Origin of the sequence: Weizmannia sp. FSL W8-0676, from assembly GCF_038593015.1 — a bacterium.
GTDB classification, from domain to species: domain Bacteria; phylum Bacillota; class Bacilli; order Bacillales; family Bacillaceae_C; genus Weizmannia; species Weizmannia coagulans.
The window spans coordinates 1,954,550-2,415,922 of the sequence record NZ_CP151954.1; the positions used below are offsets into that span (position 1 = coordinate 1,954,550).

A 461,373-nucleotide genomic window follows, 5' to 3' on the forward strand; every position below is an offset into this window, starting at 1 on the left:
ACCCTTCATATGTTATTTCCTCGTAATGTTCGGCGTTTTGGCTGCCGTTTGCTTTCTCGATGGCGCGTTTAATATTGTCATTCGGCATATTGGCGGCCTTTGCCTTTTCAATGACCAGGCGGAGGCTTGAATTTGCTTCCGGGTCAGGCCCGTTTTTCGCCGCTACATAAATTTCCTTTGCCAGTTTTTGAAAGATTTTTCCGCGCTTTGCATCCTGCGCATTTTTTCTGCCCTGAATATTTTTCCATTTGGAATGGCCGGACATGGCCATCACTCCTTTCTGACAGCGCTGATACAGTCCCCTATTACTATACCATACTCGCCCGAAAGGAGGATGAAAATCGTTATGCCGGCGGGGAGCGCCCCTGGTGTTCCGTTATGCTTGCAAACGCCTTTTTACTTCTTTTTGAAACCGGGCGCGTTCCCCGAACTGCCCAATTGAAAGCAGGGAAAGATGCGGCCAGTACTGCTCTTTTTCTTTTTTGCCGCTTCCAGCAAAACGGTTCCACTCCCTTAAAACATCCGTCGGGTAAAGAAGCGCCTCCAGAAAAGTTTCCCGGTCCGGCGCGCCGTCCAGCATTCCCCAGTTTTCAAGGGCGGCAAGCGACCATGAAGCAGCGGGCAAAACCCGGTTGCAAAACTGGAGATCATCAGTCCAGGCCGGGGCAAGGCGGGCAAGGTCAAAATCAATCAAATACAGTTTCCCGTTTTTCGCACGCAAAAAATTATGGTGGGCAACATCGCCGTGCGTGATGCAGTACGGCGGGCGGTGAAGCCAATGCTGTTTTTTTTCGAGCCGGTTTAACGCCTCGCCTGCCCATCTTTCGTACGCGGTGAAATACGTTTCCGGCAAATATCGGACAATCTGTTCTTTGTTTTCAAGAAATGCACGGTACCGCGCCTGCCATTTTCTCAGCTGAAAAAAGCGTGGAAATTCCATTTTTACGGCTTGCGGAAAATGTGCAGTCTTTTCGTGATACTGTTTTAACAGGCGGAAAGCGGCGCGGATGTCTTCTTCCGTCCCGAAGGTGAAACCGGCCGGGTCTTCTTCAATGTATGCCATAAAGCCAAAAGTTTTGCCTTGAAAGGGGCTGCCGCTTTCATCTTCCAGAAAACGGCAAGTTTGAGTGAAACCGCTTTTCTGCAGTTCCGATGTAAGCAGCATTTGCCGTTTAAGGCGCGCATCGGAACCATATTGCTTCATCATCACTTTTTTTGTCTTTGTCCCGACAAGCCACACCCGGTCGCGCAACCTGCGCCAGTGAACAATGGGTTCCTGCAGCCTGTTTTCCGCATAAAGAAGGAGACGTTTGGTTTCGTCTCCTTCTTGTCTTCCGCCGCCCATTATTTTTCTTCTTCGCCGGAAGGATCCCGGGTTTCCTGCGGCTGGTCCGTTTTTTCGCCCCGGTCATAGCCGAACGGGGCCTGCATCCCGTACGGTTCCTGCACGCCGTATGGCGGTTGCGGCATGCCGCCAAATGGTTCCTGCATGCCGTACGGTTGCGCCGCCATCCCGTACGATTCCTGCATGCCGGCGTACGGTTGCTTTTGGCACCCGCATGGCTGCGGCTGGTGCGGCGGATACGGGGCGTACTGCGGCATGGTTTGCGGCGGCATGTACTGCGGCATATAAGCGGGGCTTTCTGAAGCAGCGCCGTATAAAGGAGCCTGCTGCGCTCCCCATTGCGGCACGGCGGCAGGATGTTGCGCAGAAACCCCTGCCTGCATACCGGGGCCATACGGGTAAGGAGAAGATGAAGAAGATTCTTCTTCCCATTCGTAACCCGGCATCACTTGCTGCCCCTCCTGCCACGCCGGCTGCTGCTGCGGCATAAACCCTGCCGGCGCGGCCATCGCCGGTATTTGCGTGAACCCTGTCGGCGCGGCCATCGCCGGCATTTGCGGATAGGCCATTGGGTACGGCATCGGATATGGGACTTGCGGATATGGCATGCTGTAAGGAGGCGGGAAAAATCCGGCGTGCATGTCCCCTCCCCCGCAGCCGCAATCGTATACCGGCATCACGGGCGGACACGGATTATACGGTACATACATTTCCGGGCACTCTTCCTTTACCGGCATGGTGTAGTGCACGCTTTCCGACGATTCGCTTTCATGGTGCTTCGGCGGCGGTGCAGCTGTATGGGTTTCGATTTCAGCCATATTGGTCACATAGTAATTATGGATGTCAATTTCCGGAATGACCGGTTGTGGCATCACCGGCTTATAAATCGTTTCTTTTTTTTCAACCACTTTTTCTTTCACCTGTGTTTCTTTCGGTGCTGACGCTTTTGGCACCTCTTTTGGTACCGGCATTTCTTTTGCGACGGGCATCTTGGCCTCGGGCATTTGCTCGTACGGATGGGTCACGAGCGGCATTTCTTTTGCACCCGCGTGGCCCGTGTAACCTGCATGGCCTGTATGTGTCTCTTTTTTTACCATGCCGCCCGTTGTCGGGACTTTAATTTTCATGCCGGGCATAATCATTTCCGGATTGGATAATTGCGCATTCAATTTTTTCAATTCGTCAAAATCGGCGCCGTATTTTTTGGCGATTTTCCAGAGCGTATCGCCTTTTTGCACGATATGGATTTTCACACATTTCCCCTCCTCAAGGCTTAAGTCCATACATTCTATGTGGTGCCGGGCAAAATGCGATTGATTTTACATAAAAACTTATGAACGTCCCGCGTCCTTTATGCCCTTTAAAGAGTTGATTCTTTCATCCCGGCGCCTTCGTATGATAAAATCCGAATGAGGCCGAATGAATGGGGGGAAACACTGTTGGCAGAAAAGAGAAAAATTCTTGGGGATGAAAGGCGGCATTTGATCCTCGAATGGCTGCAGAATAGCCGGGAGCCGATTACGGGCGGGGAACTGGCAAAAAGGACAAATGTGAGCCGGCAGATTATAGTAAATGATATTACGCTCCTGAAAGCGAAAAACGAACCGATCCTGGCAACGAGCCAGGGATATTTGTACATACACCCCGCCGGTGCGGAAAACAAAGTGGAGAAAACGCTTGTTTGCATGCATAGTCGCGAACAGGTCGCACATGAGCTGAATTTGCTCGTGGACCACGGGGTGACCGTAAAAGATGTCAAGGTGGAGCATCCGGTATACGGCGATCTGACCGCCTCGATCATGGTCTCCACCCGCGCAGAAGTGGCCCGGTTTATCCGCCGCATTGAAGAAACAAATGCCAGCTACTTATCCGAATTAACAGGCGGCATCCACCTGCATACGGTGGAAGCCGCAAGCGGGCGGCAGGTTGAAGAAGCGGAACAGGCGCTGAAAGAAGCTGGCATTTTATTTGCAGAAAATGAAAAAGAGCTGCCCTAAACATAAAGGACAGCTCTTTTTCATCACCCATCCGGCCTAAAAACCTGGGTTTAAAGCTTGTTTTGCAAAAAATAATAAGCCCGGGTTCCAGCCGGGCTTATCCTAACATTCTTGAAGAAGCGATCATCATTTATCCGCCATATACCTATAATAGGTCCCGAGTTCTTTCACGGTGCAGCCGAGCGCGTGGATTTCCTCAAGCGAAAAGCGGACAAGCTTTTCTTCTAAGGAGTGGTTCAGGTCAATCATAAAAAAGTAGTTTCCAAGCCCCGTCTTTAACGGCCGCGATTCAAGCTTGCTCAAGTTAATCTTTCGCCAGGCAAAGGCAGACAACACCTGGTGCAGCGATCCGGCCTTGTCCGTCGGCAGTGTGACCATGATCGTCGATTTCAGGAAATCAGGCGTTTTTTCGATATGAAGCTCCTCATTTGAAAGGGCAATGAATCTCGTATGGTTAAACGGATAATCATGGATGGCACGCCTGACGATTTCAAGGCCGTACAATTCCGCCGCCATTTCATTGGCGACCGCCCCCCATTTCAGTTCCGGGTGTTCGCTCACATATTTCGCAGCAGCGGCCGTAGAGCCCATTGGTTCCACTTCCGCACGCCGGAATTCCCGGCGCAGAAACTGGTGGCACTGCGCAAGCGCATGGGAATGGGAAATGATTTTTTCCGTTTCTCGCCAGGCGCCGGCATTTGCAGGATGAACCATAAAATGCTGCTCGATCGGCACAATGATTTCCGCACGGATTGGCGGCAGTTCTTCATGATACAAGTAATCGACCGTTAAATTTACCGAACCTTCCAGGGCGTTTTCAAGCGGAACAACCGCCATATCCACCTTTTTTGCTTTAACGGCTTCCAGACATTCCGGAATCGTCCGGTACGCAACCCGGCTGGCCTCCGGGAACACTGACTGGACAGCGATATCGGTAAACGTCGCTTCCGGCCCGAAAAAAGCTGCTTTCATTTCCTCTCCCCCGCCGGCCGGAGTTCTAGGCTCCGGACCCTAATATTTCTACTTTATTGACAAACTCAAATGCCTGCAGTTCTTCCAGCAGATCATTTAAACTCCTGTTGATCCCGGACACATTCAGCGAGACAGTGACATTTGCCCGCCCCTGTATCGGAATCGTCTGGTGAATCGTTAAAATATTGCATGAATAAGACGCAATAATCCTTAAAATTTCGGATAATGTCCCGGACCGGTCTTCCAAATAAAAAAACAAGGTCACAATTTTTTCTTTTACAACTGAATGGAACGGAAAAACGGTATCGCGGTATTTATAAAAAGCGCTGCGGCTTAAGCCCGCTTTTTTCGCCGCGTCCCCGACTGATACCGCTTGTCCCCTTTCCAGCAGTTCTTTCGCCTGAAGTGTTTTGATCATCGCTTCCGGCAAAACATCCTCACGCACCAAGATAAACTTATGCTCTGCTTTCTTTTCCAAAATGCCCTTTCCTCCACTCGGAGCCGGGATTCCCCGGCCCAGCACGGTTAATCTACAAATTCAAACTCAAAATCCAAGAGGCGGACGGTATCGCCGTTTTTCGCGCCGCGTGCACGGAGCGCGTCATCAATGCCCATTCCGCGCAGCTGGCGGGCAAATCTCCGGACAGACTCGTCATGGCTGAAATTCGTCATTTTAAACAGCTTCTCAACTTTTTCCCCGTGGATGACGAAGCTGCCGTCCGGATCGCGTGTAATGGTAAAATCAGCCTTTTCTTTTTCATGCTTGTACAATACACGGGACGGTTCCGCATCCGGTTCTTCGCCGGCGTGAAGCGGGAAGGTAGGTGTTTCATCGAGCAAATCGGCAATCGCAAACAAAACATCCCTTAATCCCTTGCGCGTCACCGCGGAAATCGGGAAGACGCGTGCGGCATCATCGCCCAGCTTCTCTTTAAATGCCGCCAGATTTTCTTCCGCGCCCGGAAGGTCCATTTTATTGGCAATAATGAGCTGCGGGCGCTCAGAAAGGCGTTCATGATAAGCTTTCAGTTCTTTGTTGATCGTCAAATAATCTTCATACGGGTCGCGCCCTTCCACCGCCGCCATGTCAATGACGTGGACGATCACCCGCGTCCGTTCGATATGGCGCAAAAACTGGTGGCCGAGCCCGACGCCTTCGTGCGCGCCTTCAATCAGCCCCGGCAGATCGGCCATGACAAAACTTCTGCCGTCCTCCGTCTCGACTACACCGAGATTCGGCACAAGCGTCGTAAAATGGTATTCCGCAATTTTCGGGCGTGCCGAAGAGACAACGGAAAGCAAGGTTGATTTCCCGACGCTCGGAAAACCGACAAGGCCGACATCGGCTAGCAGTTTCAGTTCAAGGACAATATAACGTTCCTGGCCCGGTTCGCCGTTCTCGGCAATTTCCGGTGCGGGATTGGCCGGTGTCGCAAAGCGGATATTGCCCCTGCCGCCGCGCCCGCCTTTGGCAATCACTGCCCGTTCCCCGTGGCGCGTTAAATCGGCAATCGTTTGCTTTGTATCGTCATCGATGACGACCGTACCCGGCGGCACCTTGACAATCATGTCTTCCGCCCCGCGGCCGTGTTTTCCTTTGCTCATGCCGTTTTCGCCGTGGTCCGCTTTAAAATGGCGCTTGTAACGGAAGTCCATGAGCGTCCGCAACCCTTCATCGACTTCAAAAATAACATCGCCGCCGCGGCCGCCGTCTCCTCCGGCAGGGCCGCCCATCGGCACATATTTCTCGCGGCGGAATGCGACCATCCCGTTGCCGCCGTCCCCGCCTTTCACATAAATTTTCACCTGGTCCACAAACATAAAAGATAAAACCACCTTTGCAATTGCTGTATCGTTAGGCTTTCGGAAAGATTATTTCAACCGGGAAAGCGGATGCCGGGTATGCGTGGATCACGTTCATCCCCGGGCAATCGTTTTCCAGAAACCCGGCGAGCAGTCCGCGCTTTTTTATTGTTCCGCTAAACTCGAAAAAGAAACGGGCACCGGATGGCAAAGTGCTGACCGATAAATATAACCGGTTGTCCCCATTTGGATCGGCTGCATCCTCAACAGCCGCGAGAAAATGATTCATCCAGCCGGTCAGCTCCCCGTCATCCGGGAGCGCATTCCGGTCTACATCCAATATTTCATATGCAATCTGCACCGTGTGCCCTTCCCAGTTATATGTAAGCAAAAGTTCGGCAAATTCCGACCGATGCAAATTTGATAATTTTGACTCCTGCTGCGCTTCCCGGATAATGTCTTCCACAATATTTTTGACTTTTTCCATCTTGTTCAAGCTGGCGTATCCTTTGATCAGCTGCACCTTGTTCAGCCAGTCATGCCTGGCGTGGCGAAGCACGTCAACCGTCGTCCATTCCCGCATTTTCATAGCTCCCGTTCTCCGAAATAGGTTATGTTTAAGTATAGCAAAAATTGCCCCAGGTTGCACGGGGCGCGAATGGATAGCGCACTCGCCAGGCGGGTGCGGCAGCGCGGTTTTTGTACGTTTTTCGGTACAGACGCGGCGTTTGTGCTGCCGGAAAATGCAAAAGCCCCGGGCCGCGAATATCGCAGCCCGGGGCTTTATGGGTCAGGCTTCTTGTGCCACCGGATATACGCTCACTTTTTTCTTGTCGCGGCCGAGGCGTTCAAAACGCACAACGCCGTCAACTTTCGCAAACAAAGTGTCGTCGCCCCCGCGACCGACGTTTTCGCCCGGAAAGACTTTCGTCCCGCGCTGGCGGTAAAGGATCGAGCCGCCTGTTACGAACTGCCCGTCCGCACGTTTTGCGCCGAGGCGTTTTGCGATCGAGTCACGGCCGTTTTTCGTGGAGCCGACCCCTTTTTTGGAAGCGAAAAACTGAAGATCTAATTTCAACATGATGCTCACCTCCTATTCAAAGGTTATATGGATAAATTCGCCGTATTCCCGTTCTATCGTCTCGAGGGATACAACCATGCCTTCAAGCAGAATCTGCACTTTTGCCGCCTGTTCTTCCGGCAGCTGCGCAGGGATTTTGCATTCCAAAAGGCCGCTTTCGGACTGGCGGATTTCAGGTTCAACCCCCGCCACTTCCATAATGGCGTTCACCGTCCCGAAAGAAACAGCGGAAGCGCCGGCACAGACAATGTCCTGGCCGTATCCGGCAAATTCGGCATGGCCGCTCATTTCAAAAGACGAGATGTTCCCATTCTTTTTGCGTTTGATGCGGACCCGGATCATGCCGCGTGCACCTTACGCATTGATTTTTTCAATGACCACTTTTGTGTACGGCTGACGGTGGCCTTGTTTTTTATGGTAATTTTTCTTCGCTTTATATTTGAACACAACGATTTTTTTCGCACGGCCGTGTTTTTCCACTTTACCCGTAACCGTAGCGCCTTCAACAACAGGGCTGCCAACTTTTACCGATTCGCCGCCGACAAAAAGAACGCGGTCAAATGTAACAGATTCGCCTTCTGCTGCATCCAATTTTTCAATGTATACAGCCTGGCCTTCTTCTACTTTGATTTGTTTCCCGCCGGTTTCAATAATTGCGTACATCACTGCACCTCCTTAAGACTCAGACTCGCCAAAGACAGGCGTTTTACGAAGCGTAAAAACTTGGAAAGCCTGTTCCTGAGCGGTTGTAGCACAGGGCGCTACAAACATAACATACTGATGGTAACACACACTTTTTCCTTTGTCAATTGGGATCTTTGCCTTTTGCGGCAAGCGCGGACAGGGGCCCGAACTGCCGGATGGCATAAAACGGATGCGCATCGCGGGAGATGTGAAAAAACAGTCTCATGCCGAGCAGGTTTTCCAGCCGCTTTAAGTGTACCCCCGTTTCCCCGCAAAAACAATCTTTCACATCTTGCGTGCATTCAATCAAAACGGCTTCGTAATCCGCGTGCGGCGCTTCCCACAGCTCGCGTTCGAGGCGGAAAGCAAGCGTCTCGGGGCTTTCGATTTTGCCGCTGCCCCCGCAGACCGGGCAAACGGAAAGCAGTGCCTCGGGGAGCGATTTGCGCGTTTTCTTGCGCGTCATTTGCAAAATGCCGAGCTCCGTAAAACCGGTGATACGGGTTTGCTTCACGTCGTTTTCCAGCTCTTTTTCTAGCGCCGCTCTCACTTGCGCGCGCTGTTCATCGCGCTGCATATCGATAAAATCAACGAGAATGATGCCGCCGTAATCGCGCAGTTTCAGCTGGCGGCCGATTTCTTTCGCCGCAAGCAGATTCGTTTTCAGCACCGTCTCGGCCTGGTCCGTTGTGCCCGTATATTTTCCGGTATTCACATCGATGATGGTGAGCGCTTCTGCTTCGTCGATGACAAGATAGGCGCCGTTTTCAAGCCAGACCACTCTTTTCAACGCATCCTCAAGCGCCCGGTCGATACGGTAGCGGGTAAAAATATTCTGTTTTCCGCTATAGAGCTCAAACGCCCAGTCCAGTTCCGGCCGGCCCGCAAGCAATGCTTTCAGGCGGGCAAGCGCCTCCGCATCGTCCGCAATCACCATGCCGCTTTTTAAACGGGCAAGTTCGCGGAAAATTTCCGCTTCCACCGTGCTTTTTTCGTGCAGAACAGCCGGCGCTTTCAGTTGTGCCGCCTTTTCGAGCAGGCTTTTGTACCGAAGCCTGAGGCATTTTAGTTCATCGCGCCACCCGTCCCCGCCGGCATGGATGGCCGCGGTCCGGACAATAATCCCTTCCTGCGGTTCAAGCGCTTTGCGGGCCCTGGCCCGCCACTTGTTCCGGTCCGCATCATCCGCTTTTTTGGAAACAGCCGTGTACTTTCCTTCCGGCAGATACACAATCTGTTCCCCCGAAAGCTCAATGATGCCGGTCAAAAGCGGCCCTTTTTGCCCTGTTTCATCTTTTTTCACCTGGACCATGACCGTCTGCCCGGGCGAAAGATAAGCGGAAATCGCGGCATTTGGATTTTTGCCGTGCACAAAAGCGGGAAGCCGGCTGATATGCAAGTAACCGTGCCGGATGCCGCCGATATCAATAAACGCGGCATTGATGCCGGGTTTGACGTCCGCCACCTTGCCGAGATAAATATTCCCGACTTTTGCCGCGCCGCCCGGCTGCCGGATGCGGATGGCGGATACTTCGCCGTTTTCCATGACCGCATACCGTTTTTCCCTTGTTTTCACATTGATGATGATTGACCTGTCCAAAAATTCCACCACACTGTCTTCGCTTTCAGCCGCTTCTATTGCGGTTTCCATCAATAATTATACAGAATATCGCTTACTTTCGCATTGGTTTGCTTCTCGGAAAAAAAGGCGTGAAGGAGTTCATTTTCATCGAGTTTCCCGACTTCCACCCCGTTTTTAAGGACAATGAGCGGATGTTTGCGCCCGCGTTTAAAGCTTTCAAGCACTTCATACAAGTATGCGCCCGCATCCACTTCGATCGTTTCCAGATGGCGGAGCGGTTCCCTTTTTCCGTAATACCGTTCAAGCAGGAAACGGATAAAAACAAAGTAAAGCTGTTTCCATTCTTTCCAAAGTGCGGCATATAAATAAACGACGATCGCCCAGACGTTCAAATTTGCCGGCGCATTCAACAGGGCGGCCGCATGAAAAAGGAACAGCGCGATAAACGAACAACAAATCGTCATCCGGAATGCGCGCAAAAAAGGATAGACCGTGGAAAACGCCATATTCAGCAGTTTCCCGCCGTCAAGCGGCCAAATCGGGAGCAAATTAAAAAAAAGAATGGCCCGGTTCCACTCCCCGATTTGCGTATACATCTGCCCGGGCAAGATATCGAAACGGAACAACACGTGCGCGAAAACAGCGATCCAAATATGCTGGAGGGGGCCTGCAAGTGTCACGATCAGTTCTTCTTTCAGCGGGCGGTTTCCGTGTTCCTCCGTTTCAGCGACGCCGCCGAACGGCAAAATGGCAATTCTTTTAACCCGCCATGAAAAATATTGCGCCGCAACCGCGTGCCCCATTTCGTGGATGAAAATGATCGCAAACAGCAGGATGAGATCCTGGAAACGGGCGGTAACAGCAGCAATGGCGGCCACGGCCCAGAAAAGGGGATGGATTTTGATTTTTTTCAGAAGCCAAAACCGCTCATTCAAATTTAATCACCTGGATCGGGTCGATAAAACCGCCGTCTTTTTTAAGCGCAAAATAAAATTCCCCTTTTTCCCCGCTGCTTCGCGCCGTGCCGACCTTTTCGCCCGTCTTGAGGCTGTCATACTGGCCCACATCAATTTTGCTGAGGTTTGCGTACCATGTTTCCGTTGAATCGGCATGCTGGATAATGACGGTATTGCCCAGTTTCGGCTTTTTCCCGGCAAAAATGACCGTCCCGCCGCTCATCGCTTTTACGCTTGCGCCCGGCTTTGTTTCAATCGTAACCCCTCTTCCATCGGCTGAAAAACTGGTCAGAACTTTTCCCGATACCGGCATCGCATATTGCGAATCTTCATTGGAAGCAGCGGTTTCCGTTTTTGACGATTTTTCCGGAAAGAGCGCGACCGGCTTGCCAAACTTTTTTTCATACCAGGCGGCTGCTTTTGCAAATTGAAATTCGGACGCCATTACCTGTTTGACGGCGGCTTTCGGCTTGTCAAATTCCGGACGTTCCGATTTAAACAGAATTGCCACAGCGAGGACAAGGCAGGCAGAAGCCAGAATTTTAAATAGCACCGTTTCTTTTTTAAAAAGCGGATGCGGCGTTTTGCCCGGCGGTTCATATACATGTGTGCCTTCATCCTTAATCAGGCTCGCATAGACCGTTTCTTTGCCGTTATAAGCCTGTTTCATCGTTTTTCTCCGCTTCGCCATTTGCCTCCGGATTTCATCGGCGCGGTTTCCCAATCGATTCACCCCTTCTGTACAGGCATTCGTTTATTACCAATGTATGACCTGTCCAAAGCGGTTAGAACCGGGAACAAAACAAGCCGCCCTGATCGTTTGGAAAAACGTTCAGAAACGGCTCTGCCATTAAGAAGATTTCGAACTAAATAATTTTTTAAAGCGCGCAAACATGCCGGGTTTCTGGTCTTCAAGCGGCATTAAAGGCACCGTTTCCCCCAAAATCCGGCGGGCAATATTCCGGTAGGCAAGGGAGGCGCGGTTCGTCGGATTTAGCGCAATCGGTTCGCCCTGGTTCGAGGCGCGGATCACTTCTTCATCATCGGCTACAATCCCGATCAAATCGATCGATAAATGGTTTGTCACTTCATCGATGTCCAGCATGTCCCCGCTTTTCATCATATGGCTCCGGATCCGGTTGATGATCAGTTTCGGTGGCTCGATATGTTCTTCCTTTTCCAAAAGCCCGATGATCCGGTCGGCATCCCTTACCGCCGAGATTTCCGGTGTTGTCACAACAATCGCCTGGTCAGCACCCGCCACTGCATTTTTATATCCCTGCTCAATGCCGGCCGGGCAGTCAATCAGAATATAATCGTAATCCTGTTTTAACCCGTGGATCAATTGTTTCATTTGTTCCGGCGTGACGGCGGATTTGTCGCTTGTCTGGGCAGCCGGCAGCAAAAAGAGCTTGTCATCGAAACGCTTGTCCTTTACGATTGCCTGGTGGATTTTACAGCGGCCTTCTACGACATCGACCAGATCGTAGATAATCCGGTTTTCAAGCCCCAGCAGGACATCAAGATTACGGAGCCCGATGTCTGTATCGACAAGGCAGACTTTCTTTCCGAGAAGCGCGAGCGCTGTCCCGAGGTTTGCCGATGTCGTCGTTTTGCCGACGCCGCCTTTTCCGGATGTGATGACAATCGCTTCACCCATATGAGAACCCTCCTTTTAATCTTGTCATATTCGGCCGCAAATATTTCAAAACTTGCAATTTATCAATGATAATATGGTCCGATTCATCTATGTAAGCACATTCCATCTCATGCCGGCCCTCTTCCCCGTAATCATCAGGGGCCCGGTTCAGGCAATCGGCAATCCGGATTTGGGATGGAACCATATTGGAAGCGACAACAACGGCGTCCCTTCTCCCGCTGTAGCCGGCATGCGCAATGCCGCGGAGGTTTCCCATGATAAAAATATTGCCGTTTGCAATCACGGTACCACCCGGATTGACATTGCCGATAAGCAAAAGATCGCCTTCCGCCTTTAACACCTGCCCGGACCGGACGATGGTGGTGACAGGCACAATTTCATTTTCCGCTTTTTCGCGCGCAGCCGCTTCTTTTGTGATGACATTGCTGATGATTTCATCGACAACAAGGTTGCGCCGGGAACGCACAAGGCTTTTGATCTCCTCTTCCTGACCGGGCGTCAAATAACGGTTGCCAAGCTGAATTTTGACGGCAAGAATCGGGCTGTTCTCTTCCTCATCGGCAGCCTGGGCCAGTAATTTTTGCTCTAACTCCGCCTTTAAAGCTTGAAAGGAGCATTGGTCGTTTAAATGCAGCACAATTCCGTCTTTCGTGCCTTTTATGGTTACATTTTGCGTTTTTTTCATTTCAAACTGCTCACCTCAACGGCTGATAAATGAAACGGCATCCATCCGAAATGGCTTTCAGACGGCGTTTTTCGGCCCGGCACACGGGATTTCAAGCCTCCGTGCGTGCGGTTCCTGCCGGTTTTTCGGCCCGCAAACCCCTTTGCTTTTTCCACTCCCCCTTGTCCGGATCATTCGACAAAAAGGCAGGAAATCCTTCTTTCCCATTTTAACAGATTTTCTCCCCGCCGGTTATTCCTTTTCTTCTTCCCTTGCGCGCCGCTTTAAAAAATTTCCCATCGGATACCATGCCAAAATAAAAAAAGCGGCGTTTAAGATCAAAGTCGGCCAAAGCCTGAGCAAGAGAAAATCGTCAAATCCCATCACCTGCGGATTAATTAAAGCATTGATGCCATAGACCAAAAATTCGACAATCGCCATGTTTAAGACTGCCACAAGCGTGCCGGTAAAAATATTGGATTGGAGGATCCTGTCCATTTTTTCTGTCAGGTAAACCGCAAGCGGATAGAAAAACAGATAAATGCCCAAAATGCCCGTGTAAAAAGCATCAAACAGCATGCCGAATACAAAGGCATAAATGATGGAGAGCCTTTTGCGGTAATGCATCCCCATTAAAATCAGCATCACGAGCAGAAAATGGGGAACGATGGTAAATTTTCCGCCAAAAGAACGGGCCGCAAAAAATTGGGCAAATAAACTTTCAGCAATATAGCACAGGCTTAAAATCAGAGGGAGCACGATACGTTTCATCACTGCTCTCCCCCTGCGCTGCCTAGGTTCACTGCTTTCCGGTTGATGACGAGCACTTCGCGGACATCATAAAAATTGGCTGCCGGCTTCACATAAGCGGTTTGCGTCAGCCCGTTTTCATCCGGGGTCACTTTTTCAATGTCACCAATCAGAAGCCCGCTCGGAAACATGCCGCTTAAACCGGATGTCACGACATGATCGCCTTTTTTGACTTTGATATTAAAATCAAGCTGTTTCAAAAGCAGCATTTTTGCTTTTTTGTCGTATCCTTCGATTAAACCGTAAGCGTCTTTTTTGGCATTTTGCACTTTGGCGGATACGCGGTTCGTTTCATCGGGCGAGCTCAAAAGTTCGACGGTTGAATAAAATTTGTCGACCTGCGTGACTTTTCCGAGGAAACCGCCTGAAGTGACGACAGCCATATTTTTGGCAACGCCGTTGACTTCGCCTTTATCAATCACCACTTGCTCGTACCAATTATCCGGATTCCGTGCAATAACCTGGGCCTGAATGGACTCTGAATCTCCGAGACTGTTTTTTTCCTTTATAATAGATCTCAAATTTTCATTTTCTTTTTTCAGTTCGTGATTTTGCGCTTCCAGGCTTGTCAGCTGTTCCAAATGGGATTTCAGCTTTTTGTTTTCGGTATATGTATTTTTTAAGTCCTCGATATTGTCAAAAAAACCGGCAAGGGCATTGGCAGGTTTGGCAATGACGGACTGGCCGAGCCCGACGATATCGCGCACAAACTGTTCCGGTTTTGAAATCCGGTCGCGTTCCCTGATGGAAAACCCGATCATGGCGACAAGCAGGATAACACTGATTAAAAGGACGATCAATCGTTTATTCAAAAAAAACTGTGGCATAAAATCCACTCCCATAACACTTTGTTCCGGCCATTCCCGGATTGAAAACCATTCTCCCGCCAGGAAAGCCGGCAGGAGAATGAGTTAACAGGACACTGGCATTCTTCTTATTTAGAATCTTTTGCTTTGTTTTTAAACAGTTCAATATTTTCGAGCGCGCCGCCTGTTCCGATTGCTACGCAGTCGAGCGGGTTTTCGGCAATGAGCACCGGCATTTCGGTTTCTTTGCTGATGACATGGTCGAGGTTGCGCAACAGGGCACCCCCACCTGTCAGGACGATGCCGCGGTCCATAATATCAGCTGCCAGTTCAGGCGGTGTCTGTTCAAGCGTGTATTTGACCGCATCGACAATGGCATACACCGTGTCGTGCAGCGCATCGGCCACCTCATCCGCGGAAATCGTGATCGTCTTCGGCAAACCGGTCAGCAAATCCCGGCCCCTGATATCCATCGGTTCGATCCCCTCCGGCTCGCCTGCTGAACCAATTTCCATTTTAATTTGTTCTGCGGTCCGGTCCCCGATTAAAAGATTATAATTTTTGCGGATATAACTGATGATCGCTTCATCCATTTCATCCCCGGCCACCCGGATCGACTGGCTTGTCACAATCCCGCCCAGCGAAATAATCGCCACTTCCGTTGTGCCGCCGCCGATATCGACAACCATGCTTCCGGTCGGCTCCCAGACAGGCAGCCCGGCGCCGATCGCTGCTGCAAAAGGCTCTTCAATCGTAAAAGCATCCCTTGCCCCGGCCTGGCGGGTTGCATCAATCACCGCGCGCTCTTCCACCGCCGTGATGCCGGACGGAACGCAGACCATGACATACGGATTTTTTGAAAAAAAGCCTTTTTTATTTGTGGCCTGCTGAATATAATACTTCATCATCGCAGCCGTCGTTTCATAATCCGCAATCACGCCGTCTTTCATCGGCCGCGTCGCCACGATGTTTCCCGGCGTCCTGCCGATCATTTTTTTCGCGGCATCCCCGACTGCGACAATTTGTTTCGTATCCGTCTGGATAGCCACAACGGAAGGTTCCCGCACGACAATTCCTTTCCCTTTTATAAAAACCAATGTATTGGCTGTCCCAAGATCAATCCCCAGGTCTTTACTTCCGAACATGGATGTATCTCCCTTTCTTCACGATAAATTTTCATCACCAGTTGGTGCCATACTTTTGCTTATTTATGGATGCCGCTTTGAAAATGCATCCGGATTCTGGCTTTCCGGCGCAGTGCCGACCGTAAAAATCATACGATTTATTATATCGTAACCATAAAAAAATTCAAAGCCTTACAAATACCCTTTTTCTCTCAGGCTCACAAATTTTTTCTCACCGATGATCAAATGGTCAAGAATCTCAATCCCCATTATTTTACCACATTCGGCAAGCCGTTTGGTAACTTCGATATCTTCTTTGGAAGGAGAAGGGTCCCCGGATGGATGGTTATGGAAACAAATAATGGAAGCAGCTGAACGCCTGAGCGCTTCTTTGAACACTTCGCGGGGATGGACGATCGAGGCATTTAAACTTCCGATGAAAATCGTCTGCCGGTGGATCACCTGGTTTTTAATATTTAAATACAGGCAGACAAAATGCTCTTGGGACAAAAAGCGCATATCATTCATGACATAATTGGCCCCGTCCTGCGGCGTGCGGATCACATAACGCGTATCGTGCTGCAAATTGGCGATCCTTCTGCCGAGTTCAATGGCGGCCAGAATCTGGACCGCTTTTGCTGTGCCGATGCCTTTGATGGCTGTCATTTCCTCAAGGGAAGCATCTTTTAAAAACCGCAAGCCTTCAAAATGGCCGATCAGCCTGTTGGCAAGCTCGAGCACCGATTCATCTTTCGTGCCGGTACGGAGTAAAATGGCAAGCAGTTCCTGATTGGAGAGGCTCTCCGCTCCTGTGCGGATCAGCCGTTCACGCGGGCGGTCTTCTGCAGGAAAATCTTTGATCAGCATTTTTTCCAAATGAATTCCTCCTTTTCTAAAGCAGGAGGCGGGGGAATCAAACCAATGGGCTTTTGTATGAGAGATACAATTGTATCGTACCAAAAAACGGGCCGTGTAACAACTGCAAATTCAACCTTTTCAGACAAAAAATCGTGCCATGCGGGCATTCGTGGCACCGCAGCTTTTCAGCCGGAAGCCCGCATTTGGTTTCAATGCCCGCTGTAAACCTTTACGTAGTCCAGCAGGTTTTGTTCGGCATCCGTTAAATCCTGCCGGTTGCCGCTTTTTTGATAAGCCGCGAGCGATTCATACGCGGCCGTTTCGTATTTTTTCAGCCGGCCGAGCGTTTCCTGCCTGACTTTTGCCAGCTTTTTGACGTTGCCGGCTGCTGTTCCGACTGTCTTCATGCCGTCCGGTGAAACCTCTCCGTTCTGGACAGCGGCGGCCGTTTCTTTTGCCAGTTTTTGAAAAAGCGGAACCGTTTCCCGGGCAAAAATTTGCTCATCCTTTGTCGTCGTTTGGACCTTTTTGCTGGAAAAACTGATTTCTTTTGCATACAGTTCGACGCCTTTGTCTTTCCAGGCACTTTCCATTTTTTTGGCCGTGCCAGGGCTGTCGGCCACACCTGCAAAAATATAGCGCTGCCCGTCCATCGAAAGCTGCATCGACGGGACCTTTTTTGAGGCGAGTTCGCGCGACACTTTAGAGGCGGCGCCTTCCGTGCTGAACACCCCTGCCTGGATGATGCCGATGCTTAGCGCCGGAAGCCTGGCCTCTTGCTGTGCTGCGCCCGTTGCAGCGCCTTCAGCCTGCTGATTCGGGAGTTTTGTTTGATGATCTCCGTACGCAATAAATTTTAATACAACAAACCCGAGCAGCGCCCCAAACACAACTGCGGACACGACAGAAAACAAAATCGCCGGCGCGGCCCTATTCGCCGCCGTTTTTTTCGGGAAGATGCTTTTCTTTTTGGGCGCGGGTGTATAATGGATCGGCCGGAATTCTTCAATCTGATCCGCATCGAGTTCGGGCAGCACCCATTCAAATGATTCCTCTTCTTTTGCGCTGTCTTCCTGTGCGGCAGCCGTTTCCTCGGCCGCTTTCCAGTCATGGACTTTTACGCTGTCTTCCGGCTGCTCCTTTTTTCCGCCCACTTTGACTGTAATTTTCGCCTTTTTTTTCGCCTTGTCCAATGCTTTCACCTCTCCTGCCCGATTTGCTTCATGCTACCATAACCGGCAAAAAAAAGAACAAGACTTTTGTCGCCTTGTCCAAAAACCATTCGCCGATTTCCGGCATTTTATGCAAATTTTATCCGAGCCCGGAGAAACGCAAATACATCCCGATAAGGCTGTTTCCGAAAAAATAGGCGGTAAGCGCACCGATGGCGATAAACGGCCCAAACGGCACCGGTTTTCGTTTTTTAAATTTGCCGGCAGCCATCAAACCGACGCCGTAAAGCGCGCCAAAGAGGCAGGCCAGAAAAAAGGCCAGAAAAGTTTTCTCTATGCCGAGCACAAGCCCGATCACAAAAAACAATTTAATGTCCCCGCCGCCCATCGCGCCTTTTGTGAAAAAGGCAATGAGATAGAGGAGGCAAAAGCCGAAAACCGCCCCGAGCCAGGCGGACCACCACGGCGATGCCGGGTGAAAAAGCCGGACGGCGGCAATGGCGGCTGCAAAAGGAAACAGCACTTTATCAGGAATAAGCATATACGCCAAATCGGAAACGGTAATGATGACAAGCAGCGAAATGAACAAAATGGCAAGCAAAAATTCAAGGCTCCAGCCGAACCGGTAAAAAGAATAGGCAAACAAACCCCCGGTCAGCGCCTCAAATACCGGATAAACCGGGGAGATCGGCGCGCGGCAGCTTCTGCATCTGCCCCGTAAAGCAAGAAAAGACAATACCGGTATATTTTCATACCAGCTTAACGAGTGCCCACACTTTGGGCAATGCGACCCGGGACGGATAATCGATTCATGATTCGGCACGCGCAGCCCGATGACATTATAAAACGAGCCGAACACCATTCCCAGTACCGCAAAATAAGCAGTCCATAATCCATGCATGTTTGATCCCTCTGATCTTTCAGCATAAGGTATTTTCTTGGTTCGCTACCGGCAAGCAACGAGCGATATTAAGCATATGTAATGGCAAGGATGAACATGCCGAAAACTTATTGCTCCTTTATTGCGACCGGGTCACTTTTATGTCCCGCTGCCGGCACGTCGATTTCCGGCAAATAGTCCGAATACCGGCTTAACGCCGGGTAATAAAAAGTGGAAACCGTGACGGTGTACTGCAATCCACTCGATCCAGGCGCTCCTTCCCCCGGACTGAAATTGAGGCTTTCGATCACTGTAATGCGCGGCAAGTTTTCAATCGTCTGTAAAAATGTTTTCATGCTCTTGTAGCTGTCTGACTCCACTTTTAAAGTATACGACAGTTTTTTGACACCGGCAGGCAGCACGTCTGTTTTTTGCTGTGTGCCGGATGAGGCGCCGCTCGTTGTGCTTTGTGTAGCCTCCTCGCTCCCGGACGTACCGGCGGAGTCCTGCTGGGCGTCTGTTTCCGTAATCCGGCTGCCGGAAAGGGCCTCTGCCATCCTGAACTGAAGCAGCACTTGTTCCGCAAGCGGTTTTGCCGGGATTTTCCGCATCAGGCTGACGACATTGCCAAGCTGCAGTTCCGGGCTTTGCTGTTTTTTTGACTGCAGGCTGGATAGCACCTGCTGTTCCGATTTCAACGCGGCTTTTTGCCCGGCCAGCCCGGACTTGGCCGGCGCCAGCACAAACCAGTACAAACCGGCTGCACCGGCAAGGCAAACGGCAAAGAGGGCAAGAATGATAAAAAGCTGCTTCCGGTTTAAACGGAGGTTCATTGCTGTTCCTCCCTTTTGCCGGCGGCATTGAGCGCGGCTTGATTGAGCTGGATCGTATATGTCGCTTCATAAACCGTTACGCCCTCCGCTTCCCCGGTTGCCGCATTGTCCGGGCCGGCCGTTCCCCCCGCCGCCGGGGAAGAAGTTGAACCGCCCCCCTTTGTTTCACCGGCCGTTTTGGATGCAGCAGATGAGGAAGAGGAACCGGTTTTAGACGTTCCCGAAGACGATCCGCCGGCCGTTTTGGACGCATCTGATCCGGAAGATGTGCTGCTTGCCGTTTTGGAAGTGCCGGATGTTGTGCCCGTTCCTGCAGCTGAGCCGGTTGCAGCGCCGGATGTGCCGCTTGACGAAGCACCGGCCGTTTCCGTATTCATTTTGATGCTGTTTAAGACGGCGCCGCTGAAATACGGGCTGTCATTCAGCCGTTTTAAAAAGTAAACCGCTTCATCAGGAGAATCAAACTGGACGGTCACATTCGCGCCTGTGCTGCCGCAGGAAAAGTCCGTGATATAGCCGTATTGCGGCAAAAGTTTGGTAAGCTTGTCCAATACCGGCACCGTCTTGACCGGCGTATCGCTTGCCCATTTAACGGCGGACGAAAGCTTTTTGAAATCCTGTATGTCCGCATTGCTTTTTTGCGCTGCCTGTTCAGCGGCCTGGAGCGCTTCCGTCTGTTTGATTTGCTGATTGACAGCAGCAAGGTCCTGTTTTGTCTGATGGAGCGCAATAAAGAAGACGATGAGAAAGATGGCGGATGCACCGGCCAGTATCCCGGCCCAAAAGAGCAATGCGATATTTTTCGGTTCTTTTTTCGGCAGCAGGTTAATCTCAACGAGCATTTATTTCACCTCTTTCAGTGCAAGGCCCAAAACAGGCGCAAAGCGGGCGGGAAACGGCTGCCCGGTTGCGGAAGATACTTTTTCCGTTACAATCATCGTGACCGGAAGGCCAAACTGCTCCGCAAGATTCTCCGCAACCCCAGGCAAATACGGATAATCGCCGTTCAGCAAAATTTGATTGACTGCATCCTGCCCTTTCCGGATCGAAAACTGGTAATAATTCATGATTCTGTCCAGCTCTTTATAAATATTTTCCGTCTGGTAGCGGAGCAGCGGGTCGCCCTCCGGCCAGCGGTACTTTTTTTCGCCAAAAGCACTGGTCTCCGTCTCCCATTTGGAAAGCGGAATATCGACTTCAATCTCCCTGGCAAGCAGCGGGAAATGCCGGTGGAAAATGGTTGCAGTGGCCATGGACAAATCAAACTGGAGTAGGAGCAGGTGGTCCATCGCATTCAACGTATTCAAATGATAAAAAGACCGGTAGGCGCATAACGGGGAAATATCGGCAGCAACCGGGCTCAGGCGGATGCCGTTAAAAAAATCGGCATAATCTTCGACGACATCCCGGGGCGCAGCAAATAACAACACCTGCTTTTCTTGATTCGATGCACCAAGGAGCGCAAAGTCAAATACAGGATCGTCAAACGGCAAATGAATGGTGGAACCGAGCTCAAGGGTAATATAACCTTCCATTTCATCCATGGCAATCTCATCCGGAACAGCAATTTGGCGCACGACGACAAAATTGTCGGGCACAGCAAAACGAACTGGGTGTTTTCCCTTCAGCCCCCAATCACCAAGACATTCTTCAGCGATCATCGCAAGCGTCTCGGCATCGATGATTTTCCCGCCGCGGACTACCCCTTCCGGCAAATACCGCTCGCCCATTTTCGCAACAACAGGCGGGTCAGCCTGCCTCAATTCGAGAAAACGAATGACATGGTCTTTGATAATGAAATTTCCGGTTTTTTTCGATGATGGAAAAAATGAGCGTGGCATCATGATGGCTCCTTAAATCTTTGTAAATTTATAACCTAAGGCTTCTCCAATTAATTAAAAGAAACCTTAGGTTATAATATTTAAAAAATCGCGCATGTTAAATCATTTGTTTACTGTAGTGTCATATTTGGTTGATTTATCGTTTATTCCACCAATGGTTGCATTTTTAAATGTTACTGTTACCCCATCATCTTCACCAGTACCATTTAATTTATAAACCATTTTTCCACCATCTTCATCTACTGTTACAGAGTAGTCACCATTAAGATTCACTTCATCATCCAAATACTTATTTATCATTTCTTTAGTAATTTTTTTATCCGTGGGAACACTGTTCGAAGATACATAGAGTTTCGCAGCATTGATTACTTGGACAGCATCCGATTTAATGGCACTGATTTTTGAATGCTTGATGATGGTGTTAATCGCCGGGATCGCAATCGCGGCAATAATGGCCAGGATCACAATAACCGCCAACAGTTCAATCAACGTAAAGCCCTTTTGATTTTTCAATAACTTCCTTTTCTTGTTTAACATCGTTTCTCCTCCTCATATCCTAGATCTTTTCACCTATATTATACATGGTTGTGTTGCATAATCCTACCTTTTTTGGCCAATTTATTGAACATTATTATAAATTTCGAACATCGGGATCATGATGGCGGCAATGATCGTGCCGACAACGGCTGCGAGGACAACGATCATAAACGGCTCAATCAGCGCTTTGATCTGGTCGGTGGCGGCTTCGACTTCGGCTTCGTAAAAGTCAGCGACTTTGCCAAGCATGGCGTCCAGCGCACCGGTTTCCTCGCCAATCGCAATCATCTGCGTGACAAGCGGCGGAAAGACCCAGTGGCGCCGCATCGGTTCTGTCATCGACTGCCCTTTTTCCAGCGCATCGCGGGCCTGGCGGAGCACTTTTGTCATCACTTCGTTTTCGACGATTGCCTCCACAATCGACAATGCCTGTAAAATCGGCACGGAACTGGAAAACAGCGAGCTCAATGTCCGCGTCATCCGGGCAATGATCGATTTTTGGACGAGCTTGCCGAAAATCGGGAATTTGAGCAACGCATAGTCCAAATAAAATTTGCTCGTTTTGTTTTTGCGCAAAACGACCAGCAGCACGTACACCCCGATCAAAATCAGCACGACAAGCCACCAATAATGCTGCATAAACCTGCTTGCTGACAAGACAAGGCGTGTGACCGCGGGCAGGCTGGCGTTATAGTTTTTGAGCATTGAAACAAAGGTCGGGACGATTTTTACGAGCATAAAAATGACGACAACAATCGCCATCACCCCAACAAAAGCCGGATACGTCAGCGCCGACCTTACCTTTTGCCTTGTGCGGTGCTGTTTTTCGTAGTAGGTTGCGAGCCTTTCCAATGTGCCGTCAAGGTTGCCGCCCGCTTCACCGGCGTAAACCATGTTAATGAACATCGGGGAGAACACTTTTTTATGTTTCGCGGCTGCCTGGGAAAGCGGAATCCCGCCGCGCAAATCTTCTTCGACAGCCAAAAGCGTTTTCTTTAATGTCTTGCTGCTCGTCTGGCTGGCAAGTATGCTTGTGGAATCGACGACGGTTACGCCGGCTTTCAGCAGTGTTGAAAACTGGCGGAGGAAAATGACAAAATCCTGCAGTTTCACCCTGCCGCCGAGGCTGATTTCCATCGTCATCAGCGTTTCCGGCAGCTCGTTGATTTGGAGCACACGAACGCCCTGCCCGCGCAGCTTTACCAGCGCCTCCCGTTTCGATTCGGCCGTGACGACGCCGTTTTTCTTCCCGGCTTTTGTCCTTCCCTCGTACTTAAATCGTGGCATTTTGGACAATCTCCTGTAAATAAGGTTCTGCCGCTTCTTTGGAAATCGCGCCCACTGCAAGCAATTCCTTCACATCGGTTTCAAGCGTGTGCATCCCGAATGCGCGGCTCGTCTGCAGGACATTCACGATCTGGTGAACTTTTTCATTGCGGATCAGATTGGCAATGGCCGCGTTGTTGACGAGCACTTCCGTGGCAGCCCTCCGCCCTTTGTTGTCGGCTGTCGGAAAGAGGCGCTGCGAAATAATCCCAACTAAAACATTTGCCAGCTGGATGCGGATTTGCGCCTGCTGGGACGGCGGAAAAACGTCAATGATCCGGTCAATCGTCGACGGCGCGCCCGATGTGTGCAGCGTGCCGAGGACAAGATGCCCGGTTTCCGCCGCTGTAATCGCTGTATGGATCGTTTCGAGATCGCGCATTTCCCCTACCAAAATAACGTCCGGGTCCTGCCTGAGTGCCGCGCGCAGGCCGTTCGCAAAGTTTTGCGTGTCAAACCCGACTTCGCGCTGGTCAATGATGCATTTTTGGTGTTTATGTAAATACTCAATCGGGTCTTCAAGCGTAATGATATGTTTGTGCAGCGTTTTGTTCATATGGTCGATCATGGCGGCAAGCGTCGTCGATTTCCCGCTTCCGGTCGGCCCTGTCACCAGCACTAAGCCATGCGGTTTTTCCGTGAACGCATACAATACAGGCGGCAGATGCAGTTCTTCAACTGTCGGGATCGCAGTCGGGACGACACGGATCGCCAGCGACACGCAGTTGCGCTGCCGGTACACATTGATCCGGAAACGGGATACGCCCGGGATGCCGTAAGAAAAATCAAGCTCCCCGCGTTCCTGGAAAACCGGCCACATGGTATCGGAAATGATCGCTTTCGCCATTCCTTCCGTCATTTGCGGCGTCATTACTTCTTTTCCGTAACGTTTCAGCTGGCCGTTTAAACGCAGTATCGGCGGCACGCCAACGGATAAGTGAAGATCCGATGCTTTCAGTTCAAATGCTGAGCGAAGCAAGTATTCAATTTTTTCCTTCATTCCTTTCACCTACTCCGGTAGGGCGACGCGCAACACTTCTTCGGTCGTTGTCAGCCCCTGCTTTACCTTTAGTAATCCGTCGTCGAGCAGAAAAATCGTTTTATTTTGGATTGCATACTCCCTTAATTTGGACAAAGGTTCCCCGTTCATAATCCCGCGCCGGATGTTTTCATTGATCATCAACAGTTCCTGGATCGCCATCCGCCCTTTGTATCCGGTCATGTTGCAGTTTCCGCATCCGCGGCCGCGGATAATTTTTTCAATTTTGATGCCGCGTTTTTTAAAAATTTCTATTTCCCGTTTTGTCGGCACCTGTTCTTCTGCGCAGTCGCGGCACACTTTGCGCACGAGCCGCTGCGATACGACACCGCTGAGTGAGGTGGCAACGAGAAACGGCTCAACGCCCATGTCTATTAATCTTGTAATTGTGCCGAGCGCATCATTGGTATGCAGCGTACTTAAGACGAGATGGCCGGTGAGGGAAGCGCGGATGGCAATTTCAGCCGTTTCCTTGTCACGGATTTCCCCGACCATGATAATATTCGGGTCCTGCCGCAAAATCGCCCGCAGCCCTTTGCTAAACGTCATGCCGACCGCCGGATTGACCTGAATTTGGTTGACGCCTTCAATCTGGTACTCCACCGGGTCTTCCACCGTAATGATATTCACCTGTTCATCATTGAGATGGTTTAGGGCCGCATATAAAGTCGATGACTTCCCGGAACCGGTCGGCCCGGTTATTAAAATGATGCCGTTCGGGCGGTGGATCAGCTGCGTAAAACGCTTGAGATTTAGCTTGTTAAAATCGAGCTGGTGGATATCATGGATGGCTGTTGACAGATCCAAAATCCGGAGCACAATTTTTTCCCCGAATACGGTCGGTAGCGTTGATACCCGGATATCAACCGGATGGAAATCGACGTCAATTTTAATGCGTCCGTCCTGCGGGATGCGGTGTTCGGTAATATCGAGATTTGCCATAATTTTAATACGCGCCACAAGCACGCTTTGCATCGATTTCGGCAGCACCCGTTCCGTCCGCAAAATCCCGTCAACACGGTAACGGACGATAAACTTTGTTTCCTGCGGGTCCAGATGGATATCGCTCGCCCGCATTTGGACGGCATTTTGCAAAATCTGGTTGACGAGCTGGACGACAGGCGAATCTTCTTCCCCCGGACCGGTTTCAGCCGCCTCTTCCTTTTCAGCAATGCCGTCCAGCAATTCTTCCATATTGTCATCGAAGTCGTAATACTTATGGATCGCCCGCAAAATATCGTCTTTCGAGGCAATCGCCGGTTCAATGCGGAAGCCGGTCGATAGCCGCAAGTCATCGATCGCATTAAAATCCATCGGGTCCGCCATTGCGACAAACAGTTTATCCCCGTCTTTTTTGAGCGGAATAAGAAGATTTCGTTTCGCCATTTCTTTCGGCACAAGGTTCATGATGCTCTGGTCAAAAGGATAGCGGAAAAGGCTGATGTGCGGGATGCCGAGCTGGAATTCGAGCGCTTCAATGAGCTGCTGCTCGGTAATCAGCCCGCGCTGAAGAAGCACATCGCCCAGTTTTTGGCCCGCCGCTTTTTCCTTCAGCACCTGTTCCAGCTGTTCTTCTGTAATCAACCCTGCATCCACCAATAAATCGCCAAGCCTTTTTCGCACTTGTTTCATCTGAATTCCCCCGCTTTATCTGTTATGTCCCGGGCCTTTCTTATGTCAGCTTTTGCTATCCGCCCCGTTATCCTTGCCGTCATGCGTACCGGTGCTGTCTTTGCTGTCATTTGAAGTTCCAGCTTTTGTGCTGCTGCTTTTTCCGTTCTTTTTTGAAGCTTCCGCATCGGCATTTTTTCCGCTGCTTTTCGCAGCCTCCGCGCCGGCACTTTTTCCGCTGCTTTCTGAATTGCCGCCGCTTGTTGGCGTGTCCGTTTCATTACCGGAACCGTTATCTGTTTCCGATGAGCCATCCGTGTTTTCCGTTTGCGCCGGATTGCCTTTTGCAACGATTTGTGCCACCGGCGGATAAAAATCTTCCGCCAACAGCACGGATTTCAGCAGGCCGTGATTCCGGCTGTAAATATTGCGGAACACCCTGGCATAATAACCTGCTTTTCCAGCTTTCACGACAACAGATTGATCCGTTTTTAAAGCGGCTTGAAATTGCACGGTTGTTTCGGGATGAATCGTTTTTTTATCTTTCAGCACCATTTTATAGTTTTCGAGAAAAGGCCGGCCTGCCACAGAAACGGAAAAAACGCCGTTATGAACCGTAAATTTCAGCTGATAAGCGGTTGGGTTCGGGTTGACAAAAGAGAAATCCAGCTTTCCTTTCACCACTTTTGCTTCTTTTCCAAGCGCTGCATAATACGGCAGTTCGTTCCCCGTATTGCGTTCAATGATTTCAAAATTGGTCGGCAGCACCGCCCCGTATACTGCGGTTGCGATTATGCTGAGTGCTTCATTTGAAAAAGAAGCGCCTGTTTTTTCCGCTGTTTTTAATAAGGAAAACATCCCGTGCGCAGGAATGTTGACTTCCGGAAACTGCTTTGCCCAATTTTCGAGCTCCGTTGCTTCCGCAATCGAAACATTTGATACGGAACCTTTTGATACTGTCGTTTCTTTTTCGCTCCCGTCCAGGGCATAACCGGACAAATCAAAGGAAAGATTGGTGGTCTCAAGCCTGGCAGCGGCATGGCATATGGCCTTGTCCAGTCGGGAAATATCCACGTCATCCGGGCTGACGTCTGGAAAAGACTTTGAGACCAGGTTCCGAAGCCCGTTATCGTCAAGCGTAACAACAAGTGACGAGGCCTGCCCGTTTTTTACCCGGAGCATGCTTTCTGTTACGGAAAAATGCAGCAGTCCAGCCGGAAGCTTCACCGTTTTTGACAAATAGACAATTTCTGCCGAATTGGATGCCTTCCATTTCTGCACGGCAGCCGATAATTTTTGCCGTGCCTGCTCTTCAGTCAGCCCGGACAGCTCTATTCCCCCGGCTGCAGTGCCCTGCGCATATTTTTCTTTATGGCCGAATCCGTTCTCAATGGCCAAAGCCCCAAAATGTGAGAAACTGAATATAAAAGCTGTGCTGATCAATAAGATTGTAAACACTTTTAAAAACCGCTTGTTTCCCACACTTCAACGCCGCCTTTCATTCATCAACATGCATGGACAATTCAACAAGAACACCCGGCCCGGCCTCCTGCGCCCGCTTAATGTCTTCTTCAGACAAAACCGTTCCGGCCGTGATAACCCGTTCCCCGTTTCCCGCGTAAATGTCTTTTGACGCTTTCTTTCCTTTTAAAAGTTCCACCTGTTTAGCCCGGAGCGCCTCCATTCCCGCTTCGCCCGGTTGTTCAAGATCCTCTTTCTCTTCTTTTTTCAGCAGTTCTTCAGGATCGTCAAGAAAATGGCCGGGTGCTTCCTCTTCCACAACGACAATATCTTTTCCGTACGTCATGACAAAGTCAGCAGAAAGGATCGTTTCCGACTCGCCTGTTTGCAAAACAATGCCTAAAATTTTGCCTGTATTTTCATCCGCGTAAAATTCTTTTACTTCGCCAACCAGTTCTCCTTTCCGGGTCATTACTTTCGCGCCGACAATGCGGATTTTTTTGTTGACGAGCTGGTCTGCGATCGGAATTTCATTTAAATCAATAACAGCCCTGTCGCTTTCCACGGTGACCGCATACTCGCCGATGCCGACCACTTTTTTGAATGGAATCGCTTTTACGCTTACTTGCCAGTCTTCGTGCTCGATCGTTAAAAAATCGACGGATCCTTTGTCCGGGTTAATGACAAAAGATTTTACTTTTCCGATTTCAGCGCCTTCAGAAATGCTGATGATCGGCTGGCCCAAAATTTGCGTGCTTTTTTTCATCTACCTCACACCTGTTTCTTCATGGATTATTGACCGTATTTTGTCCTTAAAAAATCGATTTCTTCGCGGATGACCGGGTATTCTGCATAGGTTTCCGCCAAGTCTTTCAGCAGGACTTGCAGCTTGCCAAATTGTTGTTCAGCTATGTAATGGTCGATCAGAAGGCTTGCAAAAGTGAAATAATCTTCCGGTGCAAGCTGCGGGTGCAAATGGGCTTTCACAAGCTGTTCGTACGCATCGGCCGGCTGCGTAAGGCGGTAAAGATTCAGTTGTTCAAGCAGCACCCCAAGCAATTGCTTTTGAATAGGCGTTGTCCCGTTTGGCACGGATGCTGCTGTTTCCGATGCTTCCTCAACGGCAGGGTTTCCTGCCGGTTCTGCTTCGTTTGCGGCAACGGCTCCGCCCGTACCTGCGCCGCTTTCGTCTTGTAATTTCCGTCCCTCGCCTGTTTCCGAATAGAGTTTTTCGGGTTCTGCCGCCTGGCCGGTTTCCCGGGCAGGCATCACGTGGATTTCTTCTAGTTCGTCTCTGTCCTCACCTTTCGCACCGCCAACTGTTTCATTTTCCGCATGCAGTTTTTCAAGTTGCCCGGCATCATGGAAAGGAATCACATCAATTTCTTCCCCCTTAGACCCGCCGGCTGCTTTATCCTCTGCATCCAGATTCAAATTTACGACTTGTTCAGTTGGGTTAGTTTCTTGGACAGGCGCCAAACTGATTTCTTCCGGTTCGTCTCTGTCTTCACCTTTCGCACCGCCAACTGTTTCATTTTCCGCGTGCAGCTTTTCGGCTTGCCCGGCATGATCGGTTTCGCGGAAAGGAATCATATCGATTTTTTCCAGTTCACCTGTGCTTCCCCGTCTCGATTTGCCGGCTGCTTCACCGTCCACATCCAGATCCAACTTTTCAGCTTGTTCGGTTGGATCCGTTTCTTGGATAGGCACCAAACTAATTTCTTCCAGCTCGTCTATGCCTTTACCTTTTGCACCGCCTACTGTTTCATTTTCCGCGTGCAGCTTTTCGGCTTGCCCGGCATGATTGGTTTCGCGGAAAGGTATCACATCGATTTCTTCCAGCTCATCTACGGCAGGTATGCCTGTCCCGGAAGGTTCAGCAGGTGCTTCTGCTTCCTTTTCAAAAGAAAGGAGCGGGATCTCTTCTTGTTCAACATATGGAACATTTTCAGAACCGGATGGCGTTCCCGTCCCGGTTCCTACAACAGCTTCGGAATTCTGGTCATCCGCCTCTTTTGCGGCTGCCACGTCTAGAGGGTTGGTGTCCGGGCTCTCCGCTTCCGCAACCCATTCTTCAACTCCATACATTTCAGGCAATTGATCAACCGCATGTTCTTCATTTGTTTCTTCAAGCATTTCCATGCGGTTTTCAAGAAACGCAATTTCTTCTTCCCCGGAGCGTTCTGCCGCCTGTTCGTTTTCCGGAAGAGCGGTTCCCGTTTCGTTTCCGGCCGCATCCTCCAGTTCTTCCCATTCCGGTTCATCCTTTTCTTCTGGCAGGGTACTTTCTGTTTCGGGTCTCGGGCCGTTTTTCCCCGGCAAAATCTCTTTCGTTTCAGGAGCCGGAGCACTTTTTTCAGCCGGGAGAACCGCGTCATTTGCGGCAGGCCAGTCCAGTGCTGCCGGCCGGTTTTCCCGCATCACCGCCAGCTCTTCTTGCTCATCCCATACTGGAAATTCGTCTGCATCGTTATCCTTTCCAGCGAACAAAAATGCCAGTTTTTTTTCGAACAGATAAGCCACACAAAGCACGAGCAAAAAAACAATCAAACAGCTCTCCCATAGCGGAACCACATTGCCCGCCAAAATGCCGAAAAGCGCCAGCAAAAAAGCGGTGCCGGCCAGCACAACCACGCCTTTTTTGGAAAAGCCGAAAGAAAAAAAGACAAAAAAGGCAATTATGCATAAAAATCCAATCACGGCAAACGCCGCAGTGAGAAGATCCATCATCCCACCTCTGTTTCTGTCAGAGTACAATATTTCCAGAAAAACCAATTATCGAAAATCAACTAAGACTATTTTATTATAAATCACGGTGGATGGGAAGATTGTACTGCATCTTTTTAACTGTATCTTATTGGACCGATGTATTGATTTCTTTCAAAGTTACTTTATTCACGGTCGGGATCCCTTTCGGCGGGTTTAAAATCATATCTTTTTTAAAATTAACGGTGAGTCTGGACTTTGCAGGATCCGCAGGCTGGGGATTTTGAAATTCCAATTCATCATAAATTGGATTATGAATCGTTCTGCCCCTTGATGCACTTAAGCTAATGGTGTTTCCGTAAATCCCGCCGTTAATTTTCAAGTTTGATCCGATTCCGTATATAAATAAGTTACTATTTGAATAGAGATAAGCATCAATCACTTTTGGGTTGTCCTTATACAAATTATTGTTGGCCAGCTGAATATTTCCATCACAGAGTAAAATAAGCGTGCCGTTACTGTTCGAGAAATTCTCGACGTCTGCGTTTCCACGTACATAAATGCTGCCGTTCGTATTGACATCCCCCTTGCTCGTAAGGGAACCGTTGACATACATCACCCCGTTTAAATTTAATGCTGAAACGTCGCTTAAAGTAGCATTTCCGGCAATATAAATATACTTATCCGCCCCTGTCGACAGCACTCCGTTTAAATCGGCATAACCGCCTACGTAAATTTTGCCTTTTACTGTTAAATTCCCTTTGACAGTCAAAACATCTTTTACATAAAGATCCCCATTTACAGTCAGGCTTTTGTTTTCCCCAACGATTAAATCATCGCCAACGTACAAGTTTCCTTTTATCGGTTGACTGCCAACCTGGCTGGCTGTTACATCATAACCAAAAGCGTTCCCATACTTGTCAGTATTATAGGAATAATTGGAATTTATTTTTATATTTTCCGGCCATCCCAGCGCCTTGGCTGTAATCATATCGCCTACATTTATTTTATCAACCGTTAACTGACGATTTTTCACAACCGGGGCAACAGAAAAGTAGCGGCTGAAGCTTTCAGGTCCAAATGGCTTCCATGAATAAAAGTTGTATACCGGCTGCTTACCGGCCTCATAATATCTTCCCTTCACTGTTAACGTCCCATTGATCGCTGGAAAGTAAGTTCGTATATATTTCGTGTACCCATCAACATATTTCCCGTAGTTTGAAACATACAGATCCCCCCCGATATTCACATCCCCAATAATATAAGGAGACCCGTACAAATACATATTCGACGGTGTCACGGCTGTATATTGAAAAACATCCGAGACAGTGGAAAGCGTCATTACCTTCGTTAACGTTTTTCCGGACTTTCCGACCGGAACGGAAATGGTGACTTTGCCCAAAACAATGCCGTCTGGCGCTGTCCCGTCTTTCAATGTTTTATATTCGATGCTGCATTTTCCGTTTTTCTGTTGCTGTATGTTGGTTATTGCTGCCTGAAGCATGCTGATCAGCTGGCTTGGCATGACAGTCCCGGTTGCAATAACACTGTTGATGCTGTCAACTTGTTTCTCAATTAAAGCAGTCGCTTCATCAGCCACCATTTCCGCGTTTAATTTATCCTGGGTGCCCGTTTCAGATACTTTTACTGTTTTAAAAGTGCTGACGGATGCGGATACGAGCGAAACGGTGATGATCGCCGCGACTGCGAAAATGAGAAGCACTGTCACAAGCGTATATCCCTTCTCTTCTTTTAAAACATGCATCATTGATCCCCCTCTTCGCCCAGTTTATAAGCGGCATAGATCTTTTTCTCGAAATGATTTTGCGTGTCTTTCATTACAAAATGGCATATCAGGCTGCCGTTCTCGACCGTAAAAGTTGTCCCGTCAAGTGAAATTTCATCGCTGTTTACAATGGTGCCTCCTACCGACAAATTCCCGTCTGATACAGCGATTGTCTTGTCTGTTGAACTTTTCTGGTAGGTACCGTCACCCGCAACATCTATATTGATAGCCACTGCTTTGAAACGGGTAAAAGTCCCGTCATCACTTTCGTCATCAGGTTCAATGTCGTCCACATTTTCCATTGCACTGTTCATGTATTGCAAAATAGCCGTTTGTTCTTTGACAAAATTTTTACGTGCCATGTCGCTTTTGGATTGGGTGATCACCGTATTTAAAACGGCATAAATGACCCCGATGATCATAAATGAAATGGTAACAGCCGCCAGTAATTCTACTAAAGTGAGCCCTTTTTCATCCCGGCATTTCATCTTTTCACATACCCTTTCACTTCAACCGGTTTTAGATGATTTCCACTGTCGACTTTCACTTTGACCAGCAGGAGGCGATCAGAAAGAGAAGAATCCGCCGGAAGGGAAACGGACACATATGCCTTATAACCGGAAATTTCCGCAGCGCTGTCCAGCCCTAAAACCGATTGAATATCAGCCTGTTGTGTGGTGTTCGCCATCTGCTGCACTTCATTAAAGTTTTTTTTCTGGTAAGCTCTTAATATCCCGGTTGCAATTTGCAATGCAGACAGCGAGTCATCCGCTTTTTTTGTCACGCCCGCATTATTGGCCAAGATGGCGCCCACTGTAAGCATCACAATCGCTAAAATCGTAATCGAAGCCAGCACTTCGACAAGTGTAAATCCCCGGCTGTTTTTAAAAAGGGTTTTTTTCATAACAACCTCCGTAAGCATTTTGTCATGAGCCTTCTTACCTATAAAACTTATTTTATCAAAAAGCGCCGGAAAAGTAATTCAACAAAAGAACAAATAAACAAAAAGGGCAGAACTTTTTCAGCCCTGCCCGTTCCTTTCTGATTGGCCCAAAATGTATTTCCGGACTTTTGAAATAAAGTATAAGGACCCTGTAATCACTAAAACATCTTCTGAGCCTTTCATTTCTTTTATTTTGGTGCGTACGGTTTCTTTCCAATCCTTAGAAAATGATTTATTTTGATGACGGCTTATCTTATACAACACCTCTGCCGGAATGGCTCTTGGAAAATCAAAAGTTGTGAAAATGATTTCGTCTGTTTTTTGGTCGAGTTTTGGAATCATGTGATCCAAGTCTTTGTCGCCAAGTGCGGAAAAAATCATGCGGATTTTTTTTCCGCGCAGATGGGTGTCCATCGTTTCGATCAGGCTATCAATGCCTTCCGGGTTGTGGGCGCCGTCAATGATAACGGGCGGGTCATCCAGCAGTTTTTCAAAACGGCCGATCCATTTGCTTTCGAGAAGGCCTTTTTCCAGCGCATGCTGCGGGATGCGGAAATGGTGGAAATGCTGTAACAGTTCCGCCCCCATAACAGCAAGGGCGGCATTGTAAATCTGATGGCGCCCCATCATCGTGATCGATAAACGGTCATAGGCGCCGTACGGGGAAGCAAAACGGAACTGTTCACCGGTTAGATCCCCGCCGATCTCCGCGAAAGAAAATTCCTTCCCGGCACGGAAAAGCGGCGCCTTTTCTTTTGCCGCTTTTTCTTCAATTACCGCCAGCGCATCAGGTAGCATGGCTGTTGTTGCAACCGGCACCCCGTGTTTGATAATGCCCGCTTTTTCAGAGGCGATTTCTGCAATCGTATGGCCAAGCACATTCATATGGTCATGGCCGATATTGGTAATCAGGCTGGCAAGCGGTGTGATGACGTTTGTGGAATCAAGCCTGCCGCCAAGGCCGACTTCATAGATAACAATATCCACCGGCCGGATCCCGGCAAAATACAAAAGTGACATCGCTGTAATGACTTCAAACTCTGTCGGTGCGCCGAATGCTGTGTGCTCCAGTTCTTCTGCAAGCGGGCGGATCTCGTTTGTAAGCCGGACAAGGTCTGCATCCGTCACCGGCGTTCCGTTTACGCTGATCCTTTCGTTAAACTGCTCAATATATGGGGAAGTAAAGGTGCCAACCAGTAATCCTGCCTGCTCTAAAATATTGCGCAAAAAGGTGACGGTCGACCCTTTTCCGTTCGTCCCGGCCACGTGGACCGTCCGAATTTTTTGTTCCGGGTGGTGCAATTTTTCCATCAGCCACTGCATCCGTTCAAGCCCCGGTTTCATCCCGAATTTCGAGCGGGACCGGATCCAGCCGACCGCTTCTTCATAGGTTTCAAACATTTGCCTTTCCTCCCGTATGCAAGGAAGACGAATCCGTAAAGAATTCGCCTTCCGCCCTTGTGTTACTGGTTTTCAAGTTCTCTGATGCGCGTTTCGACGGCGCTTCGTTTTTCGAGATAGTCTTTTTCTTTTGCCCGTTCTTCGGCAACGACTTTTTCCGGCGCTTTTTTCAGGAACCCTTCATTGGACAGTTTTTTCTGGACGCGTTCAACTTCTTTATTCCATTTTTCCAACTCTTTCCTGAGCCGGGCCAGTTCTTCTTCAAAATTGATCAGCCCTTCAAGCGGCAGGAACAGCTCCACACCGGAAACGACCGCAGTCATGGCTTTGTCCGGCGCCTCAAGGTCAAGCCCCATTTTCAATTCATCCGGGTTACAGAAACGGGTAATGTACGCTTCGTTTCGTTTTAAAGCCGCTAAGACCGTCTCGTCTTTCGCTTTCAAATGCAGTTTGATTTTTTTGCTTAACGGCGTGTTCACTTCGGCGCGGATATTGCGGACAGAACGGATGATGTCGACAAGCAGTTTCATTTCTTCGCTGGCCGCGGCATCCGTAAGGCTTTCGTCCGCTTCCGGCCACGCGGCTGTTGTGATCGATTCCCCCTGATGCGGCAGGTTTTGCCAAATTTCCTCGGTAATAAACGGCATGAACGGGTGCAAAAGCCGCATCGTATTGTCGAGCACATACGCGAGGACCGAGCGCGCCGTTTTCTTCGCTGCTTCATCTTCGCTGTAAAGCGGCAGTTTTGCCATTTCAATGTACCAGTCGCAGAAATCGTCCCAGATAAAATTGTAAAGCATGCGCCCGGCTTCGCCGAATTCGTATTTGTCGGCCAGTTTTGTAACGGTTTCGATCGTTTCGTTCAAACGCGTTAAAATCCATTTGTCAGCGACTGATTTTTCACCGGAAAGGTCAATTTCTTCGTATTTCAGCCCGTTCATGTTCATAAGCGCAAAACGGGAGGCGTTCCAAATTTTATTGGCGAAATTCCAGACCGCTTCGACTTTTTCGTAACTGAAACGCAAATCCTGGCCGGGCGCGCTGCCGGTGGTAAGGAAATAGCGGAGCGAGTCCGCGCCGTATTTGTCGATTACTTCCATCGGGTCGACGCCGTTGCCGAGCGATTTGCTCATTTTCCGCCCCTGCTCGTCGCGGACAAGGCCATGGATCAGGACATCTTTGAACGGGCGTTTGCCGGTAAACTCAAGCCCCTGGAAAATCATCCGCGATACCCAGAAGAAAATGATATCATAGCCGGTCACAAGCGTATCGGTCGGATAATAACGCTTGTAGTCTTCCGCTTCTTCATCAGGCCAGCCCATTGTCGAAAACGGCCAGAGCGCCGAGCTGAACCACGTATCGAGCACGTCCGGATCCTGTTCCCAGTTTTCGATGTCACGGGGCGGCTCGGTATCAACATATACTTCGCCGGTTTCTTTATGGTACCAGGCCGGAATCCGGTGCCCCCACCAGAGCTGGCGCGAAATGCACCAATCGCGGATATTTTCCATCCAGTGCAAGTAGGTTTTTTCAAAGCGTTCCGGCACAAAATGGACTTTTCCTTCCGACGCCTGCAGTTTTACCGCGGCATCAGCGAGCGGCTGCATTTTCACAAACCATTGCGTGGACAAATACGGTTCGACAACCGCGCCGCTCCGTTCGGAATGGCCGACCGAATGGAGATGGTCTTCCACTTTGACAAGAACGCCGAGTGCTTTCAAGTCCTTCACGATCTGTTTGCGGCATTCAAACCGGTCCATGCCTTTGTATTTTCCGGCATTTTCATTCATTGTGCCGTCCTCGTTCATCACAAGGATGCGTTCGAGATTGTGGCGGTTCCCGACTTCGAAGTCGTTCGGGTCATGGGCCGGTGTAATTTTTACGGCACCGGAACCAAATGCCATATCAACATACTCGTCTGCGATAATCGGAATTTCGCGGCCGACGATTGGCAATACAATCGTTTTCCCGATTAAATGTTTGTAGCGTTCATCATCCGGGTGGACAGCGACCGCCGTATCACCCAGCATCGTTTCCGGGCGCGTTGTCGCGATTTCAATCGTGCCGGAACCGTCGCTTAACGGGTATGCCAGATGGTAAAATGCGCCCTGCACCTCTTTGTAGACTACTTCAATATCGGAAAGCGCCGTTTTCGTTTCCGGGTCCCAGTTGATGATGTACTCGCCGCGGTAAATCAAGCCTTTTTTATAAAGCGAAACAAATACTTCTTTTACAGCTTTTGACAGCCCTTCATCGAGCGTAAAACGTTCGCGCGAATAATCGAGCCCGAGGCCGAGTTTCGCCCATTGTTTGCGGATAAAGTGAGCGTATTCCGCTTTCCACTTCCATGCTTCTTCCGTAAACTTCTCGCGGCCGAGGTCATAACGGGATTTGCCTTCTTCACGCAGTTTGGCTTCCACTTTTGCCTGCGTTGCAATCCCGGCGTGGTCCATCCCCGGCAGCCAGAGCACATCATAGCCCTGCATCCGTTTCATCCGGGTTAAAATATCCTGCAAAGCCGTATCCCAGGCATGGCCGAGATGGAGCTTGCCGGTTACGTTCGGCGGTGGAATCACAATCGTGTACGGCTTCTTTTCCGGATCGCCTTTTGCTTCGAAAAATTTGCCGTTCACCCACCATTCATAGCGCCCTTTTTCAACAGCCTGCGGATCATATTTGGTCGGCATGCTGATGTCCTGCTGTTCCATTTGTATCATTCCTTTCTGCGTTTTTTGCGGATAAACACAAAAACTCCCTTCGCCATAAAAGGACGAAAGGAGTCTGTTCGCGGTACCACCTTTTTTCACGGGCAAACGGATGCCCGGCACTCTCGGGTCATTAACGGCACTTCGCCGGCTTTTGCTATTTTCGGGTTCACAAAAGCTACTCCCGGGCGACCTTCCAGCCTGTTTCGCATAGGAAATCTTTCAGCAGCTGATTCCCCTCTCTGCATGGAAACAAAATCTGTACTCTTCCCGTTCATTGTATTTTGATTTTTGAAATTGGCTATAGTTTATGGTATCGGTTTTTTTGAAAATCGTCAATAGCATTGCCCATTTTTAGAAAAAATATGCAACGGATTCACTTATCCGCCCGCTTTTCATACATTATCTATGAGAGATAGGTGGATGATGATGAAGAAAAAAATTGACAAACAGGCCGTCCGTACTTGGGGGCGGAATGCAAAAAAAGTGTGCAAGCAGCTGATTCTTCCGTTCTCCGTCTTTCAGGCCATCCGCACGATTATTTTTCCGACCACGTTTGACGTCCTGCTGCTTGCCATATTTATTCTCATTTATCTCGGGTTCCAGTATGAATGGTTTTAATGGCCGTCCCTGCTTTTCATGACGCGGGGGCGGTCCCTTGTGACAACTGCATGACGACATACTCGGTATTTTTCATCCGCCAGTACTTTTCCTGCAGTTTCGCGACTGCTCTCGCTTCATGGCGTTTCCCTTCATTTGCAAAGTATTCCTCCACGGTTTGGATGATCGGTGCGGGATAAGCGAGATAGCTGAAAAATAAGCTTTTTTCATCTTCCTTAAGCGGAAAATAGCTGAAGTAGGTCTTCACCCAGTCCACGCAGTCGTCAAACCGGCTCGGATAGGAGTCGAGCGCCCGCGACAAGAAGGGAAGCAGGTCATAAAAAGGCGCAGCGGTTTTTGCCAGTTCGAAATTGGTGAAGTATCCGAGCCCGCGTTCATCGTACAGGAAATGCTCCGTTGAAATTTTTCCGTGGATGGTCACCGTTCTCGCTTTCTCCATCTCTTTCGATTGTTCATACCAGTTTTCCAGCTGCTGGATCGAGAATTTGAGCGCCTGGTTCGTTTCATTGTAAAAGGTGCAGTACAACAGGGCAAACGGGGACATATAGACCTGCTCTTCACACCGTTCAAGGAACTCTTCTAAAAAATCCTGCTGCCCGTACCAGCGGGAAAGGGTTTCTTCATAGTATTCCCGCCGTTTTTCTATTGAGACCTCCGTATCTTTGACGGACAAGCTGTGCAGGCGCGCGAGTTCCCTGAACATTTTTTGATGTTTCTCGCCGCGTGCTTCTTTTTCTTCGTTTGGCAGCCAGGGCATTAAATAGTACAATGCCCCGTTATACAGCACCCCGTAACGGCCGTCCAACGCGGGATAGACCGGGACAATACGGTTATACCCCCGCTGGTACAGGGACTGGACATGCCGGATAAATCCCATCCCGTTTTGCGGTGCAATTTTTTTTAAAGCAAAAATACCCTGGCCGGTATAAATTTTATACACTTTTCCGTACCGCCCGACATATTCAGTGTTCAGGCCGTAATGCTTCATAATCCGATTGATGTCCTGCTGCGAAAGGTCAGCCACCCGTTTCACCTTCTTAGAGCGTTACTCCTCAAAAATAGGCGCTTGCTCATTTTCATTCCCCGCTGGCGCCGCATTCGCCGCGGCTTGGACGCAGGCGCCTTCCGGGTTAGGAAGACTTTCATTTTGCTTGATGCCTGAACATAGACCGCTTTAGGCTAAGGAAGACGCTAAGTTTTGCCTGCTTCCTTCACACAGGCGCACGCCGGGTTAGGGAAGGCCCCGCTTTTGCACGCTTCCTTCACGGAAACACACTCTGAGTAAGGAATACGCATATTTTGCACGCTTCCTTTACGCGGTCAATTCTATGTTAACGCAGGCTCTGAATGCCAATGCATCTTCACCTGGACGCCCGTGCCTGTGAATGCCCGGGCTCAGTGATTTTTTTCGGCGCGCGCGTTGGCGGGAACGTACAGCACTTGCCCCTCATACACATCCTGGTTCACTTCCAAATGGTTCATCCTTAAAATCTGCTGGACATGGATATTGTATTTTTCAGCAAGCTGGTCGAGCGTCTCCCCGCTTTGGACGATGCAAACCTTTAACTTGGCAGGCTTTTCTTCATCTCTCCGGGCAAAAAAGTCGGCAAGTGAAATGGATTCGTATTTTTGCTTCTTTTTCTTCTTGGCAGCCGAATCCTTTTCTTCCGGCTCTTCCTCTGTTTTTCCTTCGCTTTCAGGCGACTCTTCCACCATCGTTTCGCCGCCGGCTTCAGAAGAGGATTCGTATTTTTCAGGCGATTCTTGCTTGAGATAAGCAGAAGATTCATCTTCCATTGCTTTGCTCTCAATCCGGAAAACAGGTTCAGTCTTCCTGGAATCGTCCGGCTCAAGAGATTCTTCATTCAGCGCCGTTTTGCTCTCCGTCCGGGACACGGATGCGGTTTCTCCGGACAATTCCTGATCAGGATGCCATTCGTCCCGTACCGGATCTGCCTGCCATTCATTCCGCACTGATTCGCTTTCTGCTATTGATGCCGGTTCGTTTTTGCTGGAAAACTCCGGTTCCGCATGCCATTCATCCCGCGCCACTCCGCTTTCCGCCAACGATGCAGACTCATTTTTATCAGGTAACTCCGGGCCGGCCTGCCATTCGTCCTGCGCCGGTTCACTTTCCGCCAACGATGCCGACTCGTTTTTTCCAGGAAAGTCCGCTTCGAAATGCCATTCATTCTGCACTGGTTCACTTTCCGCCAACGATGCCGATTCGTTTTTTCCGGAAAACCCCGGCTCCGCGTGCCACTCATCCCGCGCCACTCCGCTCTCCGCCAACGATGCCGATTCATTTTTACCAGGTAACTCAGGATCTGCCTGCCATTCGTCCTGCACCACTCCGCTTTCCGCCAACGATGCCGACTCGTTTTTACCAGGAAAGTCCGCTTCGAAATGCCATTCATTCTGCACTGGTTCACTTTCCGCCAACGAGGCAGATTCGTTTTTTCCGGAAAACCCCGGCTCCGCATGCCATTCATCCCGTACCGGCGCGGCTGTTTCTGCCTGCCATGAAGCACTTTCCGGCCTTTTTCCGCCTGTTTCCGGCAAGAGGCTCTCCTCCTCCTCTTCTGGCAGTTCGACCGGTTCCAATACATTCAGTTCGTTTGTGAACGGTTCCGGCTGAGCAACCGATTCTTCCGGCACCACACGCGATTCAATTGTAAAAGGCGTATACAATTCCGGGTCAGCGTGAGATTCATCCTCTTCTGCCTTTTCCTCATCTGCACGAAAAGGCACTTCTTCAAAGCTTTCCGCTTCTTCCATAAAATGGCGGGGCAGTTCGGCGCTCTCTTCTTCTTGTTCCGCCAAGCCCCATTCGGAATGGCTGAAAGGCGCCTGATATGCTGCGTCCGGCTCATCCAAATATGTTTCCCTGCCGTTTAAATCCGGGTATGGCGCTGTTTCTGCTTCGTCTTCTTCCTCATCCCCGTCTTGCAATATTCCCTCAATCGCAATATCCGCATTGATTTTTAAACAATCGGTTCCGTGAAACTGATAGTCAAAACCTTCTATATTGACGTCCAGCTCCTCAATATCCGCAATTCTTGTCTTTGGAATGGTAACGTCTACTGGGAAAGATTGGTAAAATTCAAATATGCCGTCTTCTTCCCGGTACTCGACCGCCTGCACATACTTCCTGAACAGCACATCTTCCCCTTCTTCTTCCCCGCAACCAATGTACTCCCCGGATAAATAGAGATTGCCTTTGATCACGACATACTGCTCCAATTCCTGTATGGTGATATGAGGATCCAATGATATCGATAAAAGTTCTTCAACTTCCTGTCCTTTTTTAAACCAAATCAATTCTTCTAATGAAAATCGTATGGACGATTGATTTTGCGGCAAAGCGGGTTCCTCCCTTCAATTCCTCCAAATCCCAATGAATATGTCATTTACACTGTATGAAGCAATCGGGGTTTTTATGATCGCAAAAAAAACCGCAGCATCCGCAAATCACTTGAATGGCTTTTCTGCTACAATATTGGATGCGGTGAAAGATCGGTAAAAACTGGCCATCCGTTTTCAAAGTTACCCATTCAAAAACCGCAGGGCACCCAGCATGCTTTCCCTTATTGCCGTTTCTCTCACCCGCAGCGGACAAAACGCAAAAAACCGGCTCATCCGTTTTCGGACTTGCCGGTTCATAGCCGCAGGATTTACCCGCGGATTGCCTTAAATGTTTTTTCTGCTGCTTCGACGGTACGGTCAATATCGTCATCCGTATGCGCGGCAGACAGGAAGATGCCTTCGAATTGGGACGGCGGGAGGAAAATGCCGTTTTCTGCCATGCCACGGTAGTAGCGGGCAAACAGATCCAAATCCGAAGTTCTTGCTGATGCAAAATTATTGACTTCTTCATTGGTGAAAAAGATGCCAATCATCGATCCCGCCCGGTTAATGGTATGCGGGATGTCGTATTTCACCGCTGCCTCATGAAAGCCCTGTTCGAGGCGGTCTGCTTTTCGCCTGAACGCTGCATACGTTTCAGGTGTTAACTGCCGCAATGTTTCATATCCCGCCGTCATCGCAAGCGGGTTGCCGGACAAAGTCCCTGCCTGGTAAACAGGCCCGGTCGGTGCAATTTTTTCCATAATGTCGGCCCGTCCGCCAAATGCGCCGACAGGAAGGCCGCCGCCGATTACTTTGCCGAGGCAGGTCAAATCAGGCGTTACATCAAAATAGCCTTGTGCACAGTGATAGTCGACACGGAAACCGGTCATCACTTCATCAAAGATCAGGAGGGCGCCGTATGCTGATGTGACATCGCGCAACCCTTGCAAAAAGCCGGGCTTCGGCGGAACAACGCCCATATTGCCGGCAACCGGTTCGACGATGATGCAGGCAATATCCTCCCCGTACTGCTCGAATGCCGAACGAACGGCTTCCAGATCATTGTACGGGACGGCAATCGTGTTTTGCGCGATCCCGAGCGGCACGCCGGGGCTGTCCGGCAAACCCAGTGTAGCAACGCCCGACCCTGCTTTGATCAGGAGCGAATCGCCATGTCCATGGTAGCTGCCTTCGAATTTTAAAATTTTATTCCGGCCTGTATAACCTCTTGCCAGGCGCAAAGCACTCATCGTGGCTTCCGTACCGGATGAGACCATGCGGACAATTTCAATCGACGGCACGCGTTCTTTCACGAGTGACGCCAGTTTATTTTCCATGATCGTCGGCGTGCCGAAACTCGTCCCTTTTTCAGCCGTTTTTTTCAGGGCATCCACGACTTTGGGATTGGCATGGCCAAGGATGAGCGGCCCCCATGACAGCACGTAATCAATATATTCATTTCCGTCAATATCATAAATTTTTGCGCCTTTGCCGTGGTCCATAAAAATCGGGTTCATGCCGACCGCTTTAAAGGCACGGACAGGGCTGTTCACCCCGCCCGGCATTAATGTGACCGCTTCTTTGTATGCTTCGATTGAGTTTTCATATGAGCGCATCTTTCAACCTCCCGTTTATTCCGCAAGCCAGCGGGCAATATCGAGTGAAAAATAGGTAATGATGAGATCGCAGCCGGCGCGTTTCATGCTTGTGATCATTTCAAGAACAATCGCTTTTTCATCAATCCAGCCGTTTTGTGCAGCGCCTTTTACCATGGAATACTCTCCGCTCACATTATACCCGACAACTGGAAGGCGGAATTCATTCCGCACATCACGGACGATATCAAGATAAGAAAGCGTCGGTTTTACGATCAGAAAATCCGCCCCTTCTTCCACATCCGACTGCGCTTCACGCAATGCTTCGAGCCGGTTGGCCGGATCCATCTGGTAGGTTTTCCGGTCCCCGAAAGCAGGGGTGCTGTCAGCGGCTTCGCGGAACGGGCCGTAAAAAGCGGATGCGTATTTGACCGCATAACTCATGATCGGCACATCTTCAAAGCCTGCTTCATCAAGCCCTTTGCGAATCGCTGTGACAAATCCGTCCATCATATTCGAAGGCGCAATGATATCAGCGCCTGCTTTTGCCTGGCTGACCGCCGTTTTCGCAAGCAGGTCAAGGCTCGGGTCGTTTAAAATTTTCCCGTCTTCCACAACGCCGCAATGGCCGTGATCGGTATATTCGCACAGGCAGGTATCAGCGATGACAATGATATTCGGGTAATTTTTTTTGATGAAACGGATGGCTTCCTGGACGATGCCGTGGTCGTGGTACGCTTCCGTTCCGGTTGCATCCTTATGGTTCGGTACGCCGAATAAAATGACGGATTTGATGCCGAGGGAAACAACTTCATCCATGATTTCATGGAGGCGGTCCAGCGACCAGTGGTACACACCCGGCATCGAAGCAATTTCATTTTTAACATTTTCGCCTTCAACAGCAAAAATCGGATAAATCAAGTCGTTCACTGTTACATTCGTTTCGCGCACCAAAGCCCGCATATTGGCGCTTTGGCGGAGCCTGCGGTGGCGGGCAAACTGCAAATCTTTCATTTTATTTCCTCCTAAACTGGTAGAATGCCGCAATGCATTGCATATGCACGACGGGCCGGCTTGTTGGCGATGATTGCGGCGGCGGGCAAATCCCGCTTTTTCTATTTTTTCTTTGCGGTCAAGCGTCGCCCGGCTGTCCCCCGGGCAAACCATGCACGGCAACCGTCTGTCAGGCCGGCCGCTTCAATCCCGGGTTCGTGCCGGTTTCTTGCTATTTTTCTTCTAAACGGACAAAATCGCATAATGCCCCAAGCATGGCCCCGACGGTGTATTCATCCGGGCAAACCGCTGCACGGCTTCCGGCTTTTTCCACTGCCTGCCTGGTTGAAGGGCCGATTACTGCGATCCGGGTTGAAAGCCCCGCGATATCTATGCCGTTTTCCTCAAGCGCGCCTTTAAAATGGCGGAAGGCGGACGGGCTTAAAAACAGGGCAAAATCGATTGTTTCCCGCCCGAGCAAGCGGGCAAGCTTTTCTTTTGCCCCTTCTGGCATATACGTTTCATAGACAATCCATTCCTCTGCTATTATACCGCTTTTTCTTAGAAAATCCGCAATTTCTGTCCCGGCCAGGTTTCCTTTCGGGAGAAGGACGCGGCCTGCACGGTGCCCGCTCCGCATAAATTCCCGGGCAAAATCTTTTGCCGTAAACTTCCCGGGCGCAAAGGAAACCTTTAAACCGGACTGTTCCATACAGGCAGCCGTCTTTTTCCCCACGGCTGCCCAGTTTATGTTCAAATGCTCACATGCTATACCCGCACGGCTGCATGCTTCCAAAAAATAACGGACCCCGTTTTTGCTTGTAAACACAACCCAGTCGTATGCCGGCAGTTTTCGCAAAAATACAGGTGCGGACGGGTCGGCATATGCACGGAAGGCAACCATCGGGACGACAAAAGGGGTGCCGCCGAGCGCTTCAATTTGTGCTGCGAGCTTTTCGCCGTCTTTTCCGCCTCTTGTGACCAGAATGTTTTTTCCGCTTAAAGGCCCGTTTGCCGTCATGACTGCCCGAGCTCCGCTTTCACTTGTTCAATCAGCGCCTTTGCCCCCTGCCGGCTTAAAATTTCTGCCGCCTTTTCTCCGGCTGTTACCGGGTTGTGGGAGACAACCGTTTCTTTGTAAACCGTTTTGCCATCAGGGGAGGCGACAAGGGCCGTGAGGGAAATGCCTTCTGCCGTTTTCTTTGCAAGGCCGGCAATCGGTACCTGGCAACCGCCTTCCATTTTATCAAGGAAGACGCGCTCCGCCCTTACTGTTTCCGCCGTTTCTGCGCTCTCAAGCTCCCGGAGCGCATCGAGCAGTTCCCCGTCATCAGCGCGGCATTCGACAGCCAGCGCGCCCTGTCCGATTGCAGGCAGGCAAATATCCGGGTCAAAAAATTCGGTGACGGTGTCCGCACTCCAGCCCATCCGTTTTAAACCGGCTGCCGCGAGGACGATCGCATCGTAATCCCCGTTTTTTAATTTTTCCAGCCTTGTATCAATATTGCCGCGAACAGACTTAATCCGGATATCGCTTCTTACGGCAAGCAGCTGGGCGCCGCGGCGGAGGCTGCTTGTCCCGACAACCGCCCCTTCCTTAAGGCCGGAAAAAGGGGTGCCATTTTTGGAAATCAATGCGTCCCGCACATCTTCGCGCTCCGGAATGCAGCCGATCACAAGCCCGTCCGGAAGCACAGCCGGCACATCTTTCATGCTATGTACAGCCATGTCAATTTCATGATGCAGCATGGCATCTTCAATTTCTTTGACAAACAGGCCTTTCCCGCCGACTTTGGACAGGGTGACATCGAGCACTTTATCGCCCTTTGTGGTGATTTCCTTGATTTCAAAACGAAAAGGCAGCCCGAGCTGTTCAAGCTTCGCCACCACCCATTTCGTCTGCGTCAGGGCAAGTTTGCTCCGCCTCGACCCTACGACAATTGTTCTCATCCGGCAATCCTCCTAATAATACAAATGAAAATCCGATAATCCCGTAATTAGAAAAAAGTTAATCAAAATGATCAAAAAAGCGGCCGTATTCCAGTAAGCCAGTGTTTTTCCGAACATGCGGCGGCGTTCGCCGGCATACAGGAGAAAACTGTATACAAGCAGCACGGCAAACGAACCGACAATTTTCGGATCGAACCAGTGAATGGCCGGAAGCCGCAAGTATGCCCATTCCAACCCGAGAATCAGCCCGAGCAAAAGGACCGGGACCGCAATGGCATTCATCCATTTCGAAAGCCGCTCCAGTTTTGCCAGATCATTCAGGCGCCAGATTCTGTGGCTCCATTTCTTTTCCTTCAGCCACTTATATTGTAATAAATACAGAATGGAAAAGACAAAGGACAGGGAAAACAGCACGTAAGCGATCAGCGTCATCGTAATATGCATGAGCAAAAGTTCCGATACCCTTCTCCCTGCTCCTTGTGAGACCTTCCCCGGCGCAAAAGCGTGGACCGTCATGATGAAAAAGCCGATGACGTTTGTAAAAAACACGGTAAAGTCAACGCGCAGCAGGCGGTTCAGGGCCAGAGACAGCGTCAGCAATGCCCATGCATAAAAATAAAGCCCCTCAGACAATGTCAAGACAGGGAACCGTCTGGTGTGGGCCATATACAAGATAAATATCAAAGTCTGCAATGCCCAGACAACGGAAAGAAAACGGAAGGCAGCCTTGTTGGCCTTCCGGTTCCGGTGGAGAAAGTCAAGAAAATAAAGCAAAATACTGGCGGCATAAAGCAAAATCATGCCTTCATGCAGCCTGTCCGTCCATACGGCATACATTGCCGGGCTCTCCAGTTAACCCGAATAGGACGGGCGGACTGCATGCCGCGCCATTTCGGCTGCCGGCTCCGCTTGCCCCGTCTCTGTTTCTAAATTGAAAATTTGGCGGAACAGTTCCAGATTCCGGGCTGCATCCGGCGAACCCGCCATTTCTTTTGCCTGCAGAATCGGATCTTTCAGCATCTGGTTGATGATGCTTTTTGTATGTTTGCTGATGACTTTCCGTTCGCGTTCTGTTAAGTCCGGCAGCTTCCGTTCAATGCTTTTCATCGTTTCCGCCTGGATCGCGAGCGCTTTTTCCCGGAGCGCCGTGATCACCGGCACCACTCCGAGTGTATGGACCCATTCATTGAATGCGCAAACGGCATCGGAAATCATGTCCGCAATCTGCCGGGCGGCTTTTTCCCGTTCTTTCAGATTGGATTCCACGATGCCTTCCAGGTCGTCAATATCATACAGGAAAACGGATTCAAGGGACGCGGCTTCCGGATCAATATTGCGCGGCACGGCAATATCCACAAGCAGCAGCGGGCGCCCGTTCCGTTTCTTTTCAATGGGTTTCAGCATATCTGCTGTAAGGACGTACTCTTTTGCCGAAGTGGAGGTGATCGCGATATCCGCATCCAAAAGCGCGGTTTCCAAAGATGACAGCCCGAGTGCCTCGCCATGGAAGCGTGCGGCAAGGCGCCCGGCTTTTTCCGGCGTCCGGTTGATGACGGTAATCCGGGTGGCGCCGCTGCCGTGAATGTTTTCCACAGCCAGTTCGCCCATCTTGCCGGCGCCGATGATGGCCACTTTTTTATCAGCCATGCCGCCGAAAATTTTCTTCGCAAGCTCCACAGCCGCATAACTGACCGAAACGGCATTGGAAGCAATTTCCGTTTCTGTATGGGCTTTTTTTGCCAGTGTAACCGCATCTTTGAACAGGCGGTTAAAAATGGTGCCGGTTGAACCGGATGCTTGGGCCAGCAGAAAACTGTCTCTCACCTGCCCGAGAATTTGCGTTTCGCCAAGCACCATCGAGTCAAGCCCGCAAATCACTTTAAACAAATGCGCAATGGCTTCGTTGTCTTCGTAAATAAGCAGATAGGGGGCAAATGCTTCCTTATCTATCCCGAACCATTCCGACAAAAAATCTTTAATATAATAACGCCCGGTATGCGCCTGGTCGGCGACCGCATAAATTTCCGTACGGTTGCATGTAGACACGATGACATTTTCCAAAATGCTCTTTTTCTTTTGCAGCGCCGCCATCGCATCCGCAAGGTCCGCCTCATCAAATGACAGCTGTTCGCGGATTTCAACCGGCGCAGATTTATAGTTTAAACCGACAGTAAGTATTCTCATTGTTGCCCTCCGGCACCCCCATTTTATCTTGCCAAATGCATAGGATTGAATGTTGATCTATGTTAAGATGAATAAAAGAAAAAAGCTCGTTTTTCCTATTTGGCATAATAACCATTCCTACCTGTAAAATAGCAGAAACAGGCGATGGTTTCAAGCAACTAGATTGAAGGAAAGAAGTGTGTCCCATTGAAAAGCCGCAAAATTTTTTCCGCGATTATCCTGATCGGGTTCGGCCTGTATTTTTATTTGCAGCGTTTTGACCTTACCGGCATGAAGGATTACTTTACATGGCCGACGCTGTTGATCATTGTCGGGCTCGCTTTTTTAGGCGAAGGCTACTGGGGCCGGGACGAGGAATCGATTTTGCCGGGGGTCATTCTCGTCGGGTTCGGCCTCCACTTCCACCTTGCCGGCAAAATCGCAATTTGGCCGGACAATATCGGGGTCTTTGTTCTCATCATTGCCATCGGTTTTTTGCTCCGTTCGCAAAAAACCGGGGATGGCACGTTTTACGGCCTGCTGTTTCTCGTGCTGTCCATCCTGCTCCTGTTTTCCGATAAAGCGATGGAGTGGTTCGGCCTTGTCGAGAACAATGTTTCTTCCCTGATCAATTTCTGGCCGGCCGTGCTTGTCGTTATCGGCGTCTACCTGCTGTTTGCGAAAAGAAGGGGGCGGAAATAACCCGCCCGTAAAAGCCGGGCATTCAAACAGCCCGTGCGCCCGAAAAAAACGGCCAGGCGATTCCCACCGGCAAATTCCGGGGACGGGCCGCTACAAGCCCGGCTGAATAAATACTATTTCGGATGCGGGCCCGAAGCCTGCAGAAAAGCCCGGCGCCCACATGCTGGCCCCGGGCTTTTATTCACTTGATTCTTTCCATCAGGGAAGCCCACACTTTGTCCTTCCCCTCTCCTGTTTCAGATGAAAATAAAATGATTTCGTCTTCTTTTTCCAGATTCAGCGTTTCTTTTGCCGTTTTCAAATGGGATGCCCATTTGCCTTTCGGGATTTTATCGGCTTTTGTGGCCACGACGATACACGGGATTTTGTAGTACTTTAAAAAATTGTACATCAGGCAGTCGTCGTTTGTCGGCGGATGCCGGACATCCACAATGAGCACGACCGTCTTCAGCTGTTTTCTTGATGTCATGTACGCCTCAATCATCTGGCCCCATTTTTCCCGTTCTTTTTTCGACACCTTCGCAAACCCGTAGCCGGGAACGTCGACAAAGTACAATTTGTTTTCGATTTTGTAAAAGTTCAGCGTCTGGGTTTTCCCCGGCTTGGAAGAGGTCCGGGCAAGGGCTTTGCGGTTGATCATTTTATTAATAAAGGAAGACTTTCCCACATTTGACCGGCCGGCAAGCGCAATTTCCGGCAAATGCCCTTCTGGATATTGCTCCTGCCGCACCGCGCTGATGACCAGTTCTGCCTCCGTTACTTTCATTTCTCCTCACCTGCAATGGCAATTTCAATGACTTCATCCATATGCGTGACCGGGTAAAAATGGAGATCCCCGCGCACGCTTTCCGGAATGTCATCCAAATCTCTCTCATTTTCTTTCGGAATAATAATTTTTTTCAGCCCCGCTCTATGTGCGCCGAGCGATTTTTCCTTCAATCCGCCGATCGGGAGTACTCTGCCGCGCAGGGTGATTTCGCCTGTCATCCCGACTTCCTTATGCACGGCATGCTTCGTCAGTGCGGAAATCAGGGCGGTTGCAATCGTGATCCCGGCAGAAGGGCCGTCCTTCGGCACAGCGCCTTCCGGAACGTGGATATGAATATCATACTTTTCATGGAAATCCGGCGCAAGCCCGAGTGTTTCCGCTTTGGAGCGGACAAAACTGAAGGCGGTCTGGGCGGACTCTTTCATCACATCCCCAAGTTTTCCGGTCAGGACCAGCTTTCCTTTCCCCGGTGAAAGCGACACTTCGATCTGAAGTGTATCGCCGCCGACGGTCGTGTAGGCAAGCCCGGTCGCCACGCCAACCTGGTCTTCCATTTCGGCCTGCCCGTAATGGAAAAGCGGCTTTCCCAGAAAGTCAACGATATTTTTTGCTGAGACCGTGACCCGTTTTCTTTTCCCGGATACAATGACTTTCGCCGTTTTCCTGCAAACTTCGGCCAATCTCCGTTCCAGTCCGCGCACGCCTGCTTCGCGCGTATAGCGGCGCACGATCAGGCGGAGAGCCTCCGCATCCACCCTCAGCTGATTGCGGGCAAGCCCGTTTTCTTTTATTTGCTTAGGGAGCAGATGGGACTTGGCAATTTCAATTTTTTCCAATTCCGTATAGCCGGAGATCGAAATGATTTCCATCCGGTCGCGCAAAGGGCCGGGAACTGCAGACAGATCGTTGGCCGTTGCAATGAACATCACTTTCGACAAATCATACGGCTCTTCAATAAAATGGTCGCTGAACGCATGGTTCTGTTCCGGATCAAGCACCTCAAGCATCGCTGCTGAGGGGTCGCCGCGAAAGTCGCTGGCCATTTTATCGATTTCATCGAGCAAAAAAACCGGATTTATCGTGCCGGCTTTTTTCATGCCCTGGATGATCCGCCCCGGCATTGCGCCGACATATGTTCTGCGGTGGCCGCGGATTTCCGATTCGTCCCTCACGCCGCCGAGCGAAACGCGGACAAATTTTCTGCCCAAAGATTTTGCAATTGACCGTGCCAGGCTCGTTTTCCCGACACCCGGAGGCCCGGCAAGGCAAAGGATCGGCCCCTTGATCGACCGGGTCAGCTGCTGCACCGCCAGGTATTCAAGGACGCGCTCCTTCACTTTTTCAAGGCCGTAGTGGTCTTCGTTCAAAATCTTTTCCGCTTTTGCGACGTTGAGGTCATCTTCTGTAGCGTTCGACCACGGGAGCGTGATCAGCCAGTCCAAATAATTGCGGATCACCGCGCTTTCAGACGAAGCGGCCGGAATTTTTTCATACCGGTCCAATTCTTTGAACGCGGTATTGGCCACATGCTCGGGCATGCCGGCATTCAGAATTTTTTCGCGCAGCTCATGCACTTCCGCCGTTTTGCCTTCTTTATCCCCGAGTTCTTTCTGGATGGCTTTCATTTGTTCCCGCAAATAATATTCTTTTTGCGTCCGCTCCATCGACTTTTTCACTTGCTGGCTGATTTCTTTTTCAAGCTGCAAAATTTCCTGTTCATTTTTGATCAGCCCGATCAGCTTTCGAATTCTTTCTTTTATGTCAATCGTTTCGAGAATGTCCTGCTTTTGCGGAAGGCGGAGCGGCAAATGGGATGCGATAATATCGGCCGCCTTGCCCCCGTCTTCCATATCGGAGACCGCTTGGAAGGTTTCACCCGAAATTTTTTTCGACTGGCTGATGTACTGATTGAAAAATTCGAGCATCGTGCGCATCAACGCTTCCGTTTCTGCATCCGGCAGAAACCGCTCATCAAATGTTTCGACTTCGACGGAATAGAAGGTGCCTTCATCTTCAAAAGATACAATTTTTGCGCGCCGCACGCCTTCCACGAGCACGCGGATGGTCCCGTTCTGCAGTTTCATCATCTGGTTCACTTTTGTGAGCGTTCCGGTTTGGTATAAATCTTCCTGTTTTGGTTCTTCGATGGAAACGTCTTTTTGTGTCGTCATGAAAACTTCGCTGCCATGCATCATGGCGTTTTCAAGGGCCTGTACAGAGTAGTCCCGGCCGACGTCCAAGTGCAAAACCATCGATGGATACACAAGAATCCCCCGTAAAGGAAGCAAAGGAACTGTGTATGCGGATTGTGTTGTCATCTCAGCACCCCTATCTCGATACGTCTTTAGGGCTATCCATTAACCCCCTATGAGCGCATTGTCATTAAAATGTTTCTTTAATGCGATATCCAGGACTTCTTCAAGCTGCCGGACCGGAACGATCGCAATGCCGGTGATTTCCTTGAATGAGGCCTGCATGTTTTCGGCAGGAATGATCACCGTTTTGGCGCCTGCCTGTTTTGCTGCTTTTATTTTGGCATACACGCCGCCGACCGGTTTGACCTTGCCGTGCAGGCTGATTTCCCCTGTCATGGCTGCTGTCTGGTCAACAGGAATTTTATAAATGGCGGAATAAATGCCGCATGCCATCGCAATCCCGGCGGAAGGGCCGTCAACCGGAATCCCGCCCGGAAAATTGACATGGAGGTCATACTGGTCAGCGGGCACACCCATCGTCCGTAAAACGGTAATGACGTTTTCGGCGGAACCTCTCGCCATGCTTTTTCTGCGGACCGATTTCCCTTCGCCGCCGATGCTCTCTTCGTCCACAATCCCGGTAATGTTGACGCTGCCCTTTTCTTTTGCCGGAATGGCCGCCACTTCAATTTCAAGAAGTATCCCTGTGTTCGGCCCGGTTACGGCAAGCCCGTTGACAAGGCCGGCCGCCGGCTGTTCAGGGGCCCTTTTCTCATAGCGCGGCGACAACTGGCTGGCTGTTGCCACCCATTCCAGGTCCTGCTCCCGGATAAAATCCTGTCCTTCCTGGATCGCAAGTCCTGCAGCAATTTGCACCATATTGACCGCTTCCCTGCCGTTTTGGGTATATTGCGCCAAAATGTCCAGGCCGTTTTCGCTGATTGCCATATGGATTTTATCAGCTGCCTTTTTTGCAACCTGTTTAATTTCGCTGCGGTCAAGTTCGCGAAAAAACACTTCCATGCAGCGCGAACGGATGGCCGGCGGAATTTCGTTCGGCGTTCTGGTCGTTGCGCCGATCAGCCGGAAATCCGCAGGCAGCCCGTTTTGGAAAATATCATGGATATGATGCGGAATTTCCCGGTTTTCAGGATTGTAATACGCACTTTCCAAAAAAACTTTCCTGTCTTCCAGTACTTTCAATAATTTATTCATTTGAACCGGGTGCAATTCCCCGATTTCATCAATAAACAGGACGCCGCCGTGGGCAGAGGTGACCGCACCCTGCTTCGGCTGCGGGATGCCGGCCTGACCCATGGCGCCCGCCCCCTGGTAGATCGGGTCGTGAACGGAACCGATTAAAGGATCGGCAATGCCCCTCTCATCAAAGCGGGCTGTTGTGGCATCCAGTTCAACAAAAACAGCGTCGTGTTGAAAAGGGGATTTCGGATTTTTTTTGGCTTCCTCAAGCACAAGCCGGGCCGCTGCCGTTTTGCCGACACCGGGCGGCCCGTAAATGATACAGTGTTGCGGGTTCGGGCCGCAAAGCGCCGCCCGCAGCGCTTTAATGCCGTCTTCCTGGCCCACAATATCCGCGAACGCTACCGGGCGGACGCGTTCCGAAAGCGGCACAGATAAAGAAATTTCCCGCAGTTTCCGCAACTGTTCCATTTCTTTTTTCGATTCCCTGTCTATCGTCATTTTTTGTGTTTTTTGGCTTTTTAACAAGTTCCAAAAGTAAAGCCCGATTATGACCCCGAAAAATAACTGGATCAATAAGGCAATCCCCGTCCAATTCATCCTATTCCCTCCAAGCATTTCAGTTGCAGCCTGATCATGCCGCTTCCTTATTTACCTAGTATCTCCGGCTGCCGGAGGGAATAAACGGGGATTTCTGAAAACCGGGAACGGGTAAGTGGAAGAAAAAAGGGCAAGCGCACCGCTCGCCCTTTGCTTCTTTATTCTGCTTCGCTTTTCATTTTGCCGGCGCTGTGCCAATACCGAGAATTTAACCCTGCTGCCGGAGGCCGGTTCCTGCTCAAAAAGAATGTTCACGCCGGATTGCCGGCGGGCAGCCCGGCTCCGTTTTATTTATGCCGATTTTGTCTGGTCGCTGCCTTCAATGACTGTGCCGTCTTTCAGCACAAGCCGCGGGAATTCTTTGTCCAGGACGGATTCTTTTGTGACAATACATTTTTTAATATCTTCCCGGGACGGCAAGTCGAACATCACATCGAGCATAATGCCTTCAATAATGGAACGCAGGCCGCGTGCACCCGTTTTTCTTTCGATCGCTTTTTTCGCGATTTCCTTCAGTGCATCCTGTTCGAATTCCAATTCTACATGGTCGAGTTCCAACATTTTTTTATACTGCTTGACCAGCGCATTTTTCGGTTCGGTCAAAATTTTAATCAATGCCTCTTCGTCCAATTGTTCCAAAGTGGCAATGACCGGAAGGCGGCCGATGAATTCCGGAATCAGCCCGAAAGAAAGCAAATCTTCCGGCAGTACCTGCTTCAGGAGCGATTTTTCATCGAGTTCGTCATTTTTTAAATCGGTGCCGAAACCGATCACTTTTTTGCCGAGGCGGCGTTTAATGATCTGGTCGATGCCGTCAAACGCACCGCCGCAAATAAACAGAATATTGGTTGTGTCAATCTGGATAAATTCCTGGTGCGGATGTTTGCGCCCTCCTTGAGGGGGAACGCTCGCAACCGTGCCTTCCAAAATTTTCAGGAGCGCCTGCTGCACGCCTTCTCCGGAAACATCACGCGTAATCGAAGGGTTTTCCGATTTACGGGCAATTTTATCAATCTCATCAATATAGATGATGCCTTTTTCCGCTTTTTCCACATCATAATCAGCCGCCTGGATCAGCTTTAACAAAATATTTTCGACGTCTTCTCCAACATAGCCGGCTTCCGTCAGCGATGTGGCATCGGCAATCGCAAACGGCACATTCAAAATGCGTGCCAGCGTTTGCGCAAGCAACGTTTTCCCGCTCCCCGTCGGCCCGATTAAGCAAATATTGCTTTTTGCCAGCTCTACTTCATCAATTTTGCTGTTGGAATTAATCCGTTTATAATGGTTATATACGGCAACCGCAAGCGATTTTTTCGCCTGTTCCTGGCCGATTACATATTCCGAAAGAATTTCACGGATTTCATGCGGTTTCGGAATATCTTTGAATTCCACTTCTTCTTCCGTGCCAAATTCCTCTTCAACAATTTCCGTGCACAATTCAATGCATTCATCACATATATACACACCCGGACCAGCGACCAATTTTCGCACCTGGTCCTGCGATTTTCCGCAGAAAGAACATTTTAACTGCTGTTTTTCATCGCTGAATTTGAACATTCCATTCACCCCTTATATTGTACTTCTTCCACTCCATTGGCAGTTCCTGAAATAACAGGGACCCTTCATGACTCCCGCTTACCATTATACAAACCCCTTTTGCTGTGATTTGTATATGGATTGTATCACAAAACTATGGTGGCAGGAAATAAACTGCTTATATCATTCTCCATGCATATGTAAAATTCCTGTCTACTCCAGATTTTCCCAAAAACCAGACAAATATTCTTCTCCATCCTGAAAAATTGCACCGCTAAGTTTCTGGTGCGCTTCTCTTACAGTATAGGCTTTTATGTATTTTTTTTGGCACAGCCCGCAGGTTAGAAAACAAGACACGAGCCAGTGCCGTGCCTTGTATTTCTATTTATATTATGCAACAGTTTTGCTGTTTTGCACAAGAAAATCGATCGCTTTGCGCGCTTTCAGATCGGCTTTGATGCCATCCGTAGAACCGAGCACCCGCCTGATATCTTCAACGGGCATGCCGTACATTTCGGACATGCGTTTCAGTTCTTCATCCACTTCTTCATCGGATACTTCAAGCTTTTCCGCATTGGCAATTGCTTCAAGCGTCAGATTAAAGCGGACGCGTTTTTCCGCATCTTCTTTCATCTGATTGCGGAGCGCTTCTTCATTCTGGCCGGAGAACTGATAGTAAAGTTCAAGGTTCAGCCCCTGGGCACTCAGGTTTTGTTCGAATTCTTGCAGCATGCGGTTCAATTCCGTATTGATCATCGCTTCCGGAATGTCCATTTCCGCATTTTCCGCTGCTTTTTCGACCACTGCATCTTCAACCGCGTGTTTTGCCGCATGTTCTTTCGATTCTTTTAAGTCTTTTTTGATTTTTTCTTTTAATGCATCCAGCGTTTCCACTTCGTCATCCGCATCCTGCGCGAATTCATCGTCCAGTTCAGGCAGGTGTTTCGCTTTGATTTCATGGACTTTTACCTTGAAAACAGCTTTTTTGCCTGCAAGTTCACTAGCATGGTATTCTTCCGGGAAAGTGACTTCGATTTCTTTTTCATCGCCGGTTTTTACGCCTACTAATTGTTCTTCAAAACCCGGGATGAAGTTGCCCGACCCAAGTTCAAGCGAATAGTTTTCCGCAGATCCGCCTTCGAACGCTTCGCCGTCAACGAATCCTTCGAAGTCGATGACAACCGTGTCGCCCATTTCCGCTTCGCCGTCTTCCTTGATCACGAGTTCGGCAAGGCGTTCCTGCAGTTTCTTCAATTCTTCTTCCACGTCTTCGTCCGTTACTTCTGTATCCGGTTTTTCGACTTCAAGGCCTTTGTATTCGCCAAGTTTTACTTCCGGTTTCACGGTAACAGTCGCTTTAAAGATTAACGGTTTGCCTTTTTCCATTTGTTCGACATCAATATTCGGCGTATCGACCGGTTCAATGCCGGTTTCTTCGATCGCTTTTTCGTATTCGCCAGGCACGATCATATCCAGTGCATCCTGGTAAAGAGATTCCACACCGAAACGTTTTTCAAATAAAGGACGCGGGATTTTCCCCTTCCGGAAACCCGGGACATTGATTTGTTTTACTACTTTTTTGAAGGCTTTATCCAGACTTTTATCAACCGTTTCAGCATCTACTTCAACTGTCAGGATCCCCTGGTTTCCTTCAGTTTTTTCCCATTTTGCTGACATACCTTTCCCTCCAACAATCTATAAATAATAATGTAATAATAGGAAATAGACCGGGTCTGTTTCCTGATTCCCTTGTCTATTGCTTTTTTCAAATACGGATTGAAAAAAGACAGTTTACAACCATTTAATTATAACACAGCTTTTTTGTCTTTCAATGATGAGCCTACAGATTCGGCAAAGAAATTTCCTCAAGGCTTTCGAGATAGCGGACGGCCTCAAGCAGCGCATCCAGCTCCACCGAATAGTACATCGCGATTTTATCCAAATACGCTTCCTGCCCGAAAAGCTTCAAGCCCATGCTGTAATAGGCAGCCGCCCACAGCGAGGGATCTTCCGGCTCCGGTTCAAACGGATACAGCAGGAAAAAGTGCCGGTCCAAAACCGTTTTAACCTGGGCAAAAAGTGTCGGATTTTTTTGTTCGAGATCCCTTGACAGCCGCGTAATCAAAAGATTGTACAGCTGCGTTTCAAAAATCGGCAAAAGATGCGCGGGATTTACGGCGCCAGCCTTGCCGAGTTTTTGCACTTCGAATTCATCCGTGATCCCCTGTTCTTTTAAAACATTCAGCAAAAGGGTCTGGATAAACGGATGTTCGTCCGGATCCCGGATATACGCCCGGATTTCATCGAGATACGGGCGTATATTTTCATGCACCAGATGCGAAACCCGCAAGATTTGTTCTTCCTGGTTCCCGGTTTCAAAAAGTTTGCGGCCTGTCTGCCCGGGCTCCTGTTCCGGTTTTGGCATCTGCATCCGCTTTTCACTGAAAGCGAGCAGTTTTTCATAATGGTCCAGCTTGTCCGGCGGGGCTTCTTTTTCTTCCAGCAGGGCATGCAGGGTGCTGATGATTTCTTCATGTTCACCGAGCTGCACAAGAATCATGAGAAACAGATCGAGAATTTCGAAGTAATCGCCGGTTCCTTCACGAAGCATTTGCCTGCCCTGTTCTTTCGCTCTTTCATAATCGCCGGCTTCATAGAGCGCAATCATGTAGGCGGTCCCGATCTCCCCATCGTCATGGTCAAGCCGGCGTGCCTGGCGAAGCAGCGCGGCAGCTTCTTTATATTCTTTTTGGCTGATGGATTCGAGTCCCCGCTCCAAGAGGCGTTCTTTCAGACGGGGGAACGGCACCACATTGCTTTTTCCGTTTTTCATTGTCCATTCCGCCTTTTTTTAGATCGTCACTAGTGTAGCATGAACCGGTTTTTTTGCAAAGGGATTATACTGCCGAGGGGCTTTCCATTATGAAAAAAGCCAAACACAGAAAGCCATAAAGCTTCCGTGTCCGGCTTGCTTATTTCTTATCCGGCCTGATATCGTGAATGTCCTCTTCCTCAGCCATTTCCGTGCCGTAAGCAAGGCGCTGGTTTTGCCTTTTTGCCGTTTTTTCGCCGCTTGGGGCATCATGTTGCAAAAACCTGTGCACGAATACTTCCGCAGCCGAAATCAGGCAGGCGGCAATGATGCTGCCCCATGCAATTTGCAAATAATTGTCAAGCACCACGTTCCCGAAAATCCAGACACTGGCATAAACAAGCAAAAAGTCGACAACTGTTGCTTTCCAGTTCCCGATGCGCGGCAAAAGCAGCACATCCCCGACAACATAAGACACAATTGTTACAAGCAGGCTGAACGATAAAATATCTGTGATCGTCGCATCGAAAAAGAGGTCAAGCGCAACCGCAAAAGCGACGATGCACGTGATAAATTTTGCCAGTAAAACCATTGCATTCCGCATTCCAATTCCTCCCTTAAACAGGCAGTTTTACTTATAGTTTGTCCAAATGAAAAAGGATTGAAACATATTGTGATGATTTAAAAGAAGAAAAAAGGGGTAAAGCTATAACAAGTCTACACATGAAGGAGGGATTCGATGAAAAGGTCAACGATGAATCTGATTTCAGGCACTTTGCTTTCCGCCGGGGGAGCCGTGCTGGCCATGGCCGCTTGCAATAAACGGCAAAAAGATTCGGCTGAAACTTGGGAAGACACGGATATGAGAAACAGCAAAAAAATCGACCGGATGGAAAGTGTGGATGCAGACAAAGTGCCGGAAGAAAAAGGACTTACACAGCTGGACTCCACATACCGTTCCGAATGGATCGCAAACGGATTTCCGCAAACCCATAAAGAAATGAAAGAACTGGAAAAAGAAGGGCAAAAATCATAACTGCTCTTTCCGCCATTTTACACAAAAGGCCGGGCAACAAGGGAAAATCCCTGCTGCCCGGCCTTTTTGCGGTTATACGCTACGTCCCAGGAGGGATTCGATCAAAGTAGGAAAATTGCAGGGATAAAAAAGGGATACTGCCACAGTGTTCTAATCTGCGTTAGCATCCCTTAGCTGTCCAAAACCCTTTCATATCAAGGGTTTATCTTCAAAATGCGCTACGTCCCAGGAGGGATTCGAACCCCCGACCTGCGGCTTAGAAGGCCGATGCTCTATCCTGCTGAGCTACTGGGACACTTTAAAATGGTTTTTTGTCAAATATTTTCCATTTCAATCAAAAATCACTTGAAAACAAACCTTATAAGGTTTGTTACGAACATATTTCATTTTAATCAGCAGGTGGGCAAATGTCAATCATGAATTTGAAAAAAACACGATTTTTTCCTGCAACGGGCGGGTGCAGCAGCAGGCAGCGGTTTCCGCAACCGGATTGGCCCGGCTTCGTACCCGCCTTGCTCTGCAGCCGGAGTTCCCGGCGTCATAACGAGAATTCCTGGCGTAAATCCTCAAGTTCGCGGTGCTTGTCCGTATAAAATGAAACACGGATCGTATTTCCGTTTTTCTCCACAATCGCATACGTCCGTTCCGTCCTGCCCCTTGGCATCAAAAGGCTGCCGGGATTCAGGAAAAGAGTATTTTCAATCAGCTCGGCACCGAGAATATGGGAGTGCCCGAAAAAAACAAAATCCGCCCCCACTTCTTTTGCTTTATAAGACAAATTCAACAGGGTCATTTTTACATTATAATGGTGGCCGTGGGTGACAAATATTTTGCTGTCCCCAATTTCTTTCGTGATATCAAGCGGAAATTTCCGCTCATAATCGCAATTGCCGCGCACGGTTAAAAAGTCCCGGATGGCCTCCTCATCCGCACGCAACTCTGAATCGCCGCAATGGATCATCGCGTCCATTTCCCCGCCGTACCGCCGTTTAAGCTCGATCAGCTCTTCCGTAAGTCCGTGGCTGTCACTTGCAATCAGCAGTTTCATTTTTTGCCTTCCTCCCCTAAAATCGAATACAGTGCATCCGAAAGTTTCGCCAGTGCATGGGCACGGTGGCTGATTTTATTTTTTTCTTCGGCAGAAAGCTGGGCAAGCGTTTTTCCGGACGAAAGCATAAAAATAGGATCGTACCCGAATCCGTTCTCTCCGATCCTTTCCCGCGTGATCCTTCCCTGAAGCGTTCCGGAAACCGTAAATGTTTCTTTTCCGGGGCGCGCAACCGCAAGTGCACAATAGAAAGAAGCTGTACGTTTTTCATTCGGTACCCCTTCAAGCTCGGAAAGCACCTTATCGATGTTTGCCTCATCATTTTTCTCTTTCCCTGCGTAGCGTGCAGAAAAAACCCCCGGCCTGCCGCCAAGCGCATCGATCATAAGCCCCGAATCATCGGCAATCGCCATCATGCCGTATGCATTGGCCGCCGCTTCCGCTTTTAAAATCGCATTTTCTTCAAACGTTTTCCCCGTTTCCTCTACGTCCGGTGCGCCTTCCATATCCAAAAGCGTTTTAACCTCGAGCCCGAACCGGGAAAATAAAGCTGCAAATTCTTTTGCTTTGCCTTTGTTTTTTGTTGCAATTAAAACAGCCGCCAATTTTCTCCCCCTTTACCGGAAATGTAGTATGTATGCACGATACAAATAAGAGGTAGTCTGGCTACCCCTTTTGTCTCATATTCTATAGTATAACAAAAAAACGATGCTAAAAACTACCCGTGTTGACTTTTTCCGGCCTTGTCACCGGTTCTGAAACCGATTTTCCGTCTTCCGTAACAACCTTTGTACTGCCGTCCACTTCGACTGCAACGCTTTTAATCCCTTTTTGCTCTGTCAGCGTCAGGACGAGCGGATCCAGCACTTCGTTTGAGATCATCTTTTTATCGAGGCTCCCTAAAATTTCTTTATTAAAATCAAGCGTCACTTTCCCGTTTGCAATTTCCGGCTGTTTCTTCAGTTTGACATCGTCCATGAATCCGGACACGAGATGGGAACCCGGGGAAGGACCTTTGACCAGTTCTTCAACCGCTGCTGCCACATCGTCCTTGCTGCTGTTCGCAACACGCTTTGTTACCGGCACATAATAGCTTTGTCCACCTGTTTCCGCCAAATAATAAACGGTGACCGGATGGGTATTTGTAATATCGGCAACATACTTTGTATCTGTATTGATGCCTGCTTCCCTTGTCAAACCGCCCGGGCTTACCGGTGTCCCTGCAACCGGCATCGCCTTCAGTTTTTTGCCGTTCATTTTAAGCGAGACTTTTTGAATGGAGTCGAACTGGGTCAGCGTCCATGTGACCGATTCCAATATTTTTTGTTCATCGTGCGCTTGATAGTCTTTAAAATCCCCCGAAAAATCGACCGTCGCCAAACCGTCTTTCACATCTACCGACAACTGCGTATTCGCAGGAAGCACCGCGCGGAAGCCGTTCGGCAGCAAATTGGAAACCGGGCCGTCCTGCACGAGGTATTCCAGTGCCTGTTTTGCAATGCTTTTGCTTTCAGGCAAGGCGATCGTTTGCGGAACGACATAACCATTTTTGTCAATCAAATACAGTTCTGTCAGCACCTGCCCTTTCTTTGCTGTTGCGGTTTGTTTGGTCCCATCTTTTACAGAAACACTTTGATGCGGATCGATTTTTTCCGGCTGCTTCTCAGGCAGCAGGCTGCAACCCGAGATCCAGATGCCGCATGCCGCAAGCGCCAGGGCAAACTTGCCGACTGCCTTTATCTTTTTTGCCATCCCTTTCCCCTCCCGAAGACTGTTTGTACTACTATGTATACTGGCTTTCCGCAAATTTAGACCGGACATGCAAAAATTTCCGGGGCAGAATAAAAACGGCACGCTTTTCCATAATAAAAATACAGCTGAACAGGAGAGATTGATTTGGACCAGACACTGGGCGTCCATGAAACGCTTGATATGCACGAAATATTAATGTTTAAAAACATCTGTTTAACAAAATCCGCAACCATGTCGGCCATTGCACAAGACCCGGCTTTAAAAGAACTGCTCGGGCAGGATGCCAAGCATGCAAAGCAGGATATCGAACAACTTATGTCGCTTTTGGGGAGGGAAGAAAAATGAACGGCTTTCTCCAAAACATCGTCGGGATGGGGGACATGTCGGACAGCGTTATCGCATCTGACTTGCTCATTTCCACAAAGTCCGGTGTGAAGATGCTCGCGTTTGCGGTAACTGAGGCAGCAACAGCGAAAGCCAGAGCCGCTCTTTCGGCACAGCTTCTGTCGGCCATTGACATGCATGACAAGATCATGGACTTTATGGTTGAAAAGGATTACTACTACCCTTATCATATGCAGGACCAGTTGCATGCCGACATGCAGGCGGCCCGGACCGCCTTAAAAATCCCCCTTCCCGATTAAACGGCGCACCCATTGCTTTACAGGCTATTTAAAGCGCCAGCCGAACCCTTCTCCCGCTTTACACATTTGAAGAGGACAGGCACAAAAAACCCGGCCTGCTTTTAAAAAAAGCGGCGCCGGGTCTTTTTTACGGCTTAAGGACCACTTTTATGCAATTGTCCGTTCTTGTATCAAACACTTCGTATCCTTTTTCCGCCTGGTCAAGCGGCAATACATGCGTCACGATGTCGCTGATCGTGACTTTTTCCTGTGCCACAAGGTCATACAGAAACGGCATATAATGAATGACCGGCGCCTGCCCCGTGCGAAGGCTGATATTGCGCTGGAAAATATCGCCGAGCGGAAATGCGTTATAACGGCCACCGTACACGCCTGTCACCTGGATGGTACCGCCTTTTCTCACCGCCTGTGACGCGATGACAAGTGCACTCATCGCCCCGCCCTGGAGTTTCAGCCCGGATGCCAAATATTCCATCGGCGTCATTTTCCCGTCCATGCCAACCGCATCAATGACAACATCCGCGCCACCTTTTGTGAGTTCTTTCAAATATTCGCCGGTATTGTCGTGCTGTTCAAAATTGACGGTTTCCACTTTGTTATACGTCTTGGCGTGCTGCAGCCGGTAATCCAGATAATCAACGGCAATGACACGTTTCGCCCCTTTCAGCCACGCGAATTTTTGCGCAAGCAGGCCGACCGGTCCGCAGCCGAGCACGACAACCGTGTCGCCGTCTTTCACACCCGCATTGTCCACCGACCAGAACGCAGTGGAAGCGGCATCTGAAAGCAACACGAGTTCTTCATCTTTGACTTCGCTGTTTTCCGGAATTTTAAATGGTGTAAAGTTCGCATATGGGACGCGCAAATATTCCGCCTGCCCCCCCCCGGATAGCCGCCTGTCAGATGGGAGTATCCAAAATAGCCGCCCATTTCCCCGTTGGCATTCGCATTGTCACACTGGCTTTCCAGATCGTGTGTGCAATACCAGCATTCCCCGCAGGCGGCAGTGAACGGGATAATCACCCTGTCCCCTTTTTTTACCTTTGTGACATCGGGGCCGGTTTCTTCGACAATCCCGAGCGGCTCATGCCCGATCATATAGTCTTCCGGAAAATTTGGAATCATGCCATGGATGAGATGCAAATCGGAGCCGCAAATGGCCGATGACGTAATTTTTACAATGATATCGTCTTTTTTCTCAATTTTGGGATCCGGCACGTCTTTTACTCTGACATCTTTGATCCCCTGGAAAGTGACTGCTTTCATGTTTGCCTCCTATTCGTCCGCATCAATCTGAGCCATCATGCCCATGCGCGACGTATTGCCGGGAAACAGGTTCAGTTTGCCGATCATCAGCGCCATATCAGCGGATTTCATATCCAGTCTGTATTGGTCATCTACGTTGTACGGGTGGAGCCAGCCTTTTTGCATCATGAAATTTGAAACTTCTTCATGAAGGGAAAGCCCCTCGGCAAGCTGTTTCCGGAAGGCGGCCCTCACCGCAGGCGTTCTCGATTCCGTAATGGCTGCCGCTGCATTCCGGATCCCGGTTTTAATGCTCATCAAAAATTCAAGCGCAACTGTTGAATCCGCCATTTCCACATGCCTTCCGCGTTTTCGATTTCCAAGTAATCATGGATCATTGCAGCATCCCTCCCGGATTCAGCTGGTATAAAGCTTTCATTTCTTGAACGGCTGCTTCTGCCTGCTGCACGTCTTTTTCCATCAATGCCTTTAAATCCTGGTCGAATACCAGGCCGGACATCATTTTCGATTTTAATAAACAAATGGTTTTGAAATTGAGCATTTCATGGAGCTCCCTTGTTTCGTGGTAAGCCAAACCATTGTTTTCCATATATCCACCTCCGTTTTTCAAAAGCTATTGTGCCTATTCGCGGCCGTTTCTATGCGGACTTGGGCTAAGGCAAAACAAAAAACCATCCAATCAGGAGAGCGTCTCCCCCAATTGAATGGTTTCCACACAAGTAATATCCTGTTCAAGCCAGTCTGATGCAAGCGCGGCAAATATTTTGCTCGAGCCGGTGGTGTAAAAGCGGTGCTTCTGCCGCGTGTCTTCCATATTAAAAAGGTCGTGGAAGTAAAGAAGCGTGCTTACTTCGCGCGCGGTTTCCTCCCCGGAACTGATGACCGAAACGCCCGCGCCCATCACGTTTTTGATAATCGGCCCGAGGAGCGGATAATGGGTACACCCGAGAATGACTGTGTCAATGCCGCAATTTTGGATCGGATACAAGGTTTCGGCGACAATTTTTTTGGCAATCGGGCTGTTGTACTGGCCGCTTTCCACAAGCGGGACAAATTTCGGGCAGGCAAGCGCTGTAATCCTGACTTTTTTATTGATGCTTTTTAACGCCCGTTCATACGCCTGGCTTTTAATCGTGCCGACCGTGCCGAGCACGCCGATCCGGAAATTTTTTGTATGTTTTAAAGCGGCCCGCGCGCCGGGATAAATGACGCCGAGAACCGGAATCTTCAGCTCTTCCCTGACTTCGTCCAAAATCACTGCCGTAGCCGTATTGCAGGCGATGACCAGCATTTTAATTTGTTTGTCCATCAGAAAACGGATCATCTGCCAGGTGAATTTTTTGACTTCTTCCACCGGCCGCGGTCCGTACGGGCATCGTGCTGTGTCGCCCACATAATAAATGGTCTCATTCGGAAGCTGGCGCATCATTTCCTTTGCCACGGTCAGGCCGCCAACCCCCGAATCAATCACGCCTATTGGTGCATTCAAACTTCTCGCCTCATTCTGTCTTCATTTCCTGATGCAACTGCAGCAAGTTGCTTTTTAATTTGACCAGCTCATCCGGTGAAAAATGGCTCAGCACACCCTGCAGGTAAGCTTGCCGTTTCCGGATCACTTCGCCGATTAATACCCGCCCTTTTTCCAGTAAATGAATGCGGACAACCCGCCGGTCATGCGGATCTTTTACGCGCCTGACGAGTTCATTTTTTTCCATCCGGTCAATCAGGTCCGTCGTTGTGCTGAAAGCCAGATACATCCGGTTCGACAGTTCCCCGATCGTCATGTCGCCTTCTTCAAAAAGCCATTGAAGCGCCAGAAACTGCGGCGGCGTGATTTTATAATCGCTTAATAATTCACGGCCCTTTTGCTTGACAATGCCGGATATGTAACGCAAATCTTTTTCAATCTGTGCCACAACTTCCGGATCATGTATGTATGGTTGCTGTTCCATGTCCAAAGCGGCCCCTCTCTCAAAAATACGGTGATGACTGTTTTACTATAAGCTATTTTGACCCTTTTCACCCGAAATTTCAAGAAAGAGTTTCACATAGGCTTTCGTTCCATTGCTTTCCAAGTAAAGCTGCGGAAGGAAAAGCGGCCCGGTGCACGGTTGTGAAAACACTGTCCGGGCAAAATTTGCATATTGAATAAGCTTCCGGCCTTCCATTTTTTGTAAAAGAAAACGGCACGCTGCGGTTCCAAGCCAATGGCGCTTGATGGAACGTGCACCGGGTGCGGATACAGGGGAATTTTTCACCCGGCATTTCCTTTATGGGCGAAAAAACATGCGGCAGGCATTCGGCCGGGTAGCCGTCACTCGGTTACGAGATTCGTGATAACGGCACGGCCGCGGTAAATTTTCACCACTGCTGCAGCGCGCCCTTTTGTTGCCGCCTGCTCGATTTCTTTTCCGGCATGCTGGGGCACAAAAAATTTGTCAAGATGATAATCAATATACACTTTTTGATCGCCGTCTTCCCAAGCTTTCCCTTTTAAATATATTCCGCCCCGCGGCTTTTCGGCGGATACGGTTTTCACATGGCAGATGCCTGCCTCATCTTTTTTAAGCAGGGCATACACGGTCAGCTCCCCGCCTTTATGGCGCGCAAAATACTCGATGGCACTGCGGTCCAGGCGGCTTTCCGGCACCGTTTCCGCTTCAAGATTCACCTGTATATAATCGCCCCTGAAGGCATCCGTCGGGTCCACCGGCTCCATTCGCAATTTGACCGGTTCCCCGACAGCAACCGTATATAACGGCGGAACAATCATCCCGAGTAAAATGGCAATCGGAACAAATGCAGCAAGCCCTCTTTTCACCAGATCATGCATGGCCGTTTCCCCCTTCTTTCCGCTGCTTTTCAAAATAAAAGCCAAAACCGATAAAAATCAGGCCGCCAATGATGAAAACAATGGATTTTGGCAAAAAGCCGTAGGAAAAGTCAAGGTAAAAACGCAGCACAAAAATGCAGAGAATGAAGATATTGGTAAGGCTGCCGGTTTTGATAAAATACAGGACAAGCAAAAAGTACACAACGGAAAATGCTAAATTGAAATGGCTGCCAAAAACCGTGCCTTCCCAAACAGACGAAAAAGTAAGCAGGATGCCCGTCAAGCCGTGAAGCAAATGGCCTTCCAGCCGCATCACTTCTTTGTACGCTTCCTGAACCGGCAATCGCAGCATAACGAAGCCGGCAACAAAGAGAAGCAGGAGGGCAGCCAAATGTCCGTATGCGGGGAAAAACGCATTGAGTTTAAACAGAAATACGGACAGCACAGCAATCGAAAGCGCGTTTACGAAAAACAGCAGCAGCCGGGAAGCAACCATTTTTTCATTTATCCAGTAAAGGAATGCTGCCAAAAGTGCGGTGATGAGAACAGCGAAGTACCCGATGCCGGTATTTTCAGCATCCAAATACAAAAGGAAAAGCACTGTGGCAAAAATGAAGAGCCATTTGTCTTTCAGCACATAGGCCATCGGCAGCGACCCGATCCCCCACCATAAAAATGCCTGGCCGAATGGGCCGCCAAGGTTAAAAATTTGCCCGGTGAGAAAAATGCCTGCCCCGAAAAACAGGACACCGAGAAAGTACAAGCCGCGCGCTGTTTTCGGATGGCTGTTCTCCAATTTAATAGCCGCTCCGTTCACGCCTGCAATCGCAGCAAGGATGATGAGAAATTTGACTGTTTTGCCGAGATAGATCCAATTGCTGGCAATAAAGCTAAAAATGCCGGCCCCGAGCAAAAGGGCCCCGACCGTGACAAGAATGCGGACAAGGCTCACCCCGCGGGAAACCTCATACTGTGCGAGCATCTCGTCCTTTTGCGTACGCGTAATGGTCCCCTTTTCTTCAAAAAAAGCAAGCTCGCTTTTCATCCATGTATAATTTTTCCTGCCAATCTTTCTTTTCATTTTGACTCCCCCTCATTTTGAAAAAAGCGCATACAGGACAAGCAAGACATGGATGATAAATAAAAATAGAATGCACAGTGACGCTTTGTATGACTTTCCTTTCCTTGAGGGCAGCCAGATAAGCAACATCACGGCAGGCAGAATGGAAAAACCAGCCCATTTATTTATAAATCCGTCCGGCCGTAAATGTCCGTTAAAATGGATCGGAATGATCGCTGGCGCAAATGCAAGCCCGGTCAGGGATACAAGAATGGCAACCAGTATCAAAATAAACAAAAATGCCGGATCCGTCACTTTGAGAAAAAGCCGCATCAACACACATCCTTTCATGCGATTGTACTGTATTTTGGCGGATGTTTTCATGTGGGAAAAGCCGGAAACAAAATGCCGGCAAAGCATCGTCCACCTGTATGTTAAATTGCGATGTTTGCGGATAAATCTATTAATCTCTCCTGAAAATATGCGCCGGCTGGCTTTCATCCTTCTGCTGGTGCCGCATTCATTCGGCATGGGCGTCTGTATGCAAATTTGGGTGCAGCAGCGTTTGATTTAAAGCCAAATCGTCCAACGTCTTTGGAGAAAACTTCACACTGCCTCATGAGGGCTTAGGAAAAAATTTTAATGCCGTCTTTTGAGATAACAACGCCGTTTGTTTTCGTAAGCCTCGTGATTTTTTATACGGTATCCGGCGTCTGGACGCCCCGCCTTTTACTAACATGATCGATTGTCGGCCGGAGTTTCATTTAAAGGCACCATTGAAAACGATTCCGCTTCGTGCGCTTGTGGCTATTTTACTAAAACCGCCGGCAAATTTCCAGCTTCATTTAAAAATATGAAAAAGCTGTAAAAATCGGAGTCAAAAAGAGTAAACGCTTTATCCGCAGATCCTTCCGTTTCTCTCCCCCTCTTTAAACCACAAAATCGACTGCAACATTGCAGCCGATTTTGTTTCAAAGCTTTAATTCCCCCATGCGGAGTAATTCAACAACAGCTTGCGAGCGCCCCTTGACTCCCAATTTCTGCATGGCGTTGGAAATATGATTTCGAACTGTTTTTTCGCTGATAAACAATTCGCTTGCGATTTCTTTTGTTGTCTTGTCTTGTACTAACAGCTCGAATACTTCTTTTTCTCTTTTTGTCAGCAGCGGTTTATGTGTGAAATCGTTGTCCTTCAACTATGATAACCCTCCTTGCCTTCGCCAGCTCTAAACCGCGGGGATGGGTATTTTGGTTGTCACAATATCTTATGTTTTAGCGCAGCCGGGAGTGACTTGGCGAGGCAAGGAACAGCACAAATCAGCAAAAAAGGGCGGATACCGGAAATCCTTTCTGTGCAAAAGAAGAATGAAGCATTATCCGGCATTGTAAACTGGCAGTTATGGATTCTGTTTATGGCCTGTACGAAGACGGCAAAGCAGGGAAGCAATTGTTGTAAAAAATACCACGTATTGCCGCTCTTTTCTCCGCTCGAATTAATCCCCAACGCACGCACTTAAGTTTATATTATACGGCGGGATGGACTCTTTCGTTCAGTTGCCGGATGAGACATAAGCTTGCGGGTCGGCGAATCTCGCTTTTTCTTCCGCCGTCCACGGTTTTCCTTTTCCGGTTGCGGCCGAAATTTGCACCATTGTCCCGCGCCCGGTAAAACAGATTTCATCCGCTTCATTTTTCGCCATGTAGTGCAAGTCAACGGACGAATTGCCGATTTTCGAGACTTTTACATAAATGCGGAGCTTGTCATTGAAAAAAACCTGCTGCAAAAAATCACACTGCAAATCCGCCACGACCGGGATGGATCCGGTGCCTCTTTTTGCCCAGTCGCCCATAAACCCGAGCTGCTGGAGAAATTCAATCCGCGCTTGTTCAAAATAAATAAACGGAACGGTATTGTTCATATGGCCGAACATATCGGTTTCGGAAAAACGGACCGTCACCGGGAGATAAAACGAAAATCCTTCTTCCCAGGCGTCCCAGTCATCAATATAAGAGATATGTTTTTTCAATGGAATGCCTCCTTTTAATGAGTGAACAGCCATTCATTTTTTGTTTGAAAAAGAGCGCCACATCGTACTGTTTCCGCTTTGATGTGGCACTTTCGGCATTAGTCAACCGTATGGTCACTGCCAAAGAATTTTTTAAACATATAAATGGTTGTTTCACGGTTTAACGCTGCGATGGATGTTGTCAGCGGGATACCTTTCGGGCAGGCTTGCACACAGTTTTGCGAGTTGCCACAATTGGCAAGGCCGCCGTCAACCATGATCGCTTCAAGCCGTTCATCACGGTTCATATGGCCGGTCGGGTGCGCATTAAATAACCGTACTTGCGAAAGCGGGGCCGGCCCGATAAAGTTTGAACGGCTGTTGACATTCGGGCAGGCTTCCAAACATACGCCGCACGTCATGCATTTTGCCAGTTCATAAGCCCACTGCCTTTTTTTCTCCGGCATGCGCGGCCCTTCCCCTAAGTCGTAAGTGCCGTCAATCGGAATCCAGGCTTTCACTTTTTTCAGCGAGTCGAACATGCGGCTGCGGTCAATTTGCAAATCTCTTACAACCGGGAAGGTCCGCATCGGGGCAAGGCGGATCGGCTGCTCCAGTTTGTCCACAAGCGCTGAACAAGCCTGGCGCGGTTTGCCGTTAATCACCATGGAACAGGCGCCGCAAACTTCTTCCAAACAGTTCATTTCCCAAACAACAGGTGTTGTTTTTTCCCCTTTGGCATTGACCGGATTCCGGCGGATTTCCATCAGGGCCGAAATGACATTCATATTCGGCCGGTACGGAACTTCAAACGTTTCGTCGTATGGTTCTGATTCCGGATTATCCTGGCGTTGTATGATAAATGTAACGGTTTTTTGTTCACCCATCCTTATTCTCCTCTTTCCTTATGAAATCACCCGGGCAAAAGCCGGAAAAAATCCGCTTTCGCCCGATCCGAATCAGTGCTTCTTCGTGTAGTCGCGCACGCGCGGCTTGATCAGCGATACATCCACATCTTCATAGCTGAAAACCGGCTCATTGTTCACAGGGTCATAATTTGCCATCGTCGTTTTCAGCCATTCTTCGTCGTTGCGGTCCGGAAAATCAGGTTTATAGTGGGCGCCGCGGCTTTCATTACGGTTCAGGGCGCCGATCGTAATGACGCGCGCCAGCTGCAGCATGTTATACAGCTGCCGTGTAAACGAAGCCGCCTGGTTGCTCCATTTCGATGTATCTACAACATTAATATTTTTCCATCTTTCCATTAATTCCTGAATCTTTTCGTCCGTTTTCTTCAGACGGTCATTGTAACGGACAACCGTCACATTGTCTGTCATCCATTCGCCCAGTTCCTTATGCAACACATAGGCATTTTCGGTTCCGTCAAGCGACAATATATCGTTCCATTTTTTCTCCTGTTCCTGGACAGCACGTTCAAAGACGGTTGACGGCAGTGCATCCGCGCTCTTTTCAAGCCCGTCGATGTAGTTGACAGCTTCAGGCCCGGCTACCATCCCGCCATAGATGGCAGAAAGCAGGGAGTTTGCCCCTAAGCGGTTCGCGCCGTGCATCGAGTAGTCGCATTCGCCTGCTGCGAACAGCCCCGGAATGCTCGTATGCTGCTTATAGTCCACCCATAATCCGCCCATGGAATAGTGGACGGCCGGGAATACTTTCATCGGCACTTTATGCGGGTCATCGCCGACAAATTTTTCATAGATTTCAATAATCCCGCCCAGTTTAACGTCCAGTTCATGCGGATCTTTGTGCGACAAATCGAGATAGACCATGTTCTCGCCGTTAATGCCGAGTTTCAAGTCCACGCAGACATGGAAAATTTCACGGGTTGCAATATCGCGCGGCACGAGGTTCCCGTATGCCGGATATTTTTCTTCCAGGAAATACCACGGTTTGCCGTCTTTGTATGTCCAGATGCGCCCGCCTTCCCCGCGTGCGGATTCACTCATCAGCCGCAGTTTGTCATCACCCGGGATGGCAGTCGGGTGGATCTGGATAAATTCGCCGTTCGCATACGTTGCGCCCTGCTGGTATACAATAGAAGCCGCCGAGCCGGTATTGATCATCGAGTTGGTCGACTTCCCGAAAATAATGCCAAGGCCGCCTGATGCCATAATGACAGCATCCGCAGGAAAAGCTTTGATTTCCATTGTGGTCAGGTTTTGCGAAACAATGCCGCGGCAGATGCCTTCATCGTCTTTGATAATGCCGAGAAATTCCCAGCCTTCGTATTTCGTGACAAGCCCGTCCACTTCATGGCGCCTTACCTGTTCATCCAATGCGTATAAAAGCTGCTGGCCGGTTGTCGCGCCTGCAAATGCTGTGCGGTGGTGCTGGGTGCCGCCGAAACGCCTGAAGTCCAAAAGCCCTTCCGGCGTGCGGTTGAACATGACACCCATCCGGTCAAACAAGTGGATAATCCCCGGCGCCGCTTCGCACATCGCTTTTACCGGCGGCTGGTTGGCAAGGAAGTCGCCCCCGTATACCGTATCGTCAAAGTGGATCCATGGCGAATCCCCTTCCCCTTTTGTATTGACAGCGCCGTTAATGCCGCCCTGTGCGCAAACAGAGTGCGACCTTTTTACCGGCACTAAAGAAAACAGATCAACCTGCCGGCCTGCTTCTGCAATTTTTACAGTCGCCATCAAACCGGCAAGCCCTCCGCCGACAACAATGATTTTGCCATTAGCCAACTTGATTCACTCCCTTTTCATACTTGATGCCTCTTACAAACCAGTAAACTGCTATTTTTCGAATCTTTTCATTATGCAAATGCTAATAAAGCCCTGACGCCGACAACGGAAAGCAGCACAAAGACCACGATCATCACATATGTGGAAATTTGCTGTGACCGGCGTGACTGTGTAATGCCCCAGCTGACCAGGAACGACCAGAGACCGTTGGCAAAGTGGAAAATGGCAGCCACTGTCCCAATTATGTACCAGGCGAGCATCCAACGATTTGCTAAAAGATTTGCCATCAGATCAAAATTCAATTCCTTGCCAAGCGCCATTTGAATGCGTGTTTCATAGATGTGAAATACGAGAAAGATCAGGACCAGCACACCGCTGATTCTTTGCAATAGGTACATCCAGTTCCGGAAGTAGCCCATCGTGCCGACATTGCTCGATGCCGTAAACGAAATGTATAAGCCGTAAATTGCATGGAACAGAAGCGGCAGATAAATGAATACTACTTCCACAAAAAGCAGGAACGGCAGGTTTTCCATAAAACCGGCTGCTTTATTGAAGGCAGCAGCACCGTTTACCGCATAGTGGTTTACGGTCAAGTGGATGACTAAAAATAAGCCGATGGGTACAACACCCAGCAAAGAATGCAGTTTGCGGTTATAAAACTCTCGATTTCCAGCCACATTGTATCCCCCTTTGTAGTGTGAATTTATGCAAAGAAGACAAATTTTGCATAGCTTCCTCCCGCATAAATATTTTATAACAATTATGTGACAGTTTTATTGTACTCCCGACAAATGGGCACGTCAAGGAAACGCATTCATGAATTTGCGCTGAAAATGCCGTTTATTTGTCATATTTGTCAGTCTTTCTTCCATTTTTTTAAAATTTTTTCAGTATAGCTCTTTTGCCATATGCTTTTGCATAAAAAAGGAATTTTTATCCAAGGCTTGTCTTTTTTCATCGGATTTTACCGCAACCGGTACCACTTCCCCGTATAACGCGGAAACCGGCGGAAAAAGTTCCCTTTATTTTTGTGTATACTTAAAAAATGCTTTTAAGTCCGGTTTTATTTTGTATATAATATAGCATATAGAAAGAGGGGAATTGCGTGAAATCTTCTGGTGGAAATGAACAAACCGTTGCGGAACAGCTGATGGTGCCCGCATTCGGATATGAGCTGTTGCGCAATATATTAATTCCGGATATACTCGGCAAGGAAACGCCGGATATTCTGTACTGGGCGGGAAAACATTTGGCAAGAAAATTCCAGTTGCTTACCTATGAAGAAATGGTTTCTTTTTTCAAAGAGGCCGGCTGGGGAACGTTGTCAATCAAAAAAGAAGAGAAATATCATATTGAATTTGAGTTGTCCGGGCCGATGATTGAACGGCAGCTGGATATGGGCGCAGGCGCAGAACCGACATTCAAGCTTGAAGCCGGGTTTTTGGCCGAGCAGTACCAGATGCAGAAAAAACTGATCACGGAAGCTGTGGAAGAAGTTGCGAAAAAGGCAAAAAAAATCCGGATCACCGTGCAGTGGGATGCGAAAGACCCGGCCGAGGAATAAATATGAAAAAGCAGGGGGCTCCCCTGCTTTTTCATATTTTCATATATTTTGTTCCACTGCATCCAGTTCAAATGCTTCATGCAGGCACCGGGCGGCCCGAACCATTTCTTTTGCATCGACAACGGTGGATACTTTGATCTCGGACGTGCTGATCATTTTAATCGCAATGCCGTGGTCGGCCAGAACCTGGAACATTTTTGCCGCAACGCCTGGGTTGGAAACCATGCCCGAGCCGATGATGGACACTTTTGCGAGGCCGGTTTCCGTTTCAAAATGGTCGATGCTGAGGGCTTCTTTCCCGGCTTCCAAAAGATCGGCCGTTTCTTTTAGATCTTTATCTTTTATCGAAAATGATAAATATGTTTTATGGTCCGCCGTCCGGTTCTGGATGATGATATCGACATCAATATGGTGTTCCGCCAGTGTCGTGAATATATCCGGCAAATTCCGGAAGCCGTTTTCCAGCCCGAAAATGGTTACCCTTGTAATGCCGTCTTCAAATGCAACGCCGCGGACAATTAAATTTTTTTCCACCGAAACTTCCTCCTCTATTAACGTGCCTTCCTCCCTTTCAAGGCTCGAACAAACGATCAGCGGCACAGCCGCATTTTTGGCAAACTCCACCGCCCTTGCATGCAGGACGCCCGCCCCGAGGCTCGCCAGTTCAAGCATCTCATCGTAGGATACAGCCTTAAGCTTCCGGGCAGTCGGAATATAGCGCGGGTCGGACGTAAACACGCCGGTTACATCCGTGTAGATCAGGCAGCGGTCGGCATGAAGCGCTGCTGCAAGCGCCACCGCCGTTGTATCCGAGCCGCCCCTGCCGAGCGTCGCAATTTCGCCTTCCGGGGTAATGCCCTGAAACCCAGCAACAACGACAATTTGCCCGGCTGCCAGACGGGATTTGATTTTTTCAGTCCGGATTTCCGTGATCCGGGCGTTTCCGTGCACGGGTTCCGTTATAATGCCGGCCTGCCAACCGGTATAAGAAACGGCATCGTAGCCGCGATCGATCAGTGCCATGGCGACAAGCGAAATCGTCACCTGTTCGCCGGTTGAAAGCAGCATATCCATTTCGCGTTTTGCAGGATACGCCGAAAGTTCATTTGCAAGCCCGACAAGCTGGTCCGTTGTTTTGCCCATCGCGGAGACAACGACAACAACATCATGGCCTTTTTCCTTTTCTTCAATAATCCGGTCGACCGTATTCCGGATCCTTTCCACATTTCCAACCGAAGTTCCCCCGAATTTCTGAACAATGATTCCCAATAACTCCGCCACCTTCTGCAGTTTATAAGTAAGATGAGGCTGTCAGATTGAAAGCAAAGCAACTTGGCGCCCATTTAAAAAAAGCAATGAGAACGGATATCTCATCGCTTTTGCATACGCGGGTACGCAGTTATTCCTGTGAGATAGCGCTCCAAGACATTCCATCCTGACAGTTCCGGACTTCTTCAGTACAGAACCAGCAAAAACGGCATTGAGGCCATTTCCACTTCGGCAAAACTTCCTTTCAGGAACGATCCCGGAAGCCCAATCTTCTCCCGTTCCTTACTCTTAAGTTTTGCGCCTCTATCATGTAACGGCTTTGCCGGACGCCGGGATAGCCGCTCCCGAAAGTCTGAAACAAAGCCTGCCATATGAAATTATCATGATTATACCATATACGGAAAAACCCTGCCAGGTTATTCTTGTAATTTTTTGATTAATGTTTCGGATACCGGGCGCGGGATGCCCGCTTCCACAAATTCTTCCAACTTCGCTTGCTTCATTTTCTTTAAGGAACCAAAGTGGCGGAGCAGTTGTTTTTTCCGTTTCGGTCCGATGCCCGGAATATCGTCAAGCGCCGATTGAAATGCGGATTTTCCGCGCAATTCCCTGTGGAACGTAATCGCAAACCGGTGCACTTCATCCTGGATGCGCTGGAGCAGGTAAAATTCCTGGCTGTTCCGCCCGAGCGGCACGACTTCCAGCGGGTTGCCGAACAAAAGCTGCGATGTATTGTGCTTCTCATCCTTTGCCAGGCCGCCGAGCGGAATCTCAAGCCCGAGCTCATTTTCGAGCACATCCCTTGCCGCGTCAATTTGCCCTTTTCCACCGTCAATGATGATGAGGTCCGGAAGCGGCAAGTTTTCCCTCAGGGCACGGATGTAACGGCGGCGGATCACTTCGCGCATCGATTCATAATCATCCGGCCCTTCCACCGTTTTGATTTTATATTTGCGGTATTCTTTTTTTGCCGGCTTGCCGTCCACAAACACGACCATCGCCGAAACCGGGTTTGTCCCCTGGATATTCGAATTATCGAACGCTTCAATCCGGTGCGGCGTATAGATGCCGAGCTTTTCGCCTAGATTTTCAACGGCTTTGATCGTCCGTTCCTCGTTCCGTTCAATCAACGCAAATTTTTCTTTCAAAGCAATCTTTGCGTTTTTCTCGGCCATTAACACAAGTTCCCGTTTCTGGCCTTTTTTTGGCTGGAGCACTTTGATTTCCAGCAGTTGTTCTGCCAGTTCCCGGTCTGCTTTTTCCGTAATCAGCACTTCTTTCGGCTTAATATGCTCCGGTTTGGCGTAAAACTGCCCCAAATAGCTCAAAAATTCCTCCTCCGGCTCATCGTAAGACGGAAAAAGCGAGACATCCCGTTCAATCAGCTTTCCTTGGCGCATGAAAAACACCTGGACACACATCCAGCCTTTATCCACTGCGTAGCCGAAAATGTCGCGGTCCGTAAAATCCGTCATGGTAATTTTCTGTTTTTCCATCGTCATTTCAATATTGGCGATCTGGTCGCGGTATTCTTTTGCCCGCTCAAATTCAAGTTTTTCAGCAGCCTCATGCATTTTTTCTTCCAGTTCTTTTTTGATTTCCGTGTAGCCCCCGTTCAAAAAGCGAGTAATTTGGTCGGTGATCTCTTTGTATGTTTCTTCTTTCACCTCATTGACACACGGCGCAAGGCACTGGCCCAAATGGTAATAAAGGCAGACGCGGTCCGGCATATTGGTGCATTTCCGCAAAGGATACAACCGGTCCAGCAGCTTTTTTGTTTCATTGGCCGCCTGCACGTTCGGATACGGGCCAAAATATTTTCCCTTATCTTTCTTCACTTTCCGGGTGGTGATCAGACGCGGGTGGCGTTCATGGGTCAGCTTAATATACGGGTATGTTTTATCATCTTTTAGCATGATGTTGTATTTCGGGTCATGCTTTTTGATTAAGTTGATTTCAAGAATAAGGGCTTCAATATTGGAAGAAGTGACAATATACTCAAAGTCTTCGATCTCGCTGACAAGCCGCTGCGTTTTTGCGTCATGCGAACCGGAAAAGTAAGAGCGGACACGGTTTTTTAAAATTTTGGCCTTCCCGACATAAATGATGGTCCCCTGTCTGTCTTTCATTAAGTAGCAGCCGGGCTGGGCGGGCAGGAGGGCAAGTTTATTGCGGATCGTTTCGTTCAATTTTTCTTCACCTCAAAATCCTGCGTTCTGTAAAAAACCCGGACCACAGCCGGTCCGGATTTTAAAATGCATTTGCTCACGGCTTGAAGCCGCGCGTTTATTGTATTATAAATGTTTGTTCACTAATTCTTGCAAAGCTTCTTTCGGCTGGTAACCGATCACTTTGTCGACCGGTTTGCCGTCTTTCATGAGAACAAGGGTCGGAATGCTCATGATGCCGAATTTGCTGGCCGTTTCCTGGTTCTCGTCAACGTCCACTTTGACAATTTTCACCTTGTCGCCCATTTCAGCATCGATTTCTTCAAGTACCGGTGCAATCATTTTGCACGGGCCGCACCATGTTGCCCAAAAATCCGTTAATACCAAACCTTGGCTGACTTCCTGATCGAAAGTCGCGTCGGTAGCATGTGTAATTGCCATATTGAAAGAACCCTCCTAAATCAAACTATTACTGCTTGGGATTAGTATATCATCCTTTATCATATGTTGCGAACAATTTGTCCGGTCCAGGTAAGCAGTAATGATTTTATTATTTTATACCCTTTTTCCGCGAATATCCAACAGAAAACAGGCCCGGAACGATTTTTTTCGTCCGGGCCCGGGATTTACGCCGATGTGACTTTCAGTTTTTTGATTTCTTCCGTGAGAAGCGGGACCACTTCAAACAGGTCGCCGACGATGCCGTAGTCCGCTACGTTGAAGATGTTTGCTTCCGGATCTTTGTTAATGGCCACAATGACTTTTGAGTTGGACATGCCGGCCAAATGCTGGATGGCGCCGGAAATGCCGCATGCGATATACAAATCCGGTGTCACCACTTTGCCCGTCTGCCCGATTTGCAGGGAATAATCGCAGTATCCGGCGTCACATGCGCCGCGCGAAGCCCCAACCGCGCCGCCGAGCACATCGGCAAGCTCTTTCAGCGGTTTGAAGCCGTCCGCACTTTTCACGCCGCGGCCGCCTGAAACGATGACTTTCGCTTCCGAAAGGTCAACCCCTTCACTTACTTTCCGGACTACTTCTTTGATGACCGTGCGCAAATCTTTAATTTCCGCCTGGACGGTTTCGATATCCCCTGTCCGCGATTCATCTTTTTCAAGCGGGCTGATGTTGTTCGGCCGGATGGTCGCAAAGATGATCCCGTCTGTTACGATCTTTTTCTCAAACGCTTTGCCGGAGTAAATCGGGCGGGTAAAGACGACATGTTCTCCGGCTGATTCCACTGCGGTCGCATCCGAAATCAGGCCGGCATCCAATTTAGCCGCTACTTTCGGGGCCAGGTCTTTACCAAGCGCCGTATGGCCGATTAAGATGCCGTCCGGCTTTTCAGATTCGACAACCGCAAGCAATGCTTGGGAAAAACCGTCTGAAGAATAGCTTTTCAGCTTCTCGTCTTCCACCACGGCAACACGGTCAGCACCGTATTGAATCATGTCTTTCCCCAAATCTTTCACAGCGTCCCCGATCAAAACGCCGACTACTTCCCCGCCTTCCGCTACCGTTTTTCCGGCGGCAATGGTTTCATATGATACATTGCGGAGCGACCCGTCACGGACTTCGCCCACTACTAATACTTTTCGACTCATGCTGATCCCCTCCATTTCCGGTTTCTTCGCTTAAATCACTTTTGCTTCGGCATGCAATAATTGGACAAGTTCTTTTACCTGGTCGGCGATTTCGCCTTCAAGCACTTTTCCTGCTTCTTTTTTCGGCGGCAGGTAAACCTCGATGGTTTTGGTTTTCGGCTCCACGTCTTCTTCTTCAAGGTCAAGATCATCCAGTTCCAGTTCTTCAAGCGGTTTTTTCTTCGCTTTCATGATCCCCGGTAGCGAAGGATAACGCGGCTCATTTAAGCCCTGCTGCGCTGTGACGAGCAGCGGAAGGTCCGTTTCAATGATTTCGGAATCCCCTTCGACATCTCTTGTGACCGTCGCTTTGCCGCCGTCAATTTCCAGATTGGTAATTGTCGTTACATACGGGATGCCGAGCAACTCCGCCACCCGCGGGCCGACCTGTCCGGAAGCGTTGTCAATGGCGACATTCCCGCCGATAATGAGGTCTGGTTCCTGCTCTTTCAAATAAGCGGCAAGCACTTTTGACGTTGTGACCTGGTCGCTTGCTTCCACATCGTCTTCAATATTAATGAGGACTGCTTTATCCACACCCATCGCAAGCGCCGTCCGCAATTGCTTTTCGGCATCTTCATTGCCGACTGTGACCACTGTGACTTCGCCGCCCTGGGCATCCCGCACCTGGATGGCCTCTTCAACGGCGTATTCATCGTACGGGTTGATGATATATTCCGCCCCGTCATCCTGGATGCGGCCGTTTGCAATTGCAATCTTTTCTTCTGTGTCAAAGGTCCGTTTTAATAATACGAAGATATTCATGCCGTTCCCTCCCTGAATCGTTAAAAAATAAAATCATTTAAGCGCATACAAAATAAAAATGTTATGCCCCTGTAAAACGCGGTTCCCTTTTTTCAATAAAAGCTTTGATACCTTCCTCTGCATCTTTTGAGCCGAACAGCTCAAGAAAACGTGCGGATTCCTGCTCCAAGCCTTTTTCGTAATCATTTGTTTTTGCATAATTGACGAGTTCAATAGAGGCTTTCAGGGCCAGCGGGCTTTTCTTTGCAATTTTTTCAGCCAGCGCCTTTGCTTTCGGGAGCAGTTCCTCTTCCTTATAAGCATGGTTTGCAAGCCCCTGCTGCACGGCCTCCGTTCCGGTCAGCGGTTCGCTTGTCCACAGCATTTCAAACGCTTTGCCGCGCCCGATATACTTTGGCAGCCGCTGCGTTCCGGCAAAACCCGGCACAAGCCCGAGGCTCAGTTCCGGAAGGCCGAGCTTCGCATTTTCTGTGACAAGCCGGATATGGCATGCCATCGCAAGTTCGAGCCCGCCGCCAAGTGCCGCGCCGTGGATTGCGGCGATGACCGGTTTCGGGAACGCTTCCACTTTTTCGAACAATTCCTGGCCGGAAACCGCTATCGCATCGGAGCCGCCGGATTCCCTTAATTGGACAAATTCTTTAATATCCGCTCCCGCCGAGAAAAATCTTCCTTTCCCGTAAAGGAGCACGACCCGGGTTTCAGGATCGTTTTCAAGCTGGCCAAACGCTTGCGCAAGTTCTTTTAAAAGGGCCTGCGCAAGCGCGTTGGCGGGCGGCCTGTTCATTTCAATGCAGGCAACCGCATTTTTCCGTTTGATCGTAATAAATTCCATCCCGTCTCCAACCCCCTTGTGAAAGCTGCGGCAATTAAACCGCCGTTTTTTTGCCGCAGCCGTTAATGATCAATTGATGGACGGGAGCAGCCAGTGAAACGAGGTCGTATTTTTCTTTATTCATCACCCATGTCGTCACCGTTTCATCGACTGTCCCGAAAATCATCTGTCGGACGAGCCGGACGTCAAGCCCGGAATCGAATTCGCCTTTTTCCATGCCTTCGCGGATGATTTGGTCAAAGAGCGTCAAATATTCTTTCAGCACGCTGTTGATTTTAAGCCGCAGGTCTAAATTTGTCTGCCGCAGTTCCAACTGGGTCACGACCGCCAAATGGTGGTCGGCGGCAAGGACTTTGAAGTGGTTTTCGATCATCTTGAGCAACTTTTCGGAAGGGGAAAGGTCCCCTGCAATATATTCGGAAACCTTTTCGATAAACAGCTGCATTTTTTCTTCAAACAAAGAAATCAGGATATCTTCTTTGTTTTTAAAATACAAATAAATTGTGCCGTCCGCTACGCCCGCCTGTTTTGCAATTTTTGAAACCTGTGCCTGATGATAGCCGTGTTGTGCGATAACCACCACTGCTGCATCAATAATTTGTTTGTACTTTGGCCTGTTTTTCCTCACGGGCTATCACCTTTCAATCTCATGATCTGTCAATTTGGCCGACCGGTTTGATGGTGGCCGGAAAATGAATGACCATTCATTCATATTTTCATATTATACAGGAATGCAGCATTTGTCAAGTCCTGTTTATAAAAAATTTTCCTTAACCGATCTTCTCTCCTTCATTTTCCATCTTTTCTTTTTCTTCTGCAACCAATGAGCGCCGCAAAATTTTCCCGACGGCCGTTTTCGGCAGTTCATCCCGGAATTCGTAAATGCGCGGGACTTTATAGGCCGCCAGATATTGGCGCGCAAACCGGTCCAGTTCTTCTTCCGTTACTGCCATATTCTCTTTCAGCACAATATAGGCTTTGACAGTTTCCCCGCGGTACGGGTGCGGTACGCCGGCCACCACGGCTTCCTGGACGGCAGGGTGCTCATACAGCACTTCTTCTACTTCGCGCGGATAAATATTATAGCCGCCTGCAATGATGATGTCTTTTTTCCGGTCGACAATATAAAAATAACCTTCTTCGTCCATATAAGCCAGGTCCCCCGTAAACAGCCACCCGTCTTTCAGCACTTCCTGCGTTTCTTCCGGGCGGTTCCAGTAGCCTTTCATCACTTGCGGCCCTTTTACCGCCAGTTCGCCGACTTCACCGGGCGGCAACGGCCTGCCGTCTTCGAGCGACCGGATTTCGCAGTCCGTATCCGGCCATGGCACGCCGATGCTACCTTTGACGCGTTTTCCCCATACAAAATTGGCATGGGTGACGGGAGACGATTCACTGAGGCCATACCCTTCCACAAGCTTGCCGCCGGTTGCCTCTTCAAATTTCTGCTGGACTTCTACCGGCAGCGGGGCAGAACCGCTGATGCATGCTTCAATCGATGACAAATCATATTCCTTGATTTTCGGGTGGTTTAAAAGCCCGATATAAATGGTTGGCGCACCCGGAAACAGGGTCGGCCGCTGTTTTTCGATCGTCTTCAGCAGCGACTCCGCATCAAAGCGCGGAATTAAAATCATTTTAAAGCCCTGCATGACAGAAAGAATCAGCACGGTCGTCATGCCATACACGTGGAAAAACGGAAGCATGCCGAGCACCACTTCTTCTCCTTTTTTGGTCCTGTACATCCAGGCATCGCACATCGTCGCGTTTGCAATCAAATTCAGATGCGTCAGCATAACCCCTTTTGGCACGCCGGTTGTGCCGCCGGTGTACTGGAGAATCGCAAGGTCCTCTTCGATATCGAACGGCGTGTCAAGCGGTTCCGGAATTTCTTCCTTCATGATGTTCTTTAGCAAGTGATGGTGCCCGCCGTGCTGAACCCGTACTGTGACGCCCGTTTGCTTTTTCTGCATAAACGGGTAGATGACGTTTTTGGGAAAAGGCAAATAATCGCTGATAGCGGTTACAATAATATGTTCGAGATCGGTTTTCTCAAACACTTTTGCCACTGCCGGATACAGGAAATCAACCGTCAGGATGGCCTTCGCGCCGGAGTCTTTCAGCTGGTATTCCAGTTCCCTTTCCGTATACAGCGGATTCGCCATGACGGCTATCCCGCCCGTGTAAAGGATGCCGTAAAACCCGATGACGGCCTGCGGGGAATTCGGGAGCAGCACGGCAACCCTGTCGCCTTTTTCCACTCCGAGTTTTTTTAAATACCCGGCAAATTTGAGCGCAGCTTCGTACACTTCACGGTATGTCATTTCTTTCCCCATAAAATGGAGCGCTTTTTTGTCAGGATACTGCTCAGCTGCTTCGGTTAAAAATGCACAAACCGGTTTTCGCGGATACGTAAGAGAACCGGGTATTTCCGGCGGATATTGGGACAGCCATGGCCTGTCTGTCATTTGCATCAACTCCATTTTTGCATTTTTTATTGACTTATTTTATTATAACGAAAATTGAAACCGCTGACAATTGTTTGCAGCCGAAACAGGAGAAGGATGCGCTCCTTCTCCTTGTTACGGGCTAATCTGCAACAAACAAATAAATGACGCCAAACAATGCAAAAACAGCACAGCAAACAAGCAAAACTTTTGCCAGCGTTTCGAAAAACAAAAGGCCCTCCCCCTCGCCCTTGAAGATTACTTGAATTCTACAATCGTGACGCCGCTGCCGCCTTCGCCCGGTTCCCCAAGGCGGATGCGTTTTACGGCGCGGTGATGTTTCAAAAATTCCTGTACCCCGTTCCGGAGCGCCCCTGTTCCTTTCCCGTGGATGATCGAAACGCGCGGATACCCGGCTAAAAGCGCATCATCAATATATTTTTCAACTTTTAAGAGCGCATCTTCATAACGCTCCCCGCGCAAGTCGAGTTCCAGGCTGACATGGGAATCGCGCCCCCTGACCGTTGCCAGGTGCTTCTCCGGCTGTTTTTGTTGCGGCGGCCGGATATATTCCATGTCGGATTCTTTTACTTTCATTTTCAAAATGCCCATTTGCACGAGCCACTCGCCGCCTGCCGTTTGTTCAAGCAGCGTGCCTTTCTGGTTGAAACTGAGCACTTTGACTTCGTCGCCCGGCTGGTAGACATGCTGTTTCTTTGCCTTTGCCGCCGGTTTGCGGTCCAGTTTCGGCGCCAGTTCCTCCAACTGTTTTCTTGCATCAATCAGTTCATGTTCTTTCACATTGGCTTTGGATTCAAGCTGCATTTTCCGCAAATCGCGGATAATCTCTTCCGCTTTTTCCTTTGCCTCTTCCACCACTTTTGCTGCTTTTTTCTCCGCTTTTCCATACAGCTCATCGCGGCGGGCATAAAACTGTCTCATTTGTTTTTGCAAATCATGGTGTAGCCTCTCGGCATCCTCCAACAGTTTCTGCGCTTCCTGCCGTTCTTTTTCCGCCTCGCGCCTCGCCGATTCGAGCGCGGCAATCATATTTTCGACCTCGTTCGTGTCCGCGCCGATTAATGATTGGGCGTGTGCAATGACGGACGGGGAGAGCCCGAGGCGCCTTGAGATTTCAAATGCATTGCTCCGGCCGGGAACGCCGATTAAAAGCCGGTATGTCGGGCTTAATGTTTCCACATCAAACTCGACGCTTGCATTGACGACACCTTCGCGGTTGTAGGCGTATGCCTTCAGTTCCGGGTAGTGGGTGGTGGCGACAACGCGGGCCCCCCTTTTGTACACTTCGTCCAAAATTGAAATCGCAAGGGCAGCCCCTTCCTGCGGGTCGGTGCCGGCGCCGAGCTCATCAAACAGGACGAGCGACTGATCGTCGACCCGTTTCAGGATTTCAACGATATTTGTCATATGGGAGGAGAAGGTGCTAAGGCTTTGCTCAATCGACTGTTCATCACCGATATCGGCAAATACTTCTTTAAAAACAGCCATTTCCGAACCGTCCAAGGCGGGAATTTGCAGCCCGGCCTGCGCCATGAGCGTGCACAGCCCGATTGTCTTCAGCGTAATCGTTTTTCCGCCTGTATTCGGGCCGGTTATTACAATTGTCGTATAATCCTGCCCGAGCGTAATATCATTCGGCACCACTTTATCAGCCGGAAGCAGCGGATGGCGCGCTTTGAACATACGGATGGCGCCGTGGTTGTTGATCACCGGTTTCGAACCTTTAATGGACCGGCCGTATAAAGCTTTGGCAAACATAAAGTCAAAATCGGCGAGAATTTCGACGATAGTGTTAAGCTCCCCGCCGGCTGCTGCCACTGCGGCGGACAATTCGTTTAAAATCCTTTCAATCTCCTGCTGTTCTTTTAAATGCCATTCACGCAGCTGGTTATTCAAGTCCACGACCGATTGCGGCTCAATGAACAAAGTCTGCCCGGAAGAAGACTGGTCATGGACGATTCCCCCGTAATTTGCCCGGTATTCCTGTTTTACCGGGATGACATAGCGATCATTCCGGATCGTAATAATCGCATCCGACAGCATTTTCGCCGCATTTTTGCCGCGAATATAGCCTTCCAGTTTTTCACGGATGCGCCGTTCCGTGCCGCGCAGCCCGTGGCGGATTTGGCGCAGCGTTTCGCTTGCCGAGTCCAGGATCTCCCCGTTTTCATCCACCGCATTCCGGATGTCATGTTCAAGCGGAGTAAGGACCGCAATTCTGTCCGCCATGCTTGTTAAGGTTAAGATCGGCAGCGCTGTTTCTTCTTCCGCGATTCCTTCAATAAACCGTTTCATCGTCCGGCTGACATGGATGGTGCTCGCAATCTGCACCAATTCCTGCGGGTTCAGCCTGCCGCCGATCGCCGCTCTTTTCAGGTGGCGGCGGATGTCATAAATGCCTGAAAGCGGCACATGCCCTTTTAAACGCAGTACTTGTGCCGCTTCATCCGTCTCTTCCTGCATCCGGACCACTTCTTCGTAGGAAGAGGAGGGGAAAAGGGCTTCAATTTTTTCGGCCCCAAGCGGTGAAGAAGCGTGCGCAAGCAGCAGATTTTTAATTTTATCAAACTCGAGTGTTTTGATGATTTTATGTTGCATCTATTCGTCCTCCATGCATTCCGGATTCCAGCGTTCCGGAAAACTGCCCTCTTTTCATTGCAGAACGGGAATGGGTCAGTGCTGATGTTTCTGTTTTAAAAAATCAAGGAGTTGTTCTTTCGTATACGTATTGACCACATTTTTCCTTTCAATCCAGCCTTTTCTCGCGGTCCCGACACCGAAAGCGATATTGCCCAGTTCCGCGGTTGCGTGTGCATCGGTGTTAATCGCGATTTTCACACCGGCCGCCTGCGCTTCTCGTGCACGGGCCGCGGACAGGTCCAATCGGGCGGGATCGCCGCTTAATTCAAGGATCGTGCCGGTTTCTTTTGCCCATTGGAAGAGCAGGTCCAAATCAACATCGTACCCCTGCCTTTTGCCGATTAATCTTCCGGTCGGATGGGCAATCATGTCCACATGCGGGTTGAATAAAGCGCTGTGCAGCCGTTTCATGATCTGCGCGCGGCTGTTCCCAAAACCCGAATGGATGGAAGCAATGACGAAATCTAGGCCTGACAGCACATCATCATCAAAATCCAAAGTCCCATCCGGCAAAATGTCCATCTCAATGCCGGATAAAATCAGGATATCCGGATATTTCTCATTTAACCGGCGGATTTCATTCATTTGCCTGATCAAACGTTCACGTGAAAGCCCGCCGGCCACTTTTAAATATTTGGAATGGTCCGTGATCGCGATATATTCGTACCCTCTTTTTCTGCATGCATTGACCATGTCTTCAAGCGAATCTTTCCCGTCCGACCAGACAGTGTGCATGTGCAGGTCGCCCTTTATATCATCAAACTGGACAAAAGGCGTCCCCTTATAGGTTTCCACTTCGCTGCCGTCAGCGCGGATTTCCGGGGGGATGTAAGGCAGCCCATAATGATGATAGAACGAAGCCTCGCTCGGAAAACGGAGCAATTCGCCCGTCTTCAGGATTTTGACGCCGGATTGTGTCAGCCGCTCGCCATGAAGGCCGGCAATCTGCTGCATTTTTTCCAGATGCGCATCCGGCCCTGTTGAAAGAATAAGCGTCAACGCATACAGGTCGGGCTTTGCGATCCGGAAATTGATCCGTAAGCCGGCTTCCCCTTTTAATTTAGCCGTCACTTTTAAACTCCGGATCGAAACAGCTTCCACGACTTCGTTCATTTGAAGAATGTCCTCCGCAACCGATTTTGGATCGAATGTGGAGATGACATAATCGAGCTCTTCTATTCTTTCTTCAAACCGGCGGATGCTGCCAGCGCGCGAATAGGTTTCTATTTTCCTGTTTCCGGACAGCGTTTCTTCGATCAGCAGAAGAACCGGCAGCAGTCGGCCGATGGTATAGGCCGGTTTCCCTGAAAGCTGGTCAAGCGCGTGCAAAATATTGGACTGCGTCGTTTTTCCAAACCCTTTTAACCCTTCAACTTTTCCTTCTTCACAAGCCTTTCGTAAAGAATCCGCATCTGTAATGCCGAGCTCCCTGTAAAGCCTTGATATTTTTCTGGCACCGAGGCCCTGTATCTCCATGAGCGGAACCAGCCCTTTTGGGACTTCGTCTTTTAATTGTTCAAGCAGGGTGGACCGCCCTGTTTCCACGAACTCTTCGATGACGGAAGCGGTTGTTTTTCCGATATTCGGGATATCCGTAAAACGGCTGATTTCCGACAAGTCGCGCCCGTCCGCTTCCAATGCGGATGCAGCCCTGCGGTAAGCCGCGATTTTAAAATGGTTTTCCCCTTTCAATTCCAAGTACACCGCAATTTGTTCCAGCAGCCGGATGACACTGCGTTTATTCGTCCGCATTCGCCTGCCCCCTTTTTTTAACTTATTAAGTGAAGGATCGGGTTTTTACCGTTTACCCGCCACGGTGATTAAAAAGCGCCCTTCCAATGGCCGCGCCTTTTTCCTGGAAGCATGGGGAGTGCTTGGATCCGAGCCCGGCATCCCGGCCCCGTCCATAAAGAAACACTCCCCCGCCGCGAGAAGTGCTGTTTTGAAAAACCCGTTTCCAACCCGTTTTGCAAATGGTAAACGTGACGGCCGGGTTTCTATTTCACCCACCAAGACGCCACAAGAGCTGAAATATAAGGTGTATTTTTAATCATGCCTTCTGCGACTGCGGATCCCTTGAGCGCGGACTGGATCTCATCCACCGGCAGCAAAGATCCGATATATAAAACGATAAAAAGGATCAGGTACAGCTCGGCAAACCCGAGGATGCCGCCCGCCCATCCATTGACTTGTTTGAGGACCGGGAGCTGGGCCAAAAAAGTAAGGGATGACCCGACAATATTCAGAATAATCCTGACAGCAAAGAAAAGGATGGCAAACGCAATAATCCGGTAAAAGGCCGTTTCCATATTGCCTTCGTGCATCAGAAGGGCAAATGAGCTGTCGCTGTTAAAAGAAGGATACGGAATCATCAGCTTCAATTTTTCCGCCAGGTCATCATACAATATGTACGCAACTGCGGAGGCAATTACAAACCCTGTAATATGGACAGCCTGCAATATAAATCCTTTCCGCTTCCCGTTCAGGAATCCAAGCACAAGCAAAATGATGATGGCCATATTAACCATTTTCATCTTCATCCTTTTTCAGCAATTGTAAATAGTGCTGTTCAAGCAGCTCATACTGCTCTTTCAGCTTTATATAATCATGGACAGCATTTACGGCTGTCAGCACAGCCACTTTGCCGGTATCTAATGAAGGATTCTTCGCGCTGATTTCCCGCATTCTTTCATCAACCATCGAGGCAACCAGGCGAATATGGCTTGCCGGATCCGTTCCGATTATGGTATATTGCTGTCCGTATATGCCAACTGTAATTCGGGTTTTTTCCAATGTTGCCTGCCTCCCCATTTGTAAGAATCCTATTCTCTATCATAGCATGGCGGAAAAGCCTTTGTCTAACAATGTCGAACAAATTCACGGAGATCCTGAAACTGCCGGAGGAATCAAAATGCAAAACACTGTCATTGTCGTTTCTGCTTCAACCATGCAAAAAATGAAACAATCTTACCAGAACAGCCTGACGGGGAAAGTTCCGCCCGGCGCCGTTTTTGCCGCAAAAATACCGGGCTGCTCCATTACCGGCTATAAGTCCGGAAAAGTTTTATTTCAAGGGCCGACCGCAGAAACGGAAGCGTCAAAATGGGGACAGCCGCCGGAAAAGAAGCCGGATGCCGCCCGGCGCGCAAAATCTTCCGGCAACCCGCAGCCTCCTAATATCGGGCAGCTTTCCGTCATTGGGTCAGATGAAGTCGGGACAGGCGACTTTTTCGGGCCGATTACGGTTGTCAGCTGTTACGTCGAAAAGGGGCAGCTCCCGCTTTTAAAAGAACTGGGCGTAAAAGATTCAAAAGGATTAACAGACAGCCAGATTGCCGGAATAGCGAAAGAGCTTCTCACCTTTATTCCGTACAGCCTGCTCATTTTGCCGAACGAAAAATACAACCGGCTCCAACAATCGGGCATGTCGCAAGGAAAAATGAAAGCATTGCTCCATAACCGGGCTTTGTACAATACCGCCCAAAAAATTGCGCCGGCAAAACCGGATGCAATTTTAATTGATCAGTTCGCGGAAGCATCCACGTATTACCGGTATTTGCAAAACGAAAAAATCGTCATGCGCGACGGCGTCTATTTCAGCACAAAAGGGGAAAGCGTCCATCTTGCGGTTGCAGCCGCTTCCATTCTCGCACGCTATGCTTTTGTCCGGGAGTTAGAAAAATTAAGCAAAAAAGCCGGCTTTGTTTTGCCAAAGGGCGCCGGCGCACAGGTGGACCAGGCTGCCGCGCGGCTCATCAAGGAAAAAGGCATGGCCGCGCTGCCGCATTTTGTCAAACTGCATTTCGCCAATACGGAAAAAGCAAAGCGGATCGCGGGCGTGAAATAAAGGATGGTGGGAAAAGCCATGGGGTGACGATAGGCGATAAATTTTGAAGGAAAGGCGAACGAGGAGGGACGTTAAGCGAAGAAAACGGATGCATTTTTCTGCGTAACTTAGCGTAGGCGGGGGCTATGGGAAGGAAGACCCTCAATTTTCCGTGCTTTCTTCACATAGACGCGTTCTATGTGAAGAAAGACCCTCGTTTTTGCTTGCTTCCTTCACGTAGACGACCTCTACGTGAAGAAAGACCTTCGTTTTTCCGCGCTTCCTTAACGTAGACGCCCTCTATGTTAAGAAAGACCTTCGTTTTTCCAAGCTTCCTTAACTTAGATGGGCTCTATGTTAAGAAAGGCCTTCGTTTTTCCGTGCTTCCTTCACATAGACGGGCTCTACGTGAAGAAAGGCCCTCGTTTTTGCTTACTTCCTTAACGTAGACGACCTCTATGTGAAGGAGGGTCTTCAGTTTTCCGCGCTTCCTTAACGTAGACACGTTCTATGGGAAGGCACGCTGATTTTTTCTTAATATTTGTCCGTGCCCGCTTCTAACTGGCACTAGTGGAAGAATAAAAATGAGCAAGCGCATATTTTCAGGATAGGTGCTCCTCAAGTTATCGGGACTATTTACGGGAATTTTTTAGTAGAGAGAGGAATCGAAATTCAGAAAACTGTAAAATTAAAATACACCTGATCATTTGCTCAAGTTGTTAGAAAAACCCTTGAAACTTGTAAAAAATGAATTATAATAGAGTTGTAGTTTGAATTTTTAGAAAGGATGTGAACTATGCTTTATAAAGCCCGCAAAGAATCAACAGAGTTGCTTACTTTAAGATTCTTAAACAGACGGATAGAACTTGAAGAAAAAGACAGGCAATACTATCTGAACCTTGAGAAAGGCTTTGAAGGGGAACGCCAATTTGACAAGTATACGGAAAAGCTGAAATGTGATTGCCTCGTGTTAAATGATTTACGTCTCTCGGTAACCAATACAACATTTCAAATTGATGCATTGGTTATCACCGACGAAACGGCCTTCTTATTTGAAGTGAAAAATCATGAAGGAGATTTTTATTTAGATAGAGATAGAATTTATTATCGAAAAAACAAATCCGAAGTCAGCAATCCCCTTATTCAATTGCAACGGTGTGAATCCCTTTTCCGTCAACTAATTCATTCACTCGGATTAAGCCTTTCCGTTACGGCCTTCGTTGTATTTATTCATCCAGAATTCACATTGTATCAAGCCCCTTTAAATTTACCCATTCTGTTTCCAACCCAACTCAACCGGTTCTTTAAAGAATTAAATACACTCCCGTCAAAGTTGAGTGGCAAACACAAAAAACTTGCGGATAAATTGCTGTCGTTGCATATGGAAAAAACGCCCTATACAAAACTACCGACATATAAATTTGAACAGTTGCGAAAAGGTATCATATGCACGGCATGCGGGGCATTTGCATGTAACGCTGAGGGAAGGCATATTGTATGCAGGAATTGCGGCCAAGAGGAAGACATTTATTCCGCTATATTTCGAACCATCCAAGAGTTTCGGCTTTTGTTTCCGGAACAAAAGATGACGACAGCCATGATGAAAGAATGGTGTAAAATTATCGAGTCTAACAGCAGCATTCGAAAGGTGCTGGAAGATCATTTTAAAACCGTGGGAAAAGGACGTTGGGCTTATTATTGTTGACACCTTTGATTACAGGAATAGGGATGCATGCATAATTTTAAAGAACAATGGTTAAAAAAAGAGCCCGTTGGTTTATGGTGGATCTTAATGTAATAGACATGGCCTATATTAAGAAAGACCTTCGTTTTGGCTTGCTTCCTTAACGTAGAAACGCTCTATGTTAAGGAAGCGCTTTGTTTTTCCGTGCTTTCTTAACTTAGACGGGCTCTATGTTAAGAAAGACCTTCGTTTTTCCAAGCTTCCTCAACTTAGACGGGCTCTATGTTAAGAAAGGCCTTCATTTTTCTACGCTTCCTTAACTTAGACGCGCTCTATGTGAAGAAAGGCCTTCATTTTTCTACGCTTCCTTAACTTAGACGCGCTCTATGTTAAGAAAAACCTTCGTTTTTCCAAGCTTCCTCAACTTAGACGCGCTCTATGTGAAGAAAGGCCTTCATTTTTCTACGCTTCCTTAACTTAGACGCGCTCTATGTTAAGAAAAACCTTCGTTTTTCCAAGCTTCCTCAACTTAGACGCGCTCTATGTTAAGAAAGACCTTCGTTTTTCCGTGTTTCCTTAACGTAGACGGGCTCTATGTTAAGAAAGGCCTTCATTTTTCTACGCTTCCTTAACTTAGACGCGCTCTATGTTAAGAAAGACCTTCGTTTTTCCGTGTTTCCTTAACGTAGACGGGCTCTATGTTAAGAAAGGCCTTCATTTTTCCACGCTTCCTCAACTTAGACGGGCTCTATGTTAAGAAAGGCCTTCGTTTTTCCGTACTTCCTTAACGTAGACGCCCTCTATGTTAAGAAAGATCTTCATTTTTGCGCGCTTTCTTAACATAGACGGGCTCTACTATGTGAAGAAAGACCCTCAATTTTCCGCGCTTCCTTCACATAGACAGCGCTTTGATTTTTGCACTAAAAAAGAAGAGGCCTTTAAGCCTCTTCTTTTTTCTTGGGATTAGCCCCGTAGTACTGCGCCTGCTTTTTCTTTTACCGCATCCAGCACTTTTTCATGCCGGGCGACGACTTCTTCATCCGTTAATGTACGTTCCGGATCGAAGTAAGTAAGCGAGAAGGCAATTGATTTTTTGCCGGGTTCCATATGCCCGCCTTCATATAAATCAAAAATCGAAACGGATTTCAAAAGGGTTCCGCCGGCCTCCCGGATGATTGCCTGCAGCCGGGCTGCTTCCACATCGCGGTCGACAACAAGCGCAATATCGCGGGTGATGGCCGGGAAGCGCGGGATCGGCCGGTATTGGACCGGTTCGGCCGGGTAATCGTACACCGGCTCCAGTTTCAGTTCGAACACGTATGTTTCTTTGATATCGAGTTCTTTTTGCACGTTCGGATGCACCTGGCCGACAAAACCAATCGCTTCCCCGTCCAGCAAAATTTCGGCTGTCCTTCCCGGATGCAGCCCGTTAAATGCGGCCGCGCGGTAGGAAACAGCGCCTGAGACCCCGAGTTTTTCAAACAGGCCTTCCAAAATCCCTTTTGCCACAAAGAAATCAACTGCTTTCTTTTCTCCTTGCCACAAGTTGGCAACCCAAAGCCCGGTGATGGCGCCGGCGAGGTGTTCCTGCTCTTCCGGCTGTGCCCCGTCCGCCTTTTTTAAAAAGACATTGCCGACTTCATACAATGCAACCGACTCGTTTTTACGCGCGACATTATACGCGACAGATTCCAAAAGATGCGGCAAAAGGCTTAAGCGCAGCACACTGCGTTCTTCGCTCATTGGCATGGCGACGCGGACCGGTTCGCGTTTTTCAAGCGCATACTGGTGTGCTTTTTCTTCGCTTGTTAAAGAATACGTGGTTGCCTGGTACAGCCCCGCTCCTTCAAGGAAACGTTTCGTGGCGCGGCGTTTTTGCTGGATGGCGTTCAAGCCGCCCCGCGTTCCCCTGCCCGCCGGCAATGTCTTTGGCAGCAGGTCATAGCCGTACAGGCGCGCCACTTCTTCAATCAGATCTTCCTCAATCGTAATATCGCCGCGGCGGGTCGGCACAATAACGGTAAAACGGCCGTCTTCCCATGATGCTTCAAACCGGAGGCGTTTGAAAATACGGAGCACTTCTTCCGCTGAAATTTGCGTTCCAAGCACACGGTTAATTTTTTCCAGCGTAATGGTGACAACAGCCGGCTCAATATGCAAATGGTTTTCGGCAACCGTCCCGGCGAGCACTTCCCCGCCCGCATATTTGCTGATCAGCATGGCGGCCCGTTCTGATGCAGGCAGGACGCGGTTCGGATCAACCCCTTTTTCATAGCGGCTGCTTGCCTCGCTGCGCAGGCTGTGGTCTTTTGAAGCCGCGCGGATCGTTCCGGCATCAAAATAGGCGGATTCCAAAAGCACGTTTGCCGTCGTTTCGGTTACTTCTGAATTGGCGCCGCCCATGACACCGGCCATTGCGACAGGTTCAGTGCCGCTCGTAATGACAAGATGGACGTCTTTTAACGTGCGCTCCTGGCCATCGAGCGTCACCATCTTTTCCCCTTCATGCGCCATGCGGACGACAATTTCTTTGGAACCGAGCTTGTCATAGTCAAACGCATGCAGCGGCTGGCCGTATTCGAGCAAAATATAGTTCGTAATGTCGACCACATTGTTGTGCGGGCGGATTCCTTCTGCCATGAGCCGTGCCTGCATCCAGAGCGGGGACGGGCCGATTTTCACATTGCGGATGACTTTTAATGTGTAAAGCGGCGCCGCTTCTTTTGCATCGACGCGGACCGAAATGGCATCAGCAGCTTTATCGGCTGCTTCCTGCACTTTTGTTTCCGGCAATTTCACATCTTTCCCGAGTATCGCCGCCACTTCGTAAGCAACACCGAGCATGCTCATGCAGTCCGCCCGGTTCGGGGTGAGGCCCAGTTCGATAATGGTGTCATCCAATCCTAAAAGCGGCAGCACATCCTGCCCCGCTTCCACATCATCCGGGAACACATAAATGCCGTTTGCGTACTCTTTTTGGACGAGCTTGCTTTCAACACCGAGTTCCTGCAGCGAGCAGATCATCCCGTTCGACTCCTCGCCGCGCAGTTTCGAACGTTTGATTTTCACATGCCCCGGCAGCCAGGCGCCCGGTTTGGCAACAGCAACTTTCTGCCCTTTATCGACGTTTGGCGCGCCGCAAATAATCTGGACAGGCTCGCCTTCCCCGATATCGACCAGGCATTTGTTTAATTTATCGGCGTTCGGATGCTTTTCTTTTTCCAATACATGCCCGACAACGACATTTTTAATGCCTTCCCCCTTAAATGCCACGCTTTCGACTTCAATGCCGGTCCGCGTAATTTTTTCAGCCAATTCTTCCGGCGAAATGCCGTCCAAATCCACATATTCTTGCAGCCATTTATATGAAACAAACATGTTTGACCCTCCTTATTCTTGTACGGAAAACTGCCGTAAAAAACGAATGTCATTTGTATAAAAGTGGCGGATGTCATCAACGCCGTATTTCAGCATCGCAATCCGCTCCGGCCCCATGCCGAATGCAAAACCGGTATATTTTTCCGGATCAAAGCCGGACATCCGTAATACGCGCGGGTGGACCATGCCGGCGCCCAAAATTTCAATCCAGCCGGTGCCTTTGCATACATGGCAACCGTGCCCGCCGCACATCTTGCATGAAATATCCATTTCAACACTCGGTTCGGTGAACGGGAAAAAGCTCGGGCGCAGCCGGATTTCGCGGTCTTCGCCGAATAATTTTTTCGCAAATACTTCCAACGTCCCTTTTAAATCGGCCATCGTGATGTTTTCGTCAACAACCAGCCCTTCAATTTGCATAAACTGGTGGGAATGTGTCGCATCATCATTGTCGCGGCGGTACACTTTCCCCGGGCAGATGATTTTGACCGGCCCTTTGCCGTGATGCTTTTCCATTGTCCGCGCCTGGTTCGGTGAAGTATGGGTCCTAAGCAGCATTTCATCGGTTATGTAAAAGGTATCCTGCATATCGCGTGCCGGGTGCCCTTTCGGCAGGTTCAGCGCTTCAAAATTGTAGTAATCGGTTTCCACTTCCGGCCCCTCGGCAATGGTATAGCCCATCCCGATAAACAAGTCTTCGATTTCCTCAATGACTTTTGTAAGCGGATGGTGGCTGCCTGCTTTTACCGGGCGGCCCGGCAGCGTGACATCAATTTTTTCGGATGCCAGTTGCCTCTCGACGGCTTCTGCTTCCAATGCCGCCTGTTTCTTTTCAATACCTGCTTGAATGGCGGCACGCACTTCATTGGCGAGCGCGCCCATTTTCGGCCGTTCTTCCGCTGGCAGCTTCCCCATGCCGCGCAAAACTTCCGTAATCGGGCCTTTTTTGCCGAGATAGGCGACACGGATCCCGTTCAGCGTTTTTAAATCAGCAGCCGCTTCAATTTTGGCAAGCGCTTCGGTTTGCAGTGCTTTCAACGTTTCTTCCATTTTTTGTACCTCCTTTAGGTTTTGGGCGTTAAAAAAGCCCCGCCCTGGAAAAGGGACGAGGCTAATGGTTCGCGGTACCACCCTAGTTAACATAACTAAATTATGTTCGCTTCATTTCAATAACGGCTTTTAACCGTCCCGCCTTTACATTGCAAGCAATGGTCCAAGCGGCAACTCGAGGGGTGAACTTCGCTTCATTTCCCCATAAAAATGCTTCCAGTCTGCGGCATTTTCTCCCTGCATGGCGAAGATCAAACTACTTTTCCCTGTCATGGTTTTTATCATTTTTCAGTTATTTTTTATTATAGCGGGAAATGCCCGCAATTTCAAACGGAAAGTGACAATAGGCATGGGCCCGGCCGTTTTGGCACGGAATATTTCCCGTTTTCCGCAATAAATGGACGCTTTGGCCACGCGGTTGTCCCTGTTTATCCTGGCCAAACAACGCAGCCGCCCTCATGAAAAATCGTCTGCCTCGATTGCCTTTTGGCGCCTATCCTGAAAAATGGTGCCGGCTGTTTTTCATCTTCTTCTGGTGCCGCGTTCACCGCATGGATAAGGCCTGCTTTTCTGCCTCAAACACGGGGCAGCAAAGGTGGCATCCATTATTTCCGCCAAAGGTTACGCCCGCATTGCAAAGTCATACATTAAAATGCCGGCTGCCACCGCAACATTCAGCGACTCACTTTTGCCGAAAATCGGGATGGACAGGTTTTGTTCCGTTTGCGCAAGCAAGCCGGGGTGTACGCCGCTTCCTTCATTGCCGACAAGGATCGCAAAGGCATCGCCTGGATTTACATCGCGAAAAGTTACGCCGTTTTCAAGCGCTGTTCCGTAAACCGGCACTGCCGCTTCGTTCAGTTTTTCAATCCACATGTTTAAATCGCCTTTTAAAAGCCCGACGTGGAGATGGCTTCCTTGTGCCGCACGCAACACTTTCGGGCTGTACGGATCCGCCGTGCCGTTGCCGAAAATAACGGCATCAAACCCGGCTGCGTCCGCCGTCCGGATCATCGTGCCGGTATTGCCAGGATCCTGCACGGCATCAATTAAAAGATAACGCCTGCCGATGATTTTGGACGGCTGTTTTTTCATCCGGCACACGGCAAAAATGCCTTGCGTCGTTTCTGTATCGGCAAGTGTTTTGCTGATTTCATGCGTGACAGTTATCACCGGCACCCCTTCCGTATTCCAGCGGTTTGGCAGGTCTACGCCTTCTTCAACGATGATTTCTGCCACCACTTCCTCTTTCAGCGCTTCTTCGACAAGATGGAACCCTTCCAGCAAATAAGTAAATGTTTTTTCGCGTTCTTTTTTCGCGGCGAGTTTTTTCCAATGCTTTACTTGCGGATTTTGCAAGGATTGTATGTATTTCAACGTGTTTGCTCCCTTTTCGTTAAGTTTTCCTTGGAATAGTATACATAAAAATAGTGGCCATGTGAAATGCTAGCAGTGAAACGATCAAAGGAGCTGAACCGAAATGGATTTGGACTTGCGGAAAGCAGTCATTCACAATGTAAAAGATGACACGCAGGATCAGTTAAAAGATACGATTGTCGATGCCATTCAAAGGGGCGAAGAAAAAATGCTCCCGGGGCTCGGCGTCCTCTTTGAAATCATTTGGAACCATGCGGATACACAGGAACAAAAAATGATGCTGGAAACGCTCGAGCAGGGGCTGGGACAGATGTAACAAGGGAGCGGAAAGAGCCGCTCCTTTTATATGTGCACCGGCTTTTCCAACCCGTTTACAGTTGCAATGAAGGATGCTAGATTCCTTTTATGCCGGCCGTAACCGATCGGCACTTTGTTTAACTGAATGGAAGACAAAACGACAAAAAATCCGATAATAGAAGCGCTTATTTCCTTGTTGTACGTTTTTACCTCTAGATTGCCGATCTCCTGCAGATGGATCCTTTTTCTGATCCAAAAATAAAGAAAGAAAAGATGAAAAAGCACACAAGCCGCTATACTGTACAGCGCCGTCCAGACATAAACATCATCAATATGCTTGTCTTTTGCTAACATCATAAATGCAACAAATGCGTCAAACGCAGCCTTGTACATAAAAATAACGGCGGCAATACTTGAGAACCTCCAGCTGAAAGGACGGCTCGGAATAGATAAAAGGATTGAAAGTACATGCACGATAAACAACAGGATTTCAAGGCGAAATACCCGTTGCCAAAAAGGAGACAAGTTTTCCCATCCGATATTTCCGCCATTTACAAATTTGTATGCGACTCCGATCATCACCAAAGAATAAACAAACAATGCGCATAAAAATTTCCGCAGATCGGAAAATGTCAGCAACCGGCTTCTCGCATCAGCATTTAAAATGAGCAAAAATTTTTCTTCGGTTAATTTTTTCACTACATCCCCCCGTGCTCTATTTATGGGCTGGCTGAACGAATCAAATTTGGTCAGATACAAGCCAAATTTGATTCGTTCAGCAAGCCCTACTTGTAGAAACAAAAAGCCCCCGGGTTGGGTGCATGTACATTAACCTCTTAACATATTCATAATATGGTTAATTTCTGTGTCATGCTTGCCGGATTTCCCGCTAAGAAACTCAATATCGCCCTTAATGCCTTTGATTTCATTTGAAACAACTGTAAAAATGCTTTTATGTTCTTCCAGTTTATCGTTTGTGAATTTAAAATTGCTTCGCAGTTCCAAAGCAAGGTTGTCTACTTTCGTTTCAATGCGTTCCTGCCCTGCTTTTAAGCTGGAAACATCACTCTTCAAACTGGAAACATCGCTCTTTAAACCGGACACATCACTTTTCAAACTGGAAACATCGCTCTTTAAACCGGACACATCACTTTTTAAATCTCTCAATTCATGAAGAATTTGCTGCAAAACCTCATCCATCATTTTACCTCCTTCCTTTTTCAAATAGTATATCACAAAGATTGCTTTTCCTACTATCTATCATTTCTGTTTGTTATCAATTTTTTCTCGACAATTCGTATACAATTGTATACAGAAAGGAGCACGTGTATGAGATCATCAATTGACCCCGGAGGGAAATTTGAAGGCCCTTTTTGTCCTTCATCAACCCAATGAAGGACAGTTCACTGTTGCAACCTTATTTTTTTGTCCTTCATCAATTCAATGAGGGACAGTTCGAGAATACTGGTTGCCCGTTTTGTCTTTCATCAATCTGATGAAGAACCTTTCACGATCCCCGCTGTTTTTTTGCAATTGCGTGCAGCATAGCTGGCGCATGCAAAACCCGTGGCGAAACCGCACACGGGCTTTTGAACAACAGATTTATTGCACGCTAGAACTATATCCCCCGGGACTTTGCTGCTTTCTCCCAGCTATAGTAAACCCCTAAACTCACCACACCTAAAACGAGCGGCAACCACCACGGATAAGAAAAGGACGGGCCGATTTTTGGCATGAATTTATCCAGCAACATAACGCCGCCCAGAAAAACAAAGATTACGGCATATATTTTCAAAAAAGTTAGGATTTGCACCTTTTTTGTCTTTTCCTTAAACAAACTCTTTCTCAAGATACGAAAGATATACCAAATGGCAAAGATCACGTATAGCCCGGCAATGAAAAAGTTCAGGGCCGCGGGTACAGGATAAAACGGCAGCAAAGGTCTGGAAAAGAACCGTTCAACAACAAAAGCAGTAATGCCATTAATGACCAAATCAATCCCCAAAAGCAAGATCATTATCCTGATTGTAAAAGAAACCATATTGCGTTTGTTTTCTTTCGGCAGCTGCCTGATGATTTCGTCGGCAAATGCTTTCGGGTCACCGCCGAACATTTGCGCAGCTGTCTTGTTTTCTTTTTGGCCTTCGAGCAGATGGTCAAGCAGTTCCATCAGCACTTCTTCTGTTTGCTGCTCGGACAAAACGGTTTGCAGGCGAAGGTAGTCAAGCAGATCGTTGTAAAATTTTTTGTTCTCAGGTGCCAGTTTCTGCCGTTTACGGTTGTTTTCCTCAATCAACTGTTTTACACTAAGCATCCTCACTTCTTCCTTTCAATAAAAGTTGAACAGGGGCTGCGATTTGCTGCCACTCTGTTGTAATCTCATCTAACGCGGATTTTCCTTTCTCCGTTAATTCATAATACTTGCGGCTTGGCCCGGAATCGGATGGTCGCATCTCTCCATGGATCCAGCCGTTCTTTTGCAGGCGCAACAGAACCGGGTAAAGCGTCCCCTCGCTAATTTCCTGGAGGCCTATTTGCTGAAGTTTTTTTGAAAGAATGTAGCCATAAACCGGTTCTTTTTCAATCACAGCCAGCACACAGCCGTCTAAAATGCCTTTCAGTAACTGGCTTCGAATGGACATCCCTCCACCCCCATTTCAACTACTTTGTTATGCAAGTTAGTTTATCAAAAAACGAACTACTTTGCAATGCAAAATAGCAAAAAACAATAAAAAAATCCAGCGGCAGGCAAACCGCTGGAGAAATGTTATGATTGCTTTTTTCGCTTGGAAAAATAATGAAGGAAAAAGGACAGAATCATATAAGCCAAAATTAAAAATACCACATAATTTGCCCAAAAGTTTTCAAGGTTTAACACATTCAGTGTGCTCAGCCCTTTCTGGATGCCCATTACAATGAGCACCGTCACCGCAAACATGAAAAATAATTGCACATATCGTTTCATAGCCGTCCCTCCCAAATAAAGATAATCACTATGATGATCTTAAAAAATGGTCCGGGCGAAAACTGTGATCTGGATCATAGCAAAGCCGGCTGTTTATGGCATTTATGTGAAAAGACGTGTTTTGGGATTAGCACGGATGTTTTAAAAGATGGCGCCTGTTCCATGGTATAATCAATTGGGAAGAACCCCTCATTTATGGCAGAGGTTTTTAGGAAACCCTCTCTAAAAAACTAAGAAAACAGCATCCTTTTTCGGTGCTGTTTTGCGTGAAAGGACGATTATCAATGAAAAAAGAAAAAGCAGTCGTTGTTTTCAGCGGCGGCCAGGACAGCACCACCTGCCTTTTCTGGGCAAAGCAAAAGTTTCAGGAAGTGGAAGCCGTTACGTTCGATTACGGGCAGCGCCATCGTCTTGAAATAGCATGTGCAAAAAATATAGCGGAAGAGCTCGGGGTAAAACAGCATATTCTTGATATGCAACTGTTGAACCAGCTCGCCCCGAACGCGCTGACGAGGGAAGACATGACCGTGAAAGCAGGGGCTGACGGGGAGCTTCCGAATACGTTTGTGCCCGGGCGGAATTTGCTGTTTCTCTCTTTTGCCGGGGTGCTTGCCAGCCAGATCGGCGCAAGGCATATCGTAACCGGTGTGTGCGAAACGGACTTCAGCGGTTACCCGGACTGCCGCGATATCTTCGTCAAATCTTTAAACGTCACTTTGAACCTTTCAATGGACCAGCAGTTTGTCATTCATACGCCGCTGATGTGGCGCAACAAAGCAGAAACATGGGCGCTCGCGGATGAACTCGGGGCATTTGATTTTGTCCGTGAAAAGACGCTGACCTGCTATAATGGTATCATCGCTGACGGCTGCGGGGAATGTCCGGCGTGCAAATTGCGAAAAAGAGGGCTGGAACAATACCTGGCCATCCGGAACGGGCAGCCTGAATGACAGTTTCTTTGGAATTGTGGTAAAATAACGAAAAAAGGAGGCGGGGGAATGGCTGAAATCAAAACCGTATCGATCATTGGGCTCGGCGCGCTCGGGATTTTATTCGGGCATCATTTATCGAAAAAAATACCGGCGGAAAACTTGCGGATCATCGCCGACCAAAAGCGCATTGAACGGTATGAGCGGGAAGGCGTTTACTGTAACGGCGAAAAATGCCGCTTTCACTATGCCACACCAGAAGAAACAGTGGAGCCAGCGGATTTGGTGCTATTTACGGTCAAATTCAACGGACTGGATGAGGCAGTTGAAGCAGTTAAACAGCATGTGGGGCCGGATACAGTGATTTTGTCTGCCCTGAATGGGATCTCAAGTGAAGAAATCATTGGCCGTACATATGGAATGGACAAAATGTTATACTGTGTCGCCCAGGGGATGGATGCCGTCAAAACCGGAAACCGGCTGACATATGCGCATATGGGCATGCTTTGCTTCGGGGAAAAAGAGCCGGGCATATTTTCGGACAAAATGAAAAAAGTGGCCCGTTTCTTTGAGCAAACGGATTTGCCATACAAAGCCGATACCCAAATGATGAAAAGGCTTTGGGGCAAGTTCATGCTCAATGTCGGCGTCAACCAGACCGTCGCCGTTTACAAAAGCAATTACGGCGAAATCCAAAAAGACGGCCCTGCGCGCGAGATGATGATTGCCGCCATGCGGGAAGTAATGGCATTGTCCGAAAAAGAAGGGTTTCCGCTTACGGAAGAAGATCTCCGTTACTGGCTGAAAGTGGTCGGAAACCTGAGCCCTGCCGGCAAGCCGTCAATGGCGCAGGATGTGGAGGCAAAACGGTACAGCGAAGTCGGCCTGTTTTCCGGAACCGTCATCAAACTCGGCAAAAAATATGGCGTTCAAGTTCCGGTTAACGAGGAACTGAACCGGCGCATCCGGGAAATCGAAAGCACTTACGCCCCAGTGCATTGAAGCAGAATACCAAAAAAGGGAGCTTTCCGGAAAGCTCCCTTTTTGGTATGGGATACGCTTGCCTGTTGTTTGCAGTGAAGGCCAGGAAAACGGTCTGATGGCAGAACAAAACGTAAATATCTTCGATTGATGTTTCCCTCTCCAGTCCAGAATCCACCTTTTTCTTCGTTAATGCTTGTTGTTCTCATGTATTCCAATCCAGCAAAGCCAATAGGTAATCTTTTATGCAGATACGCGCTGTATAAAGAAAGATTTTCGTTTTGATTATCATGAAGAAGAATGGTCAATACTGTAATCGGGAAATGTCAGATTGGCCTTCGATTGCTTTTGCTGTCACCAGAAATCAGGAAACCACCAGCCGGCTTAGGGCACAGCAACATAGCAAGCGGAAATTTTGACTTTCTGGTGCGGTTTACTTATCATTATCTAACATAAAATATAAATGGAAGCAGGTCGATAAAATGACAAAAGTTGGAATTTTGCTTGGTTCTTTGCGGAAAGCATCTTTTTCAAGAAAACTTGCGGAAAATGTAGCTAACCTTTTTCCTGAAGGATATGAAACAGAATTTATCGAGATTGGAAATCTCCCTTTATACAATCAGGATTTTGATGACCATAACCAGGTTCCGGCCGAGTATACGGCATTCCGGAATACAGTAAAATGGCTCGATGCGGTGCTGTTTGTCACACCGGAATATAACCGTTCCGTCCCGGCTGTCTTAAAAAATGCCCTCGATGTTGGTTCCCGCCCGTACGGCCAAAGTGTATGGAATGGAAAACCGGCGGCAATCATCAGCCAATCCCCTGGAAACTTGAGCGGGTTTGGCGCCAATCATCATCTGCGCCAGTCGCTTGTTTGTTTGAACATGCCGATCCTCCAGCAGCCTGAAGCTTATATCAGCAATGTGGCTGCACTGTTTGATGAAAGCGGCAAGATTGTAAATGAAGGCACAGTCCAGTTCCTGCAATCTTTTACAGATGCATTTGTTGATTTGATTAAAAAGTACAAAGGCTGATGTTCCATATCGGAAGCTGAAAAACAGCGGGATGCCCTTTCGCCAAAGGGGGCCCGCTGTTTTTCGCCCCTGTGCCATTCCTTGATCGTTTAAAAGCAGTTGAAAATCGGGAGAAATGTCTTTTCCGGCCAGGAACAGCGGGCCTTCACAGAGATTAGTTCACAACGCAGGAGCTGGCCGGCAAGCTGGATACCGAATTGAATCAATTTAAAGTCAGCTAATGATAAACAGACAGTATGATCACATGAAAGTGGCCACACTGCCTGTTTTGATGAGTGGGAATAAACCAAATCCGGCCAAACTCAGGACCTTAACGTATGCAAGTCCGGAAGCGGCGCTTTTAGAATCATGCTTCATGCATTCTGACAATGATTTTCCCGCGTACGTGGCGGCCTTTTAAGGTTTTCAAACCGGCCGGCAGTTCCTCACGTGGGAGCACTTGATTGACCATCGGGTTATATGTCAATTCATAACTGTGGCTGTAAATTTCCACTAAGTTTCCGAACGGATCTTCACAGTAGACCATCCGGTAAGGCTTTTTCCCCGGGTAATATTCGCGGACCGGCATCCGTTGTTTGCCCCCGTGCGCCTTTATTTTTTCCACGAGCCCTTCTACATCTGGGTCCTGGACGGCATAATGGAAAATGCCCGTTTTCCAGTACTCAAAATGATTGTCAGGTGTTTCATTGTTTTTGAACTCAAACATGATTTGCGGCCCTGCGCCCATTTTGCTGAGTGATTCTTTTTCGGTCATTCCTGGCGTATCGCCTGTAATGCCGACATCTAAGGCAAATGCCATGTCAGGGTTTACTTTATGGGCTGCTGTTTTCGCACCGCGCAGGTGTGTTTGGTCTAATTTTGCCATCGTTTTCCCCTCCAGCATCACATTCATGCGATTTATTATAACGGAAATTTTCAGAAGTATATATGGATCCGCCTGTTTCACAAGCCCCGCCATTTCCGGATTTTAGCTGCCGTGCCGTTTAGAAATTGCTGTGGTCCATCCACTCTAACGCGGCCAATCCTGTGGACCCAAATCCGCCTTCCCCTCTTTCGGATTCTGCTAACTGTTCCGTAACGGTGACGGTGACAGACATTACGGGCGCGATAATCATTTGGGCGATTCGCATCCCTTTTTCAACTGTGAACGGTTGCTTTCCAAAGTTGATTAAAATGACTTTAATTTCTCCTCTGTACCCTTCATCAATCGTACCCGGGCTGTTTAAAACTGTGACCCTGTGGTTTAAAGCGAGCCCGCTTCTCGGCCTGACCTGCGCCTCTGTTCTGCGCGGCAGCTCGATTGCAATGCCGGTACGGATCAGTTCCGCTTCCCCCGGCGCAATGGTTTTTTCTTCGATGGAATATAAATCAAGCCCTGCATCTCCGGGATTGGCTCTTTGCGGCAGTTGTGCGTCAGGATGCAATAATTTTACTTTTAAGACATCATCCATTGAAATAACTCCTTTGCGTATAGTTCTTCCATGATTATATCAAACTAAAACAGGTTTTTACTTTTTTCCGGGGAATCCGGAAATTTTTTACCAGAAGGGGGACTATGCTTGGGTGAAATGACGAAAAAGATGCCAAAAATTCCGGCTGAGCCTGAAATGACCATCGCATCTGACCAAAAAGAATTTCAGCCGGGCGAATCGGTGGACGAACATGCCAATTTGGAAGCTGCAAACGAAACCTTGAACCAGGAAGAAATCAGACAGCAAACGGAAAATTTATGATGCTTTTTCTTTTAAAAAAACAGAGCCCCCGGCATGCCGGAAGCTCTGTTTTTTTGATTATAATGCTGCTTTTGCTTTGTTTGCCAGTTCGGCAAATGCTTGTGCATCGTTCACAGCGAGGTCGGCAAGCATTTTGCGGTTCACTTCAATGCCGGCCTGTTTCAAACCGTGCATCAAACGGCTGTAGGAAAGGCCGTTGATTCTTGCCGCAGCGTTAATACGGGTAATCCACAGTTTGCGGAAATCGCGTTTTTTCTGGCGACGGTCGCGATACGCATACATGTAGGATTTCATTACTTGCTGATTGGCAACTTTAAATAATGTATGTTTTGAACCATAATAACCTTTGGCTAATTTCAGAACTTTTTTGCGTCGTCTGCGGGTAACTGTACCGCCTTTTACACGTGGCATAATCTTTTCCTCCTAATTGAAAGCTTTGTTTTCTTACAGATTGTCGAGCATTTGGCGGATGCGTTTCATGTCGCTTTCGGATACAAGCGTTGATTTACGCAGCTGGCGTTTTTGTTTTGTCACTTTATTTGCGAACAAATGGCTTCTGTAAGCGTGGGAACGTTTCAGGCTGCCGGAGCCGGTTTTCTTAAAACGCTTGGCAGAGCCGCGGTGAGTTTTCATTTTTGGCATGATTAGTCCTCCTTAAGTTGGCGTTACTTCTTCTCTGTTTTTGGTGTAAGCACTAAGAACATGCTCCGTCCGTCCATTTTCGGTTTGGATTCGACCGTGGCGACTTCGGCACATGCTTCTGCAAACCGGTCGAGGACACGCTGCCCGATTTCTTTATGGGTAATGGCGCGGCCTTTAAAGCGGATCGAGGCTTTTACCTTATCGCCTTTTTCCAAAAACTTAATGGCATTGCGGAGTTTTGTATTAAAGTCATGTTCTTCGATGGTCGGGCTCAAACGAACCTCTTTTACGTTAATGATTTTTTGTTTTTTTCGTGCTTCCCTGTCTTTTTTCTGCATCTCGAAACGGTATTTTCCGTAATCCATGATGCGGGCAACAGGCGGTTTTGCGTTTGGCGCAACAAGTACAAGATCAAGGTTGGCACGTGCCGCAATCTCCAATGCTTCGTTCCGGGATTTAACCCCCATCTGTTCACCGTTTTGGCCGATTAAACGGACTTCGCGGGCACGAATGCCTTCGTTCACCATCATGTCTTTGCTAATAATGAGCCACCTCCAAGATAATTTCAAACAAACGTGTGAATATATCGCTTGCGAAAAAGCCCTGAACGTACTGCACACGAAAAAAAGCGCAGGGAACACACCCGCGCTTATAGTCATAATCATCAATAGATACCTGGCAACTGCACAATTGCGTCAACAGGTGAGAAGCGGGCTGCTCCTTCTTTTCACAAACTTATATTCAATTCCACTCAATTATTGTATCACTTTACCGTATCCATGTCAATTTGCAAGAATCCCGGAAAATCTGTCTAACTTTCTTTTTTGGCTCAACATGCGTTATTTTATCAAAACGGCAGAGAAATCGCAAGTGTTTTTTTGGTCTCCTCTCTGAAGTGCTTAATGAAAATGCTTGTCTTTGTTGAAACAAAAGCTTCTAAAAATAAAGCTTTTACATCAAGCCTGAGCATCTATTTACATGCTTTTTTCGGTAGGCAAGAGAGCGGCATTTTATATAAAATGAACGGAAATTGGATCAAATGTAAATCAATTTTTCATTTTCCCCTCCTAACCATGTCACCGGTTTCAATCCAATTTTCTGAATGATGGTTGTACCTTCCATTTATCTCCTTTTTTATCTGCATAATTTCACATACGTATGGTCAATCTCCACAACTTTTGGCAGTTTTCTCATTCTTCCACTTCCCATATAAAACAGTGCCAGGACAAACAACCCTATTCCAAAAAAGCTCATGGTAAGCTGGACAGAAGTAATCTTGGCCATCACGCCGCCGATCAATGATCCTGCAGGCATGGCAAGCGATAGCAAACTCACATTGATGGTATTGACCCGCCCTAACATTTGTTCATCAGGCAATTGCTGAAAAATGGCAGAAAACAAAACATTGATGGCGCCAATGGATAATTCGGAAACAAACATGAGCGTATAAACATACCGTATCGAAACATTGCTCAATAAAATCATGAAAAGCCAGGACAACCCGGAAAGCAAAAAGCCTGCAGCCAATATTTTGCCAAACGGAAATATCCGGCTGATTCTATCCGCGCCTGCCGCTCCCGCCAAAGCCCCATAAACACTATCCCCGATATTGGTGAACAGCCTGCCAAAAAACAGCGCATGAAAATGACGATTCCGAAACAAGTCCATTGGGCCTCACCCCCCTATGCAAACAACTTTTTACTCCATTCTACTACAAAAAGCACCCTGCAAACCTGCAGGGTGCGTGATTTCTTGTCTGTTTTACCGTTTTATTTCTTCTTTTATCTTGCTGAGGAAGGTGTCGACCGGCACCGTTTCCGTTTGTTTCTCGCCGTACTTGCGGACATTGACCGTGTTGTCGGCAGCTTCCTGGTCGCCGACAACGAGTGCGTACGGGATTTTTTGCACTTGGGCTTCACGGATCCGGTAACCCAGTTTTTCATCGCGGTCGTCCAGTTCAACGCGGACTCCTTCAGACTTAAGCGTTTCTTGGACTTTCCGCGCATAGTCATAATGGGCATCCGGCGATACCGGAATCACTTGTACCTGGACCGGTGCCAGCCATGTCGGGAACGCCCCTTTGTATTCCTCGATCAAATAAGCGACAAACCGTTCCATTGTCGAAACAACGCCGCGGTGGATGACAACCGGGCGGTGCGGCTTGCCGTCTTCCCCGACATACGTCAGGTCAAACCGTTCCGGGAGCAAGAAGTCAAGCTGCACGGTTGACAATGTTTCGTCTTTGCCAAGCGCCGTGCGGACCTGGACGTCGAGCTTCGGGCCGTAAAATGCGGCTTCGCCTTCCGCTTCGTAATAGTCAAAACCAAAATCATCCATCGTTTCTTTCAGCATCGCCTGTGCCTTGTTCCACATTTCATCATCATCATAATACTTGTCCGTATTTTCCGGGTCACGGTATGACAAGCGGAACGAGTAGTCGGTAATGTTGAAATCTTTATAGACCTCAAGAATCAGTTCAACCACGCGCTTGAATTCTTCCTTAATCTGGTCCGGGCGCACGAAAATATGGGCATCATTCAGTGTCATGCCGCGCACCCGTTGCAGGCCGGAGAGTGCACCTGACATTTCATAACGGTGCATGAGCCCGAGTTCGGCAATCCGGATCGGCAATTCGCGGTAGCTGTGGATCGTATTTTTATACACCATCATATGGTGCGGGCAGTTCATCGGGCGCAACACGAGTTCTTCATTGTCCATTTTCATGACCGGGAACATATCTTCCTGGTAATGGTCCCAGTGGCCGCTCGTTTTATACAGGTCCACGCTGCCAAGCACCGGCGTATAGACGTGGTCATAGCCGAGTTTGACTTCCTTGTCGACAATATACCGTTCAATGATGCGGCGGATCGTTGCGCCTTTTGGCAGCCAGAGCGGCAGGCCTTGTCCGACTTTTTGCGAGTTCGTGAAAAGTTCGAGTTCTTTCCCAATTTTCCTGTGGTCGCGTTCTTTTGCTTCTTCCAGGAATTTCAAATGGGCCTCGAGATCCTCTTTCTTGAAGAAAGCCGTCCCGTATATGCGCTGCATCATTTTGTTGTTGCTGTCGCCGCGCCAGTATGCACCGGCAATGCTTAATAATTTGAATTCCTTGATTTTTCCGGTTGACGGCACATGGACGCCGCGGCACAGGTCAACAAATTCGCCCTGTTCATAAACCGTGACCGTTTCGTCCGGAATCGCATCAATCAGTTCAAGCTTGTATTCATCATTCGCAAATATGTTTCTGGCTTCGTCACGGGATACGACTTTGCGGACAATTTCAAGGTTTTCCGCAGCAATTTTTTTCATTTCCTTTTCAATTTTCGGCAAGTCTTCCGGCGTGATCGACGCGTCAAGATCCATATCGTAATAAAATCCGTTTTCAATTGCAGGGCCGACGCCAAACTTGACATTGCCATACAGGCGGCGGACAGCCTGTGCCATTAAATGTGCCGTGCTGTGGCGCAGAATGCCAAGCGCATCTTCATGCTCAGGGGTGACGATTTCAATTGCGCCGTCTTCTTCAATCGGTGTGCGCAAATCGAGCAGTTTGCCGTTCAGTTTGCCGGCGAGCGCCTTTTTTCGGAGGCCCGGGCTGATCGATTGGGCAATCTCTTCCGTTGTTGTCCCAAATGGAAATTCCTTTAAAGCGCCATCTGGAAATGTGATTTTTACGATCTCTGCCATATGTCCCACTCCTTTAAAAATGATGTCAACGCGGGTGGCCGCAAGAACAAAGCAAAAAAATAAAACCCGTCCCCGGCAAGGGACGAGTTTTGTACACGCGGTTCCACCCTCATTTCCGCACGTCTCCACGTACGGCTTGAGTTTGATAACGGAAATATCCGCCAGCCGCTACTTATTTTGTTCACGGCTGAAGTTCGGAGGCGGTAAGCATCCTGCCCGTGCCGGAAAGCTTGCAGCCTGGGGCTTTCCTCTCTGAAAGGCGGTAACAGAATCCTGTTGTCCTCGTCATCACATTGAATTTTTCATTTCCAATTGATTATGTAAGTAATTATAGAAGTTTGCAATGAAAAAATCAAGGGATAGCCGATGGATTTTGTTGCCGTGCTGCATTGCCCCGCTTCAAGGCCCCCTTTTTATCATTCGCTGGCGGCGAGCTGATCGTGCATAAAGTGCATCCGGCTTTTCACGGCCACCCGTTCTTCAAAAATATTGCATATCGTACGGATCAAAGCATGGTCCGGGGTATCCGTATAAATTTCAATGCGGGCAGGCGCAATCGATAAAAGCGGAGCAATCGTGACAGAGTCAATATAGACAGGGTGGTTGGACAGAAGCCTGCGGTCAATCAGCCCATCCAGTTCTTCCCTCGTCATTTCCCGGAATTGGCCGTTGTAAAATTTCACCTGTTCCCCGAGGCAGAGCTTTATTTTTTCTCTTTTTGGTTCTTTTTGCTTCAAGTAATCCCTCAAGCTTTGCACAAAAATCTGGTATTCCTGTTCCATTTTGTATTCGTCAATCGCAATACCGATGTATCGGTCAAGGCAGTCAAAATAGCCTTTTAAGCGGAACGTCAGCACGGAAGCGAGCGGCAATGTGCGCGATTCGCCAACCAGCGGTGCGACCGCCCCTTCGATGGCGGCACGTTCTTCAATCCCGCCCGCCAGATCCGTCAGCTCCGGCCGCTCTCCTTTCAGCATGCCGGCCACGATTTCGAGTATCCGGTTTTGCTCTTCTTTCGCCCGAAAAAAATAGGCTTGTTGCAATTGATTGCAAATCCACTCGTTTCTTTTTTTCTTCATGATAAAATCTGCAACGGCCGCCTGCAGTTCCTTTTTACTGCCGGCCGCTTCCACCACATAATGTATTTTCCCATGTAGCACTGCTTCCCGGATTTTCACAGCGCGCCCTTTTTCCTTTGCAAAATATGCTTTTATCCATAATGCATCATCCTTGTCCCTGATCAGGAATTCCAATCCAAGCCCCCCCTGTACGGTAAAACATGCTCGTTTGCTTTACCTTATGTATATGAAGGGGCACCGGCAAATAGAAGGCGGCAAAGCGTTACGAAATGAAAAAGGCGGGCCCCCTTCATATAAGGGTCAGGCCCGCTGGTTCGGCCCCTCCATCCGGACAGGGACGCTTAAATATTTAATGCGCTCAAGGATGCGCGCGGCTTTCAATTCTTCCTTTTCCCCGCGCTGGGTATAAGTGAAATGGTATTCTAAATCCTCATAGCTGAAATTGGATGTAAAAAAAGTGGGAAGGTCTTCCTGCATCCTGTATTGGAGAATCGGGCCGAGCACTTCATCCCGCGTCCAGCTCGAGTTCGTTTCCGCGCCGATATCATCCAGCATCAATACGGGCACTTGTTTCACCATATCCAGCTTTTCCCCGGTGGAGTGGTCGCCGATGGAATCCTTCATTTCGCGGAAAAACTCGGGCACATACACAATTAAAGAAGAGACCTGTTTCCGGTCCGCCAGCTCGTTCGCAATCGCACCAAGCAAATACGATTTCCCGACGCCGAAATTGCCGAATAAATATAACCCCTTCATTTTTTTGCCCGGCTCGTATTCACGGACAAAGCGATGCGCAAAATCGTATGCATCCAGGCGCCCCGTTTGTTCAAGGAAAAAATCGCCAAAGGATGCCGCCAGTATTTTTTTCGGCATGTGCATGCTTTGGATCAGCCTGCGCGTTTTATTGCGCTCATCCTCCAATATTTTCTTCTGGCACCTTTTATAGTGGATCTCAATATTGCCATGTTCAATAACAAGTTCCGGCACATACCCTTTCATCATATTCACGCATTCGCCAAGGCTTTTGCACCGGCTGCAATTTTTTTCCTGTGAAATGAATTCGTACAGTTTCATCCAGCTTTTTTCAATCATCGATCTTGTGACTTCGCCGCGGTGTGCATCCAAAAAAGCGCGGACGTCGGGATGCGTGATGATTTCCTGCTTCATTTCTTCATAACGCTTGCGGAAACCGGGATTGGATGAAAGCCTTTTGAGCGTCTCGTTTATGTTTTCCACCGCCTTCACCCTTTCTTGTATTGTTCACGTATTTTTTCAAGCCTTTTCCTTTTCTCTTCCAATGACTCCCCATCGGCTTGGACTGCGGCCGCAGCGGTTTTTTGGTCTTCTTTTTTAAACCAGTCCGGCAGCTTCTCAACACGGACCGGCTTTCTCCGTCCGGTGCCGTTTTTCTCTTTATTGTTCAGCCATTGTTTGTACTGGCGATCTTCTTTTTTGGCAAACGCCATCGCTTCCTTAGCGGTTTTCAGTTTTTTGCGCGCCCAGTGGGAGGCCACTTTTTCCAAATAATTTTTCGACAGTTTCATATCGGTTTTAAATAAAACATATTGGATCAATACATTTACAACCCCGAGGGGAAGCTGCTGGGCAAACATGACTTCTTCAATGGCGGCAAGATCTGCTTTCGCCGGTTCGCTGCCGCCTGAAAAATCGATGAGCATTTGCCGTGGAGAGGTCGTTTCCAGGTAGCGGAGGAATTTCTCCTCATCGTTTTCCGGCTCTTTTTGTTCTTTCGCATCCGTTTCTGGCTGGAAGCGGTCAACAAGGCGCGGCAGTTCATCATGATGCTCAATCTGGAACCAGCTGCGCGCGATTTTCCGCAAATCCTCCACCCGGATTTCCAAGTCCGCCGTCAATGCCTGGAGTAAAATTTTCTTCATGTCTAGTTCATTTAAACCGTATAAAAATGAAAGCTTGACAATCGCTTCCCTTACTTCCGGCGTGATGGCGCGCAGCGGAATCAGGTCGTCACGCAAGTTTGCATATAAAAGGTCAAAATTGAAATGGGTGTTTTCGATTTTAATGACCGGGGCGGCGTTTTTTTCGATATAGCGGCGGTTTTCCTCCAGCCGGCTGAGTTGCTGCGCTTCTGCGTCATTCAGCACTTCGGGGCCGATTTTTGCGGCATACACATCCTGGAATGAGCGGGTGATGTCCCGGTACTCGCCCGGTTCTACGGCACGGTCGGAAAAGAAGTTTTTCAACCGCAGGAAATGTGTCCTGCCGAGCTGCCGGTACAGGAAAACATTTAACAAACCGTCGTTAAAAAACTGTTCCGGGGACAGGGGCGGCTGCAGTTCGTATATAAACATGCGGATGTCGTCCGTTTGTTTCATATATGTTTTCAAAAGCCCGATGCCTTCAAGTTTCAGCCGGGCTTCGTAAATTTCGGACAGATTCATGGACAAAAAGCTCATCAGATGGTAATGGTTCCAGTCTTCAGACCAGAGCCGGCCGACTTCCACTTCATTCCACAGTGTCATATACAGGCTGTAACATTGCGGCCCGATTAACGGCTGGTACAGGAGCGAAATGACCTTTTGATCATAATCCTGGAGCAGGCCGTTCGACGATGCGCGGTAACGGTCAACCGGCTGTATTTCATTCCATATCTGTTTCATAAAAGGCACTCCGTTTAAGCATTCTTGTTGAGCAGTTCTTTCAGTTCATCGAGAAAAACATTCAAATCTTTAAACTGGCGGTAAACGGAAGCAAAGCGGACATAGGCCACTTCATCCACTTTTGACAGCCTGTCCATGACCATTTCCCCGATCAGGGTGGAACTGACTTCTGTATATCCTTGCCTGCGGATTTCTTTTTCGATCTCCATGGAGATTTTTTCAAGCTGGTCCAGCGACACAGGCCGTTTTTCACACGCTTTAATCAGCCCGCGCAAAATTTTCTCACGGTTAAATTCTTCGCGGTTGCCGTCTTTTTTCACGACAATGAGCGGGGTTTCTTCCACTTTTTCAAACGTGGTGAAGCGGTAAGAGCAGTCTTCGCATTCACGCCTTCTGCGGATGGAACGGCCTTCGTCCACCGGCCTTGAATCGATCACACGCGTATTGTTGCTATGGCAAGACGGACATTTCATATGAACCCCCCGTTCTGATACATTCTTATTACCATCATATATAAAAGAAGGCGAATAGACAACAGATTGCCATTAGAAAAACGGGATGAAAAATCACCCCGCACGTTTTTGGAAAGCTTCTGTACCTGTTGCGGCACCGAATGCCGGCCTCGGGCTTCCTTCCGCCGCCATAAAGGATCCCTGACGTTTTATGAACCGCCATTTTTTACTTCCGGCCGTAGTGGATCCACAGCCTGTTTTCCTTTTCTTCCATTTTAATTCCCCGAAAGCCGGCGGCAAGTTTTTCTTTTTGCGCGCTGAAGTCATTCATCGGGATTGGGGTGACCTCCCGGCAGGCTGGCGGAACCGGTTCGTACAGATCTTTCACGAATACATAGCGCGTAAGGCCGCCATATTTTTCGGTCAGGGCTGCAATTTGCATGCCCTGTGCAAATTTATCTTTCAAACTGGGCATGTTAAAGGGCGCGACCGTACAGCAAATATAGCGGAAGGAATGGTCTTCCTTCCCGAGTTCTTCCATAATCACACCGGCGAGTATTTTTTGCAGACGATTGCCGCGATACGCCGGCAGCACAACGGAAATTTCCTGATAGATGACTTTTGCCAATTCACTGCCGGATAATCCGATATCAATCCCGAGGTGTTCTTCATCAACAGGCGGAACAAGCAGCGCCCGGAAAGCGATTAAATCATTCATCTATTGGCCAACAGCGTTTAGGCTCCCTGTTCCAGCCGTTTTCAACAATTACCCGATAAAGGAAACGGAGCAGGCTGGTTCTGCTCCGTTCGTGTCAGGCAATATTGATTTTTCCGGTCTCTTCCATTTTTTCTGCGACGAGCTGCGCCAGTTGTACGACACGGCAAGAATAGCCCCATTCATTATCGTACCAGGCCAGTACCTTGACTTTGCGCCCTTCCATGACCATCGTGGACAAGCCGTCGACAATGGCCGAATACGGATTTGTCGTATAATCGGAAGAAACGAGCGGCACTTCTGTATAGTCCAAAATGCCTTTCAGCGAACCTTTCGCCGCCGCCTTAAATGCATCGTTCACTTCGTCTGCCGTCACTTCTTTTTTCAAATCGACGACAAGGTCCACCAGTGATACATCAGGGGTCGGAACGCGCAGCGCCATGCCGTGCAGTTTCCCTTTCAGCTGCGGGAGGACAAGGCCTAACGCTTTTGCCGCCCCGGTTGTCGTCGGAATGATCGATTCGGCACAGGCCCGGGCACGCCTTAAATCTTTATGCGGATTGTCGGTATTGTTCTGGTCATTCGTATAAGAATGGACCGTTGTCATTAGGCCGTTTACAATCCCGAATTGTTCATCAAGCACTTTCGCGACCGGCGCCAGGCAGTTTGTGGTGCAGGAAGCGTTCGAGATAATATGATGCCGTTCGATATCTAAAACGTTTTCATTTACCCCTAAAACAATGGTGGCATCCTCATTCTTTCCGGGTGCTGTCAGCAGCACTTTTTTCGCGCCTGCCTGGAGATGGAGCGCGGCTTTTTCCCTCGCATTAAATTTTCCCGTTGCTTCAATCACCACATCGATATCCATTTTCCCCCATGGCAGCCGGGCCGGATCACGCTCCGCCAAAAGCCGGATGCGTTTGCCGTTTACAATGAGTGCTTCCTCTCCCTCTTCCGCTTCCACTTCCCCCGGAAATACGCCGTGGATGGTGTCATATTTAATCAAATGTGCCAGTGTTTCCGCCGGATAGCAGGCATTCACCGCCACAATATTTAAAGTGTCATCCATCATGGCTTTTCTGAAAACCATCCTGCCGATGCGGCCGAGGCCATTAATCGCAATTTTTGTTTCCACAGTGCAGACAACTCCTTCGAATAATAAATGACATACTTTTAATCCATTATTCATCAATTAGTATATCATATTTTAAAAGTTATGTAGCGTTATTTCCCTATTTTTGTATAAAAAAAACCATGATGTACCCCATCATGGAACGAGCTGCCAATCTGACACGATTTTTTCAAGCTGCTGCTTTGTTTCCTCCGGGCTGCCATTGTTGTCGATCACCGCATCCGCCAATGCCTTTTTTTCGCTCAGCGGCATCTGCGCCCGGATCCGCATCTGCGCTTCTTTTTCTGAAAGGCCGTTGCGGGCCATTAATCTCTTTAATTGCGTTTCTTCATCCACGTAAACGAGGATGGTGCGTTCAACCATATAGGTGAGCCGGCTTTCAAACAGGAGCGGGATATCCAGAAAGACGGTTTTTTCCCCATTTTCAATTGCCCGGTCCTTTTCCCGCGTCATCCAGGCGCGGACTGCAGGGTGGACAATACTGTTCAGTTTCATCCGGAGTGCTTCATCCGCAAAAATGAGTGCCCCGAGTTTTTTACGGTCAATCGTGAGATCTTCCAGCAAAATCCCTTCGCCGAACGCTTCAATGATTTGTTCATATGCCGGTTCGCCGGGTTCGACAACTTTTCTTGCGGCAATATCCGCATCGACAATCGTAAACCCTTTTGCTTTCAGCATCTTGGACACCGTGCTTTTGCCGCTTGCAATCCCGCCTGTTAAGCCGATAATCTTTGCCATATTCCCACCTGCCTTGTTAAAACTTGCATATACCGATCAAAATGAGGAGAACACCTGGTATAAAGGAAATTTTCCGGATCCATTGCAGCCGGGAAAACAGCATGCCGAGCCGGATGCCGGAAGAGACAAGCAAAAAGCTCATGCCGGCAACAAGGAAACTGAGCAGAAACGGGGAATAGCCCATGATGCCCGCACCGATCCCGGCGCCAAATGCATCGAGCGAGAGCGCAATCCCGAGCATGACCGCTTCGATTCCGGTAATGGCCCCGGAACGGTCAAAATCCGCGCTCATCGGTTTTTTCAAAATATGGATGACGACGCCCAAAAAGCGGATTTCAAAGTTGAGCACGACTTTTTCCCCGGGTTCTTCTTCTTTTTCGTCGTTTGACCGGAAAAACTGGATCATCACCCATCCCCCGATCAAAATTAAAATCACGCCGCCAATCCGGTTTGCCGTTTCCGGGCGAATCCAGTGGAGCAGGCTCTTCCCGAACAGCACGGAAAGAAATAAAGAGGCCCCCGAACAAACGGCGATGATGAGAAGGGACTTAAGCGGAATCTTCATCTTCCGCAGCCCGTATGTAAAACCGGTGCTGAAATTATCCATGCTGACCGCCAATGCCAATAGCAAAATCGAAAGCCGGAAACCCACGGCCATCGCCCCTTCCGTTTTGCATCGCTGCTATCAGTGTATGGAGGGGGCCTGACCAATGTTCATCCCGTTATCTGCGTTTCTTTTGGCAGTTCGGGCAGTAATGGGTGCCGCGGCCTGCTGTAACCATCTTTTCAATCGGGGTGCCACATTTCCGGCACGGCTCCCCTTTCCGGCCGTAAACATACAGTTCGAGCTGGAACATGCCCATCTGCCCTTGTGAATTTACATAGGAACGGACCGTGCTGCCGCCTTTTTCAACGGCTTCCTGCAGCGTTTGGATGATCTCGCTGTGTAAAAGATGCACGTCTTTTTTTGTCAGCGACTTTGCTTTCCGCTCCGGAAAGATGCGGGCGCGGAACAAGGCTTCGTCCACATAAATATTCCCTAGCCCGGAAATGACCGTCTGATCGAGCAAACAGGATTTGACATTGCGTTCCGTTTTCTTTAATTTGCCGTATAAATATTTTTCCGTAAACGCATCGGATAACGGCTCGGGGCCGAGTTTCGAAAGCGGGAGCGAGGACAGTTCCTCCCCCTTTAAAAACAGATGCATCGTCCCGAATTTGCGGACATCTTTGTACCTTAGTTCCTTCCCGGATTGAAAATGAAAAATCATATGCGTATGCTTTTCAACCGGCTCATTTTGGCCATAAACCCGGTACCGCCCTTCCATGCGCAAATGGGAGACAAGTGCATAATGGTCCGTGTAAAAAATGAGAAATTTGCCGCGCCGCCCGAGCGAACGGATCGTTTCACCGGCCAGGGCATCGACAAACGCCTCTGTGTTAAGCGGCTTTTTGACCATTTTCGGCAAAAGCACCGTTACGCTTTCAATCGTTTCGCCGGCAACGAGCTGTGCCAGCGTTCTTCGTATCGTTTCCACTTCCGGTAATTCCGGCATTGCTTTTTCCTCTTTTCTTTCTTTGTTGCCTGCAGCTATTTTGCATCAAACCAGGTCGGCCCGTATGCGGAATCCACTTTCAGGGGAACAGCGAGATCTACGGCATGCTCCATCACTTCCGGCACAATTTCTTTCAGCACTTCAATTTCTTCTTCCGGCGCTTCAAAAATCAGCTCGTCATGGACCTGCAGCAATAGCCGCGCCCGCAGCTTTTCTTTTTTCAGCCTTTTTGCCATATCGATCATCGCTTTTTTAATTATATCGGCTGCGCTTCCCTGGATCGGGGTATTCATGGCCGTCCTTTCAGCAAAACTGCGCAAGTTGAAATTCCGGCTTGAAATTTCCGGCAAGTAACGCCGCCGCTTTAAAAGGGTGGAGACATAGCCTTTTTGCTTGGCTTCCCTGACAGTTTCATCCATATATTCCTTGACGCGCGGGTAGGATGCAAAATACCGCTTGATAAATTCGCCGGCTTCCTTGCGGGTAATGCCGAGATTTTGCGAAAGCCCGTAGTCGCTGATGCCGTATACGATCCCGAAGTTGACCGCTTTTGCCTGGCGCCGCATCTCAGGCGTTACTTCTTCCGCTTTTACATGGAAAACTTCCATCGCCGTTTTTGTGTGGATATCCATGCCTTCGCGGAACGCTTCAATCAGCTTTTCATCGCCGGAAATATGGGCGAGCACCCGCAACTCTACCTGCGAGTAATCCGACGAAAAAATGAGCCAGCCTTCTTCCGACGGGACAAACGCCTGGCGGATTTTCCGGCCTTCTTCCATTCGGATCGGGATATTTTGCAAATTCGGATCCGTCGAGCTGAGGCGGCCGGTTTGCGTCAAAGCCTGGTTAAAACGCGTATGGACTTTGCCATCCCGGTGGACCACTTTTAAAAGCCCCTCAATATAGGTGGACTGCAATTTCCCAAGCTGCCGGTAATGAAGGATTTCCCTGACGATTTCGTGGGCAGGTTCCAATTTTTCCAGCACATCGGCAGACGTGGAGTATCCCGTTTTTGTTTTTTTAATGACCGGCAGCCCCATTTTTTCAAAAAGAATGGTGCCAAGCTGCTTCGGCGAATTGATATTGAATTCAGTGCCGGCCATACTGTAAATCCGCTGCTCAATCTCATGGAGCCGGAGTTTAAATTCTTCACCCATTTCTTTTAAACGGTCCGTATCGACTTTCACGCCGATGTATTCCATATCCGCCAGAATAAGGGACAGCGGGAGCTCGAGTTGTTCAAACAGTTCAAGCTGGCCGTTGTCTTTGAGCGCTTTTGTGCAAGGTTCGCAAAGGGCATCAATCGCTTCCGCTTTCCGGGAAATATGCTCGGCATACCGTTTTTCCCCGGGCAGCTTCCGTTTCGCGCCTTTTCCGTAGACGGCCTCATCGGTTTCCACATTCCCATAATCATGCGTTTTTGCCACCGAAGCAAAATCTTCGACCGTATCGGAAGGATTCAAAAGATAAGAAACGAGCAGCAGGTCAAATCTGGTCCCGCGCAGTTCCATGCCGTACCGCCTCAAAGCGACAATCGAACGTTTTGCATCATAGACGTGCTTGATTTTGCTTTCATCTTCCACCCATTTTTTGAACGCTTCGGAAGCAAGTGCGTCTTCCGCCCGGAGGAAAAAGAGCCCTTTTTCGTTTTTTAAACCGAACCCGATGATCTCGCCCGTATGGTAATTTTCATCGAGGATCTCCACATAAAAAGAAGAGACATCCGCAAACAAGTTGTCCGTAATGTCTTCGGCGATTGAAAAAGAAATAGCTTCCAGTGCCGGTTTTTCTTCCGTCCGGGCGCCCCCGCCCATTTTTTCAAGCATCGATTTAAAGCCCAATTCCTGGTACAAATGCCGCAATTTTTCCGGGTCGGCGTGCCTGTATGCCGCCTGTTCAATGGAAATCGAAAGTGGAATGTCGCGGTGGATGGTGGCGAGTTCTTTGCTCATCAGCGCCTGTTCTTTGTGCGCCTCCAATTTTTCCTGCAGTTTTTTTCCAGATACTTCCCCGATATGGCTAAGCAGCTCTTCCACCGTCGGGAACTGTTTTAACAGCTTAATGGCTGTTTTTTCCCCGATCCCCGGCACGCCGGGAATGTTATCGGATGAATCACCCATCAGCCCTTTCATGTCGATGATCTGGTGCGGCTTTAACCCGTATTTTTCCTCGACATGCGCCGGCGTGTAGGCTTCCATATCGGTGATCCCTTTACGTGTAATCATGACCGTTGTTTTCGGCGAGACTAGTTGCGTCATATCTTTGTCGCCGGAAATGACTTTAACAGTAAACCCTTCTTCTTCCGCTTTTTTCGACAGGGTGCCGATAATGTCATCCGCTTCGTAATTTTCCAGTTCATACCGTTCAATCCCGTGGGCATCGAGCAGTTCCCGGATCAGCGGGAACTGCTCGGACAGTTCCGGCGGGGTTTTTTGGCGCGTTCCTTTGTATTCGCTGTATGTTTCGTGGCGGAAGGTCGTTTTGCCGGCATCAAACGCCACCAAAATATGCGTCGGCTTTTCTTCTTCCAATATTTTGGTAAGCATCATCGTAAAGCCGTACACCGCATTTGTATGTATGCCTTTGTCATTGTTTAAAAGCGGCAAAGCAAAAAACGCTCTGTAGGCAATGCTGTTTCCATCAATTAAAATCAATTTTTTCAAAACCAAAACCTCCCGGAAAAATGGAGAATATCCGTTCATATTCCTTTCCCCATTTTACCATGATTCGGCGCAAAGGAAAAATCGCGGCGCTTTTTAAAAAAAGAAACGAAATATTGCCGCTCTGTTGCCGCCGGAAAAGGCGCGATCATCGCTTTTTCCGGCAGGTTTTAAAGGAGCAGGCACGAAAAAAAGCCCCAAACCCTTCGTGCGGATTTGGAGCAGAATTTTTCTGTTTATACGAGTGCATCCATGACTTTCCGGACGGAAGCGGCGGATTTGTCAAGCGCTGCTTTTTCTTCCGGTGTCAAATCGAGTTCGATGATTTTTTCAAGGCCGTTGCCGCCCAAAATGACCGGAATGCCGAGATAAATGCCGTTATAGCCGTATTCGCCTTCGAGATAAGCAACGGCGGGCAGGATGCGGCGCTGGTCTTTGGCAATGGCTTCTACCATTTCCGTTAATGCCGATGCCGGCGCATAATAAGCACTGCCGTTGCCAAGCAGGTTCACGATTTCCCCGCCGCCTTTTCTTGTCCGTTCCACAATTTTATCAAGGCGCTCTTTTGGAATCAATGTTTCAAGCGGAATGCCGCCTGCGTAAGAATAGCGGACGAGCGGCACCATCTCATCGCCATGGCCGCCGAGCACAAAACCGGTAACGTCTTTGACGGAGACGTCCAGTTCCTCTGCGACGAAAGCGCGGAATCTTGCCGTGTCGAGGACACCCGACTGGCCGATTACACGGTTTTTCGGAAAACCGGATGTTTGAAAAACGGTGTAAGTCATCGCATCAACCGGATTCGTCAGTACAATCAGCACGGCATTTGGCGAGTATTTTACAATTTCCTTTGTCACGTTTTCCATGATCCTTTGGTTTGTCTGGACGAGGTCATCCCGGCTCATCCCCGGTTTGCGCGCAACGCCCGCGGTGATGACGACGATATCGGAATCCTTTGTGCCTGCATAATCCGACGTGCCGGTGATCCTGGCATCAAACCCCTGTACCGGGGATGCTTCAAACATGTCCAAGGCTTTCCCCTTTACCGGATTTTCCAATTGCGGGATGTCAACGAGCACCACATCCCCCAGTTCTTTTTGGGCAATCAGAAATGCTGTTGTCGCCCCTGTAAAACCGCCGCCAATAACCGATATTTTTTTCCTTTTCAGCATGACGAGCCCCCTTTGTTTAAATGTCAGCCGGCTGTAAAAAGGCAGCCGGCTTGCCGTAAATCATTTGTCCGTTATTCCGCCATGTTTTTGATCAGTTCATCGCCGAATTCAGAGCATTTGACTTCCCTCGCGCCATCCATCAGGCGGGCAAAGTCGTATGTGACAACTTTGGAAGCGATCGTTTTTTCCATCGAACCGGTAATCAATTTTGCCGCTTCATTCCAGCCCAGATGTTCGAGCATCAAAACACCCGACAAAATAACAGATGAAGGGTTCACTTTATCCAAGCCGGCATATTTCGGCGCCGTTCCGTGCGTCGCTTCGAAAATGGCATGGCCGGTTTCGTAGTTGATGTTCGCGCCAGGGGCAATCCCGATGCCGCCGACTTGTGCGGCGAGCGCATCCGAAATGTAGTCGCCGTTTAAGTTCATCGTTGCCACGACGTCAAATTCGCGCGGGCGGGTCAAAATTTGCTGCAGGAAAATATCGGCAATCGCATCTTTGATGATGATCTTGCCGTTTGCTTCTGCTTCCTTCTGCGCCTGGTTGGCAGCATCCGCGCCTTTTTCTTCTTTAATGCGGTCGTATTCGGACCAGGTGAAGACTTTATCGCCGAATTCCCTTTCCGCCAGTTCGTAACCCCAGTTTTTAAACGCGCCTTCCGTAAATTTCATGATATTGCCTTTATGTACGAGCGTAACGGATTTGCGTCCTTCTTTGATCGCATAGTTAATTGCGGCGCGCACCAGCCGTTCCGTGCCTTCCTTCGATACCGGTTTGATGCCGATGCCGGAAGTTTCCGGGAAGCGGATCTTTTTTACGCCCATTTCATTTTGCAAAAACGAAATGACTTTTTTCACTTCCGGCGAACCTTCTTTATATTCAATGCCGGCATAAATGTCTTCCGTGTTTTCGCGGAAAATGACCATATCGGTATCCTGCGGGCGTTTGACCGGGGAAGGGACGCCATCAAAATAACGGACAGGGCGCAGGCAGACGAATAAGTCGAGTTCCTGGCGCAGCGCAACATTCAGCGAACGGATCCCGCCGCCGACCGGAGTGGTTAATGGCCCTTTAATGGCAATGAAATATTCGCGGATCGTGTCAAGCGTTTCCTGCGGCAGCCATTCCCCTGTTTTATTGAATGCTTTTTCCCCTGCATAGACTTCTTTCCAGACAATTTTCTTTTCGCCTTTATAGGCCTTTTCAACAGCCGCATCCAATACGCGCTGTGCAGCCGCCCAAATATCAGGGCCTGTGCCGTCCCCTTCGATAAATGGAATAATCGGGTGATTCGGTGTGTTTAATACGCCGTTTTCTACGGTGATCTTTTCTCCTTGTGCCATTTCAAAATCTCCTCCAGTCCCAATATCAGTTTATACTTGTGGTGTACACGGAATGAACCGGCCCCGTAAAATGGCCACAGGCCGGTCCTTCTCCAAAAAGCGCACGCTTGCCCGTCCCCGAAAGATTGAAAGGCACGGGCGGGCGTTTTAAAAAATCGCGAAAAATTTCAGCCGGGATTCCCCGCCTAGGTTTGCGTTACCGGTCTTCGAGCGGAACGTACTGGCGCATGCCTGGGCCGATATATTCCGCGCGCGGGCGGATAATCCGGTTGTTGGCGTATTGTTCCAGAATATGGGCAATCCATCCGGAAATGCGGCTGACGGCAAAAATCGGCGTGAACAGGTCATGGTCGATGCCAAGGCAATGGTAGACAGATGCGGAATAAAAGTCCACATTGGCAGGAATGCCTTTTTCGCTCGTGACAATTTGCTCAATTTTTACCGACATATCATAATATTTACGCTGTCCGGTCAGCTCTGTCAATTTTTCCGACATTTTTTTCAGGTGTTTTGCGCGCGGATCGCCTTTTCTGTAAACGCGGTGGCCAAAACCCATGATTTTTTCTTTTTTCATGAATTTTTCATGCAGGTAATCTTCCACTTTATCGACCGAACCGATTTCCGTGAGCATTTTCATGACCTGCTCATTTGCGCCCCCGTGGAGCGGGCCTTTCAATGCGCCGATTGCAGCGGTAACGCCGGAATAGATGTCGGAAAGCGTCGCAACACAAACGCGTGCAGTAAAAGTGGATGCGTTCAGTTCATGGTCCGCATGCAGCACAAGCGCTTTATTAAAGGCCTCCACTTCAATCGGTTCCGGTTCCTTTCCTTTTAACATGTACAGGAAGTTTGCGGCAAAACCGAGATCTCTGCGCGGCGCGACAGGTTCCAGGCCTTTCCTGACTCTTGCGAAAGCGGCAACAATTGCCGGTATTTTTGCCTGCAGCCGGATGGCTTTGCGCAAGTTTGCTTCCCGGTCCATTGCATCTGCTTCATCATCGTACAGCGCAAGTGCGGAAACAGCGGTGCGGAGCGCGGCCATCGGGTGCGCTTTCCCGATCGGGTAGGTTTTAAAGCTATCCAAAATTTCATTCGGCAAATCCATATGATCCGCCAGTTCCTGCTTAAATGTTTCCAGTTCGGATTTTGTCGGCAGTTTTAAATGCCACAACAGGTAGATGACTTCTTCAAAACTGGCTTTTTCCGCTAAATCATCAATGCCGTAGCCGACATATGTAAGCGTGTCATCGATGATTGAGCTGATTGAAGTTTCACTTGCAACGACCCCTTCCAGACCTCTTGTTGCTGTCATGCTTATCTCTCCTTCTCCTTAAGGTTGTTTCCCCCATCTCAAACGTAAATAAGTTGATTTCGGGGCATATATTCTTCTGCGGAATAAATAACGGTTGCCGGCCGGCAATATGCAAGCGATCACATACTCTATTATAATATAATAATTATATTTGTCTATTTTTTGACGTACATGTGCCCGCTTACATAAATCATTATAAACAATTTTCAAACACATTGGTACAGAAAAAAGCCAAATTTCTTCTTTCAGTATAGCGCTTTCGCAGCCGTGCTGGCAATCATTTTGATTTTAGCATGCGCCTTTCTGTGGCCAACAGGAGAAAAACCGTTGAAAAGTCTTTTTTTCAACGGTTTTTATATGACCTGCAAATTTCTCCCGGCTAAAAACTGTTTGTCACCCATTCGACAATTTTCATGGCCATCCAGGCAATGCCGGCGCCGATCAGCGGCCCGACCGCAACCCCTTTAAACAAAGAAACGGCGAGAATGGTGCCAAGCACGAGCGCCGTCGTAATTTGCGGGTCGCTCGCAAGCAGGGTGATGCCGTTTTTGGCCAGAAGCGCGACAATGATGCCGGATGCAAGGGCAATCCATGCATACGGCGATTTGAGTGATTCATACAAATCTTTAAAGCCGATCTGCCCGGTTGCAATCGGCACAAGGACGGCAATCGTAATAATGGTGACGCCCCAGTTGATCCCTTTCGACTGGACGGTTGAAAAAATTTTTGCATCCAGCCCTGCCACTTTCAAGACAAGTAGCACAATAACTGAAATGATTAACGATTGGTTTTTTGCCGCAAATCCTATCGCTAAAAGCAGCAGCAAAAACAAATACGGCTGGTACATATATATCCCTTCTTTCATGCTGAAAATCTTATGGCGCCGGGTATTTTTTCTGAATTTTTGGCAAAGATGGAAATAGAAAATCTATCAAAAAAAAACGGCTTTTTCTTTGTTTTACACGCCCCGCCGTGTAAAATAATAACATATTAACGAATACAGGAGGGTCAAACTTGAATTCCGTTTACATACACCGCGCGCTGCGGGGCCTTTTTGTTGCACTTTGTATCCTGGTTGGCTTTTTTGCAGTCTATCTGGCTGTAAAATACGCCTACCCGTTTATTATTGCGCTGTTGATCGCGCTTATGATCAACCCGCTCGTCAATTTTCTGAACAAAAAGGTGAGGCTTCCGCGGGCGCTTGCTGTTTTGATATCCCTGATTTTGATCATTGGCGTCTTTGTCGGCATCATTACGCTGCTTGTTGCCGAGATCGTAACGGGGGCGAATTACCTTGCTGACGTTTTGCCGGAGCATGTCCAGACGCTTGTCAATTATTTGGAATCGCTTGTCACCGCACAAGTTTTGCCGCTGTACGACAAGCTGGCGGGCCTCTTTAAAAATCTCGATGCGGGCCAGCAGGAAACGATCGTGCAAAACATCCAGGCAGCCGGGCAAAAGATCGCTTCTTCAGCAGGCGATTTCCTGTCCGGGCTGTTTAAAAAACTGCCGGGGCTTGTTTCCTGGATTCCAAATGCGGCAACCGTGCTGATTTTTGCCCTGCTTGCAACATTTTTCATCAGCAAAGACTGGAACCATTTGACAGGCAAAGGAAAGCTGTTGCTGCCGAAAAAAGCAAGAAAAAGCGGGATCACCGTGTTTGCCGACCTGCGCAATGCGCTGTTCGGTTTTATCCGCGCTGAATTGACATTGATTTCCATGACACTTGTCATTGTGCTGATCGGGCTTTTGATTTTGCGTGTGAATTACGCGATTACGATCGCCCTTGTTTGCGGTATTGTCGATATTCTTCCGTATTTGGGAACGGGCGTTGTGTTTGTCCCGTGGATCATTTACGAATTCATTACCGGCAGCCTGCCGCTTGCGATCGGGCTAACCGTCCTTTACATTGTCGTGATCGTGCAAAGGCAGATTATGGAGCCAAAAATTTTATCGTCCAGCATCGGAATGAATCCGCTCGCGACGCTGATTGCCCTGTTTATCGGATTTAAAACAGTCGGGTTTCTCGGCCTGATTCTCGGGCCGATTACGCTCGTGTTGCTGACCGCATTGATCCGTGCCCATGTGTTCCATGACATTTGGAACTATATTATGGGCAAAAAAGCAATATAAAAAGCGCAGAGGCCGGATGCCTCTGCGCTTTTTTTAGTTTACTTAGGGCTTGCTGAACGAAGCCGATTCTGAGTTTGTCTGCAAGCTTGTCTCAACATATAGAAGAATTCTTTTGCGAAAATGGGTGGCTTTATCTTCTCCATACGTTAAATCGGCTTTCGAGTGCAAGCTTTTCACTGGATTTGTTGTAAAACCCTAGCATTTAGATGGTTGCCAAAGCTGTCAGCAACCTTGCCAAATCTAGGAATTTTGCTTATTCAGCAAACCCTACTTACAATACAGTCGCATGGCCGTTGTAAACCGAGCCGGTTGCCGCATCTACCGTAACTTCCTGCCCGTCTTCAAAAATGGAAACGGCTTTTTCAACGCCAACAATGACCGGAATGCCGACATTGATGCCAACAACTGCAGCATGGCTTGTCAAGCCGCCTTCTTCCGTAATCAGCGCGGCGCATTTTTCAATGGCCGGCATGATTTCTTTGTCGGTCGTTCTCGTGACGAGCACACAACCTTCTGTTGCCTTTGCGTTTGCTTCTTCAGGGCTTTCAGCAACGATGACCGGGCCGAATGCCGATTTTCTGCCGATTCCCTGGCCTTTTGCCAATATATCACCGATCAGGTGCACTTTCATCAGGTTGGTGGTGCCTTTCCCACCAACCGGGACGCCTGCTGTAATGATCACAAGGTCGCCGTGATGGACGATTTCGGATTTCAACGCTTCCTCCACTGCAATTTCAAGCATTTCATCCGTATTGTTTGCCTTTGTGCCCAATTGTGGGTATACGCCGGACACAACAGTTAAGCCGCGTTGTACTTTCGGATCGCTCGTGACAGCAATGATTGGAGCCGCCGGGCGGTATTTGGAGATCATGCGTGCCGTATAGCCGCTTTCAGTCGGCGCAATAATGGCATTCACATCAAGATTTAAAGCCGTATGGGCAACGGACTGGCAGATAGCGTCTGTCATATTATGGTCTGTGCTCTTGCTGCGCTTGTTCAGAATATCGCGGTGGTTAATTGCTTTTTCCACATGAACCGCAATATTGTACATCGTCTTAACCGCTTCAGCAGGATATTTCCCGGCTGCCGTTTCGCCGGAAAGCATGATCGCATCCGTGCCGTCAAAAATGGCGTTGGCCACGTCGCTTGCTTCCGCGCGGGTCGGGCGCGGGTTGCGTTGCATCGAATCAAGCATTTGCGTTGCGGTAATCACCGGTTTGCCGAGCGTATTACATTTTCTGATCAGTTCTTTTTGCACGAGCGGCACCGCTTCGGTCGGAATTTCAACGCCGAGGTCGCCGCGGGCAACCATTAAGCCGTCTGATACCGCAAGGATTTCATCGATATTGTCGACGCCTTCCTGGTTTTCAATTTTAGGGAAAATTTTCACATGCAAAGCATCGTGTTCTTCAAGGAGCTGGCGGATTTCCAAAACGTCGGACGGCCGGCGTACAAACGAAGCCGCAATGAAGTCAATGCCTTGTTCAAGCCCGAACAGGATATCGCTCACGTCTTTTTCGGTGATGCCCGGAAGGTTCACGGAAACACCCGGGACGTTAACACCTTTTTTGTTTTTCAAAACGCCGCGGTTCAGCACTTTTGTAGAGATTTCACCGGCGTTTTTATCGATGCCCGTCACTTCCAGTTCAATCAAACCGTCATCAAGTAAAATTTTAGAGCCAACGTGCACATCATCAATCAGCCCTTCATATGTGACCGAAAATTTTTCCGGTGTCCCGAGCACTTCTGTCATTGAAATGACCGGTGTCATGCCTTCAACGAGCTCGAATCCGCCGTCTTTCATATCATGGGTGCGGATTTCCGGGCCCTTTGTATCGAGCAGAAGCCCGATCGTTTTGTTTTGGTTTTTTGCAGCTTCACGGATATTTTTAATCCGGGCAAGATGTTCCTCATGGCTGCCGTGCGAGAAGTTCAGGCGGCAAACATCCATCCCGTTTGCCATTAATCTTTCAAGCATTTCCACACTTTCACTGGCAGGCCCGATTGTACATACAATTTTGGTTTTTTTCATTTTATTTCCTCCTAAGAAACGTTAGATCGACAATTCTTTCGACAGCTTGTACATGTTTTTATTAACGGCGTGCGGTTTTCCGAGAATCTCAAGGATATCGTGGTCAACCAGCTGGTTATTTTGAATGCCGACAGCGCGGCCCCCTTTTCCTTCAAGCAGCAGTTCAACAGCCCTTGCGCCGAGGCGGCTTGCAAGCACGCGGTCAAATGCCGTCGGAGAACCGCCGCGCTGGATATGGCCGAGAACAGAAACGCGGGTATCGCCGATCACACCGGTTTTTTTCAATTGTTCAGCAAACTCGTTGCCGCTCATCACGCCTTCCGCGACAATGATGATGCTGTGGCGTTTGCCGCGTTTTCTCCCCTGTTCAAGACGCTCCACGACATCTTTTAAGTCAAATTTTTCTTCCGGAATAATAATCGATTCGGCTCCGCCGGCCAAGCCGGACCAGAGCGCGATATCCCCGGCATTTCTGCCCATGACTTCAATAATAAAGGTGCGTTCGTGGGAAGAAGCGGTGTCGCGAATTTTATCAATCGCATCAAGCACTGTGTTCAATGCCGTATCAAAACCGATTGTAAAATCCGTCCCCGGGATGTCGTTATCGATTGTCCCTGGCACACCAATGCAGTTAAAGCCCTGTTCCGTCAACTTTTTGGCCCCTTGGTAGGAACCGTCGCCGCCGATCACAACGAGCGCTTCAATGCCATGGTCTTTCAGCTGCCTGATCGCTTTTTGCTGCCCTTCCGGCGTTTTGAATTCTTCGCTTCTTGCCGACTGCAAAACCGTGCCGCCCCGCTGGAGAATATCGCCAACAGATCCTGCTTCGAGCTTTTGGATGTTTCCTTGAATCAATCCGTTATAACCTTGGCGAATGCCGTAAACTTCCAGGCCGTGATAAATCCCTTTACGGGCAATCGCGCGGACCGCCGCATTCATCCCCGGTGCATCGCCGCCGCTTGTCAATACTCCAATTCGCTTCATATGCTTCACCTCTGTATATGTAATTCTCATGGCAGGCCGGTATTTCAATCAAGCAAAGTAACTATAGTATCGCCAAGTCTGCCTTCGAATATATTTAAAATACCACTTTAAAAGCATGTTCACAATCAATCATGAAAAAGTAAAAATTTTAAAAATGTGCGTTTTTGAACAAACTGTGTCGGAATAGTATGAATACGCTACCAATTCCCCAGCCTTCCCGCTTGCCAGCAAAGGGCGTTCTTTTTTCTTTTCCTGGTTTCCATGCCGGTAAACCAGGATCTGTTTTTACGTTCCAACCACTTAGAAGAAAGGGACTAGCTGGAAAAACAGAACGCCAAAAATTTTGGGTTGTATACATTGCACCGTGTAAAAAGCGAGGCAACCGGCACAAAGTCAGCCGGTTGCCTGTCATCCTTGCGGCTACTGGCGGGCAAACTGTTCGAGCGTTGAAAACACGCCGATTTTACGGTATTTTTCGTACCTTTTTTCCACCAGTTCTTCAGGGGCATATGCCCGCAGCTCCTTTAATGATGCGGCAAGCACGGGGCGGATCAGCTCTGCCTGCGCTTTTGGATCTTTATGTGCGCCGCCTTTTACTTCCGGAATCAGATCATCGATAATGCCCAGTTCTTTCAGCTCGGGCGCGGTCATCTTCATGGTGGCGACAGCCCGTTTTGCCTGCGATGCATCTTTCCATAAAAGCGCCGCGGCGGACTCCGGTGAAATCACTGAGAACCATGCATTTTCGAGGACATGGATATGGTCGCCGACGCCAATGCCGAGCGCCCCGCCGCTGGCCCCTTCGCCGATAATCAGGCAGATGATCGGAACGGACAGCCCGGACATTTCAAACAAATTGCGCGCGATCGATTCAGCGATGCCCCTTTCTTCCGCTGCTTTTCCCGGATACGCACCTTTTGTGTCGATGAAGCTGATAATCGGGCGTTTAAATTTTTCTGCCTGCTTCATCAGCCGTAATGCTTTCCGGTAGCCTTCCGGGTGTGGCATGCCGAAATTGCGGCGGATGTTTTCTTTTGTATCTTTGCCCCGCTGCTGGCCAATCACGGTGACAGGAAGACCCTCAAATTTTGCGATCCCGCCGACAACCGCCCCGTCGTCGCCATATACACGGTCGCCGTGAAGCTCGAGAAAATCGGTAAAAAGATATTGAATATAGTCCAATGATGTCGGCCGTTCGGGAAAACGCGCAATTTTGATTCTGTCCCATGGATCCATGTTTTCGTAAATTTCCTCTTCCAGCCGGGAAAGCCTTGCTTCCAGTTTTTTAATCTCGCTTGACAAATCGACATCCGACTGTTTTGTAAATTCCTTTAACTCGGCAATTTTGCGTTTCAGCTCAATGACCGGCTTTTCAAATTCAAGTTCATTCACCATTGTAATTCACCTGCGTTTGTTGGTTGATGGATGTCCAGAATGCCTGCCAATGTTTTTTTCAGGTCATGGCGTTTCACAACCGCATCGAGCTGGCCGTGTTGAAGAATAAATTCTGCAGTCTGGAAATCTTCAGGAAGTTCTTCTCGGATCGTCTGTTCAATAATACGGCGACCGGCAAAACCGATCAACGCGCCGGGTTCCGCAAGATTGATATCCCCGAGCGAAGCAAAGCTTGCAGTCACGCCGCCTGTTGTCGGATAGGTCATCACGGTTACCGTTAACCCGCCGTGGCGGCTGAACCTTTGAAGCGCCGCGCTCGTTTTTGCCATCTGCATTAAAGAATATATCCCTTCCTGCATGCGGGCGCCCCCTGAAGCAGTGAAAATGATAAACGGCACATGGAGCCTGTCTGCTTCTTCGATGGCGCGCGTAATTTTTTCGCCGACAACCGAGCCCATGCTGCCCATCCGGAATTGCGCATCCATGACAGCAAGCACGACCGGCCTTTCCTGAATGTCGCCTTTACCTGTCAGTACCGCTTCATTCAGGTTTGTTTTGTTGCGGTCTTTTTCCAGTTTTTCAAGGTAACCCGGAAACGCAAGCGGGTTTTTGGAAACAAGGCCGCGGTCGAACTCTTCAAACGTCCCTTCATCCAGCAGGCTTTCCACCCTTTCATAAGCGGTCATTTGATAATGGTAGCCGCAATGGAGGCAGACTTTTAAATTTTTCTGCAGTTCTTTTGTATACATGATTTTGCCGCACTTCGGGCATTTTGACATGATCCCTTCAGGAACTTCCTGCCTTGTATGGTCTGAAGGGATAGTCGCATATTTTCGCTTTTTCGGTTTAGAAAAAAAATCTTTCAGCAAATCTTACCCCTCCTGTATCTGGCACCGGAAACACCGGGCAAGCCGGCGGTTTTTCTGCCGAAGTACCGGCAAAAAAGGCGGCTTTTTTCTTCCGGCAACTGATGCTTATTTGCCAATTTCGGAAAGCTGCTTCGTTTTTTCGCGGATTTCTTCCGGGTCCACCTGAATGCGGGCGACACCGGTTTCCATCGCCGCTTTCGCAACAGCTGCCGCAACCGCCGGCGCAACACGCGGATCAAACGGGCGCGGAATGACATAATCCGCATTCAGTTCATGTTCATCAATTAAACCGGCGATCGCGTGGACGGCGGCTTGTTTCATCTTTTCATTAATATGCGTGGCGCGCACATCCAATGCCCCCCTGAAAATGCCCGGGAAGGCGAGGACATTGTTGACCTGGTTTGGAAAATCGGAGCGGCCTGTGCCAATGACTTTCGCGCCGGCCGCTTTGGCATCTACCGGCATGATTTCCGGATTCGGATTGGCCATTGCAAAAATAATCGGATCTTTTTTCATTGACTGCACCATTTCTTTTGTCAGCGCCCCTTCCACGGAAACGCCGATAAAAACATCCGCTTCTTTGATCACATCCGCCAGGCTGCCTGCTGCTTTGTCACGGTTTGTATATTTGGCCACTTCGGATTTCACCTTGTTCATTCCGAACGGGCGCCCTTCATAAATTGCCCCTTTGGAGTCGCACATGATAATATCGCGGACGCCAAAGTTGTAAAGCAGTTTGATGATCGCGATGCCGGCAGCACCCGCGCCGCTTGCCACCACTTTAATTTCAGACATTTCTTTGCCAACGAGTTTTAAAGCGTTCACGAGCCCTGCAGCCGTTACAATCGCCGTCCCGTGCTGGTCATCGTGAAAAACAGGAATATTCATTTCCTTCTTCAGCTTTTCTTCAATGACAAAGCAGTTCGGCGCAGCGATGTCCTCCAGATTCACGCCGCCAAAAACCGGTTCCAGCCGTTTCACTGTCTCCACGATTTCATCAATATCTGTCGTATCAAGGCAAATGGGAAAGGCATCGACGCCGGCAAAGCTTTTGAACAATATTGCTTTGCCTTCCATGACCGGGAGTGCGGCTTCAGGGCCGATATTTCCAAGCCCGAGAACGGCGGTGCCGTCCGTTACGACTGCGACCATATTGCCTTTCATCGTATATTCATAGACCGTTTCCGGTTTGTCGTAGATCATTTTGCAAGGCTCAGCCACGCCGGGCGAATAGGCCAGGCTCAGATCCTTTGCATTTTTGACGGTGACTTTTGACTTGGATTCCAATTTCCCTTTGTGTTCGCGGTGCATATGTAACGCTTCTTCCCGCAATGACATGAACCTCACTCCCCCGTTTTCACCGCACGATATGCGATTTCTTATTCACAAGCCTATTAAACAATATAACATATTTAATCAATTCCGCAGCTGCGATCTCGCATTCTTTTTTTGTGAAGCCTATTAAACAATATAACATATTTAATCTGGAGAGAAAAACTTATTTCAATATGACATTCCCTTCACCAAGCAGTTCCGTGAGCTTTTCGAGGCACGCTTCCTCCGCCCGGACCCGGTTTTTTTCCGGAAGCCGGATCGTTTTCCGTTCCTCTTCATAATGAAGAATGACCGGCGAGTCCCCCGGAAAAGCGTCAAGCACCTGCTTCACTTGAACAAGCAGCATGCGGTCCTTTCCAGCCGGAATCTTTAAATATAACGTGGCGCCGGCAGGCATGAACGGGTCGGCATCTTTTAGCCCCCGGGCAATCACCTGCTTTTTGCCGTTCCTGTTTTCGACATTTCCTTCCACGACCACAATCAACCCTTTTTGGCATAACGGGCTGTATTTTTTAAAGATATCCGGAAAGACGACACATTCTATTTCATCCGTTTCGTCACTCATGTGCAAAAATGCCATCAGGCTGCCTTGTTTTGTGCGGATCGTTCTTGTGTCCGTAATGCAGGCACCAAACCGGATTTTCCTCATGCCCGAATGCAGCTTGCTTACCGCAAGCACGCCTGTCTTGTCCCAAAAAGGCCGGTACTGCCCGGCCGGATGCCCGGATAGATAGAGCCCCAAATATTGCTTTTCAAATGCGAGCTTATCCATCAGTGAAATCGGCTCGGTTTCCACATAATTCGGTTCAATGCTGAACGCTTCATCCTCAAAGAACAGATCCGCCTGCCCGTCATCCGGCTGCATAATGTCCGCATGTTCAAGGGCGACATCGATGCTGGCAAGCAAGACAGCCCTGTCTTTTCCGAATTCATCCATCGCGCCTGAAAATGCAAACGCCTCTAAAATTTTCCGGTTCAGCCCTTTCACCCGCAGGACAAGATCAAACAAGCTTTTAAACGGGCGCCGTTTTCTTTCTTTAAGCAGTTCTTTGATGGAGGCGTATCCGATCCCTTTTATCGCGGCAAGGCTGTAGCGGATGGCGCCGTTTTCCACGGTAAACGGATAATGGCTGTGCTGCACGGAAGGCGGCAAGACCCGGATCCCCATCTGCTGCGCTTCGCGAATATACTGGGCAATTTTATCCTCGTTGCCGATCACGCTCGTCAAAAGGCTCGCCATAAAATAGAGCGGGTAATGGGTTTTTAAATAAGCAAGCCGGCAAGCGAGCATGCTATAGGCGACGGCATGGCTGCGGTTAAAACCGTAATTGGCGAAACGGACGATAAAATCATAAATAGTATTCGCCGTTTTTTTCTCATATCCTTTTTTTTGCGCGCCATTTATAAAATGCAGCCGCTGTTCGTCCAGGATTTCCCTTTTCTTTTTGCTGACGGCCCGGCGGAGCAAATCCGCCTCCCCGAGCGAAAAGCCCGCCATCTTTGAAGCGATCTGCATAATTTGTTCCTGGTAGACAATCACGCCGTATGTTTTTTCCAAAATCGGCTGAAGATCGGGATGCGGATATTCGACCGGTTTCACCCCGTGTTTCCGCTCAATATAGGCCGGGATATTTTCCATCGGCCCGGGCCGGTACAGCGCATTGACCGCGACAATGTCTTCAAATTCGGTCGGTTTAAGCCGCTCGAGCACTTTCCGCATGCCGTCCGACTCGAACTGGAAGATCCCAGTCGTATTGCCCGTACTAAAAAGGCGAAATGTCTCCGGATCATCAAGCGGCACATCCTGGAGGCGGATTTTTCTCCCCGTCCCCTTTTCGATCCCCGCGAGGATATGCTCAAGAATGGTTAAATTCCGCAAACCGAGGAAGTCCATTTTCAAAAGCCCGATTTCTTCGAGATGGTTCATCGGATACTGGGTTAAAAAAATGCCGTCATGCCCTTCCTGCACCGGGATGATGCCCGTAAGCGGTTCACCGCTGATAATGACGCCGGCAGCATGGGTGGAAACATGGCGCGGCAATCCTTCCAAAAGCCGGGCCGTTTCAAAAAGCTTGCGGCGCTGGTCCGACTGGCCGATCCACTCCCGGAAGGCGCTTGATGCTTCATATGCTTTTTTAAGCGTCATGCCAGGCTGTGACGGGATGAAGCGCGACAGCTGTTCAAGTTCTTTTGCGCTGAGGCCGAATATCCGGGCAACATCCCGGGCTGCGGCTTTCGCGGCAAATGTGCCGAATGTGATGATCTGCGCGACATGCTGCCGGCCGTATTTTTCCGCGACATAGCGGATCATCTCGTCCCGCCTGTGATCCGGAAAATCGCTGTCAATATCCGGCATGGAAACGCGCTCCGGGTTCAAAAACCGTTCAAACAAAAGCCCGTATTGCACCGGGTCGACATCGGTAATATAAAGCGCGTATGCGACAAGGGAGCCGGCAGCGGAACCGCGCCCCGGCCCGGTAAGAATCCCGTGTTCCCTGGCATATTTCATAAAATCCCAGACAATGAGGAAATAGTCGCTGAACTGCATTTCCCGGATGATTTTCAGCTCATACTCCAGCCGGCCTGTATACCGTTCGCCCGGATTCGGCACGCGTTCGCTAAGGCCTTTGCGGCACACTTCTTCCAGGAAGGCATCCGCCGTCTGCCCGCCCGGAACAGGAAACGCCGGCAGCAGCCGCTGTCCCGTTTTGATTTCCAAAGAGCAGGCATCTGCGATTTTTTCCGTATTGGCCAAAGCTTCCGGGAAATCGGCAAAAAGCTGTTCCATTTCCTGCTGCGGCTTAAAGTCGTACATCCCGCTTTCCGGGCCCGGCCGGTTTTCATCCGTAAGTTTCACCCCGGCTTTGATCGCGCGCAACACTTCATGGGCAAAAGCATCTTCCTTCTTTAAGTACTTCACATTTGCGGCAACGACTTCCGGGATGCCCAGTTTTTCCGACAGCGCATGCATATCGGGAAGCACTTTCTTAGCTTGCGCTGTCCCGTTGTTTTCAAGTGCAAGATAAAAGCTCGGCCCGAAAATTTCCTGGTATAAAACCGCAACCTCTTCTGCGCGCGGTCCATCGTCCCGCAACAGCGCCTGCTCGATTTCCCCTTCAAGCCCCGGCGTAAAGGCGATCAGGCCATCGCTGTAGGCGCGCAGCCATTTTGTGAAAATGCCGGGTTCGGGCCTCGTCTGGATGGCACTTGAGATTTTCATCAAATGCCGGTAGCCGGTTTCGTTTTTGGCAAGCAACACAACCGGATAGGCTTTGCCGGGTTCAAATTGGCTCATCACATCCGCTGTCATGCCGATAACGGGTTTGATGCCGTTTTCGCGGCAAGCCTTGTAAAAAGGGAAGGCCCCGTACATCACATTGCGGTCCGTGATCGCAAGGGTGTCATAATGAAGCGCTTTTGCGTACGCCGCCCATTCAGGGATGGAGATCGTACTTTCCAGCAGGCTGTAGGCCGTTTGGACCTGTAAATGGACAAAACGCATGTTAAACTGCCTCCTATTCGTACCTGTACATGATTCTTATTATACATGTTTTCACGCGAGCAAAAAAGAAGATACGTTCGATTTCATACGGGCATGCATTGTCCCATATATTGTTTAGTAATGAAGAAAAGATGGGGATGGTTCGGTTGAGCGAAGGATTTTTTCCCGCATTTTTCAACAGCTATTTTATCGCATTCGGTGTAATGTTCGGCGGCGCCTTGATCGGGGGACTCGCTTCGTTCATTACCGGCGAGCCGCTTTTGACGGAAATTTCGAAGATTGCGCGCGACCTCCGCATCTGGGCGATCATTGCCGCCATCGGGGGGACGTTCGATACCGTTTACAGCTTTGAAAAAGGATTTTTGGAAAGCGAGACGATGGTATTGTTCAAGCAGCTGCTTTTAATTCTGTCGGCCATGGGCGGTGCCAAAACGGCCGCGCTTATTATTTCATGGATTACCCAGGAGAATGTGCTATGAGAATCCCGCCGCTTTACCGGAAACCGGGCTGGCAGCGGTTCATGGCCGGATTTATCGTGGGCGGTTGCATCAGCTGGCTTATTTTTCTGTATATGTTCGGTGTCATGCAGGAAAGGCAGGCGCAAATGATTGAACGCCAGGAAAAAACGATCCAGGATTTGCAACAGGAAAAGGCAATCTGGCAGGAAGACTATAAAAAGCTCAATCAAAAAAATGAAAAGCTCCTGACCATCCAGCGTATTGACGTGAAAATCAGCAACTATGAAAAATATGATATCCACGATTCACAAAGCATTTTTGAAGCAGAAGAGGATATTAAACATGACTTAAGCCCGCTGATCGCAAAAAATTTAAAAACCGCTTATTTGAACAAAGACTTGATTATCCGCATGCTCGAAAACAAAGTCATTAAAATCAACCACCGCCGCTATACCTTCGAAGTGCGAGACATTTTGTTTTACTCCGTTGTCCGCGTCCACCTGAATTTAAAGCTGGCAGACTGAAAGAAGGCAAATCCGCTTTCCCGCGGTTCTGCCTTCTTTTTTTTACCCTTCCTTGCAGAGCGCGATCAATTCCTTTTTTACCGCCTCTGTCGTTTCCCACGAATGCGCGGTGGCCCCGGCAGCAAGCGGATGCCCGCCGCCGCCGTATTTGCGGGCCAGCTCATTGATGGCAGGGCCTTTTGAACGGAAACGGAGGCGGATTTGGCCTTCTTCTTCGATAAAGAAGCACCAGGCTTTAAGCCCTTTAATATCGCCGAGCGTGGTGACAAGCTGGGAGGCTTCCCGCACCGTTACGCCGAATTTTTCAATCAGTTCTTTTTTCAGCACGACGATCGCCGCCCCGTGCTCAAGAATGTCCAGGTTCTGGTATATATACCCTTGGAGCCTCACGACTTCCGGTTCAACCTCGTACATCTTGTTAAAGAGCGCCGTCCGGTCGAAATTGTAATGGATCAGTTCACCGGCATAGTCAAATGTTTTTTCCGTCGTGCTCGGATACAAAAACCGGCCTGTATCCCCGACAATGCCGGCAAACAGCAGCCTTGCCGCATCATCTGTCATCCTGAGCCCCTCTTCTTTCCCGGATAAGTAAAACTCATAGATCATTTCGCTGACAGAGGACGCGTCTTCATCAACCCATTGAATATCCCCATAAGCATCATGGTTCGGGTGGTGGTCGATTTTGATCAGCCTTTCCCCGAGATGGAAGCGCTGGTCGCTGATCCGTTCGCGGTTGGCGGTATCACAAACGATGACAAGCGCCCCGCGGTACGTTTCATCCGGAATCCGGTCCATCCTGTTCAAATAGGCGAGGGCCGGTTCATCGTCGCCCGCGATGTAAATGTTTTTATCCGGAAAAGACGCCTTCAGTATTTCCGCAAGTCCCCCCTGCGATCCGTAAGCATCCGGATCCGGCCGGACATGGCGGTGGATGATGATCGTGTCAAAAAGCCTGATCGTCTGTAAAATTTTTGCTTTCATCTTACTCCCCGTTTCTCTGGCAAGATTTTTTTCATTTTGTAAAATAGAAGGAAATACGGACAACTCGATTTGGAGTTGCACGATGCCGATCCTTGCCGTTTTGATTCTCGCATCTATTAGCGCGTAACTAAAAAACGTCCGCAGCCTTTTGGTGATGCAAAAAAAGGTGTTTTCCGCCAAAGCCAATATGGCGCTCGGTTCATTTATTTTTTTGTTCGGCGTGAATGAATTGTTTCTGTTCCACACTGCCGCCACTTATATCATCGCAGCCGTTTTTATCGCGCTCGGGCTTTTCAATATCGCAGGCGGTTTCAAAAGGCTGCGGTTTTACCAGCCCGAAATGCAGAAAGAAAGGGACGAATCCCGGCGTGCACCGTAAAAGGCGTGGCACGTACCGTTATCTTTCAATCAGCTGGCACATCAGCAGGGCTTTGCCGACAAGGTTGCCCTGATTGAAGACTTCCACATCGATTTTGGCAGATTTCCGGCCGGAGTCGAGAATTTTCGGTACAATCCGGATCATGCTTTCGAGCTGGACCGGTTTGATAAAATAGACCGTTAAGCTTTCGATGATCATATCGCCTTTTTTTCTGGAGCGCAAAAAGCGGTTGGCCGTTTCGTGCACAAGTGTCGTGAATACACCGTATGAAATCGTCCCTAAGGGGTTGGTCATTTGCGGCGTCACTTCAAACTGGAAATCATCCGGATCCTCCGTTTTGGCCGATGAAGCATCGAGCTGGGTCGTGACGATATTGTCGATCGTTTCCCCGACTTGCGGCTGGCGCTGTGTCATTTGCAGCTCCTTTAAGACGTCCTGGCGGCTGACAATCCCCCTCAGCCGGTTAAAATCATCGGTCACCGGCAAGATTTCGATCCCTTCCCAGACCATCATATGGGCAGCGGATGTGACGCTTGTTTTTTCGCTGACCGTAATCGGATTTTTCGTCATCACTTTCTCGATATTTGAGTCCGTATCGGTTTCCATCACGTCTTTCGAGGTAACGATGCCCGCCACCTTTAAATTGCGGTCGACAACAGGAAAGCGCGAGTGGCCTGTTTCCCGTTTTTTGCGGTACCAGTCCCGGACCATGTCCGTTGTATTCAAATAAGCCGTTTTTTCGATCGGTGTTAAAATATCTTCCACGAGAATAATTTCTTTTTTAATCAGCTGGTCATAGACAGCACGGTTAATCATCGTCGCAACGGTAAACGTGTCATAGCTCGTCGAGATGACCGGCAGCGATTTCTCATCCGCAATTTTTTTTACATAGTCTTTTGTATCAAATCCGCCGGTAATCAAAACGGCAGCCCCTGACCTTAACGCCAATTCATGCGCATCCGTGCGGTTTCCGACAATGAGCAGGCTCCCAGGATCCGTATACTTCGACATCGCCTCGAGTTCCATGGCGCCGATCACAAATTTTGTAAGCGTTTTATACAGGCCGGATTTTCCGCCCAGCACTTGGCCGTCGATAATATTGACGACTTCCAAAAATGTCAGCTTTTCGATATTTTCTTTTTTCTTCTGCTCAATCCGGATGGTGCCGACCCGTTCAATCGTGCTGACATACCCTTTTATTTCAGCATCTTTAATGGCGCGGTAAGCGGTCCCTTCACTGACATTCAGCGCCTTTGCAATCTGGCGGACTGATATTTTTTCCCCGACCGGCAGCTCATTGATATATTGTAAAATCTGTTCGTGTTTTGTCGCCATTTTTTCACCTTCTTTCCGTTTTTGTACGCTTTCAAGAAATATGTATGGAGCAATCTGTATATTTCTATTATAGATGGAAAAAGGGGAAAAGGGCAATCAGGCCCCTTTAAATAATGGAAAAGGGGAAGTGCGGCCGGCACTTTTTCAGCACATGCCGGCTGCAAGCGAACCCCTGTATTTGCCAATCCTGGGCCTCTGTTACAATTCGATCGCATCTCCGGCTTTCATGACTTTGCCGTTTACGCCGTCGAGCAAATCGATAAATTTCTGCGGATCCTGCTGAATGAGCGGGAACGTATTGTAATGGATCGGCACGACCGTTTTCGCCTGCAGAAATGTTGCCGCCACTGCTGCGTCTTCCGGCCCCATCGTGAAGTTGTCGCCGATCGGCAGAAATGCAAGATCAATCGGGTGGCGTTCGCCGATTAATTTCATATCCGAGAACAGCCCGGTATCGCCAGCGTGGTAGATTGTTTTCCCTTCCGCCATCAGCAAAACCCCCGTCGGCATCCCGAGGTAAACGATTTCTTTCTTTTCATCATCCACAACCGCCGAGCCGTGGAACGCCTGGGTAAGCTTTACTTTTCCGAAATCGAACTGGTACGAGCCGCCGATATGGAGCGGATGCGTATTCAGCCCTTTCCAGGCAAAGTAATTTGCAATTTCATTATTGGCAATAATAAGCGCATTCTTTTTGCGGGCAAGCGCCTCTGTATCCCCGATATGATCGCCGTGCCCATGTGTGAGAATAATCACATCCGGGCTTTCTTCCTCCACTTTCAGGTCTGTCTGGCTGTTGCCGGTAATAAACGGATCAAAGAGTATCGTTTTGCCGCCCGTTTCCACTTTTACAATTGAATGGCCGTGAAAAGAAACTTTCATCAGCTGATCACTCCTTTTAAAATTTGTACGGCTTCAGTGGCCACTTTCATTATATTATTTCTTTGCCCCGTAATCCTGCCTGATGCTCTACATGTAGCATCTTAACCTATTTTTTGCTATGCTAGTAACGTCTGATAAGGAGATGAATGGGATGAATAAGCGTTTGGCAAGTGTGGCGGCGTGGCTGAAAGCGGAAAAGACCGATGCTGCTTTTATTACGTCGCCTGACAACGTCTTTTATTTGAGCGGTTACCGCAGCGACCCGCACGAAAGGCTGCTCGGCATTTGCGTATTTCAGGAAAAAGAGCCGTTTCTCGTCTGCCCGGCAATGGAGGCGTATGATGCGAAAAAAGCCGGCTGGGAATATGACATTCTCGGTATCCGGGATACGGATAACCCGTGGGATTTGGTGGCTGGAGAAATACGCGGGCGAATCGGGAATGTCGATACATTTGCGGTTGAAAAAGAACATTTGAACGTGGAACGGTTCGAAGCGCTGAAAGAACGGTTTGGCGGCGCCCGCTTTACCGCTGCTGAAGAAAAATTGCGCACGATGCGCCTCATCAAAGATGAGCAGGAACAGAAGATTTTAAGGGAAGCGGCCGCTTTTGCCGATCTGGCCGTTGAAACGGGCATCCGCGAAATTCAAGAAGGAAAAACCGAACTTGAAATCGTGGCTGCCATTGAATTTGCAATGAAAGAAAAAGGGATTTCGGAAATGAGCTTCGCCACCACCGTCCTCTCAGGTGCGAAGGCGGCTTCCCCGCACGGCGCGCCCGGCCTTGACAAAATCGAAAAAGGGAATTTTGTCCTGTTTGACCTGGGCGTTGTGCACCAAGGCTACTGTTCCGATATTACAAGGACGGTCGCATTCGGGGGGCTCAGCGAAGAAAAAACCCGGATTTACGAAACGGTATTAAAAGCGGAAGAAGCAGCCGTGGCGGCAGCAAAACCGGGGGTAAAGGCAAAAGAGCTCGACTTGATTGCACGCCGCATCATTGAAGACGCGGGATACGGCGAATATTTTACACACCGGCTCGGCCACGGGCTCGGCATCAGCATCCACGAATATCCTTCTGTCACCCATACGAATGAGCTGGTGCTTGAAGAAGGGATGGTCTTCACGATCGAACCGGGAATATACGTGCCGGGAGTTGCCGGCGTCCGGATTGAAGATGACGTCTGCATTACAAAAACGGGTGCCGAAGTGCTGACAAAGTACCCGAAAGCCTTGCAGTATGTTTAAAAAAAGAAGTACAAGCAGCTTTCATGCTGCTTGTGCTTCTTTTTCTGTTCCGGCAATTCTTGCAGCCGGCTTTTGAAAACTTATTTTAAAAGCTTTTTCACATCGGTATAGGAGAGCCCGAGCGAATCGGCCACCGCTTGATACGTTACATGCCCGTTCAGCGTATTGACTCCTTTTAACAGCGCCTCATTTTCCAAAACTGCTTTCTCATACCCCTTATTGGCAATTTCCGCCGCGTACGGCACCGTCACATTGGTGAGGGCAATCGTCGATGTGCGGGCAACCGCGCCCGGAATATTGGCGACTGCATAATGGACGACATCATGTTTGATATAAACCGGATCATCATGGGTCGTGGCACGGTCTGTCGTTTCAAAACTGCCACCTTGGTCAATTGCAATATCCACCACAACAGAGCCCGGCTGCATCGCTTTGATCATCTCTTCCGTCACCAGTTTTGGCGCTTTTGCACCCGGGATCAGAACGGATCCGATCACAAGGTCCGCATCACTCACCGCTTCCGCAATATTGTACGGATTCGAGATCAGGGTTGTAATTTTGCTGCCGAAAATGTCATCAAGCTGGCGCAGGCGGTCCGGATTCAATTCGACAACCGTTACATCCGCCCCAAGGCCGATCGCGACTTTTGCCGCATTCGTTCCGGCAACCCCGCCGCCGATAATTGTAATCCTGCCTCTTTTGACGCCCGGCACGCCGGAAAGCAGGATCCCTTTTCCACCGTTATTTTTTTCAAGAAACTGTGCGCCAATCTGCGGCGCCATTCTGCCCGCCACTTCGCTCATCGGCGTCAAAAGCGGCAGCGAACGGTTGGCAAGCTGCACGGTTTCATAAGCAATGCCGGTCACTTTCTTTTTCAGCAGTTCTTCCGTAAGCCCGGGTGCTGCGGCAAGATGCAAATATGTAAATAAAATCATGCCTTCACGGAAATAGCGGTACTCGCTTTCGATCGGCTCTTTCACTTTCATGACCATTTCAAAAGACCACGCATCTTCAGCAGTCTCTACGATCCGGGCACCGGCTTTGGCATATTCTTCGTCACTGAACCCCGATGCAAGGCCCGCATTCTTTTCAATAAAAACTTCATGCCCCGCTTTGGACAAGGTCACCACGCCGGCCGGGGTCATGGCCACACGGCTTTCATTGTTTTTAATTTCTTTTGGCACGCCAATTCGCATAGAAAGTTCCTCCTCTTGTTCGTGTTTTGCCATCCGTTTTCTTATTATTGTAAGAAAACATATCAAACGGTTGAAAACTTTCCCAAACATCTTTAGTGTAGCAAAAAATTCCCTCTTTTTCCTATATTTTTTTGCAAATTTCTTATCCGCGGCAAGGAACGGGATACCGTTTTCATTTTTGCCTGCTTCCGCCCGTTTTGATTGAAAAATGGATCACCGGGTTTTTTCATTTTTCACACACAAACCGGAAAAATTCTAGTAAAATAGACATGAAAGGCAGGCAGTTTATAAAGGAGATGAGTAAGATGGGCACACAATACCGGAATATTTTAGTAGCGGTAGATGGCTCCAAAGAAGCCGATTGGGCTTTTACAAAAGCGGTTGAAATCGCCAAACGGAACAAGGCGGAATTATCGGTTGTCCATGTCGTCGATAACCGGGCGCTCGCCACTTTGACGCCGATTGATTCGACATTGTATGAGCAGAACGAAAAATTCGGGGATGAGCTGTTAAGCAATTACAAAGACCGCGCCGCGGAAAAAGGGATCAAAGTCCAGACGATCATCCAGCTCGGCTCTCCGAAACTTCAAATCACAAAAAATGTCGCGCCAAAAGTGCATGCGGATTTAATTGTGTGCGGCGCAACCGGTTTAAATGCAGTGGAAAGGCTCCTAATCGGAAGCGTTTCCGAGCATATTGTCCGCACTTCCCCCTGCGATGTGCTCGTTGTGAGAACGCCTAAGGAAGAAGAAGGCAAAGCGGAAAATTAAGCAAAAACCAGCCTTTTACGGGCTGGTTTTTTAACGGCCGCTTTTTTCTGTTAAAAACCGGTATTGATAATATTTCTCTGCAATTTCACAAACTTTTTTAGAAAAATAGTAGTTTGTAGCAGCCCCGATGGCCATCCCGGCCCAGCTGTTTTCTCCCCGCTTTTTCGGCCGGAGCAGCGCCAGAAAAGCGAGCTTACCGGCATGCCCGATGGCCCCCGGCCACAAATAGCGGTGGAATAACTTTTCATTCCCTGCATAGAAGCCGGTTCCGCGCGCTTCCAGCTCATCCATCAATTCTTCCCAGAGCGCATATTTCACCATGTCCGGGGCAGCGGCCATCAGCACGATTTTCAGCGCCGCCACGAGTCCGCCGGGCGATTTTGTTTCAAATCCGTAAGCTGCACCGGTGAGCTGGACCGCCCGGAGATTCACAGCCAGCAGGAAAAACGGGTCCGCCGCGGCAAAAACGGCTTTCCCGGTTCCGCTCAATGCCCCTTCGAAGAGTGAGAGACGGCGGTATTTTGCCTGCTGCCGTGCCGCAATAAACCCTGCCTGGTCGATGGTAAGTTTCCTCATATCGGGAATCGTTGCGACAGAACTGTCAAAGAGACGCCCCGCAGCAAGTATTTTTTCGATCTCATGCCCGTAAGGCAGATTTTCATCGGCAAATGAACAGATTTGAAACAAAACGGCATCTATTTTTTCATGGATATTTTCCAGCGCCTTATCCGGAAAATTGGCAAAGAGCGCATCCAGTTTTTGCTTGCGCCCGCCCCCTTCTTTTCCGGCCGCTAACAGCTTCTCCGCCCAGTCGTTGATTTCATCCAGGACTATTTTTTCCCTGTCTGTCCATTCCGCCATTTTCGATCCGCTCCCAAACTCTGTTTTACAGCCATTATAACATAAATTCCATGCACGGCTGTCCGTTTATGTTATGCCAAAGCGCTTCCTGAAACGATTTATTCGGGCACGGGCAGCAGAGAAAGCAAGCTGCCGGCGCCGGCCGGCTTCCGCGGTCATGAAGACAGCCGGACAACATCGCGTGCGATCATCAGCTCTTCATTAGTAGGGATAACGAGCACTTTTACAGGGGAATGCGGATAATTGATAAACGCTTCGGTCCCACGGATCTGGTTCAGGGTCGGATCCCAGTAAATGCCCATAAATTCCAGTCCCGTTAAAATTCTTGCGCGGATGGCATCGCTGTTTTCCCCGATGCCGGCTGTAAAAATAATCGCATCCACGCCGGCCATTTTTGCCGCATACGACCCGATGTATTTATGGATGCGGCTTGCAAAAATGTCAAGCGCCAGTTCAGCCCGCTTGTTCCGCTCGAGTTCTGCCGCCACCTGGATATCGCGCAAATCGCTGGAAACGCCCGAAATGCCAAGAAGCCCGGATTCTTTGTTTAACACTTCGAGCACTTCTTCCGCGGTTTTGCCTGTCTTCTCCATAATAAACGGAATCAGCGCAGGATCGATATTGCCGGAACGCGTGCCCATCGTCACACCGGCCAATGGCGTAAAGCCCATGGACGTATCGATTGACCGGCCGCCCTGGATCGCCGCAATGCTTGCCCCGTTGCCCAAATGGCATGAAATCAGGCGCAGCTGTTCAAGCGGCCTGCCGAGCAGCTCAGCGGCGCGCATCGCTACATATTTATGGGAAGTGCCGTGAAACCCGTATTTGCGGATCCGATATTTTTCGTAGTATTCATAGGGTAGGCTGTATAGGAAAGCACTTTCCGGCATCGTTTGGTGGAAAGCGGTATCAAACACGGCCACTTGAACCACATCCGGCAGCACGGCACGGAACGCCCGGATCCCCGTTGCGTTCGCCCGGTTATGAAGCGGCGCGAGTTCCGCCAAATCTTCAATTTGCGCGAGCACCTGGTCATTGACGACAGCAGAATCATTGAATATTTCGCCGCCGTGCACAACCCGGTGGCCCACGCCTTCTATTTCATCCAAAGACCGGATAATACCGGTTTCCGTTAATTTTTTTAATAAAAACTGCACGGCAACTTCATGGTTCGGAATATCGGTAATTTCCTTCACCCTATCCCCGTTTACCGTAATGGAAAATAAGGCATCGTTTAACCCGATCCGTTCAATCAGGCCTTTCGTTATAACGCTTTCATTCGGCATATCAAATAATTGAAATTTTAAGGAGGAGCTTCCCGCATTAATTGCCATAATTTTTGCCATTACTCGTCTTCCCTTCGCAAAATCAAATGAACCCTTTTATTTTTTTAAAATAGTGATCTCATTTTCTCATTTTGCCATTCTATCCGGTTTTTTTCAACCGGTTTTTGGTTTCGTCTCCCGGGAACATATAAAATGATACCATAAAAACACAAACAAATGGGGGCCGGAACGCAATTTCCTGCTTTCCGGCCCCCATTTTTCCCAATTCGTCAAATTTTGCCGCTTTGGATATTTTCTTTGCACCAGGCGTCCACTTTTGCCATCAGCTGCCTTAGCGCCCCCTCGTTGGACAGGGACGGGAGCGACGCCAGCAGCACTTGTTCCGGCGCCTTCACGCCTTCCGCTTTCTTGCGGATGACAAAAATGCTTTTGGCAGCCTGTTCGCTTTTGAAGATGGTCATCGGCAATTGCAAAATCGCCTGGATATCCGCCTCTTCTTTTAAAAACCGGCGAAGTTTCGGGGCTTCTTTTGTTTCAAATAATCCGTTTGGGATGAGAAAAAATAAAAATCCGCCCGGGCGCGCCGCTCTCAGGCTCTGCTCGATAAACAAATGATGGGCGTACGAATGCCCTTCATCTGCCTTCAGCTTGTAATCTGCGGCGCCCGCATCATTCGGGTAGTATCCGACCGGCAAATCGCAAACAACGATATCGACAGGGTCAATGAACAATTGGGACAGGGCATCCTGCGTAAACAGTTCGATTTCATGGTGCAGAAGGTTCGCCCCCGTGTATGCGAGCCGGATCAAAACATCATCGATATCCACGCCGTAAGCAGTAATGTTTTTCCCGCTGAGCTGGTTCAAAATGGTCACAAGCAAATTGCCGGTGCCCACCGCAGGGTCCAAAATGGAAAATGTGCCCATATTTTCTGTAAACTTGCCGATAAAATAGCTCATCAGCAGTCCGATCGAATCCGGCGTCATTTGGTGGTTTGCCTGGACGTTTGCTTTCATCCCCTTCAGGATGGCGAGCTGGTAGGCTTTCCGGATTTGCTCGCGGGTAAAGTCCCCGAGGCGGACCGTTCCGTATAGGTTTTCAAGGCGTTTTTCATCGCGCGCATCAATCCCATTTTGGCGGATGCTTCCGCTGAATAAGTTTTCCCCGGTCATCGCCACGGCTTCCAAATACGGGACAGAGAGGCGATTTTCCAAGATTTGCGCGGATTCGTTAAAAACGGTAAAAAGGGTTTCAACAGGAGAGGCTCTCATTCATTCTCCTCCTTCATATTCTTCTTCCATATAAAATCCCCGATGGAGATCGGGGATTTTATCGCAGTATAGCAAGCGCTCTTCGCGTTTCCCGGCGCTATTCAATGCCTGTTTTACGATGCATCTTTTGCGGCTTGCAAGGCTTTTTCGTAGTCAGGATGGTTGGTGCCTTCGCTTACATATTCCACATATGTAACCGTATCATTGGAATCCACGACAAATACGGCGCGGGCAAGCAGGCGAAGTTCTTTCATCACAACCCCGTAAGCTTTGCCGAATGACAGGTCGCGGTGGTCGGACAACACTTTTACATGGTCGAGCCCGGATGCCGCACACCATCTTTTTTGAGCAAAAGGCAGGTCACAGGAGAAAGTATAAACGTTGACTTCTTTCCCGAGTTTTGCTGCTTCTTCGTTAAAACGGCGCGTCTGTGCATCGCAAACACCGGTATCAATCGACGGGACAACGCTGAAGATGCGGACGCCGCCTTTTGTATCCGAAAGTGTCACCTCATTCAAGTCATTATCCAGAACCGTAAAGTCCGGTGCCTTATCGCCAACTTTTACTTGTGTCCCTTCCAATGTGACTGGATTCCCTTTAAATGTAACCGAAGCCATGAAATACCCTCCTTATTTTTGCCGGGGCTTACAATCCCCGTATTTCAGCTGTGCTCATACCTTATCATACTGGACAACGAAAAAAATTTCCAATTTAAAACCCGCGAATCATGCGGGTTTTTAAAAATCAAGATCCTGTTTTTGCTGGTTGGCCGGCTGTTGCCCGCCATTTTGGCCGTTTTGTTTCAGCATGCTCTGGATTTTTTCGACAACGCCCGGTGCGACGTCCATAATTTTTTCAATCAGATGCGTGTTTTGGTCCAGATGCAGCATTTTCACGCCTTGTGCGCCAACAACCAAAAAGGCAATGGGCATAATCGAGACGCCGCCGCCGCTGCCGCCCCCGAAAGGCAGCTCTGCCGGGCGGGATTCGCCGCTGCCGCCGGATCCGGATGGCCCGTTAAATTGGCTGCCGCCTGCCGCAAACCCGAAACCGACTTTGGATACGGTTAAAATGACGCTTCCATCCGGCGTTTCCACCGGATCCCCGATAATCGTATTTACGTCAATCATTTCTTTTAAATTTTCCATTGCGGCCGTCATCAGGCCTTCAATCGGATGTGAACCCATTGTTGTTTCCTCCTGTCATTTGTTTCTGCCGGGATTTAAGCATGCCGGCCGTTTTCCGGCTCAGAAACCGGTGTAAGCGCGATTTCCGCTTTTCCTCCCCGCCAGTATTTCAGCATTTTAAATGCGGCTATTATAGCTTTCCCGATCTGGATTTTCACCATACATTTTAACTGTGTTTCGGAAATCGGGTACTGGAAAAAGGGCGTAACGGAAAGGACAGGATCCGTTTTTACACGCAGATGTGTGGTAATGAGGCTTAAGATCCCCCCTTTCACCGCCCAGATGCTCCCGGCGACAATTCCCGTCCACGCGGCATCATGCAGCCCGATTGCTGTATGCCATTCGAATTTTCTTAACTGGACATTGCGGATGAACTTGCCTGCAATCGCCTTTAAACCGATGACGCGCTCCGCAATTTTTTTCACATCTTCAATCCGCTGTTCGAGGACATCCGGCGTAATGTTCCTTTCCTGCTCTGCATGTTTTGTCTCTTTTTCATATACGACACCGGGTTTTTTCCGGTCCACTTTCACTGCCGGGATTTTCACGGTATAGCAGATGATGCCCCACACTCTGATTTGGATAAAAATTTTATCATCATCTAAGCGGTGCCCGTATTCAATAAGGACGGACAGGGAAGAGAACCATACAATCGCAGTGATTGCGGCAAGTGCGAAAAACGCGGATAGCCACCATATCATTTCCATCATCAGCCTTTTTTGCAACCATTATCGCCAACAGGGCAAAAAAAATAAACCTGCCCTTAAGCAGGTTCATAATAAGGATAGACCGGTTCATGGGACCGTTCATGAATGACGGCCGTATCGGCAAACAAATCGTGCACCCCTTGTTTTTTCGGCGTAAATGCAACGACAATATAGATGACCGCAATCTTGACACAAACATAACGGACGATCCATTCCCGGAATAAAACGGTGCTCCATTTCAGCGGCCCGGGATGGTTCAGCGGTACAACCCTGAGGCCAAACACCATTTTCCCAAGCGTCTGGCCGAAAAACTTCGTCATTAGAACGAAATAACCGTAAAATACAAGGGCTGATGCGATCGTAATCGGCGAGTAAATTTTTTCGTCTGTAAGGGACAGTCCGGAAAGCCGGAAAATGGGATGGATGACCAGCCACTTTACACTTGCCACAACAAGCAGATCAAGCAAATAGGCCCAAAACCGCATCCAGAACCCGGCATAACGGGCTCCTGATAAACTCCCGGATATTTGTTCCGGCGCTTTTGTCAATGTTTCAGGAATATGGTTTTCGTTTGAATTCATGATGCTCCCCCCTATTCAGCCCCGGAATACAAGTACATCGGGCGTGGTGCGTTCGATTGCGTCAACAAATGCGCAAGCCCTGTCATTTCTGCTTCTTTGCCGAGCATTTTTTGCACTGAAGCAGAAAACAGCGAATCGAGCCCGCCGCTTGTTTCATATTCCACAACCTGCGCTTTCCCGAGATGAAGGTCTTTTTTCATTGCCGAAATGGTGTCATCCAGGTAGCCGTATTTATCAATCAGATGCAAATTGAGTGCCTGCCTGCCATCATAGACACGCCCGTCCGCAATTTTGCGCACCTCTTCTTTCGGAATGTGGCGCCCTTTGGAAATCACATTGACGAAACCGTTATACGAATTGTTGACCATTTTCTGCATCATTTCTTTTTCGCTTTTCGTCATGTCCCGGTAAGGGCTCATAATGTCTTTATACTGCCCGCTTTTAATCACCGGAAAATCGATGCCGTATTTTTTGGCAAGTTTCCCGTAGTTCACGCTTTCCATAATAACTCCGAGCGACCCGGTCAAGGTTTCCGGGCTTGCAAATATTTTATCGGCCGGCGTTGAAATGTAATATGCACCGGATGCGCAAGTCGGCCCCATGGACACATAAATTTTCTTCTTCGTATCTTTTTTTATTTCCATCAGGCGGTGATGGATTTCCGCCGACTCGGCCACCCCACCGCCCGGCGAATTTATATGTAAAATGATGCCTTTTACATCGCGGTCTTTTTTCGCCTCATCCAGTTCTTCCAAAAAACTTTGATGGTTATATTCACCGGTATCCAGCAGGGATGGTGACGCGCCGGTATCCTGAATCGTCCCGTTCACATTCAAAACGACGATTTTCTTTGATTCATTCCCATCCTGCAATACATTTTCGGAAACATCCCCTTCCCCCGCTTCCACCGTCTCTTTAAAGATTTTGGAAAAGTTGGTTGATGCCGCCATGCTCGCCAGATTCACAATAATGGAAACGACGAACAGCCCGCCTGCCAAAGCAAGCGCTCCCCATCTTTTTTTGTTCATGCCAACATTTCATCCTTCCATTTCTTTGTTTTTCTTTTATTCTACTTGAAGATCCGGGACTTTAAAACAAAAAGCCGGACATTTTCTCAAAAAAATGTCCGGCTTTTTGTTTCTTATCTATTCCATTCCTGCTGCCTGAGCTCGACACGGCGGATTTTGCCGGAGGCCGTTTTTGGCAATTCCTTGATAAATTCAATCGCACGCGGGTATTTGTACGGCGCGGTCAGTTGTTTTACGTGGTTTTGCAGTTCTTTTACAAGCCCTGGCAAATTCTCGCTGATGCCATCTTTTAAAACGACAAAAGCTTTCACAATGCTGCCGCGGATTTCGTGCGGGCTTGCGACAACGGCACATTCTTTCACATACGGATGCTTGACAAGGGCATCTTCGACTTCAAACGGCCCGATCGTATAGCCGGAAGAAATAATGATATCATCCCGCCTGCCTTCAAACCAGAAATAACCGTCCTCGTCTTTTCTTGCCCTGTCCCCTGTTATGAAGTAATCGCCGCGGTATTGCTTGGCCGTGCGCTCCGGCTCTTTATAATAGCCTTTAAAAAGCGCAGGCGTGTCTCTATGGACGGCAATATCGCCAGTTTCGCCCGGTTTGCACGGCTTCCCGTCATCATTTACGATTTCGACTTCATTCCCGGGGAACGGTTTGCCCATTGAACCCGGGCGCAACGGGGTATCAAGGGAATAACCGACGAGCAGCGTGCTTTCCGTCTGTCCGTAACCGTCACGGATCGTGATGCCGAAATGGTTTTGGAAAACATCCATGACTTCGCGGTTCAGCGGTTCTCCGGCTGAGACCGCGCTCCTTAAGCTTTTCAGATGATACTGGGACAAATCATCGACTTTTGCCATTAAACGGTATTCAGTCGGTGTGCAGCAGAGCACATTGATTTCATATTCATCCAAAAGGGACAAATATTTTTCAGGGTCAAAACGGCCGTTGTAAACAAACCCGATTGCGCCTGAACCGAGCACGGAAAGGAACGGACTCCACACCCATTTTTGCCATCCCGGTGCGGCCGTCGCCCAAACGCGGTCGCCTTCCTGAATGCCAAGCCAGTTCGGGGCAGCCGTGCGCAAATGGGCGTATCCCCAGCTGTGCGTATGGATAACACCTTTCGGATTGCCGGTTGTCCCGGAAGTGTAAGACAAAATTACAATATCATCTTTTGACGTTTTGGCGATTTCCAGTTCACAAGGCGCTGCTTTTTTCTTTTCATCCAGAAACGCCCATCCCGGTTCCGGTGCTCCAATTACGAATTTTTTCAAATTTTCAATGCCGCGGACATCTTTAAACTGTGCGGTGCATGAATAATGGGCGACAACGCCTTTTACATCCCCTGCTTCGATCCGGTAGTCGAGATCTTTTGTCCGCAGCATTTCCGAGGCCGGTAAAAGGACGATGCCGCATTTCATTGCAGCGAGATACACTTCGTATGCTTCTACGATGCGCGGAACCATGACAAGTATGATATCGCCCTTTTTCAGCCCGCTTTTCAAAAAGACATGGCCGGTCCGGTTTGCATTTTCAATTAATTCTTTATATGTGACTTCTCTGTGCATGCCTTCTTTGTCTTCCCAAATCAGCGCAACTTTGTGCGGATCCCGGGCATATTTCTCAATTTCTTCGGCTATATTGTATGTTTGTGGCGCAATCAGGTCACTACGACGCAAGCGAATCGCCTCCAGAATTTTTTAGTACCTCATTATTATACCTGATATTAAAAAAATATGATACAGATTTACGCCAAAAACAAGAAGAAGCGGACCCGCTTCAGGCCCGCTTCTTTATCCATTCTTCATTCAGTTATCGGGAAGTACCGCCTAATTGTTGTTCAGCCATCGAAACAAGGCGTTTCGTGATTTCGCCGCCGACAGACCCGTTTGCGCGGGAAGTCGTATCAGCACCAAGGTTTACGCCAAATTCCTGAGCGATTTCGTATTTCATTTGGTCCAGCGCTTGTTCAGCACCGCTTACAAGCAATTGGTTGCTGTTGTTGCTTTGTGCCATGTGTCTCACCTCCTTGTGAGTATAGATTGCGCATAAACACATGGCATCATGTTGTAAGTTTATTGGCGGTGCTGCCAGTTACTGGATTTTATAACAGCCCGGAAAAGTCTTCTTCCTGCGCCGTTTCATTTGGTGTAATAAAGACGTCCTCCGTATTTTGCACCGCTTCTTCAATCAATGGTTCCAGTTCGAGGCGGCTTTCGTAAAGACGCGCAAGCTCGAGTTTCGGCCGCGTTTTCGGCGAAGGCGGCGTGAAAATCGTGCAGCAGTCTTCATACGGAAGGCTTGAGATGTCGTAAGTGCCGATTTTTTGGGCAATATCAATAATGTCCAGCTTATCCATTGAAACAAGCGGCCGCAACACCGGTGTCGTTGTTACGTCATTGATTGCAACCATGCTGTCGAGCGTCTGGCTGGCAACCTGGCCGAGGCTTTCGCCGGTTACAATCGCAAGCCCGTTATGGATTTTACGGAGCCGGTCGGTAATCTCGAGCATCACCCTTCTTTGCACGGTCATCGAATAGCCTTCTGGAACCCCTTTATGGATCGTCTCCTGGATTTTTGTAAAGGGGACAACATGTACTTTCATGGAGCCGCTGTAGGCGGAAATTTTTTGCGCAAGGTCAAGCGCTTTTTGCTTAGCACGCGGGCTTGTAAACGGCGGGCTGTGAAAATGGACCGCTTCCACTTTCACGCCGCGTTTCATCGCGAGGTATCCCGCAACCGGGCTGTCGATACCGCCCGAAAGCATGAGCATCGCTTTGCCGGACGCACCGACCGGAAGCCCGCCGGATCCTTTTATCACTTCAGTGGACAAATAAACGCCGTTTTTCCGGACATCCACAAGCAGCTCGATATCCGGCTGTTTTACATTGACTTGAATGCCGTCCAGCTGCTTTAAAATATAGCCGCCGACGAGATGGTTCAAATCATTCGAATCGTATTCAAATGTTTTATCGCCGCGGCGGGCTGACACTTTGAAGGTTTTGCCTTTCGCAAAGTTTTGCCGGACGAGTTCGAGCCCCGCCTGCTCGATGTCTTCGAGCTGTTTCCGGGTGCGGACGGCCGGGCTGAATGACTGGATCCCGAAGATTGATTTTAAAATATCGATGACTTGCCCGCCGTCTGCGCCATGCAAGAGCACGTACATGCGGTCGTACAGCGCCTGGACTTCAATGCCGCCAAAAGGCCTGAGCGCTTTTTTGACATTGTCTTTTAAATGCCGGATAAAAAACTGGCGGTTATGCCCTTTTGTCGAAAGTTCCCCATAACGGATTAAAATGCGGTCATAGTTCATTGATTTCTCCCCAACACTTGTTGTAAATTTGTGATTGTTTGCCTTAATATGCGGATAAAACGTTCCGCTTCCTCCATTGTATTTTCATAAGAAAGGCTCACGCGCACCGCCCATTCGGCTTCGTCTTCGGAAACCCCCATGGCAAGAAGCGTGCGGCTCAGTTCCCGCGTTTTTGAAGAGCAGGCGCTTGTTGTGGAAATATAAGTGCCTTCCTCTTCAAGCGCATGCACGAGCACTTCGCCGCGGATGCCGCGGACGGAAAAATTCAGGATGTGCGGCGCTGAAACAGCCGGATTGGTATGGACTGTCACAGCAGGCATCTCCTGAAGTTTTTCGATCAGGGCATCCCGGATACGGGCCGTTCTTTCTGCCGCCCCGGCTTCAAATTTTTCATGGACCAGGCGGAGCGCTTTTCCGGCTGCAACGATTCCGCCTGTATTTTCGGTGCCGCTGCGCAAGCCCCTCTCCTGGTGCCCGCCGGTTAAAAGCGGTGACAGGCGGAGATTTGCCCGTTTATATAATATCCCGGTTCCCTTTAAGCCATGGCATTTATGCGCGGAAACCGTACAAAGATCGATGCCGGCATCATGCAGGGAAAGCGGAACTTTTCCGCAACCCTGGACATCGTCTGTATGAAACAGGATTTTCGGGTAAGTTTTGAGAAGCTGCCCGATTTCTTCCACCGGCTGCACTGTTCCTACTTCGTTATTCACATGCATCACGGAAACAAGAATCGTTTCATCCGTGATGGCCTGTTTTAAATCGTCCAGTTTGATTCTTCCGCTCCTGTCAACCGGCAAATACGTGACGCGAAAGCCCCATTCTTCCAGCTGCCGGCATGTTTCAAAAACAGATGCATGTTCAACAGCCGTCGTAATGATATGGCGCCCCCTTGAACGGTACTCGAGGGCTGTCCCTTTAATCGCCAGATTATTGCCTTCCGTGCCGCCGGATGTGAAAAAAATTTCGTTCTCGTCTGCGCCGAGAAGGCTCGCAATTTGCCGTCTTGCCTGCGTGAGAAGTTTCTCTGTACGCGCGCCGAGGCTGTGCAGGGAAGAGGGATTTGCAAAATAGTTTTCCGATGTTTTCACAAAAGCATCCAGCACTTCCGGATAAGGCCTCGTTGTGGCACTGTTGTCAAAGTAAATCATTTGAACACCCTCTGTTGGCATAAAATTGGATCCAGACCTGCATCATTGCCTAATATACCATGCCGGATAACGAGCTTACAACCGATATACTCCCGTTATGCGCCGCCCATCCCGGTCTCCGCGCCGCTTCTTTCGCGGCACTGGTCTTTCATCTCCAGGATGGGGCGGCAATGGCCCTGCACGTTCGCCCATGCGCGTTAACTTGTTCGGTCGAGGAGATCCTGCCCGAATTGTCGAAAGGATGCACGTTCGCCCATGTGCGTTAACTTGTTCAGACAGAAAATGAGTTGCTTAAGGCTCAAAGGTCTTCACCCGTACCTGTTTACCAGGTTAAAGAACCAGGCGCCAAAAAACGAGTGCATCTGTTTGGCATCAGCCGCATGAAAGGCCTGCCTGCCGGCTGAAAGGCGCAGAAAAAAGCAAACGAAAAAAAACGGGGAGCGCTCCGTATTTTTTCCGTTTGCTTCAAAGTAATTCTTCAGTTTCCAGCATTTTTTCAATTTTTTTCAATGCGCCGGGCTCCACCGCTTCCACTGTCGTTGCGGCTTCTTCAAGCGCCTTCTCATAATCATAGCGCCGGAAAGCCACTTCTGCACGCTCTAGCCCGTCCGCCACTTTCTTATATTTAGCGCGGTAACGGTTGCCGTATTGAATCACTTTTTCAGCAAGCTGCACATTTTCCATTAAAGCTTTCGTGCTTTTTTCAAAGTTTCCGACTGCCTGTTCCGCCTCCAGCAGATGGCGGTTGACCTTTTCCATGTTTAGCGGCGTGGCATGGAGGCTTTCGGCAGTGTCACGAATCGCATTCCAGGCTGCTTCGTACAGGGTGCGGTACGAGTCCGGCAACCCGGGAATATTGCTTCTTTCGACAAGGCGGCGCATATCCTGGATTGTCCGCTTCAAGCCCATGATCTTCGCGCGTGCTTCCATTTCTTCTTTCCGCAGGTTCTGCAAAAATTCGTTAAACGTCTTCTGGTCATCCCGCAGTTTTTCAATCTGCCCTTCCATTTCTTTGAGCTGTTCGCTTAACACGGAATAAATCGTTTCGTTTTCGGGAATTTTTACTTCAAGGACCGCCAAACGCGCGGCCAGTTTCTCCAATTGTTTATCGAGCTCAGCTGGAACGGCCATGCTTTCCTCATGCAGCTGGTATGTCTTTTGCACGGATTCTGTTTCTGTTTTGAGGCGCTTGTTTTCTTCCCGTACTTCATCCAGGATATCCTTCACTTCACGGAAATGCTTGAGCACATAGTTTTTCGCGTACGCTTCTTTTTCTAAAATATCGTAAATCGTTTCTATTCTTTCCTTGATTTCCCGGATGCCTTCCTCGACATCCGCTGTGTCAGCCTGTTCAAGTTGTTTCCGGTAAGCCGAAAGCTTCTCTGTAAGTTCCTTCATTTCTTCATCAAACTGCAGGTGATCGAGCGCAAAACCTTGTGCAGCCATTTCTTTGTAGCCCTCTTTCAATTCTCTAAACTGCATCGGCAAAAGCGATTCCGTTTCCGCCAGCAAATCCGGAATTTTCCTGGCATCCTCCTGCAACGTTTCTGTTTCTGCTTTCAGTTCATCGGCTAATTTCTTTGCCTCCAAGTAGTTACCGGCTTCCGTCAGTTCATGGTAACGGACAAATTTCTCCGCCAGGCCGTCCACTCTCAAGTCAAGGCTTTTAATGCCTTTTCCGTATGTATGGCGCCGTGTCAGAAGCTGTTTCTTCAAGTCTTTGAAGATTTTCCCGAGTTCTTCCACTTCTTTCCGGGATTCTTTCTCGGCATCCATCAGTTCATTGACGCCGTCCAGTATATCTTTTATTTTTTGTTCCGCATTTTGAAGAATCGCCTCTGCTCCCGCCTGTACTTCTTTCGCCTTTTTGAAACGGTATTTGTCAGTGTGCTCCTCGATTTCAAAGAGCTTATCTTCCACTGCCGGCAGTTCCTCGTTTAAAAGGTCCTCCCAGTCTTTGCGCCAGCCTTCAAATAAACTTTCCGCCTCCCCGCCCATATTGAGCCGTTTGACTTTTCCCAGCTCTTCAGTGACAGGCCGGTTCATGATTTCAATTTTCCATGCTTCAAGCTTGTCAATCTCTTTGTAAAACTGCCTCCTGATAAAAAAACCGCAAGTCAATAAAACGAGCAACAAAAGAATAGCGCCAATGATGCCATACATCATAAACTTGAAAGCCTCCCGTTCGTCCACAAATCAAACCTTAATATCCGCTCATTATGTATGTATGTATGAATACCGGAGCAATCCTTCCCGATATCCATAGGCATGTATGTTTATTTTTATTCTATGATACCATGTAATGACAATATTTGACTATGAAATTCGAGATTTTCCGATTCATTTTGGGGAAGGTTTTTTCCGCACCCAAAATAAAAAAAGCCGGCGCTTATTTTTTGCACGGCGGCGGGCTTTTTCGGAAAGCTGCCGGCATTTAAAAACAACCGGTCCGGGCCGGCACATTAAAAAGCGGTTTCAAGCAGCAGCGGTTCCGGCTGCGCCCCCGCGTTTTGCCGGATGCTGTCCAGCCATTCGGCAACCGATTTGCCGTATTTTTCGGCAAAATACGGTTCTTCCGGCTGCATGCCCCATACTTCCCGAATGTACTGGCTGTTTAAATACGGCATCGACAGCATGCTTTTCAGCTGGATCATGAGAAAGTTCAGTTTGCCCGCCTGGATTCCGGGCCCACACCAGGCCTTGGCAAGTTTTTTCAATAAATAACGCTCTTTCATGAAATAAGTGGACAAAATTTCGCGGACAATTTGCGAATCAACGGTGACTTCCCGCCATACAAATCTGGACAGCAGGTGGTTTTCGCTTTGAAAGTGCAGGATGCGGAAGGCCGCCCGTTTTAATCCTTCTTCCGAAAGATTTTGCACTTCTTCTTCAAGGCAGGCAATATACGGTTCAAAAAAGCGGATAAAGCACGCCTCCAGCAACCCCTGCTTGCCGTTAAAGTAATAGGAAATATTGGCCGAATTGACTTTTGCGGAAGCCGCAATCGCCCTGATCGTCGTTCCTTTATAGCCCTTCGTATGAAATAAAGCAATCGCCGTATTGAATATTTTTTCTTTTGTTTCGCTGCTGTTTCCGTCCATTTGTTCCACCCTTTCCTCTTTTTTGCTTGCCGGGCTTCCCCTTTTGTGTTAAAAATATTCTATTCCGTACTATTCCATATGCCGGGCCGGGGTTCCTTTAAAAACTTTCCGACAAAATCCCGCCCCGTTTTTAAAAAATTTGCTGATGTAAGGATGATGGCAATGTTTCATGCAGAAAATGCCCAGGGTACGAAGAAAGAAAAGTATGATCTTGTCGTAAAACAGCTGATCGCGCTCACAGAAGGCGAACCGGACAAAATTGCCAATTTAAGCAATGCTACAGCGCTGTTAAACCAGTTTCTTGACCGGGTGAACTGGGTTGGGTTTTATTTCGCATCCGGGGATGAACTCGTCCTCGGGCCGTTCCAGGGTTTGCCGGCCTGTGTGCGGCTTCCGTATGGGAAAGGGGTGTGCGGGACAGCCTGGAAAGAAAAACGGGTGCTCCGGGTCGCCGATGTCCAGCAGTTTTCAGGCCATATTGCCTGTGACGCCGCTTCCCAGTCTGAAATTGTCGTACCGCTTATGAAAAACGGGGAAGTGGTCGGCGTTTTGGATATCGACAGCCCGGAAAAAAATCGTTTTGATGCAGAAGATGAGGCAGGGCTGGCAGCTTTTGCCGCTGCGCTGGAAAAAGTGCTGTAAGGCTGGTTTCGCAGGCTGAAAAATCAGGGCGGCAAAAGATACTGGCTGGCAAAGCCCCATGCCCAAACCCAAAATCCGCAGGCCGGACGAACTTGGCACAGGCAGCCGGGGTTTGTGGCCTGAAGCAGATATTACAACAATAACGAAATGCATAAAAAATGCCCCCCTTGCCGGATCCGGCAAGGGGGGTTTTAAAGGCGGCTGACAAAAGAAATCAGCTGCAGTGCGCCCTAATTGGACTTCATTTCCATATCGCTGATGACAACCTGGTTTTTCCCGAGGCTTTTCGCATGGTACAATCCGGCGTCCGCCCTGTTAAAGAGGGACTCCGCCGTTTCATTCATCTCTTTATTCCAGTACGACACCCCGCAGGAAATGGTAACCGGAGGATTTGTATTTTTCCGAACAGCCGCAAGCACCCTTTTGGCGACCTGCACCCCTGTTTGAAGCGGCACGCCGGGAAGATAAATCGCCATTTCCTCTCCGCCCCATCTTGCTCCGATATCGGTTGAACGAATGTTTTCTTTGATCAGCTTTGCAACCTGGATCAAAATTTCATCCCCGGTTTGATGGCCGTATGTATCATTGACTTTTTTAAAGTCATCAATATCGAGCAAAATCAGCGTGCCCTGCTCATCTTCACCAATAGAAGTTTCCATCCGGCTGTTCAAGTAATTTTTGGCAAACAGCTGGGTGAGATGATCGGTAATCACCATTTTTTCAAGCCGCTCGCGAAGCATGGAGTTGGTTAAGGCCATGCCCGACTGATAAATAAGCGACTGAAAAAGTTTGAACCTGTCGAAAGAAAAATGGTAAGGCGCTTCATGAAGAACAAGGCAAAACCCCTTTAAATCATCTTCCTGGATAATCGGGACAGCCATCAGCGAAGAAAAACGATAGTTCCTGCCGGGAAAGCGCCGGTTTAAATTGCTGATAAACAGGGATTCTTTCTTTTCGGCAAACGAACGGTTTGCAAATTCAAGATAACGGGCGCCTTCCTTTTCTTCAAAAATGGGGCTGCTGCCTTCAAGTAGGTCCATTTTCCCATTCTCCATCATCACGAACCCGATTGCCTGGGTATCAAATGAACTGGAGATCTGTTTCATTAAAAAATCGACGGTTTCTTTTAAATTCGCGCTTTTATTTAACTGGCGGGAAACCGAATTGATCAGGCGGAGTTCTTCAATGGACTGCATCGACTGCTGGTACAGCTTGGCATTTTCAAGCGCACTTCCCGCCGTATTGGCCAGCAGGCTGATAAATTCCAAATCGCTGCGATTAAATTCATAGTTGGTAAAAGTGATGACCTGCAGCACGCCATACACGCCCTGCTTTCCCCTTAGCGGCGCATAAAGCATCGTTTCGTTTGTCCGCCATACCGTGGCAAGGTGGACCTGGCCGTTTACATATGATTCGAGCGCCATTTCGTCGACCGCATCATATTGCAGCGACTTGATCGGCAAATCAAGATTGTGGTGGTAATCGTCCGACAGCATTAAGGTGTAGTCAAAAACCGGGTACAGCCTTTTCAGCGTGTAAATGATTTCTGCAAGGATCGTATCCGTATCCATGGAAGAATGGAATTTTCCGGTCACTTGGAATAATTCGATGTAACGCTTTCTGTCGGCTTCGACAACAGACAACTCATACTTCAGCTGCAGGAAGTTCCGGCTTTCCCTGACAAACGCCTGCAAATCCTCGTCAGACAGCTCCCCGAACAGCTCGTTTGGAATGGAAAGAAGCAGGCAGCCGTCCTCCATATTTTTTTCCGGAATAAAAAAGGCAATGTTAAACTGTTTTAAATAAGGATCCTTTTTCAGTTTCCCATTTGTGACAACCTGGGAGACTGTTTTTAAAGCTTTGATTTTTACGGAGGGCACGACGAGTTCGACGTCATGCCGGAAAGGATTATAAAAGCTGCATATTTTGTAGAACTTCGTGTTTTCGCTGTCCGGCTTATAATATACGATATGATCGGCGCTGAGCACATCCGCCACGACCGCCACCCAGTCATCCAGGCTGCTTGCTGCCTCAAGATTCATTAAATCCAGTAAACGGGACTTATAATATAGGATTAAATGATTTTCTTTCTTTTTTTCCATTTCCTAATCACCCTGACCCTGTTTCCGTATAAAAGCGAAAAACGCATAAAAAGCGCGAGCCTTAAAAATGAAGAATATTAAAACAAAAAACTGCACGGGAGACGTAAAAATGTTAAAAACCGGTCAAATTAATACCATTATAATGCAAAAGAACTATAAATGTACAGTCTGCCTAACCGATATACTGTATATATTGTGTCTTAAGTCCTGTTATGAAGCCGCGCGAACGGAATGTGAAAATTTTTTGTCGCAACACAGCCCAATTTGCATTTGTTGTTGACTTTTTTTCTCTGAAAACATATAATCAACGTTGTGTAAAATAATGCAGCCTTATTGGACGGCTTTGTGTTTGTATTTTGTTCCTTGCCTGAATGCAAGGTGTATCGTGTAACCCTCTGCTGCTGGGGCGATGGTACATGAAAACAAAATACGCATGAAGAAGTGTCCATGATATCTGTTTTTATTTTACAACAAAATAAAAACAAAGGAGGAGTCTTTCATGGCTCGTTATACAGGTCCAAGCTGGAAATTGTCCCGCCGTCTCGGGATTTCTTTAAGCGGTACCGGAAAAGAATTGGAGAAGCGCCCTTATGCACCCGGGCAGCACGGCCCGAATCAGCGCAGAAAATTGTCTGAATACGGCTTGCAATTGCAGGAAAAACAAAAGCTTCGCCATATGTACGGCTTAAATGAACGCCAATTCCACAACACTTTCCTGAAAGCTGGCAAAATGCAAGGGAAACACGGTGAAAATTTCATGGTTCTTTTGGAATCACGCCTTGATAACCTTGTTTACCGTCTCGGTTTGGCTCGCACACGCCGCCAAGCACGCCAGCTCGTAAACCACGGGCATATTCTCGTTGACGGCAAACGCGTCGATATCCCGTCTTACCGTGTAGAACCGGGGCAAACGATCGGCGTGCGCGAAAAATCCCGCAACTTGGATGTCATCAAAGAAGCGATCGAAACGACAACTTTTGTGCCGGATTACCTTTCTTTTGATGCAGACAAGCTTGAAGGGACTTACAGCCGCCTCCCTGAACGCTCGGAACTGCCGGCTGAAATTAACGAATCGTTAATCGTTGAGTTCTATTCCAGGTAATGTGTAAAACCCCGAAACCGCTCTGGTTCCGGGGTTTTTTTATATTCTGAGACACAAATTTATAAACAGGTGAAAAATTAGCCAACAGAAAGATATGGCCCTCAGACTTCCAAGCCCTCCCCTCTTAATCGAGGATCATAAAAAACCACTGCATCACATTTTCTCAGATGGCATTCCCGGTTTGGGTCTATGATGATGCTTCGGGAAAACTGGGAGATCCAGCACTTGGCAGTGAATTAGCCAATTTTATGATTTCGCTTTCAGACAAATCACCATAGATCCAAATCAGTTTTTCCTGGTCAAAATAATAAAACAAGGATTGCGTTTTCGATCGAGTATTTACAAAAGCCTCATCGCCCTTAAACGGAATGGTTTTCGTTCCTTCAGGCATGGAAAAGGAAAATTGGGGATACAGTGCAATCATGACTGTTCTTTTCCCGTCTGTGATGTTCCATATCGATTTTCCATCAAAATCTGAGGTGATTACAGCATATTTTTGCATAGGAAGCGTTAAACCTTTAACATGATCTTCCAAACGATCAATAGGGGCATCTGTCACGTTTTTTATTCCCCACTTACCGTCATGAAAGGACAGGGCAAACAGATTCAATCTTGAATCTTTAAGTTTTGGTACTTTGGTTGCTACGACCGCTTCGCTTCCCAAATGGGTTTCCCATAATATATTCTTCTTAGAAGGAACAACATCTTTTTCATCTGAAAACTTCCATTTAACCACATGGGTAACGGTATCGAGCGGTGTTTGCTGTTCGTCTTTTGATGCCTCAGTCATCATCATTTGGTCAAGACTAAGGGACGCCGCTTGGCTATTCTCCTTGGCCTTGGTGTGGTTTGGCTGTATTTCATGCTTCACCTGGTTACCGGAATGACTTGCTGAACAACCGTTTAATAGAATGGGAAGCATCACAAAAATTGTACAAGCGTGTCTAAAAATCGGCCGTGTCATGGTCGTTGCCCCTCATCTATAAATGTTTTGTGTGTGCAACGACTGCTTTCACTTTCGGAATATACACGGTGAGCTGAACGTTTTTTGATTGCACACAACTATTGCTTAGATAGTAATACGTGCCATACCATTTATCACGTTTTGTTCCATAATCATTCCATCCTTCATATTTAGGACGGACAGTTATTTTCACTGAATCAGATTTAGACCATGATACTGTCCGGTCGGCATTATATCCCACTTCAGCACTTACAGGTTTCCAACCACCACCTAATTTTCCACTTGCTGTTGAGCTTTTGGAATGTGTACCAGTAAATGTTGATGTTATAGTCACATTGTCTTTTGTTCTATTAAGGTAATGAGTTCCCTCCACTATCTTATAAAATGCATATCCTTGTTTTGTTGCGGAATAAGCCCAGCCACCCATACATGCACGTCTTTCGGAAATGTCAACAGCTTTTTTTAAATAGGTTGATGGAACATCGGGTTCATCCTCCCAATCCTGCACCTCTTGATATTCATCCCATTGGTTTTTTGAAACCGCTATGGGATCGCCATTTTTAATATCATAAACTGCTGAAACTTCTGATTCAGAGTCATCTGCCAATGCTTTAGACGTACCTCCATAACCAACTATTGTCATTACAAATGCAATGAATGAAAAAATACAGATTTTAATTTTTCTATTCATTAGCTTATTCCCCCTTTTTTGTTTTAATATTTTAAATAAATTATATAGATAAAGTTCGCCAAAAATCCACTAAATTCATTCGACAAATTCCGATACGGTCAAACTATTGAAAAATAATCTTCGGACTGGGAGTGGCCCCGTCTCAAGTATCAAGGGATGAAAGAAATGAATACTATGGCGCTACGATTGAACGTATACGTGATGTAATGGAAGCAATGAACATGTTTTCGATTACAAAAATTGAACCGAAAGAAGTCCAATATGCATAATTGGGTTGGTCCAAACTGGAAAGTCCTTAACCGTGCGGGAAAATAAAAAAAGAGGAGTCCGTGCCATTGGTTTTCACCGTTGTGGCACAATTTACTGATAGCTTGCCCATGCCGGGTTAGGCACGGCGCGGCCGGGATAGAAATACAAATCAACAAAATGAAATAGAAAAGGCCGCCCGGGGCACGGTTGCTTTGCGGAGCGGCCTTTTTCTTACCTCTTCCTTTTGCGTCGCCACAGCATGAAAAGCGAAGCGGTCAGGGCAGCGGTGAGAAGCGGTTCTTTTTTCAATTTATTATCTTTTGTATACAGTGCATCCTTTACAATCAGGTTCACATTTTGCGGGCGTTCGGCAAGGCGCCGCATATAATAGCCGAACCAGTCATTTCCGAACGGCATGTACGTCGTGAAATGGTATTTTTTCGCCAGTTCATACTGCATCTCCTGGCGAAATCCGTACAGCATCTGAAACTCAAACCGGCTGTGTGGGATTTGGTTTTCTTCAATAAATGCTTCCAGTTCGCGAATGATGTGGTGGTCATGGGTGGCAATGGACGTATATGCCTCGCCGAGCAGCCGTTTTTTTACAAGCTTTACATAGTTCCGGTCAATTTCCGCTTTTGACTGAAAAGCGGCTGTCTCGCTTTCTTTGTAAGCGCCCTTTACAATCCTGAGCCGGACATCCTTCAGTTCATCCATAACCGCTTCGGCGTTGCGCAAATACGCCTGGATGACTGTCCCGACATTTTGGTACGTTTCAAGCAGGGTTTTCAACACCTCTATTGTAGCATGAAAATGGGTATAATCTTCCATGTCAATATTGATGAAAATCCCGTATTCCGCTGCACGCGCCAAAATGTCTTCCATATTTTGCAGGCAAAACGTGCGGTCAATATCCAGCCCGAGCTGGGTCAGTTTCACCGAGATATGGCAGTCCATGTTCTCCTCATGGATCCTGTCCAGCATTTGCAGGATACGCTGTTTCGCCGATGCCGCTTCCGATTTTTCCGATACGAATTCGCCCAGATTGTCAACGGTGCAGCTGATTCCGCGGGCATTCATTTCCCGGATGGTCCGGGTGACGGAATCAATATCCGTCCCCGCAACAAATTTTTCAGCACCGAACCGAAAACCCCATTTTTGCGCACTTTTATTTAAAAACCTGCTGTTTGAAAGGCCGATGAAAAAATCCCTCGTCAAATTTGCCATATCGCCTTCCCTCCCGTTAAAACATTTCCGATACAGACTTTGCTTCCATAAACAGCTTCAAATAATCCGGGCCGCCCGCTTTCGAATCGGTACCGGACATTTTAAAACCGCCGAACGGCTGGTAACCGACAACGGCCGCCGTGCATCCCCGGTTAAAATACAGGTTGCCGACATGGAATTCGTACCGGGCGCGTTCCAAATGCTCCCTGTTTTTCGAAATGACGGCGCCTGTCAGACCGTATTCCGTATTATTGGCAATTTCAAGCAGTTCGTCAAAATCTTTTCCTTTCGCAAAAGCGACAACCGGCCCGAAAATTTCTTCCTGCATGATCCGTGCCTTTGGATTTACATCTTTAAAAATCGCCGGGTAAACGAAAAATCCTTTTTCGCCATCCGTTTCCCCGCCAAAGACGAGTTTGCCCTCTTCTTTGCCGATTTCTATATAACTTTTAATCTTGTTAAACTGCTTTTCGTTAATGACAGCACCCATGTACACATTTTCTTCGGACGGGTCGCCGACGGTTACGTTTTTCGCAAGGGCGATCGCCTTTTCGAGCACTTCTTCATATACGTCTTCATGCACGACTGCCCGCGAGCAGGCTGAACATTTCTGGCCGGAAAAACCGAATGCCGACTGGACAATCGCATCTGCGGCGAGATCGAGATCCGCTTCTTTATCGACAATAATCGTATCTTTGCCGCCCATTTCAGCAACGACCCGTTTTAAAAAGTGCTGGTCCTTCTGCACTTTCGCAGCCCGTTCATAAATGCGCAGGCCCGTTGCTTTGGAACCCGTAAAGTTAATCCAATGGGCAGACGGATGATCCACCAGGTAATCGCCGATTTCTGCCGGATCGCCCGGCACAAACTGGAGCACGCCTTTCGGAACCCCCGCTTCTTCCAAAATTTCAACGAGTTTGTATGCAATAACAGGCGTGCTTTCCGAAGGCTTCAGCAGAACCGGGTTCCCGGCAACAAGCGGGGCAACCGTCGTGCCGCAAACAATGGCGAAAGCAAAATTCCACGGCGGAATGGTCACCCCCGGCCCCATCGGCTGATAAAAATAAGTGTTGTGCTCATTTTCACGCTGTTCCATTTCCTGCCCCTTTGCAAGCTCAAGCATCTGGCGGCCGTAGTATTCCAAAAAGTCGATTCCTTCCGCCGTATCCCCGTCCGCCTGGCTCCACGGCTTGCCGGCATCAAACACAAGCCACGCCGACAGCTCATGTTTGCGGCGGCGCGCAATCGCAGCGGCTTTGAACAGCACATTCGCTCGCGCTTCGGGTGCCATTTTCCGCCAGCTGCGAAATGCCTCATTGGCGCCTTCGAAAGCTTTGTCAACCAGTTCTTTCGATGCTTTCGAAACTTTCCCGACAACCTGTTCTTTATTCGCAGGATTGACGGATACGAGCTTATCCTCTGTAAAAATCCGTTCTCCGTTTATTACAAGCGGGTACTCCTTCCCGAGTTCCGCACGCACTTTTTCAAGTGCCGCTTGAAACGCCTGTACGTTTTCAGGCTGGTTAAAATCCGTTAATGGTTCATGTTTAAAAGGCAAGACCAATGAAAAAACCTCCTTCATCCTCGTTCTGGCTTAATACCATGCAAGAATCATGCCAACTTCTGGAACATCCCTGTTTCCCTATATCCGCAAAAAAATAAACCGTTTTCTATGTACAATATATTTACACAATTGTAAATCGAATGTACAATACCTTTACACGACAAAGGGGAGGAAGACGGAAATGGCAAATGAACTGTCTTATTTGCAGGCGGTATTATCGGCGGAAAATGATGCGATTACGATCGTAAACGAAAAAAAGGAAGTCATTTATTGGAATGATGCCGCCGTCCGGACCTACAATATTCCAAAAGAAATGATCTTAACCAAAAAAATTACCGATTTTTTTCGCGATGATGATTTAATGGTGCTCAAAGTGCTGCGGACAAAAGCCCGTATTACCGACCAATATCATCGGCCCCGCCCCGACAAGCATGTCGTCGTCAATGCGCGGCCCATTTTTGACAACCGCGGCAGGCTGATCGGCGCGGTATCCGTGGAACGCGATATCACCCAGATTGTTAGGCTGAACGACAATCTCGTCTCCACTTCCATAGAACTGAATGAACTGCGCCAAAAAATGTACACAAGCTATGAAGAAACGCCTTTTTCCAAATTAAAGGGGAAAAGCCGCGCGCTCCGGGATACGATCCAAATTGCGGCGAAAGCGGCGAAAACGGATGCCGTCACGCTTATTCTCGGCGAGTCCGGCACCGGGAAAGAAATATGCGCGCGCGCTATCCATGAAGCAAGCGCGCGGAAAAACGGCCCTTTTATTCCGGTGAACTGCGGCTCGATCCCTTCCGCCCTGTTTGAAAGCGAATTATTCGGCTACGAACCTGGCACGTTTACGGGTGCGGAGAAAAAAGGAAAAGCGGGAAAAATTGAAGAAGCGGACGGGGGTACGCTGTTTTTGGACGAAATCGGCGAACTGCCGCTAGATATGCAGGTGAAGCTGCTGCGCGTGCTGCAGGAAAAAGTGATTTACCGCATTGGCGACGCTTCGGGCAGGAAAATCAATGTCCGTTTTATTGCCGCCACCAACCAAGACATTGAAAAAATGATGAAAGAAAAGACATTCAGGTCGGACCTTTATTACCGGTTAAATGTTATTCAAATTACGATGCCGCCATTAAGGGTGCGCACAGACGATATTCCTGTCCTCGCCCGCTACTTTCTGAAACAATTTGCCGTCCAGTACAAGATGCCTGAACCGGAACTCGCCCCTGATGCCCTTTCTTTCCTGCAAGCGTATCATTGGCCAGGGAATGTCCGGGAGCTCCGGAATTTAATGGAACGGATGGTGATCCTATCAGAAAAGCCGTTTATTGACCGCGCCTCCCTTCTCCGCTTTTTCCAGGGAAATGAAACCCAACCGTCCGGAAGTGCCATCCCGGAAAGCGGCACTTTGCCTGTGGAAAAAGAAAATATGGAAAAACAGCTCATTGAAAAAGCATTGCGCAAAGCAGGCGGGAACAAATCCGCCGCAGCAAAAGAACTTGGCATTTCAAGGGTCACCCTGTATCAGAAGCTGAAAAAATTTGGAATTGGGAGCTGACTTCCCCCGCCGGGAAAAACGAAGAAGGGCAAGCCGCGATCGGAGCAATAAAAAAGGGATGCACATTTCAGGCATCTTCATTGTGCATCCCTTAATATCCTCAATGTTTAATTAAAAAGTATTTTTTCTTCCCTCTTCTAATAACGGTAAATTCGCCGCCGATTTTGTCCTTTTCCTGCAACACAAACCCGAGATCCGTTACGCGGTCACCGTTTACGTAAATGGCGCCGTTTTGGATATCTTCGCGTGCCTGGCGTTTTGACGGGGAGATTTTGGCGGCAACGAGCAACTCCACAAGCTGCTTTTGTTCTTCGCTTTCAAGCTGGAATGACGGAACATCTTTAAATCCCTGCTTCATTTCTTCAGCCGACAGTTTCTTCACATTGCCGCTGAACAATGCTTCTGTAATATTCAAAGCCTGCTGCAATGCTTCCTCCCCATGGATCAGTTTTGTCATTTCCGCGGCCAGCGTTTTTTGGGCTTTGCGGAGATGCGGTTCGGTTTCAACCGATTTTTCCAGCTCTTCGATTTCTTCTTTTGGCAAGAAGGTGAAGTACTTCAAGTATTTTACGACATCGAGGTCAGCCGTGTTGACCCAGAACTGGTAAAACTCATATGGCGATGTTTTCTCGGCATCGAGCCAGACTGCGCCGCTTTCTGTTTTCCCGAATTTTGTGCCGTCCGCTTTTGTGACAAGCGGAATGGTAAGCCCGAAAGCTTTTTCTCCTTCCGGTTCGAGCTTGCGGATCAGCTCAAGGCCGCTTGTAATATTGCCCCACTGGTCGCTTCCGCCGATTTGCAGGCGGCAGTTGTATTGTTTATACAAGTTAAAGTAATCGACGGCCTGGAGGATTGTATATGTAAATTCCGTAAACGAAATACCGGTTTCAAGCCGTGATGCGATCGTGTCTTTTGCAAGCATGTAGTTGATGCCGATATGCTTTCCGTAATCACGCAGGAAAGTAACGAGATCCATCGAGCCGTGCCAGTCATAGTTATTGACCATGATAGCGCCTGACTCGCCGTCAAAATCAAAAAAGCGTTCCAGCTGTTTTTTCAATGCTTCGCCGTTTTGCTTGACCTTTTCAACTGTTAACAGCTTTCTTTCTTCCTTCTTGCCGCTCGGGTCGCCGATCATGCCGGTTGCCCCGCCGAGCACGACAATCGGCCGGTGTCCCGCTTGCTGGAAACGGCGCAGCGTCAGGTACGGGAGCAGATGCCCGATATGCATGCTGTCGCCTGTCGGGTCAATCCCGCAATACAGGGTCACTTTCCGGTTTTGAAGCAACTCCGCGAGCCCTTCTTCGTCTGTCTGCTGGTAAACAATTCCCCGCCATTTTAAATCTTCGAGTAAATCCATTTCAAACCACTCCTTTTGTGCCATTTCAAATGCCGGCAGCATTCAGGTTCCAGCGCCCGGCTTATATCCGGCGATAATGGGCAGGAACCTGTTGCTGCCTTCTTTTTCCTGTAAAACAGAAAAACGCCCCTCCGCCAAAACGAAGGGACGATTGTATCGCGTTACCACCCAACTTGAGAATTGCTTCTCCACTCATTTGGATAACGGCTGGGGGCCGTCTGCCGTATCCGGCAAAAGCTCCGGGGTGTAATTCGCCGCCTGCCTGTACCGGTTCGCACCATCCACCGGCTCTCTTGTATGCAACAACAGGAAGCTACTTGATCCTTTCGACGCTTCATTCATCAAATTGTAAGTTATTTTTACCATATACATTTTGAAATGTCAACCTTGCCAAGCAGGCTGCACCAGCGCTTTCTTCAAATTCGGTAATGCCCATTTTAACCTTTCCTCATCCGGCAAAGGCCCTGTTCCGTCCCGAAGCACGCCTTCCAGCGTGTCTTCCCGTTTTCTTCCAACCCAAACCGTGCCTTTCCGATCGTATACACCCGGCAATCACCGGGCATGGGCGGCAACACCGGCAATCCGTTCCGGGCAGGTGTAAATATTCATCGACCCGCCGCGGATAAAGCCGATCGTGGTAATGCCGAGTTCTTCAGCGGATTCCAGGGCGAGTGTGGTGGGTGCCGATTTCGATAAAATCACCTCGCAGCCGATTTTCGCTGTCTTCAATAAAATTTCCGAGGAAATGCGCCCGCTGAATGCAAGGATTTTCCCTTTTGTGGAAACCTGATTTTTCAAACAATATCCGTAAATTTTATCAAGCGCGTTATGGCGGCCGATATCCATCCGGCTGACAAGGATCCCGCCGGCATCGCACAGTGCAGCATTATGGACGCCCCCTGTTTTTTTAAACACTTCGGCATTCTCCTGCAATGCTTCCATCAGCCGGAAACAATCATCAACTGTAATCCGGACGTGCACACCGTCCATTTTTTTCGCCGCCAGAGCATCATTGACAAAAACAAACGCCTGCCTGCTCATTCCACAGCAGGAGGTGATATAACGTTTATTTTGCAGCTGTTCGTAATAAGGATTAAGATGATCGGTCCGGACATGGACGAATCCTCCTTTTTCATCCGTCCAGATGTCGCGGATATCTTCATAGCGCCGGACAACCCTTTCCGACACAAGATAACCGACCGCCATGTCCTCGATATATTCAGGTGTGCACACCATCGTCACCCATTCCTGCCCATTCACTTTTAATGTCACCGGGAATTCCGTTGCGACTGTATCCAGCGCCCGTTCGAGCCGCCCGTTCTTGAAACGGAGAATTTCCCTCTGCGTGTCCACATTTTTCATGGGTTCAACAGCCCCCTATCTATAATGTTTTATTTTAAAGGAATCAGATTAAAAACAAAAGCCGCCCGCTCAAATAGGCAAAACATTCTGATGGTTTGTTCATTTTTGCATCAGATGCTAGAATAAAAAAGAGAATGGTAGTTTTATTTTTGCAAAGGTTTGGTATAAGTAACAGAGTTGCCGGTTTTTTGTATTCTTTTCTGAAGGCCTGCCTTCATTGTTTGCAAAAGGAGGAAAAGAAATGGAAACCAAATCGATCCACATCACGATTGATGGCCGGGATTATGAAGCCCGCCCCGGTGAGAAAATCATCGATGTGATCAACCGGAATGATATTTTTCATCCACAAATTTGCTATTACCCGGAAGTAGATCCAATCCAAACTTGCGACACTTGTATTGCGGAAGTAAACGGGGAATTGATGCGCACCTGTTCGACGGCGGCGGAGGACGGCATGGTGGTCCACCTCAGCGATGACCGGTCGGAAGCGGCCCGGCATGAAGCGATGGACAGGATTCTCGCCAACCACCTTTTATACTGTACGGTGTGCGACAATAACAACGGCAACTGCATCGTCCACAATACAACGGAAAAAATGGGCATCGAACACCAGAAATATCCGTTTACACCAAAAACGGACGCAAGCGGGGTCGACTATTCGCACCCGTTTTACCGGTACGACCCGAACCAGTGCATCGCATGCGGGAGATGCGTGGAAGCCTGTCAAAATCTGCAGGTGAACGAAACGCTTTCCATTGACTGGGAAGCAGAACGCCCGCGCGTCATTTGGGATAACGGCGTTCCGATCAACGAATCGTCATGCGTTTCCTGCGGGCATTGCGTCACCGTCTGTCCTTGCAATGCATTGATGGAAAAATCAATGCTCGGCGAGGCAGGCTATTTAACCGGGCTTGAAGAAGACCTGCTTGACCCGATGATTGATCTTGTGAAAAAAGTCGAACCGGGTTACGGCAGCATTTTTGCCATATCCGAAATCGAAGCTTCGATGCGCGAACAGCGCACGAAAAAAACGAAAACCGTTTGCACCTTCTGCGGTGTCGGCTGCACATTTGAAGTATGGACAAAGGGCCGGAAAATTTTAAAAATCGAACCGAAGCATGAAGGACCGGTAAACGCCATCTCCACTTGCATCAAAGGCAAATTCGGCTGGGATTTTGTGAATTCCGATAAGCGGCTGACAAAACCGCTTGTCCGTAAAGACGGAAAATTTGTAGAAACGTCATGGGATGAAGCGCTCAGCGTGGTGGCAAGCCGGCTGAAAGAAATCCATTCCCAATACGGAAAAGATTCCGTCGGTTTTATTTCTTCTTCAAAAGTTACCAATGAAGAAAACTATTTGATGCAAAAGCTGGCGCGCCAGGTGTTTGAAACCAACAATGTCGACAACTGTTCGCGCTATTGCCAGTCGCCGGCAACGGACGGCCTGCTCAGAACCGTCGGCATGGGCGGCGACAGCGGCACGATTAAAGATATTGCGTCAGCCGGCCTTGTCATGATTGTCGGCGCGAACCCGGCGGAAGCCCACCCGGTCCTTGCGACCCGCATCAAACGGGCCCATAAACTGCACGGCCAGAAACTGATTGTTGCCGATATGCGCAAAAACGAAATGGCAGAGCGCGCCGATCTTTTTATCCATCCGAACCAGGGCACAGACCAGGTATGGCTGATGGCGGTGACAAAATATATCATCGACCAGGGCTGGCATGACCAAAAATTCATCGAGGAAAAAGTGAACTTTTTCGATGAATTTAAAGAAACGCTTGAAAAATACACGCTCGACTACGCTGAAAAGATGACCGGTATCCCGAAGGAAACGCTGATCCAAATCGCCGAAATGATCCATCAGGCAGACGGAACATGTATCCTCTGGGGCATGGGCGTCACGCAAAATACAGGTGGTTCCGATACGTCCGCTGCTATTTCCAATCTGCTTCTTGCAACCGGAAACTATACACGTCCGGGTACAGGCGCTTATCCACTGCGCGGGCATAACAACGTGCAAGGCGCATGCGATATGGGCACGCTGCCGGGATGGCTGCCGGGCTACCAGCATGTGGAGGATGATGCGGCACGCGAAAAATTTGAAAAAGCGTACGGCGTCAAAATCAGCAACAAACCGGGACTGAACAATATTGAAATGCTGCATGCGATTGCAGCCGGGCAGTTAAAAGCCATGTATATCATCGGCGAAGACATGGCGCTTGTCGACTCCGACGCCAACCATGTTAGCGAGGAACTTTCCAATCTTGACTTTCTTGTCGTCCAGGATGTCTTTTTCTCAAGGACGGCCCAATATGCGGATGTTGTTTTGCCTGCAGCCCCGTCGCTTGAAAAAGAAGGCACCTTTACAAACACGGAACGCCGTGTGCAACGGATGTACCAGGCACTCCCGGCTTTGGGCGAATCCAAACCGGACTGGTGGATTATCCAGGAAGTGGCAAAACGGCTCGGCGCAGACTGGCATTACAGCCACCCGGGCGAAATATTTGCCGAAATGGCCAGCCTGGCTCCGCTGTTTGCACAGGCGGACTACGACAAATTGGAAGGCTGGAACAGTTTCCTTTGGGGAAGCCTTGATGGCGCCAATACCCCGCTTCTTTACAAGGACGGCTTCCCGTTCCCGGACGGCAAAGCGCGGTTTGCCCTGACAGACTGGGTAAAACCGGCTGAATTTCCGGAACAATACGATTTGCATATTAATAACGGCCGGATGCTGGAACAGTTCCACGAAGGCAACCTGACCAATAAATCGGAAGGCATCGAATCAAAAGTTCCAGGCGTATTTGTTGAAGTGTCACCGGAGCTTGCAAAAGAACGCAATCTCGACACCGGAGACCTTGTCCGCGTCACTTCCCCGTTCGGATCGCTGAAACTGCATGTGCTGGTTACAGACCGCGTGCAGGGCAATGAGCTGTACTTGCCGATGCACTCGACAGAAAAGGAATCGGCGATCAACTTCTTAACCGGGCCGATTTACGATAAACGGCAAAGCACACCGGCGTTTAAACAAACGAAAGTGAAGATGGAACTGATCCAAAAAGGCGGGAAGCCGCCGCTGCCAAAAACAAACCACCGCGATAAGAAACGCAATCCTACACGCGGCGTGGAAGTCGAACGGAAATGGCAGCGCGAAGGCTATCAACCATTAACAGACGTACGCTAAGGGAGGGAAAAAAGGATGGCCGCTCCAATCACAGAGATTGTAAAACAGCAGCCGGCGGAAGAAGAAATCACCCGGCAAAAGCTCGAGGAATTGGAAAAACTGGTTGCCGATCATAAAGATGCGTTTGAAAATTTGATCCGCCTGATCGATGATTTCAATGATACCGGTGCACTGGAAGCCGCAAATGCAATGATTCTCGCAAAAAACGATATTTTAAAAATCGTCCTCGAGCAATTGTCCCGGGAACAGGTCGTCAACCTGATCAACATGCTGCTCGGCACGGCCGGCGTCTTTATGAAAGCCGACCACGACCTTATTATCCACTTGATGAACGGTGTATCATCAGGCTTTGATGAAGGCAAGCAATTCATTGGCTCGGAGGAAAAAGTGACATTGTTCGGGCTGCTGAAATCGTTGAGCGACCCGGACGTCAACCGGGCAGTCGGTTTCGCCATTTCCTTTTTGAAAGGCATGGGAAAAGCGCTCCAGGAACCGGTGCCGAAAAAAGAAGACGTGGATCATGAAACATTGGCAAATATTTAACGCCATTCAAAAAGGAAGCACGGAAATGCGTGCTTCCTTTTTCATTGAAAATATTTTTGATAAAGCGAACGGGCCTCTCTCTTATCTTTCGTCCCGTGAATGAGCATCCTCCCGTCCGGAAATAAAACCGTCCGGTGGCCTTCAAGCGCAGTGATCATTAAGTAGCCGTTATATTGCACGGCAGCACCGCCCGCTTTCATCTCCCGCGCCATGTTTTCAAGCTCGAACGTGCCCGGATGGCGGATTTGGACTGTATCCCGCCCGCACAATACATCGGCGGATGATTGGGATTGAAGGGCCGGATAGACCGGATGCCCTCCGCATGACGGGCAGTCCTTATTTTTCATTTTTCCTGCTTTGATAAAATGGTGTTCGCCCTGCCAAATATCAAACACGGCAACAGATGGTCGCGGCTTTTCCCCGGAAAGCAGCTTTAAAGCCTCTGTTGTCTCATAAGCCGCGGTCATTTGCACAGCCGGCGCGATAATGCCCGCTGTATCGCACGTCGCGTGGTAAGCGGGGAGATGGCCAATCAGGCAGCGGAGGCAAGGCGTTTCGTCGGGAATAATGGGAAACGAAACACCGCAGCTGCCAACGCAGGAGCCGTAAATCCACGGAATCCGGTATTTTTGCGCCAGGTCATTCACATAAAAGCGCGTCTCAAAATTATCGGTCCCGTCAATGATCACATCAACGCCTTCTTCCAAAACAGAAAGAAATTTCGAGTCAAATGCATCGATCACATGCGCCTCGATCCGGATGGTGCTGTTGATGGCTTCAAGCCGTTTTTTTGCGGCGATGGCTTTTGGCAAATGGGTGCGCGCATCTTCCTCACAATACAAATTTTGCCGCTGCAAATTCGATTCATCGACATAGTCACGATCCACAATCGTGATTTTTCCGGCGCCCGCCCGCGCCAAGCTTTCCGCAACAGCGGAGCCGAGCGCGCCGGCGCCAATGATCAGCACATGGCCTTTTGAAATGTTTTGCTGCCCGTTTTCAGCGATCGGGGCAAACAGCATTTGCCGGGAATACCGTTCCATGCTCATTCCTCCTGCCTGATATAATGCCCGCTTTTTCCGCCTGTTTTTTCGATCAGATAGGTCGGCCCGATGACCATGCCTTTGTCCAGTGCCTTGCACATATCATAAACGGCCAGCGCGCATACGGACGCCGCTGTCAAAGCTTCCATTTCCACGCCCGTTTGCCCTTTCGTTTTGGCCATCGCTTCGATATCAAGGCTGTACCCGTCTTCCCGTTCGTGCCAGCTGAACGAAATGTCAACGCCTGTTAAAGGCAAGGGGTGGCACATCGGAATGACATCCGCCGTTTTTTTTGCGCCCATAATGCCGGCTACCTGTGCGACGGCAAGCACGTCCCCTTTTTTGATTTTAAAGTTTGTAATCTGTTCATAGACTTCCTTTGACACGATCACACTGCTTTTTGCGCGCGCCGTCCTGGCGGTTTCCGGTTTTGCCGTTACATCGACCATTTTGGCGCGGCCCTGTTCGTTCATATGCGTCAAGTTTCCCATCTTTCAACCTCCGCTGACCGGCGGGATGAGGGCAACGGTATCGCCGCTATGGACCATTTCCTCATCGCGGGCAAATTCTTCGTTCACGGCCACCATAACTGCATCCTGCTGCAAAATCCCTTTTTCCGCAAGCGCCTGGCGCAGTTCGGCGACCGTCATTTTTTCGCAGTTGATGTCCATTTCAGAACGGCCGGCCTGTTCTTTTAAATGGGCAAATAACAATACTTTAATCATCGTTCAAACGCCTCCGGTGCCCCTGATTCATAGAAAACCGTTTCCTTTTGGTTGCCGACCCACATTTCGCCGTTTTCCCAATGTTCTTTTTTCCAGATCGGCACCATTTCTTTGATTCTTTCAATCGCGTACCGGTTTGCCCGGTAAGCCTCATCCCGGTGCGGGGCGGAAACCGCAATGGCAACCGCAATGTCGGAGATGCCGAGGCGCCCGGTCCGGTGCACGATCGCCGTTTTGGCTTCCGGGAACTGCTGCCGGATTTCCGTACCGATTTGTTCCAGCTTTTTCCGGGCCATCGGTTCGTATGCTTCATATTCCAGATACAATGTTTTCTTTCCTTTTGTCATTTCCCGGACAGTGCCGATAAAAGTGACAATGGCGCCTGCATTCCGGTCGGCAACAGCCTGGATCAGTTTGGAAACATCCACCGGTTCTTTTACAATTTCAAACATCTTTTCACCCCTTTAAAAACGCTTCAACCCATTCGACGCAGCTTTTCCGGTCAGAGAGTTTCATGCAGCCGGATAATGCCGGATTCAGGCTGAAGGCGGCCCGCACATTCGGCAGGCTGAGCAAATCCCTGTCTTGTTCATCACGCAGGCAGACCACTTTCGGATAAGGCGCGTATTTGTAGCCTTCTATCAGCAGCAAATCAAGCGGCAATGCCTCGTACCAGCCGATTAGCTGCTCCAGTGAGAGCCCTTGATCGGCACGAACGGCGAGGACAAACAAGCCGTCCCCTTCCACCCCGGCTGCCCGGGCACCCGCTTCAAAGTGCCGCGTGGAATCTTTGCCGGGAGCGAGCAACGGCTTCCCGCCATGGCCGTGGTGTTTCAGTGTTCCGACCCGGTATCCGTTATCCGCCAAAGCCCGTGTCCAAAGTTCGGCAAGGGCGGTTTTACCGCTGTCTTTGCGGCCTGCGATCTGTAATATTTTCATCCCAAAGAGGCGCCCCTTCCCCGTCTTCCAGCATCAGCACATCCACCATGGTCCCTTTTGTAAAACCGCGGGACCCGCCCGGCAGCACAATCAACGCATCCGCTTCTATTAAAGAGGAAACAATATTCGATTTGTCCCTTCTTACCGGAAGCGCGTGCAGCAGGCCTTCCTGATAAGAAAGTTTGGCGCGGACAAAACGGGTGAACGGGTTTGGCTTCGGGAAATCCTCCCCAAGTACAGCCTGCGTTTTTTTCAAATAAACATTTCGTTCGCCAAGCATCGTTTTTAAGTACGGGCGGACGAACAGTTCAAAACCGACGTAGCAGGCGGACGGATTGCCGGAGAGGCCGAAAAGGATTTTCCCGTCCAATTCGGCCGCCGATGTCACGCTCCCCGGGCGCATCGCCACTTTATTGAATAAAAGCGTTGCCCCCAGCTTTTCGTAGACTTTCGGAATATAGTCAAAATCGCCGACCGAAACGCCGCCCGTTGTCATGACGATATCCGCTTCCTTAACCGCCTGCCTAACCGCTTCATATATCCTTCACAAGCCGGTAAAAAACCGGTTCGCCCCCGGCGCGGATGATTTGCCCCCAGAGCATATAGGCATTGCTGTTGCGGATTTTCCCTTTTTCGAGCGGCTCGCCGGCTTCGAGCAGCTCCGTCCCCGTTGCAATAACGGCGGCTTTCGGTTTTTTTGTGACCGGCACTTCTGTATATCCGAAAGTTGCAAGCGCCGCCATTACGCCCGGATTAACGAGCGTGCCTTTCGGGACAAGCACTTCGCCTTTTTTCATATCTTCGCCAATGCCGACAATGTTCTCACCGGGCCGGACTTTCCGTTTAATCTGCACAAATGTTTTCCCGTTCTGCACCACTTCTTTTGTGAGCTCCACCATGATCACGGCATCCGCCCCGTCCGGGATGGCGGCGCCGGTCATGATTTTCACGGCCTGATTCGGCTTTATCCCTTCATCCCATGTAAAACCTGCCCCGATTGTGGCGACAACTTCAAGGAGAACGGGGTGGTCCGCGCCCGCTTCAAGTGTGGATCCGGAAAAAATCGCATACCCGTCATACGGCGACCGTTTAAACCACGGCACGTCATGGGTTGCAGCCAAATCATCGGAAAGCACCCGGTTAAAACTGCTCTGAATCGGCACAAGCTCCTTTTCGCCTGCAAGCGGATGGGCCATCACTTTGCGGATGGCCTCCGCCACTTTGATTGGTTTTCTCATCAACATCACCGGCTTCTTTTTGTTGTAAAATATAATCTTCTTTTGTATTGATATTGGCAAACGCCTTTTCCTGCGCAAAATCGATAAATTTCAGGCGGCAGCGTTCAAAAAGCGCCCGCATGCTGAGGCGGCCTGTTTCAAGCTGCTCCCTTACTTTTTCTTTCACCCTGTTGTGAAAAACGGCAACGAGCGGCTGGATTCTCCCCTCTGCCCGGGCCACGATGGCGTCATATGCCGGATCGCGTTCTTGAAGCAGCCGGGCAACCATTCTTTTTCCGATCCACGGCGTATCGCACGGCAACACAGCGTACCACTGGGCGTCCACTGCGAGCATCGCCGAATAAATGCCGGCGAGCGGGCCTTTTCCGCGGTAGCGGGGAAGATCGAAAATCACCTCAATCGGCCGGTTGCGCGGGATTTTTTCCGCAAGCCCGGGCCGCGCTACCACAATGATCGCCCCAGTTCCGGCGAGCGCATCCACGCTACGTGCGACCATCTCTATGCCGCCGATTTTCGCAAGCGATTTTTCGCCGCCGAACCGGCTCGACTTCCCGCCTGCCAGAACAATTCCGGCTGTATTCATTGCCGGCTGAGCTCCCAGACAATATGCTTTAATTCCGGCAAAATGAGTTTTTTCATGGCAAGGGACACGGCGTTGCTGGAGCCCGGCATTGAAAATACGGCTTTTTTCCCGATTGTGCCGGCAAGCGCTTTGCTGAGCATCGAGGCGCTTCCGATTTCTTCATAACTTAAATAGCGGAACAGCTCGCCAAAACCGGGCATTTCTTTATCGAGGAGCGGCCGGACCGATTCCACTGTAACATCCCTTTTCGTAAAGCCGGTGCCGCCGTTCAGCAAAATGGCATTGGTGGTTTCTTTCGTCTGTAAAACCGCCTGCCTGATTTCGTCCGCTTCATCTTTAACGATGCTGTATTCCGCAGCTTCCATCCCTTCCTGTTTTAACAAATCTATCATCAGCCTGCCGCTTTTGTCTGTTTCTTCCGTCCGGGTATCGGAAACGGTGATCACTTTGCACAGCACCGGAAGATCGGCCTGTTGTTTATGTTCTTTCGTGCTCAATCCTTTACCCTCCAATATACGACATTTCGATCCGTTTTCCTCTAAAAGTCGGGTTTTTTCCCCGTTCTTGTGAGTAGCGGTCCGCCCGGTTCTGCCATATGCCTGCAATGCGGGCAGCCAGCACTTCATCGCTTGCCCCTTCCCTTATGGCGCCAAGCAGGTCCGTGCCTTGTGCGGCAAACAGGCAGGTGTATATTTTCCCGTCTGCCGACAGCCGCAAGCGCGTGCAGTCGCCGCAAAAAGGCTGGGATACGGATGAAATGAACCCGACTTCTGTATCCGTCCCTTTGTAACGGTACCGTTTGGCAACTTCCCCGTAATAATTTTCTTTCAACGGTTCAAGCGGCATTTCTTTTGAAATCATGTTGAGAATTTCTTTGCTGGTCACGACTTCATCCAGCTTCCATTCGTTCAGGGAGCCGACATCCATAAATTCGATAAAACGGAGGGAAATCCCTTTTTCCTTGAAATAGGCGGCCATCGGTACAATTTGCGAATCGTTCATCCCTTTTTTGACCACCATATTCACTTTAACTTTGATGCCCTGGCGGATGGCTTCCTCCATCCCTTCCAAAATTCTTGCCGGTTTTGCCCCGACGCCGTTGATGGCCGGAAAGATTTCCGGATCGAGGGCATCCAGGCTGACATTGATGCGCGAAAGGCCGGCCTTTTTTAACGGTGCGGCATATCGTTTCAACAGAAAGCCGTTCGTTGTCACCGATAAATCTTCAAGGCCGCTGATTTGATGGAGCATGGCCACAAGCTGATCGATGTCTTTCCGCAGCAAAGGCTCCCCGCCCGTCAGCCGGATTTTCCGGACGCCAAGGGATACAAAAAGTCTCGCAAGGCGCGTGATTTCTTCAAATGTCATGAGTTCGGACCGGTTCATAAAACAATATTTCTGGCCGTTATCGGCAGGCATGCAGTACGTGCAACGGAAATTGCAGCGGTCCGTTACCGAAATCCGCAAATCCAAAAGCGGCCGGTTCAGCTTATCGGTCAGCATGTTCTCCATCATCTCCGTTTTAAATTCTGTTTCTCTGTTAAAAATGCATTTGCCAAATGTTTGCAGGCGCCCGGCTGCCATTCTTAACCGCCAAAGTTCCCATGCCCGTCGTAAGGCGCACGCACTGGCCACGGTTTGTCATGCCGCGGGAACCCGGGCATCCTGCCGGGCGGCCCACCGCTTTCTTCGGTCCCCGGTTCTGCTTCCACGGTTCCGGGCATCTTGCCGGGCGCACACCGCTTTCTTTGTCCACGGTTGCCATGTTTGCCTGAAGCATGCCGCTTCTTTGAGAGGAATCCGGGCATTTTACCGGACGGCACGCCTTTTTCTTTGGTCCCCGGCTTTCATGTTCTGGTTCCGCACTTCCGGGCATCTTGCCGGGCGGCGTGTTTCAGCACTTCGTTTTTCGGGCCCGCCTGCAATACTTTCCCGTTTCTGTACAAAATGACATTGTCGCAAAGCAGATCGGCTTCTGCCATATTGTGGGTAACCAGTAAAACGGCCCCGTGAAAATGATCGTGAAGAAACGATAAAAATTCTTCCATCACAAGTTCCTTCGTGTCCGGGTCCAATGCGGAAAAAGGTTCATCCAAAAGCAGGCAGGAGGGCTCCGTGATGAGCGTCCTTGCAAGCGCCACACGCTGCTTTTGCCCGCCGGACAGTTCAGCAGGGTAGCGGTTTTCAAAACCTTCCATTTTGATTTTTTTTAGAAAAGCAGCCGTCTTCTCTTCTATTTCCTTTTTTGGCCGCCCCTTTAAACCAAATGCAAGATTTTGTTTTACCGTTAAATGCGGAAAAAGGGCGTAATGTTGGAACATATAGCCCGTATGGCGGTGCCGCGTCTTGATATCCATATGCTTTTCCTTATCAAATAATATCCGGCCGTTTAGTTCAATCTTTCCTTCATCGGGCTTGTCGATCCCCGCAATGCACTCCAGCGTCAGGCTTTTGCCGCTTCCGGACGGCCCTAAAATGCCGGTGACGCCGGGGCCTGCTTCAAATGCGGCATCCAGCTCAAATTCCGGAAATGTTTTTTTTATGTTTATGCGGAGCATGCCTGCTGCCACCCCTTCCCATCTTTTTTTCCATCCGCTTCATGCCGTATAAGACAGCCAGCGATAAAAACGTCATGATCGCAACGAGGAGCCCTGCCGTCCGTTCATCCCCGTTCATCAGGCAATTGTAAATGGCAATGGACATCGTTTCCGTTTTTCCCGGAATGCTGCCGGCCACCATTAACGTTGCCCCGAAGTCGCCGAGGGCGCGTGCAAATGCAAGCATGACGCCGCTTGTGAGCCCCCGCCATGATAAAGGGATCATGACAGAAAAAAAGATATTCCATTCCGTCCGCCCCAAAAGGCGTGCGGCATGAAGGAGCGATTCATCAATACTGGCAAAAGCCGTGCGCGCCGACTGGATGAAAAATGGAAGGGATACGCACATTGCCGCAATGACCGCTCCTGTTTGCGTAAATACAATCGTCACTCCGAATTGTTGTTCAAGAAACCGGCCGAACACACTTTGCCTTCCGAGGATCACGAGCAGATAATAGCCGAGCACGGTCGGCGGCAGCACAATCGGAAGCGTCAGCAAAGCGTCTGCCACATCCGTCGCTTTTCCCTCCGACCGGCTTAAAAGATAGGCTGCCAACAGTCCGGGGATAAGGGAAAAAACAGTTGAAAGCAATGCCACTTTAAATGACAGATAGATGGGAAATAAATCGACCTGCCCCACTTGCTACTGCCCCGCAGACACTGCATAGCCGTATTTTTTCATCGTATTTTGCGCTTCCCTGCCGGCTAAATAATGTACAAATTTCTTCGCAATTTCCTGATTTTTCGAGCTTTTCACAACCGCTGCCGTCTGTTTCAGCGGATTGTACAGGCTGCTTGAAATGCTGGCAATAGCCAGCTTTTCACCTTGCGCAAGAGAAAGAGAAACGATGCCGGCTTCTGTATTTCCCGATTTTACGTATGTGAGGGTATCTGAAATATTTTTGGCGTAAACCAATTTTGATTTCACTTCATCCCAAATCCCCGCTTTTTGAAGCGCTTGTTTTGCCGCCAATCCGTATGGCGCTGTTTCCGGGTTGGCAATGGCAATTTTTTTCACCTCAGGGCGGGTTAAATCTTTAAGGCTGCGGATGGAAAGATGGCTGCCCTGTTTGGCGGCAATCCCGATTTTCCCGTATGCGTAGACGGTTTTTGTGCCAGGAACGAGCATGTTTTTATCCGCCAGCTGGTTGACGTAATCCGCGTTCGCCGCCGCAAACACATCATACGGCGCGCCGTTTTCAATTTGCTGCTCTAGCTCGCCGGATGCGGCAAAAACAAGTTTCACCTTGATGCCGGTCTGTTTTTCAAACTGTTTGCTGATTTGCCGGAAAGATTTTGTCAAATCTGAAGCTGCCGCCACATTGATTTCTGTTTGTTTCGATTGCTTCTTGGCTGAGCCGGATGCACTCCCTTGTGCGGAACAGCCCGCAAGCAGGAAAAGGCAAAGCAACGTCATACCGAACCTTTTCATATTGAACACCAACCTTACACTTTTATAAAAGGATATGTTTTTATGATAACGGAATATTTTTTCTTTCTCAATTTTTTCACTTACCCGGGGATTTTTCCACTGTTCTGTATCAATGAAACCTTTAGACGAAAAAACCGGGCAGCATTAAGGCTGTCCGGTTTCGTACTCAATCTTCCATTGTCGAAAGGTCCCCGGCCGGCAGATCCAGTTCCCAGGCTTTCAGAACGCGGCGCATGATTTTCCCGCTCCGGGTTTTCGGCAGTTTTTCGCAAAACTCGATTTCCCGTGGCGCGGCATGGGCGGCCAACCCTTTTTTCACAAATTGGCGGATTTCTTCCTTCATCTCATCTGACGGTTCGTATCCATCCCTTAAAGCGATAAAGGCTTTAATAATTTCGCCGCGGACCGGATCCGGCTTGCCGATGACGCCGGCTTCCGCAACGGCCGGATGTTCGATCAGTTTGCTTTCCACTTCAAACGGCCCGACCCGCTCGCCGGACGTCATGATGACATCGTCCACGCGGCCCTGGAACCAGAAATAGCCGTCCTCGTCCATATAAGCCGAGTCACCGGAAACGTACCAGCCGTTCGGGAAAAAGTAAGATTCATATTTTTGCGGGTTGTTCCAGATGGCACGCATCATGGAAGGCCAGCCTTTTTTAATGGCGAGATTGCCCATCCGGTTCGGCGGAAGCGGATTTCCCTGGTCATCAACAATGGCCGCTTCAATGCCAGGGAGCGGTTTCCCCATCGATCCCGGTTTGATATCCATGCAAGGATAGTTGCAGATCAGCTGTGCGCCGGTTTCCGTCATCCACCATGTATCATGGATGCGGAGCCCGAATACTTCATTGCCCCAGCGGATCACTTCCGGATTCAGCGGTTCACCGACACTTAAAATATGGCGCAATGTCGAGAGGTCATATTGGTTAATGATTTCATTGCCGGCCCCCATCAGCATCCGGAACGAAGTCGGGGCGCTGTACCAAACGGTGACGCCGAACCGTTCAATCGTTCTGTACCACGCTGCCGGGCTGAAGCGGCCGCCGACAACGACGTTTGTTGCGCCGTTTAACCATGGCGCAAACATGCCGTAAGAAGTTCCCGTTACCCATCCCGGGTCTGCCGTGCACCAGTAAATATCATCTTCTTTTAAATCAAGCACCCATTTTCCCGTCTGGTAATGCTGGATCATGGCATTATGGACATGGAGGACGCCTTTTGGCTTTCCGGTTGAACCGGACGTATAGTGGAGGATCAGCCCGTCTTCCCGGTCAACCCATTCGATTTCCAGTTTATCGGAAGCTTCGTTAAAATATTTCAGGTAGTCTTTGTACTTTCCTTCTTCTTTGACATTTTCCCCGACAACAAAGATGGTTTCCAATGCCGGAAGCTGGCCGGCCGGGACACGCCCGACAAGGTCAGGGGTTGTCACAAGCACTTTCGCTTCACTGTCTTCAAGGCGGTCTTTTACAGCCCCTTCCATAAACGCTTCAAACAGCGGGCCGACAATGGCGCCGAGCTTGATGGCGCCAAGCATGGCAAAATACAGTTCCGGAGAGCGCGGCATAAAGATGAAAACACGGTCACCTTTTTGGACGCCCGCTTTTTCTTTTAAAACATTTGCCGCCTTGTTTGTCAGCCTTTTCATTTCATAGTAAGTATATTTCTCGTTGCGTGAATCACTTAAGTACATGAGCGCTACTTTATTTTTGCGGGAGCTTTCCGCATGTTTGTCAATGGCTTCATACGCCAGGTTGACACGCCCTGTTTCATACCATGAAAAATTTTTCTCGGCGTCTTTCCAGCTGAACGTTTTGCGGGTTTCTTCATAGTTTTTCAGATTGAAATCCCCTTGTACGGTTGGTAACGCTTCCAGTTTCATGTAAGGTCCCCCTTTGTTTAGATTCACACATTTATTATATATGAAAACTGTTTTATTCACAATTTAAAACTTCTTTCCGCAAATGCCACCATTGTGAACAATTCTGGAATTTCCCTTTTTCCATATTGTTTTTGTTCTGTAAACATGAGATGATGAAATTGTGAAATGAACGGTCATTCATCATACTGTTTTTTCTTTGATTTGTTCAAGGGATGGTGGAAAAATGGAACATAAGAAAACATATTATGCTATCGAATTGCCTACAAAAGCAGGGCCGCTTGTGATTGAAGGGCCGGTTCCCGGGAAAAGGCTTGCGGAAATGGCATTCCATGAAGACTTAAAAGCTTTCCGCCCCGCGCCGAAACAGCATGCTGCCCTGATTGAAATTGCCGACCTGCCGGAGGGAAGGATCATTCTGGCACGCAGCGGCAATACAGTCGTCGGCTATGTCACGTTTCTTTTCCCGGACCCGCTCGAACGCTGGTCAGAGGGTCATATGGATAATCTTCTCGAACTTGGCGCGATCGAAGTCATTCCGAAATACCGGGGATGCGCTGTCGGCAAGCATTTGCTGAAAGTCTCCATGATGGACGACGCGATGGAAGATTACATTATTATTACAACCGAATATTACTGGCACTGGGATATGAAAGGGACCGGCCTGAACGTGTGGGAATACCGGAAGATGATGGAAAAAATGATGGCAGCAGGTGGCTTGAAATGGTTCGCAACGGATGATCCCGAAATTTGTTCACATCCGGCAAACTGCCTAATGGTGCGGATCGGAAAAAGAGTCGATCAGGAATCGATTGAAAAATTTGACCGGATCCGCTTTAAAAACCGGTATATGTACTAAAACTTCGGCAAAAAGGGGATGGGTAAAGATGATTGTGGAAGAAATCATGCAAAAAGACGTCAAGACGCTGTCACCCCGGCATACCGTACAAGATGCGCTAAAATTGATGCAGAAGGAGCAGATCCGCCATATCCCGCTACTCGACCAAAACGGCAAACTGTGCGGGGTCGTCACTGAACGTGACATCAAGGAAGTGGCGCCCAATCCGTTTTTCCCAGGCGAGCAGCTGGAAAAACTTTCGCTGCCGCTTGAAAAAATTATGAAAACGGACCTTTTGACAGGGCATCCGCTCGACTTTATCGAAGACATTGCCGCGCTCATGAATGACAACCGGATCGGCTGCCTGCCGATTCTTGAAAACGGGCAGCTGGCCGGGATTGTGACAGGGACCGATCTGCTTCAGACTTTTGTCGATCTGACCGGCGCAGGGCATCCGAGTTCGCAGATTGAAATCCGCGCCCGCAACCGGACCGGCATCCTGCGCGATATTACCGAAATCATATACGAACATCATCTGAATATTTTAAGTGTGCTGATTTACCCCGACCGTAAAAATGAGGAAAACCGTGTGCTCGTGTTCCGGGTCAGCACGATGAATCCGGTGTCCCTCATTACGCATTTGAAGGAGGCCGGCTATGAAGTACTCTGGCCGAATATGCCGGGGATGCCGCGATGAAAGATGCTGTTTTCGTCTATTCCGCCGATTTGCTGGCTTACCGTTTCCGCGATGACCACCCGTTTAATCAGATGCGGCTCCAATTGGTAAAAGAGCTGCTAGAAACGATCGGGGCTTTAAGCGGGGAGGATATCGTCAAACCGCGGAAAGCTGCTGATGAAGAACTGTTGCTTATCCATGACCCGTCTTATGTGGAAGCCGTAAAACTGGCCGGCCATGGAAAACTTGATCCGGTCAAAGCTGAAAATTACGGGCTCGGGACAGAAGACACCCCTGTTTTTCCGAATATGCACGAAGCAAGCGCTTTAATCGCCGGCGGCACATTGCAGGCAGCCGAAGAAGTGATGTCGGGGAGGGCGCGGCATGCTTTGCACCTTGGCGGTGGGCTGCATCACGGATTCCGCGGCAAAGCTTCCGGATTTTGCATCTATAACGATACGGCGATTGCAATCAAATATTTGCGCAAACAATACGGCGCGCGCGTTCTTTATGTGGACACGGATGCCCACCACGGCGACGGCGTGCAGTGGGCTTTTTACGATGATGAAAATGTTTGTACGTTTTCCATCCATGAAACAGGCCGTTACCTTTTCCCCGGCACCGGTAATGTCAACGAATGGGGAACGGGAAAAGGATATGGCTATTCTTTCAATATTCCTTTGGATGCGTTTACAGAAGACGGATCATGGCTGGAATGTTATTCAAAAGCATTGGAAGAAATCGCCGCATATTTCAAGCCGGATGTACTGGTCACGCAAAACGGGGCGGATGCCCATTATTATGACCCGCTCACCCATTTGTCCGCGACGATGAACATTTACCGCGAAATTCCGAAACTGGCCCACAAAATTGCGCACGAATATTGCGAAGGCCGGTGGATTGCAACCGGCGGGGGCGGCTATGACATTTGGCGGGTCGTGCCGCGGGCCTGGTCACTCATTTGGCTGGAAATGGCGGAAAAGGCAGGCGGAGGCGGAGAGATCCCTGCTGCATGGCTCGAAAAATGGCAAAAAATCTCCCCCTACCCCCTGCCTGAAAGATGGGACGACCCGGAAGGTTTATACCGCCCGATCCCGCGCAAACCGGAAATTGAAGAAAAAAACCGGCTTGTGCTGAACCGGTTGCTGCAATTCATTAAACAAACAAAATAAAAAGCCGGCCCTGCCAGACCATTCTGGCAGCACCGGCCTTAATTTTATTCGTTTCAATGGTGCGCAGCGTTTTACGCCCATGCTGCTTTTTTATTTTGTCGAATTCCGGTACTCCACGCGGTGCGGCAGGATGACCTGGTTTTCCGTTACGGTTTCTTTGTTCATGTATTTCGTCAAAAGCCGCATGGAAACAGCACCGATATCATACAACGGCTGGACAACGGAAGTCAGCTGCGGGCGCACCATTTCAGCGAGACGCGTATTATCGGAAGAAACGACTTCCAGCTGTTCCGGAATGTTGACGCCGGCATCAAGGGCGCCGTGGATGACGCCGAGTGCCATTTCATCGTTTCCGACAAACACGGCCGTAGGGGTCTTGTCCAATTCCTGAAGCCGTTGCCATGCTTCTATGCCGGATTCATATGTATAGTCCCCTTCCAGCACATAATCCTCATTGAATTCGATGCCTGCGTTACGGAGCGCTTCTTTGTATCCTTCCAGGCGCAATTCGCGGTTGACCGCATCATGCAGCGGCCCGATTACCAATGCAATCTCCTTATGGCCTTTTTTGGCAAATTCGCTGATCACTTCAATGGTCGCTTTTTTATAATCGATATTAACGGACGGAATTTTCCCCGTAGGTTCAATCGACCCGGCGAGTACGATCGGGACTGAAGATTTTTCAAATTCCTCAATATGCTCTTCCGTAATATTCCCGCTCATAAACACAATGCCGTCCACCTGTTTACCGAGCATCGTGTTCAAAAGGCGCAGTTCCTTTTCCTTATTTTGGTCGGAATTGCTTAAAATAATATTGTATTTGTACATCGTCGCGATATCTTCAATCCCGCGGGCAAGTTCCGCATACAGCATATTCGACACATCCGGGATAATGACGCCCACGGTTGTCGTCTTTTTGCTGGCGAGTCCGCGCGCAACCGCATTCGGGCGGTAGCCGAGCCGGTCGATCACTTCGAGCACTTTCTTCCTTGTTGTCGGTTTCACATTCGGGTTTCCGTTAACGACCCGCGAGACCGTTGCCATGGAAACGTTGGCTTCACGGGCAACATCATAAATCGTAATATTCATCTTTCAATCACTCTCCAATATACAAGTCCTGTTCATAGTTTTCACCAATCAGCCTGTCTTAAACAAAGAAATGTAAGGCTTTTTCCTCTGGTGTATCGTACAAAAAAATGCCCAAACACGATCGCGTTCGACATTTTTATCGGTTCATTAGACTTCTCATTATACCATATATGATAAGCCAGGCAAAAACTTCCTGCAAGGTTTGACACAAAATTGCCACATTCTTCACAAACGAATTTAGCCAACCATCCGGATTCAACGTTTTATAACAGAATGTAGCCAACTGAAAAAGCGCCACAAAGAAAAACCTTCTGCAAGGCAGAAGGCTGGATGCTGATCCTTATATTTTCGCCGGCAAGGCGGATTGGATTTCCTGATAAAACGCATCGAACTGTTTCAAATCCATTTGCTGTGCGGCGTCCGAAAGCGCGACTGCCGGATCCGGGTGCACTTCCGCCATCACACCGTCCGCGCCGATCGCAAGCGCCGCTTTGGCAGCCGGAAGGAGCAAATCCCTTCTCCCTGTCGAATGGGTCACATCCACAAATACCGGCAAATGCGTTTCCTGTTTTAAAATCGGAACCGCCGTGATATCGAGCGTATTGCGGGTCGCCCGTTCGTACGTCCGGATGCCCCGTTCGCAAAGAATAATCTGTCCGTTTCCTCTTGACATAATGTATTCAGCGGCATTGATAAATTCTTCAATCGTTGCCGCGAGCCCGCGTTTTAAGAGAATTGGCTTCTGGATGGAACCTGCCGCTTTCAACAGCTCGAAATTCTGCATATTGCGCGCGCCGATTTGGATTACATCGAGGTAATCGGCCGCTTTTTCGAGATCAGCAGGTGTCACGATTTCACTGATCACAGCGAGATCATATTCATCGGCAATCTGCTTTAAAATTTTCAGGCCTTCAAGCCCAAGCCCCTGAAAATCATACGGAGAGGTGCGCGGTTTGTAGGCGCCGCCGCGAAGCAGTTTCAGCCCCTTCGCTTTTACGGATGCCGCAACAGCCGCAACCTGGTCGTACGATTCAACCGAACACGGGCCGAATACAAAATGCGGGTTGCCGTCGCCCACTTTTTCGCCTTTAATGTCAACAATTGTATTTTCCGGCTGTTTCTTCCGCGAAACAAGCAATGCTTTCCGGTGGTCATCTTCCTGCAGTTCAAGGGCCGCTTTAAAAATCTCTTTAAATAAATGTTCAATGGTAGACGTTTCAAACGGGCCATCGTGATGTTCTTTAATGGCATTCAGCATTTCGCGTTCCCGGATCGGGTCATAGCGGCTTACGCCCTGGGCTTCTTTCAGTTTCCCGATTTCCTGGACGAGCTCACCCCGCTTGTTGATCAACTCCAGCAGCTTTAAGTTTACTTCTTCAACTTCTTTCCGCAATTGTTCAAGCTCTCTGTTCCCCACGTACCTCTCATCCTCTCTGCCAATATCCTTATCTCATTTTGTTGCCGGTGCCTGTTGCCATAAAAGTTTACAAGTGATTGCACTTATTATAATCGATTCATTTTAAAAAGTCACGGAAAAATTCTTTACTGGATAAACGCTTTTATGTACTAAAGCAACAACCGTCCTGTTATTGTTTTATATGTTTTTTTCGGAAAAAGGTTCCCGCTCGGCCTGAAAAAAAGCGCACAAAAAGGGGCAGGCTCTTAGCCCGTATCATTCGTCTTGTTCTGTTTTGCCGCCTGAAAAGCGCAAAAAAAAAGCGGCAGACATGCCGCTTTTTTTTGCGCCGTTACTCGCCGGCCGATGAGGAACTGCCTGAATTTGAACTTTGCTGGTTCACATCTCCCATATCCGTTTCGGCTTTATCTTTTGCCTGCTGCGCGGTCTGGACGGCGCTGTCTTTCAGCTGGCTGCCTTTCTGCACGGCAAAATCGCGTACTTGTTTTGTTTTTTCAGCAGCCTGCGAAGCCAGCTGGGTGCCTTTTTCGGTCGCAAATTCACGCCAGCCGTCTGTTTTTCCTTTGATGGTTTCCACCTGGCCGCTTAAGTCTTCCCGAAGTTCTTTCCCTGATTTCGGCGCCAGCATAAGCGCTACCGCAGCACCGACAACACCGCCGACAATTGCACCAGTCAAAAAATCTTTCGTAGACATTTGTTCTTCAGACATGTAAATTCCTCCTTCAGTTTATGAATTTCTTACCCGTTGGAGCAGCCTTTCATCATTGCGGGCCGGTTCTTCAAGAAGGTGTTTCGGGACAGGGTTTTGGGCATGGACAGGATGGGTTTCATTCGTGCCTGCACCTTTTTTGCCCGACCATCTATCTTTTATTTCCTTCAGCGCAGCGCCCCATTGCACGGCCTGTGCAATTTTGTCCTGCCTTTTGCTGACGGCCGAAGCAATCGATGTTGTGACTTTACGTAGCGTCTGGCTCAGTTGCTGGGCGGAAACACCGATATCTTCCACGGCATAGACGACACTGTTCAGCCTTTCCGATTTATGCTCGATGTCTTCAACCAGCACATTCGTTTTTTCCAGTAATTTTGTAGATTCCTCTGTAATGCCGTGCATCTGCCCTTCAAGGCCCTTTACCGTATCCGACAAGTTGTCCAATGTTTTGCTTAATGATTTCAATGTCCTCGTCAGGGCGATGACCAGAATGAGGAATGCAACAGCAATTAGCGCCACGCTCAAATACAGGATGATTTTCATCTTTCGTTACCACCTCCATGTACAATAAAATTACCCCAAATCGCCTTCCTTAAACAATTGGGGGTTGAAATCTTTGCGGGTACCACCCTTATTTTCGCATAACGGCCGCCTTATGCCAACAAAAATGGAAACATTTTCTGCTTGACAAATCTCATAACAAAAAGAGGCATTGCCCGCCTGTTTTTCGGACAATGCCTCTGCCTTACCGGCTTACATGCTTTTGCAGCAATGTTTCGTATGCCTTTTGGTACTTTTGGATATCCCCGGCACCCATAAAGAGGATGACACTGTTTTCAATGCCAAGAAGCGGGGACATGTCCTCTTCCTTGATAATTTGCGATCCGCCGACTTTTTCCTGCAGATCGTAAATAGAAAGCTTTCCGTGATGTTCACGCGCCGAGCCAAAAATATCGCACAGAAAAACCCGGTCTGCAAGGTTTAAACTTTCCGCAAACTCTGTAAGAAATGCCTGCGTGCGGCTGAAAGTATGCGGCTGGAATACGGCGACAAGCTCTCTTTCCGGATATTTTTTCCGCGCGGCATCAATGGTTGCCTTAATCTCGGTCGGGTGGTGGGCATAGTCATCAATGATGATTTGCGTGCCGATTTCTTTTTCCGTAAAGCGGCGTTTGACCCCGTGAAATGTTTTTAAATGCGTTTCAACCGCTTCTTTTTCGATGCCTTCGTATTGGCAGAGGGCGATGACCCCGAGCGCATTCAGCACATTGTGGTTCCCGAAGGAGGGAATTTCGAACGTTCCGTAAAAACTATTGCGGACCACCACATCGAATTTCGTTCCTTGCGGCTCCGTCACAATATTTCTTGCCTGAAAATCGTTGCCTTCTTCAAAGCCATAAAAAACAACCGGCACTTTTGCCTGAATTTTTTGCAGCTGCTCGTCATCCCCGTAAGCGATGATGCCTTTTTTGACTTGCAGCGCCATTTCTTGAAAAGCGGAAAAGACATCGTCAATGTTCGCATAGTAATCCGGATGGTCGAAGTCAATATTGGTCATAATCGCATAATCCGGATGGTAGGAAAGAAAGTGGCGCCGGTATTCACATGCCTCAAATACAAAATATTCCGCTCCCGGAACCCCTTTTCCCGTTCCGTCCCCGATCAAATAGGAAGTGGGCTTGATCTCATGCATGACATGGGCAAGCAGCCCGGTAGTCGATGTTTTGCCGTGCGCGCCTGTTACAGCAACGCTCGTAAAATTTTTCAGAAACTCACCGAGAAATTTATGGTAACGGATCACAGGAATGCCGCGTTTCATCGCTTCATCAATTTCTTCGTGCGTATCGGGAAAAGCATTGCCGGCAATCACCGTCAGGCCGGGGTGGATGTTTTCCCGGTTGAAAGGCAGGATCTTAATGCCGGCATCTTCTAATGCCTGCTGGGTAAAAAAGCGCTTTTCCACGTCAGACCCCTGCACTTCGTATCCGATGTCATGCAGGATCTGTGCCAGTGCGCTCATGCCCGATCCTTTAATCCCTACGAAATGGTATACAGTCATAATAGAACCTCCAACAATGTCTATATGTATGCAGTATATGATAAAAACCCGCCATGTGCGATAAGGCATGTTTCCACAGCAGCTGTACAGGCTTTATACGGCCGCCTTCATGCCCATCATAAAAAAATCATACTCCATCATTATATCATTTCCAGGCAGCCGTGAACATGAAAAAGCGGAATTTTGCCCGCAGCCCGCCGGAAGCCGGAAAGGGCAGCTCACATCCGCATTCTTCATGCCCTTTTTCCACTATCCTTGCCAAAACAGCTGCCGGCTATAAGGAAAAACCATCACTCTCTGCTTTCTGCTTCCTGCATTTGCATCAATTCGCTTTTCGTGATTAAAACATCCCGCGGCTTGCTTCCTTTCGCCCCGGAAATAATCCCCTGCTGCTCCATCATATCAATCAGGCGGGCAGCCCGGTTATAGCCGATCCGGAAATTGCGCTGCAAAAGTGACGTGGACGCCCCGCCCTGGTGAATGACAAATTCGCAGGCGTCGGGAAAAAGCTCGTCTTCTTCTTCGCCCGGTTCCGTTTGTCTCAGCAATTCTTCAGGCTGGAACAAATATTCAGGCGTTGCAGCTTCCCTTACATATGACACAACATCGTCGATTTCACGGTCGCTCACAAAAGTGCCCTGCAGCCGGACCGGTTTGGAAGTACCGTTTTCCAAAAACAGCATGTCCCCTTTTCCAAGCAGCTTTTCCGCCCCGCTCATATCGATAATGGTGCGCGAATCGACCTGTGAAGAGACGGAAAAAGCAATGCGCGTCGGGATATTGGCCTTGATTAAGCCGGTAATGACGTCCACGCTTGGCCGCTGTGTCGCCAGAATCAGGTGAATCCCGCAGGCGCGCGCTTTTTGCGCAATCCGGCAGATGGCATCTTCCACATCCCCCGGCGAGGTCATCATTAAATCAGCGAGCTCATCGATGACAATGACAATATACGGCAGCTTTTCGGAAAACCTGCGGGTACGGGCGGCCATTTCATTATAACGGTGAATATCGCGTACACTTTCATGGGCAAACAATTCATAACGCCTTTCCATTTCTTCAACCGCCCACTTTAATGCCGCTGTTGCCATTTTGACATCTGTAATGACCTGGCTGACGAGATGCGGAATCTGATTATATGGCGCAAGCTCCACCATTTTCGGGTCGATCAGGAGCAGTTTCAAATCCTGCGGCGCCGCTTTATACAGAAGCGAAACAAGCACCGAATTGATACAGACGCTTTTTCCCGATCCGGTGGCGCCTGCAATCAGCCCGTGCGGCATTTTTTGCAGGTCGGTTACAACCGGTTTTCCGGAAATATCCAGGCCCATCGCAACCGTCAACGGGGATTTGCTGTTTTGAAATACGGGATCGCCGATAATCTCACGCAAACGGACAGGGCGGCTTTTCAAGTTCGGGATTTCAATGCCGACCGTATGCTTGCCCGGAATCGGCGCTTCGATCCTGATATCTTTCGCAGCGAGGCTTAATTTTAAGTCGTCGTTCAGATTGGTGATTTTATTGACTTTTACGCCTGGTTCAGGCTGGACTTCAAACCGGGTAACGGAAGGCCCCTGGCTTGCATTTACCACTTTCGCGCGGACATTGAAATTTTCAAGTGCCTCATCCAGCGTATAGCTTTGTTCTTGGATCCACCCCTCATCCCGGGTCTGCTTTACCGGCGGCTCCAGCAACGAGAGCGGCGGGAAAGAAAACGGTTTTTCACGACTGTTTTCGGCCGGGTTTTCCTGTTCCGGCCGGGGAACCGGGGCCTCTTTTTTTTCTGTGATCTTCCGGCGATCCTGTTTCAGCATCAGCACGTTAAACGGCAGATGCTTTCTCGGGCGTCCTTCCGTTTTTGTTGCTTCGCCGGATGACGGAGAAATGCCCGCCGTTTCCGTATGCCGCTGTTCCGGTTCATTTCCTGCATTTTTTTCGGCTTTTTCCAAAGCATATATCGAAGAGACTTTTTCCGGTTCATTTGCAAGGTCCGCCATGCTTGCCTTCGGAGAAACAGCCGCGGCTTTCCCTGTTTCCGGTCTGTTTGCCGGATCGGCTTCGGGTTCCACTTTTCCAGGATCACTTGCCAGGCTGGCTTTCCCTGTTTCCGGTTCATCCGCCAGGCTTATGCCAGTTTTCTCCAATCCGTCTGCTGCTCCAGATTCCGGCGTTCCTATGCTATATTGTTCTGGCTCCATATTCTCCAAAGCGGACGCCGGGGTCTCTTCCGCTTTCCCTTTTGCCGGTTCACTTGCCGGATAGGATGCCATTGTTTCTTTTTCTGCTTCATCTGCCGGGTTTGCACCGGATTCTTCAGAAGAAATGGCCGCCGCATCCTCTTTTGGCAGCGCACTTGCCGGGCCGGATTCCGACGTTTTCACTTTCGGCTGTTTCGATTCATTAGACGGAATTGTGCCGGATACTTCTAGCCTGTATGCCGTTTCGGATTCCGGCGTTCCTGCGGCTTCATCTGCCGCACCTGGCGAATCTTCGCCGTGCCCTGTTTCCGTTTGGACAGATTCGCCCTTTTCCGCCTGATCCGCTGTTGTGCGCCCGGCTTGATCTGCCGGTAAATCAGTTTGTTCCTCTTCGAACCATTGATCCGCCATTTGGATGCCGTGTTCCGGTTCTGCCGGGTTCCCTTCGCCGTCCGTGCCCGGATTTTCTGCAAAATCAAGCGATTGCTGCAGTTTTGCAATATCGAATAGATGGATATCCTTTTTATAATGATCTTCCAGCTCGTATTCCAACACTGTTGTTTCTTCTTGCGAAGGCAAATCATTTGCCGGCCGTTTGAATCCAAAGACCGGGGAAGGAATGTCCGTCGGCCGGAAAGGATGGCCTTTTTGCACCTTTTCTCCCCGTTCTGGCCGTGGATCCGGACGATGTTTTTTTGCCCGCGGCTGCTGCTTTTCCGGTTTTTCAGTCGTCTTCCGGCGTTCCCCTTCCTGATCCGGAATCACAGGAAAACGAAACTGTTTTTTCGGATAATGATAAGCCACACGGGTATCTATATTCTCTGGGCGTGCCTGGTAAAGCCCGGCCGGATCCCGGGCCTCTTCGTGCACGTTTTCATCTTTGAAGTATTTTGCCATTTTTTTAATCCAGCTCAAATTCATCACTCTTTCCTATGCTCATGCGTCCGAAGAGCCTTTCAAAAATTCCTCTCACCTTCCATTATACAAAGGAAACACATGTTTTTCGAGGGATTTTTTAACACAGGCACGCCAGCATAAAAAAATCGGGGTTAGGCACATTATGAGTGATACTATCTTTTTGAAGGAGGGAATGGATTGAAGATCGCAAAAGCATTGCTCGGCATCGGGCTTGCATCCGGGCTGTTAATGGGATGCGGAAACAATAACGGCACCGGCGACAATAACGGCACCCGCAACAATGCACGGCCTGTACGATATAACGACACAGCCGACAATCATGATGTGCGTTACAATAATGTCCGTTACAATACAGGAAGAACAAACGGCAATAACGGCGCTGATTTGACGAATAATACACGGGGTACACAGGGGATCAACAACGCCAATTTGACGAACAATAATGGCAACGGCAACAACAATAATAACAACAACAATGTCCGTGTGGCCAACCGTATTGCGCGCAGCATTGAGGATTTAAAAGAGGTGGCACAAGCGCACGTCATCGCCACGAATGACAATGCTTATGTGGCTGTCTTGCTGGAAAGGAACCAAAACAACGACAAACTTGACAAAAAACTGAAAAACAAAATTTCAAAAGTTGTCAAGCAAACCGATCCATCAATCAATAATGTGTACATTTCCGAAAACCCGGATTTCTTTGACCAGATGAGTGATTACGTCAACGACATCCGGAACGGCCGCCCGATTTCAGGATTTTTTAACCAGTTTAACGATACCATCCAGCGTGTCTTTCCGAATGGATCAAGATAAGTAAAAAAGGGCTGCATCACGCGTGATGCGCCCTTTTTTGCCATCCCGGCTTTATTTTGGCAGCGGAAATTCGCTTCCGACTTCGTACTGCCCGTCGAGCACTAAGATGCCCTTTTTCTGCGGCGCATTCGGGAGCCCGAGTTCACGCGCCGAGCAGATCATGCCGCTTGAAGCCACACCGCGCAGGACAGCATCTTTAATGATCATCCCGTTCGGCATCACAGCGCCTGTTTTTGCAACCACTACTTTTTGCCCGGCTTCCACATTCGGCGCGCCGCAGACAATTTGCAATGTCTCAGTGCCGGTGTCAACCTGGCAAATGCTTAAATGGTCGGAATCCGGGTGCTTTTCCTTTTCTTTTACATACCCGACAACGAATTTCGGGGAAAGATCGGCGTCAAGTTTTTCATTGAACCCATTTTCGGCGAGAATTCCGTTCAGCTTGTCGAGCAAAGCTTCCGTCAGTTTCACGGGGCCGCTTCCTTCAAACCCCCCGTACCGGGATGCTTCGAAAATATTGAACCCGACTGTTTCTTTTGTCTTTTCATCATAAATGCGGGCGACAGTGCCCCTCTTTTCATAAGCGGCATGCTCCGCCTCTTTGATCATGACAATCAATGTATCGCCGATGCCTTCGCGGTTGTAAAAAACATTCATAAACGTACTCCTTTCAAGATTTCCGGTTTTTGCCCAAAATAAAGACCGGCTCCAGTTCGCCGTCCTGATATAAAAATGAGAGGGCTGTAATCGGCACATGGCCGTTTGCAAAAAAATTCATCGCCATTTGCGCGATTATATCATAACCTGTTTCATTGCGGATGTCACCTATAATGAAAACATCCTGATGGGGAACGGCGAGGACCATCTCCCCTTCCGTTTTTACAGACATTTCCTGCAAAAACTTTTCATTTAAAATCCGGCTCGCATCATAGCCGTCATTCGTATTTAAAAAATAAAAATCATTCCCGGCGACAGTGTCTTTTTTCAATTTTGTGGAAAGCGACCGCAAATTAAACCGCGCCGTTTCCCGGACATGTTCCGGGCTCCATCCTTCCCGCTCCAGCATTTGAAAATCGATCAGCCTGTACGTATTCCCGAGGTCGAGCGCGTAATAAATGCGCGTCTCCGCCGTGTGCGCATCCGTTAAAAAAGGGATGCCTCCCGGGGCTTCTGCCGGAAAAGAAGTAGACCGGATCACAGGAAAAATACTTTTTTCCCGGCCATGCAGTGAATGGTTTTTCCCCATCACGCCGAGCGCTTCTTCCGCATAATAGACAACTTCTTCAATCGCTTCTTCTTTTTGGGAGACCCATTTGGCGGCAATCTCCGGCAGGGAAATATTGAGTCCCTGATGCGTGTCTTCATTTTCGACCCGGAGTATATCTTTTTCACGGTCATAGGAAAAAATGCGGCCTTTTTTCTCCAGCCTTTTTTCCAGTTCCCGCCTTAATTGTTTCGTATCCATTTTCCGGCTGGCACCTCCTTTATCGCCGGCTACGGAAAAATCCCCCATCCGCAAAGAGGGGGAAATCCGGCCTGCTTTTTGTCTTTCCTGAAAATATGCGCGTGCATTCGGGTGATGCCACGTTCCATGCGGCATGGGCATCGATGATTCAGGCAAGGCTTTCGATGAATTTTTCGACTTCTTCTTTTGTTTTCCGGTCTTTGCTGACGAAACGGCCGATTTCTTTGCCGTCCCGGAATGCGACAAAACTCGGGATGCCATATACATCGAGATCCGCGCATAAATCCAAAAATTTGTCGCGGTCAACATGGACAAAAGTATAATCGCTGTATGCTTCTTCAATTTCCGGCATAAACGGGTCTAAAAAGCGGCAGTCCGGGCACCAGTCCGCTGAGAACAAAAAAATGTGCGCCCCGTTTTCTTTCAAGTTTTTAAAATCTTCCATTGATTGCAATTCCTGCATGGTTAACCCTCCAGTTTCTGTTTCTGCTTTTTATTATACCGTAACGGCAGAGCTGTTTCATTTTTCATCACCCGGCTTTCCCGGTATAATGAAAGTTGATCAGTTTGTGGGAAATGGATTTTTTACATAAGGGGTAGACTTCATGACCATTTTAATTGTAGATGACCATAAAGTAAATTTATTTGTCATAGAAAAAATTTTAAAAAATGCCGGATATGATCAATATGTATCTTTCACTTCGGCTAAAGCATTATTCGCTTATTTGCATCTGGGTGAGGAACATGCTCCAAAACCACCTGCCGACTGCATTCTGATGGATATTATGATGCCCGAAATTGACGGGATTGAAGCGTGCCGGATGCTGCAGCAGTCGCCGCGTTTCCGTGATATTCCCGTCATTTTCCTGACCGCGCTTGATGATGCCCGGAAACTGGCGGAAGCGTTAAACGCCGGGGGGATCGATTATATTACAAAGCCGATCAACAAAGTCGAGCTGATCGCCCGCCTTAAAGTGGCACTGCGCCTGAAAGAGGAGAAAGACTGGCATACGGAACAGGAGAAACATTTAAAAGACGAGCTCGATCTTGCAATGCAGGTTCAGCGCACGCTTTTGAGCAAACCGATCAAAGAAAACTGCCTTTCCATTACATCTTCTTACAAACCGGCACATCAATTGGCCGGTGATCTTTATTACTGGTATAAAATAGATGACCACCGATACAGCCTCATGCTACTCGATGTGATGGGGCACGGCATTTCGGCCTCGCTCGTCTGCATGTTTATTTCTTCCAAATTAAGGGATTTAATGCAAAGCAAGGCAGACACCGAAACGGTGATGCAGAAATTAAACGAACTGATGCTTTACCTGAATAAAGGCGGCGGTATGCAGCATTATTTTACTGCGATCTACCTTGTGCTCGACTGTGCCGGCAAAACGATCGAATATGTGAATGCCGGCCATCCGCCCGCTTTCGCCCTCGTGGATGAAAAGGAAGTCGTGCCGCTTTCGGAAGGCGGATGTGCTGTCGGCTTCTTCCCGCAATTGGAAGTGGAAAAGCAGGTGCTCCGTTACCATGAAAGCCTGCAGCTCCTTTTATTTACAGACGGCGTAATGGAAGCACTCGATTCGGACAGCCGCGACGGCCTGAACATCCTGCAACAGCTCGCCTCGTCCGCCTGGCCTCCGGAAAAGGCCGCTTCCCCCTTGGATGCTATCCTTGCCAAAGAACAGCAAGAACAACAGCCGGATGATATGTGTGTTGTGCTCGTTCAGGCAAATTGAGTGCTGGTCCCATTGGCCGGATGTGTTGTGCCCGTTCAGGCTCCTTGCGCAGATGCCGTAAAAAAACGACCGGTTCCATTCAGCACGCACTGTTTTGCTTAAAAACGGAAAATCAGGCTTTTTCTGTGCGATGCAGCTTTCCGCGCGCTTATATCACTTGCAATGGATCCGGCTATTTGCCGGATCCATTGCAATGAAAAACGGCGGGGTCATATTGCCCCGCCGTTTTTTGCAAATGGATTATGCTTTTTTTCGGTAAATTTTTTCATCTCTGTCAAAAACCTCATACTTTCCTTCCGTATCAATCGTCAGCACGGTTTCTTTATGGCCGAGCCCGAGAAACCCCCGGTTCGTTAAGCTTTCATCAAATAATCGCAAAACTTTTTTTTGAAGGTTTTGGTCAAAATAGATCATCACGTTCCGGCAAATAATGGCATGGAACTCATTAAACGAACCGTCCGTGACAAGATTGTGCTGGGCAAAGACGATATTGTCCGCAAGGCTCTTGTTGAAATAGGCATGCTGGGCATCCGCCGTATAATAATAGGAAAATTCCCGTTTCCCACCTGCCTGGAAATAATTTTTTGTATATATCTGCATTTTATGAAGCGAAAAGGCGCCGCTTTCCGCCTGGCGCAGCACCCGTTCATTCATGTCGGTTGCATAAATTCTCGTTTTTTCGCGCAGCCCCTCTTCGTCCAAAAGAATGGCCATCGAGTAGGCTTCTTCACCAGAGGAGCAGCCTGCATGCCAGATCCGGATTTCCGGGTACTGCCTTAATTCCGGGACGACTTTTTCACGGAAGGCGGCAAAAAAGTCCGGATCCCGGAACATTTCTGTCACTTGAATGGACAAATCGTTTAGCAACACTTCAAGGAATTCGGGTTCATGGATCACCCTTTCGATCAGCGCACTGATGCTCGGGAGATTTTCGAGCCGCATCCGGTGCGTAACCCGCCTTTCAATGGAAGAACGGGCATACTGGCGGAAATCATAGCCTGATATCCGGTAAATGGCAAATAGCAGCATATCCATTTCAAGCTTCCTGATGTCATCATCTGTTAGTTGGTTTTTTTTCACGCTTTTTGCACTCCATCATCCTAAAGTTTGGGCTTATTGAATTGTAGAAGGAAGCATCCATTCCGGACAGGCGGCTAAGAAAGCAACGAAATTTTTCGGGCTTCCTTCACTAAAAAAGCATTCCTGCGGGAAGAAACCACGCTAAATTGCGGCCTCCCTTTACATAGAACAATCCTCGTGAGGAATCCCTTTATCCCCTACTTACAGCATGCTTTTTCACGGGCTTCCTTCCCTCAGCCTGCCAATTACTCTTGCGGCAGCCATACCCGCATGACAGATAGCAGCTGGTCCATCTTCAGCGGCTTGCTGATATAATCTGTTGCGCCGGCATCCAGACATTTTTGCCGGTCGCCTTTCATCGCTTTTGCCGTCAGAGCGATAATGGGCAAATCCGCAAATGCATCGTTCTCCCGGATTCTTTGCATCGTTTCGTAACCGTCCATGCCCGGCATCATAATATCCATGAGGACGATGTCGACCTCTTTGTGAAGGTCCAGCATATCCAGGCATTCGAAGCCGTTTTGCGACACAAGCACTTTCATGCCTTCTTTCGACAGCGCCTTTTTCAGTGCATAAATGTTCCGGTTGTCATCATCACAAATCAGCACCGTTTTATTCCGGAACGCCTGATCGGCTGATGCTTCTTCGCCCGGCTGCTGATCTTCTTCATGCAGCAATGCCGGCGCTGCTTCGCTTTCCGGCGCGGGCACTTCTTCCGTGGCGGTCATCCCGTTCGGCAGGCTTGGAATATACAAAATGAATGTGCTCCCTTTTCCGACGGTGCTGTCGAGACGGATCGTGCCGCCGAGCAAGCGGGCAAACTCGCGGCAAATGGACAAACCGAGTCCCGTACCGCCGTATTTGCGGCCGGTCGCACCGTCCCCTTGCTGGAAAGCTTCGAAAATGAGATCCTGTTTCTTTTCCGGAATCCCGATCCCCGTGTCTTGCACAGCCACTTCCAGCCAAAAATCGGCGCCTTCCGTTTTCACGTATTTTCCGGCTGTTTCTGCGCTCACTTTGCGCATCCGGAACGTCACCGAACCATTTTCCGTAAATTTGACGGCATTTGAAAGCAGGTTTTTCACGATCTGTTGGAAACGCCGTTGGTCGGTATAAATCAAATTCGGCACATTATCATCGACATCAATCTTCAGTTCAAGTCCTTTTTGCTCTGCCAAATAAGCAAACTGGTTGCCGACATACACTGGCAATTCACGGGTGTTCGTCTCTTCAATGACAATTTCCATCTTGCCGGCTTCTACTTTGGACAAGTCAAGTATATCGTTAATTAAATTGAGCAAGTCACTGCCGGATGAATGGATCACACGGGCGAATTCTCTTTGTTCTTCGGTCAGATTGCCCTCTTCCGATTCATCCGCCAGCATTTCGGAAAGAAGGAGAATGCTGTTGAGCGGCGTCCGCAGTTCATGCGACATATTCGCAAGAAATTCAGATTTATACTGCGAGCTCTGGATAAGCTGCTCTGCTTTTTCTTCCAGCTGCTGCTTTGTTTTTTCCAGTTCATGCGCTCTTTTTTCCGCTTCTTTCGTCCGTTCCTCAAGCTGTTCATTGATCATGCGCAATTCTTCAGACTGCGACTGCAATTCCTCCGATTGGGCCTGCAGCTCTTCCGATTGTGATTGCAATTCCTCCGATTGGGCCTGCAGCTCCTCCGTCATCATTTGCGATTCTTTCAGGAGCCGCTCGACCTCCATTCTGCTCAGGACACTGTTGATTGCAATCCCGAGTGTATGGTTGATTTGCTTGATGAGCTCAAGCCGCGCCGGCGTGAACTCTTCCAGGCTTGCCAGTTCCAAAACCGCCAGCACTTCTTCTTCATAAATGACAGGCGCAATCAGAATGCTATGCGGTTTCGCTTCACCCAAACCGGTCGAAATCAGCGAATAGTTTTCGGGAACATCGGTAATGATCCGGCTCTTTTTTTCCAACGCGCACTGGCCGGCCAGCCCTTCCCCGTATGAAAATGTTTCGCGGCCCGGATTCCCGCGGTCTTCCGCATAAGCGGCAATTTTGACAAACTCGGCTTTTGTTTTTTCTCCTCTTTTCAAGTAAAAGGCACCCATCGAGGCTGCCATAACAGGTACGGCTTTTTGAATAAACCGTTCCGCCAGCGTATTGATATGGGTGATATTCTGGTACATCGTCGCCATTTCGGCAAGCGTCGTCTGCATCCAGTTTCTTTCCGATATTTGCTCAATATAATTTTTTTCTTTCTGGCTTGCCTGTTCAAGCGATGCGGCCATCCGGTTAAAAGCCGCGCCGATTTCCCCGATTTCATCCTCTGTCTTCACATCCACCCGCGGCAGTGACGTAAGGTCATCGTAATTGATGTGCGTCATTACTTTGGAGATGTTGTTTAAGCTTTTCGCCGTTCCCGATACAATCCAATAAGCAATCAACAGCATAACGGCAATCATCAGCCCGGAAGAAACGACAATCATCTGCAGCAAAGTTTTTTCCAGCTGGCTGGCATTTTTCATTGCTTTAGACATCAAGTTTTCCTGGAAATTTTTAAAATCGGTAATGTATGCCGTTAAATGGCTCCGCTTCGTTTGATAGTCGGAAATCACCCCGGACGGCACCGTTTTATTGTGCCGTGCATCATTGATAATCGTTTCTTCCGTTTCCGTATAGGAAGCAAATTCATTTTGGAGCTTTGCCAAAATATTCTTTGCCTGGCTATGGTTTAATATATTGTCTAGCTGGTTCAGCCTTGATTCGATTTTTGCACGGTTATCCGTAATATTTTGAATAGCGGTTTCCGTGCCGCTTGCTTTTTCATCATTGATAATGGCCAAAAGTTCCCGGTCGGACTGCGAAAACAGCAGCTGGATCTCCGTTGCCATTTTTACTTTCACATAGCGGTCCTGCACGATTTCAGACATGTTTTTTTTCATATGATTCATGGAAACGAGCATGACCACAGCCGTAACAAGCATAAAAGCGAGGATCACGCCGAACCCTGCATATTGTTTTTTCTTAAAGCCCATGCTTTCTTCCCCCTGTTTTTCCATTTGCCGGATATATCCACTCTTTTTAAGGCAAGTGATAAAGCCATTGAAGCTTATACTCTATTCCCGTTTTTCAACATATTATACCATCAATTTGTGACAAATTTGTTACATTCCGTAGCAGGATTCAAGTTTTTTACAAGGCCACAGGAGGAGAAGATCATGTTTTTCCGCATTTACCATCAAGCCACCCCGTTTTTATTTTTCCTGAAATCAAAAAAAGCCTTGCCACCGCAGGACTACGTATCCCTTGGTGACAGGCTCCTCCAATAAAACAATCGAGTTGAAGAATTTATTCGAAACGAAATTTATGAATCGCTAGCAAGCCAAATTCCAAATGACCCCTATTAAAAAAATTCAATAGAGGTAGCGTCTATAAGGAAAGTTTTCGGATTACCTGGTGCAAATCCGGAAGCATCCTGATACAAAACGGATAACAATCCGATCATTCCTGTTTTATAGATCGGCGTCCGCGATTCCATCACAACAGGATTTTCTTTAAAAATCCAAGTACCTTTTTAAATCGCGATAGAAATTTTCACGCGATCCGATCATAATAATGACCACTAACTCACCGTTTTCGTCTTCTTCCACTGTATAACAAATCCTGTATTCAATCCTTAGATGACGAATATTTACACAAAAGTAGCCTTCCAAGTCCCCCAGTTTTGGATCTCCGACGCTCGGATCTTCTCTGATCGTATCAATGACAATTTCAATTTTCTCGAATAAAACCCGATCTGTCTTCCTGATCTTTTTGAGATTTTTTTCTACGACTTTTGATAACCGGAATGGCAGTAGGCTACTCATCTGCTTCGTCTTCCCCTGTTGCATCTAAGTAGTCGCTTAAACTCCCTTCGACTGACGGACGTTCCATTGCTTCCTGCTTCATCCGTTCCAAAGCATGAGGAATTTCACTTTTCATGACTCTGAATTGTTCAAGCAGCTCTTCCCCACTCAATCCTTTTGCTATTAAATCCTGCAAAATATCCTCCGAAAAATCCACCACTTCATCGCCGGCTGGACGGATCACAATTTCTTTTCCGTTATATTCGACAAACGCTTCATCAGAAAAATTTAAAGCGTCGTAAAAATCTTTGGGGATGGTGATTTGACGCTGTTTCGATATTTTTACGCGCCGTTTGGGTTTCCAATTTAACGCACTCATGTTTTTTCTCCCCTTCTCTATAGTTTTTACCATAAGTTATGTCCCCTTTTGATAAAAAACACATTTTCTTTAAAGCTTTATTTTCTTTTTCCTTTATTATAAATTTATTCTATCCGTGATAAAGAAAAAGGAACAGTATATTTACACATGTCCAGTGTTTCATCCAAATACGGAACAGGAAGGTTTAACTAGTCCATTTGCCAATCACCTTGCCTGTTGTTACTTATACGAAGAAAGAAGAAATACTAAACTGAATATTTGGAACATTAAACGGTGCTATTTTGGAAATTTAACAGAGGCCAACAGAAGAAACCGTGAAAATGTATTTTTTGCAGAAAAGAGCCACCTTAAAACTCCGATTTCGAATTTTTAAAGCAGCTTTTTCTTTGCTTTGGAGAATGGGGATAAAAGATAAGTTGCTGGATTTTCGGGCCTGTTGAATGTTTTACTTATTTTTCAACTCTTTTCTGATACAGAAACTGTCCCAAAAGCATCTTTGTAATATGCGTGAACATGTCGCCGCGTGTGACGAGTTCATTGGTGAAGACACCGATTGCGCCTTCTTTTTTGCGGACGTTTTCTTTTTTTGCATAGTTTTCCATTACAGGTCCGAGTTCTTCGCCTGCCCGCAAACGAACCGCGATTTCTTCCGGAAGCGGAATCCTTGCTCCGCCGGCGATGAAGGGTTCTTCTCCTTCCACGGCAAGTGCACCCCAGTTGCAGAGAAACAAGCCATGCGGGGTTTCCACCACGCCACCTTCAAGACCAATACCAATATCCGCATTTTTTGCTGCCAGGACCGCCCTCGAGCGGTTAATGGCCCCTTGCAGCGTTTCTTCGTCGGAAAAAGGCTGTTCTTTTACGCCGGATGGCACACCTGCAGCCACAAATTCCATTTTCTGCCCGTCAAGCACTTCAAAGGCTTTCCGGACAGCCGACACTTTTGCCGGATTGGTCGAACCAATTGCAATCATCAAATTCTTTCACCTCTTTATTTCAGGCATTTTTGCAGCAGGAAAATCGGATATTTCTTTATTATTTGCTGCGGATCGCATCAACGGTTGAACGGTCACAGGCCTGTACCAATTTCACGATCAAGGCCTTGGCTGCTGCATAGTCATCGACATGAAGGATTGCGGCATGCGTATGGATATAGCGGGCGCAAACCCCAATCACGGCACTCGGAATCCCTTCATTAGTAGTATGAACGCGGCCGGCATCTGTCCCGCCATTCGGAGCTACGAAATACTGGTAGCGGATATCATTGCTCTCGGCTGTGTCGAGAACAAACTCGCGCATGCCTTTATGTGTCACCATCGTCCGGTCGTAAATCCGCAGCAATGCGCCTTTTCCAAGCTGCCCGAATTGTTCTTTATCGCCAGACGCATCATTGGCGGGACTAGCATCCAGGGCAAAGAAAATATCCGGCTTAATCATATTGGCTGCTGTCTGTGCACCGCGCGTCCCGACTTCCTCCATAACTGTAGCGCCCGAATAAAGCGTGTTCGGAAGTTTTACACCCTGCAGTTCTTTTAACAATTCGATGGAGAGGCCGCATCCGTAGCGGTTATCCCAAGCTTTAGCAAGAATTTTCTTTTGATTGGTCATTGGGGTGAACGGGCAAACCGGCAAGATGGGCTGGCCCGGGCGAATCCCGATTTTTTCAGCATCTTCACGGTCATCAGCGCCGATATCAATCAGCATATTTTTAATGTCCATTGGTTTGGATTTCTGATTTTCATCCAATAAATGTGGCGGAATTGAACCAACAACACCGATGACAGGACCGTTATCCGTATAAATTTGTACGCGTTGGGCCAGCAGCACCTGGCTCCACCAGCCCCCTAGTGTTTGAAAGCGGATCATGCCATTTTCAGTGATGGATGTAACCATAAATCCAACTTCATCCATATGTCCTGCCACCATCACGGTTGGCCCGTCTTCCTGATCACGTCTTACGCCAAAGACGCTGCCGAGATGATCTTGTATGATTTCATCCGAATATTTTTGCAACTCCTGCTTCATAAACTGGCGGACGGCCGACTCATTACCCGGTGCGCCTGGCAGTTCAGTCAGCGTTTTAAATAAATCGAGCGTTTCTTGTTCCATGCTTTTTACTCCTCGTTTCTGTATTTTTTTATCATAGCGTATGTACAAGGTTTATTTTACATAATGGGTGGTTTTCTTGCCAGATTTTCACTTCATTTTGTACTTTTGTAAGTGAATTCATTTTCGGTTACCGCCTTGAAAGTATATAATGAGGGGGAGCACCGATTTATTCTGATTAATTGCAGAGGAAAGGATAGGAGAAAGATGAATTGGAAAACTTTTATCGCCGGTATCGCTGTGGGTGCAGCCGCCGGGTATGCCGTCAATGAAACATTGCACCGTACCGTTAGCGTATCCGCCGAAACCGTTCTTGCAAAAGTTAAGAAAGCGTTTAAAGAAAACGGTCCGATTGACGGTTCCTGGATTCAAATGACAGAGGAAGATTATGAAAAGTACCCGTTTAAAACGAGGGTCTATAAGGGCGGGGTTTCGCTTACAAAAGACGGAGAGAAGAAGCAGTACGAGTTTATTGCCGACGCCAAAACCGGTACCGTCCTCGATGTCTATCCGATTTAACAGAAAAGCAGATCCGTTTTAAACCGGCTTGTGCCGGATGGCTGGAAAAGCAGAATCCTTTAAGGCTGGCTTTTCTTGCCAGCTCTACAGGATTTTGCTGAATGTAACCGGCCCTGTTTCGGAGATCCCGGCTTAGGGCTGGCTTTTCTTGCCGGCTCTATGCGGGATAAGCTATTGCTATTTTTAAACGGCACCGTTCGGAATATTTTATTGGAAAGCAGACGCGACCTATGTGAAGGAAGATCCTCAATTTTTCGCGCTTCCTTAACGTAGACAGGCTCTAGGTGAAAAAAGGCTTTCGTTTTTGCGCGCTTCCTTCACGTAGACGCCCTCTAGGTGAAGGAAGAACCTCATTTTTGCGTGCTTCCTTCACGTAGACGCGCCCTATGTTAAGGAAGACCTTCTTTTTTCCGCACTTTCTTAACGTAGACGCCCTCTAGGTGAAGGAAGACCTTCAATTTTCCGTGCTTCCTTAACGTAGACGGGCTCTAGGTTAAGAAAGAACCTCTCTTTTCCGTGCTTCCTTAACGTAGACGGGCTCTATGTAAAGAAAGGCCGTCTTTTTTTCGCGCTTTCTTAACGTAGCGCACTCTAGGTTAAGAAAGAACCTCATTTTTGCGTGCTTCCTTAACGTAGACGTGCCCTATGTGAAGGAAGGCCGTCTTTTTTTCGCGTTTCCTTAACGTAGACAGGCTCTAGATTAAGAAAGCGCCTTGTTTTTGCTTGCTTTCTTAATGTAGACAGGCTCTAGGTGAAGAAAGGCCATCTTTTTTCCGTGCTTCCTTAACGTAGACGCACTCCATGTAAATCCCGCGCTTCCTCACATTTTTAAGCCGGCCCTTTGCTGGATGGTTGTTCATTTAACAGGACAAGATGCATTTCGATGTGAAATTTAAAACGGCGCGTTCTCGTTACCGGGTCGGTTTAGCAGGAAGCCGCAGGGGGTTATGGCCATGCAAAAAAATATGTGCATAGATCGTTTTCCATACGCGGCAGTAAAAAACGGCGGACCTTTTGTTCACCGTTTTTTGCTGCTTTATACGGGCGTTTTTTCACGCTCCACTTTTTCTGCCATATTCCCGTCCGTATCCCACTTCAACGCCCGGTAGACAGCGTCGTGGTAAAATACAAACCAGGCATTGTCTCGGATCGCCTCTTCAATCCATTTCTGTTTTTGAAAAATGGAGGTCATAGGGTAATCATCATAAGCCATCACCCAAAGCGGGTTGCGGTGCGCATGCGTCGGCAAAAGATCTGCCATATGGATCCATTTTTCGCCGCCGGACTCCGCCATGACAATCGCATGCCCGTCACTGTGCCCGCCTGTATGTACCATCCGGACTTTGCCTTCAATAGTAACTTCTTCTTTAAACGTTTGTACCTGATGCTGGATCGCTTCCCAGTTTTCCTTCCAATACGTGCTTTTTGAACGGATATTCGGGTGGCGCATTTCGTCCCATTCCGTTTCAGATACATAGATGGCCGCATTTGGAAATGAAGGGACATATCCCTTTGTATCATCCGGCATGGTCAGGCCGCATGCATGGTCAAAATGCAAGTGCGTCATCAGGACAATGTCGATATTCTCACGTGCCAGCCCGAATGCGCTTAATGCGCGGTCAATCTGCGACTCCTCTGTGACGCCGTAATTCCGCTTCTGCTTGTCTGTCAGTTTTCCGTTCCCAATGCCGGACTCAATGAGGATGTTTTTCCCGTTCAGCTGAAAAAATATCGGGTCTGTCCGAAGTTCGATCTGGTTTTTTTCATTGTATGGATATTTCCGCGACCAAAGCGGTTTCGGGACAACGCCGAACATTGCCCCGCCGTCCAGATGCGTGACGCCGCCATCGAGCCAGTAAAGCGTCATTTCACCGACTGTTAAATGTTCCATTCTTCTCACTCCTGTAACCGATTTCAATTAATAGTATTCGCCACCATTTCCCATTTTCCTGCCTGTGTCGCGTTGCAAAAAAGGCAATCCTGCCTGTCCGCTTTGCCCTGTGGTTTTTCCCCGCCAGTTCCGTAATGCAAAAAACTGAAAATGCTGTTGCGTTTTCCCCAGCCTGTTCCGCATTGCAAAAAATTGAAAATGCCGTTCCCATTTTCTCCAGCCTGTGCCGCGTTGCAAAAACTGAAAATGCCGTCCCGTTTTCCCCAGTCTGTACCGCGTTGCAAAAAATTGAAAATGCCGTTCCCGTTTTTCCATGTCCGGTGCCGATACAAAAAAAAGCGCCCCGCACTGCCATTATCCTTGCAGTGCGCCAGACGCGTTGCGGTATTTTGCCTCACAGCGGTAAATGCGCTGCCCTTGTGCAGAAAACTTTTCTTCATATTCCGTCATGACATTGCCGGAAAAATCACTGCGATGCAAATCAAGACTGATATTTTTTAACAGCAGGCCATATTCAGAAAAACTTTGCAGCGAGTATTCGAACAGGCCCTGGTTGTCGGTTTTTAAATGAATTTCCCCGCCGTCCGCCAAAATGTCTTCATACAGCTGCAAAAAAGTGCGGTATGTGAGCCGCCGTTTTTCATGGCGTTTTTTCGGCCACGGGTCGGAAAAATTCAAATAAATCCGTTCGACATCGCCTTTTGCAAAAAATTCCCGCAACCGTGCACCGTCTGCATTCAACAGTTTTACATTCGGGCTGTTCTTTTCAATCAGCTTATCGAGCGCAGACACGATCACGCTCGGCTGTTTTTCGATCCCGAGAAAATTGATTTTGGGATGCTGTTCCGCCATTTCGGAAATGAACCGGCCTTTCCCTGTTCCGATTTCAATATGGAGCGGGTTGCCGTTTCCAAACAGCGCCTGCCAATGGCCGCGCCATTTTTCCGGGTCCGGTACGACGAATTGCGGGTACTTCTTTAATTTTTCTTCCGCCCACGGCTTATTCCGTAATCTCATAAAAACACCCCAACTTATATTTTTTGGCAAAAGCCAGGCCTGCCTGCATAAAAAAAGAGGCAGGTTAAACAATAGAGTATGTATGGAGGCACCGGCGCAAGACCTTCATGCACATGTCAACAGCTGCTTATCTCAAGTGAAGGATGTGTTCCACTTGGCACTCAGCCATCGCGACCAGTTAACCTTATTGATGGATATTTTGTACGATCATCAAACAGAATGCTGCGGATCTGTTTCAGAATGTGAACAATTGGAAAGGCTGGTCAAATCATTGCTCGTCAATCCGGCTGTCGCAAATGATATGAAACAAACGCTGACAGATGTTTACAGCTACAGCCAGGCGGGAAAATATGCACAGCATTTGGACGACCATATTGAAGCCCACCAAAACAAGCTTGAGGAATGGGTTGACCAGCTGAACACCTATTTTTAAAGAATGAGGAGCGGCAAAAAGAAGAGAAACCATCACCCGGTTTCTCTTCTTTTTCATTCGAAACCGGAAACACAAGGCACTCTTTTTTTGAAAGCAATAAGCCCGCAGCCAGCGTTCTCTAAAGCCCCTGTAAAAGCAGTCCCGGGCAAACGCGGATGAGCCTTCTCTTATTTTTTCACGCCGCCATGCACACTCTGCAAAAAATCAAGCCAGTGCTGCATTTCTTCGTACCGGCCTTTTTCTTTATGCCAGCAAATCATCACGATCGCCTGGTAAATGGTATGCCATTTCATCCGGAGCGAAAGACTCGCGGTCATTTCCGTGCCGTATTGGCGCAGCCACCTTCCCCAATTTTCGGGCGGAATGTAGGCGTACAGAAGCATGCCGATGTCCATTGCCGGATCGCCGATCAGCGGGCCGTCCCAATCGATCAGAAACAATTCATTTTCGTTTGATAAAAGCCAGTTGTTATGATTGATGTCGCCGTGGCAGACGACATAATCCTCATATGCAACGTTCTGCTGCTCCCGTTCCAGAAATTCAAAGGCATCCAAAACACCCGGTGCATCGGGCCATTCCCCTTTTGCGCCGGATTTGAGATCATGCAGCATGTTTTCAGGCTCCATCGATTCCAGCCCGAGCCTTTGCAGCATCGTTAAAAGCGGTTTTGAGTCGTGAATTTTTTTCAGCATCCTGGCAACACGCTCTTCTTCCATTTCGTAAGGCTTTAGTTCCCTGCCCTCCACCCACTGCTGGGCAGTGATGGTGTCGCCGTTTTCAAGCCTTTTCGTCCAGACAAGCTTCGGGACAATGCCTTCAGCGGATAACACGGCCAGAAACGGCGATGAATTCCGTTTTAAAAAGAGGGATTGTTCCTGGTATTTGGCATAGAAGGCTTCTCCTGTCGCCCCCCCTGCCGGCATGATCTCCCAGCCTTTTCCTAATATATCTTCCAACATGTTCACCTTCAAATTCAGTAAGTCAACCTCACACCGATGAAAAAACAGCGATATAAAATGGACGAAACTTTGCGTCCCTGTTATAAAGCCGGGAAAAGCAGGATTTGTAAAAAAGTAAAAAATGCCATTTCTTTTTACACAAAATATTGGCGCGGATTTTTCATGTTTGTTGAAAAATCCTCAGCTGCCGGTTTTTCAACGCGGCAAACGGAGACAAAAACAAAAAAAGACAGCTATTGGCAAGTATCATTCACAATAGCCACCTTTCAGTAAATTTTATCGCTTTTTGACTTTTTTCGTCAAGCGCAATTTTGGTTTGGCACGGGCCCGGGTTTCCCGAAAGTGTTGAAATGCCGGTAAGGCGGCTTTTTGTATGCCAAAAATTTTCCAATGCTGCAGAACAAATTTTTACAAGAGACAACCCGCTTTATTCCCCGCCCCCGCCACGGGCAGCCCCGCTGTTTCCGGAACTTGTATTTGTAGCCAGGCATTCGTTAAGCAGCACTTGCGCCGCCTTCAGCTGCATATATTTAAACGGCGAGCGCAAATTCCGCTGATGCCGGAACCATTCGGCATGCGGGCGTTTGTCAAGAATATGGAGGCCGTCCGGCGCATCCGGCCATTGGATAAACCCGTTCCGGCAAATGAGCGCCCTTTCGACCGGAAACGTGATATCATGCCGTTTCAGGATGCTGCGCACGATTTTTTCCGTCCGCGCGAGGGCAATGGCCGGATTTAAAATCTTTTCTTCGTTCCTGGCTGTCCGCTTCTTCCAGAAACGGCCGTTCGACCCGAAAAAGACGGCATCTTTTTCTTTTTCCACAAAGGCAATACACCACACTGCCATTGGCGAAATCAAAAGATGTTCCATTTCCAAGACGGCTTTTTTGAAGGAAAGAACCGGCCGGTACATCAATAAAAATGTATCCGGAAATCTTTGCAAAAAGTATTTTAAATCCGGGTCAAAATAAAGGACAGCCGGGATTTCGGACTGTTGCAGCAAAGTGGAACTGGCCCATTTCAGCTGGAAACGGAACAGCTGGTCGAGAAATAATTTTTTTAACTGGTCTTCCGTCTCCGGCAAAAAGGCAAGCTGTGGGGTAAAATCCAATTCCCCGGGAGGCGAGGGGGAAACCGGCGCGGCTTGCTCCTCTATTTCAGCCGTATCTTTTCTTTTTAACCAGTGTTTCATGCGGGAAAGGACCTGGCGCGATTCTTCCGGCGCAGGCGCTTCCTCTTCTTCCTCCAGCCCGTTTTCCCAGTTTTCCCGGAATTTTTCCCACTGTTGTTTTTTCAGCCGGATAAACTGGTTGGTGTAACGGATTAAGTCTGTTTCATAACGTGATACAAAGTCTTGCATTTTTAATAACTGTCCCATTTTCCTTTTCCCTTACTTCAAATTCTGTGCATCAGCCAGCCTGAAAGACTGCACGATTTCGTATTTTGGCGTTTTATGGAGATTCGTCCGGTAGAGCACGATCCGGTCTGCCGAAAAAGGCACCGTTTCCGGCAAATACCTGTCCAGCATGCCGGCAGCAAAAGGCCTGTCGCCGCCCCATTTCCGCGCCAGCGTAATATGCGGGTGAAACGGTCTTCGATCAAGTGAAAATCCTGCTTCAAGGCAACAGCCGGCCACCATTCTTTCGAGATCAAAAAGCGGCTGCGATTCCTGTATGCCTGCCCAGAGCACGCGCGGTTCGTCTTTTTTTCCAAAAGTGCCGAAGTGGTCGAACACAAGCGTCAGCATGCGAAATGTGCCGATTTTATCTGCAATCAGCCGGTTCGCTTTCTCCAATTGCGCCTCTTCTGCCGCTCCCAAAAAAGCAAGGGTAATATGGGCATCATCGCGGTGCACCCATCGCTGGAACGGCAGGCTGCTTTTCATGCCGGCAGTTGCCTGCTGCAATTTTTGTTTGAGCGCTTCCGGCAGCATGACGGCATAAAAATAATGGTTTGCCATCGCTTTTTTCGCCCCTGTCCATCATGGTTTTGTGTTTATTTTAACAAAAACCGCCCTGCTGGTATACTGTACAAAACTTGGTTTCTGCCATTTTCCATGTTTTTATTTTTCAAAATCGGGTATATAAATATGTTAAGGGGGGAGCTGGAGTGAAGATTGGCGACCATGTCATGTACAAAGGAGAGAATTGTGAAATCGTATTTATTTACAAAAGCGGGTATTGTGAACTGAAAAAGCCGTTTCTTCATCAGATTGTGCTTGCCCGCATGTCGGAGCTTGAACCGGCAGGAGAAGAAGAGGCCAGGCTCCAAAAATAGCAGGGGCTTCCTTTAACCGTTTCTCCGGCTAAAGGAATGCCCCTTCTTTTAGTTTGGCGCCCCCGGAACCGCTTGAGCCGAAAGGGCATGAATCTCCCTATCAAAAGCATGCTGCAGTTTTAACGTTACCGTGCCCGGTGTGCCGCCTGCAACGGGTTTACCGTCAATGTCCACAACCGGCATCACTTCGGATGTCGTGCTTGTAATCAGGACTTCATCCGCCGTGCACAAATCCTCTACCGTAAATGGCTCTTCCTGGAAAGGAATGCCTTCTTTCCCGCAAATGCCAAAGACCACTTGTCTTGTAATTCCGTTTAAAATGAGGTTCGTTGCCGGGTGTGTCAATAGCACGCCGTCTTTCACAATAAATACATTCGACGATGAACCTTCTGTCACTGTTTCGCCGCGGTGCTGGATTGCCTCATAAGCGCCATTTTCCGCAGCTTTTTGTTTGGCGAGCACATTGCCGAGCAGGTTCAGGCTTTTGATGTCGCAGCGCAGCCAGCGGATGTCTTCCGCAAGCACCGCTTTTACGCCTTTTCTCATTTTTTCCAGCGGCCGTTCCATTTCACTCGTGTATGCAACAAACGTCGTTTCGCTTGTTTCCGGAAAATGGTGTTTCCGTTTTGCGACGCCGCGCGTAAATTGCAAATAGACAATCCCTGTATGGAGCTGGTTTGCCGCAACCAGTGCTTCCAATTGCGCCGTCAGCTGCTCCATTGTATACGGAATGTGGAGCGAAAGTTTTTCCGCGCTTGAATAGAGCCGTTTTAAATGCATTTCGCTTGTAAACAGCCTGCCCCCGTATACGCGGACCACTTCGTAAATGCCATCCCCGAACTGATAACCGCGGTCTTCAATATCAACACTTGCTTCTCCCCTGTCGACCAGGGTGCCGTTTAAAACCAGTTTCTCCATGATGCAACCCCTTTGCCTTTCTTCATTTTATTGCGGCTTTCCCGACCATTTCTGTGCTTGCTTGCATCCCGCCGGCATTGACGCTCACAGCTGAAGTCACGCGTGCTTCCCGGCCAGTTCATAAATGGACTGTGCATAAATCGCCGTTGCTTTGAGCAAATCTTCCACATACATGTACTCATCTTTTTGGTGCATGACATCTTCGCGTCCCGGGAAAAGCGCCCCAAATGCCACACCTTTTTTAAGGGTGCGTGCATATGTACCACCGCCGATTGCCAATAGCTTCGCTTCCTCTCCGGTCTGCTCCTCGTACACTTTCGCAAGCGTCGTAATCAGCGGGTCATTTTTGTCAACATAATGCGGTTTCTGATCGGAAAAATGATCGAAACGCAAGCCGTCTTCTTTTAATTTCGACACAATTTTTGTTTTTCCTGCTTCAAGATCGAAAGTAACGGGATAACGCATATTTAATCCTATGCGGCCACCTTTTTCCTGATGATAGGACATGATCCCGATATTGATCGTCAATTCCCCGGAAACTTCATCTTTGTACCCGATGCCGAAATATTCACCGCGTGAACGGCCGAAGAACTGGTTGAGCGTTTTGATGAATTTTGCCCCGGCACGGTCAAGCGCCACACTGTTTAAAAATTTTGCCAGATAAAGCCCCGCGCTTTTTCCGTTTTCCGGTTCCGCGCCATGGGCCGAAACGCCTTCCAGCTTTAAAATCAAAACGCCGCCGTCCACGAAATCCTGCCCGGCAAGCCCGGTTTCCTTCTGATAATCCTGGAATTTTTGCAAAAGTTCCGTCTGCTCGCCGTGCGCGACAAGGCGTGCCTCCGCATAGTCCGGCACCATATTGTAGCGGCGCCCCGATTCAAAAGAAAGCAGTTCCGCCTGCTGCGGGTCTTCCGTTTTTTCCGGATCCTGGATAATGTCAAAATCGGCAATCCCTTTTTCCGCATAAATGATCGGGAAGTCGGCATCCGGCGAAAACCCGATGGCCGGCATTTCCTCGTTTGCAAAATAGGCGTCCATGCATCTCCAGTTGCTTTCTTCATCTGTCCCGACAATGAGGCGCACCCTTTTTTCAAGTGGCACCCCGAGTTCTTTTACAATTTTCATGCCGTAATAAGCCGCCATTGTCGGGCCTTTGTCGTCGCTTGAGCCGCGCGCATAAATTTTCCCGTCTTTGACTGTGCCGCTGTACGGGTCAACTGTCCAGCCGTCCCCCTCCGGCACTACATCGACATGCCCGAGGATCCCGAGAATGTCTTCTCCTTCCCCCATTTCAAGGTGGCCGGCGAGATTTTGCACATTTTTCGTTTTGAACCCGTCTTTTTCACCGAGATCGAGCATATATTGGAGCGCCTCCCTGACGCCTTGCCCGAGTGGTGCTTCTTCCGTTGCATTCGCTTCATCGAGAACGCTCCTGATCTGCAAAATCCCTTTCAGATCGCGGATCAAATCCTCTTTCCTTTTTAATACTTCTTCCATCCAGTGGATATCGGCCATTTTTGTCGCTCCTTTATGTTGTCATTCGTTCTTTATTTTACTTCTTTTTCCATTGATTACAAAATGAATTGATATCTTTGTATGTGTCAAGTTTTTCTCGACAAGGTTTAAATATCGGGTATTCCAAGACACTCTTTTTGTACACTTTCGGCTACCGTGCTTTACTTGCTCGGTGTAATTTTCGGAAAAGATGTAATATTTCCGTATAAAGATGGATAACGGGGATGTTGAGGCGCGCGAAATTCACTCGCTTTCCGCGGGCGGCCGGCGAGCCTCCTCGCTCGTACCTCGCTGCGGGGTCTCTCCTGGCTCGCTTTTCCCGCAGGAGTCTCGTAAATTTCGCGCGCCTCAACGATCAGTCCCCACTGAGCCAAGCTTAAAACGAAAGCTCTAATATTTTGCTTAAATGTCCCATTGCCGATGAACTGCTTGAATGCAGGGCAACTGATCCGTGCTTTACGCCCACTGACGGGCGTACAGGCTGCTTGAGTAGTTGAGACATCCTGATTAATTGTTTCAAGTTCCGTTGCTTTCTCTCGCTTCTTGAACGGTGTTTCAGATAGACTTCTCTCAATGTCCCATTGAGTATGCCTTGTTTGATTTTCACCATGGCTTCTGCGCCAAGTTCACTCCAATGCATGCCCCTTTTTTTCATCCTGAAGGAGATATGCCTTTGATTCGATTCCATCGCTCCTAGGCCTCTCGCACCTTCCGGCACGTTTTTCACCCTGTCTCTCCAGTCAAAAATGCGGTCCCAGTTTTTCAAGATATACGAACGGAATTCCTTGATTTTCTTGAGAGCCTTTTTATCCGTCAAGGTGCTTTCGTGCGTATCCAAATATAACGTGAATTGGTCCAGGTCATGCGTTCTAATCGCTTTTCTAATTTGCTCTTTGATCTCGCTCTTTCCGCCCCCGAATGTCCTTACGATGGCTTGTGCAACGTGGTAGGTATCCAGCTGGTTGAGCACCGGAAATTCCGACTGTGAGAATGCTGTTTGAAACCGTTCAGCTGTATACCCTGCACCTCCATCGCTGTTTGTAATGACATGCGCTTTTTCAAGAGAGTAGGTGTTGGCAGCTTTGGCTTGCACTTCATCCCAAAATGTCTGGATGGCTTCCGTTGTCATGATGACTGTGGGCTGACGCAGGGAGACCCTTTTACCATTGGTTTGCCATCCCTCATAGAGAATGGCGTGGTGGACTTCCATACTCTGTTTCTTTTTTAGTCCCCGAACGAATACACCATCTGCTTCAGAAAACAGGTAGTCTACCTTCTTCCCCTCAGGCAGGGAAACAGCTATTTCTAGCTCTTCTACAAGTGCCTTATCGGCTTCCGCCTGAGTTTTCCCTACGTGTTTTACCATGTTCCCTACAGTTGTGTGACTAAGACTCACTGCTGTCCACTCTTTTAAAATATCAGCTACTTCCCGATAGGTGTTCTCACTTGCCAACTCTGCCACCTTTAATTCCACTAACGGGCTGTATCGTTGGTGTGGTACCAGCCCTAACCATTCATCCAGAGGATAATGGGAATTTCCTCTCTTGTCATGCATTAATGAGCGTTTAAAGGTCACACTTCCAAATAGAAACTGAATGTTTCTGTTATCACTCCGGCAGTACTCCCAGCCATCCTCCAGCTTTTTCTGCTTAATTGTTTTATCTAACGTCTCAAATATTTCCCCAACCCATTGCGTAAAGGCATTCTGAATCAGAATTTTAACTTGTTCTTCAAATTCAATAAGACTTTTTGTATCCTTTAATAATCTAGCAATTATTGATATAATATCCATAGGAAGACCTCTTTCTAAATGTATTCGCCCACAAGCGTACATTTAAATGATAGAGCGTCTTCCCATTTTTTTCCACTCATCTGCCCTTCGAGTAAAATTTTACACATACGATATCTTTTGCGGGCGGGGGATGAAAGACAAAACTTTGGCCGGCAAACGGCATTTTGTCCTTCATAACCGCGATGAAAGACAGAACGTGGTGCCTGGACTGCCGAAACGTCCTTCATTGGCGTGGTAAAATCAAAATACCAGCCAATCCGACCTGTCCGATTGGAACGGGCGCCCAATTAGACAAAATTGCCAGTCACTACACACCAATTGTTCCATTAGCACGCCTAATCAGAAAAGCAAACAGCAAAATGTCTTTCATCGGGCTGGCAAAGGCCATACCTTTAGCGGGATTACAGCAACCCAGGGAAAAGGGTGGTAAAAAGAAAACGCTATCATTAGTGGTTATAAACTTAGCAGGCACAACATATGGTGTAAACAAGAGCTGATATATTTGTCAATTCAGGCAAAAAGATGTACAATATAATTGACTGACATCTTAGAAAAAATTTTAGAAAAAGGAGTTGTCCGAACGGCACGCATATTCCTGTAAGCTAAACACATGTTGTAAAGCTGTTTGTCGTCTTTGTCTTTGGAAAAAAGATGAGGGAGTGGTATTTTGAAACCATCAACAGACCGTATGCTTACTCGTATTAAGTCGATTTATGTGTTTATTAAAGAGAAAGGGACTGTGACAACCCAGGAACTGGTAGATGAGTTCGGCATCACTCCTCGCACCATTCAAAGAGATTTGAATGTGCTGGCATACAACGACTTGGTCAAAAGCACACACAGGGGGATTTGGACAACAACCAGCAAAAAAGTTAAGATGTCATCTTAGAGAAAGAAACAAATTGTTTTTTTGGAAAGCGGCAGCGGAGACATGCAGTGCCGCTTTTGGCATGTTTAAGAGCCTTTTATCCCCGCCATTTTCTTTTACCACAACGCCATCTCACAAGTTAAATGCGCCTCACCCTTATATCCGTTTTGCCTTCCCTGCACCAACTTTTTACCCTAATATGAAATCCTGCCTCCATCTATTAAACCCTGACACCGGGCACCTATCCGCTAAAGTGGGATTCAGCTTTTACTCCCGCTTGAAAACCCGCCTCCACGCATTGAACCCTGACACCGGAAACCTATCCGCTAAAGAGGGGGCAGCTTTTTACGCCCGTTTGTAGCCCACGGCTAAACGGTTGAACAACCGAAAACGCCAGGAAGTCCAGCTTTTTACCGCAGCTTGCAATCCCGCTGTCACGATAAAACAGCCAGATACACAACTTTATCCCGCGTCTTGCCCGTAAGCCAGCTTCCTGCCGCACACACCCCGTTTCCTTACCGCATATGCAACCTGGCCTTCACGCGTTGAATCCTTACGCCGAACAGCTTGTCCGCAAGTTTCGATTTCAGGCCAAGGTAGGCATAAACAACCGCACCGGCCGCGGCGCAAATCGTGACAATCAGCAATGCCTGCCACCTTGAAGAAGGCGAAAGCACAAGCGTGAGCCCTTTATATACGGCACCGGTCACCGCCAGCATGACGGCATTAAAAATCAGAATCAAGATCGTGCGCCGGATCACTGTCCGATACGGATAGGCTGCGAAAAGTTTGATCACAATAAAGTTGATCAGAATCGACGCTGTATAACCGATTGCCGTGGCGTAGACTGCGCCGAGGATCCCAAACATTTTGATCAGCGGGATATTCAGGCTTAATTTTAACAAAAGCCCGACGAGCAAGCTTAAAATCGTCCAGCGCTGCTCATTGATCCCCTGCATGATCGCCGCCGTCACGGAATAAAGCGAGAACAAAATAGCAACCGGCGCATAATGCATCAGCACGCTGACCGAGACGGCGTTATCCGTATTATAAAAAATCGCAAAAATAGGCTTGGCCAAAAGCGACATCCCAAGCGCAGCCGGCACCGTAATAAAAAGCAGCACCTGCAATGTCTGGTCAACAGATCGGACGAGCATATCGCGCTCCCTTTTTGCGAAAGCTTCCGTAATCATCGGAACAAGCGTCATGGAAAAGGCGGTCGCAAGGGAGACCGGAATGATGACAAGCTTGTGCGACTGGAAATTCAACATCCCGAGCTGCGTCTGCCACATTTTCCCGAGCCCGACCGCTTCCATACCGCGCTTCACTGTCAGCTGGTCAACCATTTGGTAAAGCGAATTGGCGATCCCGACAAATACAAACGGCAAAGCAGAAAGGATGATTTCTTTATACAGCGTGGGGATCGAAACATGCATTGTGCCTTTGTCCTGTTCAAGCAGCCGGTCAAGATGCGGTTTTCGTTTGAACCAGTACCAAATGAGCACAAACAGGCTCGCCATCCCGCCGACAAAAGCCGCAAATGTTGCCGCGCTGATGGCGGACACGATGCTGCCGTGAAGGATATGCAAAATCACGTAAGCACCGATCAGCATAAATAAAATCCGGACAACCTGCTCCACAACCTGGGAAACAGCAGAAGGCCCCATTGACTGGTGCCCCTGGAAAAAACCACGAATCAGGCTCATCACCGGAATAATGATCAGCGCAAAACTGACCGCCCGGATCACCACCGTCACATCGGCTTTTGAGAAAACCTGCGCTTCCTGCTTGCCGGCCATCGCCAAATCCGTAAAATACGGGGCAAAAACATACATCACAAGAAAGCCGGCAATACCGGTCACAATCATTAAATACATGCTCGACCTGAACAGCTTCCGGCTGACCGCATATTCTTCCAGCGCATTGTATTTTGCCACATATTTTGCGACAGCAAGCGGGACGCCTGCCGTGGAAATGCTGATAAAAATATTGTAAGGGACATATCCGAACTGATAGAGTGCCTCCGGTCCCGATCCGCCGATGATCGCATCAAACGGAATCACATAGAATACCCCGAGAATTTTCGAGATGATCGTCCCAAATGTTAAAATAAACGTGCCGCGCAATAATTTTGAAGACATAAAATCCCTTCCCGCCCGAAATGATCTTCCGGCCGCCCCTGATGCGGACGGGCCTTTTTTCACACACTATAATGTAGTGTACCGCGAACATACCCGCTTGACAATTTTTTTATGAAGAATTTTTTTCGCGGACAGGCGGCGGGATGGATGGCAGTTGGGGCTGCAGCTGCCATGGATCATATTTTACAATCGTCTGGACGAAAAAAATCCGGGCTGGGCAACCCCGCTTTATTTATGGTATAAAATCATCGCCGAAAAACAGTAAATCTGGTCGTCGTCCTCCGGCTCCACCATGGCGGCAATATTATATTTGACATCAATGAGCTGGTCTTCGCTGATTTTTTCCAAAAACGTATTCATGCTCTCCTCAAGGTCTTTCTCATGTTCACAATCAAAAAGTTTAACCTGTACCATTGTGGCCCCTCCCTGTTTTATTTATTTCTATTATCTCCAATTTCAGAACATTTTAATCAGGCGCTTCGATTTTTAAAATCCACTTGGCATAAGTATAAAATACCGGGAAAAGGAAGCAATAGGCAACCAGTGAATGGAGAATGTCCCACCCTTCCAAGTAATGAAATACCCCGAACCGAACGGAAATGGATTCCATCAATAATGTGAATCCAATCCAAACAAGCAAATAAAACAGCACGATGCGCACAGAGCGAAGCCGCGCCCGGAATAAACTCTGTACCGTAATAAACAAATAGCCGTACAAAGTAAAAACCGGAATATAAATAATAAAGTCGAATAGTTCGATATCTTTGGAATCAAATGTATTGTATAAGTTTTAAAGGATACATCCCGCTAAGCACTTCATCCGCAAAGCAGGCCATTGCTGTAAAAAACAGCCCGGTCGCAAGCCCTGCTTTCCATGAAACGGCTTTTGGAAGAAGATACAGTGCCAGCATCAAACCTGCCAAAGCAACAAGGGTAAAGATTTCATTCTCGTCAAATTTTTTCGGAAGCATGCCGGCGCACCTCCTTTTTCCTGTCCAACCATCTATAGAGCGCATCGCCCACGTGTACCACCGCAAGATCAGTGAAGAAGAAAGCAAGGGCATACCGCCATGACCATTCGTAGGTATACAGAATTTGTAAAAAATCGAGGATGGCGACATAACCCGTAAAAACAAGGAAAAAACATACAGCGGCCAGGGTTTTCCGGCCGGACGTCCGTGATATGTGAAATACGTGCAAATACAGCAAAAACAAAAGGGGCACCTGAAACAGAACAAGCAACCTGGAAATATAGAACATCGGTGTATGGTGATCATGAACAAAGTGCAGGTTCATTTCCAATATCCTTAAAAAATTGATTGTCCAGTAATATAACCATAAGTAAAGCAGCAATGATTTCATTTTTTCTGCCTGAAACAGCGCGCGGGATAAATATGCCAGTCCCGCCCCTGCCAAAAGTGAAAATAAAAGAACCATCTTTTTTCCCCTTTTTTGTGGTTGATAGTCCTAGTTTGCTATTTCACAAACAAATTATGAATTTCACGCATAAAAAATGGGGCTTACGGCCATTTCACCGTAAAGCCCCGTTTTCCGGAAATCCATTAGTTTGCCACAATGTTGACAAGTTTGCCCGGCACGGCAATGATCTTGCGAATCGTTTTTCCTTCCGTAAACTCTTTGATTTTTTCATCCGCAAGCGCGAGTTTTTCCATGTCATCGCGGCTCATGTTGCGGTCGATCTTCACTTTGTTACGGACTTTGCCGTTCACCTGGAGGACAATTTCCACTTCATTGTCGACGAGTTTTGAAGCATCAAAAGAAGGCCATGCTTCATATGTGATCGTGCCGCTGTGGCCGAGTTTTTCCCACAGTTCTTCGGCAATATGCGGGCAAAACGGCGACAGCAGCTTGACGAAGCCTTCCACATACGTTTTCGGTATGACTTCCGCTTTATAGGCATCGTTGATAAACACCATTAATTGCGAAATGGCCGTGTTAAAATGAAGGGCATCGATATCTTCCGTCACTTTTTTGACCGTCAGATGATACGTTTTTTCAAGTGCCGGATTGGCCTTGTCCTGGATTTTTTCTGACAGGCTGCCGTCTTCATTCACAAACAGGCGCCAGATCCTGTCAAGGAAGCGGCGGGAACCGTCAAGGCCGTTTGTCGACCATGGAATCGAAGCATCCAAAGGGCCCATGAACATTTCGTACAGCCTGAGCGTATCTGCCCCATGCGACTCAAGAATGTCATCCGGATTGACGACATTGCCGCGCGATTTGCTCATCTTTTCATGGTTCTCGCCAAGGATCATGCCCTGGTTGAACAATCTTTGGAATGGCTCTTTCGTCGGCACAACGCCGATATCGTACAAAAATTTATGCCAGAAGCGGGCATACAGCAAGTGAAGCACCGCATGCTCAGCCCCGCCGATGTAAAGGTCAACCGGCAGCCATTTTTTCAGTTTTTCCGGATCGGCAATCGCTTTGCGGTTTTTCGGATCGATGAAACGGAGGAAGTACCAGCAGCTTCCTGCCCATTGCGGCATCGTGTTTGTTTCGCGCCGGCCTTTTTTCCCTGTTTCCGGATCCACAACATTGACCCATTCTTCAGCATTTGCAAGCGGTGATTCGCCTGTTCCGCTCGGTTTGATTTCCCTCATTTTCGGAAGTATGAGCGGCAGCTCTTCTTCCGGCACGGCAGTTATGGTCCCGTCTTCCCAGTGGATGACCGGGATCGGCTCGCCCCAGTAACGCTGGCGGCTGAACAGCCAGTCACGCAGGCGGTATGTCACTTTTTTCTGCCCAATCCCTTTTTCTTCAAGCCATTCGATCATGCGTTTAATGGCTGCCTGCTTGCCCAGCCCGTTTAAAAACCCGGAATGGACGTGTTCGCCGTCGCCGGTATAGGCTTCTTTTTCAACATTGCCGCCTGCGACGACTTCTTTTATCGGCAAATTGAATTTGCGGGCAAATTCATAGTCGCGTTCGTCATGGGCCGGCACCGCCATGATTGCGCCTGTCCCGTAGCTCATTAATACATAATCGGCAATCCAGATTGGCATTTTTTCGCCGTTGGCAGGGTTCACGGCATACGCCCCTGTAAATACGCCGGTTTTTTCTTTCGCAAGGTCGGTCCGTTCGAGGTCGCTTTTTGACTGCACCTGGGCAATGTAAGCCTGGACCGCTTCGGCCTGCTCTTTCGTTTTAATTTTATTCACAAGCGGGTGTTCCGGCGCAAGCACGGCGTAGGTCGCCCCGAACAGCGTATCCGGGCGGGTCGTGAAGACGGTGAACGTTTCATTTGTGCCTTCAACCTGGAATGTCACTTCCGCCCCTTCCGAACGGCCGATCCAGTTGCGCTGCATATCCTTAATGCTTTCCGGCCAGTCCAGTTCCTCGAGGTCTTCAAGAAGGCGGTCCGCGTAGGCGGTAATTTTCAGCATCCACTGGCGCATCGGTTTGCGGATGACCGGATGCCCGCCGCGTTCGCTCTTGCCGTCAATGACTTCTTCGTTTGCAAGCACGGTTCCGAGCGCAGGGCACCAGTTGACCGGCACTTCATCAATATAAGCAAGCCCGTTTTTCCACAGCTGCAGAAAAATCCACTGCGTCCATTTATAATATTCCGGATCAGATGTGTTGATTTCCCTGTCCCAATCATAGGAAAACCCGAGCGCTTTGATCTGGCGGCGGAATGTATGGATATTTTGAATCGTGAAAACAGACGGATCATTGCCGGTATCAATCGCATACTGCTCAGCCGGAAGCCCGAATGCATCCCAGCCCATCGGATGGAGCACATTATACCCTTGCATCCGTTTCGCCCGCGAGATGATGTCGGTCGCCGTATATCCTTCCGGGTGCCCGACATGGAGGCCCGCCCCCGACGGGTACGGAAACATATCCAGGCAGTAAAATTTTGGTTTATTTTCGTCTTCACCGGCACGGAACGTTTGATGTTCTTCCCAGTAATGCTGCCATTTCTTTTCGATTTTCCGGTGGTCAAAACTCATGACAGACTCCTCCTTTTTTATGTATCGACATTGACAACAAAGCAACACAAAAAACCTCCCATCCCACGAAAAAGGGACGAGAGGGTTCTCCCGCGGTACCACCCAAATTAGTGCAAGCACTCACTTTAAGTCCTTAACGCGGAATACGGCAAATACTAAAACGGGTTCATATTTGCAACTCAAAGGCGAGTTCACGGGGTTCTCTGATTGGCTTGCACCTCCCGCCAATTCTCTTGTTTCAGTGCCGCCGTTACTGCTCCTTGTCAACGTTCTTCTATCGTTTATTCAATTTATAACCTATTTTACAGAAATTCATTCCCGGTTTCAACATTATTTTCCTGCCACCTCAGAATGCGGTTTTTTTGCGAGCGGGCGGTCATACAACAAGGCCAGTAAAAGGGAAACGGCGAGAAAGAAAATGAGCAATCCGAACAATGCCTTCATGCCGAATGCATCTGCGACAAACCCGCCTACAACAGGGCCAATCATTCTGCCGCATGTTGCGACACTGTTAATGATGCCCTGGTAAAACCCTTCCCGCCCTTTCGGCGAAAGCGTATTGGCAACTGCGGGAACAGCCGGCCAGACAAGCATTTCCCCGACCGTTAAAATGCCCATTGCCACTGCAAAACCGGGAAAATGCCCGGCAAAAGCAACGACAGCGAATGACAGCATAAAAATGGCCGTCCCAGCAACAATTTGCTGTTTGACTTCCGGCAAGAACCGCTTTAAAAACGGCAAAAGGAGCGGCTGGCCGAGCACGATGATCGCGCCGTTCAATGTCCAAAGAAAGCTGTACTTGTTCAGCGATATATGAAGCGTCTGCGTATAAGTGGAAATCGTAGCCGTCCATTGCGTGTACGCCGTCCATGCCAGGAAATAAGCAAAGCATAATATGATGAGGGATGCCACTTGCGCCCTTCCTGCACTTTTGGCAGAAACAGCGGCTGCTCCCGCATACCCAGCATGTTTTTCGGCAATATTCCGGTAGCCGAAGATGGCAATCGCCATAAAAACGAGAAAAAGTGCAAGATTCGCTGCAAAAATAAGGTCAATGGAATAAGAGGCAATCACACCTCCCAGCGCGGCACCGAGTGCAACCCCGATGTTGTTGGCGACATAGATGGCATTGAACGCTTTTCTCCCTCCGCCTTTCCAAGCCGCGCCCGCCATTGCAAGGATCGCCGGGCCGATCATGCCGGAACCGAGCCCGATTGCGCCGAGGAAAAATACATAATCCGGCCAAGCGTGGTTCCATGTCAAGCCGGCAAGCGCAACGGCGGAAATCAGGCCGCCAAGCAGCACGGAACGATAACCCCCGATTTTATCATGCAAATAGCCGCCCAAAAGACTGCCGATGACGCTTGTAAAATGATTCAGCATGAGCACGAGCCCGGCGATAAACAGCGATTTGCCGAGATGATCGTGAATATAGATTGAATTTAACGGCCACAAAAAAGAAGCGCCAGTCATATTGACAGCCATGCCAATGACGAGCAGCCACACAGTTTTTGGCAAAAAGAATGCCCCCCTGCTAATGAATCGGTCAAAGGAAATTGTAGGGGTTTTTCCCGGCAGTTACAAGCATTCTTGCAAAATATAAATATTATGGCAATTCCCGCCCTCTGTTTGCGCCGCCATTTGCATGGAAAGCGGGATAAGGCCCGTGCCTTATCCCGCTTTCATGAATCCGGCCGGCTTTACTTGCTGTTTTTCCCAAGTTGCCGTGCCGAAACCGTTCCCATATTCCCGTTGTTCACGCCAGATTTTTCGCAGGAGTATCTTGCCTGGCTTTTCTGTTTTGCTTATCGGCAATTTTGCTCCCGCAAGCTTCGTTTTTGCCGGCAATTACATGGTCGGTTCATGTTCCTGCAAAATCATCTCGTTTTGCAGCTGCTGAATCACAAGGCGCATACGGTGGAGGCGCTCGCGCTGCTGGGAATTGGCACTGATCGCCAGTTTGCAAAGCTCGTTATAAGCGTCTTCCAGCTCTGTTAACGGCTCCGAAAAATCATAATAGCCGTAGTTTTCCTGGCGGTTGCCTTCCGCAAATTGCTCACGTGCCGATTGAACGGCTTGCTCGCAGCGGTTGATACAATTTTCGACTGCTTCCCGTGTGGCCATCACGATTCCCCCTTTATGCTTTGAAGCGTACAAGCTTCATTTGTATGATGCCCCGTGCAGAAAAATTGTTTCCCCTGCGCATTGGGAGTTTCTTCCGGACAGCAATTCCGAATCCGCCCACCTTTGCACCTGCATCCGTTCATGGTAAAATGCAAAAGAGCGCGCTGCAGAAAGACGGTTTATTACCATTTTGGCGCGCGAGCCTGCATGTCTGAAGAATAAGAACGATTTTGCCGTGTTCATTCCGGCATTCCTGTTAGAATGGAAATTTGATGTAAAACATGATTTTTAACGTGTCACTTATGCCTTTTTACGGTAAAAAAGAAACAGGCGTTCAACTTCCGCCTGTAGACCAATCAAAAAATGGAGATGTTGCAAAGATGAATATGCTTCCTGTTCTTCCATTTGCCCATTCACTGTTGGAAAAAGCCGTGAAAGAAGGCAGTTTTGCCATTGATGCCACGGCCGGGAACGGGCATGATACCGTTTTTCTCGCCAAACGGGTTGGAAAAAGCGGAAAAGTGTTTGCTTTTGATATCCAGCCGGAAGCGGTAAAACGGACAAAGGAACGCCTGGAGAAAGAAGGCCTCGTTACGCGCGCCGAACTTTTCTGCACCGGCCATGAACATGCCGGCGAGTGCATCCCGGCATCGCTGCACGGCAAAATCAGCGGAGCGGTGTTCAATCTTGGCTACTTGCCGGGCAGCGACAAAACGGTCATTACCCGGCCGGAGTCAACAATTGCCGCACTCGGGCAGATTTTCCCCATGCTTGAAACCGGCGGGATCATCGCAGTTGTGGTTTACCACGGGCATGAAGGCGGCGCATATGAACGTGACCGGCTCCTCGATTATGTAAAACAGCTCGACCAGAAAAAGGCGCATGTGCTCCGGTATGAATTCCCTAACCAGGCAAACCATCCGCCTTTTCTCATTGCCGCCCAAAAACGGTAACAAAGCGGACGGGTACGAATCCCTTTTTTCAATCGCGTATAAACACGGCCGGCTCCTGGTTAGCAAAAAGCCCGGACGGAAAAAATGCATGTGCTCCGGTATGAATTCTGTAACCAGGCAAACCATCCGCCCTTTCCCGTTTCCATCCGCCGGCTTATTTTACAATTGTTTTTGCCAGGCTGGCCGGGATCATGTTTTTGATGGCGCGGTACATTTTTCCGTTAACATAAAAGAATAAACTGATCGAGCCGGCAAATTTGATCATTTTCCGCGACAATTTCTGAACGCTCCGCTGCTTCCTCACCTTTTCATCTGACAAATAAACAGCCAAAAGCCCCCGGTTAATCAGCTTATGGAATTTTTCATTCGGAAGCCGGGCCGTATGTTTATCCGCCTCCTGCAAGAAATGCTTCAGCCGCTTAAACAGCTCTTCTTCTCCCGGGTAATAAAAACAAAAATTCAAATCCCCGCCTTTTTTGTCTTCGTCCTGGTCGATAAAATAATCCAGCAAAATATGCAGCCCCTGAATATAAGGAAAATACCCGTCACGGATAATTTTCGCATATTCAGGGCGGAAATCATCCCGGAGCGCATAGGAAACAAGGCAGAAAATCCCGAGGGTCGAGCCGGAACAGGCGGAAAATTCATACCATTCCATATCCGGAAAATCCGCCTTGTAGTGCAAAAACCATTCCTTTAGCCGCGGCACCCGTTCCTCTACGCGCACATGTTTATGTACCTGCAGATCCGAATAATAACGGCAAAGTTCCAGCAAATAAGGCTGAATGGCTTTATATTGGGGGATGCGGCTCAACACAACCTGGCATGTCCGCACGAGTTCATGCAAATAACCGCCGTCATCCTGGTCCTGCCTGTGCCGGTAATAATTTTTCAACGGTGCGCCGACCGTAAGCGCATCAGACATGGACTCGTGCAGCGCCCGGAAATCAACCGGGTCAAGCGATGTGCTGCGGTCGCATAAATTATCAAGATAGTCGCTGATCGTCTGGTATGCGACAATAAACCGGAAAGCCGCTGTCCGCTCTTCCATTGCCAAAAGGCCGAGAATCGACCCGCCTTCGCAGTGGAACGTTTTATGCTGAATGCTGGCGAGCGCCTGTGTCTTTAATTCATCATTGGGAATCCGGCGTGCCTTTTCCCGCCAGTAATGGAGTTCATGGTGGACAGCCGGCATCACCCGGCGGTAAACTTGCGCCATTAATGAGATCGGATAGGATGGGATTGTCACAAGCGTCACCTCATTCTAATATATAGCCTAACGCGCGGAGCCGGTTTTCCACAAAATTTTTCGCATAAAGGAAAACATCTTCCCTCTCCGGTTCATTGAAAATTTCATGGTAGCATTTCGGCCATTCTTTGTATAATTTTTCGGACACGGAAGTTTGGTTAAACCAATTCACGACAGCTCCCTTGTCCACAATTTTATCACTTCCGGCCTGCATGACAAGAAACGGGACGTCCGGCAGCCGCACGGTATCCATGTGTGCCTGCCGCATGGCTGCGAGCAGCTCGCGGTACCAGCGGACAGACACTTTTGTCAGCATCAATGAATCGTTGACCGCCTGCATTTGAATATCCTTATTCCGTGTTGCCATTTGCACGGTCAGCGGGCTGTTAAAGCGGAGGCCCGGGGCAATCCGGTTTAACCCGATTGAAAGCAGGCCGAGCAGCTTTGAAGGATACTGGACAAGCCCGAGGCACGGCGAGGAAAGCATAACCCCCGCAATTTTCAGATGTTCCTTCTCAAGCAGCCGGATGACCGCCAGCCCGCCCATGCTGTGGCCGAGGAGAAAAATCGGGAGGTCGAACTGGTATGCTGCCGTCACCCACTCTTTTATCTCTGTTGTATATTCATCAAAGGAATCAATATGCCCCCTTTTTGCTCTCGACGTCATCCCATGGCCGGGAAGATCGCCCATCACGACATGATAGCCGCTTGATCTCCACATCTCAATCAGCCAGCTGTAGCGGCGGTGATGTTCCATCGCGCCATGGACCATGACGATGACTGCTTTTGGGTTTTCATCTGCTTCCCATTTCCACATGTTCCTGCCTCCTTCAAAACCTGCGAAACCATCCTGCTTTTATTTTACCCATAATCCTTCTGTTCTGAAAAACATATGCCATTTTTAACTCGATTTATTCACAATTTGTTCCCAATTCTTTAAGATAAAAGAAAAGATCAAAAATAGGAGGGTACGAAATGATCTATGCTTACAATGGAAAAACCCCTTTGATTGCGCCGACTGCTTATATCGCAGACAATGTGGCCATTACGGGGGACGTTGAAATCGGCGGCCAGTCCGGCATCTGGTTCGGGACCGTCATCCGCGGCGATGTCGCACCGGTAAAAATCGGGCAAAAAGTGAATGTCCAGGATAACTGCGTCCTGCACGAAAGCCCGCAAACGCCGCTCATACTGGAAGATGAAGTGACGGTCGGCCACCAGGTGATTTTACATAGCTGCCATGTCCGGACAAAAGCTTTGATCGGCATGGGTTCAATCATCCTTGACGGCGCCGAAATCGGGGAAGGCGCTTTTATTGGCGCCGGCAGCCTTGTCACGCCCGGGAAAAAGATCCCGCCGCATACGCTTGCATTCGGCCGCCCGGCAAAAGTGATCCGCGCGCTTACCGAAAAAGATATCCAGGATATGCGCCGCATCGTCCGTGAATATGCTGAAAAAGCGCAGTACTATAAAAATGCCGCCGGGCGCTGACAAAGGTTAACGGCGGGCACCGGCAGCCGCATTGTTTTAAGCCGCAAATAGGCGAAAAAAGCATGATAAAAATAGGGCCATACTGCTAACCGGGTTTAAAAACCGCCGCGATGCAAAGCTTGCGGGCATGTGCGAAAAAAAGCGTTATACGATAAAGGGCCTGCCCCCGTTTCCGATTGATTACGGAAGCGGGGCCAGACCCCCCTTTTTTCTGTTACAACGAAGCGCCGGCAAGCCGCCCTTGTGTTCCTTTTTGAAAATCGTACTTGTCTTCCATATACACGGCATGCCACAGCATGAAAATCAGCACGGTCCAGATTTTCCGGCTGTAATCCAGCTTGCCTGCACAATGGTCTTCCAGCAGTTTTAATACATATTGTTTGTTGATGATGTCGTCCGTCGGGCTCGTTTTGATGATCTCTACCGCCCAATCATGCATTTCATCTTTCAGCCAGTGGCGGATCGGAACCGGGAACCCGAGTTTTTTCCGGTTCAGCACATGGTCCGGCACGATGCCTTCCACTGCTTTTCGCAAAATATACTTCGTTGTGTTATGGGACGTTTTTAAGCCCGCCGGAATTTGTGAAGCGACCCGGAACACTTCTTTATCCAAAAACGGCACACGCAGTTCAAGCGAATGGGCCATCGTCATCCGGTCCGCCTTCAGCAAAATATCGCCGCGCATCCACGTATGGATATCGATATATTGCATCCGGTCAACCGGGTCGTAGCCTTTCGTTTCATCGTACAGCGGCTTTGTGATATCGCGGTAGTCAAGGCTGTTGTTATAAGTCAACAGCAAGTCGCGTTTTTCTTCTTCCGTGTACATTTTCGCATTGCCGATATAACGGTCTTCCATTGGCGTGACACCGCGTTCGATAAAGCTCTTTCCTTTTACCCCTTCCGGCAGCACTTTCGCCAAAGCCTTCAAAATTGATTTTCCGGCAGCCGGAATTTTATCAAAAACTTCAAGCGACTGCGGTTCACGGTAAATATTATAGCCGCCGAACAATTCATCCGCGCCTTCGCCGGATAGGACAACGGTCACATGCTTTCTTGCTTCGCGCGCCACAAAATAAAGGGGAACACAAGCAGGATCTGCGAGCGGATCGTCCATATGCCAAATAATTTTTGGCAGTTCTTTCATATATTCCTCCGGCGTGATCACATAGCTGATATTTTCAACACCGAGTTTTTCCGCCGTTTCTTTGGCAACATCAATCTCGCTGTAGCCATCGCGTTCGAATCCGACGGAGAATGTTTTAATGCCCGGGTGGAACTGTTTTGCAATCGATGCCGTAATCGAGGAATCGATCCCGCCCGACAGGAACGCGCCAACCGGTACATCGCTGCGCATATGTACCTTTACGGAATCGATAAGCACATCGCGCACTTCTTTTACAAATTCGTCCTCGCTCTTATGGACCGGGTGGAAGGAAGCTTTCCAGAACTGTTTGATTTCCATCGGTTTGCCGATTTTTTTCATAAAATAATGGCCCGGTTCGAGTTTTCGGATGCCACTCGTCATGCTGAAAGGTTCCGGCACAAATTGATAGGTTAAATAGTATTGGACAGCATCATAATTGAGTTCCGGTTTTTCCATGGCAAGCAAAATGCTTTTCTTTTCGGAACCGAAATACATTTTATCGCCGTCTTCATAATAGAAAAACGGTTTAATGCCGAACGGGTCGCGCGCGCCGCACAGCGTTTGTTCCTGCTTATCCCAGATCGCAAATCCGAACATCCCGCGCAGGCGCCCGATTGCTTTTTCGCCGTAACGGCTGTACATGGCAAGGATGACTTCCGTATCCGAATTCGTTTCGAATGCCATCCCTTCTTTTAATAATTCTTCACGCAATTCAACATAATTATAAATTTCGCCATTAAAAATGATCCAGTACCGTTCGTTTTCGTATGTTAAAGGCTGGTGCCCCGCCTCGATGTCGATAATGCTCAGGCGCCTGAAACCGAACTGGATATGTTCGTCTTCATAAAAGCCTTCATCATCCGGGCCACGGTGCTCGATCATATGGTTCATCTGTTTAAACCGTTGCCTGTCTTCGTCTGATAATGTAACGGGTTGGTCATGGACGCAGCCAATAAATCCGCACATGTAAAAAGTCACCTACTTTAATCATTTCGATATACTTCTATTGTAAATTTATTTCTTGAAAAAACAAATCGATTTCCGCCAAAATTTGACGGCCAAAATCTGCACATGTAATATAGTTTAGCATGTTTTCCGGCAGTTTGCAGGGATTTTGTTAAAAAAGGTACATGTATCTCCCGCATGGAAAAAGAGCGGCCTATCAACAGGCACGCTCTTTTTCCCATTATTTTCCGATATGATTGCGGGCGAATTCATTCAACGCCCCGGCTTTGTCCGTTTTTTCCCAAGGCACATCCAAATCATCGCGGCCGAAATGCCCGTACGCAGCGGTCTGTCTGTAAATCGGGCGGCGCAAGTCGAGCATTTTGATAATGCCGGCCGGGCGCAGGTCAAAATGGGCTTCAACCGCCTCGATCAGCACTTCTTCCGGAACTTTTCCAGTCCCAAACGTATCGATGGAAATGGAAACGGGCTTCGCCACCCCGATCGCATACGCAAGCTGTACCTCACATTTTTCCGCAAGGCCGGCCGCAACAATATTTTTCGCAACATAGCGGGCGGCATAAGCAGCGGAACGGTCCACTTTCGTCGGGTCTTTCCCGGAAAATGCGCCGCCGCCGTGGCGTGCATATCCGCCGTACGTGTCGACAATGATTTTGCGGCCGGTCAGCCCGGCATCCCCTTGAGGGCCGCCGATAACAAAGCGGCCGGTCGGATTAATCAAATACTTTGTATCCGCATCGAGTAAGTCTGCCGGCACAACCGGTTCAATGACGTATTTTTTCATATCCCCCTGAATTTGCCCGGAACTGATGTCAGGATTATGCTGCGTTGAAATGACAATTGTATCAATCCGGGCAGGCTGGTTGTTCTCATCATATTCAACTGTCACCTGTGTCTTCGCATCCGGGCGCAAATACGGGATCACTTCATGTTTGCGGAGTTCAGCAAGACGGCGGGCAAGCTTGTGGGCAAGCGAAATGGGAAGCGGCATCAGCTCTTCTGTCTCATTGCAGGCAAACCCGAACATCAGGCCCTGGTCGCCGGCTCCGATTGCCTCAATCTCTTCATCGCTCATCCCGCCTTCGCGGGCTTCCAAAGCCTGGTTAACGCCGCGCGCAATATCCTCGGACTGTTCGTCAATCGATGTCAAAACAGCGCAGGTTTCCGCATCAAACCCGTATTTCGCGCGCGTATAGCCAATCTCTTTAATGGTCTTGCGCACCACTTTCGGAATATCCACATATGTATTGGTGGAAATTTCCCCCGTGACGAGCACGAGCCCTGTCGTGACGGAAGTTTCGCAGGCAACGCGGGCATTCGGGTCTTTTTCTAAAATGGCATCCAAAATGGCATCGGAAATCTGGTCGCAAATTTTGTCCGGATGGCCTTCCGTCACCGATTCCGATGTGAACAAATGCCGTCCTTTTAACATCCGCTTTTCCTCCTTATATTGTTACATATTGAAAACGGTACTCATACCCTAAACTCGATTCATTTTAAGTACAAAGCCAAAAATAAAAACCTTTCCCATTCATATGAGTGGAAAGGTTTTGACTTCAATCAATCGCGCCTTTCACTCTTATCGTTCAAGGAAACATTCCTTGCTGCAGGTTAGCACCTTTGCCTGGAAGTCAAGCGGCAGCTGCGTTGCGAGCGCATTGCCTGTTCCAGAGGCGGGTTGCTGGGTTTCATCGGGCCCGTCCCTCCACCAGCTCGGGATAAGAGTATCCGTTCAAAGTAAAATCATACGCAATTTAGCAGGCGCTGTCAATGCTTTTTTCACCATTTGCCCTTTTGCCCCCTGCATTTTTCCCGGGAAAAAGTATGTAATAAACGGATGAATATGTTATACTGATATCGTTTAAAGCGAAATAAGTTATTCAAAGGGGCGGTTTATGAAAATGGATCTGATTGGCGCTTCTGACGATTTAAAGTTTTTGTTGTCGGGGGAAAATGTGCGCATGCAGCTTTCCGTGCCGCAATTAATGGAAAAAATTATTGAACGGAAAGAAGCTGTGCTGACAACGGAAGGGGCCATTTCTGCTACAACAGGAAAATACACAGGAAGGTCGCCGAAAGATAAATTTATTGTCGTCGACTCCGAATCAAAAGACCGTGTCGACTGGGGCAAAATCAACCAGCCGGTATCTCCCGGCGTGTTCAACAGGCTCTATGAAAAAATGATCCGGCATTTAAAAGGGAAAGACGAAATTTTTGTGTTTAAAGGTTTTGCGGGTGCCGATCCAAAAAGCCGCCTTCCGATCCAGACCGTGAATGAGTTCGCCTGGCATAATTTATTCGCGCATCAATTGTTTATCCGGCCGGATGCGGAGGAACTCAATCAACACGATGCGCAATTTACCATTCTTTCCGCGCCGCTGTTTAAAGCAGACCCGGCGCTTGACGGCACGAATTCCGAAGCGTTCATCATGATTTCACTTGAACGCCGGATGATTCTGATCGGCGGAACGGAATATGCAGGCGAAATGAAAAAAAGCATTTTTTCCATCATGAATTATTTGCTGCCGCAAAAAGGCATCCTTCCCATGCACTGCTCCGCCAATACCGGGAAAAACGGCGATACGGCCCTGTTTTTCGGCTTGTCCGGGACCGGGAAAACGACACTTTCCGCCGATCCGGAGCGCGCGCTTATAGGGGACGATGAGCACGGCTGGTCCGACAGCGGCGTCTTCAATATTGAAGGCGGATGCTATGCAAAGTGCATCGGGCTTACAGAAGAAAAAGAACCGCAAATTTACCGGGCAATCCGGTTTGGGACCGTACTTGAAAATGTAGTCGTAGATCCGGTGTCCCGTAGGCCGCAATATGGCAACAATGCACTGACGGAAAATACAAGGGCTGCTTACCCGATTGAAAACATCGGCAATATTGCCCGTTCCGGCATGGCCGGCCATCCGTCAACCATTATATTTCTGACGGCTGATGCGTCCGGTGTCCTGCCACCGATCAGCAGGCTGACAAAAGAGCAGGCCATGTACCATTTCTTGAGCGGTTACACTTCCAAACTGGCCGGCACCGAACGCGGCGTCACGCGCCCGGAAGCTGTGTTCTCCACTTGCTTCGGCGCGCCGTTTTTGCCGCTTGAGCCCGCCGTTTATGCGGAAATGCTCGGAGAGAAAATTGGCAGGCACAACGTCCAGGTATTTCTGGTCAATACCGGCTGGACAGGCGGCCCGTACGGAACCGGTTCCCGCATGAAATTAAGCTATACGAGGGCCATGGTCCGGGCTGCGATAAACGGCAAACTGAAAAATGTGGAAACGCGGCAGGATGATATTTTCGGGCTGCACATCCCGGCCCGTATTGAAGGGGTGCCGGAGAAAGTCCTTTATCCGCAAGATACATGGGCGGACAAGCAGGCTTACCGTGAAAAAGCGTTCGAACTTGCAACCCGGTTCAAAGAAAATTTCCGGCAATTTTCATCAGTGCCGGATGATATTGAAAAACTCGGCGGCCCGCTTATTTAAGCATAAGCGGGAGCCCGGCTAAAACCAGGTACTTGCCTGGACGGCGCTGATTCCTTCCTGCAGTGCCCATTGGTGGTGGGTGCCGGCCATTTTTTCCGCAGCCTCGTGAAGGTTGAGCCATTCCAGGTTATGGCTACCTTTGCGGGGCTGTTCCCATTTTCCCAAATAAAACAGACCTTCATCCATGGACCGCGCGCCTGTTTCCTGTGCCGCTTTGCCTAAAAAGCCCGCAATTTCAAGATCCGCGCCGACTGTCCGCATCAGGCAGGCAAGTTCAGACTCCCCGCGGCTGATTTCCCCGCCCGGCAGCCTGTAGCCACTGCCCGACGGCACCACCCCGACTTTTTCTTTTTTCGCATCAAAAATGACGGCATATGCGCCGCAAGCTTTTTTGTAGCCCGTTTCCATCTTTGGCATTCCTCCTTTTTTAAGCAAATGCAAAGACCGGCCCCTTTTCCCTCAAGTATCCATTATGGCGGATGCTTGGGCCGGCCCTTTTTAAATCGCTTCGGCCTGTTCCTTTTTCCAGTTTCAGAAGCCGGCCTTTTCTCTTACGATTAGTATTTTCAATCCTGCCCATTTCATCCCGAAAAACCAGGCTGGCGGCACCTTGCAAGGCGTGTGTTGCGTCTGCCAATATTCCGCCGCCGGATCCGTTTTTTCTCCGCGCTACTCGCAAGCTGATCCAGTTCCGTTCACCAGGCATGGCCCTTTGGCCGGATCCCGGCGTTCTCCGGTAAAATCAGCCGGGCATTGCACTTGTAAAATTCCCTTCCGCCCGTCCTGATAAACCAAACAGGCGCCGCGGATCATGGTGCGGCGCCTGTTTAATTCGGCGTGTTCAAAGAAACCAGTTCATAATGAACGATCGTTGTATTGTTTTCCCATTCCAGTTTGCGGATGACAGCGCTCCCGCTCGGCCCGTGTTCCTTCTTTTTCCGGATTTCAACTGGCGTATCAAGCGGATACACGCAGTAACCCGGTTGCTTCAGCAAAAAGAGGTTTTGCTCAATACGCTCTTCTTTCCCGTTCGTCACGAGCATCGTATCGAGTTCCATCGGCATTCCCATTCGGCTCACCTCCGTCGTTGCTTCTATTGTATCATGTGCGGAATGCCTTTTCATCCAAACGCTGGCATCATGGACAACCCGCCGGTTTACAGGCGGCGGGAAATGGTGGCCAAGCTCCGGGAAATACCATGTTTCAACCGGTTTTCCAAGCTGTTTGAGCCCGCGTTCGAGACGAATGGCGTGTTCCACGGACACATTTTGATCCTGCTCCCCGTGGATGACGAGAACGGGGCAACCAATTTGCCCGAGCTTATACAGCGGCGTCCGCACCCGGTACCGTTCTGGATATTTTTCCGGCGTGCCCCCGATCACGCGCTTCATCATTTTTCGCAAATCGACCCGTTCCGCATAACAAAGCGCAACATCCGAAACGCCGCCCCACGTGACAAGAGACGCGGCCGGCCGGGCTTGCGCGGTGCCGAGTGCCATGATGCCGCCGCGGGAAAATCCGAAAACGTGGACACGCCCGCTTACCCGCTCATGCTCCATCAATACGTCAAAGCCAAAATAGGCATCATGCATATCATCTCCGCCAAAGTCTTCATCGCCTTCCCCGCCCCGGTTGCCGCGGTAAAAAGGCGCGAAAACGATAAACCCTTCCGACGCAAACTCGCCGATCCTTGCAGGCCGCACCATGCCGACGCTTTTGATGCCGCCGCGCAAATATAAAAACCCGTCATAAATGCGCCCGTCATCCGGCTCTGCCAGCAACCCTTTCACTTTTAGGCCGTCCGACCAGTATGTCACCAGATACATGCGCACATGCGGATTCGGGGACGGAAAAAGCTGCTTTTCGATCACGGTCTTCAAATTGCATCACCTTTTCAGTGTTTCGTTTAATTGATCCGCTGCAAAGATTGCCTCTTTATCATGTACAATATCGCCGGGTTTATTGCCCTCTCCAAGAATGTAACCGTCAAAACGCATGCCTAAAAAGCCGAAAATATATGCAAACTGCTGGATCAGCGGCAGCCCCTTGACACGCGGCATATCCCCGCCGGCTGCAATCACATAAATTTTTTTCTCCGACATTCTTTTTTTAAAGTCCGGAAACTGCGGATCCCGCAATGTTTGTGACCAGCGATCGATGAAGTTTTTCATCAGCCCCGACATCCCGTACCAGTAAATCGGCGTTGCAAAGATAATCGTATCGCACATTAAAATATGCTGGATGAGAATGCTATAATCATCCTCCACTTTTGAAAACCCTGAATCCGTGTGGCGTTTGTCTTCGACCGGAAGAATACGCGCATCTTTTAAATAAAAGCGCTCCACATGCATGCCTTCCACTGCGCGTTCCGCGAGCAGCTCTGTATTGCCGCGCGGGCGCGAACTTCCGTAAATCACTGCAATCGTCATGGCTGTAACCTCTTTTATCCATTTACTTTTTACTTTCTATGCCAGTATGTCGGCCACAGCCGGCGCCTGTCAAGCAATTCGGATTCCGGCGGTTTTCCAAAAAACTTTTAAAACCCGTGCGCTTTCAGTTAAAATAAAGGTATTGGAAAAAATTTTTAAAAAACACTGAACTGTAAAAATTATTTTGAAGCAGCAGGTTCATAAAGGAGATTGACTTTCGATGACCTATTATTTAGGCGTAGATATCGGTACAACATCAACAAAATCTGTTTTATTCGGCGAAAAAGGAAAAGTCATCAGCATGCACCATGCAGGCTATCCGCTTTACAGCCCGTCCCCCCAGGTCGCCGAGCAGCATCCGGATGAAATTTTCCGCGCCGTCATTGACTCGATGAAAACAGCGATCGCCAAAAGCGGCGTTGATCCTTCCGAAATAAAACTCGTTTCGTTCAGTTCCGCAATGCACAGCCTGATTGCAGTGGACAAAGGCGGCAAACCGCTAACCAACTGCATCACCTGGGCTGACGCGCGCGCGGCAAAATGGGCGAAAAAAATAAAGGATGAATGGCACGGCCAGGACATTTACAGGCGGACCGGCACCCCTATCCATCCGATGTCCCCCCTTTCCAAAATGACATGGCTCCGCCACGATGTACCGGAGCTGTTCAAAAAAACGTTCAAGTTTATCGGCATTAAAGAGTATATTTTTTATCGCTTTTTCGGGCAGTATATCGTCGATTATTCGCTTGCCTCTGCGACCGGCCTTTTTAATCTCCACGGCCTGGACTGGGACAAAGAGGCGCTGGATGTGGCCGGCATTACGGCAGAACAGCTGTCAAAACCTGTGCCGACAACCTTTTACCTCACCGGGCTTGCGCCGGAATATGCGGCCGAAACCGGCATTCCGCAAGACACGCCGTTTGTTGCCGGCGCAAGTGACGGGGTGCTTTCGAATCTCGGCGTGAATGCGATCGACCCCGGTGTTGTCGCGATCACGATCGGGACAAGCGGCGCGATCCGGACCGTTACGGATAAACCTGTGACCGATCCAAAGGGAAGGATTTTCTGCTATGCGTTAACGGAAAACCACTGGGTCGTCGGCGGGCCGGTCAATAACGGCGGCATGACGTTCCGGTGGGTGCGCGATGAACTGGCCGCAGCCGAAGTCGAGACGGCAAAACGGCTCGGCATTGATCCGTTGAAGTACTGACGAAAATTGCCGCCCGTGTTGCCCCGGGATCGGACGGGCTCATCTTTCATCCGTACCTGGCCGGCGAGCGCGCGCCGATTTGGAACGCGGATGCAAGGGGATCGTTTTTCGGCCTCGGCCTGCACCATAAACGCGAGCATATGGTCCGCGCCGTGCTGGAAGGCGTGATTTATAATCTCTATACGGTTATGCTGGCGCTTCAGGAAATGATCGGCATCCCGAAAAAAATCCAGGCGACCGGCGGCTTTGCCCGCTCCGATTTGTGGCGGCAAATGCTCGCTGATATTTTCAACCAGGAAGTCGTCGTGCCGGAAAGTTTTGAAAGCTCCTGCCTCGGGGCGATCGTCCTTGGCATGTATGCGCTCGGCGAAATAGATGATTTCTCGGCCGTCTCAGACTGGATCGGCGCCACGCACACCCATCGCCCGATTCCGGAAAATACTGCGGTATACGAAGAGATCCTCCCGATTTACATCCGGATCTCCCGCCTGCTTGAAGGGGAATACACCAACATTGCCGCATTTCAGCGGAAATGGGTGAAATAACAATGGCGTGAAGGGCAAAAACAACGGACACGCATGGATTTGACGGGAGACAATGGAGCTGTGCCATTTGCTTTTGGGCCGATTTGAAATCGCGGCGCTTTTCGCAAAACCAGGTCGTCCGCTTTGCGCATGGAACAATTTAGAAGATACAGACAGGGATGGATGGAACACGGCCATTCCGCTTTAAAATTTGCGAAGGACCGGCGTTTCAACTGGCCATGGACACGCGGCAAGCGACGGTATCCTGCTCATAAAAAAGGCTGCCCCTTTAGCTGTTTAAAGGGTGCAGCCTTTTTGAATATTGCCCCCGATCGCGGACAGAAATGTGCTTTCCCGGCCCCAGCCAGGAACAGGTTCAAACGCAACATCCCGATCCGGCTGGTCTCCGGCACCGTTCTCGTTTTATCTTTTCTCCCCCAACCCGGCAAAATAGATTTTTAATTGATTAGGCGTTCACACAATCAACTCACGCGGCATAGGCTGTAAAAAAGTCCAATGAGGAGGTTGCATGATGAAAAAGTGGCTCAAATCCGGATTCACGCTTCTGCTTGCCGTATTGCTTGCATTCAGTTTAAGCGCGTGCGGGAGTAAAGGTTCAAAGAAAAAAGCATTGCAAAAAGTGCGGGTTGCCGAAGTGACGCGTTCCGTCTTTTACACCCCGCTTTATGTCGCGCTTGCGAAAGGCTATTTCAAAGAGGAAGGGCTTGATATTAAGCTGGCGACCACATGGGGCGGGGACAAAACGATGACTGCCCTGCTTTCAGGGGGAACCGATATTGCGCTCGTCGGATCGGAAACGTCCATCTACGTATACAAACAAAAAGGGGCAGACCCGGTTATCAATTTTGCGCAGCTGACGGCGACAGACGGAACATTTCTCGTCTCGCGAAAAAAAATCGGCCATTTTTCGTGGGATATGTTGAAAGGCACCACTTTTCTCGGCCAAAGGAAAGGCGGAATGCCGCAGATGGTCGGCGAATATGTCCTGAAAAAGCACGGCATTGACCCGCACAAAGACACGAAGCTGATCCAAAACATCGATTTTGCCAATGTCGCCAATGCTTATGCATCCGGCACAGGGGATTTTGTCCAGCTGTTTGAACCGACCGCATCCACAATGGAAAAAGAAGGAAAGGGTTATATTGTGGCTTCTTTCGGCAAAGAATCTGGCAAAGTGCCGTACACCACCTTCATGGCAAAGCAAAGCTATTTGAAAGAACATGAAAAAACAGCGGTGAAATTTGTCCGCGCCCTGCTGAAGGCCGGAAAATGGGTGCAAAAAACCGATGCGGAAACGGTCGCAAAAACAGTCCAGCCTTATTTTAAAGACACGAATACCGATATGCTCGCCTCCTCTATTGAACGGTACCGCAGCCAGGGCTCGTTTAGCAGCGATATGATTTTAACCAAAAGCGGCTGGAACACGCTCCAGGACATCATGAAAGAAGCCGGCGAACTCGACCATACTGTGCCGTACGACAAACTGGTCAACGCATCCATTGTGAAAAAAGCAAAATAACGGAAAGGGGGTGCGCCCCTTCAGGCGGGCAGCACATATGCGTTTTTTGACCGTTCAAAACGTCAATCACACCTATTTTACGGCTAAACAGGCCACAAAGGCGCTTGAAAACATTTCGTTTCAAATGGAGGAAGGGGAGTTTGTCTCGATTTTGGGCCCGAGTGGCTGCGGAAAAACAACACTGCTTTCGATTCTTGCAGGGCTTCTGCAACCGACTGCGGGGATTGTGCAGATTGACGGCAAATTGCCAGGTTCCCAGCAATCTTCCATCGGCTATATGCTTCAGCAGGACTATTTGTTTCCGTGGAAAACAATTGAAGAAAACATCATGATCGGGCTGAAATTGGAGAAACAGCTGAATCCGGCGTCAAGAAAACATGCACTCGGGCTTTTGCAAACGATCGGCCTTGCCGGCACCGAAAACCAATACCCGCGCCAACTTTCGGGGGGAATGCGGCAGCGGGCGGCACTTGTGCGGACGCTCGCGGTCGATCCGAAAATCCTGCTGCTGGATGAACCGTTTTCCGCCCTTGATTTTCAGACGAAATTAAAACTGGAGGACCTGGTATTTGACACGCTGAAGCAATTTCATAAAACAGCAGTGCTTGTCACGCACGATATCGGCGAAGCCATTGCGATGAGCGACCGGATCCTGCTGTTGGCGTCAAAACCTGGCAGGCTCCATAAAATTTTTGATGTGCCAGAAGAGCTGCGCCGCCTCCGCCCGTTTGAAGCGCGGAGCCGGCAAACCTATTCCGAACTTTTCAACGACATATGGAAGGAGCTGGAGTCCCTTGAAAACAGCTGAAAATACAGCGCTCCTGCATGAAGATTACCTTGCCGCGATACGCAAAGAAAAACGCCGGGTCCGCTTTTTCCAGCTTTTCATTTTAATTGTCTTTTTCTGCCTTTGGGAAGTGGCGAGCCGCCTGCATTGGATTGACCCGTTGATTTTCAGCTCCCCGTCCAAAGTGTGGGCGTTATTGGTGGCAAAGTTAGAAGACGGCTCGCTTTACGTCCATTTGGGAATCACCGTTTTTGAAACCGTCATGGGCTTTATCCTCGGGACTGTGCTCGGCGCGGCACTTGCCGCCGTTCTTTGGTGGTCGCCGTTTTTATCGAAGATTCTTGACCCGTATCTCGTCGTCCTTAACGCCATGCCGAAAGTAGCGCTCGGTCCGATTTTAATTGTCAGCATGGGCCCGGGATTCTCTTCTATTGTTGCCATGGGCGTCATTATCTCCGTCATTGTGACAACCATCGTCATTTATACGGCGTTCCGGGATGTGGACCCGAATTACACGAAAGTGCTGCACTCGTTCGGCGCCTCCCGTTTACAGGTGTTCCGGGAAGCCATTTTCCCGGCATCGATTCCTGTGATCATTTCCACGCTGAAAGTCAATGTCGGGCTTGCATGGGTCGGGGTCATTGTCGGCGAGTATCTCGTATCTTCAAAAGGGCTCGGCTACATGATCATCTATGGTTTCCAGGTGTTTAATTTTACGCTCGTCATGCTTTCGATGATCCTGATTGCCATTGTGGCAACCATGATGTACCAGCTTGTCGGCTGGCTGGAGAAAAAGCTGGCAAAAGACAGATGAGGGTTCCCCCATTCTTATTTTTCAAGATGCCTGAGCGCTGTTTCGACAACCCCGTCTTTCATGAGAAAACTGAATGACGGGGACTGCAATTTTTCAACAAGATTCCCTTCCACAACAACAGGCCCATCCGTTTCCAAATAGTCGTGTTTGGGTTCAAGCCGGCCGATGCCCGCGTAAAAAACTGCCTTCACAAACGGCCCGCGCGCCTGATCACAGACGCAATACTCCCCGATATATTGAAGGTTTTCCGGAATACCGCCCGTTTCTTCATACAGCTCGCGTCGAGCCGCTTCCCGGACCGTCTCGCCCGCTTCCCTTTTTCCGCCGGGAAACTCAAGCCCCCGCTTCGGATGCCTTGTCAAAAGCCAGTTTCCGCGGTAGCGTGCGAGCACGAGCACATGCTGCGGCTCTATGGAAAAAGCATTTTTTTCAAAAATAAGTGTAACTGGGTTGCCGTTCAAATCTGTAAACCGGTACACATCAAATCCCTCCTGTTCTTCATTATACGCAAGCGGGTGCAAAAATTGGCGAAATTTTTATTGAAACCTCTTGCATTTTTCGAGGTACATCGCGTGAAAATAATCATAAAATGTTTAAAAAGGCCCCATTGCGGATAGTGAATAAGAAATAAATAAAGGAGGAGACGGCATGAGGCTAGTCGATGAATTGTTTGAGCTGTACCGGGACCGGCTGACGGGGGATGAAGAAGACTTGGACGCCATTTCTGCAGCGGTCGTCGAAAATTACAACCGGAAAGACCTGCTTGGGATTGTGCGCGAAATGAGCACAGCCGAACTGGAACATTTTATCGGATTATACATACTGGAGACACTGAAAGATAAATTTTCCGATTACGCAGGCTTTGACGCTTACCCGACAACAAAATATTTGCAGTAATAAAGGCTGTTCCGCTTTGGCGGGACAGCCTTTATGGCGGGGGCCGGCCAGTTTCGCACCCCGCTTTTAATTACCGCTTTCCAAGAAAGGCGTTCAGCATCCAAATGTTTTTATCAAGCGTTTCCTGGATGTTGGTAAGCATGTCGGCGGTTGCGTCATCGCCAATTCTGTTGGCGAGCCCGATCGCTTCCTCTAGTTCTTTCGCGATCATCGCAAAGTCGTTGGCAGTCGCCTGCACCATTTCCTCTGTGCTCTCATTGCCGCTTGCTTCCTGTACCGAGGACAATTCAAGGCTTCCTTTCAATGTCGCCACCGGATTGCCGTTTAAAGCGAGAAGACGTTCAGCCAGTTCATCGAGATAGTCATTTGCAAGATTGTACAATTCTTCAAATTTGGCGTGAAGGCTTAAAAAGTTCGGCCCTTTCACATACCAATGGTAGTTGTGCAATTTGGTATAAAGTACTGTCCAATTGGCAACCTGCTTATTTAAGATTTCCTTTAATTGTTCGTTTTCTGCCATGTTTGATCAACCTCCTGCTTTGTTTGTACCCTTTTTCCGGGCCTTCAAACATCCAATCATATGTTGCACATCTTTTTTGAAAACATGCTAAAATAAACGAAGAAAGGGGCAGATCGATGCTGAAGTTCATTTTTATTAAATTGATCCGTTTTTATCAACTTGCGATTTCCCCGCTGTTCCCGCCAAGCTGCCGGTTTCAGCCGACCTGCTCGAATTACGGGCTTGAAGCGGTAAAACGGTTCGGCGCACTCCGCGGCGGCTACCTGGCAATCAGAAGAATCTTAAAATGCCACCCATTCCACGCCGGCGGGTACGATCCCGTTCCGGACCAGTGGCCGGTGAAAAAACATTGAACACCATTCGGTTGCTATTCCGCCGTACCGGTGAAAAAACAACCCCTCCCCCGTATACGTTTCCCATTTCCGGAAAACGCTACAGGTGGAGGTGTTTTTTATGGAAGAGAAAAAAGAGCAGCAAAAAAGAGCGGCGATTTCGGCGCTGATCCCGACGAACAGGCCATAAACGGCGATTACGGTATGCTTGAAACCGAAGAAGAAGACAAAAAAGATTAAGGGGCAGCATTTGCTGTCCCTTAAAAATTTTTCTTGCCATATGAAGCGGAGTTTAGTAATATATTTTTTGTGAGTAAATCGTAATCATTACGAATTAAAAAAAGAAAGGAATCGTCCGCTTTGAAAAAACTTTTTCCCGTACTGCTCGCTTTTACCATGCTGTTTGTTACGGCATGTGCAAACAAACAGGAAAGCAAGCAGGATCATAAAATTTCGGTTTATACTACCGTCTATCCACTCGAATATGTTACACAGCAAATCGGCGGGAAGTATGTGTCGGTTAAAACAATTTATCCGCCAGGCACGGATGAACATACATACGAACCGTCACAGAAAGATATCCTGAAGCTCGCCGATTCCGACTTTTTCTTTTACATCGGGCTCGGGCTTGAAGGTTTTGCGAACAAGGCAAAACAAGTGCTTGAAGGCCAAAATGTGAAAATGATGGCGCTCGGGGACCGGCTTCCTGTTCCGGATAAAACAAGTGCGAAAGCCGATCCGCATGTCTGGCTCGATCCCATTTACGTCAAGCAAATGGCCGGCATGATTACAGCACAACTTTCGAAAAAAATGCCGGAACAAAAAACGTATTTCAAGAAAAATTATGACCAGCTGGCAAAGAAACTGGACCGGGTCAATGCGGCATACAAACAGGCGGTATTAAAGTCAGACAACAAAGAAGTTGTCGTTTCCCACGCAGCATACGGCTACTGGGTAAAACGGTACGGCATCAAACAAATTCCGATCGCCGGGCTTTCCACTTCGGATGAACCGTCGCAAAAACAGCTGGAGAACATTATCCAAAAAGTAAAACAGGACCATATTTCCTACATCGTGTTTGAAAAAAATGTGCCTTCCAAAATTGCGAAAGTGGTCCAACAGGAAACGAATACAAAAGCGGTTTACATCCACCATCTTGGCGTCCGAACGAACGAAGAAATCAAAGCGCATAAAGATTACTTTACTTTGATGGACGACAATTTAAAAGGATTGGAAAAAGCTTTGCAGTAATGGTTTGCCGCACGCTGCAGAAACTAAAAGCGTACGGCATGTTTTAAGGGGGTGTCCCGCATGGCAAAAGATGTGTTATGCGAAGTCAGGAACTGTGTGTTCTGGGAGGAGGGCAATCTTTGTTCTGCCGAGGAAATTTACATCGTGAGCCATACAGGAACCCAGGCTGAAAACCAGCAGGAAACCGATTGTAAAACGTTTGAATCGATGTTTTCATGAAACCTGGCATGAAGGGCCATTTCACTGATAAGACACTTGAATGAAAAAACCTCGAGCTTCCAGCCGTGTGGGCTGATTTCATTTTCAAAATCGATGTTTTATGAAAAAAACCAAGCGTTCACCTGTAAAGGCCAATTTCACTTATCAGTCATTTGAATCGAATGTCTTCATGAAAAGGTCTCGAACGTCCAGCCGTAAAGGCACTTATAAGACATTCGAATCGATGTTTTCACGAAAAAACTGCCGTCTTGTGCGGCAGTTTTTTCATATCGTTTCGGTATATGTCCGGATTTTTTCCACATAGGCGCGGTCGATCTCAAACCCGGTTCCCGGTCTGTCCGGCAGGCGGATTTGTCCGTTTTCCACCGTGATTTCCGGCTCAATAATATCTTTTTCCCAGAACCGGCTGGATGAAGAAATATCGCCCGGAATCGTAAAGCCCGGCAAAGAGGCGAGCGCGAGGTTAAAGGCGCGCGATACGCCAAATTCGATCATGCCGCCGCACCAGACCGGAATGCCACGGGATGCACAAAGGTCATGGAGCCGGATCGCCGGATAGAGCCCGCCGACCCGCCCAATTTTAATATTGAGCGCCCGGAAGCTGCCGAGCCGGAGCGCGCTTTCCGCATCATGATATGTTACGATGCTTTCATCCAGACAAACCGGCGTCTCCAGCTGCTTTTGCAATGCCGCGTGCTCCACAATATCATCGGCGGCAAGCGGCTGTTCAATCATCAGGAGCCCGTACCGGTCGAGCCTTTTTAAACGCGGCGCATCCGCCAGCGTGTACGTGGAGTTCGCATCCGCCATCAGCGTGAGATCAGGAAATGCATCCCGGATTTCGCGGACAAACGCTTCATCATGGCCGGGCTTGATTTTGACTTTCACCCTTTTATAGCCCTCATCAACAAACGCCCCGATTTGCCGGAGCGCATCCGCTGTATCATGGCTGCCGACCGCAACGCCGGCATCCACGCGGTCCCGTGCGCCCCCGATTAACCGCCAAAGCGGCTTTTGCTTCTTTTTCGCATACAAATCCCAGATAGCCGTTTCGATTGCCGCCTTTGCCATATGATTGCGCCGGACAGACCGGAACCGGCCGCTCACTTCTTTTGGGTGTGCAACCGGCTTTTCCCGAAGAAGCGGGACGAGCACATCTTTCAGCATGTGAAAGCATGTCTGCACCGTCTCTTCTGTGTACCACGGAGTTGAAAATGCAACAGCTTCCCCGAAACCGGCCACCCCTTCCTTATCTAATACTTCAAGCAGGATTGCTTCCCGCTCCGTTACTTTTTCGAGCGCATTTTCAAACGGGGACTTAAGCGGCATTTTGATCACAGAAAGCGATACTTTTTCAATCCCGATCATGACGGCAGCAGCTCCAGCAGCTTCCTGCGCACCAGCTTATTCGATGCATTCCGAGGCAGCGCGGGAACGGCATACACTTTTTTCGGAATTTTAAATTTTGCGAGCCGCGTTTCGCAAAAAGCCTGCAGCTCCCTCTCCCGGACTGCCCTTTTTGTGACAATAAACGCAGCCGGCACCTGGCCCCACTTTTCGTCCTCCACGCCGATGACCCCGGCTTCAAGAATATCCGGATGGGCAAGGAGCACCTCCTCAATTTCAGCCGGATAGATATTTTCGCCGCCGGAGATGATCAGATCGGAGCGCCTGTCCAGTACGTATAAAAAGCCTTCATCATCCAGATAACCGATATCGCCGGTGAAAAACCAGCCTTCCCGGAAACTTTTCCGGTTCGCATCCGGGCGGTTCAGATAACCGATTGTCACGTTCGGCCCTTTTACCGCAATTTCCCCGTGTTCAAACGGCCCGCACACTTTGCCATCGGAAACAATCCGAATTTGCGCCGGGAATAACGGTTTCCCCGCCGACCCGATTTTTCGCAGACTGTCTTCCGGGGCAAGCGTCACGGTTTGCGAGGCCGTTTCGGTCATGCCGTATGACTGAAAAACCGGGATATTCTTTTCGGCACACGCTTCAAGCAGCGGGCGCGGCGCCGGCCCCCCGCCGAGCAGGAGGCAGCGGAAGTTCGGATGAAGGCTGTCGTGTCCGAGTTCACGAAGCAAACGCTGCAGCATGTTGGCCACAACCGACATCGTTGTAATGCGGCCGGACTTCAGCAGTTTGGCCGTCTCTTTTTCATCAAATTTTTCCATTAAATAAACCGTCATGCCATAAAAAACAGAACGCATCAGGATCGAAAAACCGCTGATATGAAAAAGCGGCACTGCGCACAGCCACGTATCGTCTTCCCGCACGCCGAGATTGAGCGCAGAACCGGCGGCGCTCCACCAGTGGTTGCCGTATGTTTGCAGGACGCCTTTTGGTTTGCCAGTTGTGCCGGATGTGTACATGATCGAGCAGACATCCCCGAGTGCAAACTCCGCACGTTCTTCGTAGCCCGCAGCCGGCAAATCGCCAAGTGCTTCGCTTTGAATCACGGTTGCTGTTTCGTTTAACACTTCTGTTTTTTCTCGGAACGCTTTTTCTGTAATCAGCCATTTCGCGCCGCTGTCGGTGAGCTGGTACTGCATTTCCGCCGTCGTTAAACGGTGGTTGAGAAAAAGGGTGCGGACACGGAGCTGCTGCAGCGCATGGAGAATGGCTACCGTTTCCGCGCGACTGTTTAAAAGGACCGCTGCCGTATCTTCCGCCTGCATGCCGCAGCCGGACAGCTTCTGCGCCATTTCTTTCGCCTTCTCGTACAGCCCGGCAAACGTCAGACTTTCGCCTTGACTGACGAGCGCAATCCGGTTCGGCGTTAAATATGCGCGCTGTTTTAAAAAATTGGGTAGCATAACATCACCTGATAAAAATCTATTTTGAACATGCCACTTTTGCTTTTTCAACAGGACAGTTTATCCCTGTCCAATGCAAGATCGTCTTTTAAAAGCGCCTTAAAGGATATTACAGGCTTTGTCACTTGTAAAATTGTCCTTTTGAACCTCTTTAAAGGACAATTTGTGCTTTGTTTCTCTCTGAAATGTCCTTTTGAATCCCTGTAAAGGACAGTTTACGCTTCGTTTCTACCTGAATTGTCCTTTTGAACCCTTCTAAAGGACATTTTGCTTTTTGTCTCTCCCTGAATTGTCCTTTTGGAACACGCTAAAAGACAGTTTGACCTTTGTCAGTTGCCGAAATGTCCTTTTGAATCCCTGTAAAAGACAATTTGCTCTTCGGCTTTCCCTGAATTGTCCTTTTGAACCTCTCTAAAGGACAATTTGCACTTTGTCATTAGTCAAAACGTCTTTTTGAACCACGCTAAGGAACATCTCAGCCACTTGCAGAATTGCCTTTTTGAATCATGGACCACATAGCAAAAATTTCCCCGTGAAAAAATTCAGGCTGCCTCAGTTGAGACAGCCCATTTTCCAATCACGGGAAACGCGGGAATTGGCCGAAGTCCGGTTTGCGTTTTTCCTTGAATGCATCGCGGCCTTCTTTTGCTTCGTCCGTTGTGTAATACAAAAGGGTTGCATCGCCCGCAAATTGCTGGAGGCCGGCAAGCCCGTCCGTATCAGCATTAAACGCGGCTTTCAGGAAACGGATCGCCATTGGGCTTTTCTCAAGGATTTCCTCCGCCCATTTGATCGTTTCTTCTTCCAATTTTTCGTACGGCACGACTGCGTTGACAAGCCCCATTTCCAACGCTTCCTGCGCGTTGTACTGGCGGCACAAATACCAGATTTCGCGCGCTTTTTTATGGCCGACGATCCTTGCAAGGTAACCTGCGCCGTAACCGCCGTCGAAGCTGCCAACTTTCGGTCCGGTCTGGCCGAAAATGGCATTGTCGGCCGCAATCGTCAAATCACAAACCACATGCAGCACATGCCCGCCGCCGATCGCATAACCTGCTACCATGGCAATGACCGGTTTCGGAATCACACGGATCAAACGCTGCAAATCAAGCACGTTCAGGCGCGGAATATTGTCGCTGCCCACATAGCCGCCATTGCCGCGCACTTTTTGGTCGCCGCCGGAACAAAAGGCCTTTTCCCCCATACCGGTTAAAATAATGACCCCGATATTGGCGTCATCGCGCGCCCGGGAAAACGCATCATACATCTCGGTTACCGTTTCCGGCCGGAAAGCATTGCGCACATGGGGACGGTTAATCGTAATCTTGGCAATGCCGTTATAGGATTCGTATAAAATATCTTCATACTCATGCTCAGTTTTCCATTCAACTGCCATGATGATTCCTCCTTTTTTATGTACATTTTACGACAATTTATCAACAATTTTTTAAAAATCCCTTTACCATTGTACCAAACTTTTTCGGATCTTCCACATGAATTGCATGGCCGGCATGCGAAAAAATGATTTTTTTGGCATGCGGGAGCCGCTCCTCCATCTCTCCGGCAATGCGGCAAAACTTGGCATCCCATTCGCCAGCTGCAAGTAAGACGGGGAAATGAAGTTCAGAAAGTCTTTCCCACCATGATGGCTGCGCGCCTGTCCCCATGCCGCGCAGGCTGTTCGCCAAACCAGCCGGGTCATTTTCGAGGCGCTGTTTGCGGATTTTTCTCTGCACCTCAGCCGGCAGCTGTTTCTGTGATGCAAACAGCGGTAGATTTTCCCAATGGCTGACAAATGCTTCCATGCCTCCGGTCAAAATCCGTTCCGCCAGCTGTTCATCCCGTTCTCGCCGCGCCAGCCGTTCCGCTTCCGTTTTCAAACCGGGAGACGCGCTTTCCAGTACAAGTTTGTCCACCATTTGCGGGTACTGGACGGCAAACGTAAGCGCCAGCCTCCCGCCCATCGAATAGCCGAGAACAGACGCCCGCCGGATGCCAAGCGCCAGAAGCACCGCACGCAAATCAGCGGCGGCTTTTGTAATGTCATAGCGGCCGGGATCATCTGGTATTTCGGTTTTGCCGTGGCCGATGATATCCACCACAATGCAGCGGAATTCGTCCCGAAGTATGGAAACCGTATCATTCCAGGTATTCCCATTTCCTGTAAAACCGTGAAGCAGCAGCAACGGTTCCTTGTCACCAGCCGTTTCTACATGGTATTCTAATCCGTTAATTCTCATTGTTGCTCACCTTGAAAATACCGTTCCATTTCCCGGGAAACCTGTAACCAGATTTTCCGGTGGCTTTCGACATTTTTCGCCCGGTTTGTCCGGACTTCAATCACCTGCAGCCCGCCTTTATAAGCAAAAAGCGCCGCCCGAAATTGATCCCAGTTTTGAGGCTGGACGTAGCTCCCGCCATACATTTTAACCGCATATTCAAATGCGAGGTCCGTCGGCGTGCCGAACAGCTGCTCAAATTTTTCCGGCTCATCCGCCTGGGGTAGGAAAGAAAAAATGCCCCCGCCGTTATTGTTGATCAAAATCACACAAAGATTGAGCTTGTGCATCTTCGTCATCAACAGGCCGTTTAAATCATGGAAAAAGGACAAGTCGCCGATCAGCAAAAAGGCTTTGCCGCATCCCGCGCTCACGCCGGCCGCACTAGACACAACGCCGTCAATGCCGTTCGCGCCACGGTTTGCCAGAATCCGGATCTTTTTATCTGTTGCCTGGAAAAATGTGTCGACATCCCGGATTGGCATGCTGTTGCCGACAAAAAGCGTGCTGCCATCCGGCAAAGCAGCAGCAAGTTCGGTTACCGTTTTTCCTTCATCAAAGGTTTCTTCCGCCTCCAGCGAAGCTGTAACAATCTGCCGCGCCTGCTGATTCAATTTTCGCCACATGGCAAACCATTCCGAAAACGGGTTCATCACAATTGCATTTGATAATTTTTTACAAAACTCAATTTCATCCGAATAAACAACCGTTGTTCCCCGCTTCACGGGATCTCTCCAGCCGTTTCCGCCATCAACAATATAATGGGCGGCTGTTTTCACTTTTTTCAGCAGAAGGGTCAGCGGTTTGGAAACCGGCATGGCGCCGAAACGAATCACAACATCCGGTGCAAGGCGGCCGGACCATTTCGGATCTTTCAGCAAGGAATCATAATTTTCAATGATCCTTTCTTTCCCGTGCCGGCCGCTCCGCAGTTGTGACAACGAATCTGCCAGCACCGGGTAACCCGTTTTTTCGCTGAGCGCCACAACCGCCTCCGCAAAGCCAGGAATATCCATCGGCCCACAAATGATCAGGCCCCGGTCCTTTTCCCGGATCTCTTTTGCCGCGATTTCAACCGTTTCTTCTGAAAGCTGCAGGGTGCCGGAAAAATTTTCAATTGCCGCTACCGGTACTTCGCCGGCAAAAGGAGACGGCTTAAGAACCGGAACAAGCGGCTCGCGCAACGGAAAATTAAGATGCACGGGGCCCGCCGGCTGCTGAAGAGACGTTACTACTGCCCTGGCCGCCGTCTGCCGGACAAATTGAAGCACTTCTTCCCCTGCTTCCGGAAGCGGCATTTCCTCAAACCACTTGACATGGGTGCCGTACAGACGGATCTGGTCAATGGCCTGCGGGGCACCGACATTGCGTAGTTCATGCGGCCGGTCTGCCGTCAGCACAATGAGCGGCACGCGTGAAATATTGGCTTCCGCAACCGCCGGATAATAGTTGGCGGCAGCCGTGCCAGACGTGCATAAAAGCACAACCGGTTTGCGTTTTTCTTTTGCAAGCCCGAGCGCAAAAAAAGCGGCTGACCGTTCATCAATATCCATGTAAATTTGAAAATCCGGGTGTTCTGCTAACAACATCGCAATCGGCGTCGACCTTGACCCGGGGCTTACCACCGCATAGCGGATCCCCATCGCGGACAATTGCCGGATAAAAGCTGCCAAATAAGTTGTCATGATCTCCTGGTGTTCCACTCTATTTGCCTCCTAAAGCGCGCAGCATCGGGGTAAATTTGACGCTTGTTTCTTTATATTCTTCTTCAGGTTCCGATTCCTTAACGACACCGCATCCGGCATAAAGGGATGCATGGTCCCCCTTTAACAGCCCGGAGCGGATGCCGACGCAAAATTCGCCGCTTCCCCTGTAATCCACCCAGCCGATCGGCGCGCCGTATAAACCGCGGTCCATTTTTTCAAGAAGCCGGATCGCTTCCATGGCCGGCTGCCGCGGAATACCGCCAAGTGCCGGCGTCGGATGGAGCGCCTTGACCAACTGAAAAAGGGTGGTGTTCTTGTCTTTCACTGTCCCGGTAACCGGGGTGTACAGATGCTGGATATCGCGCATCCGCATTAAAACAGGCGCACCCGGCACATTCAGCCCGTTGCAAAAAGGTTCAAGCACCTGCCGAATCATGGATACGACAAAACCATGCTCGCTTAAATTTTTCTGATCCGAAAGCAGCGCTTTTCCAAGTTCCAAATCCTCCGCCTCATTGCGGCCGCGTTTGATCGAACCGGCAAGACACGTCGATAAAATATGCCGGCCCGTTTTTTTCACCAGCCTTTCCGGCGAAGCCCCGATAAAACTTTCACTGCCTTCTTCCAGTACAAATAAGTAGCTGTCATTTTGCTGGGCGGAAAGCGCCGCAAGCACCGCATCCGGGCTCGTCACGCCGTCAAAAGCAAGCTCCAGTTTTCTTGCCAGGACAACTTTGTCCATTCTCCCTTCCCGGATGAACTGCACGGCTGTTGCGACACTTTTTTTCCATTCGTCCGCACCCATTTCCTGTACAGCTTTTAAAGGCGGAAGTGCAGGGAAAGCTGTACTGCCGTTTAAAAGGCTTCGTGCAGTTTTCTCCGCTTCCTGCACGCTCTCTGTTCCGCCGCATCCGTTTACCGTAAGAAAGACGGCATCTTTTTTAAACGTGAAAAGAATCTGCGGCACGCGGAAAATGCCTTGGCCAAATGTTTTCCACTCCTGCTTGGCAACCGTCCCGTCAAACGCAAAACCGCCGAAAAGCACAGGCCCTGTTCCGGTTTCCGCGGTTTCCGGATAAACTTCGCCCGCCCCCTTCAAATTTCGCCATTCGTCTTCCATTTGGGCAAAACCGTCAGAGGCTGTGACCGTACAGGACCAGACGCGGCCAAAACCGACAAATACAGTTTCGCGATTCTTATCCTGCCAAAAAAACCGGCTGCCGTAAAAACGTGCGGCACCCGCTGTAAAAAGGCGGAGCGGATCCGGTGCAGTGCGGCATTTTATAATCCTGCTTGCCAGTTTTAATGCCGGCGCCGTTTTTTCTTTCATTAATATATCCTCATTAGCCAAAAGATCTCCTCCAAACCTCTCTTGCTTTTTGCCGGGCCATCTATCACAGTTTTCGTATGAAAACTTAACATTTTTATGAACATACCTCATCTATTATATAAAATTTGCCGGTTAAATTCAGCAAAACGGCTTAAAATAAGATTGTCAACCAAATACATTGACACATGGGCCTGATTTCCCTAAACTTTAAATGTACTAATTTCGCCATATTTCTATAAACCCGTGGTGCTAGTTGAGCGTTAGAACTCAACTAGCCCTAGTGTGACCAGCGAATAGGCTAACAATATGCCGTCGAGCGCTACTTCAAATCCGATCATGGAATTCGCTCGAATCTCTGTGATCCGGTATTGGTCAACCAGAACCGAGAACACCGTCTCGATCACTTTGCGTTTTTGTTGGATCCATTTCTCCCATGCCTCGGACGAGCAATGTTTCTGGTTTTTTCGAGACGGAGTCCAAAGCGCCATTTGGTATTCTTCGTACAGCCTTTTTTGCAACTCACGGCTAATGAATCCTTTGTCCCCGAAGTTATAGGGATGAGGAATTTGAGTCATCACGCTTTCAGCGGCGATACGATCATGGCAGGATGCTTCCGTCACCACATAGCCCATGGGCAACCCTTGATCGGTCACTTGAAGGTGCAGCTTCAACCCATAGTACCATTGCTTTTTTGAAGCGCAATACCCGATGTCTGCGATCTCTTGAAACCGTTTGACGCGATGCATTCTCGCAGCATGGCACAACTCTAACGGCAAGCTATCGACGACGGCATAGGCATGATGTTGGCCGCGTTTCGCCAGCTTATGGCGGATCCATTTGATGGCGAAGCGCAGCGCTCGACAACGGCGGTTGTACCGGGAACGTTCGAGAAACGAGCCGTTTGTGAACAAATTTCCAGTGACAAAGCGATGCCATGCCCGTTCGGATGTAAAACCGAGCAACTTTCCTAAAATATGAATCGCGATGACCACGGCGTCTTCCTGTTTGACCAAATGGCGGTTGCGGCGCTGCAGGTACATCTGAATCGATGACAGTTGGGCAGAGACAAAAAAGAAAATGGCGGCATATTGCTTTTGAATCTTGGTCCGATCTGTAGTAAAATGAAAGTGCTCTTGCATGGGGATTCTCCTTTCGAATGGTAGGTTGCACTTTCATTCTACAGGAGATCCGCCAGGCAAGGGCTATTTTTATGCTTGATCAAGTTTATCTAGCACCACGGGTTTCTATAAGAATAGCATAAAAGGAGAGTAAGAAGATGAATGCGCAATCTTCTCCAGCAATCGGCCCTGACAAAGGCTGGCGGATCTGGTGGCAATTGACACGGCCCCATACCTTAACGGCCGGTTTTGTTCCTGTCATCCTCGGGACAGTACTGGCTTTAGGCATTGCCCGCCTCAATCTGCTGCTGTTTGCTGCGATGCTGGTTGCAACCCTGTTGATTCAGGCAGCAACCAATATGTTTAATGAATATTACGATTACAAACGCGGCCTTGATACCGAGCACTCCGTCGGGATCGGCGGGGCAATCGTCAGAAACGGCATCAAACCGAAAACGGTGCTCCACCTCGCCTTTGCTTTTTTCGGCGCAGCCATGCTGATCGGCGTTTATATTTGCTCGCAAAGTTCCTGGTGGATTGCTGTAATCGGCTCTGTCTGCATGCTTGTTGCGTATCTTTATACTGCAGGGCCTTTTCCAATTTCATCGACGCCGCTCGGCGAACTGATTTCCGGCTTTTTTATGGGTGTAATCATTATATTAATATCGTTTTTTATCCAAACAAAAACGATCACATGGCCGATTGTATTTGTTTCGATTCCGATTATGATTTTAATCGGCGCTATTATGCTGTCGAACAATATCCGCGATCTGGACGGCGATAAAGCAAATGGCAGAAAAACGATTGCCATTCTGCTCGGCCGGAAAGGGTCCATCCTGCTTCTGGCCGTGATGTTTGCCCTTTCCTACCTCTGGATGGCTGGCCTCGTTTTGTTCGGTGTTGTAACCCCGTGGGTACTGCTCGTTTTTGTCAGCACACCGAAGCCGGTCCGGGCCATTAAAGGCTTTATTGGAAAAAGTGAACCGTTGCAAATGCTGCCTGCCATGAAAGCAACCGCACAGACAAACACGATTTTTGGTTTGCTATTATCCATCAGTTTTTTAATTGATCATTTTATTTGAAAAAACGGCGGAGTGTTGCACCCCGCCGTTTTTTTGCGCTTTTCCCGCACCGGGGCCCGGAGCCTCTGGCGAGATGCAAAGAGGTTTGCAGAAGTGAAAAAACACGCAAAAAAAGCTGCTCCGGCAGTTTTCGGAACAGCTTCGTGACCAGTATGACCCGTACGGGATTCGAACCCGTGTTACCGCCGTGAAAGGGCGGTGTCTTAACCGCTTGACCAACGGGCCAGAAATGGCGGAGAAGGAGGGATTTGAACCCTCGCGCCGCTAATCGCGACCTACACCCTTAGCAGGGGCGCCTCTTCAGCCACTTGAGTACTTCTCCATATGGCTCCGCAGGTAGGATTCGAACCTACGACCGATCGGTTAACAGCCGATTGCTCTACCACTGAGCTACTGCGGAATAGATGGGCCTAAATGGACTTGAACCATCGACCTCACGCTTATCAGGCGTGCGCTCTAACCAGCTGAGCTATAGGCCCAAAGTGGAGCGGGTGATGGGAATCGAACCCACGACAACAGCTTGGAAGGCTGTGGTTTTACCACTAAACTACACCCGCATCAAAGGGCGGATGATGGGAATCGAACCCATGAATGCCGGAGCCACAATCCGGTGCGTTAACCACTTCGCCACAACCGCCATATATTTTTCATTGAAAACCAATGGTGGCTCGGGACGGAATCGAACCGCCGACACAAGGATTTTCAGTCCTTTGCTCTACCGACTGAGCTACCGAGCCAAAACAAGCGGTCCCGACGGGAATCGAACCCGCGATCTCCTGCGTGACAGGCAGGCGTGATAACCGCTACACCACGGGACCAATTGCGGGGGCAGGATTTGAACCTGCGACCTTCGGGTTATGAGCCCGACGAGCTACCAGACTGCTCCACCCCGCGATGATAAATAATGAAATGGCGGAGGAAGAGGGATTCGAACCCCCGCGCGGTGTAACCCGCCTGTCGGTTTTCAAGACCGATCCCTTCAGCCAGACTTGGGTATTCCTCCGTATGATAAGCGAAAAATAAAAAATGGTGGACCTTGTAGGACTCGAACCTACGACCGGACGGTTATGAGCCGTCTGCTCTAACCAGCTGAGCTAAAGGTCCGATATACGAAATATAGCGGCGGAGGGGATCGAACCCCCGACCTCACGGGTATGAACCGTACGCTCTAGCCAGCTGAGCTACGCCGCCGTTATTTGCCCTGTTTGGTGGAGCCTAGCGGGATCGAACCGCTGACCTCCTGCGTGCAAAGCAGGCGCTCTCCCAGCTGAGCTAAGGCCCCACTATGATCATCTTCATGGTCGGGAAGACAGGATTTGAACCTGCGACCCCATGGTCCCTAACCATGTGCTCTGCCAAGCTGAGCTACTTCCCGAAAGAGGAATAAGCGCGCCCAAGAGGAGTCGAACCCCTAACCTTTTGATCCGTAGTCAAACGCTCTATCCAATTGAGCTATGGGCGCATTTGTCATGGTACTGATGCCGAGGACCGGAGTCGAACCGGTACGGTAGTCACCTACCGCAGGATTTTAAGTCCTGTGCGTCTGCCAATTCCGCCACCCCGGCGGGTTAAATGAAGCGGAAGACGGGATTCGAACCCGCGACCCCCACCTTGGCAAGGTGATGTTCTACCACTGAACTACTTCCGCATATCGTGCTAAACAGTGCGGGTGAAGGGAGTCGAACCCCCACGCCTTGCGGCGCCAGATCCTAAGTCTGGTGCGTCTGCCAATTCCGCCACACCCGCGGATAAGATAAATGGTGAGCCATGCAGGATTCGAACCTGCGACCCTCTGATTAAAAGTCAGATGCTCTACCAACTGAGCTAATGGCTCATATTCCGATAACGACATTACTTGTCACAAAGAAAATTATACTATATTGGGTTAAATATGTACATATCTATTTTCTTTCAGGATTCCCGCAAGTATGGTGCCGGTCACAAGGCAGTATCCCCGGCCTCCCGATAGAAAGCCGGTTGCCCCTGAACCGGGATGGCATAAAAATGGAGGATGACGGGATCGAACCGCCGACCCTCTGCTTGTAAGGCAGACGCTCTCCCAGCTGAGCTAATCCTCCGTATTATGGCCCGGCAACGTCCTACTCTCGCAGGGGGAAACCCCCAACTACCATCGGCGCTGGAAAGCTTAACTTCCGAGTTCGGGATGTGTTCGGGTGTGTCCTTTCCGCCATCATCACCGGACCTGTATTTTATTTGGGATGTGTTCCCTGAAAACCGGATGGGAGAAAAAACTGTAAACGGAGAATGCGTTTCTGCTTCTAACTTTGAGAATTGTCCAGCTCCAGCGCCTATCGGCTAGCGTATTTCTGCGCTTTCTCCCTACGATAAGCGGGCATCGACTCGCCTTTAGGGCTCGTCGTGTTTCCTTTATCTCAGTCGAAAGCTCCGAAATCCGTACGCCGATGGGCAAGGCGCTTCCGCTTTTCTATTGTCCAGCTTCGGTGCCTAGCCCCTCGAGGTCGAATAACCTGCCCGCCACGGAGCCAAAAGACGGCTCCATGCCGGTCAGAACATTCGCTTGTCGGGGCTAAACAAGGCACCTCCGCTTTTCTATTGTCCAGTTCCGGGCGCTATCGGCTAGTGAACTTCCCGTCCCCCTTTCCTACGATAAGCGGGCATCGACTCGCCTTTTAAGGCTCGTCGTGTTTCCTTTATCTCAGGCGGGGGCCTTGAAGTTCATACGCCGATGAGCGAGCGCCCTTCACTTTTCTATTTGGTTAAGTCCTCGATCGATTAGTATCCGTCAGCTGCACGCGTCGCCGCGCTTCCACCCCGGACCTATCAACCTGATCATCTTTCAGGGATCTTACCAGTTAAACTGTAGGAAATCTCATCTTGAGGGGGGCTTCATGCTTAGATGCTTTCAGCACTTATCCCTTCCGCACATAGCTACCCAGCGATGCCTTTGGCAAGACAACTGGTACACCAGCGGTGCGTCCATCCCGGTCCTCTCGTACTAAGGACAGCTCCTCTCAAATTTCCTGCGCCCGCGACGGATAGGGACCGAACTGTCTCACGACGTTCTGAACCCAGCTCGCGTACCGCTTTAATGGGCGAACAGCCCAACCCTTGGGACCGACTACAGCCCCAGGATGCGATGAGCCGACATCGAGGTGCCAAACCTCCCCGTCGATGTGGACTCTTGGGGGAGATCAGCCTGTTATCCCCAGGGTAGCTTTTATCCGTTGAGCGATGGCCCTTCCATGCGGAACCACCGGATCACTAAGCCCGACTTTCGTCCCTGCCCGACTTGTAAGTCTCGCAGTCAAGCTCCCTTATGCCTTTACACTCTGCGAATGATTTCCAACCATTCTGAGGGAACCTTTGGGCGCCTCCGTTACCTTTTAGGAGGCGACCGCCCCAGTCAAACTGCCTGCCTGACACTGTCTCCCACCCCGGTAAGGGGTGCGGGTTAGAATTTCAATACAGCCAGGGTAGTATCCCACCGATGCCTCCGCCGAAGCTGGCGCTCCGGTTTCCAAGGCTCCTACCTATCCTGTACAAGCTGTACCAAAATTCAATATCAGGCTGCAGTAAAGCTCCATGGGGTCTTTCCGTCCTGTCGCGGGTAACCTGCATCTTCACAGGTACTATAATTTCACCGAGTCTCTCGTTGAGACAGTGCCCAGATCGTTACACCTTTCGTGCGGGTCAGAACTTACCTGACAAGGAATTTCGCTACCTTAGGACCGTTATAGTTACGGCCGCCGTTTACTGGGGCTTCAGTTCAGAGCTTCGCCTTGCGGCTAACCCCTCTCCTTAACCTTCCAGCACCGGGCAGGTGTCAGCCCCTATACTTCGCCTTGCGGCTTCGCAGAGACCTGTGTTTTTGCTAAACAGTCGCCTGGGCCTATTCACTGCGGCTTCCCGGGGCATACACCCCAAAAAGCACCCCTTCTCCCGAAGTTACGGGGTCATTTTGCCGAGTTCCTTAACGAGAGTTCTCTCGCTCACCTTAGGATTCTCTCCTCGCCTACCTGTGTCGGTTTGCGGTACGGGCGCCTTTCACCTCACTAGAGGCTTTTCTTGGCAGTGTGGAATCAGGAACTTCGGTACTTTAATTTCCCTCGCCATCACAGCTCCGCCTTGGCGCGAAGGATTTGCCTCCGCACCGGCCTAACTGCTTGGACGCGATCAACCAGTGTCGCGCTTGCCCTATCCTCCTGCGTCCCCCCATCGTTCAAACGGTGAAGAGGCGGTACAGGAATATCAACCTGTTGTCCATCGCCTACGCCTTTCGGCCTCGGCTTAGGCCCCGACTAACCCTGAGCGGACGAGCCTTCCTCAGGAAACCTTAGGCATTCGGTGGAAGGGATTCTCACCCTTCTTTCGCTACTCATACCGGCATTCTCACTTCTAAGCGCTCCACCGGTCCTTCCGGTCCGGCTTCAACGCCCTTAGAACGCTCTCCTACCACGGACACCAAACGGTGTCCATCCGCAGCTTCGGTGATACGTTTAGCCCCGGTACATTTTCGGCGCAGCGTCACTCGACCAGTGAGCTATTACGCACTCTTTGAATGATGGCTGCTTCTAAGCCAACATCCTGGTTGTCTAAGCAACGCCACATCCTTTTCCACTTAACGTATACTTTGGGACCTTAGCTGGCGGTCTGGGCTGTTTCCCTTTCGACCATGGATCTTATCACTCACAGTCTGACTCCCAAGCATAAGTTTTTGGCATTCGGAGTTTGTCTGAATTCGGTAACCCGATGAGGGCCCCTCGTCCAAACAGTGCTCTACCTCCAAAACTCTCCGCTTGAGGCTAGCCCTAAAGCTATTTCGGAGAGAACCAGCTATCTCCAAGTTCGATTGGAATTTCTCCGCTACCCACACCTCATCCCCGCACTTTTCAACGTGCGTGGGTTCGGGCCTCCAGCAAGTGTTACCTTGCCTTCACCCTGGACATGGGTAGATCACCTGGTTTCGGGTCTGCGGCCTCATACTCTTTCGCCCTGTTCAGACTCGCTTTCGCTGCGGCTCCGCTTCTTCAGCTTAACCTTGCATGAGACCGTAACTCGCCGGTTCATTCTACAAAAGGCACGCCATCACCCGTTAACGGGCTCTGACTACTTGTAGGCACACGGTTTCAGGATCTCTTTCACTCCCCTCCCGGGGTGCTTTTCACCTTTCCCTCACGGTACTGGTTCACTATCGGTCACTAGGGAGTATTTAGCCTTGGGAGATGGTCCTCCCGGATTCCGGCGGGATTCCTCGTGTCCCGCCGTACTCAGGATCCACTCGGGAGAGAACGAAGTTTCAGTTACAGGGCTTTTACCTTCTCCGGCAGGCCTTTCCAGGCCGCTTCACTTACCCCGTTCTTTTGTAACTCCCATATGAGTGTCCTACAACCCCGGAAGGCAAGCCTTCCGGTTTGGGCTGTTTCCTGTTCGCTCGCCGCTACTTGGGAAATCGCAATTGCTTTCTCTTCCTCCGGGTACTGAGATGTTTCAGTTCCCCGGGTGTGCCCTTCCTGCCCTATGGATTCAGGCAGGAATCCTGTCCGATTAAAGACAGGGGGTTTCCCCATTCGGAAATCTCCGGATCAAAGCTTACGTACAGCTCCCCGGAGCATATCGGTGTTTGTACCGTCCTTCATCGGCTCCTAGTGCCAAGGCATCCGCCGTGCGCCCTTTCTAACTTAACCATAAAAGGTTTAAATCCAAAAATAAGCGATTCTCGGTTTACTTGGTTTATTTCTCCTATCCGGTTTTCAAAGAACACATACTGAAGGATTGGACCTTCAAAACTGAACAAAACGAAAACGCCAAACTTAATTTCGGAAAACCGAAGGTTTTCCTTTTATGTCTAGCTCCGGGCGCTATCGGCTAGCGTATTTCTACGTCTTCTCCCTACGATAAGCGGGCATCGATTCGCCTTTAAGGCTCATCGTGTTTCCTTTATCTCAGTCGAAGACTTCGAAATCCGTACGCCGATGAACGAGCGCCCTACGCTTTTCCCCTTAGAAAGGAGGTGATCCAGCCGCACCTTCCGATACGGCTACCTTGTTACGACTTCACCCCAATCATCTGTCCCACCTTCGGCGGCTGGCTCCGTAAAGGTTACCTCACCGACTTCGGGTGTTACAAACTCTCGTGGTGTGACGGGCGGTGTGTACAAGGCCCGGGAACGTATTCACCGCGGCATGCTGATCCGCGATTACTAGCGATTCCGGCTTCATGCAGGCGGGTTGCAGCCTGCAATCCGAACTGGGAATGGTTTTCTGGGATTGGCTTAACCTCGCGGTCTCGCAGCCCTTTGTACCATCCATTGTAGCACGTGTGTAGCCCAGGTCATAAGGGGCATGATGATTTGACGTCATCCCCACCTTCCTCCGGTTTGTCACCGGCAGTCACCTTAGAGTGCCCAACTCAATGCTGGCAACTAAGGTCAAGGGTTGCGCTCGTTGCGGGACTTAACCCAACATCTCACGACACGAGCTGACGACAACCATGCACCACCTGTCACTCTGTCCCCCGAAGGGGAAGGCCCTGTCTCCAGGGAGGTCAGAGGATGTCAAGACCTGGTAAGGTTCTTCGCGTTGCTTCGAATTAAACCACATGCTCCACCGCTTGTGCGGGCCCCCGTCAATTCCTTTGAGTTTCAGCCTTGCGGCCGTACTCCCCAGGCGGAGTGCTTAATGCGTTAGCTGCAGCACTAAAGGGCGGAAACCCTCTAACACTTAGCACTCATCGTTTACGGCGTGGACTACCAGGGTATCTAATCCTGTTTGCTCCCCACGCTTTCGCGCCTCAGCGTCAGTTACAGACCAGAGAGCCGCCTTCGCCACTGGTGTTCCTCCACATCTCTACGCATTTCACCGCTACACGTGGAATTCCACTCTCCTCTTCTGCACTCAAGCCTCCCAGTTTCCAATGACCGCTTGCGGTTGAGCCGCAAGATTTCACATCAGACTTAAGAAGCCGCCTGCGCGCGCTTTACGCCCAATAATTCCGGACAACGCTTGCCACCTACGTATTACCGCGGCTGCTGGCACGTAGTTAGCCGTGGCTTTCTGGCCGGGTACCGTCAAGGCGCCGCCCTGTTCGAACGGCACTTGTTCTTCCCCGGCAACAGAGTTTTACGACCCGAAGGCCTTCTTCACTCACGCGGCGTTGCTCCGTCAGACTTTCGTCCATTGCGGAAGATTCCCTACTGCTGCCTCCCGTAGGAGTTTGGGCCGTGTCTCAGTCCCAATGTGGCCGATCACCCTCTCAGGTCGGCTACGCATCGTTGCCTTGGTGGGCCGTTACCCCGCCAACTAGCTAATGCGCCGCGGGCCCATCTGTAAGTGGCAGCCGAAGCCGCCTTTCCTTTTTCCTCCATGCGGAGGAAAAAACTATCCGGTATTAGCCCCGGTTTCCCGGCGTTATCCCGATCTTACAGGCAGGTTGCCCACGTGTTACTCACCCGTCCGCCGCTAACCTTTTAAAAGCAAGCTTTTAAAAGGTCCGCACGACTTGCATGTATTAGGCACGCCGCCAGCGTTCGTCCTGAGCCAGGATCAAACTCTCAGTAAAGATGTTTGATAAAAGCTCAAAAAGAATTTGACGTTTCGTTTTGTCCAGTTTTCAAGGAACAATCTGTGTCGCATCTTTATGATTGCGACTTTTCTATTATATCAAATGCCAGACAGCTTGTCAACGTTATGTTGTTTGCTCGCTATCGGACGAGTATTAATATATCATGCCGTGAGCATTTGTGCAATAGTTTTTTTGAAATTCGCGGGCAAATTTTAAACCCGGCGCCTCCATTTCCTTTCTGTATAAAACAGGACAAACATACCATGCGGCTTTATCGATTTAGTTTTACCAATAACGGCCCTTTTCTTTTCCTGTGCGGAAAATCAACATACCCCAGGCAAGGACCACTAACAAGTTGTAAGCCTTAAGCCAGCGGGGGACAGGGCTAAGGATCATATTGGCAATGAAACCTGCCGCACTCAAAATTAAAAGGATCGCTAAAAAAATTTGGTTTTTCTTGCTCATTCTCCATCCTTTCCTCTCCGAAAGAGACTTGCAACCCCCGATTAAGACGCGGAACTTCTTTTTTTCGTTCTTGTTGCGCTGCTCCCTTTTTTCCATTCGCCTTCTTGATTGAATGCCAGAAATTCACCAGCATCCATTGGGAATAATCGTTTGCCGGCCAAATCCCGGGGTGCACAAGTAAATCCCCAAAACAGCCTTTAGCTGCTGCAAGTGTATCAGTTGTAGGCCAAGTACCCGGCACGGTATACTATTTTTATATACAAAACTTTCTTGCGTTTTTGTGTTCTTCGCTTTATCACGGGGTGCACGAAGCGTTTCAACGCTCGCAAGTGTGGCGAAGTCTTAAGCGTTCCGGGGCTAACGGGCCGGTTCGCTTTTTTCATTCAGCCTGACAGCGCGGCGGTTTTCAGCATGATCCCGGGCCAAAAAATAGGCAATGCTCAGCAAAATGATGATCCCGCCAATTGCCTGGAACCAGGATATTTTTTCACCAAAAAGCAAATATGCCAAAATGGCTGCGCCTACCGGTTCAAATAAGATCGCGACAGAAACAACCGATGCACTGATCCATTTGATAACCCAGCTAAAAACAGAGTGCCCGGCAAGCGTTGGCAAAACGGCCAATAGGAGAAAACAGATCCAGTTGCGGGCGGAATACGGGTAAAAAGCTTCTCCTGCAAAAAGCACATAGAAAAACAGCACCACCGTTGATGCGAGGTAGACGATAAATGTGTATGGAACTACATCTGCCCTTTTCCGCACGTACTGGCCGATCATCATATAAGCTGTCACAAAAAGGCAGGAGACGAGCGCCAAAACATCGCCGTATAGCGCTTTTCCGCTGATGAAAAAATCGCCCCAGCTGATCAGGATGCTCCCGAAAATGGAAAATGCAGCACAAACAATCGCCTTAAGAGAGAGCGGTTCCCGGAAAATAAAATAGCTGCCGGCAAATGCAAAAACCGGCTACAATGTCACAAGTATAGTCGAACTTGCAACCGATGTCAAATCCAGCGATTCAAACCCAGCTCTGAAGAGTAAATTCATCAATTTTTAGATGTTTTATGATAAAATGACTTATCCACATTTAGAAAATTTTTCCATCTATTTTTTCTGCTTTCAAAGTCAAAAAGAGCCGAATTTGCAAATTTCTTTTTTAAAATTGTGGATAACTTCAAAAAAACCTTTTTTTACATCACATCCTTTGCTATAATATAACCATTAAGTAAACCTTACTTGTATTGGCTTACTTAAATGGGTGAAATCCTCGTCTGTTAAAATGCGTGTCCGAAACGATTCCAACAGATTTGAGGATTTTTCTTTTGCCGTTTTTTTGAGTGCTTTTAAGATTGACGAACCTTTTTCAAACAGCTGTCTAATAATATCTGTTATTTGAACTAATAAATAATGATTTTTCATGGCTGTGTAGTTTTGGCTATTGGCATGTTCTATATTGTAACGATTATTTTTTTGTTCGTTAAATCCTTGATTTTCAATCTTCCAGCGGCTTCTTCCTGCAGCGATGAGTCGTTCCACGTTCTTTTTCGTGATTTTAATATCCGTTATAAATACATACTCTTTCGATTTCCCATCCTCTGTTTTCATTGTGGCCTCCATCAGATTGACCGTTCTGTCTTTGTAGGCAATATCATTCACCCAAACTAATGAATTCTGATCCTTACTTTGTTCCAGCTCTTTTATTGCCTTAAACTCCGTCGAGATACTTTTAATTCTCCCTTCCTTAAATCTGCATATATATTTCCATTTGTGCGCCCTGCACAGATTAAATACCGTTTCACATGCATAGAGACTATCTCCCAAGATACAAATCGGTAGTCTTTTAAATATTTTTTTTATTTTCTTTGCCAGCCTGTCGAAGGCTTTTAATTCACAATCTTGCTTAGAAACATTTTCTGATTCATTTTCGATAAATTCGGAGGCAATACTGAAGACCATATCCCCCACGACAAGCTTGGCTTCAAGTACATGGTGCATATAAAGTACGTTCGTTTCTCCTGTTTCTTTATTTGTATATGCCCGTCTCAGGCAGTGTTTACAATGTTTCTCATGAAAGGTGTGTAATCCAGTTCCATCAATGATGACACCCCAGTACTTTCCTTCAATTCGATAAGACTCGAGAGACCTTTTTTTCAATAATTCTTTAATCATATACGTTCTAATTTTTTCTAATTCATTTACATCTAAGCCAGATAAAAAGTCGTTAATTGTATCATAATGTGGAAGTTCTTCAAGAGAATCTAAGCCTAACACCTTCCCTACATTTTTAATACATTCTTCTTTATTAAAACTCTCACTCATGTTTCTCATGGATTTTAGGCCGGTCATATTTTTCAACATCATCGTAAATAAAAGGACCTCTGGACCATAAGTGATATAGCTTTGATGTCGGTGGTCTGCTACCTTTTTTAGAGCCTCTGCCAAAATAAAAATATACCCTTGAGCGAGGCTCTGGAAAATTAATTATCCCGGTTTTTTTGCCTTTTCATCCAGATTTTCAATTCAATAGAAGTAAAACGGTCATTTTCCTTCAAAAAAAGGGCATACGTATCCCGCCTTCACAAAATGGGTTTTTTTCACTACCCTTTGTGGAAAGGAAACGCTCATTTTATTTATTCACATATCCACCTGTGAATAACTTAATTTGCTCTTTGCAGCCGATTGCGTGTCCATCCACAATTGGCCTTTCCTGTCTGATGGTACGCCATATTTGCCATGATGTGCATAGATATCATGCATCGATCTACATGAGCTTCAACTGCCTGTTTCCCACGCTTGTGAACACGACGGAGACTGTATCCGTCTTTTAAAATGCCAAAGATTCTTTCGATGATCGTCCTGGCACTATATAACACTTCAAATGTGCGACCATGTTGAGGCAACTCGACATCTACTTGAGGCGTTTGATCAAAGTCCATCCTAAATACTCTTCCTTGTGCTGCCCCATTACAACATTCCGCGTGATTCGCTAGCGGGCAGGTGAGACCTTCTTGCTTGGCATTTGGATGAAATACAGGACAAGTGTAAATATATTGCCCCTTTTCCCGATCAGATCCTCTAAGTTCCATTTTATGCCCACTGATACAGATGGGAGTGCCGTACCGGTTGATTTTTTCAATCCCTCGGGCGGTAGTTGGTTTATCTTTACGGTTCCGTGGATTGATCGGTGCCACCAATTTCGCCTGTAATACATCCTTTGTCACTTTTTGATTTTCCGGCGTTTGGTAGATTCCATCTGCCAGGATAAAGCTCAACTGCTCAGCCATCTCGGGGTGCTCTGTCTTAAACGTTTCCAATGTCGGTTCTAATGTTTTCCCATCGGGTGTATTTCCTTTAAATACTTCCCGCGTCAAAGGCAAACCGGATCTCACCCCGCATACCATTGATAATTTATGCGCAATATAGGAGACTGCATTACTTTTACGCATTACCCCTACATTGTCGTCCGTAAGGACTCTGGGGCAATCGCAATTACCCTCACAAGAACACGTCTTCCTTGTTTTATTCAAGGTTGCTTCTGCCTCTATATGCGATGTATCCACGGCGGCTGCTTCCTCATTCGTTTCAACCACGCCTTCCCCTTTATTATATTCAACAACCAATAGCCGGGCTTTTTCCCAAAGACCATTTGTTGTCATGATTTGATCAAAACGAGCAAAGGAACGGTAGCTCGGAATTTTCTCCGTAAATCCACACATGGTGGCAAATAGCGGGTTTGATTTCACTTGCAAATAGACACTCTCCACCATCACTTCAATATACTGTAAAGAGGCCAGTTCAAAAGCACGAAAAAAGGGCATGAAAGGATGCGGTTTTCTCCCAGTGGAAGGGAGATGAAATAATGAAGACGCAGACTTGTCTTCTTCCTCCGTTATTGAAAATAGTGCCGGTTGTATTTCATTAGAAGGATCATGTGCTCTTTCATTTTTTAGGTGCAAATATAAAAGGGTGTAGTATTCTCGTTCAATCGGCTTAAAAATCTCCCATGGGAAACACATGGCTGGAATGACAAATGGTATATCGGCATAGTCTTGCCAATTGTGGGGAATCAAATTGTATGTGTAAAATTTTACTCGACGGGGCATATGAGTGGAAAAAAATGGGAAGACGCTCTATCATCTAATTGTACACTTCAAGATGAACATCTAGAGAGAGAGGTCTTCCCATGGATATTATATCAATAATTGCTGGATTATTAAAGGATACAAAGAGTCTTATCGAATTTGAAGAACAGCTTAAACTTCTGATGCAGAAGGTTTTTACACAATGGGTTGGGGATGTATTTGAGGAGTTAGATAAAACAATAAAACAGAAGAAGTTGGAGGAAGGCTGGGAGTACTGCCGGAGTGATAACAGAAGCGTTCAGTTTCTATTTGGAAGTGTGACTTTTAAACGATCATTAATGCGTGATAAGAGAGGGAACTCACATTATCCTTTGGATGAATGCTTGGGGCTGTTACCCCACCAGAGATATAGCCCGTTAGTGGAATTAAAGGTGGCAGAGTTGGCAAGTGAGAACACCTATCGGGAGGCGGCTAATATTTTAAAAGAATGGACAGCCGTGAGTCTTAGTCATACAACTGTAGGGGAAATGGTGAAACGCGTAGGGAAAACGCAGGCGGAAGCCGACAAGGCCCTTGTAGAAGAGATGGAAATAGCTGCTTCACTGCCTGATGGGAAGAAGGTAGACTACCTGTTTTCCGAAGCAGATGGCGTATTCATCCGGGGACTGGAAAAGAAACAGGGTATGGAAGTCCACCATGCCATTCTCTATGAAGGTTGGGAAACCAATGGAAAAAGGGTCTCCCTGCGTCAGCCCACAGTCATCATGACGACGGAAGACATTCAGACATTTTGGGATGAAGTCCAAGCCACAGCTGCCAACACCTACTCCCTCGAAAAAACGCATGTCATTACAAACAGTGATGGAGGTGCGGGATACACAGCTGAACGGTTTCAAACAGCTTTCTCACAGTCGGAATTTCCGGTGCTCAACCAGCTGGATACCTACCACGTTGCACAAGCCATCATAAGGACATTTGGGGGCGGAAAGAGCGAGATCAAGGAGCAAATTAGAAAAGCGATTAGAACGCATGACCTGGACCAATTCACGTTATATTTGGATACGCACGAAAGCACCTTGACGGATAAAAAGGCTCTCAAGAAAATCAAGGAATTCCGTTCGTATATCTTGAAAAACTGGGACCGCATTTTTGACTGGAGAGACAGGGTGAAAAACGTGCCGGAAGGTGCGAGAGGCCTAGGAGCGATGGAATCGAATCAAAGGCATATCTCCTTCAGGATGAAAAAAAGGGGCATGCATTGGAGTGAACTTGGCGCAGAAGCCATGGTGAAAATCAAACAAGGCATACTCAATGGGACATTGAGAGAAGTCTATCTGAAACACCGTTCAAGAAGCGAGAGAAAGCAACGGAACTTGAAACAATTAATCAGGATGTCTCAACTACTCAAGCAGCCTGTACGCCCGTCAGTGGGCGTAAAGCACGGATCAGTTGCCCTGCATTCAAGCAGTTCATCGGCAATGGGACATTTAAGCAAAATATTAGAGCTTTCGTTTTAAGCTTGGCTCAGTGGGGACTGATCGTTGAGGCGCGCGAAATTTACGAGACTCCTGCGGGAAAAGCGAGCCAGGAGAGACCCCGCAGCGAGGTACGAGCGAGGAGGCTCGCCGGCCGCCCGCGGAAAGCGAGTGAATTTCGCGCGCCTCAACATCCCCGTTATCCATCTTTATACGGAAATATTACATCTTTTCCGAAAATTACACCGAGCAAGTGAAGCACGGTAGCCGAAAGTGTACAAAAAGAGTGTCTTGGAATACCCGATATTTAAACCTTGTCGAGAAAAACTTGACACATACAATCAAATTTTGTTGTATTGAAAAGTCTCTGGTTTGTGTTAGAATAGAAATAGTCATGAAATCACTCCCTGGATATTTGGTCGTACTTATATCTTAACAAAGGAGTGGCTTTCATGGCTCTTTTTTTTCAAAAAAAATCATCCTTTTCCGTTTTACAATATTTACCACAGGAATGAGTAGCTTAATCTATTGAAACCCGCCCAAAACCGACCAAAGTGGAAAAATTTAGACACTTATAATAAATAAATTTACCCCATTAAAATCAAAAACTCACAATTTATTTTTACATTTGTCATAATGTTCCTACAAACGTCTTTTTTCTTTAGTGGAATAAATCAACGACCTTTAATTGTCTGACTGCTTACAGTTTCAGGGGATATAGCATTTTGGCAAGGGCTCTTAGGTTATTCATCAGGTCTTTGAAAAAATGCTTCTGAATTTTAAGGAACTCGAAAAAATAATTTGCTTCTTTTTCACGATTTCTTTTTTCTTTTCTGAGCCTCTGCCAAAATAAAAATATACCCTTGAGCGAGGCTCTGGAAAATTAATTATCCCGATTTTTTTGCCTTTTCATCCAGATTTTCAATTCAATAGAAGTAAAACGGTCATTTTCCTTCAAAAAAAGGGCATACGTATCCCGCCTTCACAAAATGGGTTTTTTTCACTACCCTTTGTGGAAAGGAAACGCTCATTTTACTTATTCACATATCCACCTGTGAATAACTTAATTTGCTCTTTGCAGCCGATTGCGTGTCCATCCACAATTGGCCTTTCCTGTCTGATGGTACGCCATATTTGCCATGATGTGCATAGATATCATGCATCGATCTACATGAGCTTCAACTGCCTGTTTCCCACGCTTGTGAACACGACGGAGACTGTATCCGTCTTTTAAAATGCCAAAGATTCTTTCGATGATCGTCCTGGCACTATATAACACTTCAAATGTGCGACCATGTTGAGGCAACTCGACATCTACTTGAGGCGTTTGATCAAAGTCCATCCTAAATACTCTTCCTTGTGCTGCCCCATTACAACATTCCGCGTGATTCGCTAGCGGGCAGGTGAGACCTTCTTGCTTGGCATTTGGATGAAATACAGGACAAGTGTAAATATATTGCCCCTTTTCCCGATCAGATCCTCTAAGTTCCATTTTATGCCCACTGATACAGATGGGAGTGCCGTACCGGTTGATTTTTTCAATCCCTCGGGCGGTAGTTGGTTTATCTTTACGGTTCCGTGGATTGATCGGTGCCACCAATTTCGCCTGTAATACATCCTTTGTCACTTTTTGATTTTCCGGCGTTTGGTAGATTCCATCTGCCAGGATAAAGCTCAACTGCTCAGCCATCTCGGGGTGCTCTGTCTTAAACGTTTCCAATGTCGGTTCTAATGTTTTCCCATCGGGTGTATTTCCTTTAAATACTTCCCGCGTCAAAGGCAAACCGGATCTCACCCCGCATACCATTGATAATTTATGCGCAATATAGGAGACTGCATTACTTTTACGCATTACCCCTACATTGTCGTCCGTAAGGACTCTGGGGCAATCGCAATTACCCTCACAAGAACACGTCTTCCTTGTTTTATTCAAGGTTGCTTCTGCCTCTATATGCGATGTATCCACGGCGGCTGCTTCCTCATTCGTTTCAACCACGCCTTCCCCTTTATTATATTCAACAACCAATAGCCGGGCTTTTTCCCAAAGACCATTTGTTGTCATGATTTGATCAAAACGAGCAAAGGAACGGTAGCTCGGAATTTTCTCCGTAAATCCACACATGGTGGCAAATAGCGGGTTTGATTTCACTTGCAAATAGACACTCTCCACCATCACTTCAATATACTGTAAAGAGGCCAGTTCAAAAGCACGAAAAAAGGGCATGAAAGGATGCGGTTTTCTCCCAGTGGAAGGGAGATGAAATAATGAAGACGCAGACTTGTCTTCTTCCTCCGTTATTGAAAATAGTGCCGGTTGTATTTCATTAGAAGGATCATGTGCTCTTTCATTTTTTAGGTGCAAATATAAAAGGGTGTAGTATTCTCGTTCAATCGGCTTAAAAATCTCCCATGGGAAACACATGGCTGGAATGACAAATGGTATATCGGCATAGTCTTGCCAATTGTGGGGAATCAAATTTTGTTGTATTGAAAAGTCTCTGGTTTGTGTTAGAATAGAAATAGTCATGAAATCACTCCCTGGATATTTGATCGTACTTATATCTTAGCAAAGGAGTGGCTTTCATGGCTCTTTTTTTTCAAAAAAAATCATCCTTTTCCGTTTTACAATATTTACCACAGGAATGAGTAGCCTAATCTATTGAAACCCGCCCAAAACCGACAAAAGTGGAAAAATTTAGACACTTATAACAAATAAATTTACCCCATTAAAATCAAAAACTCACATTTTCTTTTTACATTTGTCATAATGTTCCTACAAACGTCTTTTTTCTTTAGTGGAATAAATCAACGACCTTTAATTGTCTGACTGCTTACAGTTTCAGGGGATATAGCATTTTGGCAAGGGCTCTCTAGTAACCAAAATAAAAACCCCCTCAAAACAGCCAAGTTTAATTAGGGCTTGCTGAACGAATCAAATTTTAGCTTGTATTCGACTTGTCACTAAGCCATGCCAAAATATTCGTCCAGCAAGCTCTAATTATTTAAATTATTACATATTTAGCCGCATTTTTGGGGGGAATAGTTAAATTATCACGAAAAATTTTTACTCCTCAGAGCTGATTCAAACCATAAAATAAAATGGAAAGCGAGCAATGCCCCGGAACTGATGGAAAAGAGCAAATCTTTTTTCAGCATGCGCATTTTCGCTTTCTTTCTGGCTGCCAGAAAGATTGGCAGCATGATGATGGTGGTAAAGAATAACCGGTAAAAAGCAATCACACCGGCATCCGCCGTGCTGTATTTTACCAAAATGGCGGAGGATGTGACAGCAAGTACGCCCGCGATTAAAGCAATATAAGGATTCAAATTGCGAATTCTCCTTTTTTTGATTATTTACTTTTATTTTATAGCGCAGAAGCAGCATTGAACAGTATTTTTTACAAGGGGGGAAGCCGGATGGTTTTTGGGGATTTGGAAATTTTATATAAACTGGGAATTACAGCCGTGCTGGGGCTGATTATCGGGCTGGAAAGAGAATTAAAACGGAAACCGCTCGGACTGAAAACCAGCCTTGTCATCTCAATTATCAGTTGCCTCCTTACCATTGTTTCCATCCAGTCTGCCTATCTTTTCAACCATGCCCATAGTGTGCAGATTACAATGGACCCGCTCCGGCTTGCCGCACAAATCGTTTCCGGGATCGGTTTTCTCGGGGCAGGGGTGATTTTAAAAAAAGACAATGACACCATTACAGGCCTGACCACCGCCGCCATGATTTGGGGAGCGAGCGGCATCGGGATTGCTGTCGGGGCCGGTTTTTATATGGAGGCGATTGCCGGCGTCGTGCTCATTATCATCAGCGTGGAAATCATCCCTTATTTAATGGGCAAAGCAGTGCAAACAAAGTTGCGCAATAAAGACCTGATTATAAAAGTTATCGTCCGCAACAGGGATGCCATACCATGCGTCCTCGATGCGATTGAGAAGCAGCAAATTACAATTGAAAATATCCGGATCAAAGATTTAAAAGATCAAACCCATTTAGTCGATTTAAAGGCGCGGGCGAGCTACAAACATACAACGGTGGATGTATACCGCCATATTTCCGGCATGGATGAAGTTGCGGCTGCAGAAGTAGAGAGCTGAATTGAGCTTTTTACTGGGCAAAAACCGCTTGCTTTTCCCGACCAGGCCCAAGGGTTCCGGATATTCAGCAGCAGCCGGATTTTCTCCATCTTTGCCCCTGCCGGCAAATAAGGACTTCGTTACGAAACCCTTATTGTGAACTATCCACCACTTATCAACCTTACGGTTTGATTGAAGTGGGGGCTTCTCGACTTATCGTTGCTTTTACTAGCCAACGAAAACTGACCGAGCTAACCCTCTTGTTCCAAGAGTTTTGTTACTTATGATAACGCTAATAAGCGTAATCCCTCATTTTTGATATTGATTGCTGAATTGTGATCGCGATCTAATACAAAGCCGCAAGAACATTTATATACACGTTCAGATAATGGCATTTCTTTTTCCTTGCCGCAACATGAACACTTCTTAGGTATGTGTCAAGTTTTTCTCGACAAGGTTTAAATATCGGGTATTCCAAGACACTCTTTTTGTACACTTTCGGCTACCGTGCTTTACTTGCTCGGTGTAATTTTCGGAAAAGATGTAATATTTCCGTATAAAGATGGATAACGGGGATGTTGAGGCGCGCGAAATTCACTCGCTTTCCGCGGGCGGCCGGCGAGCCTCCTCGCTCGTACCTCGCTGCGGGGTCTCTCCTGGCTCGCTTTTCCCGCAGGAGTCTCGTAAATTTCGCGCGCCTCAACGATCAGTCCCCACTGAGCCAAGCTTAAAACGAAAGCTCTAATATTTTGCTTAAATGTCCCATTGCCGATGAACTGCTTGAATGCAGGGCAACTGATCCGTGCTTTACGCCCACTGACGGGCGTACAGGCTGCTTGAGTAGTTGAGACATCCTGATTAATTGTTTCAAGTTCCGTTGCTTTCTCTCGCTTCTTGAACGGTGTTTCAGATAGACTTCTCTCAATGTCCCATTGAGTATGCCTTGTTTGATTTTCACCATGGCTTCTGCGCCAAGTTCACTCCAATGCATGCCCCTTTTTTTCATCCTGAAGGAGATATGCCTTTGATTCGATTCCATCGCTCCTAGGCCTCTCGCACCTTCCGGCACGTTTTTCACCCTGTCTCTCCAGTCAAAAATGCGGTCCCAGTTTTTCAAGATATACGAACGGAATTCCTTGATTTTCTTGAGAGCCTTTTTATCCGTCAAGGTGCTTTCGTGCGTATCCAAATATAACGTGAATTGGTCCAGGTCATGCGTTCTAATCGCTTTTCTAATTTGCTCTTTGATCTCGCTCTTTCCGCCCCCGAATGTCCTTACGATGGCTTGTGCAACGTGGTAGGTATCCAGCTGGTTGAGCACCGGAAATTCCGACTGTGAGAATGCTGTTTGAAACCGTTCAGCTGTATACCCTGCACCTCCATCGCTGTTTGTAATGACATGCGCTTTTTCAAGAGAGTAGGTGTTGGCAGCTGTGGCTTGGACTTCATCCCAAAATGTCTGGATGGCTTCCGTTGTCATGATGACTGTGGGCTGACGCAGGGAGACCCTTTTACCATTGGTTTGCCATCCCTCATAGAGAATGGCGTGGTGGACTTCCATACTCTGTTTCTTTTTTAGTCCCCGAACGAATACACCATCTGCTTCAGAAAACAGGTAGTCTACCTTCTTCCCCTCAGGCAGGGAAACAGCTATTTCTAGCTCTTCTACAAGTGCCTTATCGGCTTCCGCCTGAGTTTTCCCTACGTGTTTTACCATGTTCCCTACAGTTGTGTGACTAAGACTCACTGCTGTCCACTCTTTTAAAATATCAGCTACTTCCCGATAGGTGTTCTCACTTGCCAACTCTGCCACCTTTAATTCCACTAACGGGCTGTATCGTTGGTGTGGTACCAGCCCTAACCATTCATCCAGAGGATAATGGGAATTTCCTCTCTAGTCATGCATGAATGAACGTTTAAAGGTCACACTTCCAAATAGAAACTGAATGTTTCTGTTATCACTCCGGCAGTACACCCAGCCCTCCTCTAACTTCTCCTGTTTAATTGTTTTATCTAACTCTTCAAATATTTCCCCAACCCATTGTGTAAAAGCCTTCTGCATCAAAAGTTTAAGCTGTTCTTCAAATTCCATAAGACTTTTTGTATCCTTTAATAATCCAGCAATTATTGATATAATATCCATGGGAAGACCTCTCTCTCTAGATGTTCATCTTGAAGTGTACAATTAGATGATAGAGCGTCTTCCCATTTTTTTCCACTCATCTGCCCCTTCGAGTAAAATTTTACACATACACTTCTTAGTGGAGGGAAACCACTTATCAATTTTCACAAGTTGTTTCCCCTGTTCTTTTAGCTTATACGCTAAGAAAGTAGTGAACATACCCCAGCCGTTATCATGAACGCTTTTCCCAAAGTGAAGGGCTTGAGACATCCCTTTCATGTTCAAGTCCTCAATCACGACAGCATCAAAGTTAGAAGCTAATTCTTTTGACTTATGATGAAGAAAATTCATGCGTTGGTTCGCCACTTTCTCATGTAACTTAGCCACTACTAGTCGTTGCTTGTTCCAACGTGCAGAACCTTTCTTTCTTCGAGAAAGAATTCGTTGTGCTTTTGCTAATTTATCTAAGGCTTGCCGATAGTAACGTGGGTAATTGGCTTTCTTACCCTGTTCACTCTCGACATATAGACCATCCATAGCAAAATCCAAACCAACAACTTTCTGTATGTTAACTGGACGAATATCTTTCTCATATTCTGTCAAAATTGAAATGTAGTATTTGCCTGTCTTTGTTTTAGAAATAGTGCAAGATTTGATTTTATAATCAGCAGGTATCTCTCTATGCTGTTTCATTTTTATTGGCTTTTTGATTTTTGGCAGTTTGATATGACCATTTTCTAGCTTAATATTTCCGTTGACCATATTAGTTGTATAGGATTGTTTTGCTTTACGATTTTTGAACTTTGGAAAATCCGCATTTCCTTCAAAGAAATTCTTATAAGCAGTCTGTAAGTTCATTTGTGCATTTGCCAAAGCTAAAGAATCCACTTCTTTTAGGAATGGAAATTCACTTTTATATTTTGCAGGAGTCGGAAACTTTTGCTTTTTAAGCAATTCTTTATCATCCTTGAACTTTTCATACGTTTCTTTGCGTTCAGCTAACATCTTATTGTAGACAAAGCGAACACAACCAAATGTCTTAGCTAATAATGCGGATTGTTCTTTGTTTGGTAACAAACGAAACTTGAAAGCTTTGTTTTGCTTGGCCATATCCATTCACCTCACTTTGTGCGGAAAAATTTCGTATATATTGATTATATCGTAAAAAATCCGTACAATCAATATGAGGTGATCATCATGAGAGAAGAGAAAGAACGTGTAGAAATTCGTATGCCTAAGACGATATTAGAAAAATTGGAGCAATATCAAAAAGAAAATGGGATTCCAACTAGAACAGCCGCAATCTTAGAATTGTTGAGAAAAGGATTGGAAAAATAACTTTGGCTAAAGCCAACCGAAATTCATCTCCCACCTACTCATTGGTGCGATTCGCACCTTCACATTCCTTGAGGATGGGAGACTTCTTTCGGAAAGCCGTTAAACCAGGAAAAGGCTGATCACAAAATAAACGACCATTGCTGCCAGGCCAAGCGGGAATGCAAAGCGGGCATATTCAAGGCTTGAGATTTTTAATTTTCCCGCAGCAATGATATTCGGAATATTCCCCGGCACAAGCATTCCGCCGCTTATCAGCAGGCCCATCAAAATATCTTGAATCGCCTTATCATTCATCGCCGGGCTGATTTCGGCTGCGGCAAGGGTGGCATTATCCAAAACAGCGGAAACCATATTGATCCAATACAGGACACGCGGGCTGAGATCCAGCAAATAGGCTTCAATAAATGGTTCAAATCCTGCCCCGAGCAAAGTGAGCGCCATTACAAACAAGTAAATCTTGAAACTGCGGATGACAATTTCCTTGTATGATTCTGAAGCCGTTTCATCTTTTAACCCTCCATCCTCCGTGGTGGCCATGCCCGGTTCTTTTCCCGCCGCGGTTTCCATGGCGCTTGAATACTGCCCCGGTTTGACGATCAAAGCAGCCAGCACGCCGAAAACAATGACAGCCGGGATCACTGAAGTGCCGGTAAGTCTCAGCAAGTAAAAAAAGTCTGCATCCAGTTTGCTCACGACAATGGTGGAAAGCGGCTCCCCGATCGGCGTGAGCACAGCCCCGAGGCCAATGGCGAAACAGGCAAGGACAACCAAACGGACTTCCGTCTTCCGGTCAAGCCGCAAAAAACGGATGACCGCTACAAGAATGATGGCGGCAACAATGGCGGTGATGACGCTCGACAGCAAACCGAGTATGATGACAAAGAGCGCAATAAACAAACGAAACGGCATCGCATGGCTGATCCGCCTGATCCCTTTTTCGATCGGTTTCTCAAACCAGCGGAACAAAAGCCCCATCGCAAGCACAGCAATCGTGATATTGAGCGGGTGCAGTAGCGCTTCCTGCACTAGATGCCAGGAAAATGACCGGCTGACAATACAAGCTGCCACGCCCATTACGAACAAAAAGGCTTCCAGATTCCTTTCCACTATTTTTGTAAACGGCAGGCACAGGACCAATAACAAAATAACCGTCAATCCCATTACCATCAAACCACTCCCTTTCATTTTTTTCGGAAAGCAAAAAAGCCTGTTACCGCAGGACATACGTATCCCTTGGTGACAGGCTCCTCCTTTAAGACAATCTATTCCATTGTCAAAACCATTCGCATTTCACGGTAATGCTCTATCTATGATAACATCTATCCCGCATTGGCGCAATGGTGTACATTCCATCAATTGCAAAAAATTTGATCTTCTTTTATCTTAACGGATTGATGATACGAATGATTCATTTCCCAATCATTAGGGTTTGCTGAACGAATCCGATTTGCCAGCAAGCTTTGCCTCAATATTTAAAATCAGGCATCTGCGAAAATGCATGGTGATGCTGAATCAGCTTTCAAGTGCCTGCTTGTTTTTGTTCCACCGGCGCCGGTTCTTTCATAAAGATTACGGCTACGGCCATGGGGCATAAAAGTAAAATAGCCCCCGCTAAAACAGGATAGCTTAAATCGATATTCCCTAAAACTTGTGTACCAACATATCCCGCTAATAAGGTGAAAGTTGTCCCGAATACTTGGTTATTAGAAAATACTTTTTCAAACGGATAATCCTATTCTTCCTCACGAATGCTATCTATCATCCATGAATCCACTGTGCCCGATCTTAAAGATTCGCCAGGCAAGGTAAAAATCGCACTTAGAATAAGAAAAACCATATTTCCCCAATCAAAAAACAGCAGGAACAGGCCAATACTCCTGATCACGCAACTGCTAATCAGCGTTTTTTTCCTTCCAAAAGTACCGCAATCACGCTGGACGGGATTTCCGTAATAAAACCAACAATCCAAAAAATGGATAAAAACAGATTAATATCAGCATAACTATCATGGATGGACTTCATATATAAATATAACGTCCCGCCAAACACCATAATCCCCATGTTATACAAAATATTGAACGCATAATAGGTGTTTTTAATTCTTTGAATCCTATTCAAGTTTCATTCACCACTCCCAGGACATCCAATATCATATGAGAAACCGCCGATGCCCGCTATGATTGCTTGCCCGTATGCAATCTTCTCCACAACGAGGGCCGCGGTTAAAACAAACATTGTTAATCCATTTGGACATGTCCATTCTGTCATCAGCAATGAAACAAAAAAGCCGTTATTTTGATCGACCAAAATAACGGCTTATTTATTTTCTATATGTCGCTTTATACCGGCTGCCATTTGCGCAAGAACAGGGTATTGCCCACAACTGACACAGAACTGAAGGCCATGGCAGCTCCGGCCAGGATTGGATTTAATAACCCGAATGCTGCCACCGGGATCAGAACCACATTGTAAGCAAAAGCCCAGAACAGATTCTGGCGGATTTTCCGCATCGTTGCCTTCGACAAGCGGATTGTGTTGACAATCCCCATCAGGTCGCCGCGCATTAATGTAATATCAGCGGCCTCCATCGCAACATCCGTCCCGGTTCCAATCGCAATCCCGACATCGGCTGCAGCAAGAGCTGGGGCATCATTGATCCCGTCGCCGACCATTGCCGTAATGTTGCCGGCACGCTTCAATTTTTCCACTTCTTTGGATTTATCTTCCGGTAGCACTTCCGCGAGCACACGATCAACGCCGACTTGCCGGGCAATCGCTTCGGCAGTGCGGCGGTTATCGCCTGTCATCATGACCGTTTCAATGCCCATTTCTTTCAACATGCGGATGGCTTTTGCCGATGTTTCTTTCACCGTGTCTGCAACAGCAATCAGTCCGGAAAGCGCGCCATCCATTGCAACCAGCATGGCCGTTTTGCCGTCTTCCTCAAGTTTTTCCATTTGGTTGATCACATCGTCGATCCGGATATGCGCATCCTGCATCATTTTTTTATTCCCGATCAAAACTTCTCTTTCCTCTATTTTAACCCGGATACCATGGCCCGGGACTGCTTCGAATTCCTTAACATTTGGCAGTTGCAAGCCTTTTTCAGCTGCTTTTTTTACAATGGCTGCACCAAGCGGGTGTTCCGATCCTTTTTCGGCTGCGGCGGAAATGGCAAGCAAATCATCCTCTAAAAAACCGCCGTATGGAATGAGATCTGTTACTTCCGGCTCTCCTTTTGTAATCGTGCCGGTTTTATCGAGTACAACAGTCGTAATGCGATGGGCGCTTTGCAAATGCTCCGCGCTTTTGATCAGCACGCCGTTTTCAGCACCGAGGCCGGTTCCGACCATAACAGCTGTCGGGGTAGCAAGCCCGAGGGCGCAAGGGCAGGCGATGACGAGCACAGCAACCATGCTGATGATCGCCGGGGTGAATCCGGCCGCAAAATACGTCACCGCAAATGTCGCCAGTGCAATCAATATGACGATCGGTACGAAAATACCCGAAATCTGGTCAGCCAGATGCTGGATCGGCGCTTTTGAACCTTGCGCCTCTTCCACCAGTTTAATGATCTGGCTGAGCGCCGTATCTTTCCCGACTTTTGTGGCTTTAAAGCGGAACGAACCGGTTTTGTTCAATGTCGCCCCGATGACGGCATCGCCCGCTTTTTTTGAAACGGGCATGCTTTCGCCGGTCAGCATGGACTCATCGACAGAAGAAGCCCCTTCTGTGATGACGCCGTCAACCGGAATTTTTTCCCCGGCGCGGACAAAAAGAATATCGCCGGGGACGACTTCTTCAACCGGTACTTCAACTTCTTTGCCGTCCCGGATGACTCGGGCCGTTTTTGCCTGCAGGCCCATCAGTTTTTTCATCGCTTCAGATGTTTGGCCCTTTGCCCTGGTTTCCATCAGTTTGCCAAGGACGATCAGCGTCATCACAATGGCGGATGCCTCAAAGTAAAGCATGCGCCCGGAACCGAGGATGGTAAGGACAAGGCTGTATAAATAGGCCGTGGACGTCCCAAGCACAACCAAAACGGCCATATTGGCACTCCCGCCCCGGATGGCATGGTAAGCATCCCGGTAGTAATGGCCGCCGACAAAAATTTGCACAATGGTAGCAAGCAAAAGCTGTAGCCATGGATTCATATGGAAAGAAAAGCTGCCGCCGTAATGCATAGCGATATCCGAGATCATTTGCAACAAGAAAAAGACGGAGATGACAGCACCAACTGCAAATTTTATTTTTTGCTTTTTATATGCTTTCTCACGCATCTTCTTTTCATAGTCCGGATCCATTTCGCCTTTTATTTTTGCGTCATAGCCGGCCTTTTTAACAGCTACAATCATTTGTTCAGCGCTTGCCTGTCCCGGCAGGTATGTAACACTTGCCGTTTCCGTCGCTAGGTTGACGGCGGCGCTAACAACACCGGGGATTTTTTTCAGCGCCCGCTCCACGCGGTTGGCGCATGCCGCGCATGTCATGCCCATAATATTGAGCTGCGCTTTTTCTTCTAATACGCCATAACCCGTTTTCTCCACTTTTTCGATCAAATTTTCGACGGTCGCCTGTTTCGGATCGTATTGAACGGCGGCTTTCTCTGTCGCCAGGTTGACATTTACCTTTTTGACGCCTTCCACTTTCGATAAATTCTTTTCAATCCGGTTGGCGCATGCTGCACACGTCATGCCGGTAATGCCAAGCGTGACGCTTTCGACCTTTTTTTCCTGTAGTGATGCGGCCATATCCATTCCTCCTGACGCCTTTTATACCCTCTATAGGTATATTTTTTTGAAAAAAGAGAGCGTGCCCGAAAGCACAGCCCGTTTTTCCCGGATTTACGCTACTTCATAGCCTTGGTCTTCAATGGCTTCTTTTACCTTATCAAGCGTAACTTTATTCGGATCGAATTCAACATCCACTTTTCCTTCTGCCAAATGAACGTCTACATTTTTCACGCCTGACAATTCGCCGACGCTTCCTTTAACCGCTTTGACACAATGTTCGCAAGACATGCCTTGTACATTTAAGGTTACTTTTTCCATGATCAATCGCTCCTTTATTTTCGCATTGTTTTTTGTATGGTCACTAAAAATTCATCCAGCACATCGAGATCCCCTTCTTGAATCCGTTCCAAGACACAATTTTTCAAGTGGCCCTCGAGCAGGATCTTCGACACGCCGTTTAAGGCAGATTGGATGGCAGCAATCTGGGTAATGACATCGTCGCAATAGGTATCTTTTTCGATGAGGCCTTTGACCCCTCTTACCTGCCCTTCAATACGGTTCAACCTGCTGACCAGGTTCTTTTTCACTTTTTCCGAATGGTGGCTTTTCCGTTCACTGTGGGCGGGGCAAACGGGAGCTTCATCCCGGGCATCCATCATGATATCCAATTCCTCCATATCCTGGCCTCCTCGTATATGTAAAATATACCTCTCCCCGGTATACTATGTCAATAGAGATGCTCCTATTTCTGAAGCGTACGTCAAATGGCCCGGAAATGTTGATCACCTTTTCAAATAAGCGATCTTGTTTTAAATTGGAACTTGCTGAATAAGCCAAATTCCTAAATTTGGCAAGGATGCTGACAGCTTTGACATCAATTTAATGCAAGTTTTTTAAAAATGCAGGGAAAAGCTTGTACTTGAAACGCGCCCTAGTGAAGGAAGACCTTCTTTTTAACGTAGACGCACCCTATGTTAAGGAAGAGCCTCGTTTTTCCGTACTTCCTTAACGTAGACGGGCTCTACGTGAAGAAAGACCTTCATTTTTCCGCGCTTCCTTAACGTAGACGTACCCTATGTGAAGGAAGGTCTTCGTTTTTGCGTGCTTCCTTAACGTATACGGGCTCTATGTTAAGGAAGAGCCTCGTTTTTCCGTACTTCCTTAACGTAGACGCCCTCTATGTGAAGAAAGGCCGCCTTTTTTCCGCGCTTCCTTAACGTAGACGTACCCTATGTGAAGGAAAGTCTTCGTTTTTCTGTGTCTTTCTTAACGTAGAGCCCCTCTAAGGAATTGCGACTGGGCCCAAAATGTCTTTTTGAAGTCGTCAAAAGGACAAAACACGCTGTATCCGAGCCCGAAATGTCTTTTTGAACCTGTCAAAAGGACAAAACAAGCCGCACCTAGGCTCGAAATGTCCTTTTGAACCGGCCAAAAGGACAAATCAAGCTGCATCCTGGACCGAAATGTCTTTTTGAACCTGCCAAAAAGACAAAACACGCTGCATCCGGGCCCGAAATGTCTTTTTGAAGTCGTCAAAAGGACAAAACACGCTGTATCCGAGCCCGAAATGTCTTTTTGAAGCTGTCAAAAAGACAAAACACGCTGCACCCGAGCCCGAAATGTCTTTTTGAAGCTGACAAAAAGACAAAACAAGCTACACCCAGGCTCGAAATGTCTTTTTGAACCTGCCAAAAGGACAAAACACGCGGCATCCGGGCCCGAAATGTCTTTTTGAAGCCGTCAAAAGGACAAAACACGCGGCATCCGGGCCCGAAATGTCTTTTTGAACCTGTCAAAAGGACAAAACAAGCCGCACCTAGGCTCGAAATGTCTTTTTGAACCTGCCAAAAAGACAAAACAAGCTGCACCCGGGTCCGAAATGTCTTTTTGAACCTGCCAAAAAGACAAAACACGCTGTATCCTGGCTCGAAACGTCCTTTTAAGACAAAACACTGCAAGGATGCTGACAGCCTTGGCAAAAATTTAAATGCAAGGGTGTTATAAAATTTGCACTTGAAGCTGATTCAATTATAGAGAAAACAAAATCGCATTTTTAAAGATGGATTCTTCTAGAGCTTACTCAGAATCGGATTCGTTCAGTAAGGCCTAAATTACTTTTGAAAAAATAAAGCTCGTTTTAGAATGTGCAAATAACTGCAGTTTATCAATGAATTGCTCTGCGTCTTCAAATGAGTGGAAGCGGGCTTTTAACATAAAGCATGCCTCGCCAGCAATACGATAACAAAAATCGACATTCGAGCACTGGCATATTTGCTTTTTAAAATCGTCATAACGATTATTTTTAATTGTCGCTTCAATGATGGCTTCTATCGGGTATCCCAGTTTTTTTGGTTCAGTTCAATTGTATAGCGTTTAATGATATCCTGTTCTTCTAATTGTCGTACCCGCTCTCTCACAGCCGGGGCTGATAGATGAATACGCCTGCTGAGCTCGCTCATTGATAAGCGGCTATCTTCTTTCAATTCACGTATGATTTGTTCATCAATGAAATCCATTTCTTGAAATTCCTTTCCATTTTTAAATTCAAATCAATCAAATACCTTTTAATCGATATGTAAAAGCTGCATGCTTTATTTTACACTATTTTTGGGAGGGATGAGCATGACACTGATACCATTACACGAAAGAGGGAATACGCCCTTTCAACAATTGCTGGGATATAACGCGTCCATTCTGAAATACTGGAACAAACTCAGCCATGAATTTGAAAAGGATGGCCGGTTGCCAGCGAAGTTAAAAGAAGAAGTCCGGCGTACACTTGCACAAAAAAATGGCTGCCTGTATTGTAAAGCAAAAGGCAAACCGAACCCCGTTGATTATGATGAAAAAACAGCGGTATGTACCGGATTTGCAGAAGCTTTTCTTGCGGGCAAAGGGCAAACCTCTCCAAATGTAACAGCGGTTTTGAAGGAGTATTTAACAGATGCGGAAATAAGTGAGCTGATTGCTTTTATTTGCTTTACAACAGCATCCCAATATTTTGGCGCCCTCATGCAGCTGGGGGAGCGCCAAGATAAGTGAAATTTCCATCAGTGGGAAGTCCCGCTGATGGAACCAATGGTTATTAGAAGACATGCATTGTACGTAATCTTTCCAAAACCAAACTTCTGTTTGTACGGTGACTATTTTTTGCAGCAGGCAACAGAGTCGCAATATTCCGTTCATTTTATACTTTCTTGGAAAAAAGCTAAACATGAAACCAAATTGTTATTGCAATATAAGACTGTGTGATGTTATAATACTCTAAATTCTTTAAATAGATAAAGAAAATAGAAATATAGGATAAGAAAGGAATTCTGATATGGCATTATCTTTGGAAGTTGAAAAAATCGATGCATTGGTCGAACAAGTCAGGGAAGATGTAATCCATTGGCGGAGGCATTTGCACCAAAACCCGGAGCTTTCTTTCCAGGAAGTCGAAACATCGCAATTTATTTACGATACGCTTGCGTCTTTCGGGGGTTTGGCGTTGTCCCGCCCGACAAAAACGAGTGTGGTAGCCCGGCTGAAAGGAGCAAAGCCCGGCCGTGTTTTAGCCATTCGCGCCGATATGGACGCGCTCCCCATTCAAGAAGAAAATGCATTTGATTTCGTCTCAAAGCATGACGGTGTGATGCATGCTTGCGGCCATGACGGGCATACCGCGATGCTGCTTGGGGCCGCGAAAATTCTGGCCGGCTTAAAAGACCAAATCGCCGGTGAAATCCGTTTTCTGTTTCAACATGCCGAAGAACAATTGCCAGGCGGTGCCGAAGAAATGGTCCAAGCCGGTGTCATGGACGGCGTGGACCAGGTGATTGGCGCTCATTTATGGTCACCGCTTGAAGCTGGAAAAATCGAGTTGGTGTCAGGACCGATGATGGCGGCACCAGATGCTTTCTACATCACGATTAACGGAAAAGGCGGACACGGGGCACAGCCGCATTTAGCAATAGACAGCATTGCAATTGGCGCACAAGTTGTAACAAACCTTCAACATATTGTTTCAAGAAATATTGATCCCTTAGATCCCGTTGTTCTTTCCGTGACCCAGTTTATAGCCGGTACTGCGCATAACGTCATTCCCGGTTCGGTTTTCATCAGCGGCACCGTCCGGACGTTTAAGCCGGCGTTGCAGGAAGAAGTGATCCGGCTGATGGAACGCGTCGTGAAAGGCGTAACAGAAGCGCACGGGGCGACTTATGATTTTCAATACGTGAAAGGTTATCGTCCCGTTATTAACGATCCGGAAGTCACGGCAAAGCTGCGTGAAGTACTGGTTGAGACGTTTGGTGAAGATGCCATTCAAGACGGCGTTCCAACCATGGGCGGGGAAGATTTTTCCGGATTCCAGCAAAAGGCACCCGGCACATTCTTTTTTATTGGAGCCGGAAATGCGGACAAAGGCATCGTTTATCCCCACCATCACGCCCGCTTTACTGTGGATGAGGATGTATTGCCTTACGGGGTGAAAGCGTTCGTCGCCGCCAGCCTGACGTTAACTGCCTGAAAAGGATCAGCCGCTTTTTCACCGGTTGGCCTTTTACACTAAAAAAAGTGAGGTTTTCAAATGAAATTCGTCCTTGCATCACTCCCATTTCTTGCTTTAATCATTGGCATGTTTTTTGCAAACCGTACCAATCCGATGATTCTCGGAATGCCTTTTATCATGTTCTGGACCGTGTTGTGGGTTGTTTTATCGACGGTTGTAATGTTCATTATCTATAAAACCGATCCGAAAAACCAAAGGGGGGATGCCGAATGAACAGCGCACTTCTTGTTATCCTCATCTTTTTGCTGGTGTCACTCTATCTCGGCATCCGGGCGCGCCGGGGCAAGCAAATGAACCTTGAACAGTGGGCAACCGGCGGCAGAAGTTTTGGAACATTGTTTGTATTCTTGCTGAGCGCCGGTGAAATTTACACGACTTTCACTTTTCTCGGCGGCAGCGGATGGGCTTACGGCAGAGGGGGGCCGACGCTTTATATACTCTGGTACGGCTCATTGGCTTATGTTCTTTCCTATTGGCTGCTTCCGGCCATTTGGCGTTATGCAAAAGAACATAAGCTGTTGTCCCAATCCGACTTTTTCGCGAAAAAATACAATAGTCCCGCACTCGGTGTCCTTGTTTCGATTATCGGCATCATTGCCATGATCCCGTACCTTGTTTTGCAGTTAAAAGGGCTCGGCAGTATCGTCAGCATTGCTTCTTACGGCTCGATTTCTTCCGGCGTCGCCATCTGGATCGGCGTGATTGCGGTAACCATTTACACCACGATTTCAGGCGTACACGGAACAGCCTGGACATCCGTCATGAAAGATGCATTGGTTTTGGCCGTCGTCGTTTTTCTCGGCATTTATCTCCCCGTTCATTATTTTGGCGGCTTTTCAGATATGTTTCATGCCATTGACCAGGCAAAACCCGGCTTTCTTGCGCTCCCGCACCAAGGGATGAGTGTATATTGGTTCATTTCGACCGTTTTGCTGACGGCACTCGGTTTTTACACGTGGCCGCATTCTTTTGCCGCCTCCTTTACAGCGAAAAATGAAAAAACGTTCCGCCGCAATGCGGTGATTTTTCCGCTGTATCAGTTGATCCTGTTGTTCGTATTCTTTGCCGGTTTTGCGGCGATTCTGACTGTAAAGCCGGCACTTGAAGGAGCAGCAACCGACAATGCCCTGCTCGTTCTTTCTATTGAAAGCTTCCCGCACTGGTTTGTCGGTGTCATCGGCGCCGCCGGTCTGTTATGTGCGCTGGTACCGGGGTCGATGCTGTTGATGAGCGCATCCACAATGATTTCGAAAAACTTGTTTAAAGTATTTAAACCGACCGCCAATGAAACACAAGTGGCCAATGTTGCCAAATATTTGGTTCCGGTCGTATCTTTAATTGCCCTCTACTTCACATTTAACGGCGGGCAAACCATTGTTGCCCTGCTGTTGATGGGGTACAGCATGGTTACGCAATTTTTCCCGGCGATCGTATTCAGCTTTATGAAAAATAACCCGATTTCAAAAGCAGGCGCATTTGCTGGAATTGTGGCGGGCGAACTTGTCGTTTCCTATGTGACGATCACGAATCAGACGGTTGCGACGCTGTTGCCGTTTATGCCGCAAGCAGTCAAAGACTTAAATACCGGGATCATCGCCATGGTTTTGAACTTGATTGTAACCTTTGCCGTGAGTGCTTTTACAAGAGACAGACAAAAAAGCGTTGAAATGGCTGCGTAAACTATTTCCCAAAAAGGAGCCGTGCATGCACGGCTCCTTTTTTAACAAGCTTTCCAGGGATCCAAAAAAATTTTAAAAAAGGTATTGCTTTTTTCTACCGGGCATTATATAATAAGTTTGTCGCTGATGAGGCGAACAAAAACAAAACAATGCGGATGTGGCGGAATCGGCAGACGCGCTAGATTCAGGTTCTAGTGGTGGAAACACCGTATGGGTTCAAGTCCCTTCATCCGCATCACAAAAAGCAAGGATTTCAGTTTATGGCTGGGATCCTTGCTTTTTTATTTTGATATTAAATTTCCTGCCGCATTGTTCCGGAGACCAAGAAATATAAAACAAATACATCGAATTGTTTTCTGCCGGCCATCCATTTCATGATGTTAGGAGCGCCACGAGAAAAATTGGTTTTTACCTTGATTTAAACCGGCGATCCAATTTTTATTTTCTTCCGTTCGCTTAAACTTAAACACATCATTCCCGTTTTATTGATTTTGCCAAAAACCGGTTCCCTTTTTGATAAGGGAACCGGCTTTGTGTCAGGCCATTTTCCGGCAAGCTTCCGCACAGCGCAAGCATGCTTCGGCGCATTTTTGACAATGGTCATGGCTGTATTTCCTGCATTCCTCGCTTAACTAAAAAGGCAGGATCATTTTTCTCCTGCCACTTTATCTTCATGATGTTTTCTTCTGATCATATTTATCAAATGCATCCAGCCTTTTTTTCAATCTTTGATTTTCCTCTTCCAACTTCTGAATCCTCTTATGCATCCCATGGCTATGTTCCAGATGGGCTTTTTTTCCGTGCCCGCCTCCATGGCCATGTCCCCCTAACATCATGAAGATCATCATGAGCGGGCATGCAAGAAACAGCAAAGCATTTAACCATTCCATTTGTACTTCCCCCTTCTTTGCATCAATCGTAAAATTTTCTTGTGCAGAAAATGTGGAGATTTTCGAGGAACGCCCCCTCTTCACGTTTTGTTCACAACCCCTTATATCTTTTATAAAAGCACACGAATATGCATACTTTCTTCAAATTTATGATTTATACTATCTTTGATCATTTTTTGCAGACGGCAAATTATAAAGTTACAGGAGATGAAAAGCATGAGCAAAAGATTGGCAGGATTGGCAGCCATTTTGAGTTGCATACTCATTCTTGCAAGCTGCCAAAGCAAAACCAGCCAGGGGAAAGATGCCAGCCCTAACAAAGACCCCGGGCTGAGCGAAAAACAAGTGGAAGCCAAAATCAACGTCCAGCAAAACGGCAAAAATAATCTCTATGCTGTCAACTTAGTATCCGGAAAGCTCGGCACAAAAACAACCGGAAAAGTACTGACGGATACAGACTGCACTGCGGACATCAAAGGCGTGAGCCGCTGTAAATCGAAAATCAAGTTGGCGGATGGAAGCGTGATGAAGGTGATTACGCCACATAATATGAAATATTACCGGTGCTATAATATTGGGGAAAAAGTGACTGTCATACCGGGAAAAGACGGGCAAACCTATGTCCGGGTCAACACATCCTCAAAAGCAAGTTAATTTTTTGCAGAGAATTCCAAACGGGCGGGGGTGACGAAGCTGAAGCATTTAAATCATATTTCTTTTAAAATTGGCTTGATTTTCTTTGTGATTATGATTGATTTGGAAGGATTCGTGATTTACTTTTTGCACCAAAATATAGTCAAAGAGCGTGTAAAAGATGAATTCAATTCGCTTTTAGTGAGAAGCAACAGCCACCGGGATGTGCTGGAACAATACAATGACCCGTATTCCATCCACCGTGTTGCTGTAATGGAATCCAAATCCGATCTCATCGTGATTGTATTAAATGGCAATAAAAAATCCATCATTGCTTCACGCCCGCTCGACCGGGGAATGCGAAACATCATTTCAAAGCCCGTTGGCAAAATCACACACAAGGGAAAAATCATAGAAAAGCATTGGGAAGATGAAAAGTACATTGCATCCGTCAGCCCGTTTAAAAACGGCTATGTCTACATGTTTAAGGATACAAAACAAGTTCAGCAGCTGATCTCACAAATGAACCACCACTTCTGGATCGCCGGCCTTCTCGCATTCGGCATTACGCTGATTTTGATCATCCTTTTATCCCGCATTCTGGCGAGGCCGCTGATTAATATGAAAGTAGCGACAAAGAAAATTGCGAAAGGTGACTTATCTGTTGAAATCCCGGTTTACAGTAAAGATGAACTCGGACAGCTTGCTGAATCGATCCGCACGTTGGCCCGCGAATGGAACCATCTTCGCGAGGAAAGAAGCGAATTTTTGGCTTCCATTTCTCATGAACTCCGCACGCCATTAACTTACATCAAAGGTTATGCAGATATTGCGCGGAAAAACAACTGTGCGGATAACGAAACCTATTTAAATATTATTTATGAAGAAGCCGCGAAATTGTCAGATATGATTCAAAATCTGTTTGATTTGGCGAAAATGGACCGGAATTCATTTCAAATCCAAAAGCAAAACTTCCCGCTGTTTCAAATGCTAAAGCAAATTGAACATAAATTAAGTCCGGCTTTCCAAAACAAAAGGATCATCCTGACAGTGAAGTGTCATCCTTCCATCCAGCTGATTGCAGACCCGGTCCGTTTTGAACAAGTCGTCATCAACCTGCTGGATAACGCTTATAAATATTCAGAGCCACATACGAATATCTTTCTTACCGTAAAAAAAGCAGATGGAGCATGGAAACTCATTGTGCAGGATCATGGAAAAGGGATACCCGAAGAGGATCTTCCCTATATTTTTGAAAGATTTTACCGGGTTGATAAGTCCAGATCAAGGTCTTTCGGCGGTACGGGGTTAGGCCTTGCGATTGTAAAAGAAATTGTAGAGGCTCACAATTGGCATATTCACGCTGACAGCCGGGAAGGTATTGGGACCACTATGGAAATCCGGTTTCAAGGAGGAGATATCATTGAAGAAGCTGCTGCTCGTAGATGATGAAGAAAGGATGCTGGATTTGCTTGCGTTGTATTTGGAACCGGCAGGATATGCCTGCGACAAGGTAACACGGGGACCGGAGGCAATCAGGTATATTCAGGAGGAAACTTACGATCTTATTCTTCTGGATATCATGATGCCGGAAACGGACGGCTGGGAAGTTTGCAGACAGATCCGGAAAATGAGCCAGGTGCCGGTGATCATGCTAACGGCGCGTACAGATAAACCGGATGTTGTCAAAGGGCTGAAAATCGGTGCTGATGATTATATATCCAAACCTTTTGACGAAAAAGAACTTCTCGCCAGAATTGATGCAGTCTTACGGCGTTCCAACCAAAATCAGAATGAAACCATTGAAAAAAACGGATTAAAATGGGATCCGGTATCTTTTCAAGTATTCTGCCAGAATCAGCCTGTCAGCGTGACACCGAAAGAGTTTGCGATGCTTGGGCTGTTTCTGCAGCATCCGAATCAGGTTTTCTCCCGCGAGCAATTATTAACTTCTATCTGGGGATATGAAGTGGAAACAGAAGACCGGACCATTGACTCTCATATCCGCAATGTACGGGATAAATTAAGAAATGCGGGATTCCCGGTTGACAGCCATTTGCAGACGGTTTGGGGCGTTGGATATAAGTGGGTATGGTGAAAAATGAAATTTAACGTTGAACACGGCAAAAAAGGGGCTGCCTGAAGAGCCCCTTTTAATCCTATTTAAAATTACTTGGCGGAAAGTTCATCTTCTGTTACCCATTTATGATTGGTTACCTTTTCTCCGCCATTCGCCGGCGTGTAATCCACCATATAGACTGTTGTTTTCTTTGACGAAACAATTTCAGCAGATGCCCCTTTCATGCCTTCCATATGATTTGCTTCCAATGTCACTTTTGTTCCTGGCTTTAACGCTTTATTCCCCGCCCCTTTAATTTCTTCCTGAACAACCCATTTATGGTTTTTTACTTCGGCTCCGCCTGTTACGGGCTTATAATTCACCGCATAAACGGTTGTGGCGTATGCAGCTTTTACAGTTGCTTTCGCGCCATTCATCCCTTCCATATGTTCAGCGTGGATGACAACCTGGCTGCCTGTTTTATATTTTGGGTTGCTTTCTTTTTTCATTCCTTTTGGTACTTCGCTCGAGCCGGAATGATTCATTTCCATGTGTGAATGGGAATCCGCGCTTTTGCTATCCGCAGATTTTGTTTCACTGTTGCCGCATGCCCCTAAAGAAAAGAGAATTGCGAGAGAAAAAATGCCTGCTAATACTTTTTTCATGATCTTACGTCCCCCTTGTCGCTTATCCTTTCTTTTAAAGATACCCGGCATTTGTGCAGAAATTGTGCATTTTACTGTTTACACAAGAAAAATATTGCGTGAATACGGTAGTTTCACGGCTTACTCCAGGACTCAACGCTGTTTTCAATATGGCTTTCAAATACATCTGAATAGGGTTTCATCAAATCGAATGGCGACCAGGCGGTTTACCGGGTAACAGATGTGACCAAACCGGAAGATTCCCGGGAGCCTGTCCGGCTTGCCAAAGATGCTTTCGGCGGTGTAGATGTGATTTTCCTGAACGCCGGCATTATGCTTTCCGCATTAAAAACGGACGAATGGAACAGCATGATCGGCATTAACATTAAAGGGGTTTTAAACGGGATTGCGGCAGTATTGCCAACGTTTATCGCGCAAAAATCAGGGCATATCATTACAACTTCTTCCGTAGCCGGGCTTAAAGCTTACCCGGGCGGGGCAGTTTACGGCGCAACGAAATGGGCGGTACGCGATTTAATGGAAGTATTGCGCATGGAATCCGCACAGGAAGGGACCAACATCCGGACTGCGACAATTTATCCGGCGACCATTAACACGGAATTGCTGGAAACGATCACGGATAAAAATACATCACAAGGCATGACGGCACTGTATGAGCAATATGGCATTACGCCTGACCGGGTTGCCAATCTCATCGTATCACCCAATTTTCCAGCCGTTTTCCTGTCCCAAAAAAAGAGGCCCAATTTAATAAAGCCCTGCTTTTTTAAAATACTTGTCTTTTTCGCGGTTATACCGTTTCGTATCCTGGTTGAATTGGCGAATCGTTTGTTCCATTTCCCCATTGTATTCATTTATTTTTTTTATTTGATTATCTAACTCGTCCGGGCTGAACTTCTCCAGATTTTTATAAAAGTTGCCTTGTAATGCCAATTGTTTTTTATAATCACCAAAAAAAGTGTTCATATATTTTTTGCGCTCATCCATGATGGTAAGCAGCTTCTGCGCCTGTTTCCGCTGCCCGCCGTCTTTAATTTTTTCCACATTTTCTTTTATGGATGTCGATTGTTCATATGCCTTTTGGAAATTCTTTTTGGATTTCCTCAGCTCTTTCCACTGCTTTTCGGTATAGCTGTCCGCCGTTTTTAATTTTCGCTTCACTTCCGGGCGGTTTTCGTCATTCAGTTCAAGTTGGTTTAAATCAGCATAAATGGACGCCACTTTTTCTTTATATTGGTCCAGCTTCTCCTGGTTCGCGACAAAATCTTTTTCATAGGATGCGGATTTCTTTAATTTTTCGTATATGCTGTCCGCTTGTTTTTTGTCTGAATGGCAGCCGGCAAGAAGCAAAAGAAGCCCCGGCAACATCATTCCGAATACAATAAATCTTTTCACCCTCATCTTCTCCCCGTTTCAACTGGATGGCGGATTGGATGACAGCGGCCTTCGCACGGAAACGTTACCGCGGGCGTTTCATTGGTCAGTACTTTTGTTTTATAGCCCTGCTTCTTGATAAACTTTAGTAACTTCGGCAAATATTTAACGGTTTCCGGTTTGTCATGCAAAAGGATGACCGGCGTTTCCCCCGCCTGTTTTTTTTGCCGGATTTGCTGAATCGTATATTGGACATACCGTGCATCTTTTAACTCCCAGTCGCTGCTGTCCACATTCCAATCCCAAATATGGAACCCATTTTTATCCAATAAATCGCGCATTTCATCTGTTAAATACGGAATACTTCCATACGGGAGGCGTACCATATAAGATTTTACACCCGTGACGTTTTCCAATATTCTTTGATCCTCAGCCATTTCGTGTAATGGCGCGGATGTATTGCTGTAGATCGCTCTTGCTTTATGTGTGATCCCGTGCAAGGCAAGCCCGTTTCCATTTTTGTACATGCGTTTTACGACTGCCGGATGCTCTTTTATTCTTGGCCCGAGCATGAAAAAGGTCGCTTTCATCTGATAAGCTTCCAACAGATCCAATAACTGGTTGGCCGCACTCGACGGGCCGTCATCAAATGTTAAGTAAATGGCATTTTCTTTCAAATCTTTCTCGTTTTGCTTCGCCACTTCTTTCTGTCTCTCCGCTTCTTTTTTCTGCCGCTGTTGCCCGATCATCGATTTGTACAAAGGAGAACCCGCAAACACTGTCATTGGCGCAGGCGAAAAAGATAAAGTGCGCAGTGATACAGCATGCGCATCTTTTCCTTTGTCTTTCGCTGACATCTTTTCCCCTTTGCCAACGAGTCCGGCCAAAACAACAACAATCAACGTAAATAAGAGCGCCGACACAACTTTTCCCTTGAAATTTAATTTCCTGCCGCGCATATCTCTCTCCCCTGCTCAAAGGCTCACCGTATTTTTCATTTGCTGCCATCTTCCGACATCATCCGCAAAAACTGTCAAACATATATGATTCAGTATACACGAATATCCACAATTTTACCATACTCTACAAAATCTTAATTGTTTGATCATTTTATTCTACATCTTGCTGCAGTCAAATTTCGACAGAGTGAAACGCGAATAGCGTGCTTATCCCTGCTATGGCCGTTTTTTTGTTTTTATTCCCTTAGAATTTTTGAAAAAACGTTCCACTTAAGCACCTTCCCTTATTCCTGAACCCTCCCGCCTTTCCCCCTGCCTGTTTGTAAAAGGCAGCACAACCCACTCATGGCGAATGATAAAGCTGAAGGTGATGAAAATGAAGGTCATTTTAAAAGCACGATGCGTGATTTTTTATGGCCTTTCAGTTTCCGGATTGCCCGGCGTTAGCTGCATGAATTTTACTGGACCGCGTCATCAAACATAAAGAAATGCCGAGTGAAGAAACAATGCTGGCTTCGCTGGAAAATACGGGAATCGACATCATACCGGCGGCGGTGATTCCCGATGATATTCCCCCTAAAAAAACCTTTAAGCTTTTCCCAAGCGGCAAAACCTTCTTATTTTCCAGTTGAAAAAGGAATGGCTGCCGGCCCGAAACCAGGCCGGAAAAAATTTCTTTTAAAAAAATAAAAGTATGTGTAAAATTTTACTCGAAGGGCAGATGAGTGGAAAAAAATGGGAAGACGCTCTATCATTTAAATGTACGCTTGTGGGCGAATACATTTAGAAAGAGGTCTTCCTATGGATATTATATCAATAATTGCTAGATTATTAAAGGATACAAAAAGTCTTATTGAATTTGAAGAACAAGTTAAAATTCTGATCCAGAATGCCTTTACGCAATGGGTTGGGGAAATATTTGAGACGTTAGATAAAACAATTAAGCAGAAAAAGCTGGAGGATGGCTGGAAGTACTGCCGGAGTGATAACAGAAGCATTCAGTTTTTATTTGGAAATGTGACCTTTAAACGTTCACTAATGCATGACCAGAAAGGGAATTCACATTATCCTCTGGATGAATGGTTAGGGCTTTTACCATACCAACGATACAGCCCGTTAGTGGAATTAAAGGTGGCAGAGTTGGCAAGTGAGAACACCTATCGGGAAGTAGCTGATATTTTAAAAGAGTGGACAGCAGTGAGTCTTAGTCACACAACTGTAGGGAACATGGTAAAACACGTAGGGAAAACTCAGGCGGAAGCCGATAAGGCACTTGTAGAAGAGCTAGAAATAGCTGTTTCCCTGCCTGAGGGGAAGAAGGTAGACTACCTGTTTTCTGAAGCAGATGGTGTATTCGTTCGGGGACTAAAAAAGAAACAGAGTATGGAAGTCCACCACGCCATTCTCTATGAGGGATGGCAAACCAATGGTAAAAGGGTCTCCCTGCGTCAGCCCACAGTCATCATGACAACGGAAGCCATCCAGACATTTTGGGATGAAGTCCAAGCCACAGCTGCCAACACCTACTCCCTCGAAAAAACGCATGTCATTACAAACAGTGATGGAGGTGCGGGATACACAGCTGAACGGTTTCAAACAGCTTTCTCACAGTCGGAATTTCCGGTGCTCAACCAGCTGGATACCTACCACGTTGCACAAGCCATCATAAGGACATTTGGGGGCGGAAAGAGCGAGATCAAGGAGCAAATTAGAAAAGCGATTAGAACGCATGACCTGGACCAATTCACGTTATATTTGGATACGCACGAAAGCACCTTGACGGATAAAAAGGCTCTCAAGAAAATCAAGGAATTCCGTTCGTATATCTTGAAAAACTGGGACCGCATTTTTGACTGGAGAGACAGGGTGAAAAACGTGCCGGAAGGTGCGAGAGGCCTAGGAGCGATGGAATCGAATCAAAGGCATATCTCCTTCAGGATGAAAAAAAGGGGCATGCATTGGAGTGAACTTGGCGCAGAAGCCATGGTGAAAATCAAACAAGGCATACTCAATGGGACATTGAGAGAAGTCTATCTGAAACACCGTTCAAGAAGCGAGAGAAAGCAACGGAACTTGAAACAATTAATCAGGATGTCTCAACTACTCAAGCAGCCTGTACGCCCGTCAGTGGGCGTAAAGCACGGATCAGTTGCCCTGCATTCAAGCAGTTCATCGGCAATGGGACATTTAAGCAAAATATTAGAGCTTTCGTTTTAAGCTTGGCTCAGTGGGGACTGATCGTTGAGGCGCGCGAAATTTACGAGACTCCTGCGGGAAAAGCGAGCCAGGAGAGACCCCGCAGCGAGGTACGAGCGAGGAGGCTCGCCGGCCGCCCGCGGAAAGCGAGTGAATTTCGCGCGCCTCAACATCCCCGTTATCCATCTTTATACGGAAATATTACATCTTTTCCGAAAATTACACCGAGCAAGTAAAGCACGGTAGCCGAAAGTGTACAAAAAGAGTGTCTTGGAATACCCGATATTTAAACCTTGTCGAGAAAAACTTGACACATACAAAATAAAAAAAGGCTTTGACAAACGAAATTTATTGTCGTAGAATAATATTTGTCAGCAAGAGCTAAGGAGCTGGCAAGCAAAAATAAAATAATCGGGAAGTAGCTCAGCTTGGTAGAGCACTACGTTCGGGACGTAGGGGTCGCAGGTTCAAATCCTGTCTTCCCGACTCTAAAAACCTTGATGTATCGCGGATGCATCAAGGTTTTTTCATTTTCAGCCGGGTGATTTTTGGTGTGAGTTGCCCGTTGCTAACGCATTCCGTCCACAATTTGTTAATAAGCCAGCATTTATGATTAAAATTCCAGTGGCGATGAAAAGCCACGTTTTTCTTCACCCGTTATATGCGTGTTAACTTCTTGCTGCTTGTCCGGATGGAATTCCAAAAGGGGAAGCCTTAGATTGGTTTAAAAACTTCCGATTAACACACCCTATGTTTGGGAGGTGATAAAAATGGAAGAAGAAAAAAGTTACAAATCCAATACTTACTCGTACAATAACCAGCTCGAAGGAAATGTCCAGTCGCAAAATGCCAGCAGCGAAGAGGAAGAAGGTCTGGCTGATACCATTCAAAATGTGATGAACAAAGTCACCGGACTCGGGGAAACCGAGTAAAGCGAGAAGGCTGCCGCAAAAACCGTTGAGACGATCCTCAACGGTTTTTGAACGCTTCTTGCAAAAGATCAGCCGGTCCGCGAAGTTCTTTTACGCAAAACTGCCCAACGTTAAGATTGGCGCGATTTTGGCACGCTTCTTTTACGCAGAATCTGTTAAGAAGACGCGCATTTCAGCGGCCTTTCTTTTCTAGGGCATCTTGCGTAAATATATAGCACGCTTCCTCTGTGCAGAACGGCGGAAAACTTGGCAGGCTTCCTTTATATAGAGCGGCCCTATGTTAAAGTTGATACGTTTTTTGATGGTCTTCCTTTACTTAGAGCGGCTCTACGTTAAGATAGACGCAAAATTTGAAGGCCTTCCTTTACTTAGAACGCCTCTACGTTAAGATAAGTACACTTTTGGGCGGCCTTCCTTTACATAGAACGCCCCTACGTTAAGATAGGCGCATCTTTTGACCAGCTTCCTTTCCGCAGAGCGGCCCTATGCTAAGATCAATGCGTTTTTAATAAGATTGCTTAACATAAGCCTGATCATAAACGGCTTTTCCCACTACCACGGAAGATGGAACCGTCCTGTCTGATTTGCAGTGCCGCTTGAAAGTCGGATGGATTCTTTCCTCAGTTCGACCCCCGGCTCCAGCTGCACCCATAAAGACTTTGGATCGTACACAAGCTGGTCGCGATAAACGCTGCGGTGCCCGATGATCAAATACCCGGCGATACAGGCGGCCAACATATACATCCCCGTAACATGACCGTACAGCTCATATCCAAGCAGCACAGCGGAAACCGGCGTATTGGATGCAGCCGAAACCACCGCCAGCATGCCCGCAGCCGCCCCTAATACAGGATTTATCCCGAGCAAAGCGGCAAATGCATTTCCGGCGGCAGACCCGATGACGAGCTGTGGGGTGAATGTTCCTCCGTAAAAGCCGGAACCAAGCGTAACCGCCACAAACAGGATTTTCCACAGAAATGCGAAAAAGCCGACATGGCCCCCGTGCATAGCTTTGTCCAAAAGCGGCAAGCTCAGCCCCAAAAAGTCGGCGGGAAAAATGAATAATGCGGCAGCAATGAGCATACCCCCAACACAGGGCATCAGGAAGGGAGGAAGATGCAATTTTTCCCGGACAACCGAAAATAAGCGGCCCCCCTGCTCAATAGATTCAACAAACAGCCATCCAGCCAGGCCGCAAATCATGCCAAGGGCAGCCACTTTTAAAAGCAGCAGAACAGAAAAAGACGGCATGGCATGGATGGTGAAATATTCATAAGGCGTATGCAACAGCCTTTTATTGACTTCAAAAGCAGCTATGCCGGAAACCGCCGAAGGGAAAAGAAACTGGTGCCGGATTGACCCGATAGCCAGTACTTCCAAACCAAACACGGCTGCTGCAACGGGCGCGCCAAACAGGCTGGCAAAAGCAGCACTGATTCCGCATACGATCAGCTGGGCCCGAAGAAACGGCTGAATATGAAAAACTTTCCCGATCCATGTGGCAAGCGAACCGGCAAAGTGAGCGCTCGGCCCGAATTTTCCAGCCGAACCGCCGGATACAAGTGTAATGAGGGCCGCCAGATACTTGACCGGGAAGCTTCTGTCAAAGGGCGGTTCCCCTTCCGAGTGCACAGCAGCAATGGCAGAAGGCGCCCCTGGTTTCATTTTATACAGCAACAGGCCATTCAACAGGCCGCCGACCGGAAGCAGCAGCATCTTATAAGGCACGGGCAGCGCACCTGTTTTTCCGCTCAAAAAATTTAAAGCTTTCAAAAACAAACCGACCGTGGTCCCGGCCACAACGCCAATCAGTACGGCTATAGCGACATAGACGATCATGGTAAAAAACATCACGGCAGGCTCAATGTATTTCATTTGGTTCACATTTTCCCACTCCTGCATGTCAAAACATTGTTAGTTTTATTATACACCCCGTAATACCGAGCGCAGATAAACGTGAAAAAAATGGACCGGGCACTGCATCCGGGGCGCAAGGATAACAGGCTCAGGTAATGCCTCCGGTTTGCTTGGAATATCCGGTTCTTGAATGGGAAAACCCCGCCCTTCTAAGAAGGACGGGGTTTAACAAATTATGTATGTGCCGCAGTTGCCGTAATTAAACTAAGAAAGTTTTAGAACCACACTCCTCAAAGTGGGTGTCCGCAAAAGCGTTCCTGCCATCCTCCCTGCCAAACGGCAAAAGGCTCGGCATTCCCGCAATAATGTTAAACTCCCTATAACAGTGTGAACTACCCTCCACTTATCAACCTTACGGTTTGATTGAAGTGGGGGCTTCTCGACTTATCGTTGCTTTTACTAGCCAACGAAAACTGACCGAGCTAACCCTCTTGTTCCAAGAGTTTTGTTACGAAATTCATCTCCCACCTACTCATTGGTGCTATTCGCACCTTCACATTCCTTGAGGATGGGAGACTTCTTTCCTTGAGGATGGGAGACTTCTTTCGGAAAGACGTTAAAACTTTATTAATATTACGTACAATGCAGCTTGTACTCTTATACAACGCTTTATGCACCGCAAGATCAAGAGGAAAATTTTTCATTCCGTTTCACCGGTCCAGGCCATCATGCCGCCTTCCAGGTTTGTGACATCAAAACCCTGGCTTTCGAGAAACTGGCATGCCATATAGCTCCGCCCGCCGGAATGGCAAACGACAATATAGTCTTTGGAACGGTCAAGATCCTCTAGGCGGAATCCCAGCAAACCGAGCGGAATATGCAGCGCGCCCGGAATTTTCCCTTCCGCCACTTCCTCCGTTTCGCGCACATCGATAATATTGAGTTTTTCACCCTTGTTCAGTTTTTCCTCGACTTCCTTCGCAGAAATTTCTTTCATCAAAATTCCTCCCTCGTAAAACAAAATCCCCTCTTTTTCGAAAAGTGCAGGCCTTGCCAGCGATGGTTTTGCGGAAAAGCCGATGTCAGCGGCTTTTCACAAGCAGGTTGACCGCTTCTTTTACAAGGCTTCCCGCGTCTTCCCCGTTTTGTTCGGCATTTTTCACACATTCCACCAGATTGGTGCTGACAATGACGCCGATCGTGCGGTCAATTGCCGTCCGGGCGGCAGACAATTGGGCAATGACCGCTTTGCAGTTGTCCTTTTCTTCCATCATCCGCAGTACTCCCCGCAATTGCCCTTCGATTCTTTTGACACGGTTTTTGATTTGCGCATCGTATTCCACCTTTTTCCCTCCCCGGTTCCAAGATAGTATAAGAATGAATATGAAATCCTTTTCTGCGTAATAAACGGATGCTGAAATTGGCTTCAAGCCGGCTGGAAGCAATGAGGTGAAGACTGCCTTTTGGAATTTCGCCGGAAAACCGCTTTAAATAAGCCGTCGGAATCACAATGGCATCCCCGGTACCGCTTCCGGCATGCTGGTAATCCCTCACATCGACCACCACTTTATTTTCAATCACATCTTTTCTTAAATCCGCCCGCACGGTACCGCGAACAGGAACGTAACGTGTATAGCCGGTTTTCGTGAGAATGAGCGCAAGAACGAGCAAAACAATATACATTTATACGGATGACCTCCTGCCCGTAGTTCGGTTACAATCCCCATCATATACCCCAGGTGGTATTATTGTCAAATGGATGGCTTAAAGAAACCCGCTTGAAATGGTAAAATAAGGGCGCTACATTTTTTAAAAGCAAGGAGAAGGGGAAATGAAGACAAAAACAGCAGGCTGGTTCACGCTCTTTTTGGCTATGATGCTCGCCGTTGCAGGGTGCGGGCTGCATCAAAACAGCACAAAAACGGGCACAGAACCAAAAACAGCGCAACAAACAAATACCGGGCCGGGAGAAAACCGGCAAACGGCAGGCAAGCAAATTGCTGTTAAACTTGCCGGTGTTACCGATGGGGACACGATTAAAATTTATTATCATGGAAAAGAAGAGACGGTCCGCTATTTGCTCGTTGACACGCCGGAATCAAAAAAACCGGATATGTGCGTACAGCCGTATGCAAAAGCGGCCTATTACCGGAACAAGCAGCTCGTTTCAAGCGGCAAACTGACGATCGAATTTGATCACGGGGCAAAACGCGACAAATACGGGCGGCTCCTCGCTTATGTATTCGTAAACGGCAAGTCCGTGCAGGAAAAGCTGCTGAAAGAAGGGTACGCGCGCGTGGCCTATGTGTATGAACCGCCCTATCAATATTTGGGCACTTTCAAAAAAGCCGAACAGCGGGCTAAAAACGAAAAGCTCAGGGTCTGGTCGCAACCCGGGTATGCAACAGACCGCGGTTTTAACGGGTGCGAAAAAGGCAGTTCCGCATCCAGTGCTTCCGGCGGGGAGAGCCGTTCCAGCAACGGGAGCAGTGGTTTCCAAAACTGTACAGAACTGCGCAAAAAATATCCAAACGGCGTGCCGCGTTCAAACCCTGCTTATCGCTCCTATATGGACGGCGACAAGGACGGATACGCATGCGAACCATACAAGTAAGAAGCAGGCTTGCACAAGCCTGTTTTTTCTTTTTGCGGCGCAGGGCACCCCGGCTTGCACCACCTTCCCCGCCGCTTGCTTCGAGCCTGTTTTTTGGTTTCACAGACAAGCCCGCATGATTTCCGTCTGCCCGGCAACCGCCTCAACCCCGGTGCTTTTTTCGAGCGATTTTACAAGCTCTCCGTTTGTAATGATGATCGCTGTAATCGTATCCGCTGCATTGGCTTTGATAAATTCCAGATTAAAGCGAATTAACGGATCGCCTTTTTTAACTGTGTCCCCCGCCTGCACAATCGTTTCAAAACCCTTTCCTTCAAGCGAAGCCGTTTCCAGTCCGATATGAATCAGAATTTCCAGCCCTGATTCCCCGCGCAACCCGATTGCATGCTTTGTCGGAAATACTTGGATCACCTCGCCGTCAAACGGGGAAACGGCACGCCCCTCTAACGGCCTGATTGCCACGCCGTCTCCAATCATTTTTTTGGAAAAGATGGGATCGGGCACATCCTCAATCGGCGTCACCTCTCCTCCCATTGGCGCAAAAATATGCTCTTCCTTTCTTTTTCGATGGAAAAAAGGAAACAAAACGGACACCTGCCTTGTTTTCAACTAAATACACCTTCTATTTTAACATGTATGAAAAAAAATCCGGCAGTTTTCATTGAAAATTTCGGATTCATCATCTGTTCTTACTTGCAGGCCGGACTTTATCATCCTTGAACTTTTCATACGTTTCTTTGCGTTCAGCTAACATCTTATTGTAGACAAAGCGAACACAACCAAATGTCTTAGCTAATAATGCGGATTGTTCTTTGTTTGGTAACAAACGAAACTTAAAAGCTTTGTTTTGCTTGGCCGTATCCATTCACCTCACTTTGTGCGGAAAAATTTCGTATATATTGATTATATCGTAAAAATCCGTACAATCAATATGAGGTGATATTGCTCCAGTGCATGGAAACGGCTGTTTTTCCGAACGCTAATGTCTTATTCATAAACGGCAGCGCGTGCCCATTTGCCCCGGGAAAACACCCAATCGAATGGTCCCCGGCTTCTCTTTTTCAACAACGTTCTTCAACTGTTTGTTACAAACAGTTGAAGAACGGGTAAACTACTGTCGTATTCCATCGGAGAGGAGTAAGTGAAGATGAGATTGAAAGATAAAGTAGCGATTATAACCGGCGGCGGTTCCGGCATCGGGGAAGCGTCCGCTTTGAAACTGGCTGCAGAAGGCGCAAAAGTTTGCGTAATGGATATTGAACAGGAACGGGCGGATGAGGTGAAAAGACGGATTGAACAAAATGGCGGGGAGGCAATGGCTTTGGAAGTCGACGTCGCTGATCCGGAACAGGTGAAAACGGCTGTTGACAAGACAGTCAGGGAATGGGACCGGCTGGATATCGTGTTCTCCAATGCCGGCATTAACGGGACAGTGACACCGATTGAAGATTTGTCCCCGGATGACTGGGATCAAACGTTGTCGACCAATTTAAAAGGGACTTTTCTCCTGACAAAATATGCAATCCCGCATATGAAAAATAGCGGCGGCAGCATTATCATCACAAGCTCGATCAACGGCAACCGCATTTTTTCCAACATCGGCATGTCCGCCTACAGCAGTTCAAAAGCAGGGCAGGTAGCATTTATGAAAATGGCCGCTTTGGAACTTGCCCGCTATAAAATCCGGGTCAATGCTGTTTGCCCGGGGGCGATTGAAACAAAAATCGAGCAAAACACGAACCGTACGGAAGCGCTCGAGAAAGTGCAAATTCCGGTTGAATTTCCGGAGGGCGACCAGCCGCTTTCCGAAGGGCCGGGAAAACCGGAACAAGTTGCCGATCTCGTTTTGTTCCTTGCATCGGACGATTCCAGCCATATTAGCGGCACAGACATCTATATCGACGGGACGGAATCGCTGCTGCGGGGATAACGTTTATTGACGCATCCGGCCCCGGCCATCCGCATGTTGAAGGTGCGCAGAGCTTTTCCTAAAATCATGTTTGGCATCCTTTCCAAGCCCAATTTAAAAGGCGGCGTTGTCTCTTTGAAGCCACTGAAAAAGCACTGCAAAAATAAAAAAGACGTTGACACACTCCTGCTATTTGTGTTTCAACGTCTTTTTGCATTCTATATGTTGTATGCACGGTAATACAAAATCACTTTTTTAATGGCGTTGTCTCTTTTCGCCGCCTTTCTTTTTTTGCGATTTTAAAACGGATAAAATATGAATGCCAACACGGCAGTGAGGATGCCCGTAATGATCCCGAAAAATACTTCTGCCGGTTTATGCCCTAAAAGTTCTTTCAGTTTCTGCCGGGATTCCGCATTTGTTGTCTCCGGATCTTTCATTGTCTCCATGAGGCGGTTAAAGTCGGCGAGCAGGCGGTTCAGCACTTCTGCATGGAAGCCGGCCTGCCTGCGCACACCGGTGGCATCGTAAATGACAATGGATGAAAACACGATGCTGATGGCAAAGGCATTGGAACCGAATCCGGAAGTCAGCCCGATCGCCGTTGTAAGGGCAATGACCATCGAGGTATGCGAACTGGGCATTCCGCCTGTACTGAACGCCATTCTCCAGTCAAATTTCCCTGATGTGATGAAATGAATGGGCACTTTTATGATTTGTGCTACAAGCATTCCAAGTAAAGCGGATAAAATCGGATACGATAAAAACATTTTTCCTCCTTCATGAAAAAAACTATTTTTTTCTGTCCGGCTGTGTACGCTGCGATGATGATCATGCAAGAGCCACCCGGTTAATTGAAAAAAGCGGCAATGGGCTTTCGGCATTTTCTTTTAACACCATTTGGCTGAGCATCTCTCCGACACTGCTTGCAAATTTAAAGCCGTGTCCTGAAAATCCTGCGGCTATGGCCACATTGGGATATACAGGATGGGTATCGATGATGAAATGTTCATCCGGCGTATTGGTGTACAAGCATACTTTTCCCTTTTTTAAGCGGCCGGCTGCCCCCCGCATGTATGTTTTCAAAAAGGCCCGGATATCTCCTTCGTCTTCACGGTATGCGCCAAATTCCCGGTTCATTGTATCAGGGTCTGCCGCCTGCCCGCCGTCATGGCGCCCGACTTTCACGCCGCTTCCATTAAAACTTGGAAAACCGTAGTATGTTCCTTCGTATCCGTCCATTGTAAAAGCCGGAAACACATCTGCATTGAACAGCGCTTCGTCCGCTTCAAACCAGCCGACCGTTTTCCGGACCGGCTGAAGCGGCAAATTGAGCCCTAAGTTTTCAAGCAGTTTCCCGTTCCACGCACCGCCGCTGACAATGCATTTTTCAGCGGTGAATGTGCCGCTTTCTGTTACAACAGTGACAGTCCGGCCGTCGGTTTTCAGATCTGTAACCTGGGTATTGGCAAGCAGGCGCGCACCCTTTGCTTCCGCCAGTTTACGGCAGGCGCGGATGCAGTTTTCCGGAAACAGGACGCCGGCATCCGGTTCATAAATGGCACGGTAGCCCGCGGGAAGCGAAATGCCGGGCCAGCGTTTTTCCACTTCCACGCCGGCCATCGTTTCAATCGGGAGGTTGTATGTATTTGCGCTTTCGACTGCTTCGTTTAAAAAGGCCGCATGATCCTCCGGGCTGAAACTGAGGACGCCGGTTTTGGCAAAAATCTTTTCTCCGGAGGCCTTTTCCAGTTCATCCCAAAGCGTTTGCGCCCGCAACACGAGCGGCACGTAATCCCGCCCTTCCCCTTAGGCATGGCGGATGATTCTCGTTTCGCCGTGGTGGCTGCCGGATGTATGCGGCGGGTCAAAAGCATCCAGCAAAAGCGTTTTTACACCTTGGCTTGCCAGAAAATAACCGGCTGCCATTCCCATTGAACCGGCACCAACGACAATAACATCGTAATGTTTCTCCATTGTATTCCCTCCCTCTCCGTTATTATAACTATAACATGTGGTTTGGAAAATTTGGCAAAAACAGAAGATGCCCTTTTAATAAATGGCATCTTCTGTAACAAGGTCGTTTTCCGCAAACCGTTCGACCCGGAGCGGTGTAAGATCAATGGTTTCATACTTTCCGGTCCGGATCAGCTCCGACAGCCCCTTTCCGACGGCCGGCGCCTGCTGCATACCGTGCCCGCTGAACCCGAACGCGGCAAAATACCCTTTCATTTCCGGATGCTCGCCGATGATGGCATTATGGTCGGCAGTATTGTAGTCATAAAGGCCGGCCCAGCCGCGTTCGACTTTTACCTTTTCAAAATTCGGGATGCGCTGCGCAAGAACAGGCCAAATCTGCTCTTCAAATTCGGACCGCTTCCAGCTGAAGTCGATCGCCGGCTTTTCCTCTTCCCCGTATCCGGCAATGATTTTGCGCCCCTCGTGCCGGAAATAGACACCAGTCGGATCCATCGTCAGCGGCAACGGTTTTGCAAGCGGTTTTTCCACATCAAACATAAAAATCCGCCGCGGTACCGGTATAACCGGAAGCGGCAATCCGGCTTTGCTGCTCAATCCGGAAGCCCAGGCGCCCGCACAGTTCACGACAACAGGCGCAAAAAACGCCCGGCCATCTTTGAGCCGCACGCCTTTTATCCGGCCCTCTTCCGCCAAAAAGCAGTCCGCTTCTTCATAAATATATTCCGCGCCGAGATGTTTCGCATTTTTTATAAACCCTTGCATCGCCGTGTACGGGTCCAAATACCCGCTTTCCGCACAGTACAGTCCGCCTGCAAGATCACGCGTGATTAATTCGGGAATGAGCGCCACAAGCTCTGTTTTCCCAAGCCATTCAGATAAGACGCCGTTTTGGTGCTGGAGCTTTAACTGCTTTTCAAAAAGCGGCCTCATTTTTTCTGCCGCTAGAAATAAGTATCCGCGCTGTTTCAAATCGATTTCAAAAGTTTCGTTCCCGATGGCCATGTTACGGGTGAAATTTTGATAGGCTTTAAGGCTGTACCGGCTCATTTTAATATTAATCCCCGTTGTAAAAAGCTGCCGGATGCCGCCTGCGCTCCGCGGGGTTGACGCATATGCATAGGAGGGGTCCTTTTCAAACACAATGATCCTGCCGGTAAACCCGTCCGCGAGCAAATGGTACGCCACACTCGAACCGATAATCCCGCCGCCAACAATGATCACATCCGCCTTGTTTTTCATCCCATCCCCCCTTTAATGATTGTCGATCTGGGCGCGCTGCAGTTTCCCGCTGAAATCGACATACACGGCTTTCCATTCCGTGTATACATCAAGCGCTGCCGGCCCCGAGTCGCGGTGCCCGTTGCCCGTTCCTTTTGTCCCGCCGAACGGGAGATGGATTTCAGCCCCCGTCGTCCCGGCATTGATGTAGACAATCCCGGTATCCAAATCACGCATCGCCTGAAAAGCTTTATTCACATCTTTTGTAAAAATGCCGCTCGACAGCCCAAAAGTGACGCTGTTGTTAACGGCAATCGCTTCTTCAAGGCCTGCTACCGGAATGATCGAAACAACCGGGCCGAAAATTTCTTCCTGTGCAATGACCATTTCCGGGCTGACATCCGTAAAAACGGTCGGCGCATAGTAATATCCTTTTCCCGGCAAAATGCGCCCGCCTGTAAGCAGCCTTGCCCCTTCTTTTTTGCCGGTTTCAACATACTGGTGGATGCGGTCGAGCGCTTCTACATTGATAACCGGGCCGACTGCCACCGTTTCATCGAGGCCGTCGCCGATTTTCAATTCCGCCGTTCGCCGGATCAGCTTTTCTTCTAGTGCATCTTTGATCTTTTCATGGACAATGACCCGGCTTGTAGCCGTGCATCTTTGCCCGCTCGTGCCAAATGCACCCCAAAGGATGCCGTCCACCGCTAGATCAAGATCCGCATCGTCCATGACAATCACTGCGTTCTTCCCGCCCATTTCAAGCGAAGTCCGTTTCAGAAGGCCGCCTGCCCGTTCATTGATTTTACGCCCGACTTCATTCGAGCCGGTAAAAGAGATGAGGCCGATGCCCGGATGTTCCACCATCGCTCCGCCAATCACGGAACCGGAGCCGTGGACAAGATTGACAAGCCCTTTTGGGAGTCCCGCTTCTTCATAAATTTTTACAAATGCGCATGCTGTGGCCGGCGTTTCCGTAGCTGGCTTCCAAATCACCGCATTCCCCGTTACAAGCGCCGGCAGTGATTTCCAGGAAGCAATGGCGATCGGAAAATTCCACGGCGTGATCAGCCCGGCAACGCCAACCGGCACACGGATGCTCATTGCAAATTTATTTTGCAGCTCAGATGGCACGATATCACCGAATTGGCGTCTCCCTTCCCCTGCCATGTAAAAGGCCATGTCGATCGCTTCCTGCACTTCCCCGCGCGCTTCATCGATCACCTTGCCCATTTCGCTTGTAAGCGTGCGCGCGATCTGTTCTTTTCTTTGTTTTAACAGTTCTCCGACTTTGTATAAATAGTTTGCGCGCTCAGGTGCCGGAACGAGCCGCCACATGCTTTGCGCGCTTTTGGCAGCCTGGACGGCGCGGTCAAGGTCCGGTGCTTCGGACTGCGCCACTTCGCCCAATGTTTTCCTGTTTGCAGGATTTACAACCGGGGCAAATTTTCCCGTTGACGGTTTGCACCACTCGCCGTCAATGTAATTCAAATATTTTTCCATGCGCTGTTCCCCCTTTAAAAATCGAGCATTTGCCCGATCCCGAGCTGTATGGCTTTTTCGTAAACCGTTTCTGCAGCCACCAGGTCAAACAGGGCCATGCCCGTTGATTTAAAAACCTGTAGCGTGTTTGGATCCGGCTTTACTTTTTGCGTGACAATTTTGGAAAACGGAATGGTTTCAAGCCGGCTGTCCACATCCCCACTTTCCTTTGCGGCATCGTGCGAGTCGATATATATCGATTTCAAGTCTTTCAAAAGCGCATCAGGAAATTCGCGCATATGCGGCTGGTATGAACCGATGCCAATGACAAGCTTTCCGTCGTAAAGGTCTTCTTCCGGCAGTACAGGTGTGGCAGATGATGTTGCCGTAATGAGGATATCGGCGTTTTCGGCAAGTTCGCGGGCGGATTTGGCTGTATGGACCGGGATATTTGGAATGAGCGTTTTGAACCGGCGAATAAATGGGGGAATGTGGGAAGGTGTCCGGTTGAATAAAAAAATGTTTTCGATGTTGCGTGCGGTGCAAACGCCGGCAAGCTGATACAGCCCCTGATAACCCGTGCCGATAAGCCCGGCCGTTTTGGCATCGCCAGGCGCAAGATATTTTGCCGCCGCCCCGCCGATTGCCCCGGTCCGGAGCCCGGTTAAAACCGTGCCGTCCATAAGCGTTTTCATGGATCCATTCCTGCTGTCAACCAAAATGACAGCGCCCTGTGTCACCGGCCGGTCCTTGTTGCCCGGGAAAACCGAGACGATTTTTGCGCCGGCTGCCTCATTTGTGCTGCACGGCATAAAAAGGACGGAGTGGTTCCGGATGGTAAAATGCGTGCGCAGCGGCATTTGATAACCGTTTTCTTCATAGATGCGGTATGCTTCTTCTACAGCTGCAACCATTTCCTGCATGGAGGCCGATTTGAGGACATCACTTCCGTTAAGGACAAGCAAGGCCGCACCTCCTTACTTCAGGGATTTGGTAAAAATATATGTGAGGCAAAGCAGGATCATGATAAAAAAGGATTTGGCAGCCGGGGAAGCAGCTTTGGGTCCCGGACCTCAAGCTTTGTCGGATTGGGGGCTATAACGGGACAGTTTCACAGGGGTTAATTTTATTTTTCCTCAGGGGCGCATATACGAAAAAACGCCCAAACCTGTAACAGGGTGGACGTTTTGTGTGATGGAGCATAGCGGGTTCGAACCGCTGACCTCTTGCATGCCATGCAAGCGCTCTCCCAGCTGAGCTAATGCCCCGTGATATAAAGTTGGGAATGGAGCATAGCGGATTCGAACCGCCGACCTCTACAATGCGAATGTAGCGCTCTCCCAACTGAGCTAATGCCCCGTTTTGTCATGATCACCGTTTTTCATCAGCGACAATGTTATTATACAATGCAAAAAATGATTGTGCAACTATTTTTTTAAAAAATAGTTTCCCGTTTGCCGCCTTGTTTTTTCGCATTGCGGCCGGGGAATACTAATGAAGATACCAAAAAAGGAAGTGGACGGTATGTTTCATTTCTTTTATTACCGTTTTTTACGCTGGCCGATCATTGTCCGGATATTGAACCTGGCCCTTGCTGTGATCTTTGTATTCGGGCTGGCCATCCATTTTGTCGAACCGAAAACTTTCCCGACGGTGTTTGATGGTGTTTGGTGGGCAGTCATCACGACAGCAACAGTCGGTTACGGGGATTTGTACCCGGTCACTTTTGCGGGCCGGGTGATCGGCATCATCCTCATTTTATCGGGTGCCGGCATTCTGTCTGCTTATTTCGTGGCGCTGGCCGGTGCAACGGCTAAACGGCAAAACGCTTTTTTGGAAGGAAAAGCGGCGTTTACGGGAGGAAAACAAATGGTCATTATCGGCTGGAACGAACGCGCCAGAAAAGTAATCGGGCAGCTCATGGAATTAAAAGAGCGGCAGCCCATTGTATTGGTGGATGAAACACTTGAATCCAACCCTTATCCTTATGATAATGTGTATTTTATAAAAGGAAAGCCGTATCAGGACGAGACGCTGAAAAAAGCAAATGTCCGGGCGGCGAAGGCAGTGCTGATCACGTCCGACCAGCATAAAACGGAGACGGAAGCAGACATGGGCGCAATCCTGACACTGCTTGCTGTCAAAGGCTTGAACCCGGATGCATATTGTATTGTGGAAATCCAGACAGCCGACCAGGTAGTAAATGCCAAGCGGGCGGGCGCGGATGAAGTGATCCAGGCAAATACACAGGCAAGCTTTGTCATGCTGAACAGCCTGATTTCAAACGGGATGTCCGATACGCTTTTGTCGTTATTGAACCAGCAGGAAAAAAACCATCTTGACTTTATTCCGGTGAAGCCGAAGTGGCGGAATTTGACGGTAAAAGATTTGAGCCGGCAGCTGCAGAAAGAGCGAAAAATTTTAATCGGCATCCAATCGAGGGATGACACCATGATCAATCCGCCCTTGGATTATACCATTACGGATGAAGAACATTTATTTGTCGTTTTGGAAAAAGGCAAGTAACCATTCAAAAGTTTGCCAGGAAAATTTTCCAGCGAATTGGCGATAAAATAACCGAGAACCGGTGCAGGCGGATGTTCAGCAGTGGACGGCCAAATTGGAAAAGCAGCTGATCCCGTGCCTTGCAGATTGCGCATTTTTATAAAGCGGCTTGCACCTTATGCTACATCTGATATGCTGCACTACGAAGATTGCTTCGTTTTGAGAAGCGGCTTCATCTGAATCAGCTGGAAGTTTTGGCTTGCGTTTGCCTTATCCAAGAAAAAAAGCAGGGCTGGCATTGCCCTGCTTTTTTTCTGCATTATTTCAAACGTTTTTCGAGTTCTGCTTTCAAATCTTCATAGCCCGGTTTGCCGAGGAGTGCGAACATGTTTTTCTTATATGCTTCCACACCAGGCTGGTCGAACGGGTTGACGCCGTTCAAATAGCCGCTTACCGCACAGGCTTTTTCAAAGAAGTAAACGAGGTAGCCGAATGTGTATGCATCGGTTTTCGGAATGGAGACCACCAGGTTCGGTACGCCGCCGTCTGTATGGGCAAGCAATGTGCCTTCAAATGCTTTGTTATTCACAAAGTCAACGGTGCGGCCGGCCAGGTAGTTCAAACCATCCAAATCGTTTTCTTCTTTTTCAATTGTCAGTTCTTCGCGCGCCTGCTCTACTTTTACGACCGTTTCAAACAAGTCGCGGCGGCCTTCCTGGACATACTGGCCAAGGGAATGCAAGTCGGTCGAGAAGTTTGCGGAAGAAGGATAGATGCCTTTTTGGTCTTTCCCTTCACTTTCGCCGAATAATTGTTTCCACCATTCGGAGAAATATTGCAGCCCCGGTTCGTAGTTAATCAACATTTCGATCGTTTTGCCTTTGCGGTACAGAATATTGCGGACAGCCGCATATTGATAGGCAATGTTTTCCGCTACTTCAGGGTTTGAGAAATCATCAACGGCCTTTGCTGCTCCGTCCATCATCGCTTGGATATCAACGCCGCTTACTGCGATCGGAAGCAGACCGACAGGCGTTAAAACAGAGTAACGGCCGCCAACATCATCCGGAATCACGAATGTTTCGTAGCCTTCCGCATCAGCCAGCGTTTTCAATGCCCCTTTTGTGCGGTCCGTTGTCGCATAGACGCGGCCTTTTGCTTCTTTTTCGCCATATTTTTCAATGAGCAGTTTGTTGAAAATACGGAAAGCAATCGCCGGTTCTGTCGTTGTTCCGGATTTGGAAATGACATTGATGGAGAAATCTTTGCCGTCCAGAACGTCCATTAAATCTTTCATATAGGTGGAGCTGATGCTGTTGCCGACGAAGAAAATTTGCGGGTTTTTGCGCTTTTCTTTCGGCAGCACGTTCATAAAGCTGTGGTTGAGCATTTCAATTGCGGCACGGGCACCGAGATAAGAACCGCCGATGCCGATCACAAGCAGCACGTCGGAATCACTTTGGATTTTTGCCGCTGCTTTTTGGATACGGGCGAATTCTTCTTTATCATAATCTTTTGGTAATGTCAGCCAGCCGGTAAAATCATTGCCGACACCGGTTTTTTCATGTAAAAGCTTATGGGCCAAACGAATCGGTTCGCTTAAGTATGTAATTTCATGTTCGTTAAAAAACGCGAGCGCTTTTGAATAATCAAACTGAATATGCGTCATTGTCCAGATCCTCCTGTTATCGATTTACCATCTCCACTTTATCGAATCTTTACCCTTTTCGCAAGGAATGTAACGAATTTCTCACATTTCCTGCATGCATAATGTTTTCGGATTCTTGCCATGCTATTCCTGTACATTGAACAAGGAGGTAAAAAAATGAGCATTGTACAAAGAATTGCGTTAATTTTCACGATTATCGGCGCGATCAACTGGGGCCTTATCGGTTTTTTCAACTTTGATCTGGTAGCGGCCATTTTTGGGGACAATTCCGCGATCTCCCGGGTCATTTATGGCATTGTCGGCATTTGCGGCCTGATTAACCTCGGCCTGCTTTTCAAACCGGATGCCGAAGTGGAACGTTCTACCCAGGCGAAACCGACGAGATAAGTGATCCGGCCGTGGGAAACCGTATTCATTGTAGCAAAGGCAGTGCAGCATGCCTGCCTTTTTTGTGTTTTTTTATCTTTTTTTCCTTTACGCCCGCTTCTTTTTTCATTTAAAATGAAGCTATAAAGATGAGCGGGGAAGTGTGCAGCTTGGAAATTCAAATTGTTCAGAAACACGCATTTAACGCGGTCGGGAGCAAATGGACCGGTACCTTCGAGCAGGCGGCAAACGGGGATATCAAAAGATTTTTCCATCAATTTAAGCAAAAAATGGGGGAAATCCGCCATTGCACCGATCCCGGTGTTGTGACCGGGCTTTCCTACCACCCGCAGGATGATGAAGGCTTGTTTTCCTTTTACCTTGTCCGCGAAGTGGCCTACATAGAAGCGGTTCCGGAAGGCATGACAGCCCTGACTGTTCCTTCGTATACATTTGCGGCTGCGAAATATAAAGGCAAAGGCGTGCAAAAAGCGTATGCCGAATTGTATAAATGGATCAGGAAAAACGGCTATACCGTCTTTCAGGGGCAGCTTGAGCACCGTGAAGATTATCCGGCAACATACGAACCTTTAAGCGATGAACCGGAATTGACCATTTATATCCCGCTATATATAGAATAATACGCGGGCAGATTTCCCCGCGTTAGGCAAACTATTCTGCATAGCAGCATGGCACGTGGTTTCAGACGGATTCACCCGGCAAATCGTGGTAAGAAACTATTCTGCATAGAAACGGCGGCGCCCGCCATTCATCCGGCGGGCTTGCGCGTACAAGCGGTTTGCATCGCACTTTAAATTGGGCAGCGGCGTAAGCGGGATTTGCAGCCAGCTCACGGCGGAACTGAGATCCATACACCGGATTTATCCCCCGCAGACCCGGCGTTTTTCGGATAAAAAAAATCCGGACAATCTGTATGCCCGGAATCGCCCGATTATTTTTTAATCAAATCTTCACGTTTTGATTTTTCAATCCATTCTTTTAACTTATCGCGCAGCGTGTTGAAACCTTCTCCGGACTCTTCGGCGGCTTTCACGGCACCTTGGCGCCGGCGCGGTTTCCTTGTGTCTTGATGCGGCGCTTCTTCCGTTGCTTTCATGGAAAGACTGATTTTGCCGCTTTCTTCGTCTACCGACAACACTTTTACTTTGACTTCATCCCCGATGTGGACATAATCGTGAATATCTTTGACATACCCGTGTTTAATTTCGGAAATATGGACAAGACCTTGTGTCTCTTCATCAAGCGCTACAAACGCGCCGAACGGCTTAATTCCGGTCACTTTTCCGGTGTATACATTTCCTGCTTCATAATTTGACATGAAAACACTCCTAGTATTGTTTTTTCCTGTTATACGCAATAAAATATTATATCATAGTCACGAGTGCATGTCATTCCCCAAATATTTTTCAGGCCTGGCCCCGGCAGGCACCCGGAACCTTTATTTATCATTTTTATCGTGCCCGTGTGTGAACTACCCTCCACTTATCAACCTTACGGTTTGATTGAAGTGGGGGCTTCTCGACTTATCGTTGCTTTTACTAGCCAACGAAAACTGACCGAGCTAACCCTCTTGTTCCAAGAGTTTTGTTACTTATGATAACGCTAATAAGCGTAATCCCTCATTTTTGATATTGATTGCTGAATTGTGATCGCGATCTAATACAAAGCCGCAAGAACATTTATATACACGTTCAGATAATGGCATTTCTTTTTCCTTGCCGCAACATGAACACTTCTTAGTGGAGGGAAACCACTTATCAATTTTCACAAGTTGTTTCCCTTGTTCTTTTAGCTTATACGCTAAGAAAGTAGTGAACATTCCCCAGCCGTTATCATGAACGCTTTTCCCAAAGTGAAGGGCTTGAGACATCCCTTTCATGTTCAAGTCCTCAATCACGACAGCATCAAAGTTAGAAGCTAATTCTTTTGACTTATGATGAAGAAAATTCATGCGTTGGTTCGCCACTTTCTCATGTAACTTAGCCACTACTAGTCGTTGCTTGTTCCAACGTGCAGAACCTTTCTTTCTTCGAGAAAGAATTCGTTGTGCTTTTGCTAATTTATCTAAGGCTTGCCGATAGTAACGTGGGTAATTGGCTTTCTTACCCTGTTCACTCTCGACATATAGACCATCCATAGCAAAATCCAAACCAACAACTTTCTGTATTTTAACTGGACGAATATCTTTCTCATATTCTGTCAAAATTGAAATGTAGTACTTGCCTGTCTTTGTTTTAGAAATAGTGCAAGATTTGATTTTATAATCAGCAGGTATCTCTCTATGCTGTTTCATTTTTATTGGCTTTTTGATTTTTGGCAGTTTGATATGACCATTTTCTAGCTTAATATTTCCGTTGACCATATTAGTTGTATAGGATTGTTTTGCTTTACGATTTTTGAACTTTGGAAAATCCGCATTTCCTTCAAAGAAATTCTTATAAGCAGTCTGTAAGTTCATTTGTGCATTTGCCAAAGCTAAAGAATCCACTTCTTTTAGGAATGGAAATTCACTTTTATATTTTGCAGGAGTCGGAAACTTTTGCTTTTTAAGCGATTCTTTATCATCCTTGAACTTTTCATACGTTTCTTTGCGTTCAGCTAACATCTTATTGTAGACAAAGCGAACACAGCCAAATGTCTTAGCTAATAATGCGGATTGTTCTTTGTTTGGTAACAAACGAAACTTGAAAGCTTTGTTTTGCTTGGCCATATCAATTCACCTCACTTTGTGCGGAAAAATTTCGTATATATTGATTATATCGTAAAAAATCCGTACAATCAATATGAGGTGATAATCATGAGAGAAGAGAAAGAACGTGTAGAAATTCGTATGCCTAAGACGATATTAGAAAAATTGGAGCAATATCAAAAAGAAAATGGGATTCCAACTAGAACAGCCGCAATCTTAGAATTGTTGAGAAAAGGATTGGAAAAATAACTTTGGCTAAAGCCAACCGAAATTCATCTCCCACCTACTCATTGGTGCGATTCGCACCTTCACATTCCTTGAGGATGGGAGACTTCTTTCGGAAAGACGTTAAAAAAGTTCAAAAAATTGCTTCAGCCTGCCACCCGCCCATATGCTACAATAAAATAAAGAAATGAATATGGAAAGGAAGTATTTTTATTTAAAATAATCGTTAAGGGAGGGCGTCTCATGAATAGCTTTGGTGAGAAGTTGAAATTTTACCGTGAATTAAACGGGATGAGCATCGAAGAACTGGCCGTGAAAGCCCGGATTGGCAAACATACACTCGAACAGTACGAAACCGGGGAACAAATTCCGACCACACAGACAATATTAAAACTCTCCACTGTTCTTGATGTAGCCGCTTCCGTATTTTTGGAAGCGCTCGGAAAAAAATAATTTTATAAGAGGTTTAAATTTCATTCACAACGGCTATCCTAATACTACAATGCTTTCCTTAGTGAGGGCGACTTTCGGGAAGCCGCACTATCATAAGTATTCCCCCTTTTTTTATTTTTGCGGGTCCGGTTTTCCGGCCCCGTTTTTTGTATGCTGTAAAGAGAAAAAACAGCGCCTCGTTTAGAGCGCTGTTTTCCTGTTTTTTGGATTCGCTTTTTATCCTTTCAGCCAGAATGCACGGGCGGCCGCTGCAAACAGCCTTCCTTACCGTTTTGGAAATTCCCTTGTATATTGGACCGTTTTTCCAGCGCGGTACCGGCTTCAAGTGTTCGCTTCGGAAACTTCTACGGGCGGCCGCTGCAAACAGCCTTCCTTATCTTTTTGGAAATCCTCTTGTATATTGGACCGGAATACCTGCGTCTTTGCGGAGCACGATACCGGCTTCGAGCGCCCAGTACGGGTTGCGCAGCATGCCTCTGCCGACCGCAACAAGATCTGCTTCTTCGTTTCCGATTACCGCATTGGCAAGAACCGGGTCTTCCAGCCGGCCGACAGCAATGACCGGAACGTTTAAAGCCTCTTTGATCCGGCGTGCAAGCGGCACCTGGTAAGCAGCGTGCGTCCCCGGGCGCCCGTCTGCACCGATAGAGCCCTCGCCTCCGGAACTGATATGAAACAGGTCAACACCCGCTTCCTTATACGCCTTCGAAAATGCAATGCTTTCTTCAATGCCATACCCGCCATCGACATATTCACGGGCTGAAATGCGCATAATAAGCGGCATGTCAGCAGGCATTTCTTTTTTGGCAGCGGCGATGACTTCTTTTCCGAATAATGCCAAATCCTGTCCGTATTCATCTGACCGTTTGTTTGTATAGCGCGACTGGAATTCATGGATCAGATAACCGTGCGCGCCGTGGAGTTCGATCGTGTCAAAACCGGCCTGGACGGCGCGGCGGACAGATTCGCCAAATTTGCGGACGACTTCTTTGATTTCTTCCTTCGTTAATGCCTTCGGTGTTTTTGCATTGTCATCAAAAGGGATAGGGGAAGGGGCAACCGGCTGTTTTGCGTCCTGTGCTTTTCTGCCGGCATGTCCGATTTGAATCCCGACTTTGGCGCCGTACTGATGGCACGCTTCCACAATTTTGGCAAGCGGGGCGATCTGTTCATCAGACCATAAGCCGAGATCGTTGTCGGTAATTCTGCCGTCCGGCTCCACATCGGTCATCTCAATAATGATCAGGCCGGCACCCCCGATGGCACGGCTGACGTAATGGACATAATGCCAGTCAGTGGCAACGCCATCTTTTTTCTCAACGGAGTATTGGCACATAGGGGGCATGACAATACGGTTTTTCACTTCAAGCGATTTCAGCTTGTACGGGGTAAATAAATCATTCATTGCAAAACCACTCCTTACGCCTGATATTTTTGCACCTGAACCGCTATGTAAATGGCGGAAAAGTTCGTTCCAAATATAACAAACCGGTGTTCCAACCGTCAAAACTTGCGCTCACAGTCCTTGTGCGTGCAAAATTCTGCCTGATTGTGTTAAAGTCAACATACACATACATATCTAAGCGAAAGAAGGAATGAAGGATGGCTCAAACGATTCCAAAATTAACATTCAATAACGGCGTTGAAATCCCGCAACTCGGCCTCGGCGTTTTTCTTGTAAAAGAAGAAAATGAGTTGAAAAACGCTGTGAAAGCCGCGCTGGAAATCGGCTACCGCCATATTGATACTGCGATGATTTACGGGAATGAAACATATGTCGGCGATGCAATCCGGGAAAGCGGCGTAGACCGGAAAGAAATCTTCATTACGTCGAAAGTGTGGAACTACGACCACGGCTATGAAGAAACAAAAGCCGCTTTCCAGGCGAGCCTCGACCGTCTTGGCACCGATTATTTGGATCTTTACTTGATCCACTGGCCGTCACCGAAATATATTGAAACATGGAAAGCAATGGAAGAACTTTACCATGAAGGCAAAGTAAAAGCGATCGGCGTATCGAATTTCCAAATCCACCATTTGGAAGATTTGCTGGCCCATAGCGAAGTGGTGCCGGTGATCAACCAAATTGAGACACATCCGGAATTTCCGCAAAATGAACTGCATGCATTTCTGAAACAGCATCATATTTTACATGAAGCATGGGGCCCGCTCGGCCAGGGCAAAAACAACCTGCTTGAGCAGCCTGTTTTGGTTGAGCTTGGAAAAAAATACGGCAAAACCACGGCGCAAATTGTGCTGCGCTGGCACGTGGAACGAGGCATTGTCGTCATTCCAAAATCGGTGACCCCGAGCCGGATTAAAGAAAACAGCGAGATTTTCGATTTCTCGTTAACCCCGGAAGACATGGAAAAAATCGCTTCTTTGAACACCGGGAAACGGTACGGAAGGAATCCGGATGACGAAGAATTTTTAGCGCAAACTTCCGTAAGGCCAGAATAAAGACGGGCAGCTGTCCTCTGGGCAGCTGCTTTTTTAATTGCTTTTCCGGAAATGATACCGGTTTCTCCCGGAGCGCCTCCCATCGCCCATTTCTTGCGGCTTTCCGGTGATTGATTGATTTTTCCAGAGATCCCCTTTGGTTTTGCTGTACTTTTCATGCCGGCTGCTTTTTTCCAGCGAATGCGAAGCCACCATGGGAGGTTCATGCCCGCCGTTTCGCGGGGGGCTGTGCCTGTTGTTTTGGATCTTTTCGCCTGAACCCGCTGGTTTAAATTTTACGCTGGTTTTTCTCTGCCCCAAGGCAGCAAGATCAATCATCAAAATGGATGCATTTTCCAGCCAATGGTATACTGATTACAAAATACGAAAGGAGCGATAGAAATTGTCCATTTCCATTCCTGAAATCAAACTGAACGACGGGATGACCGTTCCGGCCGTCGGATTCGGCACATACAAACTGAACGGGGCGGCAGGCGTCCAGGCGATCGTAAGCGCCATTGATGCGGGTTACCGCCTGATTGATTCGGCATTTAATTATGAAAACGAAGGAGCGGTCGGCGAAGCGGTCCGGCGCTCTTCCGTTCCGCGTGAACAGCTGCGCATCACTTCGAAACTCCCGGGTCGGCACCATGCTTATAAAGAAGCGGTCCAGACCATTCAGGAATCATTGTACAGGTCCGGCCTCGATTACTTTGACCTTTACCTCATCCACTGGCCGAACCCAAGCAAAGATTTATATGTGGAAGCGTGGCAGGCGCTTGTCGATGCGCAAAAATGGGGGCTTGTCCGCTCGATCGGCGTTTCCAACTTTTTGCCGGAGCATTTGCAACGGATCATAAAAGAAACCGGGGTTGCGCCGAGCATAAACCAGGTGGAACTTCACCCTTATTTCGCACAGGAGGAGCAGCGCGCCTGGCATGAAGAACACGGAATTGTAACGGAATCATGGAGCCCGCTTGGAAGAGCGAACCATCTGCTTGAAGATCCGGCGATTCAAAAAATTGCTGCGGCCCATCAGAAATCCGTTCCGCAAGTGATTTTGCGCTGGCATACACAGCTTGGCGCCATTCCGCTCCCGAAATCGGCTTCCCCGGAAAGGCAGCTGGAAAACTTGTCCATCTTTGATTTTTCGCTTTCTGAAGAAGAGATGCGCACCATATCCGGATTAAGCCACCCGGACGGCAGGACTTTTGGGCAGGATCCGGCAACCTATGAAGAATTTTAAACCCATGTAAAAAAGGGGCTGCCCCAAAAACCGTTAAACGGCTGATGGGAGCCCCCTTTTTTGATACAAGCGTTTATGAATTTCCGTCACTATGCCCACAAGAGCTTCATGAATTTTATGAGCCAAATAAAGGGGCTTTAGGGACAGCCCCTTTATCTAAAACAGTAACCGGCCCGTATAGAAGCCGGCACCGCCATTAATAAACGATGACCGGTTCATTCTGTTCCAGGTTGTCATAGACGGTTTTCATGACACTTGGCGGCGTGTTCACACATCCGCCGGAGCCGTGGTGGAGATAGGCGTCCATGGCCCAGTTCTTCCGCCAGCCCGCATCATGGAAACCGACACCGCCGAGCGTGAAAGGTGCCCAATATTTTACCTTGACGGAATAATTCGGGTTGCCCGCTTCACTGCCCTCCAGTACAGACGGGGACTCTTTGTATTCGATATACCAGACCCCTTTTGGCGTATCTTCATTTGTGTCATGCCTTCCCGTTACAACCCGGGTTGTGACTTTCAGCTTGCCATCCTTATAAATCCAGATGCGCTGGTCGGAAATCGACACTTCCGCATACGTATCGCCAATCCCGTTTTCGGCCAGGACATGGTAGCCGACGCCGATCGTGCTGTACCCTTCGCCGTAAATATTGTAGGCCTTGACGGTGTCCTTGCCGTTTTGGAAGGCGTCCGCAATCCGTTTCGCTTCCGCTTTCGTATCGATCGCCCAGCCATACGACTGGCCTTTTACGGAAATGACGGAGCCCGCATGCGTTTTGAAACTGAAGTTTTTATGGAGCGTCGATTTCTCCTTGTTCAACTCTTCCAACCGCGACTGGATGCCGGACGGGTCAATTGCCAGTTTCATTTCTTTGGAGACGGATGCATTTTGAACCAGTTCGCTTGCCTTGAACGGGTATTTCTTTTCCTGCAGGAGATAGTTGACCGTCTTGTTTGAGAGTTCTTCAAGCTTTTGCTTTTCCTGCTTTACAATCCTGCTGTTTTCCCGGACCGGCTGAAGTTTTACCGGGCGCAAATGAATTTCACTGTTGTATTTTTGCTTGTCATATGCCTTTAACATGGCGGAAATGTCGTATTGATTGCCGTTTTTGCTTTTCGATACGCCGATTTTTCCGTCCTTCATATAAGCCTGTGCATCTTTTGGCGCCTGCAGATTTTTATTTTGCTGTTCCAGTTTTTTGGAAACTTCCTGCTTCAGTGTCACGTTGCGGTAGTGGTCCGTCCGCCCCGGCATGATCATATAATCTTTCTCTTTAAAAGACGGAATCCATGTGCGCTGGGTTTTGAAAACGCGTTTAACCTTCGCCATATCGCCGTCTGTAAAACGGACCTTTGTATCTTTTCCGTCCACCAAAACTTTGTTTCCGACATAAACTTTATTTGTTAATGTCATAGACTTTAATTTTTCCATCGCCTGTTCAGTGGTCATGCCGCCGACTTTGACGCTGTTGATTTTGACATGCGGGTTAAAATGGGTAGCCTGGTAATAGCCGGCACCGCCTAAAAGAATGATGACAACTGCCGCAATGATGCCAATGAGAAGACTTTTCTTCCTGGTTATGGCCGATCACCCCAATAAAATAGTTTATGTTACAAAAAGATTACATCATTTACATATAAGATATATGAATCCGTCCGGTTATACAAGCCATTTATTTCATTTCATCCAACGTTCACAAATCATCGGGAAGCAACATGACACCCTTTCCTGCCTTTTTACCGGAAACGCCGGGCATCTGCCGCCTATAAAAAAAGAAACGCTACTCCGAATGTGGAAAGCGATTTTTCTTCATGATTTCTTCTTCCAGTTTTTTTGCCTGCTTTACCTGCTTTTCATTGATTTTCCGGAAAATGAAAAACACGAGTACCGCAAGCAGCACAAAAAATGAAAGTGAAATCAAAGCCGGGATATAATACTTTTTCTCCTGCGGAAATTGAACCAGAAATCCGATGAGGTATGGAAACAATGGTATCTCCCCCTTTTAATCGATCATAACAGCCGAAAGCCACAAAGAAAACGGATACAGCACCGCATTTTTCATGCGGTGCTGATGGTCAGGTTTCCGAAAAGAGCCGCAGGGAAGGCCGGCATAGAACCATGATTAACGGATGGTGATTTTTTCAATGATGACATCATGCACCGGTTTATCCTGCAGGCCTGTCCGGACGCCGGCGATTTCATCGACAACCTCCATGCCTTCAATGACCTGGCCAAATACGGTGTGGCGGAAATCAAGCCACGGGGTCCCGCCTTTTTCCATATAAGCTTCCACGACTTCAGCCGGGTAACCCGCCTGTTCCATCTGCCCTTTCATGCTGGGATCGACCGTTTTGCTTTGGACGATGAAAAACTGGCTGCCGTTTGTGTTCGGGCCGGCGTTGGCCATGGACAAAGCCCCGCGGAAATTGAAAAGCCGCTCTGAAAATTCGTCTTCGAACGGGGCGCCGTAGATGCTTTCGCCGCCGGTCCCGTTTCCGCTCGGGTCCCCGCCCTGGATCATGAACCCGTCGATCACACGGTGGAACGTCAAGCCGTCATAATAACCGTTTTTGCTGTGCGTGACAAAATTTTCGACCGTTTTCGGCGCAAAGGCCGGAAACAGCTTGATCGTGATGGCGCCCATATTTGTCTGCATGTCTGCAACCGTTTCGTTTTCATGCACTTCCGCTTGAAGCTGCGGATACATTGTGTCTTCTGCCATATGTTTGAAACCTCCATTTGTTTCACTATTCTTGTCTACTTTACTAAAATCCGGGCAAAAAGTCCAAACGTTTTCTTTTGCTTCTTTTCGGCTTTTTCACCATAATGGATGATAGAATCGTTATCAGCTCGTCTATGAAGAGGCTTAATAAGACCGACAAGACGAAAACAGTTCTATTGGGGATTCACAAAACGCCATGGTTTGATCCGGAAGCAGAAAACGATTTTGAATCAGATTTTATCCAATCTATTCATTTGATCAATATCAATTTCTCTAATTTTTATGAAGCATATAAAGATCTGGACCGAGCAGTTGAAGCTTTTCAATATGCCAATCTAATTGGCCGGTTTCAATTGATAAAAAATGATGAAAAGCAGGCGAAGCACAAGGAAAAAATTCAAGAAATCGAAAAACTGGATGAAAAAATCCATACGCTGAAAAGCAAAATAAAAAAAGAAACGCAATTTAACAAAAAAGTAAAATTAAATATTCACATTCAGAAACTGAAACAGCAATTAACGAAATTAAAAAGAGAATTAACAAAGTAGGTGAAAGAAAAAATGGAGAAACTTGATGGAAAGTCTCTGGATATCACGCAAGAAAACATCAAGAAATTAAAACAGCTTTTTCCCGAAGTCGTAACAGAAGGAAAGATTGATTTTGATAAATTAAAACTTATTCTTGGAGAAGAAATTGAAACGGCGAAAGAAAAATACGAGTTTACTTGGCACGGAAAAGCACAGGCATTAAAACTCGCCCAAACTCCTTCGACAGGCACACTACGTCCTGATAAAGCATCTAGCAAAAACTGGGATACGACAAAAAATCTTTATATTGAGGGGGATAACTTAGAGGTATTAAAGCTTTTACAGAAGTCATATTTTGGGAAAGTGAAAATGATCTATATTGATCCACCCTATAATACGGGAAATGACTTTGTGTATAAAGATGATTTTAGGGATAGTATTAAAAATTATAAAGAAGTGACTGAGCAAGTTACAAAGTCCAATACTGAATCAAATGGCAGATATCATACAGACTGGTTAAATATGATGTATCCACGGTTAAAACTGGCGAGAAATTTATTGGCGGAAAACGGGGCAATTTTTGTAAGCATTGACGAAAATGAATTTGCAAACCTCAAATCACTGCTGAATGAAGTGTTCGGCGAAGACAATTTTTTAACGGCCCTTTCCATTAAACAACGGCATGAAGACCGGATCCTAAAAGGCGATAAAGACTTCCATGAAGTGGTTGAGTATTGTTTAATCTACAGGAAAAGTAGCAGTTATAAACAATTCAAAAAGAAAAAAGACAATTCTTCTATTGAAGAATATGTTTATTCCATTACAGAGCTGGAACCTCCGGCTGAAGTGATCGAGATGGGTAATAAAAAAGTGGAGGTCTTTACGCCTGCCCAATATCGATTAGAGAAACTGCCCGCATCGAAAAAAAACTTAAAAAGAATCAGCATCCGCGGCTCGTTAAAAGAAGGAAACAGCAGCGGGCGGTTTTATATGAAGTATTTAGACGGCATACCGGATCATTATGGCTGGCTGTACAAAGTTCCGGATATGGGCAATGACCGCTATCCTTACCGGTATTTTATGCGCCCACTATCCGAAAAAATCACGAACGGTGTTTATTTTCAGGGCGTCCCGCTGGATAAAGCAGATTTCATTGAAGTGCCGTATGCCAATTTTATTGATATGGTGGACACTTTTAATAACGTCGGCTATGAGGGGGATGTGCCGTTCCGCAACGGCAAAAAACCGATTAAATTTTTACAGCATCTCTTTACTTTAGCAGGTTTGGAAAACGACAAAAACGGCATTGTTCTGGACTTTTTCTCCGGGTCAGCCTCCACGGCCCACGCGCTGATGGATTTTAACCTGAAAGATAACGGTAGGCGCAAATTTATCATGGTCCAGCTTCCTGAATTAACTGATGAAAAATCGGAAGCTTATAAAGCGGGTTACAAAAATATATGCGAAATTGGCAAAGAACGTATCCGTCGTGCCGGGGATAAAATAGTAGAAGAAACAGGGAAGACTGATTTAGACATTGGTTTCAAAGTATTTAAACTCGATTCCTCAAACGTGAAAACATGGGATCCTGAGACGGCAAATCTTGAGCAGGATCTGTTTGAACTTCAAGATAACATTAAATTCGACCGGACCCAGGAAGATTTACTGTATGAAATTTTATTAAAGATCGGGATTCCGCTTACTATACCGATTGAAGAAGTAAAAGTGAATGAAAAAACAATTTATAATGTCGGGTTTGGTTCAGTCCTGTTATGCCTGGAAAATGAAATTGATTTAGATCTGGTTTATAAAATCATCGAACTCAAGCCGGAAGATTTTGATTCAAAAGTGATTTTCAAAGAAACCGGTTTTCTGAATGACTCTGTCAAAACAAATGCCATTCAGACATTAAAGAAAAACGGGATCACGGACGTAAGGAGTGTGTAAAGGATGAAGCTTCAATTTCAATCCGACCTTGCTTACCAACTTCGTGCGATTGATTCTGTTGTCCAAATTTTTAATGGCCAGCCGGTCCGTCAGTCTAATTTTACCGTCTTTTATGGTGAAGATGCCGGCATGATTCAAACGGATTTAGGAATTGGCAACCGGCTTGACTTAACAGCTGATGAAGTTTTAAAAAATGTTCAGCAAGTGCAAATGAGAAACGGCCTTCCAAAGAGTGAAACTTTAGATGGAATGAATTTTACAATTGAAATGGAAACAGGGACGGGTAAAACATATGTTTATTTACGAACCATTTATGAGTTAAACAAAAAATATGGGTTTACAAAATTTGTGGTTGTCGTTCCATCGGTTGCCATCCGTGAGGGCGTTTATAAATCTCTGCAAATGACGGAACAGCATTTTCATGAACTGTATGACCGACAGCCACTTGAATATTTTATTTACGACTCGGAAAAACTTGACCGCGTACGCAGTTTCGCCACGGCAACTGCGATTCAGGTGATGATCATTAACATCGATGCATTCCGCAAAAGTTTTGAGGATCCAAAAAAAGAAGATAAAGCCAATGTTATTCATCGTCCTAATGACCGCCTGAATGGCTATCGCCCAATTGAATTTATTCAACAGACAAACCCGATTGTAATCATTGATGAGCCGCAAAGTGTAGACACGACACCGAAATCAAAAGAGGCCATTGAATCGCTGCAACCTATGTGCACCTTGCGCTATTCGGCAACACATGTAGATAAATATAATATGATTTATCGTCTCGATGCTGTCGATGCGTATAATGAAAAACTCGTTAAAAAAATTGAAGTAATGTCGATTCGTTCGGAACCGTCTTTTAATGTACCGTACATTAAATTGCTTGAAGTAAGAGAACGCAAAGCCAAAGTCGAATTAGATGTGAATAAGAACGGAAAAGTAAAGCGTACAGCAAAAACGGTGAAGTATGGGGATGATCTGTATGATATTTCCGGTAAGCGGGATATCTACCGGAACTACCGTATTGAGCAGATCGATTGGGCAGAAGGTAACGAATCAATAGAAGTAAACGGGAATATTTTGAAAATTGGTGAAGCCCTTGGCGAAATCGATGATGACACGATCAAACGATATCAAATTCATAAAACGATCGAAGAACATTTGGATAAAGAACTGCGTTTGAATCCTCGGGGCATTAAGGTATTAAGTCTGTTTTTCATCGATAAAGTGGCCAATTATCGGGACTACGACAAAGATGGGAATCCGGTAAAAGGCAAGTATGCGGTCATGTTTGAAGAAGAATATCGGAAATTAATTCAGAAGCCAAAATACCGCGCGTTGTTTAATGACATTGATGTAGATATCGACGTGAAAAAAATCCATAACGGCTACTTTGCTCAGGATAAAAAAGGAAAATTAAAAGATACAAAAGGGAATACGCAGGCAGATACGGATGTATACAGTCTGATCATGAAGGATAAAGAACGCTTGCTTAGCTTTGATGAACCGCTTCGCTTCATATTCTCCCACTCTGCTTTACGGGAAGGCTGGGACAATCCAAACGTCTTTCAAATTTGTACACTGAAAGATTCGGGCGGCACATATGTAAGTAGAAGACAGGAGATTGGCCGCGGCCTTCGCCTGGCGGTTAACCAAAATGGCGAGCGGGTTTCCGATTACAATGTGAACACATTAACGGTTATGGCCAATGAATCTTATGAAGAATTTGTTGCGAAGTTGCAGTCTGAATTGGAAGAAGAAACATCTGTAACATTTGGGAAAATTGAAAAACACGCTTTTGCAGGCCTAGTGTATGAAGAGGCAGAAACAGAGGAACCGGTACCTTTAGGTTACGAACGATCCGAGGAGCTTTATGCATATTTAAAATCCCATGATTACATCAATGACAAAGACAAAGCAACATCCACATTAAAAGAAGAGCTTGCCAATTATCAAATCAATATCCCGGAAGCATTCAAACCTTGGCAGCCGGTGATTTTAAAAGAATTAAAACGCATAACCGAAAGTTTGCCGATACGGGATGCAAGCAATAAGAAACATGTAAAATTAAATAAAGAGGTTATCAACAGCGAAGCATTTCTTGAACTGTGGGATAAAATCAAATACAAAACCGTTTATTCTATTGATTTTGATAGCAAAGAATTGATTCAAAATTCAATCAGAAGCATACAAAAAATGAAAAAAATTGATAAAATCCGGATCATTAGTCGAAAAGACGCCATTTCATCCATAGATAGGGTGACCGGTTTGCAAACGGTGGTTGTCGGAGAGGGATTTGAAAATTATGTCACAGTACAGCAGCCCCTGCCGGATGTCATTACGGAACTGCAAAACCGTACAAACTTAACACGAAAAACAATAGTACGGATATTGACTGGGTGCAAACGACTGGGAGATTTTCAAAACAACCCACAAAAGTTTATTGAGGAGATCACGAAAATCATCCAAAAAGAGATGAAGCTGATCCTTCGTGACGGAATTAAATATTACAAGATGGATGATGACTACTATGCAGTAGAGCTTTTTCAAAACGAAGAACTGCTGGCTTATTTAAATGATAACGCAGTTGAAAGTACGAAATCCCCATATGACCATGTCATTTATGACTCGGATATTGAAGCAAGATTTGCAAAACGGTTTGAATCTGATGAACATGTTAAAGTGTATGTAAAATTGCCGGATTGGTTTAAAATCGACACACCAATTGGCAGCTATAATCCGGACTGGGCTGCCGTCATCAACAAAGATGGAGAAGAAAAATTGTATTTCGTATTGGAAACGAAAGGAACGGATATTGAAGAATTCTTACGCCCGACTGAGCTGGCAAAAATCGAGTTTGCCCGCAAGCATTTTGAAGCAATTGATACGGATGTTCGCTTTGAAGGACCAGAGAATGATGTCAGTGAATTTCTTTTGAGAGTTTCAGGGAAATAAATGGTTTTAGGCTAATCAAAAGCTATAATTGTCTATGATTAGCCTTCTATCAATTTAAAAATTGTGATGCTAGTATAGTTTCATGGACACCCTTTAGTGAAATATAATATTAACGAAGGGATGTGTCCTGATATGGGTAACACAAGCGAAAAACGGCAAAACCGTACAACGGCGAGATTCCGGATTATGACGCGTCACTGAAAACCGCTGTCTGCGAACTGATGGAAAAGCTTGAAAAAGAGGACACACTTTACAGCCGGAAAAGCATCGCCGCGTTAAAAAGTTTGATGAAAGAATATGGCATATCACCCGTTGGATGATTTTCCCAGCGGGTTTTCTGATGGCAGGGGCAATGATACTGTTAGGGAAAACGTGATATCCCCTTTTTTCTGCGGCAAAAAGGGAATCGGGGAATGCTTCTTTTTACTTCCTTCCTGTAAGCCGCGTGTAAATATCCAGTGCCAAATGCCGATGCCCAAATCCGTGGATCCGGATTTTGCCTTCCATGTTCTGATATACCAGCCTTAAATCAGCCGGATGCCTTTGTATTCGTTTACTTTGAAAATGATAGGATATCCTCCTTCATCATTCCCTTTCAAACACGATCCAACATTTCTCTGCCGTTTTACTTGATAAATTGCGCGTACATGGCCCGGCCGGAACTGTTTGTGGCAAAACGGGCGGGATCCAAACTTTTCCAAAATGGGGTTCGGATTTCAAACATATACTAGATGTGCGGGCCATCCTATACAAAAGTGCGTTTCAAGCATACGATGCAAGGGTAAAGTTCCTCCGTCAAAAAACGGACATCTTTTTTACAAGCTGGTTTTGTTGAAGTTTCGGTGATAAGTTTTATAATAATATTTAGGTCAACGAAATATTTACTCTATATACTTTTATCTTTTTTTATTGCGCAAGGAGGCGATTTTCTCATCTGATGAGCCAGGAAAAACGCAATTTGTATATTATGTTCGTCTGTAACTTTTTAGTAGGTGCCAGCTTAACGATGGTCGTTCCGTTTTTATCGTTATATATTCAAACATTCGGCCACTTCAGCGACAGCTATGTCCAGCGCTGGGCCGGATATATTTTTGGCGTGACCTTTCTGGTTGCTTTTTTTATGTCGCCAATCTGGGGGCGCATCGGCGACAAATACGGCTTTAAACCGACGCTTATTATTACCGGGTTCGGCATTGCCGCGAGCCTGTTGTTTATGGGGCTTGCGGACAATGTCGCCACTTTATTTTTGACCCGGATTTTCATGGGGATCGTGACCGGGTTTATCCCGACTTCCATGGCGCTCATTTCCAAGCAGACCTCGAAGGAGGAAGCCGGCAAGGTGCTCGGCACTTTGCAAATGGGCAATGTTTCCGGAAACTTATTCGGGCCGCTGATTGGCGGATCGATTGCGGACAATTTTGGTTTTAAATACACTTTTATGATTACAGCCGTTGCCATTTCGATTGCCGCGCTTGGCGTTGTTTTCGGCATTAAAGAAAAACGTGCCGATCCTGCCCGGCGAAAAGGGAAACCTGTTTCTCCCCTCGCTGTTGTGAAACAAATTGTCAGCCGCCGGATTTTGATTACTGTTATGGTGATTGCACTCTTGATCCAAATGGCGAACTTTTGTGTTCAGCCGCTTTTGGCACTGTATGTCAGCCATTTGACAAGTTCAGGCAATATTGCATTTTTATCTGGGCTTGCTTTTTCCGCCACCGGCTTCGGCAACCTGCTTTTGGCAAGGCAGTGGGGCATGCTTGGCGATAAATACGGGCATGCAAGGATTCTTTTGATTTTGCTTGTGCTTGCCTGTGCCTTCATGGTGCCGCAAGCTCTCGTAAGCCATTTATGGCAACTGATTATTTTGCGGTTTTTGTTCGGCATGGTGATCGGCGGGATGAACCCGAGCATTGTGGCGTTTATCCGCCTCGAAGCGCCGCTCAGCATGCAAGGCGAAGTGCTCGGTTATAACCAAAGTTTCCGGTTTCTCGGGAATGTAACAGGACCGCTGATTGGCGGTTACGTATCCGTCATCTCCGGCATTTCATCTGTGTTTTATGTAACCGGAGTTTTGTTCCTGTTCGCATTTGCGCTCCTTCTTTACAGTGTAAAATCAGAACAGCGCCGCACCGTCCGGGAAAGCTAAAACGGCAAGATACCAGTTTGGTGGTATCTTGCCGTTTTTACTTTTTCTTGCCGGGCCGTGAAACTTTTAGCTTTTTTTCGGTACGACCGCAATCGTACAGCGCGACAGGCAAATTAAGTTTTCGTCTTCGTCTTTGATTTTGATCTCCCAAACCTGGGTACTTTTGCCCCGGTGCACGGCTTCGGCAACTGCGGTTACGGTGCCGTTCCGTTTTGAACGGATATGGTTGGCATTGATTTCAAGCCCGAAGCAGACTTCTTTTTCTAAATCGATCAGCATCGCAGCCCCTAGGCTTGCAGCGGTTTCCGCGAGTGCGACGGATGCGCCGCCGTGCAGGTATCCGAGCGGCTGTATCGTTTTTTCATTCACCGGCATGGTCGCCACCACTTTCCCGGGCTCCATTTGGACAAGTTTTATGCCAAGCGCGCCGATCATTGTATGTTCCAGTTCCATCTCTTTCCCCCCGGTCCGGATTGCCCATACATCTTTCAATCCTTTCTTTCATACTATGTAAAAAATGATGTTTCCCACCTGAGAAAGAAAGTGAGAATATTGTACTACAATCCGTATTATGTTGTTCCTTCCTTCTTTCCATACTATTCCATGCCTTACCGCCAATATCCTGCCGTCCACCCGAAAAAATTTATGGATTCGGCCACGCGGACGCACGAACTCTTGGCAGATGCACAGCTTTTGCTTAACCGGATTTCCCGCTCTGCGGCTTTTGCCGGACAACTCATGTCTGCCGCACAAAAATCAGATTCAGCTGGTGTCGGCCGCATGCTGGCGGGAACCGGTATCCAGCATATTCCGCGCGTTTTTTATACACCGGACGGCCTTGTATTGCAGTTTGTCCAAAAGGCTGCGGGCAACCAGGAACCTTGCTGCGAGCTCCGGATGAAAATGCGCTGGTCATAACTTGCGGCTTGTCCATTGCCCCGGGATCCTGCCGCCCGAAAAAATAACCCCCGCTTAAAAGCAGGGGGGTTATTTTTTAATAATACGGGAATGCCGGATATCCTCCGTACGGAACCGGCGGGTATGGCACCGGAGGATATGGGAAATACGGGCGCGGCCTTACAAGTGCCCCGCCAAGCAAGCCTCCGAGAAAACCGCCCAAAAGCGGTCCGGCAAAAAATGGGGAACGTGCCGGGTAATGTGCATGCGGATACATCAAATGACCTCCTCTCTTTCTATTCTTAGTGTATGCATCCCGGCACTGCCGGACTGGGCGTTACGCAGATGCTGGCTTTTGCCTGTTCTTTTTCTTGCGCCTCTCTTTCCACAAAATCAGCAGGAGCGTTACAACCGGAAAAACCACTTGTATAGGGAGGTGAAGCAGAACAGGCACCACTTTGATGCCCTCATCGATATGTTCCGCATACGAGGACGCAATCATCGATGATGCGCCCAGCATGATCACACCGAGCGGATAGACTGTTTTTCTGTAGCTGCTTACATGGAACAGCTCCGTAAACGTAATACAAGCCGCATATAAGAAAATCCCCACTTTAAAAAACCCGCCAACGATTAAAGCCACCATAAAAAACACATCCAGCCGCTCCAGAAAATGGGCAATTTGAATTTCCTGGATGGTCGCAAGCAGCGGAAACGGGGATCGCATCATCGCATCCACGCCAAGTACACAAATATTGATCAGCATCGAGATCGCCAAATTTGTGCCGCTTAGCCACATAGCTGACAGCCCGGCTACTTTTACACTTTTTATCTTATCTACAAGCGGAAAAATGGACAAAAACGCAATCGTTTCGCCAAAAGGAATATAAATCGTCTCCTTCCCCATTGTTTTTAGGACAGGCATGGGCCCGTTTTCCAGTACTGGTTTCAAATAATTGAGCTTGACGAGCCCTGATGAAGTAATCAATACGAAACTCGCAATCGCCAGCAAATAAAAGAAGATAAAAAAGATCTCCCCGGTTCTGGCCATCACTTCCATTCCTTTTTTTACTGCATACATGACGCACAAAGCCAAAATCATCGTGATAATAAACAGCGGTGTTTCCGGATAAGCCGATATGATCAGCATTTCTCCAAAGTCGCGCAGCACCCTGGCAGAAAGGTACAGGAAGTAAATGCCCATCGCAAAGCCGAAAAACCAGCCAATACCTTTTCCGTAAATCGCCCGCAACCATTCGACCGGCGAAATGCCAGGATAAAAGGAAAATATTTTGTAATAAACGTAAAACAGGAAAAACCCGACGCTCAGACCGCTTAAAATTGCAAGCCATGCATCCTGTTTTGCGCCGCTTCCGATTCCCAGCAAAAGGGCACTGCCAAGTTCAAACATAAAGATTAACACAAATAATTGGTACGAGGAAATTTTTGCCTTTTCCATATATCACCAGGCCCTGTTATTTTAAATTTGAATGGAATGGATTTGTCCGTATTCCAGAATTGGCGATGACGACGTTTGCATGCACCTTCACATTTAAATGGGCAAAGCCCTTTTCATTCCAATGGTGCCTTAAACTGTGCCACTCTTTCGGGTACTGGCGGTAAATCATTTCCCCGAAGCCGAACACATCACATTGGTCGTGCTGCATATGGCGAATGCCATGGTTAATTTGCTGCTCCACATTTTTTTCGTATGCTTTTTCAATCCGGGCCATTTCCTTTGAATCCATTACATCAAGCGGTACATTGATTTCTTGCAGCTGGCCCACAAGGCTGATGTGGATATGCATTTCCGGCTTTCCGTTTTTCATGGCCGGTTTCATACCGATAATCGTTTTTCTTACCTGCAGCCCGAGCGCATTTGGATGATGCGCCCAGTCTAAATCAAGCGAAGTCATTTTTGTTTTTTTCAATAGCCATGTAATCGTAAGCGCATCCTGTCCGCCTACCCAGTCAATCAGTTTTCCATGCTTTAGGATCCCGATCCCCCCGCTCGTTAAGTATGCGTCCAGTTCTGTCTGATTCTGGCTTTCCTGCATCTCTCCTTTTTTCTTATCCCCTATCAGCTTGAAGCTTCCTACTACTGCTTCTTTTCCTTCCGTTGTAAGATCATATAGGAGATCTGAAATATCTGTTTTTACCCGCCCGCCGACATCTTCTTGCGCATATTCCAATGTTTTATTGATTTTATTGGTAGGAATATTGTCAATCGGAGTCAGCACTTTAAGGACATCCTCTGCCTTGCCGTTGCGGGCAATCAGAACGGAAGCAGTATTGCGGAATTCTTTATTTCTGTCAAAAATATCAATAATCGGATAAATCCCATTTTCCGCCGTGCTTTTGCCAATCAGGAGAACGTTTGTATGAGAAAAATATAACCTCCTCGAAAATTCCCGGCCTGCAGCGAGAAATGCGTCCTCAACCGTTTTGCCTTCCGTTTGGTAGATGGTGACAGTGGGGCCCTGCCCGCCGCTTGTTTGCATGCCGCTTGGAATATGTAAGGAATTGACAATTTGATAGGTCAGCAAATAATTCCCGTTTTCAAGCCGGTCAATGCCGATGGCGCTTACAAAAGCAATATCCGTTAATTCTTTATGGCTCCAGCAGCCTGCCAGCAAAAAAGATGTCATAAAAAGGGCAACGGCCGTTTTCCATCGTCTTCTTCTCATGGTTGCTCCCCATTTTTCACACTTTTTTGTTTCGGCGGCATCGGCTTTTGGTTTTCGGCCTGGCGGATGATATTTTTCTGGCTGAAGAGCCGCGGCCTGGCGCTCATCGACCAAATCGGCACCCGGATCACCGTATCACCGAAGTTGGAACGGATGAAAGGGGTAATCGGCGCCATGTAGGGCACACCGAATGACCGCAAGCTGGTCAAATGGACAGCAAGCGTAATCATCCCGATAATGATGCCAAAAAAACCGAAAGTGGCCGCCAGAAACATAAAAACAAAACGGTATAATCTGGCTGAAATGGCAATGAAAAAAGACGGGGTGGCAAAACTGGCAATAGCCGTAATCGAGACGACAATGACCATTGCGGGCGAAATAATCCCGGCCTGCACTGCCGCCTGACCGATGACAAGCGCCCCGACAATCGACACCGTCTGGCCGATCGGGCGCGGCAGGCGGAGTCCGGCTTCCCGGAGGATTTCAAATACAACCTCCATCCCCATCGCTTCGACAACAGCCGGAAAAGGAATCGTCTCCCGCTGTGCCGCAAGAGTAAAAACAAGCTGGGTCGGGAGGAGCTCCTGATGAAAAGTGGTTATGGCGACATAGACAGCAGGCCCGACAAGCGAGATTAAGTAGCTGAGCACGCGCAAAAAGCGAAGCGCTGTCGCAATATCAAACCGTGTATAATAGTCATCCGCCGACTGGAAAAATTGGATAAAAACAGCAGGCGCGAGCAAAACGAACGGCGAACCGTCCACAATAATGGCGAAACGGCCTTCCAATAAATTGGCCGCCACCACATCCGGCCTTTCCGAATGGTATATCGTCGGGAAAATGGTATACGTTTTATCTTCAATAAGCTGTTCAATATGGCCCGAGTCCAGAATGGCATCGATTTTAATCATGTTTAACCGTTTACGGGCTTCCTCAAGCACTTTATCGTTTACGATCCCTTTTATGTACATAAGTGCAACATCGGTTTGGGTCACTTCCCCGATTTTAAAGTTCTCCATCCACAGATTCGGATCTTTAATCCGTTTGCGGATCAATGAGGTGTTCACACGTAGCGATTCGGTAAAACCATCACGCGGCCCGCGAACCGTCACTTCGGTTGAAGGCTCCTCAATCGCCCGCTGTTTCCCGCCACTTGTACTGATGCTTAATCCGCCGTATATCCCGTCAATCAGTAAAATGGTCTGGCCGCTCAACAGTTCTTCAAACAAGTCATTCCAATTCATGACCTTTTTCACGCCGCCAATTTTAATCACATGCTTCATAATGCTGTCGAGCATATTTTCACTGTTTAAATATTTGTCGATTTCCGGATTGCCCATCAAGACTTCAAGCAGGTTTTCATTGATCATTTTCGGATCATCCAGGCCATCGACGGAAATAACGGCAGCCGGCAAATCATTGCCGCTTCCAAGCATGATTTGATGGATGACAATGTCGGAACTGTTCCCGGTTGTTTTTTTCAACTGCCCGAGGCGCGTTTTTAAATCGGTGCCCATGGTCAAAAACGGGATATCCGTTACAGTCCCGCTCGTATCGTCTCCGCGCACAGGTGTTTTCTGCACTCCCCCGCTTTTCTTTTCATTTTTGTTATCAGTTTTTGCAGCGTTTCTCTGCTTTTTCCACCAATATGGCATACCGATCCTCCTTTTCGCCCGTGCATGGCTGTTTGTAACGGAGCGCAAACTACTGATGAAGATATCTTGTTGTTAGTATGTTTCGATTCGAAAAAAATATGAAAGGAATTGGCACGCATGAAAATCGCTTTTTTAACCGGCATTGCCGCACTGGTCCTCTATGCCTTCATTGCCGGAATCGATTTTTATATGACAAGGGACTTTATGGGATCTGTCCATCATCCGATCGGCATCCTCGATACCTTTTATGGTGTCGAAAAAGGCGTACTCCTGATATGCATCATGGCGCTTATTTTTAAAATAGCAATCGAGGTGTTGAAACAGAAAGGACGGACACAAAAATAAGGCAAAGAAGAGCGTAGTGCTCTTTTTTGCCTTATTTTTAATTTCAGCTTTTTAGCGGAAGGACGGGCAAGATCCGGCCTGCACCATTTGCCGTTTCGTCTTCATTCGCGTGTATCTGCAGGCAGCCGGAGGGCGGTTCTTCGTTACAGCGCTTCATTAAAACTGCGGTCGTGGGGGCGCACGCCTTTCAGCACATTCATTTCGCTTGGAGTAGCGCGCCCCCCTTTAATCCTGTTCTGCCATCTTCTCAGCCAGCAAGGCCAGTGTCCGTACCATTACGCCGGTTGCACCGGCCGGGCCAAGATCGGTTTCTTTCCCTGTTATGGCGGTTCCTGTAATCTCCAGATGGGCCCATGGGGTATCTTCCACAAACGCTCCGATAAAAGCCCCGTTCACCATCACGCCGCCCTCTCTGCCTGGCGAACCGTTCAAGTCGGCGATCTTGCTGCTTCGTGCGTTTTCTTTGTCCGCTTCCGTTACCGGGAGGCGCCAGATGAATTCTCCTGCTTCTTTTGCGGATTCCAGCACCCGTTCAAAAAAAACATCGCAATTGGCGACAGCGCCCGTTTTATCGCGGCCGAGCGCCGGGATCACACCCGTTGTCAAGGTTGCAACATCCACAATTTGGCTGGCACCATATTGTTTCGCATACGTTACGGCATCAGCGAGCATCAGCAAGCCGGTGGCGCCGGTATCCCGCACTTCAATCGTTTTGCCGTTCATGCTCGTGATAACAGCGCCCGTTCCAGTACGCATTTCACCCCGCCCATCGTTTGCCGGGACCACCCGCGGTTTGCACATGGTATCGTTTATGCTGTTATCGGCCACGGGAACGACCGCCACCACGTTTTTTGCCGGTTTCCGTTCCCCGATCACTTCCATGGCGCCCAGAACAGCTGCCGCCCCTGCCATGCCGGTGTTCTCACCTGGTGTGCAACAATCGGCTGCGGCACCGGGTCCGACAAGTGCGAGCACATTGCCCCATTCCCGTTTGCCCGCGTATTTCAGGATGACCAGGATCGGCGGCTCTTTGGATTCCCCCGCCGCAGCCAAAACCGCACCCATTCCAAGCTTCTCCATCTCCATTTTTTCAAGGATTTCCACTTCAAAAGGGTATTTTTTTGCAAGTGATGCGGCATATTCCGCGAGACGGGCCGGCGTCCATATATTCACCGGCATATTGGCAAACGTCCGTGCCGTATTCACGGCTTTGCCATACACGTACCCGCGGTGCAGGGCAGCGCCTGTTGTTTCTTCGGGGGAACCGTTATTTTTACGGTATGTATCCGTTTGAAGATTGGCGTTTTTAACCGGTTGGCCCTCTGTTTTCCCGGCGGCATTAACATGCTCGGCATTCCCCGGCCGGATCTCTGCTTCCTCGGCGACACTGGAATGGACCGGCGTGGCGTGTTCCGCCGGTTCCGGTTTTTTCCCGGCAGCCTGGATGTAAACCGCTACTTTTTCGAGCTGCACTTCCGGAATATTTGGTTGCCCTTTGTAACCGGCAAACCGGTATGTGGCCATCGGAACGGCTTCGCCAAGCATTTGCGCGGCTTCCTTCACGCTGACTGTGCCGGCGCAAAACGTATCGAGGAAAACCGCTGCCGTAGGCCATCTCATTTTCCGGATGTGTTTCACTGCTTTTCCAAACATCCTTTTCAAATGTTCTTTTCTAAGTTCTTTCGGGTTGCCAAGCCCGATAAACAAAAGCCGTTTTACTGGCAGTTTCCCGAGGGTGTGAATGACAGAAAGGCTGCCGGCGCGTGCGGACAGATCGCCGGATTTTACCAGTTCCGTCAATGCCCCGCCGAAACGGTTGTCCAGGCCGCCAAGCAAGCCGCCAAACTTTTTAGGAACTTGCTGCAAGCCAATCACAAGGCAGTCTTCAAGGCATTCAAGCGGATCTCCTTTCCCCAGTTCAAACATACAACCACCTCTGTTCCATTATAGCCGCCAGCTTGAAAAAAACGCACAAAAAAAGCGCAACCGGCGATTTTGCGCTATTCTTTCGTTTCCGGCTTGATATATTGCTGCCGGAACACTTGCATCGTTTTGTTTTCGTTCAGTTCAGCCAGTTCTTTTTCCGTCAGGGACCCGTCCCCCATTTTAATAATATACACATCAAGCGTCTGTTTTCCCCATTTCTTGTAAACATCCGAAACCGTTTCAAAATACAGATCGAGCCGGTTCCCTTTTATGGCAGATCCTGTATCGGCAACAACACCGAAATCATAGCCCGGGATATAAAGGACCGTCCCGATTGGAAAAATGGATGTATCGGCAGCAATCGTTGAATATAAATCCCGTTTCACTTTCACCCCGGAATAGGTGATGCCGTAGCCGGGATGGTCGGGACTTTTCCCGGTCGATTCGGCCCCTGCCGTATACCCCGTTGCTGTCACTTTCTTTTTCGGGTAATTGCTCCAGTCATAGGCATCAAGGGATGGCTGCGGCTGGCTCGCGGCAATGGCGGCCAATCCTTTTTCCAATGCCCGGGCAGGTGCCGCTTTTGCAGCTGCTGCTTTTATCCCCGAAATGGCCTGGAAAGTGGAAATCATTGCCCATATGAACAAAATGGCCATCAATAAGCGGATCATCCATTTTTTCATGTTCAATTGGTCTCACTCCTCTTAGGGCTATTGTCTCCCACGCCGTTCCAAAATATGCGGGCATATTGGCAAAAAAACAGCTGATCCGTCTGCCCTTTTTCGCGCCGCCCATTCTCCTTATTCTGCAAATGGCGCTTCCAAAAAGCACTGGTTGTTTTATCCAGAAAATTTGCGCCGGCTTTTGCCGGCCGGCCCGCCTCCGATTTAAAGGCAAAAAAAAGCTGCCCTCAAGGCAGTTTTAAAACATCCGGTATCCGTTTTTCCGGAGCGCTTTTATCGCAACACCAGCCAAAAGTGCCCCCGCAAGGCCGCTCGATAACACGAGGGCATCAGATAAATGGATGGAGCTAAGATGCTCCCCAAGTTGCCGGAAAGCCGTCCCGGGATCGGTAAAATACCGGGAAAAAGCGATCCGGTCAATCATCGAAAGCGCAATGACCGGGTAAATAAAACAGAGAATCCAGGTCATCCGCAAAAGCATATTGGCAATAAAACCGATACCGAAAAACAAAACAAAAAAAAGGACCATCGAAATAATCAATACCGGTATACTCATAAGCCCCTCCGCATCCCCGTTGTACATCCAGTTTACTGAAAAAACCGAATTTCGTCAAAAGTAACGCGATCATATTTTTGCTATATAAAATTAAATTTTCCTTTCTTTAAAACAAGCCTCGTGCCGCCGATCATAAACAGGGCACGGTCATCCACGACTTTTTTCATAACAGAAGCAGAAGTGCCTTTCAGCTTTTTGCCAAACACAATGCCGATCGCATTGTCTTCCCCTAGGGAGCAGACGGTGCCTTTGTCATTAAAAGTGAAAGCTTCCAGGCTTTCTTCACCGTGGATCTTTTTCAGGAGGTTCCGTGCGCATACTTCCCCATGCTGCATCGCCATCTGCGCTGTCGGCGGGTACGGGCGGTTTGTGTCCTTATTGATGATCAGCGCACAGTCCCCAATTACAAAAACATTTTCATGCCCCGGAACGGTCAAATCCGGTTTGACTTTCACCCGGCCGCGCACCGTTTCAAACCCGGACGCATCAATCACGCTATTCCCGCGCACACCCGCGGACCAGATGACGGTGCCAGCCTTGATTTCGTACGGCTCTCCGCCTTTTTTGCAGGCCCATACCCCGTCTTTTGTCGCTTTTTTGACCGCCGTGCCAATATGGAACTCGACGCCTTTGCTTTCCAAATACGAAAGGGCGTAATCGACAAGTTCGCGGTCAAATTGCGGGAGAACGATAGGATTGGATTCAATCGAAACGATCCGCACTTTATCGCGTGGAATCCCGTATTCCTTGCAAAGCGCCGGAATCCGGTTCACCAGCTCGCCAAGAAACTCGATGCCGGTAAAACCCGCACCGCCGACCACAATGGTGAGCCGGTTGTCATCTTTATCGTTTTCCCTCCGGTAGGCATCGAACTGGCGCTCAATATGTTCCCGGATTTTTTGGGCAGCGCTTACATCTGTAATCGAAAAAGTATGCTCTTTCAAACCTTCGATTCCGAATGTTTCCGCGTTGGAACCGAGCGCAATGACGAGATAGTCATATGGCAATTCTTCCCCGTCTTTTAAATCTACTATGTTCGCGTCTTTGTTTATCCGCTTGACTTCCGCCTGTTTAAATTGCACTTTATTCTTATTTAAGACGTTTTGAATCGGGTAGCGGACCCGGTCATGGTGCAATGTGCCGGCGGAAGCTTCATGAAGCCATGTTGTTTCGTAATGGTAATCATTTTTGTTCACGAGTGTGATGTCCGCTTCCCCTTTTGCAAGCTGTTTTTGCAGACGCGTCACGGTCATGAGCCCGCCGTAACCGGCACCCAGTATAACCACTTTCGGTTTCTCCATTTTTCTCACTTCCATCTCTTTATTTTGGACAGGCCGGCGCCTGTATGGCAACATCATCCATTATTTGTGATTTTATTCACGACAATTGGCACGCCAAATTTGTCACATGATCTCCATCAAATTGTCACAAAAAATACATATTCTTCACTTCAATCATATGCTTTTTACCCGCTATTTTCAATTGAAAACTGTAATAAAATAATAATAAAAATATTCTAATATATAACATGGTGCCTGAAATTTTTTCCGGACGCAGGAACACCTGCCTGCCTTGCCCGCAGAGGTTTTTAGCCTGTGCGCTTGTGCCAAAATGTGCTATGATGAAGGAGAATGAAGCGTATTGGAGGGGTTTCGTTGAAGGAAGATCAAACCATTTATGATATAACTGTTATCGGGGGCGGGCCGACCGGCTTGTTTACAGCTTTTTACGCCGGATTGCGGAAAATGTCTGTAAAAATCATTGAAAGCCTGCCACAGCTTGGCGGGCAGCTGGCTGCGCTTTACCCTGAAAAGTATATATACGATGTCGCCGGTTTTCCAAAAGTGAAGGCAGCTGATCTCGTGCATCAATTAGAAGCGCAGGCCTCCATGTTCCAGCCGGTGATCTGCACGGGCCAGTCCGCAGAAAAGCTTGAAAAGAGTGAAGACGGCATTTTTACGCTGACAACTGATAAAGAAATCCACCATTCCAGAGCAGTCATCATCACTGCCGGTGTCGGCGCATTCCAGCCGCGCCGCCTTGAAGTGGAAAATGCTGCACAATACGAAGGAAACAATCTGTTTTATTTTATAAATGATATGGACCAGTTTGCCGGCAAAAGCGTTGCCATCCTTGGCGGCGGCGATTCCGCGGTCGACTGGGCGCTTATGCTGGAACCGGTCGCCGAAAAAGTGACGCTCATCCACCGCCGTGACAAATTCCGTGCCCATGAACGCACGGTGGAACAGTTGAAGCAATCGCGCGTGGAGATTAAAACACCGTTTGTCGCGAGCGAAGTGATTGGCGACGGGGAAAACATTTCCCGGCTTGTGATTGAAGAAGTAAAAGGCGAGGCGAAAGAAACGCTTGATATTGATGCCCTTATTTGCAATTACGGCTTTATTTCGTCACTTGGCCCGATTAAAAACTGGGGCCTAGAGATTCAAAAAAATTCCATTGTCGTCAACTCCAAAATGGAAACAAACATCCCAGGCGTTTATGCGGCCGGCGATGTTTGCACGTTTGAAGGCAAAGTGAAGTTAATTGTAACGGGGTTCGGGGAAGCCACCACCGCGGTCAGCAACGCGAAAACATATCTTGACCCGAAAGCCCGCGTCCAGCCGATGCACAGCACTTCGCTGTTTGAATAAGGAAAAATCAAAATCCCGGATGGCTGCCCAACCGGGATTTTTGATTAAATATCGCTCTTAATGTGCAAACAGCAAAGGAAATTGGCGTGCCCGGGCAGGAAGAAAACCGGGAGACGGGCGCTGGCTGGATTTTTTGAAAAGATTTTCACGGGGTAGAAGGGCAGAACTTAACCAAAAAAGGGGCTTAAATTACTTCAGCAGCGCAAAACCCCCGCTTGTCATTGGCGGGATATCCTGCGCTGCTGCAATGAAACGGCAAGCATGCCGGCGTAAAAATATCCTGTTTTTGCAGCATCACTTTAAATGCTTCAGCATTTTTCCGGTGTGCCGGCTTTTGTTTTGGTTTTAAATGAGGAGCCGCAGCCGCAGGTGACAATCGCATTCGGATTATCGATCGTGAATCCGCCCCCTAAAAGCGACTGCTTATAATCGATGACCGTGCCGGTTAAAATCGGGGCGCTCTCATGGTCGACGAGAATCCGGATGCCGTGCTGTTCGCCGACAGCATCGCCTTCTTTGATTTCGTGATCAAGCGACAGGCCGTACGATAGGCCGCTGCAGCCCCCGCCGTTTACAGACACACGAAAATATGCGTCCTGCTCATCGTTTTGCTCCATCATGTCTTTAATTTGAAACGCAGCTGCTTCTGTAAGATGAATCACTTCACTCATGATCCGAACCTCCTTTCCTTGATTATAACCATTTACACTGTGCAAAACAATGATTGCGTATTCTTTAGGGCAAAAAGTGAAAAATTGGGAAACATCCAGGCAAAAAACACTGCCATAAAAACGGATCAATTTCCCCATCCCCTTTTTTCACTCATTTGCTGCAAGCGTATTTTCCGGGATAAACCCGTGTTGTTCCATGGCCGCATAAATTTTCTTTAACCGTGGATTGCCTTCTGCCACCAGTTCGCCTTCAATGACAACAACCGGATAAAAAAGATCTTCATCCAGCACTTTTTGCGCAAAAGAACGGATTTCCGGATCATCACCGGGTGCAAAAATATCGATATACTGCATGTCAAACGGCTGGCCCGAGTATTTCCGCGAAAGCGCTGCTTTTAGCCATTCGAATGTATCTTTAGAAGACGGCGCGCCGACGCAGCTTGCGCATATTTGCTCCGCCCCGTAAACTTGAATCGCCACTTTTTTCTCCATCAAACCCGCACCTCTTCCGTGGATTTCTTATTCATATTGTACACAACAGCCTGCAAAAAGGAAAACACTATATCCCTTTTTTATAATAGATTTTTCTCGTAATCCTGTATATAATGAGAGGTAAGAAAGGAGCGATCATATGCCTGCAGATACAATTACAGAACAAGTTCAGGAAGTATTGGATAAATTGCGCCCGTTTTTGCTCCGTGATGGCGGCGATTGCGAGCTGATCGACGTGGAAGACGGCATTGTCAAACTCCGCCTTTTAGGGGCATGCGGCAGCTGCCCGAGTTCCACGATCACGTTGAAAGCCGGGATAGAACGCGCATTGTTTGAAGAGGTTCCCGGCGTTGTGGAAGTTGAACAGGTTTTTTAACGGGCAGTACGCGGTTTCCTATCAAGGAGCCGCTTTTTTGCTGGGATAAAATGATTCTTGGCGTGGGCGATTCTCCGGGGCCATTCACACTATGCCCGGCATCCCCGCTTGCCTTCACGACGGACGGGCATGGCCGGCGGTGCGGTTCAGGTGCTTGCCGTCCTTTCTTTTATCGGGCTTTTAGCCATGCCACCCGGGGAATATGGTATTTTCTTATCGGGACTTCCGAGAGCTCATAAAATTCACCCAGAAATGCTTCGTATGCCTCTGCCCCCCGTACAATTTTCCAAAGCTGTTCCTCATGCATGATTTGTTCCTTTTCAGACCGGGTGAGAAAATAGGTTTCCACACATTCAAAATAATGAAGGGGAAACAGCAGGCGCGCGAAAATCAGCCGCCACGAAAAAGGCGAAAGCGGCGAAAGCGAAACATATTGCTGCAAAAAAGCGCGGACATCAGGCCGGAACGTGTGTGTTTTCTTAAAATACTGCGCGCGGATCCACTCGGCAATGTCCCTGCCTGCGTGGTCAAACACCCAGTCAAACGGGTGGTGGATGATAAATTTCCGGCCCCATGTTTCGTTTGAAAACCGTTCATGGCAAATGGTACCGGCATCCCCCGGGGCAGGCGCCTCATCCATTTCCGTATCGACGACATACTGGATCGCATTTTCACAAAGCCCCATGTAATAGGGAAACGTTTCGGCAAACAGGCGTTCAAACGGGCGGTCGGGGTGCTCTTCCACTGTCCGGTACCATGCCTTTTCCATTTGTTCAAGGCGCATTTCCCAGTAATTTTTCCATTCGCCCATCCGGTTTGTTTCCGTTATCGTGGCGGAAAGCGTGCGGCCGCGCAGGTGGAATTTCGCAAGCTTCCTGCCCGTGCGCATATTTCCGGGCGCTTTTTTATAGCGGTTTTCCAGTAAAACATAATCGCTATCCCCGTCCGTTACGAGAAACTTCTTTTCTTTAGATGGATAAAAGGCGGAGGCATAGCGGTCGCCATTCGTCACGAGGTGCCGGGACATTTCATATAATTCAACAAGCACATTTTCAGGAACATTTGTCACGGGAACGAGCGTATAAAGATTACCGTTTGCTTCATAGCGGACCCGTTTTCCGTCAAAAAAAGGCTGCCCGGCGTCAATGCCGTAATATTTTTTCAAAATGGCCTGTGCCATCATCTTCCCTCCCCCAAAAAATACATTGCACTTTCTACATTATATGTGAAGGAACGTGTATTCTTGCTTGATCTCATAAAATCCATTAGAATGATCATGCTAAAGAAAATGTCGAATAGTTGAGGTGAGAACATGGAAAACAAGAAAAATATGGATGTGTCAGAACAAATTGCAAGGCAGAGGTTGAAAGAACGGGGCGTAGAAGTGGAAGATATTGCGAAACTCGTCCTGTATTTGCAAGAAAAGTACTTTCCGGAAATGACACTGGAGGATTGCATGGAAAGTGTCAACGCCGTTCTGTCCAAACGCGAAGTGCAAAACGCCATTTTAACCGGGATCCAGCTGGATGTGCTGGCGGAAAAAGGGATGCTTGACGAACCGCTGCAAAGCACGATTGCGGTCGATGAGTCCCTTTACGGCATTGATGAAATTATGGCTTTGTCGATTGTGAACGTGTACGGTTCGATCGGCTTTACCAACTACGGGTATATTGACAAACAAAAACCGGGCATTTTGGCAAAGCTTAATGACCATTCCGACGGCTCATGCAATACGTTTCTCGATGATATCGTCGGGGCCATTGCCGCTGCAGCCGCAAGCCGCCATGCACACAGAGTGGCGCATGTGCAGCCGTAAAAACAGAAAAAACGGCAAGATACGTTTTATTGTATCTTGCCGTTTTTTCGGTCTTCGTTTTCCAAATAACGCAGACTTTGCCGAGGCGGGCATATGGCTCCTCCTTTTGCCCCGCGCTTGTCACACTTCCCACTGGTCAAGGGTATCAACCGTATAGGTTGGCTGGACTTCTTTTGTTTTCAACATTTCCTTTGTCGTTACGCCGGTATGGACGAGCAGGGTGTCAATGCCCGTGCGGATGCCCGCCAGAATATCCGTATCGTAATTGTCCCCAACCATGATCGTCTCTTCTTTTTTCGAACCGAGATATTCAAGTGCCTGCTCGGTAATGATCGGTTCCGGTTTGCCGATAAAGACCGGCTTGGTTTGGGTCGCAACCGCAAGCACCGAGGTTAAAGCCCCGTTTCCCGGGAGCAGCCCGCGTTCAGTTGGAAGCGCAATATCGGCGTTCGTGGAAACAAATTTTGCCCCATTACGGATCGCAATGGCGCCGAGGGCTAGCTTTTCGTAAGTAATCTCCCGGTCGATGCCGAGCACCACATAATCGGGGTGATCGGATGTGACCGTAAAACCTTTTTCTTTGATGGCCGTTTTAATGCCTTCTTCGCCAATCACATATACAGAAGCATCCGGTTTTTCCTCATAAATATAGCGGGCGGTTGCCATGGATGTCGTAAAGACCTGCTCCGTTTTTGCCGGTATATCGAATCCGCGCAGTTTTTCGGCAACCTGGGCTGGTGTCCTCGAAGAATTGTTTGTAACAAATAAATACGGGATCCCTTTTTCCTGCAACCGGCTGACAAAATCGCCGGCTTCTTCTATTTTTTCCGTTCCGCGGTACATAGTGCCGTCCAAATCAATCAAATAGGCTTTATACTTTTTCATGCTGAAATTCCTCTCTGTTTCGTTGCTTATTCCCCTTTAAAAGCGTTAACCGGGCCGAGTTCGTTTGCCAGGTAAGTGCGCACATCTTCCGGAAACCGTTCGAGCGCCTTGAAGTTAGCCGCAAGCACTTCCTGAAAAGTGGCGTAATCCGGATCCGTATATTCCCGGACAAGCTGCTTCCTGAGCGCGATGACAGCCGTCAGCTGCTTTGCCGATTCGGCTGAAACCACATTTTCATCTTCCAAAATGTCAATGATGTCTTCGTAGCTCCCCGGATCGCGCATAATAAACCCGTCAATGATCGCGTTTCCGGCATCAAGGACCGATTCGATGACTGTTTCTGCAATTCTTTCCAAAGCAGCCTTTTCGATTTCGGTCTGCCAGGCCGGTTGCGCTTGAAACAAGGCAAGCCGCTTTTCCATAAATGACAATATCCCGTTTATTTTTTCACGATCCACAAAATACATCCTGTCACCTTCTGCCTAAAATTTATCAACTGGCGGTGCCGGGCAACACTTATTTGGCAACGACTTTCTTTGCGACAAAATAGGCACAGCCGAAATTGCAGTATTCATAAAGATATTCCGTGAGTGTACTGATTCTGGTGTCAAAAGTGGATTTCGGATTGCGGTCATCAAAAAAGCCGCGCAGCCGCAGCTGTCCGTAACCCCAGTCGCCGACAATATAGTCGTACTTTTCCAGTATTTCACTATATCTGCTTCGGAATGCTTCTTCATTGTAGCCATTCCGGTAATTGTCAATAATCTCGTACGTATGGCGGTGGATGGTGACCAAGTTCAATCCCTCCATTTTCCCCGTGTGCCTTCCTGCCTAATTTTATTATAGCGAAAAAACGCCCAAATTCTAAGCGGAACGCGAAAAATTTTTTCAACTCCATTGAGCGGAATTTTCCGTGAAAAAAACTGCGCCCATCAAGTGCGCAGCCTGTTTCTCAAATTTGTTGCGTTTGTTCCATGTTCCCTAAAATATGCTTTGCTTTTGCAGCGGCACCTACCTGTTCATCCGCATGGTATGAAGAGCGGACAAGCGGGCCGGATTCGCAGTGGCTGAATCCCTTTTCAAGCGCTATTCGTTTTAATTCGGCAAATTCATCCGGGTGGTAATATTTGACCACTTTCATATGTTTTTTCGTCGGCTGCAAATACTGCCCGAACGTCACGATGTCCACATTATTGGCGCGCAGATCATCCATTGCTTCCGCCAGTTCTTCCATCGTTTCGCCGAGGCCGACCATGATGCTTGATTTTGTCGGAATCTCCGGCTGCATTTCCTTTGCCCGATGCAAAAATTCAAGCGACCTGTCGTACGTGGCGCGGGCGCGGACCCTTCTTGTCAGCCTCCGGACCGTTTCGATATTATGGTTTAAAATATCCGGTTTTGCATCCATCAATGTTTTTAAACTTTCGTACCGGCCCTGCAAATCGGAAGGCAGCACTTCAATGGTCGTAAATGGATTTATGCGGCGGATCGCACGGATCGTTTCAGCCATTACCGCTGCCCCGCCGTCTTTCAAATCATCACGGGCCACCATCGTCACAACCACATGCTTCAAGTTCATTTTTTGCACCGATTCAGCAACCCGCTCCGGTTCCTGCCAGTCAAGTTCGGACGGCAGCCCGGTTTTTACGGCGCAAAAACGGCAGGCGCGTGTGCACGTATCGCCCAGAATCATGAAAGTTGCAGTCCGCCTTGTTCCCCAGCATTCATGGATATTCGGGCATCTCGCTTCTTCGCAAACAGTATGTAAGTTTTCCGTGCGCATTAATTTTTTTAATCCTGTATAATTTTCATTCGTATTAAGCTTGATTTTCAGCCATTCGGGTTTGCGTAAAATCTCTTCCTGTTTGTTCATTTTCCATCTCTCCCACCATTTTCCCGGGTTTGTTCTCTCTCACTTTACCACATTCGGCACTTCTTTGAAAAGAAAACGCCACCGGTTTTTCCAATATTTAATATTGATGAAAATCCGCTGCTCTTTCCACAATAAGCATAAGAAGATTTTCATATTGCGATTTCCTGTTTGTACGGTGCCAAATCGACAACATTGACAGAAAGAGGGTTTTCACATTGCGGTTTGCTTTGCTTTTCTGCCTTGTAACGGGGCTTTCATTTTCTGCCATTCATGCCCAAGCAAAAGAAATGCCCGATAAAGAAATGTACAAAAAACGGATGGAACTTTATCAGCATATGGAGGCATTTACCCAGATTCCGTGGTACAATTTGGCAGCCATTGATCAGTATGAACGGAGCATCCGGTTTGTCCGTTCCGACCTGCCGAAACCGGCCGGCCTTATTTCCATTTATTTTCCCCCTGAAAAGTGGTCCGGGCTTTCCAATCCGAACCACAATGATACCCGCCCGCTTTCGATTGCGTTTTTCGGCGGGATCGGCAAGGACGGGAACGGAGATGGGAAAGCTGACCGCAACCATGATCTGGACGTGCTTTTTACGATGAGCGACTATTTGCTGCAGTATGGAACGGACGACGACGGCTTTGAAATTGCGCTGTGGCATTATTACAAACGGGATAAAGCCGTGCAGCTGATTACGGAAAAGGCGAAGATTTACAAGACATTCGGCACCATTCAGCTGACAGACCAGGCGTTCCCGATCCCGCCCGGATACAATTACAGCTACCGGAGCACATGGGGCGACCGGCGCGGCTGGGGCGGGCGCCGCATCCACGAAGGGACGGATATTTTTGCCGATTACGGCGTTCCGGTACGCGCGACTTGTTACGGGGTCATTGAATTGAAAGGGTGGAACAAGTACGGCGGCTGGCGCATCGGCATCCGTGATTTGAACAATTCGTATCATTATTTTGCCCATTTAAGCGGTTATGCCAAAAATTTGCATGTCGGCCAGGTCGTCAAACCGGGCATGCTGATCGGCAGCGTCGGCAGCACCGGTTACGGCCCGCCCGGCACATCCGGAAAATTCCCGCCGCATTTGCACTACGGCATATACAAAGACAACGGCCGAAACGAATGGTCTTTTGATCCTTACCCGTACTTAAGGAGATGGGAATCGTTTGAGAAACAGCGGAAATAAGGAGCACTACAATGCGAATGTGGCGCTCCTTATTTCGTGCTTTTCGGCAGTTCGATGAGCGGCTGCGCACCGCCGCCGTTTCCGTTATAAAATTGCGGGACATCGCCGTTATAGTTGCCCATTGCAAGCGGGACATCATGAGTGTAAGTGAGGACATCCGAGGCAAACGGGATAATGACCTGCATTTTGATTTTGATTTGAACATAAATATAAAAAAATGCATTGTTAATGCCGTATTCTTCTTTTTTTACTTTAATATTGGAGCTTTCAACATCCCCCACCATTTGAAAGGTCACGGGAATATCCGGCCCCATGTTCCCAAGCAGGGCGATATTGGTTACTTTCCCGAGCGGAACGGAAAAAATTTCGGGTTTTGATTTTTTCTTTTTGCCGAGCATGCCGTCGTTTGATATTTCTTCAAGAGACGTAATGTCTCCTTCTTCCACTTCTTTAAATTGGCGGGTAATTTGGTTTTCAATTTCAGACTGGGTGGCGGCCAATTCCCGCGGGTCAATCGTATCCAACTTGCTGTTTTTTCCGCCGCTCACATGGTCTTTAATTGCTTCGTTCGTGACATACGAGGCGATTTTATTCATTTCCGACTCGGCGTACCGCATTAATGTTGGTTTTATGCCTTCGTCAATAATGATAATGCTGATAATGGTAGTCACCGTAAAAAATGCGATGGAAAGCAAAAGCACATACCGCGCCGGCAATGGTCCCCGCCGTTTTGAGGTGCGGAATTTTCGCATAAAAAATCCCCCCTGAAAGCAAATATATGTCTGTACAGGAGGGATTATGATCAAAAAACGCGGTCCTGGTTGGTGTGCTGAAGGATATTTTTATGTTTTCCGGCTGCGGTGCGGTTTGTCTTTCCTAATCTGTGAATGAAAGACATTTCGGCGGTTCCGGCAATGCGGTTTGTCCTTCATCACCCCGATGAAGGACATTTCGACACTTAGGGCCCTGCTTTTTGTCCTTCATCGCCCAGGAAAGACGCATGCAACACCTTTTTTTGTGCTTCAGTCTGATCGAACGTTTAGATCATTTTTAACAGTGCCTTTTTCCCGATCATGCCGGCGGTAATACCGAGTTTTTCCGCTTCATGGGTGACCGACTCGAGCGGTGCTTCCAGCAATTGTTCGATCGTCTTCACACCGACTGCCCTGCCGGCGATAATTTGGCGGTCTTTTAGTTGATCATTCAACAAGCTCACATCAAGCGCACCGCACATAATATAGCCCTTGTCGCACGATACGGCCAGCAAGGTTGTTTTCGGCAGCCGGACAGTTGTCGCGATAAACGTATGTCCCCCGATCTCAACAGGTGTTACGGTTACCATTTCCATCCGCCCCTTTCTTTTATACTTTATGAAAAGGGCGGTGAAAAGTTCCTGCCAGCCGCTGTGCTGGCATATCCCCATTCCGCAAGAAGGCCCTTGGAAACTCCGTTGGCATCACTGATTCTCGGGGCCAGGAAACTTCGATTGATGCATTGCTGCCTTGCTTTGCGTCTGGGTATTTAATCCTGCTGGCCGTATTCCTTCAATAACTTCCATTCCATTACGTCACGCAAAAATTCCGGCATAAAATAATGGATTTTCGCCTCACGGATATGCGGGAAAAAGTCGCCAAATGTGTACATATCAATCGTACCAAGCCTGTAGATGCGGTCCGGCTCCAGCGGCCTGCCCCCCACCTCTATTTTCTGCAAAGCATGATTAAAGCCGATATTCCGGTAAATAAACCGGCCCATGATTTTCCCGCGGAAACCGAGCCCTTTCAGCTCCAGATGCGGCCATTTCGGGTCGAGCGTTGAAAGAAGCACTTCCTGAAGTTTTTCGCCTGTCAGCTCGACCAGGCATGGGTTGATCGGGTGCGGGAGAATACGGTGGAGATCAAATTTCGTGACCGGCCCGTGTTCCAGACTATCCAGCACAAGGCCGGCATTTAAAAACGCGCAATCGGCATCGCACCATTCCATTACCGCATCGCAAAGCAAGCCCGCAAGCCGGTTTTCCCTGAACCAGTCCGATTCCAATTTTTCCGGTAAATACACAAGTTTTTGATTCAATAATTTTTTTCCTTCAAAATAGTAATGTTCAATCTCGGCCGTTTCTCCGGGCGGTTCCTGGAAGTTCCCGGTCGGTAAAGCACGAGCGGACTGATAGACTATTTTTTTGGCAGCCGGATCGATTTCAAGCTTGACATGGCCGATATAATAGCCGTATTTGCCGGCTGCAGCAAGCAGCGTCCGTCCGTCCATTTCGCCTTTTGCCAGCACATGGTGCGTATGCCCGCCCAAAACAAGGTCCACTTCCGGGTACAGCTTTGCAATAAGGCGGTCGTCATGAATGCCGAGATGCGACAAGACGATAAGGATATCCGCCTCGTTTTTTAAAGTATCAATTTGTTTCCCAAGTTCTTCCAGCGGATTGGAGAGCTGCCAGCCAAGCAGCCGGTACAGTTTATAAAATCCTGCCGTCACACCGGTTACCCCGATTTTGACACCGCTTTTTGTCATGTACAATTTCCGCGGTGCTGCCCACTGTGGCCGTTTCCCGTTTTCTCTATACAGGTTGGCAAGAATCACGTCAAATTGCGCTTCCCCATACAATGTGTCAAGCGCCTCATGCGGCATCGTAATTCCTTCATTATTGCCGATGGTTGCAGCCAAATACCCCAGTTGATTTAAAAGCCGGACATTTGCTTTGCCCATGGTCCCTTCTGTATACGGATGCCATCTGTCGACATGGTCGCCAAGATCAAACAGTAGCATCTCTTCATGTTGCCGGGCATGCTGCACCTGTTTCCGCTCAAGAAAATGGCGGATTTTCGGCCAGTTTTCAAAATGGCTGTGGATATCATTTGTATGGTATATATGTAAAATTTCGTTCATGTTTGGTCCCCTTATCGTTATGAGGGTAATCTCGTCATGCCGTTTCATACGGCCGCTTTTTATCCTTTATGCTTATGCAGTTTATTTTAGCACGATTTTCAAATCGGCGCCCCATGAAAAAAACAGCCGCGCGGAATCCGCAAGCGGCTGTTTTTTCTGCCATCACGTTTAAAACCGTGCTTTACAGCAGGATATCAGCAGGAGCGATTCGCGGGGTCAATCGCAACCCTACGTTCACCCTTTATAAACGTTGATATATCAAGGTTATCCAATCGAGCCTTCCATCTCGAACTTGATCAAACGGTTCATTTCAACGGCGTATTCCATCGGAAGTTCTTTTGTGAACGGTTCGATGAAGCCCATCACAATCATTTCCGTTGCTTCCTGTTCGGAAATGCCGCGGCTCATCAGGTAAAAGAGCTGTTCTTCCGACACTTTTGAGACTTTTGCTTCGTGCTCCAACGAAATATTGTTGTTTAAAATTTCGTTGTAAGGCACAGTGTCTGATGTGGACAGGTGATCCATAATCAGCGTGTCGCATTCGACATTGGAACGTGCGCCGTCCGCTTTCCGGCCGAAATGCACCATGCCGCGGTATGTGACTTTTCCGCCGTGTTTTGAAATCGATTTGGATACGATCGTAGACGACGTATTCGGCGCCAGGTGGTACATTTTCGCGCCGGCATCCTGGTGCTGGCCTTTTCCGGCGATCGCGATCGACAGCGTCATGCCGCGTGCCCCTTCGCCTTTCAGCAGCACGGAAGGATACTTCATCGTCAGTTTCGAACCGATGTTGCCGTCAATCCATTCCATTGTCGCATTCTCTTCACAAACAGCACGTTTCGTTACAAGATTATAAACGTTGTTCGCCCAGTTTTGGATCGTCGTATAACGGCAATAGGCATTTTTCTTGACGATAATTTCAACGACTGCGCTGTGGAGGGAGTTTGTCGTGTAAACCGGCGCCGTGCAACCTTCGACATAGTGGACAGAGGCACCTTCGTCAACGATGATAAGCGTCCGTTCAAACTGCCCCATATTTTCCGAATTGATCCGGAAGTAAGCTTGCAGCGGGGTATCCACTTTTACACCCGGCGGTACATAAATGAAAGATCCCCCCGACCAGACAGCCGAGTTTAAAGCCGCAAATTTATTGTCCGTCGGCGGAATGACGGTTGCCCAGTATTTGCGGAAAATATCTTCATTTTCTTTTAAAGCGGAGTCCGTATCTTTGAACACAATCCCGAGTTTTTCGAGATCCTGCTTCATGTTATGGTAGACAACTTCCGATTCGTACTGTGCAGAAACGCCGGCCAGGTATTTTTGTTCCGCTTCCGGAATGCCAAGCTTATCAAATGCGTTTTTGATTTCCTGCGGCACTTCATCCCACGAGCGGCCGGCATGTTCCGTCGGTTTGACGTAATACGTTATGTCGTCGAAATTTAACGCGGACAGATCGCCGCCCCATTGCGGCATCGGTTTATTGTAAAAATGTTCAAGAGACTTCAGGCGAAAATCAAGCATCCATTGCGGTTCTTCTTTCATTTTTGAAATTTCTTCCACAATTTCTTTCGTCAATCCGCGTTTTGCACGGAAAATGGAAACGTCTTTATCATGAAAGCCGTATTTGTAATCGCCGATTTCCGGCATTTTTTTAGCCATCAGCCATCATTCCTCCAATCCTTTTTCGCTTCTTACCCCTTTTTCCATTGCTTTCCATGCCAAAGTTGCACATTTGATCCGGGCGGGGAATTTGGATACGCCGTGTAATGCTTCAATATCGCCAAGATCTTCCGACTCTTCATAGTCTTTTCCCTGCACCATCTCCGAGAAAATGTGGGAAAGTTTCAGCGCTTCATCGACTGTCTTTCCCTTGACGGCCTGTGTCATCATGGAGGCCGACGCCATCGAGATGGAACAGCCTTCACCGGTAAATTTCGCATCCCGGATGAGGCCGCCCTCCACTTTCATCGTCAAATGGATCCGGTCGCCGCAAGTCGGGTTATTCATGTCGACTGTCAGGCTTCCATCTTCCAAACTGCCCCTGTTCCGCGGATTTTTATAATGGTCCATAATCACACTGCGGTAAAGCGCATCAAGATTAGAAGACATTTGTGAAATACTCCTTTGCTTTGACGATACCGGCAACAAGTTTGTCAATATCTTCTTTCGTATTATATAAATAAAAGCTTGCGCGTGCGGTCGCTGTCACGTCCAGCCATTTCATCAACGGCTGCGCACAGTGGTGCCCCGCGCGGATCGCAATTCCTTCCGCATCGAGAATGGTCGCGGCATCATGCGGATGCACGTTTTCCAGATTAAATGTTACAAGGCCGGCGCGTTCGTCTGCGCTTTCCGGGCCGTACACCGTAATCCCTTCTAATTCAGAAAGCTGCCCGAGGCAATAAGCACTTAAATCCTGTTCATGCGCGGTGATTTCATCAAGCCCGATTTCTTCGAGAAAATCGATGGCTTCCCCGAGGCCGATTGCACCGGCAATGATCGGGGTGCCGCCTTCAAACTTCCACGGAAGTTCTTTCCAGGTGGAATCGTACAGGCCGACAAAATCAATCATTTCGCCGCCGTACTCGAGCGGTTCCATCTCTTCAAGCAGCGCCTTTTTGCCGTACAGGACGCCGATGCCGGTCGGTCCGCACATTTTGTGGCCGGAAAATGCAAGAAAGTCGCAGTCAAGATCCCTTACGTCCACTTTCATATGCGGCGCACCCTGGGCGGCATCCACGACCATGTAAGCACCACGGCTGTGTGCAATTTTCGCCATCTCTTTTACCGGGTTAATCGTGCCGAGCACGTTGGAGACAAGTGCTGCTGCCACTATCTTCGTCCGCTCCGTGACCGTTTTTTCCACATCTTCAAGCCGCAACGTGCCGTTTTTTTGCATCGGCACATATTTCAAAACGGCGCCTTTTCTTTTGGCGAGCTGCTGCCACGGAATCAGGTTGCTGTGGTGCTCCATGTAGGTAATGACGATCTCATCGCCTTCCTGTACTTGTGCATCACCGAAACTGCGGGCAACAAGGTTCAGCCCGGCTGTCGTCCCTTTTGTAAAAATTATTTCTTCCGTTGATTCGGCGCTGATAAATTTGCGGACTTTTTCGCGCGCGCCTTCGTAATGGTCGGTCGCTTTTGTCCCAAGCGTATGGACGCCGCGATGGACATTCGAATTATATTCCCGGTAATATTGGTTGACGGCCTCAATGACACGGAGCGGCTTTTGTGAAGTCGCAGCACTGTCTAAATAAACAAGCGGGTGGCCGTTTACTTCCTGGTCCAATATGGGAAACTGCCGGCGAACTTCTTTGATATCCATTATCTGACTTTCCTTTCAATGACTTCCGTCAATTGTTTTTTTACACTTTCAATCGGAAGCTGATTGACAACCGGTGCAAGGAAGCCGTGGATGATCAGCCTTTCCGCTTCAATTCTTGAAATCCCGCGGCTCATCAAATAGTAAAGCTGGACCGGATCGACACGGCCGACAGATGCGGCGTGGCCAGCCATGACGTCGTCTTCATCAATGAGCAGCATCGGGTTTGCATCGCCGCGCGCTTTTTCGCTTAGCATGAGGACACGCGATTCCTGCTCGGCGTCCGACTTGCTCGCGCCGTGCTCGATTTTGCCGATCCCGTTAAAAATCATCGTGGACGCGTCTTTGACAACGCCATGTTTTAAAATGAAGCTTTCTGTATTTTTCCCGAAGTGGGTAATGCGCGTTGTAAAGTTTTGCGTCTGTTTGCCGCGGCTGACCACAACGGTTTTGGAATGGGAAACGGATCCGTCGCCCACAAGATTGGTCGTATTGTCTGAAATCGTATTGCCGTCATTCATCATGCCGAGCGACCATTCAATTTGGGCATCGCGCCCGGTGTAACCGCGGCGGTTCACATATGTGGTGACCCCTTTTGCAAGCGCATCAACCGCGCCGTATTCGATCTTTGCATTGGCGCCGGCAATGACTTCCGTTATGATGTTCACAATGCCTTTTGCACCATCGTTTGCCGAAATATAGTTTTCCACATAGGTGACGGCACTATTTTCTTCAGCGACCACCAGCACATGGTTGAAAAGCGGTGCTGTTTCATGGTCGTGTACATAAATGGCCTGAACCGGTTCTTCGAGCACAACGTTTTTTGGCACATATAAGAATGTCCCGCCGTTCATCAGCGCAGCATGGAGCGCCGTCAGACGATGTTCATCAGGCTTAACCGCCTCTGCCATCAAATATTTTTGGACAAGCTCCGGATGTGCTTTGACTGCTGTCAAGATATCGGCCAAAATGACGCCTTGTGCTTTCGCGCTTTCCGACAAGGACAGATAAGCCGGTGTCTGGTTATGCTGGATATACAAGTTTTGCTTCGCGTTTTCGAGATCCACGAGCGCCTTCACTTTTTCCGGCAGTTCGTTCAAACTGCTGTAGGCTGCGCTTTCCACACTGAAATCGGTAAATTGCGTAAAGTTCCATTTATTCAGTTTCGTCTTGTCCACTTCCGGAAGCGGCAGGACCTGGGCCCGGGCTAATGCCTGGAGGCGGAACTCCTTCAGCCATTCCGGTTCACCATTTTGTTCGGAAAAGGTGCGGACATCTTGCTCATTCATTGCTAATTTCGTTTCTGTCATCAAGTCTCTCGCCCCCTGCTTAAGCTTCCTGGCCGACCGTTTCGTCTTCGATGCCAAGTTCCTGTTTAATCCATTCGTAGCCTTCCGCTTCAAGGCGGTTTGCCAGTTCAGGGCCGCCTGATTTGACGATGCGCCCTTGCATCATGATGTGGACGGCATCCGGTGTAATATAGTTTAACAATCGTTGGTAGTGGGTAATGATAATGCAGCCGAAATCTTCGCTGCGCATCGAGTTGATGCCTTTTGCGACAACTTTCAATGCATCGATGTCAAGGCCGGAGTCGATTTCATCGAGAATCGCAATTTTCGGTTCAATCATCATAAGCTGCAAAATCTCGTTCCGTTTTTTCTCGCCGCCGGAAAAGCCTTCATTCAAATAGCGTTGCGCCATGTTCGTATCCATTTCAAGAAATTCCATCTTTTTGTCGAGCTCGCGGATAAATTTCATCAGCGGGATTTCATTGCCTTCGCCGCGGCGCGCATTGATCGCCGAGCGCAAAAATTCCGCATTTGTCACGCCGCTGATTTCGCTTGGATATTGCATCGCGAGAAACAGGCCGGCTTTCGCACGTTCATCGACTTCCATTTCCAGCACATTTTTTCCGTCAAGCGTGATGGTCCCTTGGGTAACGATGTATTTCGGGTGCCCCATAATGGCAGAAGACAGCGTCGATTTCCCTGTTCCGTTCGGGCCCATGATCGCATGAAATTCACCGCTGTTTACTTCCAGATTGACCCCTTTTAAAATTTCTTTTCCCTCTACTTCGACGTGAAGATCTTTTATTACGAGTTTTGATCCTGCCATAAAAAATTCCTCCGTTGTTTGTATATTCAGATCCAATTTATTCTTAATTTATTCTCATTATTATTTTATAACAAATGAAAACTATGCGCAACTAGTAAAAACCTGTGGATAACCATGGCATGCCAGCTTTTTCCGCGGTTTTCCGGTCTTGCTTATTCATTAATAATAGCACAAAATAGAGCCGGTATAAAATTCCTGATACAGATTTCTTGAATTTCCCTGGATTGCGCATGGGGAATCCGGGCAGCCGCCTGAAACGGCATAAAAAAGCCGGGATTTGTTTTGCAATCCCGGTTATGCTGTGATTCTCATTTTCAGTCTGTTATTTGATAATCAGGCGGATCTGGCTTTGCTTTTTGGCACAGGTTGCGGAGTTCCCGCAAGCCAGAATAAAGATTCCAGCAATAAAAAATGGCGATACGTTCCCCTGTACCGGAGTTCGCCCATTTTCAGAAATGTCCCGAGGCGCGCACGGCGGGACAGAAGCTGTTCGAATTGCCGGAGCGCCATTTCCAGTTCAAAATCCGCTTTGCCGGTTTCAAGCTGCACGCAACACTCCTTGGAAAAAGCAACGAGCAAGCATTCTTCCCCTGTGCGGAACGATACGGTAACAGGCACCGCCGGCAGCAGCATCCGCAATTGTTTTTTCCGTGCCAGGCTGTTCAGGAAAAACTGGATGGTCCGTTTCATAGCAACACGCTCCAATCCTCATTTCCTTTACCTATTCTGCACGGGTAGCGCTGATCCTGCCGGAATCGTTCAACAAATCGCGCGCTTTTCCGGCCGGTTTTGGCGGCAATGCTCGAACAGTGTCTGAAAAAAGTTTTTTCTGCGGTTTGAACGGCGTTTTTGCGCAAAAGCCTGCCCGTTTTTTTCCGCCATGCAAGCGGTGTTTCCGTTTATGAATGCCCAAATCGGATGTTCCGCCGTTTTCTCATTAAAAAGAAGACAATTTTTCAAATAATGCCGGGACGGATTGAAAAGCGTACACTTTGTCTATTGCTTTCCCGTTTTCAAGGAGGAGCAGGCACGGTACGCTTTCGATCTTGTATTTTTCCGCCATTTGTGGCACGTAATCCAGATTGGCTTTGGCATAAGGAAAGCGGGGGACGGCCTGTTCTGCAATCTCCAGCATCCTCCCCGCCAGCTGGCATGTGCCACATAATGGCGTGTAAAAGTACAGGGCGAGTTTTTCTTCCTGCAAAATCCGTTCCTCCAGTTGTTTTTCCCTTGTCCAGTCCTGCATGGCAATCCATCCTTTACACAAAAAGGCACCGCAGCTTGGAGTGCAGTGCCAGTTATTTTATGCTTCGTTGATCATTTCCTCGTACTGTTCCGCCGTCAGCAAATCATCCAGTTCAGCAGAGTCGGCCGGTTCAACGACAATCATCCACGCTTTTTCATACGGGGATTCGTTGACGAATTCCGGGTTATCGCTCAAGTCGGCATTAACCGCAACGACTTTGCCGCTGACCGGCGCGTACAGTTCCGACACCGTTTTCACGGATTCGACACTGCCAAACGGTTCTTTCGCCGAAACTTCATCGCCTTCTTCTGGCAGTTCAACAAATACGATATCGCCGAGTTCGGCCTGGGCAAAATCAGTGATGCCGATCCGGACATGGCCGTCTTCTTCTTTCACCCACTCATGATCATCCGTATACCGCAGTTCTTCAGGTACCGCCATCTCAATCCCTCCGTTATGTATCCGTAATAGCCTTCAGTTTTAAATTACCGAAAACAAGCACTTAAATCAATCACTTTTTCAATAATTTTTCATAGGCATCTTCTTTAAAGCCGAACATGGCAAAGGCATCGCCCGCAAGAACCGGCCGTTTGATCAGCATGCCGTCGGAAGCCAGCAGTTCAAGCGCTTCTTCATCGCTCATTTCCGGGATCTTATCTTTCAAACCGAGTTCGCGGTACTTCTGCCCGCTTGTGTTGAACAGCCTTTTGATCGGCAGCCCGCTTTTTTCATAAAAGTCCTTAAGAAGCGCTTTTGAAGGCGGATTTTCGACAATGTGCACCGCTTCATAGGCAATGCCATGTTCGTCCAGCCATTTTTTCGCTTTCCGGCAAGTCCCACATTTCGGATACCAATAGAAAGTAAGGGCCATTTTGTCCACTCCTGTCATCATCTTGTCTTATCTGTATGTTAGCCGATTTTCCCCGGCGATGCAAAAGAAAAGGGACTCCGGCGGGCCGGAAATCCCTTTTTGCATTACAGCACATAGCGTTCTGCTTCGATAATTCTATCCGCGGCTTCGCGTTTTTTCGCAATGACGTTGGTTGGCGTATGGCGTGCCAGCTTGCGGAGGGCGGAAAGCGTCATTTGCAGCTGGTCGCCTTCAAGGCAGGCTGCGAGCGATTCTTTTGCAATTTGTTCGCATTGATTGAACGCTTCCTGAGTGAAAATTTGGGTATAGAGCAGCTTTTGGTTATGTTTTTCGGCACCGTCTTTGTTGATTGCTTTTTCCGTCCGGAGCACGCATGACTCTGCGGCATATACATTCGAAACGAGATCTGCCACGTTGGCAAGCAGTTCCTGTTCGTTTTCGAATTTTTTGCCGTACGTTTGCAGGGCGGTACCGGCAACAAGCAGGGTAACCTTCTTCATGTTGCGGACGAGATATTTTTCCTGCTCGAGCGGCGCGTCGCCGACTTGTTCCGGCATCATCATCATGAGCTCTTCCTGCAGGCTTTGCGCTTTTTGCAACAGCGGCAGTTCCCCGCTGAACGCTTTTTTCACGTATGTGCCCGGCACGATCAGGCGATTGATTTCGTTTGTCCCTTCAAAAATCCGGTTAATCCGGGAATCGCGATAGGCACGTGAGACTTCGTATTCATCCATAAAGCCGTAACCGCCGTGGATTTGCACCGCTTCATCGACGACATAGTCCAGCACTTCGGAAGCAAAGAACTTGTTCAGCGAGCATTCAATCGCATACTCGGCGATCGCATTGGCCACTGCCCGCCCGTCTTTTTCTTCTTCCGGCGTAAAATGGCTCATTCTTTCATCAAACAATCCGACTGTCCGGTAGACGGAACTTTCGGCTGCGTACAGTTTGGATGCCATCGTGCCGAATTTTTCTTTTGTCAGGTTAAACTGCGAGATCGGCGTTTTGAACTGCTGGCGGCCGTTCGCGTATTTGACGGCGATTTCGAGCACGTGCTTGCTGGAGCCGACCGCGCCGACGCCCAGTTTATAACGGCCGATGTTCAAAATGTTAAATGCAATTTTATGCCCTTTGCCGATTTCCCCAAGCACGTTTTCAACCGGCACCGGCACGTCTTCCAGGATAAGCGTCCTTGTGGAAGAAGATTTAATCCCCATTTTCTTTTCTTCCGCGCCCGTTGAAACGCCCGGGAATGTGCGTTCCACGATAAAGGCCGTGAACTTGTCGCCGTCAATCTGCGCATACACGGTGAAAACATCAGCAAAGCCGGCGTTCGTGATCCATTGTTTTTCCCCGTTTAAAATATAATGCGTGCCGGCTTCGTTTAATCTTGCAACGGTTTTGGCGCTCCGTGCGTCCGACCCCGAGCTTGGTTCCGTTAAGGCATAAGCCGCAAGCCATTCGCCGGTTGCGAGTTTCGGCAAATATTTTTTCTTTTGTTCTTCGTTGCCGAACAAAACGATCGGAAGCGAGCCGATGCCGACGTGCGCGCCGTGGGAGATGGCAAAGCCGCCGACTTTTGCGAGCCTTTCGGAAATCAGGGCGGAGCTTACTTTATCAAGGGCGAGGCCACCGTATTCTTCCGGCACATCGGCGCTCAAAAGCCCGAGTTCGCCTGCTTTTTTCAGCAATTTAACAGAGCGGTCAAATTCATGGTTTTCCAGATATTCAATTTGCGGGACCACTTCATTGTTCGTATAGTCTTCCGCCGTTTTGGCGATCATTTTTTGTTCTTCTGTCAGCTCTTCCAGCGTAAATACTTGATCCGGTGTAATGTCATCAATTAAAAAACTGCCGCCTTTTACAAATGCATCCGTTTTGTTCGCCATTTACAATTCCTCTCCTTTTTATCTGTAATGAGCGGCCGCAGATGTGCTCCGCGGCTCTTATCTCCATTAAAAACAATTCAACAGGCCAGGTCCGGCTCCGGCGTTTTGCCTTTAAACGCCCATTCTGCAGTGAACGCGGCACCAGCGGAAAAATGAAAATCATCCAGCGTATATTTTTAGGATAGAGACAGCTGATCCGCTTTTTACCCTGGTCCGGTCTCTTGCCGCTTGGAACCTGCTGCTCTGCTTTTAGCCCTGGTATCCATCCATTTCAAAACCTTGCCATGGTCCGGTACCTGCACGTTTCCATTTGAAACCGGCTGGCCGCCTGCTTTGGTCCATTGCCATCAAGACACGAGTTCAAATACACCAGCTGCACCCATACCGCCGCCGATACACATCGTGACGACGCCGAACTGCACGTTTCTGCGCTTCATTTCATGGGCAAGCGTTAACGTCAGCTTGGCGCCAGTGCAGCCGAGCGGGTGGCCGAGGGCAATTGCGCCGCCGTTGACATTGACGATGTCTTCATTCAGGCCGAGCTGGCGGATCACCTGGATGGACTGGGAAGCAAAGGCTTCATTCAGTTCGAACAATCCGATATCCTCAAGTTCCAACCCTGCCAGTTTCAAAGCTTTCGGCACAGCTTCCACCGGGCCGATCCCCATGATTTCAGGCGGCACCCCGGCAACCGCGAACGAGCGGAATTTCAACAGTGCTTTGAGCCCAAGCGATTCAGCTTTTTCTTTATCCATCAGCATCACCGCAGCCGCGCCGTCGCTTGTTTGCGACGAGTTCCCGGCCGTAACGGTTCCGGTTACCGAGAATGCCGGGCGCAGTTTTCCGAGCGTTTCCACATTTGTATCCGGCCGGACCCCTTCATCCTGCGAAAAGACGACTTTCTTTTCAACAAGTTTGTTGTCTTCGCCGACCGAACGCAATGTGACCTCAACCGGCACAATTTCGTCTTTGAATTTGCCTTCTGCAATCGCTTTTGCCGCTTTTTGGTGGCTGCGCACGCTGAAGGCATCCTGGTCTTCGCGGCTGACGCCGAATTTTTTGGCGACTTCTTCGGCCGTATGCCCCATGCCCATATAGTATTCCGGCGCAGTTTCTGCGAGGCGCACATTCGGGCGGACGACATGGCCCATCATCGGGACAAGGCTCATCGATTCCGCACCGCCGGCAATGATCGTGTCAGCGTGGCCGAGCATGATCCTTTCGGCGCCGTAGGCAATCGCCTGCAGCCCGGACGAGCAGTACCGGTTGATCGTAATGGCCGGCACCGTATCCGGCAATCCTGCCAGGGCCCCGATATTGCGCGCCATATTGAGCCCCTGCTCCGCTTCCGGCATGGCGCAGCCGATAATCAAATCATCAATATTTCCTTCATAGTTGCCGGCTCGTTTCAACGTTTCTTTTACGACAAGTGCACCTAGATCATCCGGCCGTGTTTGTGCGAGCGTCCCTTTTTTCGCTTTGCCGACCGGCGTTCTCGCCCCTGCAACAATGACAGCTTCCCTCATCACATTCCCCTCTTTCCGTGTTTTTGTAAAAGGCCCTTCCATCACCGCCCGGGGTGATGGATCGGGGTTTTCCCATATACAGCTGCATTCCCCGGACAATCTGGAAATGGTCTCCTAAATTTGGCTGATAGCGTTTTCCCATATACAGCTGCTTTCCCCGGGAAAACCCCTTTATGTTGTATATGAAAAATTCGGGCGGAATCTTTTCCTGTCAAGGGACCGGCATTCGCCAATCCGCGGGGCTCTAATTCCGTAACGGTTTTCCTTTTAACAGCATGTGCTGCATCCGCTGCTGTGTTTTTGGCTGTGCAATCAGACTCAGGAACGCTTCCCTTTCCAAATCGAGCAGGTATTGTTCATCCACTTTTGTCCCGAACGGCACTTTCCCGCCTGAAAGCACAAAGGCGATCTTTTTCGCGATTTCAAGGTCATAGTCGGAAATATAGCCCGACAGATGCAATTGCTGGGCCCCAAGCAACAACGCTGCATAACCGGATTCGCCTGTGACCGGCACTTTTTCGCGGACAGGCGGTTTGTACCCTGCGTCAGCAAGGCGCAGCACAGCCTGTTTTGCATCATAAATCAGATGGTCTTGGTTAAAGCTGACCCCGTCCGTCCGGTCAAGGAAGCCGGACTCGCGCGCTTCTTCAGCAGAAGTGGACACTTTCGCCATCGCAATCGTTTCAAAGACTTTGTTCACGACATTTTGCAAGTCGAACTGTACGCCTTCCGGAATGTTTTTCAAATGCTTGATGTACAGCTCTTTGTTGCCGCCTCCGCCCGGAAGCAGGCCGACGCCCGTTTCGACAAGGCCCATATACGTTTCGCTTGCCGCCTGGATATGCGCCGTATGCAGGCACACCTCCGCGCCGCCGCCCAAAGTCATCGCAAACGGTGCTGCAACAACCGGTTTTTGGCTGTATTTGATCTTCATCATCGTGTTCTGGAACTGGCGGACGACCATGTCAAGTTCAAAGATATTGTCATCCTGCGCTTCCATCAGCATCAAAGCAAGGTTTGCGCCGACACAGAAGTTTTTGCCCTGGTTGCCGATCACAATCCCTTTGTAATGATTCTCTGCTTCGTCCACGGCATAATTGATCATTTGCAAAATGTCGAGCCCGATTGCGTTGCTTTTTGAATGGAATTCAAGCAGCAGCACCCCGTCGCCGATGTCGATTAAGCTTGCGCCGGCATTTTCTTTCAGCACTTTGCCCTGCGTTTTCAAAGTTTTGAGATTGATTTCTTTCGGATTGGCTGGAACCGGCTTGTATGCTCCGTTGTCATAGTACGAGACGGCGCCGTTTTCTTCTTTGTAAAAAGACGTAAAGCCTTTTTCCAGCATGCCTTTCACCCAGCCGGGCACTTGAAGGCCGTCCTGCTCCATTTTTTGCACGGATTTTTCAACGCCGATTGCATCCCATGTTTCAAACGGGCCGAATTTCCAGCCGAAGCCCCATTTCATCGCCTGGTCGATGGCGAGAATATCGTCGGCAATCACGCCGGCCAGTTCTGCCGAATACACAAGGCAAGGCGCGAGAATATTCCAGAGCAGCTGTCCGGCACGGTCATCCGCATACACAATCGTTTTGATTTTATTGGCGGTTCCTTTTGCCTGCCGGGCCGCTTCCAAAGAAGCCGCTTTCATTTTCGTGCGTTCGCCGTATTCCAGTGTTTCCGGATTTAATTCATAGATTTCTTTTCCTTTTTTTTCATAAAAGCCTTTGCCGGTTTTGCTGCCAAGCCAGCCGTTTTCAACGAGTTTGTGCATGAATGCCGGCACTTTAAAAACTTCTTTTTCTTCGCCTTCCGTTTTTTCATACACGTTATTCGCAACATGGACGAACGTATCGATCCCGACCACATCGAGCGTCCGAAATGTTGCGCTTTTTGGTCGGCCGATCACCGGGCCTGTCACGGAATCGACTTCGCCGACCGTGTAGCCGCCTTTCATCATCTCCCGCACGGTGACAAGCAGGCCGTATGTACCGATGCGGTTGCCAATAAAGTTTGGCGTATCTTTTGCAAGCACGACGCCTTTTCCGAGCACGTCCTCGCCGAACTGCTTCATAAATGAAGTGACGTCCGGGTCGGTGTCAGCGGTCGGGATCACTTCGAGCAGTTTCAAATAGCGCGGCGGGTTAAAAAAGTGGGTCCCGAGAAAATGCTTTCTGAAATCTTCGCTCCGCCCTTCTGCCATCGCTTCGATCGAAATGCCGGATGTGTTTGAACTTACAATGGTCCCCGGCCGGCGGAAGCGTTCCACTTTTTCAAATACTGATTTTTTAATATCCAAACGTTCTGTGACCACTTCAATTATCCAGTCTGCTTCTTTCAGCCGTTCAAGGTCGTCTTCCAGGTTGCCCGCTTCGATGAGCGCGAGGCTTTTTTTCGATGTGAGCGGGGCCGGTTTTTGTTTTAACAGCTTCTTGAGCGCAGACTGGCTGAAGCGGTTTCGGACGGCTTTGTCCTCCAATGTGTACCCCTTTGCTTTCTCCGCTTCCGTGAGTGCGTTCGGGACGATGTCAAGCAAAAATACCGGAATCCCGATGTTTGCCAGATGTGCGGCGATGCCCGATCCCATCACGCCGGAACCAATGACAGCCGCTTTTTGAATGGTATACCGCATAGTGCATCCCCTTTCTTTTGAATGAATGCTCATTCATTAAGCGCTTAAAAAAATAACGCTTTCATCTTTAATAATAATATATACGAATTTTTTCATTCTATCAATCACTTCATCTCAAAAAATCGCCATTTTTTTAAAATTTTTTATATGCCCATACCATTTTGGGCAAGCTAAACGAAAATCGCGGGGAGGTGAACCAATGGCGAAGCTGAAGAAAAACCCGTCAAAAGCGGGTGTGAGCGCGGCAAGCGTAAAAGGCAATGCCGGCCCGACAGTGGAGCGTGACGGCGGCGGAAAAGTAAACAGCCAAAACAACCAGTACAAAAAATAAGCAGGCGGCTGCATAGGATCCGCAGCTCCTTCAAACAATAAAGGGAGACTTGGATAAAGGAGGAAATGGAATGCAACAACAGCCTTTTTCACAGCAGCAAAGCGGGCAAACGGTTTACAACGCTCCGCCCGATCGTATGTCAACAAAAGATTTGGCCTATGTAGATGATATGCTGGCCTGGAATCTGCTGGCGATGAAAAAAGCGCATGATGCGGCAACACGCTGCCAGGACAATGAATTGAAAGCCGTTTTTGAAGCGTGCGGGCAAATGCACCAGCGCCACTACAACCAGATTTTGGGGCATTTGAAAAGCCACTTGCAATAACAAAAAAGAATGCCGGCCCGCCACAAAAAGCGAAACCCGCTTTTCCAGTTCATGAAAAGCAGGCGTTCGCAGCCCGCCCCGGAATGCGCGCACAGCCCGATCCCTAGAAAAAAGCCTGCATGAAGGGAGGCTGTCCGTCCGGGGCAACCGCACTTCCCGGCCTGAAGCAAGCACTGACTGCCCCGGCAGCCGGGCTTAACGGAAAACGGGAGCTGCCCAGCCCAAGCCCTGCCCGGGTTTGGCGGCAGAGATACCTGAATGCGGAGCGCGCGTCATACGACCATTTTAAAAAGGAGGTACAACATATGGATTCCCAACAGCAGCAGCAAAAAATTCAAAACCCGAAAACACAATTTCCTGAAACACCGGAAATGAACGACCGCGATCTTGCCAATGACCTGCTTTCGATGGAAAAATACATGACTGCTTCTTATCATACCGCCATGAACGAAGCGAGCCACGAAAAACTGTATCGCGATCTCCTGGCCATTTTTACGGAAACACAGAATGAACAGCGCAAATTGTATGAGACGATGTTCCAAAAAGGCTGGTACAGTATGGAAGCAGCAGAACAGCAAAAACTGCAGCAGTCTTACCAGCAGCACCAGGGCTATGCTTCGCAGTTCCCGTACGGCGGGAAGGTGCAATAGCCGCAAAAAACAGGCGGCACGGGGCCGCCTGTTTTTTATTTTTCGTTGGAAAACATATATTTTCTGTAATGGTAACGGATTGAAAAAATAAATCCGACCGCAAGCATATTCCCTATCAGCGAACTCCCCCCGTAGCTGATAAACGGCAGCGGGATCCCGGTAATCGGCAGCACCTGTATCGTCATGCCGATATTTTCAAACACGTGGAACGTAATCATCGCAATGACACCGGCGCAAATGTAGGAATAAAAATCATTTTTCGTCTCAAGCCCTGCTTTTATGATATGGTAAATAAGCATAAAAAACAAGCCGATGACAATGCTACCGCCGATAAAGCCGAACTGCTCGCCGATCACGCTGAAAATAAAGTCCGTCTGGTTTTCCGGAAGGCTCACTTCGGTTGTACCAAGCCCTTTTCCAAACGTCTGGCCGGAACCAATGGCCAAAAGAGACTGAATCAAGTGGTAGCCGTCCGTATTGGAATAGCTATAAGGATCAATCCAGGCATAGATCCGGCCAAACTGGTACGAACGGACACCAAGATATTTTTCGAGAAGTGCCGGCTGCCAGAGGACGAGATAAAAAATCAGTCCCGCCAGTGCCGCGCCGCTGCCGAAAATTGGAAGCATCAGTTTCCATGTGATGCCCGACACAAATACAAGCCCGAAAAAAATGGCAATAAACACAAGTGACGTCCCTAAATCCTGTTGAATGGTCAACATGAGCGGCACAAACAAGCAGATGCCAAGTTTCACAAACAGCCAGAAGTCCGATTTCACTGACCGGTTCAGCACTTTTTCATTATGATCCGAAATAAGGCGTGCCATTGCTAAAATTAAAAATGGCTTCATGATTTCAGAAGGCTGGAATGTCCCAATCACCGGGAGCACAAACCAGTTTTTCGCGCCATTACGCTCCGGGGCAATGCTGGCTGGCGCCAGAATCAGCAAGATCAACAGCAAAATCCCGAACCCGTAACCGTACCACGATATTTTTTTCAGCTGGTCGGAGTCAAGGCGGATCACCAATGCTATTATGATTGCTCCGACCACATAGTTGATGACTTGTTTTATCAGATAACTGCTGTTAGCCGTATAAATGGCAACAAGGCTGACAATGCAGAACAACATCAGCGTTAAAACCAGCCCGTAATCAATTTTAGAACCTTCATCCCGCGAAGACAATTCCATCACCTGACTTCTCAATGCCGGAACCGCCGGCCGTAAAATAAAATAAATGATACGGATCCAAAACAACCGGCCCCCATCATTTTTTCATACAAGCTTTATTATACATCATACATGACGAAGCACAATCCTTTTCGTTTTGGAAATATTTCTTTGGCAGGTTGAAAAATGTTGAAATCCGCCTGCCGCTCTTTATACAATAAGAAAGAAATGATAAAGGATGGAGATGGTCTGGAAGTGGAAGCGATTAAAAGTGCGGAAGAATTTAACACGGTAACGGGAGGAGAAGCGCCGGTTATCGTGAAATTTTATGCAGACTGGTGTCCGGATTGCAAAGTGATGGATATGTTTATTGGTGATGTGATCAAAGACTATCCGCAATATAAATGGTATGAAATCAACAGTGACGAGTTCCGTGCGATTGCGGATGAAAACCAGGTGATGGGGATTCCGAGCCTGCTCGTTTTCCAAAACGGCGAGAAAAAAGCGCATCTACACAGTGCAAATGCAAAGTCGCCGGAAGAGGTACGCGAATTTTTAAATGATGTTGTATTGTAAAAAAAAGGGCCCGAAGCCGGGGAAGGCTTTCCGGGCTTTTTTAATACGTTGTCAGTTTCAGCACTTCCTGAAGGCGGTAAAGGCCTTTTAACAAATAAGTGGAGAAGCCTTCGTGTTTTTTGTAGGAGACAGTGAAGGTGCCATCTTCATTGTTCCACAGCCGCCCGAAGTACCGGCGGATATCTTTTGTGATGGCCGCATCATTCGGTGCCTTCACAAATAAATCGGTCTCCAAATTATAATCGCCCAGGTTGCGCAGCGTTAAATTGGTCGACCCGCCGAAAAAGAGCGAGCGGCCGGGCTTTTCAATCCAGACCAGCTTCGGATGGAATTGCTCGAGCCCGGTGTTGTACCAGCGGATTTTGATCTTTCCATCCGTTTTCTTTACGAGTTCCTGTGCAACAGGCTGGTTGGGCAGCCCGATTTTTTTATGCCCGAACGCATTTAAATTCGGGTCGAGGATAAGCCGGATGCGGACGCCGCGGGAAGATGCCTCCTCAAGCGCACGGACCACTTTCCGGTCAGCCAGATAAAACATTGCCATTGAAATCGAATCACCATTTTTTGCCGCTTTGATTTCTTTCATGATCCGGCCGTAAACTTTCCCCTCTGTTAACAGCTGGACGGCAATCCTGCCTTTTCCCCTCTCTTTCCCTTTATATTGCGGCAGTTCCGGGCCGCCCGACATATTGGAAGCCGCCTGCTCCGATTCCAGAACATCACGGATGACCGGCCCCTTAACAAGAAAAGCGATATTGGAATGCCAGCCGCTTGCGTCATGCGGGTTGCCGGATGCAATGACCGTGCCGTTTTCGGTCGTAAACGTTTTGCGGTGGTTCGCCTTAATATTGAAAAGTTCAAGGTACGAACGGAGCGTCATTTTCGGTGCATTGTCCCCGAAAGCGTTCGGCAGCCAGCCGGTCCCGCCCTGGCCAAACGACTGGAAAAACATATGCCAAATACCGGAATAAAGCGGCGTCGGGTCACGTAACGGGTCCAAATGCGTAAAGACCACACGAATGCCATGTTCCTTGAGCCGTTTTAAAATGCCGGCTTCATGGGACCCGTAGGAGGTATTGATCGGGTCGGTGATCACGATGATGCGGACACCGGGTTCTTTTTCTTTTTTGGCAATCAGCCGGTCTGCAAGCCTTTCAGCCAGCGGCGGCACTTTCATCTTTTGATCATGGTAGCCATTAAAAAGGAATAAATCCGCGACGATAAATTGATGGGCCTGGTCAATCATCCGGTAAATTTCAGGATAGACGGCCTGCTCCACCTTTCTTTTTCCCGTCCCCTTTTCCCGGTATGTTAAATCCGAAAGAAAACGGATGTCTTGATCATGGACGGTATATGTTTTGCCTTCATAGGAAATCCCTTTTGGCAGCGGCTTATATGTATGGTACAACATCACAGCCGCATAAATGGCAAGCAGGACAAGGAACCCGCATAACAGCCATTTCTTTCCGCTTTTTTTCATTACAATCCCCCCGTTTCCCAGTATCTTTCCCCACCCGCATGCCCGGCAAACATGCAAGCAAAAGTTTGAAAAGCAACGGAACGGGTAACATAAAAGTACTTTAATTTAGAAAGGAAAAGGCTATATGATCTGGACAATCATCGGGATTTTGCTCGTACTTTGGATTTTGGGCATCGTTTTTCACATTGCCGGTGCCTTTGTGCATCTTCTGCTTGTCATCGCCGCAATTGTGCTGCTGTTTAAAATTTTTTCAGGCATGCGTGGAAATAACAGCCGGTAAAAGGCTAATGACATAGGAAGAAGGTTGAGGCGCAAAGGCTTCAACCTTCTTTTTTTAGGCAGTCCTTCATTTCCAATATTTTTTCTTAAGCGATGCATCAAGTACTGCCATTCTCTCCTGTATTGATAAAACATACCGGAAAATACTGGCGCATTTCCGGGTTTAAAGGTATAACTATTATGGAGATAGGTCGCCCATTTTTCTCCGGCCCTGTAACGAACAGACAAAGGAGTGTTGTAAACACTGTGAAGAAGACCATCCAGTTTTGCCTGAACAACAAATTTGCCATTTGGCTGATGACCCTCATTGTGGCTGGTGCGGGCATTTATGCCGGCATGAATATGAAAATGGAAACCATTCCGAATATCGACGCGCCATACATGCTGGTGACAGCCTCTGATCCGGGTGCCACACCGGAAGAAGTCGAAAATAAAATAACGCAACCGATCGAACAACGGCTGAAAAACCTCACCGGCGTCAATACGGTCTCCACTTCCTCGACGGAAAGCAATTCCCAGATCCAGCTTGAGTATAAATATGGCACGGATATGGATCAAGCGAAAAAAGACATCCAGGACGCGCTGGAAAAAGTGGACCTGCCGGATAATATTGACAAGCCGTCCGTAACAAGGATCAGCATCAATGATTTTCCGATCCTGTCTTTAAGTGTCTCGGACAAAAGCCGGTCTTTCCAGCACTTAACGAAAATTGTCGAAGAAGATCTTGTTCCAAAACTGCAGAGCATTGACGGCGTATCCGATGTTCAGGCTTCCGGCCAGTATGTGCAGGAAGTCCAGCTGGCCTTTAAACAGGACAAATTGAATGCATTGGGGCTCGATGAGGATACAGTCAAAAAGGCCATCCAGGGCTCAAACGTTTCGGTACCGCTCGGCCTCATCAACTTCGGGAAAGAAAACAAATCAGTAGAAATCGATGGAAACGTGAAATCGCTGAAGCATTTTGAGAATCTGAAAATCCCGTACACCCCGAAAACGGGTGCAGCTTCCGCTTCGTCCGCAGCCGCACAGGCTTCAGGGACACAGGCCTCGGGTGCACAGGCTTCAGGAACGCAAGCCAACACCGGTATGCCGGCCGTTGCGTTAAAAGAAATCGCCGATATCAAAGTTGTCGGCAAGCATGAATCGATTTCAAAAACGAACGGGAAAGATTCAATCGGCATCCAGATTACAAAAGCTCCGGATGCAAACACGGTGAATGTTGCCGATGCAGTAAATAAAAAAGCCGCACAGTTTAAAGCGGACTATAAAGGCACGCAAATTTCCACCATTTTAGACCAGGCAACACCTATCAAAGACTCCGTCAAAACGATGTTTGAAAAAGCAATCATCGGGGCCGTGTTTGCGATTGTGGTCATCCTGCTGTCTTTGCGGAATGTGCGTTCAACCATTATCGCAGTCATTTCGATTCCGCTGTCAGTGCTGGTTGCTTTTATTATTTTGCACCAGCTTGGCATCACATTAAACGTGATGACACTTGGGGCCATGACGGTGGCAATCGGGCGCGTTATTGATGACTCGATTGTCGTCATTGAAAATATTTACAGGCGCTTGACGCTGCGGGAAGAAAAACTGCGCGGAAAAGCGCTGATCCGTGAAGCGACGGTTGAAGTTTTTAAACCGGTCATGTCTTCCACGATCGTAACGGTCATCGTCTTTCTCCCGCTTGCACTTGTGAAAGGAATGGTCGGGGAGCTGTTCATGCCGTTTGCCCTGACGCTGATTTTTGCCCTGCTGGCATCGCTTCTTGTGGCCATCACGGTGGTGCCGATGTTTGCCCATTCGTTATTTAAGAACGGGCTGAAGAAAAACACGCGGACCACGAACGAAGGCCACGGCAAGCTCGCTTTGTTTTATAAAAGGATTCTGAACTGGTCGCTCAACCATAAGCTGGCCACGTTCGGCACCGCATGCCTGCTTCTGATCGGCAGTCTGTTTTTAATCCCGCTTATCGGCGTCAGCTTTATTGAAAACGAAGGCCAGAAAGTCGTGTATGCCACCTATGCGCCGGAACCGGGGGAAACCCTTTCCGACGTGAAGAAGATTACAGGAAAAGCGGAGGATTACTTAATCCACCGTAAAAATGTAAAAAATGTGCAGTATTCCATTGGGGAGTCGGCTTTCAGCACAAACAGCAACTCCGCCATCTTTGTTGTCGAATATGACCAGGGCACCAAAAATTTCGACCGCGAACCGGAAAAGGTCATCAAAGCTCTGCAACAAAGAACGGACCAGGGGACATGGAAATCACAGGACTTCGCGTCCATGTCGAATGATGAATTAACGATGTATGTCTATGGTAATGATCTGGATGAAATCAAACCGGTCATCCATAAAATTGAAAAAGTCATGAAAAACAATGACAACTTGAAAAATGTTGAAACCAGCCTTTCCGAAACGTATCAGCAATACACGCTTGTCGCCAACCAGGACAAACTAGCCGCCCTCGGGTTAACAGCCGGCCAGCTCGGAACCGGCCTTGCGCAAACCGGCAACCGGACCGTGCTGACAACCATTGAAAAAGGCGGAGAGGAATTAAACGTATATGAACAGAACAAAACCGGGCATTACGGCAATATTGGCGACCTGATCAATCAAAAAGTCACATCGCCGCTCGGCACAAAAGTAGCGCTAAAAGATGTCGTGGACGTGAAAAAAGGCGAAACACCGGATGCGGTTACGAAACGGGACGGCAAAATCTATGCCAATGTAACCGGCAAGATCAAGACAGCTGACGTTGCGAAAGTGACACAACAAGTCCAAAACAAAGTGGATAAACTCGATATTCCAAAATACATCCATGTCGAAACCGGCGGCGTAACGGAAGACATCAATGACTCGTTTACAAAGCTCGGTTACGCGATGCTGGCTGCTGTCGCGATCGTTTATCTTGTGCTCGTGATTACATTCGGCGGGGCTCTCGCGCCGTTTACCATCCTTTTCTCGCTGCCGTTTGCCGTGATCGGTGCACTCATAGCCCTGTTCCTGGCGCATGAAACGATCAGCGTCACCGCCATGATCGGCGCCCTGATGCTGATCGGCATCGTGGTGACGAATGCCATCGTGCTGATCGACCGGGTGGTGCATAAAGAAAAGGCGGGGCTGTCCACCCGCGAAGCATTGCTTGAAGCAGGCGCAACAAGGCTGCGGCCGATTTTAATGACCGCCTTCGCAACAATCTTTGCCCTGATCCCGCTTGCTCTGGGCTACGGCGGCGGCGGACTCATTTCGAAAGGGGTCGGCATCACAGTAATTGGCGGCTTGACCAGCTCCACTTTACTGACTTTGATCATCGTCCCGGTTGTCTACGAATTTTTAATGAAGTTCAGGAAAAAAGAAAAACATCCGGAAGAAGCATGAAAAAAGAGGTTGCCCCCGGGCAACCTCTTTTTTCTGCATGAACGGAAACGGTGCCGGTTCCCTAAAGGCATTAAAAAAAGCTGACCTATCCTCTAGGTCCAGCCCCGTAAACGCATGAAGATTCACTTTTTTAGCAAACGCTGCAAGAAATGGCTGCTGCACAACCCGGCAAGTCCTAATTTTTCCCAAGCATTGTTACAGCAGGTTCAGGGGCAGGTTTTCCAATATAGTACCCTTGCGCCAAATGCATGCCGATCGATTTGCAATAGAGCAGTTCCTCTTCGCGTTCAATTCCTTCCGCCAGCACATAAATGCCGGTTTCTCCCGCAATTTTCATGACTTCCTGCAAAAAGCGCTGTTTGACCTTATTCTCGTCGCAATGGGAAATAAAAAAACGGTCGATTTTCACATAGTTCGGATTTAAGATTTTCAAAGTTTCAAGCGTTGCGTACCCCGAACCGAGATCATCAAGCGCCACGCTGACGCCAAGATCACGGTAAATCCCGAGTATCTTTTTTAAAAAGTGGATATCGTTGATCTTCTCGGTTTCCACGACTTCAAAGACAAGGTCCTCGGGGGAAATATCGTACTGTTCAATCAAAGTGAACGTATGCCGCAAGCAAAACTTGTAATTATAAATCGAAGCGGGCAAAAAATTGATAAAGCTCTTCACGCCGCGGGGCAGTTTCTCAGCACGGGCTTTCAGTGCCGCTTCCCTGGCGCGCAAATCCAATAACGAATGCAGCCCGGTTTTATGGGCGGCATCAAATAACAGGCCTGGGGGAATGTTCCGGTTCGGCAAACGGGTGCGCAGCAAAGATTCATAGCCGTATATTTGGTTGTCCTGAATGCGGATGATCGGCTGAAAATAACTTGTCAGGCTGTCGGAAATAATCACTTTCACGAGCATCTCATAGCGGATGCGCTCTTTCAATTGAGAAAGCGGCAGGGAGAGCGTCGAAAATCCGGATCCGGACGGATGGACACTGGTGAAAAGATCAACCGTTTCGGGCATATCTTTTATGATATCAAATAAAGTATCCTTTGCTTCAAACGGAATCATTAAATACTCCGAAAGAACTTCGTATACACAGGATTTCTGCGTCATATATTCAATGACAGCCTGCGTTTTTTGTATGTATAATAAACCGCTTTCCGGAATATGAAAAGATGCATCGTTCTCCAGGTTTGGCTTCTCATTCAGCATGTGATTCATCCTCATCCAGTCGTTTAACTTATTTATACCAAAAAATGCCCGGCAAAGCTACTATGAATAGCACATTTCCCTCACACTTCTATTAGTCCTCCTTTGATATGATAATCTTTACTTTAAATTTATTATAAATAAATATTGATTTTTATAATGAACCAGTTATAATATAGATATCAAATAGCAAAAGGTGGGAACATGATGAGTGATCAAAAAGACAACAAAAAAATGACAACTGCATTCGGTGCCCCGGTTCCGAATGACACAGATTCAAAAACCGCCGGCAAAAGAGGCCCGTTATTGATGGAAGATGTCTGGTTTATTGAAAAGCTGGCCCATTTCGACCGGGAAGTGATCCCGGAGCGGCGGATGCATGCAAAAGGTTCCGGCGCGTACGGGACGTTCACAGTGACAAACGATATAACGCAATATACGAAGGCAAAACTCTTCTCAGAAGTCGGCAAAAAAACCGATATGTTCATCCGCTTCTCAACCGTTGCCGGTGAACGCGGCGCGGCGGATGCCGAACGCGATATCCGCGGGACAGCGATGAAATTTTACACAGAAGAAGGCAATTGGGACCTTGTCGGGAACAACACGCCTGTATTTTTCCTCAGAGACCCGAAACGTTTCCCGGATTTGAACCATGTCGTCAAACGCAACCCGCGCACCAATATGCACAGCGCGCAGGCAAACTGGGATTTTTGGACGCTGCTGCCTGAAGCGCTCCACCAGGTGACGATTACGATGAGCGACCGCGGCATCCCGGCAAGCTACCGGAATATGCATATGTTCGGAAGCCATACGTACAGCATGTTCAACGCCAACAACGAACGTGTCTGGGTCAAATTCCATTTTAAAACACAGCAGGGCATCAAAAACCTCACGGACGAAGAAGCGCAGGAAATTATCGGCCGCGACCGTGACAGCCATCAGCGCGATTTGTACGAAGCGATTGAAAACGGCGACTATCCGCGCTGGACGATGTACATACAGGTGATGACGGAAGAAGAGGCAAGAAACCTGCCGTATAATCCGTTTGACTTGACAAAAGTGTGGTACCATAAAGACTTTCCGCTCATTGAAGTGGGTGTCGTCGAACTGAACCGCAACCCGGAAAACTATTTTGCGGAAGTCGAACAGGCCGCATTCGCCCCGACCAATATTGTACCAGGCATTGGGTTCTCGCCGGATAAAATGCTGCAGGGCCGCCTTTTCTCTTACGGCGATGCACAACGTTACCGGTTAGGCGTCAACCACTGGCAAATCCCTGTCAACTATCCGAAAAAAGCAGAACACTTCCATCCGTACCACCGCGATGGCGCAATGCGGGTTTTCAATCCGGCTGAAGGCGGCTCCGTCTCCTACAGCCCGAATAGTTATGGCGAATGGGAAGACAGCAAGGAACACGCAGAACCGGCACTCGATATTTTAGGTACAGCCGACTATCACAATTTCCGTGAAGATGATGACAAATATTACGAACAGCCCGGCAAATTGTTCAGGCTGATGACGGCGGAAGAACAGCACAGGCTGTTTGCAAACACGGCACGTAGCATGCAGGGAACGACAAAAGAAGTCCAGCTCCGCCATATTGCGAACTGTTATTATGCAGATCCGGCATACGGCGAGGGCGTCGCGCGCGCACTCGGTATTCCGATGAGCGAAGTCGAGGCGGCTGTTTCGAGAAAATAGCCGGCAGATAAAGGTTTGCGGTGACGCTAAAATGCACATGATATAAAATGATCTTAAGTTTTTGCAAAGCCCGGGCACCAATTTGCCTGATGATGACTTTTTGCAGCAGGCAAAAGCGTGGCAATATTTTGTTCACTTATATAGATATAAAATGTAAAAAGACGTTGAGGCACAAATAGTAACGGTGCCCCAACGTCTTTTTAATTGATTTAGGGTAAGGGCGGGACACAGTGCCAAATGGTGTCCCGCCCTCTTTTCGAGTGATTGTTCATTTATATCCTTTTTTTGTAAATTTTGCGCATATGTCATGATACCAGCCGATCAGCATGCTAAAAGCCGGATCAAACAACCCTTTTATTTTTTGAATGGCCCATACGGTGAACAAGGCAACAATGATGCTTGCCGCAATATCCCCCGGATAATGGTGCCCGACCCATACACGGGAAATGCCGGTCAAAACGGCACAGAGAATCATCGCTGACCCGAGTTTCCGGTTCCGCACCCATAAGGCGAAAGCCATTGCAAACGTGCCTGTCGCATGGTCGCTCGGAAACGAGTCATCGGCCGCATGCGGAATTAAAATGCTGGTATGATACGTGGCAAATGGCCGTGGTTCATAATAAACAAGCGTAATCAAAAAATTGACCAGCAAAGCGGCAATCCCGGCAATCCCGGCATAAAGCACCATATTTTTCATTTTATCATTGCCCAAAAACCACACAATCAATAAAACAGCGGCAAAAAGCGGCAAGGCATCCTGTGTAAAAAAAATCATGATGCCATCCAGTAATTTGTCATGCCCTGACAAGTTGTGGACCATAAAAAACAATCTGGCATTCTCATTCATGGCTCTATTTTCTTTCCTTTCTTCTATGGCTGGTTTTGATAGAAGAATGTTTGTCAAACATCTCGTCCATCCGCACGAACCGGAAGCCGCGCGCTTTTAATGCCGGGATGGCAACCCGCAAACCTTCAATTGTATACTGCGGGGCATCTTCATCTGCGCCCGGCGTGACGCCGCAATCATGCAGCAAAATCACATCACCGCTTTCCACCCGGGTGATCAGGCCGTTTGAAACTTTTTCCGAACCGCCTTTTCTCTTCCAATCACGGAACATTTTCGACCAGTGCACCATGCAGAACTGCTTGTGCAGAAAAAAGTCCAGCAGATGCATCATCCCCCACGGCGGGCGGTAAAAAACCGGCCTCTCCCCGGTGATATTTTCAATAATTTGTGCCGACTGCTCAAGCGTGCGTGCATTTTTCCAAGGGCTGATCAGCCAGTTGCACTGGTGCTTATAATTATGAAGGCCGATACAATGCCCTTCACGCGACATGCGCAAAACGATTTCCGGGTACCGGGCCGCCCTTTCCCCGACGAGAAAGAAAGTGGCCTTAATTCTTTCCCGCTTTAAAAGATCAAGCAGTACCGGCGTATATACCGGGTCCGGCCCGTCATCAAAGGTGAGCGCAATCTCCGCATCTTTTTTTCCTTTCCAACATACCCAGAAACCGAGTTTGGCCGCTAAAAAATATGGAATAATAGCATATATGAAAAGCAATAAAATCAATACCCAGATGATGACTTCCACACCGTGCCGCTCCTTTCATCCAGAGATTCATGCGGGTGATGCACAAGCAAAGCCTTTTTTCGCATCCTTGCATACTTTCCGTGCGCGGTATCCGGCATTTCCGGATCAGGCGAGTGAATGAGCCGCGCATATTTTGCCTGATCAATAACGGAAAGCACCCGAAAAGCGGCTTCCCTGTTCTGAATCGAAAGCGTATTTCTTTTCATCTTCGCAAGCTGTGCCCTGTTTTCATTCAGGCGGGCTAAACACCGGATTAACGTTCCTTCATCTGGTGCCTCAACTGCTGCGCCTGCTTGTGTTAAAAAGGCTGCGTTATCTTCTTCCTGGCCCGGCAACGCTTTGTATAAAATCATCGGCAGTTCCATGGCCAATGCTTCCGCAGTTGTCACGCCGCCCGGTTTCGTAATCATGACGTCCGAGACGGCCATTAAATCACACACATAATCAATATAGCCGAGCACGAAAACCTTGTGTTTCGTCCCTTTCAGATCATCCATCAGGCGGGCGCGCAGTTTTTCATTATGCCCGCACACGATCAACAGCTGCATGCGGAAAGGCACCGCGTCCAGTTTTTCAGCCGTGAACAGCCCGTCCCCGAACAGGCCTTCCCCGCCGCCCATGACAAGCACAACCGGCAACGCCGGATCGAGGCTGTATTTTTTGTATAAAGCCTGCTTGTTCACTGGTTTCAGGAAACTCGGTTTGATCGGGATCCCTGTACAGGAAATTTTCCGGCCAGGAATGCCGATCCTGATCAGCTGCCGGCGCAACATATGCGAACCGACGACATAATGATCTGTGTACGGATGCAGCCACGAACTGTGGTGTGTATGGTCAGTAATGACGGTGACGAGCGGGATATCGGACAGCCCGTATTCCTTTAATTTTGAAATCATGGCAGACGCAAAAGGATAGGTGCTGACAATGACGGACGGGCGTATCGTTTCGAGCATCCGTAGTGTCTTTCTCATCCCTGTAGAAAATAAGCCGGTCAATGTTTTCGACAGGGCATTCCTTCCATACGTTTTACGGTACAGATACCCGTAAAGATTCGGGAATTTTTCAATACCTTTCATATAAACATAGTGGCTGACCGGGCATAATGCGGGATGGACCCATTCCATGAAATCGACGACAACCGGGTCTGCTTTTGGGGAACGAATTTTCATCGCCTGTTCAATTGCCCGGGCGGCCTGCAAATGCCCTTCCCCAAAAGCGCCTGTTAATATCAACACTTTGTCTTTTTTCTTGTTGGCCATTCTCTTTTCCCCTCTGCTTTTCGGTCTGTTTACAGGAAACGCGCCGCTTCTCTTTCTCATGCGGCTTCCTTTCGATACAATACAATAGACTTTGAGGGAAAAAGAAAAGTTCATTTACAGGCGATAAAAATTTGCGGCCATTGTTTTCCTGCTCTTCCATTTAAACGTATTTTGAAAAATACTGTAAAAATTTGTTGCGAAAAATTGAAACAATGCAAGACTTTTTTCCGGAAACAAAAACACCGTTTTGGCATTTCCCTGTTTTTTCATCGGGATCTGCCCGGTTCCCGGATGAAAAAACGTAGCCGGGTACTCACGAAAAAACATGCGGCCGCTTATTTTGCGGCCGCACGTTTTTTCCTGTTTCTCCATTTTTGAAATAGCCATGTGACCGAAAGCCCGAGCGAGTACCAGAACAAAATCAGGAAAATGACTTCCCCGACCAGCGGGATGCTGCAAAGGGCAACCAGGATGGTCACGCCCGTTAACAATTTCAGCCATTCCTGCCTGCCGTTTAAAACGTCAAAGGTGCTGCCGATTTCCCTGCCAAGAAACACGAGCCCTGCCAGGAGGGATACAAAAACAGCAAGGGATAACAGAAGGACAACCGGTATTAATACCACCGTAATCGTCAAAAACAGACTGAGCGCAAGGACGACAAGCGACAGCAGGCAGCCGGTAATGATCATCCTTCCGGGCCGCGTGTAGAAGGACCGGATCCCGGAAAAAAGCGGTTTTTGCGCGACAAAGCCGAACAAAACAGTGCACACAATCAACAGCAGGCTTGCGGAAAGCCGGAAAAACCAGAGGGCAAGAAGCATGACAGCGGCAAAAATCATACTGTCAAGCGTTTTATTGTTCATATTGATAGACAGGACATGTTTCGTTACACGGGCACCCGGCTGCTGTTTGATATTTCCGCCGAGCACAAATACAGAGCCGCGGATATCCGCTGACTTTCGAATATTCAAATTCCCGTTGATCACAATGACGGCTGTTTTGACATATCCGCCGACGGTCGCGTTATTCCCGATCACAACGACATTTTCAACTTTTTCATTTTTCGGGATGACCGTATGCCGGTCGTGGATGATGATTCTCATTCTTTTTTCCTTTGCAAACGCAGGGTGGAAACCCGCCCCTGCGCTCAGAAAAAGCAGGAGCAAGGACAATAAGCAAATCAATATTTTTGTGGCTTTCATTTTTTTCTCCATCCCCTAATCCTTCACCGGCTTCATGGTGAGAAGGTCGAACAAAATCCAGATACAGACAGCCAAAATCACCGCCATCACCACCATGATCCCCGCAGACAAAGCCGGGAGCGCGGAAAGAATGGAAAGCGCAATATGAAAGCCGCTTGAAAGAATATTGAAGAGGGCCTGAAAAATATTCATGCCGACATAAAACGGTTTTCTCATCACCGGGTAGGTGGCAAGCACAAAAGCGGCACAGCAAACCGCAAAGAACCAGGCAAACACGCGGTAATGCATCGCCAATTTTTCCTGCGGCATAATTTTAGCCAGAACCGCCTTTTCAAACTGGATTCCCGGCACCTCAACCGAATGGTAAAAACGGCTGATTTCCGCCTGGACCGCCTCCAATTCTTCCAGTTCGCGGCGGCAATCCGGGCAAAGGGCAAGATGGGCTTCAACCTTTTTTCGGTCCGTTTCACTTAACGCATCATCCATGAAGGCCGGCAATAAATCCCGGACATGTGTTTCCATGTGATCACCCTCTTGAAAGTTCTTTTTTCAAAATATTTCTCGCTGTGTTGATGCGCGACTTGACGGTACCAAGCGGGATGTTCAAGATGTCTGCGATCTCTTCATAGGAATAGCCCTGGATATCGCGCAGCACGATCGCTGCCCGGTGTTCCGGCGACAATTTTTCCATCGCGCCGCGGATGTCAAATCTCAAATTGGCACTGTCGATATTGGAAGTTGCCCTCCTCATCGGCTCCTCTTCTATTTCCGCCTGAAGTGCCGCTTTTTTTCGCAATTTTTTCAGCCGGTCATAGCATAAATGAGAGACGATCTTCGACATCCAAGAGGCAAAAGCATAGGCATGTTCCAGTTTATCCAGGGCGTACCAGGCTTTCACAAACGCTTCCTGGGCGATATCTTCCGCTTCCATCCGGTCGCCTGTCATGGCGTATGCATGCCGGAACACCTCCCCTTTAAACTGGGCCACCAGCACGGCAAACGCATCTGTATCTCCTGCTTTTGCCTGCCGGATCAACTGTGTTAAATCCTGCTCCACCATTTTCAACTCCCTGCTTAAGCAACGCGGTCTTTTGCCGTTGCCCGGGCATGTGCAAAAGCGGCAAGGAAATTGCAGGTGCACTTGCCCATTTCATTCCATGTTCATTATGGCATATTTTCCTTTCCGCCATCAGGAAGTTTTTTTATCATCCACTTAGCGCCCCATTTGGATAGAAGTTTCCCCATACCGGCCGGAAAGACGGGCGGCAAAATGCCGATGCAAGCTTTGGGCCGGACTGAAACATGTGCCCGGTTTTCACCGGCAGGAAATGATGATAAAAGTCCCCGGAAACGAACGGTAGCCCCTTCCAGGAACATAGACGCCCGCAAAAAATCAATAAGAGGTTGAAACAAAGTACTGGTCCTTCAGCACTTTATCCGGCGTTTGGTTTGCTTTGCGGCCGAGCAGACCGCGGATCAATACATCAAATTCTTTCCCCCGGAGTTCGATTTCGCTCCCGTATTGGCGCAGCCGCCGGTAAAACCGGGCCAGCTGCTTCCCGTCTTCCAAAATTTCCATCACCTGTTCCTCTACCGGTTTGGTGAAGTCCAATTCAAAGACAAGCCCGTGTTGTTTCAAAAAAGCAAGATTGATTTCTTCCTGGCCGGGGAGGACGGAGTGGATAAAAATCGGCAGTTTTTTTTGAATCACTTCGCTGATCGTGACACCGCCCGGCTTTGTAATGATCGCATCCGCTTCATCGTACAGCCGGCTCATTTCCTTTCTGGACTGGATATACGGAACCGGGATGATATGTTTCATCCCCCATCCGTTCAGCTTGTGATACAATTTTTCGTTTTTTCCGCATAACACATAATAATCGGCCTTGCCTGGCTGTTCCCGTTTCAATGCTTTCAGAAGGCGGTACAGATCGCCGAGGCCGCTGCTGCCACCGGATATTAAGATTTTTTTCCGTGATGTATGGCGCAAAACCGTTCTTTCTTTAAACGCTTCATGAATCGGAATGCCGGTGACAAAAATGTTTTGTTCGGGAACGCCGTTACAGATGAGCGTCGTTTTGATCGTTTGGTTCGGCACAAAATGGATGTCAATTTCTTTCTTTCCCCACAAGCCGTTGACGAAAAAATCAGTGTATGCATTGATAACCGGGACATCAATTTTTCCTTTTGACTTCAGCCGGCTGAGCAGCATCGACGGAAAACTATGCGTGCAAATGACAAGATCCGGATTTTCCTCGGCAATCAGTTTTTCCATTTGCTTAATAAAAGAGAGTTCATAGAATTTCATTAATGCGGTCTGGTCGGCATCCGCATAAATAAAATGTTTGTACACCCATTGGTATGTCCGCGGTGCTTTTTGAATCCAATTCAAATACATTTTCGTGACGATTTTTTCCAGCATCCCGCTCGTATAGGAAATCAAATCAACTTTTTTCATTTCAATGGTACTGTCCATACATTTCAATTTATGCATTAACGCCTCTGCGACCTGGTGATGGCCGGACGGCATTTTTAAAAGCGGTAAAATGAGCACTTTAGCCAAGCTGTCTTCCTCCTTTTCCGGAAGCCTGTTCTTTTTACAATAAATAGACTTCCGCAATTGCCGGGAAGTTCATTCTGATTTTTACCAAAAAAGCAGATTTTAAACAATTGAATTGTATACCGGATGGGTGTTTTCCAACAAGTATTTTGCCAATATTGGCCGTATTTTGAGCAGCAAGCCGCCTGCAGGGTTTTTGCGGGCATTTTTCGGCCGGAATTTCACCGCCTTAAAAACGGCCAATCCGGCAAAAGGATGGTTCAGGATAAAACCGTGCTGCGCGGCATTTCGCCCGGAAAACCCTTCACGTAAACACCTGCCGGCTGGCCGCAATTTCCCGCGTACCGCTGAAAAAACTGCGGGTTTTTTCATTGAATTCTCACGGTTTATTCAGAATAAGCTGCTATACTGGTCCCTTGAGAAATCTGGAAAATTATGCAAGAATACGAAGTGCAGGCGGCGGGGCATGATAAAAAAGAATGTTTTCATGCACCACTAACCAAACACACAACTTGCGCAATGAGAATGGAGATTGCGCGGAAAGATAATCCATGAGGTGAGCCCTCCATGTTCGTGAAAAAGATAACCATCAGTCTTTTCAGTGTCATTTTTACCGTATCATGCGCTCTTATCACGATCGGCAGCTTTTTCATCGCGCCGCTGTGGGTGGAAAAAAATGACCCGCATTTCGTGCTGCTTGATGGAAAATGGAATATTTCAACCGGGCAGATGGCAGCGCTGTTCCTCTTTGCTGTAGTCGCCATCTTGTTTTATCTTGGCTGTTGCCGCATTTTTGCAAGGCTTTCAGACAACGGGCTGAAAAGAATGGCAGCCTTTTTGTTTGCCGTTATTTTGTCTATTGAAGCGGCGATCCTTATCCTGTTTCACGGGGTGCAGCCGCCCAAAGTGGATGGCGGCCATATTTATCTGGAAGCTTTGTATTTATTAAAACACGGGACATTGCTCGGAAATGAGTACTATTTGCAGCTCTACCCGAATAATGTGCCGATTACCATTGCCCGTTACCTGCTTTACCGCTATGCCGCGTTTGGGAATCCGGACTGGTTTTTGATTGCAGATAAGCTGGCAGCAGCTTTGTTTCTGAATATCGGGATCTTTTTTCTCTGGCTGCTGGCGGTGAAAACGTCCGGCCGCAAAACGGGAAATTTGCTGCTTGTTTTTACGATTACATGGCTGCCGCTCTTTCTTTATATCCCGTATTTTTATACAGAAAGCCTTGCGATCGCCTTTCCCTCCATGGCGGTGTATTTTTGGTACTGCCACAGCCGTACGGGGCGCCCGGCATACCTTTTTCTGCTTGGTGCAGTGCTTGCAATTGGGTGCCAGTTAAGGGAAAATATGGTATTATTTTTGCCTGCCCTTTTGATCTACATGGTCTATACGCTCCGGCTGAAACAAACCGTGCTGCGGGCAGCGTTGATTATGCTTGTTTTCTTGCCTATCACCTTTGGAGCAGAGGCGTATTACCACCATCTCGGCTACCGGGAAAACACGAGCATCAAGGCGCCGGTAACCCACTGGCTGGCGCTCGGCCTTTCAAATGAAGGCCGGTACAATGTCGCGGATACGAGATTATCAGAACGCCTCCCTACCCAACAGGCAAAAAAACAGGCGGATCTTGCACTGATCAAACAGCGGATCGAAACGAGGGGGCCATCCGGTCTGCTCAAGCTCTGGGCGGTAAAAGCCTTCCGCACATTTTCACAAGGCGATCAGGCCTACGCCAAGTACAATCAGCGGATGGACCATTACAACGCCGCATACCGCTATGTTTACGGAGACCAGAATCAAGTGCTGTTGTTTATCATCCAGGTTTTTCATATTGCAACGCTCTTTTTGCTGGCCGTTTCCGGCTTAACGTTCTTCCGTAAAATAAAGTTTGACGTTCAATTGCTCATGCAAATTTGCTTATTTGGTAGCTATTTGTTTTTCATTTTGATTTGGGAAGCAGAGCCGCGCTACTCCCTCCTGTTCACGCCATTTATGATTTTTTGCGCTGCACGGGGCCTTGAAAAAATGTGCCAGTTCCTGGAAGCAAAAAAATGGCTGCCGGCACAAAAAAGATGGAAACTGCAAACAGCGGGAAACTGGCTGCTCGTTTTAAGCCTTATTGTCCTGCTCGCCGTTTGCGCCAAATCGAATGAAAAAACATTCACAGGGACAACCGAAAAATACGAGGATTATATCGTCAACCAGCAGGCAGCCAGAGGAAAACCTGTTGCGCTTGTCGACCGGCATCATACCGTTACCCAAACGTTTATCGCAGACAAAGCTTTCGACCGGGTCGCTTTTATGCCTGCCCGGTTCCACGGCAAAGCCGCATACCGCGTTTCTTTATGGCATAATAGCGCCGGACGGCAAAAAATGGTGTTTGAACGAAAATTTACAAACCATAAGCGAAGAACAAACGGCTATGAGGCATTTCTTTTGAAAAAAGCCTTGCCCGGCGAAAACAGGCATTATTCGCTCCGGATCGAACAGCTCCACGGACCAGCGCATGCCCGGCTTTTCCTTCAGGCGAACGGCCAGGGCGGACATTTTGAGCAGATGGATTTGTACGAGGGCGGCCAATTGTACCAAAACGGCAAACCCATGGCAAAAACAGACCTTACGTTTACCGTATCAAAACAGATTACCGCACCTTTCATAAACCGGTATCTGTACAGATGGCTGTTCGGATGTGCTTTCTTTATGCTTTTGCTCTACGGGTTTGCCGTCCTGCCGGGAGGAGTAAGCAGAAAAGCAGCCAAAAAAATCCGCGAATTTGCGGATGCCTGATCACCCGCTTGAGCCGCTTGGCCAAAACGGATGAATGGACAAGTTTACAATGCATAATCGGCCTGAGCCGGCAACAAACGGGAATGCAAGGTGGAGGCTTGGACCGGCAGGCAGGGAAAATTTCTACGATCAAACCGTAGGCGGGCCCTGATGCTGATGGAAGCAAAATCAAAACGGCGAGAATCGCTTCTCGCCGTTTTTTTGAAAAAATTTTTTAAAAATCAGGGTCATAGCTGATATCAAGGTCAAAATGGCCGGTGATGCCATCAATGGTTCCGGTTTCGGTGTACTGCCAAACATCCGCATTTGTACCGAGCGTGGTGTTATATCGTGCCAGCCAAATTTTGGTATTGCCGGGCCAAGTATCTGTATGGCCCTCAAGATAGCTGTTCCAATTAAAGTAGCCGGCGTAAATACCCACTTTCGCCTGCCCGAGCGCCTGCATTTCATTTAAGAAATAGCCGGCACAGGCCGGGGCCGCATTTGCCCACCAAGTTGTTGTAATGCTATTCGTCCCGGTAGGTTCTATATCTTCGAAAGCGTAACCTGTAAAAGCATAGCCGGTGCTCGCCTTTGTTTGGGCCAGCACTTGATAAAAATGCTTGGCTTCTGCAATATGCTGTGCGGGATCCGTAGTGGAATTGCCGATCATATGATAAGCATGGACCGACAAGCCGGCGTTTCTGGCATACTTATAATATGTATAAAACTTAGAGTCCGTATACCCGGTTCCTTCCGTTGCTTTCAGGATGACAAAACTGTAGCCCTGTCTTTTCATAAGGTTAAAACTACTCTGTGTCAATGTTTGATAATGGCTGACATCCAGTCCCTTTGCCGTCGTGGCAGACGCAGCGGCTGCTCCGGTACTGCCTGTTGCAGCCGTCCCGGATGCGGAACCTGATCCAGTGTTGCCCGTTGCGGTCGTTGCGGATGCGGAACCCGATCCAGTGTTGCTCGTTGCAGTCGTCCCGGACGCGGAACCCGATCCAGTGTTGCTCGTTGCAGTCGTCCCGGACGCGGAACTCGATCCGGTCTTGCCCGTTGCGGTCGTTGCGGATGCGGAACCCGATCCAGTGTTGCCCGTTGCAGTCGTCCCGGACGCGGAACCCGATCCAGTGTTGCTCGTTGCAGTCGTCCCGGACGCGGAACTCGATCCGGTCTTGCCCGTTGCGGTCGTTGCGGATGCGGAACCCGATCCAGTGTTGCCTGTTGTGGTCGTTGCAGTTGTGCCGCTTGTTGCTGCGGCAGACCCTGTTATGCCGGACGCAGATCCAGACGTGCTGCCGGTTGCTGTTCCCGCCGTTGTGCCGCCCGCTGTGGAAGACCCCGTTTGGCTTGTCCCTGCTGTTGCCTTCGGCGTGCTGGTTGTTCCGCCCGCTGCCGGTGCAGGTTTTGTGAAGTGGCTCGTATAAATCCAGCCGCTTTGGGCTGTCCCAACAACGCAGACATGGGACATATTTTGGGTGCTTTCTTTCACATATACCTGCTTATTCGGCCTGATGACAGCCGTATACTTTGTATGGGACGAAGTGGTATACAGTTTGGAAGAAACATAGACCGTTTTCTTCGCCAGCGTGCCGGCTAAGTTATTCGCGTAAATATATCCGGAACTGCTGCCTGCTTTTACTTGGTAACGGCCGTGTGACCCGTTAAAAACCGATACTTTTTGCCCATCTTTAATCGTCTTTTTATACGAATTGCCGGTTGCGGATGTGTATAATTTAGACGGCATCCACGTATATTTTACAACTGGCTTGATAAAATGGGTTTTGTCAACATAGCCGCTGTACCCGGTTCCGATTACGTGGGCCAGATACATGCCGTTTTTCGTTGCTTCCATTTTGATATACATCATCTTCCCAGCCGGCACGGAAGCAACGTACGGGCCGCCTGCCGCCTGTTTATAAATTTTCGAACCAAAAAGTCCTCTTTTTTCACTTTGCTGCTTGTCAGGTTATAAGCATAAATGTAACCTGTTTTCCCACCTGTCTTCACCTTATAGCGCTTGCCCGATTTGCTGTAGACAGTTACCGCTGTGCCGCTGTTCACATTGCCGGAGTAAGCCGCGCCAGACGCCGTTTTATAGAGCTTTGACGGCGTCCACGTATACATGGTGAACGAGGCGGCTGAAGCAGGCTTCGCAAAACTTAGCACGAACAGCAACAGAAAGCCCGCGCCCCCGAAAAAAATCAATCTTCGCAATCTGTCTCCTCCTTTTGTTCTATGTATCAAACACAATTAAATCAATAAATCCAGTAAATTTTATCCCGAATTTGAAAAAAATAGTGAACAATCTTTCAAAATGAGTCTATATGCCTATACCGAGTTCTAGTTTGCCTGTTTGAAAGGGATCGATCAAAGCAAAATTGCCAAATACCGCTCCAAAGTCCAAAGTTTTACCGGACAATTGGGATTGACTGGATGGAGAGAAGATATTTATCCGCTGCAACCGGAGAATGAAACAATTTGTACCGGAACATTTCCGCGAGATCACGAGAGAAAGGTTTGGGGGACGCAACAGTTTTTGCCATTCCATAGCTAAAAAGCATTCCTTTCCTTTGACTGCAAGTTGTTCAGCACCAAAAAAAAAGAATGCTTTTTTAAATCATTCCCTATGAGCCCTTGCCAAAATGCTATATCCCCTGAAACTGTAAGCAGTCAGACAATTAAAGGTCGTTGATTTATTCCACTAAAGAAAAAAGACGTTTGTAGGAACATTATGACAAATGTAAAAATAAATTGTGAGTTTTTGATTTTAATGGGGTAAATTTATTTATTATAAGTGTCTAAATTTTTCCACTTTGGTCGGTTTTGGGCGGGTTTCAATAGATTAAGCTACTCATTCCTGTGGTAAATATTGTAAAACGGAAAAGGATGATTTTTTTTGAAAAAAAAGAGCCATGAAAGCCACTCCTTTGTTAAGATATAAGTACGACCAAATATCCAGGGAGTGATTTCATGACTATTTCTATTCTAACACAAACCAGAGACTTTTCAATACAACAAAATTTGATTCCCCACAATTGGCAAGACTATGCCGATATACCATTTGTCATTCCAGCCATGTGTTTCCCATGGGAGATTTTTAAGCCGATTGAACGAGAATACTACACCCTTTTATATTTGCACCTAAAAAATGAAAGAGCACATGATCCTTCTAATGAAATACAACCGGCACTATTTTCAATAACGGAGGAAGAAGACAAGTCTGCGTCTTCATTATTTCGTCCCTCTCCCGCAGGGAGAAAACCGCATCCTTTCATGCCCTTTTTTCGTGCTTTTGAACTGGCCTCTTTACAGTATATTGAAGTGATGGTGGAGAGTGTCTATTTGCAAGTGAAATCAAACCCGCTATTTGCCACCATGTGTGGATTTACGGAGAAAATTCCGAGCTACCGTTCCTTTGCTCGTTTTGATCAAATCATGACAACAAATGGTCTTTGGGAAAAAGCCCGGCTATTGGTTGTTGAATATAATAAAGGGGAAGGCGTGGTTGAAACGAATGAGGAAGCAGCCGCCGTGGATACATCGCATATAGAGGCAGAAGCAACCTTGAATAAAACAAGGAAGACGTGTTCTTGTGAGGGTAATTGCGATTGCCCCAGAGTCCTTACGGACGACAATGTAGGGGTAATGCGTAAAAGTAATGCAGTCTCCTATATTGCGCATAAATTATCAATGGTATGCGGGGTGAGATCCGGTTTGCCTTTGACGCGGGAAGTATTTAAAGGAAATACACCCGATGGGAAAACATTAGAACCGACATTGGAAACGTTTAAGACAGAGCACCCCGAGATGGCTGAGCAGTTGAGCTTTATCCTGGCAGATGGAATCTACCAAACGCCGGAAAATCAAAAAGTGACAAAGGATGTATTACAGGCGAAATTGGTGGCACCGATCAATCCACGGAACCGTAAAGATAAACCAACTACCGCCCGAGGGATTGAAAAAATCAACCGGTACGGCACTCCCATCTGTATCAGTGGGCATAAAATGGAACTTAGAGGATCTGATCGGGAAAAGGGGCAATATATTTACACTTGTCCTGTATTTCATCCAAATGCCAAGCAAGAAGGTCTCACCTGCCCGCTAGCGAATCACGCGGAATGTTGTAATGGGGCAGCACAAGGAAGAGTATTTAGGATAGACTTTGATCAAACGCCTCAAGTAGATGTCGAGTTGCCTCAACATGGGCGCACATTTGAAGTGTTATATAGTGCCAGGACGATCATCGAAAGAATCTTTGGCATTCTAAAAGACGGATACAGTCTCCGTCGTGTTCACAAGCGTGGGAAACAGGCAGTTGAAGCTCATGTAGATCGATGCATGATATCTATGCACATCATGGCAAATATGGCGTACCATCAGACAGGAAAGGCCAATTGTGGATGGACACGCAATCGGCTGCAAAGAGCAAATTAAGTTATTCACAGGTGGATATGTGAATAAATAAAATGAGCGTTTCCTTTCCACAAAGGGTAGTGAAAAAAACCCATTTTGTGAAGGCGGGATACGTATGCCCTTTTTTTGAAGGAAAATGACCGTTTTACTTCTATTGAATTGAAAATCTGGATGAAAAGGCAAAAAAACCGGGATAATTAATTTTCCAGAGCCTCGCTCAAGGGTATATTTTTATTTTGGCAGAGGCTCTATGAAAAAAGCAAGTACGCCAAGCATGAATGGGTGATGTTTAAGTGTAAAACTTGAGTAAAGTATCTATGAATGATACAAAGTGAACTGCTGGCCTTCTGTTTCGAACGGATTTTCTTCTATTTCAAATCCGAGATCTTTAATTAACTGGTAGTCTTCTTTTGCGTCCTGACCATCTGTCGTTAAATAATCACCTATAAAAATAGAGTTGGCAATAAATAACCCCAAATTCTGCAAAGAACGCAAATGATATTCCCGCCCGCCAGCAATCCGAATTTCCTTTGTGGGGTTGACAAACCGGAACAAGGACAAAATTTTTAAACAACGAATCGGTGTCAATTCGTCCATATTTTCAAGCTTTGTTCCCTTAACAGGATGCAGAAAGTTGACCGGAATAGAATCAGCGTCCAGATCCTTGAGCGCGAATGCCATATCGATAATGTCCTTATCCGTTTCCCCCATTCCGCAAATCACACCGGAGCAAGGGGAGATGCCTGCCTTTTTTACGTTTTCGATTGTGTTGACTCTGTCTTCATAACCATGTGTGGTTGTGATATTCGCATGGTGGTTTGCACTTGTATTAATATTGTGATTAAACCGGTCCACACCCGCTGCCTTCAGCTTGAACGCCTGCTCTTCAGTAACGAGCCCTAAACAGGCACAAATTTTTAATTGTTCCACATCCCGCTTAATTTCCTCAACCGCCGCAATTACTGTGTCCACTTCACGGTTGGTTGGTCTTCGTCCACTCATCACAATGCAATATGTACCAATTTTATTCTTTTTCGCTTCCTTTGCCCCTTCCACAATCGTTTGTTTGCTGACTAATGGATACCGGTCGATTTTTGTTGCCGCCTTAATTGACTGTGCACAGTAGCCGCAATCTTCCGGACAAAGACCGCTTTTGGCGTTAATAATCAAATTCAGCTTTACCTTTTTTCCATAAAAATGCCGGCGGATCTGATAGGCTCCATGGACAAGTGCTAATACTTCATGATCACTAACCGTTAAAATTTCCCTGGCCTCTTCTTCCCTTATCACATAACCTTCAATCACCTTTTCTGCCAAATTCGTCCAATCCACGAAAGTCACCCCTTTTTATTTGTCAACCTAAATTAATTTATGGTTTACATTTAAAATTATATGACAGTTAAAATTTTGGTCAAGTATTTTTTGTATTTTTCACACAAAAAGGTTTGGAAAGGGATGCGGCATTTCACTTGTCCGCCCCAAACTGTAGCCGTCAAGTAAAATTGAACACTTTTTGCTAATTAATTTTGAACACTTTTTTTCATAAAAATGGATGATCGATGTTTCATGCGATAGCTGTCATCGTTCCTAAAATGAATGACTTCTGCTCGGTGTAATAATCTGTCCAAAATAGCTGTCGTAATACCTGGATCCCCCAATAGTTCACCCCATTCATTTGGGCCCTTATTAGAAGTTAGAATGACAGAAGCATTGTCATACAAGTCGTTAATTAAATGGAAAAACAAATTTGCCTCCCGTGAATCCATGGCCATGAACATCAAGTCATCAATGATGACCAGGTTTGAATCCCGGATGCGCTTCATTCTTGTTTGTGATTTTCGGGTAACATCTTCCGTCTTCAATGTTTGGATAAGCTGCCCCATGGAGATAAAAGAAACTTTGTAGCCCTGATGAATTGCCTCTATCCCTAATCCCGTTGCCAAATGTGCTTTTCCTACTCCAGGCGGTCCCAGAATAATTAAATTAAAAAGCTGATCAAGCCATGTGAATTCTTTTAACTGATTGATCTGTCTCCTACTTAGCGATTGTTGCTCGTCTACTTGGAATGCATCTATTGTCTTGTAAAACGGAAACGTTGCCCATTTTAATCGTTTTTCAATCAATTTCTCATCTCGGCGTTCCAACTCATAGCTAGTCAGATGTTCCAGAAAAGTGCGGTATGTCCAATCTTGTGATTCAGCTTCTTGAATCAGAGATGGCAAATGATTTGCCGTCTCTGATTAATCGCAATGTTCGAAGCTGCTGCTGAAGTTGTTCAAGTGATTGTGTCATACTTTGTTGCTCCTTTCAACACATCCAAATATTGTGCTAATTCCCGGTTCTCCGGCTGTGTATCCAGAAGTGAAGGTTCTATGCCATGCAATGCCTTAATCTCCTCTTCTGCCCGTTTAAATTCCTCTTTTTGTTGCTGCTGTCTGTTTTTTGCAAGAAAAAAGTGCAGAGTATTGCAGTATATAAATTCTTTTATACCGCATAAAAATTCAATCTGAATTCTCGCTATTAAGGGCTTGACATGGAGCCTCTGCAGCCATGATTCTTTTGCCAAGCGGCCAGCTGTAACAGATTTGGCAAACCCAAACAGGTTATCATGGCTACCCCTCCATGTAAAGCCCCTCTGCATAACCATTTGCATAGAAATTTTGCACATCTCTGCACTTTAATTTTGCAATAAACAATAGTTAAATTCATTGTACCAACACTTCCGCAAACCATCCGTGCTATTACTATCAATAAATGAACCGTTAGTAACAAAACCAATTACGCCTTTACTCCCGATACGATCGCTTGCCCAGCGAAACGCTTTAATATAGGAATCATACAAGCTCTTCTTTAAGCTAGCTGATGAATAGCGGGCATAGGTTGAATCTATGCGTTCATCTAATTTAGGATATGATTGATTTTGATTGTTGTCGTTCGCATTCGTTTGCCCTATTGAATATGGAGGATTCCCAATTATAGCAAAAATAGGCTTCCTTCGTTGCTTTTCAAGTCGCTCATTATTTTCCCCAAACAACTCGTCCTCAAATGAATCCTCTTTCTCGGTACTTTCAAACGTATCCGTTAAAACAATGCCCTCAAATGGTTTATAATCGCCCTCCATTATGGAATGGAAGGTTTCTTCAATATTGATAGCAGCGATATAGTAACTCAACAGTACAATCTCATTCGCATGAAGTTCTTGAGTGTACTTGCGCAACAAATCCTCTTTTGAAATTAATCCACTTTGCAGCAACCTCACGATAAACGTACCAGTACCCGTAAATGGATCAAGGATGTGAACTCCTTCATCGCTAATTGACTTACCAAAGTACTTTTTCAATACATCATTAACGGAGTGAATAATGAAATCCACCACTTCAACAGGGGTAAACACAATTCCCAAACGTTCGGTTGTTTCTTTAAACCCAACTTTAAAGAACTTATCGTACAACTGGACGATTATGTCCTGTTTCGCTTTTAGATTATCTATCCCCTCAGCACGCACACGCACACTTTCATAGAAGTCTTTCAAACGTTCCTGTTCTTTTACAAGCCCTTGTTCATCCATAACCTTCAACACAGCATCCATAGCTTGTGAAACGGGGTTATTGTTCACAAAGCTATATGAATCAAACAGTGCTTCAAAAACTGGTTTTGTAATCAGGTGTTGTGCCAACATTTCAATCGCTTGTTTTTCTGATATAGAATTATTGATGTTATGACGTAACCCAGAAAGAAACTTTTGAAATGCCATATACGTTTCGCTGTTGGTATCTTCCAACATTACTCGAATACGCATCATGTGTTGTTGTGCAATTTCAGCAACATCTTTTGACCAATCTTCCCAATAACGTACATTCCCAACCTTCTTTACAATTTTGCCATAAATCGCACGTTCAATTTCCGAGAAATCATCTTCATCAAGATTAAAAGCCAACTGTTCAGATACTGGTTCAGCAACAATAAATCCACCTTCGCTTTCATCAGGTGCGGAACCAACCCCAATAACTTGCAACTGGTCAGGTTTCTTTTTGTTCAATTCCAATTTATTGATCATTGCATCAAAACGTTCGTCTAACGAACGCAACGCATTTAGAACGTCCCAAACTACTTGATACTTCTCATTTTTATCTAAGACCGTATTTTCATCAACACCTGCAGGAATACCGATAAGAAGGATGACATAACCATAATCTTTTCCTTCTGCTTTACGCATAACTCGTCCTACTGCTTGTGCAATGTCAATACGTGATTTACGAGGTTTTAAAAACATAACTGCGTCCAAATCCGGAACGTCTACACCCTCTGTAAGGAAGCGTGCATTAGTAAGGATACGACAAGTATTTGGTGGAACTTCTGCCTTCAGCCAAGAAATTTTCTCATTCTTCTGCAGGGCATTCATCGAACCGTCCGCATGGTCTATTTCAATTCGAACCGGCTCTGTTTGGTCTCCTGATTCATTGATAAACATATCAACAACTTCTGTAAACATTTCCTTAATCAACTTCGACTCACGAATCGTTCCAGCAAAAGCAATAGCCCGCTTCATTGGATTAGCAGAAATCACATTAGAATTACTCTTACGTTTGATCAACCCATTCCAACAGCCGATAATTTTCGTTACATCATCAAATTCAAGTTCTGTGTCACGCTTATTCGCCAGCATCTTTTGAAAACGACGGGCAATTACTTCTTCATCAACAGCCAGAACCATAACTTTATAGTCCGTTAAAATCCCTTTATTTACGGCATCTCCAAATCCAATTCGGTAAAACTCTTCACCATAAATTTCTTTATCATTCATATCTGCAATAACAACAGACAATTCATCAGCTTTCTTCTTTGCATCATCACCATAAATACGAGGAGTAGCCGTTTGATACAGACGTTTTTTAGCTTTAATATTGTCATTGCTATGTACTTTCACAAAAGCACTAGCTTCTTTTCCCACTTCGGTTGCTCCGGTTGTACGATGAGCTTCATCACAGACAACCAAATCGAACTCATAAAAGCCATTTTTCTGAGCCTCAATAATTACGTCAATGGACTGATATGTTGAGAACACGACTAAGAATTTGCTTTGGTGATCCGCCGAATCAATAAGCTTCTGATGCTCCAGTAACTTGCGATAATCAGTCGTAGCCGGATAACCTAAATCTGCTGCCGCTATATCCTCAATCTCGTTTTCACCTTTTGCCTTTTTTGTAACTTTTCTATCCGAACAAACCGCAAAAGTTTCCATATCCTCACGATACTTAGAATCGGCAGTCCAGCCTCTTAAAGATTGGGAAAGCAACTGAATACTAGGTACAAGATATAATACCCTGAATGTACCATTTTTCTTCTCTGCCATCCTTTCGGCAATTACCATAGAAGTATATGTTTTTCCTGTACCGGAGCCATAATCAACTTTCCACGGTCAGCCGTTTCAAAACCATTTAGGGCTTGCTGAATAAGCAAAAGTCCTAGACTTGGTAAGGATACTGACAGCTTTGGCCGAACTTTAAATGCAAGGGTTTTATAAAAAATGCAGGAAAAACTTTGCACTCTAAAGCTGATTCAACATACAGAGAGGACAGAATAAAGCATTTTCGCAGATGCATTCTCCTATGATATTGAGGTAGAGCTTGCTGACAAATCAGATACAAGCCATAATCGGATTCGTTCAGCAAACCCCATTTACTACTGCCTCAATAGCAGGAATCTGGTGAGAACGTGGTTTCTTAGGTGACTTCAACGCAATTTTCTGCGGATTATCAAAGGAGAACTGTGACCAATCAATCTCACTCTCACGCAATTGCGACAAACCAATACGAGCAATGTTTTTGTCACGGTCTAATAAAGCGTTGTTCGCATTACTGCTCCACTTGTCCGTTGAAGTTACAATAATCCCTTCTGCATAATAGCTCTTCCCCACTTCATTTAAGAAAGAATCAATATGCAACTTTTGGATTGTCATATTTTTCGAATAATATTTACACTGAACAGCAACCAACTCACCAGTTTCCCTTTTTCGGGCAACTAAGTCTACACCTGTATCTTTCTTCGGAATTCCATATTCTTCAGGAACATCAGATAACATCCATACTTCATCAAATAGCCGTGCATACATTGGTTCTTTCTTCAGATATACTGTAACCAATAGCTCAAAAAGGGTTCCACGATCACGTTGTGCCATGTCTTCCCGTTCTAAATTGGAGATAATATCATCTAATGAATGGCTTTTCACTTGATAGCTAACTGTTTCTTCCATATTTCTAAATACCTCCAAGACCCCAAAATATTAGAGTAAAATATCATTGTCTTTCTCAATTTTACCACACCGATTTTGCTGCCCATCAATTTAATTTAATCTAACATCTAATGATTTCTTGAATACGTTTTTGACTACGGATGTTTGATATTCAATAAAATCAAATGAAATGGTAAAAATAAAAAAACCCTTGATATACAAGGGCTTTGGATCAGTTTGAAATCCATTGATTTCGTTTTATGGAGACGGTGGGAGTCGAACCCACGTCCAGAAATATCGCCACTCAGGCGTCTACGAGCGTAGCCGGCATATTTGCGTTTCGCGCAGCCATCTGCCTGCCAGCGGGCGTCCGGTGCGCTAGCCTGATTGGTCTCTTCCTTCGTCCCCAGGCGGAGGACAGCCGGCGTATCCCACTGAATTTGAGACCCTTACCCTACCACATGGGCGATGGAGGGAGGATCCGCTTAGTGCTTATTAGGCAGCTAAAGCGAGTTTAGTGTTAGATTTGCCAGTTATTTTTAGGCGTTGCGTTTTTACGGGGACGACCCCCCGGCTCGCAGCCTGAGCTCGATCTATCCCTGTCGAATCCGTAACGTCCCCGATATAAAAAGGGCGCTGCAGATTTTACATATAACTGGCCTGCACATACTATTATAACATGAATCCTGCAAGATGCAATTGTTCAGTTTTTCCGTATGTGTCAAGTTTTTCCCGGCAGTATGGCAGAAGAAGAAAACACATACAATACCTCATAGGTGAAAAGAATGGATGAAAGAAAACTGTATAAGTCCCCTTTTTCTACCGTGCTGTGGTCGGTTGCTTTTCCCGGATTCGGACAGCTTTACAACGGTGATTATTTCATCGGGCTTTTGATCATGCTTTGGACGGCAGCCATCAATTTCGGTTCGAACCTCAATCTGTCGGCTTAAATTGCGTTCAAAGGAAATTTCAGCCTAGCCGGTGAACTGTTCCATCCCGAGTGGGGGATTTTTTTCCTGCCGTTTACTGCTTCTCCCTCTGGCAAGCCTTTAACAAGTCGGTATCCATTAACCGGAGATTGGCATCATTGGGGTTGAAAAAGCCAAAAAAAGCAACACATTTAACTGGTTTCTTTTTCGGCATGTTGGCAGGTTTCAACTTTGGCCTCTTCTGGCATTTCCCTTTTTTCCGGTTTTTTGGATTTTTGGACGTTCTGGATTTGCCTGTAATTAACGGGCTGGTGGTTGGCTCCATTTGTGCTGCTTTGGGCCATCGGATCGAGTCTCTTTGTGATAAACATGGTGAACTACCCTCCACTTATCAACCTTATGGTTTGATTGAAGTGGGGGCTTCTCGACTTATCGTTGCTTTTACTAGCCAACGAAAACTGACCGAGCTAACCCTCTTGTTCCAAGAGTTTTGTTACTTATGATAACGCTAATAAGCGTAATCCCTCATTTTTGATATTGATTGCTGAATTGTGATCGCGATCTAATACAAAGCCGCAAGAACATTTATATACACGTTCAGATAATGGCATTTCTTTTTCCTTGCCGCAACATGAACACTTCTTAGTGGAGGGAAACCACTTATCAATTTTCACAAGTTGTTTCCCCTGTTCTTTTAGCTTATACGCTAAGAAAGTAGTGAACATACCCCAGCCGTTATCATGAACGCTTTTCCCAAAGTGAAGGGCTTGAGACATCCCTTTCATGTTCAAGTCCTCAATCACGACAGCATCAAAGTTAGAAGCTAATTCTTTTGACTTATGATGAAGAAAATTCATGCGTTGGTTCGCCACTTTCTCATGTAACTTAGCCACTACTAGTCGTTGCTTGTTCCAACGTGCAGAACCTTTCTTTCTTCGAGAAAGAATTCGTTGTGCTTTTGCTAATTTATCTAAGGCTTGCCGATAGTAACGTGGGTAATTGGCTTTCTTACCCTGTTCACTCTCGACATATAGACCATCCATAGCAAAATCCAAACCAACAACTTTCTGTATTTTAACTGGACGAATATCTTTCTCATATTCTGTCAAAATTGAAATGTAGTATTTGCCTGTCTTTGTTTTAGAAATAGTGCAAGATTTGATTTTATAATCAGCAGGTATCTCTCTATGCTGTTTCATTTTTATTGGCTTTTTGATTTTTGGCAGTTTGATATGACCATTTTCTAGCTTAATATTTCCGTTGACCATATTAGTTGTATAGGATTGTTTTGCTTTACGATTTTTGAACTTTGGAAAATCCGCATTTCCTTCAAAGAAATTCTTATAAGCAGTCTGTAAGTTCATTTGTGCATTTGCCAAAGCTAAAGAATCCACTTCTTTTAGGAATGGAAATTCACTTTTATATTTTGCAGGGGTCGGAAACTTTTGCTTTTTAAGCGATTCTTTATCATCCTTGAACTTTTCATACGTTTCTTTGCGTTCAGCTAACATCTTATTGTAGACAAAGCGAACACAACCAAATGTCTTAGCTAATAATGCGGATTGTTCTTTGTTTGGTAACAAACGAAACTTGAAAGCTTTGTTTTGCTTGGCCATATCCATTCACCTCACTTTGTGCGGAAAAATTTCGTATATATTGATTATATCGTAAAAAATCCGTACAATCAATATGAGGTGATCATCATGAGAGAAGAGAAAGAACGTGTAGAAATTCGTATGCCTAAGACGATATTAGAAAAATTGGAGCAATATCAAAAAGAAAATGGGATTCCAACTAGAACAGCCGCAATCTTAGAATTGTTGAGAAAAGGATTGGAAAAATAACTTTGGCTAAAGCCAACCGAAATTCATCTCCCACCTACTCATTGGTGCGATTCGCACCTTCACATTCCTTGAGGATGGGAGACTTCTTTCGGAAAGCCGTTAAAAAGCAATTTTTTTAGCATTTCATAATACCGGACAAGAACAAAAAGAATTGAAATAAAGGAAGTATGCGATTTGGTTTCTTTGATTTCTATTTAAAACTGAACGAAAAAGAGGAGGCGAAAGTAATGGAAAACATTAAAATGCTGGACCCGGATGAAGCGGAACAAGTATTGAAGCTGCCAAATTCCTACTTTGATCGCGGGTATAAAACAGGATTGGAAAAAGGGCGGGAAGAATGATAGCGAACAATAGCCGAGAGAATCGGAGCCGCCATTGATTGAAGGATGGCCGGCCCGCACCAGACAGAAATAACAAATGAACGCAACGGTTGGAGCATTGGCAAGGCGGAACCCGGCAGGCCTCTCTCCCACAATTGAAAAAAGCCATTTCTTAAGGGAAGCGCGCAAATCTTCTATCCGGCGCCTTCCCTTTTTTTCGTTCAGAGGAGCCGCCATACTGTTTTTTTAGTGCTGGCGGGCTTTAAAGGCGCGTTCAATCTCGCGGGCGGCTTCTTTCCTCTTCAAGGATTCGCGCTTGTCATAATTCTTTTTCCCGCGGGCGACGCCGAGCAGCACTTTTGCATACCCATTTTTAATATAGATTTTGAGTGGGATTAAAGCATAACCCTTTTCTTTTGTCACACCGGCCAGCCGGTCAATTTCTTTCTTGTGCAGCAAAATTTTCCGCGGGCGAAGCGGGTCATGATTGTACCGGTTTCCCTGCTCATACGGGCTAATGTGCATCCCGTAGACAAAGACTTCCCCTTTTTCCACACGGGCAAACGAGTCGCGCAAATTTACGCGGCCGGCCCGGATCGATTTGATTTCTGTCCCCTGCAGGACAATGCCTGCTTCATATGTTTCTTCGATAAAATAATCGTGGCTTGCTTTCTTATTTTGCGCCAGCACTTTCCCTTCGCCTTTTGGCATTTCGTTTCCCCTCCGGTGAAGGTTCCCGGAAAAATCCGGTTACCTTCGATTTGCTTTTTTCTTTTTCGGCGGCCTTGTCGCCCAGTCTTCGCCGGCATGGCGCGCTTTTTGCGGCCGGGCAGAATGGGCGCCGCGCACTTTGACGATCTTTTTCGGGCGTTCTTCCGTTTTTTCGCGGCGGTTGTTTTTCATGCCGACAATTTCAAAATCAATATTGTGTTCGTCTTTGTTCACATTGAGCACGCGGACGCGGATTTCATCGCCAATGCGGAATACATTTCCTGTCCGCTCGCCGATCATGGCATATTGCCGCTCATTGTAATGGTAATAGTCATCTGTCATATAGCTGACATGGACAAGCCCTTCAATGGTGTTCGGCAGTTCGACAAACATGCCGAAATTCGTAACCGAGCTGATAATCCCATCGAACTCTTCCCCAATTTTGTCTTCCATAAATTCGGCCTTTTTCAGCTCATCCGTATCCCGTTCAGCTTCTACTGCCCGGCGTTCCATTTTCGAGGCATGGTCCGCAATTTCCGGCAGCAATGCTTTCCATTTTTCTTTTGTCTTTTCATCCAATTTTCCGCTGATCAAATAAGCGCGGATCAACCGGTGGACAATCAGGTCCGGATAACGGCGGATCGGCGAGGTGAAATGCGTGTAAAATTTCGTTGATAAGCCAAAGTGGCCAATGCATTCCGGATCGTACTTCGCCTGCTGCATCGACCGCAGCATGACCGTCGACACGACCATTTCCTCAGGCCGTCCGGAAACCGTATCAATGATTTCCTGCAACGCGCGCGGATGCACTGAATTGGCTGTCCCACGTACGATCAGGCCGAAATTGGTAATAAATTCAAAAAACCGCTGCAGTTTCTCCGCTTTCGGCTCTTCGTGGATCCGGTAAATAAACGGCACGTCCAGCCAGTAAAAATGTTCGGCAACCGTTTCGTTGGCAGCGAGCATAAATTCTTCGATCAGCTTTTCTGCAACCGACCGCTCACGCAACACAACATCCGTTGGTTTGCCATTTTCATCGACAACGACTTTTGCTTCTTTAAAATCAAAATCAATGGCGCCGCGCTCCATCCTTTTTTTGCGCAAAATCTCCGCAAGTTCGGCCATTTGCTCAAACATTGGAACGAGTGGTTCATAATGTTTTCTGAGCGCTTCGTCGCGGTCAACAAGGATTTTGTTAACGTCCGCATACGTCATCCGCGCGGTCGTTTTGATGATGCTTTCAAAAATTTCATGATGGACAACGTGGCCTGTTTCATCAATTTCCATTTCGCATGACAGCGTAAACCGGTTGACTTGCGGATTCAGGGAACAGATGCCGTTTGATAAACGGTGCGGGATCATCGGGATGACGCGGTCAACAAGGTACACGCTCGTCCCGCGTTCAAATGCTTCACGGTCAATCGGTGATCCTTCCCGTACATAATGGCTAACATCTGCGATATGGACGCCGAGCTTGTAATGGCCGTTTGCCAGTTTTTTCACGGTAACGGCATCATCGAGGTCTTTTGCATCGGCCCCGTCAATCGTTACAATCATTTCCCCGCGCAAATCACGGCGGCTGCCAATCTCGTTCTCATCAATTTCTTCCGGCACCCGGTTTGCCTGTTCGAGCACTTCATCCGGAAATGCCTGGGGCAGCCCGTACTGATGGATAATCGACAAAATATCGACACCGGGATCATTTTTATGGCCGAGAATTTTGATGATTTCGCCTTCCGCATTTTTCGTGCCTTCCGGATAGGCGGTAATATGGACAATCACTTTATGGCCTTCGACAGCACCGCCGTTTGCTGTTTTCGGAATAAAAATATCGCTGCCGAACCGTTTGTCATCGGGTACGACAAATCCGAAATGTTTGCTTTCGACGTATGTGCCGACAAGTTCTGTCTGGCCGCGCTCAAGAATGCGCACAACGGTTCCTTCCTGGCGCTGGCCTGAGCTTTTGGTGGACACACGGACAATAACGGTGTCTCCATTTAATGCATGGTTCGTTTCATGCGGCGGGATAAAAATGTCGTCCATCCCGGGTTCATCGGGTGCGACAAAAGCAAAGCCTTTCGGGTGGCCGATCAGTTTCCCGCGTACGAGATTCATTTTTTCCGGCAGGCCGTAACGGTTGCTTCGCGTGCGGACAATGAGGCCTTTTTCCTCCATATAAACGAGCACTTTTACAAATGCCTTGAACTCGGAAGAATCGTCAATGCCGAACGCTTTTTCCAGTTCCTGAACCGTCAGCGGCTTGTACGTCTCTTCTTTCATATAAGATAAAATTTTTTCAACATCTTGCTGTAGTTGGTCTTGTTCCATTTTTTTCCCTCCTTTTTCGGGAAAATTTTAAACCGACCAGTCAAGCGACTCCAGAAATGTGTATACATCTTCGTGAAGTTGGTCTTTTTCGCCATCGAGTGTAATGACATGGCCGGAGTTCTCATACCATTTGAGTTGCTTATGGTCTGTTTCCACTTCTGAATAAATAATATTGGCGCTTTCCGGGCGGATCATTTCATCATGGCGCGCTTGTACGACAAAAACAGGCGCATAAATGTGATCGACATGGTTGCGCACATCCTGAATAAGCTCTTGCAACGATTGCAGCGTATGCATCGGCGTTTTTTTAAATTCCCGCATTTCTTGTTCGATCTGCGCTTCGCTTTTCCCTTCGAACTGTTTATATTTGCGGGCATACGCAACCACGCCTTCATACATCGTTTGCTCGCTTTTTATGTACATGGGCGCGCACATGGTGATAATTCCCTTTACAGGTACAGTGTAACCTAATTTTAAGGAAAATACCCCGCCCAGTGACAATCCGGCCACTGCAATTTCATGATACCCTTTTTCTTTCAATAACTGGTAGCCGTTCATGACATCCTGCCACCAGTCGCTTGGGCCCGTATGCAAAAGATTTTCAGGCGGTACCCCGTGCCCTTTATATTGCGGCGCATGGCAAGTGTATCCTTTTTTTTCAAGGAAGCGCCCGAGCATCCTGACATCGGCGCTGCTTCCGGTAAATCCGTGCAAAAGCAGTACAGCCCTCTTGCCGGCTTCAAATAAAAACGGTTTGGGTGGTACAATTCTCATCATCCGTAAAAAACGCCTCTTTCCTGCTGTTTTTCTTTGGGGCCTTTGTTCATTTTATTTGTAACAAAGACGTTTCGGAATTGCCAGCAATCCGCATAAAAATACCCGGCCTGGATTTTGGGACCGGGATGGGTGTCTTAAAGTTTACAGGCATGTGCGGATAAGGCTTCTGAAAAGTTGCCTGATTTGCATACCCTTATAGGTTTACATATGCAAGTCCGATGGCCAGCAGGAAAAATAAAACAGCGAGCACAATCGTAATCCTGTGTAAGATCAGGTCAATACCGCGCACTTTTTGTTTCCCGAAAAGCTGTTCAGCACCGCCGGAAATGGCGCCGGACAATCCCGTGCTTTTCCCGGGCTGGAGCAGAATGACTGCAATCAACAGAATTGAATCGATGATTAGTAACGTTAATAACAATGTATGCACAACTGCACACCTCCTGAGACGGGCAATACCTAATCTTGAGTATACCATATTGGGGAGCGGGGTTCAACTACATTGGAACAATTGTCCGAAAAGGAACAGCGTCTTCCTGATCCGGCCCTCGTTTTGTCTTTTAGGGGTCCGGTGATGAAGGACGTTTTTTGGGTTCCGGGTTTTCCCATACAATCAAAAACTGCCCGGCTCTCACCGGGCAGCGTACCAAAACCAATTATTTTTTCAAGTTGTAGAAAGTTTTTTTGCCAAGGAACTCGGCTGTTTCAGCCAGTTCGTCTTCGATGCGGAGCAATTGGTTGTATTTTGCTACGCGGTCGGTACGGGATGGCGCACCTGTTTTGATTTGGCCGGCGTTTGTTGCAACGGCGATGTCCGCAATGGTGCTGTCTTCTGTTTCGCCAGAACGGTGGGAAACAATTGCAGTATAGCCTGCACGTTTTGCCATTTCAATCGCATTGAAAGTTTCCGTCAAAGTACCAATTTGGTTTACTTTGATCAGAATGGAGTTGCTAATGCCTTCTTCAATACCACGGGCAAGTTTTTCAGTATTGGTTACGAACAGGTCGTCGCCCACCAATTGGACTTTCTTGCCAAGGCGTTCTGTTAACATTTTGAAGCCTTCCCAGTCATTTTCATCCAAACCGTCTTCAATGGAGATGATTGGGTATTTCGAAATTAATTCTTCATACCAGTTGACCATTTCTTCAGCAGTCAAAGCTTTGCCTTCGCCGGCTAAATGGTATTTATGGTCTTCGTCGCTGTAAATTTCGGAAGATGCAACGTCCATTGCAAGCAAAACTTGTTCGCCTGGTTTGTAGCCGGCTTTTTCGATGGCTTCAATAATGGTAGAAAGGGCTTCTTCATTCGATTTCAAGTTTGGTGCAAAACCGCCTTCGTCCCCGACAGCAGTATTATAACCTTTTGCTTTCAAAACAGAACGCAGGTTGTGGAAAATTTCAGCACCCATGCGCAACGCTTCCTTGAAAGTCGGAGCGCCGGCAGGCATGATCATGAATTCTTGAATGTCCACGTTGTTGTCAGCATGCGCACCGCCGTTTAAGATGTTCATCATTGGAACAGGCAGTTGTTTTGCGTTGAATCCACCAAGGTATTTGTACAAAGGCAAATCCAATTCGTTTGCTGCAGCACGGGCAACAGCAAGGGAAACGCCAAGGATGGCATTTGCGCCAAGTTTGCCTTTGTTCGGTGTGCCGTCCAGTTCGATCATTGCTTTGTCAATACCGACTTGGTCAAACACATCGTAACGGCCGATAATGGCTTCAGCGATCGTGTCGTTTACATTTTTAACAGCTGTTTCGACACCTTTACCGAGGAAACGGCTTTTGTCGTTGTCACGGAGTTCAACAGCTTCGTATTCACCTGTAGAGGCACCGCTTGGCACCAATGCGCGGCCGAAACCGCCGTCTTCTGTGTAAACTTCTACTTCAACAGTTGGGTTGCCGCGCGAATCCAATACTTCGCGTGCATAAACATCAGATATTAAAGACATCTTCTTATCTCTCCTTTTTCAATGCATAAATGGGGGTTTTCATCACTTTGTGAACTACCCGCTATTAAAATGGCAAGTTTCCAGTTCTACGCAATGAACGGATGTCCGTTGAACGTATACACTGTTGGCATGTCCAACACCACTACTGATTGAGCCTTTAGCTCATTCAGATGCTTTTTGCAGATATTCATTGCACCATTCGTCATTCAAATCGTACAAAGCGGTACTTTCCAGGCATGGCGCTAAGGGCATATCCGCGGCAAATTTTCCCGGCATGCCCCCGGGTGTCATCCCTTTCCATGCCCCAAGCACCATTCAGGCATGGCGCTCCCGTTTTCAGGGCGTCACTTTCACCGCATTTGGCCGGATTTTCCTTTTATCAGGCTTCCCAGGGTCATTTTTTAATCAGGCTTGTGCCTGTCATTTCTTTCGGTTTTTCAATGTTCAACAGATCAAGCATGGTCGGTGCCAGGTCGGCAAGGATGCCGCCGTCACGCACTTCAACGCCTTTTTTCGTGATGATGACCGGAACCGGATTTGTCGTATGGGCTGTCATCGGCTTGCCTTCCGGTGTCAGCACTTCATCTGAGTTACCGTGGTCAGCCGTGATAATAGCATAGCCGCCTTTTTCAAGGATCAGGTCCACTACTTTGCCGAGGCATTCATCGACAGCTTCGATCGCTTTAATGGTTGGTTCCAGCTTGCCGGAGTGGCCAACCATATCCGGGTTTGCAAAGTTCAAAATGATGGCATCTTGTTTGTCATTCCGGATTTGCTCCAGCAAAGCATCCGTTACTTCATAGGCGCTCATTTCCGGTTTCAAGTCATATGTTGCCACTTTAGGGGAATGGATTAAAATTCTTTCTTCCCCCGGAAATGGTTCTTCACGCCCGCCGTTCATAAAGAACGTCACATGCGGATATTTTTCAGTTTCTGCAATCCGCAGCTGTTTTAACCCGTGCTGTGCCAATACTTCGCCGATTGTATTGTCAAGGCTGACCGGTTTGAAGGCAACATAGCCTTTGACCGTTTCCGAAAAATGTGTCATGCAGACGAAGTACAAATCTTTCGGATGATTCGGGCCGCGGTCAAATGCACGGTAATCTTCATTCGTAAAAGCATTTGAAATTTGGATGGCACGGTCCGGGCGGAAGTTGTAGAAAATGACCGAATCATGGTCCTGAACCGTTGCCACCGGTGAGCCGTCTTCTTTTGTAATCACAGAAGGAATAACGAATTCATCAAAGATCCCGTTTTTATAGGAATCTTCAATCACCGCCATTGGGTTCGGATATTTCGGGCCTTCGCCGTATGCCATGGCACGGTACGCTTTTTCCACACGATCCCAGCGCTTGTCACGGTCCATGGAATAGTAACGGCCGGTAATCGTTGCAAATTCGCCAACGCCGTACTCTTTAAATTTTTCTTCCGTTGCTTTGATGTATTTTTCCGCTGTTTTCGGGCCCACGTCACGGCCATCAAGGAATGCATGGACGTATACTTTTTTCACACCTTGATCGGCTGCGAATTTCAACAGCGCGAACATATGGCGGATATGGCTGTGCACGCCGCCGTCCGACAACAAGCCGAATAAGTGGAGGCTTGTCCCGTGTTTTTTCACATTTTCAACCGCGCCGAGGAAGGTTTCGTTCTTTTCAAACTCGCCTTCTTTGATCGACATGTCTACGCGCGTCAGATTTTGGTAAACGATACGCCCTGCACCGATGTTTGTATGGCCGACTTCCGAGTTCCCTATCTGGCCATCAGGAAGGCCGACGGATTCGCCGCTTGCGCCGAGCTGATTGTGCGGGAACTCTTTCCAGTAACGGTCAAAATTTGGTTTTTTTGCTTGGGCTACAGCATTGCCGTATGTTTCTTTCCGGCAGCCGAAGCCGTCTAAGATGATTAATGCCACAGGTGCTTTACTCATGGCTTACCGCCTCCAATAATTGCAAATAAGATTGCGGGTCAAGGCTTGCGCCGCCCACTAATGCACCGTCAATATCCGGTTGTTCCATGAATTCTTTAATGTTGCCGGGTTTTACACTGCCGCCGTATTGAATTCGGACACTGTCAGCAACATCCTGGCTGAATTGGTCCGCGATGGCACTGCGGATATAGGCACAAACTTCGTTGGCATCTTCGGCAGTCGAAGATTTGCCTGTTCCGATTGCCCAGATTGGTTCATAGGCAACGACAACCTGTTTTGCCTCGTCGCCGGAAAGCCCGGAAAAAGCAGCTTTTACCTGTGAGCCGACGATTTGTTTTGTTTCATTGTTTTCCCGTTGTGCCAGTGTTTCTCCCACGCATACGATTGGTGTTAAATGATGGGCAAAAGCAGCTTTCACTTTCTTATTGACTGCTTCATCCGTTTCATTAAACATTTCACGGCGTTCAGAGTGTCCCAGGATGACATATTCAACATGCAAATCCGCTAGTGCAACCGGGCTGATCTCGCCTGTAAAAGCACCGCTTTCTTCATAGTGCATGTTTTGGGCGCCAATTTTCACGCGGGTGCCTTTTGTTGCTTCCACCAGGCGTTCCAAAAAGAGCGCAGGCGCACAGATGACGCTGTCGACAACAGATTCGCCAGGTACCGAATGTTTTACCTCTTCGACAAAAGCCAGCGCTTCCGGCAAGGTTTTATTCATTTTCCAGTTCCCCGCAATGATCGGTTTACGCAATAAGGACACTCCCTTTCCTGATAAAATTATTTGTCATTTAAAGCTGCAACGCCTGGAAGTGTTTTCCCTTCCATAAATTCAAGCGATGCGCCGCCGCCCGTTGAAATATGGTCCATTTTTTCTGCCAGATGGAATTTTTCAACAGCTGCCGCAGAGTCGCCGCCGCCGATGATGCTGTAAGTGCCGGTTGCAGCCGCGAGCGCTTCTGCAATGCCTTTTGTCCCGTTGGCATACTCGTCCATTTCGAATACGCCCATCGGTCCGTTCCAAATGACGAGTTTCGATTCTTTGATGACTTTGGCATACAGTTCAACCGTTTTCGGGCCGATGTCAAGTGCCTGCCAGTCAGCCGGAATTTCTTCAATTGCTACTTCTTTTTTGTTGGCCGTTTCGGAGAATTCGTCTGCTACGACCGCATCAACCGGCATATAGAAGTTGACGCCTTTTTCTTTCGCCTTTGCCATAAAAGATTTTGCAAGGTCAATTTTGTCTTCTTCAAGCAGCGATTTGCCGATTTCATGGCCTTGTGCTTTGACGAACGTATAAGCAAGGCCGCCACCGATGATCAGGTTGTCGACTTTATCCAGCAAATTGTCGATGACGCCGATTTTGTCTTTGACTTTCGCGCCGCCGATAATGGCAGTAAAAGGGCGTTCCGGATTGGACAATGCTTTGCCGAGCACATCGAGTTCTTTTTGCATTAAAAAGCCGGATACTGCAGGAAGGTAGTGGGCGATGCCTTCCGTTGATGCATGTGCGCGGTGTGCAGCACCGAAAGCATCATTGACATAAAGGTCAGCAAGTGCAGCAAATTCTTTTGCCAGTTCCGGATCATTTTTTTCTTCGCCAGGGTAGAAACGGACGTTTTCAAGCAAAAGCACGTCGCCGTTTTCCATTTTCGCGATTTCCGCCTTGACGGATTCGCCGTAAGCTTCATTTGCTTTTTTGACGTCTTTTCCAAGCAGTTCACTCAGGCGTTTTGCAACCGGCGTGAGGCGCAGTTCTTCAACAACCTGGCCCTTAGGACGGCCGAGGTGGCTGGCAAGAATGACTTTCGCGCCGTTTTCCACCAAATATTTGATCGTTGGAAGGGCAGCGCGGATCCTTGTGTCATCCGTTACATTGCCGTCTTTTAACGGAACATTGAAGTCGACGCGGCAGAAAACGCGTTTGCCTTGCAATTCAACATCTTTAATCGATTTTTTGTTCATGGCAAAACGAACCTCCTTTTTATTCACGAGCATTGAAAAAAGGGAGAGGGGATTCTTCCCCACCCCCCTTGCAACGTTTTATCGTTCAAATTAAAGGCCTTTAGAAGCGATGTATTCAACAAGGTCAACAACGCGGTTGGAATAACCGAATTCGTTGTCATACCAGGAAATGACTTTCACCATGTTGCCTTCGATAACCATTGTGGATAATGCATCAATGGTCGAAGAAACAGTTGTATGGTTGTAGTCACGGGATACAAGCGGTTCTTCGCTGTAAGCGAGGATGCCTTTCAATTCGCCTTCAGCCGCTTCTTTCAATGCTGCGTTTACTTCTTCAACCGTTACGTTTTTGCCAAGTTCAGCAACAAGGTCAACAACAGAAACGTTTGGAGTCGGAACGCGCATAGCCATACCGTTCAATTTGCCTTTCAGTTCAGGCAATACAAGTGCAACTGCTTTGGCAGCACCAGTTGTTGTAGGAATGATGCTTTGTGCTGCTGCACGAGCACGGCGGTAGTCTTTGTGCGGCAAGTCAAGGATTTGTTGGTCGTTTGTGTAAGAGTGAACAGTTGTCATCATACCACGTTTGATTTCAAATTTTTCATGCAGCACTTTTGCAAATGGCGCCAGGCAGTTTGTTGTGCAGGATGCATTCGAAATGACATTATGTTTTGCAGGATCGTATTTGTCTTCGTTAACACCCATAACGATCGTGATATCTTCGTTTTTAGCCGGAGCAGAAATTACAACTTTTTTCGCGCCTGCTTCCAAGTGTTTTGCTGCAGCATCACGGTTTGTGAAACGGCCTGTTGATTCAACAACAACGTCAACACCGAGGTCACCCCATCCGAGATTTGCAGGTTCGCGTTCAGCCAAAACTTTTACTTTATGGCCGTCTACAACAATGGAATCACCGTCAACAGTGACTTCTTCTTCGAGGTTGCCATGAACTGAGTCATATTTTAACAAGTGTGCAAGCATTTTTGCATCTGTCAGGTCATTGATTGCGACGATTTCAACATTAGGATTGCCTAGAGCAGCACGGAATACGTTACGTCCGATACGTCCAAATCCGTTAATACCAACTTTAACTGCCATTTGTATTTCCTCCTTTAGTCGTAAAAATTTTATATTTCAAAAGGGTTATCCCTTTTAAAAACAGGTTAGCGCCAAGCGAGAATTTGTTTTGCCGCCCCTTCGTCCGTAATCAGAACAGTGGATTCCGGCTTCGTGTTCATGTAGGCTTTAATGGCCTTTGCCTTGGATGCCCCGCCGGCAACCGCAAAAATATGGCGGATCTGGTGTAAATCTTCAAGTTGCAGGCCGATCGTCCGGACCTTGTGAACAATTTCACCATGTTCATTAAAATAGTACCCGAACGCTTCGCCGACTGCATGCCCGCGGATGATTTTCTCCATCTCTTCTTTTCCGGTCTTGCGGCGCTCTGCCATCGTCATGGCTTCGCCAATGCCGTGCAGCACAATATCCGCTTGTTTAATAAGGGTAAGAACTTCTTTAATGGACGGCTCATTTACGACCGATTTGTACACTTCCGGGCTGACCTGGTCAGGCACATATAATACCCTGTGTTTTCCGCCGGTCCTTTCCGCCATTTTTGCGCAGATCGTGTTGGCCTGGTTTGCGACATCTTCACCGATCCCGCCTCTGGCCGGCACGAACAGCAGCTGCCTCTTGGCACTGATATCGGGAGTTAACACATCTGCGACTGCGGCCATCGTCGATCCTCCGGTTACAGCGATTATATTGTTTCCCGTTAAGGCGGCTTTCATTCTTACAGCACAAGCCCTTCCAAGCTCATTTTTCACCCACGGTTCTTTATCGCTGTCCCCTTGAACCACGACCACGTCTTCGAGGCCCAAAGCTTGTTTCAGCTTTTCTTCCGTTTCATTTATACCCGATATTTCTCTCATCATGCTTTCCATATTTTGTAATAAGGCAGCACCGTCATTTGTCACCGACATGCCCGAGGGTTTTACGTCAATGAGCTTTTGATTTTTTAAAAAAACCGTTTCGCTCCTCAGTACGCGTTCTGACATGCCGAGCATTTGCGCCAATGTTCTTCTTCCGACCGGTTCCGCAAAAGAAATGGAACGAAGGATCCGGTACCGTTTTTGCATGACAGCGAGGATATCGGGGTATAATTTTTTTTGAACCTCTATCAACGATCGCATAGATGATGTACTCCCTTAAATAATTATGTAGGTCGTGTTGAGTCCCATAGAGACATTTTTTGTCCCACCTGCTTCAAAAAAAATTACCCTCGCTACATATTTCATTCTAGCAGGATAAATTTTGCATTTCAACTATTATTGCTCATGAATTTCATGTAAGCGCTCCTTTATGGCAAAATTGTGAATCCGCCCATATCCGAGCATTTCCCCTTTATACTCGACAACCGGGATCATAAGGCCGTATTTTTCCGTCCACGCATCGCATGCTTCGATGTCTTTTTCAATCAGCCGAAACGGGATTTCCCTTTGCAGGCGTTGCAGCTGTTCTTTTGCTTCCGCACAAAGCGGGCATTGTTTTCTTGTATATAGCACCAGTTCCATTTTAAAATCATCCCCCTTTCCGGCCATTCGTGGCAGGAGCATGGGCTGTGCTCCCGGCATACACAAACAGGAATGGTTTTAAATGCACCGTTCGGTTATTTGTTTTCGCAAGGCGCGCGTTTGCCCGTTCCCGTCCGGTTCACCCTTTTTTTCCGGCAGAAGAAACGCGCAACTTCCGGTTTGAAAAATTTTTTCCTGCTTATTCGTACCTTTTTCTTTTGGAAGATGACGGAATGCCGAGCTGTTCGCGGTATTTTGCCACTGTCCGGCGCGAGATTTCAAACCCTTTTTCATTTAATACAGCCACAATTGCCTGGTCGGAAAGCGGCTTCCGCTTGTCTTCCCTGCTTACAAGTGCTGAAATTTCATTTTTGACCTCGGCGCTCGATGCCGCTTCTTCCCCGCCGGCAGAACGGATCGGCAAGGCGGTCGTGAAAAATGTTTTCAATGGAAAAGTCCCAAACGGCGTTTCCATATACTTTTCCCTCACTGCGCGGCTCACTGTCGACTCATGCATCCCGATTTCATCCGAAATTTCTTTCATCGTAAGCGGCTTTAAATGCCCTTTTCCATATAAAAAGAAATCCCGCTGTTTTTCAAGCAGTGCTGCGCCGACTTTCAGCAGCGTTTCTTTCCGACTTTCGATGCTTTTTCGGATCCAGTAGTATTCCTGCGTTTTTTCTTTTAAATAGCGGGTGACGCTGGCATCTCCGGACGGATTCATGCTTGCATAGCTTTCATTCAAGCGGAGCTTTGGAACCTGGTTTTCTACAAGATACAATTCGAGCTTTCCCGCGTGATTTTTGACCAAAAGATCAGGAACGATGTATTGCGGCCGATCCGCCATAAAACCGGATCCCGGACGCGGGTTTAATGTCTGCACATAATCAGATACCCGCTGAATTTCCTGCAGGGAGATATCGAGTTTTTTCGCAATTCCTCTCCATTTTTTTTCGGCAAAATCGAGAAAATGGCGACTGATCAATTCTTCCGCATGCCCGGGCGCATCCGGATCCCTTTTTATCTGGATCAGCAGGCATTCCTGAAGCGATCTTGCGCCGATTCCGGCCGGATCCAGCGACTGGAGAATGCCAAGCGCTTTTTCGGCATCTTCTTCGGAAATGGCAGCCATTTTTGCCGCTTCCTGAACCTGGATTGTAAGATAGCCGTTTGCATCAAGATGGCGCGCATAAAGTTGGACCGCTTTCACGATTGCGTTTGGCAACGCTTTCATATCCAATTGGCTGATCAAAAAATCCGGGAGTGTTTCCGTCTGTGCAGGAATTTGTTCAATCCAGTTTTTGTCCTGGCTTTTTTTCTGCCCCTTTGCACGGCTCAAGCCGGAAAAACGGGAATCGACCAGTTTAATATTGGTGCTGGACAGTTCGATGAGAGGATTTTCTGCAGCTTTTTCTTCCAAAAAAGATGCGAGCTCCTGGGACGAGAACTGAAGAACCTCTATTGCTTGCTTTAATTCCTGGGTCATTGCCAGTTTCATTGATTGCTTTTGCCACAATCCGACTTGAAGATTCATAACATTCCCCCCTTGGCAATGATAGAAGGCTTCTCTTGCTTTTGTCTTTTATTTTACAACATTTTTGTGTTTTAGTATATGCAATGGCAAGAAGTCCCATGCTTTCGGGGATATGGGCAGCCGGCAATAAAGGCGCTATTTTTTCGGAAAATATGCGCATATAAATGGCGTTGCGATGCCGCAACGCCATTTGCTTAATTTTCATCTTCAAAATCGAATTTCCGGTCGGTCCGGCAGTTTTCACAGACATAAAGCACTCTTCTTGATTCCGCTTCGTTTTCTTCCGGTGCTTGGGAACCGCAGATTTCGCATACTTTCAAGTGCCTTCCTCCTTTTATGGTTCCATCATTTCGGCACGGTATCCCTGCTCCGTCACGGCTTGCACCATGTCGTGGCAGGATGCCGATTGGTCATTATAGGTAAACGTCGCTTCTTTTCTTGCCAAGCTTATTTCAATTTCGCGGACGCCCCAGACTTCATTCAGGGCGCGTCGGACTTTGGCGGCATCTTCTTCATTTACCATATCACTTACTTTCAACATCCCTTTAGCCAATGTCGGTTCCTCCTTTAGGAAGTGAATGGTTTTGCTCCATGGCTTCCCCCATCCCCGCCAAAACGCCAGCCATCATAGCAAGCGACCGTTTCACTTCCGGGGAGCGCATGCTTTTTCCGAGCTTCCACAGGCTCTCCTGCCCCCCGGATTGAGCTGCTTTTTCAAATCCGCTCGTGATGCCTGAAAGGATCGTTTGCAGTTGTTCCGGATCGATGGAACCTAAAAATTTAAATACGTTCATCCCGTTTTTGATGACATGGTACATGGCGGGCTGGTTCAGTTGCCCTAAAGCAATTTCGGCAACATCAACGCGGTTTTGGAGCAGGCCTTCCATCGCGTTGAGCACGCCCATGCCATCCAGCTGTTTGATGATCTCCAACAATTTAATCAGTGATTCCCCGTTTTCAGCGGCTGCCTTTACAACCGCCGACATAGACGCTGCCTGCCATTCTTCTGGGGCCGGATCCACTTGTTTAATTTGCCTGATCGCCTTCGCCATACGCTTTCCCTCCCGGCTTTATTAATTTCACGGCCGGGACAGAGCCTTCCCGCCCGCGGTATTCTTTCCGATTACCGGCCCGTCCCGTTTGCCTGGTCACCTTCGCCATCTGCTTTTCCTCCCGGTGAAAATAGTGCCGTGATCGGGATAAAGTCATCCCGCTTCCATTTTTCTTCCACTCTTACACTGATTTGCGGAATCCGGTTGCCGTAACGGTGGTTCACCTTTGGCAGCGGCGGTTTTCCTTTTTCTTCCAAAATCTCCATTTTTACGCCCATTTCTTTGTAGTTCGGGGTATGGGTCACCCGGTCATGATAGCTGCTCGTCAGCCGGTTCACCATTTCATTCTCTTTCCGGGCGTTCATCGTTAAGTACAATTCTTTTCCTTGAACCCGCCCGGTCACAACAGCCCGCACTTTCACCTTTCCGTAAGGCGATGTCAGCCGTACAAGCGCCCCGTCTTTTATCCCCCGTTCTTCCGCCGCCTCCGGTGAAATTTCAAGCCACGGCTCCGGCACTTTGTGATGAATGCCCGGGGAACGGTCCGTCAAATTTCCTCCATGGAACTGTTCTAGCAGGCGGCCATTGTTAAGATGGTAATCGAATCCCTCTCCGGCTGAAAAAGGCGGTTCCCAGTCAACCGGCACAAGCCGGGCTTTGCCGTCCGGAAAGGCAAAACGGTCTTGATACAGAAGCGGCGTGCTCGTACCGTCTTTTTTAACCGGCCAAATTTGGCTGTTAAAGCCTTCCAGTCTCTCGTAGCTGATGCCGGCAAAGTACTTTGCCAGGCTTGCCGCTTCCGCCATGATTTCGCCGGGATGCTGGTAATGCCACTGGGCACCCATTTTGTTCGCGAGCTCCTGGAAGATGACCCAATCCGGCTTCGATTCGCCCATCGGTTCAAATACCTGGTAAAAGCGCTGGATGCGCCGTTCCGTATTGGTAAACGTTCCTTCTTTCTCAAGGCTCGGCGCAGCCGGCAGGATCACATCGGCAAATTGGGCCGTTTTGCTGAAAAACATATCTTGCACAACAAAAAAGTCGAGCTTTTCCAGATGTTCTTCCACAAAATTAATATTGGAATCAACGATCGCCATTTCTTCACCGAACAGGTAGAGCCCCCGGAGCTTTCCGCTTTCTACCCCGCCGATCATTTGATGATTGTCAAGCCCCGGGTTTTCCGGAAGTTTAACCCCCCAAGCTTTTTCGTATCGTTCCCTTACTTCTTTATCTTCTACCGGTTCGTAGCCCGGGAACCAGGCGGGCATCGTTCCAAAATCACAGGCGCCTTGCACATTATTGTGCCCTCTGAGCGGATATGCCCCCGTCCCAGGGCGGCCGTAATTGCCGGTAACCAGCAACAAGTTGGAAATGGCCGTGCTTGTATCAGTCCCGCATATGTGCTGGGTGATGCCCATCGCCCAAAGAATGCAAACGGATTTGGCTTCATGGATCATCGTTGCCATTTTGATTAAGTTCTCTTTGGAAATGCCGGTTTTTTCTTCGGCAAATGCCAGCGTGTATTTTTCCAGTGAAGCTCTGAACCGGTCTAACCCTTTGACCCTGGCTTCAAGAAATGCTTTGTCTTCCCAGCCCTGATCGAGAATGTATTTTGTCACAGCATTAATCCAAATCAAATCCGTGCTTGGCTTCGAATGGATAAATAAATTGGCGCGGCTGGCCAGTTCGTTTTCCCTTAAATCGACGACCATAAGTTTTTGCCCGTGCAATTTGTGCGCCCGTTTTATGCGTGTCGCAAGGACAGGATGGGATTCGGCCGGATTCGCGCCCACCGTAACCACCAAATCCGCCTGCTGGATATCCCGGATGGTGCCGGAGTCCCCGCCGATGCCTACGGTCCGCAAGAGCCCTGACGTTGCCGGCGACTGGCAGTAACGCGAGCAATTATCCAAATTATTGGTACCGATGATCGCGCGGGCAAATTTTTGAAAGAGATAGTTTTCTTCGTTCGAACATTTGGATGAAGCGATAAAGCCAAGCGCGTCCGGCCCGTGCTGTTCTTTTATTTCCTGCAATTTGCTTGCGATCAGATTCAGGGCTTCATCCCAGCTTGCTTCAACAAATTCTTCCCCTTTGCGGATAAGCGGCTTTGTCAAACGCTCTTCGCTGTTGACGAAGTCCCACCCGAACTTTCCTTTGATACATGTCGAGATGCCGTTTACCGGCGCATGTTCCTGCGGCTCAACTTTTAAAATATGGCGCCCTTTTGTCCAAATTTCAAAACTGCAGCCGACCCCGCAATAGGTACAAACTGTTTTCGTTCTTTTGATTCTCGATTTCCGCATCGCCGACTCCATTTCGGATATGGCGAAAATTTCTTTATACCCCGGTTCGACTTCTTTTGTGAGATCAATCATCGGCTCCAGCACTTTTGGCGGGATGCCGGTTAAATACCCTGCTTCCCCGAGCATGGACTTTTCCATAAGCGCATTGCACGGGCAGACCGTGACGCAATGGCCGCAAGATACACATGAGGACTCATCAATGGGAACATCCTGATCCCAGATCACTCTTGGCACTTCCCGGTCCCAGTCAATCGTCAATGTTTCATTGACTTGCAGATCCTGGCAGGCCTCCACACACCTTCCGCAAAGAATGCACTGGTCCGGTTCATAGCGGTAAAAAGGATGGGATTGGTCCGGCGGGTAGGGTTTGGCTTCAAACTGGTATTTCTGATGCTCGATTTCAAGATGCTCGGCCGTGTTATGGACAACGCAATTGCCATTATTGTTGTCACACACAGTGCAATAAAGCTCGTGGTTTTTCAGAATCCGTGACATTGCTTCATATTGGGCATCTTTTACAGGTTTGGAACCGGACTCCACGTCCATTCCCGGCTTTGCCTTGGTTGCACATGCCCGTACCAAATTCCCGTCCACGTTCACAAAACAGGTATCACAAGTTTGAATTGATCCGAGATTCGGGTGGTAACAGATGGCGGGGATGTACATATCGTGGGCATTGGCCACTTCCAAAATCGTTTGCCCTTTACGCGCCGCCAGTTCTTGCCCGTTTATTCGAATCGAAAAGGTTGTTTCTTCCATCATCGGCCCCCATTTCATGCCTTTTTTATTAGGATTGCCAATTGGCTTTCTTCTATAACTGCTTTGGGATTGTTTCTTTGCCGTTTTGTGCATAATAAAAGCAGATTTTTAAAAAAGGGGATTAAACCATGGAACAAGCGAAATTGTTTGAACGAATCAAAAACATGATCATATCATCCACAAAAGAACCGAAATATACTGCACTGTCTGCTGTCAAGCTGGCCGATTTATTTGACACGGACCCTCGTGAAATAGAGAAGGCCATCAGGGAATTGGTTGAGCAAGGAAAACTGAAGAAATCCAAACTGGAGGGGCCGCCGCGCGCGGACATCTATTCTTTGCCTTGACTTGTCCCGCTCCCTGCATCCGGCAAAGCGGGTTCGAAAAAATGAAAAAACATGGATGGAAGCTTGCATAAACCGGCTGTGGATGCTACCTTTAAGAGAGGATTAAACAGCTAAGGGTGGGGAATTTATGAACGGGTTTATGAAAAAACAATATTTGCCTATGGCAATCGTTGCCATCGCTTTGGGCATCGTGATGGCCCCGTTTGTTTTAAACTTGATTGCCTATCTTGCCTTGCGATAAATTTCATGGACAGCTCCTGTTAAAAAGCGGGAATTTTTCAGATTCCCGCTGCATTGTGTTGCGCCTTAGGAATGCTCCAGTTGCTGTTTTATTTTTTCCACTTCTGTCCGGCTCAGGTCGATCATTTTAACAATCAATTGTAGTTCCAGGCCATTCTTGAGCATCCTGGCAACAATCGTTTTTCTCTCTTCTTTCCTTCCTTCCTCTTTTCCCTTCCTATACCCGCGGTCAAAGTAGGAATTTGGCAGCTTCAGTACTTGTTCTGCTTCGTCCGTGTCCAGCATTTTAATGTTTTCATTACTTCCGCCTCCTCTTCTTCGTTCAGTTTTAAATAAAAATCAAAGAAACCATACAACAGCCTCATTTTTGCCGGATCAAGTTCCAACCGGGCCAGCATCCAATTATTTTCTTATTTTTCAGTTTTATTTTATAGGACAAATGTCCGTTTTTCAAGTGCTTTTCACTCTCCCAGGTTGCGGAATGAAGCAGCATACGGGGGAAAGCATGCAGTCCCCCGCAACCTTTTTGAAAGGCAATCAACAATTAAAGCCGAAACGCCTCCCCCTGATTGAAAGACATTCCGGCTTTATAAATGAGTATGTTTACTGGCCAAGAATTCCTTTCAGCTGCTCTTTCAACTTATCTGCTGCACCTTTCCAGAATCCCTGGTTATCCTCGATTTTTTTCTGCAATTTATCAGCTTGTTCTTTTATCGTTTCATCGATGTTTTGCAGTTTTTCTTTTAACGGGTTGCCGTTTTCCTTCTGGTCATTGATGGATTCCACCCCGAGGTCACCCGGCTTTGTATATTTTAGCGTGGCATTCATCACGCTGTTGAAAACCGGCACAATGCCCTGTTCACTCAGGCCGTATAAATAATGGTTCCGGTCTGTCTGGTCATATCCCATCCAGACCACCCCGACAAGATTAGGCGTATAGCCCGCAAACCATTGGTCCATTGTACCGTCAACCCCGCTGAACGGCAATTGGGTGGAGCCTGTTTTTCCGGCAATTTTATAACCGGGGACCGCTACCCCTTTGCCGGTTCCGGATTCCACAACATTCAGCAGCATGGATGTCATTTCCTGGGAAACTTTTTTCGATATGACCCTTTCCTGCTTGTCTTTATATGCTACCAAAACTTTTCCGGTCGGGCTCACGATTTTTGTAATGATATGCACTTCCGACCGTTTCCCGTTGTTTGGAAACGTGGTGTAGGCTTCGGCAATGTCTTCGGGGGAAACGCCGTTTTGAATATTCCCGAGCGCAATGCCGAGCTGCTTGTCCTTCTTGGTGACCGGGATGCCGAATTTTTTCGCCGATTCGTACCCTTTTTCCACCCCGATTTTATTCAACAGCCAGACGGCAGGAAGATTGAGCGATTTTTCGACAGCCATGTACATCGGCACTTTACCGAGATATTGGTTGTTATAGTTTTTCGGCGCATAACCGCCTTTAAACGTCATTACTCTATCTTGCAGCATCGATTCGGGGTTGTACCCTTCTTCAAGCGCCGGCGTATAGACGGTAATCGGCTTCATGATCGATCCAGGCTGCCGTTTCAGCTGCGTTGCCCTGTTGAAGCCGCGAAATACTTTTTCTCCCCTTCCCCCGACAAGACCGCGGACGCCGCCGGTTGACGGATCTACAAGGATTGCCCCGCTTTGGATGATCTGGCCGGATGTGCCGGACGGAAAGAGTGATGATTGCCGGTAAACATTTTCCAATGCCGTTTGAATATTTTGATCCATTGCGGTATAAATTTTATACCCTCTTGTTAAGATCTCTTCCTGTGTCAGGCCATATTGATCGATTGCCTCGTCCAGCACCGCATCGACGTAATATGGGTATTTGCCCGTCAGCGCATCTGTTTTTTTATCTTTTAGCGCAAGCTTTTCGCTTTTTGCCTGTTCATACTGGGATTTCGTGATCATCCCGTACTCTTTCATTGCGAAAAGCACGACATTGCGGCGGTGAATGGCACGGTTATAATGGCGGTACGGGTCGAGTGCATTCGGTGAATTAACAAGGCCCGCCAAAGTTGCCGATTCGGATAAGTCCAGATCTTCCACGTCTTTTCCAAAATATTTATTGGCCGCTTTTTCAACACCCCAGGCGCCTTCCCCGAAATAGACCTGGTTTAAATACATCTCCAAAATTTCTTTTTTTGTGTAATGCTTCTCAATCTCAATCGCCAAAAAAAGCTCCTGAATTTTCCTTTTTAATGTCCGTTCCGGGGAAAGTAGCGCATTTTTCGTTAATTGCTGGGTAATGGTGCTTCCCCCGGCAGCCGCCCCGCCGATCCGGATATCTTTTAAAAGAGCGCTCAAGGTACCGATGATATCAAACCCGTGGTGTTTGTAGAAACGGTGGTCTTCGATTGCTACTACCGCATTTTGCAGGTCTTCCGGCATTTTTTTAATCGATACGCCTTCCGAGCGGTTTGCAGAAATTCTGCTTGCTGTGTCCCCGTCTTTGTCATAAATAACGGTCGTCTGTTCCAGCCCTTTTTTTAACTGCCCGACATTCGCGCTTTTTGCGTAATAAGCAAAAAAAGCTAAAAAGCCAAGCAATGAAAGAGAGGCTGCCAGAATGATAATTTGAGTCATATGGGCCCTTTTCCAAACTTTTTTGAAACCGTTCCAAAATCCCCAGAAATAAGGTCTGAATTTATCTATATAAGGTTTGAATTTGTTCATATCTGTCGATGTCCTCATCTTTCCCCAATCTGTGAAACTGCTATCTCAAACACCCGGCTGATTGGCCCTTAAGCAAAAGGATATTATGAATGGCCGGAAAAATCAATGACCCCTGTAGAAAATGCAGTTCTTAAAAACCAAAAAAATATGCTGAAACCGTTTTTTTCTTCTCGTTCCGGGTAAAGAAAAGAGGGTGTTCCAAGCCATACATGAGAGGATGATGGTACATGTATCAGCATATTGCCATTGCATACGATGACTCGGAGGGGAGCCGGAAAGCGCTGGACAGGGCCTGTTCATTTGCCCTTGCCTTAAGAGATATAAAATTATCCGTTGTCCACGTGAACCAGGAAAGTGAAGTGGCAGCACCGGTACCGGATGAAAACATCGGCGTGCCGCCAACCATTTCCGTTCCGGGGCTGGACGGGCGGGTTTACCCGGTTGACCCGCCGCCTGTTGATGAACCTTCCACACAGCAATTCATCCTGAACGATGCGGAGGAAGTCATGAATCATGCCCGCAAATTATTGGATGCAAAAGGGGTCAAAGCCGATACCCATATTTTAGAAGGCAAGGTGGCCGACAGCATCATTGATTTCGCCCGCAACGAGAATGTAGACTGCATCATTACCGGAAGCAGCGGAAAAAATGCTGTAAAAAGTTTGTTCATTGGAAGTGTAAGCAAAAGCCTTGTAAAAAATGCGGATGTGGATGTGCTTGTCGTAAAATAAGCCACCGGCACCGCTCATGGGAAAAACTGTAGGAAAAGCAATTCAAATAGACAAAAAAACTTGTTTGCCGGCGAACAATCCCGGACTGGCAAACATGGCCGCATTCTGGCGGAAAACCGGGGCGGACGTGCAGGAAAGCAGTGCCAGGGCCGCCCGGATCAGAATGCTTTTTTTCTATTCCTTGATAAACGTCCAAACTTCTGCCTTCCATCTTGCATACATTAACATTGCACGACGGAAAGACGGAGGTGAAAAATATGGGCTTTTGGGGCTGCGGATACGGTGGCTATGGCGGTGGCTATGGCGGCGGATACGGCAACAGCTTTGCGCTGATTGTTGTGCTGTTTATTCTGTTGATTATTGTCGGTGCCGCTTACCTGTTCTAAGAACCGGGGCCCGGCCTTATTGGGCACGGGCCCGGCTTCTTTTTTCCAAACGCTTACAAGAAAACCATTCGTACGGCTTCTACATACCATTGCCCGCCCGCTGTTCCACCGGCTTGCCGCAGCTGCATGCCTTTCAAGCAATCAAACTTTTCCAACCTGATTTGCGCCGGAAGAAACGGTTGCTGCCGGACTGCCCTTCCCATCGTAAAGATGGCATGCGACATAATGGCGGTCTTCAATCTCCAGCCATTCCGGTTTTACACGAGCACATATGTCCATTGCTTTCGGGCATCTTGTCCGGAATACGCACCCGCTCGGCGGCGTGACCGGGCTTGGGATTTCCCCTTTTAAAATAATTCTTTCCCGTTTATCTTCAATTTTCGGATCCGGAATCGGAATGGCCGACAGCAACGCTTCCGTGTAAGGATGCAGCGGTTTGCGGTACAGGCTCTTGCTCTCCGTCAATTCAACAAGATGGCCGAGATACATGACGCCGATCCGGTTGCTGATATGCTTTACCATTGATAAATCATGGGCAATAAACAAATAGGTGAGATTTTTTTCCCTTTGCAGTTTTTTCAATACATTGACAACCTGGGCCTGGACAGAAACATCCAGTGCGGAAATCGGCTCATCGCAAATCACAAACTCCGGGTCAAGCGCGAGCGCCCTTGCAATCCCGATCCGCTGCCGCTGCCCCCCGCTGAATTCATGCGGGTACCGGCCTGCATGCTCTCTGTTTAGCCCGACTTCTTCGAGCAATTCATATATTCTTTCAAGCTCTTCCCGTTTATTTTTAAAAATGCCATGGACTTCAAGCGGTTCAGCAAGGATCTCGCGGACAGTGGAACGGGGATTCAGGGAAGCATACGGATCCTGAAAAATCATTTGGACATTTCTTTTCATCAGAAAACGCTCCCGCTCATTCAGTGCATGGATATCTTTTCCGCCATAAAGGATTTGCCCTTCGGTTGGGGTGTAGATCCCCATCATCAGACGCCCTGCCGTCGACTTTCCGCATCCCGATTCCCCGACAAGCCCGAACGTTTCCCCTTTATAAATATCAAAAGTAAGATCGTCCACTGCTTTTAAAAATTGTTTCTTTCCAATCTCAAAGTATTTTTTGACATGCTTGACTTCCAACAGTTTTTCCATCATGTCGCACTCCCTTCACCCGGCTGCCGCAACCCGTATTGCTTTTGCAGCCGGTTTGCCGCATACTCCCGGCCACCAACGCCGCGCTGCATTCCTTTCGCAACCCGTTGCGTTGCGGATTCCCATCTTATGCGCGACTTTACATCCAGTAACGCCGCGCACCGCATAGTTCTTTTTCGTAAATCGTTCCTTCCATATCCAGCAGTTCAACAGGCCGGCCTGTTTTCGGCGAGTGGAGCAGCTTCCCCTCCCCCGCATAAATTCCGACATGGTGGATGGCGCCTTTTCCTTCCTCATGGGCAAAAAATAAAAGATCGCCGGGTGCGATGCTTCCGAGCGGGACGGTCGTTCCTCCTTTTGCCTGTTCATGGGCATCACGGGCAATGGCCCTGCCTGTTGCAGCAAGCACCATTGTATAGGAAAATCCTGAGCAGTCATATCCATATCCGCTCATGCCGCCCCATAAATACGGGAGGCCGAGAAACATTTTTCCGGCGTCAAGCATATGCCTGCCCTGGCTGCCGGGACTGCTCCCCTTCAACTGCACATCCTGTTTTTTAAGCGATGCCGTTTTCCCCCGTACCGTTTTTACAACGAACCGGTCCTTTGTTTCATCCACTACAGAAAAGCGTGTTTGAAAGCTCACTTCAAATAAAGGGAGTTGATTTTCATCATAGAGCATTGCAAATGGCTTTTTAATGGCACAAACAGTAGTATCTTGCGGCCATTCTTCTCCCTGCCTCAGCTGGCAGCGGGGGACCCAGCCGGGATAGCCGTCCGGATGTTTGCTGGAAGGCTGTTCCGGAACGGAAATATACGCCCACTTCCCCTCTGTTTTATGGACAATGACTTTTCGGCCGTAGAGCACCTGTGTCTGGATTTTATTTTTCCGCCAAAGTTCGTGCCGCTGTTCCAATGAAAGGCCGGTGAGCCATTGCTTCATATTCGCCGGGTTCCGGAGGGCTTCTTCGTCTCCGGCACCCGGCGATTGTGCGGAAGTCCAAACGGTGGCGACAGGGGTATCCACTAAATAAACCTGCTTTCCCATGTTCCGCCCCCTTTCCCTCAGATTTCTATTTTTGGCAGTATCAGGCGGGGAGTTTCCCCGCTGATAGTGCCTATTCTTTTCCATTCGTCCGGGCAGCCGGGCCGCGGACAATGCCCGCCAAATGCTTTCCCGGGCAAACAGCCCCCTGCCAAAAACAGAGCATTATTTTACATTGGCCCATTTCAGCTCAAGATAGCCGACAGGATGGCGGACGATGCCTGTTACATGATCTTTTTGCAAAAATACCTGGTTGTAAAAATAGAGCGGGAAGATCGGCATGTCGTCAATGAGAATTTTTTCTGCCTCGTGCATCAACTCATAACGTTTCGTTTCATTGGTTTCATTTTTTGCTTGCTGGATCAATTGGTCATATTGCTTATTGCTCCATCCTGTTCTGTTCATCGCTTGCCCGGTTGTGAAGCTTTCGAGGAAGTTAATCGGATCCCCGTAATCAGCCAGGAATGAACTGCGGGACAATTGGAATTTCAATTTTTTCTGCTCAGCCTGGAAGACATTCCATTCCATATTGGCAAGCTTCACATGGATGCCCAGGTTTTCTTTTAGCATCTGTTGGATTGTTTCCGCAATTTTTTTATGGACCGGGTCCGTGCTGTAAGTGAGGGTGACCTCAGGCAGTTTTGTATACCCCTCTTCCTGCATTCCTTTTTTCAGGAGGGTTTTCGCTTCTTTTGCATTTGAAGTATACAAATTGCCGCCTTTTTTCCGGAAGTCGCTGCCGTCCGGTTCGGTAAACCCGTAAGAAACAAACCCGTAAGCCGGTTTTTCATCATTTTTCGTGACATATTTGACAATTTGCTTCTGGTCAATGGCCATTGCGAATGCTTTCCGGATATTTTTATTCTGGAACGGTTCTTTATTGACATTAAACCGGTAAAAATAGGTGCCGGCCTGATCCTCTACTTTCACTTTTCCTTCCTTAAACAGCTGGGCTGCCATATCTGCCGGGACATCTGAAACATCCAGTTCCCCGTTTTGGTACATTTGATATTCAGTGTTCGGATCGTCAACCTCTGCCCATTTCACTTTATCAAGTTTTACATTTTTGGCATCCCAATAGTTTTCATTTTTTTCCATGATGAAATGGTCATCGTGTTTCCATTCTGTGAGTTTAAATGGCCCGTCTGAAACATACGTTTTCGCTTCTGCAAACCATTTCGGATTTTTTTCGGCCACTTTCTCGTTAATCGGGAAGAAAGCAGGATTTGCGATGACGTTCAGAAAATAGGACTGCGGCCCGGTTAACGTGACTTCCAGTGTTTTGTCATCGGCCGCTTTCACTTTGACGCCGTCTTTTGATCCTTTTCCGGTGTTATACGCCTCCCCGCCTGCAATAAAGTATCCTAAAAATGCGGCAGGCGAAGCAGTTTTCGGGTCGAGCATTCTTTTCCACGCATATTCAAAATCACCCGCTGTCACCGGATCCCCGTTTGACCATTTTGCATTGTCCCGGAGGTGGAATGTATACGTCTTGCCTCCATTTGTGACATCCCAGCTTTTTGCAATCGCAGGGTGCGGCTTATTGTCTTTGCCAAGGCGCACAAGCCCTTCCATTAAATTGTTCAGTGCATTCCATGAAACGGAATCGAACCCGATTGGCGGGTCAAATGAGGTGGGCTCAGACCCGTTGTTTAAATTTAATACCTTTTCTTTGCTGCTTCCGCCCGGGCTGTCTTTTGAGCTTGACTGGCTCGTACAGGCAGCAAGCGAAGCAATAAGCGCAAAACTGATAACCATACTCCAAAATTTCTTCATACATTTCCCCCTTTTCTTTTCCGCATTGCGGGCAGCCCTGACCCGTTTGTCCCCCTTGCAGTATCCGGGCGCCGTCAATGCCTGCTTTCTATTTCATCTACAGGCGTACACCCGTAGTTGAAACCGCAAATTTGGCCCGTTCGTCCTGCAGCCAGCAGTAAACCTGATGGGAAGCTGATTTTTTCGCGCGAAAAGGCTCCACACGGCTGCATACTTCCATTGCCATCGGGCATCTCGCCGTAAACGGGCAACCGGGAGGCGGCGCAAACAAATCCGGCGGCGTGCCGGGAATCGGAATAAGTTCTTCCTCTTCCATATCGAGCCTTGGAACCGAGTTTAGCAACCCTTTTGTATAAGGGTGTTCCGGATGATAAAAAATTTCTTCTCTTGTGCCGGTTTCGGCAATCTTACCGGCATACATCACCGCAATCCGGTCGGCAACCTGGGCCACAACACCGAGGTCGTGCGTGATCAAAATGATGGATACGCCCGTCTCCCGCTGGATTTTCTTAAACAGTTCAAAAATCTGTGCCTGAATGGTGACGTCCAAAGCAGTAGTCGGTTCGTCCGCGATAATGATCTCCGGATTGCAAATCAAAGCCATCGCAATCATGATCCGCTGGCGCATTCCGCCGCTGAACTGGTGCGGATATTGTTTTAACCGTTCATGCGGGTCCGGAATGCCGACCATGTGCAACATTTCAATGACCGTTTTTTTCGCTGCCTCGCGGGAAAGATTTTGATGCTCCTGTACCGCTTCGAGCAACTGGTTCCCGATGGACAAGGTCGGGTTCAGCCCTGTCATCGGATCCTGGAAGATCATGGAGATTTCCGCCCCGCGCATTTTCCGCATTTGCTTTTCGCCGTATTTTAAAATATCCGTGCCTTTAAAGCGGATCGAGCCGCTTAACTTCTTCACATTGGTATTGGGAAGAAGCTTGAGGATCGCTTGCGATGTCACGCTTTTGCCGCATCCGGATTCACCGACAATGGCAAGCGTCTCGCCTTTGTTTAAATAAAAGTTCACCCCGCGCACGGCCTGCACCGTTCCGCCGTATGTCGAAAAAGAAACGTGCAGGTCTTCCACTTCGAGAATCTTGTTCAATTCCGTCACCTCCTCAGCTTCGGATCGAGCGCATCTTGCAGCCCGTCGCCAAGCACATTAAACGCAAACATCGTCAGCGAAATAAAGAACGCCGGGAAAAATAAGCGCCACCACTCGCCCGTTAAAATCGCTGACAACCCGTCATCCGCCATCACGCCCCAGCTCGCATGCGGCGCCTGAACCCCCAATCCTAAAAAACTGAGGAAAGCTTCACTGAAAATGGCACTTGGCACGGTCAGCGTCATCTGGACAATAATTGGGCCCATTGTATTGGGGAGCAGATGTTTGCGGATAATCCGTGACGTTTTGGTGCCGAACGTTTTAGAGGCCATTACAAATTCATAGTTTTTAATCTGCAATACCTGGCCGCGGACAATTCTGGCCATACCGACCCAGCCCGTTACGGTAAGCGCAACAATAATCGTGCCGAGCCCCGGCCCCATCACAACCATCAACAGGATCACAACAAGCAGATAAGGAAGGCCGTACAGCACTTCAATAATCCGCATCATCATCTGGTCGATGCGGCCGCCTTTGTAACCCGCAATGCCGCCGTATATCACCCCAATGAAAAATTCAATGATGGCCGCCATAAACCCGACAAACAGCGAAATACGCGCGCCATACCATGTTCTTGAAAACATATCGCGCCCGAGCTGGTCGGTCCCGAACCAATGCTCCTTGGAAGGCGGCAGATTCTGGTTCGTCAGTGACAGCTTCGTCACGCTCTCAGGTGCAATCAGCGGGCCGATGATGGCCATCATGATCAAAAGAATCAGCACCACAAGGCCGAGCATCGCCAGCTTATTTTTGGCAAGCCGGTTCCATACATCATGCCAGTACGATATGCCCGGCCTGACAACGGCTTCCTGCATTCCGGCTTCTTTCTTTTTCGGGACAAACCATTCATCCGGAATCTCTGAAACGGTATCCACTTTATCCTGATTGGCTGTTTGCAAGATGTCCACCCCTTACTGCTCTATTTTTATGCACCAGATTTTGCGGAATCGGGACGATGGCTCTTTTTAAATATGATTTTGCAGGCCATTGGCGCCGGATGTTACGAAAAGCCGGGGCCTGATGCCCTATCTCTATGCAGAGCCGGGCTGCTTCTTTTCGGAACCAGTGCTCATTGTTCCTTTTTATGTAACTTGATCCGCGGATCGAGAATGCCGTACGCAATATCAACGAGAAACAGCATGATAATCAAAAAAATGCTGTAAAATACGGTTGTCCCCATGATGACAGGATAATCCCGATTATTGATGCTTTCGACAAAATACTTTCCCATGCCCGGAATGGAGAATATTTTTTCAATGACAAAGCTTCCCGTCAAAATGCTCGCCGTCAATGTCCCTAAAATGGTAATCACCGGCATCAGCGCATTTCTGAGGGCATGTTTGATGATAATTTTTATTGGAGAAAGCCCTTTTGCACGGGCGGTTTTGATGTAATCCTGCGTCAGCACTTCCAATAGGCTTGACCTTGTCAGGCGGGCGATAATGGCCATCGGGCTGACGGCCAGGGCGGCAGTTGGCAGGATCATATGCGCCGGGGATGTCCAGGTTGCAGCCGGCAGGATTTTCAGATTGACCGCAAACTCCTGGATTAACATCGTTGCCAGGATGAAGTTCGGAATCGAGATGCCAAGCACGGCAATGGTCATCGCCAGATAGTCGATGATGCCGTTATGGTTCAACGCGGCAAAAACGCCAAGCACGATGCCGGATAAAACCGCAACCAGAAGTGCTGTCATGCCAAGTTCAAATGAAACCGGAAAACCCCTGCCCAACATGCCGTTTACCGTTTGGGACGGCTGTTTGATAGATGGGCCGTAATCAAATAAAACAATGGATTTCACATAATACAAATACTGTACATAAACCGGCTTATCCAGATGGTATTGCGCCTCCATATTTTTTTGCACGGCTTCCGATGCGTTGCGTTCCTGGTTAAAAGGCGATCCCGGAATAGCCTGCATCATGATAAAAGTCAAGGTGGTGATCACCCACAGTGTGACAACCATGGCGGCGAGCCTTTTGAGTACATACTTTGCCATATGCAGACACCTTCTCATGTTTAAAATGGGCATACTGTTGTGTTTATATTTTTATTTATATAATAAATAGACGAAAAATTCAATAGCATTCAATATTTATTTTAATTCTACAATAGCAATATTTTCGGAATATGGAAAGCGATTTTATTTTTTTCTTGGCCGCCACCGGCAGAAGACAGGAGTTAAGCAGGAGTTAAGCAAGAGCCTGCAAATTTTTCCGGTTTGCAAAAAGCGATAAGGAAAGCGCGATTACAATAAAGCGGACTAAATGTTTTTACAGGAAGCGATAAAAGCGGAAAAAAGGTTCAAGGAAACAGGATCGTGTATGGCGGCCAAAGCTTCGGGATGCCACTGGACACCAAGCATAAAGCGGGCGTTGCGATTTTCCACCGCTTCAATGATCCCGTCAGGCGCACGGCCGGAAACCGCAAGCGGCGCTTTCACGGTTCGGACTGCCTGGTGATGGAAGGAGTTCACTTTAATTGTTGCGCTTTTTGCCCATTTTTCCAGTAAACTTCCCGGCAAAACATGGACCGTATGGGAAAGATGGGAGCGGGCAGCCCGCTGTTTGTGCTGTAATAGCGGTGTTTTCCCCTGGCTATAAATATCCTGGAACATATCCCCGCCGGATGCAACAGCGAGAATCTGGATGCCCCTGCAAATGGCAAAAAGCGGCATATCCGCCTGGACCACAAACCGGCATAGCGCAATCTCAAATGCGTCGCGGCCGGGCTCAATTTCACCGAGCCCCGGAACCGGCTCTTCCCCGAACCAGGATGGATCTACATCCCCTCCCCCGGAAAGCAGGATTCCGTCCGTTTTGGACAATAATAAAGGGATGTCCTCTTCCCCGCCGGCCGGAAGCAATACCGGGACGCCGCCCGCCATGCGGACAGCCTTGATGTAGTCATCGGCCAAATACTGGGAAGTTTGATTGGCGCTGCATGTAATACCGATCACCGGTTTCATTTTTCATCATCCTTTCGCTTTTTCTTGTTTTAACAGCACGGGCGCCTGTCTTTGCGGCTGGCTTTTCTGCCGGGCCCGGCATAAATGGCCGTGACGTTTATGTTCTTGTCGCTTTCGGCGCAGCGGATGCCCATCTTTTTTGCGCCCGTTATCCCGGCAAAAGGACGGGCGAACCGCCTTTCATTTTGATTTAATGCAAGGCCGTCTGCGGCATAGTAAAATAATGCTAAACGGAAGATTGGCAAACCCCATGTGAAAAGGATGTGCCTGTTTATGATACATATTATGGCGATGACGAAAGAAAATGTACTGAAAGCCCCAGCTTCCATTGAAGAATTGGAAGGGAGCGGCTGGAAATGGTATTGGATTGATTTCGACCAGCCTTCGGAAGAAGAAATTTTAAAACTGCGCAATCCGCTCGGTTTCCATCCGCTGGCCATCGAAGACTGTATGCATAAGCTGCAACGGCCGAAACTGAATGATTACGAAGACCATGTCTTTTTTGTGTTCCAAAGCCTTAATCCCAACAGGCTGCAGAAAGAAGAATTGAACATGTTTCTCGGGGAGCATTTTGCCGTGACCTTTCACCATCTCCCGTCAAAAGAAATCAGCGAAGTGCTGGATAAACTGAAAAAAACGGATGAACCGGGCAGATGGGGGCCTGCGATTATTCTTTATGAAGTGCTGGACAAGATTGTTGATCATTATTTTCCTTATTTGTATAAGATAGAAGACCGTCTGAATGAAATTGAAGACAATTCAAAAAATGAATCGATGGAGGAACTGCTTGCAAGCCTGTATGCAACAAGGCATGATTTGCTTGTGTTGAGGAACACAATTATGCCGATGACGGATCTTGTCTACCGGATGCTGAATTCCCATTCGGTTCCCGGCATTCAGAAAAAGCTCGCGTACTTCCATGACATCCATGACCATTTGCTAAAACTATCCGGGATGGTGGAGTCTAATCGTGAGTTTACGACCGATATCCGTGACAGTTATTTGTCTTTAAACTCGCACCAAACGAACCGGGTAATGAAGATTCTCACCATTTTCACCACGATTTTTATGCCTTTGACTTTTATTGCAGGGGTGTACGGCATGAATTTCAAATATATGCCCGAACTGGAATGGAAATACGGCTATTTCGTCACTCTTATTGTGATGTTTCTGATCGGCGTCGGCATGACTTACTGGTTTTACAAAAAAGGCTGGCTGAAATGAGGGCAGCTGAATACCCCGCATCCGCCCGGAATGAAGCCGGGCACCAGGACAATGGGGAAGCAAAAAAGCGGAGGCGCCTTCTTCAGGCATGGCCCCCGCTTTGGTACAGAAAACCCGGTTCCGCCGCCCCGCTCCGGTCCGCCATTTCGTTGGCATGATCAATATAGCGGTGCAATGCAAACAGGCATCTTTCAATGACGTTATAATCATGCGAATAATGATAAGCATGTAAAACATGCTCAATTTTTTTGGAAAGAAAATCATCTTTCGTCCGCACCATCAAAATCAGCAAATTATCCCATTGCGAGCGGTGTGTGTAATAGAAAGCGCGGTCATAATCAATGGGATTCATCCCGGCTCCCCCTTTCTTGTGCATTTGCTTTATTAAAAAGCAAACCCTAATAAAAGGAGTCAGCATTATTGTATGTGTTTTTATTGATTTTGCGCGTTGAAAAACTTGCCTTGCGGGAAACGAAAGGCTGTTATCATTTGGAACGTATTTTTCCGGTTTTCGGCCCGCGGCAAGCTTCCATGCAGCCGGACGAATCATTTGGATCTCACAGTCCCGGAAATGGCGGTGCCTGCTCGTGCGCAGGATGTTTTCATTTCGCGGATCATGCGAAAAATCCTTCTTCGTGTCCTCATGTTTTTTCCCTTCCGTTCATACATTGGAAAAAAGGGTGACTTTTAAAGGGGAGGAACATTTCATGCATGATCATGAAAGCCTGCAATATGCGATTGATGAGATAACGGAAATCGCGTCCGGTTTCGGGCTTGATTTTTACCCGATGCGCTACGAAATCTGCCCGGCGGATATTATTTATACTTTTGGCGCTTACGGCATGCCGACCAGATTTTCGCACTGGAGTTTCGGCAAGCAGTTTTTCAAAATGAAGTTACAGTATGACCTCGGGCTGAGTAAAATTTATGAGCTTGTCATTAATTCTGATCCGTGCTACGCCTTTTTGCTGGATTCCAACACGCTTGTCCAAAATAAGCTGATTGTGGCGCATGTTTTGGCGCATTGCGATTTTTTCAAAAACAATGTCCGCTTTCAAAATACGAAACGGGATATGGTGGAGAGCATGTCTGCAACAGCGGAAAGAATCCGGGCATATGAGCTGAAATACGGCAAAAAGGAAGTGGAACAATTTATTGATGCCGTGCTGGCAATTGAAGAACATATCGATCCGTCGCTCATGCGGCCGAAATTGAACTGGACCATGGAAGATGCGGAAGAATGGGATGAAGAACCGAAACGCAAAGAAGGGCCGTATGATGAATTGTGGTCGCTTGATGAGAAAAAGCCGGGACAGAAAGCGGCGAAAAAAACCAGAAAGTTTCCGCCGCAGCCAGAAAAAGATATTGTCCTTTTTATTGAACAATACAGCCGGGAATTGACGGAATGGCAGCGCGACATTATGACCATGATCCGCGAAGAAATGCTCTATTTCTGGCCGCAACTCGAGACAAAAATCATGAATGAAGGCTGGGCCTCTTTCTGGCATCAGCGGATCATGCGCGAACTTGATTTGACGACGGATGAAGCAATTGAATATGCGAAACTGAATGCGAGCGTTGTCCAGCCATCCAAAACTGGCATCAATCCCTATTATTTGGGGATCAAAATTTTTGAAGATATTGAAGAACGCTGGAACAACCCGACGGAAGAAATGAAAAAACGGGGCGTACGGCCTGGGACCGGGCGTGAAAAAATATTCGAAGTGCGCGAAATTGAAAGCGATATTTCATTTCTGCGCAATTACTTGACAAAAGAACTGGCTACAAGGGAAGATATGTACTTGTTCCAAAAACAGGGGCGGGACTATAAAGTGGTGGACAAAGAGTGGGAGCATGTACGCGACCAGCTTGTCAATATGCGCGTAAACGGCGGGTTCCCTTATTTAACCGTGACGGACGGAGACTACCGAAAAAACGGGGAGTTGTATATTCAGCACTGGTATGAAGGCATTGAACTTGATTTAAAATACCTGGAAAAAGTGCTGCCCTACCTTTACCAGTTATGGGGCAGAAATGTCCACCTCGAAACGGTTGTGGAAGAAAAGCCGATTGTCTTCTCTTATGACGGAAGAAGCGTGCAACGGAAATATTTGTAAAAAGGCACGGGCCCCGTTTCATGCCTGGGGGCAGCCTGTAAAAAAGCGGCGAAAAACCATTTGATTTTCCGCCGCTTTTCAGATGTTTTATTTTTCTACAACCGGAGCTCAATAATTGGCCTTGTAAATTTCCGGATATAATAACTGCCAAGAAATAAACAGATGCCAAGTGAAAAGACAATCAGCAGCAGGTAATTGTCCGCCAGCCAGTCAAGCACATTGGGGGAAGCGGCTGTCTCTATTGTCTTTATGATAAAACCGTGCAGCAAATACACATAAAGCGTGCGCTCGCCGATTTTTGTCCACTTGTACCCTTTGCTCGGGATTAACAGGAAGAACCCGAGAATAACAAGCAGCGTGACAGCATATTGGGCCAGCCGGATCAGCCCGCTAAACCAGTATTCCATCCCCATGCCTGCGTAAGAAGTATCGCCAAGGAGCCACGGCACGGCATCTTTCGGGAAAAACTGGCCGGTTGCAAGCGTGATGGCACACAGAATCAAAATGCCAGCTGCCGGCGCGTAAGGAATATTGCGGATTTTTTGCAAATGCCTTCCTTCCAGCAAAAAGCCGAGCAAAAAATACGGAAAAAATACGAATGTGCGGGAAAGGCTCAGAAAGCTTCCGTCCTCATCCCAGTAGCCAATCCCAATGCCAAGCGCCGCCGCAGCCGCGAGGCCGAAAAAGTGGAAGCGGGCAAACAAATGGAGCAGAAGGTTCCAAAAAAACAAACTCAGCAAAAACCATAATGTCCAGTGCGGTTTCAGAAAGTTTACTGTCAGATGCGATTCTTCGCCTGTATAATAATAATAAACAGAATAAATACATTGAAAAATGAAATACGGAACCAAAATCTTTTTAAAAGATTTTGAAATATGGCCTTTTTTTCGGTATGCTTTTGAAAAATAGCCTGAAATAAGAATAAATGCCGGCATATGAAACAGGAAAATGACGGTATACAGCGTAAAGAGGAAATTGTCTTCGGCTTTAAACGGGCTGATCAGGTGCCCGAGAACGACAAGATAAATCAGAATAAATTTTGCATTGTCAAAATACGAATTCCTTTTTGCTGCTGATATCTGCCATCCTCCGTTCCTGTTGTACAGCAAGTATTGCGATGTCGACGCCTTTCGTTTTCTATACCCCCTGCACGGGAAAATGAATCAATATTCATACAGGAAACCCTGCGGTCCCTATTATACAAATTTTATATTACAAAACAGTAAAAATTTATTTAAACCGGGATGATTTTTAACAGAAATACAAAAAGGCCGGTACCGGCCTTTTTGATCGCAAATATGGTTGGTTTGTTTTGTGCAAGGGGTGGGCAGCATCTGTGACGCTCTGGAACGGCCGGCCAGGAACCCCTCCTGCCTGCTTGTATTTCTTAAATTCCGCTCCCGGCTTTTTGCCCGGCAAATTGTGCAGTTAAGTCCGTATAAATTTTTTTCGCCATTACTTTATAACCTTCTGCTGTTAAATGGATGCCATCATCACTGATGAGGCCCTTCAGGTCACCGGCTTTTTTGATCGCTGTCCGAACATCAATGGCCGGCACGTTCAACTGTTTGATGAGTTTTTTCAGGCACCTGTTATATTGGCCGTGCCAGTGTTCAATGCCGCCCGACAATCCGATCCAATGGCCGATGTTTTTCCCGAAACGTGCACTGATGGACTGGTAGTAGCGTTTCGGGTCAAGCGGCGGCAGCGTTAGCAAAACGGGCGTAATGCCCTGTTCTTTTACATTTTTGACTAAATGCCTAATATTGTCCGCATATCGCTCAAGGGGCACAACCGGGACATGCGTATCATCCGGTTTTTCTGCTACTTCGTTCCATTTAAAATTGCAGTCATTGCCGCCAATACAGATCAGCACGGCATCGGGATGCTCGCCGATCACATCTTTGCCGACACGCTGGACAAGCAGGTCGGAATTATCATTGAACACCCCTTTATTGACAATCTCTGTGCTGCTGTCGCCAAAATACTGCTGAAGCACTGCGGGATAATTGTCTTTTAAAATCCGGAGCCTTCCTTTTATACAAGTTACACCTCTTGTAATACTATCCCCGAAACAAACAATTTTCATTTGAGGCCCTCCCTTGAATGCATAATCATGCAAAAAGTCAGAACGATAGACATCATTTATTGTAAACTTGCCGGGCTGATTCGACAAGTGATTGCACCGTCCACGGGCAAACGCCCTCCGCTTTTCTTTGTCCAGCTGTGGCTCCTAGCCCCTAGGGTCGAATAATCCGTCCGTCATGAAGTAGGGGCTTCATTCCGGCCGAAACATTCGCCGGCCGGGGCTAAACAGTCGCCTCCGCTTTTCATTTTTTGGGTTGGATACTATAATTTACAAGGAAGGGATTGATGAAAAGTCCTACGGTGTGATGTCAAGGGTTAAAAACAAGTGAATTGGAAATTTTGTTGGCTCTATGTCATAAAAATGGCAATACTGAACTAAGCCTCCAGATAATTGGAATAATCTGGAAGTTTTCAAGTTCAGGCTATCGATGATGGTTACCTGGTTACCTCATCGCGTCACCTTCTTTTTCGGCGCATAAATTTGATCGTTGCGGAGCAGCGCATCGATCAGGCGCACCAGTTTTCTTGCCGTTAAGACGAGGGCGCGTTTGTGTGAGTGCTTATGCACCTCACGATATTTCTTTTGGTAAAAGGCGCGGTACTCAGGTTCGTGTCGCCGGACCAGATTGGCAGCCTCAACCAGGTAATACCGGAGATAACGATTGCCTGTACGCGCAAGCATTTTGTCATCAGCCTCAAAATCACCCGATTGGTGGCGGGGCCAGAACAATCCGGCAAATTTTGCGATCGCGGCTTGGTCGTCAAAGCGCTCAATGTCGCCGATTTCAGCGAGAATCCCAGCACAGCTCACCGGGCCTATTCCCGGAATGGTCTGGAGGGTATTCGGGATTCCATCAAGAACGCGGGCAATCGCCTTATCCAAATCCTTGATTTGGCGTTTAAGATGCCGGATGATCTCAATAGAACTGCCCAGGACCAAGTCAATCGAATCCTCCACACATTTAGAAAGCCGGTAAGAGGACCGGGCAGCTTTTTGGATGGATGCGGCCAAATCCTCGGGATCGCTAAAGCGGCCATGGCCTTTGGTCTGGAGATACATCGCTAAGTCCTCCAGAGGCATTTGGGCAATTTCATCGAGGCTATAGGCCTCAAGCAAAAATTCCGTTATGGCATGGCCGAAGACCGATGTATCCACTTCAAGGTTAAAGGCACTGAATTTGAAAAACAGATGATTCAAAAATACCTGTTGTTCCCGGGTTAAACTTTGAATCAGGTGATAGCGCATCCGTGTTAACCGTTGAAGGGCAAGGTATTGTTCTGACTGAATCACGGATTTCGGCAATCTCCCGAAACGCAAGCGGTCCGCAATTACCCAGGCATCTTTGGGATCGGTCTTGTCCATCTCGGCATAAGCCTTTTTGAAATTTCTCACCAGCTTCGGATTCAGGGTAAACACCTTTGTACGACGCTGTTTCAGCTCGGGATCTTCATGGAAAAACATTGCCGGGTGCCAACTATACACAGATGTGGCCTCCATGGCGATCTGGATGGTGTCATCCGCCTCCGCATGTTGGAGGATGGTGTCTCTTAACTCAGAGGCACCGGGAAGATTGTTTGTCACCGTTTGGGTGGCTAACGTTTCCCCCATTCCATCCATCAGGCAGGCATCGAGGTTTTTGGAGCTCACGTCAATACCGACAAATAAGGGCATATGATTTCCTCCTCTCTGTATTGGGATCGATGGAATCGGACGCTTCGGGATATCCCCAGATGGCTTGCCGATCTGTCAGCCTCGCGTATGAGAACTCATCCGGGCCGTGGGCTGCCTGGAACTGCTCATTTCCAGCACGGAGATCCGGAGGAACGGCCTACGGGTTAGACGTTCAAGCAAGAACCTGGGGATGCAGACTTTTCGAGTAGTCAGGCTACAAGGAGGGGAAGCATTGACCCAAACGATCCTAAGACCATTATCCGGGAACATCGCGAAGCGTCCAAGTCCGAACTTGTATTCCGGGCTCGCCCGGAATACAAAATCTTATATTCACTTGTCAATGAGCAGCAGAATGAACTGGAAATTGACATCCACTTTGGATTTAAACTTATTATACGAGGAGGTAAGGGGTTGAGTAGAGGACGGAGGGAAGAGGTTTGGTTTTTTGCCTGGGCGGTTTCGGTGGTTGCCACGCTCGGCAGTCTTTATTTTTCAGAAATTAAAGGGTATGAACCGTGTGAACTGTGCTGGTACCAGCGCATTCTCATGTATCCGATGACGGTCTTGATCGGGATTGCCGTTGCCAGGAAAGATTACCGCATGTCGCTTTATACCGCTGTTTTGTCCGGAATCGGCATGTGTGTGTCACTTTACCATTACTGTCTGCAAAAACTTGCCTTTTTTTCGGACAGGCTTCCTGCATGCGGCCGCATCCCCTGTACGGCGGAATACATCAACTGGTTCGGCTTTATCACCATCCCCTTTTTGGCTCTCACAGCGTTTGTGCTGATTTTTATTTCAAGTCTCATCGTTTGGAAGCAGGCTCGCGCTTCCCATTAAACACAACTGGAGGATTATAATGAAAAAAATCATCCTTTTTTTGGCCATTGTTCTCATTGTTTTTGGCGGGATTGCCGGAATCACAAAGTACAAGCAATCCAGGCAGGCGAAAAACAACCCGTATGCACCTGCAAAAAGTGTGGGCAAATTATCGGCGGAAACGCGCGACCAGCTGGATGACCCCCTTTACCAGAATATTATTTTGCCAAAAGAATTGAATCATGATTTAAAATCCGGCAAAACGTTCACCGTTTATTATTTCATGCCGACCTGCCCGCATTGCAAACGGACTACGCCTGTTGTATCACCGCTCGCGAAAGATATGGGCATCGATTTGAAGGAATTTAACCTGACTGAATTTGAAAGCGGCTGGGATGACTACAAAATCAAAGCGACACCGACGATCGTCCATTACAAAAACGGCAAAGAAGCCGCACGCATTGTCGGAGAGCATTCAAAACAGGAGTTCCGCCAATGGTTTAAAGCGCATGTCAAAAAATAATGCTGCGTGCTTGCGAAGTAAAAATCCCCAAAAAAATAATGCCCGGTTTTCCGGGCATTATTTCTTACACAAGCAGGCGATTGGCTGCTTTTTTAAACATGCTAAACGTATCCGTATGCTTCTTCTGAAAATGGGAAAACGAAAAAGGAAAGTGCAAGCCAAACTGTTCAAGCGTAAATTTATTAAATTCAAACAGGCCGGCGTAATGCTCGTCCCGCTTATGCTCTTCCGTTTCCAAAATAGAAATGATTGTCTGCAGGCTGGCAATCATCTGATACCCTGCTTTTAAAGTGCCGATTTGTTCTGTTGGGTCATCCGACAGGGCAAGCACCCTGTCGCGCTGGAATGCGATGATCTCCTCATCCGTAAAGTAATCAGGAAATACTTCCGTAAACATATGGCGGACCAGTTCCGCGATCTTATCCATCTGTTCTTCCGTAGCAGCATAAACGATCTTCACAGCAGTCCCACCCTTTTTGAAAAAATCCATATGTAAGCCAAATCGCCGGCGCAATATTTAAGTACAGCATAGCATAGGAAAACAGGAAAAAAGTATGGTAAATGTGACCATGGCCTGCACCCCAAAAGGATGGGATTTTTTCCGGAAAAGCTGAAGCCTCATGGCCGGACTTTCCTCCAATAAAAGCACCCTGTTCCGGATTTTTGATGAAAGTCGAAAATTGGAACCGGATACAAAATTTTATTTTCGACATTCTTCTTTTATCTTCGCATGAAATCAGATAAAATAAAGACGTTTGATAATGAAAAGGATATGAGGGGGCTCTTACATGGTATTTAAAAACAAGAAAGACAAGTTTACAGTGCTGTTTGGCCATATTTCGACCAACCTCCGGGAAGCCACCAATTACTTTGCCGACTATAAAATCCATAATAAAGACGATTTAAAAATTTTTACTGAAAAAATGAAAGAGTATGAAACGACAGGGGATACTTACGTCCATGACATGATTCTGGAACTGAACGATGCCTTTATCACCCCCATTGAACGGGAAGACCTTTTGTCACTGACGAACAGCCTCGATGACGTGTTGGACGGCATTGAAGAAGTTTCCGGATTGTTTGAACTGTACAATATTTACCAGGCAGACGATTTTATGGTCGAATTCGTTGAAATGATCCGCCGCTGTACCGAAGAAATTGAAAAAGCAATCGACATCCTTTTTTCGAAAAAACTCGACAAGATTCGCCCGCATGCCATTAAAATTAAAGAATTTGAATTCCATTGTGACGAAATTTTAAGAAAATCATTAATCCACCTCTTTCAAAACGAAAAAGATCCGATCCGCCTGATCAAATATAAGGATTTGTATGAAAAGATGGAAGATGTGGCCGACTACTGCCAGACGGTGGCAAACATTTTAGAGACGATTATCATGAAAAATGCGTGAGGAGTCTGCTGAATGGATAGCGTTTTAGTATTAACTGTCTTAATTGTGATTTTTGCATTTGGATTCGATTTCATCAATGGATTCCATGACACGGCGAACGCGATTGCAACGGCCGTTTCGACAAAAGCATTAAAACCCCGGCATGCGATTATAATGGCCGCGCTTATGAATTTTCTCGGTGCCATTTCTTTTACCGGTGTTGCCGAGACGATTACGGAAAGTATCGTGAATCCGTTCACCCTTGCTAACGGGCAGATTGTCATTTTGTCCTCATTGATTTCAGCGATTATTTGGAATTTGATTACATGGTATTTCGGCATTCCAAGCAGTTCTTCCCATGCGATTATCGGATCCATTGCCGGCGCGGCGATCGCCTCGTCAGGATTTCATGTGATCGAATACCGTGGTTTTATCAGCATTATCGAAGCCTTACTTTTATCCCCGATCCTCGCTTTTACGATCGGTTTTACGGTTTACAGCATTTTTAAAGTTGCATTCCAGAATTTTAATCTTGCAAAAACAAACCGGCACTTCCGGCTGATTCAAATTTTCACCGCCGCCCTCCAGTCTTTCTCCCATGGGACAAACGATGCCCAGAAATCGATGGGGATTATCACAATGGCTTTGATTGCCAACCATTATATCGCTGATAACCATATTCCGTTCTGGGTCCAGGTCGGTTGTGCGGCGGCAATGGGGCTTGGCACTGCGATGGGCGGCTGGCGGATCATTAAAACGGTTGGCGGCAATATTATGAAGATCCGGCCGATTAACGGGGTTGCAGCCGACCTGAGTTCAGCTTTCATCATTTTTGGCGCGACATTTATCCACTTGCCGGTCAGCACCACCCATGTCATTTCTTCCTCCATTCTCGGGGTTGGTTCGGCCCACCGGATTAAAGGGGTCAAGTGGGATACTGCAAAAAGAATGGTGATCACTTGGGTCATTACCCTTCCAATTTCAGCCGTTTTGTCCGGTGCGATTTATCATATTGTAAGCCTTTTTTGGTAAAACGGGGTTAAAAAAAGAGCAGCGTTCAGCGTGCTCTTTTTTTATACGAAAGAAATTTACATAAACAATTGAAGAATTTCCATTTTATGATACATTTTTAATAAACCAATCAGAACTGCGGGGGATAGACGTGAGAATCGAAGACATATACCGGAACTTGCCGCTGCTTGAAACGGACCGGCTTGTTTTAAGAAAGCTGAAGCGGGATGACGTGCTCGATTTATTTTCCTATGCATCAAGAAGTGAAGTATCAAAATACGTGACATGGGATGCACACCGGTCTGTCCGCGATTCGAAAAATTTCATTAATTTTGTGATCGGCCAGTACCGCGAACACAGGATTGCCCCCTGGGGAATTGAAGACAAAAAGACACGGAAACTGATCGGGACGGTCGATTTTGTATGGTGGAAGCCGGAAGAAGGAACAGCCGAGATTGGCTATGCCCTTTCTCCTGAGTACTGGGGAAAAGGCATCATGACAGAAGCCGCTAAAAAGCTAATCGCCTTCGGTTTTGAACGCATGTATCTGATCCGCATCCAGGCCCGCTGTTTTGCAGAAAATATTGCTTCCGCCCGCGTCATGGAAAAATCCGGCATGACCTATGAAGGCACTTTGCGCAAAGCCGTTTATAGAAAAGGAAAACATTGGGATATCAAAATCTATTCCATTTTAAGAGAAGAGCATTTTTAACGGCCATAGCATGAAGGAAAGGAGATATCCCTATGGAATGGACAATAGATGACAGAATTTATGATACATTTTGGGAAGCTGAGGAAGTAGGATTCTCTAGTGTTAGTGATATGGGGGAAGGAAGAGGATTCATTACGCCTGATTTGAAAGTTGCAAGTGTCCTTTCCTACGCTCTATGTGGATTACCGGATGTAACATACCTTGTTCATACAGAAGAATTTCGGGAAGATGGCATCCTTAAATATAAGATATGGGTAGAAAACTTATGAGCTCACAGCGCACGGCGCATACCGACTCAGGCGAATCATCCATGTTTCAGCACCCGCAAAAAAAGGGGCCCGCACCAGCCGTTGTGCAGCCCCTTTTTTCTTATGCCAAAGCTTTGTCCGCTTCCTTTGAAAAAAAGCTTTTCATCGCATGGAATACATCCGCTTTTTGCTTCAGCACGTAATATTTAAATTTTTCATCTTTAATATTTTTATAGGCCGACATGAGCGTGCTGTGGCGGTTGTACTGGTTCACTTCCCCGTAGTAGAACATATTCGAGACTTTCATGATTTCCTGGACAAGTTTCACGCAGCGCGCATTGTCTGATGTCAGGTTGTCGCCGTCCGAGAAATGGAAAGGATAAATATTAAAGCGGTACGGGTCATATTTTTCATTGATCAGGCTGAGTGCTTTCCGGTAAGCCGATGAACAGATGGTGCCGCCGGACTCCCCTTTTGAAAAGAAATCTTCCTCCGATACGACTTTTGCCTCTGTATGGTGGGCGATAAATTCAATTTCCACGGTCTCGTATTTCGTCCGCAAAAAACGCGTCATCCAGAAGAAAAAGCTGCGCGCCATATACTTTTCCCATATCCCCATACTTCCACTTGTATCCATCATCGCAAGGACAACCGCTTTTGATTCCGGTTTTTCCACTTCATTCCATGTGCGGAATTTGAGATCTTCCGGCACGATCGGGTGAAAGGCCGGTTTGCCATTCATCGCATTTCTTTTAAACGCCGACATCATCGTCCGTTTTTTATCGATATTGCCCATCAGCCCCGTCTTTCGGATATCGTTAAATTCAATCGCTTCAACTGTGTTCTCATCCCGCTCTTTCCTTTGAAGATTCGGCAGTTCCAATTGGCTGAACAATGCTTCCTCGATCTCCATCAGAGATACTTCCGCTTCATAATAGTCTTCTCCCGGCTGGTCGCCTGCTCCCTGGCCTTTGCCCGGGCCTTCCTGCGGGGAACCGTCGCGTGCAATGATATCCCCGACTTTGGAATCGCCCTGCCCCTGGCCGACATGTTTATTTTTATCATAATTATAGCGGATTTTATATTCGTCCAATGACCGAATCGGTATTTTGACAACATCCCGGCCGTCTGACATGATAATGCTTTCTTCTGTAATTAAGTCGGGCAGATTGTTGCGGATGGCTTCCTGGACCTTTTCCTGATGGCGGACCTGGTCATCATGCCCTTTGCGGTGGAGCGACCAGTCTTCCTGTGAAAGAACAAAATGCTTCTGATCCTGTTTATCCATGCTCATCCTCCCTTTTTTGAAAATGCTTGCGCCGTCACCATACCGGAAATCAATTCATATGCTATTTTGGCGTTTAAAAACCAGATTGGATTATAACATTTAAGATTACATCATCTTATGCAATAAAGCAGAATATTTGACATTTTTCTTTGAAAAACAGGCCACTACCGGGTAAGAAAAAACCGGGCTGATATCGCCCGGCTGCCGGATTACCGGTTCAGCAAGCTCCCGACATAGCGCAGCAGTTCATTGGCCGATGTGGAGTTATAGCCGTAATCATCAATTAAACGTGCCACCACTTCATTGATTTTCTTCAACTGTTGTTCATCCGGCGTTTTTGTAGATGTTGTAATCTTGACAACGTCTTTTAAATCCGCAAACAATTTTTTCTGGATCGCTTCACGGAGACGGTCGTGTGAATTATAATCAAACCGTTTCCCTTTCCTCGCATAAGCCGAAATGCGGATGAGAATTTCCTCCCGGAACGCTTTCTTTGCATTTTCCGAAATGCCGATCTGTTCTTCGATCGACCGCATCAGTTTTTCATCCGGGTTAATTTCTTCTCCTGTCAAAGGATCATGCAGCTTCACTTTGTTGCAGAATGCTTCTACATTGTCGAGATAATTGTCCATCAGCGTTTTCGCCGACTCTTCATACGAATATACAAATGCTTTCTGCACTTCTTTTTTGGCAATTTCATCGTATTCTTTCCGCGCTAAAGAAATGAAATTCAAATACTTCTCTTTCAATTCCGGGGTAATCGACGGATGCTGGTCAAGCCCTTCCTTCAAAGACAGAAGCACATCGAGGGTATTGATGGATTTCATTTCTTTTTTGATGATCGTAGAGGAAATACGGTTGATGACATAGCGCGGATCAATCCCGAACATGCCTTCATCCTGATATTCATTTTTCAGTTCCTTTACATCCTGTGAATTGTACCCCTCTACTGCCATCCCGTCATACAAGCGCATTTTCTTGAGCAAATCGATATCCGCCCGCTTCGGTTCGCGCAGCCTTGTTAAAATAGTGAACATGGCCGCAACTTTCAGCGTATGCGGAGCAATATGAATATCCGCCACGTCGCTTTCCCGGATCATTTTTTCATAAATTTTCTCTTCCTCGGTTACCCGCAAGTTATACGGAACCGGCATGACAATAATCCGCGAGTGCAGAGCTTCGTTTTTCTTATTGGCAATAAAAGAGCGGTATTCAGTCTCATTCGTGTGCGCAATGATCAATTCATCGGCAGAAATCAGCGCAAACCGGCCTGCTTTGAAATTTCCTTCCTGCGTCAGCGACAACAAGTGCCAGAGAAATTTCTCATCGCATTTGAGCATTTCCTGAAATTCCATAATGCCGCGGTTGGCCTTGTTCAGTTCGCCGTCGAAGCGGTAAGCGCGCGGATCCGATTCGGAACCGTACTCAGCAATGGTCGAAAAATCAATGCTGCCGGTCAGATCCGCGATATCCTGCGATTTCGGATCCGACGGGCTGAATGTGCCGATCCCCGTGCGCTTGTCTTCGGAAAAAAAGACCCTTTCCACGAGCACGTCTTCAATCCTTCCGCCATACTCTTCCTCTAGCCGCAGCATATTCAAAGGGGACAAATTGCCTTCAATCCGGATGCCGTATTCCCCGTAAAAATCCGCCCGCAAATGTTGCGGAATCAAGTGGAGCGGATCTTCATGCATCGGGCAGCCTTTGATGGCAAAAACAGCGCCCTGTTCAGTCCGCGAATACGCTTCAAGGCCCCGTTTTAACATCGTCACAAGCGTGGATTTCCCGCCGCTTACAGGCCCCATCAATAATAAAATCCGTTTTCTGACATCCAGCCTTTTCGCAGCCGGGTGGAAATATTCTTCCACCAATTTTTCAAGCGCCTCTTCCAAACCGAATAATTGATGGCTGAAAAAACGGTATTTTTTTACTCCGTCTACTTCCTCCACACCGGCATCCTTAATCATATTGTAAACTCGGGAATGAGCGGATTGTGCAACCCATGGCTTTTCTTTCAGCAAGTCAAGATAATCCCTGAACGTTCCTTCCCATCTCAGTTTTTCCTCTTCTTCACGGTAGTTTGTGAGTTTCCTCAGAATATCCATTTCGTACCTCCCCTTAGTCTTGTTGAAGAGACGTTTATATAATCTATGCCCCCAAGCGAGGGAACATGATAAAAAGAGACAACCTCATTCGGAGCGGGAGGACATCGGATGGCGGCGAAAGACAGAGATGGGAAAACTTGGTTTAGAGCCGGTGGATCCTGATGAAACCGATACGTTCAAAAATTGAAAATAGGTGCATCTTTCAGTGAAATGGGCTATAATGGGGTTCAAAGAAGGAAAAACAGGGGGGATGTCCAATTGAAAACGTTCCTTATTATATTGGTAGCGATTTCATTCCTGTCTGCCATTTTTACGGCCGGATACGAAGAAAAAGGGGAAAACTTTCGCGAGCAAGAACCGGAGTATTAAATGCAAGCTTAACGTTCGAAAGATTTTTTTGTATCGGGCATCTTCCATGGGCAAAAGGCCGGATGTTCCCGAACCATTTTCGGCATTGGAGCTTTTCCGCAAACGAAAGGCCGGGAGATAAACCAGCCCGGCCCTTTGTCATTTTAATCCCGGATAATGCTGCTGCCGCAATGCTTCATACACAAGGATGGCGGCAGTATTGGAAAGGTTAAGCGACCGCACTTTGTCTGTCATCGGGATACGCAGGCAGCGGTCCTTATTTTTTTCAATCAAGTCATTCGGCAGCCCCGAGGTTTCCCGGCCGAACATGAAATATAAATTTTTGTCCGGATCGCTGAAGTCGAAATCCGTAAACGGCTTTTCGCCAAACGTCTCAATGTAGTAAATCTCGCCGTCCGCATTTTTTTCAAAAAATTCTTCCAGTGAATCATAATAGACAATATTCACATGCTTCCAATAATCCAGCCCGGCTCTTTTCAGCATTTTATCATCCGTTGAAAAGCCGAGCGGGCGGATCAGATGGAGCGTTGTCCCGGTCCCCGCGCAAGTGCGTGCAATATTGCCTGTGTTGGCGGGAATTTCCGGCTGGTACAATACAACATGCAAGCTCAACATTTGTCACCTCGGGACTTATTATAACACGTTTCTCAACTGTCATCTTCAATGGTAAAAAACTTGTACCGGATATTCGGCGTATAGGCGGAAGAGTCTTCATATGTCCAGTACCGTTTGCGGCTATTGGTCGTATGGGCATTCACAAGCGGCATGCCGTAATAATCATAGCCCGTGACAATGAGCGTATGGTCAAACCGGCCGTCCCCCTGGAAATCGATACAAATAACGTCGCCGTACTTCAGCTCCTGCGGGGACGAAACTTCCTTTGCGCGCAAACCGGTTTTAGAATACTGCAGGTATGTCTTAAACGAGTGCGCAACCGTCCAGCTGTAACTCCAATTATTGTGCATCATCCACCAGCCCTTTGCCCTGTCCGGGTATCCGCGCATCGGTGCCCCGCCGGCGTGAAGGCATTGCGAGATAAAGTTCGTGCAGTCATCCGTGAACGATTTGTAAGCCGGATTAAAACGGTTCCACCACTTTTCCGCATACTGGACAGCTTTCATGCGGTCATACACATATGCGATCCGTTCGCCGCCGGATGAAACAGCTTTCTGCTCTTTATCATCCGGCTGAGGGCCGCGCCATTCCGGAATATCCGGCACAAGTTCTTCATCTTCATAAAGCCTTCCATCATAAAAAGATGCTTTTCTTTCCTCCACTGCTTCTTCGATGTAAAAAGCCGCTTTTTGTTTGATCATATATTGTATGTGCACCGTATAATAAAGAAAGTTGTGGCTTCCCTCCTGGTCAGCCCGGGTTACTTTTGCTTCCGCTTTCACCTTTACAATCCGGGCATCCCGATTTGAAAGCCCCGTCTTTTTTCGTTCAATGTCTTCAAATTCCCGCTCTGTTCCACGCCCGGTAAAGTGGGCAAGCCTGTTTTCAAGATGTGCCTGGATTTGTTCTTTCAATCAGAAAACCCCCTCTCTTCATCACTATATGATGAAAAAACGGGGGAAATCAGTGTGAAAGCGCAATGGCTCTTTTGTTTTGCTGAAAATTTGCGTTGGCTCTGCTTTTGGCACATAAAAAGCGGCAGCCGAAGGAACGGTCCCCGGGCTTTCTTAACGCAGCAACGGATTTTCACCCGCATCCACCAAAAGAAACAGCATCACTGTCTATCCTAAAAATATGCGCCGGCTGGTTTTTATTCTCCTGCTGGTGCCGCGTTCACTGCGGCATGGGCTATTCGAAAAAGGCAAGGCCTTTTTCGATTTCATTGCGGGCATCCGGATCTTCTTCCTGTTCGCGTGCGGAAAGAAGTGCCGCTTTTGCTTCTTCCCCGCCGATTTTCCCAAGCGCCCAGCCAGCCGTCCCGCGAATAACCGGGCGCGGATCTTCCTGCAAAATCCGGATCAGTTCCGGTACCGCGCTTTCTTCCTTAAAATGGGCGAGCGCGATTATCGCATTTCGCTGGATCGGCTTTTTCCCGCGCCACGATCCTGCCATATGACCGAACCGTTCTTTAAACGCGCGGTTGCTGAGGCGGAGAATCGGTTCCAGAAGAGGTTTGGTCGTTTCCGGTTCCGGCTCCATTTCCTCATGAAAATGAAAATCCATCCCTTTGTTTTTCGGACAGATGGTCTGGCACGAATCACAACCGTACACGCGGTTGCCGATCTTCCCTTTAAACTCATCCGGCAGGTAATCTTTTGTCTGCGTTAAAAAGCTGATGCACCGTTTCGCATTGAGCTGCCCGGCAGAAACAAGCGCGCCGGTCGGGCAGACGTCCAGGCATTTCCGGCAGTCCCCGCACTGGTCCTCGACAGGCGTATCCGGTTCAAACGGAATATTGGTAATCATTTCGCCTAAGTACACATAGGAACCAAATTCCGGTGTGATGATCGAACAATTTTTTCCGCTCCAGCCTATGCCGGCCCTCTCGGCTACCGCCCGGTCGGAGAGTTCCCCTGTATCGACCATTGATTTGCAGCGGGCTCCTTCCACTTTTTCTTTAAGAAAATCTTCCAGTTTCGAAAGCTTGTCCCTTAAAATGGTGTGATAGTCCTCCCCCCATGAAGCCCGGCAAAAGATCCCACGGCGTGCGCCTTTTTTCCCTTTCGGCGGATCTTTGATTTTTGACGGATAGGCGAGCGCAACGGCAATAATCGACTGGGGCGAATCAAAAATCAAAGAAGGATTCACCCTTTTTTCAATATCTTTTTCCTCAAAACCGGACTGGTAGCCGAGTTCCTGCTGGCGGATAAGGCGCTGCTTCAGCTCCGTAAACGGATCCGGAGAGGCAAAACCGATTTTATCGATCCCGATCTTTTTGCTGAAGGCAATGATTTCTTTTTTCAATTCGGCCGTATCCATAATTCACCTCCCAAAAAACAAACAATCTATATAAAAAACAAATAAGTATTGCTGCTTGTTGCCCATTGTAAAAAGCGCCATCATGCAAATGTAAAAATGATGGTCACAACAAAAACGCAGGTATCCTCCCCCGCTTTCCGGGTGAAACACTGCGCTCTTTCTTGCATACATCAAAACGATATGAACATTATATTAAAGACATCCGCTTCTGTAAAGGCGCCCGTTCAAACGCGGGATCCGATCTAAAAACCGTTGGCCCTTGTTACATTTTCCGCCAACAGGGTAATGCTATAGAAAGTAAACGGAAAGGGGGGTGGAAATTGTTCGGCGAAATCATAAAACTTACGCTCGGTTTTTTTGCAGTGATGAATCCGATCGGGAATATTCCGATCTTCATTTCATTAACTGGCGGATATTCCTTAAAGGATAAACGGAAAACCGCCCGCAAAGCGGTCATTGTTTCTTTTATCATATTAACGGTTTTTCTTTTGATTGGAAAATTATTGTTCGAGGTCTTCGGAATTACGATTCATGCGTTTCGCGTTGCAGGGGGGATATTAATCTTCGGGATTGCCTACAGCCTGCTGCACGCTAAAAATGCAAGATCGCAAAGCCCGCATCCGAATGAGCGGAAAGAAGTCGAAGCGCGAGATGACATTTCCGTTACACCGCTTGCCCTTCCGATCCTGGCCGGGCCCGGGACGATCGCAACCGTCATGGCGCAAACGTCTTCCCATTCCCTGCCAAATTTGGCAAGTGTTTTAGTCGGCTATACGATTGTGCTTGCTTTAACCTTTGTATTGTTTTATTATTCATCTTCGATTATTTCCAAACTCGGGCAAAGCGGCCTTAACATTATAACGAGGCTGATGGGGCTGATTCTTGCCGTCATGGCGGTTCAAATGATCGCAAGCGGCATCCACGGCCTGTTCCCGAAGCTGTAAAACAGTCCGCTTCCTTATACGGAACATACGGATATCCGAAAGCCCTGTTCCGATCCCGGGTGGTAAAAAATCTGGTCCATGGAAATTTGAAATACACGGCACAATATCCATACAAACGGGTATTGTGAACTACCCTCCACTTATCAACCTTACGGTTTGATTGAAGTGGGGGCTTCTCGACTTATCGTTGCTTTTACTAGCCAACGAAAAAAAAGAAAATGGGATTCCAACTAGAACAGCCGCAATCTTAGAATTGTTGAGAAAAGGATTGGAAAAATAACTTTGGCTAAAGCCAACCGAAATTCATCTCCCACCTACTCATTGGTGCGATTCGCACCTTCACATTCCTTGAGGATGGGAGACTTCTTTCGGAAAGCCGTTAAAATCCAGTTCCTTTCCCATGGGTTGAAAAAACCGGTACCATATTCGGAAACAGCAGGTATTCCGCAAGCAAGAATTTAAAAATACAGCATAATCCCCAGGAACATACGGGGATCTGAAAGCCCCGTTCCTTTCCTCCGGGTGAAAAAAAGCCGGTGCCATGTGCCGGCACCGGCTTTTTTTCAGCCCTGAAAGGCTTTGGTTAAGACCGGAACAATTTGTTTTTTCCGCGATACAACGCCTTTTAAAGTGGCCGTGTGGTTTTCCAGCTTGACATGAAAGGCTTTTTCCACAATATCCGCCGATTTGCCGAGTGCAAGCGCGGCGGAATCGTTTGTTAAAATATCTGTTACAACAAACAGGAACAAATCAAGCCCTCTGTCTGCAATCTGCGCCTGGATCGCCTGTTCAATCTCCGCCTGTTTCACGAGCACGTCATTTGTATCAACGGCATTTACCTGGGCGATCATCACTTTATGGCCGGCCATATCAAATTCTTTGGAGTCAAGGGTAATCAGCTGTTCCACCGTTTTGTCACTTAAATCCGCGCCGGCTCTCAGCATTTCAAGGCCGTATGTATCTGCATCCACACCGGCAATTTCAGCCAGTTCTTTCGCTGCCTTCACATCTTCTTCCGTGCAAGTCGGGGATTTGAACAAAAGCGAGTCGGAGATGATCGCAGAAAGCATTAATCCGGCTGTTTCTTTGCTGATTTCCACATCGTTCTCTTTGTAAAGTTTCTTTAGAATGGTTGCTGTGCAGCCGACCGGTTCCGCACGGTAATAGAGCGGGTCGCTCGTTTCAAAATTGGCGATGCGATGGTGGTCAATGACTTCAAGGATACGCACGCTGCCAATGTCGTCCGCGCTTTGCTGGCGTTCATTATGGTCTACGAGAATGACATTTTCCACTTCGTTTGCAACCGTTTGGACAAGGCGCGGGGCTTCCCTGTGGAATGTTTCCAATACGAATTTCGTTTCATTGCTCAATTCTCCTAACCGGACCGCCTCCGCATCAACACCTAATTTTGTTTTTAACTCTGCATACGCAATCGCTGAACAAATCGCATCCGTATCCGGGTTTTTATGGCCGAAAACAAGTACTTTTTCCATTTCTTTACTCCTTTTCTTAAAAAATATGACGGAAATCTGGCATAGACATTTCTATTATAAAACATTTCGGGAAAATTTTTAAACATTGTCCGCCGGATGGATGAGAAAAAATCGTAACGATCCGCTTTTGCCCGTCATACGATATACCGGTTGAAAGTGAGGAGGGAATCCAATGTTTGTCCATCCGTTTGATAATCATGCCGGTTTGAGAAACACACAGCCTGACGCCGGGAACCAGCAGGCAGTATGGCTCGCCCATCTGATCCGGGCAATAAATGGCGAATACAGCGCCATCGCCTGCTACGAGCAAATCGCAAGAAGAGCCCCGTCGGCTGAAGCCCGGAACATCATTATGGAAATCCGGGATGATGAGATCCGCCATTTCCAGACATTTTCGCAGTTTTACACGAACCTCACAGGCAGAAGGCCACAGCCGCAAATCAGCGAAGCCTGCCCTTCCACTTACAAAGGAGGGCTTGAATTTGCCGTGGAAGACGAACAAAATACGGTCGATTTTTACAGGGAATTGGCGCGTTCCGCAAATAACCCTGCCATGGAGCAGGCGTTTCTTAAAGCGGCGGAAGACGAACAGCATCACGCCGTCTGGTTTCTTTATCTGCTCATCAATATCCGCTGACCGTCCGCTCAAACATCTTGAAAAACTGCCGGCTTTTTTTCAAGCCGGTTCTGCTTTATCCCCCCCTTTCTGCCGCTAACCCATTTTACGATACAAAGCCTTTTTTCTGGATATTTTTTACCCCTTTGTTTACAACACAAAATGCTGGATAAAGCATAGGCATAGACTGCAAAAATCATGAAAGGGAGTTGGCAACATGAGAAAATACATCAAATGGCTGGCCGTGTTCAGCTTGCTGTTTGCTTTAACGGCATGCGGAAAAAATTCGGACAACCAGCAGGCTTCAAAATCCAATGACTTATACGGCCAGATCAAATCAAAAGGCGTCCTTTTGATCGGAACAGAAGGAACGTACCCGCCATTTTCTTTCCATAAAAACGGGAAATTAACAGGCTATGATATCGATGTGGCGAAAGAAGTCGCAAAACGGCTCGGATTAAAAGCCGAATTTAAAGAAACCCAGTGGGATGCCATGTTTGCCGGGCTCAATTCCAAACGGTTTGATATGATCGCAAACCAGGTCGGGATCCGCGCAGACCGCCAGAAAAAATATGACTTATCAACACCCTATACGATTTCAAAAGCCGTTGTCCTTGTCCGCAAAGACAACACGAACATCAAGTCCTTCGCTGATTTAAAAGGCAAAAAATCAGCCCAGTCGCTTACAAGCAACTTTGCTACTATTGCCAAGAAAAATGGCGCCAATATCGTAAGTGTGGAAGGTTTTTACCAAGCGGTCCAGCTTTTGACTTCAAACCGTGTGGATGCCACCGTCAATGATTCCCTGACCTATCTGGACTACAAAAAACAAAAACCGAATGCTGCCATTAAAGTTGCCGCTACAGCAAACGAGGCAAGCAAATCCGCTTTTTTGTTCCGGAAACTGTTTATTGCAAAATTAAAGTGCAGAGATGTGCAAAATTCCTATGCAAATGGTTATGCAGAGGGGCTTTACATGGAGGGGTAGCCATGATAACCTGTTTTGGTTTGCCAAATCTGTTACAGCTGGCCGCTTGGCAAAAGAATCATGGCTGCAGAGGCTCCATGTCAAGCCCTTAATAGCGAGAATTCAGATTGAATTTTTATGCGGTATAAACGAATTTATATACTGCAATACTCTGCACTTTTTTCTTGCAAAAAACAGGAAACATTCAGGGAAACTGACAGACAAAGTAAATGATGCTTTGAAAGATATGAAAAAAGACGGCACGTTAACAAAAATTTCAAAGAAATGGTTTGGTGAAGATGTTTCCCAATAACCTTGCGTTTATCAGCAGCGACCAGCTGCATTTGGTGCAAAGTTCCCTTCTGCCGATGCTGGAGAGAGCTTTGCATTATACGATTCCATTAACGATCATCACTTTCTGTATCGGTCTTGTGCTGGCACTCGCCACGGCGCTGGCACGGATTTCCGGCATTAAAATACTGGAATGGATCGCCCGAATCTATGTCTCAGCAATCCGCGGGACCCCGTTGCTTGTGCAATTATTTATCATTTTTTACGGGCTGTCGTCCGTGCATGTTACCATTGGTTCTTTTCCGGCCGCCATTATCGGCTTTTCGCTCAATGTCGGCGCATATGCATCAGAAGTGATCAGGGCAGCGATTTTATCGATTCCAAAGGGGCAATGGGAAGCAGCGTATTCGATCGGGATGAACTATGCGCAGGCTTTAAGAAGAATTGTGCTCCCGCAGGCTGTCCGCGTATCGGTGCCGCCGCTTTCCAATACGTTTATCAGCCTTGTAAAAGATACATCTCTTGCTTCCTTAATTTTGGTGGCCGATCTGTTCCGTAAAGCACAGGAAATTGCCTCCACCACCTATCAATATATGCTGCTGTATGTCGAAGCTGCTCTTCTGTACTGGGTGATTTGTCTGATTCTCTCGATGATCCAGCAAAAATTGGAAGGCCGTTTTGATAAATACATCAGCAAGTAAGGAGGAACCTGTATGATCCGAATAGAGGATTTACATAAACAATTCGGCAGCCTTGAAGTGCTGAAAGGCATTGACTTAACCATTGAAAAAGGGAAAGTGATCGTCATCATCGGCCCGTCCGGTTCCGGCAAAACCACGCTGCTCCGCTGTATGAATGCCCTTGAAATTCCAAATCAAGGCAGGATACAGATCGATGATGTATCCGTTGACTTTTCCCAGCATCCCGGTAAAAAAGAACGCGCAGCTTTGCGGCAAAAATCCGGCATGGTTTTCCAACAGTACAATCTTTTCCCGCATAAAACGGTTCTCGAAAACGTGATTGAGGGGCCGGTCATTGTAAAAAAGGAAAACCGCCAGGATGCAGCAAAAAAAGCGGAAATGCTGCTGGAAAAGGTGGGCCTGCTTGATAAAAAAGAGGCGTATCCAGCAAGCCTTTCCGGCGGCCAGCAGCAGCGCGCCGGGATTGCGAGGGCGCTTGCCATGGAGCCGGAAGTGATGCTGTTTGACGAACCGACATCTGCACTGGATCCGGAACTTGTAAGCGGCGTGCTGAATGTGATGAAGGAGCTTGCTGAAGAAGGCATGACAATGGCCGTTGTGACACACGAAATGCGGTTTGCCCGCGAAGTTGCGGACAAGGTGATATTTATGGATGGCGGCGTCATCCTGGAGCAAGGCAAGCCGGAAGAAGTGTTCCATCATCCAAAAAACGCACGGACCAAGCAATTCCTGCAGCTGATCCAAAGTTGACGGGCCGGAGCGGTTAATCCCATATTAAAAAGAGCTGCCTGAATAAAAGGCAGCTCTTTTTAATATTACTTGATTTTTTCAGCAGAAAAAGGGGATACGGTGTGTGTGTCCACAACAGCAACCGGCACCTTTTCTTTTTTCTTTGACGTTAAGAAGGCGTACATGGCACCGACAAAGACGCCGCCGCCAATCATATTTCCGAGCGTTACCACGCCGAGGTTGTGCAAAATGCCAACGAGTGTAATCGTATCCGGGTGCGGGGCAGCAAGTGCGAGCGCGAACAGCACCATATTGGCAATGCTGTGTTCGTAGCCCGAAATGACGAAGCCAAACACGAGCAGCATCATCGAAGCGATTTTAGCCCCGTCCCCCTTTACGTTTATCGGAACCCAGAACCCTAAACAAACAAGCCAGTTACAAAGGATCGAACGGAAAAACATTTGGGCTGTTGTCAGGCTGATTTTCCCGCCCACAACCGACATTAAAAACTGGCTGTTATCCGAATCTGCATAGAGTCCGCTGTAATGGATAAATAGTGCGAAAATCGCCGCCCCCATCAAATTTCCGGCATACGTTGCCACCCAGTTTGTGAGCGCATCTTTCCAAGTTGTCGCTTTTTTTACCGTGCTCATCGTCATCATCATCGTATTGCCGGTAAATAGCTCGCCGCCGCCAAACATAATAAGCACGAGCGCTGCACCGAAAAATATGGAAGCCATAAAGGAAGTAACCGGAGACTTCGCATCAAAAAATGGCTCGGCAAGACGGTAACAAATAATAATGGCAAAACCGATAAACATACTTGCCAACACTGCTTTTGTCACATAACGAAGCAGGGATTCTTCCAGATATTTTTTCTTATTTAACGCCATTTGAACAACAGATTCAACGGCCTCGTACATAAACACCATCTCCAACTGAAAAATGTTAAATTGTGAAAAACATCACAAACAACTGCCTTTCTATCATATCCCCTTTTTCCCTGTTTGTGTTTGTATATATTTTGAACGTTTATGAAGCGATTACACAGGAAGGGGCTTTTGACAGCCATCATTACTGGTGTTCATTGGCTGCCAGTGCCTTATCAATTTGATCAGGGTTTTTTGGGGGGCAAGTGAATGTAAATAATGGAATGGGAATATTGCTATTCAGTTATTTTTTGATGATCTATGTTATCATCAGCCTCCAGTCTCTTTTGAAAATGTTTTTAAATTCCCGCATTGCGTTTCTGATCGTCAATATTTATATCGTTTTTTCCTGCATTTCAATTAGTGAAAAAGGGCTGCCAAAGTATATTTATTATTTATCCCTTAGTAATTACGGAATGGGTTTCAAACAAAATTTAGGCAAAGTGAATAGCTTATATACAGACGATTTAAATATTCATTACAGTATATTTATTTTACTCGTTTTAGAAGTTGCCATTCTAATTGCATCAGCGCTTAAAGTTAAAAAAATGGATGTCATATAGGGGGGAATACCATGATCCAGCTTATAAATGTAAGCAAAAAATTCAAGCTTACACGAAAAATATACCGCAACCGCTTTCATCTGGCTGAGTCGATTTTGTGAAATATTGATCATGTTACCAAATTACAAACTCTTCCCAAGAAAAATAATCATGTGAAAAACTGATCAATTTGTGTTATAACACGCTTTCATCGCATTTTTCTATTATATATCTACGGCCAAATGTTTTGAACATTCTTTGACAACTGCATTTTCCGGCCCTAAAATGTGAACGCTATCACTATCTTTTTAAAATCGCCCGTGCTAAAATGAAGGCGTAATAAGAAATGTTCACTATTTAACAAACAAACATCCAATTCTGAAGGCAGCTCATTAATAGGCTTAAAGGAGGCCAATTTAAAATGACTGAACAATTGCTGACAAAAGCACCGCTCTCTAAAAAACAATGGGAAGGCTTTAAAGGAGGAAACTGGCAAAAAGAAATCGACGTAAGGGACTTTATTTTGAAAAATGTAACCCCTTACGAAGGCGATGAAAGCTTCCTTGCCGGTCCGACTGAAGCCACTTTAAAATTATGGGACCAGGTCATGGAACTGTCGAAAAAGGAACGCGAAAAAGGTGGCGTCCTGGATATGGATACGAAAATTGTATCCACCATTACATCGCATAGCCCGGGGTATTTAAACAAAGAACTTGAAAAAATTGTCGGTTTCCAAACCGATAAACCGTTCAAACGTTCGATGATGCCGTTTGGCGGAATCCGGATGGCAGAAAGCGCCTTAAAATCTTACGGCTATGAAATTGATCCGGAAATCAAACATATTTTTACAGAATGGCGGAAAACCCATAACCAGGGTGTATTCGATGCCTACACGCCGGAAATCAAAGCTGCACGGCATGCAGGCATTGTAACCGGCCTTCCGGATGCTTACGGTCGCGGCCGCATTATCGGCGACTACCGGCGCGTTGCACTTTACGGGGTAGATTATTTAATTGAACAAAAGAAAAAAGATCTTGACTTAATTGGCTGCGGCTTGATGACAGAAGAAGTCATCCGCGAACGCGAAGAACATTCGGAACAAATCCGCGCATTGCAGGAATTGAAACAAATGGCACAAAGCTACGGATTCGATATTTCCGAACCGGCTTCAAACGCACGAGAAGCTTTCCAATGGCTGTATTTCGCGTATCTGGCTGCCATTAAGGAACAAAACGGCGCGGCCATGAGCCTTGGGCGCACATCCTCTTTCCTTGACATTTATATTGAAAGAGATTTGAAAAACGGCGTCTTGACTGAACGGGAAGCACAAGAACTCGTCGACCACTTTGTCATGAAACTCCGCCTCGTCAAATTTGCACGGACGGAAGAATATAATGAACTGTTCAGCGGCGACCCGACATGGGTAACAGAATCGATCGGCGGTATGGCTTTGGACGGCCGTACGCTCGTTACGAAAAACTCGTTCCGCTTCCTGAACACGCTCGACAACCTCGGCCCTGCGCCGGAACCGAACCTGACCGTGCTCTGGTCGACGAAACTGCCGGATAAATGGAAACAATATTGCGCGAAAATGTCGATCAAGACGAGCGCCATCCAGTACGAAAACGACGACTTAATGCGTGAAGAATACGGCGATGATTACGGCATTGCCTGCTGTGTATCGGCGATGCGGATCGGCAAACAAATGCAATTCTTCGGCGCCCGCGCCAACCTGGCAAAAGCTTTGCTATATGCGATTAACGGCGGCGTTGATGAACGGTATAAAATGCAAGTCGCACCTCCGTTCCAGCCGATCACTTCGGAATATCTCAATTACGATGAAGTAATGGAAAAATACGACCGGATGCTTGACTGGCTTGCAGGCGTTTATATCAATGCTTTAAACATCATCCATTATATGCATGACAAATACAGCTACGAACGGCTTGAAATGGCATTGCATGACCGCAATGTACTGCGCACGATGGCTTGCGGCGTTGCCGGCTTGTCTGTTGCGGCCGACTCTCTAAGCGCCATCAAATATGCGAAAGTAAAAGTCATCCGTGACGAAGATGGCCTTGCCGTTGACTATGAAGTCGAAGGCGATTATCCGAAATACGGCAACAATGATGACCGCGTCGACCAAATTGCCGTCAATCTCGTCAAATCGTTTATGCAAAAACTGCAAAAATATCCGACTTACCGGAACGCTGTCCATACTTCTTCGATCCTGACGATTACATCGAACGTCGTATACGGCAAGAAAACAGGAAGCACACCGGACGGCCGGAAAGCAGGCGAAGCGTTCGCCCCTGGCGCAAACCCGATGCACGGCCGCGATTCGCACGGCGCAGTCGCATCGTTGACATCTGTTGCGAAACTGCCTTATAAATATTCGCTTGACGGCATTTCCAACACTTTCTCGATTGTCCCGGAAGCGCTCGGACACGAAGAAGAAACACAGGTCTCCAACCTGATCGGCATGCTGGATGGCTATATGGCGAAAAAAGCGCACCACTTAAACGTCAACGTCCTGCATCGCGAAACATTGCTGGATGCGATGGATCATCCGGAAAAATATCCGCAATTGACGATCCGTGTATCGGGATATGCGGTAAACTTCATCAAATTGACAAGGGAACAACAGCTTGAAGTCATTAACCGGACGTTCCATGAAATGATGTAAACTGATTCGGGCGGCATGCGCCTGCATGCCCCCTCCCCCCCCTATTTAACACTTAACTTATGGGGAATCTATATAGAAGGATTTGATTGAGATGAACATGACAACGCGCATTCATTCCACTGAATCATTTGGCACGGTCGATGGGCCCGGCATCCGCTATGTCGTATTTACGCAAGGCTGCCCGCTGCGCTGCAAATTTTGCCATAACCCGGATACGTGGAAAATCAATGAAGGCAATGAAATGAGCGTCGAAGAGATTATGAGCGATGTGCGCGATTACCTGCCTTTTATTGAAGCTTCCCACGGCGGCATTACAGTGAGCGGCGGCGAACCGCTTTTGCACCTCGATTTTCTGATCGAATTGTTTAAAGCGTGCAAAGAAATTGGCGTCCATACTGCCATTGACACAGCAGGCGGATGTTTCTCGCGCAGCCCGCGGTTTATGGAAAAACTGGATGAATTGATGGAATATACAAATCTTGTATTACTGGACATCAAGCATATTGACCCGGAAAAGCATAAATGGCTCACCGGCATGTCAAATGAGCATATTCTCGATTTCGCCGGGTATCTCGCTGACAAGCATATTCCGGTCTGGATCCGCCATGTGCTCGTTCCCGGCGTCGATTCTGAAGAAGATTTGCAAAAAA

At 47.9% G+C, this 461,373-nt stretch carries 414 protein-coding genes, 25 tRNA genes, 3 rRNA genes, 1 other RNA gene, 19 pseudogenes, 2 riboswitches and 6 other annotated features (2 of these 470 only partly in view); of the genes and pseudogenes, 114 read left to right on the forward strand and 348 right to left on the reverse strand.

The genetic code is table 11. From position 1 onward, the window contains the following. The 3 genes from NST20_RS09655 to safA all read right to left on the reverse strand — a co-directional run. A protein-coding gene (locus tag NST20_RS09655; protein WP_017552656.1) for a YebC/PmpR family DNA-binding transcriptional regulator crosses the window boundary here: on the reverse strand, positions 1-265 show its beginning. Its footprint begins 458 nt before the window's first position; only the first 265 of its 723 coding nucleotides appear in the window; the start codon lies at positions 263-265; its stop codon lies beyond the left edge, outside the window. A 111-nt stretch (positions 266-376) separates the two neighbouring features. Beyond that, complete coding sequence (locus NST20_RS09660) at positions 377-1,345, reverse strand: aminoglycoside phosphotransferase family protein (RefSeq protein ID WP_315958503.1); 969 nt, start codon at positions 1,343-1,345, stop codon at positions 377-379. Next, positions 1,345-2,598 carry a SafA/ExsA family spore coat assembly protein gene (gene safA / locus NST20_RS09665; protein WP_342399353.1) on the reverse strand — a complete coding sequence of 418 codons (1,254 nt, stop codon included), beginning with the start codon at positions 2,596-2,598 and terminating at the stop codon, positions 1,345-1,347. Before safA ends, NST20_RS09660 begins: the two co-directional genes overlap by 1 nt. A 156-nt stretch (positions 2,599-2,754) precedes the next feature. Here safA and NST20_RS09670 point away from each other — a divergent pair, with 156 nt between their 5' ends. Next, the gene (locus tag NST20_RS09670; RefSeq protein ID WP_342399354.1) at positions 2,755-3,342 is read left to right on the forward strand and encodes a transcription repressor NadR; all 588 of its coding nucleotides are present in this window, start codon (positions 2,755-2,757) and stop codon (positions 3,340-3,342) included. A 126-nt stretch (positions 3,343-3,468) separates the two neighbouring features. Here NST20_RS09670 and pheA read toward each other — a convergent pair whose 3' ends face one another. The 33 genes from pheA to NST20_RS09835 form a co-directional block, all read right to left on the reverse strand. After that, positions 3,469-4,314 carry a prephenate dehydratase gene (gene pheA, locus NST20_RS09675; RefSeq protein WP_342399355.1) on the reverse strand — a complete coding sequence of 282 codons (846 nt, stop codon included), beginning with the start codon at positions 4,312-4,314 and terminating at the stop codon, positions 3,469-3,471. 25 nt (positions 4,315-4,339) lie between these two features. Further along, positions 4,340-4,792, reverse strand: coding sequence for an ACT domain-containing protein (locus NST20_RS09680; protein ID WP_014097873.1), 453 nt, complete (start codon positions 4,790-4,792; stop codon positions 4,340-4,342). A 47-nt stretch (positions 4,793-4,839) separates the two neighbouring features. Beyond that, entirely contained in the window at positions 4,840-6,135 is a 1,296-nt protein-coding gene (obgE, locus tag NST20_RS09685) for a GTPase ObgE (protein ID WP_342399356.1), read from the reverse strand. A 34-nt stretch (positions 6,136-6,169) separates the two neighbouring features. Then, positions 6,170-6,700 carry a Spo0B domain-containing protein gene (locus NST20_RS09690; RefSeq protein WP_235962419.1) on the reverse strand — a complete coding sequence of 177 codons (531 nt, stop codon included), beginning with the start codon at positions 6,698-6,700 and terminating at the stop codon, positions 6,170-6,172. Between the two features lie 207 nt (positions 6,701-6,907). Beyond that, positions 6,908-7,198 carry a 50S ribosomal protein L27 gene (rpmA, locus tag NST20_RS09695; RefSeq protein ID WP_013859801.1) on the reverse strand — a complete coding sequence of 97 codons (291 nt, stop codon included), beginning with the start codon at positions 7,196-7,198 and terminating at the stop codon, positions 6,908-6,910. Positions 7,199-7,210: 12 nt separating this feature from the next. After that, complete coding sequence (locus NST20_RS09700) at positions 7,211-7,540, reverse strand: ribosomal-processing cysteine protease Prp (protein WP_013859802.1); 330 nt, start codon at positions 7,538-7,540, stop codon at positions 7,211-7,213. 12 nt (positions 7,541-7,552) lie between these two features. Beyond that, a complete protein-coding gene (gene rplU, locus NST20_RS09705; protein WP_013859803.1) occupies positions 7,553-7,861 on the reverse strand; it encodes a 50S ribosomal protein L21 in 309 nt (102 codons plus the stop codon). A gap of 11 nt (positions 7,862-7,872) precedes the next feature. Next, positions 7,873-7,956, reverse strand: a sequence feature (ribosomal protein L21 leader region). A gap of 47 nt (positions 7,957-8,003) precedes the next feature. Continuing rightward, a complete protein-coding gene (locus tag NST20_RS09710) occupies positions 8,004-9,533 on the reverse strand; it encodes an Rne/Rng family ribonuclease (RefSeq protein ID WP_342399357.1) in 1,530 nt (509 codons plus the stop codon). After that, positions 9,533-10,399: a M50 family metallopeptidase gene (locus NST20_RS09715; RefSeq protein ID WP_328197884.1), complete on the reverse strand. Its 867-nt coding sequence runs from the start codon at positions 10,397-10,399 to the stop codon at positions 9,533-9,535. The genes NST20_RS09710 and NST20_RS09715 overlap by 1 nt, the downstream gene beginning before the upstream one ends. Continuing rightward, a complete protein-coding gene (locus NST20_RS09720; RefSeq protein ID WP_029141933.1) occupies positions 10,392-11,144 on the reverse strand; it encodes a M23 family metallopeptidase in 753 nt (250 codons plus the stop codon). The genes NST20_RS09715 and NST20_RS09720 overlap by 8 nt, the downstream gene beginning before the upstream one ends. 126 nt (positions 11,145-11,270) lie before the next feature. Beyond that, positions 11,271-12,080, reverse strand: a complete 810-nt coding sequence (gene minD / locus NST20_RS09725; protein WP_017552666.1) for a septum site-determining protein MinD — start codon at positions 12,078-12,080, stop codon at positions 11,271-11,273. Beyond that, positions 12,073-12,765: a septum site-determining protein MinC gene (minC, locus tag NST20_RS09730; protein WP_327076374.1), complete on the reverse strand. Its 693-nt coding sequence runs from the start codon at positions 12,763-12,765 to the stop codon at positions 12,073-12,075. Before minC ends, minD begins: the two co-directional genes overlap by 8 nt. A gap of 231 nt (positions 12,766-12,996) precedes the next feature. After that, positions 12,997-13,515, reverse strand: a complete 519-nt coding sequence (gene mreD / locus NST20_RS09735; RefSeq protein ID WP_041819195.1) for a rod shape-determining protein MreD — start codon at positions 13,513-13,515, stop codon at positions 12,997-12,999. Then, positions 13,515-14,381 (reverse strand): rod shape-determining protein MreC, encoded by an 867-nt coding sequence (mreC, locus tag NST20_RS09740; RefSeq protein ID WP_342399358.1) that lies wholly within the window; start codon positions 14,379-14,381, stop codon positions 13,515-13,517. Before mreC ends, mreD begins: the two co-directional genes overlap by 1 nt. Positions 14,382-14,488: 107 nt before the next feature. Beyond that, positions 14,489-15,505 carry a rod shape-determining protein gene (locus NST20_RS09745; protein WP_029141928.1) on the reverse strand — a complete coding sequence of 339 codons (1,017 nt, stop codon included), beginning with the start codon at positions 15,503-15,505 and terminating at the stop codon, positions 14,489-14,491. Positions 15,506-15,676: 171 nt separating this feature from the next. Then, positions 15,677-16,360, reverse strand: a complete 684-nt coding sequence (gene radC, locus NST20_RS09750) for a DNA repair protein RadC (RefSeq protein ID WP_342399359.1) — start codon at positions 16,358-16,360, stop codon at positions 15,677-15,679. Between the two features lie 191 nt (positions 16,361-16,551). Then, the gene (locus NST20_RS09755; protein WP_230951701.1) at positions 16,552-17,544 is read right to left on the reverse strand and encodes a hypothetical protein; all 993 of its coding nucleotides are present in this window, start codon (positions 17,542-17,544) and stop codon (positions 16,552-16,554) included. Between the two features lie 109 nt (positions 17,545-17,653). After that, complete coding sequence (locus NST20_RS09760; RefSeq protein ID WP_342399360.1) at positions 17,654-18,415, reverse strand: prepilin peptidase; 762 nt, start codon at positions 18,413-18,415, stop codon at positions 17,654-17,656. Between the two features lie 107 nt (positions 18,416-18,522). Next, positions 18,523-19,227, reverse strand: a complete 705-nt coding sequence (gene pilO, locus NST20_RS09765; RefSeq protein WP_342399361.1) for a type 4a pilus biogenesis protein PilO — start codon at positions 19,225-19,227, stop codon at positions 18,523-18,525. Next, positions 19,224-20,069, reverse strand: a complete 846-nt coding sequence (locus tag NST20_RS09770; RefSeq protein ID WP_342399362.1) for a PilN domain-containing protein — start codon at positions 20,067-20,069, stop codon at positions 19,224-19,226. The genes pilO and NST20_RS09770 overlap by 4 nt, the downstream gene beginning before the upstream one ends. Beyond that, complete coding sequence (pilM, locus tag NST20_RS09775) at positions 20,070-21,068, reverse strand: pilus assembly protein PilM (protein WP_342399363.1); 999 nt, start codon at positions 21,066-21,068, stop codon at positions 20,070-20,072. A gap of 102 nt (positions 21,069-21,170) precedes the next feature. Then, a complete protein-coding gene (locus NST20_RS09780) occupies positions 21,171-21,605 on the reverse strand; it encodes a prepilin-type N-terminal cleavage/methylation domain-containing protein (protein WP_342399364.1) in 435 nt (144 codons plus the stop codon). Between the two features lie 81 nt (positions 21,606-21,686). After that, on the reverse strand, positions 21,687-22,892 hold the full coding sequence (locus NST20_RS09785) for a type II secretion system F family protein (RefSeq protein ID WP_265115136.1): 1,206 nt from the start codon (positions 22,890-22,892) through the stop codon (positions 21,687-21,689). Next, a complete protein-coding gene (locus NST20_RS09790) occupies positions 22,879-23,931 on the reverse strand; it encodes a type IV pilus twitching motility protein PilT (RefSeq protein WP_207368102.1) in 1,053 nt (350 codons plus the stop codon). The genes NST20_RS09785 and NST20_RS09790 overlap by 14 nt, the downstream gene beginning before the upstream one ends. A gap of 9 nt (positions 23,932-23,940) precedes the next feature. Next, positions 23,941-25,602 carry an ATPase, T2SS/T4P/T4SS family gene (locus tag NST20_RS09795; RefSeq protein ID WP_342399365.1) on the reverse strand — a complete coding sequence of 554 codons (1,662 nt, stop codon included), beginning with the start codon at positions 25,600-25,602 and terminating at the stop codon, positions 23,941-23,943. Positions 25,603-25,647: 45 nt separating this feature from the next. After that, positions 25,648-27,063, reverse strand: a complete 1,416-nt coding sequence (locus NST20_RS09800; protein ID WP_342399366.1) for a VanW family protein — start codon at positions 27,061-27,063, stop codon at positions 25,648-25,650. A 16-nt stretch (positions 27,064-27,079) separates the two neighbouring features. Next, the gene (locus NST20_RS09805) at positions 27,080-27,808 is read right to left on the reverse strand and encodes a PRC-barrel domain-containing protein (protein ID WP_133536308.1); all 729 of its coding nucleotides are present in this window, start codon (positions 27,806-27,808) and stop codon (positions 27,080-27,082) included. Between the two features lie 26 nt (positions 27,809-27,834). After that, the gene (locus NST20_RS09810; protein WP_342399367.1) at positions 27,835-29,769 is read right to left on the reverse strand and encodes a hypothetical protein; all 1,935 of its coding nucleotides are present in this window, start codon (positions 29,767-29,769) and stop codon (positions 27,835-27,837) included. A 127-nt stretch (positions 29,770-29,896) separates the two neighbouring features. After that, a complete protein-coding gene (locus NST20_RS09815) occupies positions 29,897-31,513 on the reverse strand; it encodes a polymer-forming cytoskeletal protein (protein ID WP_342399368.1) in 1,617 nt (538 codons plus the stop codon). After that, positions 31,513-32,022 (reverse strand): type II secretion system protein, encoded by a 510-nt coding sequence (locus tag NST20_RS09820; RefSeq protein ID WP_133536302.1) that lies wholly within the window; start codon positions 32,020-32,022, stop codon positions 31,513-31,515. Before NST20_RS09820 ends, NST20_RS09815 begins: the two co-directional genes overlap by 1 nt. Then, a complete protein-coding gene (locus tag NST20_RS09825) occupies positions 32,019-32,438 on the reverse strand; it encodes a prepilin-type N-terminal cleavage/methylation domain-containing protein (protein WP_342399369.1) in 420 nt (139 codons plus the stop codon). Before NST20_RS09825 ends, NST20_RS09820 begins: the two co-directional genes overlap by 4 nt. Before the next feature lie 117 nt (positions 32,439-32,555). After that, positions 32,556-33,878, reverse strand: a complete 1,323-nt coding sequence (locus NST20_RS09830; RefSeq protein ID WP_342399370.1) for a folylpolyglutamate synthase/dihydrofolate synthase family protein — start codon at positions 33,876-33,878, stop codon at positions 32,556-32,558. 62 nt (positions 33,879-33,940) lie between these two features. Further along, positions 33,941-36,586 carry a valine--tRNA ligase gene (locus tag NST20_RS09835; protein WP_017553790.1) on the reverse strand — a complete coding sequence of 882 codons (2,646 nt, stop codon included), beginning with the start codon at positions 36,584-36,586 and terminating at the stop codon, positions 33,941-33,943. A 55-nt stretch (positions 36,587-36,641) separates the two neighbouring features. Continuing rightward, positions 36,642-36,870: a binding site (T-box leader), on the reverse strand. Positions 36,871-37,012: 142 nt separating this feature from the next. On the opposite strand from NST20_RS09835, the gene NST20_RS09840 reads away from it, so the two are divergent. Further along, entirely contained in the window at positions 37,013-37,204 is a 192-nt protein-coding gene (locus tag NST20_RS09840; protein ID WP_017553791.1) for a hypothetical protein, read from the forward strand. Positions 37,205-37,220: 16 nt separating this feature from the next. Here the strand turns inward: NST20_RS09840 and ysxE are convergent, their stop codons facing one another. The 8 genes from ysxE to hemA all read right to left on the reverse strand — a co-directional run bounded on the left by ysxE (position 37,221) and on the right by hemA (position 47,274). Further along, positions 37,221-38,237 (reverse strand): spore coat protein YsxE, encoded by a 1,017-nt coding sequence (ysxE, locus tag NST20_RS09845; protein ID WP_342399371.1) that lies wholly within the window; start codon positions 38,235-38,237, stop codon positions 37,221-37,223. Positions 38,238-38,599: 362 nt separating this feature from the next. Continuing rightward, positions 38,600-40,567, reverse strand: coding sequence for a LysM peptidoglycan-binding domain-containing protein (locus tag NST20_RS09850; RefSeq protein WP_342399372.1), 1,968 nt, complete (start codon positions 40,565-40,567; stop codon positions 38,600-38,602). A gap of 311 nt (positions 40,568-40,878) precedes the next feature. Further along, positions 40,879-42,168, reverse strand: coding sequence for a glutamate-1-semialdehyde 2,1-aminomutase (hemL, locus tag NST20_RS09855; RefSeq protein WP_013859833.1), 1,290 nt, complete (start codon positions 42,166-42,168; stop codon positions 40,879-40,881). Between the two features lie 15 nt (positions 42,169-42,183). Then, a complete protein-coding gene (gene hemB, locus NST20_RS09860; RefSeq protein ID WP_342399373.1) occupies positions 42,184-43,161 on the reverse strand; it encodes a porphobilinogen synthase in 978 nt (325 codons plus the stop codon). A 211-nt stretch (positions 43,162-43,372) separates the two neighbouring features. After that, entirely contained in the window at positions 43,373-44,161 is a 789-nt protein-coding gene (locus NST20_RS09865; RefSeq protein ID WP_315958515.1) for a uroporphyrinogen-III synthase, read from the reverse strand. Then, a complete protein-coding gene (gene hemC, locus NST20_RS09870; RefSeq protein WP_342399374.1) occupies positions 44,158-45,090 on the reverse strand; it encodes a hydroxymethylbilane synthase in 933 nt (310 codons plus the stop codon). Before hemC ends, NST20_RS09865 begins: the two co-directional genes overlap by 4 nt. A gap of 12 nt (positions 45,091-45,102) precedes the next feature. Then, positions 45,103-45,927, reverse strand: a complete 825-nt coding sequence (ccsA, locus tag NST20_RS09875) for a cytochrome c biogenesis protein CcsA (RefSeq protein ID WP_342399375.1) — start codon at positions 45,925-45,927, stop codon at positions 45,103-45,105. 15 nt (positions 45,928-45,942) lie between these two features. Next, positions 45,943-47,274, reverse strand: coding sequence for a glutamyl-tRNA reductase (gene hemA, locus NST20_RS09880; protein WP_342399376.1), 1,332 nt, complete (start codon positions 47,272-47,274; stop codon positions 45,943-45,945). Positions 47,275-47,460: 186 nt separating this feature from the next. On the opposite strand from hemA, the gene NST20_RS09885 reads away from it, so the two are divergent. Beyond that, on the forward strand, positions 47,461-47,955 hold the full coding sequence (locus tag NST20_RS09885; RefSeq protein WP_315958518.1) for a DUF5668 domain-containing protein: 495 nt from the start codon (positions 47,461-47,463) through the stop codon (positions 47,953-47,955). Between the two features lie 181 nt (positions 47,956-48,136). On the opposite strand, the gene yihA is transcribed toward NST20_RS09885, so the two are convergent. The 7 genes from yihA to NST20_RS09920 all read right to left on the reverse strand — a co-directional run bounded on the left by yihA (position 48,137) and on the right by NST20_RS09920 (position 57,674). Continuing rightward, entirely contained in the window at positions 48,137-48,721 is a 585-nt protein-coding gene (gene yihA / locus NST20_RS09890; protein WP_258921363.1) for a ribosome biogenesis GTP-binding protein YihA/YsxC, read from the reverse strand. Beyond that, positions 48,718-51,042, reverse strand: coding sequence for an endopeptidase La (lon, locus tag NST20_RS09895; RefSeq protein ID WP_019720885.1), 2,325 nt, complete (start codon positions 51,040-51,042; stop codon positions 48,718-48,720). The genes yihA and lon overlap by 4 nt, the downstream gene beginning before the upstream one ends. Before the next feature lie 39 nt (positions 51,043-51,081). Next, positions 51,082-52,719 carry an ATP-dependent protease LonB gene (lonB, locus tag NST20_RS09900; RefSeq protein WP_029142255.1) on the reverse strand — a complete coding sequence of 546 codons (1,638 nt, stop codon included), beginning with the start codon at positions 52,717-52,719 and terminating at the stop codon, positions 51,082-51,084. A gap of 291 nt (positions 52,720-53,010) precedes the next feature. Next, entirely contained in the window at positions 53,011-54,279 is a 1,269-nt protein-coding gene (clpX, locus tag NST20_RS09905; RefSeq protein WP_017553803.1) for an ATP-dependent protease ATP-binding subunit ClpX, read from the reverse strand. A 369-nt stretch (positions 54,280-54,648) separates the two neighbouring features. Continuing rightward, entirely contained in the window at positions 54,649-55,935 is a 1,287-nt protein-coding gene (gene tig / locus NST20_RS09910; RefSeq protein ID WP_017553805.1) for a trigger factor, read from the reverse strand. A 163-nt stretch (positions 55,936-56,098) separates the two neighbouring features. Further along, complete coding sequence (locus NST20_RS09915) at positions 56,099-57,091, reverse strand: tetratricopeptide repeat protein (RefSeq protein ID WP_342399377.1); 993 nt, start codon at positions 57,089-57,091, stop codon at positions 56,099-56,101. A gap of 139 nt (positions 57,092-57,230) precedes the next feature. Then, a complete protein-coding gene (locus NST20_RS09920) occupies positions 57,231-57,674 on the reverse strand; it encodes a YndM family protein (protein ID WP_013859846.1) in 444 nt (147 codons plus the stop codon). Positions 57,675-57,809: 135 nt separating this feature from the next. Here NST20_RS09920 and NST20_RS09925 point away from each other — a divergent pair, with 135 nt between their 5' ends. Further along, positions 57,810-58,106, forward strand: a complete 297-nt coding sequence (locus NST20_RS09925; protein WP_035188302.1) for a hypothetical protein — start codon at positions 57,810-57,812, stop codon at positions 58,104-58,106. 221 nt (positions 58,107-58,327) lie between these two features. Here NST20_RS09925 and NST20_RS09930 read toward each other — a convergent pair. The 4 genes from NST20_RS09930 to NST20_RS09945 all read right to left on the reverse strand — a co-directional run bounded on the left by NST20_RS09930 (position 58,328) and on the right by NST20_RS09945 (position 60,906). Beyond that, positions 58,328-58,401 (reverse strand) — tRNA-Arg (locus NST20_RS09930). Positions 58,402-58,644: 243 nt separating this feature from the next. Continuing rightward, the gene (locus tag NST20_RS09935; RefSeq protein WP_061567045.1) at positions 58,645-59,154 is read right to left on the reverse strand and encodes a metallophosphoesterase; all 510 of its coding nucleotides are present in this window, start codon (positions 59,152-59,154) and stop codon (positions 58,645-58,647) included. Further along, positions 59,151-59,759 carry an XTP/dITP diphosphatase gene (locus NST20_RS09940; RefSeq protein WP_019720891.1) on the reverse strand — a complete coding sequence of 203 codons (609 nt, stop codon included), beginning with the start codon at positions 59,757-59,759 and terminating at the stop codon, positions 59,151-59,153. Before NST20_RS09940 ends, NST20_RS09935 begins: the two co-directional genes overlap by 4 nt. Positions 59,760-59,865: 106 nt before the next feature. Beyond that, entirely contained in the window at positions 59,866-60,906 is a 1,041-nt protein-coding gene (locus NST20_RS09945; protein ID WP_342399378.1) for a GerMN domain-containing protein, read from the reverse strand. A gap of 144 nt (positions 60,907-61,050) precedes the next feature. Here NST20_RS09945 and NST20_RS09950 point away from each other — a divergent pair, with 144 nt between their 5' ends. Further along, positions 61,051-61,251, forward strand: coding sequence for a spore coat protein (locus tag NST20_RS09950; protein WP_013859851.1), 201 nt, complete (start codon positions 61,051-61,053; stop codon positions 61,249-61,251). Then, complete coding sequence (locus tag NST20_RS09955; RefSeq protein WP_041819213.1) at positions 61,248-61,550, forward strand: spore coat protein; 303 nt, start codon at positions 61,248-61,250, stop codon at positions 61,548-61,550. Before NST20_RS09950 ends, NST20_RS09955 begins: the two co-directional genes overlap by 4 nt. Positions 61,551-61,677: 127 nt before the next feature. On the opposite strand, the pseudogene NST20_RS09960 reads toward NST20_RS09955, so the two are convergent. From NST20_RS09960 to NST20_RS10020, 13 genes and pseudogenes are all read right to left on the reverse strand, one after another. Next, a pseudogene (locus tag NST20_RS09960) lies at positions 61,678-62,816 on the reverse strand (zinc-dependent alcohol dehydrogenase). Positions 62,817-62,825: 9 nt separating this feature from the next. After that, positions 62,826-63,193, reverse strand: a pseudogene (locus NST20_RS09965) (spore coat protein). Next, a complete protein-coding gene (locus tag NST20_RS09970) occupies positions 63,190-63,405 on the reverse strand; it encodes a hypothetical protein (protein WP_017553813.1) in 216 nt (71 codons plus the stop codon). The pseudogene NST20_RS09965 and the gene NST20_RS09970 overlap by 4 nt, the downstream one beginning before the upstream one ends. A gap of 90 nt (positions 63,406-63,495) precedes the next feature. Next, positions 63,496-64,305 (reverse strand): glutamate racemase, encoded by an 810-nt coding sequence (gene racE / locus NST20_RS09975; protein WP_013859855.1) that lies wholly within the window; start codon positions 64,303-64,305, stop codon positions 63,496-63,498. Between the two features lie 10 nt (positions 64,306-64,315). Next, positions 64,316-64,774, reverse strand: coding sequence for a MarR family transcriptional regulator (locus NST20_RS09980; protein ID WP_029142252.1), 459 nt, complete (start codon positions 64,772-64,774; stop codon positions 64,316-64,318). Positions 64,775-65,130: 356 nt separating this feature from the next. Beyond that, a complete protein-coding gene (locus NST20_RS09985) occupies positions 65,131-65,649 on the reverse strand; it encodes a GDYXXLXY domain-containing protein (protein ID WP_118497797.1) in 519 nt (172 codons plus the stop codon). Next, positions 65,642-66,730 (reverse strand): DUF2157 domain-containing protein, encoded by a 1,089-nt coding sequence (locus NST20_RS09990; RefSeq protein WP_133536949.1) that lies wholly within the window; start codon positions 66,728-66,730, stop codon positions 65,642-65,644. Before NST20_RS09990 ends, NST20_RS09985 begins: the two co-directional genes overlap by 8 nt. A gap of 12 nt (positions 66,731-66,742) precedes the next feature. Continuing rightward, complete coding sequence (locus NST20_RS09995) at positions 66,743-67,042, reverse strand: DUF1648 domain-containing protein (protein WP_342399379.1); 300 nt, start codon at positions 67,040-67,042, stop codon at positions 66,743-66,745. Between the two features lie 638 nt (positions 67,043-67,680). Next, entirely contained in the window at positions 67,681-67,905 is a 225-nt protein-coding gene (locus NST20_RS10000; RefSeq protein ID WP_014097816.1) for a response regulator transcription factor, read from the reverse strand. Positions 67,906-68,259: 354 nt separating this feature from the next. After that, positions 68,260-68,736 carry a thioesterase family protein gene (locus NST20_RS10005; RefSeq protein ID WP_013859860.1) on the reverse strand — a complete coding sequence of 159 codons (477 nt, stop codon included), beginning with the start codon at positions 68,734-68,736 and terminating at the stop codon, positions 68,260-68,262. Positions 68,737-68,834: 98 nt separating this feature from the next. Further along, a complete protein-coding gene (sdhB, locus tag NST20_RS10010) occupies positions 68,835-69,602 on the reverse strand; it encodes a succinate dehydrogenase iron-sulfur subunit (protein ID WP_013859861.1) in 768 nt (255 codons plus the stop codon). A gap of 72 nt (positions 69,603-69,674) precedes the next feature. Next, a complete protein-coding gene (gene sdhA / locus NST20_RS10015) occupies positions 69,675-71,426 on the reverse strand; it encodes a succinate dehydrogenase flavoprotein subunit (protein ID WP_017553821.1) in 1,752 nt (583 codons plus the stop codon). Between the two features lie 71 nt (positions 71,427-71,497). Next, on the reverse strand, positions 71,498-72,106 hold the full coding sequence (locus NST20_RS10020; protein ID WP_017553822.1) for a succinate dehydrogenase cytochrome b558 subunit: 609 nt from the start codon (positions 72,104-72,106) through the stop codon (positions 71,498-71,500). 428 nt (positions 72,107-72,534) lie between these two features. Between NST20_RS10020 and NST20_RS10025 the strand changes: the two genes are divergently transcribed. Beyond that, the gene (locus NST20_RS10025; protein WP_019720780.1) at positions 72,535-72,993 is read left to right on the forward strand and encodes a YslB family protein; all 459 of its coding nucleotides are present in this window, start codon (positions 72,535-72,537) and stop codon (positions 72,991-72,993) included. Positions 72,994-73,032: 39 nt separating this feature from the next. Here the strand turns inward: NST20_RS10025 and NST20_RS10030 are convergent, their stop codons facing one another. From NST20_RS10030 to zapA, 12 genes are all read right to left on the reverse strand, one after another. After that, positions 73,033-74,262, reverse strand: coding sequence for an aspartate kinase (locus NST20_RS10030; protein ID WP_013859866.1), 1,230 nt, complete (start codon positions 74,260-74,262; stop codon positions 73,033-73,035). 136 nt (positions 74,263-74,398) lie between these two features. After that, a riboswitch (Lysine riboswitch) is annotated at positions 74,399-74,576 on the reverse strand. A gap of 102 nt (positions 74,577-74,678) precedes the next feature. Further along, the gene (gene uvrC / locus NST20_RS10035; RefSeq protein ID WP_342399380.1) at positions 74,679-76,451 is read right to left on the reverse strand and encodes an excinuclease ABC subunit UvrC; all 1,773 of its coding nucleotides are present in this window, start codon (positions 76,449-76,451) and stop codon (positions 74,679-74,681) included. Between the two features lie 105 nt (positions 76,452-76,556). Continuing rightward, on the reverse strand, positions 76,557-76,871 hold the full coding sequence (gene trxA, locus NST20_RS10040) for a thioredoxin (RefSeq protein ID WP_013859869.1): 315 nt from the start codon (positions 76,869-76,871) through the stop codon (positions 76,557-76,559). A gap of 185 nt (positions 76,872-77,056) precedes the next feature. Continuing rightward, on the reverse strand, positions 77,057-78,037 hold the full coding sequence (locus NST20_RS10045; RefSeq protein WP_017553825.1) for an electron transfer flavoprotein subunit alpha/FixB family protein: 981 nt from the start codon (positions 78,035-78,037) through the stop codon (positions 77,057-77,059). 30 nt (positions 78,038-78,067) lie between these two features. After that, positions 78,068-78,841 (reverse strand): electron transfer flavoprotein subunit beta/FixA family protein, encoded by a 774-nt coding sequence (locus NST20_RS10050; protein ID WP_013859871.1) that lies wholly within the window; start codon positions 78,839-78,841, stop codon positions 78,068-78,070. 61 nt (positions 78,842-78,902) lie between these two features. Beyond that, on the reverse strand, positions 78,903-79,676 hold the full coding sequence (locus NST20_RS10055) for an enoyl-CoA hydratase (protein ID WP_342399381.1): 774 nt from the start codon (positions 79,674-79,676) through the stop codon (positions 78,903-78,905). A gap of 34 nt (positions 79,677-79,710) precedes the next feature. Continuing rightward, on the reverse strand, positions 79,711-80,304 hold the full coding sequence (locus NST20_RS10060; protein ID WP_029142316.1) for a TetR/AcrR family transcriptional regulator: 594 nt from the start codon (positions 80,302-80,304) through the stop codon (positions 79,711-79,713). A gap of 142 nt (positions 80,305-80,446) precedes the next feature. Then, positions 80,447-82,144 (reverse strand): AMP-binding protein, encoded by a 1,698-nt coding sequence (locus NST20_RS10065; protein WP_019720775.1) that lies wholly within the window; start codon positions 82,142-82,144, stop codon positions 80,447-80,449. A 237-nt stretch (positions 82,145-82,381) separates the two neighbouring features. Further along, complete coding sequence (locus tag NST20_RS10070; RefSeq protein WP_328013903.1) at positions 82,382-84,742, reverse strand: endonuclease MutS2; 2,361 nt, start codon at positions 84,740-84,742, stop codon at positions 82,382-82,384. Between the two features lie 75 nt (positions 84,743-84,817). Beyond that, positions 84,818-86,536 carry a DNA polymerase/3'-5' exonuclease PolX gene (gene polX, locus NST20_RS10075; protein ID WP_342399382.1) on the reverse strand — a complete coding sequence of 573 codons (1,719 nt, stop codon included), beginning with the start codon at positions 86,534-86,536 and terminating at the stop codon, positions 84,818-84,820. A gap of 245 nt (positions 86,537-86,781) precedes the next feature. Continuing rightward, positions 86,782-87,318: a CvpA family protein gene (locus NST20_RS10080; RefSeq protein ID WP_019720771.1), complete on the reverse strand. Its 537-nt coding sequence runs from the start codon at positions 87,316-87,318 to the stop codon at positions 86,782-86,784. Continuing rightward, complete coding sequence (gene zapA, locus NST20_RS10085; protein WP_013859878.1) at positions 87,305-87,595, reverse strand: cell division protein ZapA; 291 nt, start codon at positions 87,593-87,595, stop codon at positions 87,305-87,307. The genes NST20_RS10080 and zapA overlap by 14 nt, the downstream gene beginning before the upstream one ends. 100 nt (positions 87,596-87,695) lie before the next feature. On the opposite strand from zapA, the gene rnhC reads away from it, so the two are divergent. Then, positions 87,696-88,631: a ribonuclease HIII gene (gene rnhC / locus NST20_RS10090; protein ID WP_342399383.1), complete on the forward strand. Its 936-nt coding sequence runs from the start codon at positions 87,696-87,698 to the stop codon at positions 88,629-88,631. A gap of 775 nt (positions 88,632-89,406) precedes the next feature. After that, positions 89,407-90,315, forward strand: coding sequence for an NERD domain-containing protein (locus tag NST20_RS10095; protein WP_013859880.1), 909 nt, complete (start codon positions 89,407-89,409; stop codon positions 90,313-90,315). A gap of 942 nt (positions 90,316-91,257) precedes the next feature. Here NST20_RS10095 and pheT read toward each other — a convergent pair. The 3 genes from pheT to NST20_RS10110 form a co-directional block, all read right to left on the reverse strand. Continuing rightward, positions 91,258-93,672: a phenylalanine--tRNA ligase subunit beta gene (pheT, locus tag NST20_RS10100; RefSeq protein ID WP_342399384.1), complete on the reverse strand. Its 2,415-nt coding sequence runs from the start codon at positions 93,670-93,672 to the stop codon at positions 91,258-91,260. Between the two features lie 12 nt (positions 93,673-93,684). Next, the gene (gene pheS / locus NST20_RS10105) at positions 93,685-94,722 is read right to left on the reverse strand and encodes a phenylalanine--tRNA ligase subunit alpha (protein ID WP_013859882.1); all 1,038 of its coding nucleotides are present in this window, start codon (positions 94,720-94,722) and stop codon (positions 93,685-93,687) included. 48 nt (positions 94,723-94,770) lie between these two features. Further along, positions 94,771-95,004, reverse strand: a binding site (T-box leader). 339 nt (positions 95,005-95,343) lie between these two features. Further along, positions 95,344-96,099 (reverse strand): RNA methyltransferase, encoded by a 756-nt coding sequence (locus NST20_RS10110; protein ID WP_342399385.1) that lies wholly within the window; start codon positions 96,097-96,099, stop codon positions 95,344-95,346. 103 nt (positions 96,100-96,202) lie between these two features. Between NST20_RS10110 and sspI the strand changes: the two genes are divergently transcribed. Further along, a complete protein-coding gene (gene sspI, locus NST20_RS10115) occupies positions 96,203-96,415 on the forward strand; it encodes a small acid-soluble spore protein SspI (protein WP_013859885.1) in 213 nt (70 codons plus the stop codon). Between the two features lie 26 nt (positions 96,416-96,441). On the opposite strand, the gene NST20_RS10120 is transcribed toward sspI, so the two are convergent. The 5 genes from NST20_RS10120 to NST20_RS10140 form a co-directional block, all read right to left on the reverse strand. Then, entirely contained in the window at positions 96,442-97,095 is a 654-nt protein-coding gene (locus tag NST20_RS10120) for a hypothetical protein (protein ID WP_207368915.1), read from the reverse strand. 129 nt (positions 97,096-97,224) lie between these two features. After that, positions 97,225-97,596, reverse strand: a complete 372-nt coding sequence (locus NST20_RS10125; protein WP_207368916.1) for a hypothetical protein — start codon at positions 97,594-97,596, stop codon at positions 97,225-97,227. Between the two features lie 418 nt (positions 97,597-98,014). Beyond that, positions 98,015-98,710, reverse strand: a complete 696-nt coding sequence (locus NST20_RS10130) for a DUF1129 family protein (RefSeq protein WP_342399386.1) — start codon at positions 98,708-98,710, stop codon at positions 98,015-98,017. Then, a complete protein-coding gene (locus NST20_RS10135) occupies positions 98,703-99,038 on the reverse strand; it encodes a PadR family transcriptional regulator (protein WP_003353767.1) in 336 nt (111 codons plus the stop codon). Before NST20_RS10135 ends, NST20_RS10130 begins: the two co-directional genes overlap by 8 nt. Positions 99,039-99,163: 125 nt before the next feature. After that, positions 99,164-99,361 carry a hypothetical protein gene (locus NST20_RS10140; protein ID WP_013859890.1) on the reverse strand — a complete coding sequence of 66 codons (198 nt, stop codon included), beginning with the start codon at positions 99,359-99,361 and terminating at the stop codon, positions 99,164-99,166. Positions 99,362-99,627: 266 nt separating this feature from the next. Here NST20_RS10140 and queC point away from each other — a divergent pair, with 266 nt between their 5' ends. The 3 genes from queC to NST20_RS10155 all read left to right on the forward strand — a co-directional run bounded on the left by queC (position 99,628) and on the right by NST20_RS10155 (position 102,308). Beyond that, positions 99,628-100,311, forward strand: a complete 684-nt coding sequence (gene queC / locus NST20_RS10145) for a 7-cyano-7-deazaguanine synthase QueC (RefSeq protein WP_257677581.1) — start codon at positions 99,628-99,630, stop codon at positions 100,309-100,311. A 48-nt stretch (positions 100,312-100,359) separates the two neighbouring features. Beyond that, on the forward strand, positions 100,360-101,292 hold the full coding sequence (locus tag NST20_RS10150) for a 2-dehydropantoate 2-reductase (protein WP_342399387.1): 933 nt from the start codon (positions 100,360-100,362) through the stop codon (positions 101,290-101,292). Between the two features lie 461 nt (positions 101,293-101,753). Then, positions 101,754-102,308, forward strand: a complete 555-nt coding sequence (locus NST20_RS10155; protein ID WP_013859893.1) for an NAD(P)H-dependent oxidoreductase — start codon at positions 101,754-101,756, stop codon at positions 102,306-102,308. A gap of 346 nt (positions 102,309-102,654) precedes the next feature. Here the strand turns inward: NST20_RS10155 and NST20_RS10160 are convergent, their stop codons facing one another. Together NST20_RS10160 and dut are read right to left on the reverse strand one after the other, a co-directional pair. Further along, entirely contained in the window at positions 102,655-103,173 is a 519-nt protein-coding gene (locus tag NST20_RS10160) for a VOC family protein (protein WP_342399388.1), read from the reverse strand. Between the two features lie 118 nt (positions 103,174-103,291). Continuing rightward, complete coding sequence (dut, locus tag NST20_RS10165; protein ID WP_342399389.1) at positions 103,292-103,759, reverse strand: dUTP diphosphatase; 468 nt, start codon at positions 103,757-103,759, stop codon at positions 103,292-103,294. A 108-nt stretch (positions 103,760-103,867) separates the two neighbouring features. Between dut and NST20_RS10170 the strand changes: the two genes are divergently transcribed. After that, positions 103,868-104,041: a hypothetical protein gene (locus NST20_RS10170; RefSeq protein ID WP_013859896.1), complete on the forward strand. Its 174-nt coding sequence runs from the start codon at positions 103,868-103,870 to the stop codon at positions 104,039-104,041. 57 nt (positions 104,042-104,098) lie between these two features. Here the strand turns inward: NST20_RS10170 and rplT are convergent, their stop codons facing one another. The 19 genes and pseudogenes from rplT to NST20_RS10265 form a co-directional block, all read right to left on the reverse strand. Further along, positions 104,099-104,452, reverse strand: coding sequence for a 50S ribosomal protein L20 (rplT, locus tag NST20_RS10175; protein ID WP_013859897.1), 354 nt, complete (start codon positions 104,450-104,452; stop codon positions 104,099-104,101). A gap of 33 nt (positions 104,453-104,485) precedes the next feature. Next, a complete protein-coding gene (gene rpmI, locus NST20_RS10180) occupies positions 104,486-104,683 on the reverse strand; it encodes a 50S ribosomal protein L35 (protein ID WP_014097776.1) in 198 nt (65 codons plus the stop codon). A 23-nt stretch (positions 104,684-104,706) separates the two neighbouring features. Further along, complete coding sequence (gene infC, locus NST20_RS10185) at positions 104,707-105,228, reverse strand: translation initiation factor IF-3 (RefSeq protein WP_162096694.1); 522 nt, start codon at positions 105,226-105,228, stop codon at positions 104,707-104,709. Between the two features lie 71 nt (positions 105,229-105,299). Further along, positions 105,300-105,415: a sequence feature (ribosomal protein L20 leader region), on the reverse strand. Between the two features lie 402 nt (positions 105,416-105,817). Then, positions 105,818-106,351 carry an MFS transporter gene (locus tag NST20_RS10190; protein ID WP_259299073.1) on the reverse strand — a complete coding sequence of 178 codons (534 nt, stop codon included), beginning with the start codon at positions 106,349-106,351 and terminating at the stop codon, positions 105,818-105,820. 93 nt (positions 106,352-106,444) lie between these two features. Then, complete coding sequence (gene thrS, locus NST20_RS10195; RefSeq protein ID WP_029142484.1) at positions 106,445-108,367, reverse strand: threonine--tRNA ligase; 1,923 nt, start codon at positions 108,365-108,367, stop codon at positions 106,445-106,447. A gap of 416 nt (positions 108,368-108,783) precedes the next feature. Beyond that, positions 108,784-109,620 carry a putative sporulation protein YtxC gene (locus NST20_RS10200; RefSeq protein WP_195850587.1) on the reverse strand — a complete coding sequence of 279 codons (837 nt, stop codon included), beginning with the start codon at positions 109,618-109,620 and terminating at the stop codon, positions 108,784-108,786. 126 nt (positions 109,621-109,746) lie between these two features. Next, positions 109,747-110,691, reverse strand: a complete 945-nt coding sequence (dnaI, locus tag NST20_RS10205) for a primosomal protein DnaI (protein WP_029142485.1) — start codon at positions 110,689-110,691, stop codon at positions 109,747-109,749. After that, positions 110,688-112,085, reverse strand: a complete 1,398-nt coding sequence (locus NST20_RS10210; protein WP_342399390.1) for a replication initiation and membrane attachment family protein — start codon at positions 112,083-112,085, stop codon at positions 110,688-110,690. Before NST20_RS10210 ends, dnaI begins: the two co-directional genes overlap by 4 nt. A gap of 14 nt (positions 112,086-112,099) precedes the next feature. Next, positions 112,100-112,558: a transcriptional regulator NrdR gene (nrdR, locus tag NST20_RS10215; RefSeq protein ID WP_013859905.1), complete on the reverse strand. Its 459-nt coding sequence runs from the start codon at positions 112,556-112,558 to the stop codon at positions 112,100-112,102. Between the two features lie 205 nt (positions 112,559-112,763). Next, positions 112,764-113,267, reverse strand: a pseudogene (locus NST20_RS10220) (GNAT family N-acetyltransferase); the annotation flags it as partial. Positions 113,268-113,349: 82 nt separating this feature from the next. Continuing rightward, a complete protein-coding gene (locus tag NST20_RS10225) occupies positions 113,350-114,387 on the reverse strand; it encodes a glyceraldehyde-3-phosphate dehydrogenase (protein WP_029142486.1) in 1,038 nt (345 codons plus the stop codon). A 132-nt stretch (positions 114,388-114,519) separates the two neighbouring features. Next, on the reverse strand, positions 114,520-115,122 hold the full coding sequence (coaE, locus tag NST20_RS10230; RefSeq protein ID WP_013859908.1) for a dephospho-CoA kinase: 603 nt from the start codon (positions 115,120-115,122) through the stop codon (positions 114,520-114,522). Positions 115,123-115,138: 16 nt separating this feature from the next. Then, on the reverse strand, positions 115,139-115,780 hold the full coding sequence (ytaF, locus tag NST20_RS10235) for a sporulation membrane protein YtaF (protein WP_342399391.1): 642 nt from the start codon (positions 115,778-115,780) through the stop codon (positions 115,139-115,141). A 64-nt stretch (positions 115,781-115,844) separates the two neighbouring features. Continuing rightward, entirely contained in the window at positions 115,845-116,678 is an 834-nt protein-coding gene (gene mutM, locus NST20_RS10240; protein ID WP_328197336.1) for a DNA-formamidopyrimidine glycosylase, read from the reverse strand. A gap of 35 nt (positions 116,679-116,713) precedes the next feature. Further along, positions 116,714-119,380 (reverse strand): DNA polymerase I, encoded by a 2,667-nt coding sequence (gene polA / locus NST20_RS10245; protein WP_342399392.1) that lies wholly within the window; start codon positions 119,378-119,380, stop codon positions 116,714-116,716. Between the two features lie 194 nt (positions 119,381-119,574). Further along, positions 119,575-120,510, reverse strand: coding sequence for a malate dehydrogenase (gene mdh, locus NST20_RS10250; RefSeq protein ID WP_019720742.1), 936 nt, complete (start codon positions 120,508-120,510; stop codon positions 119,575-119,577). A 71-nt stretch (positions 120,511-120,581) separates the two neighbouring features. After that, positions 120,582-121,856, reverse strand: coding sequence for an NADP-dependent isocitrate dehydrogenase (gene icd / locus NST20_RS10255; protein ID WP_013859914.1), 1,275 nt, complete (start codon positions 121,854-121,856; stop codon positions 120,582-120,584). A gap of 196 nt (positions 121,857-122,052) precedes the next feature. Continuing rightward, positions 122,053-123,168 (reverse strand): citrate synthase, encoded by a 1,116-nt coding sequence (citZ, locus tag NST20_RS10260; protein WP_328014089.1) that lies wholly within the window; start codon positions 123,166-123,168, stop codon positions 122,053-122,055. Between the two features lie 379 nt (positions 123,169-123,547). Further along, a complete protein-coding gene (locus tag NST20_RS10265) occupies positions 123,548-124,015 on the reverse strand; it encodes a DUF441 domain-containing protein (RefSeq protein WP_014097750.1) in 468 nt (155 codons plus the stop codon). A gap of 167 nt (positions 124,016-124,182) precedes the next feature. Between NST20_RS10265 and ytvI the strand changes: the two genes are divergently transcribed. Further along, on the forward strand, positions 124,183-125,301 hold the full coding sequence (gene ytvI / locus NST20_RS10270; protein WP_342399393.1) for a sporulation integral membrane protein YtvI: 1,119 nt from the start codon (positions 124,183-124,185) through the stop codon (positions 125,299-125,301). A gap of 271 nt (positions 125,302-125,572) precedes the next feature. Here the strand turns inward: ytvI and pyk are convergent, their stop codons facing one another. The 6 genes from pyk to dnaE all read right to left on the reverse strand — a co-directional run bounded on the left by pyk (position 125,573) and on the right by dnaE (position 135,418). Continuing rightward, on the reverse strand, positions 125,573-127,333 hold the full coding sequence (gene pyk / locus NST20_RS10275) for a pyruvate kinase (protein ID WP_342399394.1): 1,761 nt from the start codon (positions 127,331-127,333) through the stop codon (positions 125,573-125,575). A 21-nt stretch (positions 127,334-127,354) separates the two neighbouring features. Then, positions 127,355-128,317: a 6-phosphofructokinase gene (gene pfkA, locus NST20_RS10280; RefSeq protein WP_019720737.1), complete on the reverse strand. Its 963-nt coding sequence runs from the start codon at positions 128,315-128,317 to the stop codon at positions 127,355-127,357. 420 nt (positions 128,318-128,737) lie between these two features. After that, positions 128,738-129,712 carry an acetyl-CoA carboxylase carboxyl transferase subunit alpha gene (accA, locus tag NST20_RS10285; protein WP_342399395.1) on the reverse strand — a complete coding sequence of 325 codons (975 nt, stop codon included), beginning with the start codon at positions 129,710-129,712 and terminating at the stop codon, positions 128,738-128,740. Further along, entirely contained in the window at positions 129,706-130,581 is an 876-nt protein-coding gene (accD, locus tag NST20_RS10290; protein WP_328193516.1) for an acetyl-CoA carboxylase, carboxyltransferase subunit beta, read from the reverse strand. Before accD ends, accA begins: the two co-directional genes overlap by 7 nt. 105 nt (positions 130,582-130,686) lie before the next feature. Further along, positions 130,687-131,919, reverse strand: coding sequence for a malic enzyme-like NAD(P)-binding protein (locus NST20_RS10295; RefSeq protein ID WP_342399396.1), 1,233 nt, complete (start codon positions 131,917-131,919; stop codon positions 130,687-130,689). A gap of 160 nt (positions 131,920-132,079) precedes the next feature. Next, positions 132,080-135,418: a DNA polymerase III subunit alpha gene (gene dnaE / locus NST20_RS10300; protein WP_342399397.1), complete on the reverse strand. Its 3,339-nt coding sequence runs from the start codon at positions 135,416-135,418 to the stop codon at positions 132,080-132,082. A gap of 146 nt (positions 135,419-135,564) precedes the next feature. Between dnaE and NST20_RS10305 the strand changes: the two genes are divergently transcribed. Beyond that, on the forward strand, positions 135,565-135,897 hold the full coding sequence (locus NST20_RS10305) for a YtrH family sporulation protein (RefSeq protein WP_013859924.1): 333 nt from the start codon (positions 135,565-135,567) through the stop codon (positions 135,895-135,897). Further along, on the forward strand, positions 135,894-136,400 hold the full coding sequence (gene ytrI, locus NST20_RS10310) for a sporulation membrane protein YtrI (protein WP_017554745.1): 507 nt from the start codon (positions 135,894-135,896) through the stop codon (positions 136,398-136,400). The genes NST20_RS10305 and ytrI overlap by 4 nt, the downstream gene beginning before the upstream one ends. Before the next feature lie 42 nt (positions 136,401-136,442). Here ytrI and NST20_RS10315 read toward each other — a convergent pair whose 3' ends face one another. Next, entirely contained in the window at positions 136,443-137,381 is a 939-nt protein-coding gene (locus tag NST20_RS10315) for a bifunctional oligoribonuclease/PAP phosphatase NrnA (protein WP_265115006.1), read from the reverse strand. A gap of 142 nt (positions 137,382-137,523) precedes the next feature. Between NST20_RS10315 and NST20_RS10320 the strand changes: the two are divergent. Then, positions 137,524-137,760: pseudogene (locus NST20_RS10320) on the forward strand (YtpI family protein); the annotation flags it as partial. 18 nt (positions 137,761-137,778) lie between these two features. Here the strand turns inward: NST20_RS10320 and NST20_RS10325 are convergent. Then, the gene (locus NST20_RS10325; protein WP_019720729.1) at positions 137,779-139,095 is read right to left on the reverse strand and encodes a CBS domain-containing protein; all 1,317 of its coding nucleotides are present in this window, start codon (positions 139,093-139,095) and stop codon (positions 137,779-137,781) included. 198 nt (positions 139,096-139,293) lie between these two features. After that, on the reverse strand, positions 139,294-139,977 hold the full coding sequence (locus tag NST20_RS10330; RefSeq protein WP_013859929.1) for a metal-dependent hydrolase: 684 nt from the start codon (positions 139,975-139,977) through the stop codon (positions 139,294-139,296). A 151-nt stretch (positions 139,978-140,128) separates the two neighbouring features. Here NST20_RS10330 and NST20_RS10335 point away from each other — a divergent pair, with 151 nt between their 5' ends. Further along, entirely contained in the window at positions 140,129-141,223 is a 1,095-nt protein-coding gene (locus NST20_RS10335; RefSeq protein WP_029141417.1) for a Xaa-Pro peptidase family protein, read from the forward strand. An 80-nt stretch (positions 141,224-141,303) separates the two neighbouring features. Here NST20_RS10335 and ald read toward each other — a convergent pair whose 3' ends face one another. Next, positions 141,304-142,419 carry an alanine dehydrogenase gene (gene ald, locus NST20_RS10340; protein ID WP_061575650.1) on the reverse strand — a complete coding sequence of 372 codons (1,116 nt, stop codon included), beginning with the start codon at positions 142,417-142,419 and terminating at the stop codon, positions 141,304-141,306. A 305-nt stretch (positions 142,420-142,724) separates the two neighbouring features. Here ald and NST20_RS10345 point away from each other — a divergent pair, with 305 nt between their 5' ends. Next, a complete protein-coding gene (locus tag NST20_RS10345) occupies positions 142,725-143,189 on the forward strand; it encodes a universal stress protein (protein ID WP_019720725.1) in 465 nt (154 codons plus the stop codon). 30 nt (positions 143,190-143,219) lie between these two features. On the opposite strand, the gene NST20_RS10350 is transcribed toward NST20_RS10345, so the two are convergent. The 14 genes from NST20_RS10350 to refZ form a co-directional block, all read right to left on the reverse strand. Next, the gene (locus NST20_RS10350) at positions 143,220-144,050 is read right to left on the reverse strand and encodes an EcsC family protein (protein ID WP_342399398.1); all 831 of its coding nucleotides are present in this window, start codon (positions 144,048-144,050) and stop codon (positions 143,220-143,222) included. A 155-nt stretch (positions 144,051-144,205) separates the two neighbouring features. Beyond that, positions 144,206-145,396 carry an acetate kinase gene (locus NST20_RS10355; RefSeq protein WP_019720723.1) on the reverse strand — a complete coding sequence of 397 codons (1,191 nt, stop codon included), beginning with the start codon at positions 145,394-145,396 and terminating at the stop codon, positions 144,206-144,208. A gap of 209 nt (positions 145,397-145,605) precedes the next feature. Next, positions 145,606-146,607: a class I SAM-dependent methyltransferase gene (locus tag NST20_RS10360; protein WP_342399399.1), complete on the reverse strand. Its 1,002-nt coding sequence runs from the start codon at positions 146,605-146,607 to the stop codon at positions 145,606-145,608. A gap of 113 nt (positions 146,608-146,720) precedes the next feature. Continuing rightward, positions 146,721-147,224, reverse strand: coding sequence for a thiol peroxidase (gene tpx, locus NST20_RS10365; RefSeq protein WP_019720720.1), 504 nt, complete (start codon positions 147,222-147,224; stop codon positions 146,721-146,723). A gap of 120 nt (positions 147,225-147,344) precedes the next feature. After that, positions 147,345-147,794, reverse strand: a complete 450-nt coding sequence (gene ytfJ / locus NST20_RS10370) for a GerW family sporulation protein (protein WP_019720719.1) — start codon at positions 147,792-147,794, stop codon at positions 147,345-147,347. Between the two features lie 35 nt (positions 147,795-147,829). Continuing rightward, positions 147,830-148,501 carry a DUF2953 domain-containing protein gene (locus NST20_RS10375; RefSeq protein WP_029713757.1) on the reverse strand — a complete coding sequence of 224 codons (672 nt, stop codon included), beginning with the start codon at positions 148,499-148,501 and terminating at the stop codon, positions 147,830-147,832. Positions 148,502-148,557: 56 nt separating this feature from the next. Continuing rightward, the gene (locus NST20_RS10380) at positions 148,558-149,082 is read right to left on the reverse strand and encodes an RDD family protein (protein WP_017553365.1); all 525 of its coding nucleotides are present in this window, start codon (positions 149,080-149,082) and stop codon (positions 148,558-148,560) included. 11 nt (positions 149,083-149,093) lie between these two features. Then, positions 149,094-150,110 carry a signal peptide peptidase SppA gene (gene sppA / locus NST20_RS10385; protein WP_029141422.1) on the reverse strand — a complete coding sequence of 339 codons (1,017 nt, stop codon included), beginning with the start codon at positions 150,108-150,110 and terminating at the stop codon, positions 149,094-149,096. A gap of 113 nt (positions 150,111-150,223) precedes the next feature. After that, positions 150,224-151,798: an acyl--CoA ligase gene (locus NST20_RS10390; protein WP_061566141.1), complete on the reverse strand. Its 1,575-nt coding sequence runs from the start codon at positions 151,796-151,798 to the stop codon at positions 150,224-150,226. A gap of 133 nt (positions 151,799-151,931) precedes the next feature. Next, a complete protein-coding gene (locus NST20_RS10395; RefSeq protein ID WP_013859944.1) occupies positions 151,932-152,135 on the reverse strand; it encodes an alpha/beta-type small acid-soluble spore protein in 204 nt (67 codons plus the stop codon). An 88-nt stretch (positions 152,136-152,223) separates the two neighbouring features. Beyond that, positions 152,224-153,432 carry a tRNA uracil 4-sulfurtransferase ThiI gene (thiI, locus tag NST20_RS10400; protein WP_342399400.1) on the reverse strand — a complete coding sequence of 403 codons (1,209 nt, stop codon included), beginning with the start codon at positions 153,430-153,432 and terminating at the stop codon, positions 152,224-152,226. Beyond that, on the reverse strand, positions 153,429-154,583 hold the full coding sequence (locus NST20_RS10405; protein WP_019720714.1) for a cysteine desulfurase family protein: 1,155 nt from the start codon (positions 154,581-154,583) through the stop codon (positions 153,429-153,431). Before NST20_RS10405 ends, thiI begins: the two co-directional genes overlap by 4 nt. A 465-nt stretch (positions 154,584-155,048) precedes the next feature. Continuing rightward, positions 155,049-156,749, reverse strand: a complete 1,701-nt coding sequence (gene ezrA, locus NST20_RS10410; protein WP_342399401.1) for a septation ring formation regulator EzrA — start codon at positions 156,747-156,749, stop codon at positions 155,049-155,051. Positions 156,750-157,045: 296 nt separating this feature from the next. Next, a complete protein-coding gene (refZ, locus tag NST20_RS10415; RefSeq protein ID WP_019720711.1) occupies positions 157,046-157,684 on the reverse strand; it encodes a forespore capture DNA-binding protein RefZ in 639 nt (212 codons plus the stop codon). A gap of 162 nt (positions 157,685-157,846) precedes the next feature. On the opposite strand from refZ, the gene NST20_RS10420 reads away from it, so the two are divergent. Continuing rightward, on the forward strand, positions 157,847-158,326 hold the full coding sequence (locus NST20_RS10420) for a GAF domain-containing protein (protein ID WP_013859949.1): 480 nt from the start codon (positions 157,847-157,849) through the stop codon (positions 158,324-158,326). Positions 158,327-158,556: 230 nt separating this feature from the next. On the opposite strand, the gene NST20_RS10425 is transcribed toward NST20_RS10420, so the two are convergent. Continuing rightward, on the reverse strand, positions 158,557-160,428 hold the full coding sequence (locus NST20_RS10425; RefSeq protein WP_342399402.1) for a diguanylate cyclase: 1,872 nt from the start codon (positions 160,426-160,428) through the stop codon (positions 158,557-158,559). A gap of 499 nt (positions 160,429-160,927) precedes the next feature. Between NST20_RS10425 and rpsD the strand changes: the two genes are divergently transcribed. Then, entirely contained in the window at positions 160,928-161,530 is a 603-nt protein-coding gene (gene rpsD / locus NST20_RS10430) for a 30S ribosomal protein S4 (RefSeq protein ID WP_013859951.1), read from the forward strand. Between the two features lie 187 nt (positions 161,531-161,717). Here rpsD and NST20_RS10435 read toward each other — a convergent pair whose 3' ends face one another. The 4 genes from NST20_RS10435 to pruA all read right to left on the reverse strand — a co-directional run bounded on the left by NST20_RS10435 (position 161,718) and on the right by pruA (position 166,225). Then, entirely contained in the window at positions 161,718-162,494 is a 777-nt protein-coding gene (locus NST20_RS10435; protein WP_013859952.1) for a hypothetical protein, read from the reverse strand. Between the two features lie 16 nt (positions 162,495-162,510). Continuing rightward, complete coding sequence (locus NST20_RS10440; protein WP_013859953.1) at positions 162,511-163,185, reverse strand: hypothetical protein; 675 nt, start codon at positions 163,183-163,185, stop codon at positions 162,511-162,513. A 480-nt stretch (positions 163,186-163,665) separates the two neighbouring features. Then, positions 163,666-164,661: a proline dehydrogenase family protein gene (locus NST20_RS10445; RefSeq protein ID WP_340702791.1), complete on the reverse strand. Its 996-nt coding sequence runs from the start codon at positions 164,659-164,661 to the stop codon at positions 163,666-163,668. A gap of 16 nt (positions 164,662-164,677) precedes the next feature. Further along, a complete protein-coding gene (gene pruA / locus NST20_RS10450; RefSeq protein ID WP_014097717.1) occupies positions 164,678-166,225 on the reverse strand; it encodes an L-glutamate gamma-semialdehyde dehydrogenase in 1,548 nt (515 codons plus the stop codon). Between the two features lie 181 nt (positions 166,226-166,406). On the opposite strand from pruA, the gene NST20_RS10455 reads away from it, so the two are divergent. Next, positions 166,407-167,780, forward strand: a complete 1,374-nt coding sequence (locus NST20_RS10455) for a sigma-54-dependent Fis family transcriptional regulator (protein WP_014097716.1) — start codon at positions 166,407-166,409, stop codon at positions 167,778-167,780. A gap of 100 nt (positions 167,781-167,880) precedes the next feature. Here the strand turns inward: NST20_RS10455 and tyrS are convergent, their stop codons facing one another. After that, positions 167,881-169,140 carry a tyrosine--tRNA ligase gene (tyrS, locus tag NST20_RS10460; protein ID WP_265114994.1) on the reverse strand — a complete coding sequence of 420 codons (1,260 nt, stop codon included), beginning with the start codon at positions 169,138-169,140 and terminating at the stop codon, positions 167,881-167,883. Positions 169,141-169,280: 140 nt separating this feature from the next. Then, positions 169,281-169,479: a binding site (T-box leader), on the reverse strand. Positions 169,480-169,692: 213 nt separating this feature from the next. Beyond that, on the reverse strand, positions 169,693-170,502 hold the full coding sequence (gene fdhD, locus NST20_RS10465) for a formate dehydrogenase accessory sulfurtransferase FdhD (RefSeq protein ID WP_014097714.1): 810 nt from the start codon (positions 170,500-170,502) through the stop codon (positions 169,693-169,695). A gap of 241 nt (positions 170,503-170,743) precedes the next feature. On the opposite strand from fdhD, the gene fdhF (NST20_RS10470) reads away from it, so the two are divergent. Together fdhF (NST20_RS10470) and NST20_RS10475 are read left to right on the forward strand one after the other, a co-directional pair. Beyond that, positions 170,744-173,686, forward strand: a complete 2,943-nt coding sequence (gene fdhF / locus NST20_RS10470; RefSeq protein WP_342399403.1) for a formate dehydrogenase subunit alpha — start codon at positions 170,744-170,746, stop codon at positions 173,684-173,686. Between the two features lie 15 nt (positions 173,687-173,701). Then, a complete protein-coding gene (locus NST20_RS10475; RefSeq protein ID WP_017554563.1) occupies positions 173,702-174,229 on the forward strand; it encodes a DUF1641 domain-containing protein in 528 nt (175 codons plus the stop codon). Between the two features lie 41 nt (positions 174,230-174,270). Here the strand turns inward: NST20_RS10475 and NST20_RS10480 are convergent, their stop codons facing one another. From NST20_RS10480 to acsA, 13 genes and pseudogenes are all read right to left on the reverse strand, one after another. Beyond that, positions 174,271-175,272 (reverse strand): ThiF family adenylyltransferase, encoded by a 1,002-nt coding sequence (locus NST20_RS10480; protein ID WP_019720705.1) that lies wholly within the window; start codon positions 175,270-175,272, stop codon positions 174,271-174,273. Between the two features lie 2 nt (positions 175,273-175,274). Then, entirely contained in the window at positions 175,275-175,763 is a 489-nt protein-coding gene (gene moaC, locus NST20_RS10485) for a cyclic pyranopterin monophosphate synthase MoaC (protein ID WP_013859962.1), read from the reverse strand. Between the two features lie 3 nt (positions 175,764-175,766). Beyond that, entirely contained in the window at positions 175,767-175,997 is a 231-nt protein-coding gene (gene moaD / locus NST20_RS10490) for a molybdopterin converting factor subunit 1 (RefSeq protein ID WP_013859963.1), read from the reverse strand. Next, positions 175,994-176,449, reverse strand: a complete 456-nt coding sequence (locus tag NST20_RS10495; RefSeq protein ID WP_013859964.1) for a molybdenum cofactor biosynthesis protein MoaE — start codon at positions 176,447-176,449, stop codon at positions 175,994-175,996. Before NST20_RS10495 ends, moaD begins: the two co-directional genes overlap by 4 nt. 4 nt (positions 176,450-176,453) lie before the next feature. Next, on the reverse strand, positions 176,454-176,936 hold the full coding sequence (gene mobB / locus NST20_RS10500) for a molybdopterin-guanine dinucleotide biosynthesis protein B (protein WP_017554562.1): 483 nt from the start codon (positions 176,934-176,936) through the stop codon (positions 176,454-176,456). Beyond that, a pseudogene (gene glp / locus NST20_RS10505) lies at positions 176,896-178,180 on the reverse strand (gephyrin-like molybdotransferase Glp). Before glp ends, mobB begins: the two are co-directional and overlap by 41 nt. Next, positions 178,077-178,757, reverse strand: coding sequence for a molybdenum cofactor guanylyltransferase (locus NST20_RS10510; RefSeq protein ID WP_342399404.1), 681 nt, complete (start codon positions 178,755-178,757; stop codon positions 178,077-178,079). The pseudogene glp and the gene NST20_RS10510 overlap by 104 nt, the downstream one beginning before the upstream one ends. Continuing rightward, positions 178,754-179,254: a molybdenum cofactor biosynthesis protein B gene (locus NST20_RS10515; protein ID WP_013859968.1), complete on the reverse strand. Its 501-nt coding sequence runs from the start codon at positions 179,252-179,254 to the stop codon at positions 178,754-178,756. The genes NST20_RS10510 and NST20_RS10515 overlap by 4 nt, the downstream gene beginning before the upstream one ends. Before the next feature lie 4 nt (positions 179,255-179,258). Beyond that, positions 179,259-180,260 (reverse strand): GTP 3',8-cyclase MoaA, encoded by a 1,002-nt coding sequence (gene moaA / locus NST20_RS10520; RefSeq protein WP_280136693.1) that lies wholly within the window; start codon positions 180,258-180,260, stop codon positions 179,259-179,261. Positions 180,261-180,604: 344 nt separating this feature from the next. Further along, positions 180,605-181,315, reverse strand: coding sequence for an ATP-binding cassette domain-containing protein (locus NST20_RS10525; protein WP_029141439.1), 711 nt, complete (start codon positions 181,313-181,315; stop codon positions 180,605-180,607). Further along, entirely contained in the window at positions 181,275-181,994 is a 720-nt protein-coding gene (gene modB / locus NST20_RS10530; RefSeq protein ID WP_029141440.1) for a molybdate ABC transporter permease subunit, read from the reverse strand. Before modB ends, NST20_RS10525 begins: the two co-directional genes overlap by 41 nt. Before the next feature lie 3 nt (positions 181,995-181,997). Next, positions 181,998-182,786: a molybdate ABC transporter substrate-binding protein gene (gene modA / locus NST20_RS10535; protein ID WP_342399405.1), complete on the reverse strand. Its 789-nt coding sequence runs from the start codon at positions 182,784-182,786 to the stop codon at positions 181,998-182,000. A 166-nt stretch (positions 182,787-182,952) separates the two neighbouring features. Continuing rightward, positions 182,953-184,671, reverse strand: coding sequence for an acetate--CoA ligase (gene acsA / locus NST20_RS10540; RefSeq protein ID WP_013859973.1), 1,719 nt, complete (start codon positions 184,669-184,671; stop codon positions 182,953-182,955). 223 nt (positions 184,672-184,894) lie between these two features. Between acsA and NST20_RS10545 the strand changes: the two genes are divergently transcribed. From NST20_RS10545 to NST20_RS10555, 3 genes are read left to right on the forward strand one after another with little or no spacing between them, the layout of a single operon-like run. After that, positions 184,895-185,527, forward strand: a complete 633-nt coding sequence (locus NST20_RS10545; protein ID WP_342399406.1) for a GNAT family N-acetyltransferase — start codon at positions 184,895-184,897, stop codon at positions 185,525-185,527. 28 nt (positions 185,528-185,555) lie between these two features. Then, positions 185,556-186,203 carry an acetoin utilization AcuB family protein gene (locus NST20_RS10550; RefSeq protein WP_014097698.1) on the forward strand — a complete coding sequence of 216 codons (648 nt, stop codon included), beginning with the start codon at positions 185,556-185,558 and terminating at the stop codon, positions 186,201-186,203. Beyond that, positions 186,200-187,354, forward strand: a complete 1,155-nt coding sequence (locus tag NST20_RS10555; RefSeq protein WP_342399407.1) for an acetoin utilization protein AcuC — start codon at positions 186,200-186,202, stop codon at positions 187,352-187,354. The genes NST20_RS10550 and NST20_RS10555 overlap by 4 nt, the downstream gene beginning before the upstream one ends. Positions 187,355-187,444: 90 nt before the next feature. Here the strand turns inward: NST20_RS10555 and ccpA are convergent, their stop codons facing one another. The 6 genes from ccpA to NST20_RS10585 form a co-directional block, all read right to left on the reverse strand. Further along, positions 187,445-188,443: a catabolite control protein A gene (gene ccpA / locus NST20_RS10560; protein ID WP_013859977.1), complete on the reverse strand. Its 999-nt coding sequence runs from the start codon at positions 188,441-188,443 to the stop codon at positions 187,445-187,447. A gap of 340 nt (positions 188,444-188,783) precedes the next feature. Beyond that, positions 188,784-189,860, reverse strand: coding sequence for a bifunctional 3-deoxy-7-phosphoheptulonate synthase/chorismate mutase (locus NST20_RS10565; protein ID WP_342399408.1), 1,077 nt, complete (start codon positions 189,858-189,860; stop codon positions 188,784-188,786). Between the two features lie 331 nt (positions 189,861-190,191). Next, complete coding sequence (locus NST20_RS10570) at positions 190,192-190,569, reverse strand: YtxH domain-containing protein (protein WP_013859979.1); 378 nt, start codon at positions 190,567-190,569, stop codon at positions 190,192-190,194. An 18-nt stretch (positions 190,570-190,587) separates the two neighbouring features. Then, entirely contained in the window at positions 190,588-191,112 is a 525-nt protein-coding gene (locus NST20_RS10575; protein ID WP_013859980.1) for a DUF948 domain-containing protein, read from the reverse strand. 202 nt (positions 191,113-191,314) lie between these two features. Next, on the reverse strand, positions 191,315-192,628 hold the full coding sequence (murC, locus tag NST20_RS10580; RefSeq protein ID WP_013859982.1) for a UDP-N-acetylmuramate--L-alanine ligase: 1,314 nt from the start codon (positions 192,626-192,628) through the stop codon (positions 191,315-191,317). 290 nt (positions 192,629-192,918) lie between these two features. Next, positions 192,919-195,744 carry a DNA translocase FtsK gene (locus NST20_RS10585; protein ID WP_342399409.1) on the reverse strand — a complete coding sequence of 942 codons (2,826 nt, stop codon included), beginning with the start codon at positions 195,742-195,744 and terminating at the stop codon, positions 192,919-192,921. Positions 195,745-195,918: 174 nt separating this feature from the next. On the opposite strand from NST20_RS10585, the gene NST20_RS10590 reads away from it, so the two are divergent. Continuing rightward, positions 195,919-196,554: a YhcN/YlaJ family sporulation lipoprotein gene (locus NST20_RS10590; protein ID WP_342399410.1), complete on the forward strand. Its 636-nt coding sequence runs from the start codon at positions 195,919-195,921 to the stop codon at positions 196,552-196,554. 51 nt (positions 196,555-196,605) lie between these two features. Here NST20_RS10590 and ytpR read toward each other — a convergent pair whose 3' ends face one another. The 3 genes from ytpR to NST20_RS10605 form a co-directional block, all read right to left on the reverse strand. Then, on the reverse strand, positions 196,606-197,211 hold the full coding sequence (gene ytpR, locus NST20_RS10595) for a YtpR family tRNA-binding protein (RefSeq protein WP_061567101.1): 606 nt from the start codon (positions 197,209-197,211) through the stop codon (positions 196,606-196,608). Between the two features lie 13 nt (positions 197,212-197,224). After that, positions 197,225-198,019 (reverse strand): DUF1444 domain-containing protein, encoded by a 795-nt coding sequence (locus NST20_RS10600; RefSeq protein ID WP_342399411.1) that lies wholly within the window; start codon positions 198,017-198,019, stop codon positions 197,225-197,227. A 148-nt stretch (positions 198,020-198,167) separates the two neighbouring features. After that, positions 198,168-198,482 (reverse strand): thioredoxin family protein, encoded by a 315-nt coding sequence (locus NST20_RS10605; protein ID WP_013859987.1) that lies wholly within the window; start codon positions 198,480-198,482, stop codon positions 198,168-198,170. A gap of 142 nt (positions 198,483-198,624) precedes the next feature. On the opposite strand from NST20_RS10605, the gene NST20_RS10610 reads away from it, so the two are divergent. Next, positions 198,625-199,764, forward strand: coding sequence for a fused response regulator/phosphatase (locus tag NST20_RS10610; protein ID WP_342399412.1), 1,140 nt, complete (start codon positions 198,625-198,627; stop codon positions 199,762-199,764). Between the two features lie 240 nt (positions 199,765-200,004). Here NST20_RS10610 and NST20_RS10615 read toward each other — a convergent pair whose 3' ends face one another. The 6 genes from NST20_RS10615 to NST20_RS10640 all read right to left on the reverse strand — a co-directional run bounded on the left by NST20_RS10615 (position 200,005) and on the right by NST20_RS10640 (position 207,153). Then, entirely contained in the window at positions 200,005-200,844 is an 840-nt protein-coding gene (locus NST20_RS10615) for a protein-glutamate O-methyltransferase CheR (RefSeq protein ID WP_340702802.1), read from the reverse strand. 245 nt (positions 200,845-201,089) lie between these two features. After that, on the reverse strand, positions 201,090-203,855 hold the full coding sequence (locus NST20_RS10620; protein ID WP_342399413.1) for a response regulator: 2,766 nt from the start codon (positions 203,853-203,855) through the stop codon (positions 201,090-201,092). Between the two features lie 519 nt (positions 203,856-204,374). Further along, the gene (locus tag NST20_RS10625; protein ID WP_342399414.1) at positions 204,375-204,686 is read right to left on the reverse strand and encodes a type II toxin-antitoxin system RelE/ParE family toxin; all 312 of its coding nucleotides are present in this window, start codon (positions 204,684-204,686) and stop codon (positions 204,375-204,377) included. After that, positions 204,679-205,044, reverse strand: a complete 366-nt coding sequence (locus NST20_RS10630; RefSeq protein WP_342399415.1) for an AbrB/MazE/SpoVT family DNA-binding domain-containing protein — start codon at positions 205,042-205,044, stop codon at positions 204,679-204,681. The genes NST20_RS10625 and NST20_RS10630 overlap by 8 nt, the downstream gene beginning before the upstream one ends. A gap of 449 nt (positions 205,045-205,493) precedes the next feature. Beyond that, positions 205,494-206,018, reverse strand: a complete 525-nt coding sequence (locus NST20_RS10635) for a DUF84 family protein (protein WP_207369318.1) — start codon at positions 206,016-206,018, stop codon at positions 205,494-205,496. 61 nt (positions 206,019-206,079) lie between these two features. Next, a complete protein-coding gene (locus tag NST20_RS10640; RefSeq protein WP_342399416.1) occupies positions 206,080-207,153 on the reverse strand; it encodes a M42 family metallopeptidase in 1,074 nt (357 codons plus the stop codon). Between the two features lie 204 nt (positions 207,154-207,357). Here NST20_RS10640 and NST20_RS10645 point away from each other — a divergent pair, with 204 nt between their 5' ends. Continuing rightward, the gene (locus NST20_RS10645) at positions 207,358-207,669 is read left to right on the forward strand and encodes a PepSY domain-containing protein (RefSeq protein ID WP_014097678.1); all 312 of its coding nucleotides are present in this window, start codon (positions 207,358-207,360) and stop codon (positions 207,667-207,669) included. A gap of 1,036 nt (positions 207,670-208,705) precedes the next feature. On the opposite strand, the gene NST20_RS10650 is transcribed toward NST20_RS10645, so the two are convergent. Together NST20_RS10650 and trmB are read right to left on the reverse strand one after the other, a co-directional pair. Then, positions 208,706-209,560 carry an MBL fold metallo-hydrolase gene (locus NST20_RS10650; protein WP_061575930.1) on the reverse strand — a complete coding sequence of 285 codons (855 nt, stop codon included), beginning with the start codon at positions 209,558-209,560 and terminating at the stop codon, positions 208,706-208,708. 354 nt (positions 209,561-209,914) lie between these two features. Further along, a complete protein-coding gene (gene trmB, locus NST20_RS10655) occupies positions 209,915-210,577 on the reverse strand; it encodes a tRNA (guanosine(46)-N7)-methyltransferase TrmB (RefSeq protein ID WP_342399417.1) in 663 nt (220 codons plus the stop codon). Between the two features lie 154 nt (positions 210,578-210,731). Between trmB and NST20_RS10660 the strand changes: the two genes are divergently transcribed. Next, a complete protein-coding gene (locus NST20_RS10660; RefSeq protein ID WP_029141452.1) occupies positions 210,732-211,010 on the forward strand; it encodes a YtzH-like family protein in 279 nt (92 codons plus the stop codon). Positions 211,011-211,177: 167 nt separating this feature from the next. On the opposite strand, the gene NST20_RS10665 is transcribed toward NST20_RS10660, so the two are convergent. From NST20_RS10665 to thpR, 3 genes are all read right to left on the reverse strand, one after another. Next, complete coding sequence (locus NST20_RS10665; protein ID WP_342399418.1) at positions 211,178-211,969, reverse strand: phosphotransferase family protein; 792 nt, start codon at positions 211,967-211,969, stop codon at positions 211,178-211,180. Positions 211,970-212,396: 427 nt separating this feature from the next. Beyond that, the gene (locus tag NST20_RS10670) at positions 212,397-213,347 is read right to left on the reverse strand and encodes an NERD domain-containing protein (protein WP_342399419.1); all 951 of its coding nucleotides are present in this window, start codon (positions 213,345-213,347) and stop codon (positions 212,397-212,399) included. A gap of 12 nt (positions 213,348-213,359) precedes the next feature. Continuing rightward, on the reverse strand, positions 213,360-213,929 hold the full coding sequence (gene thpR, locus NST20_RS10675) for an RNA 2',3'-cyclic phosphodiesterase (RefSeq protein WP_013860000.1): 570 nt from the start codon (positions 213,927-213,929) through the stop codon (positions 213,360-213,362). A gap of 149 nt (positions 213,930-214,078) precedes the next feature. On the opposite strand from thpR, the gene NST20_RS10680 reads away from it, so the two are divergent. Beyond that, on the forward strand, positions 214,079-214,246 hold the full coding sequence (locus tag NST20_RS10680; protein WP_019720672.1) for a hypothetical protein: 168 nt from the start codon (positions 214,079-214,081) through the stop codon (positions 214,244-214,246). Between the two features lie 48 nt (positions 214,247-214,294). Here NST20_RS10680 and dat read toward each other — a convergent pair whose 3' ends face one another. The 3 genes from dat to NST20_RS10695 all read right to left on the reverse strand — a co-directional run bounded on the left by dat (position 214,295) and on the right by NST20_RS10695 (position 218,471). Further along, the gene (gene dat, locus NST20_RS10685; protein WP_342399420.1) at positions 214,295-215,164 is read right to left on the reverse strand and encodes a D-amino-acid transaminase; all 870 of its coding nucleotides are present in this window, start codon (positions 215,162-215,164) and stop codon (positions 214,295-214,297) included. A 96-nt stretch (positions 215,165-215,260) separates the two neighbouring features. After that, complete coding sequence (gene pepV, locus NST20_RS10690) at positions 215,261-216,679, reverse strand: dipeptidase PepV (RefSeq protein ID WP_019720670.1); 1,419 nt, start codon at positions 216,677-216,679, stop codon at positions 215,261-215,263. A 376-nt stretch (positions 216,680-217,055) separates the two neighbouring features. After that, on the reverse strand, positions 217,056-218,471 hold the full coding sequence (locus NST20_RS10695) for an ISLre2 family transposase (RefSeq protein ID WP_342399421.1): 1,416 nt from the start codon (positions 218,469-218,471) through the stop codon (positions 217,056-217,058). Between the two features lie 667 nt (positions 218,472-219,138). Between NST20_RS10695 and NST20_RS10700 the strand changes: the two genes are divergently transcribed. After that, entirely contained in the window at positions 219,139-219,360 is a 222-nt protein-coding gene (locus NST20_RS10700; protein ID WP_014097668.1) for a DeoR family transcriptional regulator, read from the forward strand. A gap of 494 nt (positions 219,361-219,854) precedes the next feature. Here NST20_RS10700 and NST20_RS10705 read toward each other — a convergent pair whose 3' ends face one another. The 6 genes from NST20_RS10705 to NST20_RS10730 form a co-directional block, all read right to left on the reverse strand. Then, positions 219,855-221,480: a polysaccharide biosynthesis protein gene (locus NST20_RS10705; protein ID WP_342399422.1), complete on the reverse strand. Its 1,626-nt coding sequence runs from the start codon at positions 221,478-221,480 to the stop codon at positions 219,855-219,857. Positions 221,481-221,708: 228 nt separating this feature from the next. Continuing rightward, positions 221,709-221,894 carry a sporulation protein Cse60 gene (locus tag NST20_RS10710; protein ID WP_013860005.1) on the reverse strand — a complete coding sequence of 62 codons (186 nt, stop codon included), beginning with the start codon at positions 221,892-221,894 and terminating at the stop codon, positions 221,709-221,711. A 356-nt stretch (positions 221,895-222,250) separates the two neighbouring features. After that, complete coding sequence (locus NST20_RS10715; protein ID WP_342399423.1) at positions 222,251-222,451, reverse strand: hypothetical protein; 201 nt, start codon at positions 222,449-222,451, stop codon at positions 222,251-222,253. Between the two features lie 591 nt (positions 222,452-223,042). Continuing rightward, positions 223,043-225,457: a leucine--tRNA ligase gene (leuS, locus tag NST20_RS10720; RefSeq protein WP_342399424.1), complete on the reverse strand. Its 2,415-nt coding sequence runs from the start codon at positions 225,455-225,457 to the stop codon at positions 223,043-223,045. Positions 225,458-225,526: 69 nt separating this feature from the next. Then, positions 225,527-225,733: a binding site (T-box leader), on the reverse strand. Between the two features lie 54 nt (positions 225,734-225,787). Next, positions 225,788-226,975, reverse strand: a complete 1,188-nt coding sequence (locus NST20_RS10725; RefSeq protein ID WP_013860009.1) for an MFS transporter — start codon at positions 226,973-226,975, stop codon at positions 225,788-225,790. A gap of 330 nt (positions 226,976-227,305) precedes the next feature. Continuing rightward, complete coding sequence (locus NST20_RS10730; RefSeq protein ID WP_013860011.1) at positions 227,306-227,581, reverse strand: YtzC family protein; 276 nt, start codon at positions 227,579-227,581, stop codon at positions 227,306-227,308. A gap of 380 nt (positions 227,582-227,961) precedes the next feature. On the opposite strand from NST20_RS10730, the gene NST20_RS10735 reads away from it, so the two are divergent. Further along, the gene (locus NST20_RS10735; protein ID WP_342399425.1) at positions 227,962-228,534 is read left to right on the forward strand and encodes a class I SAM-dependent methyltransferase; all 573 of its coding nucleotides are present in this window, start codon (positions 227,962-227,964) and stop codon (positions 228,532-228,534) included. A gap of 154 nt (positions 228,535-228,688) precedes the next feature. Here NST20_RS10735 and NST20_RS10740 read toward each other — a convergent pair whose 3' ends face one another. After that, entirely contained in the window at positions 228,689-229,783 is a 1,095-nt protein-coding gene (locus NST20_RS10740; RefSeq protein ID WP_029141463.1) for a tetraprenyl-beta-curcumene synthase family protein, read from the reverse strand. A gap of 10 nt (positions 229,784-229,793) precedes the next feature. After that, the gene (locus tag NST20_RS10745) at positions 229,794-230,600 is read right to left on the reverse strand and encodes an alpha/beta hydrolase (RefSeq protein ID WP_029141464.1); all 807 of its coding nucleotides are present in this window, start codon (positions 230,598-230,600) and stop codon (positions 229,794-229,796) included. A gap of 158 nt (positions 230,601-230,758) precedes the next feature. Here NST20_RS10745 and NST20_RS10750 point away from each other — a divergent pair, with 158 nt between their 5' ends. Then, positions 230,759-231,274 (forward strand): gamma carbonic anhydrase family protein, encoded by a 516-nt coding sequence (locus NST20_RS10750; protein WP_013860015.1) that lies wholly within the window; start codon positions 230,759-230,761, stop codon positions 231,272-231,274. 214 nt (positions 231,275-231,488) lie between these two features. On the opposite strand, the gene asnB is transcribed toward NST20_RS10750, so the two are convergent. Both asnB and metK read right to left on the reverse strand, forming a co-directional pair. Next, positions 231,489-233,387, reverse strand: coding sequence for an asparagine synthase (glutamine-hydrolyzing) (asnB, locus tag NST20_RS10755; protein ID WP_342399426.1), 1,899 nt, complete (start codon positions 233,385-233,387; stop codon positions 231,489-231,491). Between the two features lie 220 nt (positions 233,388-233,607). Beyond that, the gene (gene metK / locus NST20_RS10760) at positions 233,608-234,819 is read right to left on the reverse strand and encodes a methionine adenosyltransferase (RefSeq protein WP_029141467.1); all 1,212 of its coding nucleotides are present in this window, start codon (positions 234,817-234,819) and stop codon (positions 233,608-233,610) included. A gap of 144 nt (positions 234,820-234,963) precedes the next feature. Continuing rightward, a riboswitch (SAM riboswitch) is annotated at positions 234,964-235,112 on the reverse strand. Positions 235,113-235,288: 176 nt separating this feature from the next. On the opposite strand from metK, the gene pckA reads away from it, so the two are divergent. Continuing rightward, positions 235,289-236,875: a phosphoenolpyruvate carboxykinase (ATP) gene (gene pckA / locus NST20_RS10765; protein ID WP_265115782.1), complete on the forward strand. Its 1,587-nt coding sequence runs from the start codon at positions 235,289-235,291 to the stop codon at positions 236,873-236,875. An 18-nt stretch (positions 236,876-236,893) separates the two neighbouring features. Here the strand turns inward: pckA and NST20_RS10770 are convergent, their stop codons facing one another. The 3 genes from NST20_RS10770 to NST20_RS10780 all read right to left on the reverse strand — a co-directional run bounded on the left by NST20_RS10770 (position 236,894) and on the right by NST20_RS10780 (position 239,304). Further along, positions 236,894-237,283, reverse strand: a complete 390-nt coding sequence (locus NST20_RS10770; protein WP_013860019.1) for a DNA mismatch repair protein MutT — start codon at positions 237,281-237,283, stop codon at positions 236,894-236,896. A 419-nt stretch (positions 237,284-237,702) separates the two neighbouring features. Beyond that, on the reverse strand, positions 237,703-238,746 hold the full coding sequence (locus NST20_RS10775; RefSeq protein WP_235601649.1) for a DUF2584 family protein: 1,044 nt from the start codon (positions 238,744-238,746) through the stop codon (positions 237,703-237,705). A 15-nt stretch (positions 238,747-238,761) separates the two neighbouring features. Continuing rightward, on the reverse strand, positions 238,762-239,304 hold the full coding sequence (locus NST20_RS10780) for a flavodoxin family protein (protein WP_013860022.1): 543 nt from the start codon (positions 239,302-239,304) through the stop codon (positions 238,762-238,764). Between the two features lie 220 nt (positions 239,305-239,524). On the opposite strand from NST20_RS10780, the pseudogene gntK reads away from it, so the two are divergent. The 4 genes and pseudogenes from gntK to NST20_RS10800 all read left to right on the forward strand — a co-directional run bounded on the left by gntK (position 239,525) and on the right by NST20_RS10800 (position 244,179). After that, a pseudogene (gntK, locus tag NST20_RS10785) lies at positions 239,525-241,059 on the forward strand (gluconokinase). A 511-nt stretch (positions 241,060-241,570) separates the two neighbouring features. Next, the gene (locus tag NST20_RS10790) at positions 241,571-242,578 is read left to right on the forward strand and encodes an ABC transporter substrate-binding protein (RefSeq protein WP_118498325.1); all 1,008 of its coding nucleotides are present in this window, start codon (positions 241,571-241,573) and stop codon (positions 242,576-242,578) included. A gap of 37 nt (positions 242,579-242,615) precedes the next feature. Next, positions 242,616-243,386: an ABC transporter ATP-binding protein gene (locus NST20_RS10795; protein ID WP_342399427.1), complete on the forward strand. Its 771-nt coding sequence runs from the start codon at positions 242,616-242,618 to the stop codon at positions 243,384-243,386. Then, the gene (locus tag NST20_RS10800) at positions 243,373-244,179 is read left to right on the forward strand and encodes an ABC transporter permease (protein WP_019720652.1); all 807 of its coding nucleotides are present in this window, start codon (positions 243,373-243,375) and stop codon (positions 244,177-244,179) included. The genes NST20_RS10795 and NST20_RS10800 overlap by 14 nt, the downstream gene beginning before the upstream one ends. A gap of 14 nt (positions 244,180-244,193) precedes the next feature. Here NST20_RS10800 and ytkD read toward each other — a convergent pair whose 3' ends face one another. Next, on the reverse strand, positions 244,194-244,658 hold the full coding sequence (ytkD, locus tag NST20_RS10805) for an RNA deprotection pyrophosphohydrolase (RefSeq protein WP_026104708.1): 465 nt from the start codon (positions 244,656-244,658) through the stop codon (positions 244,194-244,196). 169 nt (positions 244,659-244,827) lie between these two features. Between ytkD and NST20_RS10810 the strand changes: the two genes are divergently transcribed. Beyond that, entirely contained in the window at positions 244,828-245,076 is a 249-nt protein-coding gene (locus NST20_RS10810; RefSeq protein WP_013860030.1) for a DUF6154 family protein, read from the forward strand. Positions 245,077-245,146: 70 nt separating this feature from the next. On the opposite strand, the gene NST20_RS10815 is transcribed toward NST20_RS10810, so the two are convergent. After that, a complete protein-coding gene (locus tag NST20_RS10815) occupies positions 245,147-245,596 on the reverse strand; it encodes a Dps family protein (protein WP_017554001.1) in 450 nt (149 codons plus the stop codon). A gap of 116 nt (positions 245,597-245,712) precedes the next feature. On the opposite strand from NST20_RS10815, the gene yidD reads away from it, so the two are divergent. The 3 genes from yidD to NST20_RS10830 all read left to right on the forward strand — a co-directional run bounded on the left by yidD (position 245,713) and on the right by NST20_RS10830 (position 247,398). Further along, positions 245,713-245,949, forward strand: coding sequence for a membrane protein insertion efficiency factor YidD (gene yidD, locus NST20_RS10820; RefSeq protein ID WP_013860032.1), 237 nt, complete (start codon positions 245,713-245,715; stop codon positions 245,947-245,949). 339 nt (positions 245,950-246,288) lie between these two features. Then, complete coding sequence (locus NST20_RS10825; RefSeq protein ID WP_342399428.1) at positions 246,289-247,179, forward strand: zinc ABC transporter substrate-binding protein; 891 nt, start codon at positions 246,289-246,291, stop codon at positions 247,177-247,179. Positions 247,180-247,239: 60 nt separating this feature from the next. Further along, complete coding sequence (locus tag NST20_RS10830) at positions 247,240-247,398, forward strand: DUF1540 domain-containing protein (protein WP_013860036.1); 159 nt, start codon at positions 247,240-247,242, stop codon at positions 247,396-247,398. Positions 247,399-247,662: 264 nt separating this feature from the next. On the opposite strand, the gene menC is transcribed toward NST20_RS10830, so the two are convergent. The 7 genes from menC to NST20_RS10865 form a co-directional block, all read right to left on the reverse strand. After that, positions 247,663-248,766, reverse strand: coding sequence for an o-succinylbenzoate synthase (gene menC, locus NST20_RS10835; RefSeq protein ID WP_071451984.1), 1,104 nt, complete (start codon positions 248,764-248,766; stop codon positions 247,663-247,665). Beyond that, positions 248,763-250,217: an o-succinylbenzoate--CoA ligase gene (locus tag NST20_RS10840; RefSeq protein ID WP_342399429.1), complete on the reverse strand. Its 1,455-nt coding sequence runs from the start codon at positions 250,215-250,217 to the stop codon at positions 248,763-248,765. Before NST20_RS10840 ends, menC begins: the two co-directional genes overlap by 4 nt. Positions 250,218-250,794: 577 nt before the next feature. After that, positions 250,795-251,613 (reverse strand): 1,4-dihydroxy-2-naphthoyl-CoA synthase, encoded by an 819-nt coding sequence (menB, locus tag NST20_RS10845; RefSeq protein ID WP_013860039.1) that lies wholly within the window; start codon positions 251,611-251,613, stop codon positions 250,795-250,797. A 40-nt stretch (positions 251,614-251,653) separates the two neighbouring features. After that, complete coding sequence (menH, locus tag NST20_RS10850) at positions 251,654-252,457, reverse strand: 2-succinyl-6-hydroxy-2,4-cyclohexadiene-1-carboxylate synthase (protein ID WP_342399430.1); 804 nt, start codon at positions 252,455-252,457, stop codon at positions 251,654-251,656. Beyond that, positions 252,454-254,199 carry a 2-succinyl-5-enolpyruvyl-6-hydroxy-3-cyclohexene-1-carboxylic-acid synthase gene (gene menD / locus NST20_RS10855; RefSeq protein WP_342399431.1) on the reverse strand — a complete coding sequence of 582 codons (1,746 nt, stop codon included), beginning with the start codon at positions 254,197-254,199 and terminating at the stop codon, positions 252,454-252,456. Before menD ends, menH begins: the two co-directional genes overlap by 4 nt. A gap of 1 nt (position 254,200) precedes the next feature. Continuing rightward, positions 254,201-255,553, reverse strand: a complete 1,353-nt coding sequence (locus tag NST20_RS10860) for an isochorismate synthase (protein WP_258433538.1) — start codon at positions 255,551-255,553, stop codon at positions 254,201-254,203. Positions 255,554-255,792: 239 nt separating this feature from the next. Further along, positions 255,793-256,671: an IS982 family transposase gene (locus NST20_RS10865; RefSeq protein WP_035190233.1), complete on the reverse strand. Its 879-nt coding sequence runs from the start codon at positions 256,669-256,671 to the stop codon at positions 255,793-255,795. A 137-nt stretch (positions 256,672-256,808) separates the two neighbouring features. Here NST20_RS10865 and NST20_RS10870 point away from each other — a divergent pair, with 137 nt between their 5' ends. After that, positions 256,809-257,732: a 1,4-dihydroxy-2-naphthoate polyprenyltransferase gene (locus NST20_RS10870; protein ID WP_342399432.1), complete on the forward strand. Its 924-nt coding sequence runs from the start codon at positions 256,809-256,811 to the stop codon at positions 257,730-257,732. A 153-nt stretch (positions 257,733-257,885) separates the two neighbouring features. Here the strand turns inward: NST20_RS10870 and NST20_RS10875 are convergent. From NST20_RS10875 to NST20_RS11005, 27 genes are all read right to left on the reverse strand, one after another. Then, a tRNA-Glu gene (locus NST20_RS10875) sits at positions 257,886-257,957 on the reverse strand. A 5-nt stretch (positions 257,958-257,962) separates the two neighbouring features. Beyond that, positions 257,963-258,054, reverse strand: a tRNA-Ser gene (locus tag NST20_RS10880). A gap of 3 nt (positions 258,055-258,057) precedes the next feature. Then, positions 258,058-258,132, reverse strand: a tRNA-Asn gene (locus tag NST20_RS10885). Between the two features lie 5 nt (positions 258,133-258,137). Then, positions 258,138-258,211, reverse strand: a tRNA-Ile gene (locus NST20_RS10890). Between the two features lie 4 nt (positions 258,212-258,215). Continuing rightward, positions 258,216-258,289 (reverse strand) — tRNA-Gly (locus NST20_RS10895). 7 nt (positions 258,290-258,296) lie between these two features. Next, positions 258,297-258,369, reverse strand: a tRNA-His gene (locus NST20_RS10900). Positions 258,370-258,393: 24 nt separating this feature from the next. After that, positions 258,394-258,469: transfer RNA gene (locus NST20_RS10905), tRNA-Phe, on the reverse strand. An 8-nt stretch (positions 258,470-258,477) separates the two neighbouring features. Next, a tRNA-Asp gene (locus NST20_RS10910) sits at positions 258,478-258,550 on the reverse strand. Between the two features lie 2 nt (positions 258,551-258,552). Continuing rightward, positions 258,553-258,626, reverse strand: a tRNA-Met gene (locus NST20_RS10915). A gap of 16 nt (positions 258,627-258,642) precedes the next feature. Further along, positions 258,643-258,735, reverse strand: a tRNA-Ser gene (locus NST20_RS10920). A 24-nt stretch (positions 258,736-258,759) separates the two neighbouring features. Beyond that, positions 258,760-258,836: transfer RNA gene (locus NST20_RS10925), tRNA-Ile, on the reverse strand. Between the two features lie 13 nt (positions 258,837-258,849). Further along, positions 258,850-258,923, reverse strand: a tRNA-Met gene (locus NST20_RS10930). 15 nt (positions 258,924-258,938) lie between these two features. Then, positions 258,939-259,014: transfer RNA gene (locus NST20_RS10935), tRNA-Ala, on the reverse strand. 16 nt (positions 259,015-259,030) lie between these two features. Continuing rightward, a tRNA-Pro gene (locus tag NST20_RS10940) sits at positions 259,031-259,107 on the reverse strand. Positions 259,108-259,120: 13 nt separating this feature from the next. After that, positions 259,121-259,194: transfer RNA gene (locus tag NST20_RS10945), tRNA-Arg, on the reverse strand. Positions 259,195-259,211: 17 nt separating this feature from the next. After that, positions 259,212-259,297: transfer RNA gene (locus tag NST20_RS10950), tRNA-Leu, on the reverse strand. An 11-nt stretch (positions 259,298-259,308) separates the two neighbouring features. Continuing rightward, positions 259,309-259,380: transfer RNA gene (locus NST20_RS10955), tRNA-Gly, on the reverse strand. Positions 259,381-259,396: 16 nt separating this feature from the next. Continuing rightward, positions 259,397-259,478 (reverse strand) — tRNA-Leu (locus NST20_RS10960). 12 nt (positions 259,479-259,490) lie between these two features. Continuing rightward, positions 259,491-259,566: transfer RNA gene (locus NST20_RS10965), tRNA-Lys, on the reverse strand. A 171-nt stretch (positions 259,567-259,737) separates the two neighbouring features. Beyond that, positions 259,738-259,810: transfer RNA gene (locus tag NST20_RS10970), tRNA-Val, on the reverse strand. Between the two features lie 8 nt (positions 259,811-259,818). Then, positions 259,819-259,934: ribosomal RNA gene (gene rrf / locus NST20_RS10975) — 5S ribosomal RNA — on the reverse strand. Positions 259,935-260,466: 532 nt separating this feature from the next. Then, a 23S ribosomal RNA gene (locus tag NST20_RS10980) occupies positions 260,467-263,398 on the reverse strand. A 319-nt stretch (positions 263,399-263,717) separates the two neighbouring features. Beyond that, positions 263,718-265,271 (reverse strand): 16S ribosomal RNA (locus NST20_RS10985). Together the 16S, 23S and 5S rRNA genes with 20 tRNA genes alongside form the textbook arrangement of a ribosomal RNA operon. A gap of 288 nt (positions 265,272-265,559) precedes the next feature. Then, positions 265,560-265,739, reverse strand: a complete 180-nt coding sequence (locus NST20_RS10990; protein ID WP_118499326.1) for a hypothetical protein — start codon at positions 265,737-265,739, stop codon at positions 265,560-265,562. A 357-nt stretch (positions 265,740-266,096) separates the two neighbouring features. Then, the gene (locus tag NST20_RS10995; protein ID WP_342399433.1) at positions 266,097-266,555 is read right to left on the reverse strand and encodes a DMT family transporter; all 459 of its coding nucleotides are present in this window, start codon (positions 266,553-266,555) and stop codon (positions 266,097-266,099) included. 405 nt (positions 266,556-266,960) lie between these two features. Further along, positions 266,961-268,181 carry a transposase family protein gene (locus NST20_RS11000; protein WP_342399434.1) on the reverse strand — a complete coding sequence of 407 codons (1,221 nt, stop codon included), beginning with the start codon at positions 268,179-268,181 and terminating at the stop codon, positions 266,961-266,963. Between the two features lie 215 nt (positions 268,182-268,396). After that, positions 268,397-269,842: a transposase gene (locus NST20_RS11005; protein ID WP_342399435.1), complete on the reverse strand. Its 1,446-nt coding sequence runs from the start codon at positions 269,840-269,842 to the stop codon at positions 268,397-268,399. Positions 269,843-269,922: 80 nt separating this feature from the next. Here NST20_RS11005 and NST20_RS11010 point away from each other — a divergent pair, with 80 nt between their 5' ends. Continuing rightward, the gene (locus NST20_RS11010; protein ID WP_342399436.1) at positions 269,923-271,338 is read left to right on the forward strand and encodes an ISLre2 family transposase; all 1,416 of its coding nucleotides are present in this window, start codon (positions 269,923-269,925) and stop codon (positions 271,336-271,338) included. Between the two features lie 1,021 nt (positions 271,339-272,359). Here the strand turns inward: NST20_RS11010 and NST20_RS11015 are convergent. After that, on the reverse strand, positions 272,360-273,823 hold the full coding sequence (locus NST20_RS11015; protein WP_342399437.1) for a transposase: 1,464 nt from the start codon (positions 273,821-273,823) through the stop codon (positions 272,360-272,362). A 524-nt stretch (positions 273,824-274,347) separates the two neighbouring features. Beyond that, positions 274,348-274,623 (reverse strand): hypothetical protein, encoded by a 276-nt coding sequence (locus NST20_RS11020; protein WP_342399438.1) that lies wholly within the window; start codon positions 274,621-274,623, stop codon positions 274,348-274,350. A gap of 90 nt (positions 274,624-274,713) precedes the next feature. On the opposite strand from NST20_RS11020, the gene NST20_RS11025 reads away from it, so the two are divergent. Further along, positions 274,714-275,403 carry an MgtC/SapB family protein gene (locus NST20_RS11025; RefSeq protein WP_013860047.1) on the forward strand — a complete coding sequence of 230 codons (690 nt, stop codon included), beginning with the start codon at positions 274,714-274,716 and terminating at the stop codon, positions 275,401-275,403. A 260-nt stretch (positions 275,404-275,663) separates the two neighbouring features. On the opposite strand, the pseudogene NST20_RS11030 reads toward NST20_RS11025, so the two are convergent. The 3 pseudogenes from NST20_RS11030 to NST20_RS11040 form a co-directional block, all read right to left on the reverse strand. Beyond that, positions 275,664-275,810, reverse strand: a pseudogene (locus NST20_RS11030) (zinc ribbon domain-containing protein); the annotation flags it as partial. Positions 275,811-276,109: 299 nt separating this feature from the next. Next, a pseudogene (locus tag NST20_RS11035) lies at positions 276,110-277,525 on the reverse strand (ISLre2-like element ISBco6 family transposase). 108 nt (positions 277,526-277,633) lie between these two features. Then, positions 277,634-278,614, reverse strand: a pseudogene (locus tag NST20_RS11040) (RNA-guided endonuclease TnpB family protein); the annotation flags it as partial. A gap of 87 nt (positions 278,615-278,701) precedes the next feature. Between NST20_RS11040 and NST20_RS11045 the strand changes: the two are divergent. Beyond that, positions 278,702-278,842 (forward strand): ribbon-helix-helix protein, CopG family, encoded by a 141-nt coding sequence (locus NST20_RS11045; protein ID WP_003352379.1) that lies wholly within the window; start codon positions 278,702-278,704, stop codon positions 278,840-278,842. Positions 278,843-278,941: 99 nt separating this feature from the next. Here the strand turns inward: NST20_RS11045 and NST20_RS11050 are convergent, their stop codons facing one another. From NST20_RS11050 to NST20_RS11075, 6 genes and pseudogenes are all read right to left on the reverse strand, one after another. Continuing rightward, positions 278,942-280,009: a DUF1646 family protein gene (locus NST20_RS11050; protein WP_342399439.1), complete on the reverse strand. Its 1,068-nt coding sequence runs from the start codon at positions 280,007-280,009 to the stop codon at positions 278,942-278,944. A 729-nt stretch (positions 280,010-280,738) separates the two neighbouring features. Then, the gene (locus NST20_RS11055; protein WP_342399440.1) at positions 280,739-280,960 is read right to left on the reverse strand and encodes a hypothetical protein; all 222 of its coding nucleotides are present in this window, start codon (positions 280,958-280,960) and stop codon (positions 280,739-280,741) included. A 221-nt stretch (positions 280,961-281,181) separates the two neighbouring features. Next, complete coding sequence (locus NST20_RS11060) at positions 281,182-283,593, reverse strand: heavy metal translocating P-type ATPase (protein WP_342399441.1); 2,412 nt, start codon at positions 283,591-283,593, stop codon at positions 281,182-281,184. Between the two features lie 93 nt (positions 283,594-283,686). Continuing rightward, positions 283,687-283,893, reverse strand: a complete 207-nt coding sequence (copZ, locus tag NST20_RS11065) for a copper chaperone CopZ (protein ID WP_014097626.1) — start codon at positions 283,891-283,893, stop codon at positions 283,687-283,689. A gap of 14 nt (positions 283,894-283,907) precedes the next feature. Continuing rightward, complete coding sequence (locus tag NST20_RS11070; RefSeq protein WP_013860052.1) at positions 283,908-284,252, reverse strand: metal-sensitive transcriptional regulator; 345 nt, start codon at positions 284,250-284,252, stop codon at positions 283,908-283,910. 1,429 nt (positions 284,253-285,681) lie between these two features. Further along, positions 285,682-286,091 (reverse strand): annotated as a pseudogene (locus NST20_RS11075) (Lrp/AsnC family transcriptional regulator). A gap of 106 nt (positions 286,092-286,197) precedes the next feature. On the opposite strand from NST20_RS11075, the gene NST20_RS11080 reads away from it, so the two are divergent. From NST20_RS11080 to NST20_RS11100, 5 genes are all read left to right on the forward strand, one after another. Continuing rightward, positions 286,198-286,617: a carboxymuconolactone decarboxylase family protein gene (locus NST20_RS11080; protein WP_019720161.1), complete on the forward strand. Its 420-nt coding sequence runs from the start codon at positions 286,198-286,200 to the stop codon at positions 286,615-286,617. A 280-nt stretch (positions 286,618-286,897) separates the two neighbouring features. After that, complete coding sequence (locus tag NST20_RS11085) at positions 286,898-288,085, forward strand: M20 family metallopeptidase (RefSeq protein WP_017551014.1); 1,188 nt, start codon at positions 286,898-286,900, stop codon at positions 288,083-288,085. Positions 288,086-288,145: 60 nt separating this feature from the next. Continuing rightward, positions 288,146-288,340: a DUF3311 domain-containing protein gene (locus tag NST20_RS11090; protein WP_013860056.1), complete on the forward strand. Its 195-nt coding sequence runs from the start codon at positions 288,146-288,148 to the stop codon at positions 288,338-288,340. Further along, the gene (locus NST20_RS11095; protein ID WP_342399442.1) at positions 288,337-289,806 is read left to right on the forward strand and encodes a sodium:solute symporter; all 1,470 of its coding nucleotides are present in this window, start codon (positions 288,337-288,339) and stop codon (positions 289,804-289,806) included. Before NST20_RS11090 ends, NST20_RS11095 begins: the two co-directional genes overlap by 4 nt. A gap of 151 nt (positions 289,807-289,957) precedes the next feature. After that, positions 289,958-290,041: transfer RNA gene (locus NST20_RS11100), tRNA-Leu, on the forward strand. Between the two features lie 301 nt (positions 290,042-290,342). Here NST20_RS11100 and NST20_RS11105 read toward each other — a convergent pair. Next, positions 290,343-290,432 (reverse strand): annotated as a pseudogene (locus NST20_RS11105) (four-helix bundle copper-binding protein); the annotation flags it as partial. A gap of 45 nt (positions 290,433-290,477) precedes the next feature. Next, a complete protein-coding gene (locus NST20_RS11110) occupies positions 290,478-290,696 on the reverse strand; it encodes a DUF2933 domain-containing protein (protein ID WP_013860060.1) in 219 nt (72 codons plus the stop codon). A 216-nt stretch (positions 290,697-290,912) separates the two neighbouring features. Here NST20_RS11110 and NST20_RS11115 point away from each other — a divergent pair, with 216 nt between their 5' ends. Genes NST20_RS11115 through NST20_RS11125 form a run of 3 tightly spaced genes read left to right on the forward strand, consistent with a single transcriptional unit; the run spans position 290,913 to position 293,427 of the window. Then, positions 290,913-291,350 (forward strand): hypothetical protein, encoded by a 438-nt coding sequence (locus NST20_RS11115; RefSeq protein ID WP_013860062.1) that lies wholly within the window; start codon positions 290,913-290,915, stop codon positions 291,348-291,350. Between the two features lie 30 nt (positions 291,351-291,380). Then, on the forward strand, positions 291,381-292,778 hold the full coding sequence (locus tag NST20_RS11120; protein ID WP_342399443.1) for a HAMP domain-containing sensor histidine kinase: 1,398 nt from the start codon (positions 291,381-291,383) through the stop codon (positions 292,776-292,778). Continuing rightward, positions 292,753-293,427 carry a response regulator transcription factor gene (locus NST20_RS11125; RefSeq protein WP_017554156.1) on the forward strand — a complete coding sequence of 225 codons (675 nt, stop codon included), beginning with the start codon at positions 292,753-292,755 and terminating at the stop codon, positions 293,425-293,427. The genes NST20_RS11120 and NST20_RS11125 overlap by 26 nt, the downstream gene beginning before the upstream one ends. A 71-nt stretch (positions 293,428-293,498) precedes the next feature. On the opposite strand, the gene NST20_RS11130 is transcribed toward NST20_RS11125, so the two are convergent. Further along, positions 293,499-294,053, reverse strand: a complete 555-nt coding sequence (locus NST20_RS11130; protein WP_342399444.1) for a YdhK family protein — start codon at positions 294,051-294,053, stop codon at positions 293,499-293,501. A gap of 180 nt (positions 294,054-294,233) precedes the next feature. Here NST20_RS11130 and NST20_RS11135 point away from each other — a divergent pair. Next, a pseudogene (locus NST20_RS11135) lies at positions 294,234-294,749 on the forward strand (SDR family oxidoreductase); the annotation flags it as partial. A gap of 51 nt (positions 294,750-294,800) precedes the next feature. Here NST20_RS11135 and NST20_RS11140 read toward each other — a convergent pair. Next, positions 294,801-295,454, reverse strand: coding sequence for a YkyA family protein (locus NST20_RS11140; RefSeq protein WP_342399445.1), 654 nt, complete (start codon positions 295,452-295,454; stop codon positions 294,801-294,803). Further along, positions 295,451-296,386, reverse strand: a complete 936-nt coding sequence (locus NST20_RS11145) for a polysaccharide deacetylase family protein (RefSeq protein WP_118499305.1) — start codon at positions 296,384-296,386, stop codon at positions 295,451-295,453. The genes NST20_RS11140 and NST20_RS11145 overlap by 4 nt, the downstream gene beginning before the upstream one ends. Before the next feature lie 506 nt (positions 296,387-296,892). Here NST20_RS11145 and NST20_RS11150 point away from each other — a divergent pair. The 4 genes from NST20_RS11150 to NST20_RS11165 all read left to right on the forward strand — a co-directional run bounded on the left by NST20_RS11150 (position 296,893) and on the right by NST20_RS11165 (position 299,514). After that, entirely contained in the window at positions 296,893-297,018 is a 126-nt protein-coding gene (locus tag NST20_RS11150; RefSeq protein WP_326242809.1) for a hypothetical protein, read from the forward strand. A 169-nt stretch (positions 297,019-297,187) separates the two neighbouring features. After that, on the forward strand, positions 297,188-298,603 hold the full coding sequence (locus NST20_RS11155; RefSeq protein WP_342399446.1) for an ISLre2 family transposase: 1,416 nt from the start codon (positions 297,188-297,190) through the stop codon (positions 298,601-298,603). A 391-nt stretch (positions 298,604-298,994) separates the two neighbouring features. After that, positions 298,995-299,068: transfer RNA gene (locus NST20_RS11160), tRNA-Pro, on the forward strand. Between the two features lie 284 nt (positions 299,069-299,352). Continuing rightward, on the forward strand, positions 299,353-299,514 hold the full coding sequence (locus NST20_RS11165) for a hypothetical protein (protein WP_328013491.1): 162 nt from the start codon (positions 299,353-299,355) through the stop codon (positions 299,512-299,514). 552 nt (positions 299,515-300,066) lie between these two features. Here the strand turns inward: NST20_RS11165 and NST20_RS11170 are convergent. The 3 genes from NST20_RS11170 to NST20_RS11180 all read right to left on the reverse strand — a co-directional run bounded on the left by NST20_RS11170 (position 300,067) and on the right by NST20_RS11180 (position 302,714). Continuing rightward, on the reverse strand, positions 300,067-301,389 hold the full coding sequence (locus tag NST20_RS11170) for a chloride channel protein (protein WP_342400421.1): 1,323 nt from the start codon (positions 301,387-301,389) through the stop codon (positions 300,067-300,069). Between the two features lie 682 nt (positions 301,390-302,071). After that, on the reverse strand, positions 302,072-302,368 hold the full coding sequence (locus NST20_RS11175) for a rhodanese-like domain-containing protein (RefSeq protein ID WP_029143018.1): 297 nt from the start codon (positions 302,366-302,368) through the stop codon (positions 302,072-302,074). A gap of 85 nt (positions 302,369-302,453) precedes the next feature. Beyond that, positions 302,454-302,714, reverse strand: a complete 261-nt coding sequence (locus NST20_RS11180) for a metal-sensitive transcriptional regulator (protein ID WP_029143019.1) — start codon at positions 302,712-302,714, stop codon at positions 302,454-302,456. A 488-nt stretch (positions 302,715-303,202) separates the two neighbouring features. On the opposite strand from NST20_RS11180, the gene NST20_RS11185 reads away from it, so the two are divergent. Continuing rightward, complete coding sequence (locus NST20_RS11185) at positions 303,203-303,985, forward strand: thermonuclease family protein (RefSeq protein WP_342399447.1); 783 nt, start codon at positions 303,203-303,205, stop codon at positions 303,983-303,985. Positions 303,986-304,084: 99 nt separating this feature from the next. Here the strand turns inward: NST20_RS11185 and NST20_RS11190 are convergent, their stop codons facing one another. Then, on the reverse strand, positions 304,085-304,594 hold the full coding sequence (locus tag NST20_RS11190) for a PTS glucose transporter subunit IIA (RefSeq protein ID WP_019721441.1): 510 nt from the start codon (positions 304,592-304,594) through the stop codon (positions 304,085-304,087). A gap of 97 nt (positions 304,595-304,691) precedes the next feature. Further along, positions 304,692-304,850 (reverse strand): annotated as a pseudogene (locus NST20_RS11195) (helix-turn-helix domain-containing protein); the annotation flags it as partial. Positions 304,851-305,132: 282 nt separating this feature from the next. Here NST20_RS11195 and NST20_RS11200 point away from each other — a divergent pair. After that, on the forward strand, positions 305,133-305,915 hold the full coding sequence (locus tag NST20_RS11200; RefSeq protein ID WP_161655088.1) for an SDR family NAD(P)-dependent oxidoreductase: 783 nt from the start codon (positions 305,133-305,135) through the stop codon (positions 305,913-305,915). A 278-nt stretch (positions 305,916-306,193) separates the two neighbouring features. Here NST20_RS11200 and NST20_RS11205 read toward each other — a convergent pair whose 3' ends face one another. The 7 genes and pseudogenes from NST20_RS11205 to NST20_RS11235 form a co-directional block, all read right to left on the reverse strand. Beyond that, positions 306,194-306,664 carry a divergent PAP2 family protein gene (locus NST20_RS11205; protein WP_017554802.1) on the reverse strand — a complete coding sequence of 157 codons (471 nt, stop codon included), beginning with the start codon at positions 306,662-306,664 and terminating at the stop codon, positions 306,194-306,196. A 61-nt stretch (positions 306,665-306,725) separates the two neighbouring features. After that, a pseudogene (gene solA, locus NST20_RS11210) lies at positions 306,726-307,871 on the reverse strand (N-methyl-L-tryptophan oxidase). Between the two features lie 75 nt (positions 307,872-307,946). Further along, positions 307,947-309,113, reverse strand: a complete 1,167-nt coding sequence (locus tag NST20_RS11215; protein ID WP_118499129.1) for an FAD-binding oxidoreductase — start codon at positions 309,111-309,113, stop codon at positions 307,947-307,949. A gap of 12 nt (positions 309,114-309,125) precedes the next feature. After that, the gene (locus NST20_RS11220; RefSeq protein ID WP_342399448.1) at positions 309,126-310,595 is read right to left on the reverse strand and encodes an aldehyde dehydrogenase family protein; all 1,470 of its coding nucleotides are present in this window, start codon (positions 310,593-310,595) and stop codon (positions 309,126-309,128) included. Positions 310,596-310,609: 14 nt separating this feature from the next. Beyond that, entirely contained in the window at positions 310,610-311,539 is a 930-nt protein-coding gene (locus tag NST20_RS11225; protein WP_342399449.1) for an ornithine cyclodeaminase family protein, read from the reverse strand. A 230-nt stretch (positions 311,540-311,769) separates the two neighbouring features. Next, positions 311,770-311,842 (reverse strand) — tRNA-Ala (locus NST20_RS11230). Positions 311,843-311,860: 18 nt separating this feature from the next. Beyond that, positions 311,861-311,933: transfer RNA gene (locus tag NST20_RS11235), tRNA-Ala, on the reverse strand. Positions 311,934-312,098: 165 nt separating this feature from the next. Here NST20_RS11235 and NST20_RS11240 point away from each other — a divergent pair. Further along, positions 312,099-313,100, forward strand: coding sequence for an NAD-binding protein (locus NST20_RS11240; RefSeq protein WP_327077387.1), 1,002 nt, complete (start codon positions 312,099-312,101; stop codon positions 313,098-313,100). A gap of 298 nt (positions 313,101-313,398) precedes the next feature. On the opposite strand, the gene NST20_RS11245 is transcribed toward NST20_RS11240, so the two are convergent. Then, on the reverse strand, positions 313,399-314,748 hold the full coding sequence (locus NST20_RS11245) for a glucose-6-phosphate isomerase (RefSeq protein WP_342399450.1): 1,350 nt from the start codon (positions 314,746-314,748) through the stop codon (positions 313,399-313,401). Between the two features lie 156 nt (positions 314,749-314,904). Here NST20_RS11245 and NST20_RS11250 point away from each other — a divergent pair, with 156 nt between their 5' ends. Together NST20_RS11250 and NST20_RS11255 are read left to right on the forward strand one after the other, a co-directional pair. Further along, positions 314,905-315,135, forward strand: coding sequence for a DUF378 domain-containing protein (locus NST20_RS11250; RefSeq protein WP_014097577.1), 231 nt, complete (start codon positions 314,905-314,907; stop codon positions 315,133-315,135). Between the two features lie 140 nt (positions 315,136-315,275). Further along, positions 315,276-315,755 carry a GyrI-like domain-containing protein gene (locus NST20_RS11255; protein WP_258432705.1) on the forward strand — a complete coding sequence of 160 codons (480 nt, stop codon included), beginning with the start codon at positions 315,276-315,278 and terminating at the stop codon, positions 315,753-315,755. A gap of 96 nt (positions 315,756-315,851) precedes the next feature. Here the strand turns inward: NST20_RS11255 and NST20_RS11260 are convergent, their stop codons facing one another. The 3 genes from NST20_RS11260 to NST20_RS11270 all read right to left on the reverse strand — a co-directional run bounded on the left by NST20_RS11260 (position 315,852) and on the right by NST20_RS11270 (position 317,845). Beyond that, complete coding sequence (locus tag NST20_RS11260; protein ID WP_268870877.1) at positions 315,852-315,986, reverse strand: hypothetical protein; 135 nt, start codon at positions 315,984-315,986, stop codon at positions 315,852-315,854. Positions 315,987-316,066: 80 nt separating this feature from the next. Continuing rightward, positions 316,067-316,453 carry a S1 domain-containing post-transcriptional regulator GSP13 gene (gene yugI, locus NST20_RS11265; protein WP_013860098.1) on the reverse strand — a complete coding sequence of 129 codons (387 nt, stop codon included), beginning with the start codon at positions 316,451-316,453 and terminating at the stop codon, positions 316,067-316,069. A 273-nt stretch (positions 316,454-316,726) separates the two neighbouring features. Next, positions 316,727-317,845, reverse strand: coding sequence for an RNA-guided endonuclease TnpB family protein (locus tag NST20_RS11270; RefSeq protein WP_195854872.1), 1,119 nt, complete (start codon positions 317,843-317,845; stop codon positions 316,727-316,729). An 87-nt stretch (positions 317,846-317,932) separates the two neighbouring features. Here NST20_RS11270 and NST20_RS11275 point away from each other — a divergent pair, with 87 nt between their 5' ends. Both NST20_RS11275 and NST20_RS11280 read left to right on the forward strand, forming a co-directional pair. Further along, a complete protein-coding gene (locus NST20_RS11275) occupies positions 317,933-318,073 on the forward strand; it encodes a ribbon-helix-helix protein, CopG family (RefSeq protein ID WP_003352379.1) in 141 nt (46 codons plus the stop codon). Between the two features lie 219 nt (positions 318,074-318,292). Further along, entirely contained in the window at positions 318,293-318,502 is a 210-nt protein-coding gene (locus NST20_RS11280) for a helix-turn-helix transcriptional regulator (protein ID WP_019721420.1), read from the forward strand. A 373-nt stretch (positions 318,503-318,875) separates the two neighbouring features. On the opposite strand, the gene NST20_RS11285 is transcribed toward NST20_RS11280, so the two are convergent. Then, the gene (locus tag NST20_RS11285) at positions 318,876-319,907 is read right to left on the reverse strand and encodes an NADH:flavin oxidoreductase/NADH oxidase (protein ID WP_342399451.1); all 1,032 of its coding nucleotides are present in this window, start codon (positions 319,905-319,907) and stop codon (positions 318,876-318,878) included. 197 nt (positions 319,908-320,104) lie between these two features. Here NST20_RS11285 and NST20_RS11290 point away from each other — a divergent pair, with 197 nt between their 5' ends. Beyond that, positions 320,105-320,962 carry an aldo/keto reductase gene (locus tag NST20_RS11290; protein WP_328192122.1) on the forward strand — a complete coding sequence of 286 codons (858 nt, stop codon included), beginning with the start codon at positions 320,105-320,107 and terminating at the stop codon, positions 320,960-320,962. A 382-nt stretch (positions 320,963-321,344) separates the two neighbouring features. After that, the gene (locus NST20_RS11295; RefSeq protein WP_013860102.1) at positions 321,345-322,187 is read left to right on the forward strand and encodes an aldo/keto reductase; all 843 of its coding nucleotides are present in this window, start codon (positions 321,345-321,347) and stop codon (positions 322,185-322,187) included. 196 nt (positions 322,188-322,383) lie between these two features. On the opposite strand, the gene NST20_RS11300 is transcribed toward NST20_RS11295, so the two are convergent. The 3 genes from NST20_RS11300 to NST20_RS11310 all read right to left on the reverse strand — a co-directional run bounded on the left by NST20_RS11300 (position 322,384) and on the right by NST20_RS11310 (position 324,907). Continuing rightward, positions 322,384-323,634, reverse strand: coding sequence for a L,D-transpeptidase family protein (locus tag NST20_RS11300; protein WP_342399452.1), 1,251 nt, complete (start codon positions 323,632-323,634; stop codon positions 322,384-322,386). A 331-nt stretch (positions 323,635-323,965) separates the two neighbouring features. Continuing rightward, positions 323,966-324,172 (reverse strand): hypothetical protein, encoded by a 207-nt coding sequence (locus tag NST20_RS11305; RefSeq protein ID WP_019721417.1) that lies wholly within the window; start codon positions 324,170-324,172, stop codon positions 323,966-323,968. A gap of 135 nt (positions 324,173-324,307) precedes the next feature. Continuing rightward, positions 324,308-324,907, reverse strand: coding sequence for a peptidylprolyl isomerase (locus NST20_RS11310; protein WP_342399453.1), 600 nt, complete (start codon positions 324,905-324,907; stop codon positions 324,308-324,310). 104 nt (positions 324,908-325,011) lie between these two features. Between NST20_RS11310 and NST20_RS11315 the strand changes: the two genes are divergently transcribed. The 5 genes and pseudogenes from NST20_RS11315 to NST20_RS11335 all read left to right on the forward strand — a co-directional run bounded on the left by NST20_RS11315 (position 325,012) and on the right by NST20_RS11335 (position 332,485). Next, on the forward strand, positions 325,012-325,455 hold the full coding sequence (locus NST20_RS11315) for a DUF4391 domain-containing protein (protein ID WP_166633712.1): 444 nt from the start codon (positions 325,012-325,014) through the stop codon (positions 325,453-325,455). A 12-nt stretch (positions 325,456-325,467) separates the two neighbouring features. Continuing rightward, the gene (locus NST20_RS11320) at positions 325,468-327,381 is read left to right on the forward strand and encodes a site-specific DNA-methyltransferase (protein WP_029142479.1); all 1,914 of its coding nucleotides are present in this window, start codon (positions 325,468-325,470) and stop codon (positions 327,379-327,381) included. 3 nt (positions 327,382-327,384) lie between these two features. Then, positions 327,385-330,339, forward strand: a complete 2,955-nt coding sequence (locus NST20_RS11325; protein ID WP_029142478.1) for a DEAD/DEAH box helicase family protein — start codon at positions 327,385-327,387, stop codon at positions 330,337-330,339. 158 nt (positions 330,340-330,497) lie between these two features. Continuing rightward, positions 330,498-330,659: pseudogene (gene kapB, locus NST20_RS11330) on the forward strand (sporulation phosphorelay system protein KapB); the annotation flags it as partial. A 617-nt stretch (positions 330,660-331,276) separates the two neighbouring features. Further along, complete coding sequence (locus NST20_RS11335) at positions 331,277-332,485, forward strand: MFS transporter (protein ID WP_013860108.1); 1,209 nt, start codon at positions 331,277-331,279, stop codon at positions 332,483-332,485. A gap of 66 nt (positions 332,486-332,551) precedes the next feature. Here the strand turns inward: NST20_RS11335 and NST20_RS11340 are convergent, their stop codons facing one another. After that, a complete protein-coding gene (locus NST20_RS11340) occupies positions 332,552-332,938 on the reverse strand; it encodes a hotdog fold thioesterase (protein WP_013860109.1) in 387 nt (128 codons plus the stop codon). 90 nt (positions 332,939-333,028) lie between these two features. Here NST20_RS11340 and NST20_RS11345 point away from each other — a divergent pair, with 90 nt between their 5' ends. Then, positions 333,029-333,403 carry a hypothetical protein gene (locus tag NST20_RS11345; protein ID WP_342399454.1) on the forward strand — a complete coding sequence of 125 codons (375 nt, stop codon included), beginning with the start codon at positions 333,029-333,031 and terminating at the stop codon, positions 333,401-333,403. Between the two features lie 76 nt (positions 333,404-333,479). Here NST20_RS11345 and NST20_RS11350 read toward each other — a convergent pair whose 3' ends face one another. Genes NST20_RS11350 through NST20_RS11365 form a run of 4 tightly spaced genes read right to left on the reverse strand, consistent with a single transcriptional unit; the run spans position 333,480 to position 337,724 of the window. Further along, positions 333,480-333,659, reverse strand: a complete 180-nt coding sequence (locus tag NST20_RS11350) for a hypothetical protein (RefSeq protein WP_342399455.1) — start codon at positions 333,657-333,659, stop codon at positions 333,480-333,482. A 60-nt stretch (positions 333,660-333,719) separates the two neighbouring features. Continuing rightward, positions 333,720-334,841 (reverse strand): GerAB/ArcD/ProY family transporter, encoded by a 1,122-nt coding sequence (locus tag NST20_RS11355; protein WP_342399456.1) that lies wholly within the window; start codon positions 334,839-334,841, stop codon positions 333,720-333,722. Positions 334,842-334,857: 16 nt separating this feature from the next. Next, complete coding sequence (locus NST20_RS11360) at positions 334,858-336,069, reverse strand: Ger(x)C family spore germination protein (protein ID WP_342399457.1); 1,212 nt, start codon at positions 336,067-336,069, stop codon at positions 334,858-334,860. Further along, positions 336,066-337,724 (reverse strand): spore germination protein, encoded by a 1,659-nt coding sequence (locus NST20_RS11365; protein ID WP_342399458.1) that lies wholly within the window; start codon positions 337,722-337,724, stop codon positions 336,066-336,068. The genes NST20_RS11360 and NST20_RS11365 overlap by 4 nt, the downstream gene beginning before the upstream one ends. 117 nt (positions 337,725-337,841) lie before the next feature. Here NST20_RS11365 and NST20_RS11370 point away from each other — a divergent pair, with 117 nt between their 5' ends. Further along, the gene (locus NST20_RS11370; protein ID WP_013860115.1) at positions 337,842-338,069 is read left to right on the forward strand and encodes a hypothetical protein; all 228 of its coding nucleotides are present in this window, start codon (positions 337,842-337,844) and stop codon (positions 338,067-338,069) included. 225 nt (positions 338,070-338,294) lie between these two features. Here the strand turns inward: NST20_RS11370 and NST20_RS11375 are convergent, their stop codons facing one another. From NST20_RS11375 to NST20_RS11390, 4 genes are all read right to left on the reverse strand, one after another. Then, positions 338,295-339,995, reverse strand: a complete 1,701-nt coding sequence (locus NST20_RS11375; protein WP_342399459.1) for a M17 family peptidase N-terminal domain-containing protein — start codon at positions 339,993-339,995, stop codon at positions 338,295-338,297. A gap of 74 nt (positions 339,996-340,069) precedes the next feature. Next, the gene (locus tag NST20_RS11380; RefSeq protein WP_017552791.1) at positions 340,070-340,684 is read right to left on the reverse strand and encodes a 3D domain-containing protein; all 615 of its coding nucleotides are present in this window, start codon (positions 340,682-340,684) and stop codon (positions 340,070-340,072) included. A gap of 232 nt (positions 340,685-340,916) precedes the next feature. Beyond that, entirely contained in the window at positions 340,917-341,234 is a 318-nt protein-coding gene (locus NST20_RS11385; RefSeq protein WP_342399460.1) for a YuiB family protein, read from the reverse strand. Positions 341,235-341,314: 80 nt separating this feature from the next. Beyond that, complete coding sequence (locus NST20_RS11390; RefSeq protein ID WP_026683853.1) at positions 341,315-342,535, reverse strand: NAD(P)/FAD-dependent oxidoreductase; 1,221 nt, start codon at positions 342,533-342,535, stop codon at positions 341,315-341,317. 354 nt (positions 342,536-342,889) lie between these two features. On the opposite strand from NST20_RS11390, the gene NST20_RS11395 reads away from it, so the two are divergent. Continuing rightward, the gene (locus NST20_RS11395) at positions 342,890-343,885 is read left to right on the forward strand and encodes an NAD(P)/FAD-dependent oxidoreductase (protein WP_342399461.1); all 996 of its coding nucleotides are present in this window, start codon (positions 342,890-342,892) and stop codon (positions 343,883-343,885) included. 308 nt (positions 343,886-344,193) lie between these two features. On the opposite strand, the gene NST20_RS11400 is transcribed toward NST20_RS11395, so the two are convergent. Next, complete coding sequence (locus NST20_RS11400) at positions 344,194-344,556, reverse strand: iron-sulfur cluster assembly accessory protein (protein WP_013860122.1); 363 nt, start codon at positions 344,554-344,556, stop codon at positions 344,194-344,196. A 147-nt stretch (positions 344,557-344,703) separates the two neighbouring features. Continuing rightward, the gene (locus NST20_RS11405; RefSeq protein ID WP_013860123.1) at positions 344,704-345,048 is read right to left on the reverse strand and encodes a YuzD family protein; all 345 of its coding nucleotides are present in this window, start codon (positions 345,046-345,048) and stop codon (positions 344,704-344,706) included. 139 nt (positions 345,049-345,187) lie between these two features. Here NST20_RS11405 and NST20_RS11410 point away from each other — a divergent pair, with 139 nt between their 5' ends. Continuing rightward, positions 345,188-345,424 (forward strand): NifU family protein, encoded by a 237-nt coding sequence (locus tag NST20_RS11410; RefSeq protein WP_013860124.1) that lies wholly within the window; start codon positions 345,188-345,190, stop codon positions 345,422-345,424. A gap of 169 nt (positions 345,425-345,593) precedes the next feature. Here NST20_RS11410 and yutH read toward each other — a convergent pair whose 3' ends face one another. Further along, positions 345,594-346,604, reverse strand: coding sequence for a spore coat putative kinase YutH (gene yutH, locus NST20_RS11415; RefSeq protein ID WP_342399462.1), 1,011 nt, complete (start codon positions 346,602-346,604; stop codon positions 345,594-345,596). A gap of 132 nt (positions 346,605-346,736) precedes the next feature. Here yutH and NST20_RS11420 point away from each other — a divergent pair, with 132 nt between their 5' ends. Then, positions 346,737-347,240, forward strand: a complete 504-nt coding sequence (locus tag NST20_RS11420) for a phosphatidylglycerophosphatase A (protein ID WP_013860126.1) — start codon at positions 346,737-346,739, stop codon at positions 347,238-347,240. 120 nt (positions 347,241-347,360) lie between these two features. On the opposite strand, the gene NST20_RS11425 is transcribed toward NST20_RS11420, so the two are convergent. From NST20_RS11425 to lipA, 4 genes are all read right to left on the reverse strand, one after another. Further along, positions 347,361-348,125 (reverse strand): TIGR01457 family HAD-type hydrolase, encoded by a 765-nt coding sequence (locus tag NST20_RS11425; protein WP_017554576.1) that lies wholly within the window; start codon positions 348,123-348,125, stop codon positions 347,361-347,363. Positions 348,126-348,151: 26 nt separating this feature from the next. Beyond that, a complete protein-coding gene (locus NST20_RS11430) occupies positions 348,152-348,592 on the reverse strand; it encodes a DUF86 domain-containing protein (RefSeq protein ID WP_013860128.1) in 441 nt (146 codons plus the stop codon). 49 nt (positions 348,593-348,641) lie between these two features. Then, positions 348,642-348,920 (reverse strand): YutD family protein, encoded by a 279-nt coding sequence (locus tag NST20_RS11435; RefSeq protein ID WP_041819326.1) that lies wholly within the window; start codon positions 348,918-348,920, stop codon positions 348,642-348,644. A gap of 157 nt (positions 348,921-349,077) precedes the next feature. Beyond that, positions 349,078-349,998 carry a lipoyl synthase gene (lipA, locus tag NST20_RS11440; protein ID WP_013860130.1) on the reverse strand — a complete coding sequence of 307 codons (921 nt, stop codon included), beginning with the start codon at positions 349,996-349,998 and terminating at the stop codon, positions 349,078-349,080. A gap of 215 nt (positions 349,999-350,213) precedes the next feature. Between lipA and NST20_RS11445 the strand changes: the two genes are divergently transcribed. Next, a complete protein-coding gene (locus NST20_RS11445; protein ID WP_342399463.1) occupies positions 350,214-351,197 on the forward strand; it encodes a M23 family metallopeptidase in 984 nt (327 codons plus the stop codon). A 29-nt stretch (positions 351,198-351,226) separates the two neighbouring features. Here the strand turns inward: NST20_RS11445 and yunB are convergent, their stop codons facing one another. From yunB to NST20_RS11520, 15 genes are all read right to left on the reverse strand, one after another. Further along, the gene (gene yunB, locus NST20_RS11450) at positions 351,227-351,949 is read right to left on the reverse strand and encodes a sporulation protein YunB (protein ID WP_342399464.1); all 723 of its coding nucleotides are present in this window, start codon (positions 351,947-351,949) and stop codon (positions 351,227-351,229) included. A 287-nt stretch (positions 351,950-352,236) separates the two neighbouring features. Beyond that, a complete protein-coding gene (locus NST20_RS11455) occupies positions 352,237-352,539 on the reverse strand; it encodes a DUF1805 domain-containing protein (protein WP_029142400.1) in 303 nt (100 codons plus the stop codon). A 179-nt stretch (positions 352,540-352,718) separates the two neighbouring features. Beyond that, the gene (locus NST20_RS11460; RefSeq protein ID WP_342399465.1) at positions 352,719-354,095 is read right to left on the reverse strand and encodes a bifunctional UDP-sugar hydrolase/5'-nucleotidase; all 1,377 of its coding nucleotides are present in this window, start codon (positions 354,093-354,095) and stop codon (positions 352,719-352,721) included. A gap of 264 nt (positions 354,096-354,359) precedes the next feature. Next, entirely contained in the window at positions 354,360-355,757 is a 1,398-nt protein-coding gene (sufB, locus tag NST20_RS11465; protein WP_342399466.1) for a Fe-S cluster assembly protein SufB, read from the reverse strand. 6 nt (positions 355,758-355,763) lie between these two features. Next, complete coding sequence (sufU, locus tag NST20_RS11470) at positions 355,764-356,207, reverse strand: Fe-S cluster assembly sulfur transfer protein SufU (protein ID WP_017553424.1); 444 nt, start codon at positions 356,205-356,207, stop codon at positions 355,764-355,766. Further along, positions 356,197-357,426 carry a cysteine desulfurase gene (locus NST20_RS11475; protein WP_013860139.1) on the reverse strand — a complete coding sequence of 410 codons (1,230 nt, stop codon included), beginning with the start codon at positions 357,424-357,426 and terminating at the stop codon, positions 356,197-356,199. Before NST20_RS11475 ends, sufU begins: the two co-directional genes overlap by 11 nt. Next, positions 357,426-358,736 carry a Fe-S cluster assembly protein SufD gene (gene sufD / locus NST20_RS11480; protein WP_342399467.1) on the reverse strand — a complete coding sequence of 437 codons (1,311 nt, stop codon included), beginning with the start codon at positions 358,734-358,736 and terminating at the stop codon, positions 357,426-357,428. Before sufD ends, NST20_RS11475 begins: the two co-directional genes overlap by 1 nt. A gap of 16 nt (positions 358,737-358,752) precedes the next feature. After that, on the reverse strand, positions 358,753-359,538 hold the full coding sequence (sufC, locus tag NST20_RS11485) for a Fe-S cluster assembly ATPase SufC (RefSeq protein WP_017553421.1): 786 nt from the start codon (positions 359,536-359,538) through the stop codon (positions 358,753-358,755). 333 nt (positions 359,539-359,871) lie between these two features. Then, positions 359,872-360,228, reverse strand: coding sequence for a hypothetical protein (locus NST20_RS11490; RefSeq protein ID WP_019721395.1), 357 nt, complete (start codon positions 360,226-360,228; stop codon positions 359,872-359,874). 247 nt (positions 360,229-360,475) lie between these two features. After that, positions 360,476-360,784: a thioredoxin family protein gene (locus tag NST20_RS11495; protein WP_342399468.1), complete on the reverse strand. Its 309-nt coding sequence runs from the start codon at positions 360,782-360,784 to the stop codon at positions 360,476-360,478. 57 nt (positions 360,785-360,841) lie between these two features. Further along, positions 360,842-361,225, reverse strand: coding sequence for a glycine cleavage system protein GcvH (gene gcvH, locus NST20_RS11500; RefSeq protein WP_017554848.1), 384 nt, complete (start codon positions 361,223-361,225; stop codon positions 360,842-360,844). A 70-nt stretch (positions 361,226-361,295) separates the two neighbouring features. Next, positions 361,296-361,655 carry an arsenate reductase family protein gene (locus tag NST20_RS11505; RefSeq protein ID WP_029142403.1) on the reverse strand — a complete coding sequence of 120 codons (360 nt, stop codon included), beginning with the start codon at positions 361,653-361,655 and terminating at the stop codon, positions 361,296-361,298. Between the two features lie 104 nt (positions 361,656-361,759). Then, entirely contained in the window at positions 361,760-363,544 is a 1,785-nt protein-coding gene (locus NST20_RS11510; protein WP_029142404.1) for an acyl-CoA dehydrogenase family protein, read from the reverse strand. 347 nt (positions 363,545-363,891) lie between these two features. After that, a complete protein-coding gene (locus NST20_RS11515) occupies positions 363,892-365,070 on the reverse strand; it encodes an acetyl-CoA C-acetyltransferase (RefSeq protein ID WP_019721391.1) in 1,179 nt (392 codons plus the stop codon). A gap of 244 nt (positions 365,071-365,314) precedes the next feature. Then, positions 365,315-367,699: a 3-hydroxyacyl-CoA dehydrogenase NAD-binding domain-containing protein gene (locus NST20_RS11520; protein WP_342399469.1), complete on the reverse strand. Its 2,385-nt coding sequence runs from the start codon at positions 367,697-367,699 to the stop codon at positions 365,315-365,317. Between the two features lie 199 nt (positions 367,700-367,898). Between NST20_RS11520 and NST20_RS11525 the strand changes: the two genes are divergently transcribed. The 3 genes from NST20_RS11525 to NST20_RS11535 all read left to right on the forward strand — a co-directional run bounded on the left by NST20_RS11525 (position 367,899) and on the right by NST20_RS11535 (position 369,005). Continuing rightward, the gene (locus NST20_RS11525) at positions 367,899-368,030 is read left to right on the forward strand and encodes a YuzL family protein (protein WP_013860151.1); all 132 of its coding nucleotides are present in this window, start codon (positions 367,899-367,901) and stop codon (positions 368,028-368,030) included. 70 nt (positions 368,031-368,100) lie between these two features. Then, positions 368,101-368,355 carry a hypothetical protein gene (locus NST20_RS11530; RefSeq protein ID WP_017554854.1) on the forward strand — a complete coding sequence of 85 codons (255 nt, stop codon included), beginning with the start codon at positions 368,101-368,103 and terminating at the stop codon, positions 368,353-368,355. Positions 368,356-368,660: 305 nt separating this feature from the next. Next, entirely contained in the window at positions 368,661-369,005 is a 345-nt protein-coding gene (locus NST20_RS11535; protein ID WP_013860152.1) for a spore coat protein, read from the forward strand. Between the two features lie 35 nt (positions 369,006-369,040). Here the strand turns inward: NST20_RS11535 and NST20_RS11540 are convergent, their stop codons facing one another. Next, complete coding sequence (locus tag NST20_RS11540) at positions 369,041-370,261, reverse strand: FtsW/RodA/SpoVE family cell cycle protein (protein WP_342399470.1); 1,221 nt, start codon at positions 370,259-370,261, stop codon at positions 369,041-369,043. A gap of 168 nt (positions 370,262-370,429) precedes the next feature. Between NST20_RS11540 and NST20_RS11545 the strand changes: the two genes are divergently transcribed. Further along, positions 370,430-370,750: a thioredoxin family protein gene (locus NST20_RS11545; protein WP_029141331.1), complete on the forward strand. Its 321-nt coding sequence runs from the start codon at positions 370,430-370,432 to the stop codon at positions 370,748-370,750. 40 nt (positions 370,751-370,790) lie between these two features. Here the strand turns inward: NST20_RS11545 and NST20_RS11550 are convergent, their stop codons facing one another. Beyond that, positions 370,791-372,230, reverse strand: coding sequence for a phospholipase D family protein (locus NST20_RS11550; RefSeq protein WP_328196088.1), 1,440 nt, complete (start codon positions 372,228-372,230; stop codon positions 370,791-370,793). Positions 372,231-372,354: 124 nt separating this feature from the next. On the opposite strand from NST20_RS11550, the gene NST20_RS11555 reads away from it, so the two are divergent. Then, entirely contained in the window at positions 372,355-372,510 is a 156-nt protein-coding gene (locus NST20_RS11555; RefSeq protein WP_014097513.1) for a lmo0937 family membrane protein, read from the forward strand. A 245-nt stretch (positions 372,511-372,755) separates the two neighbouring features. After that, positions 372,756-375,887 (forward strand): efflux RND transporter permease subunit, encoded by a 3,132-nt coding sequence (locus tag NST20_RS11560; RefSeq protein ID WP_342399471.1) that lies wholly within the window; start codon positions 372,756-372,758, stop codon positions 375,885-375,887. Between the two features lie 175 nt (positions 375,888-376,062). Here the strand turns inward: NST20_RS11560 and NST20_RS11565 are convergent, their stop codons facing one another. Further along, entirely contained in the window at positions 376,063-377,094 is a 1,032-nt protein-coding gene (locus NST20_RS11565; RefSeq protein WP_118498241.1) for an EAL domain-containing protein, read from the reverse strand. A gap of 204 nt (positions 377,095-377,298) precedes the next feature. On the opposite strand from NST20_RS11565, the gene NST20_RS11570 reads away from it, so the two are divergent. After that, positions 377,299-378,792, forward strand: coding sequence for a catalase (locus NST20_RS11570; protein WP_019721383.1), 1,494 nt, complete (start codon positions 377,299-377,301; stop codon positions 378,790-378,792). 268 nt (positions 378,793-379,060) lie between these two features. Here the strand turns inward: NST20_RS11570 and NST20_RS11575 are convergent, their stop codons facing one another. The 7 genes from NST20_RS11575 to NST20_RS11605 all read right to left on the reverse strand — a co-directional run bounded on the left by NST20_RS11575 (position 379,061) and on the right by NST20_RS11605 (position 385,408). Continuing rightward, complete coding sequence (locus NST20_RS11575) at positions 379,061-379,612, reverse strand: undecaprenyl-diphosphatase (protein ID WP_235962326.1); 552 nt, start codon at positions 379,610-379,612, stop codon at positions 379,061-379,063. 31 nt (positions 379,613-379,643) lie between these two features. Continuing rightward, a complete protein-coding gene (locus NST20_RS11580; protein WP_029142160.1) occupies positions 379,644-380,384 on the reverse strand; it encodes a polysaccharide deacetylase family protein in 741 nt (246 codons plus the stop codon). After that, entirely contained in the window at positions 380,360-381,643 is a 1,284-nt protein-coding gene (locus NST20_RS11585; protein WP_340703701.1) for a glycosyltransferase, read from the reverse strand. Before NST20_RS11585 ends, NST20_RS11580 begins: the two co-directional genes overlap by 25 nt. Before the next feature lie 335 nt (positions 381,644-381,978). Beyond that, positions 381,979-382,857, reverse strand: coding sequence for a hypothetical protein (locus NST20_RS11590; protein WP_237348399.1), 879 nt, complete (start codon positions 382,855-382,857; stop codon positions 381,979-381,981). Between the two features lie 3 nt (positions 382,858-382,860). Then, positions 382,861-383,367, reverse strand: coding sequence for a zf-HC2 domain-containing protein (locus NST20_RS11595; protein WP_342399472.1), 507 nt, complete (start codon positions 383,365-383,367; stop codon positions 382,861-382,863). A 4-nt stretch (positions 383,368-383,371) separates the two neighbouring features. Continuing rightward, positions 383,372-383,905, reverse strand: a complete 534-nt coding sequence (locus NST20_RS11600; protein WP_342399473.1) for a sigma-70 family RNA polymerase sigma factor — start codon at positions 383,903-383,905, stop codon at positions 383,372-383,374. Positions 383,906-384,238: 333 nt separating this feature from the next. Continuing rightward, a complete protein-coding gene (locus NST20_RS11605) occupies positions 384,239-385,408 on the reverse strand; it encodes a glycosyltransferase (protein WP_342399474.1) in 1,170 nt (389 codons plus the stop codon). 564 nt (positions 385,409-385,972) lie between these two features. Between NST20_RS11605 and NST20_RS11610 the strand changes: the two genes are divergently transcribed. Further along, positions 385,973-388,204: a glycosyltransferase family 39 protein gene (locus NST20_RS11610; protein ID WP_342399475.1), complete on the forward strand. Its 2,232-nt coding sequence runs from the start codon at positions 385,973-385,975 to the stop codon at positions 388,202-388,204. A gap of 214 nt (positions 388,205-388,418) precedes the next feature. Here NST20_RS11610 and NST20_RS11615 read toward each other — a convergent pair whose 3' ends face one another. Both NST20_RS11615 and NST20_RS11620 read right to left on the reverse strand, forming a co-directional pair. Further along, positions 388,419-390,059, reverse strand: a complete 1,641-nt coding sequence (locus NST20_RS11615) for a GH25 family lysozyme (protein WP_342399476.1) — start codon at positions 390,057-390,059, stop codon at positions 388,419-388,421. Beyond that, positions 390,056-390,406, reverse strand: coding sequence for a hypothetical protein (locus NST20_RS11620; protein ID WP_342399477.1), 351 nt, complete (start codon positions 390,404-390,406; stop codon positions 390,056-390,058). Before NST20_RS11620 ends, NST20_RS11615 begins: the two co-directional genes overlap by 4 nt. 756 nt (positions 390,407-391,162) lie before the next feature. Here NST20_RS11620 and NST20_RS11625 point away from each other — a divergent pair. Next, entirely contained in the window at positions 391,163-392,626 is a 1,464-nt protein-coding gene (locus tag NST20_RS11625; protein ID WP_342399478.1) for a transposase, read from the forward strand. A gap of 294 nt (positions 392,627-392,920) precedes the next feature. Here the strand turns inward: NST20_RS11625 and bioB are convergent, their stop codons facing one another. From bioB to ssrA, 6 genes and pseudogenes are all read right to left on the reverse strand, one after another. Then, complete coding sequence (gene bioB, locus NST20_RS11630) at positions 392,921-393,937, reverse strand: biotin synthase BioB (protein ID WP_207368652.1); 1,017 nt, start codon at positions 393,935-393,937, stop codon at positions 392,921-392,923. 188 nt (positions 393,938-394,125) lie between these two features. After that, positions 394,126-394,897 (reverse strand): annotated as a pseudogene (gene istB / locus NST20_RS11635) (IS21-like element helper ATPase IstB). Continuing rightward, positions 394,881-395,171, reverse strand: a complete 291-nt coding sequence (locus tag NST20_RS11640; protein ID WP_328013517.1) for a hypothetical protein — start codon at positions 395,169-395,171, stop codon at positions 394,881-394,883. The pseudogene istB and the gene NST20_RS11640 overlap by 17 nt, the downstream one beginning before the upstream one ends. A gap of 111 nt (positions 395,172-395,282) precedes the next feature. Continuing rightward, positions 395,283-397,958: a DEAD/DEAH box helicase family protein gene (locus NST20_RS11645; RefSeq protein WP_342399479.1), complete on the reverse strand. Its 2,676-nt coding sequence runs from the start codon at positions 397,956-397,958 to the stop codon at positions 395,283-395,285. Positions 397,959-398,270: 312 nt separating this feature from the next. After that, positions 398,271-398,858 carry a restriction endonuclease gene (locus tag NST20_RS11650; protein WP_342399480.1) on the reverse strand — a complete coding sequence of 196 codons (588 nt, stop codon included), beginning with the start codon at positions 398,856-398,858 and terminating at the stop codon, positions 398,271-398,273. Positions 398,859-399,095: 237 nt separating this feature from the next. Continuing rightward, positions 399,096-399,458: a transfer-messenger RNA gene (gene ssrA / locus NST20_RS11655) on the reverse strand. 164 nt (positions 399,459-399,622) lie between these two features. Between ssrA and NST20_RS11660 the strand changes: the two genes are divergently transcribed. Next, positions 399,623-399,787 (forward strand): hypothetical protein, encoded by a 165-nt coding sequence (locus NST20_RS11660; protein WP_019721240.1) that lies wholly within the window; start codon positions 399,623-399,625, stop codon positions 399,785-399,787. Positions 399,788-399,924: 137 nt separating this feature from the next. Next, entirely contained in the window at positions 399,925-400,269 is a 345-nt protein-coding gene (locus tag NST20_RS11665) for a hypothetical protein (protein ID WP_340702848.1), read from the forward strand. Here the strand turns inward: NST20_RS11665 and NST20_RS11670 are convergent. After that, positions 400,264-401,382, reverse strand: a complete 1,119-nt coding sequence (locus tag NST20_RS11670) for an RNA-guided endonuclease TnpB family protein (protein ID WP_195854872.1) — start codon at positions 401,380-401,382, stop codon at positions 400,264-400,266. The two genes, NST20_RS11665 and NST20_RS11670, sit on opposite strands and share 6 nt — an antisense overlap. An 87-nt stretch (positions 401,383-401,469) precedes the next feature. On the opposite strand from NST20_RS11670, the gene NST20_RS11675 reads away from it, so the two are divergent. Beyond that, the gene (locus NST20_RS11675) at positions 401,470-401,610 is read left to right on the forward strand and encodes a ribbon-helix-helix protein, CopG family (protein ID WP_003352379.1); all 141 of its coding nucleotides are present in this window, start codon (positions 401,470-401,472) and stop codon (positions 401,608-401,610) included. A gap of 566 nt (positions 401,611-402,176) precedes the next feature. On the opposite strand, the gene smpB is transcribed toward NST20_RS11675, so the two are convergent. From smpB to fdhF (NST20_RS11755), 16 genes are all read right to left on the reverse strand, one after another. Next, a complete protein-coding gene (gene smpB / locus NST20_RS11680) occupies positions 402,177-402,641 on the reverse strand; it encodes an SsrA-binding protein SmpB (protein WP_013860180.1) in 465 nt (154 codons plus the stop codon). A gap of 39 nt (positions 402,642-402,680) precedes the next feature. Then, complete coding sequence (gene rnr / locus NST20_RS11685) at positions 402,681-404,969, reverse strand: ribonuclease R (protein WP_342399481.1); 2,289 nt, start codon at positions 404,967-404,969, stop codon at positions 402,681-402,683. Positions 404,970-404,996: 27 nt separating this feature from the next. Beyond that, on the reverse strand, positions 404,997-405,746 hold the full coding sequence (locus NST20_RS11690) for a carboxylesterase (protein ID WP_013860182.1): 750 nt from the start codon (positions 405,744-405,746) through the stop codon (positions 404,997-404,999). Between the two features lie 193 nt (positions 405,747-405,939). Beyond that, positions 405,940-406,173, reverse strand: coding sequence for a preprotein translocase subunit SecG (gene secG, locus NST20_RS11695; protein WP_017551316.1), 234 nt, complete (start codon positions 406,171-406,173; stop codon positions 405,940-405,942). 226 nt (positions 406,174-406,399) lie between these two features. After that, positions 406,400-407,695, reverse strand: coding sequence for a phosphopyruvate hydratase (gene eno, locus NST20_RS11700; protein ID WP_013860184.1), 1,296 nt, complete (start codon positions 407,693-407,695; stop codon positions 406,400-406,402). A gap of 394 nt (positions 407,696-408,089) precedes the next feature. Continuing rightward, the gene (gene gpmI, locus NST20_RS11705; RefSeq protein WP_342399482.1) at positions 408,090-409,625 is read right to left on the reverse strand and encodes a 2,3-bisphosphoglycerate-independent phosphoglycerate mutase; all 1,536 of its coding nucleotides are present in this window, start codon (positions 409,623-409,625) and stop codon (positions 408,090-408,092) included. Next, positions 409,618-410,379 carry a triose-phosphate isomerase gene (gene tpiA, locus NST20_RS11710; protein WP_013860187.1) on the reverse strand — a complete coding sequence of 254 codons (762 nt, stop codon included), beginning with the start codon at positions 410,377-410,379 and terminating at the stop codon, positions 409,618-409,620. Before tpiA ends, gpmI begins: the two co-directional genes overlap by 8 nt. Positions 410,380-410,405: 26 nt before the next feature. Continuing rightward, positions 410,406-411,590, reverse strand: a complete 1,185-nt coding sequence (locus NST20_RS11715; protein ID WP_342399483.1) for a phosphoglycerate kinase — start codon at positions 411,588-411,590, stop codon at positions 410,406-410,408. Between the two features lie 90 nt (positions 411,591-411,680). Then, positions 411,681-412,688: a type I glyceraldehyde-3-phosphate dehydrogenase gene (gene gap, locus NST20_RS11720; RefSeq protein ID WP_017551320.1), complete on the reverse strand. Its 1,008-nt coding sequence runs from the start codon at positions 412,686-412,688 to the stop codon at positions 411,681-411,683. A 65-nt stretch (positions 412,689-412,753) separates the two neighbouring features. Then, positions 412,754-413,782, reverse strand: coding sequence for a sugar-binding transcriptional regulator (locus NST20_RS11725; protein ID WP_342399484.1), 1,029 nt, complete (start codon positions 413,780-413,782; stop codon positions 412,754-412,756). Between the two features lie 135 nt (positions 413,783-413,917). Then, a complete protein-coding gene (locus NST20_RS11730; RefSeq protein ID WP_342400422.1) occupies positions 413,918-414,163 on the reverse strand; it encodes a glutaredoxin family protein in 246 nt (81 codons plus the stop codon). Positions 414,164-414,362: 199 nt separating this feature from the next. Beyond that, complete coding sequence (rpoN, locus tag NST20_RS11735) at positions 414,363-415,697, reverse strand: RNA polymerase factor sigma-54 (RefSeq protein ID WP_342399485.1); 1,335 nt, start codon at positions 415,695-415,697, stop codon at positions 414,363-414,365. A 194-nt stretch (positions 415,698-415,891) separates the two neighbouring features. Continuing rightward, positions 415,892-416,017, reverse strand: a complete 126-nt coding sequence (locus tag NST20_RS11740; RefSeq protein ID WP_013860193.1) for a hypothetical protein — start codon at positions 416,015-416,017, stop codon at positions 415,892-415,894. 14 nt (positions 416,018-416,031) lie between these two features. Continuing rightward, a complete protein-coding gene (locus NST20_RS11745; RefSeq protein WP_013860194.1) occupies positions 416,032-416,250 on the reverse strand; it encodes a heavy-metal-associated domain-containing protein in 219 nt (72 codons plus the stop codon). Further along, positions 416,243-416,749 (reverse strand): DUF1641 domain-containing protein, encoded by a 507-nt coding sequence (locus tag NST20_RS11750; protein WP_285958805.1) that lies wholly within the window; start codon positions 416,747-416,749, stop codon positions 416,243-416,245. The genes NST20_RS11745 and NST20_RS11750 overlap by 8 nt, the downstream gene beginning before the upstream one ends. 71 nt (positions 416,750-416,820) lie before the next feature. Continuing rightward, the gene (gene fdhF, locus NST20_RS11755) at positions 416,821-419,814 is read right to left on the reverse strand and encodes a formate dehydrogenase subunit alpha (RefSeq protein ID WP_342399486.1); all 2,994 of its coding nucleotides are present in this window, start codon (positions 419,812-419,814) and stop codon (positions 416,821-416,823) included. 128 nt (positions 419,815-419,942) lie between these two features. On the opposite strand from fdhF (NST20_RS11755), the gene NST20_RS11760 reads away from it, so the two are divergent. After that, the gene (locus tag NST20_RS11760; protein ID WP_061574296.1) at positions 419,943-420,161 is read left to right on the forward strand and encodes a hypothetical protein; all 219 of its coding nucleotides are present in this window, start codon (positions 419,943-419,945) and stop codon (positions 420,159-420,161) included. 306 nt (positions 420,162-420,467) lie between these two features. On the opposite strand, the pseudogene NST20_RS11765 reads toward NST20_RS11760, so the two are convergent. Together NST20_RS11765 and NST20_RS11770 are read right to left on the reverse strand one after the other, a co-directional pair. Further along, positions 420,468-420,799 (reverse strand): annotated as a pseudogene (locus NST20_RS11765) (DUF4351 domain-containing protein); the annotation flags it as partial. Between the two features lie 205 nt (positions 420,800-421,004). After that, a complete protein-coding gene (locus NST20_RS11770; RefSeq protein ID WP_017553698.1) occupies positions 421,005-423,101 on the reverse strand; it encodes a PBP1A family penicillin-binding protein in 2,097 nt (698 codons plus the stop codon). 227 nt (positions 423,102-423,328) lie between these two features. Here NST20_RS11770 and NST20_RS11775 point away from each other — a divergent pair, with 227 nt between their 5' ends. Further along, a complete protein-coding gene (locus NST20_RS11775) occupies positions 423,329-423,832 on the forward strand; it encodes a universal stress protein (protein ID WP_017553697.1) in 504 nt (167 codons plus the stop codon). A gap of 305 nt (positions 423,833-424,137) precedes the next feature. Beyond that, positions 424,138-424,218, forward strand: a pseudogene (locus NST20_RS11780) (YjcZ family sporulation protein); the annotation flags it as partial. A 141-nt stretch (positions 424,219-424,359) separates the two neighbouring features. Here NST20_RS11780 and NST20_RS11785 read toward each other — a convergent pair. The 7 genes from NST20_RS11785 to NST20_RS11815 all read right to left on the reverse strand — a co-directional run bounded on the left by NST20_RS11785 (position 424,360) and on the right by NST20_RS11815 (position 432,327). Next, entirely contained in the window at positions 424,360-425,376 is a 1,017-nt protein-coding gene (locus tag NST20_RS11785; protein WP_061566471.1) for an oligopeptide/dipeptide ABC transporter ATP-binding protein, read from the reverse strand. Between the two features lie 136 nt (positions 425,377-425,512). Beyond that, positions 425,513-426,421 (reverse strand): C40 family peptidase, encoded by a 909-nt coding sequence (locus NST20_RS11790; protein WP_342399487.1) that lies wholly within the window; start codon positions 426,419-426,421, stop codon positions 425,513-425,515. A 162-nt stretch (positions 426,422-426,583) separates the two neighbouring features. Further along, positions 426,584-428,194 carry a peptide ABC transporter substrate-binding protein gene (locus tag NST20_RS11795; protein WP_118498935.1) on the reverse strand — a complete coding sequence of 537 codons (1,611 nt, stop codon included), beginning with the start codon at positions 428,192-428,194 and terminating at the stop codon, positions 426,584-426,586. A gap of 97 nt (positions 428,195-428,291) precedes the next feature. Beyond that, entirely contained in the window at positions 428,292-429,299 is a 1,008-nt protein-coding gene (locus tag NST20_RS11800) for an ABC transporter ATP-binding protein (protein ID WP_013860205.1), read from the reverse strand. A 5-nt stretch (positions 429,300-429,304) separates the two neighbouring features. Beyond that, positions 429,305-430,258 carry an ABC transporter permease gene (locus NST20_RS11805; RefSeq protein ID WP_342399488.1) on the reverse strand — a complete coding sequence of 318 codons (954 nt, stop codon included), beginning with the start codon at positions 430,256-430,258 and terminating at the stop codon, positions 429,305-429,307. Between the two features lie 170 nt (positions 430,259-430,428). Next, on the reverse strand, positions 430,429-431,358 hold the full coding sequence (locus NST20_RS11810) for an ABC transporter permease (RefSeq protein ID WP_342399489.1): 930 nt from the start codon (positions 431,356-431,358) through the stop codon (positions 430,429-430,431). A gap of 264 nt (positions 431,359-431,622) precedes the next feature. Beyond that, positions 431,623-432,327, reverse strand: coding sequence for a gamma-glutamyl-gamma-aminobutyrate hydrolase family protein (locus NST20_RS11815; RefSeq protein ID WP_061566474.1), 705 nt, complete (start codon positions 432,325-432,327; stop codon positions 431,623-431,625). A 273-nt stretch (positions 432,328-432,600) separates the two neighbouring features. Here NST20_RS11815 and corA point away from each other — a divergent pair, with 273 nt between their 5' ends. Then, positions 432,601-433,551: a magnesium/cobalt transporter CorA gene (gene corA / locus NST20_RS11820; RefSeq protein ID WP_342399490.1), complete on the forward strand. Its 951-nt coding sequence runs from the start codon at positions 432,601-432,603 to the stop codon at positions 433,549-433,551. Positions 433,552-433,633: 82 nt separating this feature from the next. On the opposite strand, the gene NST20_RS11825 is transcribed toward corA, so the two are convergent. Further along, positions 433,634-433,903 (reverse strand): YhdB family protein, encoded by a 270-nt coding sequence (locus tag NST20_RS11825; RefSeq protein ID WP_342399491.1) that lies wholly within the window; start codon positions 433,901-433,903, stop codon positions 433,634-433,636. Between the two features lie 355 nt (positions 433,904-434,258). Here NST20_RS11825 and NST20_RS11830 point away from each other — a divergent pair, with 355 nt between their 5' ends. Next, positions 434,259-435,668, forward strand: coding sequence for a SpoVR family protein (locus NST20_RS11830; RefSeq protein ID WP_342399492.1), 1,410 nt, complete (start codon positions 434,259-434,261; stop codon positions 435,666-435,668). Between the two features lie 95 nt (positions 435,669-435,763). Here the strand turns inward: NST20_RS11830 and NST20_RS11835 are convergent, their stop codons facing one another. The 3 genes from NST20_RS11835 to NST20_RS11845 form a co-directional block, all read right to left on the reverse strand. Continuing rightward, positions 435,764-436,747 (reverse strand): acyltransferase family protein, encoded by a 984-nt coding sequence (locus NST20_RS11835; RefSeq protein WP_342400423.1) that lies wholly within the window; start codon positions 436,745-436,747, stop codon positions 435,764-435,766. 308 nt (positions 436,748-437,055) lie between these two features. Beyond that, the gene (locus tag NST20_RS11840) at positions 437,056-437,757 is read right to left on the reverse strand and encodes a GDSL-type esterase/lipase family protein (RefSeq protein WP_342399493.1); all 702 of its coding nucleotides are present in this window, start codon (positions 437,755-437,757) and stop codon (positions 437,056-437,058) included. 447 nt (positions 437,758-438,204) lie between these two features. Beyond that, positions 438,205-439,428, reverse strand: coding sequence for an IS110 family transposase (locus NST20_RS11845; protein ID WP_237349286.1), 1,224 nt, complete (start codon positions 439,426-439,428; stop codon positions 438,205-438,207). 232 nt (positions 439,429-439,660) lie between these two features. On the opposite strand from NST20_RS11845, the gene NST20_RS11850 reads away from it, so the two are divergent. Genes NST20_RS11850 through NST20_RS11860 form a run of 3 tightly spaced genes read left to right on the forward strand, consistent with a single transcriptional unit; the run spans position 439,661 to position 440,770 of the window. Continuing rightward, a complete protein-coding gene (locus NST20_RS11850) occupies positions 439,661-439,843 on the forward strand; it encodes a hypothetical protein (protein WP_342399494.1) in 183 nt (60 codons plus the stop codon). Beyond that, positions 439,840-440,268 carry a disulfide oxidoreductase gene (locus NST20_RS11855; protein ID WP_035184051.1) on the forward strand — a complete coding sequence of 143 codons (429 nt, stop codon included), beginning with the start codon at positions 439,840-439,842 and terminating at the stop codon, positions 440,266-440,268. The genes NST20_RS11850 and NST20_RS11855 overlap by 4 nt, the downstream gene beginning before the upstream one ends. 19 nt (positions 440,269-440,287) lie before the next feature. Further along, complete coding sequence (locus NST20_RS11860) at positions 440,288-440,770, forward strand: thioredoxin family protein (RefSeq protein WP_013860214.1); 483 nt, start codon at positions 440,288-440,290, stop codon at positions 440,768-440,770. A gap of 64 nt (positions 440,771-440,834) precedes the next feature. Here NST20_RS11860 and NST20_RS11865 read toward each other — a convergent pair whose 3' ends face one another. Beyond that, positions 440,835-441,230, reverse strand: coding sequence for a YhcU family protein (locus NST20_RS11865; RefSeq protein ID WP_029141326.1), 396 nt, complete (start codon positions 441,228-441,230; stop codon positions 440,835-440,837). Between the two features lie 328 nt (positions 441,231-441,558). On the opposite strand from NST20_RS11865, the gene NST20_RS11870 reads away from it, so the two are divergent. From NST20_RS11870 to NST20_RS11885, 4 genes are all read left to right on the forward strand, one after another. After that, a complete protein-coding gene (locus NST20_RS11870) occupies positions 441,559-442,179 on the forward strand; it encodes a DUF47 domain-containing protein (protein ID WP_013860216.1) in 621 nt (206 codons plus the stop codon). Between the two features lie 12 nt (positions 442,180-442,191). Next, complete coding sequence (locus NST20_RS11875; RefSeq protein ID WP_342399495.1) at positions 442,192-443,190, forward strand: inorganic phosphate transporter; 999 nt, start codon at positions 442,192-442,194, stop codon at positions 443,188-443,190. A 130-nt stretch (positions 443,191-443,320) separates the two neighbouring features. Continuing rightward, positions 443,321-443,881, forward strand: coding sequence for a GNAT family protein (locus tag NST20_RS11880; RefSeq protein WP_342399496.1), 561 nt, complete (start codon positions 443,321-443,323; stop codon positions 443,879-443,881). A gap of 32 nt (positions 443,882-443,913) precedes the next feature. Next, on the forward strand, positions 443,914-444,150 hold the full coding sequence (locus NST20_RS11885) for a hypothetical protein (protein ID WP_061566479.1): 237 nt from the start codon (positions 443,914-443,916) through the stop codon (positions 444,148-444,150). 100 nt (positions 444,151-444,250) lie between these two features. Here NST20_RS11885 and yhbH read toward each other — a convergent pair whose 3' ends face one another. From yhbH to queG, 5 genes are all read right to left on the reverse strand, one after another. Further along, complete coding sequence (gene yhbH, locus NST20_RS11890) at positions 444,251-445,417, reverse strand: sporulation protein YhbH (RefSeq protein WP_013860219.1); 1,167 nt, start codon at positions 445,415-445,417, stop codon at positions 444,251-444,253. A gap of 209 nt (positions 445,418-445,626) precedes the next feature. Continuing rightward, positions 445,627-447,522 (reverse strand): PrkA family serine protein kinase, encoded by a 1,896-nt coding sequence (locus NST20_RS11895; RefSeq protein WP_342399497.1) that lies wholly within the window; start codon positions 447,520-447,522, stop codon positions 445,627-445,629. Between the two features lie 507 nt (positions 447,523-448,029). Beyond that, positions 448,030-448,503 carry a tRNA (uridine(34)/cytosine(34)/5-carboxymethylaminomethyluridine(34)-2'-O)-methyltransferase TrmL gene (gene trmL / locus NST20_RS11900; RefSeq protein WP_026104866.1) on the reverse strand — a complete coding sequence of 158 codons (474 nt, stop codon included), beginning with the start codon at positions 448,501-448,503 and terminating at the stop codon, positions 448,030-448,032. 35 nt (positions 448,504-448,538) lie between these two features. Further along, entirely contained in the window at positions 448,539-449,420 is an 882-nt protein-coding gene (locus tag NST20_RS11905) for an amidase domain-containing protein (protein WP_342399498.1), read from the reverse strand. Between the two features lie 274 nt (positions 449,421-449,694). Continuing rightward, positions 449,695-450,825, reverse strand: a complete 1,131-nt coding sequence (queG, locus tag NST20_RS11910; RefSeq protein WP_342399499.1) for a tRNA epoxyqueuosine(34) reductase QueG — start codon at positions 450,823-450,825, stop codon at positions 449,695-449,697. A 320-nt stretch (positions 450,826-451,145) separates the two neighbouring features. Between queG and NST20_RS11915 the strand changes: the two genes are divergently transcribed. Beyond that, positions 451,146-451,769, forward strand: coding sequence for a MarC family protein (locus tag NST20_RS11915; RefSeq protein ID WP_017554411.1), 624 nt, complete (start codon positions 451,146-451,148; stop codon positions 451,767-451,769). A 563-nt stretch (positions 451,770-452,332) separates the two neighbouring features. Here NST20_RS11915 and NST20_RS11920 read toward each other — a convergent pair. Continuing rightward, the gene (locus NST20_RS11920; RefSeq protein WP_342399500.1) at positions 452,333-453,262 is read right to left on the reverse strand and encodes a manganese-dependent inorganic pyrophosphatase; all 930 of its coding nucleotides are present in this window, start codon (positions 453,260-453,262) and stop codon (positions 452,333-452,335) included. A gap of 172 nt (positions 453,263-453,434) precedes the next feature. Between NST20_RS11920 and NST20_RS11925 the strand changes: the two genes are divergently transcribed. The 5 genes and pseudogenes from NST20_RS11925 to NST20_RS11945 all read left to right on the forward strand — a co-directional run bounded on the left by NST20_RS11925 (position 453,435) and on the right by NST20_RS11945 (position 456,587). Continuing rightward, positions 453,435-453,899, forward strand: coding sequence for a ferritin-like domain-containing protein (locus NST20_RS11925; protein ID WP_258921196.1), 465 nt, complete (start codon positions 453,435-453,437; stop codon positions 453,897-453,899). A 196-nt stretch (positions 453,900-454,095) separates the two neighbouring features. Then, on the forward strand, positions 454,096-454,866 hold the full coding sequence (locus NST20_RS11930; RefSeq protein WP_342399501.1) for an amino acid ABC transporter substrate-binding protein: 771 nt from the start codon (positions 454,096-454,098) through the stop codon (positions 454,864-454,866). A gap of 175 nt (positions 454,867-455,041) precedes the next feature. Then, positions 455,042-455,158 (forward strand): annotated as a pseudogene (locus NST20_RS11935) (transporter substrate-binding domain-containing protein); the annotation flags it as partial. Continuing rightward, positions 455,145-455,837, forward strand: coding sequence for an amino acid ABC transporter permease (locus NST20_RS11940; protein ID WP_342400424.1), 693 nt, complete (start codon positions 455,145-455,147; stop codon positions 455,835-455,837). The pseudogene NST20_RS11935 and the gene NST20_RS11940, both read left to right, overlap by 14 nt. Positions 455,838-455,849: 12 nt before the next feature. Beyond that, positions 455,850-456,587, forward strand: a complete 738-nt coding sequence (locus NST20_RS11945; RefSeq protein ID WP_285958821.1) for an amino acid ABC transporter ATP-binding protein — start codon at positions 455,850-455,852, stop codon at positions 456,585-456,587. A 65-nt stretch (positions 456,588-456,652) separates the two neighbouring features. On the opposite strand, the gene NST20_RS11950 is transcribed toward NST20_RS11945, so the two are convergent. Further along, positions 456,653-457,489, reverse strand: a complete 837-nt coding sequence (locus tag NST20_RS11950; RefSeq protein ID WP_013860230.1) for a formate/nitrite transporter family protein — start codon at positions 457,487-457,489, stop codon at positions 456,653-456,655. A 969-nt stretch (positions 457,490-458,458) separates the two neighbouring features. On the opposite strand from NST20_RS11950, the gene pflB reads away from it, so the two are divergent. Both pflB and pflA read left to right on the forward strand, forming a co-directional pair. Then, complete coding sequence (gene pflB, locus NST20_RS11955) at positions 458,459-460,723, forward strand: formate C-acetyltransferase (RefSeq protein WP_342399502.1); 2,265 nt, start codon at positions 458,459-458,461, stop codon at positions 460,721-460,723. A gap of 91 nt (positions 460,724-460,814) precedes the next feature. Further along, a protein-coding gene (pflA, locus tag NST20_RS11960) for a pyruvate formate-lyase-activating protein (RefSeq protein WP_013860233.1) crosses the window boundary here: on the forward strand, positions 460,815-461,373 show its 5' portion. It continues 179 nt past the right edge of the window; only the first 559 of its 738 coding nucleotides appear in the window; the start codon lies at positions 460,815-460,817; its stop codon lies beyond the right edge, outside the window.

Bases quoted from the DNA above. Each gene is read 5' to 3' on its own strand.
- NST20_RS09660 (WP_315958503.1), bottom strand. From the start codon at position 1,345: ATGGGCGGCGGAAGACAAGAAGGAGACGAAACCAAACGTCTCCTTCTT.
- NST20_RS09670 (WP_342399354.1), top strand. From the start codon at position 2,755: ATGAGGCCGAATGAATGGGGGGAAACACTGTTGGCAGAAAAGAGAAAA.
- pheA (WP_342399355.1), bottom strand. From the start codon at position 4,314: ATGAAAGCAGCTTTTTTCGGGCCGGAAGCGACGTTTACCGATATCGCT.
- obgE (WP_342399356.1), bottom strand. From the start codon at position 6,135: ATGTTTGTGGACCAGGTGAAAATTTATGTGAAAGGCGGGGACGGCGGC.
- NST20_RS09690 (WP_235962419.1), bottom strand. From the start codon at position 6,700: ATGCGGGAATGGACGACGGTTGACGTGCTTCGCCACGCCAGGCATGAC.
- rpmA (WP_013859801.1), bottom strand. From the start codon at position 7,198: ATGTTGAAATTAGATCTTCAGTTTTTCGCTTCCAAAAAAGGGGTCGGC.
- NST20_RS09700 (WP_013859802.1), bottom strand. From the start codon at position 7,540: ATGATCCGGGTCCGCATCAAACGCAAAAAGAATGGGAACATCTCGTCT.
- rplU (WP_013859803.1), bottom strand. From the start codon at position 7,861: ATGTACGCAATTATTGAAACCGGCGGGAAACAAATCAAAGTAGAAGAA.
- NST20_RS09710 (WP_342399357.1), bottom strand. From the start codon at position 9,533: ATGGAAACCGCAATAGAAGCGGCTGAAAGCGAAGACAGTGTGGTGGAA.
- minD (WP_017552666.1), bottom strand. From the start codon at position 12,080: ATGGGTGAAGCGATTGTCATCACATCCGGAAAAGGCGGCGTCGGCAAA.
- minC (WP_327076374.1), bottom strand. From the start codon at position 12,765: ATGAAAAAAACGCAAAATGTAACCATAAAAGGCACGAAAGACGGAATT.
- mreD (WP_041819195.1), bottom strand. From the start codon at position 13,515: ATGAAACGTATCGTGCTCCCTCTGATTTTAAGCCTGTGCTATATTGCT.
- mreC (WP_342399358.1), bottom strand. From the start codon at position 14,381: ATGCCACAGTTTTTTTTGAATAAACGATTGATCGTCCTTTTAATCAGT.
- NST20_RS09745 (WP_029141928.1), bottom strand. From the start codon at position 15,505: ATGTTCGGAAGTAAAGACCTGGGGATTGATCTTGGGACAGCCAATACA.
- NST20_RS09760 (WP_342399360.1), bottom strand. From the start codon at position 18,415: ATGCATGGATTATGGACTGCTTATTTTGCGGTACTGGGAATGGTGTTC.
- pilO (WP_342399361.1), bottom strand. From the start codon at position 19,227: ATGAACCTCCGTTTAAACCGGAAGCAGCTTTTTATCATTCTTGCCCTC.
- NST20_RS09770 (WP_342399362.1), bottom strand. From the start codon at position 20,069: ATGCTCGTTGAGATTAACCTGCTGCCGAAAAAAGAACCGAAAAATATC.
- pilM (WP_342399363.1), bottom strand. From the start codon at position 21,068: ATGCCACGCTCATTTTTTCCATCATCGAAAAAAACCGGAAATTTCATT.
- NST20_RS09780 (WP_342399364.1), bottom strand. From the start codon at position 21,605: ATGTTAAACAAGAAAAGGAAGTTATTGAAAAATCAAAAGGGCTTTACG.
- NST20_RS09785 (WP_265115136.1), bottom strand. From the start codon at position 22,892: ATGCCACGATTTAAGTACGAGGGAAGGACAAAAGCCGGGAAGAAAAAC.
- NST20_RS09790 (WP_207368102.1), bottom strand. From the start codon at position 23,931: ATGAAGGAAAAAATTGAATACTTGCTTCGCTCAGCATTTGAACTGAAA.
- NST20_RS09795 (WP_342399365.1), bottom strand. From the start codon at position 25,602: ATGAAACAAGTGCGAAAAAGGCTTGGCGATTTATTGGTGGATGCAGGG.
- NST20_RS09805 (WP_133536308.1), bottom strand. From the start codon at position 27,808: ATGAAAAAAAGCACGCAAATTTTGGGCCAGCCGATCATCAGCATTTCT.
- NST20_RS09810 (WP_342399367.1), bottom strand. From the start codon at position 29,769: ATGGATCTTCTCACTGCGGCGTTTGCCGTGATTGGATTTTTATGCATA.
- NST20_RS09815 (WP_342399368.1), bottom strand. From the start codon at position 31,513: ATGCATGTTTTAAAAGAAGAGAAGGGATATACGCTTGTGACAGTGCTT.
- NST20_RS09820 (WP_133536302.1), bottom strand. From the start codon at position 32,022: ATGAAATGCCGGGATGAAAAAGGGCTCACTTTAGTAGAATTACTGGCG.
- NST20_RS09825 (WP_342399369.1), bottom strand. From the start codon at position 32,438: ATGAAAAAAACCCTTTTTAAAAACAGCCGGGGATTTACACTTGTCGAA.
- NST20_RS09830 (WP_342399370.1), bottom strand. From the start codon at position 33,878: ATGTTTGAAACCTATGAAGAAGCGGTCGGCTGGATCCGGTCCCGCTCG.
- NST20_RS09835 (WP_017553790.1), bottom strand. From the start codon at position 36,586: ATGGAACAGCAGGACATCAGCATGCCGACCAAATATGATCCGCAGGCT.
- NST20_RS09840 (WP_017553791.1), top strand. From the start codon at position 37,013: ATGAAGAAAAAAATTGACAAACAGGCCGTCCGTACTTGGGGGCGGAAT.
- hemL (WP_013859833.1), bottom strand. From the start codon at position 42,168: ATGCGCTCATATGAAAACTCAATCGAAGCATACAAAGAAGCGGTCACA.
- hemB (WP_342399373.1), bottom strand. From the start codon at position 43,161: ATGAAAGATTTGCAGTTTGCCCGCCACCGCAGGCTCCGCCAAAGCGCC.
- NST20_RS09865 (WP_315958515.1), bottom strand. From the start codon at position 44,161: ATGACGGCAAACGGGCCTTTAAGCGGAAAAAACATTCTGGTCACAAGA.
- hemC (WP_342399374.1), bottom strand. From the start codon at position 45,090: ATGAGAACAATTGTCGTAGGGTCGAGGCGGAGCAAACTTGCCCTGACG.
- ccsA (WP_342399375.1), bottom strand. From the start codon at position 45,927: ATGTATGCCGTATGGACGGACAGGCTGCATGAAGGCATGATTTTGCTT.
- hemA (WP_342399376.1), bottom strand. From the start codon at position 47,274: ATGAGAATACTTACTGTCGGTTTAAACTATAAATCTGCGCCGGTTGAA.
- yihA (WP_258921363.1), bottom strand. From the start codon at position 48,721: ATGAAAGTAACGGAGGCAGAACTGGTCATCAGCGCGGTGCGGCAGGAG.
- lon (WP_019720885.1), bottom strand. From the start codon at position 51,042: ATGACAACACAATCCGCATACACAGTTCCTTTGCTTCCTTTACGGGGG.
- lonB (WP_029142255.1), bottom strand. From the start codon at position 52,719: ATGAATTGGACGGGGATTGCCTTATTGATCCAGTTATTTTTCGGGGTC.
- clpX (WP_017553803.1), bottom strand. From the start codon at position 54,279: ATGTTCAAATTCAGCGATGAAAAACAGCAGTTAAAATGTTCTTTCTGC.
- tig (WP_017553805.1), bottom strand. From the start codon at position 55,935: ATGTCAGCAAAATGGGAAAAAACTGAAGGAAACCAGGGGATCCTGACA.
- NST20_RS09915 (WP_342399377.1), bottom strand. From the start codon at position 57,091: ATGAAAAACGGAAAAAGCAATGTGGTGCCGTTCCCCCGTCTGAAAGAA.
- NST20_RS09920 (WP_013859846.1), bottom strand. From the start codon at position 57,674: ATGCGGAATGCAATGGTTTTACTGGCAAAATTTATCACGTGCATCGTC.
- NST20_RS09925 (WP_035188302.1), top strand. From the start codon at position 57,810: ATGAAAAGGTCAACGATGAATCTGATTTCAGGCACTTTGCTTTCCGCC.
- NST20_RS09935 (WP_061567045.1), bottom strand. From the start codon at position 59,154: ATGAAACTGCTGATTGCAAGTGACAGCCACGGACTTACGGAAGAGCTG.
- NST20_RS09945 (WP_342399378.1), bottom strand. From the start codon at position 60,906: ATGGCAAAAAAGATAAAGGCAGTCGGCAAGTTTGCCCTGGCGCTTGCG.
- NST20_RS09955 (WP_041819213.1), top strand. From the start codon at position 61,248: ATGAACGGCTTTCTCCAAAACATCGTCGGGATGGGGGACATGTCGGAC.
- NST20_RS09970 (WP_017553813.1), bottom strand. From the start codon at position 63,405: ATGGAAAACAATGGTTTGGCTTACCACGAAACAAGGGAGCTCCATGAA.
- NST20_RS09985 (WP_118497797.1), bottom strand. From the start codon at position 65,649: ATGCATGATCTGGTGAAAAGAGGGCTTGCTGCATTTGTTCCGATTGCC.
- NST20_RS09990 (WP_133536949.1), bottom strand. From the start codon at position 66,730: ATGAAAAGAAAGATTGGCAGGAAAAATTATACATGGATGAAAAGCGAG.
- NST20_RS09995 (WP_342399379.1), bottom strand. From the start codon at position 67,042: ATGCGGCTTTTTCTCAAAGTGACGGATCCGGCATTTTTGTTTATTTTG.
- sdhB (WP_013859861.1), bottom strand. From the start codon at position 69,602: ATGGGTGAACAAAAAACCGTTACATTTATCATACAACGCCAGGATAAT.
- trxA (WP_013859869.1), bottom strand. From the start codon at position 76,871: ATGGCAATTACACATGCTACCGACGCGACTTTCGATCAGGAAGTCAGC.
- NST20_RS10045 (WP_017553825.1), bottom strand. From the start codon at position 78,037: ATGAGTCGAAAAGTATTAGTAGTGGGCGAAGTCCGTGACGGGTCGCTC.
- NST20_RS10050 (WP_013859871.1), bottom strand. From the start codon at position 78,841: ATGAATATCTTCGTATTATTAAAACGGACCTTTGACACAGAAGAAAAG.
- NST20_RS10055 (WP_342399381.1), bottom strand. From the start codon at position 79,676: ATGGAATTTATTACGATCAAACGGAAAAATGCGGTTGCCTGCATTGAA.
- NST20_RS10065 (WP_019720775.1), bottom strand. From the start codon at position 82,144: ATGACAGACAGGCCATGGCTGTCCCAATATCCGCCGGAAATACCCGGT.
- NST20_RS10070 (WP_328013903.1), bottom strand. From the start codon at position 84,742: ATGCAACATAAAATCATCAAAACACTCGAGTTTGATAAAATTAAAAAT.
- polX (WP_342399382.1), bottom strand. From the start codon at position 86,536: ATGCGGACGAATAAACGCAGTGTCATCCGGCTGCTGGAACAAATTGCG.
- NST20_RS10080 (WP_019720771.1), bottom strand. From the start codon at position 87,318: ATGAAAATGGTTAATATGGCCATCATCATTTTGCTTGTGCTTGGATTC.
- zapA (WP_013859878.1), bottom strand. From the start codon at position 87,595: ATGGGGAGGCAGGCAACATTGGAAAAAACCCGAATTACAGTTGGCATA.
- rnhC (WP_342399383.1), top strand. From the start codon at position 87,696: ATGCAAAACACTGTCATTGTCGTTTCTGCTTCAACCATGCAAAAAATG.
- NST20_RS10095 (WP_013859880.1), top strand. From the start codon at position 89,407: ATGCTTTATAAAGCCCGCAAAGAATCAACAGAGTTGCTTACTTTAAGA.
- pheT (WP_342399384.1), bottom strand. From the start codon at position 93,672: ATGTTTGTTTCATATAAATGGCTGCAAGAATATGTGGATTTGGACGGC.
- pheS (WP_013859882.1), bottom strand. From the start codon at position 94,722: ATGGAAGAAACGTTGAAAGCACTGCAAACCGAAGCGCTTGCCAAAATT.
- sspI (WP_013859885.1), top strand. From the start codon at position 96,203: ATGGATTTGGACTTGCGGAAAGCAGTCATTCACAATGTAAAAGATGAC.
- NST20_RS10125 (WP_207368916.1), bottom strand. From the start codon at position 97,596: ATGGATGAGGTTTTGCAGCAAATTCTTCATGAATTGAGAGATTTAAAA.
- NST20_RS10130 (WP_342399386.1), bottom strand. From the start codon at position 98,710: ATGCTTAGTGTAAAACAGTTGATTGAGGAAAACAACCGTAAACGGCAG.
- NST20_RS10135 (WP_003353767.1), bottom strand. From the start codon at position 99,038: ATGTCCATTCGAAGCCAGTTACTGAAAGGCATTTTAGACGGCTGTGTG.
- NST20_RS10140 (WP_013859890.1), bottom strand. From the start codon at position 99,361: ATGAAACGATATGTGCAATTATTTTTCATGTTTGCGGTGACGGTGCTC.
- NST20_RS10150 (WP_342399387.1), top strand. From the start codon at position 100,360: ATGGCTGAAATCAAAACCGTATCGATCATTGGGCTCGGCGCGCTCGGG.
- NST20_RS10155 (WP_013859893.1), top strand. From the start codon at position 101,754: ATGACAAAAGTTGGAATTTTGCTTGGTTCTTTGCGGAAAGCATCTTTT.
- NST20_RS10160 (WP_342399388.1), bottom strand. From the start codon at position 103,173: ATGGCAAAATTAGACCAAACACACCTGCGCGGTGCGAAAACAGCAGCC.
- dut (WP_342399389.1), bottom strand. From the start codon at position 103,759: ATGGATGATGTCTTAAAAGTAAAATTATTGCATCCTGACGCACAACTG.
- rplT (WP_013859897.1), bottom strand. From the start codon at position 104,452: ATGCCACGTGTAAAAGGCGGTACAGTTACCCGCAGACGACGCAAAAAA.
- rpmI (WP_014097776.1), bottom strand. From the start codon at position 104,683: ATGCCAAAAATGAAAACTCACCGCGGCTCTGCCAAGCGTTTTAAGAAA.
- NST20_RS10190 (WP_259299073.1), bottom strand. From the start codon at position 106,351: ATGGACTTGTTTCGGAATCGTCATTTTCATGCGCTGTTTTTTGGCAGG.
- thrS (WP_029142484.1), bottom strand. From the start codon at position 108,367: ATGGCAGAGATCGTAAAAATCACATTTCCAGATGGCGCTTTAAAGGAA.
- NST20_RS10210 (WP_342399390.1), bottom strand. From the start codon at position 112,085: ATGAAACAGATATGGAATGAAATACAGCCGGTTGACCGTTACCGCGCA.
- nrdR (WP_013859905.1), bottom strand. From the start codon at position 112,558: ATGAAATGTCCGTCTTGCCATAGCAACAATACGCGTGTGATCGATTCA.
- coaE (WP_013859908.1), bottom strand. From the start codon at position 115,122: ATGGCAAAGATTATCGGCTTAACAGGCGGGATTGCAAGCGGCAAAAGC.
- ytaF (WP_342399391.1), bottom strand. From the start codon at position 115,780: ATGGCCGTGGGTTTCCGGCTTTCGATTTTGCTATTGGCATTGGCGGTC.
- mutM (WP_328197336.1), bottom strand. From the start codon at position 116,678: ATGCCGGAATTACCGGAAGTGGAAACGATACGAAGAACGCTGGCACAG.
- polA (WP_342399392.1), bottom strand. From the start codon at position 119,380: ATGAACGGATATTCTCCATTTTTCCGGGAGGTTTTGGTTTTGAAAAAA.
- mdh (WP_019720742.1), bottom strand. From the start codon at position 120,510: ATGCTGAAAAGGAAAAAAATATCGGTTATTGGCGGCGGTTTTACAGGG.
- icd (WP_013859914.1), bottom strand. From the start codon at position 121,856: ATGGCACAAGGAGAAAAGATCACCGTAGAAAACGGCGTATTAAACACA.
- citZ (WP_328014089.1), bottom strand. From the start codon at position 123,168: ATGACAGCAACAAGAGGTCTGGAAGGGGTCGTTGCAAGTGAAACTTCA.
- NST20_RS10265 (WP_014097750.1), bottom strand. From the start codon at position 124,015: ATGTACCAGCCGTATTTGTTTTTGCTGCTGCTTTTAGCGATAGGATTT.
- pyk (WP_342399394.1), bottom strand. From the start codon at position 127,333: ATGAAAAAAACCAAAATTGTATGTACAATCGGGCCTGCCAGTGAAAGT.
- pfkA (WP_019720737.1), bottom strand. From the start codon at position 128,317: ATGAAGCGAATTGGAGTATTGACAAGCGGCGGCGATGCACCGGGGATG.
- accA (WP_342399395.1), bottom strand. From the start codon at position 129,712: ATGGTGAATGAACTTGAATTTGAAAAGCCGGTCATTGAGCTGAAACGC.
- NST20_RS10295 (WP_342399396.1), bottom strand. From the start codon at position 131,919: ATGTCATTGCGGGAAGAAGCGTTACATATGCACCGCGAACACAAAGGG.
- dnaE (WP_342399397.1), bottom strand. From the start codon at position 135,418: ATGCGTTTTGTCCATTTACAGGTCCAAACGGCCTACAGCCTGCTGGAA.
- ytrI (WP_017554745.1), top strand. From the start codon at position 135,894: ATGAGAATCCCGCCGCTTTACCGGAAACCGGGCTGGCAGCGGTTCATG.
- NST20_RS10315 (WP_265115006.1), bottom strand. From the start codon at position 137,381: ATGAAAGCAAAAATTTTACAGACGATCAGGCTTTTTGACACGATCATC.
- NST20_RS10325 (WP_019720729.1), bottom strand. From the start codon at position 139,095: ATGGCGACAAAACACGAACAGATTTTACAATATATCAATGAGCTGCCG.
- NST20_RS10330 (WP_013859929.1), bottom strand. From the start codon at position 139,977: ATGAAAGTTTCTTTTCACGGCCATTCAATTGTAAAAGTGGAAACGGGC.
- NST20_RS10335 (WP_029141417.1), top strand. From the start codon at position 140,129: ATGAATAAGCGTTTGGCAAGTGTGGCGGCGTGGCTGAAAGCGGAAAAG.
- ald (WP_061575650.1), bottom strand. From the start codon at position 142,419: ATGCGAATTGGCGTGCCAAAAGAAATTAAAAACAATGAAAGCCGTGTG.
- NST20_RS10345 (WP_019720725.1), top strand. From the start codon at position 142,725: ATGGGCACACAATACCGGAATATTTTAGTAGCGGTAGATGGCTCCAAA.
- NST20_RS10350 (WP_342399398.1), bottom strand. From the start codon at position 144,050: ATGGCGGAATGGACAGACAGGGAAAAAATAGTCCTGGATGAAATCAAC.
- NST20_RS10355 (WP_019720723.1), bottom strand. From the start codon at position 145,396: ATGGCAAAAATTATGGCAATTAATGCGGGAAGCTCCTCCTTAAAATTT.
- NST20_RS10360 (WP_342399399.1), bottom strand. From the start codon at position 146,607: ATGAGAGCCTCTCCTGTTGAAACCCTTTTTACCGTTTTTAACGAATCC.
- tpx (WP_019720720.1), bottom strand. From the start codon at position 147,224: ATGGCTTCGGTTACATTTAAAGGGAATCCAGTCACATTGGAAGGGACA.
- ytfJ (WP_019720719.1), bottom strand. From the start codon at position 147,794: ATGGGTTCACATCCGATTGAAGGCCTGATGACGGCCGCAATGGAAAAT.
- NST20_RS10375 (WP_029713757.1), bottom strand. From the start codon at position 148,501: ATGGAAATGATATGGTGGCTATCCGCGTTTTTCGCACTTGCCGCAATC.
- NST20_RS10380 (WP_017553365.1), bottom strand. From the start codon at position 149,082: ATGAATTCAAACGAAAACCATATTCCTGAAACATTGACAAAAGCGCCG.
- sppA (WP_029141422.1), bottom strand. From the start codon at position 150,110: ATGAACAAAAAAAGATGGGGAGCGCTTGCTTTGGCAGGCGGGCTGTTC.
- NST20_RS10395 (WP_013859944.1), bottom strand. From the start codon at position 152,135: ATGGCACAAAGCAACAACAGCAACCAATTGCTTGTAAGCGGTGCTGAA.
- thiI (WP_342399400.1), bottom strand. From the start codon at position 153,432: ATGAACTATGACCGCATTTTAATCCGTTATGGGGAACTTTCGACAAAA.
- NST20_RS10405 (WP_019720714.1), bottom strand. From the start codon at position 154,583: ATGATTTACTTTGACAACAGTGCCACAACGAGGCCTTATCCGGAAGTG.
- ezrA (WP_342399401.1), bottom strand. From the start codon at position 156,749: ATGATGTATGGCATCATTGGCGCTATTCTTTTGTTGCTCGTTTTATTG.
- refZ (WP_019720711.1), bottom strand. From the start codon at position 157,684: ATGGACGGAAACAGCAGCGAAACAAAAGAAAAAATATTCAATACGGCG.
- NST20_RS10420 (WP_013859949.1), top strand. From the start codon at position 157,847: ATGTTTCATGCAGAAAATGCCCAGGGTACGAAGAAAGAAAAGTATGAT.
- NST20_RS10425 (WP_342399402.1), bottom strand. From the start codon at position 160,428: ATGGAAAAAAAGAAAGAAAATCATTTAATCCTATATTATAAGTCCCGT.
- rpsD (WP_013859951.1), top strand. From the start codon at position 160,928: ATGGCTCGTTATACAGGTCCAAGCTGGAAATTGTCCCGCCGTCTCGGG.
- NST20_RS10435 (WP_013859952.1), bottom strand. From the start codon at position 162,494: ATGACACGGCCGATTTTTAGACACGCTTGTACAATTTTTGTGATGCTT.
- NST20_RS10440 (WP_013859953.1), bottom strand. From the start codon at position 163,185: ATGAATAGAAAAATTAAAATCTGTATTTTTTCATTCATTGCATTTGTA.
- NST20_RS10445 (WP_340702791.1), bottom strand. From the start codon at position 164,661: ATGGCAAATTTGACGAGGGATTTTTTCATCGGCCTTTCAAACAGCAGG.
- NST20_RS10455 (WP_014097716.1), top strand. From the start codon at position 166,407: ATGGCAAATGAACTGTCTTATTTGCAGGCGGTATTATCGGCGGAAAAT.
- tyrS (WP_265114994.1), bottom strand. From the start codon at position 169,140: ATGGATTTACTCGAAGATTTAAAATGGCGGGGAATTGTTTACCAGCAG.
- fdhD (WP_014097714.1), bottom strand. From the start codon at position 170,502: ATGAAAAATGTGGACACGCAGAGGGAAATTCTCCGTTTCAAGAACGGG.
- fdhF (WP_342399403.1), top strand. From the start codon at position 170,744: ATGGAAACCAAATCGATCCACATCACGATTGATGGCCGGGATTATGAA.
- NST20_RS10475 (WP_017554563.1), top strand. From the start codon at position 173,702: ATGGCCGCTCCAATCACAGAGATTGTAAAACAGCAGCCGGCGGAAGAA.
- NST20_RS10480 (WP_019720705.1), bottom strand. From the start codon at position 175,272: ATGGAACGGTATTCCCGGCAAATGCTGTTTGCCCCGATCGCTGAAAAC.
- moaC (WP_013859962.1), bottom strand. From the start codon at position 175,763: ATGGGAAACTTGACGCATATGAACGAACAGGGCCGCGCCAAAATGGTC.
- moaD (WP_013859963.1), bottom strand. From the start codon at position 175,997: ATGATTAAAGTATTGTTATTTGCCCATTTAAAAGAACAGGCCGGCCGT.
- NST20_RS10495 (WP_013859964.1), bottom strand. From the start codon at position 176,449: ATGTTTGAAATTGTAAAAGAACCGGTGGATGTTTCCAAACTGATCCAG.
- mobB (WP_017554562.1), bottom strand. From the start codon at position 176,936: ATGAAAATATTACAGATCGCAGGCCGCAAAGACAGCGGTAAAACCGCC.
- NST20_RS10510 (WP_342399404.1), bottom strand. From the start codon at position 178,757: ATGAATACAGCCGGAATTGTTCTGGCAGGCGGGAAGTCGAGCCGGTTC.
- moaA (WP_280136693.1), bottom strand. From the start codon at position 180,260: ATGCTGACCGATAAGCTGAACCGGCCGCTTTTGGATTTGCGGATTTCG.
- NST20_RS10525 (WP_029141439.1), bottom strand. From the start codon at position 181,315: ATGCTCCGCATAAACATAAAAAAAACATTTCCGGAATTTGAGCTGGAT.
- modA (WP_342399405.1), bottom strand. From the start codon at position 182,786: ATGAAAAGGTTCGGTATGACGTTGCTTTGCCTTTTCCTGCTTGCGGGC.
- acsA (WP_013859973.1), bottom strand. From the start codon at position 184,671: ATGAAACTGGAAGCGTTACCAACCGTACAAGGGGATTTCAATCTGAAA.
- NST20_RS10545 (WP_342399406.1), top strand. From the start codon at position 184,895: ATGGAACATAAGAAAACATATTATGCTATCGAATTGCCTACAAAAGCA.
- NST20_RS10550 (WP_014097698.1), top strand. From the start codon at position 185,556: ATGATTGTGGAAGAAATCATGCAAAAAGACGTCAAGACGCTGTCACCC.
- NST20_RS10555 (WP_342399407.1), top strand. From the start codon at position 186,200: ATGAAAGATGCTGTTTTCGTCTATTCCGCCGATTTGCTGGCTTACCGT.
- ccpA (WP_013859977.1), bottom strand. From the start codon at position 188,443: ATGAATATTACGATTTATGATGTTGCCCGTGAAGCCAACGTTTCCATG.
- NST20_RS10570 (WP_013859979.1), bottom strand. From the start codon at position 190,569: ATGTCTGAAGAACAAATGTCTACGAAAGATTTTTTGACTGGTGCAATT.
- NST20_RS10575 (WP_013859980.1), bottom strand. From the start codon at position 191,112: ATGAAAATCATCCTGTATTTGAGCGTGGCGCTAATTGCTGTTGCATTC.
- murC (WP_013859982.1), bottom strand. From the start codon at position 192,628: ATGACTGTATACCATTTCGTAGGGATTAAAGGATCGGGCATGAGCGCA.
- NST20_RS10585 (WP_342399409.1), bottom strand. From the start codon at position 195,744: ATGAATTTGAGCTGGATTAAAAAAATGGCAAAATACTTCAAAGATGAA.
- ytpR (WP_061567101.1), bottom strand. From the start codon at position 197,211: ATGAATGTTTTTTACAACCGCGAAGGCATCGGCGATACATTGATTGTC.
- NST20_RS10600 (WP_342399411.1), bottom strand. From the start codon at position 198,019: ATGGATACGAAACAATTAAGGCGGGAACTGGAAAAAAGGCTGGAGAAA.
- NST20_RS10605 (WP_013859987.1), bottom strand. From the start codon at position 198,482: ATGCAGGAATTGCAATCAATGGAAGATTTTAAAAACTTGAAAGAAAAC.
- NST20_RS10610 (WP_342399412.1), top strand. From the start codon at position 198,625: ATGACCATTTTAATTGTAGATGACCATAAAGTAAATTTATTTGTCATA.
- NST20_RS10620 (WP_342399413.1), bottom strand. From the start codon at position 203,855: ATGGGCTTTAAGAAAAAACAATATGCAGGGTTCGGCGTGATCCTCGCT.
- NST20_RS10625 (WP_342399414.1), bottom strand. From the start codon at position 204,686: ATGAGTAGCCTACTGCCATTCCGGTTATCAAAAGTCGTAGAAAAAAAT.
- NST20_RS10630 (WP_342399415.1), bottom strand. From the start codon at position 205,044: ATGAGTGCGTTAAATTGGAAACCCAAACGGCGCGTAAAAATATCGAAA.
- NST20_RS10635 (WP_207369318.1), bottom strand. From the start codon at position 206,018: ATGATTGCAATTGGTTCGACCAATCCGGCAAAAGTGTCGGCTGTCCGG.
- NST20_RS10640 (WP_342399416.1), bottom strand. From the start codon at position 207,153: ATGGAACAAGAAACGCTCGATTTATTTAAAACGCTGACTGAACTGCCA.
- NST20_RS10645 (WP_014097678.1), top strand. From the start codon at position 207,358: ATGAATTGGAAAACTTTTATCGCCGGTATCGCTGTGGGTGCAGCCGCC.
- NST20_RS10650 (WP_061575930.1), bottom strand. From the start codon at position 209,560: ATGGAACATTTAACAGTCGGTGAAATGACGCTTTACTGGCTCGATGGC.
- trmB (WP_342399417.1), bottom strand. From the start codon at position 210,577: ATGAGATTACGGAATAAGCCGTGGGCGGAAGAAAAATTAAAGAAGTAC.
- NST20_RS10665 (WP_342399418.1), bottom strand. From the start codon at position 211,969: ATGTTGGAAGATATATTAGGAAAAGGCTGGGAGATCATGCCGGCAGGG.
- NST20_RS10670 (WP_342399419.1), bottom strand. From the start codon at position 213,347: ATGGGACAGTTATTAAAAATGCAAGACTTTGTATCACGTTATGAAACA.
- thpR (WP_013860000.1), bottom strand. From the start codon at position 213,929: ATGGCAAACCATTATTTTTATGCCGTCATGCTGCCGGAAGCGCTCAAA.
- dat (WP_342399420.1), bottom strand. From the start codon at position 215,164: ATGGAGAAACTGGTTTTAAACGGCACCCTGGTCGACAGGGGAGAAGCA.
- pepV (WP_019720670.1), bottom strand. From the start codon at position 216,679: ATGGCCGATATCCACTGGATGGAAGAAGTATTAAAAAGGAAAGAGGAT.
- NST20_RS10695 (WP_342399421.1), bottom strand. From the start codon at position 218,471: ATGGATATTATATCAATAATTGCTAGATTATTAAAGGATACAAAAAGT.
- NST20_RS10705 (WP_342399422.1), bottom strand. From the start codon at position 221,480: ATGTCTTCAAAATTATTGCGCGGCACGTTTATTTTAACATTTGGGACG.
- NST20_RS10710 (WP_013860005.1), bottom strand. From the start codon at position 221,894: ATGGTACAGGTTAAACTTTTTGATTGTGAACATGAGAAAGACCTTGAG.
- NST20_RS10715 (WP_342399423.1), bottom strand. From the start codon at position 222,451: ATGCTTCCGAAAAAATTTGACGAGAATGAAATCTTTACCCTTGTTGCT.
- leuS (WP_342399424.1), bottom strand. From the start codon at position 225,457: ATGAGTTTTGACCACCGGAAAATCGAAAAGAAATGGCAGCATTACTGG.
- NST20_RS10730 (WP_013860011.1), bottom strand. From the start codon at position 227,581: ATGGCCACACGGGAAGCAGTCGAAAATTGTATCAACCGCTGCGAGCAA.
- NST20_RS10735 (WP_342399425.1), top strand. From the start codon at position 227,962: ATGAATATGCTTCCTGTTCTTCCATTTGCCCATTCACTGTTGGAAAAA.
- NST20_RS10745 (WP_029141464.1), bottom strand. From the start codon at position 230,600: ATGTGGAAATGGGAAGCAGATGAAAACCCAAAAGCAGTCATCGTCATG.
- NST20_RS10750 (WP_013860015.1), top strand. From the start codon at position 230,759: ATGATCTATGCTTACAATGGAAAAACCCCTTTGATTGCGCCGACTGCT.
- asnB (WP_342399426.1), bottom strand. From the start codon at position 233,387: ATGTGCGGATTTATTGGCTGCGTCCATGACCAACCCGTTACATTATCA.
- metK (WP_029141467.1), bottom strand. From the start codon at position 234,819: ATGTTAAAAGGACGGCATTTGTTCACATCGGAATCGGTGACGGAAGGC.
- pckA (WP_265115782.1), top strand. From the start codon at position 235,289: ATGGATCTGATTGGCGCTTCTGACGATTTAAAGTTTTTGTTGTCGGGG.
- NST20_RS10770 (WP_013860019.1), bottom strand. From the start codon at position 237,283: ATGGAAACGGGCTACAAAAAAGCTTGCGGCGCATATGCCGTCATTTTT.
- NST20_RS10780 (WP_013860022.1), bottom strand. From the start codon at position 239,304: ATGACGATTGCAGTGATTTACGGAAGTTCGCGCCCGCGCGGCAATACA.
- NST20_RS10790 (WP_118498325.1), top strand. From the start codon at position 241,571: ATGAAAAAGTGGCTCAAATCCGGATTCACGCTTCTGCTTGCCGTATTG.
- NST20_RS10795 (WP_342399427.1), top strand. From the start codon at position 242,616: ATGCGTTTTTTGACCGTTCAAAACGTCAATCACACCTATTTTACGGCT.
- NST20_RS10810 (WP_013860030.1), top strand. From the start codon at position 244,828: ATGAGGCTAGTCGATGAATTGTTTGAGCTGTACCGGGACCGGCTGACG.
- NST20_RS10815 (WP_017554001.1), bottom strand. From the start codon at position 245,596: ATGGCAGAAAACGAACAATTAAAGGAAATCTTAAATAAGCAGGTTGCC.
- yidD (WP_013860032.1), top strand. From the start codon at position 245,713: ATGCTGAAGTTCATTTTTATTAAATTGATCCGTTTTTATCAACTTGCG.
- NST20_RS10830 (WP_013860036.1), top strand. From the start codon at position 247,240: ATGGCAAAAGATGTGTTATGCGAAGTCAGGAACTGTGTGTTCTGGGAG.
- menC (WP_071451984.1), bottom strand. From the start codon at position 248,766: ATGATCGGGATTGAAAAAGTATCGCTTTCTGTGATCAAAATGCCGCTT.
- NST20_RS10840 (WP_342399429.1), bottom strand. From the start codon at position 250,217: ATGCTACCCAATTTTTTAAAACAGCGCGCATATTTAACGCCGAACCGG.
- menB (WP_013860039.1), bottom strand. From the start codon at position 251,613: ATGGCAGTTGAATGGAAAACTGAGCATGAGTATGAAGATATTTTATAC.
- menH (WP_342399430.1), bottom strand. From the start codon at position 252,457: ATGAGAATTAACGGATTAGAATACCATGTAGAAACGGCTGGTGACAAG.
- NST20_RS10865 (WP_035190233.1), bottom strand. From the start codon at position 256,671: ATGCAAGAGCACTTTCATTTTACTACAGATCGGACCAAGATTCAAAAG.
- NST20_RS10870 (WP_342399432.1), top strand. From the start codon at position 256,809: ATGAATGCGCAATCTTCTCCAGCAATCGGCCCTGACAAAGGCTGGCGG.
- NST20_RS10990 (WP_118499326.1), bottom strand. From the start codon at position 265,739: ATGAGCAAGAAAAACCAAATTTTTTTAGCGATCCTTTTAATTTTGAGT.
- NST20_RS11005 (WP_342399435.1), bottom strand. From the start codon at position 269,842: ATGCCCCGTCGAGTAAAATTTTACACATACAATTTGATTCCCCACAAT.
- NST20_RS11010 (WP_342399436.1), top strand. From the start codon at position 269,923: ATGGATATTATATCAATAATTGCTGGATTATTAAAGGATACAAAGAGT.
- NST20_RS11015 (WP_342399437.1), bottom strand. From the start codon at position 273,823: ATGACTATTTCTATTCTAACACAAACCAGAGACTTTTCAATACAACAA.
- NST20_RS11025 (WP_013860047.1), top strand. From the start codon at position 274,714: ATGGTTTTTGGGGATTTGGAAATTTTATATAAACTGGGAATTACAGCC.
- NST20_RS11045 (WP_003352379.1), top strand. From the start codon at position 278,702: ATGAGAGAAGAGAAAGAACGTGTAGAAATTCGTATGCCTAAGACGATA.
- NST20_RS11050 (WP_342399439.1), bottom strand. From the start codon at position 280,009: ATGGTAATGGGATTGACGGTTATTTTGTTATTGGTCCTGTGCCTGCCG.
- NST20_RS11060 (WP_342399441.1), bottom strand. From the start codon at position 283,593: ATGGCCGCATCACTACAGGAAAAAAAGGTCGAAAGCGTCACGCTTGGC.
- copZ (WP_014097626.1), bottom strand. From the start codon at position 283,893: ATGGAAAAAGTAACCTTAAATGTACAAGGCATGTCTTGCGAACATTGT.
- NST20_RS11070 (WP_013860052.1), bottom strand. From the start codon at position 284,252: ATGGAGGAATTGGATATCATGATGGATGCCCGGGATGAAGCTCCCGTT.
- NST20_RS11080 (WP_019720161.1), top strand. From the start codon at position 286,198: ATGACACTGATACCATTACACGAAAGAGGGAATACGCCCTTTCAACAA.
- NST20_RS11085 (WP_017551014.1), top strand. From the start codon at position 286,898: ATGGCATTATCTTTGGAAGTTGAAAAAATCGATGCATTGGTCGAACAA.
- NST20_RS11090 (WP_013860056.1), top strand. From the start codon at position 288,146: ATGAAATTCGTCCTTGCATCACTCCCATTTCTTGCTTTAATCATTGGC.
- NST20_RS11095 (WP_342399442.1), top strand. From the start codon at position 288,337: ATGAACAGCGCACTTCTTGTTATCCTCATCTTTTTGCTGGTGTCACTC.
- NST20_RS11110 (WP_013860060.1), bottom strand. From the start codon at position 290,696: ATGGAATGGTTAAATGCTTTGCTGTTTCTTGCATGCCCGCTCATGATG.
- NST20_RS11115 (WP_013860062.1), top strand. From the start codon at position 290,913: ATGAGCAAAAGATTGGCAGGATTGGCAGCCATTTTGAGTTGCATACTC.
- NST20_RS11130 (WP_342399444.1), bottom strand. From the start codon at position 294,053: ATGAAAAAAGTATTAGCAGGCATTTTTTCTCTCGCAATTCTCTTTTCT.
- NST20_RS11140 (WP_342399445.1), bottom strand. From the start codon at position 295,454: ATGAGGGTGAAAAGATTTATTGTATTCGGAATGATGTTGCCGGGGCTT.
- NST20_RS11145 (WP_118499305.1), bottom strand. From the start codon at position 296,386: ATGCGCGGCAGGAAATTAAATTTCAAGGGAAAAGTTGTGTCGGCGCTC.
- NST20_RS11150 (WP_326242809.1), top strand. From the start codon at position 296,893: ATGCTGGCTTCGCTGGAAAATACGGGAATCGACATCATACCGGCGGCG.
- NST20_RS11155 (WP_342399446.1), top strand. From the start codon at position 297,188: ATGGATATTATATCAATAATTGCTAGATTATTAAAGGATACAAAAAGT.
- NST20_RS11165 (WP_328013491.1), top strand. From the start codon at position 299,353: ATGGAAGAAGAAAAAAGTTACAAATCCAATACTTACTCGTACAATAAC.
- NST20_RS11170 (WP_342400421.1), bottom strand. From the start codon at position 301,389: ATGAAATACATTGAGCCTGCCGTGATGTTTTTTACCATGATCGTCTAT.
- NST20_RS11175 (WP_029143018.1), bottom strand. From the start codon at position 302,368: ATGAAAGAAATTTCTGCGAAGGAAGTCGAGGAAAAACTGAACAAGGGT.
- NST20_RS11185 (WP_342399447.1), top strand. From the start codon at position 303,203: ATGAAGACAAAAACAGCAGGCTGGTTCACGCTCTTTTTGGCTATGATG.
- NST20_RS11200 (WP_161655088.1), top strand. From the start codon at position 305,133: ATGAGATTGAAAGATAAAGTAGCGATTATAACCGGCGGCGGTTCCGGC.
- NST20_RS11205 (WP_017554802.1), bottom strand. From the start codon at position 306,664: ATGTTTTTATCGTATCCGATTTTATCCGCTTTACTTGGAATGCTTGTA.
- NST20_RS11215 (WP_118499129.1), bottom strand. From the start codon at position 309,113: ATGAAAAACAAGGCGGATGTGATCATTGTTGGCGGCGGGATTATCGGT.
- NST20_RS11220 (WP_342399448.1), bottom strand. From the start codon at position 310,595: ATGGAAAAATATTTGAATTACATTGACGGCGAGTGGTGCAAACCGTCA.
- NST20_RS11240 (WP_327077387.1), top strand. From the start codon at position 312,099: ATGTTTCATTTCTTTTATTACCGTTTTTTACGCTGGCCGATCATTGTC.
- NST20_RS11245 (WP_342399450.1), bottom strand. From the start codon at position 314,748: ATGACGCATATTCAGTTTGATTATTCAAAAGCGCTCGCGTTTTTTAAC.
- NST20_RS11250 (WP_014097577.1), top strand. From the start codon at position 314,905: ATGAGCATTGTACAAAGAATTGCGTTAATTTTCACGATTATCGGCGCG.
- NST20_RS11260 (WP_268870877.1), bottom strand. From the start codon at position 315,986: ATGGATCTCAGTTCCGCCGTGAGCTGGCTGCAAATCCCGCTTACGCCG.
- yugI (WP_013860098.1), bottom strand. From the start codon at position 316,453: ATGTCAAATTATGAAGCAGGAAATGTATACACCGGAAAAGTGACCGGA.
- NST20_RS11270 (WP_195854872.1), bottom strand. From the start codon at position 317,845: ATGGCCAAGCAAAACAAAGCTTTCAAGTTTCGTTTGTTACCAAACAAA.
- NST20_RS11275 (WP_003352379.1), top strand. From the start codon at position 317,933: ATGAGAGAAGAGAAAGAACGTGTAGAAATTCGTATGCCTAAGACGATA.
- NST20_RS11280 (WP_019721420.1), top strand. From the start codon at position 318,293: ATGAATAGCTTTGGTGAGAAGTTGAAATTTTACCGTGAATTAAACGGG.
- NST20_RS11285 (WP_342399451.1), bottom strand. From the start codon at position 319,907: ATGAATGATTTATTTACCCCGTACAAGCTGAAATCGCTTGAAGTGAAA.
- NST20_RS11290 (WP_328192122.1), top strand. From the start codon at position 320,105: ATGGCTCAAACGATTCCAAAATTAACATTCAATAACGGCGTTGAAATC.
- NST20_RS11300 (WP_342399452.1), bottom strand. From the start codon at position 323,634: ATGACCACTGAACAGGCGATGGAAAAATTAAAGTCTATGACATTAACA.
- NST20_RS11310 (WP_342399453.1), bottom strand. From the start codon at position 324,907: ATGGCAGAAGACACAATGTATCCGCAGCTTCAAGCGGAAGTGCATGAA.
- NST20_RS11315 (WP_166633712.1), top strand. From the start codon at position 325,012: ATGGATGATAGAATCGTTATCAGCTCGTCTATGAAGAGGCTTAATAAG.
- NST20_RS11320 (WP_029142479.1), top strand. From the start codon at position 325,468: ATGGAGAAACTTGATGGAAAGTCTCTGGATATCACGCAAGAAAACATC.
- NST20_RS11325 (WP_029142478.1), top strand. From the start codon at position 327,385: ATGAAGCTTCAATTTCAATCCGACCTTGCTTACCAACTTCGTGCGATT.
- NST20_RS11335 (WP_013860108.1), top strand. From the start codon at position 331,277: ATGAGCCAGGAAAAACGCAATTTGTATATTATGTTCGTCTGTAACTTT.
- NST20_RS11340 (WP_013860109.1), bottom strand. From the start codon at position 332,938: ATGGAACTGGAACATACAATGATCGGCGCGCTTGGCATAAAACTTGTC.
- NST20_RS11350 (WP_342399455.1), bottom strand. From the start codon at position 333,659: ATGTATCCGCATGCACATTACCCGGCACGTTCCCCATTTTTTGCCGGA.
- NST20_RS11355 (WP_342399456.1), bottom strand. From the start codon at position 334,841: ATGGAAAAGGCAAAAATTTCCTCGTACCAATTATTTGTGTTAATCTTT.
- NST20_RS11360 (WP_342399457.1), bottom strand. From the start codon at position 336,069: ATGAGAAGAAGACGATGGAAAACGGCCGTTGCCCTTTTTATGACATCT.
- NST20_RS11365 (WP_342399458.1), bottom strand. From the start codon at position 337,724: ATGCCATATTGGTGGAAAAAGCAGAGAAACGCTGCAAAAACTGATAAC.
- NST20_RS11370 (WP_013860115.1), top strand. From the start codon at position 337,842: ATGAAAATCGCTTTTTTAACCGGCATTGCCGCACTGGTCCTCTATGCC.
- NST20_RS11375 (WP_342399459.1), bottom strand. From the start codon at position 339,995: ATGTTTGAACTGGGGAAAGGAGATCCGCTTGAATGCCTTGAAGACTGC.
- NST20_RS11385 (WP_342399460.1), bottom strand. From the start codon at position 341,234: ATGAGTATACCGGTATTGATTATTTCGATGGTCCTTTTTTTTGTTTTG.
- NST20_RS11390 (WP_026683853.1), bottom strand. From the start codon at position 342,535: ATGGAGAAACCGAAAGTGGTTATACTGGGTGCCGGTTACGGCGGGCTC.
- NST20_RS11400 (WP_013860122.1), bottom strand. From the start codon at position 344,556: ATGAGTGAAGTGATTCATCTTACAGAAGCAGCTGCGTTTCAAATTAAA.
- NST20_RS11405 (WP_013860123.1), bottom strand. From the start codon at position 345,048: ATGGAGAAAAAAGTGGCGATTCAAGTTTACGGGGCGGAGCAAATATGC.
- NST20_RS11410 (WP_013860124.1), top strand. From the start codon at position 345,188: ATGCCTGCAGATACAATTACAGAACAAGTTCAGGAAGTATTGGATAAA.
- yutH (WP_342399462.1), bottom strand. From the start codon at position 346,604: ATGGCACAGGCCATTTTGAAAAAATATTACGGCATTGACGCCGGGCAG.
- NST20_RS11420 (WP_013860126.1), top strand. From the start codon at position 346,737: ATGGAAAACAAGAAAAATATGGATGTGTCAGAACAAATTGCAAGGCAG.
- NST20_RS11425 (WP_017554576.1), bottom strand. From the start codon at position 348,125: ATGAAAAAGTATAAAGCCTATTTGATTGATTTGGACGGCACTATGTAC.
- NST20_RS11430 (WP_013860128.1), bottom strand. From the start codon at position 348,592: ATGTATTTTGTGGATCGTGAAAAAATAAACGGGATATTGTCATTTATG.
- lipA (WP_013860130.1), bottom strand. From the start codon at position 349,998: ATGAACAAACAGGAAGAGATTTTACGCAAACCCGAATGGCTGAAAATC.
- yunB (WP_342399464.1), bottom strand. From the start codon at position 351,949: ATGCGAAAATTCCGCACCTCAAAACGGCGGGGACCATTGCCGGCGCGG.
- NST20_RS11455 (WP_029142400.1), bottom strand. From the start codon at position 352,539: ATGGTAACCGTAACACCTGTTGAGATCGGGGGACATACGTTTATCGCG.
- NST20_RS11460 (WP_342399465.1), bottom strand. From the start codon at position 354,095: ATGAACGAAATTTTACATATATACCATACAAATGATATCCACAGCCAT.
- sufB (WP_342399466.1), bottom strand. From the start codon at position 355,757: ATGGCTAAAAAAATGCCGGAAATCGGCGATTACAAATACGGCTTTCAT.
- sufU (WP_017553424.1), bottom strand. From the start codon at position 356,207: ATGTCTTCTAATCTTGATGCGCTTTACCGCAGTGTGATTATGGACCAT.
- NST20_RS11475 (WP_013860139.1), bottom strand. From the start codon at position 357,426: ATGGATATCAAAGAAGTTCGCCGGCAGTTTCCCATATTGGACCAGGAA.
- sufC (WP_017553421.1), bottom strand. From the start codon at position 359,538: ATGGCAGGATCAAAACTCGTAATAAAAGATCTTCACGTCGAAGTAGAG.
- NST20_RS11490 (WP_019721395.1), bottom strand. From the start codon at position 360,228: ATGAAACGGACCATCCAGTTTTTCCTGAACAGCCTGGCACGGAAAAAA.
- NST20_RS11495 (WP_342399468.1), bottom strand. From the start codon at position 360,784: ATGCAGGACTGGACAAGGGAAAAACAACTGGAGGAACGGATTTTGCAG.
- gcvH (WP_017554848.1), bottom strand. From the start codon at position 361,225: ATGGCGGTACCTGAAGAACTGCGGTATACGGATGATCATGAGTGGGTG.
- NST20_RS11505 (WP_029142403.1), bottom strand. From the start codon at position 361,655: ATGGCCCTTACTTTCTATTGGTATCCGAAATGTGGGACTTGCCGGAAA.
- NST20_RS11510 (WP_029142404.1), bottom strand. From the start codon at position 363,544: ATGGCGAACAAAACGGATGCATTTGTAAAAGGCGGCAGTTTTTTAATT.
- NST20_RS11515 (WP_019721391.1), bottom strand. From the start codon at position 365,070: ATGAGGGAAGCTGTCATTGTTGCAGGGGCGAGAACGCCGGTCGGCAAA.
- NST20_RS11520 (WP_342399469.1), bottom strand. From the start codon at position 367,699: ATGCGGTATACCATTCAAAAAGCGGCTGTCATTGGTTCCGGCGTGATG.
- NST20_RS11525 (WP_013860151.1), top strand. From the start codon at position 367,899: ATGGCGAAGCTGAAGAAAAACCCGTCAAAAGCGGGTGTGAGCGCGGCA.
- NST20_RS11530 (WP_017554854.1), top strand. From the start codon at position 368,101: ATGCAACAACAGCCTTTTTCACAGCAGCAAAGCGGGCAAACGGTTTAC.
- NST20_RS11535 (WP_013860152.1), top strand. From the start codon at position 368,661: ATGGATTCCCAACAGCAGCAGCAAAAAATTCAAAACCCGAAAACACAA.
- NST20_RS11550 (WP_328196088.1), bottom strand. From the start codon at position 372,230: ATGAAAAAAAGCGGAAAGAAATGGCTGTTATGCGGGTTCCTTGTCCTG.
- NST20_RS11555 (WP_014097513.1), top strand. From the start codon at position 372,355: ATGATCTGGACAATCATCGGGATTTTGCTCGTACTTTGGATTTTGGGC.
- NST20_RS11565 (WP_118498241.1), bottom strand. From the start codon at position 377,094: ATGCTGAATGAGAAGCCAAACCTGGAGAACGATGCATCTTTTCATATT.
- NST20_RS11570 (WP_019721383.1), top strand. From the start codon at position 377,299: ATGAGTGATCAAAAAGACAACAAAAAAATGACAACTGCATTCGGTGCC.
- NST20_RS11575 (WP_235962326.1), bottom strand. From the start codon at position 379,612: ATGGTCCACAACTTGTCAGGGCATGACAAATTACTGGATGGCATCATG.
- NST20_RS11585 (WP_340703701.1), bottom strand. From the start codon at position 381,643: ATGGCCAACAAGAAAAAAGACAAAGTGTTGATATTAACAGGCGCTTTT.
- NST20_RS11590 (WP_237348399.1), bottom strand. From the start codon at position 382,857: ATGGAGAAAAAAATGAAAGCCACAAAAATATTGATTTGCTTATTGTCC.
- NST20_RS11595 (WP_342399472.1), bottom strand. From the start codon at position 383,367: ATGGAAACACATGTCCGGGATTTATTGCCGGCCTTCATGGATGATGCG.
- NST20_RS11600 (WP_342399473.1), bottom strand. From the start codon at position 383,905: ATGGTGGAGCAGGATTTAACACAGTTGATCCGGCAGGCAAAAGCAGGA.
- NST20_RS11610 (WP_342399475.1), top strand. From the start codon at position 385,973: ATGTTCGTGAAAAAGATAACCATCAGTCTTTTCAGTGTCATTTTTACC.
- NST20_RS11615 (WP_342399476.1), bottom strand. From the start codon at position 390,059: ATGATGTATATCAAAATGGAAGCAACGAAAAACGGCATGTATCTGGCC.
- NST20_RS11625 (WP_342399478.1), top strand. From the start codon at position 391,163: ATGACTATTTCTATTCTAACACAAACCAGAGACTTTTCAATACAACAA.
- NST20_RS11645 (WP_342399479.1), bottom strand. From the start codon at position 397,958: ATGGCAGAGAAGAAAAATGGTACATTCAGGGTATTATATCTTGTACCT.
- NST20_RS11650 (WP_342399480.1), bottom strand. From the start codon at position 398,858: ATGGAAGAAACAGTTAGCTATCAAGTGAAAAGCCATTCATTAGATGAT.
- NST20_RS11660 (WP_019721240.1), top strand. From the start codon at position 399,623: ATGGATGAAAGAAAACTGTATAAGTCCCCTTTTTCTACCGTGCTGTGG.
- NST20_RS11670 (WP_195854872.1), bottom strand. From the start codon at position 401,382: ATGGCCAAGCAAAACAAAGCTTTCAAGTTTCGTTTGTTACCAAACAAA.
- NST20_RS11675 (WP_003352379.1), top strand. From the start codon at position 401,470: ATGAGAGAAGAGAAAGAACGTGTAGAAATTCGTATGCCTAAGACGATA.
- smpB (WP_013860180.1), bottom strand. From the start codon at position 402,641: ATGCCAAAAGGCGAAGGGAAAGTGCTGGCGCAAAATAAGAAAGCAAGC.
- rnr (WP_342399481.1), bottom strand. From the start codon at position 404,969: ATGGAACAAGACCAACTACAGCAAGATGTTGAAAAAATTTTATCTTAT.
- NST20_RS11690 (WP_013860182.1), bottom strand. From the start codon at position 405,746: ATGATGAGAATTGTACCACCCAAACCGTTTTTATTTGAAGCCGGCAAG.
- eno (WP_013860184.1), bottom strand. From the start codon at position 407,695: ATGTCTTTAATATCTGATGTTTATGCACGCGAAGTATTGGATTCGCGC.
- gpmI (WP_342399482.1), bottom strand. From the start codon at position 409,625: ATGAGTAAAGCACCTGTGGCATTAATCATCTTAGACGGCTTCGGCTGC.
- NST20_RS11715 (WP_342399483.1), bottom strand. From the start codon at position 411,590: ATGAACAAAAAATCGATTAAAGATGTTGAATTGCAAGGCAAACGCGTT.
- gap (WP_017551320.1), bottom strand. From the start codon at position 412,688: ATGGCAGTTAAAGTTGGTATTAACGGATTTGGACGTATCGGACGTAAC.
- NST20_RS11725 (WP_342399484.1), bottom strand. From the start codon at position 413,782: ATGCGATCGTTGATAGAGGTTCAAAAAAAATTATACCCCGATATCCTC.
- NST20_RS11730 (WP_342400422.1), bottom strand. From the start codon at position 414,163: ATGGAACTGGTGCTATATACAAGAAAACAATGCCCGCTTTGTGCGGAA.
- rpoN (WP_342399485.1), bottom strand. From the start codon at position 415,697: ATGAATCTTCAAGTCGGATTGTGGCAAAAGCAATCAATGAAACTGGCA.
- NST20_RS11750 (WP_285958805.1), bottom strand. From the start codon at position 416,749: ATGGCGAAGGCGATCAGGCAAATTAAACAAGTGGATCCGGCCCCAGAA.
- fdhF (WP_342399486.1), bottom strand. From the start codon at position 419,814: ATGGAAGAAACAACCTTTTCGATTCGAATAAACGGGCAAGAACTGGCG.
- NST20_RS11760 (WP_061574296.1), top strand. From the start codon at position 419,943: ATGGAACAAGCGAAATTGTTTGAACGAATCAAAAACATGATCATATCA.
- NST20_RS11770 (WP_017553698.1), bottom strand. From the start codon at position 423,101: ATGAACAAATTCAAACCTTATATAGATAAATTCAGACCTTATTTCTGG.
- NST20_RS11775 (WP_017553697.1), top strand. From the start codon at position 423,329: ATGTATCAGCATATTGCCATTGCATACGATGACTCGGAGGGGAGCCGG.
- NST20_RS11785 (WP_061566471.1), bottom strand. From the start codon at position 425,376: ATGATGGAAAAACTGTTGGAAGTCAAGCATGTCAAAAAATACTTTGAG.
- NST20_RS11790 (WP_342399487.1), bottom strand. From the start codon at position 426,421: ATGGGAAAGCAGGTTTATTTAGTGGATACCCCTGTCGCCACCGTTTGG.
- NST20_RS11795 (WP_118498935.1), bottom strand. From the start codon at position 428,194: ATGAAGAAATTTTGGAGTATGGTTATCAGTTTTGCGCTTATTGCTTCG.
- NST20_RS11810 (WP_342399489.1), bottom strand. From the start codon at position 431,358: ATGGCAAAGTATGTACTCAAAAGGCTCGCCGCCATGGTTGTCACACTG.
- NST20_RS11815 (WP_061566474.1), bottom strand. From the start codon at position 432,327: ATGAAACCGGTGATCGGTATTACATGCAGCGCCAATCAAACTTCCCAG.
- corA (WP_342399490.1), top strand. From the start codon at position 432,601: ATGATACATATTATGGCGATGACGAAAGAAAATGTACTGAAAGCCCCA.
- NST20_RS11825 (WP_342399491.1), bottom strand. From the start codon at position 433,903: ATGAATCCCATTGATTATGACCGCGCTTTCTATTACACACACCGCTCG.
- NST20_RS11830 (WP_342399492.1), top strand. From the start codon at position 434,259: ATGCATGATCATGAAAGCCTGCAATATGCGATTGATGAGATAACGGAA.
- NST20_RS11840 (WP_342399493.1), bottom strand. From the start codon at position 437,757: ATGAAAATTGTTTGTTTCGGGGATAGTATTACAAGAGGTGTAACTTGT.
- NST20_RS11845 (WP_237349286.1), bottom strand. From the start codon at position 439,428: ATGCCCTTATTTGTCGGTATTGACGTGAGCTCCAAAAACCTCGATGCC.
- NST20_RS11860 (WP_013860214.1), top strand. From the start codon at position 440,288: ATGAAAAAAATCATCCTTTTTTTGGCCATTGTTCTCATTGTTTTTGGC.
- NST20_RS11870 (WP_013860216.1), top strand. From the start codon at position 441,559: ATGGTATTTAAAAACAAGAAAGACAAGTTTACAGTGCTGTTTGGCCAT.
- NST20_RS11875 (WP_342399495.1), top strand. From the start codon at position 442,192: ATGGATAGCGTTTTAGTATTAACTGTCTTAATTGTGATTTTTGCATTT.
- NST20_RS11885 (WP_061566479.1), top strand. From the start codon at position 443,914: ATGGAATGGACAATAGATGACAGAATTTATGATACATTTTGGGAAGCT.
- yhbH (WP_013860219.1), bottom strand. From the start codon at position 445,417: ATGGATAAACAGGATCAGAAGCATTTTGTTCTTTCACAGGAAGACTGG.
- NST20_RS11895 (WP_342399497.1), bottom strand. From the start codon at position 447,522: ATGGATATTCTGAGGAAACTCACAAACTACCGTGAAGAAGAGGAAAAA.
- queG (WP_342399499.1), bottom strand. From the start codon at position 450,825: ATGGATACGGCCGAATTGAAAAAAGAAATCATTGCCTTCAGCAAAAAG.
- NST20_RS11920 (WP_342399500.1), bottom strand. From the start codon at position 453,262: ATGGAAAAAGTACTTGTTTTCGGCCATAAAAACCCGGATACGGATGCG.
- NST20_RS11925 (WP_258921196.1), top strand. From the start codon at position 453,435: ATGTTTGTCCATCCGTTTGATAATCATGCCGGTTTGAGAAACACACAG.
- NST20_RS11930 (WP_342399501.1), top strand. From the start codon at position 454,096: ATGAGAAAATACATCAAATGGCTGGCCGTGTTCAGCTTGCTGTTTGCT.
- NST20_RS11940 (WP_342400424.1), top strand. From the start codon at position 455,145: ATGTTTCCCAATAACCTTGCGTTTATCAGCAGCGACCAGCTGCATTTG.
- NST20_RS11945 (WP_285958821.1), top strand. From the start codon at position 455,850: ATGATCCGAATAGAGGATTTACATAAACAATTCGGCAGCCTTGAAGTG.
- NST20_RS11950 (WP_013860230.1), bottom strand. From the start codon at position 457,489: ATGTACGAGGCCGTTGAATCTGTTGTTCAAATGGCGTTAAATAAGAAA.
- pflB (WP_342399502.1), top strand. From the start codon at position 458,459: ATGACTGAACAATTGCTGACAAAAGCACCGCTCTCTAAAAAACAATGG.